The organism is Nocardioides hwasunensis (genome assembly GCF_014779665.1).
GTDB classification, from domain to species: Bacteria; Actinomycetota; Actinomycetes; order Propionibacteriales; family Nocardioidaceae; genus Nocardioides; species Nocardioides hwasunensis.
The window spans coordinates 113,803-570,765 of sequence record NZ_JACXYY010000003.1 but is presented as its reverse complement, the minus strand read 5'-3'; the positions used below and the strand labels follow the sequence as shown (position 1 = coordinate 570,765).

The window sequence follows — 456,963 nt, the reverse complement described above, 5'->3', positions numbered from 1 at the left end:
GACGCTGTCCTGGTCGGTGGCCCGGAAGTCGTACATCGTCTGCGCCAGGGCGTCGGCGTGCGACGACGCCCGGTCACGCAGGGCCAGTGTCTGCTGCTCCCAGGTGGTGAGGAACGCCTGGGCCGCGGCCTGGACCGCATCGCCCAGCAGGGCGGGATCGGCCTGCGCGAGGTTCTTGCGGGGGCCGTTGAGGCCCTCGGACTGGTCCTCCCACGCCTCACGTGCCCGAGCGAGGGCGGGGGTCCACATGCGGATCGTCATCGGGTGGCCTCCCCTGCGAGCCCGTCCGGCACGTCGGTGAGGCGGACCCTGGCCGTGCGGATCCTCAGCACCAGCGAGGTGGGTCGCACGGTGGCGGTCGCCTCCGCGCCACCGCGGGCTCTGGCGACCAGGCGAGGCCGGTCGCCGGGGACCGGCCGGGCACGCCAGCCGAGCTCGACGAGCGAGCGGCCGGTCTCCCGGAGCAGGGCGACGTTCTCGCCGACGTCGAGACCGCCGACGACGGCGGCGCACTCGTACCAGTTCTGGTCCCACTCGTCGGTGTGCCAGCGCCCGTCCTCACGTGCGACGTCATGGCGCGCGGCGTCGGGTGCGAGCCGGGTGAGGAGGTCGTCGAGGGCCAGCTCGAGGTCGGCGGCGAGGGCGTCGCGCCGGACCGGGTCGACCTCGGGCGCCTCGGCGACGGGGCGGCGCTGAGGCAGCACCACGACGTCGACCTCCGGGTGCCGCTCACGCAGCACCCGGAGCATGGGGTCGTCCGCCACGGGATCGGGGGCGCCGGGGTCCGTCGGGGGAGACGTCATGGATCTCTTCTTCCGTGCCGCTGGGCTCCTCAAACCCCCGGGTTGCGTGCGGTCAGCGCGGCGAGACGCGCAGCACCTGGTCGCGATCCCCGTTGTCGGTGGTGAGGAGCAGGTCGCCGTTGCGCGCGGAGGTCACCGATCGCAGACGACCGTGGGTGGTCAGCTGCTTCGGCTGGGTCACCGAGACGAGGTCGCCCGCGTCGTCGAACTCGAGGAACAGCACGCGGGACGCCTTCAGCGCGGCCACCGCGAGCGTGCCGTCGAGACGGCCCCACTGCTTGCCCCGGACCCATGCGGCACCCGAGGTCGCCAGCGTCGGGTCGCCCGAGGACCACTTCGCGTCCTGCTGCTCGCCGGGGAGGGCCTGGTCGGTCATCGGGACCGACTCGTCGTAGCCGGGGACCGGGTTCCAGCCGTAGTCACCACCCGGCACGAGGAGGTTGACCTCGTCGTCGCGATAGCTCCCCTGCTCGACCGACCACAGCGACCCGTCGCCGCGCTGGGCCAGACCCTGCACGTTGCGGTGTCCGTAGGTCCACACGAACCGGCGGTCCGTGCTCGCGCCGGCGAAGGGGTTGTCGGCCATCGGCTCGCCCGTGCGACGGTGGACGCGCAGCACCTTGCCGCCCAGGGAGTCGAGGTCGCGCGGGTTGGTGCCGACGGCAGCGTCCCCCGTGCCGACGAGCAGCGCGTCGCTGGCGCGGTCGAGGAGCAGCCGGCACCCGCCGTGTCGGCCGGAGGTGGAGGGGAGTCCGGTGAGGATCGTGCGGTGGCGGCTCAGCCGCTTCCACTTCGCATCCACCCGCCACCGGCTGACCTGCACGTGGTCTCCGCCTCTCGAGCTGCCGTGGCAGGCCCAGACGGTGCGCGTGCGGGCGTCGACCGCCATCGACATCAGCCCGGTCTCGCCGGAGACCCACACCAGCCTCGACAGGTCGGCGAGCGTGCGGCGCTCGCCGTTGCGTACGACGCTGATGCGGGCGCGGTCGCGCTCGGACACGAGCAGCCGCCCGCCCGGTGCCTGCTGGACGTCCCACGGGTTCGCGAGCCCGCGGGCGACGGCTCGCACCTTCAGCCGGGGTGCCCTCGCGGCGCGATCGACGGCCGGCGCCGTGACCTGGTGGGCCGACGGCTCGGCCGGGACCGCGACGGACGGCGACAGCCCTGTGAGCAGGCCGCCGGTGAGAGCGAGCACGGCGATGGACAGCGAGGTGGTGCGGAGCGGTGGGCGCACCCGCGCGACGCTAGTCCAGCGGGAGGTCGCGCGCCACCATCGTGCTGCGACGGGTGGTGGCGTAGCCGAGGCGCTCGTTGAGCGTGCGCATCGCGTGGTTGCCGTCCTGGGTCCAGGTGTAGACCTCGGTGATCCCGTGCTCGGCGGCCCACGCGAGGGTGCGCTGCTTGAGATGGATCGCGAGGCCGCGGCCGCGCCAGTCGCGGCGTACTGCGGTGAGCGCGTTCTCCGCGCGGTGCGGGACGTCGGCCTCGGTGACCAGGCCGGCGCAGCCGACGACCCGGCCGTCGTGGACGGCCAGGAACATCGGGTCGCCCAGCCAGGAGGTGGCCCACCGCTCAGGGGTGACGTCGAGGGCGGTCGAGAGCGCGAAGTCGCTCGTCGCCTCCCTGCCGAACCGCTCGTAGGACGCCTCCCACAGCCCGGGCCGGTCCGCGGCGAGCACCACCTCGACGTGCTCGGGCGCGTCCTGGACGTGCGGGGAGGCGGTGACGGAGAAGGTCTGCTCGATCTCGTGGTCGATGTCCTCGAACCCGCTGGCGTGGGCGAACGCCAGCGACCCGTCGTCGTCGACCGTCGCGCGGACGCGCGGCAGGCCGAGGTCCTCGAGGTGCGCGGCGAGCCGGCGCAGGAGCGCGGTGCCGGTCCCGCGGCGGCGATGGTCCGGCAGCACCCGCGGCGCCAGGGACCCGGTCGCCGCCGAGTCCGACCGGTCGGCGAGCCCCGAGCCGACGAGCACACCGTCCGCGCGGGCAAGCAGCATCAGCCGGGTCTCCTTCTCGTCCTGCCGGCGCAGGTCCTCCACCGAGGGACAGAGCTCGTAGGGGACGACGGCGATCCGGACGGACCGCCACGCCTCGTAGTCGGCGTCGGTGACGCACGGGCTGATGTCGAGTGCCGGAGGGAGGGGCATGGAGGCACCGTAGACCCGCAGGTGACGACGGATCCCGACGCTCGGTGCGCTCGCGCCTCATCCACCGGGTGGGGCGTTCCCTAGAGTGAGCGCGTGGACTTCTACTCCGCCTACGCGCAGGGCTTCGCCCGCGTCGCGGCCGTCACCCTGCCGGTGCACCTCGCCGACCCGGCGGCCAACGCCGCGGCGGTCATCGAGCAGGCGAGCGCCTGCCACGACGAGGGTGTCGCGGTCGCGGTGTTTCCCGAGCTCTGCCTGACGGGTTACTCCGTCGACGACCTCTTCCTCCAGGACACGCTGCTCGCGTCGGTCGAGGAGGCGATCGCGGAGATCGTGGCCGCGAGCGCCGACCTGATGACCGCGCTGGTCGTCGGGGCGCCGGTCGTGCAGGGCAACCGCGTCTACAACTGCGCGGTCGTCGTGCACCGCGGGTCGATCCTCGGCGTCGCGCCGAAGTCGTACCTGCCCAACTACCGCGAGTTCTACGAGCGCCGCTGGTTCGCGCCGGGCGACGACCGCGAGCTCGAGTGGGTCAGCATCGCCGGGCAGGACGTCCGCTTCGGACCCGACCTCGTCTTCCGCTGCCTCGACGTGCCCGGCCTCGACCTCCACGTCGAGGTCTGCGAGGACATGTGGGTGCCCGTCCCGCCCAGCGCGGAGGCCGCCCTCGCCGGCGCCACCGTGCTGGCCAACCTCAGCGGGTCGCCGATCACCGTCGCGCGCGCCGAGGACCGTCGGCTGCTCGTCCGCAGTGCCAGCGCTCGGTGCGCGGCGGCGTACGTCTATGCGGCTGCGGGCCAGGGCGAGTCGACCACCGACCTCAGCTGGGACGGCCAGACGCTCGTCTACGAGTGCGGCGACCTGCTCGACGAGGGGGAGCGGTTCCCCGACGGGCCGCGGCGCACGATCGCCGACGTCGACCTCGACCGGCTGCGCCAGGAGCGGATCCGGCAGGGCTCCTTCGACGACAACCGGCGCACCCACCACGAGCGCGTGCACCGCTTCCGCACCGTCGAGTGGGAGCTCGAGCCGCCCACCGGCGACATCGGCCTGCTGCGCAAGGTCGACCGCTACCCGTTCGTGCCCGACGACCCCGAGCGGCTCGCGCTCGACTGCTACGAGGCCTACAACATCCAGGTCTCCGGCCTCGAGCGACGCATCGCCGCGATCGGCTCGCCGAAGGCGGTCATCGGCGTCAGCGGCGGGCTCGACTCCACCCATGCGCTGATCGTCGCGTGCAAGGCGATGGACCGGCTCGGCCGGCCGCGCAGCGACGTGCTGGCGTTCACGATGCCCGGGTTCGCGACCGGCGCGACCTCGAAGTCGTACGCGACCCGCCTCTCGCAGGCGCTCGGCGTCACCTTCGAGGAGCTCGACATCCGCCCGGCCGCCGAGCAGATGCTGAAGGACATGGGCCACCCCTACGCGGACGGCGAGAAGGTCTACGACGTCACCTTCGAGAACGTCCAGGCCGGCCTGCGCTACGACTACCTCTTCCGGCTGGCCAACCAGCGCGGGGGCATCGTCGTCGGCACCGGCGACCTGTCCGAGCTGGCGCTGGGCTGGTGCACCTACGGCGTGGGCGACCAGATGTCGCACTACAACGTCAACGCCGGGGTGCCCAAGACCCTCGTGCAGCACCTGATCCGCTGGGTGATCAGCCACGGCGAGTTCAGCGACGAGGTCGGCGAGGTGCTCGGCGAGATCCTCCAGCAGGAGATCACCCCGGAGCTGATCCCGATCGAGGAGGGCGTCAAGCCGCAGGCGACCGAGGACTCGGTGGGCCCCTACAACCTGCAGGACTTCACGCTCGCCCACGTCGTGCGCCACGGCTACCGACCGCGCAAGATCGCCTTCCTCGCCTGGCACGCGTGGAAGGACGTCGAGGCAGGGGAGTGGCCGCCCGGCTTCCCGGCCGACGCGCGGGTGGCGTACTCGCTCGAGGACATCCGGTCCTGGCTCGAGGTCTTCGTGAAGCGCTTCTTCGCCAACCAGTTCAAGCGCTCGGCCCTCCCCAACGCGCCCAAGGTGAGCGCGAGCGGGACGATGAGCCCGCGCGGCGACTGGCGGATGCCCAGCGACGCCCGCGGGACGGCCTGGCTGGCCGAGATCGAGCGGGACGTGCCGGCCTCCTGACGGCTTTGCGCCCGAGTCTCCCGCTCTGCACCCCAGATCTCGTATGACAAGCGGGGTGGTCACCGGATATCCGGTGACTCCAGGTGGCGGAGCCGCTCGCACCCCGACCAGCCGGGACAGCTGCTTAGCGCTGCCTTAACGACTGGCTGGAGCGGGGTTAGCCCCGCGTCGAGCAACCTCCTGGTCATGGCGTCACCCCGACGTCGGACCACGAGGAGGAACAGTGCAGAAGAAGGCAGTCATCGGCGCCGGCGCCGCGGCGGCGGTCCTGGTCGGACTCGGCGGCTGGTGGGCCGTCGACGCCGCGGTCGAGGACCAGACGACCGAGCGCGGCACCTGCGGTGGCGCGACGTGGGAGCTCAGCGCCGAGGCGGAGGACGGCGGCACCGAGGTCGGTGCCGAGCTGCAGTCCAGCGGCCCCGGTGAGGAGTGGCAGGTCGAGCTGACCCGCGACGGCTCCGTGCTCCTCGACGGCACCCGCACCACCGACGAGGACGGCGAGATCGACCTCGACGCCTTCAGCTCGGGCAACCCGGGCGACGCGACGTACGCCGTCACCTTCACCCCGCCGGAGGGCGAGCCCTGCACGGGCACCCTCGGCTCCTGATCGCACGACTTCCCCACACCAGCGAAGAAACCCACAGAGGAGACCCCCGTGAAGAAGCTCATCGCCAGCACCGCCCTGCTCGCCACCGCCGCAGCCGGCACGACCGTCCTGGTCGCCGCCCCCGCCAACGCCGACGTGGAGAAGCGCGGCACCTGCGCCGGAGCGACGTTCGAGCTCAACGTCGACCGGGAGCGCGGCGGCTACGACGTCGACGCCGACGTCGAGGGCGCCCGCGCGTTCAGCGAGTGGAAGGTCGCGATCCGTCACAACGGCAAGCTGGCCGTCTCGCGCACCGTCAAGGCCGACGACGAGGGCGAGCTGGACCTCGACGCCTTCCGCAAGAACACCCGTGGCAAGGACACCTTCAAGCTCACCGTGACGCCGGCCGGCAGCAGCGCCTGCTCGGTGAAGGTCACCGTCGCCTGAGCGAGACCCGCACACCGGCTGGAGCCCGGGTCAGACCGTCCGCAACGTGACGGCGACCCGGGCTCCTCCCATGTCCGAGGCACCCGTGGTCACCTCGCCGCCGGAGTCCTCGGCCGTGCGCGCGGCGATCGAGAGGCCCAGCCCGGTCGACCCGTTGCCGCTGGCCCCGCGGCCGGTGGCGTCCAGCCCCGGAGGCAGGCCCGGCCCGGCATCCTCGACCACGAGCTCGACGCGGTGCTCGTCGGCGCTCAGCGTGAGGCGTACGGCGGCGTCGTCGGGCGTGTAGGAGAAGACGTTGTCGAGCAGCACGTCGACCATCGCCTCGAGGTCGGCGCGGCTGGCCCGCAGCAGCGGCCCGGAGGTCGCGAGGTCCATCACGTAGGAGCGGCCCTGGTCCTCGGCCAGCGCCTCCCAGTGCCGGACCCGCTCGGCGATCACCGCGACCGCGTCGGTCCGCGGGTCGAGGCCCTCGCGCTCGGAGCGCCGGGCCTCCCGGACGATCTCGTCGACGGTGGCCTGCAGGTGGTCGAGGTCGCTGCCGAGCCGCTCGCGGAGGTCGTCGTCGGCGACGGTCTCCACCCGCAGCCGCAGTGCCGTCACCGGCGTGCGGAGGCGGTGGGACAGGTCCGCGACGCTCTCGCGCTCGCGGGCGAGCAGCAGCTGGATCCGACCGACGAGGCGGTCCACCGCGCCGGCCAGCTCCTGCACCTCCGGAGGCCCCTCGACGGCGGCGACCGGACCGATCGTGCCGGTGCTGCCGAGCGTCTGGGTGTGCTCGGCGAGCTGGCGGATCGGCTGCACGAAGGAGCGACCGAGCCGGTCGACCACGACCAGCGAGCCGACGAGCAGAGCCAGCCCCAGCCCCGCGAGCAGCGCCCAGGCCGCCCCCACGACCGAGTCGATGCCGGGCTCGTCGACCAGCACCCGGATGACCGGGGTCGCCGAGGGGAGGGCGGAGTTGCCACCCCGGGAGACCGGCACCAGGATCTGGGACCCGCCACCCACGTCGTCGACGCGGGCGCGGCCGGTGTTGCGGGCGTCGAGGACCCGCCAGTCCTCACCGGGGTCGGGGCCGACGGGCACGCCGTCGGGATAGAGCACGGTCACGCGGGTGTGGCTGTCCTCGGCGTTCAGCTTGGCGACGTACTGCCCGACCGAGCCCTTGTCGTCGTAGCGGGCGACCACGGTCTCGACCGCCTGCACCTCGAGCGCGCCGCGGGCGAGACGGTCCTCCAGCGCATAGCTGCGCACGAGGATGGCCATCGGGATGAGCATCGCCAGCAGCACCATCGAGATCGCCGCGCCGGCGGTGACCAGCAGGCTGCGACGCACCTCAGTCGTCGCTCTCGGGAGCCGTGAGGCGTACGCCGACACCTCGCACCGTCGTCAGGTAGCGCGGTGCCGCGGCGGTCTCGCCGAGCTTGCGGCGCAGCCAGGACAGGTGGACGTCGACGGTCTTGTCGGAGCCGCCCCAGGGCTGGCGCCAGACCTCGACCAGCAGGTCGCGCTTGGTGACCACCTCGCCGGGTCGCTCCGCGAGGTGGGCGAGCAGGTCGAACTCACGCGGCGTGAGCTCGACCTCGGCGCCGTCGAGGTGGACCCGGCGACCGGACAGGTCGACCGAGAGCCCACCCACGGTCAGGGTGGTGGGGCGCTCGCGACCGGAGGCGGTGCGCCGCAGCACCGCACGCACCCGGGCGTCGAGCTGGGCGCTGGTGAACGGCTTGACCACATAGTCGTCGGCACCGGCGTCGAGCGCACCCACGAGCGACGGGTCGTCGGCGCGGGCGCTCGCGATGATCACCGGCACCGCGCTGACCCCGCGCAGCATCGACAGGACCTGGGTGCCGTCGACGTCGGGCAGGCCGAGGTCGAGCACGACCAGGTCGGGGGAGGAGTCGATGGCGAGCTGCAGCCCACCCATCCCGGTCGGCGCCGACGTCACCGTGTGCCCGCACTCGCGCATGCCGCGGACCAGCAACGGCCGGATCCGGTCGTCGTCCTCGATGATCAGCACCTCAGCCACGCGGTGACCGTACCGTCCCGGCGCGCACCTCCAGCACGCCTTAGCCGTCCCTTAACCACCGCCTGGCCTCGCGCTGAGCCGGCACCCGGCACGATGGGGTCCGTGAGACGTCGCATCCTGCTGCTCGGCCTGTGGGCCGCCACCACGGCCGTGGCCGTGCTGGTCGGCGTGCTGGCGGTGTCGACGGTCGGCGCGACGATCCGCGACCGTGGACCGGTCGGTGACGAGGTGCTGCGCAACGCACCGGCCGACCCGTCGTCGGTCCCGTCGCCCGACGGTCCGGCGGTCAGCGACGCGATCACCGGCGAGTGGGGTGCGTTCGACGTCGAGTGCCGCGGCACCTGGGCCTACGGCACCGGCGTCCGCCCCGACCGCGCCGCGGGGTGGCGCGTCGTCAGCTGGGAGAAGGGACCCGACGACGACGTGGACGCGGTCTTCAGCGACGGTCGCAACTCCGTCGACCTCGAGGTCTTCTGCAACCAGGGGCGGCCGACCCTGGCCGAGCTCGAGCGCAACACGCTGGGTGGCGACGACGACTGAGGTCGAGAGCCTGGATCTCCGCGCAACGCGTGCGGGTGTCCCGTGCGTCTACCGGTGGTAGGACGGACACACCTTCACAGGAAGACTCACACGATGCCCTCACGCCTGATCTCGGGAGCCCTGCTCGCCACCCTCCTCGTCCCGACCGGCGCACCGGCGCTGGCTGCCCCGGCGCCCGCCGCTGGAAGGGCCGCTGCGACCACCACGCTGACCGTCCATGCCGCCGGGTGCGAGGGGTGCGAGATCACCGCGCACTCGGCCCTGACCTCTGACGACGACGACGTCTGGCAGTCGAAGGAGGTCGAGGTCGTCGACGGCGAGGCGACGTTCCGGGTGCCGACCGACCGCACGGCCGGGCTGTCGCTGAGCCTCACGGCGCCCTGGGAGCGCCGCCTCGGCTACGTCACGGTCGTCGCGATGCGTTACGCAGGGACCCGCCCCGGCGACACCGTCGGCTACCGGGACGCGCGCACCGAGCGTCGGGCCAGCGCCTGCTGGGGTGGCACCACCGAGCAGTCCTTCGACATGACGATCCGCACCCGCAAGGTCCGAGTCGACGGGGTGGCTCCCGGCAAGGTGCCCGGCACCCTCGCCTGGGCGCGTACGACGCCCGAGTGGCTGGCACCGATGCGCCGTGTCTTCAACGGCGTGATGGGCGAGCAGGACATCGACTTCTGCGAGCCCCCGGCCGAGGGATGAGGACACCGCGGAAGCAGATGCAACCCTCCCGGGCGGAGGTGCGTCCAGGCAGTGACAGATCACCTACGGGGAGAGAGACATGAACTTCCGCAGCACCACCGTCCTGGCCAGGTCGGTCCTGACCGCCGCCGTCCTCACGGCCGCGCTCGTGCCGGCCGCCGCCACCGCCACGCCTGACCGGTCCGCCGACCGGCCCGGCGGCGCCCAGCGGACCACGCTGACCTTCACCGTCGACGACTGCGAGGGCTGCCAGATCCAGCTCGCCAACGCGCTCCAGACCCGCCACACCGACGTGAGGCTCTGGTCGTCGAAGACCAAGAAGGTCCGCGACGGCCAGGTCCGCTTCACCGTCGCCACCGCCAAGACCTGGGGCCTGTCCGTCACCGTCCGCGCGCCGTGGGAGGGCCAGACCGGCTACCTCACCACCGTCGCGTGGCGCTACAACGGCATGCTGCAGGGCGACCCGGTCACCCTGCAGGAGGCCGTGACGAAGAAGAGGGCCTCGGCCTGCTGGGAGGGGGTGCGTAGCCGCACGGTCACCGTCCCCCTCGTGGTCGAGGAGGTCGAGGTCGACGGTGTGCACGGCCGCGTCCCGGGCAGCATCGCGTTCGTCCCCGAGACCCAGAGCTGGCTGCACCCGATGCGCGAGGTGCGAGACGGCGTCCTCGGCTCGCAGGACGTCAACATCTGCCACTGAGCCCGGACGACCCGCGTCGAGCGGGCGGGCGGCCCGCACCGGGTGGTCACGTGCGGCTCCGGCCCCACGTGACCCCTAGGCTGATGCCATGGGCAAGCAAGAGGACTTCGTACTCCGTGCGCTCGAGGAGCGTGACGTCCGGTTCGTGCGGCTGTGGTTCACCGACGTGCTCGGCTTCCTCAAGAGCGTGAGCGTGGCGCCGGCGGAGCTCGAGAACGCCTTCGAGGAGGGCATCGGCTTCGACGGCTCGGCGATCGAGGGCTTCGCCCGCGTCTACGAGTCCGACATGCTGGCGCACCCCGATGCCGCCACGTTCCAGATCCTGCCGTGGCGCGGTGGCGACGACGGTGGTCCGGCGACGGCGCGCATGTTCTGCGACATCGGGATGCCCGACGGCAGCCCGTCGTACGCCGACCCGCGCCACGTCCTCAAGCGGACGCTCGGCGCCGCTGCCGACAAGGGGTTCACCTTCTACACGCACCCCGAGATCGAGTTCTACCTGTTCAAGGACATGCCCGGGAAGGGCGACGAGCCCCAGCCGGTCGACCGCAGCGGGTTCTTCGACCACACCGCCCAGTCGCGCGGTGCCGACTTCCGGCGCGAGGCGATCACGATGCTGGAGGCAATGGGCATCTCGGTGGAGTTCAGCCACCACGAGGGCGGTCCGGGCCAGCAGGAGATCGACCTCCGCTACGCCGACGCGCTCACCACGGCCGACAACATCATGACCTTCCGCACCGTCATCCGTGAGGTCGCGCTCGGCCAGGACATCTGGGCCTCCTTCATGCCCAAGCCGTTCACCACGCACCCGGGCTCGGGCATGCACACCCACGTCTCGCTCTTCGAGGGCGACCGCAACGCCTTCTTCGAGGCCGGTGCCGAGTACCAGCTCTCGAAGACCGGCCGGCAGTTCATCGCCGGCATCCTGCGCCACGCCAGCGAGATCAGCGTGGTGACCAACCAGTGGGTCAACTCCTACAAGCGCCTCCTCGGCGGTGGCGAGGCGCCGTCGGGCGTGTGCTGGGGTCACAACAACCGCTCGGCGATGGTCCGGGTGCCGATGTACAAGCCCAACAAGGGCCAGTCCACCCGCGTCGAGCTGCGCACGATAGACGCCGCGTGCAACCCCTACCTCGCCTTCGCCGTGGTGCTCGCGGCCGGCATGAAGGGCATCGAGGAGGGCTACGAGCTGCCGCGCGAGGCCGAGGACGACGTCTGGTCGCTCACCGAGCGCGAGCGCCGGGCGCTGGGCATCACCCCGCTGCCGCGCAGCCTGTGGGACGCGATCGGGATCGCCGAGGACTCCGAGCTCCTGGCCGAGACCCTGGGCGAGCACGTCTTCGACTTCTTCCTGCGCAACAAGCGCGCCGAGTGGGAGGAGTACCGCGGGCAGGTCTCCGCGTTCGAGCGCGACCGCATGCTCCCGGTCCTCTGACCCACGATGAATCCTGCCGCCTCCGACCACGCCGTCGGCGTGGCGAGCCCGCGCGTGCTGGCCGTCGAGCACGAGGAGTCGTGCCCGCCGGCACTGGTCGGGGAGTGGCTGACCGGGGCGGGCTGCACGCTCGAGGTCTGCCGGCCCTACGCGGGTGACGCACTGCCCGCCCTGACGTCGTACGACGGCGTGCTGGTGCTGGGCGGCGAGATGGGCGCCGACGACGACCACCTGCACCCGTGGCTGTCGCCGCTGAAGGCGGGCATCCGGGACGCGGTCGCCGTCGGCACACCGCTGCTCGGCATCTGCCTGGGCCACCAGCTGGTCGCCACCGCGCTCGGCGGGGTCGTCGGGCGCAACCCGCTCGGGCGCACCGTCGGTCTGCAACCGCTCGGCTGGAGCGACGACGCAGCGACCGACGAGCTCTTCGGCGTCTGCTCCGGCGACGAGCGCGCGATCCACTGGAACGACGACGTCGTGGTGGAGCTGCCCGACGGCGCCGTGGTGCTGGCGCGCACCCCGGGCGGCGAGGTGCAGGTCGCCCGGTTCGCACCACGCGTCTGGGGCGTCCAGTCCCACCCGGAGGCTGACGCCGCGATCATCGAGCGCTGGCTCGCGACCGAGCGCGAGGACGAGACCTTCGACCCGCAGGCGGTCCTGACCTCGATCGAGGCGGCCACGGCCGCGCTGACGTCGTGGTGGCAACCGGTGGCCACGCGGTTCGCCGCCCTGGTGGCAGACGATGCGGGGAAGGAGCCGTCGCCATGACGTCGTCGGGCTCCTACGTGCGCATCGGGTTCGTCGACGGCGCTGCGGCCGCTCGGGGCATCGAGAGGCTCGGTGCCGCAGGCAGGCCGTTGACCGACAAGCTCGCCGCGACCGCCGACCCGGACGCCGCCCTCGACGGCCTGCTGCGTCTCGTCGAGGCGCTCGACGAGGCGGCGGGGCCGGACGCGGGGGCCGCGATGCTGGCCGAGGTCGCCGACGACGAGGGCACCGCGATGCGGCTGTGCAGCGTCCTGGGGGCGAGCGCCGCGCTGACCCACCACCTGGTCCGGCACCCCGACCACTGGCGCGAGCTCACCGACCCGACCCTCGGCAGCACCCGCGCTGCGGCGTACGCCGTCCGCGAGGCGATGCTGACTGCGGTCGGTGCCGACCCGCAGGCACCGGGGCCGGTCGCCGGCCTCCCCGACGCGGAGGCGGTCGACGCCCTGCGCGTGGAGTACCGCCGGATCCTGCTCCGGCTCGCCGCTCGCGACCTCGCGCACCACGTCAGCCTCGACGACGCCGCGGCGGAGATCTCCGACCTCGCGGCCGCGACCCTCGAGGGAGCCCTGGCGATCGCGCGCGCCCGCGTCGGGGAGGCAGCCCACGCCGCCCGCCTCGCCGTGATCGCGATGGGCAAGTGCGGTGGGCACGAGCTCAACTACATCTCCGACGTCGACGTGGTCTACGTCTTCGAGCCCGGTGTGCTCGACTCGGGGGAGCCCGCCGACGACGGGCTGGCGCTGCGCACCGCCACGCAGCTCGCCTCGCACCTGATGCGGATCTGCTCCGACCACACCCGCGAGGGCACGATCTGGCCGGTCGACGCCAACCTGCGTCCGGAGGGCAGCCAGGGCCCGCTGGTCCGCACCCTCGCCAGCCACCGCGGCTACTACGAGAAGTGGGCCAAGACCTGGGAGTTCCAGGCCCTGCTGAAGGCACGACCGGTCGCCGGCGACCTCGAGCTCGGCCGGGCCTACGTCGAGATGGTCGAGCCGATGGTGTGGAGCGTCGCCGAGCGCGACGGCTTCGTCTCCGACGTCCAGGCCATGCGCCGCCGGGTGATCGACCACATCCCGGCCCACGAGGCCGAGCGCCAGCTGAAGCTCGGCTCGGGCGGCCTGCGCGACGTCGAGTTCGCCGTCCAGCTGCTCCAGCTCGTGCACGGCCGCGCCGACGCGTCGCTGCGGGAGGGCGCCACCCTGAGCGCGCTGGCCCGGCTGACGGAGGGCGGCTACGTCGGTCGCGACGACGGCGAGAAGCTCCACGAGGCCTACACGTTCCTCCGCACGCTCGAGCACCGGATGCAGCTGCACCAGCTCCGGCGTACGCACGTGGTGCCCGACGACGCGGCATCCCTGCGTCGCCTCGGCCGGTCGCTGGGCCACCTGTCCGAACCGGCCGCGGCGCTCGACAAGGAGTGGCGCTACCACCGTCGCGAGGTGCGCCGGCTCCACGAGAAGCTCTTCTACCGCCCGCTCCTCGGTGCCGTCGCCAGGCTCCCCGGCACGGAGGCGCGACTCTCGCTGGAGGCCGCCGAGGCACGCCTGTCCGCGCTCGGGTACGCCGATCCCAGGGCGGCGCTGCGCCACCTCGAGGCGCTGACCAGCGGGATCTCGCGCACCTCCGACATCCAGCGCACCCTGCTGCCGGTGCTGCTGGAGTGGTTCGCCGACTCGCCCGACCCCGACGCCGGCCTGTTCGGCTTCCGCCGGCTCAGCGAGAGCCTGGGCCGCTCCCCGTGGTACCTCACGATGCTCCGCGACGAGGGCGAGGTGGCACAGCGGCTGGCCTACCTCCTCGGCACCTCCCGCTACGCCACCGACCTCCTCGAGCGCGAGCCGCGCGGCGTGAAGATGCTCGGGGAGTCGCTGGTGCCGCTGAGCGCGGAGGCCGCGCTCGCCGAGATGCAGGCGCTCGCCGAGCGCGCCGACTCCGCGGAGTCGGCGGTCGGCGCGGTGCGTGCCGTACGCCGGCGCGAGCTGCTGCGGATCGCCTGCGGTGACCTGGTGGCCGGGACCGACGTGGCGCTGGTGGGGCAAGGTCTGAGCCGGCTCACCGACGCCACCCTGCAGGCCACGCTCGACATCGCGACGGAGTCGGTGCGCCGCCAGCGCGGGCTCGACGCGCCCGCCAGCCGGATCGCGGTGGTCGCGATGGGTCGCTACGGCGGCTTCGAGCTGTCCTACGGCAGTGACGCCGACGTGATGTTCGTCCACGAGCCGGTCGAGGGCGCCGAGGCGCAGGCGGCGTCCTCGTTCGCGCAGGCCGTGGTCTCCGAGCTCCGTCGGCTGCTGTCGCTGCCCGCCAGCGACCCGCCGCTCGAGGTCGACGCGGACCTCCGGCCCGAGGGGAAGAACGGGCCGATGGTGCGCACGCTGGAGTCGTTCGCCGCCTACTACGCCAAGTGGTCGCACGTGTGGGAGTTCCAGGCCCTGCTGCGCGCCGACGCGGTGGTCGGCGACGAGGACCTGCGTCGTCGGTTCACCGCACTGATCGACCCGCTCCGCTTCCCCGCCGACGGCATCTCGGAGCGCGACGTCGTGGAGGTGCGCCGCATCAAGGCGCGGGTCGACGACGAGCGCCTTCCACGTGGAGCCGACCGGCACACCCACCTCAAGCTGGGCCGAGGAGGGCTCGCCGACGTCGAGTGGACCGTGCAGCTGCTCCAGATGCGTCACGCGGGACGCGTCGAGGCGCTCCGGACGCCCCAGACCCTGCCGGCCCTCGAGGCCGCAGCCGGAGCCGGGCTGGTCGCCGGGGCGGACGCGGAGACACTGGCCGAGGCCTGGCGGCTGGTGAGCCGGGTCCGCAACGCGGTGACGCTGGTGCGCGGCAGGCCCTCGGACCAGCTGCCCCGCGACGCCCGCGAGCGCGCAGCGGTGGCGCGGGTGCTGGGCTATCCGCAGGGCTCCTCGGACGAGATGGTCAACGACTACCTCCGCACCACGCGACGCGCCCACGCGGTGGTGGAGCACGTCTTCTGGGAATGAAGGAGATGTGTTCATCTCGGCCAGAAGAAGGTATGATCTTCATATGGACGATATGAAGCAAGAGGCTTCATTCACCGTGATCGGTGACCTGGTCGGCTCCCGTCGGAGCAGGGACCGCACGCACGTGCACGCGCTGTTCGCGCGAGCCGTCGACGACGTCAACGCGACCTACGCGCCCACGGTGCCGCTGCGCATCGGCACCGGCGACGAGTTCCAGGGGATCTTCGCCACTCTCGGCACGGCGATGGCCGCGACCCTGCGGCTGCGCCTGTCGCTGCTGCCCGAGGTCGACGTCCGGCAGGGCATCGGACGGGGACGGGTGCAGGTGCTGTCCGAGGAACCCCGGGTCGAGGACGGGCCCGGGTGGTGGGCGGCACGATCCGCGATCGAGACGGTCGAGGCCTACGGACGGAAGGCGTCGATGCGTGCGGTGCGCACGGCGTACGTCGCCGCCGAGGGCGAGCAGGGACCCGACGCTGCCGCGGTCAACGCGGCACTGATGACGCGGGACCAGATCGTGAGCGGCATGTCGGAGCGGTCGATGTCGGTGCTGGATGGTCTGCTGAGGGGACGGCAGCAGCACGAGATCGCCGACGAGCTGGGCATCAGTCCGTCGGCGGTGTCGCAGAGGATCCGTGCCGACGGCATCGGAGTCCTGCTGGCTGCAGACGAGCTGGTGCGCGACCTGTGACAGTCGGCGAGAGGATCGTGGGAGGAGGCAGGGGATGAGCTGGCTCGCGATGCTGCTGATCGGCCTGGCAGCCACTGACCTGACCCACTCGGCGCGCAAGGTGAAGGTGCTGCCGCAGGTCGTGGGAGCGCTGGTGGCGCTCACCGTCGGCCTGCTCGTCGGGATGACGACCGGCCGCGACGTGGTCGCGCTGTTCGTCATCGCCGCGGTCGTGCTCGTGTGGGGGTTCGCGGTCACGTGGGGCTTCGGTCATCCCGCCCAGGCGGCCGCATGGCTGCCGCTCGGTCTCTTCGTGCTGGCGCTGGTCGCCGCGATCGCGTGCTCCGGCCTGGCGCCCGAGGCGTCCGGACCCCTGGTCCGGTGGCTCGACTCGGTCTCGCTGCCGGTGCTGGACGGTCTCCCGGCCGACCGGTTCCTGCTCCTGCTCGGGGCGTTCGGGATCCAGCTCTCGACGGGCAACGTGCTCGTGCGGCTGGTCCTCAAGTCCACCGGCACCATCAACCCCCGCAGGGACGGTGGGATGCCGCCGACCCAGCTCAAGGGCGGCCGACTCCTCGGACCGCTGGAGCGGGTCTTCATCCTCGCCCTCGCGCTCGGCGGCCAGGTGACCGCGGCCAGCGTGGTGGTCGCGGCCAAGGGCCTGCTGCGCTTCCCGGAGCTCTCCTCGCGCCACGAGCAGCAGACCGTGCACGAGATGACCGAGTACTTCCTGCTCGGCTCCTTCATGTCCTGGCTCGTCGCCCTCGGCTCCTACGTGCTGCTGCTGGGCTGACGTGCGGTCCACGACGCCGCCGATGTCCACGTGATGAACAGACTTCCGGATGCTGGCGCCGAGGCCCGTGGTGCTGGTGTGATTCCGTCCATGCGCCCCCACCCCCGCTCGCACTCCCGTTCGCACGCTCGCGCCGTCCTGCTCTCAGCCGTCCTCGCGCTGACCCTCGGCACCACGATCGCGGCGTCGCCGACGTACGCCACCGACCCGACAGCGACCCCGGACGCGACGACGCGCCCCGGCGAGACGACGATCGCCGAGGAGGCGTTGGCCGCGGCGGAGTCCGCTGTGGTCAGCGAGCCCGCGGCCGCGCCCGACGAGCGCACGGACCTGACCCTGGCGATGCGCGACCTGTTCGTCGCCAAGCACGCCCTGCGCGGCTCCGACCGGGCAACGGCCGAACGCCTGCTCGCGCGCCCGACCACGCCGCCGGACGACCCCGACGACCCGCGCGACATCTCCTACGGCCCCGAGGCCGATCTGCAGACGCAGTGCAGCGCGACCTTCTGCCTGCACTGGGTCGAGGAGGGCCAGCACGCCACGACGCCGGCCTTCGCCGCCACCGCGTTCGACACGATCACCCACGTGGCCGGCGTCTACGCCGCGGCGGGCTTCAAGCGTCCCCTGCGCGACGCCGGGCAGGAGGGCGACACCCGGATGGACTTCTACCTCGGTGACATCGACTCCGTCGGTGCTCTCGGATACTGCCGCTCCGACGCGGACGGCCCCGTCGTCGGCAGCGCCTGGTATGCCTACTGCGGCTTCGACAACGACTATGCGAGCACCCCGTGGCTCGACCCGACCGCGGCACTCCAGATCACCGTCGCCCACGAGTACTTCCACGCCGTCCAGTTCGCCTACGACGCCGAGGACGACGGTTGGTTGATGGAGTCCACGGCGACCGCGATGGAGGACGTGCTCTACACCGATGTCAACGACAACGCGTTCTTCCTCAACTACGGCCAGATGGGCGACCCGGACTACCTCGGCTACCCGCTCGCCGGGCCGTCCACGAGCCTCGACACCTTCGACCTCAACGCCTACGGCAACTGGGGCTTCTGGCGCTTCCTGACCGAGAAGCACGCCGACACGACCGCGGGCGTGCCGAACCTCGTCCGTCAGGTCTGGGAGGCCCTCGACACCACGAAGGGCGTCAACACCCGCCACTCCCTCCAGGCGATCGACAAGGTCCTCGTCGCGCGTGGCACGTCGACGCCCGAGCAGTACGCCGCCTTCGCGGACGCCAACCAGCACCCGAGCGACGTCTACAGCGAGGCCGTCGAGCAGGCGTACCCGACGGCCCCGAACACCCTCCCCACGATCCAGCTCGCCAAGAAGAGGCCGATCGCCACCCACCGTGCGCGCCTCGACCACCTCACCAGCGCCACCGGTGCGGTCCAGCCCTTCGCGGGCAGCAAGTGGCTCACCGTCGCAGTTGACCTCGGTCGCTCGACGCCGGTCCGGGCCGTCGTCACGGTGCACCGCGTCGACGGCAGCACCTCGACGACGCACGTGCGCACCAACAAGCAGGGCTACGGCGTCACGGTCGTGCCGTTCGCCTCCGCCAAGGTCGCCTCGGTCGAGGTGACCCTCGCCAACGGCAGCACCCGGATGACCGGGTGCGGCGGCGGCAGCGCGCAGGCCTGCGGCGGGACCAGCCCCGACGACGGCCTCGTCGCCGACGTCGGCTACCTGGCGGTCGGCTGAGCCGGACGGAGGCTCAGAGCCGCAGCACGCGGCCTGCGACGACGAGATGGACCTCGTCGCAGGCCGCGGCCACGCGCTGGTTGACCGTGCCCAGCAGGTCGCGGAAGAGCCGGCCCGACCGGTGCTCGGGCACGACGCCGAGGCCCACCTCGTTGGTCACCAGGACGACGTCCTGCTCGCAGGCGGCGAGAGCCTCGACCACCTCGTCGACACGGGCCAGGACGAGACCGAGCACGTCGTCGCTGTCCTGCTCCCACGCCTCGGCGGCGTCGACCACGGCGGTGAGCCACGTGCCGAGGCAGTCGACCAGCACGGGCACGTGGGCGTCGCCGATCGCCGAGGCGAGGTCCTGGGTCTCCAGGGTCGTCCACGAGCCGGGTCGACGGACGCGGTGCGCGTCGATGCGGGCGGCCCAGTCCGGGTCGGTCTCCACGTCGGGCGAGGGGCCGGGCGCGACGTAGGTCGCGGGCTCGTCGCCGAGCAGGGCCTCGGCGTGGGTCGACTTGCCGGACCGCACGCCGCCGGTGACCAGGATCCGCATGGCGCGCATCCTGTCAGAGCAGGGAAGGCTTGACGCTCCGGACCTCAGACGGTCGACGCCGCCAGCACGAGGACGGCGAACGACAGCTCGACCGCCGCGCCCAGGACGTCGCCGGTGATCCCGCCGAGGCGGCGTACGCACCTCAGCAGCAGGGCGAGGACCGCGGCCACCATGACCAGCAGCCCTGCCACCGCGGGCCACGCCGATCCCAGCCCGAGGCCGGCGAGGGCGACTGCGACGACGCTGACGAGCAGCGACGAGACCGCGAGCACGACGGGCACCGACCCGATGTGCATCGCGCCGAGCCCTTCGACGCGGGCGGCAGGCACGCCGCGCACGCAGGCCAGCGCGAGGCACGCCCGGGAGGCGCAGACCAGCAGCCCGACGGCCCACCAGGCGTGCTCGTGGCGGACGACGGCGGTGAGGCCGGCCACCTGGAGCCCGGCCACCAGCACCACGGCGACGACGCCCGCCGGGCCCACCGGACCCGTGCGCATCACCTCGAGCGAGCGCTCGGCGGAGTAGGACGCAGTCAGCCCGTCGGCGGTGTCGGCGAGGCCGTCCCAGTGGAAGGCGCGGGTGCCGAGCGCGAGCGCGAGCAGCACGACGTACGCCGTCGCGAGCGGTGGCAGGTCGATCCAGCCGCCCACCAGCACGACCAGCGCCGCGGCGAGGCCGAGCGGCAGCACGGCCAGGGGCGCGAGCGCCATCGCGAGACCGGCGACCGACCGGTCGACCCGCCCCGGGGGTGGCACGCGGACCGCGGTGAGGGTGCCGGTCGCCAGGAGCCAGGCGTCGCGCAGGATCACGGGACCATCACCCGGGCATGATCTCCGAGAGCAGTGCCACGTCGCGCAGGACTGCCACGCCGGAGCGCAGGACGGGCAGCGCAGCCACGGCCCCGGACCCCTCGCCGAGGCGCATGCCGAGGTCGAGCAGCGGCTCGAGGCCGAGCGACTTCAGCGCGTGGGTCTGGGCCGGCTCGGTGGACCGGTGGCCGGCGACCCACCAGGCGGCCGCGCCGGGCGCGAGCGCCTGCGCCACGACCGCGCACGCGACCGACATGAGGCCGTCGAGGACGACCGGGACACCTCGGGTGGCGGCCTCGATCAGGAAGCCGACGGTGGCGGCGAGGTCCGCGCTGCCGAGTGCGGCGAGCACCTCGACCGGGTCGGCGGTGCGCCCCTCGACACGCTCGAGCGCGGCGGCGATCACGTCGCGCTTGCGGGCCCACCCGTCGTCGTCGATGCCGGTGCCGCGACCGGTGACCTCGTCGGCCGGCAGGCCCAGGACGGCGGCGACGAGTGCCGCGGCCGGAGTGGTGTTGCCGATGCCCAGGTCGCCGGTCATCAGCAGCTGCGCCCCGTCGTCGACGAGCTCGCCCGCCACCTCCGCGCCGAGCGCGAGCGAGCGCTCGGCCTCGGCGCGGGTGAGCGCGTCCTCGAGGTGGATCGCGCCCGATCCGCGCCGCACCTTCCGCCCGGTCACGGCGGCGGGCAGGTCGGAGAGGTCGGCGTCGACGGCGACGTCGAGGACGGTCACCGTCACACCGTGCTCCCTCGCGAGGGCGGAGACGCCGGCCTGGCCGGCGACGATCGTGCGGACCATCGCCTCGGTGATCGCCGGCGGGTAGGCCGACACCCCGTGCGCGGCGACACCGTGGTCACCGGCGAGCACCACGAGGCGTACGTCGGTCAGCGGTCGCGGCGGCACCTCGCCCTGCGCGGCGGCGATCCACGCGCCGATCTCGCCGACCCGGCCGAGGGCGCCCGGGGGAGTGGCGAGTCCGGCGAGCCGCTCGTGCGCGCGGGCGGCGATGTCGGGCGAGGGCGGGAGGATGCGTGCGGTCTGGTCCATGGCTCAGCCAGCCTAGTGAGGGTGACGGGTCGCCGGCCTGCCAGTCTTGCCGCGTGTCCGGTCACTCCGTCCTCCGGGCTCGGCGCCGATGCTCGGCACGAGTGGCCGCTCGGCGGTTGAGGATGCTGTGGCAGGATCGCGTCATGGCTTCCTGGGCGCACCTCGAGATCACCGTCGACGATCAGGGCAACGTGGAGGTCGGCGGCTACAACGCCGACCCCGAGGCACTCGTGGAGGGCACCGAGTCGTGGGAGGACCTCCTCTCCACGCTGGGCGTCAACGGCTGGGAGCTGGTGCAGGTCCTCCCCGGCGCCGAGACGACGTACTGGTTCAAGCGCCAGGCGTGAGCGCTGACCCGGCCGCCGACCTCACTGCGCGGTTCCGCGCGGCGTCTGCGTCGGCGCAGACGGTCTTCTGGCGTGCCCCGGTCACCCCGGCGGCGATGTTCCACGACCTCGCGGCCTTCGCCGAGGAGCACGGGATCGAGCGTGACGCCTACGGTGCGCGCGGGGCCGTCGCGCAGCTCGAGGGCGAGGTCGCCGAGCTGCTGGGCAAGCCCGCAGCCGTGATGTTCCCCAGCGGCGTGATGGCCCAGCAGGCCACCCTGCGCTCCTGGTGCGACCGGTCGGCGTCGCGCCGGGTGGCGCTGCCCGACCTGTCCCACCTCGTGCACCACGAGCAGGACGGGCCGCGTCGGGTGCTCGGTCTCGAGCTGGAGTGGCTCACGACCGGTCGCGAGACCCCGACCGCCGCCGCGCTGGCGAGGGTCGGCGGCCGGCTCGGTGCCGCGCTGGTCGAGCTCCCGCTGCGCGACGGCGGCTGCCTGCTGCCCACCTGGGACGAGCTCGTCGAGCTGTCCGCGGCGGCACGCGAGCGCGGCGTCCCCCTGCACGCCGACGGGGCCCGCATCTGGGAGTCGGTGCCGCACTGGGACCGCAGCCACTCCGAGGCGGCGGCGCTCTTCGACTCCATGTACGTCTCGCTCTACAAGGGGCTGGGCGCCTCCAGCGGTGCGCTCGTCGTGTGCCCGGACGACCTCGCCGGTGAGCTGCGGTCGTGGCGGCAGCGGATGGGCGGGACGCTCTTCTCGATGACGGCAGCCGCCGTCGGGGGGCTGATCGGCCTGCGCGAGCACCTGACGAGGTTCGGCGACTACCGTGCGTGGGCGATCGCCCTCGCAGCCGCCCTGCAGCAGCGGGGCATCCGCACCTTCCCCGAGGTGCCGCACGTCGCGACCTTCCTGGCCTACGCACCCGGCACCGCCGCCGAGGTCAACGAGCGCGTCGTGACCTTCACCGAGGAGCACGGCATCACCCCGTCGGGGCTGTGGCACGACACCGACGTGCCGGGCTGGGTCGAGACCGAGCTGACCTGCTACGACGCGGCGGTGGACCACGACCCGGTCGAGGTGGCCGCGCGGCTGGCCGAGGCCGTCGGGACCTGAGCGGTCGGGATCTGACCACGGGGCCCGGGGTGACCTACATTCCTCCCGTGAGTGCCCAGGCCCCTTCCGCTGTCATCCTGATCCGCGCGACGAGCTTCGTCCCCAACCCGGCGACGGCGGCGGACAACGCGTTCCAGGCCGATGCGCCCCCGGGACAGTCGGACGACACGACCGCGGCGAAGGCGCTGGCCGAGATGGACGCCCTGGCGGCTGCCCTGCGCGCGGTCGGCGTACGGGTCCACGTCTTCGACGACGACGACCACACCCGACCCGACAGCGTGTTCCCCAACAACTGGGTCTCCACCCACGCGGGCGGCACGGTCGCGGTCTACCCGATGTATGCCTCCAACCGGCGCCACGAGCGCCGGGCGGACGTCCTGGAGATGCTCAAGTCGGAGTACCGCGTCCAGGCGATCGTCGACTACTCCGGGCTCGAGCCCGACGGGATCTTCCTCGAGGGCACCGGTGCGATGGTGCTCGACCACGTCTCGCGGGTGGCCTACACCGCGCGCAGCCACCGCGCCGACGTCGCGGTCCTCGAGCGCTTCTGCACCGACTTCACCTACGAGCCGATGGCCTTCGACGCCTTCGACGCGGACGGCGTGCCGGTCTACCACACCAACGTCATCGCCTGCATCGGCACCGAGGTCGCCATGATCGCGCTGGAGATGATCCCCGACGAGGACCGCCGCGAGCAGGTGCGTGAGCGCCTCGCCGTCACCGGTCGGACGATCGTCGAGCTGACCGAGGAGCAGGTCCGCGAGTTCGCCGGCAACGCCGTCGAGCTCTGCGGCCGTACGCCGACGGGCAGGCGCCGCTACGTGATGGCCATGTCGGCCCGGGCACGACGCTCGCTGCGCCCCGACCAGGTCGCAGCGATCGAGGAGTCGTGCGAGATCGTCGACGTCGACATCCCCACCATCGAGCTCGCCGGCGGGTCCGTGCGCTGCATGATCGCCGGCGTCCACCTCGACCACCGGCCCGAGCAGCTCCCCGAGCCCGGCGAGAACGTCGTCGCGATCAACGAGGACAACCCGGTCACGCCGGACGGCCGCTTCGTCGCCAAGGACTACGTCTGAGCGGCGGCGCGGCTCACGAGACGCTCACCGGCCGTCCGCCGGAGACCAGGCGCCAGTCGACCGAGGCGAACTCGGCCGGGTCGATCGTGCCGTGGGCCGTCACCCAGTCGATGAGGAGCTGTCGGATCTCGTTCTGCCGGTTGTAGACCACCGGCGCTGTCGACACGTGGGGGAAGCCACCGCCTCCGGACTGCCGGTAGTTGTTCACCGCCAGCGCGAACTCCCGGTCGGCGGTCACGGGCTGCCCGTCGTAGGCGAGCCCGACGATGCGCGACCCGGCGGGCTGGGCGATGTCGATGTCGTAGGTCAGCGGGGCGTCGAGGCCGGCCACGGAGTCGAAGTTGTAGTCGGGGGTGCCGTTGGGAGCCGTCGGCGTCACGGCGTTCGTCACCTGGTCCAGGGTGAACGGCCCGGCCCCGGAGACCTGCTGGAAGTAGCGCGCGGAGAACTCGAGGTAGTCCTTCACCTGCGCACCGGTGACCTTCACGGCGAGCAGCGTGTTGTCGTAGATGTAGAGACCTGCCACGTCACGCACGGTGACCTCCCCGGCGGGGAACGACGCGGAGCGGTTGAACGGCGCGGCGATCGACAGCACCGGGAGCGCGGCGTCGGCACCGACGAGCCCGGCCTTGACCGCGTCGGCCTGCACGAACTGCACGAAGTCGATGATCGGCACGTCCTCGACGACCGCGCGAGCGGCCGAGAGGGCCGCGGCCGAGGTGCCGACGGGGGAGTTGACGTAGCCCACGACCGTGTCGTGCTGACGTTGCACGGCGGCGAGGACGGCCGGGTCGCCGGCGACGGTGTTGGAGTTGAGGGTCTGCCCGTGGGCGGCGACCACCTTCCACCGGCCGCGCTCGTGACGGAGGTCGAGGTCCATCACGGCGACCCGCATGCCCCAGTAGAGCGGCTCGCAGAGCAGCACCTGCTGTCCGGTGCGCACGTTGGTGACGAACCGCTCGGGGATCTCCTTGTGGGCGTGCCCGACGAGGATCGCGTCGACGCCGGGCACCTGCTCGGCCACGAGGGACGCGGCGTTCTCCGGCCACGGCAGCGCGTCGCCGTACGACGACGAGGTGTCGGCGCCGCTGTGGGCGCTGATCACCACCACGTCGCACCCGCGGCGCCTGAGCTCCGGCACGAACTTCCTCGCCTGCTCGACGAGGCCCGGGAACTCGATGCGGCCCTCAACGTTGGCCTTGTCCCACAGGGCCACACCGGGGTTCGTCAGGCCCAGGACGCCGACGGTGAGGTGGGGGCCACCGTGGACGCGGAGCTTCTTGATGACATAGGGCGGGAAGACGGGTCGACCCGTGGCCGGGTCGACCGCGTTGGCGCCGAGCAGCGGGAAGTCCAGCTGCGACTCGAAGGTGCGCAGGGTGTCGATGCCGTAGTTGAACTCGTGGTTGCCGAGCGCGGCGGCGTCGTAGCCGACGAGGTTCATGGCGCGTGCCATCGGGTGGACGGTGCCGCCGGTGATGGGCTCGATGCGGGCGTAGTAGTAGGCCAGGGGCGTGCCCTGGATGGTGTCGCCGGCGTCGAGCGTCAGCACCGGCTGGTGCCGCAGCCGCTGGCGGGCGGCCTTGATCAGGGTGGCGGCCTTGGCGATGCCGATGTCGTCGTGGGTGGCGTTGTCGAACTCGAGGTTCTTGAAGTAGTCCCAGTTGAGGACGTTGCCGTGCAGGTCGGTCGTGCCGAGCACGGTCAGCCGTGTCGAGCGGTGCCCGTGGTGCCCGCCGTGGCGACCACCGCCGTGCGCGTCGGCCGGCGCCGGGTGGGCGACGAAACCGGCCGCGGTGAGTGCTGCGGCGCCGGTGAGCACGCTGCGACGAGCAGGACTCGGCGCGGGCGTGGGTGCAGGGGTGGACGAGGTCATGGGTCAACCACTTTCCGAGAGTTCCGAGACGGGGGTCGGTCCATCTACCTACACCGTCTCGGTCCCGGTCAACCCACTACGAGGCCAGCTGCACCAGCAGGACGGCGTTGAGGACGATGATCACCCCGGCGGCCAGGCCCCCGGCGATCGTGGTGACCGGCCGATTGACGAGCGAGCCCATCACGTCCTTGCGCGCGGTGAACCAGACGAGCGGGACCAGCGCGAACGGGATGCCGAACGAGAGCACGACCTGCGAGCCGACCAGTGCCGCGGTCGGGTCCACGCCCATGCCCAGGATGACCAGGGCGGGCAGCAGCGTGATGAGGCGGCGCAGGGTCACCGGGATCCGGCGGCGGATGAAGCCCTCCATGATCACCTGGCCCGACAGGGTGCCGACGCTGCTCGAGGCGAAGCCCGAGGCCAGCAGGCCGAGGGCGAAGAGGAGTGCCGCGCCCTTGCCGAGGGACTCGCCCAGGCCGGCGTGCGCACCCTCGATGGTGTCGATGCCCTGGCCCGAGAGGGCCGAGGCCGCCACGAGCAGGAGCGAGAGGTTCATCAGGCCGGCGATGGTCATCGCGACGATCACGTCGACGCGCTGGCCACGCATGATCGTGCGTCGCTCGGTGTCGGTGCGCGGGCGGTGGCGCTCGCTGGTGAGCGCACTGTGGAGGTAGATCGCGTGGGGCATGACGGTGGCCCCGAGCATCCCGGCGGCGAGCATCACGCTCTCGGCGCCGTCGAAGCGGGGCAGCGTGCCGTCGAGCACGGCCATCGAGTCGATGCCACTGATGGCGACGTCGTAGACGAAGCCCACGAGGATCACGCCGAGCAGGCCGACGATGGCGGCCTCGAAGTGGCGGTGGCCGCGGTTCTTGAGGCCGAGCATGGCGAACGCCACGACCGCGGTGATCGTTCCACCGACGATGAGCGGCAGGTCGAACAGGAGCTTGAGCGCCAGCGCGCCGCCGACGACCTCCGCGAGGTCGGTCGCGATGGCGACCAGCTCGGCCTGCCCCCACAGTCCGCGCACCACACGGCGGGGCAGGTGGGCCCGGCACAGCGCGGGCAGGCTCATGCCGGTGGCGACGCCCGCCTTGGCGGAGAGGTACTGGATGAGCATCGCCATCACGTTGCTGACGACCACCACCCAGACCAGCAGGTATCCGTAGATGGACCCGGCGGAGATGTTGGTCGCGAAGTTGCCGGGATCGACGTAGGCCACCGCGGTGACGAACGCCGGTCCCAGCAGGGGCCACAGCCGGCCCATCGCCCGTCGCGGACCGCCCGGAGGCCCCGGCTCCGCAAGGGAGACCGCGTCCCCCGACGCACGACGGGTCGGGGGAGCGGCGTACTTCTTGGTCTGGAACATCTCGGTCCTCAGTCCTCGGTCCACGGGGCGACCTGGGCCAGCGCCCGGGCACGGCGACGGCGGTCGATGAGTCGGGTGATGACCTCGGCCAGGATGAACAGCACCATCATCGGGATGGCGAGCATCAGCATCGAGAACGGGTCGGTGGAGGGTGTCGCGACGGCGGCGAAGACCACGGCCGACATCAGGATGATGTTGCGGTGCTTGCCGAGCTGCGCGCCGGTGACGACGCCCGCCAGGTTGAGCAGCACCAGGAAGAACGGGATCTCCACGGCCAGTCCGAAGACCAGGAGCATCCGGCTGAAGAACGAGAAGTAGTCGCCGAACTCGACGAGGTTCTCCATGCCGGCCGGGGTGAACCCGATCAGCACCCCGAGGCCCTTGGGCAGCACGTAGTAGCCCAGGGCCACGCCTGCGATGAAGAGCGGGCCGGCGATGGCGGCGAAGACCTTGGACCAGCGCTTCTCCCGGGCCAGCAGACCGGGCACGATGAAGGACCACGCCTGCCAGAGCCAGTAGGGGCTGGCCGCGACGAGGGCGGCGACGCCGCAGAGCTTGAGGTTGAGCATGAGGGGACCCGTCGCGCCGGCCACGTAGGCCGTGCTGACGGTGTCCTCCCCGATGAGCTGCTGCGCCTGGTTGTAGGGGCCGAGCACCAGCGAGAGCAGCTGGTCGTAGAAGGGGAGGGCGACGAAGAACGCCACCACCAGCACGAGCGCACAGCGGATGAGCCGGGCCCTCGCCTCGCGGAGGTGGCCGGCCAGCGACATGCTGCCGGGCGTGGAGCCCGGCTGGCTGGGGGCGATCCGCAGCACGTTGACGGCAGTGGCGATCGACATCTGAGGTCCTCTCAGCCGCGCGGAGCGTCGTGCTCGCGGGGCGTCTCGACGACGACCGGCTCAGCCACGACCGTCTCGGTGAGGACGGGCTCGGAGACCGGGGCAGCCGTCTTCGCCTTGTCGGCGCTGGCCGGCTTGTCGTCGTCCATCAGACCCTTGGTCTCGGACTTGAAGATGCGCAGCGCCTGGCCGGAGCCGCGAGCGAGGTCGGGGAGCTTGGAGGCTCCGAACAGCAGGAGGAGCACGGCCAAGATGATGATCAGCTCCATGCCGCCCAGCCCTCCGATCAGCAGCGGGGTGATGGTGGAAGTCATGCTGTCTTCCTCTCGTCGCGGAGCGGGTGCACCGCTCCTGCGGGTAGTGCGTCGGTGGCGCCGGCGGGCTCGTCGGCGTCGTCCTCGTCGTCGGTGTTGTAGGTGTCGTCGTCCTCGTCGTCCGAGTCCGACTCGTCCTCGTCACGCTCGGCGAGGACCTCCATGACCTGGCGCCGGACCATCTCGCGCGGGTTGAGGTCGCGCAGCTCGAGGTCGGCGTAGTCGTCACCGAGGGAGGTACGGAGGTCGTCGCGCACGGAGTCACCCATGCGCTTGGCGGCCTTGATCCCCTGACCCAGCTGCTTGGCCAGTCCGGGGAGCTTGTCGGGGCCCATCAAGATGACCCCGAAGAACGCGATGACGGCGAGCTCGGGCAGTCCGATGCCGAACATGTGATCTCCTCTCAGCCGCTCCCGGCGGTCCGGGCGCCTCGCGACGCCCGGACCACCGGTGAGCGTTCGGGACCGGTGCCGCGAACGAGCAGAGCGCTCGATCGCGACACGGAGGTCACGAGCTCTTGTTGACGGCGCCGTTGACGCCGCGGGGGAAGAAGCCGCCCTTGGTGACGGACTTCGGGTTGAGGTAGACCACGTTGAGGACCTGGCCCGGCGTGCGGCTGAAGGCGATGCCGTTCTTGTCCGTGGGGACGAGGTTGGCCTTGCCGGCCTCCGAGCCGATGCCCTGGTCCTTGGTCGACTTGCCGTCGAGGCTGTCACGCGCCTTGGAGATGGCCTTGGCGGCGTCCTGCAGACCCTTGGAGTAGAGCGCGCTGCGCACGATGCCGGCGTGGTAGGCCTCGACGGCCAGGATGCCGGCGGCAGCCTCCAGGTAGGTCTTGTTGGTGATGAGCGGAGCGGCGCCCTTGTAGGCCGTGACGCCCACGTCCTCGAAGACGAACGCAGCGAGGAGGAAGTTGTCCTCGTTGGCGTAGGGGTCGAAGGTCTGGCCGGGCTGGATCAGGCCGGCCGCGGTCGCCGCGGCGGTGAAGCTCTCCTGGATGTTGATGGCCGGACGCGCCACCTTGGCGCCGCCCAGCGCCTTGCGCAGGAAGCTGACGTGGTCGAGCTCGTCGGTGGCGATCTCCTCGGCGTACTTGCGGATCGCCGGCGTGGCGAACTGCACCTGACGGCCGCCCTTCACACCGCCCTTCTTGCCCTTGCCGGAGGTGAGCTTGTCGTCGAGGCCCTTGCCGAAGGCGGCGTACTGGTAGAACTCCGCCTCCAGGTACTCGAGGTTGAGCGCGAAGTTGAGGACCGCTCCGTCGCTGACGCCTGCGGCCTGCGCGGGCGCAGCGGTCATCCCGCCGAGTGCTCCCGCGCCGACGACGCCGAGACCGGCGACTCCCGCCGACTTGAGGAACAGGCGCCGGTCGGTCTCGTTCTCGGCGCTTCGGTTGATCATGTCTGTGACTACTGCCTTGCCGAACATGCGTACTCCATTCAGAGGTGTCGCTGTCGCTTCGAGGTCGCCGAGCCTCCGACGGCCCACCGGGACTGAGGCCCGATTGGTGTGACCTAGGACGTTCGGCACAGTGGGCGACAACGGATTGGGCCGAATCTGACTAGCTCGACCATCTCCACCCGGATGGATGAGTTTCAGGCTGCGGGGCGCAGGCGCTCCGAGGCGTACATCCGGAACAGCCAGTAGGCCGCGACCGCGCACAGCAGGTGCCAGACGGCGTGGCCCTGCAGGAGCGAGTGCGGGTCGCACCAGCCGGCGTTGCTGAGCAGCCAGACGGTGAAGGCGAGGAGCATCGCGGCGAGGGCGACGACGCCGTGGCGGAGGACCAGCACCGACTCCGCGCGCCGCCAGACGAGGAACTCCAGCACCACGGCCGCGACCAGGAGGAGGCCGAACGCCAGGTTGCCGGCGTAGTGGACGACGGGCACGGGGCCGGACCAGAGCCCGGCGGCCTCGCACGCCGCGACGCAGGCGACGTACGCCGTCGCGAAGGCCGCCGTGCCTCTCCGGGTCCAGCGCACCCACGCCCACGAGGCGGCGAAGCCGGCGACGAGGTACATGCTCAGCATGTCGAGGTGCCCGCCCCACGCGCTCTGGGTCGCGTGCATCGCCGCGGAGCCGGGGCCGAGCAGCACGACGACGCACGCGTAGAAGGTGGCGACCCGCATCGGCAGCACGCTGTCGGGGGACCGGCTGCCGGCGCGACGGGCGACCAGCAGTCCGGCGACGACGAAGCCGAGGTTGGAGAGCGTGTTGGCCGGCTGCCGCACGAGGCCGTCGCGCGCCGCCTCGCAGAAGTTCGCGCCTCGGCCGACGTCCGGCCCGAGCCAGCCCTGCCCGATCGCCACCACGAGCAGCGCGGTCGAGCTCACCGCGACCGCGCTGGCGACGGCGATCGGAGGAGTCCTCACACGAAGCCCTCCTCGACCAGGACGCAGCCGCCGCTGGTGATCACGTGGGCCTGGCCGGACCCGCCCGCCACCCGGCACCAGCTCTCCACCACGAGGCGGTTGCGGTGCAGGCTCAGGGAGAACCCGCCGTACATCCCCGGATAGGGGAACCACAGCGAGTCCAGCGGCTCCAGTGCGGCGACCTCGGTGGCCACCGGTCGGTAGGCGACCGGTGGCAGGCCGTCGGTCCGCTCGGCGACGAGGGCGTCGAGGTGGCTGTCCCAGGCGTCGTGCCTCCGGCGCAGGGACGCGGTCACCTCCGAGGTGGCGAGCGCATCGACCAGGTGCGCGTGGCCGCGGTCGCGGGCGAGGTCCACCGGGCGGGCGCCGTCCGCGGTGCGGAGCGAGCGCCAGGCGCCGAGCTCCACGAGCCGGTCCACGACGCCGACGGGTGCGCCGAGCCACGCGGCCTGGTGCAGCGGGCTGAACCAGCTCGAGCCGCCGATGCGCCACTGGTTGGCCCCGACTGCGTGGGACGACGTCAGCTGGTGCAGGACGGTGTCCCACGCACCGACCTTGGCGGCGTCCGCCAGCCGGTGGGACGCCGCGACCACGGTGTCCTTGAGGACCTCGGGGTCCACGACCCCCGGCCACGTGCCCCGCTGCTGCTCCATGGCGTGATCAGACCACATCGACCCGGCGACGGGTCCGACCACGCCACGGATGCGGTGTCGCGCGGAGATGCCGGTGTCAGCGGCTGCGCGTCACCTGCACGACGGTGGGCCGCGGACCGGAGAACTGGCCGGGGCGGCTGGCGGCGCCGGTGGGCACGAAGTCCGGGAAGCGGGACTGCGGCGCCTCCCACGAGCCGTCCTCGCCCGGGTGCTGGACGGCGACGAAGACCGAGCCGTCCCGGTCGTGGATCACCGGGCCGCAGGTCTCGGCGCCCGAGGGGACCGCCAGGAACTGCTGCACGTGACCACGCTCGGGACCCTCGACGGGCACCTTGAAGAGGCCGTCGCTGAGCTTGATCGCGCTCGGCTGCCCGTCGGTCGAGATCCAGAGGTTGCCGACGCTGTCGAACGCGACGTTGTCGGGACAGGAGATCGGCGACACCGGGCCGGTCCAGCCGCCGAAGTAGGTGCCGGCCGACGCCGCGTCCCCGCAGACGAGCAGCAGGTTCCAGGTGAAGGTGGTCCGGGTGTGGTCGGCGCCGTCGGGGACGATCTCGACGATGTGGCCGTCCTTGTTGGCCGCACGCGGGTTGGGCTCGGTCGGGCCTTCCTTGCCCGGCTTGCCGCGATCGGTGTTGTTGGTGCAGGCGACGTAGATCCGGCCGTTGTGCGTGCTCGGCTCGACGTCCTCGGGCCGGTCCATCTTGGTCGGCATCACCGCGTCGGCGGCCAGGCGCGTGTAGACCAGCACCTCCTCGAGGCTGAAGCCCGGCACCATCGACCGGCCGTCGCGGGTGAGCGGGATCCACTCGCCGGTGCCGTCGCTGACCCCGTCCTCGAGCCCGTCGCCGGTGAACCGCGCAACCGAGAGGTCACCCTCGCTGAGCGGTGAGCGCTGCCCGTGCCGGCGTCCGGCCCGGTGGTGCCCGCCGCCGCGGACCCGGTCCTTCGACACGAAGCGGTAGAGGTAGTCGAAGCGCTCGTCGTCGCCCATGTAGGCCACCACGTGCCCGTCGCCGTTGAGGATGACGTTGGCGCCCTCGTGCTTGAAGCGGCCCATCGCGGTGTGCTTGACCGGGGTCGAGCGCGGGTCGGACGGGTCGATCTCGACGATCCAGCCGAACCGGTTCGGCTCGTTCTCGTAGTCAGCCGTGGTGGCGTCCCAGCGCGGGTCGACCGAGCGCCAGTTGCGGGTGTCCTGGGTGGCGGAGAGGCCGTAGCGGGCCTCCTTCGGGTCGGTCCCGGTGGCGCGGAAGTACTGGTTGAAGTTCTCCTCGCCCGACAGCACGGTGCCCCACGGGGTGGTGCCGCCGGCGCAGTTGTTCATCGTGCCGCGCACGGTGCGGCCGGTCGGGTCCTCGGCCGTCTTGAACAGGTCGGAGCCGGCGGCCGGGCCGTCGAGGACGAAGGGCGTGTCCAGGGTGATCCGGCGGTTGAGGCGGGCACCGGGGACGTAGGTCCACCTCTCCCCGCGACGCCGGCGGGTGAGCTCGACGACGGACATGCCGTGGGCCGCCCAGGCCGTGCGGATGACGGTCTCGGAGTCGGTGCCGGGCGGGAACATGATGGTCTCGTTGGTGTACTCGTGGTTGCACACGAGCAGCGCCTTCGTGCCGGAGCGGTTCGTCTCGATGATGTCGAGGTAGTCGTTGTTGTAGCCGAACTGGCCGGCCTGCGCCTCGGGAGTCTGGTGGGCACCGTCGAAGGCGGGAGCGCCGCGCAGGATCGGGTCGCCCCAGCGCAGGATCGGGTCCCAGCGGTAGCCGGCCGGGACGGTCACCGTGTCGACCGTCGTGGCGACGGGCGCGATCGCGGTGAAGGGCAGTGGGTCGCGATGTCCGTGCCCGGGGTGGCCGTGACCGGGCCCGCCCGTGCCGGGCTTCGCGGCGGCCGGGAGGGCCGGCACGGCGGTGAGGGCGGCAGCTGCGACACCGCTGCCGACCACCGTGCGGCGGCTCAGGGCCTGGGCGGCGACGTCGCGGAAGTACGACGTGTCGGTGCCGTTGGGAGCGGCGGCGAAGCAGGCGTCACCGCAGCGCAGGTGGCAGGTCACCGCGCTGCGGTTGCCGTGGGTGCGATCGGCCATGGGGAGCAGGGGCAGGGGGGTGCGGGGGCTCATGGTGAGGGACCTTCCGAGAAGCGGGGGATGACCCTCCGACCCTCGGTGCCTGCATCGCCCACCGCGGAGCCGGCAGGTGGACGAGCGGTGAACACCGGCCGTCCCCTTCGCGACATCGCTGCAGGATCAGCGGTGGTGTGCTGCGCCGACCTTGACGTCGAGCCACACGAGCCGGTGGTCGCTCGCCGGGAACGGGAAGGTGCCGACGAGGCCGAACAGCGGGTCGCTCGCCAGCGGCCAGAACACGCCCGCCCGCTTCGGAGTGAGGCGCTCGCTGGGCAGGACGTAGTCGGCCCGCAGGTTGCCGGGCGGGGTGTCGGCGAAGTCCGCGGTGTCCTCCGCGGCCGGTCCGGTGTGGGCGAGGTTGGCGCCTGCCTGCAGCTCCGACTGCTCCACGGCACCCGGGGAGGTCGGGTGCGGGTCGGTGATGCGCGGGTGGTCGAGCAGCTGCCGGATCGCCCCGTCGTAGGAGTCGCCGTCGAAGGGGTCGGCGTTCTGGTCGCCCGCGATGACGAACTGCTCGCCCCGGCCGAGACCGCCGCGCTCGCCGCCGTCGTCGTAGATGTAGGAGGCGTGGTGCCCGCCGCTGACGTAGTCGGCCCAGAACCGGATCTCGTCGTGGTTGCGCCGGCCGTTGCGGTCCTCGGGGCCGTCGAAGGTAGGGGGAGTCGGGTGCGAGACCAGGAAGTGCACGGTCTGCCGTCCGGGCAGCTGGATCGGCACGTCCCAGTGCGACTTCGACGACAGCCGGAGGACGTCGAGCTCCTCGGGGGAGTACCAGTCGGCGGGCTCGGGCGTCGACGGGTCGTCCGGGAGCGCCGCATCAGGCATGTCCTTCCAGAGGAAGTGCTGGAAGGTGCGCACGTCGCGGGTGCCGATGGGGTGCTTGGAGTAGACGATTATGCCGTACTGGCCGGGGTAGAGCCCGAAGCCGAACGAGTCGTCGCCGCCCGCCTGGGTGCCGGGCTCGCCGACCACGCCGTTGTTGTCGAGGTCGAAGCCGCTCGGCACGCCGGTGTTGACCGGCGCGACGTAGTAGTAGGGGTAGTCCACCGGCTTCGCGCCGTTGTGGGGGACCTCGAGGTAGTTGGCGCGGAACAGCTCGGCGGCCCGGCCGCCCTCGACGTAGTCGAACTCGTTGATGAGCAGCACGTCGGGGTCGGTGCGCTGGATCGTCTCGGCGACCGCGGCCGCCTGGGCGTTGTCGGTCGTCGACAGGTCGCGGACGAGGTCACCGGCGCCGTTGCGGTTGAGCGAGGCGTTGAACGTCGAGAACCGGACGTCACCCTTCGCGTGGCCGTGTCCCGGCCCGTGCCCGTGGCCGTGTCCCGGTCCGTGGCCGCCATGTCCGCGGCCGGGTCCACCGCCGGCGACGGCGGGCGTGACGAGCGCGGGAGTGGCGAGGCCGGCGAGCGCGAGCGCCGTGACGGCGGCGCGCGTGAGTCGAGAAGTCATGGAGGTGAAGACCTTTCCGAGAGGGGTGTGGCCAACCTACGACGTGCGCTAGCCGGCCACGGCGGCGCCGATGTCGGGGTGGTCGGTGAAGAAGTCGTCCATGCCGGCGCGGAGGAAGGTCCGGATCTCGCCGGCGACGTCGCCTGCCGCGGCCGGGTCGGCCGAGGAGCGGAACTCCAGCGGCAGGAACGAGTTCTCCCGGCGGAAGGTCCAGCCGGTCACGGTGAGCCCGGCCCGGTGGGCGTTGCGGATCGCGTCCGTCGGCCTGCCCAGGCTGCCGTCGGCCCGGCGCGGGATCATCACGTCCTTGCACAGTCCGGCGCTGTCGGCGTACCTCGCGATCTTGCGCATGCCGTCGCGGGTCACCAGGTCGGCGTACGTCACCCCGGTGCCGGCCCTGACCTGGTCGTAGGGCGCGCCGGCGCAGTCGACGAGCTGGACGAGGTCGAAGCGAGTCATCCGAGAGAGGCGCTGGAGGTTGCCCACCTCGAAGCTCTGGATCACGACCGGGGTGTCACCGGGACGGACGCCGTTGCGGGCGAGCGCGTCGAGCAGCGGCTGCTCGGCCGGCAGGCCGGCGTCGGCGAGGTAGGTGCTGTGCTTGATCTCGGGGATCACGCCGATCGGCTCGCCGTCGCAGGTCTCGGTGCGGCGGGCGAAGGCGAGGACCTCGTCGAGGGTGGGCACCTGGTAGAGCCCGTCGTAGGTCGTGCTCTCCGGGCGGAGCTGCGGCAGCCGCTCCTTGGCCCGCAGGGTCCTGAGCTCGGCGAGGGTGAAGTCCTCGGTGAACCAGCCGGTCACTGCGCGACCGTCGACCTGCTTGGTGGCCCTGCGGTCGGCGAACTCGGCGCGAGTGGCGACGTCGGTGGTGCCGCCGATCTCGGGCTCGTGGCGGTCGACGAGCACGCCGTCCCTGGTCATCACGAGGTCGGGCTCGACGAAGTCGGCGCACTGGCGGGCGGCGAGCTCGTAGGCGGCGATGGTGTGCTCGGGGCGGTAGCCCGAGGCGCCGCGGTGGGCGAAGACCGTCGGCCCGCCGGTGCGAAGCTTCTGGCGCCGCAGCTCGACGTGGATGATCTCGATGTCGTCGGGCTCGCCGTCCACGCGGGCGTCGTCACCGGGGTAGTTGTTGTCGTTGGTGAGGACGAAGCTGCCGTCCCGCATCTGGACGACCGTCTCGTCGGAGACGAACGGGAACGAGAACTCCTCACCGGTGCCGTAGCCGTCGCCCTCGCCGATGCCGTCGGGGTTGGCGATCTTGAGCAGGTCGAGGACGGGCTCGGTGACGAGGTGTCCGGCGGGCTCGGCCCTGCGGAGGTCGACCTCGACGACGCGCTTGGTGACGGCCTGCGCGCCGCCGAAGTTGTCGCGCTCGAGGATGAGCATCCGGTCGCGGCCGGTCATGAAGGCGTCGCCGACCAGGTTGGCCGCCTCGACGGTGCGATAGGTCCACGTCTTGCCGGTGTAGCGCATGGTGCGGGTGTCGAGCTGGCTGATCCGACGCACGCGCTGGTCGGTCTCCGCGATCAGCGCGCCCTCGAGGATCGGGTAGGCGTAGCGCGAGCCGTCGTACGCCGTCGCCTCGAAGCCCTTGCTGGCCGGCAGGGTGGGCTGCGCCCCGCCGAGGTCCGGGTTCTGCGGGGACTGGACGCCGGGGAGCGGCACGGGCGCGTCGAGCAGGACGCCGTCGGTGTCGAAGTGCAGGAGGTACGGGCCGAACTCCTCGCCGACCAGGAAGCTGCCGTCGCGCAGGCGCACGACCGACTCGATGTCGAAGTCCGCGCCGGTGAGCAGGCGCTCCTCGGTGTCGTCGTTGACGATCGGGAAGCCCGCCCTCTGATCGGGGTCCGCGAACGAGATGAGCTCCGGCAGGTCGACCGACCCGTCGCCGCCGGCTCCCTCGAAGCTGGGGCGCACCAGATACATCCGGAGCAGGAAGTCCGCGGAGTTGCCCTTCGCGCCGAAGCCGTTGTCGGGCATCGCCCAGAAGGTGCCGTCGCCGTTGTCGAGCATCGCGGAGAAGCCGGGGACGACCTGGCCGGGGAACGGGCCCGTCCGACCGTTGGCCGGTGTCATCTGCGCGCCGGACGGCGGGCCGGGAGCCAGGTGGTCGGCGTCGATCGTGGCGCGTCCGACGAGCGTCGGGACGTCCACCCAGCGGCTCGTGCCGCCACCGTGGCCGCGGTGGTCGTGCCCACCGTGTCTACCTCCGTGTCCGCCTTCGTGTCCGCCTTCGTGTCCGCCGCCCGGACCGGCGTGGCCGGGTGCGGCGAGGAGGAGCGAGGTGCAGAGCGTGGCGACGGTGGCGATCGCCGTACGACGAACGGGCAGGCGCATGTGAGGTTCCTTCGCGGTCCGAGTTCCAGCGGGAGGGCGTCCTCACTCTCGTACGCCGCCCGCCGCGCCGGAGGGGCCTGCAGGTGCACATCGGGTGAACGGATCGTCACCTCCGGGCGTGTCCGGACGCGATGCGACGCGGTGGAAGAATCGAGGCATGCCCACCGACAGGAAGCCCCGTCGACGCGACGTGACCACGGTCGAGATCATCGGCGGTGTCGTGAAGCGTGCGCTCTTCCTGACCGACCACGACCCCCGGTGGGCCGAGGCGTACGCCGAGCACGAGACCCGCATCCGCGCGGCGCTGGGTCCGGCCGCTCTCCAGGTCGAGCACATCGGATCGACGTCGGTGCCGGGTCTCGCGGCCAAGCCGATCATCGACGTCCTGATCACCGTCGCGGACATCACGGCGGAGGAGGACTACCTCGACCAGCTGGTGGCCGCCGGCTACGTCCTGCGGGTGCGCGAGCCGGGGCACCGACTGGTGCGCACGCCCGCGCTCGACGCGCACATCCATGTGATGGAGGCGGGTGACCCGCTCGCCGGGGACTACCTGATCTTCCGGGACCGGTTGCGGACCGATGACGACGACCGTGCGCTGTACGAGCGCACCAAGCGCGCGCTGCTCGAGCAGGACTGGGCCGACATGAACGCCTACGCCGACGCCAAGACCGAGGTCGTCACCGCGATCAAGGAACGGGGACGGGAGTCGAGGCTCGGCAGTGGGGTGCCGGAACGTCCTTCTGCTTCGCCACGCCCTTAGATTCAGCCCTATGTTGGACGACGACGTCTGGCGCTACCTGCCGCTCGGGCCCGTGCCGACGCTGGTCGTCGCCACCGTCGGGCTCGCGGCCGCGGTCCACGTCGCGGTCGTCCGCTCACGAGTGACCCGAGCCCTCACGATCGCCATGCTCGTGGTCACCGTCAAGACGATCCTCGCCCTCACTGCTCGCGGCGTCCTCTCGAATGAGGACGGTGAATTCAGCTGGCGCCTGGGCGAGACGATCCGAGGTGAGTGGGGAAGCGTCAACAGGGCGCTGGGCCTCGTCAACATCTTCGGCAACGTCGCGATGTTCGTGCCTGTCGGCTGGTTGATCGCGGTGCTGTCCGCGCGGCGACCGGTGCTGGTGGCCACCCTCGCCGGTCTCGTCTTCTCGACCTCGACCGAGGTCTGGCAGATGCTCTCGGGCATGTTCGGCGATGTCGACGACATCCTGCTGAACACGCTGGGCGCCCTCCTGGGTGCTGCGGTCGCTGCCTTCCTCAAGTCGCGTGCCGTCCGCCGGCCCGAGGGTGATCCCGACGCGAGGTCGACTGGCATGCCGGTCGAGGTCACGGAGTGAGCTGGAGGCACCGGCGCTGTTTACCCGTTCACTGCGGTACGGCACCGTCCGGGTAGGACGCCGGGCTGGGCTGCGACAAGCGATCGGCGTGCTCCAGCTCGATGTCGGTGATGCGAGCCGACGCCGTCCCTGCTGTAGGTGACACCGGTTGCGGGCGTGTGCGCGACATGCCTCTGCCCCCGCCGTCGTAGGACGGGCGGGGGTGTGGGGCGTGCTCGCAGTTGGCGGAGTCGGCTCGGAGTCGGCTCGGGGTCGTTGGTCGGGTCAGGACGGAGTCCTGTCGCGAGACCCGGTCAGTCGGGTGGTTCGTCGATGCGGGTGGTGCCGGTGTGGTCGCGTCGGTAGCGATGCTCGTGGGGGCTGGTCCACTCGAAGACACCGGGTTCGACCATGCGGTAGCGCCAACCGGTGTGGGTCTTGAGGCGGTGGTGGGTCCGGCACAACGGAGCGAGGTTCGATGTGGTGGTGGGTCCGGTCTGAGGTCTGCCGTCGGCATCTGCTTCGTGGTCGAAGGCGATGATGTGGTCGATGTCGCAGGCCCTTGCTGGTCGGCTGCACCAGGGGAACACGCAGGTGCGGTCGCGGAGGATGACGTGCTCGCGGATACGGTCGGGGATCTCGTACGCCGGGGTGACGAGCTGGTGGTGGAGGTCGATGACGGGCTTGACGGTCACGGTGGTGCGGGAGCCGGCGCACCACGCCTGGACCTGGTCCAGCAGGGCGAGGCGCCGGCCGTGCTCCATGCGGCCGGTCGGACCGAACACGGTCTGCTGGCCGGACATAGTGGCGTCGAAGTGGGCATAGAGCACGACCTGCCGCGCCGCCGGGAGCCCATCGTCGTCTGCAGCAGGCTTGGCTGATCGGGTGCTCTGGTGGAAGAGGTCGAGAGCGGTCTGGGTGCGGGCGAGGTCACCGAGTGCCTTGGCGCGTCGGACGTCGAGGGACTCGGTCGATCCCATCGCCTTGCGCGCCTTCGCACCATGCGCGAGGGCACGGTCGAGGTCGAGGCTGTCGGCGAGGTCGACCTCGGCCTCGATGCAGACGGTGCCGGCGAAGTGGATGTCCTGGCCGTGCACGGTCACGTGCCTGGGGTCGACGTGGAGGTAGCCGTCCTCGGGATCGGCGGCCGGGTCGGGGTCGGCGAGGTCGAAGCGGGTGATGGTCTCGGCGACGAGCCGGTCGAGCTGCGCGGGACCGACACGTGCAGCAACAGCGGCGACCTGGGCGTCGACCCACCCCGCGGCCTCGATGGTGAGGACTGGGCTGGTGTGGATGGTGGCCTCGGCTACCGACCTGGCCCGCCACGCGGGCACGACACCAGCCTGGACCTGTGCCCAGAGGCGGGGGAGCCGGTGGCGGAGCTCGAGCGAGTGCCCGATGAGCTTCTTGGCCGACAGAGTGGAGATCCCGAGGACGGTGCCGAGCTCGGCGATGCAGAACTCCGCGACCAGTGGGCACCCGTTGCCGGCGATGGGTTCCTCGTGCTCACACCCCGGAACGGTGAACGACGCGGCGGAGTGGATGGACTCGGGTGGGTGGAGGTCGGCCCACCGGGCGGCGAGGTCGAGCTGCTCGGCTGCAGCGGCGTGCTCGACATCGCGGGCCGAGCGGATCGAGGCGAGCAGCGCCGAGGCGGAGAGGTCGTCTGCCTCTGCCTCGGGTACGGCTGCCAGAATGTCGATCATGTGTTCGATTGTATCGGCGACCACCGACAACGGCCATCGCGGAATCGGATCTGTGAGGACTGATGTCGACGGGGGTGGCCTTGGTTTCGACACGGTCGCTGCGCGACCTGCTCAACCGGCAGGCGGGGGTGCGCAACCTGCTCAGCCACCGCCGAACAAAGCGGTCGCCCGAGCCGCGTGCGCGCTGCGAGGATGCCGGCGTGAGCAGCGTGTCCACCGAACTCATCCTCCCTCCGTCGCTCTCGACCAGCAGACGAGATGCCCTGATCGAGGTCGCGTCCCGCAACGAGGGTGCGCACGGATCCGACCTCCTGGGACTGGTGCTGTCCGGTTCTGTGGGTCGGGGGTTGGACACCCATCGATCGGACCTCGATGTCTACGTCGTCCTGACCGACGAGGGCGCACACGGGCGCAGCACCATGAAGTCGACGACCATCGACGAGATCCCGGTCGCCCTGTCGGAGCTGGAGGACGTGCCGTCGTTCGGCAGTGACGGGTGGTGGTACCGCTGGTCGTTCGCGTGGGCGCCGGTCCTCCTCGACCGCACCGGCGGGCGGCTCGCGCCACTGCTGGAACGTCAGGCGACCGTGTCGGAGACCGAGGCCGAGGAGATCCTCGTCGTGCACGACCGGCTGGACGGGTGGATCAACTACGCCTACCGCGCCCTCAAGAACGACCGCGACGGTCGGGCACTCGAACGACGGCTCGACGCGGCCGAGTCGGTGCCGTGGCTCCTCGACACCGTCTTCACGCTCGCGGGCCGGGTCCGCCCGTATCACAAGTACCTGCCGTGGGAGCTCCGCGAGCACCCGCTGCCGGGCTGGGAGGCGGACGCGCTGCTGAGCCTGCTGGAGGCGACGCTCGACGGCGACCCGGCAGCGATCCGTGCCACGTTCGCTCGGGTCGAGGACGCCTGTGCCACCTTCGACAGCGCTCGTGGGGAGCCGCTCCTGGCCCCCATCGTCGAGGGGTGGGGGGACGAGTTGTCCCTCCTCCGCGGTGGAGCAACGCGGCCGCGCTGCTGAGATGCTGACGTCCGTGCTCCCCAGCCCCCGGCGTACGGCCATGCTCCTCGTCGGCTGCGTCGTGCTCGGGACCGGAGTGGCGATGCTGCTGTCCGCCGACCTCGGCTCCGACGGCTATTCCACGTTCGTCAACGGGCTGACGCTGAGCACCGGCGTGGCGTTCTGGATCATCAACCTGGTCGTCGGCGTCGTCCTGGTGGCGCTGGCCGCCGCTCGCAGGGTCTACCCGGGGATCGGCACCGTCGTGCAGGTCGTGCTGGTCGGCGTGGTCGTGTCGGTGGTGCTGGACCTGCTCGAGACGCCCGATGGCGTCGCCTGGCGGGTCGGACTGCTCGCCGCGGCGTTCCCCGTGCTCGCGATCGGGATCGCGCTCTACCTGGGCAGCCACACTGGCGCCGGTCCGGCCGAGGCGGCCGCCCTGGCCTGGGACCCTCCGGTCGCCTTCAGGTGGAGCTACGGCCTCGTTCAGGGCGGGGGCGCGCTGGGCGGGTGGCTGCTCGGCGCGACGGTCGGTGTCGGCACGCTCGCCGTCATCGCCCTCCTCGGCCCTGCGGTGGACCTCGCGGCCCGCCTGATGTCCCTCGATCTCCACCAGCAGACGGATCCGGAGCGCGACGTCGCTGCCTAGGGTCGGAGGATGCTGATCTCCGAGGAACTCTTCCTGCTCCTGCGCCGCGACGACGGAAGGCCCGAGAGCGCGACGGCCCAGCGTGGCTACGGTCTCGCCGCCACGATCATCACCGACCTCGTCGTCGCCGAGCGCGTCAGTCTCAGCGAGGACAAGGACCCGCGCGTGACCGTCACCGATCCCACGCCGGTCGGGCACCCGGCGACGGACGCGGCGCTCGCGCGTCTGAGGGAGAAGGACGGCAAGCGGCTGTCCTCGCTCGTCACCGACTCCCAGGTGGCGGCGGAGCGCCACGTGGCCGAGCACCTCGCCGCGGCAGGCGTCGTCGAGATCGAGGAGAAGCGAGCGCTGGGCCTCGTGCCCGCCAGGTACCCGGTGATCGACTCCGAGCCCGAGCGCCGCATCCGCGAGCGTCTGCGGACGGTCCTCGCGGGCGGGTCGCCGCAGCCGGCCGACTCCGCGCTGCTCGGCGTGCTGCAGGGACTGGGGGTGGTGTCGAAGGTCCTGTCGGAGGAGAAGGGCACCCTGGGGAGGCGCGAGCTGAAGAAGCGCATCGACGAGGTCGCCTGCGAGGTGGAGGCGGGCGCGGCCGTGACCCGGGCTGTCGCTGCCATGAACGCCGCCGTCATGGCGGCGGCGACGGCAGCGGCCGGTGCGGCGGCCGCTGGAGCGGCCAGCAGCTGAGTGCACGTGGCGGCCCGGGTGAGCAGGGTGGATCTCCGTCAGTCGGGGGATCCGTCGACACCCGATCGTGCCTAGGGTCGGAGGCATGTTGATCTCGGAGTCCCTCTTCCTGCTCCTGCGTCGCGACGACGGCAAGGCCGAGAGCGCGTTCGCCGCGAGCACGTACGGCCTCGCTGCCGCTGCCATCACCGACCTGGTGCTCGTCGAGCGCGTGACGCTCAGCGACGACAAGGACCCGCGGATGACCGTCCTCGACACCGGCCCGACCGGTCATCCCGCCCTGGACGCGTCACTGGCCAGGCTGCAGGAGAAGGACGGCAAGAAGCTGTCGTCCCTCATCACCGACGGCAAGGTCGCGGTCGAGGAGCACGTGGCCGCGGCCCTCGCCGGGCAGGGCGTGATCCGCATCGAGGAGAAGCGCGCACTCGGCCTCGTCCCCGCGAAGTACCCGGTCATCGACCCAGAGCCGGAGCGCCGCGTCCGCGAGCAGCTGCGGACCGTGCTGCTGGGAGGCACGCCGCAGCCTGCCGACGCGACGCTGCTGGCGGTCCTCCAGGGCCTCGGCATGGCGGAGAAGGTGCTTGCCGAGGAGAAGGGCACGCTCTCGAAGAAGGAGCTCGAGGCCCGCATCGAGCAGGTGTCCGAGGAGGTCGTGGCCGGTGATGCGGTCGCCCAGGCGGTCGCGCAGGCGATCGCCGCGATGAACGTCGCGGTCATGACGGCGGTCATGGTGCCGGTGATCACCAGCGGCTCCTGACCGAGCCGACGCCGGGGGTGAGTGGTCGGGCCGTGGCGGTCGCAGCACGCTGCGCAAGGGCTGCGACCACCACGGCACGGGGATGGAAGGACCGGCCTCCTACGAGGCGCTGAGCTCCGCGCGCTCGCGCGCGCTGTCGGACTCGCGAGCGATCTGGATCTTGCGGGGCTTCGCGCGCTCGGCGACCGGCACCTCCAGCCTCAGCACGCCGTCGGTGTAGGAGGCCTCGATGCGATCGAGGTCGAGGTTGTCGCCGAGGATCAGCTGGCGGCTGAAGGCACCCCGCGGTCGCTCGGCGGCCAGTGCCTCCCAGTCGCCGTTGCGGGCCACTCGCTCGGCTCGGACCGTCAGCACGTTGCGCTCGACGTCGAGGTCGATGCTCTCCGCGCTGACCCCGGGCAGGTCGAACTCGATGACGAAGCGATCGCCCTCTCGCCACGCGTCCATCGGCATCACCGCGGGACGGTTGGTCGTGCCCATGAGCTGCTGGGTGAGGCGGTCGAGGTCACGGAACGGGTCGGTGTTTCGAAGCAACATGTCTCCTCCTGGATCTGCCGGGTGAGTCCCGCGAGGACCCACAACCTGTACTGAGTGATACAGGTTTTATATAGTCAAGATCACCGGCAGGATCAAGCCGCCAGGCCAAGAATTTTCTGAGCACCCGACGGAGGACCCATGACGGCGAGCGACAAGGGCGTCTACGCCATCTCGGTCGCGGCGGAGATGGTGGCGATGGAGATCCAGAACCTCCGGGTCTACGAGCGACGCGGACTGCTCACCCCGGACCGGACGTCCGGAGGCTCGCGGCTCTACAGCGCAGATGACGTCGATCGGCTCGTGCGCATCCGTACGCTGCTCGCCGACGGCCTGAACCTGGCCGGCATCGCCCTCGTGCTCGAGCTCGAGGAGGAGGTCGAGCGGTTGCGGGCGCGGCTCGGCGGCACCTCAGCCTGAAGCGGGCCTGCTGGTCAGCACCCGCACCGCGAAGTCGGTGGTGAAGTCGTTGTCGAGGAAGCCCACCACCCGGCTGACCCGGTCGAAGTCGAGCGGCAGCAACCCGCGCGATCCCGGCACGTCGGGCGTGAGGCCGAGGTCGAGGTCGTGCTTGCCCGACATCATCTCGACGTTGAAGTCGTAGCGCTCACGGGCGCCGTCGGCCATCAGGCGGCGTACGACGGTCGCGCCGAGGCGGCGGCCGCCGGTCTCGGCCGACCAGTCGTCGAGGGCGGCGAGGAGGTTGCGACCGCCCTCGTGGTCGATGTCGGCCCAGACGGCGTCCATCGAGCCGGCGACGTCGAGCAGGATCGCCGCTGTCTTCTCGCCGATGCCCTGCACGCCCGGAAGGTTGTCGCTGGAGTCGCCACGCATGGCAGCGAAGGCGAGGTAGTTGGCCGCGCGGACGCCGTACATGTTGAACAGCTTGGCCGGGTTGAGCATCGGGGAGCCGTGGATCCCGCCGTCGATGAGGCGCAGCACCTGCGTGTGCGGGCTGATGTGGGCGAAGGCGTCACGGTCGGAGGTGATGATCACGCAGTCCCAGCCGTTGCTCTCCGCCCACGTCGCGCCCGAGGCGTTGACGTCGTCGGCCTCCAGGCCGGGTGGGGTGATCGTGGCCAGCCCCAGGGCATCGAGCAGCGCACCGGCGCGGTCGAGCTGGTCGACGAGCTCGGGGTCCTTCTCGGCCCGACCCGCCTTGTAGTCGGGGTAGGCGTCACGGCGCACCGACCCGGTGCGGTCGTCGAGACCGAAGATCACCGCGTCGGGTGCGATGGTGTCGATCGACTCGAGGATCTGGCGCAGCATCCCCTGCAGCGCCCAGACCGGGCGGCCCTGCCGATCCGTGAGCCGGGTGTGGGCGCGCGCGTGGTGGTTGCGGTGCAGCAGGGAGGGGGCGTCGACCACGAGCAGCAGCCGCCGGGCGCGGGAGGCGGCGCGGGGCGAGGGCTGGGTCGAGGGCTGGGTCATGGCGATCGCGGCCAGCCTAGGTGCTGCTCGTAGGGTCGGGACGACACCGCACCCCGTCACCGCCCGAGGAGAGAGCATTGATCTTCATCACCGCCAAGTTCCAGGTGAAGCCGGAGCACGCCGACGACTGGCCCGCCATCTCGCGAGCCTTCACCGAGGCCACCCGTGCCGAGGAGGGCTGCCTCTGGTTCGACTGGTCGCGCAGCCTCGACGACCCGCACGAGTACGTCCTCATCGAGGCGTTCCGCGATGGCGACGCCGGCGGCGCCCATGTCGGCTCCGACCACTTCAAGGCCGCCCAGTCCGAGCTGCCGCCCTACCTGGCGTCGACCCCGAAGATCGTCAGCCAGTCCGTCGACCAGGACGACTGGTCCGAGCTCGGCGAGATGCAGGTCGACTGACGGCAGGCCCCGTCAGGGGCGCAGCAGGATCTTGCCGCGCCGGCCGGGCTCGCCGCTGGCCCGAGCGGCGTCGGCGATGTCCTCGAGCGCGAAGACCTTCTCGACCGGGAGGGTGAGCGCTCCGGACGCAATGCCGCTGACCAGCTCACCCATGAGGCCGGCGCGCTTGTCGCCCGACATGGCGCCGAAGACCTTGCTGCCCCAGAAGCCCTTGATCACGACCTGCTTGAAGATCACGTCGCCCGACCCGATCTCGAGGGTCGGGGAGGCCATCGCGCCGAACACGACGAGCACGCCGTCCTCGGCCAGCAGGGAGACGATGTCACCGGCAGCGGCGCCGCCGACGGAGTCGACTCCGGCGACGATCGGGGCGTTTGCGACGATCTCGCGGACCCGGTCCTGCCAGCCGTCCTCGTCTGTGGCGACGACGTCGTCGATGCCCTGCTCGCGCAGCTCGTCGACACCCGCCGCACGGCGTACGAGCCCGAGCACGTGCACGCCACGTGCCCGGGCCAGCTGGGACAGCAGGCGCCCCACGGCGCCGTTGGCGGCGTTCTGCACGAACCAGTCGCCCTCGGAGAGCTCGAGGAAGTCGAGCAGGGCGATCGCGCTGAACGGCATCGAGACGAGCTGGGAGGCGGCCTCGTCGCTCATCTCGTCGGGGACCGGGATCAGCGCCTTCGCGGGCGCAAGGACGTACTCGGCCCAGGCGCCGAAGGCGCCGCCGATCGCGACCCGGGTGCCGATCTCGGGACCGTCGGTCCCCTCGCCGAGCGCCCCGACCACACCGACGAGCTCGGTGCCGGCGCGAGCGGGCATCTCGGGCTTGAAGCCGTAGCTGCCACGCACCGTCCAGAGGTCGTGGTTGTGGATGGGGGACAGGAGCACGCGGACGAGCGCCTGCCCCGGCCCGGGCTCGGGGGTCGGCACCTCCTGGACGGAGAGGACCTCGGACGGGTTGCCGAACTGGGGCTGGACGAGTGCACGCATGCTCTCAGTGAAACAGGTCGTGCGAGGGCGAGGACGTCAGGGCCTGTCGCGCTGCTGCCCGATGCTGTCGAGCACGTCTGCCGCCACCTCGACGAGCCGTCGTCTGGTGGCTCGGGCACGCGAGCGCATGAGGTCGAACGCCTCCTCGGGCGTAGACCCCTCCATCTGGGCGAGAGCACCCTTCGCCTGCTCGATGACGATCCGACTGTTGAGCGCGCCCTGGAGCTGCTCGGTCAGGACCTCGGCACGCAGGATGCTGCGCTCCTGCAGGATGGCGATGGTCGCGACGTCCGCCAGGGCCTGGACGACCCCGACCTCGTCCGAGGCGAAGCGCGACCCGGTCCGGCTGAACAGGTTCAGCGCGCCGATGGTCTCCTCGCGCAGGCGCAGCGGGAAGGCGTGCACGGACCGCAACCCGGCCGCCGTCGCCGCGGGGGCAAAGCGCGGCCACCGCTCCGCGGCATTCACGAGCTCGGCGTTGACCACCGGGTCGCCCGTGGTGAAGCAGTCGAGGCACGGCCCTTCGGAGTTCTGCAGCTGGAAGAGCTCGAGCATCTCCCCGGTGTCGTTGGACGCGGCCATGAACCGCAGGACGCGGTGGTGGTCGGCGAGGAGCAGCCCCACCGCGTCCGCACCGCTGACGGCGGCGGCGTGGTCGGTGAGGTTGTGCAGGAAGTCCACGAGGTCGAAGTCGTCGACCAGGGTGTCGGCGACCTCCACGAAGAGTGCCGAGAGCCGTTCGGTCGAGATCATCGTCGTTCCCCTTCGGTGGTCACCGCAGCGGGCGTGTGCCAGTGCACGGACGGCACCTTCATCAGTCTGACCTTTCGTCGGTGAGCGTCAAGCGGCCGGCGAGGATGTCGAGCGACACCTCGTGGAGGCTTCGTTCGGTCTCGTAGGCGTGGGCCCGCATCCGGGCGAGTGCGGTGGCGAGGTCGGTGCGCAGGGTGACCATCGCCATGCCCTGGGCCTGGAAGATCTCCACCCGGAGGTCCATGGCATCGTCGAGGGCGCGGGCCAGTCCGCCCTGGGGTCCGGCTTCGGTGCTGCGCAGCAGGACCTGCGTGGCGAGCTCGGCCATGGCCAGGCAGCGCGTGGTGCGGAGCGGATCGAGCTGTTGCGGCTCGCGGCCGTACATCGTGAGCACCCCGAACCTGGCCGCGCCCACGTGGAGGGGGAACGCGAAGACCGATCGCAGGCCGCGACCAGCCAGTCCGGGCCCGTACGCCACCCACCTCGGATCGCCGTCGAGGAGATCGGCCCGCAGGACAGGGCGGCCGAGGCGCAGGGCGTCGCGGGACGGGCCCTCGCCGAGGGTGTGCTCGAGCTCCGCGGCACCAGCGCCGAGCGGGTCGGAGGACGCCGCCAGTGTCTCGCTCTCGCCGCCGGCGCGGACGAGCACGACGGCGCTCGCCATCTCGAGTCCCGACCGGGCAGCCAGGCAGACCCGTCCGAGGTGGTCGGCGACGGGATCGTCGAGGGACCCGGCAGTGGGCTGGGCATCGACGAGCCGGCGGCACCACTCGAGCGCTGCAGCGCCCACACGGTCGTGCGGTTGCTCGCTGATGGCGTGACCTCGGTCCGTGGGACGACGCGGTTCGCCGCTGTGAGCGTCAGCCTACGCCTGCGCTCACGCGGCCGTCCCGATCGTCGCTCGGGTCGTGCCCGCGACGTGGTCGCGGAGCCGACCGAGGACGTCCTGGATGAGGCGGGAGACCTGTGACTGGCTCAGGCCGAGCTCGTCACCGATCTCACGTTGCGTGCGCTCCTCGACGAAGCTCAGCTGCAGCAGCCGGCGGTCGGCCGCTCCGAGTGCGGACAGGCCGGGACCGAGGACGGCACGTGCCTCGGCCGAGGCGTAGCCCTGCGCCGAGCGGCCGTCCACCAGGGTGTCGGCGAACGCCAGGTCCACGGTGCCCGGCACTGGCCGGTCCAGGGACGTCGGAGAGAAGCAACCACGGGCGGCCAGCGCCTGACGCACCGCGTCGAGCGGGACGTCGAGCCGCGCTGCCACGTCGCGATCGTTCGGCGGCCGGCCGGTCACCGGCATCGGCCGCGTCCGCTCGACCTCGACGAGCGCCTGCAGCTCCTGCACGGCTCGCGGGGGACGCACCATCCACCCGTGGTCGCGGAAGAGCCGCTTGACCTCGCCGGTGATGCAGGGGACCACATAGCTGAGGAAGTCGTGACCGGCCGCCGCGTCGAACCGCTGGGCTGCCTTGACCAGCGCGAGGTACGCCGTCTGCTCCAGGTCGACCGCATCACAGCCGCGACCCTCGAACTTGCGGGCGATGCGGCGGGCGACGGGCATGTTGGCGAGCGTCAGCTCGAGCACGATCTCGCGGTGCGTGCCCGGGTCGAGGGCCACGCCACCGTCGCGGAGCCGCGCGGTCAGCTCGTCGGTGACGCGCTCGCGGTCGGCGCTGGCTCGATCGAAGCTGTGCCTGCTGCGCATGGGCCCTCCGTGCCTGATGGACTGCGCCATCGGGGTCCGGGATGGTCGGGCACCGGAGGTGCCCCGCAGCACCAACCTAGTCATCTCCCCGACGTCTGCTCCACACCCTCACGGGGGCCACGTGGATCACCTCGCCGGACACGGGTACCCCCGTGCGCGAGCCCTCGCCTCGAGGCCTCCCGCACCTAGGAGTCGTCATGCGCCCCATGTTTCCCGCGTCCCGTCTGCAGATCGCTGAGCACGCCCGTTGATCGGGGGGTTGCGGGTGTGTCTCATCGCCTCCAGCAGGTTCCCGATCCGTGAGCCCTTCGCGGGAGGTCTCGAGGCGCACACGTCGACCCTCGCGACCGAGCTCCAGAGGCGCGGCCACCACGTCTCGGTGTTCGCCGCTCCCGGGTCGCACCTCGGGTGCCCGGTCGAGATCCTCGACGTGCCGCCGTTCCGGGCCAGCCGAGCCGCACGGGCGGACGTCGCTGCTCCTCCGGAGGTCTGGATGCAGGAGCACCACGCCTACCTGACGCTGATGATGCGCCTCATGGGCAGCGGTCGGCAGGAGTTCGACGTGGTGCTCAACAACAGCCTCCACCACCTGCCCGTGGCGATGGCGCCGGTCGTGCCGGTGCCGATGGTGACGATCCTGCACACGCCGCCCGTCCCGTGGCTGGAGTCGGCGATCGAGATCGCCGGCGCCGGCAGCACCTTCGTCACGGTCAGCGCCGCCATGGGTCGCGCATGGGCCCACGCCACGACCACCCGCACCATCCTCAACGGCGTCGACCCGGACCGGTGGTCGGAGGGGCCGGGCGGCCTCGACGCCGTCTGGTCCGGACGGATCGCGCCGGAGAAGGCACCCCACGAGGCGATCGACGCGGCCCGCGCGAGCGGCCGGGCGATCGTGCTGGCCGGACCGATCATGGACGAGGACTACTTCGAGACGGAGATCCGCCACCGGCTGGGAGCAGACGCCCGCTACGCCGGCCACCTCGGCCAGCGCGACCTGTGTCAGCTGGTGGGATCCTCGCAGGTGGCACTCGTGACCCCCACCTGGGACGAGCCGTTCGGGCTGGTGGCCGCGGAGGCGATGTCGTGCGGGACGCCGGTGGCGGGATACGCGCGAGGCGGCCTGGTCGAGGTGGTCACCGCCGACTCGGGGCGACTCGCCGCTGCCCACGACATCGGTGCTCTGGCAGGGGCGATCGACGACGCCGCGCGACTCGACCGACGTGCGGTCCGGGCACACGCCACCGCTGCCCACGGGCTCGCGCGGATGGTCGACGAGTACGAGACGCTCTTCGCCTCGCTCCTCCTGGAGCCGGCCGCGTGATCGGCTACTACGTCCACCATGTCGGCACCGGGCACCTCAACCGGGCACGCGCCGTGGCGGAGCAGGCATCCGTCACGGGTCTGTCGACGCTCGGCCCGCCTGACGACTGGCCCGGCGACTGGGTCCAGCTCGACCGGGACGACCTCGGCGCGACGCCGGCGGACCCGACTGCCGGCGGGTCGCTGCACTGGGCGCCCCGGGGCGACGAGGGACTGCGTCGTCGCATGGCTGCCATCTCGGCGTGGATCGCCCGTGCCCGGCCCGACGTCCTGGTCAGCGACGTCTCGGTCGAGGTCGCGCTCCTCGCTCGCCTGCACGGCGTACCGGTCGTCTCCGTGGTGATGCCGGGAGACCGTGGCGACCGGGCCCACCGGACCGGGTACGCCGCGAGCAGCGCGCTGGTGGCCGCGTGGCCCCCGGAGGCCAGCGACATGGTGCGCGGACTCACCGCGGTCGACCGCGGCCGCCTCCACCAGGTGGGCGGGCTGTCCCGCGTGCCCGTCGGAGTGGCGCGGGCCGCGACGGTGGGTCGCCGCTCGGCCCTGCTGCTGTCCGGGCGTGGGGGTGGCCATCCGTCACGCGAGCACGTGGAACGCATCATGGCCGACACCCCCGACTGGTCCTGGCAGGTCCTCGGCGGCACGGGGGAGTGGAGCGACGACCCGGGGGCGGCCATGCAGTCGGCCGACGTGGTGGTCCTCCAGGCAGGGCAGGGTGCGGTCGCGGACGTCGCCGCCGCCCGCCGTCCCGCCGTGGTGGTGCCGTCGGCGCGCCCCTTCGACGAGCAGGCCACCACCGCGGCGGTCCTCGCCGGCCCCGAGTGGCCGTGCCGCGTGCTGCCCCACCTGCCCACGTCCGGCTGGAGCGAGCTCCTCGCCGAGACGGCGGCGCTCGACGCCGACCGCTGGCACCCCTGGCACGACGGACGCGCCGCCGACCGGTTCGTGGCCGTCATCGCGAGCGTCGCTCTCTCAGCGGGGATCAGGTCGTGAGCGACATGACGGCCGTGGTCACCATCGCCCACCGCCGGCACGAGCACCTGCGCCGTCAACGCGAGTCGTTGCTCGCGGGCACCCGTCACCCCGACCTCCACGTCGTCGTCGCGTTGGACGACCCGACGCTCGAGGCGTGGCAGCCGGCGGGGTCCCTCCCGACCGTGGTGGTTCGTGGACCGGCCGACCAGCGCGGGCTGCCCCTGGCCGCATCCCGCAACCTCGGCGCGTCGGTCGCGATCGACGCCGGGGCCACGGTGGTCATCGGCCTCGACGTCGACTGCCTCGTGGGCGCCGGGCTCGTGGCGTCGTACGCCGATGCCGTCCGCTCGGAACCCGACGTGCTGTGGTCGGGACCGGTGACCTACCTGCCGCCGTCGGCGCGGGAGGTCGAGCCGTCGGGGCTCGCCGATCTCGACGACCCGCACCCGGCGCGGCCCGCTCCGGGCCCGGGCCAGCGGTGGAGCGGCGGCGACCCGGACCTGTTCTGGTCCCTGTCCTACGCCGTGCACGCCGACGCGTGGGCTCGAGTCGGCGGCTTCTGGGAGGAGTACGCCGGCTACGGGGGAGAGGACACCGACCTGGGCCACTCGTGGGTGGCCTCCGGGCGCACGCTCGGCTGGCTCGGCGATGCCCGCGCCTACCACCAGCACCACCCCACCGAGACGCCGCCGACGCAGCACCTCGACGCCATCCTCCGCAACGGCGCGATCTTCGCCCGCCGCTGGGGGCGCTGGCCCATGGGCGGATGGCTGGAGGCGTTCGAGGAGCTGGGGCTCGTCGACCGACTGCCCGGCGGCGGATGGACCCGCAGGAGCCTCGCATGACGACCCCGGTCGCCGACCCGCTCATCGTGGCGTCCGTCCCGGGGCGGCACGTCTACGTCCGTCATCTCGCCGCCGAGGTGGAGGAGCGCGTGACCCGACTGCCCGACCCGGACCCCGACGACCCGCGCCGTCCGGCCCAGCAGACGTGGTGGCCCCCGGTCATGCTCGACCCGGACTGGATCGCGCGCGAGCACTTCGACGTGTTCCACCTGCAGTTCGGCTTCGACGCGTGGTCGCCGGAGGGCCTGCAGACGGTGGTCGACGCCCTGCGCCGCAAGGGCACGCCGATCGTCTACACGGTCCACGACCTGCGCAACCCGCACCACGAGGACCGCACGCTGCACGACGCCCAGCTCGACGTGCTGGTGCCGGCGGCCGATGCCCTCGTGACCCTGACCGAGGGAGCCGCGGAGGAGATCACGATGCGCTGGGGGCGCACGGCGCACGTCGTGCCGCACCCCCACGTGGTCGACCTGGCCACCATGGCCCGCGTCGCCCTGCGGGGCGAGCGGAGCAGGCGGCGCGGCCCCCGCATCGGCCTGCACGTGAAGAGCCTCCGCGCCAGCATGAACCCCCTGGAGCTGCTCTCGACGATCCTGGCGTTCGTCAGTGCGACCCCGCACGCCGTGCTGCAGGTCAACGGCCACCGCGACGTGCTGGAGCCCGACGGTGCCAGGTACGACGCGCACCTGGCCCGGCAGCTGCGCCTCGCGGCCGACCGGGGGCTGGTCGACCTCCACGTCCACGACTTCATGACCGACGCCGAGCTGTACGCCTACCTCGCGTCGTTGGACGTGTCGGTGCTGCCCTACCGGTTCGGCACCCACTCCGGGTGGCTCGAGGCCTGTCGCGACGTAGGCACGACCGTCGTGGCACCCGACTGTGGCTACTACGCCGACCAGGCTCCCGTCTTCTCCTACCGCAACGACGGCATCGGGTTCGACGGGTCGTCGCTGCGCGCAGCGCTCGAGGACGCGGTGGCACACCCGGGCTGGGGTGCCGCCACCGTCGCCGAGCGTCGTGCCCAGCGAGCACGCATCGCCGACTTCCACGCCGACCTCTACGCCTCGCTGGTGCGCTAGGAGCAGACTGGCCGCATGCCTCCCGCACCGAAGACCTGCCAGTCGTGCGGTCGCACGATCGAGTGGCGCAAGAAGTGGGAGCGCGACTGGGAGTCGGTGCGCTACTGCTCGACCGCCTGTCGCAGGCGAGGGGTCTCCTCGGTCGACCAGCGGCTCGAGGAGGCGATCACGACGCTCCTGGGACAGCGGGCCCGGACCGCGACGATCTGCCCCTCCGATGCGGCCCGCCTGGTGGGCGGCGAGGACGAGGAGGCGTGGCGAGCGCTGATGGAGCCCGCCCGGCGTGCGGCGCGCCGTCTCGTCGACCGCGGCGAGGTCGAGATCACCCAGAAGGGGCGCGTGGTCGACCCGTCCACCGCGAAGGGACCGATCCGGATCCGGCGCCGCTGAGCACACGGCGCACCCGCCGATGTCGCGGGAATTGGTTGTCATGAGCAACGTGTGTAACTTACACACATGCCCTCTCGCACGGATGTCGCCTCGCGCCCGGGACTCGCCATCGCGGTCCTGTGCGTCGGCGGTCTCAGCGCCGCCCTGACCCAGACCATGGTGATCCCGATCCAGAGCGAGCTGCCGCAGCTGCTCGACACGTCGGCGTCCAACGCGTCGTGGGTCATCACCATCACGCTGCTCGCCGCGGCCGTGACCATGCCGGTCGCCGGCCGCATCGCCGACATGGTCGGCAAGCAGCGCGTCCTCGCCGCCAGCGCCGCCCTCCTCACGGTCGGCTCGGCGGTCTGCGCCCTCTCCGACTCGCTCGTCCCGGTCCTCGTCGGCCGCGCGCTCCAGGGTCTGGCGATGGGGTTCATCCCGGTGGGCATCTCCTTCATCCGTCAGTTCGCGCCGCCGGACATGGCCTCGACCGGAGTCGCCACGATGAGCGCCACCCTCGGCGTCGGCGGCGCGATCGGCCTGCCGCTGGCTGCCTGGATCGCCGACTCCGGTGACTGGCACACGCTCTTCTGGGTGGCGGCCGGTCTCTCCGCGGTCATCACCGCCCTCACCTGGTTCGCGGTCCCGCACGTGCACGACGGCCACGAGGGCACGCTCGACGTGCCGGGCACCATCGGCCTGGCCATCGGCCTCTCGGCGTTCCTCGTGGGTGTCTCCAAGGGCAGCACCTGGGGGTGGGACAGCGGCCGCACCTGGGGCGCGATCGTCCTCGGCGTGGTCGTCCTGCTCGCCTGGGGCGCCTTCGAGCTCCGCCGGGCCGAGCCCCTGGTCGACCTGCGCACCACCGCCTCGCCCGCGGTGCTGATGACCAACCTCGCCGCCGTCGCGATCGGCTTCGGCATGATGGCGCAGTCGATCGTGGTGCCCCAGCTGCTCCAGATGCCGGAGACCACCGGATACGGGCTGGGGCAGTCGATCCTCGCGGCCGGGCTGTGGATGGCCCCCGCGGGCCTGATGATGCTGGTCTTCGCCCCGGTCTCGAGCAGCCTGATGAAGAGCATCGGGGCCAAGCGGACGCTGATGATCGGTGCGACCGTGCTCGGCGCGGGCTACCTCGTCGCGCTGGTGATGATGGCCGCCCCGTGGCAGCTGCTCGTCGCCTCCTGCGTCGCCTCCGCCGGGGTCGGCATCGGCTACGCCGCGATGCCCACGCTGATCCTCGACTCGGTCCCTGCCCACGAGGCGGGCTCCGCGGTCGGTGTCAACGGCCTGATGCGCTCGACCGGGACGACGCTCGCCGCCGCCGTGATGGCCACGCTGCTCACCAGCAGCACCGTCGACCTGGGCGGGTTCGCGGTCCCGAGCGAGTCGGCCTTCCGCTGGTGCTTCGTGGTGGGCGCGGTCGCCGCCTTCGTCGGCGTCGCGCTCGCCTCCCTCGTGCCGGTCGTCCGGCGCCGGACCGATGCGATCGGTGGCGCCCCCGACGAGAGAGCGGACGAGACCACCGACGAGACCCCCGCCGGTGCCCACGCCTGACGGGTCCAGGGTCACGGACGAGACCCTGACCGCCCTCCGGCAGGAGCTCATGAGACTCGGCCGCCGACGCGAGACCGGATCGTCGGCGACCTCGCTGGACGCCTCGGCCTTCAGGATCCTCTGGCTCGTCGTCGAGCACGGACCCCACACGCTGCGTGGGCTCGCCGAGCACCTCCAGCTCGAGCAGTCGACGATCAACCGGCAGGTGCACGCCGCGGTCGGCCGCGGCTGGATCGAGCGCTACGACCACCGCGACTCGCCGGCGATGCTGGTGCGGGCGACCGAGGCCGGCCAGGAGGCCTACCGCCGCGAGTCGCAGGCGCGGGCCGAGGGGCTGCGCGAGGTCGTGAGCACACTGGGGGAGCGGGCGGTCGCCGAGCTCGCCGGTGGTCTGGCCCGCTTCAACGACGCGGTCGACGAGGCCATCGAGGCCTCGGTGCGTCGCGACGAGTGAGGCTCACTCCGCGAAGAGCCGGTCCTCCGCCTCGCCGGAGGTGACCTCCATCCGCAGTGCGAGCACCTTCTCCGGCGCCAGCCCGAGCCGCATCAGCATCGCCTGCACCTGGGGGAGCACCCAGCTGTAGGACTCCACCGCGACGCGTCCGGCCTCGTCCTGCACGCGGATCCACACCACGGGATCACCGGCTCGGTCGGGGAGCCAGTGGGCCTCGAGCACGCCGACTGCTCCGAGCGAGGCGACGATCGGCAGCATCGCCGCGTCCGCCGCGCGCCGGAGCTGGTCGTCGTCCACGGCTCCACGCTAACCCCGCAGCGGTCAGGCCGGCGGCGCCACCGTCGCCTCGACGCCGCTGCGGGCGAGCTCGTCGCGGACGAAGCCGGAGGCCTTGAGCTGCTCGAGGTGCGCCGCGACCGCGCTCACCGCGGCCGGGTCGAGCGAGCGGGGCAGGCCGACCGACTGCCGGATCTCCATGAACGCCGGCTCGAGGATCCGCCGTCCGCTCGCCGCGACGTAGTCCTCCATCGGCTGGCGCACACCGGCCGCCACGTCGAGGCCCTGCTCCTCGAAGACGTCGGTCGCCTCGGCTGCGCGGACGATCTCGGCGTGCTGGAGGCTGCGGGTGAGGAACAGGTCGTACGCCGACCCCTGCCGCACGCCGATCCGCACGCCGTCGCGATCGACCTCGCCCGACGTCGTCAGCGGCGAGTCGGCATCGGTGACGTAGACCCCCTCGATGAGGACGTAGGGGGCGGTGAAGACGACGCCCTCCTCACGGGCCGGCTCGTTGGCGAGGAAGCAGAGGTCGACGCGCCCCTCGACGATGGCGGCGTAGGAGTCGCGGGCGGCGTCAACGCAGTGCAGCTCGAGCGGGACCCCGAGCCAGTCCGCGACCGAGCCGGCGATCGCGACCGTGACCCCGCGCGGCTCCTGGGCCGTGCCCTGCGCAAGGACCGGGTTGCCGAGGTTGACGACGACGCGGAGCGTGCCCGTCGGCGCGACGACGTCGGCGAGGTGCGCGCCGGTGCTCATGGCATCACCGGCGGGACGAACTCGAAGGTCATGCCGAGCAACCAGAGCAGCAGCAGCACCACCGGCAGGTGGAAGAGGAACTGCAGGAACGTGAAGCCGACGAGGTCACGCGCCCGCACGCCGAGCACCGCGAGCAGCGGCAGCATGAAGAACGGGTTGACGAGGTTGGGCAGGGCCTCGGCGGCGTTGTAGATCTGCACCGTCCAGCCGAGGTTCATGCCGACGTCGGTCGCCGACTGCATGACGTAGGGCGCCTCGACCAGCCACTTGCCGCCGCCGGAGGGGACCAGCAGGCCGAGCAGGGCGGTGTAGATCGCGATGACGATCGCGAAGGCGCCACCACCGCCGATGCTGGTGAACAGGTCGGCCAGGTGGTGCGAGACGGTGACCCCGCCGCGGCCCTCGGCGCGGGTCAGGACGGCGGCCATGGCGGCGTACAGCGGGAACTGCACGAGAACGCCGGCGGTGGTCGGGACCGCACGAGCGACGGCGTTGAGGAAGCCGCGCGGCGTCCCGTGGAGCACGAGCCCGAGGATGAGGAAGACCATCAGGTAGCCGTTGAGGCTGCTGATCACGGTGAGGAACGGCAGGGTGGCGAGCTGCTGGACCAGCCAGCCGAGCGTGAGCAGGCCCACGAGGATCGGCAGGATGCGGGAGTACTCCAGCCACTCGCCCGGGCGGGTGCGCCCACTCGGCGGCGCGACCTCGTCGGACAGGTCGATGCCCATGTCGTCGGCGGTCTTCACGGCCTTGCCCTGCGGCGCGGACGCCCACGCGACGGCGACGCTCAGCGCGATCAGGACCGCGGCCATCACGAGCGACTGCCAGGTGAGGATCGTCGCGCCGAAGTCGAGCACGCCGGTGATCTCCAGCAGCTCGGGCGGCAGCGAGGCCGCCGTCGCCTGGAGCTGGGCGGCCGACGAGGAGAGGCCGAGGGCCCAGACGGCTCCGAGGCCGAGGTACGCCGCCGCCCCGAGCGCGCGGTAGTCCGCCCGCAGGTCGGTGCGCCTCGCGATCGCCCGGGCGAGCAGGCCGCTGAAGACCAGGCTCAGGCCCCAGTTGAGCATCGAGACCAGGCACGACAGCAGCGCGACGAAGGCGACCGAGCCGCGCGGCGTCGAGGGATAGAGCGCGATCCGCTCGATGATCCGGGCGACCGGCGGCGAGGTCGCGACGACGTAGCCCGTCAGCACGACCATCGCCATCTGCAGGGTGAAGGTGGCCAGGTCCCAGAAGCCGCCGCCGAAGGTCTCCGCGACGGTGACCGGGCTGGCGCCGTTGACCATCGCTGCCACGCAGACGATGACCACGCCCGCGAGGGCGAAGACGTAGGCGTCTGGGAACCACTTCTCGGTCCACGCCGCGCTGCGCTGGGCGAGGCGGGCGAGGCCGCGTTCCTGTTCGGTGCTGGCGACGGTCGACATGGTCAGCGAACGTATCGGACCTCGGTGACTAGGGGATTCGCGGGGGAGCGGCGCCGCGTGCTCGGCTGCCGGCGTCGTCCGGCGGCGCGGTCGGGGTGCGCAGGCCGTGCATGATCGACCACAGCACCGCCTTCGTCCGGCTGTCGACCCCGATCGTGCGGTAGGCGCCCCGGATGTAGGTCTTCACCGAGTTGATCGACAGGTTCAGCTGGGTCGAGATCTCCCGGTTGCTGAGCCCGCTGGAGATGAGGGAGAGCACGTCCGCCTCGCGGGCGGTGAGTCCGGCCTCCTGGCCGGGGAAGTCCGACTCGGGCCAGGCGAACCCCGGCTGCGCCGACCCGGTCCCGGTCGGACCGTGCGGGGACTCGTGCACCGGGCGGCCGCGGTGGACGGCGCACAGCGAGTCGACGAGGGTCACGCCGGGGAGCCGGATGGACAGGCACGCGTCGTAGCCGTGGGCGGACAGCCAGCCGGCGGCGTACGACTCGACGCTCCACGTGAACGCCACGATGCGTCCGACCTGGGGGTCGGCGACCAGGCGGTCCATGACGGCGTGCGGGCCCGGCACGCCGGAGGCGGGGTCGTGCAGGACCAGGTCGACGGGCGCCGCGCCGGTGGCTCGCAGCTCGACCAGCTCCATGTCCCGGCCGTAGCGGGCGAGGGCGTAGGTCACGCCGAGGACGACGACCTCGTCGTGGTTGGCGAGGGCGATGCGAAGAGACATGTCTGCGGGGTACCCACGTCCACGACGATCACCCGGTGACCGCTGCTCCCGGGTCCGCCGGTGGCCGGTGCGGCGGTGTTCGGGTGTGCTTGGGCGGCGCCCTCGCCTCGCTCCACAAGGAGATGCCGATCGTCCCACGCGAACGCCCGGATCGACTTCCTCCGTCGTCAGGTGATCATGTCTCGCGCGGCTGACGCCTCGGTCGGCGTGCGTGACGCAGGATGGGCCGGTGAGCACCACGGTCTTCCGCAACGCCGTCGTCTTCGACGGGCACGCCTATCGCGGCCGCGTCGGCGACGTGGTCGTCGAGCACGGCCGGGTCCGCGCGATCGGTGAGGACATCGCCACCTCGGGTGCGCGGGTCGTCGACGTCGCCGGCGCTCTGCTGCTGCCCGGCTTCACCGACGCCCACGTCCACCCGATCCAGGGCGGTCTCGAGCGGCTCGGCTGTGATCTGAGCGAGCTGCCGGTCGACAGCGGTCGCTACCTCGCTCACGTGCAGGCGTATGCCGCCTCGCACCCCGGACGGGAGTGGGTGCAGGGCGGCGGCTGGGCGATGGCCGCGTTCCCCGGAGGACTCCCGACCGCAGCGGCGCTCGATGAGGCCGTGCCCGACCGCCCGGTCGCGCTGGTCAACCGCGACCACCACGGGATGTGGATCAGCTCCCGCGCGCTGGAGCTCGCTGGGATCACCCGTGCCACCCCGGACCCGCTCGACGGGCGCATCGAGCGCGATGCCGACGGCGAGCCCACGGGGGTGCTGCACGAGGGCGCGATGGACCTGATCGCCCACGTGCTGCCCGCCGCCGACGACGCCGCGATGCACGCCGGACTGATGGAGGGCCAGCGGTTCCTTCACTCGCTCGGGGTCACGAGCTGGCAGGACGCGATCGTCGGGACCTACGCCAACATGCGCGACGGCGGACCGACGTACGCCCGGGCAGCCGGCACCGGTGACCTCACCGGCACGGTGGTCGGCGCCCTGTGGTGGGACCGGAGCCGGGGCAGCGAGCAGGTCGCCGAGCTCGTGGCGAAGCGGACGGAGTGGTCACGCGGACGATTCGTCGCGAGCGCGGTCAAGATCATGCAGGACGGTGTCGCCGAGAACCAGACAGCCGCGCTCGTCGAGCCCTACCTCGACCGGTGCGGCCATGCGACGGGCAACGCGGGCATCTCGTTCGTCGATCCCGCCGCACTGCGCGGACACGTCGCCGAGCTCGACCGGCACGGCTTCCAGGTGCACGTCCATGGCCTGGGCGACCGCGGCGTGCGCGAGGCGCTGGACGCCCTCGAGGGCACGAGTCCCGACCGGCGCCACCACGTCGCCCACCTCCAGCTCGTGCACCCCGACGACGTGGGCCGGTTCGCCGCCCTCGGCGTCGCCGCCAACATCCAGGCGCTCTGGGCGTGCCACGACGACCAGATGACCGAGCTGACGGTCCCCTTCCTCGGTGCGGCGCGGGCGGCGCGGCAGTACCCCTTCGGCGACCTGCACCGGACCGGGGCGCGGCTCGTGGCCGGAAGTGACTGGCCGGTGAGCACCCCCGACCCGCTGGCTGCGATCCACACCGCGGTGCACCGCACGGCGTACGGCGAGCCGGCGCCGGCAGGCACCGACCCGTTCCTCCCCGAGCAGGCGCTGCCGATCGAGGTGGCCTTCGCCGCCTACACGAGCGGGTCGGCGTGGGTCAACCACCGTGACGACGCCGGCACGATCGCGCCGGGCTCCGTCGCCGACCTCGTCGTGCTGGACCGCGACCCCTTCGCGACACCCGACGAGATCGGCGCCGCGCGCGTCCGCTCGACCTGGATCGACGGGGAGTGCGTCCACGAGGCGTGAGACGTGATCTAGCGTGCGACGAACATCGGACGCGAGGTGACCGGGTCGGTGAGCACCAGCGCGTCGATGTCGAACACCTCGTGGAGCACGCGCGGTGTCAGCACCTCGGCCGGCGGGCCGTCGGCCAGGATCCGGCCGTCGCGCAGCGCCACGATCCGGTCGGCGTGGCGTGCGGCCTGGTTGAGGTCGTGCAGCACCATGACGATCGTCTTCCCCTGCTCGTCGCGCAGGCGGACCACGAGCTCCATGAGGTCGAGCTGGTGGCGCACGTCGAGGTAGGTGGTCGGCTCGTCGAGCAGCAGCAGGTCGGTCTGCTGCGCGAGGGCCATGGCGATCCACACCCGCTGCCGCTGCCCGCCCGACAGCTGTGCCACGGGCGTGCGGGCCAGGTCTTCGAGCCCGGTGAGCCCGAGCGCCTCGCGGACGGCGTCGTCGGGACCGCGGCGCAGCATCCCGAGGGCTCCTGTCCTCGGGTAGCGCCCCTGGTCGACCACCTCGGTGACGGTCGCGCCGGGTGGCGCGAGAGCCGACTGGGGCAGCAGCGCGAGCCGACGCGCGACCGCGACGCTGCGCTGGGACGTGATCGGTGTGCCGTCGAGCTCGACGACGCCGTCGGTGGGTGTCAGCACCCGCGCCAGGGCGTGCAGCAGCGTGGACTTGCCGGACCCGTTGGGGCCGACCAGCGCGGTCACCGAGCCGGGCTCGATACGCAGGTCGAGGGCGTGGATGACCTGGCGGTCGCGATAGCCGACGCCGAGGGCGCGGGCTCGCAGGACAGGCTCGGTCGGGACCTTCAACGCAGCTCCTTGCGGACGAGGTGGACCAGGACGGGGGCGCCGAGCAGCGCGGTGACGGCGCCGACGGGCACGCCCGCCACGTCCCGCGCGCCCGGCAGGTCGATGCCGACCGAGAAGGCGATGAGGTCCGAGCCCGCGAGCAGCACGGCCCCGAGCGCGGCTGACACGGGCACCAGCAGGCGGTGGTCGGAGCCCACGAGCAGCCGTGCGACGTGCGGGGCGACCAGCCCCACGAACGCGACCGCGCCGGCCGCGGCGATGGCGACCGCTGCCGCCACGACGGCCACGACCAGGACGACGACCCGGGTGGTGCGCACCGGCACGCCCAGGCTGATCGCCTGGGCGGCTCCGAGCGCCCACGCGTTCATCCAGGGCGCGAGCAGCCAGGCGGCGACGGGCAGCGTGGCCAGCCACGGCCACAGCGCCGACCAGTCGCCGGCCGTGCGCGCGTTGAGCGAGCCGACCAGCCAGCGCATCACCGACGACGTGGGGCTGGAGTCGACGACGAGGAGCAGCGCGGTGACGGCTGCGAGCACGGCACCCAGGAGGATGCCCGCCACGGCGGGGGAGCGGCGCCCGAGCAGGAGCAGCAGGAGGCCGGCGCCGAGTGCACCGACCAGCGCGGCGGCGTACGTCGCGTGGAACCCGAGCATCGTCGCCGCCACGACGCCGAGGGCCGCGCCCGAGCCCACGCCGGTCGTCGCGGGCTCGGCCAGGGGGTTGCGCACGACTGCCTGCACGAGCACGCCGGACATTGCCAGCAGCGCACCGGCGCCGAGGCCCAGGAGCACCCGCGGGAGGCGGTACCTGAGCACGATCACCCGGGCGGCGCCGTGGTCCGAGCGTCCGGTCAGCACCTCGACCACCTCGCCCGCGGACAGCTCCGAGCGTCCGACGAGCAGGTGCGCCGCCACCAGGCCGACGGCCACCGACGCTGCCGAGAGGACCAGGAGCACGGCACGGAGCAACCGACTCATGCGGGCCGCCCGCGCAGGGTGAGCAGGGCGAGGAGCGGCACGCCGACCAGCGTCGTGGCGATGCCGACCGGGACCTCGACGGGGTAGAAGGCGGTCCGGGAAGCCAGGTCGGCGACCACGAGCAGGGTCGAGCCGACGGGAGCGGCCACCAGCAGCACGAGCGGGGTGGAGGTGGTGCCGGCCGCTGCCCGTGCCACGTGTGGTGCGAGCAGCGCGACGTAGGCCACGGGCCCGCAGATCGCGGCCACGGTCGCGGCGGCGAGGGAGGCGACCAGCAGCGCCATCAGCCGGACCCGGGCCACGGAGACCCCCAGCCCGGTCGCGACGTGGTCGCCGAGGCGCAGGGCGGCCACGGAACGGGTGAGGAGCAGCGCCGCGAGCAGGGCCGGTACGACGCCCAGCGCCACGACGGCGAGGTCGTTCCACCCGCGAGCGCTCAGGCTGCCGAGGAGGTAGCGCATGAGCAGCACCACGTCGCCCTCCGTGCCGAGCCCGATCACTGCCACCACCACGCCCCCGCAGGCGGCGGTGACGGCCGCGCCGACGAGCACGACCCTCGTGGACGCCCCGGGGCCGGAGCCCGGTCCGACGGCGAGGACCACCACCAGGCCGGCGGCCAGCGCCCCGGCGAGCGAGAGCAGCGGCAGCACCTGCAGCGGCACCGGGAGGTGGAGGACCGTGGCCGTCGCCGCGACCACCGCCGCACCGGACGACACACCCAGCAGCTCGGGTCCGGCGACGGGGTTGCCCAAGGCGTCCTGGAGCAGCACACCCGCGGCCGCCAGGCCGGCGCCCGCGACCGCGCCGAGCAGCGCACGCGGGAGGCGCACGTGGAGTGCCGACACGTGCACCGGGTGCTGGGGGTCGGTCAGCGCCAGCAGCAGCTCGGGCGGCGACAGGGTCGCGGCGCCGACCGCGAGCGAGGTGAGCAGCGCCGCTGCCAGCAGGGCCGCAGCACCGGCAGCGACGACGAGGGAGCGGTACACGGATCGAGACCGTACATGAGAATGGTTATCATGCGCATTCCGACTTCGAGAGGACCCACCATGACCCTGACCCGAGCCGCCGCGCTCGCCCTGACCGCCGTGCTGCTGCCCGTCGTCGCCGGTTGCGCCAGCACCGAGGACGCGACGGGCGACGCCGGTCCTGCCGGCTCCGCCGACACCGGCGCGCGGACCCTGACCGACGACGCCGGAGCGGAGGTGAGCCTCGAGGGGCCGGTCGAGCGCATCGCGTGCCTCACCATGATCTGCGTCGACGCGCTGGTCGAGGTCGGCATCACTCCGGTCGCCTACCGTGACCAGCTGGCGCTCGACGACCGCTATGTCGGTCCGGGCTCCGACATGCGCGAGATCACCGGCGGCTTCGGCGAGGAGAACGTCGAGGACGTCGCGCTGAGCGAGCCGGACCTGGTGATCGGACTGAGTGGCGCGCACGACGGACTGCGCGAGGCGGTCGAGGAGGTCGCGCCGCTCTACCTGGTCGACCCGCGCTCGTGGCAGGACTCGGTGGCGTTCCTGCGTCTGGTCGGTGAGCTGACCGGCACCGAGGACGAGGCCGAGGCGGCGGCGGTGGCGTTCGAGCAGCGGGTCGCCGACCTCGAGGCCACCGGCCTCACGACGGTGTCGATGTTCGGCGAGCCGGGAAGCCTCGGCGTCGACTCGGTCGAGACCCCGGTGGGCTCACTGCTCGCGGAGGTCGGTGACTACCCGTGGCCCGCCGCAGCCGATGCCTTCGCCAACGTCTCCGTGGAGCAGGTGGCCGAGGTGGATCCGGACGTGGTGTTCGCCCAGACCTTCTCGTCGGGGAGCGACGCGGAGTCCTTGGCCGGTCGACTCGCGCAGGACCCCGTGTGGGCGCGCATGACCGCGGCGCGTGAGGACCGGGTCGTCGAGGTCGACGCCGGGGTGTGGGCCACCGGACGGGGCACGATCTCGCTGGGCCTGGTGCTCGACGAGGCCGTGCCCGAGCTCCAGGGGTGAGTGCGTCCGCGTGGGAGGTCCCGGACTATCGCCGGTTCCTCCTCGCCCGCACCGTCGCGATGGCGGGTGGGACCCTCGCGCAGGTCGCGATGCCGATCCTGGTGTTCCAGCTGACCGGGAGCGCTGCCTGGACCGCCCTGACCGCGGTCGTCGAGACCCTTCCCTACCTCGTCGTCGGGCTGCCCGCGGGTGCGCTCGCCGACCGATGGGACCGTCGCCGGACCCTGGTGGTCGGTGAGGTGCTCAGCGCCGGCGCCCTGCTGACCGTCCCGCTGGCGACGTGGGTCGGTGTGCTGTCCGTCGGGCAGGTGCTGGCCGTCGCGGCGGTCGTGTCGACGGCGTTCGTGTTCACCGACGCCGCCACCTTCGGGCTCGTCCCGGCACTGGTCGAGCGTGAGCGGATCCCGTCGGCCACCTCGGTCCTGGTGACGGTCGGAACCACGCTCGGGCTCGTGGGACCGGTCGTGAGCGGCGTCCTCGTCGTCGTGCTGGGGCCCGCGGTGGTCCTGGGCGTCGACGGAGTGGCGTACGCCGTCTCGGCCGCTGTCCTCGCCGGGCTGGCGGTGCCGGCGACGGACGCGCCACCGCCGGTGCGGCGTCGGCTCCGGGTCGAGATCGGTGAGGGTCTGGCCTTCATCCGCGACCACGCCCTGGTGCGACGGCTCACCCTGCTCGGGATCGGCAACAGCCTCGCGGGCGGAGCGGTGACGGGCCTGCTGGTCGTGGTCGGTGTGCAGCAGCTGGGCCTCGGCGCCGACGACGCGCGGATCGGCTGGCTCTTCGCTGCCGGAGCAGCCGGTTCGCTCCTGGCGAGCACGATGCTTCCCCGGCTGCAGCGGCGCGTGGCGGTGGGGGCGATCACCACGGGCGGCTTCGCCGTCGCCCTCGTCGGCGTGCTCGCCCTGTCGGCCAGCGGGCGGCTGGTGCCGGCGCTGGTGGCGGTCGCCGCCTTCCACCTCGCCTCGACCACGCTCATCGTCAACGGCATCGTCACCCGCCAGGTGGTCACACCTGCGGTCCTCCAGTCCCGGGTGAACACGACGGCTCGCCTGGTCGCGTGGGGCGGCAGCCCTCTGGGCGCCGCACTGGGCGGAGTGCTGGCCGAGACGGTCGGCACGGACTGGGCGCTGCGCGTGGCCGCTTTCGGTCTGGCCGCCAGCCTGGCCGCGGCACTGGCGACGAAGCTGCGGAGCACACCGCTGCTGGGCGACCTCGAGGAGGCGACGACCGCGGCCGGGTGACGATCAGCTGCAGGCGGATCCGCCCACGGCAGGACACCCTGTGGTGGACCGGGAGTGCCGGCCACTGTGGGGGCATGAGCATGAATCCCACGTCAGAACGCATCGAGGACGAGCTGGTCCGCCGCCTCATGCACCAACGCATCATCGTCCTCGGCGACGAGCTGCGCGAGGGCAACGGCAACCGGCTGATGCACCAGCTGCTGCTGCTCTCCGCGGAGGACCCGCGCGCCGACATCAGCCTCTGGATCAACTCACCCGGCGGCTCGGTCTCGGCGATGCTGGCCATCCACGACGTGATGACGCTGATCCCGAACGACGTCAGCACGCTCGCGATGGGCATGGCCGCCAGTGCCGGTCAGTTCCTGCTGTCGGCCGGGACGCCCGGCAAGCGCTACGCGCTCCCGCACTCACGGGTGCTGCTGCACCAGGGGTCCGCAGTGATCGGCGGGACCGCGGTGGACATCGAGATCCAGGCCGACGACCTGCGCCTGACGCGCGACACCGTGATCGGTCTGGTCGCGCAGCACACCGGCCAGAGCCGGGAGACGATCGAAGGCGACTCACGGCGCGACCGCTGGTTCACCGCCGAGGACGCGCTGGCCTACGGCTTCGTCGACCAGGTGATCACCTCGCTCGACCACGTGACGCCGGCGCAGCAGCGCCCCGTCGGTCTGGCCGGAGCCGGTCTGGCGGGTGCCCGATGAGCACCTACACGATCCCGTACGTCGTCCAGCAGACGCCACGGGGCGAGCGCACCCTCGACCTCTACTCCCGGCTGCTGTCCGAGCGCATCGTCTACCTCGGCACCGAGATCGACGACGGCGTCGCCAACGCGGTCATCGCGCAGCTGCTGCACCTGTCCTCGGAGAACCCGGACCGGCCGATCAGCCTCTACATCAACTCACCCGGCGGCTCGATCTCGGCGATGCTCGCGATCTACGACGCCATGCAGTTCGTCAAGCCGCGCGTGGAGACGGTCTGCGTGGGGCAGGCGGCCTGGACGGCGGCGGTGCTGCTGGCCGGGGGATCGGAGGGCAGCCGGGCGATCCTGCCGCACGGCCGGGTCGTGCTCCACCAGCCGGCGACCCAGGGACGCGGCACCGTGCCCGACCTGATCCTGGAGGCCGACGAGGTGGCCCGGGTCAGGCTGGAGCTCGAGGAGATCCTGGCGCGGCACACCGGGCGTACGACCGAGCAGGTGCGGCAGGACACCGACCGCACGCTCGTGCTGCCGGGCGTGGCCGCGGTCGACTACGGCATCGTCGACGCCGTCCTGCACGAGCAAGGCCCGGCGCTGGGCTGACGCCGGAGGCGGCTCAGGCGGCGAGCGCCAGCGCCGTGGGGGCCGACACCCGGGTGGCGAGCTCGCGGACACTCAGGTCCAGCGCGCCGGCGATCGCCTGCAGCATCTCCGAGGACGGGTCCTTGAGACCGCGCTCGACCTCGGAGAGGTACTGCGTGGAGACGCCGGCACGCCCGGAGACGTCGACGAGTCGCTCGCCGCGACGCACGCGCTCGCGACGCACCTCGCGTCCGACCAGCTCGCGCCACAGGGGCTCGGGCTGCTCGGACCGCTCACCCGGCGCGGCCGGTGCGGGTGCGGGGAACTCCAGGATCTCGCCCATGGACCGAATCTAGCCCCGCAGCGTCGACGTGCCGCCGTTGTTCTGCTCAGAGCAGAACGCGCGGCGCCGGTCAGCCCCGCACGGCGTGCCACAGGTCGGCCCACTGGCGCGGCGTCAGGTCGCGCGGCAGGCTGCGCCGATCGATCTGGGCGCGCTCCATCGCCAGGTCCGCACGTCGGGCGTCGACGCGCGCGGCCGCCTGGAGGATGCGGTGGAGCGAACCGCCGCGGCCGGTGAAGACGCCGTGCACGAACCGCTCGTAGGCCGTACGCCGTGCGGGTGGCACGAGTGGCTCGGGGCGGCGCTCGATCCGCAGCAGGCCCCCGTCGACGGACGGCTTCGGCGTGAAGCCGTGGGCGGGCACGCGGCCGGCGAGCCCGACGTCGAACCACGGTGCTGCCTGCGCGGTCATCATCGTGCCGCCACCGACCCCGGCGCGCTTGCGTGCCACCTCCCACTGGACGAGCAGGACCGCGTGCTCCCAGGCGGGCTCGCGCAGCAGCCGCCGCAGGATGGGAGTGGTCAGGTGGAAGGGGACGTTGCCGACGACGACCGGGCGGTCGAGCGGGTGGGTGAGCGCGTCGGCGTGCACGACGCGGGCGTCCGGCACGGCGGTGCGCAGGCGTCGCACGAGGTGCTCGTCGAGGTCGATGGCGGTGACGTCGCGGCCGAGGCCGACCAGGACGCGGGTGAGGGCGCCGTCACCGGCGCCGAGCTCGATGATCGCACCGTCGGTGTCGGCGACGAGCCGGGCGATGCGGTCGAGGGTGGGCGCGTGGTGGAGGAAGTTCTGGCCGAGCTCGTGGCGGCCACCGTGGACCGAGCGAGAGGTGGAACGAGACATGGGTGTGCTCCCGGATCGAGGGGAAGCACCTGGCGCGGTGCGCGGGGCAGGGCGCAGCGGCCGCTCCGAGGTGCGAGGACGACTCGGTGACGGCGCGAGGCGGGCCCGGGTGGTCCGGGCAGCACTCGCGTCGTCAGGCGATGCGGTCGCGGACGGCGTAGAAGGCTGCGCTGCCGGGAGATCCCATGGCGTCGATCCTCACCCGGGGCGGACCGTGGTGTCGACGGGTTTTCCGCTCCTCAGCCGAGCTCGCGGTCCAGGTTGAGGATCGCGCTGATCATGCTGAGGTGGGTGAAGGCCTGCGGGAAGTTGCCCAACTGCTGGCCGTTGAGGCCGACCTGCTCGGCGTACTGGCCGAGGTGGTTGGCGTAGGTGAACATCTTCTCGAGCGCGAGCCGGGCGTCCTCGACGCGACCGACGCGGGTGAGCGCCTCGACGTACCAGAACGAGCAGAGCGAGAACGTGCCCTCACCGGCCTCGCCCGCGGAGCCCACGCCGTCGTCGAAGCGCTCGGCGTCGTAGCGGAAGACCAGGCTGTCGGTCACCAGTCGATCCTCGACCAGCGCGAGGGTGGAGAGGAAGCGCGGGTCGTTGGGGGCGATGAACTTCACCATCGGCATCAGCAGCACACCGGCGTCGAGGGTGTCGGAGCCGACGTGGCTGACGAAGGCGCCGAGCTCCTCGTCCCAGCAGTCCTGCATGATCCGGTCGTAGATCTCGTCGCGGACGCGGCCCAGCTCGGTGAGGTCGCCGGGGAGGCCGCGGCGGCGGGCGACGCGCATCATCCGCTCGACCGCGACCCACGACATCAGGCGCGAGGTGGTGTGCGCGCGGGGCTCGCCGCGCACCTCCCACATGCCGGCGTCGTCGCGGTCCCAGTTGGCCATCAGCCAGTCGGCGATCCGCCAGAGGTCCTGCCACGCGTCGTGGCTGATCCCGCGGCTGTACTTGTCGAAGAGGTAGACCGAGTCGATCAGCTCGCCATAGACGTCGAGCTGGAGCTGGTCGACGGCGGCGTTGCCGACGCGCACCGGGCGGGAGTCGCGATGACCCGCGAGGTGGTCGAGCTCGCGCTCGTGCGGCACCTCCCCGTCGAGGTCGTACATCACGCGCAGCGGACCGAGGTCGGAGTCGGAGCCGGCGGAGGACTCGCCCATCCGCTCGGAGAGCCACTGGACGAACGCCGCCGCCTCGTCGGTGAAGCCGAGTCGCAGCAGCGCGTAGACGCTGAAGGCGGCGTCGCGGACCCACACGAAGCGGTAGTCCCAGTTGCGGCTGCCGCCGATCTCCTCGGGCAGGCTCGTGGTGGGGGCGGCGACGATGCCGCCGGTGGGCTCGTGACACAGCAGCTTGAGGGTCAGCGCGGACCGGTTGACCCGCTCGCGCCAGCGGCCGGTGTAGGTGCAGGTCGAGAGCCAGTCGCGCCAGAACGCCGCCGTCTGGTCGAAGAGGTCGTCGATGTCGTCCGCGCCGCAACCGGCAGCGTCCTCGTCGGGCGCGAGCACCTCGAGCACGAACAGGGCAGCCTCGCCGGGCTCGAGGTCGACGTCCGCCACCGCATCGGCACCATCGACGACGAGGTCGACGGTGCTGGACAGCACGAGGGCCACGTCGCCGTCCTCGAAGCGCACGCCCCCGGACTCCTCCGACAGCGTGGGCTCCTCGGCGCCGTAGCCGGGACGCGGCGCGAGACGCATGGTCAGCGGCACGGACCCCCGCACGTTGACCACCCGGCGGACCAGGCGCTGTCGGTGGTCCGGGTCGTGGGCGCGCAGGACGGACATGAAGTCGTGCACCTCGGCGACGCCCTGCTCGGTCATGAACCGGGTGACCAGGATGTTGGTCTCGGGAAAGTAGTACTGCTGGCTGCGCGCGTCCTCGTCGTCCGGGGTGATGCGCCACGACCCGGCGTCGGGGTCGAGCAGCGACCCGAAGATGCTGGGCTGGTCGAACCGTCCCGGGCAGAACCAGTCGATCGTGCCGTCCGTGGCCACCAGGGCCGCGGTGCGCAGGTCGCCGATGAGCCCGTGGTCGGCGATGGCCGCAGCCGTCACCCCACCCGTCATCCCAGCCGCCATCCGCCGGGTGCGAGGTCAAGGGCCGCCTGCGGCCCCCAGGACCCCGGCTCGTAGGGCTGAGGGTCGGGCCGGTCGTCCAGCACCGGCTGGCAGACCTCCCAGAGCCGCTCGGTCTCGTCGGACCGGGCGAAGAGGGTGTGGTCGCCGCGGAGCACGTCGAGGAGCAGTCGCTCGTAGGCCTCGAGCGGCTCGTCGTCGGGCAGCTCGTCCTCGTAGTCGAGGCGCATCGTGGCCCGCGCGAGCTCCATGTCGGGACCGGGCCGCTTGCCGAGCAGGTCGACGGAGACCTGCGCCTCGTCGGTGAGCTCCAGGACGAGCTCGTCGCCTCGCGACGCGTCGTCGCCGAAGAGGCTGGAGTCGGGCGAGCGGAAGCGGAGGGTGATGGTGCGCCGGGTCTCGGCCATCGCCTTGCCGGTGCGCAGCAGGAACGGCACGCCCTGCCAACGATCGTTGTCGACGTAGGCCGTGAGCGCGACGAAGGTCTCCACGTCGGAGTCGTCGTCGACGTCGTCCTCGTCGCGGTAGCCGTCGTACTGCCCGAGCACGACGTCGTCCGGGTCCAGCGGTCGCAGGGCGTCGAAGGCGTCCTTGCGGGCCTGCCGGACCGCGTCGGCGGACCACTCGCCCGGGTCCTCCAACGCGACCACGCCGAGGATCTGGAACAGGTGGGTGGAGACCATGTCGCGCAGGCAGCCGGTCGACTCGTAGAACGAGCCACGACCCTCCATCTGCAGCGTCTCCGGCACGTCGATCTGCACCTGGGCCACGCTGCGTCGGTCCCACGCCGGCTCGAAGAGCGCGTTGGCGAACCGGAGCGCCAGGATGTTCTGCACGGCCTCCTTGCCGAGGAAGTGGTCGATCCGGAAGACCTGGTCCTCCTCGACCGCATCGTGCAGCGCGTCGTCGAGCTCCTTGAAGGACTCGAGGTCCAGGCCGAAGGGCTTCTCGATCACCAGCCGGGCGCGGTCGGTCAGCCCCTCGCGGTCGAGCATGCCGACCATGCCGGGCATCGCGGTCGGCGGCACGGAGAGGTAGACGAGTCGGCGTACGTCCTCACCGAGGCCGTCCTCGGCCTCGCGCACCGCGGCGGCGAGGTCCGCGCCGTCATCGGCGTCCGAGGTCTGGAAGGAGACCCGGCCGAGCAGGTCGGCGACCAGGTCGTCGTCGAGGTCGTCGACCGTGTCGCGCAGGCCTTCGGCCAGCTGCTCACGGAACTCGTCGTCCGTGCCGGGGGAGTGTCGTCCGCTGCCGATGACGGCGTAGTCCTCCGGCAGGCGCCCTGCCGCGGCCAGCCGGTAGAGGCCCGGGAACAGCTTGCGCGCGGCGAGGTCACCGGTCGCCCCGAAGACGACGAGGACGTGGGGTGCCAGGTCGTCGCCCGTGGCCCCGCTCACGAGGTCGGCGCCTCACCGAGCGTCTCGGCATCGATCACCGCGCGGTAGCGCACCTCGCCGTCGACGACCTTGTCGTAGTAGTCGTCGACCTGGTCGGCGGAGATCACCTCGACGGTGGCGGTGATGCCGTGCTCGGCGCAGAAGTCGAGCATCTCCTGGGTCTGCGGCAGGCCGCCGACCATCGAGCCCTCGAGCGCGCGTCGCTTGGTCAGCAGCGAGAACGCCGACGTCTCCAGCGACTCGCTCGGGGCGCCGAGGTTGACCATGGTGCCGCCGCGGCCGAGCAGGCCCATGAAGGAGTCGAGGGGAACGGCGGATCCGACGGTGTTGACCAGCAGGTCGAAGCTGCCCTCGAGTTCGTCGAAGACCGACTCGTCCTCGGTCGCGAAGTAGTCCTTGGCGCCGAACGCCAGCCCGTCGTCCTTCTTGGCGTCCGTACGGCTGAGCACGGCGACGTCGGCTCCCATCGCCGCGGCGATCTTGACCGCGACGTGGCCCAGGCCGCCCATGCCGATGATGCCGACGCGCGTGCCCTCGCCGACGCCGTGGCGCTTGAGCGGGGCGTACGTCGTGATGCCGGCACAGAGCAGCGGGGTGGTGCCGGCGAGGTCGACCCCGTCGGGGATCGTGAGCACGAAGTGGTCGCGCACGACGACCTGGCGGCTGTAGCCGCCGTAGGTGACCTCGCCGTGGTAGTCCTCGGCGCTGTAGGTCTGGACGACGCCCTTGCTGCAGAACTGCTCCTCGCCGTCCTTGCAGGCCTCGCACTCGAGGCACGAGTCGACGAAGCAGCCGACTCCCACGGTGTCGCCGACCTGGTGCTCGGTGACGGCGGAGCCGACCTCGGAGACGGTGCCGATGATCTCGTGGCCGGGCGTCATCGGGAAGATCGCGCCGCCCCACTCGTCGCGTGCCTGGTGGATGTCGGAGTGGCAGATGCCGGCCCAGCGGATGTCGATGCGTACGTCGTCGTCGCGCAGGTCGCGGCGCTCGATCGTCGTCTCCTCGAAGGACGCGGACGCCTTCGGCGTCGACAGGGCGGAGATCGTGGTGGTCATGTGAGGTCCTTCCATCGTGGAGCGTCGAACGCGTTCCACGCTAACGATCACCCGAAGGGGCGTGGGACCCCCGGACGGGCGGGGCAGAGACCTCGAGCACGTCCCACTGGAGTGCTCGGGTGGCGCGCTGCGTGCGGCAGGTGAGGAGGGCCTCCGGGCGACGGCTGCTGGCCACCACGACCCGCGTGGAGGCGGGCAGGGGGCCGGTGCCGACGACGTCGATCGTCCACCGCCCGGCGTCGAACGTGCCGTCCTGCTCGACGAGGTGGGCGGTCGCATCGCTGATCGCGGCCGGGCCCCACCGCTCGAGCACGACCCCGAGGGCGACCTGCTCGGCCGGGTGGAGACCGGCGACCCCGCGCAGCCAGGTGGTGTCGATGCGCCGGTCGAAGTGGGCCTCGACCGTCGGCACGGCGTCGTCGGCGTCCAACCCGCCGTAGCAGCCGAGGTCGGGGAGGACGAGCACGTTGGGAGCGAAGCGGTCCCCGCCCAGGTGGCTGCACTCCCAGGTCGCCTCGGGCCAGCGGCCGGCGAGAGCGGCGGCGACCGGGCGCCCCTTCACGGCGCAGCACAGGTCGTGGACGCCATGGGTACACACGAGCAGGAGCGGCTCTGCATAGGCCTCGCCACCCGCGTCGCCGAGGCTGGCCAGCAGGTCGTCGGGGTGCTGCCAGAGCCCGGTGCGGACCGCCCCGGCGCGCGAGCGGAACCACCGGCGTGGCCCGGTCAGCCGGTCCGCAGCACCCTCGCGACCGTGTCGACGCACGAAGAGCGTGCGCAGCTCGGGGTGCCCGAGGTCGCGCAGCAGGGTCGTGGGGAGGTCGGCGCCGAACGGCGCGGTGATCGGCCACGGACCCGGATGCTCGACGAGCAGCCAGTCGTGCTGCGGGGGAGCCGTGCCGATCACCGGGTCGCGACGTGCCGCGGCCTCGTCGGAGCAGCGGAACGTCATCCGGCGACGACCAGTCCCGCCTCGATCATGCGGCGGGCCGCGCCGGTCCCGAGCTCGCCGGCAGTGACGCGCTCGCCGGCCAGGAGTCGACGTACGACCTCGGTCGGCACGTCGGCGACGTCGACCGACCCGGCGCGCGAGACCACCGTGTGCTCGGTGAGCGTGACGTCGAGGTGGTCGCGCAGGCGTAGGACGGTGTGATCGGCGAGCGACGTCGACAGAGCGTGCTGGGCCAGCGGGCCGACGGGTGCGGCGCGCTGGGTGTCGCGTCGCCGCGCGCGCATCTGCTCGGCGATCTCGGCAGGGTCGAGACCGTCGAGCGCTTCGCGCAGCAGCTTGCCGACGACCTCCGCGTCGATCTCGTCGGGCGCGAGGGTGGTGCCCAGCGGCAACGACGCGCGGGCGTCCTCGTCGTCGGAGAGCCTGCGCAGCGCGAGCGTCACCAGCTCCTCGGCGACGGCGTGGCGGGTCCAGCTGTGCACGCCGAGGGTGAGGTGGATGGTGACGCCGCCGAGTGCCGTCGCGGAGTGGAGGTAGCCGCGCGGCAGGTAGAGCGCGTCGCCGGGCTCGAGCACGGTCTCGATCACCGGCTCCTCCTCGGCTGCGCGGCGCACGTCGTCGCGGCGGTCCGTCCACGGCTGGTCGCGCAGCGGCGAGGGCAGGACGGGGGAGTGGATCGACCACCTCTTGCGGCCCGCGATCTGGAGCACGAAGACGTCGTGCACGTCGTAGTGGTCGTCGAAGCCCTGGTTCTGCGGGGGCGTGACGTAGGCGTTGGCCTGCACCGGGTGACCGAGGTCGGCGGCCAGCTGCTGGCAGAAGTCGATGATCGGCCGCCAGGTGCGGTGCAGCGCCTGCAGCACGAGGGTGGCGCCGTCGGCGAAGAGCGCGGTGAGCTTGTCGTCGCTGACCTGGTCGGCGATGCCGGCTCCGAGTCCGCCCGGTGCGGTGAAGGCGCGGTTGGCCATCGTCGACCCCGACCTGGCGACCCGCAGGAACGGCGTACGCAGGCCGCGCTCGGCCACCAGCTCGTCGACGGCGGACGCGGTGAGCAGGTCGTCGAACCCGTCGGGATCGGCCGACGGGCGCAACAGCGGTCCGCGGGCCCACGTGTTCTCGGCGAAGCCGTCCACGTCACCGACGAGGCGAGCCAGAGCGGGACGGCCGGCGGCAGGCCCGGGAGTCCCGGACCTGCCGTCGTCAGCATGCAGCGGCATCGGGACTAGCTGTCCGCACCGCCGTCGGCGCCACCGTCCTGGACGCCCGGGGTGCCGTCCGCACCACCGTCGGCCGGACCCTCGGCGCCACCGTCGGCACCGCCGTCCTGCACGCCCGGGGTGCCCTCAGCACCGCCGTCGGCGGGACCCTCGGCTCCCGAGTCGGCACCGCCGTCGGCGCCACCATCCTGCACGCCCGGGGTGCCCTCGGCACCGCCGTCGGCGGGTCCTTCGCTCTCGGACTGACTCATGTCGTCCTCCCTCTGCACACGTGGGCCGTCCGGCCCGGTCAGGCGGCGCCGGTCAGCGCCGTCCCCTCGTGTATAGCCATGCTCCCAAGCCGTGCCCACCCCCGGAAGGACGGGCGGGGCCCGGAGCTCACGCCTGACGGGTGAGACGGTGGGTCCAAGCAGGGTCGTAGTCGGGGTGGGTGCCGTAGCCGTGGAGCAGCATCCGCAGCTCGCGCCGCGGGGGGAGCAGACCGGCCCTCAGCGTCATCAGCAGATCGTCGACCACGGCGACCTGTGCGGCCAGCCCCGGACGGTCGTCGCGACCCGCCCGCGCGTCCTCGCGCTCCCAGAGCGCGGTGAGGTCCTCGGTGAGCCGTGCTGTCAGGAAGGCGACGAGCGGGTCGTGGGTCCCGGCGGTGGCGGACAGCGACCGGTCGCGACCCGCCTCGGTGTGGCCCACCGTCAGACCTGCACAGCGGTGGAGGTGGGCCGGAACGTAGCCCGGCGCAGGCTCTCGGGCAGCTCGGCGACGCCGGGTCCGCCGGCGTGGACCCAGTCGGCGATCGCGGAGGACTCGTGCCGGCCGTTGAGCCGTCCCAGCCAGACCGGCCGCGCCCCGGAGCGGCGCGCGGTCGGGGACGGGCTCACCACCACGACGTCCGAGCGCTCGCAGGGGCCGAGGCAGTCCGTCACCCGCAACGTGGCCCGGTCGCCGAGCAGTGCGCGCAGCGAGTCGAGCCGCGCGGCGTGGTCGACGCCCGGTCGCTTCTTCGTGGTCCCGCAGCAGCAGCCGCGGCACACCGTGACGGTGGGCAGGTCAGGGCGGGGTGCGTTCAAGGTCGTGCGCTCCATCTCTCGTGGAACCAACAGGATGTGGACAGGACGCAGGCGGTCTCCTGACTCCTGGGTCGAGCGCTGCCCCCGGCCTTCCCGGACCTGGCAGTCCAGTGGCATGTTCGGGCGCAGCTCCCCAGTCACAGTGGCGAGGACCGTGTCGGGCTTGCACCGACTTCCCGGTCTGCGTCTGGTGGGCAGTCTAGGTGGTGGGCCGGCGGACGAGTGCCTCAGTGCGGTGCCTGCGACGTGCCTGGCACGTCACCGGCTCCACGCTGGGTCTCGGACAGCCGAGCCGTCGTCGAAGGACACGACTCAGTCGTCGGCCGGCTCCGCGGGCTCGGCCTTCTCGGCACCTTCCGGTTCGTCCTCGGCGATCGGGATGACGGCGGGCTTGGTGCGCGCGTCGACCACCTCGTCGAGGTAGCGCATCACGACCGCCAGCACCGCGACGACCGGCACGGCGAGGAATGCCCCGGTGATGCCGAACAGTGTCCCGCCCAGGGTCACCGAGAGCAGCACGACGGCGGCGTGGAGGTTCATCGACTTCGACTGGAGGATCGGTGAGAGCACGTTGCCCTCGATCTGCTGGACCGCGACGATCAGCGCCAGGGTCAGCAGCGCGCCGGTCAGGCCGTTGGAGACCAGCGCGATCAGCACGGCGATGGTGCCGGCGACGAAGGCACCGACGATCGGCACGAAGCCGGCGAAGAACGTGAGGACGGCGAGCGGCAGCGCCAGCGGTACGCCGATCAGCAGCAGGCCGATGCCGATGAAGATCGCGTCGATGAGGGACACCAGGGCCTGGGTGCGGATGAAGCCGCCCAGCGTGGCCCAGGAACGGCCGAGCACCTCGGCGAGGTGCGCACCGGCGCCCGGGCCGGCGAGGCGACGCACCCACGGCAGGAACCGGTGGCCGTCCTTGATGAAGAGGAAGCTCAGGATGAGGACCAGGACCAGGTTGATGAGCCCGTTGGTGACCGCGGAGACGCCCGTCAGCACACCGGAGGCGATGGCGCCGGCGGATCCCGTGAGTCGCTCCTGCAGGTTCTGCAGACCGGCGTCGATCTGCTCGCTCGTCACGAAGTTGGAGTCCTGCACCCAGTCCTGCAGGTGCTGCAGGCCTTCGTTGGCGCTGGTGACGATGTCACCGCCCTGGGAGGTGACGGACGGGGCGATGAAGAAGCCGACGGCCACGACCAGCCCGATGGATCCGATCATGGTGACGGCTGCCGCGAGAGCGCCGGGCAGCCGTGCGCGCGTGCGCAGGAACGTCGCGACCGGCGCGAGCACGGTGCACACGATCAGGGCCATCAGCACCGGGAAGGTGATGGGCCAGGTGTACTTGACGACGAGGCCGAGCAGCACCAGCCCGAGGGCGATCCCGATGAGGCGGAGGCTCCAGCGGGACAGCCAGGCGACGCCGTTGCCGATCGTCTCCCCGCGCGTCGGCAGGATGGGTGCGTCGACGGGGGTGGGTTGCAGGGGTGGTGTGCTGGGGCCGGCCATGGGCCCAGCCTGTCAGGATCGGCCCGCGAACGTGAGATCCGCCCGGGTCACCGGGGCGAGATGGCCGTCACGTCCTAGGCTGCGGCGGTGCCATCCGACACCGCGCGCTCCACCGAGGGCGTCCACCTGGCGTGCATGCTCGCGCTCACCTTCTCCACCGGTGTCGCCGATGCGGTCGGCTACCTCGCGCTCGACAAGGTCTTCACCGGCAACATGACCGGCAACGTCGTCATCCTCGGCATGGGCGTCGCGGGCGGCGCTGATCTCCCGGTCGTCGGGCCGCTCGTCGCGCTCGTGACGTTCATGCTCGGCGCTGCCGCGGGCGGTCGGGCGATGCGCGGCCGGGATCGCGGGTGGAGCGGCCGCGCGGCCTTCCTGATCGGGCTCGTCGGGTGTCTCTTCGGGTCCGGAGCGGTGGTCTTCGCGCTGGTGTCCGTGCACGAGGGGTCGGTCCTCGCCTACGCGATGACCGGCGGGCTCGCCGCGGCGATGGGGCTGCAGGCAGCCGTGGCACGGCGGATCGCGGTCGCGGACGTGACCACCGTGGTGGTCACCTCGACCATCACCGGGCTGGCGGCCGACTCGCGCCTCGGCGCGGGTCTCGAGCAGCCGTGGCTGCGGCGGGCAGGTGCGATCGTGCTGATCGGGGTCGGCGCGGCTGTCGGCGCGCTGCTCCTGAGCGTCGCGACCTGGTTGAGCGTCGCGGTGCCTGCGGTGCTCAGCATCGCGGTCGCCGTGGTGGGCGAGGTGCTCGTCCGGCGTCAGCGTCAGGTGCCGCAGAAGGTCTGATAGCCCACGAACGACTCCGGCGCGGGCTCGGCGTAGCGCTCGAACCCGGGACGTGGGTCGTACGGCGCGCGCAGCGCCTCGAGAAGCCGGTCGAGCGGCTGGAGGTCCCCGACCGACGCCGCGGTGAGCGCCTCCTCGACCAGGTGGTTGCGGGGGACGTGGACGGGATTGACCCGGTCCATCGCGCCCGCGTCGGGACCGAGGGCGAGCCAGCGCGCCGCCCAGGCGTCGTACGCCGCCAGCTCCAGGACCATTCCCCGCGCGGGCTCGGCGTCGCCGCGGGCGGCCTCGGCGAGGGCACGGAAGAAGGTGGTGTGGTCGACGTGGTTGTCCCGCATCAGGGCGACCAGGTCGCCGGTCAGCGCCGAGGTCACGTCGTCGGCCAGCCCCTCGGGCAGACCCAGCTTGGCGCGCATGCCGCGCGACCAGGCGGTGGAGTAGAGGCCGCGGAACCGTTGCAGCGACTCGGTGGCCAGCGCGACCGCGTCGTCCTGGTCGTCCGCGAGGAGCGGCAGGAGGGCCTCGGCGAGACGGGCGAGGTTCCACTCGGCCACGACGGGCTGGTTGCCGTACGCGTAGCGACCGCCGGTGTCGATCGAGCTGAACACGGTGGCCGGGTCGAAGACGTCGATGAAGGCGCACGGTCCGTAGTCGATGGTCTCGCCGGAGATCGTCATGTTGTCGGTGTTCATCACGCCGTGGACGAAGCCGACAAGCATCCAGTCGGCGACCAGTGACGCCTGCACCGCCATGACCGCTTCGAGCAGCGCGAGGTGGGGATGCTCCGTGTCGGCTGCTGCCGGGTGGTGGCGGGCGATCGCGTGGTCGGCGAGTCGGCGCAGCAGGTCGACGTCGTCGGTGGCACGGGCGTACTGGAAGGTGCCGACCCGCAGGTGGCTGCTCGCGACCCGGGCGAGCACCGCACCGGGCAGGGGCACCTCGCGCTGGACCGTCGCCCCGGTCGTGACCACCGCGAGCGAGCGCGTCGTCGGGATGCCGAGCGCGTGCATGGCCTCGCTGATCACGTGCTCGCGCAGCATCGGACCGACGGCGGCGAGACCGTCGCCGCCGCGGGAGAACGGCGTACGTCCCGAGCCCTTGAGATGCAGGTCGCGCAGCCGGCCGGATCCGTCGGCGAGCTCGCCGAGCAGGAGTGCCCGGCCGTCGCCCAGCCGAGGCGAGTAGCCGCCGAACTGGTGACCTGCGTAGGCCTGCGCCACCGGCGTCGCCCCGACCGGCACCTGGGTGCCGGTGAGCAGCCCGATGCCCTCGGGGCTGCGCAGCCAGTCGGGGTCGAGGCCGAGCTCGAGGGCCAGCGGCTCGTCGAGCACCAGCAGATGGGGATCAGGGGTGTCCGCGGCCTGCCACGCGAGCGCCAGCTCGGGGAGCTCGCTCGCGAAGCGGTTCCCGAGGGCGATGGCAGACGTCTCGGCGGTGGTCACTCCTCGACGATACGGCGGGGGTGGCGGGCGGTGGAGGATGGTCGGGTGGATCCACGTTTCGTCCTGCACGACCACCGCCGGCCCAGCCCGCACTTCGACCTGAGGCTGGAGGAGGACGGTGTGCTGCGCAGCTGGGCGGTGCCGAAGGGGCTCCCGGACGACACGGCCCACGACCGGCTCGCGATCGCGGTCGACGACCACGACATCGAGCACGTCGACTTCGAGGACGAGCACAAGTCGATCGCCGACGACGGGACCTGGGAGGAGCACGACCGCGACGAGCGCCGGATGGTGTTCTCCCTGCACGGCCGCACCGGCGTGCGCCGCTACGCCCTGATCCACACCGGCGGCACGCAGTGGCTGCTCCACCTCACCCGCGAGCAGCCGGACCGGACCCGCTGACGCCTCGAGGAGCGGAGGCCCGCGAGCCGCTACGCTCCCGGGACCGTCTCGGTGACAGGCAGTGGCGACAGAGGAGCGACGATGGTGGTCCGGCGGTCGCCGCGCGCATCCGGGCAGCCGCCCGGTCGACGTGGGTGGTGGTCCGCGCTCCGGCACCGTCGCGGCCAGGCGGCCGCCCTGCTGGCCGTCTCGGCGCTCATCACGGCCTGCACGGCCTTCGCGCCCGTCTACGAACGGGCGATGCAGCAGGCGCTCGCCGAGACGCTCCTGTCGCAGGCGAGCACCGCCGAGCGGGTCGTCGCGCTCGGCTCGGAGTCGGCGGTCAACGCGATCGGCGTCACCGAGGCGCGAGACCCTCGCGAGCTGCAGGCGCTGCTGCCGGCGGACGTCGCCGGGCGCCTGGGCGACGTGGTCCTCGACCGTCGCGCGCTGGTGAGCCCGACGACCGGAGCGGTCCCGCCCAACGGTCTGCTGGTGTGGCGCGACGGTGCCTGCGCCCATCTCCAGCTCCTCAGCGGTCGCTGTCCCGACGCCTCCGGCGAGATCGTGGTCAGCGAGGCGGACGCCGACCACTTCGGCCTCGCCGTCGGCTCGACGCTGGCGGTCGCGCCGGCCGAGGACGGGCCTGACGTGCCCCTCGAGGTCGTGGGGACCTACGACGTCGTCCCCGACGACGGCTGGTGGCAGGGCCTCGGTCTCGTCGGTGCCTCCCGGGTCGCTCCGGAGGGTGCCAGCGACCCGTCGGCCGCGCACGACGCCTGGCTGACGTCGGAGGGCACCTTCGCCGCCGCCGCCGTCCTGCCCGGGGAGTCCTCGCAGGCGGGCGCGCTGGTGCCGTCGACGACCGACGTGGACGGCCTCCTCGCGCTGGACGCTGCCGTCCGCGCGATGACCACCGAGGTCAGGGGACAGGGGGACGACCTCCGCGTGGTGCGCACCACCGACGACCTGGCCGACGACGTGGGCGGCCAGATCCGCCTGGGCGCCGGCACGGTCCCGCTGCTGCTGGCGCCGCTGACCGTGCTCTCCGTCTTCGTCCTCTGGCTGGTGCTCGGCGCGGCCGTGCAGCAGCGGCGCGGCGAGGTGGCCGTGGCCCGGCTCCGGGGCAGGGGACCGGGCGCGGCCGTGCGCCTGCTGCTCGCCGAGCTGCTGCCGGCGCTGCTCGCGGGGGTGGTCCCGGGCGTGGCCGCCGCCCTCGCCGGCGGCGCGGTGGCCGGTGCCCTGCTCCCGGGTCCGGTGCGGCTCGAGCTCGCGCCCGGGACGGTGACGGCGGTGCTCCTCGCCGTCCTGGTCCTGGTGCTCACGACTTTCGCGGCCGCGGTCCGGGTGGCCCGCGAGCCGCTCGACGCGCTCGTCCGCAGCGGACGGACGGGTGCCAGCAGGTGGCGGCTCGGCGCCCTCGACGCGGTCCTGCTCGCCGTCGCCGGCACGGGCGTGCTCGCCTTCGTCACCGGCAGCCTCACGACCCGCGCGGCCCTGGTCGGCCCGGCGTTGCTCGCCCTCTTCGTCGGCCTGCTCGTCAGCCGGATCGGTGCTCCCGTCGCGAGCCGGGTCGGACGAGCTCTCCTGAGGCGTGGGCGCCTCGTCGCGGGCCTGACGCTGCTCGAGACGGGACGACGTCGCGAGACCGGGGTGCTGGTCACCGTGGTCACGGTCGCCGCCGCCCTCGCGATGTTCTCACTCAGCGCGCTCGCGATCGGCGAGCGCACCCGCGACAACGCGAGTGAGCACGACGCCGGCGCTGCGGTGGTGCTCGGCATCGAGGGTCACGACCTCGACCGCGTCCGTACGGCCCTGCGCGCCGCCGACCCCGCGGGCGGACGCGCCACACCCGTCGCGGTCGCCAAGGACACCCTGGCCGTGGACACCGACACGTTCCGCCGGGTGGCCTACTTCCCGCGCGGCGGCCCGACGGCCGCGCAGTGGCGGTCGTTGGCGCCTCCCGACCACCCGCCGGTGGTGCTGTCCGGCACCCGGGTGTCGCTGTCGGTGCGGGCGGAGGAGGAGCTCGTGACGCAGGACCTCGTCGGCGCCGCGTCCGAGCTGCGCCTCGGCCTCGTGGTGACCGCCGCGACGGGCGTGCGCAGCACGGTGGTGCTCGGCCCGGTGCCGGTCGCGGGGGAGCAGGCGACGCTGCGCGGCAGGCTTCCGACGTGTGCCGACGGCTGCGCGCTCGCCGCGGTGCAGCTGCGTGCGGCGCAGGGCGTCGTCGCCACCGGCGGGCTGGAGCTGGGTGACCTGCGAGTCGACGGCGACCCCGTCGACCTGGGGACCTCGGTCGACGACTGGAACGCCACCGAGGACCAGCGCACGGTCCTCCGGCCGTTGCCGGGCGGCGCGGACGACGTCCTGCACGTGCTGGTCAGCGTCCGAGGGTTCTACCCCGTCGAGCTCACCCCGGCGTGGGTGCCGGAGACGCTGGCCGTCGTCGTCCCCACGGCCCGCACCGACGCCGGGGATCCGGTCGTCACGGGGGTCGACGGCGCCGACCGCGCAGCGGAGGTCGTCGCGCGCACGACCCTGCTCCCGGCCCTGCCCGACCGATCGGCCCTCGTCGACCTCGACGCCGCCACCCGTGGTCGGGACATCACCTTCGACGCCCATCTCGAGGTCTGGCTCGACGACGACCCCACCCTGGTGAGCGCCACGCAGGACGCCCTGCGCGACCAGGGGATCGGCATCACGGACGTGCGCCGTCACTCCGAGATCGAGCAGGCCTACGCGCACACCGTGCCGACGTGGAGCCTGGCCCTGGGCGCCGTGGTCGGGCCGACGGTGGTGCTCGTCGCGATGCTGGTCCTGCTGGTGCTGGCCGTCATCGGCTGGCGCGATCGCTCACGGGAGCTGGCCATCCTCCGGCTCAACGGAGCCACACGTCGTACGACGGCACGGCTCGCGGTGTGGGCGCACCTGCCGGCCGTGCTGGTGGCCGTCATCGCGGGGGCGGGCGCCGGTCTGGTCGGAGCCACCCTGGCGATGCCCGACGTCGCGTTCTTCCCGGTCCCGGCGCAGACTCCCGTGGTGGACACCTCGACCGCGTGGCCCGTGGTCGGCGTCGCCGTCGCCGCCTGCGCCGTGGTGCTGCCCGCGACGGCCGCGCTCGCCGGACGTGCGATCGCCCGTCGGGCGCACCTCGAGCAGGCAGGGGAGGCGGGGTGATGGGCGGTCTGGCGATCCGCACCCGGGGTCTGGTGCACCTCTACCACGTCGAGGAGCACGACGTCGCCGCGCTGTCGGGCGTCGACCTCGACGTGGCAGCGGGTGAGGTGGTCGGCCTCCTCGGACCGTCCGGGTCGGGCAAGTCGACCCTGATGAGCCTGCTCGCCGGGATCCTGCGTCCGAGCGCGGGCAAGGTCTTCGTCGGCGACACGGAGGTCTCGGCCGCCACCTCGCGTGACCTCGACCACCTGCGCGCCGCCGACGTCGGGCTGATGCTGCAAGGCGCCACCCGCAACCTGCTGCCGCACCTGTCCGCGCTGGACAACGTGCGGTTCGCCCAGCACCTCGCCCGTCGCTCGGGACGGGAGGTCGCCGACGCGGCAGAGGTGCTCTCCGACGTGGGCCTGGCCGCAGCGGCCGACCGACCGCTGGGCGAGCTGACGCCCGGCGAGCTGCAGCTCGCTGCCGTCGCCGCCGCGATCTCCAGCCGACCCGGCCTCCTGCTTTGCGACGAGCCCACCAGCCAGCTCGACCACGCCGCCCGCGACCGCGTCCTCGAGGTGCTGACGAGGGTGAACCGCTCCCACGGCACCACGGTCGTGCTGGTCACCCACGACCCCGAGGTCGCCCGGGTGCTGCCGCGGACGGTCACCATCCGCGACGGGCGGATCGGCGGGGAGGGCCGCAGCGGCGAGGAGTACGCCGTCGTCACCGCCGACGGCTTCCTGCCGCTGACGGGTCCGGCGCGGCACCAGCTGGCGCCAGGGACCCTGGTGCGGCTGCACCAGGTGGACGACCACTTCGAGCTGTGGGCGGAGGACTCGTGAGCGGGCTGGACGCGACAGGCCTGTCGGTGTCCTGGCGCGGCACGATCGCCGTACGCCTGCTCGACCTGACGGTCCCCGCAGGGTCGGTCGTCGCGGTGACCGGCCCCTCGGGCGCGGGCAAGTCGTCGTTGCTCTGGGCCCTCGCCCGTGCGCTCCGGCCGGCGGTGGCGACGGTGACCGGGACCGTACGGGTCGGCGGCGCCGCGGTGGCAGACCGCGACGAGGCAGCGAGGTGCGGGATGGTGCTCGTGCCCCAGCGCAACGGGCTCACGGCCTCGCTGACGGCGCACGAGAGCGTCCTGGTCTCGCTGCTGGCCATCGGCGTGACCGCACCTGAGGCGGCCAGGCGGGTGGAGGAAGCGCTCGGACGCGTCGGCCTGACCGGGTCCGAGCACCACCTCGTCGACCAGCTCTCCGGAGGACAGCAGCAGCGCGTGGCGATGGCCAGGGCACTGGCCCTGCGCCCCGAGGTGCTCCTCGCCGACGAGTCGACGAGCGAGCTGGACGCCGGCAACCGGGGCATGGTGCTCGCCGCGCTGCACGAGGAGGCGGCACGCGGCGCTGCCGTCGTGCTGGCGACCCACGACCCGGAGGCCGCCGCCGACACCGCCGCGGTGCTGGCCCTCGACGCGGGCACCGCCACGTGGGAGCGGACCGCGTAGCCGAGCTGGCGCCGCGTCAGGCGCCACCCGCGGGCAGGGCCTCCAGCATGATCTCGGGGTTGTCGCGTGCGGTGACCATCGCGCGCCACTGGTCGACGAAGAGGGCCAGGTGGGTGCCGTCGCTGCGCTGCAGCACCTCGACACCCCGCATCCCGGCCAGCGCGCTCGCGCCCACGGCGTCCGTGCGCCGCGCGACCTGGTAGTCGAGCCGGGAGAACCGGATGGGGGAGTTGAACTCGTTGGTCATCCGGTCCTCGACGACCTCGAACTGCATCGGCCCGACGGCCGCCAGCACCGGGTTCTGGTCGCCGCGCAGGTCGGAGCGCAGCACCTGCACGACGCCCTCCTGGTCGAGCTGCTCGATGCCGCGGCGGAACTGCTTGTAGCGGCTGATGTCGCCGGCGCTGGCGGTGACGAAGTGCTCGGGCGCGAAGCTCGGGACCGGGGGGTACTCGATGGCGTCACCGACGTAGACGGTGTCGCCGACCCGCAGCGCCTGGGCGTTGACGAAGCCGATGATGTCGCCCGGCTCGGCGGTCTCGACCGAGGCGGTGTCGCGGCCGAACACGGCCTGTGCGAACTTCGTGGCGAACGGCCGGCCGCTGCCGGCGTGCGTCACGACCATGCCGCGCTCGAAGTGCCCCGACACCACGCGCGCGTAGGCCAGCCGGTCACGGTGGGCGTTGTTCATGCCCGACTGCACCTTGAAGACGAAGGCGCTGAAGTCGTCGCCGGTGTCGCGGACCGCGCCGTCGACGCCCTCGGTCGGGCTGGGGTCGGGAGCGATGTCGAGGAGCAGGTCGAGCAGCTGCGCGACGCCGAAGTTCTGCAGGGCGGAGGCGAACATGACCGGCGTCGTCTCACCGGCCAGGAACCGCGCCTGGTCGTGGTCGGCCTCGTCCAGGGTGAGGAGCTCGTGCTCCTCCCGGGCTGCGTTCCACTGGTAGGAGTCGGTCTCGTCGACCTCGTCGGGCGACATCCGTCGCTCCGGGGCCCGGGTGGCGCCGCCGGCGGTGCGGGTGTACTTCACGTACTCGCCCGTGCGCCGGTCGAGCACGCCGCGGAAGTCACCCGCCTCGCCGACCGGCCAGGTCAGGGGAGTGGGCCGGAGCTTGATCTTCTCCTGGATCAGGTCCATCAGCTCGAGCGCCGAGAGCCCGGGCCGGTCCCACTTGTTGATCACCGTGAGCACCGGGATCCCCCGCAGCGCACAGACCTTGAAGAGCTTGAGGGTCTGCGGCTCGAGCCCCTTGCCGGCGTCGACGAGCATGACGGCTGAGTCGACGGCGGAGAGCACGCGGTAGGTGTCCTCGGAGAAGTCGCTGTGACCGGGGGTGTCGACGAGGTTGATCACGTGGTCGCGGTAGACGAACTGCAGTGCCGCCGAGGTGATCGAGATGCCGCGGGCCTTCTCCATCGCCATCCAGTCGGACACGGTGGCGCGCCGGTCGCCCTTGCCGTGGACCGCGCCGGCCTCGGTGATCACCCGGGCGTGCAGGGCGAGCGCCTCGGTGAGGGTGGACTTGCCCGCGTCGGGGTGGCTGATGACGGCGAACGTACGGCGGGGGCGGGTGTCGGGCACCGAGCGAATCTACCGGCCGAGCCCCACGACCACCGAGTCGCGGCCCGAGCGCGCACCCGATGAGCGGGCGGCACCACTAGATGTGGGGGGTTACATCGGTGTAGTTCCCCGTATATGGTGGCGCACGCAGCTGGTTCGGCGGCCCAACCCGGGGTCGTCGTCGCAAGAGGGAACCCGGTGAGACTCCGGGACTGCCCCGCAGCGGTGAGTGGGAACGACCTCCGCCTCCTGGATCGACAGGAAGCACTGGGACGAGCAGTCCTGGGAAGCGACGGACAGTAGGAATCCGGCACGACAGTGCCGGGGCGGCCCACGAGTCCGAAGACCTGCCAGTGCTCCGCCGCGATCGGTGGAGGTCCGCGACCCCGAGGGAGGGTCAGGGGATCAGACGAGCACGGCCGTCGCAGGCTCACCGCCCAGCGCACCCGTCGTACGCCGCACCCCTGTGCTCCTCCCGCCCGGATCCGGACGCACCACACATCACGGATTCCACGAGGGGTGGAGACATGAGCATCACGGTCATCAAGCGCGACGGCACCCGGCAGCCCTACGACGGCTACGAGATCGCCCGGTCGATCGAGGAGGCCGCCGCGGGTCTCGACGACGAGGTCGCCCGCGCGACGCAGCTCCGCTCGGAGCTCGAGATCACGCTCTTCGACGGCATCACGGCTGCGCAGCTCGACGAGGCGGTCGTCCAGGTCGCCCTGCAGAACGTCAAGGACGACCCGGCCTACGACACGATCGCCTCGCGGCTGCTGGTCAAGAGCCTCTACAAGTCGATCTTCGGCGAGGGCGTCACCTCGGCGGAGGTCCGTGCCTTCCATGCGCAGGCGTTCGTCGCCTTCGTCGAGCGCGGTGTCGAGCTCGGCCTGCTCGACACCCGCCTGCGCGAGCTCTTCGACCTCGAGCGCCTCGGCGCCGCGCTCGACCCCGACCGCGACGACCTGCTGCGCTACATCGGTGTGCAGACCATGCGCACCCGCTACATGATCACCAGCCCCGACGGACGCGCCATGGAGATGCCGCAGTTCTTCTGGATGCGCGTGGCCATGGGCCTGGCCCTCAACGAGGACGATCCCGACACGGCCGCTGAGCGCTTCTACGACAAGATGTCGCGGCTCGAGTACCTCGCGGCAGGCTCCACCCTCGTCAACGCCGGCACGTCCTACAGCCAGCTCTCCAACTGCTTCGTGATGCAGATGGAGGACGACATCGAGCACATCGCCAAGTCGGTGCGCGACGTCATGTGGCTGACCAAGGGGACGGGCGGCATCGGCCTGTCGGTGACGAAGCTGCGCTCCGAGGGCTCGCCGATCAGGTCCAACAACACCACCTCGACCGGCCCGATCCCGTTCATGCACACCATCGACTCGACGCTGCGCGCGGTCAGCCGCGGTGGCAAGAAGTTCGGCGCGCTGTGCTTCTACATGGAGAACTGGCACCTCGACTTCCCGGCCTTCCTCGACCTCCGCCAGAACTCCGGTGACCCCTACCGCCGCACCCGCACGGCCAACACCGCGGTGTGGATCTCCGACGACTTCATGAAGCGCGTCGACGCCGATCAGCCGTGGTACCTCTTCGACCCCGCCGAGGTGCCCTACCTCGTCGAGCTCACCGGCGCCGCGTTCTCGCAGCGCTACGCCGAGTACGCCGCGATGGCCGAGGCCGGCGAGCTGCGCCACAAGAAGATCGGCGCCCGCGAGCAGTTCCGCGCGATCCTGACCTCGCTGCAGTCGACGTCGCACCCGTGGCTGACGTGGAAGGACACGATCAACACCCGGGCGCTGAACGACAACACCGGGACGATCCACCTCTCCAACCTCTGCACCGAGATCACGCTCCCGCAGGACCGCGACAACGTCTCGGTGTGCAACCTGGCCTCGATCAACCTGGCGCGCCACGTCACCGGGCGAAGGCAGCACGCCCGGGTCGACTGGGACCGGCTGGCGGAGTCCGCGCGCCTCGCCGTGCGTCAGCTCGACAACCTCATCGACATCACGATCTCCTCGGTGCCGGAGTCGGAGCGGTCCAACGAGCTCAACCGCGCCCTGGGCCTCGGCGTCATGGGCTTCACCGACATCGTCGAGCGCTTCGGCTTCTCCTACGAGTCGGACGAGGCCTACGACCTCATCGACCAGGTGATGGAGTTCGTCAGCTGGCACGCCATCGACGCCTCGGCCGACCTGGCCCGCGAGCGCGGGGCGTACGCCAACTTCGCGGGCTCGGGCTGGAGCAGGGGACTGGTGCCGATCGACTCGCTCGACCTGCTCGCTGCCGACCGCGGTGTGCCCGTCGAGGTCGACCGCACCACCCGCCTCGACTGGGACAGCCTGCGCAGCAAGGTCGCCGGCGGCATCCGGAACTCGACCCTGATGGCGATCGCACCCACGGCCTCGATCGGCCTCGTCGCCGGTACGACACCTGGGCTCGACCCGCAGTTCAGCCAGATCTTCAGCCGGGCCACCAGCTCCGGGAAGTTCCTCGAGGTCAACCGCAACCTGGTCGAGGACCTGCGCGCCGCCGGGCTCTGGGAGGAGGTCCGCGAGGACCTGCTGCGCCACCAGGGCGACCTGTCGAAGGTGGCGGAGGAGCACGACGTGCCGGCCGAGCTGGTGGAGATCTACCAGACGTCGTTCCAGCTCTCCGGGCGCGCCTTCGTCGAGGTGGCGGCACGGGCGCAGAAGTGGATCGACCAGGCGATCAGCCGCAACATCTACCTCGCCGACCGCAACGTCTCCACCATGCTCGACCTCTACGCGCTGGCCTGGCGGATGGGTGTGAAGACGACCTACTACCTCCACATGATGCCGCGGCACACCGCCGAGCAGAGCACGGTGAAGGTGAACAAGGCCGAGGCCGTGCGTCCCGGCGGCGAGGGCGGTGCCCGCCGTGGCTTCGGCGCAGCTGCGCCAGCGAGGCGCGGGTTCGGGGCGGCGACGGCCACGGCGACTCCCGTCGTCCCCGCCGACGTGCAGGAGCTCGACCAGGTCGAGGACGTCCAGTGCCCCATCGACCCGCAGGAGCGTCTCCAGTGCGAGTCCTGCCAGTGATGCCGGCGACCACCACCACGACGTACGGAAGCGAGAACTGACATGCCCATCCTCGGCACCGGGATCCAGCAGGGGCTGCTGCTCAAGCCCGTCACCTACCCGTGGGCGATGGAGCTCTACGACCAGGCCGTGGCCAACACCTGGTTCCCCAACGAGGTCCAGCTCGGTGAGGACCTGGCCGACTTCGAGAGGATGAGCGAGGAGGAGCGTCGCGCGCTGACGTTCCTGATGAGCTACTTCAACCCCAACGAGCTGCTCGTCAACAAGGCGCTGGCGTTCGGCGTCTACCCCTATGTCAACGCGGCGGAGTGCCACCTCTACCTCGCCAAGCAGATGTGGGAGGAGGCCAACCACTGCATGTCGTTCGAGTACGTCCTGGAGACGTTCCCGATCGACCGCGAGGCGGCCTACGAGTCGCACGTGACGGTGCCGTCGATGGCGCGCAAGGAGGAGTTCGAGGTCCGCTTCATCACGCGGATGACCGAGCAGACCCTCGACATCACGACGGTGGAGGGCAAGCAGGACTTCGTCCGCAACCTCATTGCCTACAACGTGATCCTCGAGGGGATCTGGTTCTACTCAGGCTTCATGGTGGCGTTGAGCTTCCGGCAGCGAAACCTGCTGCGCAACTTCGGCTCGTTGATCGACTGGATCGTGCGTGACGAGTCCCTGCACCTGAAGTTCGGCATCAACCTGGTGCTCACCGTCCTGGAGGAGAACCCCGAGGTCGCGACCGAGGAGTTCGCCGCCGAGATCAAGCAGATGGTGCTCGACGCGGTGGAGATGGAGGAGGCCTACAACCGAGACCTGCTGCCCACCGGGATCCTCGGGCTCAACGCCGACTACATCAACACCTACGTCCGCTACCTCGCCGACCGCCGACTCGACGAGCTCGGCTTCGGCCCCCACTACGGCGTGGCGAACCCGGCGAAGTGGATGGCGACGGCCAACGACACCCTGCAGCTGGTCAACTTCTTCGAGTCGATCAACACCTCCTACGAGGTCAACGCGAAGCAGGGCTGAGGGATGTCGTGCGTCGGGTTCCTCAGCCCGGAGCAGCGCGCCGCGCTGGCGGCGTCCTCGCGTGAGGACGCCGCCGGGGCGCGGCTGTCGTCGTTCGCCTCGCCGCCGCCGTCGGACGGGAAGGTACGACGGGTGCGGCTGCTCGCCAGGTCCACTGACCCCCGCATCCGCGAGAGCGCGGCGCTCTCCCACCACGCACCGGCCGACGTCCTGCGCCGGCTGGCCGACGACGAGGAGCCCGGCGTACGCCGTTGCGTGGCCCGCAACGTCCATGCCGATGCAGCGCTGCTGGCTCGGCTGGCGAGCGATCCCGACCCGCACGTGCGGGGGTGGGTGGCATCGAACCCATCCGTTTCCACCGCTGTCCTCGAACTGCTCAGCGAGGACGAGGACGAGTCGGTGCGCGCGGTCGTCGCGTGGGCGAAGGGCTGGTGGGACTGAGGTGCTGCTCGCATTCACGCTGACCCTGCTCGCGGGTGCGGCCACGGCTGTCGGCGGGCTGATCGCGGTCCACGGCCGGGTCCGCAGCGATCGCGGCCTGGCGATCGCGCTGGCCTTCGCGGGCGGAGCGATGGTCCTCGTGTCGCTCGTGGAGATCCTGCCCAAGGGTGCGGCCTCGCTCGCGCCGGCCCTGGGCATCGGCGGTGGATGGCTGGCGACGCTCGGCGCAGCCGCGCTCGGCGCGGTACTCGCGGTGCTGCTCGGCCGGGTGGTGCCCGTCGCCGGACACGACCACGACCACGGCCGCGGCCGTGACGCGCCAGGCACGCACAGGCTCCGCCAGCTCCCAGGCGTACGCCGGAGCGGACTGGTCGTCGCGATCGCGGTCACCGCGCACAACCTTCCCGAAGGCCTCGCGACCTTCGTGGCCACCCTCGACGACCCGGCGGCGGGCGCGACTCTCGCCGTCGCGATCGCGCTCCACAACATCCCCGAGGGCGTGGCGGTGGCGGCGCCCTTCTACGGCTCGGGAGCCTCACGTCGCAAGGCCGTCGGCATCGCCGCGCTGTCGGGCCTGGCCGAGCCGATCGGCGCCCTGGCCGGCTACCTGCTCCTCGCCGCCCTCCTGCCCGGCGCAGCCTTCGGCGTCGTCTTCGGCCTGGTCGCGGGTGTGATGCTCCTGATCGGGCTGGCCGAGCTGCTCCCCACCGCGCTGCGCATGGCGTCCCCGGTGCCGGTGGCTGCGGCCTGCACGGCAGGGGTGGTCGTGATGGCGCTCAGCCTGGCGCTGCTGAGCCTGGCGTGAGTGCCACCACTCCGACCCGAGGCGTTGCTCAGGCCCGGCCGCCGAGCCCGACGATGTGCTCGGGGAGGCGCTCGTTCGTGCCGTACATGAAGTGGTTCTCCATGCGCTCGGAGTAGCGGCTGGCCTCGGTCTCGATCCCGACCGCCTCGGCCACCTGGCGTACGAGCATGGGCGAGGCCCCGCAGCACACGCCGAGGTAGCCGATCCCGAGCCCGGACGCCTCCGCAGCGAACGCGGCCATCTCGTAGCGGTTGACGGAGAGCGGGTCGAGCGCGGTCGGGAAGGTACGCCCGTGCGGTGAGTCGACGCGGGCACGGTCGTCGGTCAGGTTGAAGAAGGTCGGCTCCGCCTCGGTGGTGCGGTAGGGGATCGGCAGGGCCGCGACGTGGCAGGAGACGGCCTCTCGGATCTGGCGCAGCCAGGGCAGCATCGTCTCGGGACCGCGGAAGCAGTTCATGCCGACGACATCGGCGCCGGCCTGCTCGAGTCGCTGGCACGTCTCGACGATGCCGACACCGTCGGCCATCTCCTCGAAGGCCATCGGCGCCACGGTGAGCACGACCGGTAGCCCGCTGGACCTCGCGATCTCGAGGGCGGCGAGTGCCTCGCCGGCGTAGTAGAAGGTCTCGCCGATGATCATGTCGGCACCCTCCTCGACGGCCCAGCCGACCATCTCCTCGAACATCGCGCGCACCTCGCCCTGACGGCCGGTGTCGGCGGGGTCCCAGATGTTGCTGTTGGAGATGTTGCCGGCCATGAAGTTGCCCGGGCGCTGGTCGGCGACCTCGCGCGCCACCTGGAGCGCTGCGCGGTTGAGCGGCTCGAGCAGCTCCTCCTTGCCGATCACGCGCATCTTCTCGCGGTGCCCGTTGTAGGTGAAGGCCTCCACCACGTCGGAGCCGGCGTGCTGGAAGTCGGTGTGCAGCGCGCGCAGTGCCTCGGGGTGCTCGAGCGCGACCTCGGGAACGAACTCGCCGGCGGTCAGGTAGCCGCGTCGCTCGAGCTCGAAGAGAAAGCCCTCGGCGCAGATCACCGGCCCGGCGTCGAGGCGCTCGGTCAGGGAGAGGTCCGGGTTCGGGTGGTCACTCATGGTGTGGTTCCTTTCCTGCTGCAAGGCGCAGGGGAACGAGTGCGCGGCGACCGCGCCCCGACCCGCTGCGTGTCGCGACAGCATGTGGTGGACTCCGCCCCCGAGGCACTCCGACTCATCACCTCACGGTGATCCACGGTTGCGCGTCAGCGCCGGATTCTGACCGGCTTCCCCTCGCGGGCGGGAGATGTGAACTTGTGCTCGGCACGGTAGCCCCGGTCCGCCCAACATGCCAGAGCAGTCCACCTGGCGACGCACGTGCCGTGGCGACCGGCCGATGACGGCCGTGCTGCAAGGATCGTCGCCGTGACGAGCGAGCAGCACGACCGGGGCGCGACGGGGCAGCCGGGCATGGGACCGTGGCTGGCGGCCGTGCTCGTGTTCGGCTCGTCGGCCGCGGTGCTGGTCGTCGAGCTGGTGGCGCTGCGACTGCTGGCTCCCTACTTCGGGCTCACCCTCGAGACCAGCACGCTCGTCATCGGTCTGGCGCTCGCCGCCATCGCGGCCGGCACGTGGGCCGGCGGCCGGACGGCTGACAACATCGTGCCCCGACGGCTGCTCGGTCCGCTGCTGGGCATCTCGGGCGCCTCGATCGCAGTGACCCCGTCGCTGGTCCGCTGGGCCGCGACCGGCAGCCCCGGCCTCCTCCTGATCGCGGCCACCCTGTCCATCCTCGTCCCGGGCGCGCTGCTCTCGGCCGTCAGCCCGGTGGTGATCAAGCTGCGGCTGACGAGTTTGCGCGAGACCGGCACGGTCGTCGGCCACCTGTCGGGCGTCGGCACCGTCGGAGCGATCTTCGGCACCGTCGTCACCGGCTTCGTCCTGATCTCACGGGTCCCGGTGAGCGTGATCATGGTCGGGCTCGGGGCGCTGCTGGTCGCGACCTCACTGCTGGTCCAGGTCACCGGGCGACGCGGGCGCGGTGACCTCGTGCTGGGCGCCGTCGTCGCGCTCGGCGGCCTGGGCGCGACGGTCACGCCGAGCGGCTGCGACACCGAGACGACCTACCACTGCCTCGCGGTCGACACCGACCCCGACCGGCCGACCGGACGGGTGCTGGTCCTCGACGGGCTCCGGCACTCCTACGTCGACGTGGCGGACCCGACACACCTCGACTTCGAGTACGTCCGTGCGATGGCGTCGGTCATCGACGTCGCCAGGCCCGAGGGCGAGCCGGTCGACGCCTACTACCTCGGTGCTGGCGGGCTCACGCTCCCGCGCTACGTCGCCGCGACCCGCGCAGGCTCGGCCAACCGGGTCTCGGAGATCGACGCCGGCGTCGTCGAGGCCGACCGCGACCTGCTCGGCGACGAGTTCCCCGCGCGGACCGACCTGCGCGTCGAGGACGGACGCCTCGCCATCGACGACCTCGACCCGAGCAGCCTCGACCTGGTGGTCGGCGATGCGTTCGGCGGTGTCAGCGTGCCGTGGCACCTGACGACCCGCGAGGCGCAGGAGGGCCTGCACGCAGCGCTGCGCGACGACGGCGTGCACGTCACCAACGTCATCGACCACGGTCCGCTCGACTTCGCCCGGGCCTACGTCCGCACCGCGTCCGAGGTGTTCGGCGAGGTCGTGCTGCTCGCCGACCCGGCGACACTGGCGGGGGAGGACGGCGGCAACCTGGTCGTCGTCGCCTCCGACACCGCGGTGGACCTGGCCGGCGTGATGCAGGCCAACGAGGACCGTGATCTCGGGTGGGCCGCGCTGAGCGGCGCCGACCTCGAGGACTGGATGGCGGACGCGCCGGTGCTCACCGACGACTACGCGCCGGTCGACCAGCTGCTCACGCCGTACGGCTCGAGCGCCGGCTGAGGGGGAGCTGCGCTCACGCCGTCGGCACGTCCGACTCGACCTCGGCGTTCCAGTCGCGCTTGACGCGGCGCCAGGCCTCGTCGGTCATGGTGCGGCGCCAGTAGCCCGACACGGACAGGTCCGCGCGGGGGACCTGGCGCTCGCCGAGCAGGTGGCGACGCACCTCCCGGACCTCGCCGGCCTCGCCATGCACGAATCCGTGCACCCGGCCGTCGGGGAAGTCGAGGGAGCGTACGGCGTCGACGAGCAGGTCGGCGTCGCTCGGATCGCCGGTGCGGTGCAGCCACTGCACCTCCAGCGAGGCCGGCGTGGACAGCTCGAGCTCGTGCTCAGCGCCGTCGCACACCAGGATCGCGATCGCCCGGGCGCCGGCGGGCAGGACCTCCAGCGATGCGGCGATCGCGGGCAGCGCCGCCTCGTCGCCGACCAGCAGGTGCCAGTCGGCCCCGGGGTCGGGCCGATGGCTGCCGTGCGACGTGGAGAGGACGACCTGGTCGCCCACCTGGGCATCGCGCGCCCACGGACCTGCGAGGCCGGAGTCGCCGTGCACGACGAAGTCGACGCTCAGCTCCTCCGCGACGGCATCCCACGCGCGGACCGAGTAGTGGCGGTGCGCGGGCCAGAGCGCGCGGGGGTGCTCGGCCTCGACCTGCGCGACGGAGAAGGGGGCAGCGTAGGGCGCACCTGCCGGCGGGAACCGCAGGACGAAGTAGGCGTCGGTGGCGTCGGGCCGGCCCGCGCCCCACCCGGCCATGCCCGGACCACCGAGCACCACCCGCACCAGGCTCGGCGTGAGCTGCTCACGGCGGACCACCGTGCCGTAGAAGTCGTCGGTGCCGCGCGTCACGGGTTCCTCCAGGGGATCGAAGTGAGGTGACCCTCACTGTAGGTCGGCGGACCATCATCTCCCCAAGACGCGGCAGCCTCCCTCAGGCGCCGAGACCCTCGAGGAACGCCGCGAACCCGTCCGGCACTCGTCCGGTGGCCCGCCCCGACGTGGTGACCGCGATCTCGCCGGTGGCGATCCAGCTTCGTCCGGACCGTTTGATCGCCATGACGAGCTCGACGTCCTCGTGGACGGGGAGCGGTGGGTAGCCGCCGACGGCCCGGTAGGCCTCGAGCGAGAAGGCGAGGTTCGCGCCGTGGACGTGCTCGTGCCCGTCGGCCGTGCTGTGGCGCTCCCGCCACGCAGCCAGCACGTCGGCGGGGAGGTCCGCCGGCACCGGCTGGGCGGTGCCCACGACCAGGTCGTGCCCTGCTCGGGCCAGGCGCACCTGCGTGGTGAGCCAGTGCGGGGGCACGACGGTGTCCGCGTCGGTGTTGGCCAGCCACAGCACGTCGGACGACACGCCGGCGGCCCACAGTGCCGCGGCCTCGACGGCGGTGGCTCGCGCGATGCCGACGCAGCCGGCCTGGAGCGCCGCGGCCGTGACGCCCGGTCGGCGCGCGACGATCTGCGCCGATCCGTCGCTGCAGGCGTCGAGGGCGACGAACACGCGCGCGGACACGTCCGGGTGCTCGAGCCGGAGGGCGGCCACCGCCACCTCGACGGAGTCCAGGCAGGCGGGCAGCAGGTCGGCCTCGTCACGGGCGGGGATGACCACCGCGACGGCCGTCGGGTCCGTCACCGCGGCGCTCCCAGCACGTGCAGCAGGAAGTCGCGCTCCTGGTGCTCGACCAGCACCTCGAGACCGGTGGAGAGTCCCGCATCGAGGAAGGCCTCGTGGACGGCCGGCCCGGCGAGGGGCCACCCGACCGGCTGGTGCCGCCAGTGGCACAGCAGCAGGTGACCCCGTTCGGTGAGTGCCGCCCGGGACCGGCGCACGACCTCGTCGAGCTGGCGGGGGCTGAGGAAGTAGCCCACCTCCGAGACCGACACGAGGTCGAAGGTGCCGTCGGGCCACTCCTCGGGGACGTGGGCGAGGCGGACCTCGACGTGCGGCAGCGACGACGTACGCCGCTGCGCCAGGCGGATCGCCTCCGGGCTGGCGTCGAGGGCGAGCAGGTCGTCGCAGCGGCCGGCCAGGTCGACGGCGAGGGCGCCGACAGAGCAGCCGACCTCGAGGGCGCGGCCGTATGTCTCGTCCGGCAGGGAAGCGAGGGTGAGTGCCCGTTTGCGGCGCTCGTAGGGGGAGTCGACCTGCCACGGGTCCTCCCGCTCGCGGTGGACGAGGTCGAGGGAGTCGTCCTCGACCGGTGCCTCGCGGGCGATGAAGACCTCCGTGCTGCGGTCGAAGTGAGCCAACAGGTCGGGCCCGAGCAGCACCTCGTCACCGGGCCGGTCGGAGAGCGGCGCGACCTGGGTGGCGTGGGCGGCGACGGCGGCCCGCTTCGCAGCCCGTGCCGACTCGGCCAGGCTGAGCGTGGACGTCTCCGCCCACGGCAGGTCGTCGTCACCACCCCAGTGCCACAGCCACACGGGGTATTCGAGGAGCTGCGCGTCGGTCCGCACCGCCGCCACCGCGGCGGCCCTGCCCACCGCCTCGTGGTCGGGGTGCCCGTCGTGGCGCCACGGTGCGCAGAGGAGCACCCGGTCCCCGTCGATTCCGATGACCTCGACCAGGGTCGCGACCAGACCGGCGACGTCGTCGGCCACTCCTCCGTCCGGCAGGTCGAGGCAGCGCACCGTCGCGGACGGCGCGAGCAAGGAGATGGCGGTGGTGAGCTCGGCGCGGCGGCGGACTGCGAGCTCCTCGGTCGAGTGGGTGGTCGACCCGGGGTGGGACCCCTCGCCGGCGGTCGCCGACACCACGTCGACCGGCCATCCCGCGCACGCAGCGGCATGGATGAGCCCGCCGGCTCCCAAGGTCTCGTCGTCCGGGTGCGCCCCGACCACGACCAACCTGCTCCGGGTGCTCGGCAGGACCAGGTCGCGCGCAGCGGCCCAGCGGGGGGACGCGGCCCACGCGGCGGCGGGCGTGCCGGCCCGATCGTGGGTGAACGCCGGTTGCGTCACCACCTCGGGGACCCGGCACTCAGCACGTCCTGGCCGAGGGCGGCCTGGTCGCGCTCGGCGTGCCACTGGCGCAGGTAGAGCTCGAGGTCCGCGACGCGGCGCGCGTGCTCCTCGTCCGTGGCGAGCGGACCCGGGCCGAGCGCGTGGGCAGCGCGCTGCAGCACGTCCTCGGCGGTGCGGGCGACCACGTCACGCACGCGCAGGGCCGCCCGCCAACCCGCGGCGCCGGTGAGGGCACCGACGTCGATGGCGGAGGCGGCCTGCTCGAGCGCGCAGCGAGCGGCGTACAGCTGCGCGTCCACTGCGCCCAGGTGCATCAGTGCGACCTGGTCGGGGGGGCGTGACTCGCTGGCCCGTCGCAGGCGGCGGGCCACGCCGACGGCACCGCCGAACCAGACGGCCGCGACGCCGATCCCGCCCCACGCGAAGCCGGGCCGCTCGAGGTACCAGCCCGGCTCACCGACGGGACGAGCTGATGCTCCGGCGAAGTCCACCGGGCCGGAGTCGATCGCCGCGAGTCCACGGGCCACCCAGGTGCCGGGCACGGCGCGTACGCCGGGCTGGCTCAGGTCGACTGCGAAGAGTCGGCGCTCCTCGCCGACCCACGCACTGACCAGTGCGCGGTCCAGCACACCGGCCAGTGAGCACCAGTGCTTGCGGCCGTCGAGGACGTGCACCCATCCGTCCACGGTGGCCTTCAGCGGCTCGCCCGGCCCCTCGGCCGCGAACACCCCGTAGGTCCCGGGCTCGACCGTCTCGTGTGCCTGGCCGAGGATCGCCAGGGCATCGAGGTGCGGCTCGAGCACGCGGGCCACGGTCAGGTCGGCGGCGGCGACGGTCGCCAGCGCCGACCACAGGTGAGCCGTCCGCCCGTTGCCCGGGACGGGAAGTGTGTCGCCGGCCGCCGCTGCGAGGTCGAGCGACGCCGCGACGTCGGCAGCAGCCGCTCGCGCTCGCACGTGGAGGTCGGTCAGCTCGGCCTGCTCCAGGTCGGTGCGCCCCCCGATGAGGACGGCCTGCGGGTCAGGCACGGATGTCGCGGTCCCAGAAGCGCAACGACCCGCACAGCTCGACGAAGCCCTCCGCGTCGGATGCGGAGGCCAGGTCCAGGAAGCCCGCGTCGGGCTCCACCCCCGCCTCCGAGACCAGGGGCGCTGCCGCCGGACCGGTGCCGATCAGCTTGCAGTGCGCGAAGGCGTCGCTGACGAAGTCCTGCGCGCTCGCGCGGCCGGCGAGGTCGGCCGCACCCTCCGCGGAGGGAAGCAGCGCCACTGCGTCGAAGAGCACCGACGGGCCGCCGTCGATCGCGTGGTGCGGGGTCAGGGACCGCCCGCCCGTGAGCTTGACCGGGCCGATCGCCGGGGCGACGTACTCCACGACGGCACCGGCGTCCTCGAAGGCCCGGGTGACCGCGTCGACGAGGGCCTTGTCGCTGCCGGCCGTGACGAGCACGCCCAGCTTGCGGCCGGCGAAGGACGCCGGGGGGTTGCGCAGGATGCTCAGCGCGGCAGACTCCGGCAGGTCGGTGCGGGTCGCGACGACCGCCTCGGCCGCCTCGGGGAGCGGCATGCCCAGCTTGTCGGCCACTGCCCGGGCCAGGTCGTCGTGCACGTTGCGCAGGTTGCCGAGCACCCGGGTGCGGATGCGCGGGTCCTCCACCTTGGCGAGCTCGAACGCGAACGCGTCGATGATGTGGCCCTGCTCGACCTCGGTCTGGCTGATGAAGAACTGGCGGGCCTGGCTGTAGTGGTCGGCGAACGACTCCGCCCGCAGGCGCCGGGTCGGTCCCTCCTCGCGACGGGCCACGCTCTGGTAGCCGTGCACCACGTCGGCGCGTGGGCCGCGGTCCTCACCCGAGAGGGAGTTGGGCTCGTAGGTGCCGCGCCCGAGCTGCGGGTCGGTCTGCATGTGTCCGTCCCGCTGGAAGTGCATGACCGGGCACCGGGGCGCGTTGACCGGCAGCTGGGTGAAGTTGGTGCTCCCGAGCCGCTTGAGCTGGGTGTCGAGGTAGGAGAAGTTGCGGCCCTGCAGCAGCGGGTCGTTGCTGAAGTCGATGCCGGGGATGACGTTGTGGGTCCCGAAGGCGACCTGCTCGTTCTCGGCGAACATGTTGTCGACGGTCCGGTCGAGGGTCAGGCGCGCGATGACGCGCACCGGCAGCACCTCCTCGGGGATGAGCTTGGTCGAGTCGAGGACGTCGAAGTCGAACTCGACGGCGAACGCCTCGTCGAAGACCTGCACGCCCAGGTCCCACTGCGGGTGGTCGCCGCTCTCGATGGCGGCGTAGAGGTCGCGTCGGTGGAAGTCGGGGTCGGCGCCGTTGATCTTGAGCGCCTCGTTCCACACCACGGACTGCAGGCCCTGCTTGGGCTTCCAGTGGAACTTGACGAAGGTGGACGCGCCCTCGGCGTCGATGAACCGGTAGGTGTGGACGCCGAAGCCCTCCATGAAGCGGAACGAGCGCGGGATGGTCCGGTCGCTCATCTGCCAGAGCAGCATGTGGGTGGACTCCGGCATCAGCGAGGCGAAGTCCCAGAAGGTGTCGTGAGCGGACTGGGCCTGCGGCCAGCCGCGGTCCTGCTCCTCCTTGACCGCGTGCACGAGGTCGGGGAACTTCACGGCGTCCTGGATGAAGAAGACCGGGATGTTGTTGCCGACCAGGTCCCAGTTGCCCTCCTCGGTGTACATCTTGACCGCGAACCCGCGCACGTCGCGGGCGAGGTCGGCCGAGCCGAGGTTGCCCGCGACGGTGGAGAAGCGGACGAAGGCCTCGGTCTTCTTGCCCTTGCGCTGGAACGGCGCCGCGCGGGTCAGGTCGGGGATCGCGTCGAGGCACTCGAGGGTGCCGTGCGCGCTGTAGCCGCGGGCGTGCACCACACGCTCGGGGATGCGCTCGTGGTCGAAGTGGAAGATCTTGTCGCGCAGCGCGAAGTCCTCCAGCAGGGTCGGACCACGATCGCCGACCTTCAGGGAGTTCTGTCCGTCACCGAGGGGAACACCGGTCGAGGTCGTCAGTCGCTCTCCGCGCTTGACGCCCTGGTGCAGCTCATCTCCCGTCCCGCGCTCGTCGGACGTGCTGGCCGGTCGTCTGTTCGCCATGGGCTCCCCAAGATTCGTGCGCGCAGGGACGCGCGTCCCTCTCGACGCTAGATGGGGGCCGAGCGCCCGGCTTCATCCCAAGGGGGACCATCGTGCGGGCGCTCACCCCTACGGGTCCCCCCGTCAGGCACGGGACCGCGGGGTCCTCGTCCGCGCCCGGTCGCGTCGCCGCCCGACGTCGCCCGTGAGCCGGTGGGCGCTGTCGAGGAGGAGGGTGCCGAGCTCGGCGCGCCGGTCCTCGCTGAAGCGGTGCTCGATGCCGGTGATGCTGAGGGCCCAGGCGGGCCTGCCGTCCTCGTCGAACACGGCGGCGCCCATGCCCCAGCTGCCCGCGACGAGCAGGCCCGGGTTCAGGGCGTACCCGCTCACCCGGGTCTGCGCGATGCGCTCTCGGACCCGGTCCGAGGCGTGCAGCTCGCCGTAGGTGTCCTCGAGCCGGGCGCGGGCCAGGTGGTCCTCGACCTCCGGGTCCGGCAGGTGCGCCAGGATCACCAATCCGGCCGATGCCACGCCGAGCGGGAAGCGGATCCCCTCGTGCAGGACGTGCGAGCGGATCGGATGGCTCCCGTCCTCCCGCAGCAGGCACACGGTCTCGTTGCCGCGCCGGGCCGAGAAGAACGCGCTCTCCCCGGTGGCGATCGCGAGATGGCGTACGACGCTGTGGGCGAGCTCGGTGACGTCGTAGCGCGTGGCTGCCGAGGTCCCGAGCAGGTAGAGCTCGGGTCCCAGCAACCACCTGCCCTCGCGCGTGCGGTCGGTCAGGCCCTCCTCCAGCATCGAGGTGAGCAGCCGGTGGACGGTCGGCCGGGACAGTCCGGCCGTCCGCGCGACCTCGGAGGTGGTGGCGCCGCCGGGCTCGTGCGTGGCCACCGCGCGCAGGGTCGTCCCGACCCGTCCGACGAGGTGCACGGGGCTGTTCATTGAGTGAACGCTACAAGGTGCCGGAGTTCACCTGGCGAATGAACTCCGGCCGCAAGGCGGACGGTTGTTGACTGCAGCGCGGGCCGCGTCATTGGATCTCGGCATGGACAAGGTGGTGGAGTCAGCGGCCAGCGCAGTGGCCGACATCCCGGACGGTGCGACGTTGGCGGTCGGCGGCTTCGGCCTGTGCGGGATCCCGTCGGTGTTGATCGAGGCGATCCTCGAGGCCGGGACGTCCGACCTCGAGGCGGTCTCCAACAACTGCGGTGTGGACGAGTGGGGGCTCGGCAAGCTGCTCTTCGCCAAGCGCATCCGGCGGATGATCTCGTCCTACGTGGGGGAGAACAAGGAGTTCGCGCGGCAGTACCTCTCCGGTGAGCTCGAGGTCGAGCTGACGCCGCAGGGCACGCTCGCGGAGCGGATGCGTGCGGGCGGCTCGGGGATCGCGGCGTTCTACACCGCGACCGGCGTCGGCACGCAGGTGGCCGAGGGCGGTCTGCCCTGGAAGTACGACACCGAGGGCAACGTGCTCGTCGCGTCCCCGCCGAAGGAGACCAAGGTCTTCGCGACGGCGGAGGGAGACCGGGAGTACGTCCTGGAGGAGGCCATCGTGGCCGACTTCGGCCTGGTGCGGGCCTGGAAGGGCGACCGCCACGGCAACCTCGTCTTCCGTGACTCCGCACGCAACTTCAACCCCCTGGCCGCGATGTCGGGCCGGGTCACCATCGCCGAGGTCGAGGAGCTGGTCGAGCCCGGCGAGCTCGACCCCAACGACGTCCACACGCCGGGCGTCTACGTGCAGCGGGTGGTGCAGCTGACGCCCGAGCAGGCAGCCGACAAGAGGATCGAGAAGGTCACGACGCGACCGCGGCCGTCGTCGGACCCGGCGGGCTCGTCGGGGGACGCGCTGGTGGACGACGTGGCGACGCACGGACTGGGAGGCTGACATGAGCTGGACACGTGAGGAGATGGCCGCCCGGGCGGCATCCGAGCTGGTGGACGGCTCGTACGTCAACCTCGGGATCGGGCTGCCGACGCTGGTGCCCAACTACGTCGGTGACGACGTGGAGCTGGTGCTGCAGTCGGAGAACGGCATCCTGGGGGTGGGGGCGTACCCGTTCGAGGGCGAGGAGGACCCCGACCTGATCAACGCGGGCAAGGAGACGGTGACCCTGCGCAAGGGTGCGTCGTTCTTCGACTCGGCCCAGTCGTTCGGGATGATCCGCGGCGGAAAGATCGACGCCGCGATCCTCGGCGCGATGCAGGTCTCCGCGGTGGGTGACATCGCGAACTGGATGATCCCCGGCAAGATGGTCAAGGGCATGGGCGGCGCGATGGACCTGGTCCACGGCGCCAAGCGGGTCATCGTCTTGATGGAGCACACCGCGAAGGACGGCTCGCTCAAGATCCTCGACGAGTGCGACCTCCCCTACACCGGCAAGCGCGTGGTGCAGCGCATCATCACCGACCTCGCCGTCATCGACGTGATCGACCCCGCCACCGGCGAGGTCGCCCCGTCCGGCACGCTGGGCGACCGCGCGCTCAAGCTCGTCGAGCTCGCGCCCGGCGTGACCGAGGACGAGGTCCGCGAGAAGACCGGACCCGAGCTCGTCTAGCCGGTCACACCGGCCGGGCGGCCCGCCACGGCACGAGCCGGTCGACCCGGTCGTGGGCGAGGGCCGCGCGGGCGGCGTTGTCGCCGCACGCGCCGTGCACGCCGCCGCCCGGGTGCGCCGACGCCGATCCGAGGTAGAGCGCCTTCACCGGGGTCTCGGCCCGGCCCAGCCCGGGCACGGGACGGAAGACCAGCTGCTGCTGGAGCTGGGCGGTCCCTCCGTTGAGCGCCCCACCCGCGAGGTTGGCGTCGCGGGCCTCGAGCTCGCGCGGGCCCAGGACCCGGCGAGCGAGGATCCGGGAGCCGAACCCGGGTGCCACCTCCTCGAGCCGGGCCTGCATCCGGTCGGCGAAGCGCTCGCAGTCGTCGCGGTCCCAGCGACCCGTGATGCCGCCGTCGCCGGCGTCGTGCCCGGTCTCCTGAGGCACGTGGGAGTAGGCCCAGAACGACTCGGTGCCGCCGGGGGAGCGGGTCGGGTCCGCGGTGGTCATCTGGCCGGTGAGCATGAAGGGCTTGGCCGGGACGGCGCCGGCACGGACCTGCGCCAGCGCCTCCGACATGTCCCGCACGTCGTCGGCGATGTGGACGGTCCCGCTGGCGAGCTCCGGACCGTCGGTCCACGGCACCTGCCGGTCGAGTGCCCAGTCGACCTTGACCGTCCCGGGGTCCAGCTCGAACCGCTGCATCGACCGGAGGACCCGGCCGGGCAGCACAGCGGGATCGAGCAACCGCGTGTACAGCGCCGGGGCGAGGACGTCGGCGACGACGGCGCGGATCGCACGATGCCCCTCACCGTCGGCGGTGACGACCGTGTGCGCCCGACCGTCGCGCACCTGGATCCCGGTCACCTCGGCGTCCGTGCGGATCGTGCCGCCGTTCGCGACGAAGCGCCGCGCCAGCGCGCCGGTCAGCTCACCGGCACCGCCGCACGGGACCGGGAAGCCGACCGTCTGTCCCATCATGGCCAGCAGCAGTCCCATCAGACCCGACCCGGGCGCCTCGAGCGGGATGTCGGCGTGCCCGGCGTTGCCCGCGAGCAGGACCCGGGCCGCCTCGCCGCCGAAGCGCTCACGTGCGAGGTCGACCATCGGGGTCAGCAGCATCCGGACCGTGTCGAGGCCACCGGCCGTGCGGAGCGCGGACAGGAGGGCCACGCCGCTGCGCACCGGGGGGAACGGCGTCAGCAGGCTCCCGACGAGGTGCGGCCCGATGCGGTCCCACTGCGCGCACAGCTCGAGCCAGGCCTCGCCGTCCCCGGGGTGCAGCTCGTCGAGGCCCGCCGCGGTCGCTGTTCGCTCGCGGTGCAGCACCGCCCAGCTGCCGTCGCGCAGGGGATGACCGAGGACCGACGGCGCGTGGCTCCACTCCAGTCCGTGCTCGGCGAGGTCGAAGGACGCGATGGTCGGCGACGACGCGGCCAAGGGGTAGAACGCGCTGAAGGTGTCGTGCACGAAGTCGGGGTGGACGTCACGGTCGCTGCGCACGGCGCCGCCGACGGTGGGCTGGGCCTCGAGCAGCAGGACCGCCCATCCGGCGTCCAGCAGCCGGTTGGCGGCGACCAGTCCGTTGGGACCGGCCCCGACGACGACGGCGTCCCAGCTCATGTCATCTCCCGGTGCGACGGCGGACGACCTCGCGCACGTTGCGAGCCACCGCGACGAGCGCGTTGCCCTGGTCGCCCCTCAGGGCGTTCAGCCGCTGGTCGGGCTCCAGCACGTTGCCCGGCCCGTGCGTCACCGGAGCCACCAGGTCCTGGGCGATCACCCGGAAGAGCGGCCCGACGAGCCGGTCGTACGCCCACGGAAGGGCGGTGTAGCCGAGCTTGATGATCTCGTTGGCGGCGCCGACCTGGCTGGGCAGCCACGGCCGGTCCGCCACGGCGAGCGCGCGTGCCGCGACCCGCTCAGGGGTGACGACCGGGAACGGCGGGCGGCCCACCGAGTCGCCGTACGTCGCTGCCTGCCGGTAGATGGGCGTGTCCACGCCGCCCGGGGCGACGTAGCCGAAGGTGAGACCGGGGCGGTCCCGGTTGTCCACGCGGAGCTGCCGCACCAGCACGCGCACGCCCCACTTGCTCAGGACGTAGGCCGACATGTCCGGCACGGCCAGGTGACCGATGAGCGAGCCGACGAGCACCAGGCTGCCGGTGCCCTGGTCGCGCATCACTGGCACCACGTGGCGGGCCAGGTTCGCCGACCCGTGCAGGTTCGTGTCCAGCACCCGGTCGAACACCTCGACCGGCACGTCCTGGATGCGGCCGTAGGCGACCACGCCGGCGCAGCCGACGACGATGTCGAGCCGACCGTGCCGCGCGACGGCAGCCGTGACCGCCGCACGTACGCCGTCGTCGTCCGCAACGTCGGTGGGCAGCACCAGCGTGCTCGCGGCTCCCCGCTGCCGGCAGTCCTCGGCCACCCTCTCGAGGCTGGGCTCGCCGCGGGCCAGCAGCACGACGTGGTCCCCGCGCGACGCAGCGGCGCGCGCCGTGGCCTCGCCGATGCCGCTGGACGCACCGGTCACCAGGACCACCCGCGGGGTGCTCACGAGCGGTTCTCGGCGACGAAGGCGAGGCGACGCAGCGTCTCGGAGTTGCGCCACTTCAAGGCTGGTGCGTGCAGCGGCGGTGGCATCAGGGCAGCCGGGCCGGAGACAGGCACCTCGTCGATCCGCACGTCGGTGTCGACCCCGGAGGCGTCGAGCCGGAGGTGCACCCGAGCCTCACCCGCCGGCCACGCCCGGGCGCGCAGGGTGATGGATCGTCCCGGGGTCGCGTCGACGACCTCGGTCTCGTCGTCGAGGAGCAGCGGCCAGCTGCCGACGGAGTGGTGCAGCTTGCTCCCCACATCTGGCCAGGACTCGTCGACGTCCCGCATCCGGGCTGCACCCACGACCCACAGTGGATAGAGCCAGCCGTCGCTGATCACGTCCCACACCTGGTCTGGAGTGGCGTGGATGAGGCGGTGGTTCTCGGTCACGGAGCAGTCCTGACGCTGGGGAACTGTCCACGGTAACGAGGGCGGGTCGTCGAGCCACCACCCCAAGGGTGACGGGTGTCTGCCAGGCAGCCCATGGGGGTGGTGCGCAGGCCGGATCGACGTGTCACGTTCGAGGACATGAAGGCACTCACCTGGCAGGGACTCAACGACGTCGCGGTCGAGGAGGTGCCCGACCCACGCATTGAGCAGCCCACCGACGCGGTGGTCCGGGTGACCTCCACCGCGATCTGCGGCTCGGACCTCCACCTCTACGGCGTGCTGGCGCCCTACCTGGTGCCCGGCGACATCCTCGGCCACGAGTTCATGGGCATCGTGGAGGAGGTGGGCAGCGCGGTGACCGGGCTCGAGGTGGGCGACCGCGTCGTGGTGCCGTTCAACATCTCCTGCGGGCACTGCTGGATGTGCAGCCGGGGGCTCTTCGCCCAGTGCGAGACGACGCAGAACGTCGACCAGGGCAAGGGTGCCAGCCTCTTCGGCTACACCAGCCTCTACGGCGCCGTGCCGGGCGGCCAGGCCGAGCTGGTCCGCGTGCCGCACGCCGACTTCGGCCCCGTCAAGGTCCCGACGGAGGGCGCGGACGAGCGCTACCTCTACCTCTCCGACATCCTGCCGACCGCGTGGCAGGGAGTGGACTACGCCGACGTGCCCGAGGGCGGCTCGCTGGTGGTGCTGGGGCTGGGACCGGTCGGTCAGCTCGCGGTCCGCTCCGCCAAGCTGCGGGGCATCACCGACGTGATCGCCGTCGACCTCGTCCCCGAGCGTCTGGCCACCGCCCGCGCCGCCGGTGCGACCACGATCGACCTGAGCGAGGTGCCGGACGTCGCGGACGCCGTACGAGATCTCACCGACGGGCGAGGGGCCGACGGCGTGCTCGAGGCCGTCGGCATGGAGGCCCACGGCAACCCGGTCGCCGCCACGGCCATCAGTGCTGCGAGCAGGCTGCCCAAGCCGATCGCCCGGGCGGCCATCGAGAAGGTCGGCATCGACCGGCTCGACGCCCTCCTGACGGCGTTCGACGCCGTCCGCCGCGGCGGGACGGTGTCGATCAGCGGTGTCTACGGCGGCATGGCCGACCCGCTGCCGATGATGACGATGTTCGACAAGGGCCTGACCCTGCGCATGGGGCAGTGCCACGTGAAGCAGTGGACCGACGAGCTCCTGGAGATCGTGTCGCAGGAGGAGGACGTCCTCGGACTGGAGTCGCTCGCCACGCACCGTGCCCCGCTCGAGCACGCCCCCGAGCTCTACGAGACCTTCCGCGACAAGGCGGACGGGTGCCTCAAGGTCGTGCTGAAGCCCTGACCCGTGCCGGGCGCCCCGGCCGCGCCCGCCCGGTGGCAGGGAGCGGCCGGGGCCTCGCGCTCAGAGCTCGACGGTGCGGTTGTCCGAGGGGAACTCGTCCGGGTCGTCGTTGCGGATGGCCTTGACCATCCCGAGCAGCTGGCGGGCCTTGCTCGAGGAGGCGTCCCAGAACTCGGCCGTGTCGCCGTGCACCTTCAGCAGGCACAGTCCGGGGGTCTCGAGCCCGTCGGGGAACCAGGCCTCCAGCGGCTTGGACCACAGCTCCTCGGCCTTGGTCCGGTCGTGCACGACCTCGGCGGTGCCGGCGATCGACGTCCACTCGCTCTTGCTGTCGTTCGCCAGCGCCACGTTGACCTTCGGGTGCGCGGCGATCTGCTGCGCCTTGGGGGAGTCGTCGTAGGTGAAGAACCACAGGTCGCCGTCGAACTCCATCTCCTGCACGGCCATGGGCCGGCTGACGTGGTCGCCGTCCGCGGTCATCGTGGTGAGCATCGCCGACGTCGCTCGGCCGACGAGCTCGACGACCTTGGCGCGGTCGTCCTCCTGCTGTGCCATGGGGTTCTCCTCTTGTTGACGTCCTTCGAGTCAAGCGCGGAGTGCGCGTCCTGTCCCCACCCCGACGAGGAGTGCCGGGTCGGCTCCGAACGGCTCAGGCCGGACCACCGTGCACAGCAGCCGGCGGGAGGTCCTCGTCGCGTGCCGGACCGACGGCACGCAGGTCGGTGGGCAGCTGCGCCACCTGCTCCCGGCACCAGGGCGAGACCTGCCTCGCGCCACTCAGCACGGCCTCGCGGAAGTCCGGCCAGGGCTCCCAGCTGACGGCGCCGACCTCGTCCGGGTCGACGGTGAGCGGTCCGCCGGCGACGGCGACGAACACCGGGCACATCTCGTTCTCCACCACACCGTCCTGCTCGGCCCGGTAGCGGAAGCGGGGCAGCACGAGCCGCAGGTCGCGCGGGGTCGTGCCGAGCTCCTGCTGCATGCGGCGGCGCACGGCGTCCTCGAGGGCCTCGCCGGGAGCGGGGTGACCGCAGCAGCTGTTGGTCCAGATGCCTGGGAAGGTCCGCTTGTGGGTCGCTCGCTGCGTCACCAGCACCCGGCCGTCGGCGTCGAGGAGGTAGCAGGAGAACGCCAGGTGCAGCGGCGTGTCGGCGTGGTGCACGAGCGCCTTGTCCTCGGTGCCCACCGCCCGCCCGTCCTCGTCGAGCAGGATCACGAGCTCGGTCATGCGGTTCTCCCCACAGGTCGGGCCAGCTGGTTGACGGCGGCATCGAAGACGGACGGCAGCCGGGCGGCGGCCGGGACGAGCCGTCGGCGCAGGGCGGGCTGCGCGGTGGCCCGCAGCAGCAGGTGGGTGAGCAGCTCGTGACGCGCGCCGAGACGTCGAACGACGCGGTCGTAGCGCTGCGGTCGGCCGAAGGCGATGCACTCCACGGCGACCCGCGCCTGCGCGAGGCCCAGTGCGATGCCCTCGCCCGTCAGCGCGTCGACGTAGCCGCCGGCGTCGCCGACGAGCAGCACCCGGCCCGCGGACCGGGCTCGGGCGCGCTGGCGCAGGGGACCGGCGCCCATCACCCTGGTCCGCGGTCCGGTGAGGCGCTCGCGAAGCAGCGGGAAGTCGCCCATCAGGTCCTCGAAGCGGAGACCCGGCGCGGTCAGCACCGCGACGCCGACGAGGTCGTCGGCCACCGGCGTCACGTAGGCCTCCGCCCGGTGGGACCAGTGGACCTCGACGAACGACGTCCAGGGTGGCTGCTCCACGTGGGCGCGCAGACCGAACCGCCGGCGGCCGCGGGACGGGACCTCGAGGTCGAGGAGCCGGCGCACGGGGGAGTGCAGGCCGTCGGCCGCGACCAGGTAGCGCGTGCGTCGGCCCTCGACGACCACGTGCGTGCCGCGGTCCTCGACGGCCTGCACGGGACGGCGGTCGACCTCGATGCCGGCGTCGGCGAGCCCGGAGGCCAGGGCCTCGTGCAGCGTCGTGCGACGCACCCCGCGGCCCGGCCCGGTGGTGAAGGTGGCGCTCACCTGCGCCTCGGCGACGGCGTCGACGTAGTGGATGCCCGAGAGGAGACGTCCGGGCGGATCGACGCCGAGGGCGAGCAGCTCGGCCACGGCGCCGGGCATCAGTCCTTCGCCGCAGGCCTTGTCGACGGGGCCGGTGCGCGGCTCGTGGACGACGACGTCGAGGCCGAGCCGGTGCGCGTGGAGTGCGGCGGCCATCCCGACCGGACCACCGCCGGCGATCACGAGGTCATGCATGCTCGACCTCGGTGCTGCGGGGCAACGTCTCGAGGGCGGCGTCCTCGGCTCGGATCCGGACGGCGAGGAGCCCGGCGTTGAGCACGGTGAAGACCAGGGCCGTCGTCCAGGCCGCGTGCACCAGCGGCAGTGCCACCCCCTCGACGACCACGGCCACGTAGTTGGGGTGCCGCACCAGGCGATAGGGACCGGAGACCACCGGCGGCAGGCCGGGTACGACGATGACGCGGGTGTTCCACCGCCGACCGAGGGAGGCGATGCACCACCAGCGCAGCGCCTGCGAGGCCAGGACCAGCGCGAGCATCGACCAGGCGAGGACGGGCGCCACGTCCGGTCGGCGTACCCACGCCTCGACGAGCGCGCCGACGAGCAGGCCGGTGTGGAGCACGACCATGAAGGGGAAGTGGCCCTGTCCGCTCTCGATGCCCCCACGCGCCTTGCTCCAGGCGGCGTTGCGCACCGACACGACGAGCTCGGCGACGCGCTCGAGGCCGACCAGCGCGACGAGGACGGTGAAGGCCAGCAGCCCCGTCACGAGGCCGCCCGCAGGAGCACCAGCTCGGAGCAGAATCCCGGTCCCATGGCGAGCAGCATGCCGTACGTGCCGGGTGTCGGCGGCCGGTCCCGCAGGGTGTCCTCCAGGACGTGCAGCACCGAGACCGACGACAGGTTGCCGACTCGTGCCAGCGACTCCCACGTGAGGCGGACAGCCTCCCGTGGGATCTCGAGCGCCGACTCGAGGGCCTCGATGACCTTCGGGCCCCCGGGGTGGCAGACCCACCAGCCGATGTCGGTGCGGGTGAGGCCGTGGTCGGCGAGGAAGCCGTCGACGTCACCGCGCAGGTGGCGCTCGACGAGGGTCGGCACCTCGGCGTCGAGCACGATGCGCAGACCGCTGCCCGCCACGTCGAAGCCCATGGTCCGTTCGCTGTCGGGGTAGAGCCGGCTGCGGGAGTCGAGCACCTCGACGGTCCCGGGCGGACCGTCGGCGCCCGTGGCCACCACGGCCGCCGCACCGTCTCCGAAGAGGCCGCTGGCGACCAGGTTCGGCACGGAGACGTCGTCGCGCTGGAGGGTCAGCGAGCAGAGCTCGACCGCGACCAGCACGGCGACGTGCCCGGGGTGGCCGAGGAGGTAGTCGTGGACGCGGGCGAGACCGGCGGCGCCCGCGACGCACCCCAGGCCGACGAGCGGCATCCGGCGGACGTCCTCGCGCAGCCCGACCAGGGTGGCGATCCGCGCGTCCAACGAGGGCACGGCGAGTCCGGTCACGGTCGCGCTCACCACGAGGTCGACGTCGGACGGGGTGAGACCGGCGGCCTTGAGCGCGTCGACCAGCGCCCGCGCGCCGAGCTCCACTGCGTGCTCGATGAACAGGTCGTTGGAGTGACCGAAGTCGACGAGCCCGGCGTAGTCCTCGAGCGGCAGCACGGTGTGGCGTCGCTCGACCCCGGCGTGGGCGTGGAAGCGCCGGAGGAGGGCGTGGTCGAGGCTGCGCTCGGAGATGACCCGGGCGAAGGCCTCGGTGATCTCGGACTGCGGGTGGGAGTGGGCGGGCAGGGCGCTGCGGACGGACAGGATCCTCATGTCAGCTACCTCGTGGTTCTGTGGGGCGGGGTGGGCGGATGAGGCTGCGGACCAGGCCGCCGGCGAGCCGGGCGTCGATCCGGCCCCCGCCCAGCCCGATCTCGACGAGCGTGTCGAAGACGTGCTGGTCGCGCGCGGCCGCGCGGATGCCGGCGTCGACGACGCGTGGTGAGCCGGAGAGCCGCGAGGCGGTCCAGGTGTGACGCAGGTGCCGGGCGAGCAGGCGGCGGACGTCGCGTCGGTGCCGCGCGCCTGCGTCGCCGGGGCGCCCGTCCGCGATCGAGTGGGCCGCCGCGCGACCGGCCGAGACGCCCGAGGCGACTGCGTAGTAGATGCCCTCGCCCGTCATCGGGTTGATCAGCCCGGCGGCATCGCCCACGAGCAGGACCGGGCCGTCGGGCTGGTCCCACCGCCACGAGCTCAGCGGGAGGTGGTGGCCGCGCCACTGGCCGCCGGTGCTCGCCGAGCCCGGGATCAGCCCCTCGAGCTGGTCGAGGAGCAGGCGTCTGCTCGGCGACCCACCGTCGTGGTCCTGGGCGAGCAGCTCGCCGTAGCCGACGTTGGCCCAGCCGTCGCCACGGTCGAAGGCCCAGGCGTAGGACGGGTGCCGGCCGAGGCCGTAACGGATGACCTGCCGGCCCCGCACGGCCTCGGTCGTGGGTGCGTATCCCCGGATCGCGATCGCGCGGCGCTGCCGCCGCTCGCCCAGGACGGTGCGGCGCACGAGCGAGTGGGCGCCGTCGGCGCCGACGACCACGCGGCCGGCGAGCCGGCCGGAGACCAGGGGCGTGCCCCCGTCGGTGTCGACGGAGGCGACCCGGTGCCTGCGCAGGACCGCACCTGCGGCGACGGCACGCTCCACCAGGCGGGCGTCGAAGACCTCGCGCGGGACGACGTGGGCCTCGCGCCGCATCGCTCGCGCCACGCGGAGGTCGCCGCGGGCCAGCTCGAGGTGACGCACGGGGGCCCAGTCGTCCACCACGTCGGCGACTCCGACCTCAGCGAGGACGTCGAGCACGTGGGGGGCGATGCCGTCGCCGCAGGACTTGTCACGCGGGAAGTCGCTGCGGTCGAGGAGGAGGACCCGGAGGCCGGGATCCGCGACCAGGGCGCCCAGCGCCGTCGACGCGCCGGCCGGTCCGGCGCCGACCACGACGAGGTCCCAGGTCTCCTCCGCCTGCGCCGTCATCGCGCCACCACCAGCAGCGTGGCGTCGCCGAGGGCGATCACGATCGCGCACACGAAGGGAACGCGGCCCGGTCCCACGACGACCACGGCTGCCAGCATCAGGACGACGGCACCGACCGCCGCCGAGACCAGGAGCGGCGCCCCCGCGCCGAGCAGGACCACGGCGGACGCAGCCACGAGCACGGCTGCCGCGACCGGCGGCAGGCGCCGCGGTCCCAGGTGGTGCGGCAGGCCGCGCACGCCCGTGGCGGCGTCGTCGGCCAGGTCGGGCAGCACGTTGAGCAGGTGCGCGGCCACGCCGAGCAGGGCCGCGCCGACCGGCCACCACCACGGCGGCGCCTGGCCGTCGGCGAGCGTCACGATGGCCGGCAGCGCTCCGAACGAGACGGCGTACGGCACCCACGACCACGCGGTGGACTTGAGGCCGAGGTTGTAGGCCCATGCGGAGGCGACGCAGAGCAGGTTCACCGCGCCTGCGGCGACCCCGAGGCCCATCGACAGGACGATGCAGAGCACGACCGCACCGATGCATGCCAGCCGGACGGTCGGGACCGACACCGCGCCGGTCGCCAGCGGCTTGTCGGCCCGGTGGACCTGACGGTCGCGCGCGACGTCGACGAGGTCGTTGCTCCACCCCACCGTGAGCTGACCGGCCAGCACCGCCGCCACGACGAGCACGGCGAGGGAAGGCTCCAGGTCCTGGGCCGCTGCGAGGAGACCGGACAGCACCGTCACCGCGAGCGCCGGGCCCGGGTGTGCCGCGAGCACGAGGCCTCGGGCCGCCGAGGGGCTCGCCGGTGCCGTCGTCGTCCTCACAGGACCATCGAACGCCCTCGTCCGGTTCTGCGCACGATGCCTAGGGGTGATCTGCGGCAAGGAGCGGTCACGTCGAGGACGCGCTGGACCGGGCGTGCTGCAGGACGTCGTCGTAGGGCAGCAGGCGGTTGACGATCTCGTTGGCCACCTCGCTGAGCTTGCGACGGTGGTCGCGGGCGTAGAGACGCAGCACGGCGAACGCGTCGTCCATGTCGAGGTCGCCGGCGTAGGCGAGCGCGCCCTTGGCCTGCTCGACCACGATGCGACTGGTGAGGGCGTAGTCGAGCAGGGCACTGATGCTCGCCCGGTCCGTGGCGGCGCGCTCGTGGACGATGGCCACGCTGGCGACGTGCACGAGCGCCTGGGCGAGGGCCAGGTCGTCCTCGTGCAGGTCACCCGTCTCGTCGCCGAAGAGCCCGACCGCGCCGAGCACGTTGTCCTTCAGCCGCATCGGCAGCGCGTGGACCGAGCGGATCCCCACGTCGAGCGCGGCGCGCTGGAACTGCGGCCAGCGATGGGCCGCGGCGTCGAGGTCGGGCGCACTGACCGGCTCGCCGTCGTGGAAGGAGTCGAGGCACGGTCCCTCGTCACGCTGGAGCTGGAACAGCTCGAGGTGGTGCGTGCGCTCCGACGACGCGGCAGCGAGGTGGAGCTGGCCGCGGGAGTCGCCGAGCAGGAGCCCCGCGGAGCTGATGTCGAGGAGGCTGGCGCAGCTCGCGGTGAGCTGGGCCAGCATGTCGATGACGTCGTAGTCCTCGATCAGCTCCTGGGAGAGCTCGACGAAGGCGCGGATGATCTGTGGTTCCCTGTCCTCGGTCATGGGGAGCCCCTTTCCGGGTCCGGCTGCGAGTGGTGCGAACCGTTCGTGTCGTGCGGCCAGTGCGCGTCGTCGCGCTCCAGCACGAGCCTGCGCTCGATGATCGCCCGCGCCACCTGGCTGGCACTCTGGCTGGTGGCGAGGGCGTGGGCGCGCAGCCTCAGCATCGCCTCGTCGGCGCTCACCCCCAGGGCCGGCATGAGCATCCCGGAGGCCTGGTAGATCTCGACCCGATCCATGTCGGGCGTCGGATCGTCGTCCGCGTCGGCGTGCGGGTCGACCTCGGAGTCCTCGACCGTCCGTGCGCCGCTGATGAGATCGAGCAGGGGCGCGGACGCCAGCTGGGCCGCGACCATCGCGCTGGCCAGCGCCTCTCCACCCAGCGGACCGGGCCGCTGGCGGTAGAGGTCGAGTGCACCGACGCACGCCGACGTGATCATGATGGGGAGGGCGAAGACGCCGCGGATGCCGTCCTCCAGCAGGGCGTCCCGGAAGGCGGGCCACCTGTCCTCGCTCCCCGCACCCAGGTCGGGCACGAGGACGGGCGAGCGCGAGGAGACGGCGTCCAGGCTGGGTCCCTCCCCGAACGTGAAGTGGTACTCGTCGAGCCGCCGGCTCACGGCGCTGCTCGAGCCGAACGTGCCGGCGGACGTCCCACCGGAGATGACCGAGACCGCGACCCCGTCGACCTCGAGCAGGCCGACGCAGGAGACGCACAGGGCATCTGCCGCGTCGCGTCCCGGTGCGCGGGCGGCCATCGCCGACTCGAGCTCGGTGCGCGTGAGGTCCAGGGACGAGGTCACTGCGATCCCCTCAGGTCAGCTCACGAGTCGGGCCCGACACGCGTTCCTCGCAGCCTAGACCGGATCGTCGGCGCGTGCGCGTGCGCGCACACGTCCGGCAGCGAGCACGGCCAGCGCCACGATGATGCTCAGGACGCACCAGGTGGCGACGTAGGGCCGGTCCAGCAGTGTGGGGTTGTCCGCGCGAGCCCCGAGGCGGGTCAGGACCGGGATCGCCGCGACGGTGAGGCCGCCCCAGACGACCAGTGCGATCGTCGCGGGGGCTCGCCACGGCGACGGGAGCAGTCGCGACCCCAGGAGACAGACGCCGATGAGCAGTCCCGAGAGCACCACGTCGTGGGCCACGATGGCGGCGGCCAACCAGACCAGCACCTCCAGCCACTGGCCGGGGTCCTGGCGCGACAACAGCAGCCACCCGCCGTACGCCATGAGCAGGGCGCCGACGACCACGAGCCCGCCGCGAGCCCTCATGTCGACACCTCCAGCCGGGTGACCCACTTGGTCTGCAGGACCCCGGGTCGGTTCGGTGCGATCAACCGGCAGGGATAGCCGTGGTCCAGCGAGAGCGGCTCGCCGGCCAGGTCGAGCGCGATGAGGGTGCGGCGGTCGTCGGCGAAGTTCGCGGGGAGCGTGGTGCGCCGGTAGGGGCCCGACGGCTGCAGGGAGGTGACCTGGACGTCCGCCCCCGTGACTCCGTCGAGCAGGTCGCCCATCCGGACGCCGGACCAGGTGCCCTGCGCGCTCCAGCCCTCGACGCAGGCGATCGGCAGCGACTCGACGTGCTGGGGCATCGCGCGCAGGTCGTCGTAGGACAGGGTGCGGAGCACCGCGCCGTCGACGACGACCTCGAGGCGCCAGTCGGGCGACGTGGCGGTGTCCTCGACGCCGGCGGCCAGCGCGGACTTGTTGATGGGCACCCCGCCCGGCCCGTCGCCGGTGCGGACCGCGAACACCGAGACGCGACGCAGCCACGGCACGGTGCCGCCCGCGGTGGCGAGGACGGCCACTCCCGCGGCAGCGAACGTGGTGCGCACCAGGGCCCGGCGTGAGAGCGGACCGCGGACCGTGGCACTCGGACGATCGTGCGCGGTGTCGTCGATGTCGCTGGTCAGCACGTCTCGGATCACCGGCAGCTTCACCGCGATGTGCACCAGCAGGGCACCGATGGCGACCCACGCGACGGCGTAGTGGACGGCGCGGAAGGAGAAGGTGGACCAGGGATACCACTGGCTGGAGTTGGCCAGGCCCGTGGCGAGCTGGAAGACCGCGGCGGACACCAGCACCGCGATCGAGCCGCGCTCGAGGGCGGTGAGCACGAGCCGACGAGGGTCACCGAGCGGGGGGAGCGACTCGAAGAGTCGCGGCAGCACCGACCAGAGCTTGACCAGGAGCAGCGGGACGGCTGCGGTCCCGGTGACGACGTGGAGGCCCTGGGTGAGGCGGTAGCCCCAGCTCGGGCTGGTCGGGAACGGGACCGGGTGCGTGGGCAGCTGGGCGTAGTGGCTGACCAGACCGGTGAGGAAGCAGGTGCCGAAGCAGATGCCGAGCCAGACGCCGACGCGGGCCGCGACCGCCGGGCTTCGCAGCCGCGAGGTGAAGGACGCCGGCGTCGGTCTCACGGTGTCGCGACCGTGAGGACGGCGACCCACCGGTGGCCGACCGGACACACCCGTTCGACCGCGAGCCCTGCTCGGGCGGCCACGTGCTCGACGTCGTCGACGCCCACGTGCGCCCACCGGAAGGGCCTGCTCCGGCCCGCCGCGCCCTCGAGGACCGCCCAGCCGTCACGCATGGCGATGCCCGGGCCCTCGAGCTCGACGACGGCCCGGCCACCGGGTGCGAGGAGGCGGCTGACGCGGGTGAGCAGGGCCACCGGGTCGCCGCCGATGCCGACGTTGCCGTCGGCGAGCAGCGCGGTCTCCCACTCGCCCTCGGAGGGCACGCGCTCGAAGACGTCGTGGCGCAGGGCCGACACCCCGCGCTGACGCGTGAGGTGGACGGCTGCTTCGACGACGTCGATGCCGAGCGTCTCGTGGCCGGCCGCGGCGAGAGCCTCCGTCATCCGGCCCGGGCCGCACCCGACGTCGAGGGTCGGACCCGAGCACAGGTCGACCAGACGGAGGTCGTCGGCATCGGCCGGCCGCCGCCACAGGTGCATCGGCAGGAGGGTGGGCTCCTGGTCGAGGCCGTGGACGACGGTGGGCCGACCGTGGAGCGCGTCGGTGAAGACCTCGCTGAAGGACTGGTCGCTCATCTCGCACCCCTCACGCGGCTCGTGCGCCACATGTCGGCGAAACGGGTCTGCGGCGCGAGGTCAGCGACCCTGTCGGCGTCCTCGACGGTGTCCACGTCACTGATCTCGACCCCGTGGCCGACCCGGCACCCCGCGCGCTCGAGCGCCTCCCAGGTGTCGACGAACGTGCGGTCGGTCGACATCTCCACGTCGACCAGGTGACGTACGACGTCGGGGTCGCGCCGGGCGAGCGCCCACCAGCCGCCGTCGGTGGCCGGAGCCAGGACGGCGTCGTGGTCCACGAGCCCCTCGGCCACCGAAGCGAGGCCGGCGGGCGTGATCTGTGGCGTGTCCATGCCGACCTGCACGACCGCGCCGTGGCCGGCATCGGCATGGGCGTTGACCAGCCGCTCGGCGAAGCCGGCACCGCGCTGCGCGGTGATCGTCCACCCGGTGAGGGCCGCGCCGATCTCCTCACCGCGGACGGCGTCGGCGAGGTCGCCGGCCAGGCTCACGTGCCCGACCGCTCCGGCGCGCGTGCACGCCTCGATGGTGTCGAGGAGCGCGGCGGCGGCCAGGTCCGCGGCGAGGTCGTCCCCGATGACCGCGCCCAGCCGGGTCTTCACCCGACCGGCGACCGGTGCCTTGGCCACGATCAGCGCCCTCATCGCGGCACCCCCGCGTCAGCCTTCGCGTCCGGCTTCTGGCGCAGCACGCGGGCGAAGTCGCGCGCCGTGAGCACCGTGCCGCGCACCGACCCCGACACCTTCGACCGCGTGCCGGCCGCCCGGGGGTGGTAGCCCACGTCGTGCTCGCTGACCCGCCAGCCGGCGCGGGTCAGGGCCTGCAGGAGCTCGACGGGATAGCCGAAGCGGCGGTCCTCGAGGTCGAGGTCGAGCAGGGCCTGTCGACGGCAGACCCGGATCGGTGCGATGTCGTGGGCGTCCATCCGGATGGAGCGACGCAGCCACGCGACGATGAGGCCGTTGCCCAGCCGGGCGTGCCACGGCCAGGTGCCACGGCGGGTCGGTCGCCGTCGGCCCACCGCGATGTCGGCCCGGTCCTCGCGCACGTCGGCGAGCAGGGGCAGCAGGTCGGCGGGATCGAAGGAGCCGTCGCCGTCCATCACGGCGACGAAGTCGTGGGTCGCGGCGAGCATCCCGGCGTGGACTGCCGATCCGTAGCCCGGCACCGGCTCGACCACCACCCGCGCACCCAGCCCGCGGGCGACCTCGGCGGTGCCGTCACGTGACCCGTTGTCGACCACGACGACGGCGAACTCCTGGGGGACCCGGGCGAGCAGGTCCGGCAGTGCCGCGGCTTCGTCGCGGCACGGCAGCACCAGGTCGCAGACGGTGTCGTGGCTCATGGGACGAACGTTAGCCAACTACTGGGTCCGGCGGACCCTCCTTCGGGCGTGGACGGTCTGGGTCCCGCCCCTAGGCTCGCCCGCATGAAGGGGAGCACCGAGGCGAACACCGAGGCGAGCGGCGCCACCGCCCGCGCCGCGACCATCGGGCTCGCCGTCGCGGGGGCCGTCCTGCTGGCCTCCTTCCTCGTGCCCGTGCTCGCCGACTGGGACGTCAGCGCCCGCAGCGACATGTTCGGCGTGCCGCCCCTGCACGGGTTCTGGCAGGCCAAGGTCGGGATCGGCACGCTGCCGGCGATCCTGATCGCGATCGTCGGGGTGAGCCGCGCCGAGACCTGGGCGCTGGTCTGGTCGTGGCGCCGCCTGCTCGTCGTCTCGTACGTCGCCGCGCTGGCCTGGCTGCTCGCGCTCGCGCTGGTCGACGGCGAGTCGGGACTGACCCGGGTGATGACCAACCACCACGAGTACCTCATCACCGCGCGCAGCATCACCGACGTGCCGGCGATGCTGCACGAGTACGTCGAGCGCATCCCGAACGCGCACCCCGACAACTGGACCACCCATGTGGCGGGGCACCCGCCGGGGGCGATCCTGTTCTTCATCGGTCTGGTGCGCATCGGGCTCGGGGCGGACCTGGCCGCCGCTCTCGTCGTCGTGGCGGTGGCGGCGAGCATCCCGGCCGCGACCCTGCTGACGCTGCGGCGCCTCGGCCTCGACCGTGGCGCACGGCTGGCCGCGCCGTTCCTGGTGCTCACGCCGGCGGCCGTCTTCCTGGCGGTCTCGGCCGACGCGCTCTTCGCCGCGTGGGCGGCCTGGGGGCTGGCGGCGCTGGCGACCTCGGCGACCGCGCGGTCGCGGCGCGGTCTGGTCGGGTGGGGGATCGTCGCGGGCCTGCTCCTGGGCTGGTGCGTGATGAGCTCCTACGGCCTCCCGCTGCTCGGCGTGGTCTGCCTGGCCGTCCTGTGGCTGGCCAGGAGCTGGTGGCCACTGCCGGTCGCCGCCGCGTCCGCGAGCGTGGTGGTCCTGGTCTTCGCGGCGCTCGGCTTCGCGTGGTGGGAGGCCTACCCGGTGCTCGAGCAGCGCTACTGGGACGGCATCGCCTCCGACCGGCCGGCGGCGTACTGGATGTGGGGCAACCTCGGCGCACTGCTCGTCTCGGCGGGACCGCTCCTCGGTGCGGGTCTGGCGGTCACGGCGCGCCGGCACAGCGGGCAGGCCCGCGTCCTCGCGGTGCTCGCGCTCGCGGGAGCGACAGCGGTCGCCGTGGCCGACCTGAGCCGGATGTCGAAGGCGGAGGTGGAGCGCATCTGGCTGCCGTTCGTGCCGTGGCTGACGCTGTCCATGGCCCTGCTGCCCGGCGGGTGGCGGCGCTGGGGGCTCGGCCTCCAGGTCGGCTCGGCGCTGCTGGTGCAGCACCTGCTCTACACCAGCTGGTGAGTCCGCCGCGGATCAGGCCCGCAGCGGGGCGGTGGCGAAGTCGGCCAGTCCGGTGTCCGGGTCGACCGCTGCGGTGAAGCCGAGCTCGCGCGCAGCGAGCTCGGGGGAGGCCACGACGTGGCGTACGTCGCCGGGGCGGAAGCCGCCGGTCACCTCGGGCTCGAGGTCGCGTCCGGCGCCCGCGGCCACCCGGCGGGCGACGTCGAGGATCGACACCGGCTGCCCGGAGCACACGTTGTAGGCCGCGAACCGCGGCGCAGGCTCGGCCACGACCTGCTCGAGCGCCACCACGTTGGCGCGGGCCACGTCGTCGACGTGCACGAAGTCGCGCGCCTGGGCGCCGTCCTCGTAGACCTGCGGTCGCTCGCCCCGCTCGAGGGAGGAGCGGAACATCGCCGCGACCCCGGAGTAGGGGGTGTCGCGCGGCATCCCTGGCCCGTAGACGTTGTGGTAGCGCAGCGCGACCGCACCGGCCCCGGCCTGCCGGACCCACGACGAGGTGTAGTGCTCCTGCGCGAGCTTGCTCGCGGCATAGCTGCTGCGCGGGTCGAGCCGGGCGTCCTCGGGCACGAGCGCCCACTCCAGCGCGCGACCGCAGCGCGCGCAGTGGTTCTCGAAGTCGCCCGACTCGAGCGCGGCCACCTCGCGCGGCGGCGGCTGCTGGTCGCCGTGCTCGGTGCAGGTGTAGCGCCCCTCGCCGTAGACCACCATCGAGGAGGCGAGCACCAGCCGGTCCACGCCCGCCTCGTGCATGGCGGCGAGCAGGGCGGCCGTGCCGACGTCGTTGTGAGAGGCGTAGTCGGGCAGGTCGGCGACGCGTACGCCGGCGCCGACGACCGCGGCCTGGTGGCACACCGCGTCGATGCCGCGCAGCAGGTCGGACCACGCGGGCGCCCCGGCGTCGCGCACGTCGAGGTGGTGGACGCCCGCGGGCGGCGACGTCTCACCGTGGGCCGAGGCGAGCATCAGGTCGACGCCGACCACCTCGTGCCCGGCGTCGCGCAGTCGGGTGCCGATCGCGGTGCCGATGAACCCGGCCGCGCCGGTCAGCAGGATCCTCATCGGGGCACCTCGTAGGTCAGCTCCACCCCGTCCGACCACGAGCCGCAGGCGCAGCCCTCCGGGTCGGGCAGGGACTCGATGGCGGAGGCGAGGAGCCCGGTCAGTCGTTCGAGGTTCGCGCGGAAGAGCGCGAACACCTCCTCCTGGCCGACGCCCTCGCCGGACTCGGCGCCGGCGTCCATGTCGGTCACCAGCGCCAGCGGGGCGTAGCACTGACCCATCTCGCGGGCGAGCGCCGCCTCGGGGGCGCCGGTCATGTTGATGAGGTCCCAGCCCTGGTCGGCGTAGTGGCGCGACTCCGCGCGGGTGGAGAACCGGGGACCCTCGACGACGACCATGGTGCCGCCGGAGCGGACGTCGCCGTCGGCGCCCGCCAGCGCGGCGGAGACGCCCGGGCAGTAGGGATCGGCGAAGGGCAGGTGCACGGCCCCGGACTCCACGAAGGAGCCGACCCGCCGGTGGGTGCGGTCGACGAGCTGGTCCGGCACGACGAGGTCACCCGGGGCGACGGTGTCGCGCAGCCCGCCCACCGCGCACGGCGCCAGCACCTGGCGTACGCCGAGCGAGCGCAGGGCCCACGCGTTGGCGCGGTAGTTGATGCCGTGCGGCGGAGCCTCGTGGTGCTTGCCGTGGCGCGGCACGAAGGCCACCGAGCGGCCGGCGACCTCACCGACCGCGATCGGCGCCGACGGCTCGCCGTAGGGCGTCGTCACGACGCGCTCGGTCGCGCCGGACAGGAAGGAGTAGAAGCCGGACCCGCCGATGACGGCGATGTCGGCGGTGACGTCGGCAGAGCGGGATGCGGTCATCCGGTGAAACTAGCCGACGCTGCGATGAGGGCGGGCCCTCCTCCGGAGTGGTCGGTGCCCTTTGCCATGCTTGCGCACCGGACACGGTGGGCGACGACGACAAGACGAGAGCGAGGGGACCGGGCAGTGAGCGACATCGCGGCCGAGCTTGCGCGGGTCAAGGGCGCGTTCGGCCAGCCCACGCTGACCCTCCTCCACCAGCGGCAGGCGCCGGTGGTCATCACCATCTTCCGCACGGCCTTCGGTCGCACCAACCACCCGATCCCGACCGCCCGGCTGCACACGCAGGTCGAGGAACACCTCGCCGCGATGCGGCTGGCCGGGGAGCAGGACGTCCCGGTCGGCAGCGGACGCGAGATCTGCCAGCGCTGGATGCGCGGCCAGTGGCTGGTGCGCTCGCTCGACGAGCAGGGCCACGAGGTCTATGCCCTGACCTCGCACGCGCAGCAGGCGCTGGAGCTGGTGAAGAACCTCGCCCGAGACCGGGCCACGCTCAGCGAGCACCGGGTCGCGACCATCCTCGGCACGGTCCGGCGGTTCAATTCCGAGGCCAACCCCGACCGCACCGCGCGGGTCACCATCCTCAACGAGGAGATCGCCCGGCTCCAGGCCGAGCGCGACCGGCTGGTCGACGGCGGTGACCTGGCGGGGGCGACCGAGGACTACATGCTCGAGGGCTTCACCGAGCTGCTGTCCCTGATCTCGGCCCTGCCCAGCGACTTCGCGCGGGTCGAGGAGCGCTTCGCCACCATCCGGGCCGAGATCCTGGCGGCGTTCCGTGCCGAGGACCGCCCCGCCGGTGAGGTGATCGACGACTACCTCGCCCGCGCCGACGCGCTGATGACGGCGACGCACGAGGGCCGGGCCTTCGAGGGCGCGTTCGCGCTGCTGCGCGACGACGCGCTCGTGACCCGCCTGCGCGAGGACCTCACCGACCTGCTCGAGCACCCGCTGTCCGACCGGATCCTCAGCGACGCCGACCGCGCGGAGCTGCGCGGCACGGTGCGGCTGGTCCGCGACGGCCTCGACCGCGTGCTCGCCCAGCGCTCGCGGGTGACGGCGACCCTGAAGGAGTACATCGTCTCCCACGACGCGGCCCGCGACCGTGAGCTCGAGCAGACCCTGCGCCAGGTGGAGTCGGAGCTGATGACCTGGATGGCCACGACCGGGCCGCGGGCCACCCACGACGTGGTGCTCCTACCCGCCCGCACGGGCGTCGAGCACCTGCGCGAGCGGTTCCACGACCCGGCCGACGACGTCCTGCCGGAGCGCATCGGCATCCCCGATCCCGCCCTGGCGCCGCCGGTCTCGCTCGCCGAGCTCGTGGCACAGGGTGGCCCGAAGCTGACGTCCCTGCGCGAGCGCCTCGATGCCGTGCTGGGCTCGCTGCAGCCGGTCGGGTCGCTCGGTGCCCTGTTCGACGCGCTGGAGCCCGCGCTGCGCCGACCGGTCGAGATCTTCGGCCTGCTCCACCTCGCCGCCGACCGCGAGTGGGAGGCCGAGGAGTCGCTGGAGCACTTCGACGCCGTGCGTCCTGACGGGAGCCGGCGCACCTTCGTCGTGCCGCGCACACCCCTGCCCGACCCCGACCTGCCCCCACCCGACCACCCCGCCGCCGACCACCCCGGCCCCGACCACCCCGACAGCAGTCCCCAGCAGCAGAAGGAGCGCCGCGGATGAGCGTCGACAGCCCCATCGAGGTCGAGATCGAGACCGGCGTCGAGACCAGCATCGAGTCCGGGATCGAGCCGGACGGGCTCGACGACCTGGTCGAGGACGACTCGGTCTCGCTCTTCGAGGGCGACGAGGGCGGCCTCGAGTACGCGCAGCGGCGCGCCCTGGTGACCCTGCTCAAGCAGCGCTTCATCAGCGCCCGCACGCACCCGCGCGACTGGACGGTGCTGGTCGAGCACGAGCGACTCATCCGCTCGCGGCTCAACGACCTCTTCCTCGAGCTGCAGGTCGACCGGTCGCGTGAGGTGGCGTGGAAGCGCCAGGCGACCTCCGAGACAGCCAGCCGCTTCCCGACGATGCTCTACGACGCGGCCTGGTCGCGGGAGGAGACGCTCGTCCTGGTCCACCTGCGCGACCGGCTCCGTGCGGGGCTCGCGAGCGGCGACGCGCGGGTCTTCGTCGACCGGGAGGACCTCGTCGGCTACGTCGCCAGCTTCCGCCCGTCGCACGCGACCGACGTGGCCGGCGACGAGAAGCGGGCGCGCAACGCGGTCGCGAGCATCGTCAAGGCGGGTCTCCTCATCGGCACCGTGACCGACGACCGCTACGAGATCTGCGAGGCCGTCGAGCCGCTGATCCCGCTCGAGCTCCTCCAGGAGCTGCTCGAGGCGCTGCAGACGGCCACGAGCAGCGACGGAGCGGCGGAGGACGACGAGCCGGCCGACCTCTTCGACGACGACGCCGACCCGGACGCGATCCCCGACGCGCCGGCCGAGGAGCAGTGAGCATGTCCATCGACGAGATCGAGCACTCCCCGGCGGACGGGCTCTTCGAGCGCAAGGACGTCGCCACCCCTGCCGACGACACCATGCAGTGGCGGGCGGCGCTGCTGCAGATGGTCAACTGGGGCGGCTTCGGCGGCCTCACCGTCGTACCGCTGCGGGGCGACGCGACGATGATCTCCGGCGCCTCGGGCGTCGGCAAGAGCACCATCCTCGACGCCTACACCGCGCTGATGATGCCCTCGGACACCAAGTTCAACGGTGCCTCCAACGACGCCGTCGCAGGTCGTGCCCGTGGCGCCGGGCAGCGCAACCTGCTGTCCTACCTGCGCGGCGCGGTCGACGTGGTCGACGACCCCCGCACCGGCCGGCCGGTGGAGAAGCTGCTGCGCGGGAAGGGCTCCGACACCTGGGGCGCGATCGCGATGACCTTCGTCAACGACCAGGGCGGCCGGTTCACCGTGCTGCGCACCTACTACGTGCCGCGCCGTGCGACGCGGTCGGCCGACGTGCAGATGCAGCTCACGACGCAGGACGGTGCCCTGCCGCTCGACACGCTCGAGGTCGCGGTGCCCGAGCGGTTCCACGCCAACACCCTCAAGAAGCTCTTCCCGGGCATCCGGGTGCACCGGACCTACGCCGAGTTCGCGGCCGTGCTGCACGCGCGCCTGGGCATCGGCGCCAACGGCGACGGCGCGAAGGCACTGCGCCTGCTCGCCCGCATCCAGGCGGGCAACCAGGTCCGCAGCGTCGACGAGCTCTACAAGGACATGGTGCTCGAGCGTCCCTCGACCTTCGCCGCGGCGGACCGGGCGATCGAGCACTTCGACGACCTGGACACCGCCCACTCCGCGATGCGCACCGAGGAGCAGAAGCTCGAGCTGCTGCAGCCGATCGTCGACCTCCACGACCGCAAGGTCGCGGCGGCCCGGCGGCTGGCCGAGCTCGACTCCTTCGGGGTGACCTCGGCCGGGGACACCCCGCTGCGGTTGTGGCTGCTGCGCACCCACCTGCGCCTGATCGAGGCGGCTGTCGCCGACAACCGCGCCGCGCGGGCGTCGACCGCCGACGAGCTCGGCACGACGACCTCGGCCGAGCAGACCCATCTCGCCGACCTCGAGGCCGCGCGGGAGTCGCACCGGGCGGCGGGCGGGTCGAGCCTGCAGTCGCTCGCGCTGTCGCTCGAGCAGGAACAGGTCGTCCGCGAGGACCGGCTCGCTCGTCGTGAGCTCCTGCAGGAGCGGCTGCTGCCCCTCATCGACGCCACCGACGCCCAGGCACCCGACGTCGAGGCCTCGCTCCTGTCGCACGAGTCCTTCACCGTGCTGCAGATGCACGCCCAGCAGTGGCTCTCGGGCTTCCAGCGCGAGCAGGAGCGCATCCGCCGCGAGCGCGACGTCGTGCTCCGTGGCCAGTTCCCGCTGAGCGAGCGCCAGGCGGGACTGCGCCGGGAGCGCGCGTCGATGGAGGGCCGGGCCGGGCGGATGCCGGCGCGCATGCACGAGCTGCGCGCGGAGGTCGCCCGGGCGAGCGGCCTCGGCGTCGACGAGCTGCCCTTCGTCGCCGAGCTGATCGACGTCGCGCCCGACGAGACGCGGTGGCGCACGGCGATCGAGACGGTCCTGGGTGCCAGCGCCCGGACGATGCTGGTCCCGCTCGACCGCCTGCAGGCGTTCTCCTCGGCGATCGACGGGCTGCTGCTGCGCGGCCGCCTCACCTTCGAGGGCGTCGAGCTCGACCTGCCCGACCTGGGCCCCGGGGACCCGGAGCGGGTCGCCGGCAAGCTCGTCTTCCAGGACTCGCCGTTCGCCGGCTGGGTGCAGGCCCACGTCGGGGAGGCGTCGCGCAACGCGCTGTGCGTGGAGTCCGCCGAGGGTCTCGCCGGCGCCGGTCTGCGGGTCACCCTGGCCGGTCAGACGCGCAGCGGTCGACGCGGCACCCACGGACGCGGCGACAGCCGCAGCATCATCGGCTTCTCCAACGTCGACGCGATCGCCGAGGTCGACGCCGAGCTCGCCGACGTCGAGGAGCGACTCGACGCGGTCGGTGCCGAGCTGGCCGACCTGGACCGCCAGTCCCGCGTGCTGGAGCAGCAGCGCGCGTCGTACGACGTGGTGGCGACCGCGCGCTTCGACGACGTCGACGTCGACGGCAGCGACGCCCGCATGGCCGACCTCGAGCGGCGCCGGACGGAGATCCTCGACTCCGACGACGGGCTGCAGGCGCTGGAGGCACAGATCGCCGAGCTGGCGGCGCGGCTGGAGCAGACGCGGCGCGCGCGCTACGGCGTCGAGCAGCGTCAGCGCGAGCTGAACGTGGCGCACGCCGAGCTCGTCGACGCCGAGGACGACGTCAACGACCGCCTCCGAGCGGTGGAGGAGTCCGGCAGGATCGTGCTCGACGCGGACCAGGAGGCCGCGCTGGCGCTGGACTTCGCGGCCGCCGCGGCACCTGCGGACCCCGACGACCTCGAGCGGTTCGCCGAGACCTCGCACCGGCTCGCCGAGCGGCTCCGCGCGGCGGTCGCCGACGCCGAGGCCGAGGTCCGCCGGGTCGACGACGACCTGGCGCAGGTGTTCCGCGTCTACAAGTTCCAGTGGGACTCGCCCAACCTCGGCGCCAGCGCCGACTCCTATCCCGACTACGCGCGCATCCTCGACGACATCCGCGGTCAGGGACTCGCCGCGCGGCGCGCCGAGTGGCGACGCCGGCTCACGGAGTGGAGCGGTCAGGACCTCGTGCCGCTGCTCGGCGCGATGGCCGCGTCGGTCGAGGAGATCGAGGACCGGCTCGAGCCGATCAACGCGATCCTGCGGCGTCTCGAGTTCGGTGCGTCGGGCGACCGGCTGCGGATCCGGCTCCGGCGCCTGGCGCCGGCCCACGTGCAGACGTTCATGAAGGACCTGCGCGTGCTCTCGTCCGGTGCCACCTCGGAGCTGGGGGAGGAGGCCCTCGAGCAGCGGTTCGCCGAGCTCAGCCGATTCATGCAGCAGCTGCGCAGGCCCAGCCAGGTCGGCGATGCGACCGTGTCGGTGACCGATCGCGAGCGGCTGCTCGACGTGCGCCGGCACGTGGAGATCAGCGCCGAGCGCTACGACCACACCACCGGCGAGCTGCGTGCGACCTACCGGACGCTGGGGGAGAAGAGCGGCGGCGAGAGCCAGGAGCTGGTGGCCTTCATCGTCGGCTCGGCGCTGCGCTTCCGGCTCGGCGACGAGATGCGCTCGCGCCCGCGGTTCGCGCCGGTCTTCCTCGACGAGGGCTTCGTCAAGGCCGACTCCGAGTTCGCCGGGCGCGCGGTGCAGGCCTGGCGCGGGCTCGGCTTCCAGCTGATCGTCGGCGTCCCGCTCGACAAGGTGACCGGTCTCGAGCCCCACATGGACGAGCTGCTCGCCATCACCAAGAACAGCACCACGCACCAGTCGTGGATCACGCCGATCACGGGGGCCGGCGACGCCAGGGGAACGGCAGGGTAGGACGCGCCCGACGCGGGGGACGTCGGGCGCGTCCGGATCAGGCGGCCGGCGTCGGGCCGGCGAGCTCGCGGCGCAGGCGATGAAGGATCCCGTGGAGGATGCGGGACACCTGGGCCTGGGTCAGACCGACGCCGTCGGCGAGCTCACGCTGCGTGCGCTCGTCGACGTGGCGCCGCGACAGGATGCGCCGGTCCCGCTCCGAGAGCCTGCTGAGCACCGTGCCGAGGACGAGCCTGGCCTCGAGGGACGCGAGCTCGCCGTCGTCCCAGCCGAGCAGGTCGGCCACGGTGGTCGAGCCGTCGCCGACGATGCCGTCGATCACGCTCGTCCGGAAGCAACCGTGCGCCCCCAGCGCCTCGACGACCTCCGGCAGCGGGACGTGGAGGTGCTCAGCCAGCTCGGACGGCCGGGGGGAGCGGCCGAGCGAGGCGCGCAGCGAGGTCTCGACGGCGCGGATGCGAGCCTGGAGGTCCGGGACCGTGTCTTGGCTCTCGCGGAGAGTGGCCACCAGGGCCACGGTCTGCTGGGCACGCCCGTCCGACGCGGAACGCGTGCGGTCGGCGACCTGCTGGTCCCGGTCCTGCGGGACGATCGTGAGAGTGGCCACTCGGGGGACATCCTTCCGGCGAGCTGTCCGACGCAGTGCTGAGCCGCTGCGAGACGGAACCATGGACAAACTGTGGACAGAATACACAGTGCCGGGCACCCGCACTCACCCGAACGGCGGGACGAGACGGAGCTCGCCCGAGGCGATGAGCGGTCGCGACAGCCCGTCGCGGAGACACACGGTGTGACCGCGGTACTCCGCGACCGGGTGGTAGCGCTGCCGGACGAGGTGCGCGATGTGCGAGGTGTCCAGCCCCCACGTGCCCGTCCCGTGCAGGAGCACCAGCCAGGTGGGCGCCTGCCGCCCATCGAGGACGGCGTCGAGCCCGCTCAGCCCGGGATCGAGGGTCCGGGCGGGCAGGGTCCACAGGTAGGGGTACGGGGACGGGAGGCCGGCGGCGAGGTTGACCTCCGGCTGGCCGTACAGCGTGACGAGGGTGTCGCCCGGACGGCTCGCGTCGCGCACGCCGGTGCCGATCACCTCGCCCACCGACGTCCGCGGGACGTCGTCGATCGCGCGCGCCGCCGGCACCAGCGACAGGACCAGGGTCGCCAGGACGGCCGCGACGGCCACGGTCGAGCCGTCGGCGGCGAGCACCCCACCGGCGATGCCGAGCGGCACGACCAGCTCGATCAGGTAGTGGTTCCAGAAGCCGCCGCCGAGCACCACCGAGACGAGGTCGAAGACGATCGTCGCATCCAGGGCGAGCAGGACGGGACGGCGCACCCACCGCCGCACCGACAGCACGACGGCGACGGTGAGCAGGCCCAGGCCGCTGAGGAGCCAGTCCAGGACCAGGGACATCTCCCGGGCGCGGGTGGTGACCAGGTCGTCGCCCTCGACCAGCAGGTGGGCCGACTCGACGCGGAACGCGTACATCGCGTCGAGCACCCCAGCGGGCGACGTGCCGTGCGCCAGGACCCACACGCACGCCGCCAGCAGCGTCGCGAGCGATCCGGCCGCACACGCGGCCACCAGGCGGCGCAGGTGCCCGTCCCGGCCGCTCCACCGCGTCGCGACCACCAGCGCGACGAAGAACACCGCGACGTCGCCGTGGTTCTGCTTCACCAGGACGGCGCACGTGCCGCACACACCGCCGAGGAACGGCAGCCAGGCCGACGACGGACGGCATGAGGCCGTCACCAGGGCGAGCACTCCTGCGGCGACGAACGGTGCCGCGAGGAGCTCGCCGTTGACCTCCTGGGTGCCGAGTCGCGGCGCCACGAGCAGGACCGCCGTCGCCGCCGCGGTCCAGCGGGACGCACGTGGGCCGCCGATCAGCTCGCCCGACCGGGCGCACAGCAGGACGGTGGTGGCGACGGCCAGGCAGCCGATCAGGCGCAGCGGCACCAGCCCGCCCGCGGCTGCGGCGACCTGGAACAGAGTGATCAGCAGGGGCGGGCGGTCGACCCAGTAGTGGCCGTAGAGGGAGCCACCGCCCGTCGACCACTGCGCGGCCACCTGGAGGTAGCCGGCCTCGTCGGGGTGGGCCGGTGCGGCCAGGAACGGCACCCGAAGCGCGACGGCGCCCAGCGCCACCGTCCACTCGACCTGGCGCCCGGCCAGGTGCAAGGTGCGGACGGGCGTCGCCGTCATGACCCGGCAGGGCCCGCCGGGTGCCGCGGCTGCTGCATCACCGTGGCGCGCGGACGCGGCCGGCGCGGATCGTCGGCTCCACCGCCCGGACGGCCGCGTCGAGGGCGGTCGCCTCCTCGAGGTCGAGGGTCCAGCGCACGAGCGGGTCGACCGGCGTCGCGGAGGACGTCGGGGTGGGGGTCATCCCTCCACTAGACGTCGCGACGAGCCGGATCACAAGGCTGGCGGTGACCGGTCCCCGTCCGGTCAGCGACGGGGCGTGGCGTATCCCAGGGCGGCAGCCAGCCCGAGCGCGCTGCGGGGCTCGTAGGCCACCCGCCACAGCCCGCCGTGCACCGCGGCGTACGCCTCGTCCTGCCACGGGTGCTCGTGCTGCGGCGTGTCGGTGCTGAGGTCGTGGACGAGCAGCGCGGCCATCAACGTGTTGGCGGTCTCGGGCTCGAAGATCTCCACCCCGAACCGGTGCGCACCCGCGAACGCCGCAGCCAGCGCGCGGTTCTTGACGACCGAGCGCGTCCGGGTCGACGGCGCCACGTGGAAGGACACCTGCTGCCCGTCGCGACGGGCCACCGCGGCACGCCACCGCTGGATCCGCTTGGCCAGGGCGTAGTTGGGCCCCTGGACCGGCACGATGCTGTCGCTGATGCCGGGATCGGCGAGCGGCGGGTAGGCGCGGTGCAGCAGCCGTCCGCGGCTCGCCCAGCGCAGGGGGCGGCCGACGAGCTTCGAGGGCGTGGAGCGCTCGCGGTAGGCGCGCGTCGAGTGCTCGACCGCCTCGCGCGGGACCGCGAAGGCGTCGGTCGGCGTGGCCAGGAACGCCAGCGCCGTGTCGGGCCGGGCCGCGCTGAGGCGGGTCGCGAGCGCGTCGGCCGCCGCCGAGACGCGGACGTGGGTGCCACCGTCGGCGTAGAGGTAGTTGCCGAGGACCAGTCGTCCCTCGAGGCCGGCCAGCCAGTCCGCCACCTCCGGCACCTCGGCGAGCAGGTCGACCCCCGCGACGCCTCCGCCGTCCGGCACCAGCAGCGTCCCCGCACCTTCGCGCGCCGTGGCACGCACCCGCTCCCACAGGGCCTCGCGCGGCAGGTCGACCGCGGCGACGGTCGCGCCCCACCGCAAGAGCGCCGCGAGCGGACCCATCTCCGCGCCGGCGCCCAGCACTGCGACGGTGCGCCCCTCCAGCGGCAGCCACTCGGGGTGGTCGACGACCTCGCCGACGGCGTGCGCCGCCGAGGGTTCGAGCACCCCGCGCGCCACCCAGTCGGCCAGCTGCTCGCGCAGCGCGTCGCCGCGCAGCTCCCGACCGCGGTGGGGGAGGGCCAGGTCGGTCACCGGAGCCGCCTCGCCGACCACCTCGGTCGTCACGAGGGTGCGCGTGGCCGGCGCTTCGGCGAGCACGTCGAGGGGCTGGTCGGCCTGATCGTCGTCGGAGGCCACGACCAGGGTCCGGCGTACGGCGTCGAGCCCGGCGTCGGCGATCGCGTGCCAGGCGTCGGGGCTGGAGATCGCGGCCTCGACCAGTCGGCGCAGGTGCAGCACGTAGCCACTGCGCCACGCCGTCTCCTGCTCCGCACCGAGCGCGCCGACCGGGTCGACGGGGCGCAGGGCGTCGGCGACGATCGTGCGCCCGGCCCGGGTGGTGCTGCGGCGACCGCTGTCGTCGGCGGCGAAGGAGACTCCGTGCGTCATGCGCCCATCATGGTGCAGGTGGTGCATCCGGCGGCCACGTAGGCTCTTGAGATGGAGATCATCCTGCTGGTCGTCGTCCTCGCCGCCCTGGCCGCCGTCGCCGTCACGGCACAACGCCGCAACCAGGCCACGCAGCTCCGCGAGCGCGAGGAGGAGCTGGCTCCGGTGCGCAAGCTCGCCTTCGAGGACATCACGGCCTTCGGCGAGGACCTCCAGAGGCTCGACGGCGAGATGATCGGCACGCAGCTCGACGAGAGCGCGAACGCCGACTACCAGCGCGCGCTCGACGCCTACGAGTCGGCCAAGGTCGCCAGCGACTCCATCACCCGGCCCGACGACATCCGGCACATCACCGAGATCGTCGAGGACGGCCGCTACGCCGTGTCCTGCGTGCGGGCCCGGGTGGCCGGCGACGCTCTCCCGACGCGGCGGCCTCCGTGCTTCTTCGACCCTCGCCACGGTCCGGCGGTCACCGACGTCCTCTGGACGCCGCCCGACGGTGTCGAGCGCGACGTCCCGGCCTGCGCCCTGGACGCCGAGCGTGTGAACGCGGGTGCCGAGCCCGACATCCGCAAGGTGATGGTCGGCGCCCAGCGCGTCCCCTACTGGCAGGGTGGGCGCGCCTACGAGCCCTACGCCGTCGGCTACTACGGCGCGTTCGGCCCGATGAGCTGGATGTTCATGGGCGGCATGATGTTCGGCGGCTTCGGGGGCGGCGGCTACGGCGACTCCGGTGACGGCGGCGGCGACTCGGGTGACGGCGGCGGCGACTACGGCGACGGCGGCGGGTACGACGGCGGTGGTGACTCCGGCGGTGGCTTCGACGGCGGCGGGTTCGACGGTGGTGGAGGCTTCGACTTCGGGGGATTCTGATCCCCGTGCACCTGCGCCGCTACGAGCCGGACGACGCGGCGCGTGTCCTCGACATCCACCGACGTCCCGAGATCATCCGCTGGCTGGGCGACCCACCGCACGTCCCGATGTCCGACCTCGCGGAGGCGCTGGAGTGGATCGAGGAGCGCCGCCGGCGGGAGGCGCGTGATCCCCTCGACGTGACCCGGGCGATCGTGGCCGACGGGACCGACACGGTGGCGGGCAGCGTGTCGGTCGCCAGGGCCCATCGACGCAACGGTGAGTTCGTCGGCGAGTACGAGGTCGGCTGGCACCTGCACCCCGACTCGACGGGCCGAGGTCTCGCGACCGAGGCGGCTCGCATCCTGCTGGACCACGTGTTCGACCACGACCTGCCGGAGGTGTGGTGCGGCATGTTCGTCGGCAACGAACCCTCGCGCCGGGTCGCCGAGCGCCTGGGGTTGCCGTTCGTCGGCGTGCGGCCCGACCCGTGGTACGAGGGCGACAGCCGTCTCTACCGCGTCACGCGCGACGAGTGGAGGGCAGCGCGTACGACTGAGTAGGTCACACCTTGCTGCCGTCGTCGCGCTCGGCGTCCTCGGGCGTGGCCTCGTGACCTTCGCGGCCACGAGTGCGCCGCAGCTCCTTCATCTCGGCCTCGAAGACGTGCCGTCGACCGCCCGTCAGCTCGTCGACCGCGCGACGGTTGATCGAGGTCGCCTCGGCGTAGTAGCCGTCGTCGTAGGCCTCGACCATCTGGAACGACCACATCCCGGGAAGCGGGTTGCGGCCGAGCACGCCGCGATCCAGCGCGTCGGCGATCTCGTCGTGTCCGGCGGCCCGGATCATCTCGGTGGCCTCCTCGAACGTCGTCTCCGCACTCCCGCACAGGCGGTGGAAGGCGTAGAGGTGACCGCGCGCCTCCTCGACGTGGTCCAGTGCGGCCGACAGCTTGCCGAGCGCCTCCACCGTGGCATCGGTGACATCGGCGGGACGCTGGTGCTCGGGTGCGGGCTCGTCGCTCATGCGTCGAGCCTCACACGATCGAGGTGCTTCCTCCCACGCCGCAAAGGGGGAGCGCGCGGTGACCGGGTCTCGGCGGACCTACGCCGAGGTGCGCGCAGTCACCGCACGCAGGGTCTCCTGGAGCTCGGCGAACGCGGTCTCGTCGAGGCCCAGCAGACTCTTCATGTCGCAGTGGATGCGGTCGGCGTGCCTGCGGAGCTCCTCACCCTCGGCGGCGAGCCTCACCCGGACCAGTCGCTCGTCGACCCGGTCCCGGCGGCGTTCGACGAGCCCTCGGGCCTCCATCCGCTTCAGCAGCGGGGTCAGGGTGCCGTGGTCGAGCTGGAGCTCGCGCGCGATGTCGCTGACGCTCTGGTCGTCGCGCTCCCACAGCACGATCAGCACGAGATATTGGGGATAGGTCAGGCCCAGAGCCGACAGCACGGGCCGATAGGCAGCGGTGACCGCGCGGGAAGCCGCGTAGAGATCGAAGCAGAGCTGGTCCAACAGCGGTGGTGCCTTGACGACGGCCATGACAGGCAAGTGTGCCGCATGAGATATAACTTGTGTCCAAGAGGTTGGTGCACACGGCATCTGCTGCGGTGGACAAGGACGTCGATGACCATTCGCATCGCCCTCATCAACCACGACGAGGTCGTCGTCCTGGGAGTTGCGACGATGATGGCTCGTCACGCGCGCGACATCTCGCTGACCGACCTCCGTGGAGACTTCGAGGAAACGGTCGACCTCGTCCTGCTCGACCCGGCCGGGATGAGCGACGAGCCGAAGCTGCTCGCCCAGCTGCTGGCCGACCGTCGCGTGCGCCACGTGGTCGCGCTCACGGGTGACTTCGAGCCGATGGCCGCCGACGCGTTCTTCGCTCGCGGCTACGACGGCTACCTCAGCACCGGTCTGTCGACCCACGAGCTCATCGACTCGCTCCGCGCGGTCTGCGACGGGCTCCGGGTCCTCGCGCCCGTGCCAGACGACGACCGGATCACCGAGAAGGGCTGGCCGGGTCGCGAGCACGGTCTGACCGAGCGGGAGGCCGACGTGCTGTCCCTCATCGCCGGAGGGCTCAGCAACAAGGAGATCGCCGAGCAGCTCGGGATCACCGTCAACTCCGTGAAGTCCTACATCCGCGGCGCCTATCGCACCATCGACGTCGACAGCCGGACCAAGGCCGTGCTGTGGAGCATCACGCACGGCCTGCGGACCCCCACGGTCGCCCACGGTGCTCGTTCGGGGGAGGCAGGGACGCGCGCCGGCTGAGCCCTCTTCGGTGGTCCTGGGCAAAGCCCCTGGACGTCCCTGCGGAGGTGGTGAGGTCGCGCCGGGGTGCCTAGCGTCGACGGCACGAGTCGATCGGCGCGACCTGAGAAGAGGACCGAATGCGAATGCCCGAACCCCGCGGGCCGGTGAGCGAGTGGGTCGTGGCGCGACTCGCGTCGTACCGACCGTCGGCCCTTCCCCGACCGCCGGACACACCGTCCACGCTCGACGACGAGGCGATCGCACTGTGGACGCTCCACGAGCTGTCCTACCAGGGGTTCGAGGACGCCACGGAGCTCGCCGAGTCCGACCCCGACGTGTCCCGGACGCGGTTCCGCTTGGAGGCGACCCTCGAGTCGCGGCTGCGTGAGCGGTGGGTGCGGGTCGCGCCGACACCTGCCGAGGTTCCCGAGGCGCTCGAGCAGCTGGCTGCGCAGGACGCCGGACCGTCGCTGGCCGATCACGTGCGGCGCCACGCCGATGCCGATCAGGTGCTGGAGATGCTCCGGCAGCGCTCGATCTACCAGCTCAAGGAGGCCGACCCGACCACGTGGGTCGTGCCCCGGCTGCCGACTCGCGCCAAGGCTGCCCTGATGGAGCTGCAGTTCGACGAGTACGGCAACGGGAACCCCAACCGCCTCCACGCCCATCTGTTCGCCCGCGGCCTGGACGCTGTCGGGCTCTGCGCGGACTACGGCGCCTACGTCGACGGAGCGCTGCCCGAGACGCTGGAGCTCAACAACGCGCTGAGCATGTTCGGCCTGAACCGCCGCCTGCGCGGAGCCGCCATGGGTCATCTCGCGGCGTTCGAGATGAGCAGCTCGATCCCGGCTCGGAAGATCGCGCAGGGGCTCGACCGACTGGGACTCGCGGGGCCGATGAGCGCCTACTACGACGAGCACGTCGAGGCGGACGCCGTCCACGAGATCACGGCGGCTCACGCCATCTGTGGGACCCTCGCCGAGGACGAGCCCGACCAGGCCGCCGAGATCATGTTCGGGGCGTTCACCTGCCTCGACCTCGAGGGCAGGATGGCCGGCGCGCTGCTGGACTCCTGGCGGTCGGCCGCGTGAGCGAGAACGACATCCCGCACGCGGACGTCGTGCTGCAACCCCACGGGCCGATGTTGATCCGCGGCGCCGCGACCGTCCAGGACGAGGACGGCGTCGTCCACCCGGTCGAGCGGCCCGTGGTGGCGGTGTGCCGGTGCGGGAAGTCCAGCCGCCTCCCGTGGTGCGACAGCACGCACAAGCTGATACCTCGCGGCTGACGGCACCGGGAACGAGACCGCGGTGTCCACCCCAGCGGATGGAGTGCCGTGGACGACGAACCTGTAGAAACTTGGTGGGGTTTCCGCTGATCTGCTCGCCGCACTCCCGGGCTCACGCAGCACAGGAGCGGGCGGACCAGCGGAAATACCCGCCATCGGATCCGGTGGCGCCGACCGCCCCGCCCGAGTCCCTTTCGTGGACCCGACCGTTAGCGTGTGCTCGTGAGCGAGTCTCCATCTCTCCAGAGTCCCTACCTGCTGCCCCCCGGCCTCCAGCGGCGCCAGATGATGCAGCGCATGGGCATCAGGCCGTGCTCGCTCGACTACGACGACGCGGAGTGGGCCGCGATCGAGGCCGAGGCCACGAGGCTCCGAGGAGCAAGCACGCCGACCGCGACGAGTGCTGACGACGACGGGAACGGCTCGGTCGAGGACGCTGTGGCTCACCCGTAGGTCGGGAACTGGGGCCACCCGTCGGGGCTGTCCTCCCAGTCCTGCTGACGGCCGTAGACCGTGCGGTCCATGATGTGAGCGGTCGGCAGGATCGCCTCGGTCCCGCGCGCGGTCGTCATGTAGGTGAGGTAGGGCGTGCCGTCCTTGAGCAGGTAGTAGGAGTAGCCCGGGAGCTGACCCTCGTTGCCCTGGTCGTCGGTCTGCGTCCAGCCCCAGTCGTCGTGGTAGGTCGTGTCGTACGACGACACCCACCGGTGCTTCCAGCCCCGCTCGGCTCGCCAGGCCTCCAGCTTGTCGATCGGTGCCTGGGAGACCATCGCGAAGGCGATGCCCTCGTCGGCGAGCCGGTCCATGTTGGCGGGCAGGTTGTCGACGGCCCAGGTGCAGCTGGGGCAGCCGGAGTTCCACGACGGGTTGAACATGACGTTCTGGACCATCAACAGGTAGCGACCGTCGAACAGGTCGGTGAGGGCGACGGGCCCGTCGGGTCCGGTGAACGTGTAGTCGTCGACCTCGACCATCGGCAGTCGTCGCCGGGCCGCTGAGACCTCGTCGTCGTGGCGGGTGACCTCCTTCTCCCGGGCGACCTGCTCGGCCAGCGCTGCGTCGAAGGCAGCGCGGTCGGCGACAGGTGGGGTGGCGGCGGGCTGGTCGAGCTTGGTCATGGCGGGCTCCTCTCGCGGGGACACCTCCCAGCCTCGCGCGACGGTGTCCGCATGGGAAGCCCCGACGCCCGATCTCCGCTCGCAGGCATTAGGGTAGGCAAGCCTTACCAAACGTCCTGTTCGCGACCTGAAAGGTCCCCCCGTGCGTTCACGCCTGGCAGTGGGCATCGCCCTCGCCACGTCCCTCGTCCTGGCCGGCTGCGGCTCCTCCACCGACTCCTCGGAGGCAGAGGCCTCCGACGCCTCGTCCGACGGCGCGGTGTCGTCGGCGTACCCCCTCGAGATCACGACGGCCCTCGGCACGGCCGTGCTGGAGGAGAAGCCCGAGCGGGTCGCCACGGTCCAGTGGGCCAACCACGAGGTGCCGCTGGCGCTCGGCGTGGTGCCGGTCGGGATGGCTGCGGCCAACTTCGGCGACGACGACGGTGACGGTCTGCTCCCGTGGGTCTCCGAGCGGCTCGAGGAGCTCGACGCCGAGACCCCGGTGCTGTTCGACGAGACCGACGGCATCGACTTCGAGGCCGTGGCGGACACCCAGCCCGACGTGATCCTGGCGTCCTACTCGGGGCTCACGCAGGACGACTACGACACCCTCAGCGAGATCGCTCCCGTCGTGGCCTACCCCGAGGCGCCGTGGGCGACCGGCTGGCGCGACGTGATCCGCTACAACGCGATGGGCATGGGGATGGAGGCCGAGGGCGAGGAGATGGTCGCCGACCTCGAGACCGAGATCGCCGACGCCGCTGCCGAGCACCCCGACCTCGAGGGGAAGTCGACGATGTTCCTCACCCACGTCGACACGACCGACCTGAGTGAGGTCAGCTTCTACACGACCGCAGACACGCGCGCCCTGTTCTTCGAGGACCTCGGCATGACGACGCCGAAGAGCGTGGCGGACGCGTCGACGTCGGGCGAGTTCTCCCAGAAGGTGAGCGCCGAGCGCGTCGACACCTTCGACGACGTCGACCTGATCGTCACCTACGGCGACCAGAAGCTGGTCGACACCCTCGAGGGCGACCCGCTGCTCTCGAAGATGCCGGCGGTGGCCAACGGCGCCGTCGTCTTCCTCGGCTCCGACCCGCTCGGCACCGCGGCGAACCCGACACCGCTGTCGATCTCGTGGGTCCTCGACGACTACCTCGACCTGCTCTCCGAGGCCGCCGGCAAGTCTTCGTGACGATCTCGACCACCAGCTCCACAGGCACGACGGGCAGCACCTCTGGCAGCACCCGGCCGGCCGGCGCGGACTCCCTCCGGAGCTCGCGCCGGTCGCGCGTGGTGTGGTTGCTCGTCGTCGTGGGCGTCCTCGCCTGCGTGGCCGTGTCCTCCCTGGTCCTCGGGTCACGGCAGGTCGGCTGGGGCGACATCGTCGCCGGCGTGACCGGCCACGACACGACGATCGCCGAGGCCGCGGTGGCCAAGCGCGTCCCGCGCACCGTCCTGGCGATGGTCGTGGGCGCAGCCCTCGGCCTGGCGGGCGCGGCCATGCAGGGCGTCACCCGCAACCCGCTCGCCGACCCCGGGATCCTCGGCGTCAACATGGGCGCCTCCCTCGCCGTGGTGACCGGCATCGCCTGGTTCGGCCTCAGCGGCGCCCAGAGCTTCACCTGGGTCGCGATCACCGGGGCGGCCGTCACCGCCGTGTTCGTCTACGCCGTCGCGTCGATGGGTCGCGGGGGACCGACACCGCTCAAGCTCGCCCTCGCGGGCACCGCGACTACCGCAGCCTTCTCCTCCTTCATCACCGCAGTTGTGCTGCCGCGCGGTGACATCGCGGACAGCGTCCGGTCGTGGCAGATCGGCGGCGTCGGGGGCGCGACGTTCGACCGCATCCTCCCGGTCGTGCCGTTCCTCGTCGTCGGGCTGCTCGTGAGCGTCGTGTCGGCGCGCGGGCTGAACTCGCTCGCGCTCGGGGACGACGTGGCCGCGGGCCTCGGCGAGCGCGTCGCGATCGCACGCGGCTCCGCCGCACTGGGCGCGGTCGTGCTGTGCGGCGCGGCAACCGCACTGGCCGGTCCGATCGGATTCGTCGGCCTGGTGCTGCCGCACGTGTGCCGGCTCCTGGTCGGGATCGACCACCGGTGGCTGCTGCCGTTCTCCGCGCTCACCGGCGCCTGCCTGCTCACCGTCGCCGACGTCGTCGGACGCGTCGTCGCGCGACCGGGCGAGCTCGACGTCGGGATCATCACCGCGATCATCGGCGCGCCGTTCTTCATCTACATCGTCCGACGCCAGAAGGTGCGCGCCCTGTGACCACCACCCTCGAGCTGGTGGTCGCCGGCCGCCGACGCCGTGCCCGCCGCCGCGCGAGCATCGTCGGCGTGCTGCTCGTGCTCGCCGCCGCGCTCTTCGCCGCCAGCCTCGTCTACGGCCGCACCGTCTACCCGATCGGTGACGTCTGGGCCGTGATCCGCGGCGAGGAGGTGCCGGGCGCGACGTTCACCGTCGGGCGACTCCGCCTGCCCCGGGCCGTGCTCGCGGTGATCGCGGGCTTCGCGTTCGGGCTCGGCGGCGTCACCTTCCAGACCATGCTCCGCAACCCGCTCGCCAGCCCCGACATCATCGGCATCACCGGGGGCGCCAGCGCCGCCGCCACCATCGGCATCGTCTTCTTCTCGCTCGAGGGCGCGCAGATCTCCGTGCTCGCGATCGTCGCCGGACTAATGGTCGCGATGGTGATCTACGCCCTCTCCTTCAAGGACGGCGTGGCCGGCATCCGCCTCATCCTGATCGGCATCGGCATCGCCGCGATGCTGGAGAGCGTCACGACGTACGTCTTGAGCAAGGCCGGTCAGTGGGACCTCCAGGAGGCGCTGCGCTGGCTGACCGGGAGCCTCAACGGCTCGTCGTGGTCCGACGTCGTCCCGCTGCTCGTCGCCTCCCTGGTCCTGGTCCCGCTCCTGCTCAGCCGCACCGGCGCCCTCGGCACGCTGCCACTCGGCGACGACACCGCCGCCGCGCTGGGCACCCGCGTCGAGGCCACGCGGCTCGTCGTGGTGCTGGCGGCGGTCGGCCTGATCGCCTTCGCCACCGCGGCCACCGGCCCGATCGCGTTCGTCGCGTTCCTGGCCGGGCCGATCGCCGCCCGGCTCGTCGGGCCCGGCGCCTCCCTGCTGGTGCCTGCGGCCCTGGTCGGTGCGGTGCTCGTGCTCCTCGCCGACCTCGTCGGGCAGTACGCCCTCGACACCCGCTATCCCGTCGGCGTCGTGACCGGGGTGCTCGGTGCGCCCTACCTCGTCTACCTCATCGTCCGCACCAACCGTGCCGGAGGAAATCTGTGACCACCGACCACCGCCTCGTCGCCCAGCAGCTCACGCTCGGCTATCGCGAGCGCACCGTCATCGAGGGCCTCGACCTCGAGGTCCCGCCCGGGCAGATCACCGCCATCGTCGGTGCCAACGCCTGCGGGAAGTCGACGCTGCTCCGCTCGCTGTCCCGGCTGCTGGCACCGACCCACGGGCAGGTGCTGCTCGACGGCAAGCAGGTGCACCGGCTCCCGGCGAAGGAGCTGGCCCGCACCCTGGGACTCCTGCCGCAGAGCCCGATCGCGCCCGAGGGGATCGCGGTCTCCGATCTCGTCGGGCGCGGCCGCACGCCTCACCAGGGGATGTTCTCGCGCTGGTCGAGCGACGATGACGTGGCAGTGGCGGCCGCCCTCGACGCCACCCAGACCGCCGAGCTCGCGGACCGTCCGGTCGACGAGCTCTCGGGCGGGCAGCGACAGCGTGTGTGGATCGCGATGGCCCTCGCGCAGCAGACCGATCTGCTGCTCCTCGACGAGCCGACGACGTTCCTCGACGTCAGCCACCAGGTCGAGGTGCTCGACCTGCTGACGGACCTCAACCGCTCACGAGGCACGACGATCGTGATGGTGCTGCACGACCTCAATCTCGCCGCGCGCTACGCCGACCGGCTGATCGCCATCGCCGGTGGCACCGTCCACTCCAGTGGCGAGCCGCGCGACGTCCTCACCGAGGACATGGTGCGCGCGGTCTTCGGCCTGGACAGCCAGATCATCACCGACCCCACCTCCGAGCGACCGCTGATGCTCCCGCTGGGCCGCCACGGCGTCGTGGGATCGACAGCGGACGGGCGCCGCTCCCAGTAGCCCGGGAGCGTGCGCGCCCGGGAGGTCGGGGCGACGCCAGGTCAGCTGGTGAAGGGAGCCGCCTGGCGGATCGACTCCTTCGTGGCCCGCGCCCGCGACTTCGCGGACGCGGCGATGCCCTGCGTCAGGAGCGTCAGGCCCGCACCGACCAGCCACACGTCCTTCGCGACGGCCGTGCCCTCCTGGCTCGGGCGGATCCCGTCCTCGAGGGTCATGGAGGGCGTCTTGAGGTACATCCCGACCAGGCTGGCGCCGAAGCCGGCCAGCCCGGCCCCGGCGACGGTCGCGGGCACCATGGGCGCCAGGAGCGCCGTACCGAGCGCGATCTCGCTGTAGGCCAGCACCTTCGCGAACTTCGTCGGCTCCATGTCCTTGAAGAGGGCGGGATAGGTCGACGCGGCCGCGCCGTGGAGGAACTGCGCGGTGCCCTCGTCGGCGGAGAGCTTGCCGATCCCCGAGTTGAGGATGAACGCACCGGTGGCGACGCGGATCGGGACGTGGGTCGGGTGCATGGGGGGCTCCTCAGGGGCGGGTGACGTGGCAACGTCGACCCTAGTCGACCGCGCCGTGCCCGGCCCGTACGGCGACGGCTACCGTCAGGCAGTGACGACGACCGAGACCACTGACCCCTACGTGCGCGTGCGCGGAGCCAGCGAGCACAACCTGCGCGACGTCGACGTCGACCTGCCCCGCAACGCGTTCGTCGCCTTCACCGGGGTGTCCGGGTCGGGCAAGTCCTCGCTGGCCTTCGGCACGCTGTACGCCGAGGCGCAGCGCCGCTACTTCGAGTCGGTCGCGCCCTACGCGCGCCGGCTGCTCCAGCAGGTGGGCGCACCGCACGTGCAGGAGATCACCGGTCTGCCGCCGGCGGTGGCGCTGCAGCAGCGGCGCGGCGCGCCGAGCTCGCGCTCGACGGTCGGCACCATCACCACGCTCTCGAACCTGCTGCGCATGCTCTACTCGCGTGCCGGTGACTATCCCGAGGGTGCCGAGCACCTCGCCGCCGAGGCGTTCTCGCCCAACACCGCCGCCGGAGCGTGCTCGCGCTGCGGTGGTCTCGGGGTGGAGCACGACGTCGCCGAGGACCTGCTCGTGCCGGACACGTCCCTGAGCATCCGCGACGGCGCCATCGCCGCCTGGCCGGGTGCATGGCAGGGCGCCAACCTGCGCAGCATCGTCGCCGGCCTGGGCATCGACGTGGACCGCCCGTGGAGGCGGTTGGCGAGGAAGGACCGGGACTGGCTGCTCTTCACCGACGAGCAGCCGTCGGTGCTCGTCAAGCCCGAGCGCGACCGCATCGACCACGGCTACCACGGCACGTTCTGGAGCGCCCGCAAGCACGTCATGCACGTGCTCGCCGACTCCCAGAGCGAGCGGATGCGGGAGCGGGCACTGCGGTTCGTGCGTGACTCGACGTGCACGGTGTGCCACGGCAGCGGGCTGAAGCCCGAGTCCCTGGCAGTGACCTTCGGAGGACGCTCGATCGCCGAGGTCAACGCGCTGGCCCTCGCCGACGTCGTCTCGCTGCTGCGACCCGTCGCCGGGACCACGGAGGACGACGGGACCACCGAGGCGGCGGTCCGGATCTGCGCCGACCTCGTCGCCCGCCTGGAGGTGCTGCTCGACCTCGGTCTCGGCTACCTCAGCCTGGGGCGTGGCTCCACGACGCTGTCGCCCGGAGAGGCGCAGCGGCTGCGGATCGCCACCCAGCTGCGCTCCGGCCTGTTCGGGGTCGTCTACGTCCTCGACGAGCCGTCGGCCGGTCTGCACCCCGCCGACGCCGAGCCGCTGCTCGACGTGCTCGACCGCCTCAAGGCAGCGGGCAACACCCTCTTCGTCGTCGAGCACGACCTCGACGTCGTACGCCGTGCCGACTGGGTCGTCGACATCGGACCGGGTGCGGGCGAGGGCGGGGGACAGGTGCTCTACAGCGGCCCGGTCGCGGGCCTCGAGGCGGTGGCGGCCTCGGTCACCGGCGACCACCTGTTCGGCCGCGTCGAGCCGCTGCGGCACGATCCCCGTGAGCCGACCGGTTGGTTGCACCTGCGCGGCATCGACCGGCACAACCTCCGGGACCTCTCGGTCGAGGTCCCGCTCGGCGTCCTCACGGCCGTCACCGGGGTGTCGGGCTCGGGGAAGTCGACGCTGGTGACCCAGGTGCTGGCCGAGCTGGTGCGCGACCGGCTCGGTCTGGTGCCGGAGGATCCCGACGACGCCGGCCTCGAGATCGACGTCGACGACGTGTCGGGGCTCGAGGCGTTCGACCGCCTGGTGCGCGTCGACCAGCGCCCGATCGGCCGGACTCCGCGCTCCAACCTGGCGACGTACACCGGTCTCTTCGACGCCGTGCGCAAGGTGTTCGCCGCGACCGACGAGGCACGTGCCCGCGGCTACGGCGCCGGGCGGTTCTCGTTCAACGTGGCCGAGGGGCGGTGCGACACCTGCCAGGGCGAGGGGTTCGTGTCGGTCGAGCTGATGTTCCTTCCGGGCACCTATGCCCCCTGCCCGACCTGCCACGGCGCCAGGTACGACGCCTCGACGCTCGAGGTCACCTACCGCGACCGGAACGTCGCCGAGGTGCTGGCCATGTCGGTCGATGAGGCGGCGGTCTTCCTGGCCGACGTGCCGGCGGCATCGAGGAGCCTGGAGACGCTCCGCGAGGTCGGGCTCGGCTACCTCCGGCTCGGCCAGCCCGCCACCGAGCTGAGCGGCGGCGAGGCCCAGCGGATCAAGCTGGCCACCGAGCTCCAGCGGGCGCGCCGCGGGCACGCGCTCTACCTGCTCGACGAACCCACCTCGGGGCTGCACCCGGCCGACACCGCGCTGCTCGTGCGCCAGCTCCACCGTCTCGTCGACGCGGGCAACACCGTCGTCCTCGTCGAGCACGACCTCGACACCATCGCCACCGCCGACTGGGTCATCGACCTGGGACCCGGTGGGGGAGACCACGGCGGGACCGTGGTCGCGACCGGTTCACCCGCGCAGGTCGCCGGGTCCGCGCAGAGTGCCACCGCTCCCTACCTCGCCCGGCGTCTCGCGGAGCGGCCATACTGAGGGATGAGCTCCCCGGGCGAGGACGCGGTCGAGGCCTACATCGCTGAGTTCCCGCCTGACGTGCGCGCCCGACTGGAGCAGGTGCGACGTGTGATCGTGGATCACCTGCCGGGGAGTCACGAGGTGGTCCGCTACGGCATGCCGGCGGTCATGGTCGGTGACCGGTACGGGCTGCACTTCGCGGGCTGGAAGCGACACATCGCCCTCTACCCGGTCCCCGCGTTCGAGGATGCCCTGGAGTCCCGCGTCGCTCCGTACAGGTCGGGAAAGGACACCGTGCGCTTCCTCCACGCCCAGGAGCTGCCGTACGACCTCGTCGCAGACGTGTGCGACCAGCTCATGCAGGCACGCCGATCGCCCTGACGTGCTCAGGTGCGACAGTGGTGCGGTGCCGAACACCTCGTCCGCCCTGACGCTCGCCGACTGGCGCTCGCGCCTCTCGTCGCTCTACGAGGTCGTGCGCTCGTGCGCCGACCCCGCCGAGGGACACCGCCACTGGCGGGAGGGACGGGCCGACCTCTTCGCCACGCACCCGCAGAGCCCGACCGCCGGCGTCCCCCAGCTGCGGGTGAACGGCGTGGACTACTGGCCCTACGACCCGACGCTGCGGTTCACCCTCGAGATCGAGCCGGCCGAGGTCGACGAGCGTGACGTCGACGGAGGGGACGACGGCTCGGTCACGCTGCGCCGGATCGGACTCGTCCGGCTGCCCGAGCCGGTCGGCGGCAGCCTCGACGTGTGGTGGCTGCACCAGTACGGCGGCGGGATCTTCGTGCCGATGCGCGACGGCACCGCCGGCGACGGGAGCTACGGCGCCGGTCGTTACCTGCTCGACACGGCCAAGGGTGCCTGGCTCGGCGGCGACGACCGGCACCTGGTCCTGGACCTCAACTTCGCCTACCACCCGTCCTGCCGCTACGACGACCGCTGGCGCTGCCCGCTCGCCCCGGCCGGCAACACGATCGAGGCGCGGGTCGAGGCGGGCGAGCGTCTGTAGGCCGAAGGGAGCTCGTGGTCACGCGGACCGGGAGTCCTCGACGTAGCGGGGCCGGCAGGCGAACCAGCCGGCGGCCACGCCTGGCACGGTGGTCGCAGCGAGCACCACGAGCGGGGTCGTCCAGGAGCCCGTCGCCTCGCGCAGGAGCCCGAGGCCGACAGGGCCCACGCACGCCACGCCGTAGCCGATGCCTTGCACGAAGCCCGAGACGGCGGAGGCGGACTGCGGGCTCCTGGTCCGTCGGTTGATCAGCGCCATGCACAGCGGGAACGTGCTGACGCCGACGCCCAGCGCGCACACCCACACGACGGTGCCGTCGAGGGGCGACACGGCAAGGCCCACATAGCCGAGCACGAGGAAGGCGGCGCACGCGACGACGACGGCGAACGGGTTCTCCATGCGCGTGGCCACCTGCGGGACCACTAGGGCCGCGAGGACTCCCCAGGCCGAGTAGAGCCCGACCATGGACCCGCCCAGGGAGGTGCTGCCACCGGCGTCGGTGAGCACCGAGGGCACCCAGGTGATGATCGCGTAGTTGGACAGCCCCACCATCGCGAACAGGATCGTCAGTCCCCAGGCGGTCGACGACCGGCGCAGCCTCGGCCTCGCGTCGCCCGCGATCGTCGCGACGGGCGCGTGGTGGTCGGTGGGCAGCTTCGCGGTCAGCACCAGCCAGACCAGGGCCGCCAGGGCGGCCGGCGCGGCCCAGAGTCCCACGGAGAGCCGCCAGGACGCTGCCTCCGCCACCGGCACGGCCAGGAGCGGGGCGACGAACTGACCGGTCTGCATCAGGATCAGGTAGAACGAGGTCCACAGCGCGAGGCGATGCGCGAACCACGCCTTCACCAGCGGCACGACGACGACGTTGGCCGCACCGATCCCGGCCAGGGCCAGCACGGTCGACAGCACCAGCGCCAGGGGGCTCGGGGACACCGCGCGCAGCACGAGTGAGACCGCGGTGAGCGCAAGTGCGGCGGTGGCGGTGCGCTCGAGCCCGAACCGTCTGGTCACCACCGGAGCGAGGATGCCGAAGACTCCGAACGCGGCCGCCGGGGCGGTGCCGAGCAGGCCGGCGAGCGCCACGCCGTACCCCAGGTCGGCACCGATGATCTCCTGCAGCGGCGCGAATCCCGTGACCGCCGTGCGTAGGTTGACCGCGGTCAGCGCGATGGCGACTCCCGCCCAGAACGAGAGCCGAGCGCGATGCACGGGCAGCGGTGCCGGCGACAGAACGGTCACACTGGACTCCAGGAGCAGCGAATGATGGGATCATGGGATGAATCGAAGGCAGTCTGGCACGACGCGACCGGTGCGTCGAGAGGGACTCATCGATCAGGTCGCCGCACGCTTCCAGGGAGAGATCTCGACGGGCCGTTGGCCGGTCGGTGAGCGGATCCCCACCGAGAGCCAGCTGGTCTCCGAGTTCGGGGTCGGGCGCAACACGGTGCGCGAGGCGCTCCAGGCGCTGGTGCATGCCGGTCTGCTCAGCCGTGAGCAGGGACGCGGCACCTTCGTCATCTCGAGCTCGGAGCTGACCGCCCCCCTCGCGCGTGGGCTCTCGGGAGGCAGCCGCCGCGACTACCTCGAGCTGCGCCTCGCTCTCGACAGCACGGCCGCATCGCTCGCCGCCTCGCGTCGTTCGGACGCGGACGTCGAGCTCCTGCGCGACCTGCGACAGCGTCGGGAGGCGAGCTGGCACACCGGCGACCCGGACCTTCGAGCGAGCGCGGACCTCGCACTGCACCGAGCGATCGTGGCGGCGACGCACAACCCCCTCTACCTGCAGCTCTACTCCAGCATGATCGACGTGTTCGCCATCCACATGCGCGACGACGAGGACGGGAGCGAGGACCCGGCACATGGCCACCACCACGACCTGGTCGAGGCGATCGCCGAAGGGGAACCGGCGCGGGCAGGCGCCCTGGTCGCCGCCATCTTCGAGCCCTTCACGCGATGAACCCAGGAAGATCCTTTCCCTCGCTCGGGGGGACTCGGTCCACCAGGGTGTTCGCATCGGACAGGCGCGCGACCAGACGGTCGTCGACGCACCAGGCCGGCCGCGACTCCGTTGCGGCTACGAGCTGAGCTCAGGTCGGAGTCGTACGGCTCGCACGGGGGACACGCTCGCTCCCGACCTCATCAGGTGGTGGGGACGGTCCCGCCGTCGATGACGTACTCGGCTCCCACGATCGAGGAGGCTCGATCGGAGACGAGGAAGCCGACGAGGTCCGCGATCTCCGCGGGTGACGCGAACCGTCCGAGGGGAACCCCTCCGAGGGAGTCGAGGATCGTCTGCCTCGCCTGGTCGGGCGTCAGGTCGTTGCCCCGGGCGAGAAGGTCGATGAAGCCTTCATAGGCCTCGGTCTCGATGCCGCCGGGGCTGACGGCGTTGACCCGGACGCCGTGGGGAGCGAGCTGGTTCGCCAGCCCCTTGCTGTAGGTCCGCAGCGCACCCTTGGCGGCGGCGTAGGGAAGGGTCGCGTCGTGCAGCGGCATCTGGCGCTGGATCGAGGTGACGTGGACCACCGCGCCCGATCCGGCCTCGACCATGCCGGGGAGCAGGGCTCGATCCAGCCGGACCGCGCCGAGGAGGTTGAGGTTCAGCTCGGCCATCCACTGCTCCTCACCTGCGGCGGCGAACCCGCCGGGCGGTGTGGACGAGCCGCCGACCACGTGCACCAGGATGTCGAGCGGACCGTGCCCCGAGACCCTCGCCGCGACGGCCGTCGCGCCGTCGACGGTCGAGGTGTCGGCCTCGATGAAGCGGTCCGAGTGCTCGTAGCCGGCTGGCATCGTCCGCGCGGTGGTCCACACGTCCGCGCCCAGCTCTCGCAACCTGTCCACCACCGCCCTTCCCGCGCCCTTGGACCCGCCTGTGACGAGTGCGCGTCGACCGTCGAGACGGTCGCGATCTGACTGGGACATGTCGATCCTCCTGGTGGTGTCGGTGGGGGTGGTGACGTCAGACGGTGATGTCGAGCCTGCGGATCACGTCGTCGACGAGGGTGAAGACCATGCGGAGGTCGACCTCGCCGCCGGGGAAGTTCCCCGAGAGGTGCGTGCCGACCTCCCACACGTCGTCCGCGGGCCGGGAGACCGAGCCCAGCGTGGTCTGCACCTCGTAGTCCTGCGCCGACTGGTCGAAGACCTCGAACGTCTCGTCGCGGCCCTCGAGGACCTCGCCGTTGTCGGTGACGGTGACGTCCTCGGGCAGGTAGGTCACGGCGGTGGCGAAGTCCTGGGACACGTGGGCGCGCAGGTAGCTCGCCACGACGTCGGGGAGCGCGTCCCACGCGAATGCGGTGTTGTCGTCCATGGTGTCGTTTCCTCTCAGCGGTGTGGTCATGGCGCCCACGCTGCTGCGTCCCCGAGCGGCAGGGTCAAGCACGTGACTCTCCCCCGGGGGGAGAGTGCACACTGACGCCATGCTGGCCATCGGTGAGTTCTCGCGCCTGACGCACCTGAGCGTGAAGACGCTGCGTCGCTACCACGAGGCGGGGCTGCTCGTTCCCGCCGCGGTCGACCGGGCCACCGGGTACCGCTCCTACGACGGTCACCAGATCCCGACCGCGCAGGTGATCCACCGCCTCCGGGAGCTCGACGTACCCCTCGCAGACGTCCGACGCATCATCGAGTCGGGCGACCCCGACCGCCGTGCCGCGCTCGTGTCCGACCACCTGGCGCGACTGGAGGCCGAGCTGGACCGGACCCGGTCCGCGGTCGTGTCGCTGCGTCGCCTCCTCGACCCCGACCCCGTGCCCCTGAGCGTCGAGCTGAGGGCCGTGCCCGTGACGACCGTGGCCGCGATCGAGGACGACGTCGACGGCGACTCCGTGGCCGCGTGGTTCGCCGGAGCCCTGGCCGAGCTCGACGCCGCGATCGGCACCCGCACCGGCCCCCCGGGAGGGGTTTACGACAACTCCCTCTTCGAGGAGGGACGTGGCCACGTCCTGCTGCACCTGCCGTCAGCCGACCCGCCGCGTCGCGGGCGCGTACGCCCGGTGACCCTGCCGGCGGTGGAGCTGGCGGTCGCCACCCACGTCGGCCCGCACGACGACTCCGACATCACCTACGGCGAGCTCGGGTCGTGGGTCGTCGCGAACGCACTCGCGGTCGCCGGCCCCGTCCGGGAGACCTACCTCGTCGGACCGGCCGACGACCCCGACCCCGCCGCCTGGCGCACCGAGATCGGATGGCCGATCTTCCGGATGACCTAGACCGCGCCGACCCAGGCCGGAGACCTCTGGCCGTGACCGGCCGATCAGGGGATGCTGGACGTCCCGACCTCTCCGAGGTCCTGGCCACGAGGAGACGCCCGATGCCGGTGACCCGAGGATTCAGCCGACGCCGACCCGACTCCGGGGGCCGGTTGCCGCCGGGGCAGTACGACGTCGGTGGGAGCTGGCCGGTGCTGACGGCGGAGGCCACCCCGCGCATCGACCCACAGTCGTGGACCCTCGCCGTCGAGGGCCTCGTGGACGAGCCGACGACGTGGACGTGGGACGAGGTGCACCAGCTGCCGACGTCCTCCTTCCGCGGTGACATCCACTGCGTGACGACCTGGTCGAAGTTCGACGTGGCGTTCACCGGCGTCTCCGTCGACACGCTGCTCGAGGTGGCCGGGCCGCAGGACGATGCGGCGTTCGTCATGGCGTACTCCACCACGGGTTACACGACCAACCTGCCGCTGTCCGACGTCACCGGTGGCAGGGCGTGGGTCGTGTGGGACTACGGAGGCAAGCCGCTGACGGCGGAGCACGGTGGCCCGGTGCGGCTGCTGGTCCCGCACCTCTACTTCTGGAAGTCCGCGAAGTGGATCAGCCGGCTCGAGCTGACGGCCGGGGACCGTCCCGGGTTCTGGGAGACCAACGGCTACCACGACCGCGGCGATCCGTGGCTCGAGCAGCGCTACCAGGGCGACGCGTGAGCGACTCCTTCGCGCCCGTGGGGGCGGGTGCGACCGCGTGGACGACCGGACGGATCATCACCAAGGAGATGCCCGCACCCCACCTCGTACGACTCCGGATGCACGTCGAGGACCGGCAGCGGCACCGGCCCGGCCAGCACTACCTCATCCGGTTGCGGGCACCCGACGACTACACCGCGCAGCGGTCCTACTCCGTCGCCTCCCACGACGAGGACCCGCTGGTGGAGTTCCTGGTCGAGAGGCTCCCGGGCGGGGAGGTCTCGGAGTTCCTCGCCGACGTGGCCGAGGTCGGCGACGTCCTGGAGATGCGCGGCCCGATCGGGCGCTGGTTCCGGTGGGACGTGTCCACGCCGGCGTTGTGCCTCGTCGGCGGGACCGGCGTCGTCCCGGCCGTCTCCATGACCCGTGCCGCGCGACACCTCGGCCGCGCCGACCTGCTGCGGGTGGTGGCCGTGGGCCGCAGCCCCGACGAGCTGCCGTACGCCTCCGAGCTCGCCGAGGCGGGCGCCACGATCGCCTTCACCCGGCACACCGCCGATGACCGCCCACCCGGCGCCCCGACCGTGAAGGAGCTCACACCGCTCCTGGCCGGGGTCGAGGTGGCCTACGTCTGTGGCTCCGCCCGCTTCGCTCAGCTCGCCGAGGATCTCCTCGTGGCGTCGGGCTTCAGCCCGGAGGCCATCCGCGTGGAGCGGTTCGGCGTCACCGGCTGAGCGCGAGGACGGCCGGGACCAGCCCTGGGGGTGGAGGACTGAAGGTGTTGACAGCCCACGGACTAGCATCCGAGGTGTCAGGAGGGTTTGCGGACTCAGGGATCGGGCTCGTCTCGTGCATGCGGGGCTCACGCATGGGTACCCGAAGCGGCCTCTCTTTCACCACAGTCGCCGCCCGGCGTGTCTCCAGGAGCACCCATGATCCAGAACTCAACCCATCGCTACGAGCGCGCAGTCGTGCTGGGGGTCGAGCGGGTCGAGGCGCCCGTCGTCGTCACCTCGGCAGAGCTGGACGAGAGGCTGAGCGAGGTCTACCGGCGTACGCGCATGCGTGCGGGGCTGCTCGAGGGCCTGGTCGGCATCCGCGAGCGGCGTCGCTGGGCTGACGACCAACCCTTCACCGACGGCGCCGTCGCGGCCGCCCGAGCAGCCCTGGCGGCGAGCGACCTGGTTCCCGGGCAGGTCGACCTGCTCATCAACACCTCGTTGAGCCGCCGCTGGCTGGAACCCTCGACCGCGGTCGTCATCCACGATGCTCTCGGCCTGTCGCCGGCCTGCCAGAACTTCGACGTGACCAATGCCTGCCTCGGCTTCATGAACGGCATGGAGATCGCGGCCGCCATGATCGAGGCGGGCATGATCGACACGGCGCTGGTGGTGGACAGCGAGGACTCCCAGCCCGTGCAGGAGGCCACCATGAGGAGGCTGTCCGCCGAGGGCGTGACCTCACGTGACCTGATGTCGGAGTTCGCCGCCCTGACACTGGGCTCCGGTGCGGTGGCGATGGTCCTGGGGCGAGCCGACCAGCACCCCGAGGGCCACGCGCTGGTCGCCGGGGTGAGTCGCGCCGCGACGCAGCACCACGAGCTGTGCGTCGGCGACAACGACACCATGAGGACCGACCTGAAGGGGCTGCTCGCGGCCGGGCTCGAGCTCTCGTCCGGGCTCTGGGACGAGGCCGCCGGCGAGTTCGGCTGGGACGCCGGCATCCGCCGCTACTTCCTGCACCAGATCTCGCAGGTCCACACCGACGCCATCTGCGAACGCCTCAAGATCGACCCCGAGGACGTCCCGCGCAGCTTCCCCGAGTTCGGCAACATCGGGCCTGCCTCCGTGGCCTTCACGCTCGCCGACCAGACCAGCGACCTCAGCCCGGGGGACCGGGTCCTCCTCATGGGGATCGGCTCCGGGCTGAACGCCAGCGTCGTCGAGATCCGCTGGTGAGCGCGGTGGTGGCGGACCACCGGGTGCCCGACGACCTGCCCGGGCTGGACCCCGCGTGGTCGCGGACGGTCGTCGCCCCGGACGCCGAGGGTCGTGAGCGGCGGTGGCACGTCCTCGACAACGGCGTGGAGCCCACCCACGGGACCCTCCTGTGCGTGCACGGCAACCCGACGTGGTCCTACCTGTGGCGCGGGTTGATCGCGGCGGCGCCGGCGGGTTGGCGCGTGGTCGCACCCGACCACCTCGGGATGGGGTTCTCCGAGCGCCTCGACACCCAGCGCACGGTCGAGCAGCGCGTCGCCGACCTCGGCCGCCTCACCGAGGCGATGGGAGTCACCGGACCTGTCGTCACGGTCGGCCACGACTGGGGCGGGATCCTCTCGCTGGGCTGGGCGCTGGCCCATCGTGACCAGCTGCGGGGGGTCGTCCTCGGCAACACCGCGGTGGCCCAGCCGCCCGGTGACCTGGGCCCGCCGCTGATCCGCCTCGCCCACCTGCCGGGCGTGCGCTCGGTCGGCTGCGTGGCCACGCCGGTGTTCGTGCGCGCCACGTCCGCACTCTCGCGGCCCGCGCTGGACCGCGGGGTCCGTGACGCGCTCGCCTCGCCCTACCGCACGCCCGGGCGTCGTCGGTCCGTGGGCGCCTTCGTCGCCGACATCCCCTTCTCGGCCGGCCACCCGTCCTACGACGTCGTGTCCGACCTGGCCGACGGCGTGCGCAGCCTGGACGTGCCGGCCCTGATGTTCTGGGGGCCGCGCGACCCCGTCTTCGGCGAGCGCTACCTGGCTGACCTGCGTGAGCGCCTGCCCCAGGCGCAGGTCCACCGGTTCGAGGGTGCCTCGCACCTCGTGACCGAGGACGCCCCGCACTACGCCGAGCTCGTGGCCACCTGGGTGCGCGAGCTGGACGAGTCCCAGGCCGTCCCCGCCACGCCGGACACCGACACGGAGGTCGCTGCAGCGACCGCCTCGGAGCACGTACCCCTGTGGGCCGCCCTCGACCGTCGCGCCGACGACCCGGGTCCGGCCATGTCCGCGCACGGCACGACGGTCAGCTGGGCTGCGCTGTCCCGCCGGGTCACCGAGCTGGCCGCCGGACTGGCGGCCGCCGGTGTGCGGCCCGGCGACCGGGTGGGCCTGCTCGTCGAGCCGTCCGCCGACCTGACCTCGGTGGTCTACGCCGTGTGGCGAGCAGGTGCGGTCGTGGTGGTGGCCGACAAGGGTCTCGGGTTCGCCGGGATGCGCCGCGCCCTGCGCGGAGCGTCCATCGACCACCTCGTCGCCGGTCGTGCCGGTCTGGCGGCCGCCCGGGTGATGGGCCTGCCAGGTTCGCGGATCGCGGTGCGCCCGCTGCCCCCGGCGACCCGCCGCCTTCTCGGGGTCGACCACGACCTGGACGAGCTCGCGGGACGCGCTCGGACCACCCCGATGCCGGCTGCCCCGGGACCCGACGCGGAGTGCGCCGTGGTCTTCACCTCGGGAGCCACGGGCCCGGCCAAGGGGGTCGTCTACCGGCACCGGCAGGTCCGGGCCCAGGTCGACCTCGTCCGCGCGACCTACGACCTGCAGCCCGACGACACGTTCGTGGCCGCGTTCGCACCCTTCTCCATCCTCGGTCCCGCCCTGGGGCTCGGGTCGGTGGTCCCCGACATCGACGTCACCGCCCCGGACACGTTGACCGCTCCGCTCCTGGCCGACGCGGCGAGCGCCGTCGACGCACGGGTCGTCTTCGCCTCTCCGGCGGCCCTGCGGCGGGTGGTCGCCACGAGCGCCGACCTCTCGACCGACCAGCGTGAGGCGCTGTCACGTGTCCGGCTGCTGATGTCGGCTGGTGCGCCCGTGCCGGCCGCGCTGCTCGCCGACGTCGGCGAGGTGTTGCCGGGCGCGAGCCTCCACACGCCCTACGGCATGACCGAAGTGCTGCCAGTCACCGACGTCTCCTACGGCCAGATCAGGCGCGCCGGAGCGGGGGAGGGCGTCTGCGTGGGACGTCCGCTCCCGGGGGTGGAGATCGCCGTGGAGCCGTTCGAGCACCGGGGGTCGGACGCGGCACTCGTGCTGGCTCCCGGCGTGACGGGCGAGATCTGCGTCCGCGCCGCCCACGTCAAGGACCACTACGACTCCCTGTGGGACACCGAGCGCACGGCGAGCCGGCACCCGGGCTGGCACGCCACCGGCGACGTCGGTCACGTCGACGACGAGGGCCGGCTGTGGATCGAGGGCCGCTCGGCACACGTGGTCAGCACGGCCGCCGGCCCGGTGACGCCGGTCGCGGTCGAGCAGCGCGTGGAGTCGCTGGACGGCGTACGAGCCGCAGCGGTCGTGGGTGTGGGTCCTCGCGACGCCCAGGTGGTGGTCGCCGTCGTCGTGCGCGACGACGGCGCGGCCGACGGGCGCGGGCGCCGCCGCCGTCGGGGTCCGTTGGACCTGAGGGTCGCCGATCACGAGCTGGCCGAGGACGTACGTCGCGTCGCCGGGGTCCCCGTGGCGGCCGTGCTGTGCAGCGACCGGCTGCCCCTCGACATCCGGCACGCGTCCAAGGTCGACAGGCTCGAGGTCGCCCGGCAGGCGGCCCGGTCGCTCGCGGGACGCGGTGGCCGGTGAGCGCGTGAAGGTCCTGGTCACTGGCGCGTCCGGCCTGCTGGGGCGAACCACGGCGAGGCTCTTGATGGCCCGCGGTGACGACGTCACGGTGATGCAGCGTCGCAGCGCCGGCCTCGACTGCCGCGAGGTGCTGGGCGACGTCGCCGACCCCGGCGCCGTGGACCGCGCCGTGCGGGGACAGGATGCCGTCCTGCACCTCGCTGCCAAGGTCGACGTGGTCGGGCCCCGGAACGAGTTCGAGCACGCCAACATCCGGGGCACCGCCACCCTCGTCTCAGCCGCCCGAGCCGCCTCGGTGGAGCGCTTCGTCCAGGTGTCGTCACCCTCGGTGGCGCACACCGGTCGCCCTCTCTGCGGTGCCGGCGCCGAACCGGCCGACCCCGTGGGCGCGCGCGGTCACTACTCCCGCACGAAGGCCGCGGCCGAGCTGCTCGCCCTCGCCGCCGACGCGCCCGGCTTCGCGGTGCTGGCCGTCCGGCCCCACCTGGTCTGGGGGCCCGGCGACACGCAGCTCGTCGCACGCCTGGTGTCCCGCGCGCGCAGCGGGCGGCTGCCGGTGATCGGGCGCGGGACCGCGCTGATCGACACGACGTACGTCGACGACGCGGCCGCGGCGCTCGTCGCTGCTGTCGACGCGTGCGGACCCGCCGCCCATGGCGAGGCGCTGGTGGTGAGCGGGGGAGACCCGCGTCCCGTGGCCGAGATCCTCGGTCGCGTCTGCCGGGCGGCCGGAGTTGCTCCGCCCCGGCGTCACGTGCCGGTCCCGCTGGCCCTGGCCGCGGGTCGGGCGGTGGACCTGGCGTGGGCGGCCACACGTCGCACCGACACCCCACCGCTGACGCACTTCCTCGCCGAGCAGCTGACGACGGCACACTGGTTCGACCAACGTCGCACCCGCGAGCTGCTGGGCTGGACTCCTGAGGTGGGCCTCGACGCCGGCTTCGACGCCCTCGCCGCGTGGTACTCGCGCACCGAGACATCGGAGGCGTCCTCCTGACGTCCGCGACCGCTGCGCCAGAGGATCGCCCCCGGACACCACAGGTGTCCGGGGGCGTTGTCGTAGGTCAGCGCCGAGCGTGACTCAGATGTCGTAGTACAGCTCGAACTCGTGCGGGTGCGGCCGCAGCTGGACCGGGGCGATCTCCTCGGTGCGCTTGAAGTGGATCCACGTCTCGATCAGGTCGTCGGTGAAGACGCCGCCGCGCGTGAGGTAGTCGTGGTCCGCCTCGAGAGCGTCGAGCACGGCGCCGAGGCTGGTCGGCACCTGGTCGATCTCGGCCATCTCGTCCGGCGGCAGCTCGTAGATGTCCTTGTCGATCGGAGCTGCGGGCTCGATCTTGTTCTGGACACCGTCGAGGCCGGCGAGCATGAGCGCGGCGAACGCGAGGTAGGGGTTCGCCGACGGGTCGGGGAAGCGGGTCTCGACACGCTTGGCCTTGGGGTTCGCGCCCGTGATCGGGATGCGGACCGACGCGGAGCGGTTGCGCGAGGAGTAGACCAGCGAGATCGGCGCCTCGTAGCCCGGGACCAGGCGGTGGTAGGAGTTCACCGTCGGGTTGGTGAAGGCCAGCAGCGACGGCGCGTGCTTGAGGATGCCGCCGATGTACCAGCGGGCGGTGTCGGACAGGCCGGCGTAGCCGGTCTCGTCGAAGAACAGCGGCTCGCCGTCCTTCCACAGCGACTGGTGCACGTGCATGCCGGAGCCGTTGTCGCCGAAGATGGGCTTCGGCATGAAGGTGACCGACTTGCCCTGCTCCCACGCGGTGTTCTTGATGAGGTACTTGAACTTCATCACGTCGTCCGCGGCCTTGAGCAGCGTGTCGAAGCGGTAGTTGATCTCCGCCTGGCCGGCGGTGCCGACCTCGTGGTGGGCGCGCTCGACCTGGAGGCCGCAGGCCTCGAGGTTCTTGACCATGTCGGCGCGCAGGTCGCTGTAGTGGTCGTAGGGCTCGACGGGGAAGTAGCCGCCCTTGAGGCGCGTCTTGTAGCCCTTGTTCTCCTCGCCCTCCTTGCCCGAGTTCCACCACCCCTCGACGGAGTCGATGTGGTAGTAGCCCTCGTTGACGCCCGTGCTGTAGCGGACGTTGTCGAAGATGTAGAACTCGGCCTCGGGGGCGAAGAACGCGGTGTCCGCGATGCCCGTCGAGTCGAGGTAGGCCAGCGCCTTGCGCGCGATGTTGCGCGGGTCGCGGCTGTAGGCCTCGCCGGTGATCGGGTCGTGGATGAAGAAGTTGACGTTGAGCGTCTTGGCCTTGCGGAACGGGTCGAGGTAGGCCGTGGTCGGGTCCGGGAACAGCGACATGTCCGACTCGTTGATGGCCTGGAAGCCGCGGATCGACGAGCCGTCGAAGCCGAGGCCGTCATCGAAGACGCTCTGGTCGAACGACGACGCCGGCACCGTGAAGTGCTGCATGATGCCCGGCAGGTCGCAGAAGCGGACGTCGATCATCTCGACGCCCTCGTCCTTGATGAACTTCAGGAGCTCATCGGAGTTGTTGAACATTCGGTTCCTCCTTGACGGCGACCAGCGCGCGTCGAGTTGCAGCGTTCGGGAGCGGAGCCTCGTTGCACCGTGCCGCCACGCTAGGGGGGAGCAGTTTCTAGACCGTATCCCGTTTGTTTCAGCCGTGTTACGGCTGCCCGGTTCGTGGAGCCTGCCACCGGCCCTCCTACGCTTGGCGCGTGACGAGCCCTGTAACAACGGACCTGCAGCCGGCCTCCTGGGGCCGCCGCATCCTCGCGCTGCTGATCGACTGGCTGACCTGCCTGGCGATCGTCGAGGGCCTCGTCGCGGCCGGTGTGCTCGCGTCGAACCCCTACAGCCTCGCGACGATGGCGCTGTACGTCGTCGAGGCCTCACTGTTCACCACGCTGATGGGCGGCTCGTTCGGCAAGCTGGCCACCCGGGTGCGGGTGGTGCACCACAAGGACCCGTCGCGCCCGGTCCAGCTGATCCCGGCGTTCGTGCGCTCGCTGCTGGTCGTCCTCGTCATCCCGCCGCTGCTGACGGTCGACGGCCGCGGGCTGCACGACCTCGCCGCGGGGACGCGGACGGTGACGATCCAGTAGCGCAGGGGTCAGCGACCGCGCTGCTGCGAGCGCATGCCCTTCATCGAGGTCGGGATCGGGCCCTTGGGCAGCGGCAGCTTGCCGCGCTGGGCGTCCAGCGCCTTGAGGCGCTGGAGGATGTCGGTCATCTCGGCGGGCTTGACCGAGCGCTTGAGCTTCTGGACGTGGCGCACCAGCTTGGGCAGCGGGATCTCGCCCTCGCCGCGGCCGGCGACGATCTCGTGGATCTGCACCTCGTAGGCGACACGCTCGTGCTTCCTGCGCTCGGTGGCGAGGAGCTGCTTGACCCGGCTCGGGCTCGTGCCCTCACCCACCAGGACGATGCCGGGCGGGCCGACGACGCGGTGGACGACGTCCTGCTGCTTGGTGAAGCCGACGACCGGGTCGACCTTCCAACCGCGGCGCAGCATCTGGAGCGCGCCCGCGGCGGCAGCCGGCTGGCCCTCCATCTGGGTGTAGGCCGCCTTCTGGGCGCGGCGACCGAAGACCAGCAGCGCGCACAGGGCGCCGATGAGCAGTGCACCGACGATCGAGAAGACCCAGCCCAGCCAGCCGCTGCCCGGCAGCAGCCACATGAGGCCGAAGCCGGCGGCCGCGCCCAGCAGGAAGACCCCCAGGACGATCCAGCCCAGGCGCGGGTCGCTGCGCTTGGCCATGGTGTAGGTCTGCATGATCTGCGCACGACGGGAGCTCGGCGTGGAGGCGGGGGTCGACATGTGGTGCCCTTGTCTCGGTCGTTCGGGTCGGGGTCAGGCGGTCGCGGCAGCGCGCGCGTCCATGGCCTGACCGTACAGCCGTCCGGCGCGGTAGGACGAGCGGACGAGCGGCCCGGACAGCGCGCCGGCGAAGCCCATCGCGTCGGCCTCGGCCTTGAGCTCGACGAACTCCTCGGGCTTGACCCACCGCTCCACGGGGTGGTGGCGCGGCGAGGGGCGGAGGTACTGGGTGATCGTGATCAGCTCGCACCCGGCCTCGTGCAGGTCGCGCAGCGCCTGGGAGACCTCCTCGCGGGTCTCGCCCATGCCGAGGATGAGGTTGGACTTGGTGACCAGCCCGAAGTCACGGGCCTGGGTGATCACGTCGAGGGAGCGCTCGTAGCGGAACGCCGGGCGGATCCGCTTGAAGATCCGCGGCACCGTCTCGACGTTGTGGGCCAGCACCTCGGGACGGCTCTCGAAGACCTCGGTGAGCAGGTCGGGCTGGCCGTTGAAGTCCGGGATGAGGTTCTCCACACCCGTGTTCGGGTTGAGCTCGTGGATCGCACGGACCGTCTCGGCGTAGAGCCACGCGCCGCCGTCGGGCAGGTCGTCACGCGCGACGCCGGTGATGGTGGCGTACTTCAGCTCCATCTTCTGCACCGACTCCGCCACGCGGCGCGGCTCGTCACGGTCGAGCGGCTGCGGCTTGCCGGTGTCGATCTGGCAGAAGTCGCAGCGCCGGGTGCACTGGTCGCCGCCGATGAGGAACGTGGCCTCGCGGTCCTCCCAGCACTCGTAGATGTTGGGGCAGCCGGCCTCTTGGCAGACCGTGTGGAGGCCCTCGCCCTTCACCAGCTCCTGCAGCGCGGTGTACTCCGGGCCCATCCGGGCCCGGGTCTTGATCCACTCCGGCTTCTTCTCGATCGGCGTCTCGGCGTTGCGGATCTCGAGCCGGAGGAGCTTCCGGCCTTCAGGTGCGGGAGCGGTCGTCACGTCCCTCACTCTACGACGGCGTGTCGGGCACCCCAACTCACGGTCCGCGGCCGGAGCGCCCGATCGCCACGCCAGCTCAGAGGAGCAGGTCCGGGGTGATCGGCAGGCGCCGGACGCGCCGTCCCGTCGCGTGGAACACGGCGTTGCCGATCGCCGCGGCGACCCCGCAGAGGCCGACCTCGCCCACTCCCTTCACGCCGACCGGGTTCAGCCGGTCCGGGCCGCCGACGAACTCCACCTCGAGGTCGGGCACGTCGGCGTTGACGGCGATCAGGTAGTCGGCCATGTGGGCGTTGGTGATCCGCCCGGTCTGCGGCCCGGCGTGAAGGTCGGTGACCGTGTGCTCGAGCAGGGCGTGGCCGATGCCGCCGACTGCTCCGCCGATCACCTGGCTGCGCGCGGTGCGCTCGTTGAGCACCTGGCCGCAGTCGATGACCGACACGAGTCGCTCGACCCGCACCAGGCCGAGGTCGGCGTCGACGCGCACCCGGGCGAACTTCGCTCCGAACGCCCCGGAGGGGGACATGCCCATCTCAGCGGGGTCCGGCGGCTCGGCCGTGGCCTCGGCGGCGACCTCGTCGCGGGCACCGACTGCACGAGACAGCGCGTCACGCCCCGGGGCGCCGGACAGGTCGAGGTCGTCGAGCACCGCGGTGACGGCGAGCGCGACGGCGTTCGAGATCGCGGTCGCCAGCCCCGACCCGCCGGCCGGGGGAGAGGGCGGGAGCGAGCTGTCGCCCAGCACTACCTCGACGTCGCCCAGCCCGAGTCCCAGCCGCTCGGCGGCGACCTGGGTGACCACGGTGTAGGTGCCGGTGCCGATGTCCATCGCCGCGCAGTGCACGGCGGCGGTGCCGTCGCGTCGGACGACCACCCGCACCGTGCACGGCTGCTGGAAGTAGAAGAACGAGACGGCCGCGACGCCGTAGCCGATGAGCTGGTCACCGTCGCGCATCGAGCGCGGCGCAGGATCGCGGTCGTCCCACCCGATGAGCTCCGCGCCGCGGCGCAGGCACTGGTCCAGCGCCTTGCTCGACCACGGCAGGTCGTCCTGGTCGGGGTTGGTGGTCGCGTCGTTGTGCAGCCGGAGCCGCACCGGGTCTATGTCCAGCTCGACCGCGAGCTCGTCGAGCGCGGTCTCCAGCGCGAAGTTGCCCTGCGCCTCGCCCGGCGCGCGCATCGAGCCGGGCGGCGAGATGTGCAGGCGCACCTGGTCGACGTCCGCACGTAGGTGCTCGACGGCGTAGCCCTGCCGGGTGCCCGACACGACGTTCTCGGGGTTGTCGTCGTCGACGGCGACCGGGATCGTGGCGGTGTGCTCGACCGCGGTGAGGGTGCCGTCGCGGCGGGCGCCGAGTCGCACGTGCTGGACGGTCTCGGGCCGGTGCCCGACGTCAGTGAACATCTGCGGCCGGCTCAGCACGACCCGCACCGGTCGGCCGACCACCTTCGCCGCGATGGCCGCGGCGTGGATGTAGGGCCAGGGACGCAGGCCGGAGCCGAAGCCGCCCCCCAGGTAGGGGCACTCGACACGGACGTCCTCGCGGGGGACGCCCCACGCCTCGGCCAGGCAGTCGGCGGTGTTGGACGGCCACTGGGTGGTCGCCCACATGTGCAGGCTCTCGCCGTCCCACTCCGCGCACGCGGCGAACAGCCCGATCGGGTTGTTGGTGTTGTCGCCGGTCACGTAGTCGGCCGCGACCACGACGTCGGCCTCAGCGAGCCCGCGCTCCAGGTCTCCGCGGGTGCTGTCGGCGCCGGCCGGGTCGTCGTCCTCGCGGGTGGCCCGAGGGTCGTTGAGGTCCACGACCGGCTCGGAGACGTCGTACGACACGTGCAGCAGGGTCGCGGCGTGCACGGCCTCCTCGCGGGTCTGTGCGACGACCATCGCGACGTGGTCGCCGTGGAAGCGCACGGTCGCGTCCTGGAAGGGCGGTCGCGGCGCGCGCTCGTCCGCGGACGCCTCGTTGGGACGTACGACGCTGGGCGCGTCGTGGTGGGAGATGACGGCCACCACGCCGGGCGCGGCGAGCGCGTCGCTGGCGTCGACCAGGGAGATCTGGCCGGCGGCGATCGTCGAGCCCACCAGCACCCCGACGAGCGCGTCGCGGGGGGCCAGGTCGTCGGCGTAGGGCACCGCGCCGGTGACCTTGAGCGGTCCGTCCACGCGGGTGACACCGGCACCGAGCACGGGGGTGGCGGTGCCGGCGGGGGCGTTCGTCGTGGTGGTCATGCGGTCACCTCCGTGACGTCGCGGAGCTGGCGGACCAGGGTGCGGCGGGCCAGCTCGGGCTTGAAGTCGGTGCCGGGCACCGTGAAGGCGTCGGCCAGCTCGGCGGCCGCGGCCTGCTCGAACAGCGCGAGCGAGGCACGCTGTCCGCGCAGCACCTCCTCGGCCCTGGTCGCACGCCACGGCACGGACCCGACACCACCGAGGCCGACCGCGACGTGGGCGAGGATGCCGTCCTCCACCCGGGCGACGACGGCGGCCGAGGTGAGCGCGAACTCGTAGGACGCGCGATCGCGGACCTTGAGGTAGCCGGTGCGGGCGTCGGGGACCGGGATCTCCAGGTGCGTGACCAGCTCGCCGGCTGCGAGCACGTTGTCGCGGGCGGGGTCGACGTCGGCGCGGACGTGGAGGTCGGCGACCGGGATCGTGCGCCCACCGTCGGGCCCGTGCAGGCGCACCCGTGCGTCGAGGGTCACGAGGGCGACGGCGAGGTCGGAGGCGTGGACCGCGATGCACCCGGCATCGACCCCGAGGACGGCGTGGGTGCGAGCGGTGCCCTCGATCGCCGCACAGCCGCTGCCGGGTCGGCGCTTGTTGCACTGGGTCACCTCGGGGTCGCGGAAGTAGCGACACCGGGTGCGCTGGAGGACGTTGCCCCCGACGGTGGCCATCGACCGCAGCTGGGGCGAGGCGGCCAGCAGCAGCGAGTCGCGCAGGACGTCGAGGTCGGCGACGGCCTCGTGCCGGGCCAGGTCGGCCATGGTCACGGCGGCCCCGACGACCAGCGTGTCCTCGTCGAGCTCGACGTCGGCGAGCGGGAGGCGACTGACGTCGACGAGGGTCCCCGGCGACCAGACGCCGTCACGCATCAGGTCGAGCTGGGTGGTCCCGCCGGCGATGAAGACGGTGTCGTCAGGTCCCTGGACGGCGCGGGACACGGCGTCCGTCGTGACCGCCGCGCTGGCCGCCTCGACGTCATCGACGCGCGTGTAGGTGAACGGATGCACCTCAGGCCTCCTGGGTCGCGCGCACGGACAGGACGGCGTCCACGATGCGGGGATAGGCGCCGCAGCGGCACAGGTTGCCGCTCATCAGCTCGCGCACGTCGTCGCGGGTGGACCAGTCGTCCTCCTCGAGCAGCGCGACGGCCGACATCACCTGGCCCGCGGTGCACGCGCCGCACTGGAAGGCGTCGCAGTCGAGGAAGGCCTGCTGGACGGGGTGGAGCTCATCGGCCGTGCCGATGCCCTCGACCGTCGTGACCTCGCGGCCCTCGGCCTGCGCGGCGAGCGTGAGGCACGAGAGCACCCGCCGACCGTCCACGTGGACGGTGCACGCGCCGCACGCGCCTTGGTCGCAACCCTTCTGCGTCCCGGTGAGCGCGAGGTCCTCACGCAGCAGGTCGAGGAGCGAGCGTCGCGTGTCCACCTCGACCGCGTGGGCCTCGCCGTTGACGGTGACGTGCAGGGAGTGTCGGCTCATCCGACGAGCCAACCAGAGGCCCCGCGGGAGCACATCACCCCTGAGCGGCGCCGGTCAGCGGCCGGGCGTCACCAGCTGGATGCGAGGCCCGTGGGCGGGCTCGGGGCGGGGCTCGTAGTCCGGTGTGGCGTCGTAGGGGTGCCACGCGAGGTAGTGCGACAGGTGCTCGCGCACGCTCGGCAGCACGTCGCGGACGGTGACGTCGCGGCCGAGCTCCTGGGAGAGCGAGGTGACGCCGGCGTCGTCGATCCCGCACGCGACGAAGCGGTCGTACCAGCCCAGGTCGACGTCGCAGTTGAGGGAGAAGCCGTGCATCGTCACGCCTCGGCTGACCCGGATGCCCAGGGCGGCGATCTTGCGCTCGGGGCCGCGGTCGTCGGCACGCAGCCAGACACCGCTGCGGCCCGGCACGCGTGCGGTGGTGATGCCGAAGTCGGCACAGACCGCGATCAGCGCCTCCTCCACGCGGCGGACGTAGTCGACCACCTTGACGTGCTCGGGCAGGCGCACGATCGGGTAGCCGACCAGCTGACCGGGGCCGTGGAAGGTGATCTTGCCGCCGCGGTCGACGTCGATGACGGCCGCGCCGCCGGGGTCGAGGGGACGCTCGTGGTCGTCGGTGCGCTTGCCGGCGGTGAAGACCGGCGGGTGCTCGAGCAGCAGGACCGAGCCAGGCCGGGTGCCGGCGACGACCTCCTCGTGGACGTGGCGCTGCAGGTCCCAGGCGGCGAGGTAGTCGACGGCGTCGGGCCCGAGACCGGCGATCTCGAAGTCGAGAGAGGTGTCCACAGCGGTCGGGTCGAGCGACATGCTCCGAGCCTACGCCTCGCGCGACGGCGGCCTGCCTGTGGATGAGCACCGACGCCGACGGACGATCTCGGCGAGGGTGGAGGGGTGGACCCGCGACGACTCCTCCCCGTGCTGACGGCCGTCGCCTGCGCCCTCGTGGTCGCCGTGCTCGTCGTCACCCTCGCGGGTCCTGACAAGCCGGAGCCGACACCCCGGCTGCGTGCCGGTGACGCACCACCCGCGGCCGCGGTGGTCCTCGCTCGCTGGGACGAGCGTCGGGCGGCCGCTTGGGCGGCGTCGGACCCGGCCGCGCTGGAGGAGCTCTACGTCGAGGGCTCGCGTGCCGGCGCCGCCGACGTGCGCCTGCTCCGCGACTATCGCGACCGTGGCCTCGCGGTCGAAGGGCTCGCCACGCAGGTGCTGGCCCTCGAGGTCGTCGAGCACACGCCGGACCGGCTGGTGCTCACGGTCACCGACCGGGTGGCTGCAGGCCGGGCGGTCGGTCGCGACACGTCGCTCGCGCTGCCGCGCGACCGGGCCTCGACGCGCCGGGTGGAGCTGGTGCGCGTCGACGGCGCGTGGCTGGTCGCCGAGGCTCGGGACCAGCCCGGACCCGGTGCGGGAGGTCAGCCGAGCGCGGCGGCCAGCACCTCGCGGACGTCCTCGTCCTCGAAGTCGTAGCCGGCTCGCTCGAGGGCGGCGGGGCGGGCGTTGACGGAGCCGAGGAGCTCGGGGGCCATGTCGCCGGCCGCCACCTTCATCACCGGAGCGGGGACCGCGAGGAAGGCCTTGCGGTGCAGCGCCGAGGCGAGCTCCTGGGTGAACTCCGCGTTGGTCGGGGTGTGCGGGCAGCACAGGTTGAAGGCGCCGGCGACGTCGCGCGAGCCGATCAGGTAGGTCACCGCGCCGATCCAGTCGCGCAGGGAGATCATCGGCATGTGCTGCTCGCCGGAGCCGAGCCGCGCGCCACCGCCGATCTGGAAGAGCAGGCGCAGTTGCTTGAGCGGGGGAGCGGTGCGGTCCATCACCGGCGCCGTGCGGAGCAAGCACACCCGGGCGCCGGCCTCGTGGGCGGCATCGGTGGCCGCCGCCCACTCGCGGGCGACGCGGGTGAGCAGTGCGTCGCCCCGGCTCTCGGAGTCCTCGGTGACCGGGGCGGCGCCGTGGTCGCCGTAGTAGCTGATGCCGTTGCCTGCGAGGAAGGCCGGCGGTCGCTCGCACCCGGCGATCGCCGAGGCGAGGAGCGAGGTGGTCGAGACGCGCGAGTCCATCACCTCGCGCGCGTACTTCTTCGAGTGCGGGTTGGCGGCGATGCTGGCACCGGCCAGGTTGACCACGGCGTCCGCGCGCTCGATGACGCTCGTGTCGATCCGTCCCTGCGCCGGGTCCCACTGCGACTCGTGCGCCGTGGACGGCTCGCGCCGGACGAGCGCGCACACCTCGTGTCCCTGCACCCGGAGGTGGTCGGTGAGGTGGGTGCCGAGGAATCCCGACGCTCCGGCGATGACGACGCGCATGGGACCACCCAACCATGCGCTCCAAGCCCGCCGGCCGGGATCAGTGGGCCGTCAACCGGCCAGGTGCGCCCATCGGGTGGAGAGGTCGCGCCACGGTCCGCTGTCGACGACGCGGCCCGCGTCGAGGACGACGACCCGGTCGGCCTGGGCCAGCGCGGCGGCCTTGCTGGTGGCGCCGACGACGGCGGCGCCTCGGGCCCGCAGTGCTCGCCAGAGGTCGATCTCGGTGGCGGCGTCGAGGGCCGACGACACGTCGTCGGCGAGCAGCAGGTCGGCCTCCGTCGCGAGCGCCCGGGCCAGGGCCAGGCGCTGCACCTGACCGCCGGAGAGGCGTACGCCGCGGTGGCCGACGAGCGCGTCGGGGCCACCGGCCTCGGTGACGTCGCGCCCCATCCGGGCCGCCTCCAGCGACGGCAGCACCGAGCGCTCGGCGTGGTCGAGCGCGACGTTGCCGGTGAAGGTGCCCGACAGGACGCGCGGCACCTGGGCGACGTGGGCGACGCGGCCGGGACGCAGGGTGGTCTGGGGGTCGGTGACGACGCGGTCGTTCCAGCGGATCTCGCCGGTGTTGGTGACGAGGCCGGCCAGCGCGCTCAGCAGGCTGGACTTGCCGGAGCCGACCTGGCCCAGCAGGAGCACCAGCTCGCCCGCGTGGACCTCGAGGTCGACGCCCTGGACGCCGAGGGTGCCGTCGTCGTGCACGGCGCTGAGGTCGCTCACGACCAGGGCGCGCAGCGGCTCGCGTTCGACCGGCGCAGGATCGGGCCCGGTGCCGGCGACCAGGTCGACACCGGGTGGGAGGTCGACGAGGTCGCCACCGCCGGCCAGCTCGCTGGTGGCGTTCATCCAGGCACGCACGCCGGGAGCCTCGGTGACCACGGAGCCGGCCACGCGGCCGAACCAGTCGAAGCCGCTGACCGCGTTGGCGATCAGCAGCGCCGTGGCGAGCTCCCAGTGACCGGTGAGCAGGCCGCCCCAGGCGGCGACCACGCCGCACTGGACCATGACGACGGGGACGCCGTCGAGCAGGGCCTGGACGCGGTGCTCGCGCACGGCCGCATCGACGCGCCCCCCGTCGACCCCGCGCAGGTGCTGGTGCACCTGGGGCGTCGCGGCGGCGAGCTTGACGGTGCGCACCGACTCGAGCGCGGACACCAGCGACTGGCCGAACCGAGCGCGCGCCGTGGACGCCGCGGCGGCCGATCGCCCGGCCACCCGGCGCCCGAGCGTGGAGGCCAGTGCGGAGACGACCATGACGGTCATCAGCACGGCGCCGGCGACCCACGTCTGGGCGATGAGCGCGGTGAGGGTGGCGACGAACAATCCGTTGACGAAGTCGACCCACCGGTCGGTGTAGCGCGCGAGCCGGTCGGCGTCCATCGTGCGGGCGACGACCTCGCCGGGGGGAGTGCGCAGCAACCGGCGCTGGGAGGTCTGGCCGTGCAGCACCGCGGCCCGCACGCGGAGGCGTACCTCCACCCACCAGTGGGGATAGGTGCGGAACGCCTGCGAGAGCAGGAAGGGCGCGACCACCAGCGAGAAGACGAGCGCCACGACGAGGACGCCGGGGTTGTCGCCCCGCTGGAGGTCGGTGACGATGTGGCCCCACAGCCAGCCCGTGACCGCGCCGAAGGCGCCGGTGATGGAGGCCAGCAGGAACAGCGCGGCGCCGAGGAGTCCCCACTGCGGCTGGATGCCGATGGTGTGCAGGACGGCCCGGGCCAGGCTCGGGGTGGGCGCGAGCTCGGGCGGGGCGGGAGGCGTGGTGCTGCGGCGCACCGTGCCGATCGCGGCGTCGTCGTGGTGGTGCTCCTCGACGACGGGCTCGTGGGCGGCTGCCTCGAGCAGGTCGCGGAAGGGCCCGGGCGCGCTGGCCAGCCGCGCCCGCGGGCCCTGCTGGACGACGCGGCCCGACTCGAGCACGGCGACCTGCTCGGCGCGCTCGGTCGTCGAGAGCCGGTGCGCGACGAGGATGCCGGTGCGTCCCGCGATCAGGCGGTCGGCGGCGCGGACGACCCGTGCCTCGGTGACCGGGTCCATCCGCGCGGTCGCCTCGTCGAGCACGACGACGCTGACGTCGCGGACCAGCAGGCGCGCGAAGGCGACGAGCTGCTCCTCGCCGGCGGACAGGCTGGTGCCGCCCGGGCCGAGCACCGTGTCGAGGCCCGCGGGCAGCCCCGCGACCCAGTCGGTGAGGCCGAGCTCGGCCACGGCCGCCTCGACGCTCGCGCGGGAGACGTCGTCGAAGAGCGTGATGTTGTCGGCCAGCGAGCCGGCGAGCACCTCCGTGCGCTGGGTGACGACGCCGACGGCGGCTCGCAGCTGCTGGAGGTCGAGGTCGAGCACGTCGATGCCGCCGAGCAGGACCGTGCCGCGCGGCGGCTCGACGGCGCGGGAGAGCAGGGAGGCGAGGGTCGACTTGCCGGACCCGGTGCGACCGACGAGCGCGCAGGTGTGGCCGGCGGCGAGCTGCAGGTCGACGTCGCGCAAGGCGAAGGTGCCGGTGCCGTAGCTGAACTCGAGGTGGCGGAACTCCACGCCGAGCGGACCCTCGGGGACCGGGAGGCCTCCGGTGGGCTCGGCGGGCGAGGCGAGCATGCTGCGCAGCCGCAGCACCGCGCCGAAGCCCTCCTGGAGGTCCGGGAGGTGGCGCGCGAGCTGGTCGACGCCGCCGACGAACATCGTCGTGACCAGGAACAGCGTGACGAGCCGGGCCGTGGAGAGGTCGCCGGCGAGGACCAGCGCGACGCCGACCACGCCGACGGCGGCCAGGGCGCCGTGGAGCAGACCACCGCTGCGGCGCGTGATGCGCACCTCGACGGCCAGCACGGCGTCGAGTGCGTGGTGGACCACCGAGGCGAGGTGGGCGTTGCGACGCAGGACGTGGGCCTGGCCCAGCGACGTGCGGAGGTCGTCGCGGGCCGTGACGCCCTCCTCGGTCGAGGCGGCGTGGTCGGTCCAGGCGGCCTCCTCGATGACCTTCTTCTGGGCGACCAGCGGCAGCAGCCGGCGTACGACGAGGTAGGCCGCCACGGCCGTGATCGGGAAGAGGAACGTCGCCGGCCACCAGGTGAACGACGCGACCACCCACAGCGGGCCGGAGGAGAGCAGCGTGCGCGCGGCCTGCCACACGCCCCAGCGCATGAGCTGGCCGACCTCCCAGGTGTCGTCGTCGATGCGGTCGAGCACCTCGCCGACGGCCTGCTCGGACAGCTCGGACAGCGGCTGCGCCATCGCCGCGTCGAGGAGGTCGGAGCGCAGCTGGCCCTCGGCGCGGTCGCAGATGGTGGCCCAGATCGTCTTGGCCAGCGTGTCGATGACCGCGCCCCCGACGACGCACGTCGCCAGCAGGACCAGCAGGGTCTCGGTCGGGCCGTCGGCCAGGCGCCCCGCGACCAGCGAGCCCAGCGACGCGGCGATCGCACCCAGCAGCGACATCGAGAAGCAGAGGTAGGTCAGGGGACGACGCACCCGCCGCCAGTCGACGGGACGGCGGTGTGCGGGGAGCTCCGACGTCGGGGTGGTGGCGTCTGTGGAGCGGGAGGTGTCAGTGATCGTCACGGTGTCCTCAGGCTAGGCCTCGGCACCGACGGTCCGCGCCTGGTTTTCGGTGCCGTTCGTCACCCGCCACGCGTCCTCGCGCGACGTGGCTCCACGACGGCCTACTGGGACACGGCAATGGCCGCTCGGCGCACGGAATGCCGTGCGTCGAGCGGCCATTGGTCCGCTCGAGCCGCCCCGTGGCGGGGCGGGCCCGAACCGGGCTCAGATCTCGAAGGCGCCCGACTCGAGGCGCTTCTTGACCTCCTGGAGGAACCGGCCGGCGTCGGCGCCGTCGACAAGGCGGTGGTCGTAGGTGAGCGACACGTAGACCATGTGGCGCACCGCGATCGTCTCGCCCAGGTTGGGGTCGTCGATCACGACGGGGCGCTTCACCACGGCGCCCGGGCCGAGGATCGCGACCTGCGGCTTGTTGATGATCGGGGTGTCGAAGAGCGCCCCGAAGCTGCCGAGGTTGGTGATCGTGAAGGTGCCGCCGGAGAGCTCGTCGGGCGTCACCTTGTTGGTGCGGGTGCGCTCGGCGATGTCGGCGATCTTCTTGGCCAGGCCGGCGATCGAGAGGTCGCCCGCCTCCTTGACGACCGGCGTGAGCAGACCCTTCTCGGTGTCCACGGCGAACGCGATGTTCTCGCGGTCGAAGTAGGTCACCTCGCCCTTCTCGGTGTCGATCGTCGCGTTGAGCTTGGGGTGCACCTTGAGCGCGTCGATCGCCGCCTTGGCGAAGAACGGCAGGTAGGTGAGCTTGACCCCCTCGCGCGCCAGGAAGTCGGCCTTGGCCGCCTCCCGCTGGCGGGCGATCGCGGTGACGTCGACCTCCATGACCTGGGTGAGCTGGGCGGCCTCGTGCAGCGACTCGGTCATCCGCGTGGCGATGACCTTGCGCAGCCGCGACAGCGGCTCGGTGGTGCCACGCAGCGGCGACGGGGACGACGACGCAGGCGCGGCCGCGGCGGGCGGCGCACCGGCGGCGGCAGGGGCGGGCGCAGCCGGGGCAGCAGCCGGAGCAGCGGCAGCCTGGGCCGCGGCGGCGGCGTCGAGGACGTCCTGCTTGCGGATGCGGCCGCCGACGCCGGTGCCCTGCACCGAGCCGAGGTCGACGCCGTGCTGGTCGGCCATCTTGCGCACCAGCGGAGTGACGTACGCCGTCTGGTCGCGGCCGCCCTCGCTGGCCGCGGGGGCGGACGGGGCTGGGGCCGCCGGAGCGGCAGGTGCCTCCTGCTTCGGTGCCTCCTGCTTCGGGGCCTCCTGGGCGGCGGGCTCGGGCTGCTTCTCGGCCTCGGGGGTCTCGTCGCCGGCCGGCAGGCTGCCGGTCTCCTCGGCGATCTGCTCCTCCTGCTCGGCCTTCTTCTCGGCGTTGTCCTCGTCCTTGGGCTGCGCCTCGGGAGCGGCCTGGGCGGGAGCGTCGTCGGCCGAGCCGATGACGGCCAGCTCGGCGCCGACCTCGACCGTCTCGTCCTCCTCCGCCTTGATCTCCAGCAGGGTGCCGGCGACGGGGGAGGGGATCTCGGTGTCGACCTTGTCGGTGGAGACCTCGAGGAGCGGCTCGTCGACGGCGACCTCGTCGCCGACCTGCTTGAGCCAGCGCGTCACGGTGCCCTCGGTGACGGACTCACCGAGCGCCGGCAGCGTCACCGACGTGCCACCGCCGGAGCCGGAACCCGATCCGGAGGAGGCCTGCTCGGCCGCTGGCTCGGACTGCGCCGGGGCGTCGTCCTTCTCCGACTCGGGGGTCTCGTCGCCGGCCGGCAGCTCGCCGGTCTCCTCGGCGACCTGCTCCTCCTGCTCGGCCTTCTTCTCCGACTCCTGCTCGTCGGCGGGCTGTGCCTCGGGCTCGGCGGTCTCGGTGGCGTCCCCGGAGGACTCGCCCTCCTCGCCCACGACGGCGAGGACCGCGCCGACCTCGACGGTGTCGTCCTCGTTGGCCTTGATCTCCAGCAGGGTGCCGGCGACGGGCGAGGGAATCTCGGTGTCGACCTTGTCGGTGGAGACCTCCAGCAGCGGCTCGTCGACGGCGACCGTGTCACCGACCTGCTTGAGCCAGCGGGTGACGGTGCCCTCGGTGACGGACTCGCCGAGTGCGGGGAGGGTGACTTCGGAGGCCAATGTGGTTCCTTCGCTCGCGTGTGTGGTGGGGGCCGGGATTGATGTGGTCAGGAATGTGCGTGGAGCGGCTTCCCGGCGAGGGCCAGGTGGGCCTCGCCGAGCGCTTCGTTCTGGGTGGGGTGGGCGTGCACGAGCGGCGCGACGTCGTCGGCGTGTGCCTCCCAGTTGTAGATCAGCTGGGCCTCACCGATGAGCTCGCCCACGCGATCGCCCACCATGTGGACGCCGAGGACGGGGCCGTCGGTGAGACCGACGAGCTTGACGAACCCCTGGGTCTGGAGGATCTGGCTCTTGCCGTTGCCGCCCAGGTCGTAGGTGATCGTGGTGACCGCGTCGCCGTGGAGCTCGCGGGCGGTCGCCTCGTCGAGGCCGACGGAGGCGATCTCGGGGTGGGAGTACGTCACCCGCGGGATGCCTGCGTCGTCGACCGGGCGCGGATCGAAGCCGGCGATCTCCTCGGCCACGAAGATGCCCTGCTGGAAGCCGCGGTGGGCGAGCTGCAGGCCGGGGACGATGTCGCCGACGGCGTAGACGCCCTCGACGTTGGTGCGGCACCGCTCGTCGGTGAGGACGAAGCCGCGCTCCATCGCGATGCCCTGCTCCTCGTAGCCCAGGCCGGCGGTGGACGGGCCGCGGCCGACCGCGACGAGGAGCACCTCGGCCTCGATCACGCTCTCCCCGTCCTTCGCCCCCTCGACCGTCACGGCGACGCCGGTGTCGGTGACCTTGACGCTCTTGTAGGACGTCGCGGTGCGGAAGTCGATCCTGCGCTTGCGGAAGGCGCGTTCGAGGGCCTTGGACGAGGCCTCGTCCTCGGCGGCCACGAGCCGCGGGAGCGCCTCCACGATCGTGACGTCGGAGCCGAAGGACTTCCACACGCTCGCGAACTCGCAGCCGATGACCCCGCCGCCCAGCACGATGGCCGAGGCCGGGACGCGGTCGAGCCGCAGCGCCTGCTCGGAGGTGATGATGCGCTCGCCGTCGATGTCGAGGCCGGGAAGGCTCCTGCTGTAGGAGCCCGACGCCAGGACGACCGCCTTGCCGGTGTGGGCCATGCCGTCCACGGTCACCTCGCGCGGGCCGGTCAGCGTGCCGGTGCCCTCGATGACGGTGATGCCGCGCGACCTGATGAGGCCGGTGAGGCCCTTGAACAGCCGGTCGACGACCTTGTCCTTGTAGGCGTTGACCCCGGCCATGTCGATGCCGTCGAACGTCGCGCTCACGCCGAACTGGCCGGCCTCGCGGGCCGAGTCGGCCACCTCTGCGGCGTGGAGCAGGGCCTTGGTCGGGATGCACCCCACGTGGAGGCAGGTGCCGCCGAGGTTGCCCTTCTCGACCAGTCCGACGCTCAGTCCGAGCTGTGCTGCTCGCAGGGCGCAGGCGTAGCCGCCCGAACCAGCCCCGAGGACGAGTACGTCGTACTCACCGTCCGCCACAGAATCCCTCCAGGTCCTCATCCTGCGATCCACCTAGCCACGTCGCGCCATGCAGCGCGTGGGCGCGACCATCTTTGCACTCTTCGCGAGCCTGTCCACACCGGGTCGGGCCGAAGTGCGGCGCGGTGAGGACGCACCCGGCACAATGTCCGCCATGGGTTTGTTCGATCGATTCCGGCGCAGTGGGCGCACCAGTCGTCCATCACGGAACGCTGAGCGCACCGGCTCCACCACGGTGCGTGCCTCCGACGGTGAGGACGTGCGTCACCTGGAGAGGTTCGTGACGACCAAGCAGGGCGTGGAGGGCTTCGTCGAGCCACGCACCGCGGTCAACGACGTGACCCTCCTGCTGGTCGCCCACGACGGCGAGTGGACGCGCCGCCGGGTGCCCAGCGTGAAGTGGGCGCACGACTTCGCCAACCGCCACCAGGTGCCGTCGTACGACGCCGCGGTGGTCGGGGTGCCGCAGCGGATGCGCGACTACAACCGCCGCAAGAAGGCCGGCGGGATCTAGCGTCCCGACACGCTCGCTGGAGCTCGCTGCTCAGCCACCGGTGGTGGCGAGCGAGCGCGCGAGCTCGACGAGCGTGGTGACGCCGAAGCCGGTCGCACCCGACGGGACGTGCCCGTAGGGACCGCCGGTGTTCATCTCCTTGCCGGCGATGTCGAGGTGCGCCCAGGGGAGGCCGCCGGTGAACTCGCGCAGGAAGGCCGAGGCGTAGAGCCCGCCGCCCCACCGCACCCAGTCGTGCTGGAGCAGGTCGGCGACCTTGGAGCTGGTGATCCGCTCCGACATCTCCTCGGGGATCGGCATCGGCCAGTGCTGCTCGCCGGCGGACGCGCCCGCGGCCAGCACGGCGTCGACCTGGTCGTCGGTGCCCATCACGGCGCCGACCTTGTCGCCGAGGGCGAGCTGCATGTGGCCGGTGAGGGTGGCGATGTCGACGACGAGGTCGGGCTCCTCCTCGATGGCGAGCGACAGCGCGTCGCCGAGCAGCATCCGGCCCTCGGCGTCGGTGTTGGCGATCTCGACGGTCCGCCCGCTGTGCATGGTGATCACGTCGCCGGGACGGGTGGAGGTCGCCGAGACCATGTTCTCCGCCATCGGCGCCCATGCGGTGACCCGGAGGGGCAGGCCGAGGCGCGCGATCGCGAGGGTGGCGGCGACGACGCTGGCCGCACCGGCCATGTCGCCCTTCATGTTGAGCATGCTGGAGGAGGGCTTGATCGTGAGGCCGCCGGAGTCGAAGGTGACGCCCTTGCCCACGAGCGCGAGGTGCGCGACCGCGCCCTTCGGGGCCCAGGAGAGCTTCACCAGCCGCGACGGCGCGACCGAGGAGTTGCCCACGCTGAGGATGCCGCCGCAGCCCATCTCCTCGAGCTGCTCGTGGTCGAAGACCTCGAGCTTCACCTTCGGAGCGCCGCGGCCCTTGGTGACCTCCTTGTGCGCGGCCGTGACGAGCTCTGCCAGCAGCGGGGGAGTGCAGTCCTTGGGCGGGGTGTTGACCCAGTCGCGGGTGAGCGCGACGGCGTCGGCGAGGACCTCGGCCCGCTCGAGGGCGGCGCCGGCCTCGGCACGGCGGGCGATCGGGCTGAGCACGATCACGTCGTTGGGCTCGCTGGTCTCGGACTTCGCGGACTTGTACGCGGTGAAGGTGTAGCCCCCCAGGCGGTGCCCCTCGACGACGGCGGCGACCAGCTCGGGGGTGTCGCTCGGCAGGGCGAGGGCGACCGACGCGGCGTTGGGCACGCTGCGCGCCGCGACCCCGGCTGCGCGTCGTACGGCGATGAGGTCGGCCGGGTCGTCGCCGAGCCCGACGAACACGAGCAGCGGTGCGTTCACCTCGTCGCCGGTGGGCGCCTTCACGGCCTCCCCGGCCTTGCCCGTCACACCCATGGTGGAGAGGAAGGGGCGCAGCCGTCGTCCGTAGGCCGCGCTGACCTCCTCGGCCGCGTCGCACAGCCGTGGACCCTTGGGGCCGGAGAGCACCCCCACGACGACGGCGTCGGCTCGGGTCTTGGCGGGGCTGGCACTGCGCAGGGAGTACGACGTCACCCGGGGCATGTTAGGTGACGGGCGGGGGAGGTAGGTTTCGCGGCATGGCCGGATCGCTGAAGCAGTCCCCTCTCCACGACCGCCACGAGGCTCTGGGGGCGAAGCTCGCCGAGTTCGGCGGGTGGTCCATGCCGCTGGAGTACCCGACGGGCGTCGTGAAGGAGCACACCGCGGTGCGCGAGTCCGTGGGTGTGTTCGACGTGAGCCACCTCGGCAAGGCGATGGTCTCCGGCCCCGGCGCTGCCGACTTCGTCAACGCGACGCTCTCCAACGACCTCGCCAAGATCGTCCCCGGCAAGGCGCAGTACACCCTCTGCCTCGACGAGTCCGGCGGCATCGTCGACGACCTGATCGCCTACTGGCACGACGACGAGCACGTGCTGCTGGTGCCCAACGCCGCCAACACCGCCGAGGTCGTACGCCGCCTCCGTGCCGTGGCGCCCGAGGGGATCAAGATCCTCGACCGCCACGACGACTACGCCGTGCTGGCCGTCCAGGGCACGCGGTCCGACGAGGTCCTGGAGAAGGTCGGCCTGCCGGCCGGGCACGACTACATGTCGTTCGTCGAAGCGCCCTTCGGGCAGGACGACGACGAGGTCGGTGTCGTGGTCTGCCGCACCGGCTACACCGGTGAGCGCGGCTACGAGCTCATCGTCGCCAACTCCGCGGCCGGCGCCCTGTGGGACGCGCTCCTGGCGGCCGGCGAGGAGTTCGACCTGGCGCCGTGCGGCCTCGGGGCCCGCGACACGCTGCGCACCGAGATGGGCTACCCGCTCCACGGCCAGGACATCGGGCTCGACACCAACCCGGTCGAGGCCGGCCTCTCCTGGGCGGTCGGCTGGAAGAAGGACGCCTTCCTCGGCCGCGACGCGGTGCTGAAGGTCCGGGAGGACGGGCCGACCCGCCGCCTCCGCGGGCTGATCGCGGTGGGCCGCGGCATCCCGCGCCCGGGCATGGGCGTGACCCTCACCCACGACGTGCCCCTGGCCGACATCACCTCGGGCACCTTCTCCCCGACGTTGCGCAAGGGGATCGGGCTCGCGCTCATCCCGGTCATGGTCGCCGAGGACGCCGAGGTCGGGGTCGACGTGCGCGGCCGTCGCGAGATCTTCCAGCTGGTGAAGCCGCCCTTCGTCGATCCCTCGGTGAAGGAGGCCTGACGTGCTTCCCGGACAGCCCCCGACCTTCCGGCAGCCCTCCGCGTCCGAGCGCCCCTGGTGGTGGCGCCTCGAGGATGCGTCCGGCGCCGAGCTCGACCTCGCGGACTACGCCGCCGAGCGCTTCAGCAACCAGGGTGACGCCGAGTCGTGGGTCGGCGAGGTCTGGCCCGACCTCGCCGAGCACGGGGTCGCGGCGGTCACCCTGTTCGAGCACGAGCGGCAGGTCTACGGGCCGATGTCGTTGAGCGCCTAGCCGCACCTCGCCATCCGGCGCCGCGTCCGGCTCCGAACGCCCGGCAGGAGGTGGGCACGTGCCTGATGGGGACTTCGAGCGCTACCTCGACGCCCGCTGGCCGGACCTGGTCGGCGCGCTCGAGGCCGACGGCGTCGCGCCCGACGAGGCGCGGCTCGCCGTGGCCGAGGTGCTGCTCGCCCGTCGCCGCTCGTGGGACCGGCGCACCCGCGAGGAGCAGGTCGACGTCACCGTCTGGGCCGAGGTGCGCGAGCAGGCCGGGCTGCCGGTGCGTCCGGGCGAGCCGGTGCCCCACGGCGTACGCCGCCACGACCCCGCCGACGCTCCCGATGAGTGGCTCCTCGAGGCGCGGGCGCTGCGCGGGGCGAGGAGGCGCCGCGGCGTGCGGCAGGGTGCGGTGGGTCTCGTCGTGCTCGTCGTGCTCGCCGCGGGGTGGCAGTGGTGGGCCTCCCGGCCGCCGCCCGTCGAGGTGCGCGAGGAGGTCAACACCCTGCCGGTCGTCTGGTACTCCCAGGGCGAGCTCCATCTCGAGCAGGTGGTCGTCACGCTGCCGGACATCGAGGAGTTCGTGGCGTCCGGCCCAGCGGTCGTCGCACGTCTCCGCTCCGGCCGGGTCGTGCGGATCGACCAGGACGGCACGGTGGAGTCGAGCGACGTGACCGCTGCACTGGACGACCCTCCGCAGGCGCCGAGATTCATCGCCTTCACCCAGTACGACGTCGTGGTCCAGGCCGCCCCGGTCAGCGGCGGTGGGTGGGCCTACCTGCTCGACTCCTCGCGGCGCGACGGCCAGCGCGACGCCGTACGCCAGTCGGAGACCGGGCGCCGTGCGCTGGTGGTGTGCACGTCCGAGCTGATGTGCAGCGACCCGCGCACGATCGTCGAGTCCGACGGAGCCGTGCGGCTGCGGTGAGCCGGACCCGGACGCGGCGGCGCAGGCGTCGCGGACGGCGGGCGCCGAGGTGACGCGGTCCGGCCCGCGGACGGCGTACGACCGGCTCGGTGAGCCGTGGCGCGACGGTGAGGAGCTCGCGTTCGACGTCGAGTGCGTCTTCGTCGAAGCCCGCGTGCCGAGGTCGTAGAGTCGCCTCGTGCGCGCCTACCTCGACCTGCTCCAGCGGATCCTCGACGAGGGTGTGGAGAAGACCGACCGCACCGGCACCGGGACGCTGAGCGTCTTCGGGCACCAGATGCGCTTCGACCTCGCCGAGGGGTTCCCGCTCGTGACGACCAAGAAGGTCCATACGCGGTCGGTCTTCGGCGAGCTGCTGTGGTTCCTGCGCGGCGACACCAACGTGAAGTGGCTGCAGGACCGCGGCATCACCATCTGGGACGAGTGGGCCGACGACGACGGTGACCTCGGCCCGGTCTACGGCTACCAGTGGCGCTCGTGGCCGACTCCCGACGGCCGGCACGTCGACCAGATCGCCCGGCTCGTCGAGGGCATCCGCACCAACCCCGACTCGCGACGCCACATCGTCTCGGCGTGGAACGTCGCCGACGTCGACGACATGGCGCTGCCGCCGTGCCACACGCTCTTCCAGTTCTACGTCGCCGACGGCCGGCTGTCCTGCCAGCTCTACCAGCGCTCGGCCGACACGTTCCTCGGCGTGCCCTTCAACATCGCGTCCTACGCGCTGCTGACCCACATGGTCGCCCAGGTCACCGGTCTCGAGGTCGGTGAGTTCGTCCACACGATGGGCGACGCCCACCTCTACCTCAACCACGTCGAGCAGGCGCGACTGCAGCTCTCCCGCGAGCCGCGCCCGCTGCCGACGTTGGTGCTCGACCCCGCCATCACGGAGATCGACGGCTTCGACCTCGAGGACGTCGCCGTCGAGGGCTACGACCCGCACCCCGGCATCAAGGCGCCGATCGCGGTCTGATGACAGGTCCTCGCCCCGACCAGCGGGTCGTCCTCGTCGCCGCCCACGCCCGCAACCGGGTGATCGGCGACGCGGGGCGGATCCCGTGGCACCTGCCGCACGACTTCGCGCACTTCAAGCGCGAGACCCTCGGTCACACGCTGGTCATGGGCCGGCGCACGTGGGACTCCATCGGCCGCCCGCTGCCCGGCCGCGCCACGATCGTGGTGACCCGCGACGAGGCGTTCGACCCGGGGTTCGACGGCGTCCAGGTCGCGCACTCGCTCGAGGACGCCTTCGCGCGAGCGGCGCTGCTGCCCGGTGACGTGATGGTCGCGGGCGGCGGAGAGATCTACGAGCTCGCCCTGCCACACGCGACCCACCAGGTGCTGACCGAGGTCGACATGGCGCCCAACGGCGACGCCTTCTACCCCGACTACCCCGCCGACGAGTGGGCCGAGGTGCGCCGCGAGGTGGGCGAGGGCTGCCAGTGGGTGTGGCTGGAGCGCATGGACGCCGCAGCGTGAACCTCTCGATCGACCCGGCCTCCGGCGTGCCGCCCTTCGAGCAGGTCCGCGAGGGCGTGCGGACGCAGGTCGAGTCCGGGGAGCTCGAGCCTGGTTTTCGCCTGCCGCCGGTGCGCGCCCTGGCCGACGAGCTCGGCCTGGCCGCCAACACCGTCGCCCGCGCCTACAAGGAGCTCGAGGCGCTGGGCGTGGTGGAGACCCGTGGGCGTGCCGGCACCTTCGTCGCCGGCAGGGGGGTGGAGTCGTCCGCGCGCGCGGCTGCGTCGGCGTACGTCGCCTCGGCGCGCCGGCTCGGGCTGTCCGACGACGCGGCGCTCGACGCCGTACGCCGCGCGCTCAGCCACTAGCAACGGGTTGGTGGAGTCCCTGAGTCACCAGATGACTCAGGGACTCCACGATCTCGGAGGGACGGACGCGGCAAGACGGAAAGTCCGTTGCCCCAGGTGTCCTGCATCCCGCAGGGTCGGGGTCATGGCCGATGACGAGCACCCCTTCGCCGCCGTGGATCGTGCCGCCGAGGCCAACGAGCTGCACCGACCCGTCGCCATCGCCGACGGGGTGGTCACCCGGCCGGCAGGTCGCGGGACGGCGACCGTGCACAGCTTCCTGCGTCATCTCCGCGGCAAGGGCCTCGACTGCGTGCCGGTGCCGCTGGGCGTCGAGGGCGACCTCGAACGTCTCGGGTTCATGACCGGCGCCGACGGAGGTGAGGGGTGGTACCACCAGCACACCGACCAGGGCCTGACGTCCGCCGCGCGGCTGCTGCGCCGCATCCACGACGCCGGTGAGGACTGGACGCCGCCGGACGACGCGGTCTGGGGCGCCCCGGCGGTCCCGGGTGACGGCGCGGTCTTCTGCCACGGCGACCCCGGTCCGTGGAACTTCATCTGGCACGACAACGAGGCGGTCGGCCTGATCGACTGGGACTACCTGCACCCGGCACCGCGGCTCGACGACGTGGCGTACGCCCTCCACTGGTTCGCGCCGCTGCGCTCCGACCTGCACGCGCGGGAGTGGCACCACTTCCCGGAGGTCCCGGACCGGGCGGCTCGGGTGCGGACCTTCGTCGCGGCCTACGGCGACCTGCCCGAGTTCGACGTCGTCGACGCCGTGACGGACCGGATCCGGGCCGTCGTTAGCCTGCAGGAGGAGATGGCGGCGCAGGGGATCGAGCCCCAGGCGACGTGGGTCGCCGAGGGCTCGCTCGAGCGCGACCACGAGGAGATCGCCTGGATCGAGGCGCACCGCGGCCTGCTCTGACTGATCGCCGTGGCAGGCTCTGATCCATGGAACCTGCAGGCGACCGGCACATCGTCGTCGCCGCGATCGCGCTGGTGCGCGACGGATGCGTGCTGACCGTGCGCAAGCGCGGGACCGAGCGGTTCATGCTCGTGGGCGGCAAGCTCGAGCCGGGGGAGTCGGCGCGCGCGGCGGCGCTGCGCGAGACCTACGAAGAGGTCGGGCTCCGCATCGAGGAGGCGACCCTGCTCGGCGAGTTCCTCTCCGAGGCCGCCAACGAACCCGGCCACACGCTGCACTCGACGGTGTTCCGGGTCGAGTCGGACGGTGAGCCGGTCGCGTCGGCGGAGATCGCCGAGGTGCGGTGGACGCCGCTGCGCGACCACCCCGACGACTTGGCGCCGATGCTCGAGCACCACGTCCTGCCGGTGCTGCTGGCCGTCCGCGGAACGGCGCAGCCCGAGGTGTGATCTCGGGCACGTTACCCAAGCGGCGCACGGGCGTCGATCGCATGTAGACAAATCGTGAACTACTTCGCGGTTGCATGGTCGAGGCCCCAGAACCGGGGTCCTCCGACTCCCGCTAGGAAGCCCCGTGACCACTCGGTCGTCCCGCCCCGCCCTCGTCGTACGCGCCCTCGTGGCCTCGGTCCTGGGCCTCTCTGCGGCCGTCGCCGCGGCGGCCGTGCCGGCCCAGGCCAGCGCGGTCCCGCTGGCTGACGGGCTCTGCGCGGTGACCTCGCTGTCCCAGCCGGTGCGTCTCGCGGATGCGCTGACCCGCGGCCTCAGCGCCGTACTGGTCCGCACGACCAACGACCTCTCGGTCGACCAGCTGCTGCACATGTCCGGGGACGAGACGTCGTGGATCGACCCGTGCGGGCGGATCTTCGTGCGGGAGGAGCCGGTCCCGGCGGCCCAGCGTGCGGCCGCGAGCGCGGTCGCCGACGCCCAGGTGCCGGGCGACGTGTTCGACCTGTCCTCCCGCCCGCAGTCCAACCGCACCATCTACCTCGACTTCGACGGTGCGACCTACTCCGGCACCAGGTGGAAGAACGGCGCCCGGATCGACTCACCGGCCTTCTCCATCGACGCCGACCCCGCGACGTTCAACGACCAGGAGCGGGCCCAGATCTACCTGGCGTGGCGCACGGTGGCGGAGGACTACGCCCCGTTCGACGTCAACGTCACCACGCGCGCGCCCGACGCGTCGGCGCTGAGCCGCACCAGCATCGCCGACCAGACCTATGGCATGCCGGTCGTCATCACCCCCACCAACTCGGTCGGCTCGGACTGCGGTTGCGGCGGCCTGGCGTACGTCGGCATGTTCGGCGCGGTCAACGGCACCGCCTACCAGCCGGCGTGGGTCTTCACCCAGGGCACCGGCACCGCGGGCTACGACATCGGCCAGGCCATCAGCCACGAGGTCGGCCACACCTTCGGCCTGAGCCACGACGGCACGAGCCAGTCCGCCTACTACACCGGCGCCAAGGGCTGGGCGCCGATCATGGGCGCCTCCTACGGCAGGCGCGCCTCGCAGTGGTCGAAGGGCGAGTACGCCGACGCCGACAACACCGAGGACGACGTGGCCATCATCGCGAGGACCGCCCCCCTGCTCACGGACGACCACGGCGACCAGGCGGTCGGCGCCACCGCGATCCAGGTCGGCTCCAGGACGGCCGGCACCATCGGCTCCCGCGACGACGTCGACGCGTTCGGCTTCACCGCGAGCGGGCCCACGACGCTGTCCGTGGTCGGGCCGGTGGGCGTCTCCGACGCCGACCTCCAGCTCACCGTCCGCGACTCGGTGGGTCGCGTCGTCGCCACGGCCAACCCGGTGGCCGACGTCGCGACCGACGGCTCCCTGTCGGCGACCTGGAGCGCGGACCTGGGTGCGACGCCGACGGCGTACACCGCGTTCGTCGAGGGTGTCGGCTACGGCGACCCGGTCGAGGCCGGGCGCTACAGCGACTACGGCTCACTCGGCGGCTACACGGTGATCCTCCAGTCCGGTCTGGTCGCGACCACCCCGGACCCGACCACCCCGGACCCGACCCCGACCACCCCTCCGGCCACCACGACACCGACCACCACCGCCACGGCGCCCAACGGCACGCCGCCTGCGTCCCACACCTCATCGACGTCGGCGCCGAAGGCCGGGCCCGGGCTCACCTTCCTCACCACCCGGCTGCCGCGGGCGAAGGTCGGCAAGAAGTACCGCGCCGAGATCCGCTTCGACGGACCCGTCACCGACGTCTACGTCGACCGGCGGTTGCCGAGGGGCCTGCGGTGGCGCATGAGCGCGGGACGGATCCTCATCACCGGCAAGGTGCGTGCGCGCACGGCCGGGACGTTCTCCGCGGAGCTCACCGGCGACGACGGCTCGGTGCGCATGCAGTACCGACTGGTGGCCCGCTAGCGGTGATGCCTGCCGGGGCGCTCACCTCGGCGGCAGTGCGCGCACGAAGGCGACGCCCCGGCCCACCCACAGCTCGAGCTGCTCGTCGCTCGTCAGGGCATCGGACGAGACCAGCAGCCAGCCGGCCATCTCGCGCCCGCGCATCTTCATCGGGGTGACCCCCTCACCGTCGACCCAGGCCGGGGCGTCGGCGGGGTCGATGCGCACCATGAGAGCCCCGCCGCTGCCGGCGGCCACCGCCATGTGGCCGTCGAGCATGTAGCCGAGCCCGCCGAACATCTTCCTCGAGGTGAGCCCTGGCTCTCCCTCGAGCACGTCGCTGATCCGCTGCGCCAGCGCCTCGTCGTAGGCCATGGCCCAGAGTAGGCCCCGGGACCGATAACCTTCGACCATGAGCGAGCGGAGCCAAGCGACCACGTGGATGAGCGACCGTGCCCCGTTCGGCCGGCTCCTCACGGCGATGGCCACCGCGTTCCACGCTGACGGCAGCGTCGACCTCGAGGGCACCGCGAGGATCGCGGCACACCTCGTCGACCACGGCAACGACGGCGTCGTCGTCAGCGGCACGACCGGTGAGAGCCCGACCACCTCGGTCGCCGAGGACGGCGACATCCTCCGTGCCGTGCAGGACGCGGTGGGGGACCGGGCCACGGTGATCGCCGGCGTGGGCACCAACGCGACCGCCCACTCCGTCGAGCTCGCCCGCCAGGCCGAGAAGATCGGCGTCGACGGCATCCTCCTGGTGACCCCCTACTACAACAAGCCCGGCCAGGCCGGCGTACGCCACCACTTCACGTCCGTCGTCGAGGCGACCGGCCTCCCGGTGATGCTCTACGACGTCCCGGGCCGCACCGCCACGCTCATCGAGCTCGACACCTACGAGGCGATGCGCGGCTACGACCACGTGCTGTCGGTCAAGGACGCGACCGGGCTGCTCCCGCGAGCCGCCGAGCTGGTCGACCTGGGCTACTCCGTCTACTCCGGCGACGACGTCGCCACGCTCGGCTACCTCGCCTACGGCGGCGCCGGCCTCGTCTCGGTGTGCGCCCACGCCGCCGGTGACCGGCTCGCGGCGATGCTCGACGCCTGGGGCAGCGGAGACCACGCCGAGGCGCTGCGCATCCACACCTCGCTGCTCCCGGCGTTCGACGCCATCATGGGTGTGCCCAACTACGGGGCCACCACCGCCAAGGCAGCGCTCGAGCTGCTCGGCGTGCTCGACAACCGCCGCGTCCGCGGCCCGCTGGTCGCCCTGGACGACGACGAGGTCGCCGCGCTGCGCGCGGGCCTGGTCGCCGCCGACCTGCTCTGACCCCGGGTCGGGTCCACCTGCGATCCGTCCCACACGACAACTGAAGGATTCCCTTGAGCCACACCCACCCCGAGCTGAGCGCCCCCGCACCCCTCCCCGCCGGAGGCCTCCGGGTCATCCCGCTCGGCGGGCTGGGCGAGGTCGGTCGCAACATGACCGCCTTCGAGTACGACGGTCGACTGCTGCTCGTCGACTGCGGCGTGCTCTTCCCCGAGGACCACCACCCCGGAGTCGACCTGATCCTCCCGGACTTCGAGCCGATCCGCGACCGCCTCGACGCCGTCGAGGCGCTGGTGCTGACCCACGGTCACGAGGACCACATCGGCGCCACGCCGTACCTCCTGCGCGAGCGCGGCGACATCCCGCTCGTCGGCTCCAAGCTGACCCTCGCCCTGCTGGGCTCCAAGCTCCGCGAGCACCGCCTGAAGGAGACCGTCCACTACGAGGTCGCCGAGGGGCAGACGATCACGTTCGGCCCGTTCGTGCTCGAGTTCGTCGCGGTCAACCACTCCATCCCGGACGCGCTGGCGGTCGTGATCCGCACCGGCGCCGGCGTGGTGCTGCACACGGGCGACTTCAAGATGGACCAGCTCCCGCTCGACGGACGGATCACCGACCTCAACGAGTTCGCCCGCCTCGGCGACGAGGGCGTCGACCTCTTCCTCACCGACTCCACCAACGCCGAGGTGCCCGGCTTCACGACCTCGGAGAAGGACATCTCCCCGGTCCTCGACCGGGTCTTCGCCAAGAGCGACCAGCGGATCATCGTGGCCTGCTTCGCCTCCCACGTGCACCGCGTGCAACAGATCCTCGACGCCGCCGTCGCCCACGGCCGCAAGGTCGGCTACGTCGGTCGCTCGATGGTGCGCAACATGGCGATCGCGCAGGAGCTCGGCTACCTCACCGTGCCGCCCGGCGTGATGGTCGACGCCAAGGAGCTCGCCGACCTGCCGCCGCACAAGCAGGTGCTGGTCTCCACCGGTTCGCAGGGCGAGCCGATGTCGGCCCTGAGCCGCATCGCCCAACGCAGCCACAGCTTCGTGCACCTCGCGGAGGGTGACACGGTCGTCCTGGCCAGCTCGCTGATCCCGGGCAACGAGAACGCCGTCTACCGGGTCATCAACGGTCTCTCGCGCCTGGGCGCCAACGTGGTGCACAAGGGCAACGCCCTGGTCCACGTCTCCGGTCACGCGAGCGCCGGCGAGCTCCTCTACTGCTACAACATCGTCAAGCCGCGCAACGTGATGCCGGTCCACGGCGAGATCCGCCACATGCGCGCCAACGCCGACCTCGCCCGAGCGACCGGCGTGGAGAACGTCGTGCTGGCCGAGGACGGGGTCGTGGTCGACCTCGTCGACGGTGTCGCCAAGGTCGTCGGCAAGGTCGAGGTGGGCTACGTCTTCGTGGACGGCACCACGATCGGCGACATCACCGAGGCGTCCATGAAGGACCGGCGCATCCTCGGTGAGGAAGGCTTCCTGTCCGTGATCGTGGTCGTCGACTCGGTCACCGGCAAGGTCGTCTCCGGCCCGGAGATCCACGCGCGCGGCTTCGCCGAGGACGAGACGACCTTCGCCGAGATCCGCCAGCCGATCATCGACGCCATCAACGCCGCGGTCGCGGACGGGGCCAACGACTCCTACCAGCTGCAGCAGACCGTGCGCCGCGTGGTGGGTCGCTGGGTCAACCGGGCGCACCGTCGCAGGCCGATGATCATCCCTGTGGTGATCGAGGCCTGACGGGCCTAGAGTCGCAGTCGGGCCCGCGCACGTCGTGGGCGGCCCGCGAGACCTTCGGGGGGAGGTGGAGATGCCGCACAACCAGGACGCGCTGAAGCGGCTCGCGGAGCTCATGAGGCGGGTCAACTCCTCGACCGACACCGAGGTGATCCTCGAGGAGATCGCGCGGGGCGTGGTCGACGTGCTCGGCTACGGTGTCGCCGCCATCGCCCGGCTCGAGGGCGAGATGCTGGTGATGACCCACGTCGCCGGCCCGCCCGAGGTGGTCTCCCAGATCCTGCACCGCCGCACGCCCGCCGAGCAGATCCTCGACGAGTTCCGCGAGGCCGACAAGTGGGGGATCCTCCGGTTCATCCCGGCCGGGCGGATGTCGGAGGAGCGCCTGAGGGCCGCCTGGATCCCGGAGTTCCACCCCGACTCCGCCTCCGACGCCTGGCACCCGGAGCACGCGCTCTACGCGCCGCTCTACTCCTCCAGCGGCGAGCTCCTCGGCAACATGGCGGTCGACCTCCCCGCCGACGGCAAGGTCCCCCACGAGGCCGATCGCGAGCTGCTCGAGATGTTCGCCGTGCAGGCCGGCGTCGCGCTGTCGAACGCCCGTGAGCGCGACCGGCTGACCGACCGCGCCCGCCTCGACCGGATGCTCACGACGGTCGCCGGCGCCGGCACCCAGCAGAGCCTCTCGCAGGCGCTGCACACGGCGGTGGCGGCAGTGGGGGAGAGTCTCGGGGCGGTCCAGGCGTGGGTGCGGACCTTCCCGATCGACGCCCAGGGCAGCCAGCTCGGCGCCGGGTCGCCCCGGCCCTTCGTGCCCGAGCTCGACCTCCCCGACGTACGCGACGAGCTGGCCGCGCTCGAACGCACCCCCGTGCTGCTCGAGCTCGGCCCCGGGGAGCGCGACGCGCGCCACCTGCCGCTCAGTGCCGCCCGGCTCGCCGACGTGATGCAGGGCATCCGTGCCGAGCGCGTCGTGCTCTGCCCGCTCGTCTCCCAGGACGACCTCGTCGGCTACCTCGTGCTGGCCCACACCCGCAACGCGCCGGCGCTCAGCCGCGCCGAGTCCGACGCGGTGCTGGAGGTCTCCCGGCTGCTGGCCCAGATCGTGCGCGCCTCACGGGTCCTCGAGACCGAGCAGCGGCTCGTGCAGGAGCTGCGCGAGCTCGCCCGCTACCGCAGCGAGCTCATCGCGACGATCTCCCACGAGCTCAAGACGCCCCTCACCGCGATCCTGGGCCACGCCGAGCTGATCTCGGACCGGCACCCCGAGCTGAACTCCATCGACGCGATCATCCGCAACGCCGGACGGCTGAGCAACCTGGTCGCCAACCTGCTGCACTACTCCCGGATCCAGGGGCGTCGCGAGACCGTGCGCCGTGCGGTGGACCTCGCCGAGCTCTGCGAGGCCAGCGTCGACCTGCTCGACATCCGCGCCAAGCAGGCCGGCGTCCACCTGGCGTTCCTCAACTCCGGGTCGCCGCCCGTCGTCGTCTTCGGTGACCCCGAGGAGCTCGCGCGCGTCATCGACAACATGGTCGACAACGCCGTGAAGTACACCCCCGAGGACGGCTCGGTCACCGTCTCGATGGCGATGACCGTCGACGAGGTGACCGTCGACGTGGCGGACACCGGGATCGGCATCTCGGTCGCCGACCAGGGTCACGTCTTCTCCGCGTTCCACCGCTCGACGAACCCGAACGCCCTGTCCGTGCCCGGCACCGGTCTCGGCCTGCCGATCGCGCAGCGCATCGCGGAGTCCCACGGCGGGACCCTCACGCTGGAGTCCGAGCTCGGCAGGGGGAGCACGTTCCGCTTCACCCTGCCGCTGCGGTCCTCACGAGACGAGGGCTGAGCGCCGGACCGTCCGCGACGCCGCCGCCCTCGAGGTGGAGGACGCGATCCATGGCCTCGAGACCCACGGTCCCGTGGGTGATCCAGACGATAGAGCGCCTGGCACGAGAGGCCGCGCGGAGCATCTCGGCGGTCACGTCGCGGGCGGTGGGACCGTCGAGGTGTGCGGTGGGCTCGTCGAGCACCAGGACGGGTGGGTCCGCCAGCAGCGACCGTGCAAGGGCGAGCCGGGCACGCTCGCCGCCGGACACCTCGCGCGAGCCCGCCCCCACGTGGGTGTGCATGCCCTCGGGCAGGGCGTCTACCCAGGCACCGAGCCGGGCGCGGTCGAGCGCGCCACGCACCTCGTCGTCCGACGCGCCCGGGCGTGCCAGCCGGACGTTCTCGGCGACGGTCGAGGCGAACACGTGCGGGTCGTCGTCCACGAGCCCGATCGTGCGGCGCACGTCGTGGAGCGTCAGCCGGCGCAGGTCGGTGCCGCCGAGCAGCACCTCGCCCGCCAGCGGGTCGATGAAGCGGACCAGGGTTGCGGCCAACGTCGACTTGCCCGACCCGGACGCTCCCGTGATGCCGACGTGCTCGCCCGGCCGGATCGCGAGGTGCTCCAACGCCAGCGCAGGCCGGTCGTCCCAGCCGAGCGCGGCGCGGTGCAGCGTGACGACGTACGACCCGGGCGCGGACGCAGGGACGCTCGGGTCGAGCACCGCCGGGGGTGTGACGGACAGCCGGTCGAGCCGCTGGCGGGCGGCTCGTGACCGGACCGAGAGCGCGCCGGCCTCGGCCAGCGCGCCGGTCACGTCGGCGAGGGCCAGCGGGACGAGCAGCAGCAGGGCCAGGACAGCGGGGGAGACCTGCGTGGGTCCGACCAGCAGCGCGACGGCGACGACGCCGAGCCCGGCTGCGGCGCTGGTGAGGGCGGAGCCCGCGGCGACGGCGCGGGTGGACTCGCGCACCGCCGCGGACAGGGCGGTCGACTCGTCGTGCACCCGGGCGAGGGCCCGGTCGGTGGCACCCCACTGCTCGAGCTCGCGCAGGCCGTGGGCGACCTCCTCGACGCGCGCGCCGAGTGCCGCGCGGCGGGCCACCAGGAGGGGCTCGGCGGTGGCCGCACCTCGACGGCCGACGGCGAAGGCCGCACCACCAGTGGCGACGACGAGGCCCACGACCACCCCGGCGACCGGGGCGGCGAGCCCGGTCAGCAGGGCTGCGGCGAGGCCGACGAGGACCGCCGTCACCACGGGCTGGCGCACCCGCAGCCGTTCGTCGAGCATGGCGTCCACGTCGTCCACGACGCTGGCGAGCAGGTCGCCCCGACGCGGGCCCAGCCGTCCCGGGACGAGCGGGACGAGGTCGGCGAACACCCGTGCGCGGCGCTCTGCGAGCTCGCGCAGGACGACGTCGTGGCTGAGCACGCGCTCGACGTGGTGCAGCACCGGGCGGGCCAGGCCGAACAGCCGGACGCCGACGATGGCGACCATGAGATACAGCACCGGCGGCTGCTCGCTGGCCCGGGTGATGAGCCATCCGGCCGTCGCGGTCAGCGCGACACCCGAGGCGGTGGAGAGCGCACCCAGGCCCGTCGCGGTGCGGATGCCCCACCGCGGACGGACGTCGTCCTCGTCGGTGCCGACCACGGTCCGTGCGGACGTGTCGGGGTGGCGGCGTACGACATCGGTCGGGGCCGATCCGATGTCGTACGCCGCCACCTCGGGGCGCGCCGACACCGGTGCCAGGGTGATCACGAGGTCGGCGGCAGCGAGCACGGCCGGTCGGTGCGCCACCACCAGGACCAGGCTGGTGCGCGCGAGCGTCGCGATCGTGGCGAGCAGGACCTGCTCGGTCTCCTCGTCGAGGTGGGCGCTGGGCTCGTCGAGCAGCACCACCGGGCGCTCGGCGAGAACGACCCGGGCCAGGGCCACGCGGGCCCGCTGCCCGGCGGAGAGCCCGGCACCGTCCTCGCCGAGCGGTGCGTCGAGACCCTCGGGCAGGGCGCGCACGACGTCGGCGAGCCCGACCGACTCCAGCGCCGACCAGACCTCGTCGTCGTCGGCGTCGGGCCTGCCGAGCCGCACGTTGGCCGCGACCGTGTCGGCGAGGAGCCACGGCCTCTGCGGGGCCCAGGAGACCTGCCCGCGCCACCATGTCGGGTCGGCCTCGGGCAGGGGAGTGCCGGCGACGAGCACCTCACCAGCGACGGGAGGGAGGTCGCCGCGCAGGGTGTGCAGGAGGGTGGACTTGCCGCAGCCGGACGGCCCGGCGACGGCGACCAGGCCGGTGCGGGGGAGGGTGAGGTCGAGCGGCGCGAAGAGTGCGGTGTCGTGGCCGGCCCGCAGCCCGGACAGCACGATCCCGGTGGACGCCGGTCGCTCGGTGCCCGTCACCTGCGTCGAGGTGCTGGCCAGCACCGCGTCGGCGTCGGCCAGCGCGGCGGTGCCCTCGGCGGCGGCGTGGAACTCCGCGCCGACCCGACGCAGCGGCCAGTAGGCCTCCGGTGCGAGCAGCAGCACCGTGAGCGCGACCTGGAACCCGACGGAGCCCGAGGCGAGCCGGAGCCCGACGGTCACGGCGACGAGCGCGACGGAGAGCGTGGCGACGAGCTCGAGCACCGACGAGGACGCGAACGCCACCTTGAGGGTGTCGACGCTCGCGCGGCGGTAGCGGTGGGTCACGGCACGGATCGTGTCGACCTGCGCCTCCGCGCGCCGGTGCGCGACCAGTGTCGGGAGGCCGCGCACCACGTCGAGGAAGTGACCCGACAGCGTCTCGAGGGCCCGCCACTGGGAGCGGGCGTGGTCGCGGGTGGTGAGCCCGACGAGCACGGCGAAGAGGGGCACCAGCGGCAGCGTGAACGCCACGACGAGGCCCGACAGTGGGTCGAGCCAGGTGATCGCCGCCAGCGTGACCACCGGCAGCAGCACCGCCGGCACGAGTGCCGGCAGGTAGCGCGTGACGTAGGGCTCGACGCCGGTCACACCGCGGGTCGCGAGCACCGCGAGCCGGGAGGGGGAGACGTCGCCCCCGCGCCGAGCAGCATCCAGCAGGCGCTGACGCAGGCTGCCGGAGACCTGGCCGGCCGCGCGTGCGGCGGCGCGCTGGCCGACGTACGCCGTCGCGGTGCGCAGCAGCACGAGAGCGACCAGCGACCCGGCCGCGGACTGCCAGGCGCCGCCCGTGACGGCACCCACGACGAGGGCTCCCAGCGCGAACGCCTGCGCCACCGTGGCCAGGCCGCCGACCATGCCGCACGCGACGACGAGGGCGAGCGCCCCGCGCGCCGGTCGCAGGTGACCCAGCGCTGCGGGGTCGAGCGGTCTCACCTCGACACCTCGGCCAGCTTCGCCGTCGGGATGTGGTGCACCGAGATCCGCTTGCGGAAGACCCAGTAGGTCCACGCCTGGTAGCCCAGCACGATCGGCGTGAAGAACACCGCGACCCACGTCATCACCTTCAACGTGTACGCCGTCGAGGCGGCGTTGGTCGTGGTCAGCGAGAACGCCGCGTCCGTGGTCGACGGCATCACGTCGGGGAACAGCGCCAGGAACAGGCCGGCGACGGCGAGGCCGATCGTCAAGAAGGTGCCGGCGAAGGCCCAGCCCTCACGACCGGCCTGGGCGGCCACCAGCCCCCCGAGCAGGAGGAGCGCCGCGGCGGCGAAGGCGACGGCCGAGGCGAGGCTTCCGGTCCGCGCCTGGGTCCAGACCAGGAAGACCACGGCGAGGACGGCCGCCACCGCACCGACGCGCACGGCCAGTGCTCGTGCCCGGTGCCGGATCTCGCCGTCGGTCTTGAGGGCGATGAACATCGCGCCGTGGGTCGCGAAGAGGGTGAGCATCACGATCCCGCCGAGCAGGCCGAAGGGGTTGAGCAGCGTGAGGAGGTTGCCGGTGAACTCCTTGTCGGCGTCGATCGGCACCCCGGCCACGATGTTGGCGAACGCCACGCCCCACAGCAGCGAGGGCACGATCGAGCCGAAGATGATCGCGAGATCCCAGCGCGCCTTCCACTCCGCCTCGTCGCGCTTGTGGCGGTACTCGAAGGACAGCCCGCGCACGATGAGCGCGACCAGGATCAGCAGCAGCGGGAGGTAGAAGCCGCTGAAGAGGGTGGCGTACCACTCGGGGAAGGCGGCGAAGGTCGCGCCGCCGGCGACCAGCAGCCAGACCTCGTTGCCGTCCCAGACCGGGCCGATCGTGTTGATCATGACGCGGCGCTCGCGATCGTCGCGGGCGAGCACCGGCAGCAGCATGCCGACGCCGAAGTCGAACCCCTCCAGGCAGAAGTAGCCGATCCAGAGCCCGGCGATCAGGGCGAACCAGACGGTGGTGAGCTCCATGGTGTCCTCGTTCCGTGATCAGTAGGCGAAGGTGAGCGGGGCGTCCTCGTCGGCGTCGCCGGCCCTGACGTCCGGTGGCTCCTCGAAGGGGTCGGCGCCCTTCTTGATGTAGGTGACGAGCAGCTTCATCTCGATCGCGAAGAGTGCTGCGTAGAGGAGCGTGAGCACGATCAGGGAGGTCGCGGCCTCGAAGACCGAGACGCCGGGGGAGACGGCGTCCTCGGTGCGCATCAGGCCGAACACGACCCACGGCTGACGACCCATCTCGGTGAAGATCCAGCCCCACGACGAGGCCAGCGTCGTCGCGATCGGCAGGCTCAGTCCCAGCCAGCCGAGCCACCTCGCGCCGGGCGTACGGCCCCTGCGGGTCAGCCAGAGGATCAGCGCCGAGCCGGCAGCGGCGAACATGCCGAGGCCCATCATGAAGCGGAACGACCAGTAGGTGACGGGGATGATCGGGGTGTAGTCGGCGGGGCCGTAGGTCTGGGCGTACTCCTCCTTGAGCGGGTTGATGCCCTGGACCGTCCCGTCGAAGGAGCCGGTGCCGAGGAAGGACAGCAGGCACGGCACCGTGACCGCGAACTTCTCGTGCTCGCCGTCGGGCGTGCCGACGGTGAGCACCGAGAACGGGGCACACCCCTCGCTGGTCTCGTAGAGGCCCTCGGCCGCGGCCATCTTCATCGGCTGGACCTCGGTCATCACCTTGCCCTGGAGGTCGCCGGTGATCGCGACGCCGATGCCGGCGAGCAGCGCGATCGTCGCACCGATGCGGATGGCGCGGTGATACATCGGCCGGTCGGCCTGGTGCCTCCTCTTCATGTAGAGGTAGGCCGAGACGCCGAGCAGGAAGGTTCCCGCGGTCATGTACGCCGCGAAGATCACGTGGGGGAACGTCACGAGCTGGACCTTGTTGAACATCACCGCCCAGAAGTCGGTCAGCTCCGCGCGACCCGACTCCTCGTTGAAGCGGTAGCCCACCGGGTGCTGCATCCACGAGTTCGCGGCGAGGATGAACCACGACGACGCGAGCGTGCCGAGGTGGACGATCCACATGCACGCGGCGTGCAGGCCGCGGGGGAGCTTGTCCCAGCCGAAGATCCAGAGGCCGAGGAAGGTCGACTCGAGGAAGAAGGCGAGCAGGCCCTCGATCGCGAGCGGGGCGCCGAACACGTCGCCGACGAAGCGGGAGTAGTCCGACCAGTTCATCCCGAACTGGAACTCCTGCACGATCCCGGTCACCACGCCGATGGCGAAGTTGATCAGGAAGAGCTTGGCGAAGAACTTCGTCAGCCGGAGGTAGTCCTCCTTGCCCGTGCGCAGCCAGGCGGTCTCGAGGCCGGCGATCACGGCGGTCAGCCCGATCGTCAGCGGGACGAAGAGGAAGTGGTAGACCGTGATGATCCCGAACTGCCAGCGAGCGATGTCGAGGACTTCCATGGGCACCCCTTCGAGCGGACCGGTACGACGCCGAGTTACTACACGATGTAGTAGATACTACGCCGTGTCGTAGTTGTGTGCACACGGCCCCTAGACTCCGGTCCATGAGTCCACGGTCCCGGACGGGAGAGCTCGAGCAGGCGGTCCTCGAGACGCTCTGGAGCGCAGGCGCGCCCTCCTCGGGCCGCGAGGTGCACGAGAAGCTGGCCGACCGCGACCTGGCGTACACGACCGTGATGACCGTGCTCGACCGCCTGGTCGCCAAGGACCTGGTGGTGCGCGAGCGCGACGGTCGCGCCTTCCGCTACGCACCGCGACTCACCCGCGCCGCGATGACCGCCGAGCTCATGCACGAGGCGCTCGAGGTCACCGGCGCCGACCGCGACCAGGCCCTGGTGTCCTTCGTCGGCGAGGCCAGCGCGGACGACCTCGCGGCCCTGCGGCGCGCGCTCGCCGACCTGGGCTGAGCGCCGGTGCCGACCCCGCTGGTCCTCGGGGCGCTCGCGGTCATGCTCGCGGGCCCGTTCCCCTGGGCGCTGTCGCGGTGGCACGGTCTGAGGCGTACGCCGTCGGCGGCGATGCTGCTGTGGCAGAGCACCGCGCTGGCCGCCGTGCTGGCGGCCCTGGGTGCCGGGCTCTCGCTCACCACCGACCGGCTGTGGGTGCCTCCGGTGGCCACCTCCGACGTGGTGGTGGCGTTCCTGGCCGGCGCGATGACCGCCGTCGTCGCCGCGCGTCTGCTCCTGAGCGGGCACCGCACCGGCACCTCGCTGCGCCGGATGCGCCGGATGCACCGCGAGCGGGTGGACCTCGTGGCCCGGGTCGACGGGGGAGTCTCGGTGCTCGACCACGACCTGCCCGTGGCCTACTGCGTGCCCGGCATGACCGGCTCGCGCATCGTGGTCTCCCGCTCGACGCTCACCAGCCTCGCCCCGGCCGAGCTCGGGGCGGTGCTCGAGCACGAGCGCTCGCACCTGCGCTCCCGGCACGACCTGGTGCTCGAGGCCTTCACCGTGCTCCACCTCGCCTTCCCGCGGTGGGTGGCCAGCGCCGCCGCCCGGCAGGAGGTCGAGGTCCTGGTGGAGGTGCTCGCCGACCGGGCCGCCGTACGCTCCGGGGAGCGACGCGCACTCCTCTCCGCGCTCGTGGCGCTGGCCGGCTCATCGGCTCCCGCCGGCTCCCTCGGGTCCACGGGCTCGTCGCTCGCCGCGCGGGTCGAGGTGCTTCGCGACACCCGAAGCCATCGGTCCCAGGCCGCCGCCGTCGTGCTCCTCGCCGCGGCCATCCTGGCGCTGCCGACGGTGCTGGTCGTGCTGCCGTGGCTCACCGGGCTGCACGCCGGCTGAGTGCACTGAGCCCGAGCCGGTCCGGACACGGACGACGGCCCCGGCGGATCGCTCCGCCGGGGCCGTCGTCGTGCTCAGCTGGTGCTCAGCCGATGTCGTCAGGTCAGCGTGTGACCCGGAACGTCAGCGAGTCCTTGCTGCGCTTGACGGTGTCGGAGCCCTTGTAGATCACCTTCACCTTGTGCTTGCCGGCCTTGAAGCCCTTCTTGATCTTCACGGTCGCCTTGCCGTTCTTGATCTTGACGGTGCGCTTCTTGCCGTCGATCTTCATCACGACCTTGCCCGAGGGCTTGGTGCCCTTGGCCTTGACGGTGATCTTCAGCGTCACCTTCTTGCCGGCCTTCGGCTTCTTGGGCATCACCTGGACCGTGGTCGTGGACTCGACCTTGCTGCTCGGTCCGGCTGCCTTCACGGTGGCCGTGAAGGTCGTCTTCGCCGAGCTGAGCGAGCTGTCGCCCCCGTAGGTCGCGGTCAGCGTGTTCGTGCCGACCGGCAGGTTCGCCGGGAGCGCCACGTCGGCCGCGCCGTTGGCGAGCGTGGCCCGGCCGAGCTCGGTGCCGGCAGCGTTCGTGACGACGACCTCTCCGGTCGGGGCGCCACCGGTCGAGCCGTCACGGGTGACGGTCACCTTGGCGGTGGAAGCCTGGCCGAACGTCGACGGCTCCGGCACGTGGACGGCGCTGACCTTCGCGGCCAGCTTGCAGTCGATCACCTTCACGTTGTCGATGTACCAGCCCTCGTTGCCGCCACACCCGTCACGACCGACGTCGAAGCGCAGCTGCAGGGTGTCCCCGGCCTTGACGCCGGCGGCGGACAGGTCGATCTGCGACTGGCCCCAGCTGCCCTTGGTCTCGCCACCGTCGGTGCCCGTGAACCCGGGCTGTCCGGCGAGCGGGTTGGTGTTGGTCGCGGTGCCCGTGAGCGTGGTCGGCGCGTTGTAGATGAAGGCAGCGGCCGGCACGGCCGTGAAGGCCCTGCCGTTGATGCTCATCTTGACGTTGCCGCCGTCGTAGCCGATCTCCGTCGCGACGTAGTGGTCGAAGGAGATCTTCGGCGCGCGCACGACTCCCGGCATCTCCACGATCGGGCTCGTGATCGAGTCCCGGCTCGAGAAGTCGCCTGCACCGTTGGTGCACTGGCCCTCGTCGGGCGTCGGGCCGAAGGCGACCTTGCTCGGGTGCGCCGCACCCGTGCCCGCCGGAGCGTTCGCGATGCTCCTCCACGGCTCGTGGATGCCTCCGGGGAACACGACCTCGTTGCTGGCGGTCCAGCCGGTCAGGCCGTCCTCGAAGTCCTCGCTCCACAGCACGTCCTCGGTGAACCCGGCGCCGCAGGTGGCGGGCGCGTTCTTGGCGAGCAGCGGCTTGAAGGCGCACTTGACCGGAGCGGTCCGCATCTCGGTGGCAGCCGTGGCGGCGGCCACGGAGGCGCAGTCACCGGCAGCGATCGGCGTCGCTGCCTGCGGGGTCGCGTTGGGCTGCGTGGTCAGCTTGTTGATCGGCTTGCCCACCAGGTCCGCACACGACTGCTCGAACGCGTTGGCCGCGTCGGTGAAGTTCGACTGCGGGGTCAGGTACGCCGTCTGGGCGCGCCACCAGATCGCAGCGGCCTTGTCGAGCCCGAGCCCGACCACGGTCTGGCCGTTGTCGGTCCCGCCGTCGACCACCAGCGCGTAGGCGTGGTTCGGGACGCCCGAGTTGGAGTGCACGCCGCCGGCGTCTGCTCCGGTCGGATCACACTTGTACTCGGCGTCGCTGACCTTGCCGGGGTCGCCGTAGCAGGTGGGGTTCCACATGTCACGGATCGCGCCGCCGAAGGCAGTGGACTTCTCGCCCATCAGCCACCGGGTGGTGGCCGGGCGGGTGCTGGTGTCATCGGCCTTGACCGAGACGGTGACCGAGCCGGTGACGCTCTTGAACTTGTTGCCGTCGGCCTGGGAGACCATCACGCCGTAGAGCGCCGGGTCGCCGGTGAAGCCGGCGGGCGGGTCGACGTTGTTGTTGCCGATCACGATGCCGGCGGCGTTGGCGGCCTTGGCCTGCGCGACCTTGTCGGCGAACGGGCAGGTGCCCCGGTCGACGTAGGCCCACTTGTTGGCCACAGCAGCGGCATTGGTGTAGGCGGTGCAGCCGTCCGTGGTGGTCGGACCGGCGGTGTTCGCGGCGTCACGGGCGGAGACCACCTCGGCGGTGATCGCCGTCGTGGGGATCGCCTTGGCGCCGGTTGCGGCCACCGCGACGCACGGGCCGGCCAGGTTGGCCGGAGCGGTGATGGCCATGTCGAGGCCCGGCGGTGCGGTGATGTCGCAGTCGCCGACCGTGCGCTTGGTCGTGTACTCCTCGTCCTCGTCCTCGCGACCGTTGATGAGGTCGAGGGTCTCGCCCCACACGTCGGAGTAGGACTCGTTGAGGGCACCGGACTGGTACTGGTAGATCAGGCCGGAGGTGTACTCGGTGTAGGCGTGGCCCCACTCGTGCGAGACCACGTCGTCGGAGGTGACGCCGTTGCAGTAGTTGGTGGTGATGCCGTTCCAGTTGGCGTTGGGGCAGTTGATGCGCGGGTCGTTGTTGACCGTGCGCATGGTCGCGCCGTTGCCGTCGTAGGAGTCGCGGCCGAAGGTGTTCTTGTAGAGCCAGTAGGACTCGCCCGCGGAGTTGACCAGGTTGCGCTGGTCGACGTTGAGGGCACCCGGGAACGCGTCGCCCTCCTTCCACACGCGGGTGAGGACGGGCGCCTGGGCGGTGCCGGTGGCCTCGTAGAGCTCGCGGTTCAGCGCGTCGTTGGCCATCGACCAGCGGTTGAGCGCTTTGCCGGTCTGCGCGTCGATGAAGACGACGTCGCGGATGTTCTTCTCGTTGGAGACCTCGACCTGGTAGGCCAGCACGGCCTCGCCGTCGTCGCCCCGGGTCGCGCCCATGCGGTAGATGACGAGGTCGGCGCTCGCGGGTGCGATGCCGGTGAGGTCGGCGGGCTCGCCGCCGTCAGTGGTCGGGGCGTCCTCCTTGACCAGGCCAACGGCGCGGGTGCCGGCGTCCTGCGCGGTGATGCGCGGGTCGACCGAGAGCGACAGGTCGGGCGCGGCGTAGCCGTTGACGGACGTCAGCTCGCCGTCGGCGTCGACCTGTGCGCGCAGCATCGAGCCGAAGACGTCGATGCCCTTGTACTGCTGGGTCAGGGTGACGGTCCAGCCGGCGGCGGACTTCTGGGTGTCCTTGCGGATCAGCTCGTCGGGACGTGCTCCGAAGTTGCCGGCGTAGGTGGCCAGGTAGGCGTCGACCTTGTCCTGCGCGGCGGCGACGGAGTCGCCCTCGACGCCGGGGAGCAGGTCGCCCTGGCCCTTGACGCGGATGAAGCCCACCTTGTCGGTGGCCTCCTCGCGGGTGACGGCGACGCTTCCGTCGGCCTTCGCGGCCATCGCCGCGACGCCGGTGTTGTCGGCCTGGGCGGCCGGTGCTGCCTGCACGCCGATGGTGGGGATTGCGGCAAGACCCGCCCCGACCACGGCAAGTGCAAGCCCTCTATTGAGGAGCTTCACATTTTCCTCCGATTCCGAGATCCACCCGGAACCTAGGCGCCCGAGTGATCCGGCTCACCATAAGGACGACATCCGACACTTGGGAAGACCGGATGCCGAGCACCTGACCGAACGGCCGGTCTGTTTCACCCCGCCGGGCGAGCAGCGACACGCACTCCTGTGGTCCGTGTGACGGATGGGACGGAGCCGTAGGGTTCGGACCATGGCGACCCGTACGTCTTCCCCGCCGGGGTCGCGGAGCTCGAGCACGTCCAGATCCACCAGCAAGACCAAGGGTTCGAGCACCCGATCACGGAGTACCAGCAAGCGTCCCAGCTCTTCAGCGAAGGGCCGGAGCGGATCGAGCGCGTCCAAGCGCCGGCCAGCCTCGCGACCGGCGCCGCGCGCGGTGCGCAACGGGCAGGGGCCGGTCGCTCGACTGTTCGGCGCCCTGTTCCGTGGCGTCGCCACGGTCTGGCTGGGGATCGCCCACGGAGTCGGAGCGGTCGCCCGGTCCATCGGCAGGTCCGCACGCGACCTCGATCCCGAGCACCGCCGTGACGGCGCCGGCCTGTTCCTCATCGGGCTCGCCCTCGTCATTGCCGCCGCCGTGTGGTGGCAGCTGCCGGGCGGCGTGATGGAGTTCGCGCGCTCGGCCACCGCCGGCGCGGTCGGCAAGGTCGGCTGGCTGGTCCCGCTCTTCGTGACCTACGCCGGCTGGCGCACCCTGCGCGACCCCGAGCACAACGGACCCGTCGGTCGTCAGGTCATCGGCTGGATCGCCTTCGCGCTGGGCCTGCTCGGGATCGTGCACATCGCCAACGGCAACCCGCAGCCCGTCCTCGGCGACGCCTCCAACCTGCAGGAGGCCGGGGGAGCGATCGGCTACGTCACCTCGAGCCTGCTGCTCGACCTCATGCAGACGCCGTACGTCGTCGTGCCGCTGCTGGGCCTGCTGGCGGTCTTCGGCGTCCTCATCATCACCGCCACGCCGATCTACCAGATCCCGGTCAAGCTGGCCGCGCTGCGCGACCAGGCACTCGGCCGCACCCCGTCCGACGCCGACGCGGCGGACGAGGAGGTCACGAAGCCCGCGCGCACCCGCCGGCGCTCGATGCTCGACGACGAGATCGACCCCGAGATGGGCGACCCGGCCTACGACAGCCCGGTCCTCAGCGAGCGCGAGCTGAAGAAGCGGCGCAAGAAGAAGGGCGCGGACACCGAGGGCGTCGAGGACTACGGCATCGACCTCTTCGCCGACCCCATCGCCGACGCCGTCGTCGACCCCGCCGACGTCCCGACCGAGCTCACCCCGGTGGTGCCGGGGCTCGGCAAGGACGACGCCGGTGCCGTCGAGCCCCCGCCGCACACACCCCTGCCCGCCCGCGTCGAGCAGCTCGCGCTCTCCGGCGACATCACCTACTCGCTGCCCGCGAACGAGGTGCTCAAGCCCGGTTCGGTGCACAAGGCGCGCTCGAAGGCCAGCGACGCCGTCGTCGAGCGGTTGATGCAGGTGATGGACGAGTTCAACATCGACGCCACCGTCACCGGCTACACCCGCGGCCCCACGGTGACCCGCTACGAGGTCGAGCTCGGCCCCGCGGTGAAGGTCGAGAAGGTCACCGCGCTGTCGAAGAACATCGCCTACGCCGTCGCGTCGGCCGACGTGCGGATCCTCAGCCCGATCCCCGGCAAGTCCGCGATCGGCATCGAGATCCCCAACACCGACAAGGAGATCGTCTCCCTCGGCGACGTGCTCCGGTCCAACACCGCGCGCTCGGACCACCACCCGATGGTGGCCGGGCTCGGCAAGGACGTCGAGGGCGGCTTCGTGGTCGCCAACATGGCGAAGATGCCGCACCTCCTGGTCGCCGGTGCCACCGGATCCGGCAAGTCGTCGTTCATCAACTCGCTCATCACCTCGATCCTGATGCGGTCCACGCCCGACGAGGTGCGGATGATCATGGTCGACCCGAAGCGGGTGGAGCTCAACGCCTACGAGGGCGTGCCGCACCTGATCACGCCGATCATCACCAACCCCAAGAAGGCCGCCGAGGCGTTGGCCTGGGTGGTGCGCGAGATGGACCTGCGCTACGACGACCTGGCCAACTTCGGGTTCCGCCACATCGACGACTTCAACAAGGCGGTGCGCGCGGGCAAGGTCGAGGTGCCGGCGGGCAGCGAGCGGACGCTGTCGCCGTACCCCTATCTCCTGGTCATCGTCGACGAGCTGGCCGACCTGATGATGGTCTCGCCGCGCGACGTCGAGGACTCGGTCGTCCGCATCACCCAGCTCGCCCGGGCCGCCGGCATCCACCTGGTGCTCGCCACCCAGCGCCCGTCGGTCGACGTGGTCACCGGCCTGATCAAGGCCAACGTCCCCTCACGGCTGGCCTTCGCCACGTCGTCGCTGGGCGACAGCCGGGTCATCCTCGACCAGCCGGGCGCCGAGAAGCTGGTCGGTCAGGGTGACGGCCTCTTCCTGCCGATGGGCGCCTCCAAGCCGGTCCGCGTGCAGGGATCGTGGGTCACCGAGGCCGAGATCCACCAGGTCGTCAAGCACTGCAAGGACCAGCTGGAGCCGACCTACGTCGAGGACGTGACGGCGCCGAAGGAGTCCAAGCGGGATCTCGACGACGACATCGGCGACGACATGGAGCTCGTGGTGCAGGCCATCGAGCTCGTCGTCTCCACGCAGTTCGGCTCGACGTCGATGCTCCAGCGCAAGCTGCGCGTCGGCTTCGCCAAGGCGGGTCGCCTGATGGACATCATGGAGAGCCGTGGCGTCGTCGGGCCCAGCGAGGGCTCCAAGGCACGTGACGTCCTGGTCAAGCCGGACGAGCTCGATTCCGTGATCGCCACTCTGGAGGGGGGAGCCTGATGAGCTCAGCGCTGAACGAGAACGAGGTCCACCACGACGCGCTCGACGACGAGGTCACCGGCTTCTCGCCCGACCTCGTCCCCGACCACGTCGAGGTACGCCGCCACGCGGGTGTCGCCGCCGGGGTGGGCCTGACCGCGTCTGCGGTCGCCATCGCCTACTTCGGTCGCGCCACCCAGTCCGGGTCGGCGCTCGACTGGGCCTTCGTGGTCGCGATGGGCCTGCTGGGCGTCTACTGGCTCGTCGGCCTCGTCGACGCACGCACGCCGCTCCTGGTGGCCGACGCGCAGGGCATCCGGATCCGGCTCGGCCGCACGTGGCGTGGGCTGCCGTGGACGGCGGTGCACCACGTCGAGCACACGCCACGCCGCGGCCTGCTGCACGACGGCCGCCTGGTGGTCGTGCCCCACAACCTGGAGCTGATCGAGGCCGAGCTGACCGGTGCCGGCAAGCGCCACACGAGCGTCTCCCGCCTGCTGCACGGGGCGCCGCTAGCGGTGCCGCTTGGCCTGTCCACCCGCGTCGTCGGGGCTGGGGAGGACCTCTCCGCCGCGCTCGGCCGGGTGGCCCGTGACGCGAGCCAGATCGTGGTGCTCGAGCCCGAGGTCGAGGAGGTCTCCGAGGGGGAGCTCGATGTCACCGAGGCCGATGTCGTCGAGGCCGACGTAGTCGAGGCGCAGGTCGTCGAGGCGCCCGTCGCCAGCCCGACGCCGTCCGCCCTGCGCGAGACCGGAGTGGCCCGTCGCTCGGAGGTGCGTCGTGACTTCGTCGAGCCCGACGCGGTCGAGGACGAGCAGACCGGTCGCGAGCTGCGCAGCCCCGGACGGGTGAGCCTGGTCGAGGAGACGCAGTCGTGGGGCGACCGCGTGCGCGCGATCGCTCGGCCCGGCGAGCCCGTCGAGCCGCTGGTGCTCGACGACTTCGAGGTCGAGCCCGCCGAGGACCCGGTCATCGGACCCGAGCTCGCCGCCGCGCGCACCCGTCTCGGCCTGACGGTCGACCAGCTGGCCGACCGCACCCGCATCCGCCCGCACGTGATCGAGGCCGTCGAGGTCGACGACTTCGAGCCCTGCGGTGGCGACTTCTACGCCCGCGGTCACCTGCGCACGCTCGCCCGCGTGCTCGGGATCGACGTCGTACCGCTCCTGGCGTCCTACGACGAGCGCTACGCCCGCGCTCCCATCAACCCGCGGCGGGTCTTCGAGGCCGAGCTGGCCACCGGCTCGCACGGCTCGATCCGCGGCACCCGCGGTGGGCCCAACTGGTCGGTGCTCGTCGCCGTGGTGATGGCGGTCGTGCTGGCGTGGTCGGTAGCCCGGCTCGTGATGGACACCCCGCCCGAGCTCCGGGGGGCCACTCCGGTGCTCAACGGCTCCGGCGGCCCCGAGGGCACCGGCAACGCCGCGGTCGCGGACCCGGTCGCCGTCGTGGTGAACGCAGAGTCGGGAGGCGCCCGGGTCGTCGTACGCGACGGTGCCGGTGAGATCGCGTTCAAGGGCAACCTGGCCGCCGGGGAGACCCGCGAGCTCGAGGCCTCGCCGCCCGTGCGGGTGCAATCCACGGACGGCGCCGTCACGGTGTCCCTGGCCGGTGGTGACGCCCGTGCCGTCGGTGAGCCCGGCGTGGCCGGTCAGGGCACGTTCGTCGCCGACTGAGCCGCTGTCTCGCGGACCACAGGTGTCCGCGATGTCGCCCTTGTAGATCCCTCCGGAGGGCCATGTCGCGGACACGTGTCCGAGAAGTTGCCTTCCGTCGTGGCGTCGAGGGGCAAGTTCTCGGACATGTGTCCGTCGGATGCGCGCGCACGTCCTGTCGGGGCGACTTCGCGGACACGTGTCCGTCGCGTGGCCACGCGACGCCGGTCCGAGGGGCAACATCGCGGACACGTGTGGCGGCCGCGATGCGTCCGCCTCAGCCGACCAGCTCCAGCACCCGGCTCGCCTGGTCCTCCGTCGACCCCGGAGGGTTCCGGTGCCACCCGGGTCTGCCGGGCAGCAGCATCGCGAGCCAGAAGCACGCGAACGTCCGCCGGTGGTGCTCGACCCGCTCCCGCTGGTCGGCCGTGAGCGCGAGCTCTGCCAGCAGGGCGGATGAGTCCAACCTGCGCTCCAGGCGCGACGAGGCGTGCTCGAGGACGTCGGCGACCTCGTAGGACAGGTCCGAGACGCCGTACTCCTCCCAGTCGACGAGCCGGCAGGCGCGGCCGTCCCACAGCACGTTGTCGAGGTTGCCGTCCCCGAGCGCGATCACGGGGTCGTCGATCCAGTCCGGCGTCGGCGGGTGCCGCACCAGCCATCTCCGGGCGGCGTCGACCGCGTGGCGCACGCCGTCAGGGTCCTGGCAGGCGTCCCAGTCGTGGTCTGCCTCCAGCCACCACCGGAAGCGCTCCCGGAAGCTCGTCGGGTCATGGGCGCGCAGGCGCAGGTCGGCGGGGACGGGGACGGCGAAGAGCCGGAGGAACGCACCGGCGAGCGCCGAGGTCTGCTCCCGCGACAGCGCCTCTGTGAGGGGCAGCCCAGCGACCAGGGCCATGTCGATCACCGGGCGATCGTCGACCTCGAGACGTGCGATCGGCCTCGGTGCCAGTCCCGGCGCATGTCGGTCGAGGTGCACGAGCGCCTGCCACTCGCGACCGGGCTCATCCTGGGCCCACGAGACGTACGTCTTGCGCACGACGTCGTCGGTGACGGAGATCTCGTGGGTGTGCAGCACTCGCGCGACGCTAGCGCGCGTGGACGGGCCGAGGGGGAGCGGAATGGGGTGAGGGACGCCCGAACCGGCATACTCACGGGTGCGATGACCACCACTGAGCACGAGTCCCTGCCCGCCTCACCCCAGCCTGCCGCGCCCCTGCAGGTCGCTGTCGTGACCCTCGGCTGTGCGCGCAACGAGGTCGACTCCGAGGAGCTGGCCGGACGTCTGGAGGCCGGTGGGTTCGTGCTCGTCGACGATGCCGAGGACGCGGACACCGTCGTGGTGAACACCTGCGGCTTCGTCGAGGCCGCCAAGAAGGACTCGGTCGACACCCTGCTCGAGGCTGCCGACCTCAAGGCGTCGGCCGGCCACGGTGGGAAGGCGCAGGCCGTGGTGGCCGTCGGCTGCCTGGCCGAGAGGTACGGCAAGGACCTCGCCGAGTCGCTGCCCGAGGCCGACGCAGTCCTCGGCTTCGACGACTATCCCGACATCGCGGCCAAGCTCCGCGCCATCGTGTCCGGCGAGGTGCACCACCCGCACACGCCCTCCGACCGCCGCCGGCTGCTCCCGATCTCCCCGGTCGACCGCGACGCGTCCACGATCTCGGTGCCCGGGCACGAGGTGCAGGCAGACACCGCGGAGATCGGCGCAGGTGCCCCCGCGACGGGCCCCCGCGCCGTACGACGTCGGCTCGACGCCGGCCCGATGGCGCCGCTCAAGCTCGCCAGCGGCTGCGACCGGCGCTGCTCCTTCTGCGCGATCCCGAGCTTCCGCGGCTCCTTCGTCAGCCGCCGCCCGAGCGACGTCGTCGGCGAGGCACGCTGGCTCGCCGAGCAGGGCGTCAAGGAGCTCTTCCTCGTCAGCGAGAACTCGACGTCCTACGGCAAGGACCTGGGCGACCTGCGACTGCTCGAGACGCTCCTGCCCGAGCTCTCCGGCATCGACGGCATCGAGCGGGTGCGGGTGTCCTACCTCCAGCCCGCCGAGACGCGCCCCGGACTCATCGAGGCGATCGCCTCGACCCCCGGCGTGGTGCCCTACTTCGACCTCTCCTTCCAGCACGCGAGCGCCTCGGTGCTGCGTCGGATGCGTCGCTTCGGCGATCCCGAGAGCTTCCTCGGCCTGCTCGAGCAGGTGCGTTCGCTGGCCCCACTGGCTGGCGTACGGTCCAACGTGATCGTCGGGTTCCCCGGGGAGACCGATGAGGAGCTGCAGACCCTGTGCGACTTCCTCGAGGCCGCCCGGATGGACGTCACCGGCGTCTTCGGCTACTCCGACGAGGACGGCACCGAGGCGGCGGGCTTCGCCGACGACCTCAAGCTCGACGACGACGAGATCCGCGCCCGCACCGAGCACGTCACCGCCCTCGTCGAGGAGCTCAACGCCCAGCGGGCCGAGGAGCGCATCGGCGAGGAGGTCGTGGTGCTGGTCGAGACCCTGGAGGAGGCTGACTACGGGCTCGTCGTCGACGGTCGCGCCGCCCACCAGGGCCCGGAGGTGGACGGTACGACGACCCTCGTCGGCGCAGCGGACGCGCAGGTCGGCGACCTGGTGACGGCGACCGTCACCGCGACCGACGGGGTGGACCTGGTCGCACGAGCGAGTGGAGCCGGCGCATGACCACCGAGCAGCGGCAGGTGTCGAACTTCAACATCGCCAACGTGCTCACCACGCTGCGCATCGTGATGGTGCCGTTCTTCGGCTGGGCCCTGCTCGTCGACGACGGCAACGACCCGCTGTGGAGATGGATCGCCTTCGGCCTGTTCGCGGTCGCCATGATCACCGACAAGATCGACGGCGACCTGGCCCGCAAGCACGACCTGATCACGGACTTCGGCAAGATCGCCGACCCGATCGCCGACAAGGCGATCACCGGAATGGCCTTCATCGGCCTCTCGATCGTGGGCGACGTCTGGTGGTGGGTGACGATCCTCGTGCTGCTGCGCGAGTGGAGCGTGACCCTCCTGCGACTCTCGATCCTGAAGGACGTCGTCATCGCTGCGGCGCAGAGCGGCAAGATCAAGACTGTCCTGCAGGCTTTCGCGCTCGCGGGCCTGATCTGGCCGCTGCCGCACGGCGATGCCCACGGTGGAGCCTTCGACTTCTGGCCCGGCCCCACCGGCGAGGTGCTGTTCTACCTGGCCCAGGCGATGCTCGCCGCGGCCGTCGCGATGACCCTCTGGTCGGGCTACGAGTTCTTCCGGGACGTCGCCAGGCAGCGACGCTCAGAAAAGGTCTGAGGCCTGCGTCACATCGCGACGAAATGGCACCCGAACTTTTGGCAACAGTCTCAGAACAACTGGGCCGGGTGGATCCCCAAATGTCGGCGACGTGGGTCAAGATGCGGTGCACATCACCTGCACCCCCCGAATCCCGGAGTAAATATGCGCTCACTTGCGCTCTTGTCGTCGCGTCGTATCGCGGCCGGAGCGGGTCTGGCTCTTCTCACAGCTGGACTCACCCCCTTTGCAGCACAGGCCAATCCAGCCGGCACCGGACTGGTCATCAACGAGGTCTACGGGGGAGGCGGCAATAGCGGCGCGGTCTACACCAACGACTTCATCGAGCTCCACAACCCGAGCTCGACTCCGCTGTCGGTCGCCGGACTGAGCCTTCAGTACCGCTCGGCGGGGGGGACTGGTGCGCCCGGAACGTCGAACGTCTTCGCCCTGCCGAACAAGACGATCCAGCCGGGTGGCTACTTCCTCGTGCAGGCCGCCGCCGGTACGTCAGTCACCGACAAGCCCTTGCCGGTGACGCCTGATGCTCAGACAACGGGAACCGACCTCAATCTGGCCGGCACGGGCGGGCAGATCTACCTCGTCAACGGAACGGCTCCGCTGGATCCCGGCACCGGCACGATCTCCCACGCCAACGTGGTCGACTTCGTTGGCTGGGGAACTTCCACCACCAGCTACGAAGGCACTCCTGTCGCGCCGGCAACGCGCAACGTCGCACCTGCGACCGCCAACGCCACGTCGATCTCCCGCAAGGCGAGCGCCGGGGTGGTCCAGGACACCGACTCGAATGCGGGCGACTTCGCGGCCGCGACGGCTCCAAGCCCTCAGACGACCACGACCGCTGGACCACTGACCGCAGATGCGTCCGGCGACAAGGCCGGTCAGGTCGACGCGCCGGTCGCCGGCTTCACGCTGACCGCCACCGGCGGTACGACGCCGTATGCCTGGACGGCGACCGGTCTGCCCCCGGGCGTCACCGTCGCGGCGAACGGCGCCGTCTCCGGTACCCCGACCACGGCGGGCACCTACAGCGTCACTGCGACGGTCACCGACTCGGCCTCGCCCGCTGCGTCGGAGGATGTCACCTTCACCTTCACCATCACCGCGGCCGCCCAGCTGATCTCGATCGCCGAGATCCAAGGCACCGGCGCGACGACTCCGTTCGCCGGCCAGCAGGTCAAGACCCAGGGTGTCGTGACCGCGGCCTACCCGACCGGTGGCCTGAACGGCTTCTACATGCAGACCCCCGGTCCGGACACTGCGAACGCCTCGGACGCGATCTTCGTCTACGGCGGCACCACCGGCTTCACGACGTACCCCGCGATCGGTGATTCGGTGCAGGTGGTCGGTCAGGCCACGGAGTTCGGTGGCGCCACCCAGATCGCGGCGTCGGACGCCGGTGTGACCGGCGTCGCTGCCCTCGGCACCGTCATCGCCAAGACCACGATCCCCGGCACCACGTGCGCACTGCCCGGCAGCTCGTGCAAGTCGCTGGAGGACCTGACCGCGGAGCGCGAGGCGATGGAGGGGGAGCTGGTCAAGCCGACCGCTCCCTTCACCGTGACCGACAGCTACGACGGCAGCCCCTTCTGGCCAGGCAACAACCCCTCGTCGGGCATGTTCGGCGAGATCGGCCTGGCTGCCGAGAGCAGCAGGCCCCTGGTCGCGCCGACCGAGCTGTACGACGCTCAGACCGAGGCCGTGAGGATCAGCGAGCGCACGGCCTACAACAACGCACGTCGGATCGTCCTCGACGACGGCTCCAGCCTCAACTACGCCACCGCCGCGAACACCGGACAGGCCTACCCGTGGCTGACCGCGAACCACACCGTGCGCATCGGTGCCGCGGTCACCTTCCCGGAGCCCGTGGTCTTCACCGAGGGCTTCAGCACGTGGCGCCTGCTCCCGACCACCCGCGTGATCGGAGCTCCCTCACAGGCCCAGCCGCAGATCTCCCAGACCCGCGGAGCGAATCTTGCTCCCCAGGACGTCGGTGGTGACATCAAGCTGGCGACGTTCAACGTGCTCAACTTCTTCCCGACCACTGGTGAGGAGTACGTCGCGGGTGGCGGTTCCTGCACCTGGTACACCGACCGTGCCGGCAACCGGATCACGACCAACCAGTGCGGCACCCCTGCCACCAGCAGTGGCAACGGTCCGCGAGGTGCTGCCAACGACGCGAACCTGAAGCGTCAGCGGGACAAGATCGTCGCCGCCATCACCACGTCCGGTGCCGACATCGTGTCGCTCGAGGAGCTGGAGAACTCGGCCAAGTTCGGCAAGGACCGCGACTTCGCCATCACCCAGCTGGTCGACTCGCTCAACGTCGGCAACGCCGGCACGTGGGCCTTCGCGCCGTCCCCGACGGGGGGCGACCTCCCGCCGCTGGCGGCCGAGGACGTGATCCGCACCGGGTTCATCTACAAGCCGGCGAAGGTCGAGCTGGTCGGCACCTCGAAGATCCTGGTCGGCAACGCGGCTTTCGGCAACGCGCGCGAGCCGCTGGCACAGGCCTTCAAGCAGGTCGGCACCCCCGACGCGAGCGCGTTCGCGGTGATCGTGAACCACTTCAAGTCCAAAGGTTCCGGCGTGAACGACGGCACGGGTCAGGGCAACGCCAACCCGGACCGGATCGCCCAGGCCAACGCGCTGGTCGCCTTCGCCGAGCAGTTCAAGACCGACCGCAACACCACCCGGGTCTTCCTCACCGGTGACTTCAACTCGTACACCAAGGAGGACCCGATCCAGGTCCTCAACGCAGCTGGGTACACCAACCTGGAGTCGACCAGCGACCCCGAGGAGGAGACCTACTCGTTCGACGGCATGGTCGGCTCGCTCGACCACGTGCTCGCGAACGCAGCGGCGTACGCCACGGTCGACAAGGTGGACATCTGGGACATCAACGCCGGGGAGCCGGTCTTCTACGAATACGGCCGGTTCAACTCGAACGTGACGAACCTCTACACCGATGGTCCGTTCCGCTCCTCCGATCACAACCCGGAGATCATCGGCATCAACACTCAGCTCGCCCCCGTCGACCCGCCCGTCGACCCGCCGGTCGACCCGCCGGGTTCGACGGTCGACTCCACGGTCGGCGGCTCGGCTGAGAAGATCCGCTTCGGCAGCGCCGGATCGGTCGAGGTGCGAGTGTCGCCTTCCGACGCGACCGGAGTGGTGGCCCTGACCCGAGGATCGAAGGTCCTGGGGAGCACCACCCTCGTCTCGGGAACCGGCCGGATCGCCGTGCCCGCGGGGGCGCTCCCCGTGGGCAACCACACGCTGGCGCTGACCTACACCGGCGACACCCGGCATCGAGCGTCCGTCGGCACGGTGTCGGTTCGCGTCCGCAAGACGCACGCCGACCTGTCCGCCAAGGTGCGTCCAGCACAGGTGTGGGCTGGCCGCACCCGGGCCCGGGTCAAGGTCTCCGTCGAGGCTGACGGTGTTCGGCCGACCGGCGGGGTCGAGGTGAGGATCGGCCGGAAGACCTATCGGGCCAAGCTCGGCGACGGGTCGGCCACCATCCGGCTCGACCGCTTCGACCGCCCGGGCAAGTACCGCATCAGGGTCGTCTATCTCGGCGACTCGCACACCAAGTCGACGGCCACGCGCATGACCATCAGGGTCAAGCGTCGCTGACGCCCGGAGCGTCGCGAGCCCGGTCGCCGAAGGACCGGTGGCCGGGCTCGCACCCCCTCATCCGGCCCGCTCGCAGGTCTCTGCGAAGCGCACGACCCGCAGAACCCGCGGGTTAGGGTGACCCGACTCTCACGTACTCAACCTTCACGTACTCAACCGAAAGGCCACCTCGTGTCAGCAACCCGAACCGGTCGCAGAATCGCTCTCGCGACCTCCCTGACGGGGCTGCTCGCAGCCCCGCTCGCCGTCATCGCGACGGCCACGCCCGCCCACGCGGCGCCCACCACCATCCAGATCCTCGGCACCAACGACTTCCACGGTCGTCTGGTGTCGGAGGGCACCACCGGCACGACGCCCGCGGGAGCGGCCCAGTTCGCCGGCGCCATCGAGCAGTACCGCGCCGACCCGACGGTGGGGGGCACCGTCTTCGCCGCCGCGGGTGACCTCGTCGGCGCCTCGACCTTCGAGTCCTTCATCCAGCAGGACAAGCCGACCCTCGACGCCATGAACGCGATGGGCCTCGACGTCTCGGCCGCCGGCAACCACGAGTTCGACGCCGGCTACGGCGACCTCGTCAACCGGATCATGAAGCCCTACGACGCCAGCACCAACCCTGCCGGTGGCGCGGAGTGGCAGTACCTCGCGGCCAACGTCCGCAAGAAGTCCGACAACACCTACGCGCTCCCCGACGTCGCCGCGTCGCCGGGCACGTCCGACGGTGGCACGTGGATGACGACGGTGGACGGCGTCGACGTCGGCTTCGTCGGCGCCGTCACCGAGGACCTCCCGTCGCTGGTGTCGCCGTCCGGCATCGCCGACGTCAAGGTGACCTCCATCGTCGACGAGGTGAAGACGGGGGCCGCCGCGCTCAAGGCCGCCGGCGCCGACGTCGTCGTGATGCTGGTGCACGAGGGCTCGTCCACCAACAACTGCTCCGGCGTCTCCGACGACAGCGCCTTCGGCAAGATCGTCAAGGGCGTCGGCACCAACGTCAACGCGATCATCTCCGGTCACACCCACCTGGCCTACAACTGCACCGTCGATGGTGTGCCGGTGGTCTCCTCCGGCCAGTACGGCACGAACTTCAACGTCCTCAAGTTCACCGTCGACACCTCGGTCCCGTCCGTGTCGGTGGCCTCGCAGGCGATCGTCTCGGCCAACTCGGTGGCACTGACCGCCCAGAGTGCGATCGACAAGAAGGCGGAGGTCAAGACCATCGTCGACGCGGCCGTCGCCAAGGCCGACGTCCTCGGTGCTCGTGAGCTCGGCAAGCTCGGCGGTGCGTTCAACCGCGCCAAGCTGGCCGATGGCACCACCGAGAACCGCGGTGGCGAGTCGACGCTCGGCAACCTGGTCGCCGAGGTCCAGCGCTGGGCCACCAGCACGCCCGAGGCGGGTGCTGCACAGATCGCCTTCATGAACCCGGGCGGCCTGCGCACCGACATGGCCGGCACCAACGGCACGCTGAGCTACAAGCAGGCGGCCGTGGTCCAGCCCTTCGCCAACACGCTCGTCAACATGAAGCTCACCGGCGCGCAGATCAAGACCGTGCTGGAGCAGCAGTGGCAGCGCGACGCCGGCGGCGCCGTCCCGAGCCGTGCGTTCCTGCGTCTCGGCGTGTCCGAGGGCTTCTTCTCCACCTACGACCCGACCAAGCCGGAGGGCAGCCGGGTCACCGGCATGTGGCTCAACGGCAAGGCCATCGACCCCGCCACGGCCTACTCGGTCACCGTGAACTCGTTCCTCGCCACGGGTGGTGACAACTTCCGCGGGTTCAACGCCGGGACCGCCAAGCGCGACACGGGCAAGGTCGACCTGCAGGCCATGGTCGACTACATGGCGACCTTCGCTGCGACGACGCCGCTCAAGGTCAAGGGCGACCAGCGCCAGGTGGGAGTCTCGCTGCCGGCTGACGCACCGCGCTTCTACCGCCTCGGGGGCGAGATCAAGCTGAACCTGTCCTCGCTGGCGATGAGCACCCCCGCAGACGCCAAGGACCCCACGCTCGCCGTGAAGCTGGGCGACGCCGGGAGGGCATCGGCCAAGGTCGACAACACCATCTCGGCCGTGCAGAACGACGAGTCCGGCACGAGCGCGGTCTCGGTCAAGCTCACGGGCAAGGTCCGCAAGGGCAAGCAGATGCTGACCTTCACCGGTCCCTCGACCGGCACGTCGTTCTCCATCCCCGTCGACGTTCGCAAGGCCAAGCCCGAGGTCAAGGCCCGGGTGAATCCCGGCCGCATCGTCAAGGGCAAGACCCGCGCGCGCGTGAAGATCAAGGCGAGCGCCCTCGGCATCAAGGCCGTCAACGGCAAGGTGATCGTCAAGGTCGGCGGCAAGAAGTACACCGCCAAGCTGAAGAAGGGCAAGGCGATCGTCCGCCTCGACCGCTTCGCCAAGACCGGCACGAAGCGCGTCGTCGTGAAGTACGCCGGCAGCCAGAAGGTCCGCGGCAAGCAGGCCGTGGTGAAGATCAAGGTCCGCAAGCGCTGACCAGCGTCACCTGAGCACACTCCAGTGCGGCCCTCGTCCTGCTAGCGCAGGGCGAGGGCCGCCTGCACGAGAGCGAGGTGGCTGAAGGCCTGAGGGAAGTTCCCGGCCATCCGCCCGCGCTCGGTGTCGTACTCCTCGGCGAGCAGGCCGACGTCGTTGGTCAGCCCGCACAGCCGGTCCATCAGGACCTCGGCGTCGTCTCGTCGGCCGGCGTGGGCCAACGCGGAGACCAGCCAGAACGAGCACGCGAGGAACGGGTGCTCGTCGCCGGCCAGGCCGTCGACACCGGTCTGGGTGCGGTAGCGCAGCAGCAGTCCATCACGCATCAGGTCCGCGCAGACCGCGTCGATGGTGCCCAGCACCCGTGGGTCGTCGCCCGGAAGGAATCCCACGAGGGGGATGGTCAGCAAGGACGCGTCCACCTCGCGGGTGTCGTAGTGCTGGGTGAACGTCCCACGCTCGGCGTCGAACCCCTTCTCGAGGATCTCCTCGCGCACCCGGTCGCGCAGCTCGCGCCACCTCTCGACCGAGCCGGGCAGACCGTGGTCCTCCGCCGCCCGGACGGCGCGGTCGAAGGCGACCCACACCATCACCCGCGAGTGGGTGAAGTGGCGCTGCGGCCCGCGGATCTCCCACAGGCCGTTGTCCGCCTCGTCCCAGTGGTCGGCGAGCTCGTCGACGAGAGCGCGCTGGAGCGCCCACGAGTTCCTCGTCTCGTCCAGGCCGGCGTTGCGCGCCAGCTCGAGCGCGACCATCACCTCGCCGAGCACGTCGTTCTGCCGCTGGGAGACGGCACCGTTGCCGATGCGCACCGGCCGGCTGTCGGCGTAGCCGGGCAGGTGGTCGAGCTCGCGCTCGGGCAGCTCTCGGCCGCCGTCCACGGTGTACATGATCTGCAGGTCGGCCGGGTCACCGGCCACGGCGCGCAGCAGCCAGCGCCGCCACTCCAGCGCCTCCTCCTCGTAGCCCGCGCCGAGGAGCGACTCGAGGGTGAGTGCGGCGTCGCGCAGCCAGCAGAAGCGGTAGTCCCAGTTGCGCTCGCCGCCGAAGTCCTCGGGCAGGGAGGTGGTCGGCGCCGCGACGATGCCACCGGTGTCGTCGTGGGTCATCAGCAGGAGCGTCAGCAGGCTGCGGCGTACGACGTCGGCGTGCGGCACGTCGTCGGGCGAGCGGCCGGACCACTCCCGCTGCTGCTGGGTGGTCGTGCGGATCCGCTCGTCGAAGCCGAGCGGCTCCGGCACGTCGTGCCACGAGTGGATCCACGTGGTCGAGAACGTCATCTCGTCGCCCGCGCTCATCTCGAACTCGTCGTCGTGGTGCCCGTCGTGGCCATGGGGCAGCCGCGGGCCTCGCAGGACGAACTTGTCGGGACCGGCGACGGCCACGACGACATCGTTGCCGTGGGCGCGTTGCCGGGTCACCCAGGGACGGACCTTGCCGTAGTCGGTGCGCACCACCCAGTCGTGCCGGACGGTCACGGTGCCACGGGTGCACGTCAGGCGGCGTACGACGTCGGCGCGGTTGTCACCGGTCGGCATCACGTCGAGCAGCACGAGCTCGCCCCCGGCGGTGGTGAAGGTCGTCTCGAGGAGCGCCGTGCCGTCGACGTAGCGGCGGCTGGTCTCCACCACCTCGTCGGCCGGTGCCAGGAGCCATCGGCCGTGGTCCTCGGTGCCCAGCAGCGCGGCGAAGCAGGCGGGGGAGTCGAAGCGCGGCAGGCAGAGCCAGTCGATCGATCCGTCCTTGCCGACCAGGGCCGCCGTGCCGCGGTCGCCGATGAGTGCGTAGTCCTCGATGGGGAGAGCCATGGCGCTAGTGTCCCGGACATGTGGTCGGCAGGCACGACGTCGGAGGGAGTCGCGGCGCGGGTGCTCGAGGAGCTCGCCGGACGCGGGGAGAGCGTGGCGACCGCGGAGTCGCTCACGGGAGGACTCCTCGCGGCGACGCTGACCGACGTGCCCGGCGCCTCCCGCAGCTTCGTGGGCGGGGTGGTGTCGTACGCGACGAGGGTCAAGGTCTCGGCTCTCGGCGTGCCCACCTCGGTGGTCGAGCAGCACGGGGTGGTGTCCGAGCAGTGCGCCGCCGCGATGGCGTGCGGGGTCCGTGAGCGCCTGGACGCGACCTGGGGGCTGGCCACCACCGGGGTCGCCGGACCGGACGAGCAGGAGGGTCATCCGGTCGGGACGGTCTGGATCGCGGTCGCGGGTCCGGGACTCGTCGAGACCCGGTTGCTCGCGCTCGACGGCGACCGGGTCGGCATCCGCCGCGGCACCTGCGCGGCGGCGCTGTCGGCGCTCGGTGCGATGCTGGCGTCCCGTCCCACCGGTTGACCGGCGGGAAGAAAGGTCGCTCAGGTAGCGTTGGGCCAGGCGACCTCCCCCGAGAGAGAAGGACTCGCGCATGGTGCTCTTCCGACGGCTGCTCGGCGAGGTGCTGCGCGGCGCTCGCATGCAGCGCGGCATGACGCTGCGTGAGCTCTCGGCCGAGGCCCGGGTGAGCCTGGGCTACATCTCCGAGATCGAGCGTGGACAGAAGGAGGCCTCGTCCGAGCTCCTCGCGTCGCTGTGCCAGGCGATGGACCTGCCGCTCTCCGACGTGCTCCGTGATGTCGCCGACGCGGTGGCGCTCGAGGAGGCCGCCATCGGCATCGTGGCCCGCGCCACCATCGCCCCGGCGCGTCCGGCCGGCGACGTGGTCGCCTCGGCGGCCTGACGCCGCCCGTCGAGCGCTATTGCTCCGGTTGACAGCTGGGACACCAGTAGGTCGCGCGCTCGCGGCCGGGCTCGCCGAGCATGGTCACGGCGATCGGCGTGCGGCAGCGTCGGCAGGGTGACTTGTCGCGGCGATAGACCCACATGCGTTCCCGCTCGCGCAGGTCGCCGGTCGTCGACTGGATCGCTCGCTCCTTGTTGACCTCGAGCATCTGCTGGCCGCGTCGCACGAGCCGGGGCAGCTGGTCGACGGTGGACACGGCGTTGGCGGGGTTGACGCCCATGGTGAAGCAGAGCTCGGCCATGTACATGTTGCCGATGCCGGCCAGGTTGCGCTGGTCGAGCAGGGCCTGCGCGACCGGACGGGCCGGCTCGGAGCGCAGGTTGGCCACGGCCCGTTCCTCGTCCCAGTCGGGCCCGAGCAGGTCGGGACCGAGATGGGCGACGAGGTCGGCCTCGGCCTCTCGCGGCACGAGCTCGACGATGCCGAGCTGGAAGCCGACCGCCTTGCGTCCCTCGATCCCGAGGACGATCCGCGCCTGGTCCTCGGGTCGGCGCCACCGCTCACCCTCGGGGTAGACGTGCCACGAGCCCTCCATCTTCAGGTGGGTGTGGAGCGACCAGGCCCGCTGGTGGTCGATGCGGGTCAGGATGTGCTTGCCCCGCGCGAGGGTGCGGATCACCGTGCCGTCGGAGAGGTCGACCGTGGCGAACGCGGGCACCCGGAAGTCGGTGAGGGTGAGGCGGTGCCCGGTCAGGGCGCGATCGAGCTTGGCCGCCGCACGCCAGACGGTGTCTCCTTCAGGCACGGAGCCTCAGTCCCTTCGGGGTCGCGATGAACCCGGCGGCTGTGAGGGCCAGTCGGATGGGGGTCTCGCCTCCGTTGCCGATGAGCGCCTGCCCGTCGACCTTCTCGACGGTGAGCCGGCCGAGCGCGCCGCGCTGGGCGGCGTCGGCGAGAGCCGACATCGCCGGTGTGAGCACGTCGGGGTCCTCGCTCCAGGTGAGCAGCGTGCGGCCGCCGCGCTCGACGTAGACGGTGAGCTCGCCGTCGACGACGACGACCAGCGCCCCGGCCTTCCGACCCGGTCGGTGGCCCACCCGGTCGGGATCCAGGGGCTCGGGCCAGGGGAGGGCGGCCCCGAAGACGTTGGCCGGATCGGTGGCGGCGAGGGCGACGACGGTGGGCTTCGCGCCGGACTTCTGGCTCTCGGCCTCGGCGAAGGTGCGGAGCCGGTCGATCGCGCCGGCGCTGCCGAACTGCGCCGCGCCGAGGCCCTCGATGAAGTAGCCGCGGCGGCAGCGGCCGGTGTCCTCGAAGGCGCTGAGCACCTTGTAGACACCGGCGAAGCCACCTACGACGCGTTCGCTCATCACAGCGCCGCGGGTCACCACACCGTGTCGCTCGAGCAGGTGCTCGGCGCGAGCGTGCGCGCGGCGGGTCGGGTCGTCGTCGCGCTCGGGCAGGAGCGCCCAGCGGCCCGCCGTCTCCGGAGGTCCGGTGCGCGCCGGCATCCGTCCGCCCCGCATCCGGCCGCGGGTCGTGCTGCCCATCCGCGGCGGCGCACGTCGGCTCCGGTGCGACGGGGTGCCGCTGCGGACCAGCGCGCGCAGCGGGGTGAGGGTGTCGTTGGTGACCAGGCCCTTCCAGACCAGCTCCCACAGGGCGGCGCTGAGCTCGGCGTCACTGGTGGAGCCGATCCGGTCGGCGAGCTGCCGGAAGAACCACGCGCCACCGGGGTCGAGGGCGTCGAGGACGGCGCGCTGGAGGCCCTCCGGCTCGCCCTCCCCGCCGGGACCGGTCTCGACCTCGGGCAGGGTCAGGTGCGCCTGGTCGGCGAGGTGGAGGCTGACCCAGCCGTCGCTGCCGGGCAGTGGGGAGTGACCCGCCCAGATGACCTCGCCAGACGCCGTGAGCTCGTCGAGCATCGACGGCTCGTAGTCGCGCACGCGCGCGGCCAGCACGAGCGGCTCGAGCGCGCTGGCCGGGACCGGGCAGCCGGCCAGCTGGTCGATCGCGGCGACCACGCCGTCGACACCGCGCAGGTTGCCGGCGCGAGCCTGCCCGGCGGCGTCGCGCCCGACGACGTTCTGCCAGACCGGGAGGAAGCGCGCCACCGCGTCCTGGCTGACCGGCTCGATCTCCTGGCGCAGCCGGGCGAGCGAGCGGCGTCGGAGCTTGCGCAGGACCTCGGCGTCGCACCACTCGTTGCCGGTGCCGGACGGGCGGAACTCGCCGTCGAGCACGCGTCCGCGATGGGCGAGTCGTTGCAGGGTCTGGCGGGCGACGGCCTCGCCCAGGCCGAGGCGGGTGGCGACCTCCGCCGTGGTGAAGGGGCCGTGGCTGCGGGCGAACCGCGAGACGAGGTCGCCGATCGGGTCCTCCGGCAGCTCCAGGAAGGCGTCCGGGGTGCCGACGGGGACCGGCACGCCGAGTCCGTCGCGCAGTCGGCCGATGTCCTCGATGGCCGTCCAGCGGTCCTCGCCGGCCATCCGCACCTGCACCACCCGGCGTACGTCGGCGAGCGAGGTGAGCCAGCCCTCGATGTCGGCTCCGTCGATCGAGCGTGCCCGGATCTCGTCGGCGGACAGCGGACCGACGAGCCGGAGCAGGTCGGTGACGGCCTCGGCGGTGCGGGCGCGGCGGTCGTCGGCGAGCCACTGCAGCTCGGCCTCGACCTCTGCGAGCACCTCCGGGTCGAGCAGCTCGCGGAGCTCGGCGCGACCGAGCAGCTCGGCGAGCAGGCCCTGGTCGAGCGAGAGCGCGGCAGCGCGGCGCTCGGCGATGGGGGAGTCGCCCTCGTAGACGAACTGGGCGACGTAGCCGAAGAGCAGGCTCCGCGCGAAGGGGCTGGGCTGGGTGGTGGCGACGTCGACGACCGTGACCTCACGGCGCTGGACCCGGCCGAGCAGGGCGACGAGCGCGGGCAGGTCGTAGACGTCCTGCAGGCACTCCCGCACGGCCTCGAGCACGATCGGGAAGGCGGGATATTGCGAGGCGACCTCGAGGAGCTGGGCGCTGCGTTGGCGCTGCTGCCACAGGGGGCTGCGGCGACCGGGATCGCGCCGCGGGAGGAGGAGCGCCCGCGCGGCACACTCGCGGAAGCGGCTGGCGAAGAGCGCGGATCCGCCGACCTCCTGGGTGACGAGCTGGTCGATCTCCTCGGGCTCGAAGACGATGACCTCGCCCGTGGGCGGCTCGGCGTCGGTGTCGGGGATCCGGATCACGATGCCGTCGTCGGAGGCGACGGCCTGGCCGTCGATGTCGAACCGCTCGCGGAGGCGGGCGTTGATCGCCAGTGCCCACGGTGCGTGGACCGGCGTGCCGTAGGGGGAGTGGACGACCAGGCGCCAGTCGCCGAGCTCGTCGCGGAACCGCTCGACGACGATCTGGGTGTCGCTGGGCACGACCTGGGTCGCCTCGCGCTGCTCTCCGAGGTAGGTGACGAGGTTGGTCGCGGCGTTGGCGTCGAGGCCGCGCTCGCGGACCTGCGCGGTCGCCTTGGCAGGGGACAGGGAGGCGAGGTCGCGGGTGAAGGCCCCGACGGCAGCGCCCAGCTCGGCGGGACGGCCGAGGGAGTCGCCCTTCCAGAACGGAAGCCGGCCGGGGATGCCGGGCGCGGGCGTGACGAGCACCCGGTCGTGGGTGATGTCCTCGATCCGCCAGCTCGTGGCGCCGAGGGCGAAGATGTCGCCGACGCGCGACTCGTAGACCATCTCCTCGTCGAGCTCACCCACCCGGCTGGCCTTCTCGCCGACGAGGAAGACCCCGAACAGGCCACGGTCGGGGATGGTGCCGCCACTGGTGACCGCGAGCCGCTGGGCGCCGGGGCGACCGCTGAGCTTGCCGGTGACTCTGTCCCACACGATGCGCGGGCGCAGCTCGGCGAACTCGTCGCTCGGGTAGCGCCCGCTGAGGAGGTCGAGGGTCGCGTCGAAGGCGGAGCGCGGGAGCTGGGAGTAGGAGGCGGCGCGCACCATGAGGGCGTACATCTCGTCGACGTCCCACTCGTCCATGGCGAGCATGGCGACGACCTGCTGGGCCAGCACGTCGAGGGGGTTGGCGGGCACGGACAGCTTCTCGATGGCGCCGCTGCGCATCCGCTCGACCGACACGGCGGTCTGCGCGAGGTCGCCGCGGTGCTTGGGGAACAGCACGCCGCGGCTGGTCTCGCCCACCTGGTGACCGGCGCGGCCGACGCGCTGGAGGGCGCTGGCGACACTGGGTGGCGACTCGATCTGGATGACGAGGTCGACCGAGCCCATGTCGATGCCGAGCTCGAGGCTGCTGGTGGCGACCACGGCGGGGAGGCGGCCACGCTTGAGGTCGTCCTCGATGATCGCGCGCTGCTCCTTGGAGACCGAGCCGTGGTGGGCCTTGGCGATGATCGTGTCGGCGCCGCTGCTCTGGCCGGACTGGGCCATGACCTGGGCCGGAGCCTTGCCGGCCTTCTCGCGCTGGTGCTCACCCGCCGCGACACCATCCTGCTCGGCGCGCTCCGCCCGCTCGGCGGCGATCTCGTTGAGGCGGGCGGTGAGCCGCTCGGCGAGACGGCGCGAGTTGGCGAAGACGATCGTCGAGCGGTGCTGCTCGACGAGGTCGACGACGTGCTCCTCGACGTGGGGCCAGATGCTGGTGGCGCGGCCCGGGTCCTCGGACGTCTCGTCGTACTCTCCGGGCATCGTCATGTCCTCGACGGGCACGACGACCTTGAGGTCCCACTCCTTGGTGCTGGGCGGGGCGACGATCTCGACCGGCTGGGTGCCGCCGAGGAAGCGTGCCACCTCGTCGAGCGGGCGCACGGTCGCGCTGAGGCCGATGCGCTGCGCGGGCTTGTCGAGGAGCTGGTCGAGTCGCTCCAGGCTGATGCCGAGGTGCGCGCCGCGCTTGGTGCCCGCCACCGCGTGCACCTCGTCGAGGATGACCGTGTCGACGCCGCGCAGCGTCTCGCGCGCCTGGCTGGTGAGCATCAGGAACAGCGACTCCGGCGTCGTGATGAGGATGTCGGGCGGAGTGGTGCCGAGCTTGCGCCGGTCGGCCGGGCTGGTGTCGCCCGACCGCAGGCCGACGGTCACGTCGGGCACGGCGGTCTCGAGCCGCTCGGCGGTGTGCTTGATGCCGGTGAGTGGTGCGCGGAGGTTGCGCTCGACGTCGACGCCGAGCGCCTTGAGCGGAGAGATGTAGAGGACGCGGGTGCGCCGCGACTTGTCGTCGGGTCGCTCGCTGCTCGTCAGCCGGTCGATGGCGTGGAGGAACGCACTCAGCGTCTTGCCGCTGCCGGTGGGCGCGACGACCAGGGCGTGCCTGCCCTCGGCGATGCTGGTCCAGGCACCCTCCTGCGCGGGGGTGGGCCCCGCGAACGACGCCTCGAACCACGCCCGCGTGGGTGCGCTGAAGCGGTCGAGGGCGGTCATGCTCTGCAGTCTCTCACCGACGTACGACACCGAGCCTGCCCCGAAGGGCGGGGTGGGCCCGCCTCCGTCGCTCGGCCCGGGGTAGTCCCATACGTCCTGGGGCTTCGTCGTCGCGACGAGAACGTAGGGGACTACCCCGGGGTCTTGGTGAGCCTGCGGTCAGATCACTGGAGTGAGAGCGTGCCCGTCGCATCCGTCAGCAGCTCGCCGCAGGACGTGCCGCGACACTGGGTGAGGACCCGCTCGTCGCCCCGCTGCGTGAGCACGACCAGCCGGTCGCCCACCCAGGCGAGGTCGAGCGCAGCCCCGTCGAGGCGGACGCGTTGCGTGCGGTCGGTCCCGACGTCGTAGAACGCGAGGCCGGGGCGCATGCCGCGTGCGCGCTCCTGCTCGTCTGGTGCGTATGCGTACGTGCCTCCGTCGGGGGACAGGGCGCCCGTGAGGCCGCCCAGGAACCCGCCCGTGCGCGCTCCCTCGTCGTCGAAGAAGTGGACGACGCCGCCGGCCGCGACCATGACCACGTCTGCACCCACCTCCACCGCAGAGGGAGATGACCGGGCACCGTCGCTGCCGGTGTCGAGCCCGTAGGTCCCGGCTTCGGTGTGCAAGGTCAGGGTCCCGGTCTGCTGGGTGACGTAGGTGTCGTCGCCCGCAGCCACGAGACGGCCCTCCGCGGCCACCGGCGGACGGTCGCCGGAGGGGTGGATCGTGCCGTCGGCGTCCTGGTAGGTCACACCGTCCGGTGCGACGTACGCCGCGCGCACGTCCTCGGCCCGCAGGCCCGGTCCGGTCAGCACCCCCTCGTCCAGCGAGACCAGCTCCCCGTCGAGGACACCGACGGGAGCGCCGGAGCGCTCGGTGTCGGTCACCGTGCCGTCGGAGTGGGCCCACCGGATCGCCCCGTCCAGGACGACCGGGACGCCTCCCTCCGGCACCGGGGTCGCCACGATGGCGTCGGGTGCGCGCAGCACGGTGGGCAGGGCCACAGCGCCCACGACCGCGGCGACCGCCGCCCCCGCCCCCAGCGCCTGCAGGACCCTGCGCCGTCGACGCAGTCGCCGGGTCCGGGCGGCGAAGTCGACGTGGTCGATGCGAGGCACCTCCACCGCGTCGCGCACCTCGCGCAGCGTCTTGGTCACCATTGGTTCGGTCACAGCACGATCTCCACTTCGGTCATGGCGGCGCGCAGCCGCTTCAGGGCGTGATGGGTCTGGCTCTTGATGGAGCCGACGCCGACGCCGAGTGCTTCGGCCGCCTCCGCCTCCGACATGCCCTCGAGGTAGCGCAGGACCAGGGCCGCCCGCATCCGGGGCGGGAGCCGACGCACCTCGTCCCACACCGCCTGCCGATCGGCGGCCTCGGCGACGTTGCCGACCTGCACCACGTCCGGGGGCTGGCCGACGAGCGTCTCGCGGTCGCGCCGACGCCACGCCCGTGACGCCTGGCGCACCATGGCCCGCCTCACGTACGCCTCGGCCGCACCCTTGTCGCGGATCGAGCGCCACCGCACGCACGTGCGCGCCATGGCCTCCTGCAACAGGTCCTCGGCCCGGAAGTGGTCGCCGACCAGCACGTAGGCGAAGCGGTACAGGCTGGCCCACCGGGCGGCCATGAACTCCTCGAACGTCATCTCTTCTTCCATCACCACTCAAGAGCGCCGACCATGGGCAAAGGTTGAGAAGCCTCCGGAGCTTCTTCGGGCACGCCCCGCCCGGACCGCAAGCATCACCCACGAGCAGGCGGCGACGTGCCCCGGTCGGGGTGCCAGACTGGGCGGGCCATGACCTCCGCTCCGTCCGTGCCGCACCCGCCATCGACGACGCGGTGGCGCTCGACCCTCCTGCAGCTGGTCGTCTTCGCCTGCGTGGGCGGGGCGTTCAACGTGCTCTACGGACTGCTCTACCTCGTCCTCCGCGAGCAGCTGAGCGCACAGCCGGCCAACGCCCTCGCACTGGTCCTGTCGACGATCGCCGGCACGTTCGGGCACCGCTACGTCACCTTCAGGGTCCGCGGCACCGAGCGCACCGTGCAGCACCAGGCGCTCGGGCTCGCCCTGCTGGGGTTCAGCCTGGTCGTGACGGCCGGGTCGCTGTGGTTGCTCGACGTCGCCGTCGACCAGCCGTCGCGCCAGCAGGAGGTGGCGGTCCTGGTCGCGGCCAACCTGGGCACGGGCCTGGTGCGCTTCTTCGCCTTCCGTGCGGCGATGGTGGGGCGTCGGGCCAGGACGAGCGCCTGACTCGGCTACGGTCCAGCGGTGGCCAGCCGTCGACGATCCCGAGCTCGTCGACGCGGGTCGTCCCCGTCCCGGCGCGGCACGCAGCAGCGGCCGTTGCCGACCGCGGGCCCGGGTGAGCGGCTGTGGGTGCTCGACGTGCCGTACGGGACCCAGGTCGACGGGGCCGCGTGGCACCCTGCCGTGCGGACCCACCTGTACGTCGGGCGCGTGCTGCGCGCACACCTGGCGCCGTACTCCCCGGGGCCGTACACGCTCGGTCGTTTCGTCGAGAACACCCTCAACCCCGACGCCCCGACGCCCGACCCGGAGCCCACGGACGATCTCGAGCCGCGGCGGATCCAGTTCGAAGCGGCCGACGCGATCGCGGCTCGCGCCGAGGCGGGTGGCCGGCAGTTCCTCCTCGCCGACGAGCCCGGGGTCGGCAAGACGATCTCCGCGATCCTGGGCGCGACGGCGGTGGGGGACCTCCGCGGCGCCCGCCGGGTGCTCGTCGTGGCCGACCGTCCGGCTGCGATCACGATCGGCCACTGGTGCCGCACGATCACGGCTCTGGGCAACGGCGGCCTGGAGTGGGTGGTGATCACGTGGGACCGGCTGGACAAGGTCACCGACTACGCGTGGGACGTGATCATCGCGGACGAGGCGCACGCCCTGCGGCGGACGACGACGAAGCGGTGGAAGCTGTGGGCACGCATCTCCGGGCACGGCACGCCGCACGACGCGGCGCCGTTCGTCATCGCGACCACTGCGACGCCCGGTCACACGCCGCTCGAGCTGCCCTATCTCGCGCCGGCGTACGCCCAGGCGCTGGGGGAGTCGATCAAGGAGTGGACCTCGGCGGCGCAGCCCGCGGAGACCTTCGCGACCGCGCTCGAGCGCAACGGCGTCGGCGTGGAGCGGGGACGCTACGGCGCGACCTGGACCACCGACCCGGTGCGGCGCGCCGCGGACCTCGAGCTCGTGCGCGGCTGGCTCGACGAGTCGCGGCCCCCGGCCATGCTGCACCGGGCCGCGCCGTGGGGGCCGGTGCCGATCTCCGGGATGCCCGTGGCGCTCACGCCGGCCGAGCGGACGGCGTACGAGGCCGAGTGGGGTGAGTTCTGCCGCGAGATGGACCTCGCCAGACGCGGACGCAACACAGCGAAGGGCCGCGCCGCGCTCCTGCGCTTCCGCCAGAAGGCCGGGCTCATCCGTGTCGACTCGACGGTCGCCTGGATCGCCCAGCAGGTGGAGGCCGAGCGACAGGTGGCGTGCTCGGTCGAGTTCGTCGCGACGGCGGCCGACCCGATCGCCGACCGGCTGCGCGACGCGGGGATCGAGGTGGCCACGATCTACGGTCGCGACAGGTTCGACCCGGAGACGGAGCGGCTGCGGTTCCAGACGGGTCGGGCGAAGGCCTGCGTCTTCACGACGGTCGCCTCGATCAGCCTGCACGCCGGCGAGACCCTCGCCGACGGCCGCATCGCCAGCACGGAGCCACGCGTCGGCGTCTTCCACCAGGCCCGCTTCTCGGGGATCGCCGGGCGCCAGGTGACCGGCCGCACGCACCGCGACCACCAGGTCTCCCCGTGGCACATCGCCTACGCCGAGGGCACCGTCGAGGAGCAGGTCGGCAAGGTGATGGTGGAGCGGATCGCCGCCGCCTCCGACGCCGTGGGTGGCGACACGACCGGGCTCGCCGACGTGGCCGAGCTGCTCGGGGCCGACTGGCTGCCGGCGACGAGCCTGACCGGTGACTCCGGCTGACACGGCGTCAGCCCGGGCTACGCCAGGTGGTGCGGGGTGTCCGTCCGTGCCGAGCCGTTGCCCTGGCCCGACGACCCGTCGCCCTCACCACCGGTGGTGGTGCCCGGGCGCTCGAGGCGGATCACCAGCGACTTGTAGACCGGCTGGTTGCTCTTCTCCGCGGTCGAGTCGAGCGGCACGAGCGGGTTGGTCTCGGGGTAGTAGGCCGCCGAGCAACCACGCGGCTGGTCGTAGGACACGATCCGGAAGTCACGCGCCACCCGCGAGACGTCGTCCTCCCACTCGCTGACGAGGTCGACCTGGTCGCCGTCGGCGAAACCGAGCTCGGCGATGTCGGAGGGGTGCACGAAGACCACCCGGCGACCGCCCTTGATCCCGCGGTAGCGGTCGTCGAGACCGTAGATCGTGGTGTTGAACTGGTCGTGCGAGCGCAGGGTCTGCAGGAGCAGCCGTCCGCGGGGGACGTCGAGCACCTCGAGGGGCGTGGAGGTGATCACGGCGCGGCCGCTGTCGGTCTCGAAGACCCGGTTGTCGCGCGGCGGGTGCGGCAGGACGAAGCCGCCGGGCTGCAGCACCTTGTCGTCGTACGACGCGCAGCCGGGCACCACGCGGGCGATCCGTCGCCGGATCTCGGTGTAGTCGGCGCGCATCGCCGCCCACGGGATCGTCGAGGCCGGGAGAGTCGCCATCGCCAGCGAGCAGATGATGTCGACCTCCGACCTCAGGTGGGGAGACGCCGGCTCGAGCGGGCCGTGGGAGGCGTGCACGGCCGACATGGAGTCCTCGACGGTGACGCGCTGGACGATGCCGCCGGTGAGGTCCTTCTCGCTGCGTCCGAGCGCCGGGAGGATCAGTGCCTCTCCGCCGTGGACGACGTGCGAGCGGTTGAGCTTGGTGGAGACGTGCACGGTCAGGTCGGCCTTGCGCATCGCAGCCTCGGTGGCCTCGGTGTCGGGGGTGGCGCCGACGAAGTTGCCGCCCAGCGCCACGAAGACCTTGACCTTGCCGTCGCGCAGTGCGCGGATGGCGTTGACCGTGTCGTAGCCGTGCTCGCGCGGCGGCTCGAAGCCGAACTCGTCGCGGATCGCGTCGAGGAAGTGGTCGGGCACCCGCTCCCAGATGCCCATCGTGCGGTCGCCCTGGACGTTGGAGTGCCCGCGCACGGGGCACAGCCCGGCTCCGGGCTTGCCGATGTCGCCGCGCAGCAGCGCCACGTTGACGATCTCCTTGATGGTCGCAACTGCGTTGTGGTGCTGGGTGATCCCCATGGCCCAGCACGTGACGGTGGCGGGGGAGTCGGCGAACATCCGCGCGGCCTCGGTGACCTGCTCGCGGGAGAGACCGGTCGACGCCTCGACCTTCTCCCAGTCGAGGTCGGCCACGTGGGCGACGTACTCGGTGAAGCCGGTGGTGTAGCGGGCGAGGAAGTCGTGGTCGAGCGCGTCCCACTCGACCAGCAGGGACCCGATCGCCTGGAAGAGCGCGAGGTCGCCGTTGAGCCGCACGGGCAGGTGCAGGTCGGCGAGGGCGGTGCCGACGGTGAGGCCCTTGGCGTTCTGGGGGTTCTTGAAGCGGACCAGCCCGGCCTCCTCCAGCGGGTTGACCGAGATGATGCGGGCGCCGCCGGCCTTGGCCTCCTCGAGGGCGGAGAGCATGCGGGGGTGGTTGGTGCCGGGGTTCTGGCCGACGACGACGATCAGCTTGGCGCGGTGGATGTCGTCGAGGCTGACCGAGCCCTTGCCGATGCCGATGGTCTCGGTCAGGGCGGACCCCGACGACTCGTGGCACATGTTCGAGCAGTCCGGCAGGTTGTTGGTGCCGAAGGCGCGGGCGAAGAGCTGCAGGGTGAACGCCGCCTCGTTGGAGGCCTTGCCGGAGGTGTAGAAGACGGCTTCGTCCGGGCTGGCCAGACGGGTGAGGTGGCCGGCCATCGTGGCGAACGCGTCGTCCCACGAGATCGGCGTGTAGTGGGTCGCACCCGGCCGCAGCACCATCGGCTCGGTGATCCGGCCCTGCTTGCCCAGCCAGAACTCCGTGCGACCGGCCAGGTCGGCGACGGAGTGGGTCGCGAAGAACTCGCGGTCGAGGAGCTCCTTGGTGGCCTCCTCGGCGACCGCCTTGGCGCCGTTCTCGCAGAACTCGGCCGCGTGCCGGTGGCCGGGGGCGGGGTCGGGCCAGGCGCAGCCCTGGCAGTCGAAGCCGTCGACCTGGTTGAGCCGGAGCAGCGTCTGCGCGGTGCGGACCGGACCCATCTGGCCGACGGCGCGGCGCAGGGCCACCGTCACCGCGGTGGCGCCCGCCGCAGCGTGCGCGGAGGAGTCCACCTCCACGTCGGCCTCGTCGATGTCGTCGACCGGCACCTGACGAGCCACGTGGCGGAAGCGAGCGGGCACGTCTCTGAGCGCGTCGAGGAGGGTCATCCCTCCATCGTGCGCTCCCCCTGGCTGCCCCGGTACGACCCGAGGGGTGCGGTGACCGTGCCGGCCCCGTCCGCCGGTCGAGCCCGTGTGCCCGGTCCGTAGGGTCGACGGGTGGTCGTCGCCCGGCGCCCGCGACGTCCGCCGGAAGGACCGCCGTGTCCCAGTCATCCTCCCCGTCAGCGACGTCCTCGACGTCCTCGACATCGTCCGACGCCCCTGGCCGCGCTCTCGTCGTGGGCGCCACCGGCATCGTGGGCCAGGCCGTCGCCCGCCGGCTCGTCGAGGAGGGCTGGGAGACCCACGGCCTGTCGCGCAGCGGCGGGACGCCGCACCCCGAGGTGCGTCCGGTCCGGGCCGACCTCGGTGACGCGGCCGGTCTGGCCGAGGCGCTGGCCGACGTGGCGCCGGACTTCGTGGCGATCACGGCCTGGACCCGGATGGAGACCGAGGCGGAGAACATCCGGGTCAACGGCGGCGCCGTGCACGACCTCCTCGCGGCGCTGTCGCCGGCCGGATCACTCACGCACGTCGCGCTGATGACCGGGCTCAAGCACTACCTCGGGCCCTTCGAGGCCTACGGCAAGGGCGAGATGCCCGACACGCCCTTCCACGAGGAGGAGGATCGGCTGCCGTACCCGAACTTCTACTACGCGCAGGAGGACGAGCTCGTCGCCGCCTCGGAGCGCGACGGGTTCACCTGGAGCGTGCACCGCTCTCACACGGTCCTCGGCTTCGCGACCGGCAACGCGATGAACATGGTCGCCACGCTCTGCGCCTACGCGTCGCTGTGCCGCGCACAGGGCATGCCCTTCGTCTTTCCCGGATCCGAGCAGCAGTGGAACGGCCTGACCGACGTCACCGACGCCGACCTGCTCGCCGAGCAGATGCTCTGGGCGGCGCGCACGCCGGCGGGACGGGACGAGGCGTTCAACACCGCCAACGGCGACGTCTTCCGCTGGCGGTGGCTGTGGCCCCAGCTCGCCGCGTGGTTCGACCTGGAGTGGGAGGGCTACGTCGACACGCCGCGACCGCTGGAGCAGTCGATGACGGGCATGGAGCCGGTCTGGCGCGACCTGGCGGCAGCGCACGACCTCGTCGAGCCGGACCTCGCGCGGGTGGCGTCGTGGTGGCACTCCGACGCCGACCTCGGACGCGAGATGGAGGTCGTGACCGACATGAACAAGAGCCGCACTGCCGGGTTCTCCGCGACCCGCGACACCCGGGCGGCGCTGCTGTCCTACGCCCAGCTGTACCGCGAGGCGCGCATCATCCCCTGAGCGGACGCGGGTCCGTCACGAGCGGCCGGGGTCGTCCAGCACGTCGCGCCACGAGTGCTGCGGCTCGAAGCCCAGCAGCCGGCGCGCCTTGTCGATCGAGTAGAACGTCTCGTCGCGCCCCATCTCGCGTCGCACCTCGACCCCGTCGTAGAAGCGCTCGATGACCTGAGAGGTGGTGGCAGCCACCGACATGTCGGCGTTGGCCACGTTGAAGACCTCGTAGCCCAGGCCGTCGGTCTCCAGGCACCGCTGCACCATCTGCCCGAGGTCGCGCACGTCGATGTAGGCGAAGATGTTGCGCCGTCGCAGCGACGGGTCGGCGAGGAACGGCGGGAACAGCTCGGCGTACTCGTGCGGCTCGATGACGTTGTTGATCCGCAGGCCGTAGACGTCGGCGCCGGTGCGCGCCTGGAACGAGCGGGCTGTCGCCTCGCCGGCGACCTTCGACATCGCGTAGGAGTCCTCCGGGACGGTCGGGTGCTCCTCGTCGACCGGCACGTAGAGCGGACGGCGCTCGCCCTGCGCGAAGCAGACGCCGTACGTCGTCTCCGAGGAGGCGAAGACGACCTTGCGGACGCCGAGCCGGGTCGCCGCCTCGAGGACGTGATATGTGCTGAGCACGTTCGTGGCGTACGTCGTCGTGTCGGACCGCAGCAGGATCCGGGGGATCGCCGCGAGGTGGACGACCGCGTCGTACGCCGGCAGCTCGGGCAGGTCGAGCTCGTCGAAGCGCGCGGCCCCGGCGAGCGCCGAGTAGGTCTCACCTGCGTCGGTGAGGTCGACGAGGAGGTCGTCGACGGCGGGGTGGCCCAGTGGCGTGAGGTCGGCGTTGGTGACCTGGTGGCCCTGCTCGGCGAGGTAGGGGGCCACGTGACGACCGGCCTTGCCGCTGCCGCCGGTGAGGAAGATGCGCATGCCCCCTTCCTACCTGGTCAGTTGATGATCTCGGCGCGCTCGTCGGCCATGGCGGTGATTCGGTCCCGCCACTGCTGCAGTGCCTCCGGCGACAGCCTCGTCCAGTCGGTCTGCTCGCCGACCACCCGGAGCGGTTCGGTGCTGCGGTAGGACCGGGTGGGGTTGCCGGGGAACTTCTTGTCGGTCACGTTGGGGTCATCCTCGAACGGACCGGTCGGCTCGACGAGGTAGACCCGCGGCTCGCCGTCGCCGGCGGCGAGCTCGGCAGCCAGTCCGGCGCCGTCCGTCTGTGCGGTGAAGTAGACGTGGTTCATCACGACCTCCGGCCTGTAGTTGGACCGGCGACCCGCGGTGAGGAGGTCGCCGATCTGCAGGTCGGCCTTGGTGCCGTGGAAGAACGGGCCCCGGACGTGCTCGTAGTGCTCGTACGTCACGGGCTCGCGGTGGATGTCGTCCATGGGTCGCATTCTCCTCCGGGACCTGGGGCCGTCGACCGAACCGAGACCTCGCGATGCCGGCGTCGACGTCGTCCCCACCGGGAGAGCTCATCGACGCACGACCACCAGACCGCGACAAGGCCCCACAGGCCTCACCAGGGCTGGATGCCGGTCTCGTCGCGGAACGTCCCCGACGGCCCGCCGTCGGGCAGGGTCGCGAGCTCGAGGAAGATCGCGGCGCCCTGCTCGGGCGTACGGAAGCCCTGGTGGCCGTTGAGGTCGGTCGCGACGTAACCGGGGCATCCGGCGTTGACGAGGATGCCCTCCCCTGCGAGCTCCTTGGCGTACTGCACGGTGACCGCGTTGAGGTAGGTCTTGGTGGGGGAGTACGCCGCCGACAGCGGCCCGACGGGCTCGGCCTGCGCGGTCTGCAGGCCGAGCGAGCCGACGGTGCTCGAGACGTTGACGATGCGCGGCGACGCCGAGCGGCGCAGCAGGGGCAGCATCGCGTTGGTGACCCGGATGACGCCGACGACGTTGACGTCGACGACCCCGAGCACCTGCTCGGCGCTGACCCGGGTGGGCTCCTGCGGCATCCCCCCGGTGATGCCGGCGTTGTTCACGAGGACGTCGAGCCCGCCCGCAGCCTCGAGCTCGGCGGCGGCGGCGGCGACGCTGTCGTCGGAGGTGACGTCGAGGGCCACGCCGAACACGTCGTGCCCGTCCGAGAGGAGCTTCGCGACGGCCTCCTCGCGCCGCCCGTCGTCGCGCGCGCCAACGGCGACGCGGAAGCCGAGCCGGGAGAGTCCGGCGGCGATCTCGTAGCCGATGCCCTTGTTGGCGCCGGTGACCAAGGCGGTCTTCTTGTGCTGGTGGTCGGTGGTGTCTGTCATGCCTCGATCGTGCGTCGGCCCGGGTGCCCGGTTCCAAGACCGATCGGGTGGAGGCCGATACCGGACAGGTATGGCGGCAGGTCAGCGCCACGTAGGCTCGGGGCGTGGAGACCCGCGAGCTGCGCTACTTCGTCGCCGTCGCCGAGGAGCAGCACGTCGGCCGGGCGGCCGACCGGCTGGGCATGGCCCAGCCGCCGCTGTCGCGGGCCATCGCCCAGCTCGAGCGCCGGCTCGGGGCCGAGCTCTTCGTCCGCACGCCACGCGGCATGGCGTTGACGACCGCCGGCGAGACCCTCCTGCGAGAGGGACGGGTCGCGCTCGCGGCCGTCGAGGCAGCCGAGCGCCGCACCCGGCGCACGGTCGAGTCGGCCGACCGCCCGAGCATCGTGCTCACCGCCAAGGCCGGCGCGTCGAGCGAGCTGATGGCCAAGCTGCTGGACGCGTACGCCGCCGAGCCCGACGCCGTCGCCGTCGACGTGCTGCTCAGTGCGCCCGGCCACCAGGCCCCGATGCTGCGTGACGGACGCGCCGACGTGGCGATCCTGCACCAGCCGTTCGACGACCTGAGCGGCTTCGACACCGAGGCGCTGAGCGTCGAGGACCAGGTGCTGATCCTGCCCGCCGGTCATCCGGCCACCGCTCGGCACTCGATGAGCGTCGCCGAGGCCCGGTCGATCCCCGACCTGCCGCTCCCGCGGTGGCCCCACCTCGACGGCAGCTATCCCGACGGGCCCGGTCCCGAGCTGCGCGACCTGACGCAGGTGCTGCAGCTCGTGCGCCTGGGGCGCACGGCGCTCGTGCTGCCGGAGTCGGCGCAGGCCAACCTGCGCGACGGGCTCGCCGTCGTCCACCTCACCGACGCGCCGCCGGTCACGACGGTCATCGCATGGCCGCCGCACAGCACCTCGACCGGCGTCGCCGGGCTGGTCCGGACGGCCGGGCGGCTCTAGGCCGAGACCGGCCATCGCCTCGCGGGGCTCCTCGGAGAAGAACTCGACCAGGGCGATCGGCTCGGTGAGGTCGAACATGCGGCGGGCGACCGACGGTGCGGTCGACGGGTGGCTCATACCCGTCCTACGCACGGGAGGCCCCGGGCACGACAGTCCCCTCAGGAATCGTCCCGGGCCCTGCGTCCGGCTGCCCGCGTGTGCAGCTCGCGCAGCTCGTCGGCCAGCTCGAGAGCAGGCCCCGCGACCGGGACACCGGGAGCCACGTCGTTGATCGCCAGTGGCAGCACGGGACCAGGCCTCACGCCCACCTCGCGGCGCCACTCGACCAGCTGTTGGCTCGACCCCGCGTAGACGATGCGCCCGAGACCGACCTGGGCGTGCCCGGCCGAGCACATCGGGCAGTGCTCGCCCGAGGTGTAGACCGTGCAGGACGGCCGTTCGTCGGCGGCCACGTGCAGGGCCGCCCACCGGGCGAGGTCGAGCTCGGGGTGCCGGGTCTGGTCGCCGCCGCCGGTGCGGTTGCGCTCCTCCTGCAGGACCGCGCCGTCCGGGCCCACCAGCACCGAGCCGAACGGCTCGTCGCCGGCCTCGAGCGCCTCACGGGCCAGCTCGAGGCAGCGTCGCAGGTGGGTGAGGTCGTCGGGGGAGGGCTCGCTGGGGTCCATCCGCCGACCCTAGGACGTCGGGCCCGCCGAGCCACGCGCCCGGTTGTCGTCCGCCCGCCGCCGGAGCACCGCACGCTCGCGCTTGTTGTGGGTGCGCGAGGCCGCATCGTCGAACGCCTCGCTCGCCTCCGCGTGCCGGCCCGCGCGCTCGAGGAGGTCGCCCCGCACGCTCGGCAGGAGCGGGCCCGGCACGGGTGGACCGGGCGCCGCCTCCACGGCGTCGAGGACCGCGAGGCCGGCGTCGGGGCCGAAGGCGCGCCCGTGGGCGACGGCCCGGTTCGCCTCGACGACCGGCCCGGGCGCGGCGCCCGCGAGGACGTCGTACAACGCGGCGATGCGACGCCAGTCGGTGTCCTCGGCCCGCGGGGCGACCGCGTGCTGGGCCGCGATCGAGGCCTGGAGGAAGTAGGTGCCCACCGGCGTGCCCTGTGCGGCGATCCGCTCTGCCCGCCGCAGCGCGGCCAGCCCGCGCCGGATCCGGAGCCGGTCCCACCGCGTGCGGTCCTGCGCCTCCAGCAGCACGGGTGTGCCGTCGGTGTCGAGGCGGGCCGCGGTCCGTGACCCCTGCAGCTCGAGCAGGGCCTGCAGGCCCAGCACCTCCGGCTCCTCGGGCGCGAGGTCCGCCAGCATCCGCGCCAGGCGGGTCGCCTCGTCGACCAGGTCGGGACGCATCCAGTCCTCACCCGCAGTGGCCGTGTAGCCCTCGTTGAAGACGAGGTAGACCACGGCCATCACGTCGTCGAGGCGCTGCGTGCGCTCGCTGCCCGTCGGCAGGTCGAACGACGCGCCCGCCTGCGCGAGCGTGCGCTTCGCCCGCGAGAGCCGCTGGCCCATCGTGCTCTCGCTCGTGAGGAACCCGCGTGCGATCTCCGCCGTGGTCAGTCCGCCCACGAGCCGCAGCGTCAGCGCCGCGCGCGAGTCGGGTGTCAGGGACGGGTGGCAGGACAAGAAGACGAGTCGCAGCACGTCGTCCTCGATGTGGTCGACCTGGGCGTCGAGGTCGGGCACACGTGCCTCCTCCCCGCCGTCGGCGCGTCCGAGCTCGGCGAGCTTGTGCCGGTAGGTCTCGGCGCGGCGGAAGTGGTCGATGCCGCGCCGCTTGGCCGTCGTCATCAGCCAGGCGCCCGGGTTCGCGGGGACGCCGGTCGTCGCCCACTGCTCGAGGGCTGCCACGAGCGCGTCCTGCGCGAGGTCCTCGGCGAGGTCGACGTCGCGCGTCATCCGGGTCAGGGCGCCGACGAGGCGGGCCGACTCGGCCCGCCACGCGGCGGCGATCTCGTGCTGGAGGTCGTCTGGCACGCCCCCAGCGTAGGAAGCGCTACTCGCTCGGCGCGTCCGGGCCGTCGGAGATCTGGCGCAGCGTCGCCACGACGGTGACCTCGGGCCAGTGCCTCGCGTGCAGCTCGGCGAACTCGCGCTGGTCGGCGACGGCCGCGTCGAGGTCGGCGTACTCCATGATCGCCCAGCCCCCGACGACCTCCTTGCCCTCCGCGTAGGGGCCGTCGACGCGGGTGACCTCGCCCTCGCGGACGACGAAGTTGATCGCGTCCTCGGTGCCGTAGAGGCCACCGCCGTCGAGGAACCGGCCGTCCGCGGCGCGCTCGCCGATGTGGGCGTCCATCGCCTCGAACAACGACTTCGGCGGCATCCCGATGTTCTCTTCCATCCGGACGAATCCCATGAAACGCGGCATCGTGCTCACTCCTCGATCTGTGGTGTGCTGCTGGTGGGTGCTGCTCTCTCGCACGTACGTCGAACGGACCCGCGCGGCTTCGACATCGACCTCCGAAGTTTTTTCCGACAGTCTGGCCCGATGGCCACCACCTCGACACCCGGCTGGACCAACTGGGTGGGCAACCAGTCCTTCACCCCTGCCCGCGCGGTCGCACCACGTGACGAGGAGGAGGTGGCCGCAGCCGTCCGGGAGGCGTCGGGGCGTGGCAGCGCCGTGCGTGTCGCAGGTGCCGGCCACTCCTTCACGCCGGTGGTGCAGACCGACGGCACGCTCCTCGACCTCTCCGCGCTGACCGGAGTGGTCGCCACCGACCCGGTCAGGCAGCGCGCCACCGCACGCGCGGGCACGCGGATCCGCGACTTCTACGAGCCGCTGTGGGCCGACGGGCTCGCGCTGCGCAACCAGGGCGACATCGACACCCAGCAGATCGCGGGGGCGGTCGCCACCGGAACCCACGGCTCCGGCATCCGCTACACCAGCCTGTCCGGCGTGGTGCGCGGGTTGCGGCTGGTGACGGCCGCGGGCGAGGTGCGCGACATCGGGGAGGACGAGCCCGACCTGCTGCACGCGGCACAGGTCTCGGTCGGCATGCTCGGCGTGGTCACGCAGCTCGAGCTCGACGTGACCGAGGCCTACCGCCTGCGCGAGCACGTGAGCCTGCGAGCGTGGGACGACGTGCTCGAGCACTGGGAACAGCTCGTCGCCGAGCACCGCCACTTCGGGATGTTCTGGCTGCCGACAGAGGAGTCGGGGTCGCTCTACAACCTCGACGGCCACGGCGAGCGGCTGGCCGACCAGTGCTACGTCAAGGTCTACGACGAGGTCGGCGCCGACGTCCCCGACGACGACACCGTCGGGCGTCGCGTCGACCGGTGCTACCGGATCTTCCCGATGGTCTACGACGCGAACTTCCACGAGCTCGAGTACTTCGTCGCCCTCGATCGCGCACCCGAGGCGCTGCAGGCCATGCGCGAGCTCATGCTCGCCAGCCTGCCCGACGCGATCTACCCGCTCGAGGTGCGCACGGTCGGACCCGACGAGGCGTTCCTGTCCTCGCAGCAGGGCACCCCGACCGTCGTGATCTCGGTGTCGGGCACCCCCGGCACCGACTACTGGGCCTACCTCCGGTCCGTCGACGCGCTGCTCGCGCAGTTCGACGCGCGGGTCCACTGGGGCAAGCTGCACTTCCTCACCCCCGAGCGGCTGCACGACCTCTATCCGCGTGCCGGCGACTTCATCGCGATCAGGCGCGAGCTGGACCCGCAGGGGATGTTCCTCAACGATCACCTGCGGCCGCTGTTCGCCTAGGTGTCGTCGCCTGAGGCGACGACGCGGTTGATCCCGCCCCGCACCATGGAGGTCATGAAGTCAGCGACCGTCGCCCTGGCCGGACTCCTCGCCGTCCTCACCACGTCGTGCTCCTCGGACACGGCCGCGTCGGGGAAGCTCGGTGCCGCCACGGCCGAGGACGACGCCGCCTGGCCGTTCGCGGTCGAGGAGGTCGACACGTTCGACGCGCCGTGGGCGATGGCGTTCCTGCCCGACAGCGACGACCTGCTCGTCACCGAGCGGACCGGGGCCCTGCACCTGCGCGACGGCGAGACCGGCGAGCGCGTCGAGGTCACCGGCACGCCGGACGTTGTCGATGCCGGTCAGGGCGGGCTCGGCGACGTCCTGCCGGGACCGACGTACGACGACGACGGCACGGTCTACCTCACGTGGGCCGAGCGCGGTGACGACGGCGTCGGCGCCGCGGTCGGGCGCGCGCAGCTCGTGACCGGCGAGGACGAGGCCTCGCTCGAGGGTCTCGAGGTGATCTGGCGACAGACGCCGAAGACCAGCGGTGACGGCCACTTCGGCCACCGCCTCGCCTTCTCGCCCGACGGCGAGCACCTCTTCGTGAGCTCGGGCGACCGGCAGCTGATGGACCCCGCCCAGGACACCGGCAACACGCTCGGCACGATCGTGCGCCTCACGCCCGACGGTCAGCCGGCGCCCGGCAACCCGCTGGCCGACGAGGGCGGCGTCTCGGCCGAGATCTGGAGCTGGGGCCACCGCAACCCGCTCGGTCTGGAGTTCGCACCCGACGGGACGCTGTGGTCCTCGGAGATGGGACCGCAGGGCGGCGACGAGCTCAACCTCGTCGAGGAGGGGGCCAACTACGGCTGGCCCGAGGTCTCCGACGGCAGCCACTACGGTGGCGAGGAGATCCCCGACCACGCCGACGGCGACGGCTACGCCGGCCCAGCCAGGTCGTGGAACCCGAGCATCTCTCCGAGCAGCCTGATGGTCTACGGCGGCGACCTCTTCGCCGACTGGGAGGGCGACGCGTTCCTCGGAGCACTGTCCGGGGAGGCGCTGGTGCGCGTCGACCTCGACGGCGACACCGCCGGCGAGGCCGAGGTCTACGACATGGGTGAGCGGATCCGTGCCGTCGAGGAAGGTCCCGACGGGGCGATCTGGCTGCTGGAGGACGAGGGTGCTGGACGTCTCCTGCGACTGACGCCCGCCTGATCTAGGCTCGCGAGCATGACCACTTCCTCCACGGAGTTCCAGGTGACCCGGTGGCGCGAGCTGCCGTCGATGGTCGCTGCCCGACAGGGCGACGAGACCGCGAAGGTGCAGCTCGCGGCGAGGTTCCAGGAGGCCATCGACGAGGCCGCGATGCGGCTCGGCGACACCGGTGCGACCGACTACCTCGAGGGATGGGAGCGGACCCCGTGGACCGGGGCCGACGGAAGCCCGGCCGAGGTGCTCGACCGGGTGGCCGCCGAGCTCGACGCCGACTGGCCCGCGGAGAAGATCTCGGCCTACCTCGACGGGCTGACCCGGTGAGCGGGGCGAACCGTCTGGCGGCCCTGCTCGGGGACACCCGCCCGGTGCTCCTCGACGGCGGCATGGGCACGCTCCTGCAGGACAGCGGCCTCGAGGACGGCAACCCCGGCGAGCTGTGGAACCTCGAGAACCCCGACGCCGTCCGCGCCGCGCACACGGCGTACGCCGAGGCGGGCGCGCGCATCCTCACCACCAACACCTTCGGCGGCACCCGTCCGCGCTTGGACATGCACGGCCTCGGCGACCGCATCGACGAGGTGAACCGCAACGCGGCACAGATCGCACGCTCCGTGGCCGACGAGCACGGGCTCCTGGTCGCCGGCGACCTCGGACCGACCGGTGAGCTGCTCGCGCCGCTCGGCACGATGACGCCCGAGGACGCGCAGGCGCTGTTCGCCGAGCAGCTCCGTGGCCTGGTGGCCGGCGGCATCGACCTGGTGCTCGTCGAGACGCTGAGCGACCTCGGTGAGGCCGACGCCGCGCTGGCCGCGGCCCGGGAGGTCGCCCCCGACCTGCCCGTCGTGGTGACGATGAGCTTCGACACCAACCTGCGCACGATGATGGGTGTCCGACCGGCCGACGCCGTGGCGCACCTGGCCGCAGCCGGCGCCGACGCGGTCGGCGCGAACTGCGGGCGCGGGCCGGAGGAGATGGAGGTCATCGCCGCCGAGATGGTCGAGGCACGGCCCGACGGGCTGCTCCTCGTGGCGCAGTCCAACGCCGGCCTCCCCCAGGTCGTGGGCGACCACTTCGAGTACGACGCCACGGCCGACGACATGGCCGCGCACGCGTCCCGCCTCGCCGGGCTCGGCGTCGACCTGGTCGGCGGCTGCTGCGGCTCGACGCCGGCTCACATCGCGGCGATCGGCTCCGAGCTCGCCTCGACCTGACGGAGGGTCGAGGGTCGCGCTCAGCCGCGGCGCGGACGCCGCGCGTCGCCCGGCAGGCCGAACTCGGTGTGGACACCGGGGCTGAACCCGACGTGGTCCGGCGGGCGCGCGGCGAGCTCCGGCAGCCCGACCGAGGCCAGCAGGCCGTCGTCGATCTCCAGGAGCTCGGCATCGTGCACGGGCCAGGCCGCGTGACGGTTGGGGACGTAGAGCGTGCGACCCCACCACCGGGTGTGCAGTCCCCATCGGGCGCTGAGGAAGTGGTCGAGCTCGGTGGGTGTGCGTGCCGCGCCGGCGCGGACCACCAGGCGGCTCGACGCGGGTGTGGCCGGCCGACGCAGGCGGGCGTCGTAGGTGTGCGTGTCCCCGTCGCGGTGGTAGCGCATGCGCGCCCAGCGGTAGGGGACCCCGAAGCCCGCCCGCGCTCCGAGGACGACGGCGGCCCGGTCGGTGTCCAGGCTGAGGAACACGATGCCGCGCCGGCCGGTCGCGTCGACCGAGTAGAGGCGCACGTTGGTCTCGAGGAACGTGCCCAGCCACGGGATCGCCGGACCGCGACCGAGCCCGGCCCCGACCATCCGGAAGGGGATCAGCCCGACGTACGTCTTGCCGTCGAGGGTGTCGGGGCGGACCCCGGGTGGCATCCGGTGCGCCACCTCGACCGGGTCGACCGCCCAGTGCAGGAAGCTCAGGTCGCGCCAGTGCTGGCTCATCACGACGGTCGGTGTCATGGGCGGGGCGTCCGGGGACAGAGGCTCGACGGCGGGGACCTCCACGTCTCCACCCTAGGCGTGCCGGCAAGCGTCACCCGGCAATCCATTTCCTCGTCGTCGGCGTCCTGATCTAGTGTCCCCGTCGTGACTGAATCGATGATCTCGGCTCGAGGGCTGCGCAAGTCCTTCGGTGACTTCGAGGCGGTCAAGGGCATCGACGTCGAGGTCCGCAAGGGCGAGGCGTTCGGCTTCCTCGGCCCCAACGGCGCGGGGAAGTCGAGCACGATGCGGATGATCGCCTCGGTGAGCCCGGTCTCGGGCGGCGAGCTGCGGATCCTGGGCATGGACCCGGCGACCGACGGCCCGGCGATCCGCGGCCGGCTCGGGGTCTGCCCGCAGGAGGACACGCTCGACAACGAGCTCAACGTCTTCGACAACCTCTACATCTACGGCCGCTACTTCGGCATCGACCGGGCCACCTGCCGCGAGCGCGCCCGCGAGCTGCTCGAGTTCGCCCAGATCACCGAGAAGGCGAAGGCCAAGGTCGAGGACCTCTCCGGTGGCATGAAGCGCCGCCTCACGATCGCGCGCAGCCTGATCAACAACCCCGACGTGCTGCTGCTCGACGAGCCCACCACCGGTCTCGACCCGCAGGCCCGCCACGTGCTGTGGGACCAGCTGTTCCGGCTCAAGCAGGCGGGTGTGACCCTGGTGATCACCACCCACTACATGGACGAGGCCGAGCAGCTGTGCGACCGGCTCGTGGTGATGGACAAGGGCCTGATCGCCGCCGAGGGCTCCCCGCGCGAGCTGATCGACGCCCACTCCACCCGCGAGGTCGCCGAGCTCCGCTTCGGCGTCGGCGAGCACGAGGGGCTGGCCGAGAAGGTCGCCGACCTCGGCGAGCGCGTCGAGGTGCTGCCCGACCGGCTGCTCGTCTACAGCGACCACGGCGAGGAGGTCCTCACCGCGGTGCTCGACCGCGGGCTGAGCCCCATCGCCACGCTGGTGCGCCGCTCGACCCTTGAGGACGTGTTCTTGCGCCTCACCGGCCGGAGCCTGGCCGACTGATGGCGACCGACACGACGCAGCGCGGCGCCCGCCCCGCCGGCACGCTCACCGCCTGGCAGGGGATGGCCCGCCAGTACGACTACTGGCTGACGGTCTACAAGCGCACCTGGCGCGGGGGAGTGATCAGCTCCTTCCTGACCCCACTGTTCTACGTCGTCGCGATGGGGGTGCTGCTCGGCGGCTTCATCGACGGCGACCCCGCCAGGCTCGAGGGCGCCACGTCCTACCTCGCCTTCATCGTGCCGGGGCTGGTGGCTGCGCACGCCATGCAGATCGCGGTCAGCGAGTCGACCTACCCCGTGATGGGGGCCATCAAGTGGCACAAGACGTTCTTCGCCCAGCTGGCCACGCCGCTGGCGGTGCGTGACCTGGTCAACGCCTTCGTCGCCTTCGTCGTCTTCCGGATCGCCTCGGCGTGCGCGGTGTTCATGCTGGTGCTCGCACCCTTCGGCGTCTTCGAGAGCTGGTGGGGGCCGTTCCTCGCGTGGGTCGCGCAGGTCCTCGTGGGCACGGCCTTCGCGCTGCTGACCTTCGGCTACTCGGCGCGGCTGAAGTCGGAGGAGGGGTTCGGCGTCCTGTTCCGCCTCGGCGTGCTGCCGCTCACGCTCTTCTCGGGCGCGTTCTTCCCGGTCGCCAACCTCGGGCCGGTGCTGGAGTGGGTCGCCCGGCTGACGCCGCTGTGGCACGGCGTCTCACTCTCGCGGATGTTCTGCCTCGACACCGTCGACTGGCCCGTCGCCGCGGTCAACGTGGTCGTGCTGGTCGCCCTGTGCGTCCTGGGATGGTTCTGGTCCGTCCGAGGCCTCGACAAGCGGCTGGAGGTCTGAGATGGCGTCCCTGTCCTCGGCCGCGGTGCCGGCGCCGATGACGCCGACCAACGCAGCCCGCCTGCTCGTGCTGCGCAACTTCATCGTCTACAAGTCGGCCTGGCGGCTCTTCCTCACCGGCTTCCTCGAGCCGGTCCTCTACCTCTTCTCGATCGGCATCGGTGTCGGGCAGCTCATCGACACCTTCGAGTTCCACGGCGAGGCGATCCCCTACGCGACCTTCGTGGCGCCTGCGATGCTCGCGACCTCGGCCTTCAACGGCGCCCTGATGGACTCCACGTTCAACGTGTTCTTCAAGCTGCGCTACGAGAAGCTCTACGACCAGATGCTGGCCACGCCGCTCACCACCGGCGACATCGCGCGCGGTGAGATCGCGTGGGGGCTGATCCGCGGCTCGGTGTACTCCGCGGCCTTCCTCGTGGTGATGGTGGCGATGGGCCTGGTCGAGTCGTGGTGGGCCCTCCTCGCGCTGCCGGCGGCGGTGTTGATCGCCTTCGCGTTCTCGGCGGTGTGCATGGCGCTGACGACCTGGATGAAGTCCTGGCAGGACTTCGACAAGATCACGCTCGTCCAGATGCCGATGTTCTTGTTCTCGGCGACGTTCTTCCCGGTCGAGGCGTTCGGCACCGGCGTGCTGCGCTGGGTGGTGGAGGCCACCCCGCTCTACCGCGGCGTGGTGCTCTGCCGTGAGCTCACCACCGGCGTCGTCACCTGGGAGTCGGGGGTCTCGGTGGTCTACCTCGTCGTGATGGGTGTCCTCGGCCTGCTCGTCGTACGCCGCCGGCTCGACGCGCTGCTGCTCACCTGAGCGCCGAGCCCGGCGAGGGCGACCCACGTCGAGGCGGGGAGCAGCCGCTCAGCCCGGGAGCGGTGCCCGGACGCCGGTCAGGTGCTCCGACGCCGTCCAGAGCGCCTGCGCGAGTGCGCCGTCGCGAGCACGTGCGGAGCGTCCGATGACCTGGGCTCCGCCGCGCATGTGCAGGAGGTGCTTCGGCCCCGTGAAGGTGCCGCCCGGCAGGTCGGCCGTCGCTGCCATCAGCACGGGCAGCGCGCCGGCGTCCGCGCTCTGCCCGATGATCGGGAGGAGCCGGTCCCAGAGACCGGCGCGTCGCCCGTCGCGCCGGTCGTAGATCGCGGTGACCACGATCCCGGGGTGGGCGGCCAGAGCCCTGACCGTGGATCCGGCTGCGCGAAGTCTGCGGTCGAGCTCGAGCGTGAAGAGCAGGTTGGCGAGCTTGGAGTCGGCGTAGGCCCGGGAGGCGTCGTAGGGCCGGTCGTGCCAGTCGAGATGGTGAGCAGTGAGGCTCGCGACGTCGAGTCGCGACATGCGCTCGGCCTGCGAGGCGACGGTGACGATGCGCCCGGTGACGCGGGGCAGCAGCGCCGAGGTGAGCGCGAAGTGTCCGAGGTGGTTCGTCCCGAACTGCAGCTCGTGACCGTCGGCGGTGCGCCGCAGGATCGGGCTCGCGACCCCGGCGTTGTTCACGAGCAGGTCGATCGCCTCGGGCGTCGCCTCCGCGAAGGACGCCACTGATGTCAGGTCCGCGAGATCGAGCTCGCGGACGACGTGGTCACCTCCTCCGTCGGGGACCGTGGGCAAGGCAGCGACGACGGCGTGCGCCTTCGGCAGTGAGCGGGCGGGGACGATGATGCGGGCGCCGCGGCGAGCGAGCGCGATGGCGACCGCCCGTCCGATGCCGCTCGTGGCCCCGGTCACGAGGGCGGTGCGACCGGTGAGGTCGGGAGAGGGGGAGGTGGAGGACATGGCACCAATGTAGTCACCGTCTACATATGTGGTCAATGACTACATGTCGCTAGCATGACGGTGTGCCGACGCCCTACCACCACGGGTCCCTGCGCGACTCGCTGCTCGAGGCGGGGCGCCGGCAGCTCCTGGAGGAGGGGGTCGCATCGCTGACGCTGCGCGGGCTCGCCAAGCGGGTGGGCGTCAGCCACAGCGCGCCACTGCGTCACTTCGACGACCGGGACGCCCTCCTGGATGCGATCGCCGCGGCAGGCTTCGCCGAGCTGATCAGTGAGCTCGAGTCGGCGGCTGGGCTGTCGAGCCTTCGGGCCAGGCTCACGCAGTACGCACGCGCGCACGCGCGCTTCGCCCTCGAGAGCGGCCCGCTCCTCGAGCTGATGTTCTCGGTGGGCCCTGGTGGCGGAGCGGCCGAGGAGTCCGCCGCGCGGTTCTTCGCGCTCGGCGGAGAGCTGCTGGGGGAGCGCGCGGACCGGGAGTCGGGCCCCCTGCCGTACCTCCTCGCGGCGACCCTGGAGGGGATCGGTTCCCTCGTCGCGTCGGGAAGGCTCCCGGTCGAGCGCGTCGACGAGGTCGTCGACGAGGCAGTCTCGATGCTGCTCCCTGCTGTCGAGGCGCGGCTCTCGAGCTGACGGGTGCCGCGTCCGTGCTGCGTCGGTGGCCGCCGGGCTGCGGGGGCTCTCGGCGTACGCCGCCGCCAGGACGCCCTGCTGCTCACCTGACGCGCGACCAACCTCTGGCCAACACCGCGACGGCCGTCCTAGGTTGCCCGAATGGACTCCTACGCACGCGGTGAGACCACGCCCGCCCTCCTGGAGGAGACGATCGGCGCCAACCTCGAGCGGACCGTGGGGGCGCACGCCGACCGCGAGGCGCTGGTCGAGTGCGCGAGCGGGCGTCGCTGGACGTGGGCGGACCTCGACCGGGACGTGGACCGGCTCGCGCGCGGGTTGATCGGCGCCGGCATCGAGAAGGGGGACCGGGTCGGCATCTGGGGGCCGAACAGCGCCGAGTGGACGCTCGTGCAGCTGGCGAGCGCCAAGGTCGGTGCGATCCTCGTCAACGTCAACCCGTCCTACCGCACCCACGAGTTCTCCTACGTCGCCCAGCAGAGCGGGATGCGGATGCTCGTGGCCGCCACGTCGTTCCGGACCAGCGACTACCGCGCGATGGTCGAGGAGACCGCCGACCGGACCACCGGACCGGGTCTGGCGCTCGAGCGCACCGTCTACCTCGACGACGAGGAGAGCTGGGCCGGGCTCCTCGCCGACGGCGAGGGGGTCACCGAGGAGGACCTCCGCTCGCGGTCGGCATCGCTGCAGGCGAGCGACCCGATCAACATCCAGTACACCTCCGGCACGACCGGCTTCCCCAAGGGCGCGACCCTCAGCCACCGCAACATCCTCAACAACGGCTACCTCGTCGGAGAGGTCTGTCGCTACACCGAGGCCGACCGGGTCTGCATCCCGGTGCCCTTCTACCACTGCTTCGGGATGGTCATGGGCAACCTCGCCTGCACCTCCCACGGAGCCACGATGGTCATCCCGGCGCCCGGCTTCGACCCTGCCCTCACGCTGAAGGCCGTCTCCGACGAGCAGTGCACCTCGCTCTACGGCGTCCCGACGATGTTCATCGCCGAGTGGGCGCTGCCGGACCTCGCGTCGTACGACCTGGGCAGCGTGCGCACCGGCATCATGGCCGGCTCGCCGTGCCCCGAGGAGATGATGAAGAAGCTCATCGGTGCAGGCATCGACGAGATGACGATCGCCTACGGCATGACGGAGACGTCACCGGTCTCGACCCAGACGCGGACCGACGACACGCTGGAGCGGAAGGTCGGCACGGTGGGTCAGGTCGCGCCGCACCTCGAGGTCACGATCGTCGACCCGGTCAGCGGCGACACGCTGCCGCGCGGCGAGGCGGGGGAGTTCTGCACGCGCGGCTACTCGGTGATGCTCGGCTACTGGGACGATCCGGACAGGACCGCCGAGGCCATCGACGCCGACGGATGGATGCACACCGGCGACCTCGGCGTGATGGACGACGAGGGCTACGTCCGGATCACCGGCCGGATCAAGGACATGGTCATCCGCGGGGGCGAGAACATCTACCCGCGCGAGATCGAGGAGTTTCTCTACACCCATCCCGACATCGAGGACGTGCAGGTCGTCGGTGTCCCGGACGCGAAGTACGGCGAGGAGCTCTGCGCGTGGCTGCGGATGCGACCCGGCACCACGCCGCTCGACGCCGAGGCGGTGCGCGAGTTCGCCACCGGCAGGCTCGCCCACTACAAGATCCCGCGCTACGTCATGGTCGTCGAGGAGTTCCCGATGACGGTGACCGGCAAGGTGCGCAAGGTCGAGATGCGCGAGGTGTCGACCAAGGAGCTCGGCCTGGAGTGACGCCCTCGCTCAGTCGAGGACCTTCTGGAGCCACGTGACGTCGATCCAGCGGTCGAGCTTGTGGCCGACCTCGCGCATGGTGCCGACCTCCTCGAAGCCGCACGCGCGGTGCAGGGCGAGGCTCGCGGGATTGGGCAGGGCGACGGCGGCCACTACCAGGTGCACGCCGTCGTCGGTGAGCCGCGCCAGGAGCGCGTCGTACAGCCGGCGGCCGGTGCCCAGGCCCTGGTGTCCCGGCGCGACGTAGACCGTGCTCTCGCGCGTGTGCCGGTAGGCGGGCTTCGGGCGGAACGACCCGGACGTGGCGTAGCCGACCACCTGGCCCTCGTGCTCGGCGACGAGGAAGTGGTCCTCGCCCCCGAGCTTCTCCTCCCACAGGGCCATCGGGCGTGGTTCGTGGTCGAAGGTGGCGTGGCCCCCGAGCGCCTCTCGCGCGTAGATCGCGTGCACGGCGGGGAGGTCGGCAGCATCGGCACGACGGATGTCCATTCCCCGCATTGTCCTCGCCGCGGTGGCTGGTTGGATGACCGGCATGAGCATCGCGCCCGACACCAAGGACTGGACCTGGGTCCTGGAACGGCCGTGCCCGGAGTGCGGCTTCGACCCGGCTGCGCAGGGGCTGGCGGACCTGCCCGGGCTGTTCCGCGACACCGCGACGACGTGGTCGGAGGTGCTGGCCCGTCCCGACGCGGGCGAGCGGCCCTCGCCCGAGGTGTGGTCGGCGCTCGAGTACGGCTGCCACGTGCGCGACGTGGTGCACCATCTCCGCGACGTGGGTGCGGACCGGTCGTGAAGGAGACCGTCCGCGCCTACGACCTCGACGCGGGGGCGTACGCCGACGCCTCGCCCGTCGTGCCCGACTCGGTGCGCGGCGACATGGAGGACCTCGCCGCCCGCCTCGGACCGGGCGCCCGGGTGCTGGAGATCGGCTCCGGCGGCGGTCGCGACGCCCTCCTGCTCGAGCAGCTCGGCCTCGCGGTCCGGCGTACGGACGTCACGCCCGGGTTCGTCGCCCTGCTGCGCGAGCGGGGCCACGAGGCCGACGTCCTCGACCCGCTCGTCGACGACCTGACCTCGGCGGAGGGGCCCTACGACGGCGTGTGGGCCAACGCCTCGCTCCTCCACGTCGCCCGGACCGACCTGCCGGTCGTGCTGGCGCGGCTGGCGGTGGCCACCCGTCCCGGCGGGCTCCTGCGGGCCTCGCTCAAGGAGGGTGACGGCGACGGATGGTCGACCCACGGGGCCGTGCGCAACCCGCGTCACTTCACCTACTGGCGGGCAGGGCCGCTGCACGCCGTGGTGGAAGGTGCGGGCTGGGACGACGTGGTGGTGCGGACGGGGATCCCGGGCCGGCGGCAGGAGTCCTGGCTCGAGGTGTCGGCGGTCCGTGGCACGGTTGCCCCATGAGGCACACCGAGTTCTGGACGCGGCTCGACCACGCCCTGGGCCGTGCCTACTCCCGCACCTGGGCCGAGCTGACGGTGGTGCGCGACCTCGACGGACGCACCACGCAGGAGGCGCTCGACGCCGGCGTTCCCCCGAAGCAGGTCTGGGCAGCCGTGTGGCGCCAGCTCGAGCTCCCGGACAGCGAGCGGTGAGCAGCCGGCTCGAGGGGGCCGTCGACGTCGCCCAGGTCCAGCGCCGCACCGTGCGGACGCTCGTGGTGTCGCAGGCGGTCGGTGCCGTCGGTGTCACGATCGGGATCGCGACCGCGTCGCTCCTGGCCCGCGACATCTCTGGCAGCGAGGCGATGGCCGGGCTGGCGCAGACCTTCCAGGTCCTCGGCACGGCCGCAGCGGCCTACGCCCTCGCGCGGGTGATGCGCCGACGCGGCCGACGCGTCGGGCTGGTCGCCGGCTACCTCCTCGGTGCCACCGGTGCACTGCTCGCGGTCGTCGCCGGTGTCGTCGACTCGATGGCCGTCCTGCTCGTCGGGGCCGTGCTGCTCGGCGCCACCACGGCCGTCAACAACGGCTCGCGCTACGCCGCGACCGACCTGGCGACCGAGGAGCACCGTGCCCGCGCGCTCTCCGTCGTGGTGTGGGCCACCACGATCGGCGCCGTCGCCGGGCCGAACCTCGTCGGAGTCGGTGGTGAGGCGGCCCGACGTCTCGGGATCCCCGAGCTGACGGGCGGCTTCGCGATCGGCTCGGTGGTGCTGGTGCTGGCGGCGGGGTGGGTCTGGCTCCGGCTGCGGCCCGACCCGCTGCTGCTGGCGCAGCGGGCCGCGGGAGTGACGCCCGGCGCGCTCGGGGAGCCGGGCGGACGGTCGTGGGCGCGCTTCCTCACGGTCGTGCGCGACGTCCCCGCCGTCGGCGCGGCCGTGGTCGCGATGGCCTGCGCGCACGCGGCGATGGTCACCGTCATGATCATGACCCCGCTGCACATGGAGCACGGCGGCGCGCACCTGGAGGTCATCGGCTTCGTGATCTCCGTCCACGTGCTCGGCATGTTCGCCTTCGCGCCGGTCGTCGGCTGGGCCGCCGACCGCTTCGGCCGCTCGAGCGTGCTGGTCACCGGGGGAGCGGTGCTCCTGGTCGCCCTCGCGCTGTGCGGGCTCTCGCCGGAGGGGTCGTCGTGGCAGATCTTCGGCGGCCTCTTCCTGCTGGGGCTGGGGTGGTCGTGCGCGACCGTGGCCGCCTCCACCGTCATCGCCGACCGCACGCCGATCGAGGCGCGCACCGAGGTCCAGGGCACCTCCGACATGGCCATGTCGCTGACGGCTGCCGGCGGAGGAGCCCTCGCCGGGCTCATCGTCGCCGGTCCCGGCTACTCCGCGCTCGCGCTCTTCGCGGCCTGCCTCGCCCTCGCCGTCGTCGTCGCCGGCCGGCTCACGCGAGGGTCGGACCAGGCGCCTGCCTGACCGGCGCGAATCTGCGCGACACGCCGCACCCGCACCGTCCGTCGAACACCTGTTCGGGCTACTGTCTGTCCACAGGTACGACGAAGGACGAGGTTGTCCACAGCGTCAGACGGTCCTGATCAGGGATTGTCGGTGGCTCGCCCTAGCGTCGAAGAAGTACCTCACACAACGACGAGAGAACGGGACACAGCCATGGCTGGAGCAGACCGCGAGAAGGCCCTCGACGCCGCGCTCGCTCAGGTGGAGAAGCAGTTCGGCAAGGGCTCGGTCATGCGACTGGGCGACGAGACGCGTGCCCCGCTCGAGGTGATCCCCACCGGGTCGATCGCCCTCGACGTGGCCCTCGGCCTCGGTGGTCTCCCGCGCGGTCGCGTGGTCGAGATCTACGGCCCGGAGTCGTCGGGAAAGACGACCGTCGCCCTCCACGCGGTGGCCAGTGCCCAGGCCGCCGGCGGCATCGTGGCCTTCATCGACGCCGAGCACGCGCTCGACCCCGACTACGCCAAGGCCCTCGGCGTCGACACCGACGCCCTGCTGGTCTCCCAGCCCGACTCCGGTGAGCAGGCGCTCGAGATCGCCGACATGCTGATCCGCTCCGGTGCCCTGTCCCTGATCGTCATCGACTCCGTGGCCGCCCTGGTGCCCCGTGCGGAGATCGAGGGTGAGATGGGTGACAGCCACGTCGGCCTCCAGGCCCGACTGATGAGCCAGGCGCTGCGCAAGATGACCGGTGCCCTCAACAACTCCGGCACCACCGCCATCTTCATCAACCAGCTGCGCGAGAAGATCGGCGTGATGTTCGGCTCGCCCGAGACCACGACCGGTGGCCGCGCGCTGAAGTTCTACTCCTCGGTGCGCCTCGACGTGCGCCGCATCGAGACGCTCAAGGACGGCACCGACATGGTCGGCAACCGCACCCGCGTCAAGGTCGTCAAGAACAAGGTGGCCCCGCCCTTCAAGCAGGCCGAGTTCGACATCATGTACGGCAAGGGCATCAGCCGCGAGGGTGGCCTGATCGACGTCGGCGTCGAGGCGGGCATCATCCGCAAGGCCGGCGCCTGGTACACCTACGAGGGCGACCAGCTCGGCCAGGGCAAGGAGAACTCGCGCAACTTCCTCAAGGACAACCCCGACCTCGCCAACGAGATCGAGAAGCTGATCCTGGAGAAGCTCGGCGTGACGCCTGCGGTCGACAAGCCCGCCGACGAGCTGAGCGACGAGCCCATCGGGGTCAACGACTTCTGACCGGGCAGCTGACCTCGAGGGACGAGGAGTCGGCGTGCGCCCGGGCAGGTTGAGCGAGCGTCCGGCTGAGCCTGCGAAGCCGGAACCGCGCGTCGAAACCAGCAGCCTGCGCTTGAGGAGGAGTGTCCGATGAGCGAGGAAGTTCGTCCGGCCCCCGACTGGGTCGGCGACGTCGGCCTCGGCGTGCAGGCGTGGGTGGGGGAGACCCCACCCACGCCGGCCGAGTCCCGTGGCCCACGCGGCCGCTCGGTCGACGGGCCCGAGGGCGGCGCACGGGGCAGGAGGAAGAAGCGCTCGCGACGCACGTGGGAGGAGCGGGAGGCGGCCCGCGTCGCCCGCGAGGAGGCGGCGGCCGCCGAGGTCGAGGCCGATCCCGAGGCGGTGGCCCGCAAGATCCTGCTCGACGCGCTGACCGGCCAGGCCCGCTCTCGCAAGGAGCTGGCCGACAGGCTCGCCAAGCGCGGGGTCCCCGACGAGCTGGCCAGTGGTCTGCTCGACCGCTTCACCGAGGTCGGCCTGATCGACGATGCCTCCTATGCCCGCCAGTGGGTCGAGAGCCGACACCGCAGCCGGGGCCTGGCTCCCCGGGCACTGGCCCAGGAGCTGCGTCGCAAGGGGGTGGGCGACGAGGAGACCAAGGCGGCGCTGGAGCAGATCGACGACGGTGACCAGCGCGAGGCGGCTCGGGCTCTGGTCGAGAAGAAGCTGCGCACGATGCGCGGTCTCGACCAGCAGGTCGCCACGCGCCGGCTGGCTGGACTGCTGGCGCGCAAGGGCTACACGGCCGGGCTCGCCTTCTCGGTCGTGCGGGAGGCGCTGGCCGACGCAGGCAGCGACGACGACGTGACCGACGTCATCGAGCCGCACGACTTCTGACCCTCCTCTTTCGGCCGCCCTGCGCCTCTGGTGGGATGTGCGCGTGAGCAACGAGCGCGAGGTCCTCACCTACGACCTGTTCGGCACCGCCAGCCGCGAGCTGGCGCAGGAGGTGGCCGACTCGGGTTTCGAGCCCGACCTCATCCTCTCGATCGCCCGCGGCGGCCTGGCGCTGGGCATGGGCCTGGGCTACGCGCTGGGCGTGAAGAACCTCTCGGTGATCAACGTCGAGTTCTACACCGGCGTCGACCAGCGCCTCGACGTGCCGATCGTGCTGCCCCCGACACCGGCGGCCGTCGACCTGTCGGGCCTGAAGGTGCTCATCGCCGACGACGTCGCCGACACCGGGCGCACGCTCGAGCTGGTCCACCAGTTCTGCGAGGGGCACGTCGCCGAGGCCCGCACGGTCGTGATCTACGAGAAGCCGCAGTCGGTGATCAAGCCCGACTACGCCTGGCGCAGGACCGAGCAGTGGATCGACTTCCCGTGGTCGATCCTCCCGCCGGTGGTCGGCACCGGACTCGCGCACTGACGAGGCATGGACCGCACCCCGGTCGTCGTCCGGTGCGGCGAGCGTGAGCTCCGCGGAGGGGTGCGGTCCGCCGAGTCCTGGGCTGCTGCGGCGTGTCGCGTTGCCGCGCCCCTGAGTGGCACGGTCGTCGCGGCCGACCTGTCCGGTCCGACCAAGGCCTTCGTGGTCGAGCCCGACCTGACCGTGACGCTGCGCACGATGACCCGTGGCGACCTCCCGCTGCTGGCTCGGTGGCTCGGTGAGCCACACGTGCAGCGCTGGTGGCACCACGATGGTGAGCCGACCGCCGAGAGGGTCGCGACGACGTACGGTCCTCGCATCGACGGCTCGACACCCACGTGCATGTGGGTCGCCGAGGTCAACGGACGCTCGGTCGGCTTCGTCCAGGACTACCGGATCCGCGACTACCCCGACTTCGCGTTGCTCACCCCGGACCCGGACGCGATCGGCCTGGACTACGTGATCGGCGAGCCCGAGTGGGTCGGCCGCGGTCTCGGAGCGCGGGTGCTGTGGACCTGGATGCTGGACGCCGCGCGTCGGTTCCCCGCCGCCGAGGGCTTCTTCGCCGCCCCCGACCACACCAACGTGGCGTCGTTGCGGGTGCTCGACAAGGTCGGCTTCACCCGGGGCATCTGGTTCGACGAGCCGCAGCGCGACGGCGGGGTGGCCACGATGGTGGGCTGCACCCTCGACGTACGCCGCGTGCTGCGCGGCTCTGCGACATGATGTCCTCATGACGACCTCTCCCATCGCCGAAGCCCTGAGACTTCCCGCCGGGCCGGTCGACCTGACGGCGATCGACACCGATGCGGCGCCTGGCTTCGACGGGAGGAAGGCCGACGGCAAGGAGGCGTTGGCGGCGATGGAGCCCGAGCTGGCCGACCTCCAGGAACGGCTCTGGGCCGAGCGCACCGCCGGGTCCGAGCGTCGCGTGCTGGTCGTGCTGCAGGGCATGGACACCAGCGGCAAGGGCGGCGTGCTGCGCCACACCATCGGGCTCGTCGACCCGCAGGGGGTGCGGATCACCAGCTTCAAGGCGCCGACCGAGGAGGAGCGTGCTCACGACTTCCTGTGGCGCATCGAGAAGGGTCTGCCCTCCGCCGGGTTCATCGGGGTGTTCGACCGCAGCCACTACGAGGACGTGCTGATCGCCCGCGTGCGCGGCCTGGCCGACCCGGGGGAGATCGAGCGCCGCTACGGCGCGATCAACGACTTCGAGGCGCGTCTGGCCGACCAGGGTGTCTCGATCATCAAGTGCATGCTCCACGTCAGCGCGGACGAGCAGAAGGCACGGCTTGCCGAGCGGCTCGCCAACCCGGAGAAGCACTGGAAGTACAACCCCGGTGACCTCGACGAGCGTGCTCACTGGGCCGAGTACCGCCGTGCCTACGAGGTGGCCCTGGAGCGCACGAGCACCCAGATCGCTCCGTGGCACGTGGTGCCGTCCGACAAGAAGTGGTTCCGCAACCTCGCGATCGGCCAGCTGCTGCTCGACACGCTGCGCGGCCTCGACCTGCAGTGGCCGGTGGCCGACTTCGACGTCGAGGGCGAGAAGCGGCGACTGGCCGAGGAGACCCCGGTCCGGTGACCGCGACCGGACTGCCCACCGTCACCGTCACGCGCTACGTCACACCGCTGCGCGAGGGCGGCAGCCTGCCCGGGATCGTCGAGGCCGACGATCTCGGCACCTACGTCTGCAAGTTTCGTGGCGCCGGACAGGGCGCGAGGGTGCTGGTCGCCGAGGTCATCGTCAGCGAGCTCGCCATCCGGCTGGGCCTCCGCACGCCGCGCCTCGTCGTGCTCGACCTCGACCCCGAGCTGGCCCGCTACGAGGCCGACGAGGAGGTCCAGGACCTCATCCGGGCGAGCGTCGGTCCCAACCTCGGCATCGACTTCCTGCCCGGCTCGTTCGGCGTCGACGGCCAGCTCGCGGTCGGGGACGAGGGCGCCCGGGTCCTGTGGCTGGACGCGTTCACCGCCAACGTCGACCGCTCCTGGCGCAACCCCAACCTGCTGGTGTGGAACGGCGACCTGTGGGTGATCGACCACGGCGCCTCGCTCTACTTCCACCACGGCTGGCGCTCCGGCGTCACCGATCCGACGAAGTTCGCGGCGCAGCCGTGGGACGTCAGTGGTCACGTCTTCGAGACGTGTGTCGACCGCGCACGCGAGATGGACGAGGAGATCTCGGCCAGTCTCGACCGCGAGGTCTTCGCCGAGGTGCTGGCCCGCGTGCCCGACGTCTGGCTCGAGCCGCTCCCCGGGGCAGACGGAGCAGGCGAGCTGGGGCCGGATGCGCTGCGCGAGGCCTACGTCGACTTCCTCACCGCTCGGCTCGGCACGCGCCAGTGGCTGCCTGCTGCGCACGGTGGTGCCTCGGCATGAGGGTCGCCTACCAGTACGTCGTCCTCCGCTGCGTGCCGAGACCCGACCGCGAGGAGTTCCTCAACGTCGGGGTCGTGCTGCACTGCCAGGCCGCCGACTTCCTCGCCGCGGACTGGTCCGTCGACGCCGGGCGGCTGCGCGCGCTCGCCCCGGGCATCGACGTCGACCAGGTCTGCGAGGCGCTCACCTTCGTCGACCAGGTCTGCAGCGGTGACGAGGGAGCAGGCGAGGCTGCGCGTCAGTCCCTCGGTCAGCGGTTCGGCTTCCTCAAGGCACCCCGCAGCACCGTCCTCCAGCCAGGTCCGGTCCACGGTGGTGTCACCGACGACCCGGCCCGCCAGCTCGAGCGCCTGCGCGAGCGGCTGGTCGGCTGAGCCCTGGTCGGCACCTGGGATGACGTACGTCGGAGCCGTCCGCGCCGCGCTCGCCGAGGTCGGCGACCCCGCGCGGGCGGCCCAGCAGCAGGCCTACATGAAGTCGGCCATGCCCTGCGTCGGGCTCGCCGCACCCGAGCTGCGGGCGCTGCTGAGGCCGATCCTGGTCGAGCACCGGTTCATCGACCGCGCCCAGTGGGAGGACGCCGTCGTCGAGCTGTGGGACGACGCGAGCCACCGTGAGGAGTGGTACGCCGCGATCGCCCTGCTGCGACATCGCCACCACCGGCAGTGGCTCGACGCGGACCTGCTGCCGCTGCTCGAGCACCTCGTGCGGACCGGCGCCTGGTGGGACGTGGTCGACGAGATCTCCGGCCACCTGGTGGGTCAGGTGCTGCTGGACCACCGCCAGGTCGTCACGCCGGTGACGGACGCCTGGTCGGTGGACGCCGACTCCATGTGGGTCCGACGCTCGGCGATGATCGCGCAGCTCCGGCACGAGGATGCGACGGACACCGACCTGCTCGAGCGGGTGCTGGTCGCCAACCTCGGCGACACGGCGTACGGCAAGGAGTTCTTCATCCGCAAGGCGCTCGGCTGGGCGCTGCGGCAGCACGCACGCACGGACCCGGCGTGGGTCTGGAGGTTCGTCCGGACCCACACCGACCGGTTGAGCGGGCTCTCGCGCCGCGAGGCGCTCAAGCACCTCTAGGCGTAGCAGGAGAGGTCAGACCGGGACCAGCTCGACCGCGCCGACGGCGTAGCGGGCCAGGATCGCGCGGGCCACGGCCGGGTGCGCACCGAGCGGGTCGGAGACGGCCACGGCGCCGGCCTCGAGCGCGAGCTCGGCGGCCCGGTCGGGAAGCTTGCCCGGTGCGAGGAAGAACGACGCGACCGCGACGTGGCGCTTGCCCTCGGCGCGGAAGGCGCGCACCGCCTCGCCGGTGGCCGGGGGAGCGGCCGAGGCGAACGCCGCGGTGACCGGCAGCCTGTGCCGGGTCGCCCAGGTGCGGGCGATGCGGGCCACGGACTGGTTGGCCAGCGCGTCGGAGGACCCGGCGGCCGCCAGGACGAGCGCGTCGAGCTCACGCACGCGAGCGTCCTTGAGCGCGTCGCGCAGGCGGACGTCGAGGACCTCGAGGAACGCGGCCTCCATGCCGAGGATCCGGCTGGCCTGGATCTTCACGCCTTCGTGGCGCGCCATCGCCGAGGCGATCGCGGCCGGGACGTCGACCTTGGCGTGGTAGGCCTCGGTGAGCAGGAGCGGGACGACGACGATCTCGTCGAAGCCTGCCTTCACGAGCCGGTCGACGACCGTGTCGAAGCTCGGCTTGGAGAGCTCGAGGAACGCCGTCTCGACGCGGAGGTCGGGTCGCATCGACTTGACCTCGGCGACGAGGGCCTTGATCGTCGCGGCCGAACGCGGGTCGCGGCTTCCGTGAGCCAGGGCAATCAGAGCAGGAGCAGCCATCAGGGGTGCCTCCGATCGTGCGTAGTGCGGTGGTGCTGGGTGGGTGCGACGGCGTTGTCGCGGGACGGGGAGACGGTCATGCGTGGATCCCGCACTCGGTCTTGGTGGTGCCGGCCCATCGGCCGCTGCGCGGGTCGTCGCCGGGCGCGACGCGTCGCGTGCAGGGCCAGCAGCCGATGCTGGGATAGCCGTCGTGGACGAGCGGGTTCACCAGCACGCCGTTGTCCTGGATGTAGGCGTCGATCTGCTCGTCGCTCCACCGCGCGAGCGGGGAGACCTTGACCTTGCCCTTGCGGGCGTCCCAGCCGATGACCGGGGCGATGACCCGGTTGTGGGTCTCGGCCCGGCGCAGGCCGGTCGCCCAGGCGTCGTACTCGCCCAGGGTGTCGGCGAGCGGCTTGACCTTACGCAGTGCGCAGCACAGGTCGGGGTCGGTCTTGTAGAGGTCCTTGCCGTACTGCTCGTCCTGCTCGGCGACGGTCAAGGAGGTGCTGACCGTGCGCAGGTTGACCGGGAGCGTGGCCTCGACGGCGTCGCGGGTGCCGATCGTCTCGACGAAGTGGTAGCCGGTGTCGAGGAAGACCACGTCGATGCCGGGGGCGACCGACGAGGCCAGGTGGGCCAGGACGGCGTCGCCCATCGACGAGGTGATCGCGAACCGGTCGCCGAATGTGGCGACGGCCCACTCGATGATCACCTCGGCCGGCGCGAGCTCGAGCTCGGCGCCGACGTGGGAGACCAGCTCGCGCAGCTCCTCCGGCGTACGACCGGCGGTGTGCGTGCCCTTGAAGTCGCGGGCGGCCTGCGTGGAGAGGCTCATGCGGTGCCACCCCCCGTCGACGGGTGCGGGATCATGCCGGTCATCTGGACGGTGAAGCTCCGCAGGCACGAGCGGCACTCCCAGGCCCCTGCACCCTCGCGGGGGAACAGGTTCTCGTCCCCGCAGTAGGGGCAGTGGAAGGGCTGCGCGCGCTCGCTCATGACAGCGCCGGCTCGGGCTCGCCGCGCAGCAGCTTCTCGTCGGCTCGCGCGACCCAGGCGGCGAAGCGCTCGCCCTCCGTGCGGTCGTCGAGGTAGGCGGACACGACGGCGGTGACGTAGTCGTCGAGACCGGCGCTGGTGATCTTGTGGGCGCGCAGCTTGCGGCCGAAGTTCGCGCCGAGTGCCAGCGCTCCGCCGAGGTGGACCTGGAAGCCCTCGACCTGGTTGCCGTCGGCGTCCATCACGAGCTGGCCCTTGAGGCCGATGTCGGCGACCTGGGTGCGGGCGCAGGCGTTGGGGCAGCCGTTGACGTTGACCGAGATGTCGGTGTCGAGGTCGGGGAAGCGCTTCTCCAGCTCGGTCACCAGCAGACGTGCGCGCTCCTTGGTGTCGACGATGGCGAGCTTGCAGAACTCGATGCCGGTGCAGGCCATGGTGGAACGGCGCCAGTTGCTCGGACGGGCCGTGAGGCCGATCTTCTCGAGGTCGTCGGCGAAGGCCTCGGTGTCCTCGGCGGCCACGCCGATGACGACGAGCTTCTGGTAGGCCGTCAGCCGGGCGCCCTCGGCGCCGTACTGCTCGACGAGGTCGGCGAGGCCCGAGAGCGTGGTGCCGTCGATGCGACCGACGACCGGCGCGGCGCCGACGTAGAAGCGACCGTCCTGCTGCTCGTGGATGCCGATGTGGTCGCCGGGTCGCACGGGCGACTCGGGCGAGGGGTTGTCGACGAGCGCGCGGTGGAGGTACTCGTTCTCCAGGACCTCGCGGAACTTCTCCTTGCCCCAGTCGGCCAGCAGGAACTTCAGCCGAGCCTTGGAGCGCAGACGGCGGTAGCCGTAGTCGCGGAAGATGCCGGCGACGCCCTCCCAGGCGTCGGCCACCTCGCCGACCGGGATCCACACGCCGAGCTTGTGCGCGAGCATCGGGTTGGTGGACAGGCCACCGCCGACCCAGAGGTCGAACCCGGGGCCGTGCTCGGGGTGGACGGTCCCGACGAAGGCGACGTCGTTGACCTCGGGGGCCACGTCGTGGCTCGGGTGGCCGGTGAGCGCGGTCTTGAACTTGCGCGGCAGGTTGGAGAAGTCGGGGTTGCCGAGGATGCGGCGCTTGATCTCCGCGAGCGCCTCTGAGCCGTCGATGATCTCGTCCTTGGCGATGCCGGCGACGGGGGAGCCAAGGAAGGGGCGCGGGCTGTCGCCGCACGCCTCGAGGGTGGTGAGGCCGACCGCCTCGAGGCGCTCCCAGATCGCCGGGACGCTCTCGATCTCGATCCAGTGGTACTGGATGTTGTTGCGGTCGGTGATGTCCGCGGTGTTGCGGGCGTACGTCGTCGACACCTCGCCGAGCGCCCGGAGGGCCGGCCCGTCGAGGATCGCGCCGTCGGTGCGCACGCGCATCATGAAGAAGCGATCGTCGAGCTCCTCCTCCTCGAGCTGCGCGGTCTTGCCGCCGTCGAACCCGGGCGCGCGCTGGGTGTAGAGACCCATCCAGCGGAAGCGGCCACGCAGGTCGGCGGGGTCGATCGAGTCGAAGCCGCGGCGCGAGTAGGTGTAGAGGATGCGGTCGCGCACGTTGAGCGGGTCGTCGTCCTTCTTGGACTGCTCGTTCTTGTTGAGCGGTTCGGTGTAGCCGAGGGCCCACTGACCCTCCGCGCGCTTGGGGCGCGGGATCTCGGTGTTCTGGGCAGCCTGGGGCTTAAACCGGAGGTCGGGCATGTCAGGAGAGTCCTGTTCGCTGAGGATTGCCGCGCGCGACGTTGAGCACGGGAGGGGGTGGGGGGCGGCGTCAGCGATGCCAACAGGTCGCGCTGCCCACGCGCATGAGGTCGACGTGACGTCGAACCACCAGGTGCATGTGGGTGGAGGCGGTGACCATGTCAAGAAGTCTCAGGGGTTGGACAGCTCTTCCACAACCCGAAATCTCGTTCCATGAGATGGAGCGCCACGATGTGAGACGGACGGGCGTCGGCACGCGGACCCCGGGTCGAACGTGCGACCCAGGTCACACCTTCAGCGGTGCGCGGCGCAGGCGGCCACCCGCTCGTCGCACGAGGCGATCCCGAGCCAGGTGTGCCGGTTGCCCCACCAGCACCAGCCGAGCTTGGGGGCGTCGCGACGCTCCGTGCCGTCGCGACCGGTCCCGTTGCTGATCCACAGTGCAGGGGTGCGGGCGTCGTACGCGCCGTTCGGCTTGCGCAGCCGCGACCCCGGCGTCATGAAGCAGTGGTTGCGCTCGAGCACCTGCTCGTCCTGGAGGACCCAGTGCAGTCCCTCCTCGAGGGTCAGCGGTCGACGACCTCCGGCCAGGATCTCGGGCACGGCCTCGGCCGGCGTGCGGTTGCCGAACGCCTCACCGCGGTCCAGCCCGGTCGCGACGTAGGGGCCGTCCGGCACCGGGGAGTCGTCGGTGGGGCCGAACGCGTCGACGTCGGTCATGTCCTCGACGACGAAGCCCGGCCGGTCGCCACGCCTCATCAGCGGGGCGAGCGAGGAGGCCGGCGCACCGGTGACCAGCAGGCCGCCCGCGGGGCCGGTCCGCGCAGCCTCCAGGAGGTCGTCCGCCGCGAGTCCGGCGACGACGTGGACGCCCAGACGGACGAGCCGCTCGGCCTGGTCGTGGAGCGAGGGGAGGGGCACGGGGGAGTCCAACGGACCGCCTGCCGTCAGGGTTCCCACGACGTCCAGTCCACCACGCGTCGGCCCCCTCCACGACCTGCCCGACGACCTCTAGGCTGTGCGCCATGACGGACTCCCTGATCAGCAGCGCGTACTCCCAGGCACTCGAGGTCATCGCCTCGGTCGAGCCGCGAATCGCCGAGGCGACTCGTCAGGAGCTCGCCGACCAGCGTGCCTCGCTCAAGCTCATCGCCTCGGAGAACTACGCCTCGCCCGCCGTCTTGATGACGATGGGCACCTGGTTCAGCGACAAGTACGCCGAGGGCACCGTCGGGCACCGCTTCTACGCGGGCTGCCAGAACGTCGACACCGTCGAGTCGCTGGCCGCCGAGCACGCGCGCGAGCTGTTCGGCGCGGAGTACGCCTATGTGCAGCCCCACTCCGGGATCGACGCCAACCTCACGGCGTACTGGTCGATCCTGGCCCACCGCGTCGAGGGCCCGTGGCTCACCGACGCCGGCGTGAAGAACATGAACGACCTGTCCGAGGCCGACTGGGAGAAGCTGCGCGGTGCCCTCGGCAACCAGCGCCTGCTCGGGATGAGCCTGGACGCGGGCGGCCACCTCACCCACGGCTTCCGGCCCAACATCTCGGGCAAGATGTTCCACCAGAACCAGTACGGCACCGACCCCGAGACCGGGCTCCTCGACTACGACGCGCTGCTGAGGAAGGCGCGCGAGTTCAAGCCGCTCATCCTGGTCGCCGGCTACTCGGCCTACCCGCGTCGGGTGAACTTCGCCAAGATGCGCGAGATCGCCGACGAGGTCGGCGCCACCTTGATGGTCGACATGGCACACTTCGCCGGCCTCGTGGCCGGCAAGGTGTTCACCGGCGAGGAGGACCCGGTCCCCTACGCCCACGTCGTCACCAGCACCTCGCACAAGTCGCTGCGCGGTCCGCGCGGCGGCTTCATCCTCGCCACCGAGGAGTACGCCCCGAGCGTCGACCGCGGCTGCCCGATGGTGCTCGGCGGTCCGCTCAGCCACGTCATGGCGGCCAAGGCCGTCGCGTTCGCCGAGGCCCGCACCCCCGAGTTCCAGGGCTACGCCCAGAAGGTCGCCGACAACGCCCAGTCGCTCGCCGAGGGTTTCTTGACCCGCGGCGCGAAGCTCGTCACCGGCGGCACCGACAACCACATCGTGCTGCTCGACGTCTCGTCCTTCGGCCTCACCGGCCGCCAGGCCGAGTCCGCGCTGCTCGATGCGGGCGTCGTCACCAACCGCAACTCGGTCCCGTCCGACCCCAACGGCGCCTGGTACACCTCCGGCATCCGGTTCGGCACGCCCGCGCTGACCACGCGAGGGTTCGGCCGCGAGGAGTTCGACACGGTCGCGGAGCTGGTCGTCGACGTGCTCAGCAACACCGAGGCCGGCACCAACAAGGCCGGCGCGCCCAGCAAGGCGACCTACGTCCTCGGCGACGGCGTGGCCGACCGCATCACCAAGCAGTCCGCCGAGATGCTCGACAAGCACCCGCTCTACCCGGGTCTGAACCTCTCCTAGCGAGCGCAGCGAGCAGCGCTCGTGGCCTCGGTCCTCAGCTGGGGCTGTCAGGACTGTCGGGGCCGGCCCAGACGTAGCCGACCTCGGGGCGTCCGGCACCGCCGTAGCGCGGTTGCCGGGCGACCCTGCCCTCGTCGGCCAGGTGCTCGAGGTAGCGCCGGGCGGTGACGCGGGAGACGCCGACCTCGGCACCGGCCTCGGTGGCGGAGAGGCCGTCGGGGCTGCGCCGCAGCGCCTCGACCACCGCGCGCAGCGAGTCCAGGCTCATGCCCTTGGGCAGCTCCTCGCCGGTCGGCCGGCTGCGCAGTGCCCCGAAGAGCTGGTCCACGTCGTCCTGCACCACGTCGGCGGGTGAGCTCTCCAGGCGCGTGCGGAACTCGGCGTACTGCTCGAGCTTGTTGCGGAACGCGGCGAACGTGAAGGGCTTGAGCAGGTAGAGCACCACCCCCTGTGACACCGCACGCCGGACGACCTCGGTGTCGCGGGCCGAGGTCACCGCGATCACGTCGACCGGTCGCCCCTCCGCCCTCACCCGCTGCAGCAGACCGAGGCCGTGACCGTCGGGCAGGTGCATGTCGAGCAGCAGCAGCTCGATCGTGTCGTCACGCCGCAGCAGACGCAGGGCCTCGCCTGCCGAACGGGCGACGCCGGCCAGCTCGAAGCCCGGGAGGCGACCGACGTAGGTCGCGTGTGCCTCCGCGGCGACCTCCTCGTCCTCGACGACGAGGACCCGCACGCTCATGGGTGTGCTCACCGCGGCTCCGTCACGTCGAGCACGAAGCGGGCCCCTCCGAGCGGCGAGTCGGTCACCTCGAGCGTCCCGTGGTGGCGCGAGATGACCTGCGTGACGATCGCCAGCCCGAGGCCGCGCCCCTCCGCGGCCTTGCTGGACCACCCGCGGTCCAGGACGTGGGCGCGGTCCTCCGGGGCGATGCCCGGACCCGAGTCGTCGACCTCGATGCGCAGGTGCTCGTGGTCGCCGTCGAGCAGCACCCGCACCTGCTGCGGCCGGCTCGCGCGAGTGCCGGCGACGGCATCGAAGGCGTTGTCGACCAGGTTGCCGACGAGCGTGACGAGGTCGCGCGAGTCGACCGGGAGGTCGGCCGGCAGCTCGCCGTCGATGTCGAGCGCGATGCCACGCTCCGCGGCCTGGGCGGTCTTGCCGAGCAGGAGGGCGGCCAGCACCGGCTCCTCGACGGCCGCCACCAGCTCGTCGGCGAAGCCCTGGGCCACGTGGAGCTCGGAGGTGGCGAACTCGACCGCCTGCTCCGGTCGCCCCATCTCGACCAGGGACACGATCGTGTGGAGCCGGTTGGCGGCCTCGTGGCTCTGCGCGCGCAGCGACTCCGTCAGCCCGCGCACGAGGTCGAGCTCACCGGTCACGGCCTGCAGCTCGGTGCGGTCGCGCACCGTCACGACGGCCCCGACCTCGGCCTGGCGCCAGTAGGCCGGGGAGGTGCTGAAGACGAGCACCTGCTGGCCCATCACGAAGGTCTGGTCGGCGGCGGCGTCGCGCTGCTCGACCGCGGCGACGAGCCCGGGCGGCAGGTCGAGCTCGGTGAGCGAGCGGCCCTCCACGGGGTCGGGCAGCGCGAGGAGCCGCACGGCCTCGTCGTTGACGAGCTGGACCCGCAGGTCGGAGTCGACGAGCAGCAGCCCTTCTCGGACGGCGCCGAGGACGGCGCGGTAGTACTCGTACATCCGGGTGATCTCCTGCTCGCCCATGCCGTGGGTCTGCCGGCGGAGCCTTCGCGCGATCAGCCAGGCGCCGAGGACGCCGGCGAGCAGGGTGGCCAGCGCCGCCACGGCGATGCCGGGCAGGTCCTCGAGCAGGCGGCGGTCGAGCCGGTCGACCGTGATGCCGACCGCGACCAGGGCGACGACCCGGCCGTCGTCGGTCACCGGGACGACGGCGCGGACCGACGGTCCCAGCGTGCCGGCGTAGAGCTGGGTGAACGCCCGGCCCTGCAGGGCGCCGCCGATGTCACCGACGAACCGTCCGCCGATCTGCGCGACGTCGGGATGGGTCCACCGGATGCGCTCGGGACTCATCACCACGACGAAGTCGGTGCCGGTGTCGCGGCGCACCTCCTCGGCGAAGGGCTGGAGCAGGCTGGTGGGGTCGGCCGTCTCGACGGACTGCCGCACGAAGGGCGAGTCGGCCACCGACCGTGCGACCGCAGACGCCTGCTCACGGGCGTGGGCACGGGAGTCGCGGCGGGCGTCCCACGCGACGAGGGCGACCGCGGTCACGACCAGCACCACCACGACGCCGATCTGCAGCAGCATGATCTGCCGCGCGACCGGGCTCTCGCCATCGCCGCGTCGCGTCATGCGGTGGATTCTGCCCCACGGGAGGCCGTGCTTGTGACGGCGAACACAACGCACGAAACGGTGACTGCCGTCACAACCGGGAGCAGGGTGGCACCCGGGCCGGCGAACGCCGGCACCGGAGCCAGGAGGAGACCATGAGCACCACCCCCACCGCGGACGCGCCGAAGGTCAGGCGCGACCGCACCCACTACCTCTACATCGCGGTGATCCTCGCGGTGATCCTCGGAGCCGTCGTCGGATTCGTCTTCCCCGACTTCGCGGTCGGGCTGAAGTGGATCGGCACGACGTTCGTGGCGCTGATCAAGATGATGATCCAGCCGGTCATCTTCTGCACCCTCGTCCTCGGCGTGGGCTCCGTGCGCAGCGCGGCCAGCGTGGGCAAGGTCGGCGGGCTCGCCCTGGCGTACTTCCTCACGATGTCGACCGTCGCGCTCGCCATCGGCATGGTCGTCGGCAACCTCCTCGACCCGGGCAAGGGGCTGCACCTCTCCGAGGCCGTCGCCGGCGTCGGCAAGGAGCAGGCGGCCGAGGGCCACGGCTCGACCACGGAGTTCATCGCCGGCATCGTCCCGGACTCCCTGCTGTCGTCGCTGACCTCGGGCGAGGTGCTCCAGACGCTGCTGGTCGCCCTGCTGGTCGGCTTCGCGCTGCAGGCGATGGGCCGCTCCGGCGAGCCGATCCTCGGCGCGATCGGGCACATCCAGCGGCTGGTCTTCCGCGTCCTCGCGATGATCATGTGGGCCGCCCCGGTCGGCGCCTTCGCCGCGATCGCCGCGGTCGTCGGCGAGACCGGTGTCGACGCGCTCAAGAGCCTGTTCACCATCATGGTCGGCTTCTACATCACCTGCTTCCTGTTCGTGTTCCTCGTGCTCGGCGCGATCCTCAAGCTCTCGACCGGCGTGAACATCTGGAGCCTGCTGAAGTACCTCGGCCGCGAGTTCCTGCTGATCGTGTCGACGTCGTCGTCCGAGTCGGCGCTGCCGCGACTGATCGCCAAGATGAACCACGCCGGTGTCGACAAGACCACCGTCGGCGTCGTCGTCCCGACGGGCTACTCCTTCAATCTCGACGGCACCGCGATCTACCTGACGATGGCCTCCATCTTCATCGCCGACGCCCTCGACAAGCCGCTCAGCATCGGCGAGCAGGTCTCGCTGCTGCTCTTCATGATCATCGCGTCGAAGGGCGCCGCCGGGGTCACCGGCGCCGGCCTGGCCACCCTCGCCGGCGGCCTCTCCTCGCACCGCCCCGAGCTGCTCGACGGAGTCGGCCTGATCGTCGGCATCGACCGCTTCATGTCCGAGGCCCGCGCGGTCACCAACTTCGCCGGCAACTCGGTCGCCACGATCCTCGTCGGGCACTGGACCGGGACCCTCGACCGTCCTCAGCTCGACCGCGTCCTCGCCGGGGACGACCCCTTCGACGAGGCCACCATGGTCGACGACGACCACGGCGCCCCGCCCGCCGAGCGGGAAGAGGCCGCGGCTCACTGACACGGCACCAGCTGCGCCCCGGGACCTCGGTCCCGGGGCGTGCTGCTGCGTCGACACGCGGACCTTGGTGGCGTACGCCGATCGCGCTAAGCGGCGCGCGCGTCCAACCGTCCGACCAATGTCTGCGTGTCTCCTGCGAGCGTTCGGATGAGCACCTCGCGCACCCAGTCGGCTCGGAACATCACGTCCTCCCACGTGAACCGGAGGACGGTCCATCCCTCGGAGGTCAGCAGTGTGTAGCGGCGGACGTCCTTGCGGAAACCCGCACGGTTGCCGTGCCACTCGTAGGACTCGCACTCGACGACGATTCGCCTGTCCCGGTCCACCAGGTCGGGTCTGGCCCAGCAGTGCGGTGTCGATATCACCACCTGGGGTTCGACGTCGAGACCCGGCACCGAGTGGCAGATGGCGCGGGTGACCGACTCGAAGGCGTTGGCCGACTCTGCACTGGCGCGTTGTGCGACCTCACGAGCCTTCGTCTGTCCGCGACCGCGCACCAGCATCGCGGCTCGCCGGAGTGTCGCAACCTCACCCGCTCGCAGAGCGGAGTCCGCGATCACGAGTGCCTCGTCGTAGGGCAGCAGTCGCAGGCACTGGACCAGGGTGAGCTCCCTGCTCGTGGCCGGACCGTCGATCTCGTCCGGCTCGAGGTCGCGGCGATGGAGGACGACCGCGTCACGCCAACGTCGAGGGACGTTGCGCTTGCGCGGCACGAGGACGTGTGGCTTCTCCGGTAGCGCCTTGACCTCCCACTCGTGGTGGAGTGCGGCACTCGTCAGGCACAGGACGGCGTTCATCGCATGCGCCGTCGTCGGGGCGGCATCGACCTCTGCGAGGGCATACCTGCCGTGCCCCACCCGCACGACCGCCTCGGCGCGCAGTGCGCGGTCGACCTCGGCGCGCGAGGTGGCCTGGATCAGTGCCGCTCGGGTGCCCAGCCCACCCATGCGCCGGATCGCGGTGACGGCCTCCACGCGCCCACTCTCGTCGATGCGAGGCGATCGGCGCGTGCGTCATCCACAGGCCGTGGACGCGCGGGCATCTCCTCACCCATCAGCCACCGCCACGCTCACCTGGCGTGGCGCGAGTGACCAACGTCCGCGCGTCTACGCCAGCGAGCGGTAGAGGTCGAGCGTGCGGGCGGCGATCGAACCCCAGCTGAAGGACTCCTCGGCGCGCCGGCGGCCGGCCCGGCCGTAGGCACGCGCCCGGTCGGGGTCGCTGACCGCGTCGGTGAGCGCGGCGCCCAGGTCGGCGACGTACTGCTCGGGGTCGAGCGGGGTGCCGGTGCCGTCGGTGGCCTGCTCGATCGGCACCAGCCAGCCGGTCTCGCCGTCGACGACGACCTCGGGGATCCCGCCGGTGGCGGTGGCAACGACGGCGGTCTCGCAGGCCATCGCCTCGAGGTTGACGATGCCGAGCGGCTCGTAGATCGACGGGCAGGCGAAGACCGTCGCGGCGGTCAGCAGCGCGACCACGTCGGGTCGGGGGAGCATCTCGGCGATCCACACCACGCCGGAGCGGGTGGCGGCGAGGTCGTCGACGAGCCCGCGGACCTCGGCCTCGATCTCCGGGGTGTCCGGCGCGCCGGCGCACAGCACCAGCTGCACCTCGGGCGGCAGCGCCGCGGCCGCGCGCAGGAACAGCGGCAGACCCTTCTGGCGGGTGATCCGGCCGACGAAGATGACGCTCGGCCGATCGGGGTCGACGCCGAGCTCGCGCACCCGGTCGGGGTTGCTGAGGGGCGACCACCGGGTGGTGTCGATGCCGTTGTGCACCACGTGCACACGCGCCGGGTCGACATCCGGATAGCTGCGGACCACGTCGTCGCGCATGGCGGCGCTGACGGCGACGATGCCGGCGGCACCTTCGTACGCCGTCCGCTCGGCCCAGCTCGACAGGGCGTAGCCGCCACCGAGCTGCTCGGCCTTCCACGGCCGCATCGGCTCGAGCGAGTGGGCGCTGACGACGTGGGGGATGCCGTGCATCAGCCCGGCGAGGTGGCCGGCCATGTTGGCGTACCAGGTGTGGGAGTGCACGAGGTCGGCCCCGGCGCAGTCGTCGACCATCGCCAGGTCGACGCCCAGCGTGCGGATCGCGGCGTTGGCGCCGGACAGCGACTCCGGCTCGGCGTACGCCGTCGTGCCCGGCTCCGAGCGCGGTGCGCCGAAGCAGCGCACGCGGGCGTCGACGTCGGGCAGCACGCGCAGGGCGCGGACCAGCTCGGCGACGTGCACCCCCGCACCGCCGTAGACCTCCGGGGGGTACTCCTTGCTGAGGACGTCGATGCGCATACAGCGAACCTAGCGCCAACCCCACCTCCCCAGGATGGTCGACCGCGTCCGGTCCACCGGCTAGTTTCATCGCATGGCCATCACGCCCCCGCGCAAGAAGGTCCTCGCAGTCGTCCTGGCAGGCGGTGAGGGCAAGAGGCTGATGCCGCTCACCGCGGACCGGGCCAAACCCGCGGTGCCGTTCGGAGGGATCTACCGCCTCATCGACTTCGCGCTGTCCAACGTCGTCAACTCCGGCTACCTCAAGGTCGTGGTGCTGACCCAGTACAAGTCGCACAGCCTCGACCGCCACGTCACCACCACGTGGCGGATGTCGAACCTGCTCGGCAACTACGTCACCCCGGTGCCGGCCCAGCAGCGCGTGGGCAAGCGGTGGTACCTCGGCAGCGCCGATGCGATCTACCAGTCGCTCAACCTGCTCACCGACGAGCAGCCGGACATCGTCGTCGTGGTGGGCGCAGACCACGTCTACCGGATGGACTTCGCGCAGATGGTCGCCGACCACGTCGAGTCCGGAGCAGGCTGCACGGTCGCCGCGATCCGCCAGCCGATCAGCCTCGCCGACCAGTTCGGTGTCATCGACGTCGACCCGGGCGCGCCGCAGAAGATCCGGGCCTTCCTGGAGAAGCCGACCGACCCGGTCGGTCTGCCCGACGCCCCCGACGAGGTGCTCGCCAGCATGGGCAACTACGTCTTCACCGCCGATGCGCTCCGCGACGCGGTGACCCGGGACGCGGAGATCGAGGGCTCCAAGCACGACATGGGCGGCGACATCGTGCCGTGGTTCGTCGACAAGTCGGAGTCGGCGGTCTACGACTACAAGGACAACGAGGTGCCGGGCGCGACCGACCGCGATCGCGGCTACTGGCGCGACGTGGGAACCATGCGCTCCTACTACGACGCACACATGGACCTGGTGTCGCCGCTGCCGGTCTTCAACCTCTACAACACCGCCTGGCCGATCTACACCAGCTACGGCCCGCACCCGCCGGCCAAGCTCGTCGAGGGTGCCAACGGCGCCCCCGGCTCGACGTTCAACTCGATCCTCTCGCCCGGCACCGTGGTCAGCGGCGGCACGGTCAACCACTCCGTGCTGTCCCCGGCCGTGTGGGTCAAGGACGGCGCCGAGGTGTCCGACTCGGTGCTGATGGATGGCGTCCGGATCGGTGAGGGGGCGGTCGTGCGCAACGCCATCCTCGACAAGGGCGTCGTGGTGCCGCCCGGCGTGCAGATCGGCGTGGACCACGACGCCGACCGCGCCCGCGGCTTCGTGGTCGACGAGGGCCTGACGGTGCTGGCCAAGCAGCAGCCGGTGCCGGAGGACTAGAGCCTCTCGCGCTGGGTCTCCAGGAAGGCTCGCTCGACGTCGTTGCGGCATGCCGCGATCGCCTGGTCGTACGCCGCCCGTGCGGCGTCGACGTCGCCGGCGCGGGTGAGCAGCTCGGCACGGACCGCGGCGGGGCGGTGGCTGTCGGGGATCTCGAGTCCTTCGAGGGCGTCGAGCCCAGCCGCGGCGCCGCGGTCCTCGGCGACCGCGACGGCCCGCGCGAGCCGGGCCGATGGCGACGGCTCGACCTGCAGCAGCAGGTCGTAGCACTCCACGATGCGGTCCCACCGGGTCGCGTCGGGCGTCGGCGCGGTGGCGTGCTCGACGGCGATCCGCGCCTGGAGGACGTACGACGCTGCCGGCCGGGTCAGCGGACCGGCGAGCACCGGGGAGGCGAGCAGACGCGTCGCCTCGGCGATGTCGTCGTGGTGCCAGCGGGTGCGGTCCTGGTCGGCCAGCAGGACGAGACGTCCGTCGTGGGTGCGGGCGTCGCGGCGCGAGTGCTGGAGCAGCATCAGCGCGAGCAGGGCGACCAGCGCGGGCTCGGCCGGGCGCAGGCCGAGCACGACCCGGACGAGCCTGATCGCCTCGCCGGAGAGGTCGGCGCGCAGCAGGTCGGGTCCGGTGCCGGGGGCGTAGCCGGCGGTGAAGGCGAGGTACGCCGTCCGGGCGACGAGGTCGAGCCGGTCGGGCAGCACGGAGGCGTCGGGCACGGCGAAGGGGATGCCGGCGCCGACGATGCGCTTCTTGGCGCGGGTGATCCGGGCGGCCATGGTCGGCTCGGGCACCAGGAACAGCCGGGCGATGTCGGCGGTCGGGACGCCGAGCACCAGCCGCAGGCTGAGCGCGCTGGCCGACTCGGGCGCCAGCGCCGGGTGGGCGCACATGAGCACGAGCCGCAGCACGTCGTCCTCGACCAGGGCGCCGCTGTCGGCCATGGTGCGGGCTCCTTCCTGGTGGCGCTCGGCATCGGTGAGCAGCAGGGCCTGCTTGCGACGAGCCACGTCCTCGGTGCGGAGCCGGTCGAGCACCCGGCGTCGGGCGGTGGTCATCAGCCACCCCGCCGGGTTGTCGGGGACGCCGTCCTCGGGCCACGTCCGGCTGGCGGCCTCGACCGCGTCGCCGAGGGCGTCCTCGACGAGGTCGAGTCTTCGGAACTGCGCCAGGAGCAGGGCCACCAGTCGGCCCCACTCCTGGCGCACGACCAGCTCGAGCTCGGTCACGGTCAGTAGGGGTCGACTGCCGGGGTGAGCTGCATGTCGTAGGCCGGCAGGATCCGGAGCAGCTCCAGCAGCACGTCGAGGTCCGGCACCTCGAGCAGGTAGAACCCGCCCATGCCCTCGACGACCTCGGCGTAGGGGCCCTCGGTGACGGCGACCTGCCCTCCACGGGTGCGGACGGTCGTGGCGTGGCTGGGGCCGCTCAACGCCTCGCCGGCGAGGATCTCGACGCCGTCGCGCTCCCGGCAGGCGGCGTCGAAGGCCTCGAACTGCCCCATCACCTCCGCCTGCTCCTCGGGCGAGTGGTCCGTCCACGCCTTGAGCTCACCGTCGCCGATGAGCAGCACCAGGTACTTCACGACGCCACCTCGCCGGTCAGCTTGCGGCGCACCTCGACGGCGTCCCCGGTGTCGGAGAGGATCCGGCACACGTCCATCAGGTCGTCGAGGTCGTCGGTGCTGACCTCGTAGTAGCCGCCGAGCTGCTCGGTGGTCTCGGCCCACGGGCCGTCGGTGACGACGTCGGCGTGGGGCGCGAGGCTCTTCGCCTCCGAGGCCCGCGGCAGCTCGGCGCCGCCGACGATCGTGTGGCCGCGCCTCACCAGCTCCGCCGTGAACCGCCCGTGGACGTCGTAGGTCGCCTTCTTCCCCTCCTCGGGCGAGTCCCACCACGCCTCGGTGTCGCCGAACAGCAGGACGATGTAGTCGGTCATGTCGCTTCTCCTCACCCGGCCAGTCGCCGGAGCTCGATGTGCTCACCGCGGCTCGCGAACCTCGTGCACGCGGCCCGGAGGTCGGCCTCGTCGCCGGACTCGACGAGGTAGAACCCGACCACCTGCTCGGCGGTCTCGCTGAACGGTCCCTCCGTGACGAGCGCGCCGCCCTCGCCGTCGGGGCGCATGGAGGTGGCCTCGGCAGAGGGCTCCAGCGGGCTGACCGCCACCAGGGTGTGCCCACCCTCGGCGAGGTCTCGGTGGAACTGCTGGTGGGAGGCCATGCCCTTCTCGTGCTCCTCGGGCGGGAGCTGGGCCCACTCGGCCTCGGGGGCCGGCAGGAGGATCAGGTAGCGGCTCATCGGGTGTGCGCTCCTTCGGTGTCGGGGGCCGCCGGGCGGCGGCCTCACCCCTGTGACGGTTCGATCCTGCCCGATTCGACAGCCGGGGCCGGACTTTCTCGACTCGGGGTGCCGGACCCACCAAGATGGTGACCATGGCCACCCACGCACGAGCCGGACAGACCGCCCGCCCCGAGGACCTGGTGGACGTCGCCCACCTGGTCACGGCCTACTTCGACCTCCAGCCCGATCCCGACGACGTCGCCCAGCAGGTGGCGTTCGGCACCAGCGGTCACCGCGGCACGTCGCTGAACACGTCCTTCAACGAGGTGCACATCGCCGCGACGACCCAGGCGATCTGCGACTACCGGCAGGAGCAGGGCTACGACGGTCCGCTCTTCATCGGCCGCGACACCCACGCACTCTCCGAGCCCGCGTGGGCCACCGCGCTCGAGGTGCTCGTGGCCAACGACGTGACGGTCCTCGTCGACGACCGCGACGGCTTCACCCCGACCCCGGCGGTGAGCCACGCGATCATCCGCGCCAACCAGGGGCGTACGACGGGCAGCGGGCTCGCCGACGGCATCGTCGTGACCCCCTCGCACAACCCGCCGCAGGACGGCGGCTTCAAGTACAACCCGCCCCACGGCGGCCCCGCCGACTCCGACGCCACCAGCGTCATCGCCGCACGCGCCAACGAGCTGATCCGCGCCAACCTCGAGGGCGTGCGCCGCGTGGCGTTCGCGAAGGCCCGGGCCGCGGCCGGGAGCTACGACTTCATGGGGACCTACGTCGACGACCTGCCGCAGGTCCTCGACCTCGACGCCGTCCGTGACGCGGGAGTGCGCATCGGCGCCGACCCGCTCGGCGGGGCGAGCGTCGCCTACTGGGGCGAGATCGCGGAGCGCCACCGCCTCGACCTGACCGTGGTGAACCCGCTGGTCGACCCGACGTGGCGCTTCATGACGCTCGACTGGGACGGCAAGATCCGGATGGACTGCTCCTCGCCCCACGCGATGGCCTCGTTGGTGAGCCGCAAGGACGAGTACGCCATCGCCACCGGCAACGACGCTGACGCCGACCGGCACGGCATCGTCACCCCGGACGCCGGCCTGATGAACCCCAATCACTTCCTCGCGGTCGCGATCGCCCACCTCTTCGGCGGTGCCCGTCCGGGCTGGCCCGCCTCGGCACGGATCGGCAAGACGCTGGTGTCGAGCTCGATGATCGACCGGGTCGCGGAGTCGATCGGCAAGCCGCTGGTCGAGGTGCCGGTCGGCTTCAAGTGGTTCGTGCCCGGGCTGATGGACGGCTCGTTCGGCTTCGGCGGAGAGGAGTCGGCGGGCGCCTCGTTCCTGCGCCGCGACGGCTCCACGTGGACCACCGACAAGGACGGGCTCCTGCTGGCGCTCCTGGCCAGCGAGATCCTCGGCTCGACCGGGAAGACCCCCAGCGAGCACTACGCGGAGCTCGTCGCCCAGCACGGCGACCCGGCGTACGCCCGCATCGACGCACCGGCCGACCGTGAGCAGAAGGCCAAGCTCGCGGCGCTCTCGCCCGAGGACGTGGCCGCCACGGAGCTGGCGGGGGAGAGGATCACCGGCAAGCTCACCGAGGCGCCCGGCAACGGCGCGAAGATCGGAGGGCTCAAGGTGACCACCGAGTCGGCGTGGTTCGCTGCCCGCCCGAGCGGCACCGAGGACGTCTACAAGATCTACGCCGAGTCGTTCCGCGGACCCGAGCACCTCGCCCAGGTGCAGGACGAGGCGCGTGAGGTCGTCAGTGCCGCCCTGACCTGACGCCGGCTCCGGGCGGACGCTCAGCGGGTGACGGGTCCGGCCTCGATGGGCGGTCGCTCGCCCTGTCCGTGGGCGCGGGCCCCGGGCTCGGCAGGTGCGTCGGACGCACCGTCGATGTCGGTGCGGGAGAAGCTGACCGCGAGGATCGAGTCGAGTCGGACCAGCACCTGCTGACCACCGCCGTCGTCGAGCACGACCCCGAGGCCGTCGGCGCCGACGATCACGCCGTCGAGCCAGGTGCCGGAGACGAGCACGCGCACGGGTGCGCTCGCGTCCTGGGCGTGGCGCAGCAGCGTGCCGACGGTGAACAGGGTGCTGGTTCTGCTGGACAAGGTGACTCCCCGTGGTGGACCGGCCTCGACGGTAACCCGACCGGTCCTGGTCCACCCGGGTCATGGCGAGACACTGACCGAACGGCGGCGCAGATGGCCCGTTCGGGCCATGGGAGTCAGTCGATCACGGGCGTGGCGCGGTCGACGACCTCGCGGAGCGACCCGCTGGTGAGCATGCCGAACGTGCCGCCGTACGACGTCCCGAGCCGGCTGCCGCAGAAGGCGTCCGCGACCTCGGCGGGCGCGAAGCGGACGAGCAGGGAGCCCTGGAGGCACGCGGCCATCTGCCCGGCGAGGCGCCGCGCCCCCGACTCCAGCCCTCCGGTGTCGCCGAGCAGTGCCAGCGTGTCGTCGACGGCCCGGTCGAGCCTCGCGTCACCGCCGCGCGCGGCGCCGACCTCGGTGATCCATGCCTGCAACACCTCGGGCTCGCGGCCCAGCGCACGGAGCACGTCGAGCGCGTTGATGTTGCCCGAGCCCTCCCAGATGGAGTTCAACGGCGACTCGCGGAACATCAGCGGCAGCCCGGAGTCCTCGACGTAGCCGTTGCCGCCCAGGCACTCCAGCGCCTCGGCCACCATGGCGGGGGTTCGCTTGCACACCCAGAACTTCGCCAGCGGGAGCGCGATGCGCCGCAGCGCCGCCTCGTGCGGGTCGTCCGGGCGGTCGACGGCCGCGGCCAGGCGCATCGCGAGGGCGGTCGCCGCCTCGGACTCCACGGCGAGGTCGGCCACGACGTTCTGCATGAGCGGCTTGTCGCCGAGCGGTCCACCGAAGGCCGAGCGGTGCGACACGTGCCAGGACGCCTCGGCGAGCGCATGCCGCATCAGGGCCGCCGAGCCGAGCACGCAGTCCAGGCGGGTCGCAGCGACCATCTCGATGATCGTCCGCACGCCCCGACCCTCGTCGCCGAGACGCTGGGCGAGGGTGCCGTCGAGCTCGAGCTCGCTCGAGGCGTTGGACCGGTTGCCGAGCTTGTCCTTGAGCCGCACCACGTCGATGCGGTTGCGGGTGCCGTCGTCGAGCATGCGCGGCACCACGAAGCAGGTGAGTCCTCCGGCTGCCTGGGCCAGGACGAGGAAGACGTCGTTCATCGGCGCGGAGGTGAACCACTTGTGCCCGTGCAGGGCATACCAGCGGTCGTCGCCGGTGGGCACCGCGCGCGTCCGGTTGGCGCGCACGTCGGAGCCGCCCTGCTTCTCGGTCATGCCCATGCCGGCCAGAGCCCCGCTCTTGGTCGTCCGCCCGCGCACGCCCGGGTCGTAGGAGCGGGCGGCGAGCAGCGGGACCCACTCCCTCGCGATCGCCTCGTCGGCCCGGAGCGCCGGCACCGCGGCGTAGGTCATCGAGATCGGGCAGCCGTGACCGGGCTCGGTCTGGGACCAGGCGAGGAAGCCGGCTGCCCGGCGCAGGTGGGCGTGCTCGTCGCCCGCCTCCTGGCGTTCCCACGGTGCCGCCTGCAGTCCGTGGCCGACCGCGCGGTCCATCAGCCAGTGCCAGGACGGGTGGAACTCGACCTCGTCGATCCGGCTGCCGAAGCGGTCGTACGTCGTCAGCTCGGGGCGGTGGCGGTTGGCGAGCATGCCGTGCTCGCGGGCCTCGGCGGATCCGGCCTCCGCGCCGAGGGCGCTGAGGTCGTCGACGAGGTCGGGCGAGCCGTGGCGGACGAGCGCCTCGGTGAGGGCGTGGTCGGACGTGACCACGTTGTGCCCGACCAGCGCCGGTGCCTGGTTCGTCGCGGTGCGGGCATCGGGCAGGTCGGGCTGGTCGGGCATGGCCCCACCGTAAGGCGTGGGAGCCAGCGCGGGGCCCCGGCTCGACTAGCGTTGCGGCCATGGCCGAGGTGAGCGAGGAGACCCCTGCGCCCAGCAGGTCCGCGGTCCTCGTACGCCGCTGGCGCGAGCACGTGTGGCGCCTGGTCGTGACCACCGTCGGGTCGTGCCTGCGGCACCGGGTGACCGGGCTGGCCGCCGAGGCCGCGTTCTTCGCGGTGCTGTCGGTGCCGCCGCTCGTCTTCGCGCTGGCCGGCGCGATCGGCTTCGTGAGCGACCGGTTCACCGCGGCGCAGATCGAGGACGTGCGCAACGCCGTCCTCGAGCTCTCCCGCCAGGGCCTGACCGAGAAGGCCGTCAACACGATCATCCGGCCGACCATCGACACCGTGCTCGACGGAGGGCGCTACGACGTCATCTCGATCGGCTTCATCCTCGCGCTCTGGTCGGGCTCGCGCGCGCTGAACGTCTTCGTCGACACCATCACGATCATGCACGGCCTGGGCGGGCACCGCGGGATCGTGGCGACCCGGGCGCTGTCGTTCGTGCTCTACGTGCTGGCGATGGTCACCGGGGCCGTCAGCCTGCCGCTCGTGGTCGCCGGCCCGAGCCTGGTGGACCGGTTGGTGCCGGACCAGCTGGGGTTCGTCAACAGCCTCTACTGGCCGGTGGTGCTGCTGGTCTGCATCTGCTTCCTCGCCACGCTCTACCACGTGTCGGTGCCGGTGCGGACCAACTGGAGCTTCAACCTGCCGGGTGCCGCGTTCGCGCTGTTCTGCTGGATCGCCGGGTCCTACGTGCTGCGGTGGGTGCTGACGGTCACCGCGGCGGAGTCACGCTCGATCTACGGCCCGCTCGCCGCGCCCATCGCCGTTCTGCTCTGGCTCTACCTCCTCGCCCTCGCCGTGCTCATCGGCGCCGCCGTCAACGCAGCCTTCGACACCGTCTTCCCGCAGAAGAACACGACGCGTGCCCGGCTCGAGATGGTGCAGCGCCTGCGCGAGCGGATCAGCGTGCGAGACTCCTGACCGTGCACGCCGACAGCCCCCACCCCAGCGTGGGCCGGGTCTCCCTGCCCGAGCGGGTGCGGTCACCGTGGTGGGAGCTCGGACGGCGGCTGCTGATCGCGCTGGCGATCCTGGTCGGCACCGTGCTGCTCGTCTACTTCGACCGCGAGGGCTACCGCGACAACGCACACCCGGACCGGCAGCTGACGCTCCTCGACGCGTTCTACTACACGACCGTCACGCTCAGCACCACCGGCTACGGCGACATCGCGCCGATGTCGGAGCAGGCCCGGCTGATCAACGCTCTCGTGATCACCCCGGCCCGCATCGCCTTCCTGGTCCTGCTGATCGGCACCACCCTCGAGGTCCTCGCCTCGCAGGGACGCGAGATGTTCCGGGTCGCCCGGTGGAGGAAGAAGATGGACCAGCACGTCGTCGTCGTGGGCTACGGCACCAAGGGCCGCAGCGCGATCGACACCCTCATCAGCAACGGCTACGACCGTGCCTCGATCGTCGTGGTCGACCCGGGCACAGTGGCGATGGAGGAGGCCAACCGCGACCAGCTCGTCGGCATCGCCGGCGACGCCACGCGTCGCGGGGTGCTGCGCCAGGCAGGCGTCGAGAAGGCCACCCACGTCATCATCACCACCGACCGTGACGACTCCAACGTGCTCGTGACGCTGACCGTGCGCCAGCTCAACCCCGACGCCTGGATCGTCGCGTCCGTGCGAGAGCACGAGAACGTGCCTCTCATGCGCCAGTCGGGGGCGAACTCCGTCATCACCTCCTCCGACGCCGTCGGCCGACTGCTGGGCCTGTCGTCGATGTCGCCGATGCTCGGCTCGGTGATGGAGGACCTGATGACCTACGGCGAGGGACTCGAGGTCGCCGAGCGCGACCTCCTGGTCAACGAGGTCGGCAAGCAGCCGCAGCGCCTGCCCGACCAGGTGATCGCGGTCATCCGCGACGAGAAGGTCTACCGCTACTTCGACCCCGTCGTGTCGCTGCTGGCGCGCGGCGATCGGCTCATCGTCGTGCGTCCGGCCAAGGAGCTCCCGTGGGCGCCGCGCCCCGGCACGCACGGCGAGGCGCTCGCCGACGACGACGACTGAGACGGCCCGGACCGTGATCGCCTCCCACGCCCACCGCTTCGTCTTCGTCAAGACCCGTAAGACCGCCGGCACCAGCCTCGAGATCGCGCTGTCGCGGCACTGTGGCCCGACGGACATCGTCACCAGGATCAGCCCCGAGGACGAGACCCTGCGCGCCGCCGCCGGGGGAGTGGGTCCGCAGAACGACGACACCACCCCGACGTCGTACGCCCACATGGGAGCGCGCCGGGTCATCGAGGTCGTCGGCCGCGAGACGTGGGACGACTACTTCACCTTCGCCGTCGAGAGGAACCCGTTCGACGTCGTGGCCTCGTCGTGGCGCTACAGCGCTCGGAAGCCGTCGTTCACCAAGACGTTCGCCGAGTTCGTCCGGACGCCCAGGCGGATGGAGCGGCTCGCGCTCAACGAGCGGCTCTACCGCCTCGACGGGCGCGTGATCGTGGACGAGGTCTACCGCTACGAGGAGCTGCGCGCCGCCGTGGCCGACATCTCCGCGCGCACCGGGCTGCCACTCGACCTCCCGCACGCCAAGCAGGGGAGCGGTCCGCACTATCGCGAGCTCTACGGTCCCGGCGACGCCGACATCGTCGCGCAGCGGTTCTCCCGCACCATCCGGGAGCTCGGCTACGAGTTCTGAGTCGACGTCACCGGTGTCTCGCATCGGACGGTCGGACCAGGTTCGCCGGCACCCACGACTGCGACACCATGACCTCGACGCCGGTGCCCGTGGAGTAGGAGTCCACGCGCACCACCCACGCCTCCCAGCCCCGACGCGAGGTGTGCCGCCATGCGAGCAGCACCCCCGGCGACGCGGCCGACCACGCGCCGGTCAGGTCCACCCACACGTGGAACGGTGGCGTGCGCGGCATGTGCACAGAATAGAACAGGTGTTCGACGACCTCGGAGATCCTGTGGTCCTCGCGCGGGCGAAGTCGGAGGATGCGTGAGTGCTGACTCGGTGCGTGTCGTGACGGTTCTCTCGAGGAGCGGGGTGCCCCGCGGGACATGTCGTGGACACCCGGCAGATGCAGAACAGCCCCTGAATCTGCGTTTCCGCAGGTCAGGGGCTGTTTCTTGCTGGTGGGCGATACTGGGTTTGAACCAGTGACCTCTTCCGTGTCAAGGAAGCGCGCTACCGCTGCGCCAATCGCCCGGGTCTTGAATTAGAAACGCGAGGTGGGTACGGGATTTGAACCCGTGTAGACGGATTTGCAGTCCGTTGCCTCGCCTCTCGGCCAACCCACCGTGGAGGTTCCGTAAGCTACGGGGGAGACCTTCCGAGCGGACAACGAGACTCGAACTCGCGACCTCAACCTTGGCAAGGTTGCGCTCTACCAACTGAGCTATGTCCGCCTGCTCCTGCTGCCGTTTTCCCGGCCTCAAGTGCGAGTGGAACAGTAGTACATGCCTTGCGCGGGGCCAAAATCGACCCCCTGGCTCGCGTGTTCGCAGGGCGTTCGCCCGCCGTTCGCAGTGCCGCCCGACGCCTAGGGTGTGGGCATGCGCGCATGGCTCAACGGTGACCTGCTGGCCGATCCGACCGAGGGGGCCGTCGCGGTCACCGACCACGGCTTCACCGTGGGGGACGGGGTCTTCGAGGCGGTGAAGACCCTCGACGGCCACCCCTTCGCCCTGACCCGGCACCTCGCCCGGCTCGAGCGGAGCGCCGCCGGGCTCGGGCTGCCCGCACCGGACCTCGACGACGTACGTCGGGGGGTGGACGCGGTGCTCGACGGTGCGGGGGGCGACGCGATCGGTCGGCTCCGGATCACCTGGACCGCCGGCCCCGCCCCCATGGGCTCCGGCCGCGGCGGCGGTCCGCCGACGCTCGTCGTGGCCTACAGCGCGATCGAGCAACGAGCCGACGCCACGACGGTGGTCACGGTGCCGTGGACGCGCAACGAGCACGGTGCGACCGCCGGCCTCAAGACGACGTCGTACGCCGAGAACGTCATCGCGCTCGCCCACGCCGCCGAGCGCGGGGGCACCGAGGCGGTCTTCGCCAACACTGCGGGCCACCTGTGCGAGGGCACGGGGTCCAACGTCTTCTACGTCGTCGACGACGAGCTGCGCACACCCACCCTCGCCAGCGGCTGCCTGGCCGGCATCACCCGACAGCTGGTCGTCGAGTGGTGTGGCGCCCGCGAGGTCGACGAGCCGCTGACCGACGTGCTGGAGGCCGCCAGCGAGGTGTTCCTCGTGTCGACGACCCGCGACGTGCAGGCCGTCTCCCGCTGGGACGGCCGGGACCTGCCGGCGCCCGGTCCGGTGACGCAGAGGTGTGCGGAGACCTGGGCCGCCCGCGAGGCTGAGACGATGGACCCGTGAACCTCACTCCGGACTCCGCTCTCGACCCGGCCATCTCCGAGCGGCTGCGCCACACCGCGGAGGGCCTCGTGCCCGTCGTCGTGCAGCAGCACGGCTCCGGCGAGGTGCTGATGCTGGCCTGGGTCGACGACGAGGCCCTGGCGCGCACGATCGACAGCGGCCGGGCGACGTACTGGTCGCGCTCGCGCCGGGAGTACTGGGCCAAGGGCGACACCTCCGGCCACGTGCAGTGGGTCAAGGAGGTCCGGCTCGACTGCGACGGCGACACGCTGCTCTTCGTGGTCGACCAGGTGGGTGCCGCCTGCCACACCGGCGACCGCACCTGCTTCGACGCCGACCTCGTGCACCGCGTCGATGGCTGAGCCGGACGCGGACCAGGAGCCGCAGGAGGCGAAGCCACGCAGCACCTTCGGGCCCGTGGTGCTCCTCGGGCTGGCAGCGGCCGGACTTGCGGCGGTCGCGGGGGCGAAGCCGTGGGTGGCGGGCAGGTCCGGCGCCTTCGACACCACCGTCGAGACGAACCAGGCCGTGGCGTCCACCCTCTCGGCCAGCGGCGCGAGCGAGGCGCCCCTGGCCCTGGCCCTGGCGCTCGTCGTGCTCGCCTGCTGGGGCGTCGTCCTCGTCAGCCGGGGACGCTTCCGGCGGGCGGTCGCGTGGCTCGCCCTCCTCGCGTCGCTGGGTGTCGTGGCGACGACCGTCGAGGGGCCCTTCAGCCTGCCCGGCAAGCTCGCCGACGCCCTGACCCAGATGTCGGGCACCGACACGGTGAGCACGTCCCTGACGCCCTGGTACTACGCCGCCGTGGTGGGCGCCGTGCTCTGTGTCGTCACCACGCTCGCGGCGGTGCGCCTCGTGCGGACCTGGCCCGAGATGGGCCGCAAGTACGACGCCCCGACCGGGGCGCAGGCCGCGCCCGACCGGGAGGGCGCCGCCGGGTCGCGGGTCCCGACGGACAACATCGACATCTGGAAGGCCCTCGACGAGGGCCGCGACCCCACCGCCTAGACTTCACCGCGCATCCGCACCACTGATCAGTTCGGTCGACGAAGGAGCTCCCACGATGGCTGCAGGCCACGGCAACACCCCCGCTGCATGGACCGCCGTGTCCGTCGCGATGCTCGGATTCGTGGTGGGCAGCGTGGCCCTGCTCCAGGTCCCGACGCAGATGACGCTGCTGTGGATCGGCATCATCGTCGCCGCGATCGCGTTCCCGCTGTTCCTCGTGCTCGCCAAGCTCGGCTTCCACGCGTCCGAGCACTGATCCCGGCCCCGGCACGCGGGGACCGGGGTGAGAGGCTGGACGCATGCCTGCGACCGGTTCCGTGCTCGACGACATCGTCGCCGGAGTACGAGAGGACCTCGCGCGCCGCGAGGCCGCGCTCCCGCTGAACGACCTGCTCGCCCACCTCGCCGAGGCCCCCGCGCCCCGTGACCCGATGCCGCACTTCCGGGCGCGTGGATCGAGCGTCATCGCCGAGGTCAAGCGCCGCAGCCCCAGCAAGGGGGACCTGGCCGACATCCCCGACCCGGCCGTCCTCGCCGCGGCGTACGCGCGGGGTGGCGCGGCCGCGATCTCGGTGCTGACCGAGGAGCGGCGCTTCGGTGGCAGCCTCGCCGACCTGCGCACGGTCCGCGCGGCCGTCGACACCCCGCTGCTCCGCAAGGACTTCATCGTCGAGACCTACCAGCTGGTCGAGGCACGCGCCGCGGGCGCCGACCTGGCGCTGCTGATCGTGGCGGCCCTGGACGACGACACGCTGCGCCGCCTCTTCGACGAGGCCGGCGAGCTCGGGCTGACCGTCCTGGTCGAGGTGCACGACGAGGCCGAGACCGAGCGGGCCCTGGCCCTGGACGCCGAGCTGATCGGCGTCAACAGCCGCAACCTCAAGACCCTCGACGTCGACCCCGACGTCTTCGGCCGCCTCGCGCCCCAGATCCACGACGACGTGGTCAAGGTCGCCGAGAGCGGTATCTCCGGCGTCCCCGACGTCCAGCGGTTCGTCTCCGAAGGAGCAGGCGTGGTGCTGGTCGGCGAGGCGCTGGTCAAGGACGGCGACCCCGAGTCGGCCGTCCGCACGATGACAGGAGTGACTGCACCATGAGCCAGACCGTGCCCAGCGGGCCGATGCGCTACGAGGCGGACGAGCGTGGCTACTTCGGCGAGACGTGGGGCGGGCGCTTCATGCCCGAGGCCCTCGTCGCCGCGCTCGACGAGCTCACCGTCGCCTGGCAGGACGCCATGGCCGACGCCGACTTCGTGGCCCAGTTCGAGCGAGTGCTGCGCGAGTACGCCGGCACCCCGAGCCGGCTCTACCACGCCGAGCGGCTCTCGGAGACGGTCGGCGCCCGGGTGCTCCTCAAGCGCGAGGACCTCAACCACACCGGCGCCCACAAGATCCGCAACGTGCTCGGCCAGGCTCTGCTGACCAAGCGGATGGGCAAGACGCGGGTCATCGCCGAGACCGGTGCCGGGCAGCACGGCGTCGCCAGCGCGACCGCCGCCGCGTGGTTCGACCTGGACTGCACTGTCTACATGGGCTCCGTCGACACACGTCGCCAGGCGCTCAACGTCGCCCGCATGCAGCTCCTCGGCGCGAAGGTCGTCCCGGTCGAGTCCGGCAGCGCGACACTGAAGGACGCCATCAACGAGGCGCTGCGCGACTGGGTCGCCAGCGTCGACCACACGGCCTACCTCTTCGGCACGGCGGCCGGCCCGCACCCGTTCCCGAGCATGGTCCGCGACTTCTGCCGCGGGATCGGCGACGAGGCGCGCGCCCAGTGCCTCGACCAGTACGGCGTCCTGCCGGACGCGGTCGCGGCCTGCGTCGGCGGCGGGTCCAACGCGATCGGCCTGTTCACCGCGTTCCTCGAGGACAAGAGCGTGGAGATCCACGGCTTCGAGCCCGGCGGCGACGGCGTCGAGACCGGGCGTCACGCCGCCACCATCCACGCCGGCGAGGCCGGGGTGCTGCACGGCGCCCGCACCTACGTGCTCCAGGACGAGGACGGACAGACGATCGAGTCCCACTCGATCTCGGCAGGCCTCGACTACCCCGGCGTCGGGCCGCAGCACTCCTGGCTGTCGGCCGCCGGGCGGGCGACGTACACGCCCGTGACGGACGCGCAGGCGATGGAGGCCATGGCGCTGCTGAGCCGCACCGAGGGCATCATCCCGGCCATCGAGTCCGCGCACGCCGTCGCCGGCGCGCTCGACCTCGCGAAGCGGCTGGGTGCCGAGAAGGGCCCCGACGCGACGATCATCGTCAACCTCAGTGGTCGCGGCGACAAGGACATGGGCACGGCCATCGAGTGGTTCGGGCTCGGCGACGCTGAGGAGGGCCCGGAGGCCGACCTCGACCAGACGGAGACGGTGAGCCAGCAGTGACATCGACGAGTGCCGCCTTCGAGAAGGCGCGCGCCGAGGACCGGGCGGCGCTGATCGGCTACCTGCCCGCCGGCTACCCCACGGTGGAGGGCTCGGCGAAGGCGCTGCAGGTGATGGTCGACGCCGGATGCGACGCCATCGAGATCGGGCTGCCCTACAGCGACCCGGTGATGGACGGCCCCACGATCCAGGCGGCGGCCCAGCACGCGCTCGACGCGGGCGTCCGCACCAGCGACGTGCTGCGCGTCGTCGAGGCGGTGGCCGCGACGGGCGTGCCGACGCTCGTGATGACCTACTGGAACCCGATCGAGCGCTACGGCGTCGAGCGGTTCGCGGCCGACCTCGCGCAGGCCGGGGGAGCGGGCCTCATCACGCCTGACATCACCCCCGACCACGGCACCGAGTGGATCGCGGCGGCCGACGCGCACGACCTCGACAAGGTCTTCCTCGTGGCGCCGAGCTCCACCGACGACCGCATCGCGATGACGGCTTCCGAGAGCCGCGGCTTCGTCTACGCCGCCGCCGTCATGGGTGTCACCGGCGCCCGCGACGCGAGCTCCGACCTCGCCGGCCCCCTGGTGGACCGGGTGCGCTCGAACGGCGACATCCCGGTCGCGGTGGGCATCGGCGTCAGCAACGGGGACCAGGCCGCCGACGTGGCGTCGTACGCCGACGGGGTGATCGTGGGATCGGCCTTCGTCCGCTGCCTGCTCGACCACCCCGACGACGAGGCGGCCGGTCTTGAGGCGCTGCGGGCGCTCACCACCGACCTGGCGGAGGGCGTGCGGCGTGCGGCGCGGTAAGGCCCTGCTCGCCGTGCCGGTCATGCTGCTGGCCACCGCGTGCGGCGGCGCGTCCAGCGGCAGCTCGGGTGCCATGGAGATGACGGGCACCGTGCTCGAGCCTCCGTTCGAGGTCTCGGCGACGCCGCTGGTCGACACCGACGGCGAGCCGTTCAGCCTGACCGACGACACCGACAACGACCTCACGCTGGTCTTCTTCGGCTACACCCACTGCCCGGACATCTGCGGCCAGGTGATGGCGACCCTGGCGGGCACGCTGAACCGGCTGAGCGACGAGCAGAAGGCCGATCTCGACGTGGTCTTCGTGACGACCGACCCCGGTCGTGACGACGAGGCCGTGGTGAAGAAGTACGTCGACGCCTTCGACCCGAGCATCATCGGACTCACCGGCCCGCTCGACGACATCGTGACGGTGGCCGGGAGCATGAAGGTCGCGATCGGCTACTTCGACGCCCAGGGCAAGGAGCTCTCGCCCGACGAGCTCCCTCCGACCTACGACGTCGAGCACGGCACCCAGGTCTTCGCCATCGACGCCGACGACGACGTCACGACGTTCTGGCGGGCCGACGTCTCCCAGGCACAGCTGACCCACGACGTGACGATGTTGCTCGACGAGGGATGATGCTCCCCGTGCCTGTCGAGATGCTGTCGCCGCTGGTGACCCTGATGTCGATCCCCAGCCCGTCCGAGGGCGTGTGGCACATCGGGCCCGTCCCGATCCGCGGCTACGCGCTGTGCATCATCCTCGGGATCGTCCTGGCGATCTGGATCGGCGAGAAGCGCTGGGTGGCCCGCGGTGGCGCGTCCGGCGAGGTCAGCGACCTGGCCATCTGGGCGGTCCCGTTCGGGCTCGTCGGCGGCCGGCTCTACCACGTCGCGACCGACTGGGAGCTCTACTTCGGGGAGGGCAAGAACCCGGTCACCGCGCTCTACGTCTGGCGCGGCGGGCTGGGCATCTGGGGTGCGATCGCGCTGGGTGCCGTCGGAGCGTGGCTCTACACCCGCTCGCGCGGCATCAAGCTCCTCCCGATGCTCGACGCCCTGGCTCCCGGGGTGCTGGTCGCCCAGGCGATGGGGCGCTGGGGCAACTGGTTCAACCAGGAGCTCTACGGTCGCCCGACCGACCTGCCGTGGGGCCTCGAGATCGACGTCGCCCACCGGGAGACCCGCTTCCTCGACGTGGCGACCTACCACCCGACGTTCCTCTACGAGTGCCTGTGGAACCTGGCCGCCTTCGCGCTGCTGATCTGGCTGGACCGGCGCTTCAAGCTCGGCCACGGGCGGGTGCTCGCGCTCTACGTGATGCTCTACACCGCCGGACGCGGCTGGATCGAGAACCTGCGCGTCGACGAGGTCCAGCTCAACAACGTCTTCGGGCTCCGGTTCAACGTGTGGACCTCGATCGTGCTGTTCGTCCTCGCGGCGATCTTCTTCGTCTGGTCCGCGCGCCGCCACCCGGGCCGCGAGGACGTCGTACGCACGCGTCCGCCGGCGGGGGAGTCCGGCGGGGGCTCCGACTCCGAGCCGGCTGCCGCGGACGAGACCGCGTCCGGTCCCACCGCCTGACATGTGGACCTCCGGCGCCTCTCGCCGGTGATACATTCCACCTCGCTCGGGCCAACGTCGTCCCCAGCGGTAACGCCCACCACCCGTGACCTGCCTGTGCCCAGCACTGGCGCGCCGGGACGACGACGGGAGAATGCCTCCATGCACGCATTCCCGCCGAGCCAGGGTCTCTACGACCCTCGCCACGAGAAGGACGCCTGCGGCGTCGCCATGGTCGCGACCCTGACGGGCGAGGCCAGCCACGACATCGTGGCCAAGGCGCTCACGGCCCTGCGCAACCTCGACCACCGCGGCGCCGCCGGCGCCGAGGTGAACTCCGGTGACGGCGCCGGGATCCTGCTCCAGGTGCCCGACGCGTTCCTGCGCGAGGTCACCGCGGAGCTCGGCTTCGAGCTGCCCCCCGCCCGGGCGTACGCCGTCGGCACCGCGTTCCTGCCCGGCGACGACGAGGCGGTGGCCAAGACGCGCCAGCGCATCGAGGAGATCGCCGACGAGGAGGGCCTCGCGGTCCTCGGCTGGCGCGAGGTGCCGGTCGACGACTCCACCCTGGGCGCCACGGCGCGCAGCGTGATGCCGCACTTCGCCCAGATCTTCGTGGCCGGTCGAGGCGCCCGCGTGAGCGGGATGGCCCTGGAGCGGCTCGCCTTCTGCCTGCGCAAGCGCGCCGAGTCCGAGACCGACGTCTACTTCCCGTCGCTGTCCTCGCGCACGCTCGCCTACAAGGGCATGCTCACCACCGACCAGCTCGACCGGGTCTTCCCCGACCTGACCGACGAGCGCGTCGCCTCGGCCATGGCCGTGGTGCACTCCCGCTTCTCCACCAACACGTTCCCGAGCTGGCCGCTCGCGCACCCGTTCCGCTTCATCGCGCACAACGGCGAGATCAACACGGTGATGGGCAACCGCAACTGGATGCGGGCACGTGAGGCGCTCCTCGAGAGCGACCTGATCCCCGGCGACCTCGAGCGACTCTTCCCGATCTGCACGCCGGAGGCGTCGGACTCGGCGTCGTTCGACGAGGTGCTCGAGCTGCTGCACCTCGCGGGTCGCTCGCTGCCGCACGCCGTCTTGATGATGATCCCGGAGGCGTGGGAGAACCACAAGGAGCTCGACGCCAAGCGGCGCGCGTTCTACGAGTTCCACTCGATGCTCATGGAGCCGTGGGACGGACCGGCGTGCGTCGTGTTCACCGACGGCACCCAGATCGGCGCCGTGCTCGACCGCAACGGCCTGCGCCCCTCGCGCTACTGGGTCACCGACGACGGCCTCGTGGTGCTGGCCTCCGAGGTCGGCGTGCTCGACCTCGACCCGGCCACCGTGGTGCGCAAGGGCCGGCTCCAGCCGGGCCGCATGTTCCTCGTCGACACCGAGGAGCACCGCATCATCGAGGACGAGGAGATCAAGGGCCAGCTCGCCTCCGAGCAGCCCTACGACGAGTGGCTGCACGCCGGCCAGATCCACCTCGACGACATCGACGACCTCGAGCACATCGTCCACACGCACGCCTCGGTCACCCGTCGCCAGCAGATCTTCGGCTACACCGAGGAGGAGCTGCGGGTCCTGCTGAGCCCGATGGCCAACACGGGCGGCGAGGCGCTCGGCTCGATGGGCACCGACACCCCGATCGCGGCGCTCAGCGACAAGCCGCGGCTGCTGTTCGACTACTTCTCCCAGCTGTTCGCGCAGGTGACCAACCCGCCGCTCGACGCGATCCGCGAGGAGCTGGTGACCTCGCTCAGCGGGTCGATCGGCCCCGAGGCCAACCTGCTCGAGCCGAGCCCGGCGTCGTGCCGGCAGATCGTGCTGCCCTTCCCGGTCTTCTCCAACGACGACCTGGCCAAGATCCGGCACATCAACCGCAACGGCGACATGCCGGGGTTCCAGGTCCACATCGTGCGCGGGCTCTACGATGTCGCCGGTGGGGGAGAGGCGCTGGCCGCCAGGCTCGACGAGCTGAGCGCGGAGGTCTCCGCCGCGATCGCCGACGGAGCCCGGATCATCGTGCTCTCGGACCGGCACGCCACCGCCGAGCTCGCGCCGATCCCGTCGCTGCTGCTCACCGGTGCCATCCACCACCACCTGGTCCGCGAGAAGACCCGCACCCAGGTCGGCCTCCTCGTCGAGGCCGGTGACGTCCGCGAGGTCCACCACGTGGCGCTGCTGGTCGGCTACGGCGCGGCCGCGGTCAACCCCTACCTCGCCATGGAGTCGGTGGAGGACCTCGCCCGCGAGGCCTACTACGTCAAGGTCGAGCCCGAGCAGGCCGTCGCCAACCTCATCAAGGCGCTCGGCAAGGGCGTGCTCAAGGTGATGTCCAAGATGGGCGTCTCCACCGTCGCCTCCTACACCGGCGCGAAGATCTTCGAGGCCGTCGGGCTGTCGCAGGCCGTCATGGACCGCTACTTCACCGGCACGACGTCCAAGCTCGGCGGCATCGAGCTCGGCACGATCGCCGAGGAGGTGGCGCGTCGGCACGCGACGGCGTACCCCCGGGGCGGCATCTCGCCGGCCCACCGCGAGCTGACGATCGGCGGCGAGTACCAGTGGCGCCGCGAGGGCGAGCCGCACCTGTTCGACCCCGAGACCGTCTTCCGGCTTCAGCACTCCACCCGGACCGGCAGCTACGACATCTTCAAGCAGTACACCGACCGGGTGAACGAGCAGTCTCAGCGGCTGATGACGCTGCGCGGCCTCTTCACCTTCAAGGACGGCGTGCGCGCGCCCGTCGACGTCGACGAGGTCGAGCCCGTCTCGGAGATCGTCAAGCGCTTCTCGACCGGAGCCATGTCCTACGGCTCCATCAGCAAGGAGGCGCACGAGACCCTCGCCATCGCGATGAACCGCCTCGGCGGCAAGTCCAACACCGGTGAGGGCGGCGAGGACCCCGACCGCCTCTACGACCCCGAGCGCCGCTCGTCGATCAAGCAGGTCGCCTCGGGTCGCTTCGGGGTGACGTCGGAGTACCTGTCCAACGCCGACGACATCCAGATCAAGATGGCCCAGGGGGCCAAGCCCGGTGAGGGCGGCCAGCTGCCCGGCCACAAGGTCTACCCGTGGGTGGCCAAGACCCGGCACTCCACGCCGGGTGTCGGCCTGATCAGTCCGCCGCCGCACCACGACATCTACTCGATCGAGGACCTGGCGCAGCTGATCCACGACCTCAAGAACGCGAACCCGTCGGCTCGCGTGCACGTGAAGCTGGTGTCCGAGGTCGGCATCGGCACCGTCGCGGCAGGTGTCTCCAAGGCGCACGCCGACGTGGTGCTGGTCTCCGGCCACGACGGCGGCACCGGCGCCTCGCCGCTCACCTCGCTGAAGCACGCGGGTGGTCCGTGGGAGCTCGGGCTCGCCGAGACCCAGCAGACCCTGCTGCTCAACGGGCTGCGCGACCGGATCGTGGTGCAGGCCGACGGCCAGCTCAAGACCGGCCGCGACGTGATCATCGCGGCGCTGCTGGGTGCGGAGGAGTTCGGCTTCGCGACGGCTCCTCTGGTGGTCAGCGGCTGCATCATGATGCGGGTCTGCCACCTCGACACCTGCCCGGTGGGCGTGGCCACGCAGAACCCGGTGCTCCGCGAGCGCTACAGCGGCCAGGCCGACTACGTCGTGAACTTCTTCGAGTTCATCGCGCAGGAGGTCCGCGAGCTGCTGGCCGAGCTGGGCTTCCGCAGCCTCGACGAGGCCATCGGCCAGGTCGGCACGCTCGACGTCGCGCAGGCCGTCACCCACTGGAAGGCCTCCGGCCTCGACCTGACGCCGATCCTGCACGAGGCGTCGCGTCACGGCGAGTTCGGCCAGTTCGAGGACCAGGACCTGCGCAACACCACGGGACAGGACCACGGGCTCGACAAGGCGCTCGACAACGAGCTCATCGCGATCGCAGCTCCGGCCCTGGAGTCCGGCGAGCCGGTGCGCGCGCAGGTCGCCATCCGAAACGTGAACCGCACGGTCGGCACGATGCTCGGCCACGAGGTCACCAAGCGCTACCGCGGTGAGGGCCTGCCCGAGGGCACCATCGACATCACGCTGACCGGCTCGGCCGGCCAGTCGTTCGGGGCGTTCGTGCCGAAGGGCATCACGCTGCGGCTCGAGGGCGACGCCAACGACTACGTCGGCAAGGGGCTTTCCGGCGGTCGCCTGATCGTCCGCCCCGACCGCGCCGCGACCTTCGAGGCCGCCGAGCAGATCATCGCCGGCAACACGATCGGCTACGGCGCCACGTCGGGCCAGATCTTCCTGAGCGGTCGCGCCGGCGAGCGCTTCTGCGTCCGCAACTCGGGCGCGAGCGCAGTCGTGGAGGGGGTGGGCGACCACGCGTGCGAGTACATGACCGGCGGCGTCGTCGTCGTGCTCGGCCCGACCGGGCGCAACGTCGCGGCCGGCATGTCGGGCGGCTACGCCTTCGTGCTCGACCTCGACGAGTCACGGGTCAACCCCGAGCTCGTGGAGCTGGCTCCGGTGACCGGGGACGCGGCCGACGAGCTCAAAGGGCTCGTCGAGCAGCACGCCGAGGAGACCGGCTCGGTGGTCGCCACCGAGCTGCTGGCCGACTGGGACACCTCGCTCGCCCGCTTCACCGAGGTGATGCCGCGCGACTTCAAGCGGGTCCTCGAGGCGCGGGCGAAGGCCCTCGACGAGGGGCTCGACGAGGACCAGGCCAACGCCCGGATCATGGAGGTCCTCCATGGCTGAGCGACTCCGCGGATCCACCGTGACCATGCTGACCGACCGCGAGCCCGTGCGCTCGCCCGTGGAGGAGGGGGCCCGGAATGGCTGACCCCAAGGGATTCCTGAAGAACGGCCGCGAGGTCGCCTCACGCCGTGACGTCGCCGAGCGCGTGCAGGACTGGGACGAGGTCTACCCCGACGGCATCGGCCGCGCGCTGCTGCCGATCATCAACACGCAGGCCGGCCGCTGCATGGACTGCGGCATCCCGTTCTGCCACCAGGGCTGCCCGCTGGGCAACATCATCCCGGAGTGGAACGACCTGGTCTGGCGTGACGACTGGGACGGCGCGATGGACCGGCTGCACGCGACGAACAACTTCCCGGAGTTCACCGGTCGCCTCTGCCCGGCGCCCTGCGAGACGGCCTGCGTGCTGGGCATCAACCAGGACCCGGTGACCATCAAGAACGTCGAGGTCTCGATCATCGACCGCGCCTGGGGCTCGGGCTATGTCCGCCCGCAGCCGCCGGAGTGGCTCTCGGGCAAGACCGTCGCGGTCATCGGCTCCGGGCCGGCCGGCCTGGCGGCCGCCCAGCAGCTCACCCGTGCCGGCCACACCGTGGCCGTCTACGAGCGTGCCGACAAGATCGGCGGGCTGATGCGCTACGGCATCCCCGAGTTCAAGATGGAGAAGAAGCACCTCGACCGGCGCCTGGACCAGATGCGCCGCGAGGGCACGGTCTTCCGGGCCGGGGTCGACGTCGGAGGCGACCTCTCCGGTCCGCAGCTGCTCGCGCGCTACGACGCCGTCGTGCTCGCCATGGGCGCGACCCAGGCGCGCGACCTGCCCGCCACCGGTCGCGAGCTCGGCGGCATCCACCAGGCGATGGAGTTCCTGCCGCAGGCCAACCGCGTCGCGCTGGGGGAGGAGGTGGAGGGCCAGATCCTCGCCACCGACAAGGACGTCGTCATCATCGGCGGCGGCGACACCGGTGCCGACTGCCTCGGGACGTCGATCCGTCAGGGCGCACGCTCGATCACGCAGCTGGAGATCATGCCCCAGCCCGGCGGTGAGCGCCCCACGGGCCAGCCGTGGCCGACGTACCCCATGACCTTCCGCGTCTCCTCCGCGCACGAGGAGGGCGGGGACCGGGTCTACGCCGTCTCGACGCAGGAGTTCGTGGGCGATGCCGACGGCAACGTGGCCTCGCTGCGGCTCGTGGAGGTCGACGCGAAGTTCCAGCCCGTCGAGGGCACCGAGCGCGAGATCCCGGCGCAGCTGGTGCTGCTCGCGATGGGCTTCGTCGGCCCCGAGCAGCCCGGCATCATCGAGCAGCTCGGCGTCGAGCTCGACGAGCGCGGCAACGTGCGGCGCGACGAGTCGTACGCCGCCTCCGTCCCGGGCGTCTACGTCGCCGGTGACGTCGGTCGCGGCCAGTCGCTGATCGTCTGGGCGATCGCCGAGGGTCGGAGCGCGGCCGCGTCGGTCGACGCCTACCTGACGGGCTCGACCACGCTGCCCGCGCCGATCAAGCCGCACGAGCGCCCCCTCGTCGTCTGATCGCTGTCGCACGTCCGTGTCGGCGGTGAGTGGGACAGGTTCCTGACGGAAATTTCCTGTCCTACTCACCGGTCAGGGCCGGAAGAGGGCTTTGGAACGATCCAATCTGCGCTAGGGTGAAGCACGTGCGTAGAGCCAAGATCGTCTGCACCCTCGGCCCCGCGGTGAACACCCCCGAGGGCATCCGAGCACTCGTCGAAGCCGGCATGGACGTCGCGAGGCTCAACATGAGCCACGGCGCGTACGCCGACCACGAGGCCGTCTACCGTCTGGTGCGCCAGACCTCCGACGAGACCGGGCGGGCGATCGGCATCTTCGCCGACCTGCAGGGTCCGAAGATCCGCCTGGAGCGGTTCGGAGACGGTCCGGTCAAGCTGAAGCGCGGCGCCACGTTCACGATCACCACGCGTGACGTGGTGGGAGACGTCGACCAGTGCGGCACCACCTACAAGGGACTGCCCGGCGACGTGAAGCCCGGCGACCCGCTCCTGATCGACGACGGCAAGGTGCGTCTGGTCGTCACCGCGGTCAGCGACACCGACGTCACCACCGAGGTGGTCGTGCCCGGCAAGGTGTCCAACAACAAGGGCATCAACCTGCCCGGCGTCGCGGTCTCGGTCCCCGCCCTCTCCGACAAGGACACCGAGGACCTGCGCTGGGCGCTCAATCTCGGCGTCGACTACATCGCCCTCAGCTTCGTGCGCAACGCCGCCGACGCCGAGGACGTGCGCAAGGTGATGCGCGAGGAGAACATCTTCGTCCCGGTGATCGCCAAGATCGAGAAGCCGCAGGCGATCGCCAACATCGACGAGATCGTCGATGCGTTCGACGGGATCATGGTCGCTCGCGGCGACCTCGGTGTGGAGTGCCCGCTCGAGGACGTGCCGATCCACCAGAAGCTCATCATCGACAAGGCGCGCCGCAACGCGAAGCCGGTCATCGTCGCCACGCAGATGCTCGAGTCGATGATCACCTCGCCGGCCCCGACCCGCGCCGAGGCCAGCGACGTCGCCAACGCCGTGCTCGACGGCGCCGACGCCGTCATGCTCTCGGGCGAGACCAGCGTGGGGGAGTACCCCGTCATCGCGGTCCAGACCATGGCGCGCATCGTGGAGTCGACCGAGGACCACGGACTGGGGCACATGGCGGCGGTGACGTGGAAGCCGCACACCCGCGGCGGCATCATCGCCAAGGCAGCAGCCGAGGTGGCCGAGAGCGTCAACGCCAAGTACGTCGTCGCCTTCACCGTCAGCGGCGACTCCGCGAAGCGACTCTCGCGCTATCGCGGCCCGATCCCGATCCTCGCCTTCACCCCGACGGCCCGCACCCGATCGCAGCTCGCCATGACCTGGGGAGTGGAGACGTTCCAGGGCGCCGAGGTGCAGCACACCGACGAGATGGTCCGCCAGGTCGACGAGTCCCTGCTCCACATCGGCCGGGTGCGCGAGGGTGACCTCGTGGTCATCATCGCCGGCAGCCCGCCCGGCATCCCCGGCTCGACCAACGCGCTGCGGATCCACCGGATGGGGGACGCCATCAACGGCGAGGCGCCTGCCTACCGGCGCCCCTGACGCGTCAGCTCTTCGGGCCGATCATCGCGTCCAGGGCCGCGACGGCCTCCCGGCGCGAGACGGACACCACCCGCGATCCCGAACGGCGCCATGGCACGTGGACGAGATCGAGCGCCCACGTGCACATGCCGAGGATGTCCTCGCTGGTGTTGACGAACTGCCAGCGCGGGTAGTCGTAGCGACGGGTCTCCCCGGCGACCTCGCGGGTGGCCCAGTTCGCCACCCGGCAGCCGTCGGAGTGGAAGAGTCCTCGGAGGAAGTCAGAGGGGAACGATCGCACGATCTCCTCCTGCCAGGCCACGAGCGCGATGGCGCGCTCGTGCTTGCGGCCGGAGCCGTGCTGCGGGAACAGGCACGGCCAGTGCTTCCACGAGACGGTGGTGATCACTGCTCCCGGCACCAGGCGTGTGTGTGGCTTCCCGCCAGGCTTCACAGCCGCCATCAAGTCGAGCAGGTGCGCGTTGAGGTCGACGTAGCGTGCGTCGTTGGTGATGTGGAGGCTGAAGACCTGGCGTCGACCGAGGGACAGGTGTCCGTCGCCGAGGTACCACCCGAGCAGCTCGGCGTACGACGATTCTGCGAGGTCCGCGCCGTCGCACCGAGGGCACGGAGGCGCGAGGTGTCCCTGGCCCCGAGGTAGCCCACGGCGCTGGTAGAGCCGTCGCCAGCGTCTGATCGTCTTGATCGCGACCCCGTGGAGCGCCGCGTTCTCGGCATCTGCCATGCCTCGGTCCGAGCAGGCCAGCGCCGAGTCGACGACGGACTGGGGGCGGACGCGGGGCACGAACACGAGCGTGCCCGCAGCCACCGACACCGCGCGTCGACGACCACAGAGTGCCGGGTGTGGGAGTCGAACCCACACGCCCTTGCGGGCAGTGGTGTTTGAGACCACCGCGTCTGCCATTCCGCCAACCCGGCTAGGTGGGCACACGCTAGCGGAACTAGCCTTGTCGCCGTGACGCAGCCTGCCGACAGCACCGCGCCCGCCGACGTCGTACGCCGGGTGGTGATCGCCGAGGACGAGGCCCTGATCCGCATGGACCTCGCCGAGATGCTCGGCGAGGAGGGCTACGAGGTGGTCGGCCAGGCCGCCGACGGGCAGAAGGCGATCGAGCTGGCCCGTGAGCTCGGACCCGACCTGGTGATCCTCGACGTGAAGATGCCCGTCCTGGACGGCATCGCGGCCGCCGAGGTGATCGCCGCGGAGCGGATCGCGCCGGTGGTGATCCTCACCGCCTTCTCCCAGCGCGACCTGGTGGCGCGGGCGCGGGACGCCGGCGCGATGGCCTACCTCGTCAAGCCGTTCCAGCGCGGTGACCTGGTGCCTGCGATCGAGATGGCGGTCAGCCGCTACGGCGAGATCACCGTCCTGGAGCAGGAGGTCTCCGACCTCCAGGAGTCGCTGGCGACGCGGAAGTCGGTCGACCGGGCCAAGGGTGTGCTGCAGGCGCAGCTCGGGCTCAGCGAGCCGGAGGCGTTCCGCTGGATCCAGAAGACCGCGATGGACCTGCGACTGTCGATGAAGCAGGTCGCGGACGGCGTCGTGGAGCACGGCGTGGCGGGTCTCGGCGGCGCTGCCGACACCTCCGACGTGAACCCCGTTGTCACCCCCGTTGACAGATCCGACGACCCGTCCTGAGGGCGCTGCACGTTTCAGGATCATTTCCGGATTCGGCCGTTTGGTCACGAAACGGCAACGGCGGACAACTCGTGCCGCGCAATCGTGTCCCGGGCCACATTCATGGTGTTAGGTTCCCGCCACGAGGCTGCCGAGGTGGACAGCCCATAGGACTAACGGAGGATCCATGATCCGCTCGACCAAGACGTGGCAGGCTGTCGCGTTCACGGCCGTCGCCGGCCTTGCGCTGTCGGCCTGCGGCACGACCGACACCGGCGGCGGAAGCAGCAGCGCCGACGACGGCGACTGCAACTTCAAGATCGCGGCGATGGGTGCGCTCTCCGGCGCCAACGCCAGCATCGTGATCCCGTCGGTCGACGGCGCGCAGCTCGCGCTCGACCAGTGGGACGGCGGTGACTGCACGGTGTCGCTCGAGCGCTTCGACACCGAGGGCGACCCGGCCAAGGCCACGCCCGTCGCGACGCAGATCGCGGGCGACGAGTCGTTCATCGGCGTCATCGGTGGCGCGTTCTCCGGCGAGACCCGCGCGACCAAGACCATCTACCAGGATGGCGGGATCCCGATGGTGAGCCAGTCGGCCACCGCGACCGACCTCACGCAGGACGAGCCGGTCGAGGTCTTCCACCGCCTCGTCCCCTACGACGACTACCAGGGCGTCGCGATCGCGAAGTACCTCACCGACGAGGCCGGCGCCTCCAAGGTCTTCGTCATCGACAACGCCGAGGCCTACGGCGAGCCGCTGGCCGACCGCGTCGCGGAGACCCTCGGCGACAAGATGGTCCAGCGCGACAAGACCGAGGTCGGCCAGACCGACTTCGCCCCGACCATCTCCAAGATCGAGTCGGCCAAGCCCGACGCGATCATGTACGGCGGCTACATCGCCGAGGCCGCGCCGCTGCTCAAGCAGATCCGCGACGCCGGCATCGAAGCCCCCTTCATCGGTGGTGACGGCCTCTACGGTGCCGACTTCGGCAACGCCGTCGGCGCTGCCGGCGAGGGCGCGGTCGTGATGTGCCCCTGCGCCCCGATCGAGGACGACAGCACCTTCGCCGACGACTTCGAGGAGGAGTTCGGCGGCAAGCCGGGCGCCTACGCCGCCGAGGGCTACGACGCGATGACGGTCTTCCTCAAGGGTCTCGAGGACGGTGCCCGCAACCGCGCCGACATGCTCGAGTTCGTCAACAGCTACACCGGTGAGGGCCTGAGCAAGGACATCGCGTTCGACGAGAACGGCGACGTTCCCGCCGACCAGGTCTCCTACTGGGCCTACAAGAACGAGGGCGGCACGCTCACCCCTGAGGTCGAGGTCAAGCCCGGCAGCTGAGCACCACCACGTACAACCACCCGCGGGGGCGGCCGAAAACCGGCCGCCCCCGCTCCATGGCCCGGGTCGGGCCTGAGCCCTGGAGGGGCCTGAGTGGACTTCAACAACCTGATCAGCGGGTTGGACCGTCACACCCTTGACGGCATCACCCGCGGATCCATCTACGCGCTCGTCGCGCTCGGCTACACCATGGTGTACGGCGTGATGAAGCTGATCAACTTCGCACACTCCGAGGTGTTCATGGTCGGCACCTGGGCGGTGCTGGGCACGTACACCGTGATCGGTGCCACCGCCGGGGACGGCCTCGGCATGGTCATCGCGGCCACGGTGCTGGCACTGCTGGCAGCGATGCTGGCCTCGGCAGGCACCGCGCTCGCCGTCGAGCGGATCGCCTATCGTCCGCTCCGCAAGAAGGGCGCCCCGCCCCTCATCTTCCTCATCACCGGCATCGGCTGCTCCATGGTGCTCGTCGAGATCTTCGGCCAGGTGCTGCGGGTCTTCTTCGGACGCCCCTTCGGCCGCGTGACCGTCAACATCCCGTCGGTGCTGGAGACCAAGACGGTCTTCACCATCCCCGGCATCGACCTCGCGGTCAGCAACACCCGCATCCTGATCATCGTCGGTGCGATCGTGATGATGCTCGCGCTGGACGCGTTCGTGAACAAGAGCCGCCTCGGTCGCGGCGTGCGAGCCGTGGCGCAGGACCCCGACACCGCCTCCCTGATGGGTGTCAACCAGGAGCGCGTCATCATGCTGGTGTTCGTGCTCGGTGGCGCCATGGCTGGTGTCGCCGCGCTCCTCTACACCGTCCAGTACGACATCACGAAGTTCGACATCGGGTTCATCATCGGACTGAAGGCCTTCACCGCGGCCGTCCTCGGCGGCATCGGCAACCTGCGCGGCGCTCTCGTCGGCGGCCTGTTCCTCGGCCTCGTCGAGGTGTACGCCTCCGCCGTGTGGGACTCCAGCTGGACCAACGTCTACGCGTTCGTGGTCCTCGTCGTCGTCCTGATGTTCCGCCCCACCGGCCTGCTCGGTGAGTCCCTCGGAAAGGCCCGCGCATGAGTCAGCTCACCGCCGCCTACCGCGGCCTCAGGATCGGCGACCGCTGGGACGCTGCTCCCAAGCCCGTCCGCTGGTTCGGGCTGCTGCTGGTGGTCGCCTTCGCGTACTACCTGCCCTACCTCAACATCCTGCCGTTCGCCTACATCCGCACCGACCTCACGCCGAGCGGCTCGGACTGGGCGAGCGTGCTGTTCCTCGTCGTCGTCTACATGATCGTGGCGGTCGGCCTCAACGTCGTGATCGGCCTGGCCGGTCTCCTCGACCTCGGCTACGTCGGCTTCTACGCGCTCGGGGCCTACTCGATCGCGCTGTTCGGCTCCAAGTCGTCACCGGTCGTGGAGGCGCTCCAGGTCAAGTTCGGCCTCTCCGAGGAGTGGGCGGTCCCGTTCGCCGCGTGCATCCCGATCGCCATCGTGATGTCGCTGGTGGCGGGCGTGATCCTGGGTGCTCCGACCCTGCGGCTGCGAGGCGACTACCTCGCCATCGTGACCCTGGGCTTCGGCGAGATCATCCGCATCACGGCCCGCAACCTCGACGGCGTCACCAACGGTGCCGCCGGCATCACCCAGGTCCCGACGCCCCCCGGCCCGGAGATCGACGGTCGCCAGTTCTTCAACACGATCGACGCCGAGCGCTGGTACTGGCTGGCGCTGACCATCCTCATCCTCATCATCTGGCTCGCGCGACGCCTCGAGCACAGCCGGGTCGGCCGTGCGTGGCTCGCGATCCGCGAGGACGAGGACGCCGCCGCGGTCATGGGCGTCGCGGGCTTCAAGTTCAAGCTGTGGGCCTTCGCCATCGGTGCCACCCTCGGTGGCTTCGCCGGCCTGCTGTTCGGCTCCAAGCAGCAGTACGTCGAGCCCAACGCGTTCATGGTCCAGCTGTCGTTCCTCTTCGTGGCCATGGTGGTCATCGGTGGGTCCGGCAACATCGCCGGCGTCCTCCTCGGTGCCTTCCTGCTCACCTACCTGCCGGAGCGCTTCCGCGAGTTCGTCGAGTGGCGACCCTTCGCCTTCGGCGTGGCGCTGGTCGCGGTGATGATCCTGCGTCCGCAGGGTCTGGTGCCGAGCAGGCGCAGGGCCAGGGAGTTCGAGGATCGACGACACGAGGCAGAGGAGGCGGCTGCAGATGTCTGAGCCGACGCACGGCAGCACCGTCGAGCAGGAGGAGGTCGTCTTGAAGGACACCTCCGACCACGACGAGATCGCGATCGAGACCACGGGTCCCGACGGCAGCGTCCTGCTCGAGGTCGACCACGTCACCCTCCGCTTCGGTGGTGTCGTGGCTCTCAACGACGTGAACTTCCAGATCCGACGAGGGGAGATCCTCGGCCTGATCGGACCCAACGGTGCGGGCAAGACGACCTGCTTCAACGCGATGACCGGCGTCTACACCCCGACCGAGGGCAAGATCCGGTTCAAGGGCACCGAGATCGCGGGCACCAAGCCGCACAAGATCAATCAGCTCGGCATCGCGCGCACGTTCCAGAACATCCGGCTCTTCCCGGAGATGTCGGCGATGGAGAACGTCATGGTGGGCTGCGACGCCCGCCACAAGACGAGCGTCCCTGGTGCGCTGTTCCGGATCTACCGCCAGCGCCCGAAGGAGGAGGAGCTGCCCGACAACGGCATCCGCCGGGCGTTCGCCAAGGTGTTCGGCATCAGCCGCCACACCCTGGAGGAGCGGGCGGGGCGTCGTCGCTCGATGGAGCTGCTGCGCTTCGTGGGCATCGCGGACCGGGCCCACGAGCTCGCTCGCAACCTGCCCTACGGCTACCAGCGCCGACTGGAGATCGCCCGAGCCCTGGCCACCGAGCCGGAGCTGATCTGTCTCGACGAGCCGGCAGCCGGCTTCAACCCGGCGGAGAAGGAGGACCTCATGGGCCTCATCCGCCGGATCCGCGACCTGGGGCACACGGTGCTGGTCATCGAGCACGACATGAAGCTGGTCCTCGGCGTCACGGACCGGATCGTCGTGCTGGAGTTCGGCCAGAAGATCGCCGAGGGCACGCCCGACGAGGTCGCCCGCAACCCGAAGGTCATCGCCGCCTACCTGGGAGAGCCCGACGATGCTGCTTGAGATGAAGGACGCCGTGCTCAACTACGGCAAGATCCAGGCCCTGCACGGCATCACCGTGGAGGTCGAGGCGGGTGAGGTCGTCTCGCTGATCGGCGCCAACGGCGCCGGCAAGACCTCGACCATGCGCGCCCTGTCGGGCGTGCGCGGCCTGGCGGCCGGGTCGGTGATCTTCGACGGCGAGGACGTGACCAAGCTGCGGGCCGACCAGCGGCTGCGCAAGGGGCTCGTGCTGTGCCCCGAGGGCCGTGGGATCTTCCCGGGCATGACGGTCACCGAGAACCTCAACATGGGCGCCTACACCCGCAAGGACAAGGCGGCCATCGAGGAGGACTACGACCGCGTCTTCGGCCTCTTCCCGCGGCTGCTCGAGCGCAAGAAGCAGGTGGCCGGCACGATGTCCGGCGGTGAGCAGCAGATGCTGGCCATCGGCCGAGCGCTCATGTCGCGTCCCAAGCTGCTCATGCTCGACGAGCCGTCGATGGGCCTGGCGCCCATGCTGATCCAGCAGATCTTCGACATCATCACCGAGATCTCGCAGCAGGGCACCACCATCCTGGTCGTCGAGCAGAACGCCAAGCAGGCGCTCACGCGCAGCGACCGGGCCTACGTCCTGGAGACCGGCAACATCGTCAAGACCGGCACGGGTGCCGACCTTCTCGACGATCCGTCGGTGCGAGAGGCCTACCTCGGCGTAGCCTGACCGAGTCAACGGGCGATAGGGTCGCCCGGGTGTGGTGCCGCATCGAGTCGGCAGGGGGCCACTGTGGGTGCTCGAGCAAGAGGTGGGTCGATGAGTCGGACGCCAGTGACCGTACGCGCGGCAGAGCCGTCGGACGTCGCGACGCTGCGTGAGCTGTGGAGCGACATCCTCCGCAAGGGCGGCCTCGACGAGCAGCTCGCCGACGTGGCCCAGGTGGTCGCGTCGGCGGCGGCACGCGACGACACGTGCGTGGCGGTGGCGGAGATCGACGGACAGATCGCGGGAGCGGTCTACCTCGAGGCGACGACGCTGACCCCGCTCAACCTGGAGTCGGCGGTGCTGGCGGTGTCTCCCCACGTGTTCCCGCAGTTCCGCCGCAAGGGCGTGGGTTGCGCGCTGATGGAGGCGGCCTGCCGTTTCGCGGAGAAGCACGGCATCGGCCACGTGCAGACCGCGGCGGCCGCGGAGGCTCGCGACGCCAACCGCTTCATGGCGCGGCTCTCGTTCACCCCGCAGGCGATGCTGCGCGCGGCGACGACGAGCGCTGTCCGTGCGCGGCTCCCGCAGTCGCGCCAGGGGACACCTGCGGCCACGAGCCGCCAGCGCATCGACCGGGTGCTGGCCGCGCGCCGCATTCGGCGCGAGCGCGTTCCCGGCTGAGCGCGCCCTGCCGGGGCGCGGAACTCAGCCCTGAGGGTTGGGCACGAGCGCACAGGTGATGCGGGAGGTGCACACCCGCTTGCCGCGCTCGTCGGTGATCACCACGTCGTACGACGTCGAGGTGCGACCGAGGTGGATCGCCGTCGCCACCCCGGTGACGAGACCCGAGGTGGCGGAGCGGTGGTGGGTCGCGTTGATGTCGACGCCGACCGCGATCCGCTCCGGCCATGCGTGGATGGCCGACCCGATCGAGCCGAGGGTCTCGGCCAGGACGACCGACGCGCCGCCGTGGAGCAGGCCGAACGGTTGGGTGTTGCCCTCCACGGGCATCGTGGCGACGACCCGCTCGGCGGAGACCTCGACGAGCTCGACGCCCATCTTGTCGTTGAGGCGACCATTGCCGTCGGGCAGGAACGCGATCAGCTCGTCGACGCTGAGGCCGGCGAGGGAGGTGGGTGTCTCGCTCATGCCGTCATTCTGCTGTCGGCGGCGACGGATAGAGTCGGCGGGTGCCTGAGACGAGCCAGCCCACCCGCCCGCGCCTCCTGCTGCTGGACGGTCACTCGCTGGCCTATCGCGCGTTCTTCGCCCTGCCGGTGGAGAACTTCGCGACCGCGACGGGACAGCACACCAACGCGGTCTACGGCTTCACCTCGATGCTGGTCAACGTCCTGCGCGACGAGGTGCCGACCCACGTCGCCGTCGCCTTCGACCGGTCACGCCAGACCTTCCGCCTCGAGCAGTACTCCGACTACAAGGCCAAGCGCAACAAGACCCCCGACGAGTTCAGCAGCCAGCTGCCGCTGATCAGGCGCGTCCTCGACGCGCTCGCGATCAAGCACCTCGATCTCGAGGGCTACGAGGCAGACGACATCATCGCCACCCTGGTCACCGATGCACTGGCCGACGGGATGGAGGTGCTGATCCTCACCGGTGACCGCGACTCGATCCAGCTGGTCACCGACAGCTCCACCGTGCTCTACCCGATGCAGGGCGTCAGCAACCTCGCCCGCCTCACCCCGGCTGCCGTCGAGGAGAAGTACGGCGTGCCGCCGCACCGCTATCCCGAGCTCGCGGCGATCGTGGGCGAGACGTCCGACAACCTCCCGGGCGTGCCCGGCGTGGGGCCGGGGTTCGCCGCGAGGTGGATCAACCAGTTCGACGGGCTCGACAACGTCATCGCCCGCGCCGACGAGATCACCGGCAAGAAGGGTGAGGCGCTGCGCGCGCACCTCGGTGACGTGATCCGCAACCGCCAGCTCAACGCCCTGGTCCGCGACCTCAGCCTCCCCCTGGCGCCTGCCGATCTCGGTCGCCAGCCCTGGGACCGGACCCTCGGCCTCGAGCTGCTCGACGAGCTCGAGTTCCGCGGTGAGCTGCGCACCCGTCTGCTCGACACGATCGACCCCGACCCGGTCGAGGTGCTCGAGGCGGAGTCGGGCTTCGACCTCGACGGGCGTCGCCTGGCCGCAGGCGAGGCGGCGGCGTGGCTGCAGGAGCACGCTCCCGCTGGTGTCCGGGTCGGCGTCGCCGTCCAGGGCACCTGGCGCGCTGGCACGGGAGAGGTCCAGTCGATCGCGATCGCGACTGGCGACGGCCCGGCAGCGTGGATCGACGTCGCCGACATCGAGCCCGACGACGACGCGGCGGTGGCCGCCTGGCTCGCGGACGCGAGCCGGCCCAAGGTGATCCACGACGCCAACGGCCCGAGCCTGGCTCTGGCCGCGCGCGGCTGGGAGCTGGCCGGCCTCGAGGTCGACACCGCGCTGGCGGCCTACCTCGTCCAGCCCGACCAGCGCTCGTACGACCTCGCCGACCTCACGCTGCGCTATCTCAAGCGTGAGCTGCGCCAGGACACCGCCGACGCCGACCAGCTGACCCTGGACGCGCTCGACGACACCTCGGCCAGCGACACCGCGATGCTCACCGCCCACGCGGTCCTCGACCTGGCTGCCGCCCTCGACGGCGCGGTCGAGGAGCACGGCGGCACGGGGCTGCTCCGCGACGTGGAGCTCCCGCTGATCGGCACCCTCGTGCGGATGGAGCAGGTCGGGATCGCGGTCGACACCGACTACCTCGAGGGCCTCGAGTCCGAGTTCGGTGACCAGGTGCGCGCCGCCGCCGACGACGCCTACGACGTCATCGGCAAGGAGATCAACCTCGGCTCGCCCAAGCAGCTCCAGGTCGTGCTCTTCGACGAGCTCGACATGCCGAAGACCAAGCGCACCAAGACCGGCTACACCACCGACGCCGACGCGCTGCAGCAGCTCTTCGAGAAGACCGAGCACCCGTTCCTGCAGCACCTGCTGCGTCACCGCGACGTGATCCGGCTCCGCCAGACGGTCGAGGGACTGCTGAAGACGGTCGCCTCCGACGGCCGCATCCACACCACCTACAACCAGATCATCGCCGCCACCGGTCGGCTCTCCAGCACCGACCCCAACCTGCAGAACATCCCGATCCGCACCGAGGCGGGTCGCCGGATCCGCGAGGGCTTCGTCGTGGGCGAGGGCAACGAGTCGCTGATGACCGCCGACTACAGCCAGGTCGAGATGCGCATCATGGCCCACCTCTCCGAGGACGCCCTGCTGATCGAGGCGTTCCGCTCCGGCCAGGACTTCCACTCGATCACGGCCGCGCGGGTGTTCGGCGTGGACGCCGCCGACGTGAGCATCGAGCAGCGCGCCAAGATCAAGGCGATGAACTACGGCCTCGCCTACGGCCTGTCCGCCTTCGGGCTGTCCCAGCAGCTGCGCATCAGCACGAGCGAGGCGGCCGGCCTGATGCAGGAGTACTTCGAGACCTTCGGCGGGGTGCGCGACTACCTCGGCGGCATCGTCGAGGAGGCTCGCCGCTCGAGCTTCACCGAGACCATCCTCGGCCGCCGCCGCTACCTGCCCGACCTCACCAGCGACAACCGGCAGCGCCGCGAGACGGCCGAGCGGATGGCGCTCAACGCCCCCATCCAGGGCTCGGCCGCAGACCTGGTCAAGGTCGCGATGCTCGGCGTCGAGCGGGCCCTCGCCGAGCAGGGCCTGCGCTCACGCATGCTGCTGCAGGTCCACGACGAGCTCGTCTTCGAGGTCGCACCCGGTGAGGGTGACGCGCTCGCGGAGCTGGTCCGCACCGAGATGGGCGGCGCCGCCGACCTGACCGTGCCGCTCGACGTGTCCATCGGCACCGGGCGGAGCTGGCACGACGCCGCTCACTGAGCAGGCGGCCCCGAGGGCGGCTGCGCCTCGACCGCTGCACGGGCCGACGGCGCGCGCCGCAGCATCACGACGCTGATGGCGAGGAGCACCGCCAAGAGGACCACCTCGACGGTCAGCACGACGGTCAGCAGGCCGGCGACGGTGGAGACCATCGAGGAGGCGATGCCCACCATGACGACCAGCGCGACCCACACGAGCGCGATCGACAGGGTGCCCTGACGAGCCAGGACCGAGTAGACCAGCAGCTGCAGGACCGCCATCGTCGTACCGAGCAGCGCGAAGAGCCAGAGCAGGTCGGCGACCTCGTCGTACTCGCCACCACCGGCGAAGATCAGCGCCAGCTGCGGCAGAGCGGCTGTCGCCGCCGTGCAGACGACGCCCAGTGCGGTGACGGCCCCGACGCTCTGGGCCAGCGCCTTGCCGCGCCCGTGCTCGGTGGCCATCGACGGGAACGCGACGACGACGACGAACTGCGGCAGGAACATCACCGCGCGCGCCACGATGAGGCCCGCGGCGTAGAGGCCGGAGTCGTGCGAGTCGAGCACGGTGCGGCCCACGAGCATGTCGGTGTTGGTGAGCGCGAAGTAGGCGAACAGCGCCTGGGAGTTGATGAGCGCTTCCTTGATGATCGGCAGGAAACCGTGTCGCTCGTGCGTCTCGCCGGTCGCGCGCTCGTTGCGCAGGACCAGCGTGCCGTAGAGATAGGGCGCGAAGAACCCGATGGTGACGCCGAGGAACGCCATGAACTCGGTGGGCTGCCAGAGGATCAGGGCGAGTCCGACCACCAGGCGCGGCACACCGGCCAGGACGTAGAGGATGCCGAGCTCCCGCCACCTGCGCTCACCCTGCAGGATGCCGGCCTGGGCGCCCATCATGGTCATCGGGAACGCCACGACGGCGGCCAGCGCGGCTGTCGACAGGCTGTCGAGGTCGAGCAGGCGGTCGACCAGGGGGGCGGCGACGAGCAGCAGGCCGCTCAGCAGGAGCGAGGCTCGGATCGAGACGCGCAGGATGCCGCGCTCGATCTGTCCCACGTGCGCGGGGTCGGCGCTGATCCTGCGAGCCGCCGTCGCCTGCAGGCCGAGCTGGACGACGCTGACGATCATCACGAGGTTCATCAGGGCGAAGAAGGCGCCGTACGAGGCGGGCCCGATCACGCGGGCCGCCGACATCGTGAACCCGTAGGTCGCGAAGTTCATCACCATCATCGCGACCGCGATCTGGCCACCTCCGCTGAGGAAGGTCCGGGCCTTGCCACCGAGGGTGGTGGCACCCGGCGATCCCTCGGGCGCTCGATCAGGCATGCGGGACACCTTAGGGTGTCGAGCCGTGGGGAGTCGGGTCGGCGTCGCGGTGATTCGCGCGACGCCGACCGTGTGGGCGTTGGTGCTGGCCGCGGTCCTGCTGGGCCCGGCGCTCGCGCCGGGATACGTCCTCTCCTACGACATGGTCTGGGTGCCCGACCTCGCCCTGGGGCGTGACGTGCTGGGTCTCGGGTCCGCGCTCCCGCGTGCCATCCCGTCGGACGCGGTGGTCGCTGCCCTCGACGAGCTGGTGCCGGGCGCGCTGCTGCAGAAGATCGTCCTGCTCGGCTCGCTGACCGCCGCCGGCGCGGGATTCGGTGCGCTCGTGCGCGACCGGGGTCTGCCCGCGCGGCTGGTGGCGGTGTCCCTCGGGGTGTGGAACCCGTTCGTCGTCGATCGTCTCCTGCTCGGGCACTGGCCGCTCCTCATCGCCTACGCCGTCCTCCCGTGGCTGGCCGTCGTCCTCCGCGGTGGTGACAGCGGGCGGTGGGGAGCCCGGGTGCCGCTCCTGCTCGTGCTGGGCAGCCTCAGCGCCAGTGCCGGCCTGATGACCGCGCTCGTGGCCCTCACCGCGGCCGGCCGGTCAGGACTCCGGCGGACGCTGCTCCTGCTGGCGTACGTCGCTGGCGCCAACGCGCCGTGGATCCTGGCCGGGCTCACCAGCCCGGCGAGCCGCACGACCGACCCGGTCGGGGCGATGGTCTTCAGGACCGGCGACGAGGGGCTGCTGCCCGGGCCCCTGGCCGCGCTGTCCTTCGGGGGGGTGTGGAACGCCGACGTGGTCCCGGCGTCGCGACTGGGGATCGCGGGCGTCGCGACGACGGCCCTCCTGGTGGCCGCCGCGCTCATCGGTGCCGTCCTCGTCGCCCGGCGGCGCCGGACCCGCCCGGTCCCGCAGCTGCGCGCGATGGCCCTGTGGTGGTGCGTTGGGTGGGGGCTGGCGGCGATCAGCTGGGCGGCCCCGCAGGCGTTGGGCTGGTGGGGAGCGCACGTGCCGGCCGGGGGCCTGGTCCGGGACGGCTCACGCATGCTCGCGCTGACCGTCCCACTCGTGGTCGTCCTGGTGGCCGCGTCGGTCGACGAGCTCCTCGACCGGGTGCCCGAGGTCGGAGCCCGGGCCGTCGTCGCGGCCGTGCTGGCGCTGGTCCCGATCTCGCTGATGCCCGATGCCGCCGGGGGAGCGGACGGTCGGCTCGACGCGGTGCGCTACCCGACCTCGTACGCCGACGTCCGGGCGGCCGTCGCGCACGCCCCGTCGGGGGACGCGCTCTCGCTGCCGTACGTGTCCTACCGGGCCCCCGCGTGGAACGGCTACCGGCGGGTGCTCGATCCGCTGCCGCGCTATCTCGACCGGACGACGGTGGTCAACGACGAGCTGGTGGTGTCGGGTCGCACGGTGGCGGGGGAGGACCCGCGCTCGGTCCTCGTCGCGGCCGCCCTGGCGCTGCCCACGCCGGACGAGCGATCGCTCGCCCTCCGCGAGGCGGGGGTGTCGGTCGTGGTCACCGAGGAGATCGAGGGGTACCCGGTGCCGGCGCTGGACGGCACGACGGTGCACGACGGCGACCTCGCTGTGATCGTGCTGGGCGCGGCGTCCGTGCGTCCGCTGCCACGCGCGCGCGCCGCAGCGATGGCCGTGGCATGGCTGATGTGGTCGGCGGTCGTCCTCGGACCGCTGGGTCACCTGGTCCAGGCACGCCGGAGCCCGCGCCGCAGGCGGGACGGCCAGGCGTCGGACGACGCGCCCGGAGCCCTCCCCTGAAAAGTTACTGGCGAGTCGTCCCGGTGCTAGGGTGTGCTCGTCCACGCCGAGAAGGGGTCTGAGCATCATGGGTTCGATCGTTGCGCCAGTCGTCAGCATCATCGCGGGCGCTGTGCTCGGTGTCACCACGCTCATGGGAGTCGTCTCGACCCAGACGGCGGCCCCCGACAAGTCGCCTGGCAACGTCGAAGCCCCCACGCTCGACTACGGCACCGTCAGCGAGTGACATGGCTGGGTCAGGTCACTGACCCAGCGGCTGGTCACCCCTCGTCCGGGTCCTGGCTGTCCACCAGCTCCTCGCGCAGCGCGCTCGCCACCACGTGCGCGAACGACTCCTGCGCGTGCTGCCACGTGAACTGATGGCTCATCACCTGAGCACCCTCGCCCAGGCGCGCCCGCTCGTCGTGGTCGCTGAGCAGGCGGTCGAGTGCGTCGACGAACTCGGCCTGGTCCTCCACGAGCCGTCCCGATCGTCCGTCGGACACCGACTCCTGCGTACCGCCGGCTGACGCGTAGGCCACCGTCGGTGTGCGGTGCATGCCGGCCTCGCCGATGACCAGGCCCCACCCTTCCTTCAACGAGGGCAGCGCGAGGAGCCAGGCGGACTCGTAGACCTCGTGCTTGCGCCGCTCGTCGACGTGCCCCTCGAAGACCACCGTGTCCCTCGCCCCGGCCCGTTCTGCGTACTCGCGCAGCTGAGCGTCCCACCATCCGCTCCCGACGACATGCAGCCGTAGTCCCGGGTGTCGGTCGCGCAGGGTGATCGCGGCGTCGATGGCGTGCTCGACCTGCTTGTGGGGCACCAGGCGCCCCACGACGGCGAACGACGGGTGCGCGGTCTTGCCGACGCCCACGGGCACGATCGGATCGGTGCCGTTGTGGACCACGGCCACGCGATCACGACCGACCCCGAGTCCCACCAGCTCGCGGCGAGTGGCGCGGGAGACCGCGACGTACTGGCACCTCCGGTAGAGCCGCGGCGCCAGCCGTCGCTCGATCCACCACCCCACGTGACCGCTCGCGCCGGGGTAGACGACCGGCCACTGCTCCCGGTGGACGTGGTGGACCAGGACGACGACAGGCTTCCGGGTGGCCGCGCGGGTGAAGAAGGGCAGACCGTTCTGGACGTCGACGACGACGTCGACCGTGCCCAGCTGACGTCGCAGGAGCGCGCGGACACCTTCGAGATAGACCGTCAGCTTGGTCCCACGCCGGACGAAGCGGATCCCGTCGACGGTCTCCTCCGGTGGCGCGGCCGCGTGCGCGGCGCAGAAGATGGTGACGCGAGCGCCGCGCTCGACGAGTCCGGCGGCCATCTTCTCGAGGTAGCGCTCGGCTCCACCGCCCTCGGGATTGCGGGTGTCACGCCAGCTGAAGAAGGCGATGTGACGCCCGCTGATGTCGTCGTGATCTGTCATCGGCGAGAACCCTACCGCCGGGTCACTTGTCGGTTAGGGTCTCCGGGTGCTGACGAGCCCCCGACCCTGGCGCGCCGACCTCGCCCGGTCGCTGCGCCTGTTCGGGGAGTTCCGCCACGAGCAGTCGGACCCCGCGCGGTTCTATACCGCGCTGGCCCAGGACTCGGTGGAGCACGTGTCCCAGTACCACCCACTTCACGGTCAGCTGCTGCTCGACGTCGGGGGAGGGCCTGGCTACTTCCGGGAGGCCTTCACCGGTGCGGGGGCGACGTACGTCGCGCTCGACTCCGACGTCGGCGAGCTGGCCGGCGCCGGGGACATCGGCGAACGGACGGTCCTCGGCAGCGGGATGCAGCTGCCGTTCGCCTCGGGGGCGGTCGACGTCTGCTACTCCTCCAACGTGCTCGAGCACGTGCCCGAGCCGTGGCGCATGGCCGAGGAGATGGTCCGGGTCACCCGGCCCGGCGGGCTGGTCTTCATCAGCTACACGACGTGGTGGGGACCGTGGGGCGGGCACGAGACCTCGCCGTGGCACTACCTCGGCGGGCGCTGGGCGCGTCGGCGCTACGCCCGCAAGCACGGGCACGAGCCGAAGAACAGGTTCGGGGAGTCGCTCTTCGCCGTGACGGTGGCCGACGGCCTGCGCTGGGCTGCAGAGCAGGACCGTGCCGAGGTGCTCCATCTCATCCCGCGCTACAACCCGTGGTGGAGCCGGTGGCTGCTCCGTGTGCCCGTGGTCAAGGAGGTGGTCACGTGGAACCTCGTGCTGGTGCTGAGGAAGAAGTGACCTCGGCCGGCACTCGGTTCCGCTGGCGGCTGGTCGCCGTGTGCGTGCTGCTGCTCGGCGTCGCCATGACCCAGTCGCCGGGACTGCTGGTGGCGGACACGAAGCTCGACCTGGCCATCGCGCCCCTCGACTTCCTCGGCCGGGCGGCACACCTGTGGGACGGCCAGGGAGCCTTCGGGCAGCTGCAGAACCAGGCCTACGGCTATCTCTGGCCGATGGGGCCGTTCTTCGCTCTCGGCTCGCTGCTCGACGTGCCCGGGTGGGTGGTGCAGCGCCTGTGGATGGCCCTCGTCCTCAGCGTGGCGTTCGTCGGGGCCGCGCGGGTCGCGCGGGCGCTCGGAGTGCGCTCAGACCTGGCCTGCATCCTCGGCGGACTCGCGTTCGCCCTCTCGCCCCGCATGCTGACGGTGATCGGGCCGAGCTCGATCGAGGTGTGGCCGATGGCGCTGACGCCGTGGGTGCTGCTGCCACTCGTCATCGGTGCCGAACGCGGCTCGGCCCGGCGGGCCGCTGCGCTATCCGCGCTCGCGATCGCCATGGTGGGCGGGGTCAATGCGGCGGCGACGGCCGCCGTGCTGCCCCTGGGGGCCATTTGGCTACTGATCCGCACGCCCGGCGCCCGACGCCGCACGATGATGATCTGGTGGCCGATCTTCACGCTCGTCGCCACGCTCTGGTGGCTGGTCCCGCTCTTCCTGCTTGGCGCTTACAGCCCGCCGTTTCTCGATTTCATCGAGTCCGCGGGCATCACGACCATCCCTACGAACCTCGCCGACTCTCTGAGAGGCACCTCCAACTGGGTGCCGTACGTCGACGGGTCGTCTCGAGCCGGCAACGACCTGATCCGCCAGCCCTACCTTGCCCTCAACAGCGCATTCGTGCTCGTGGCTGGTGTGGTCGGTCTCGTCCTGCGCCGTACGCCCCACCGCCTGTTCCTGGTCAGTGGCCTAGTCGTCGGCCTGTTCCTCGTGTCGATGGGCCACCTCGGAACGGTCCAGGGCTGGTTCGCTCCCAGCATCCAGGAGCTCCTTGACGGTGCGCTCGCGCCGCTCCGCAACGTCCACAAGTTCGACCCGATCGTCCGGCTCCCGCTCGTCATCGGGGTGGCGTGGCTTGTCGACTGGCTGGTCGAGCTGGCGCGCGACTCTCGCCTCGGACGTCCGGAGCGGGCCAACTTCCGCTTCCTCGCCGGCCTCGTGGCGTTCGCAGTCCTCGCGGCCGCGACGCCGGCGGCTGCAGGACACATCACGCCGTCGGGCGGCTTCGACGACGTGCCGGACTACTGGGCGCAGACTGCCGAGTGGCTCGCCGAGCAGCAGGACTCCGGCGTCGCACTGCTCGTCCCGGGCACCATGTTCGGCAGCTATGTGTGGGGCGAGCCGCGCGACGAGCCCTTCCAATCGCTCGCCTCCACCCCGTGGGCGGTCCGCAACGCGGTGCCGCTCACGCCGGCGGGCAACATCCGGATGCTCGACGCCGTCGAGGAACGCTTCGCCCAGGGCCACGGCTCCGCAGGCCTCACCGATTACATGCGTCGCGCAGGTATCAGCCACCTCGTCGTGCGCAACGACCTGTCCCGCGGCGATGACCACCCCGACCCGGTGCTGGTCCACCAGGCCATCGAGGAGTCGCCCGGCCTCGAGCTCGAGACGACCTTCGGCCCGGCGGTCGGCGGCGGGGCGCACGTCGACGGCGACCTCGGTCGCGCCCTGATCAACGGAGGCTGGCAGAACGACTACGCCGCCATCGAGGTCTACTCGGTGGACGACCTGGCCGCCCCCGCAAGCGCCACCGACGAGGCACCCGTCGTCGTGGGCGGGCCCGAGGACCTGCTCGACCTCACCGACCTCGGCGTGATCGGCGATGACGTACCCACGCGGCTTGCCGCCGACGTGGGTGACGGCGCCGCCACGGACGACGCGTCGGTGGTCCTGACCGACGGCAACCAGTCCGTCGTGCGCCACTTCGGACGCATCCACGACGCGACCTCGTCCGTGCGCACCCGCGCGCAGGCGCAGGACCCGCAGGAGACGGTCCCCGACTACCTCCTGCCGGACCCCGCGCGCTGGTCGACCTTCGCCGAGTACGACGGCGTCGTCGGGGTCACCGCCTCGAGCTCCCTCGCCCAGGCGGGCGCGGCGCCGGCGCAGCCCGGACGACTGGCGTACGCCGCGATCGACGGCCAGCCGTCCACGTCGTGGCAGAGTGCGCAGGTGCCGGACGATGCGCACTGGTGGCAGGTCGACCTGGAGGAGGGCGTCGCGCTGACGTCGATCGAGGTGACCGGAGCGGGCCTCGGTGACCAGGAGGTCACCGTCAGCACCGACGACTGGACCAGCGACCGGGTGCTGCTCGCCCCCGACACCCCGACCCGCATCCTGGTCGACGACGCGAGCTCGCCCTTCGTGCGGATCACCGATGCCTCGGGCCGGACGAGCACCCCGCTCGCCCTCGCGGAGGTCGAGATTCCTGGCGTCAGCGCTGCGCGTCCCCTCCGGCTCCCGGCCCCACCAGCGGGTGCCGGGACGCCCGATGCGGTGGTGCTGCGCGCGATCGGCGACGCCCGGAGCGGCTGCGCGAGCGTCGACCTCGACGTGCGGTGCGTGCAGGGGCGCGAGGGCTCACCGGAGGAGCCGCTCGACCTGGACCGCATCGTCACTCTCCCCGGCTCGGCGACCTACGACGCGGACCTCCGGGTTCGGGCCGTGCCCGGCGACGCGCTCCAGGACCTGCTCCAGCAGGGTGCCTTCGTCGGGGTGGACGCCTCGTCCACCGGCGTCCCCGACGCACGGGGCTCGGCACTCGCGGCGATCGACGGCAACGACGGCACGACCTGGACCGCGGCCCTGTCCGACGTACGCCCTACGATCTCGCTGCGCTGGCTCCGTCCGCAGACGTTGCGCGAGCTCCGTATTCGGGTCGCCCGGGACACCGCTGCACGAGCGCCCCAGACCCTCGACCTGCGGTGGCCGAAGGGGCGCCGGAGCATCGAGCTCGACGAGGACGGCCGTGCCGAGTTCCCGACGATCCGGACTGACCAGCTCGTCCTCGAGGTGGGGGAGTCGGAGCCGGTCACCAGCGTCGACTTCGACGGGGCGACGAGCGCCGTGCCGGTCGGGGTGACCGAGCTGACCTTCGCCGGAGCCGACGGCCTGCCGGAACTCGTCGGGGACCAGCCCCTCGACCTGCCCTGCGGGAGCGGCCCCGACGTCGAGCTCGACGGCGACACCCTCTCCACAGCAGTCCGCGCCACCGCGATAGAACTCTACGAGGGCGAGACCGTCCCCGCCGAGCTGTGCCCGGAAGGACCTGTGACGCTGGGGTCCGGAGACAACCGGATCACCGTGCGCGCCTCGGACGCCTTCGCGCCCGACTCACTGGTGCTGAGCACCGGGACCCTGCCCCTCGGCGTCTCGACTGCGGTCGCGGGATCGTCGGACGGCGCGGGCCGGGCGGAGTACGGTGACGCTCCCGCGGGAAGCCTGCTGGCCGGTCGAGAGAACGCCAACCCGGGGTGGCGGGCCACGCAGAGCGGCGCGGACCTGAGCTCCGTGGTGGTCGACGGCTGGCGCCAGGGGTGGCGGACCAGCGGGAGCGCGTCCGCAGTCGAGGCTCACTTCGGCCCCGGGTCCGGCTACCGCATCGCTCTGTTCACGGGCCTGCTCACCGCTCTCGCGCTGCTCGGCCTGGTGCTCCTCGCGCGTCGCTGGTGGTCACGCGACGCCGGCCTGCTGCCGGTGAACGAGCGCGGGCTGCCGCGCCTCGTGGCACTCGTGCTCGTCCCCGTGGCCGGACTGCTCCTCGCTGGTCGGTGGGGACTCGTCGTGGCGATGCTCGCGGGAGTGATCGTTTGGACCGTCCACCGGACCTCCGACGCCGTGGCGCGCGGCCTCGTCGCCCTACTGGTGTTCCCGGCGATCGCCATCTACGCGTTCGAGCCGTGGGGTGGTCTGGGCTCCTGGGCTGGCGGCCGCGCCTGGCCGAGCTACCTCGTGGTGGCAGTGGTGTCCGGACTGGTGGTGCTCGTAGCCACGGACTCGTGTCGGCGCAACCTGCCCTGGAGGCGGAGCGCCGGCATCTCGACGACACGGTAGAGGACTTCCGACGCCGCGAGCGAGAGCACGAGCGTCGTCGTCCAGATGAGGAGCCCGTGCCCGGTGAAGACCTCGACGCCGGTCAGGTGGAAGGCTCCCGCGAGGACGGCGAGGTGCACGCAGAAGACGCTGTAGCTGATGTGCCCGAGGTGGCGCAACGCCTGCCACGCCATCACCCGCGAGTACGTACCGGGTGCGGTGAAGACGCCGCTCAGCACGAGAAGCGTGCCGATGCCCGCGTAGAGCAGGTGCTTGGTGATCGACTCCGTCACGCTCGAGGCCTCGAGGAGCGTCGGCCCGGCCAGCGGCGTGGCCGCGACGAGCAGCAGCCCGATCGCGAGCGACCAGCACACCCCGGGCAGCCGGCCGAGGGCGACGACCTGCTGGACGACCCAGGTGGTCGAACCCTGCTGGTGTGCCACGTGCACGGCCGCGAGGCCGATGCCGGCGGCGAACCAGGTGAGGTACGCGGGCAGCCACAGGCCCGGTGACCCAGCAACGTTGGTGTCGAGGTGGGGCGAGAGCGCCAGCCACAGGACGGACAGCAGGAGCATCGCGCCGAGCAGGCCGGCCAGGGAACGGCCGGATCGGCGAGGTCGTACGGCCACCATCAGGACCGGCAGGACCAGGTAGAAGGTCGCCTCGACTGCAAGGCTCCACATGTGGGTGAGGCCGTAAGGGAGTGACTTGCCCACGAACGAGTCGATGAGGACGGTCGAGGAGAGCCAGTTGCCCACGCCGGCGTCCTCGTTGCCGCCGACGAAGAGGTACGCGATCACCACCACGACGAGGTAGACGGGGAGGATGCGCAGCGCTCGCTTCTCGTAGTAAGTGCTGAGCCCGGGCCGCGGCAGGCCAAGCGCCTGTCGGGCCAGCCACGCCCGCGAGAGCAGGAAGCCCGAGAGCACGAAGAAGATCGCGACGCCGACATCGAGACGGGCGAGAAGCGTACCGCCGACGCCGTTGCCGAGATACTCACCGGTCTGGAACGACGTGTGCGTCGTGAGCACGGCCAGCGCGCCGATGGCGCGCAAGGTGTCGAGGACGGGAAACTGCGGGGAGACCTCCACCCCGGAGGTGCCGGGCGTGGTCATCACGCATCACCCGGCTCGGCGGTGCCGACCTCGACCACGTCGACGCAGACGGTGGTACCAGGCGTGAGGCCGGAGACCCGTACGGCGTCGAAGGCGCCGGTCACCTGGACGTAGAGGCTCCCGACGCCCGGGTTGAGAGTCGTCGTGCGGCTGACGTCGGCGGCGCTGACAGTGACGTCCGTGCGCGCAGAGGCGAGATAGCCGATCCGCAGCCACCAGTCGACGTCGATCGTGCCGTTCTGCAGTGGGATCGTTCGGCCCTTGGGTCCGACCTTCCAGCCGCAGTCGGGCAATGGCCCGGGCTCAGAGGTCACGGCGGCATCAATGACGGTCTGCGCCACCCGTCCGTCCTCGGCGACGGAGTGCAGGTCGGTGCTGACGGAGGGGAAGCCGGCACGGGGCGTGTAGAGCGGCACGAGCTCCTCCAGTGTGTTGTAGGGGAACGAGTAGCCGGGCATGACGGCGGCGGGGACGGGGCCACCTGTCAGGTCGAGCGACCCTGACTCGTTGGCCGCGTCGCGGACGCGGTGTAGGAAGGATGAGCCCGGGTTGTCGGTGTGCCAGATGTAGGCGTACGTCGTCGTGCTGACCACGGCGCCGGCAAGGTAGACGAGCCCGACGAGCCCGACGAGCGCCGGGGTCGGGGCGAGGGCGACGAGCGACCGGGAGCGGGGCTCGCTGTGCTCGACGGCGCCCGGGACCGGCAGCCACGCCAATCCAAGCGCGAGCACCAGCGCACACACGGTTTCGGTGAGGTATCGCATCTCCAGGCCGATGCCGGCGCCGGCGATGGGCGCGCGGGTGGTGAGCAGGAGCAGGTAGGCGCCGGCGAGGGAGAATAGAAGCACGAGCCAGGCTCGCCCGGTCCGCCGCCGTCTGAAGGCCGCCAGGGCCACAAGTGCGGCGAGTGACATCCAGGCCAGGTGGACGCCCCAGACTGGGGGATCGGCGTAGCCGGTGGGCGGGTTGAAGGTGTCCCAGCGCCAGGGCCCACCGGCGGCGGAGCTGCCGAACGCGGTGAGGAGCATGGTGTCGACGAGGGAGCCGGCCAGTCCGGATCCCCCTTCGGCGCCCCGCTTGACGAAAGGCGCTGGGATCGCCGTGGTGTAGTAGGCGACGTAGCCGATTGCTGTCACGGCCCCGACAGCGGCGGCCGACCACCAGCTCCGAAACGCGGTCGCGACCCGCGCTTGGACCGAGCCTGTCGTGAAGTAGCCGAGCGCGAGTACGAGCAGGACCGGCAGAACCAGCAGTGTCTTGACGTAGCAGAGCAGCCCGAGCGTGATGACGACGGTGGTGACGGCCAGCCAGCGGTTGCGCCGGGTGCGGAGGTAGCAGGTCCAGGCTGCGACGGCGGCGAACCAGACGCCCTGCAGCGGCAGCTGATTGAGGCCGGCCGCCCACCACATGAGAGCCGGAGCGCTCAGTGCGCTGAAGAGGTAGAGCACCAGCAGGGGCAGCAGCTCCCACCGAGTCCCGAAGACCGTAACGAGCATCCACCAGCACGCAACCGCCGCCAGGGTCGAGAGGGCGAGCGTCAGCGTCACCGCCACGTTCCAATTGGTCGCCACCTCGCCCGAGTTTCCGACTACCCAAGCCACCAGGCGGCCGACTGGCATGAACTGGCTGTCGAACGGGGTCATGAGGTAGCCCACGTCGAGGCGTACGTCCCGGGCCTGAGCGAGCAGGCGGTAGTCGTCGGTGTAGAACCAACTGCCACGCAACATCCACGTTCGGAGTGCGAGTTGTCCCAGCAGCAGCACTAGCGCCGCGGCATGGATGCTGGCGTTGTCGAGAACGAGCCGGGGCCGGTGGGGCGAGGGGTCGTCATCGACGGCGAACAACCACGGCCACACCTTGTCCACGCACCCTCCTCGGGAGCAGGACTATGCCACAGGAACTGTCACGGTCCGATGTGTTCGCCCTACCAGCCTCGCGAGGGGGGCTACTGCACGTAAGGTGCCGGCATGGGACGTGGGGGACGAGTTTTGCTGGCCGTGCTGATGACGTTGTCGGGCGGGATGGTAGTCATCACCTCGACGGCTGAAGCAGTTGCTCCACCGACCAGGTCGGTCGCGATCGTCGGTGCTGGCTCGGCGACGTTCCCGGCGTTCGCACACGATGTGGACCGCTATGCCGTGCGGCCCGCAGCGGGCGCGTCCTGGTCGCTGACCGTCCAGGCCTCGACGTCGGACCCGTCCGGGACGATCCGCGTGGACGGTCGACTGGCTACGAGTGGCTCGTCCGTCGTAAACGATCTCGAGGCCGGCGACGAGATCTCGGTGATCGTGCAAGACGCGGCAGGGGAGTCGTCGTACTCCTTCATCGTGCTTCCGCCGCAGTTTCCTCTTTTGCGTCGTACGACGGCGCCGGACCCTCGTGTCACTGCAGGAAAGGTGCTGCTCACCTTGGGAAAGTGGCTCACTGCCGGGCCATTCTTCGAGACTGCGGTTGACGAGAACGGGGTCCCTGTCTACGTCCACCAGACGGCGAACTCGATGGATCTGCGTCGCCTGCCGAACGGCCACTATTCGGTCGCGCGCGGAGCGGCCAACGGCGCTGACATCGTCGAGCTCGATGCGCAGTTCCGTGAGGTCCGGAAACTCCGGACCCGGGGGCTCGTGCACACAGACGGCCACGACTCCATCATGCTGCCGGACGGCAGCACCTACCTCATGGCCTATGAGTCCAACCCCGTCACGGGGCGGACCGACTCGGTGATCCAACATCAGGACCGCGATGGAGACGTGCTGTTCGAGTGGAGCACTGCCGACCACGTCGACATCTCGGCGGAGACGGTAGTGAATCCGGCGGACCACGATTACGCTCACATCAACTCGTTCCAGGTACTCCCAGACGGCGACCTGCTCGCGTCCTTCCGCAACCTGAGCTCTATCTTCAAGATCGCTCGGACCGCTCACGACGGCTTCGATGAGGGAGACGTGGTATGGCGGCTGGGCGGGCGAGCCAGCGACTTCACCTTCGTCGACACGAACGGGAATCCGGACGGTGGCCCGTGCGCGCAGCACACCGCAACGCAGCTCGCCGACGGTGAGATCATGGCGTTCGACAACGGGGCATGGAACGTCGAGCCGCTGTGCGTCGATCCGGAGGATGCGGCCGGGCCACCCGTCGCGCGCGGCTACACCCGGGTCGCGCAGTGGTCGATTGACGAGTCGGCGATGACAGCCACCATGACCAAGGACTTCACCGTCCCGGCCGGGACCGGTCTGCGCTACGCCATCTTTGCCGGCTCCGCGCAGCCGCTCGAGGGTGGAAACGCGTTGGTCGGCTGGGCTTCGGACACTCGGGCCGTCGCCAGCGAGTTCTCGTCGGACGGCGAGGTGCTCTGGGAGATCACGGCACCGGAGAACCCCAAGTACTTCACCTACCGCGCGCAGAAGACGTCCGTGCCCGATGCCGTCGAGCCGCAGATCGGCTTTGCGCCAGGAAGCGCGAGCAGCGTGCTCACCGTCGGTGACACCGAGGTCAGGGACCTCTGGTGCACCGACCGCGGTGGAAGCAACCTGCAGTCGTGCGGAGCCACGGACCTCGACACCACGACGCCCGGCTCACGCACGATGACCGTCGTGGCTCGCGACGGCGCCGGGAATCAGACGTTCGCGCGACGCGACTACACGGTCCTTGCCGCGCCGACACAGCCTTCCCCTTCGCCCACCCCGATGCCGGCGCCCCCCGCTCCGCCTACTACTCCGGAACCGGCCGCGGCACGACACCGCCCGGACCTGCACGTGAAGGCCGCTGGCGGGAAGTGGTTTGGCGTGGACCGTCACGACGCGCGACGAGGGCAGACAGCTCGCGCTTCGACGAAAAGCGCCCGGTCGGTGTTCCGCGTCCGGCTTCGCAACGACGGAGCGGTCGCCGATCGGTTCCGCGTGCAATTGCGCAGCCGCGGCACGGTCGAGGCGCCACCGCTGATTGCTCATGGTCGTCGTACTCCGCTGCTCGCCCCAGGCGAGACGCTGACCTTCACGATCGTGATCCGACGTGGCTCGAAGTCGCCTACCACGACGCGCATCATCGCCCGATCCTTGACCGACCGCAGCGCTCGCGACCGGGTGTGGACCCGCACCAGATGGCGTTGACTGGCACGTCGTACGTTTTGTGGGCACCGTCACCTACTTGCTGGTAGCCTGCGGCGACTCGTCGTTGCCTGGAGGGATGTCCGTCGTGCGCAAGATCATCGGTTGGGTGCTGCTCGCACTGGGAACCTTCCTCGTCGTCCTCGGCCTCATGGCGGCGATCTGGGCGCCCGGCCAGGTCAAGCGCACACCGCTCGACACCGACAGCACGACGCGCTTGGCGGGCAACGCCGACAAGCTCAACCCGGCCACCGGCGAGGTCGACAACATCGACGTCCTCGCGACCAGCATCACCAAGGCCGACTCCGAGAACTCCGACGACAAGGTCATCGTCTTCGTCAGCTCCACCTGCCTGGTGATCGACGACGGCAGCGGTGACGTCCCCGACTGCGTCCCCGGGACCGACGACCGCCTCGTGACGGCGTCCACCGAGGTGTTCGCCACCGACCGCCGCACCGGCCTGGCCGTCAACGGCAGCACGTACCTCCCGCCGAGCGCCGAGGAGCGGGAGGGCCTGGTCAACAAGTGGCCGTTCGACGCCGAGAAGAAGACCTACCCCTACTGGGACGGTCTTCTCGGGGAGGCCGTCGACGCGGAGTACGACGGCACCGAGACGCTGGACGGCCTGGAGACCTACCGCTACCACGTCCTCGTCGAGGACGCACCGGCCGAGGTGGTCACCGACATCGACGGCGTCTACTCGCAGGACAAGTACATCTGGATCGACCCGATCACCGGCGCGATCATGAAGCAGAGCCAGCACGAGGTCCGCACCCTCGAGGACGGCTCGCCGCTGCTCGACCTCAACCTCGAGTTCACCGACGCCCAGGTCAAGGCCAACGTCGAGGACGCGGAGGCCAACGGCAGCCGGCTCGGACTGCTGACCCGCACGGTGCCGATCATCGGCATCGTCGGTGGTCTGGTGATCCTGGTCGCCGGCGGCTTCGTCACCCGTCTCGCCGGACGCCGTGAGACCGAGAGGGCCTGACCCGCAGGGCTGAGACGATGTCGGACATGGCCACCGTCCACGCCGATGACGTCCGGTGGTACGCCGACGCGTTCGACCGGGTCACCCGCAACGTCGAGTCCGCGGTGCTCGGCAAGCATGAGGTCGTCCGGCTCGCGCTGACGTGCCTGGTCTCCGGGGGCCACCTCCTCCTGGAGGACCTCCCGGGCACCGGCAAGACGATGCTCGCGCGTGCGTTGGCCAAGTCGCTCGACTGCTCGTTCGCCCGCATCCAGTTCACCCCCGACCTGCTGCCGTCGGACGTCACCGGCGTCACGGTCTACGACCAGACCCGGGGAGAGTTCTCCTTCCATCCCGGTCCGATCTTCCACAGCATGGTGCTCGCCGACGAGATCAACCGGGCCTCGCCCAAGACGCAGTCCGCGCTTCTCGAGGTGATGGAGGAGGGGCACGTCACCGTCGATGGCCGCACCCACGAGGTGCGCCCGCCGTTCATGGTCATCGCCACGCAGAACCCGATCGAGCAGGCCGGCACCTACCAGCTGCCCGAGGCCCAGCTCGATCGCTTCCTGATGCGCACCAGCGTGGGTCACCCGGACGCCGAGTCGACCGAGGCGCTGCTCGCGGAGTCGCGCGTGCGGGACCGGGCCGCCGGTCTCGGGCCGGTCATCGGCGCCGACGAGATCACCCGGATGAGCCAGCTCGCCGACCTGGTCCACGTGGACCGCGCGATCATCGGATACGTGCGACGCCTCGCGGAGGCGTCCCGGGAGGTCCCGGACGTCCGCATCGGGCTCTCGACCCGCGGTGCGCTGGCGTGGATCCGCGCGTCGAAGGCCTGGGCGCTCTCCGAGGGCCGCGGTCACGTCGTGCCCGAGGACATCGCGACGCTCGCCCTTCCGGTCCTGGGGCATCGTCTCCTCATGGCGTCGGGCGCCGCCTTCGGAGGCGCCACCTCGGACCACGTCATCGACGACCTGCTGGTGCAGGTCCCGGTGCCTCGCGACCGCGCGTGAGCCGGTGGATGCTGGGTCCCGTGCGGATCCTCACCCCGCTCGGCCGGAGCGTGCTCCTGCTCGGCGTCGTCGCCCTGGTGCTGGCCCACCGCCTGCACTGGCAGGAGTTCACCCAGCTCGCTGTCGTCGCGTTCGGGCTGCTGGCGATCGCGGTGCTGTGGCAGGTGCTGCCGGGCGCGCCGGTGGCGCAGCTGACGCTCCGTCCTCAGCGGGTGGTCGAGGCAGGTGCCGCACCGAGTGCCACCCTCGACCTGCAGGCCGGTGCCGTGCCGATGCTCTTCCCCAAGGTGACCGTTCCCGTGGGACATCGCAGCATCTCACTGCGCCTGCCGTTCCTCGCGCCCTTCGCCCACCACGTGGAGACCCTGCCTCTTCCGGCGCTGCCGCGCGGCGTGCACACCGTCGGTCCGGTGGTCTACGAGAAGACCGATCCCGTCGGTCTGGTCAGTCGTCGCTTCGAGTCGGGTCACCCGCTCGAGCTGATGGTCTCGCCGCGGGTGAGCGAGCTGTCGGTGTTCGCCGGGGGCCTCACCAACGACCTCGACGGAGCCACGAGCCAGCAGCTGTCGATGAGCGACCTCGCCTTCCACGCGCTGCGGGAGTACGTACCGGGCGACGACCTGCGCCACGTGCACTGGCGGTCGTCGGCGAAGGCCGGCGAGCTGCTGGTGCGCCAGTACCACGAGACCAGGCGCGGCCACGTGACAGTCCTCGTGGACGGTGCCCGAGACGCCTACCCCCGGCTCCGCGACTTCGAGCTGGCCGTGTCGGTCGCGGCGTCCGTCGCGCTGCGAGCGGTGCGCGACGACTTCGACACCTACCTGCGGTGCGGGTCGTACGTCGCCCGCGGGCGCGACGCGACCGAGATGACCGACGTCGCGTGCCGCTTCGTCGCCGGTGACGACGACTACCTGGCGCACGCGGCCGATGCTGCGGAGACCGTCGTGGGCACCGGCCTGGTGGTGCAGGTGACCGGGGCCGGACGCGAGCTGGAGCAGCTCGACTCGGCCGCCCGGCGCTTCGGCCGCGGAGCGGACTGGATCGTCGTGCGCGCGGACAGCGAGTCCGAGGCGAGCCTGCGCGACAGCCACGCCCGGCGGGAGATCTCCGTGCCGGACCTGGCCCGACTCCACGAGCTCCTCGCGCGAGGGATGCGATGACCCGCGCAGGCAGTGCTCGCGACGCGGTGCTCGACGCGGGCGTCGTGCTGGTGCTGATGGCCACGATCCTGTCCATCTTGGACGACACCTTCGCCGACCGCACCTACCTGGTCGCGGGGCTGGCTCCGGTCGTGGTCCTGCTCGCGCTCGCCCTGGCCGTGCGGCAGCTGCACGAGGGGGGCTGGTGGTACACCCTGGCCGCCCTCATGGTGTTCGGACCTCTCGGCGCGCTCGCAGCGCTGCGGGAGCCGGGCCCCTTCCTGGTCCCGACGATCTCGTCGGTGAGCAGGGTCCTGTCCCAGAGTCTCGACGCGCCGATCGAGCTGGTGAGCACGGTTCCACCGGTGGACGCCGACGGGGTCGTGATGCTGGTCCCCTTCCTGATCGGCTTCCTCGCCACGCTCCCCGCCGCCTGGTTGGCGCTCGCGACGTGGCGCCCGCTGGCCCCTGTGGTGCCGCTCGTCCTCGCGCTCGTGGCCACCATCCCGCTGGGCGTGCTCGTGCCGACGCTCCTGGTGCCGCGGGGCATCTTCGTCGCTGTCGTGCTGGTGGCGTGGTCGGCGATCAGGGCCCGGCGGCGGGAGGAGCTGGCGGGCCGGGTGCGTGGTTCGATGGCCGGTGCGGTGGTCGCGCTGCTCACCGTCTCGCTCGTGTCCGGCCTCGGCAGCCTGCTGGTGCCCGACCAGGACACCTCGGACCGCGTGTTGCTGCGCGGCGGTGGCGACACCCCGGACCTGACCGCGGTCGCCGTCGTCCCGCCGCAGGGGCGAGACGACCTCCGGCTGCTCAGGGCCACCGGGGTGCCGGAGGGGCGGCGGCTGCGCTTCGCCGCTCTGGACCTCTACACGTCCGGGGGGTGGATCCCGGCCGAGGACTCACCCGGCTCGGAAGGCTACGGGACGTTCAAGCGGATCGGCCACGACGTCGCCCCGCTGCACCCGGGCCGCACGGTCGTCGTGCGGGTCGAGCTGCGGCCCGGCTACGACAGCGACTGGCTGCCCATGCTCGGTGAGCTGACCAGCGTCGACCTCGACTGGAACCCGGGTCGTACCGAGGTCTCCGACATCCGCTACAACCAGGCCACCTCCAGCGCCCTGGTCGTGGGCGGTGTCGACGTCCGCGACCGGTACTCCTTCGAGTCGGTCGTCGTCGACGACGGCTTCACCCGGAGCGACGCCACGCGTGAGCCGGCCGGCGATCAGGGCCAGGTGGCCGGGGCCTTCCTGGACCGCTACCTCGGCCCGTTCGACCGGCCGGAGCTGCTGCCACTCGAGCGGGTGCTGCTGCTCGGTCGCTACCTGCGCGACAGCGGAACGGTTCGCCTGGTCGAGGGATTCGACCAGTCTCCGGCGGAGCTGGGGCGCGGCATGCTGGGGTCGGACCGGATCACCGGCACGTCGTTCCAGTACAGCGCACTGACGGCGTTGGGTGCTGCGCGGCTCGGAGTGCCGGCTCGGGTGGTGTTGGGCGCAGAGCCCGGACGGAAGGGCCTGGTGACCTACGGAGACGTCACGTCCTGGGTCGAGCTGCAGTTCGCCGACGGGACGTGGCGCACGCTCGAGCCTGCGCGTTACACCCCGTCCGAGGTGGAGGGCTACGGGTCCGACGAGCCCGTGCCGACGGAGCCCGGACGCTTCGTGCAGGGTCAGCTCGATAACGCAGCGAAGGGGAGGGACAAGGAGATCCGGCTCGACGCGGGCACCACCGACACCGGGTCGGAGGACGAGGCCGTGCCCGCATGGCGGAGCGTCCTGCTCGCAGTGGCGGGGCTGGTGGCCCTGATGTCGCTCGCACTGATCCTGGTGCCGGTGGTCAAGGTGCTGCGTCGCGGTCGTCGGCGGCGTACGTCGTCCTGGTCGGGGATCTACGTCAACGGCTGGCAGGAAGTGTTGGACGCCGCCCGGGACCGGGGCACGCCGGTCTCGGACGGGTGGAGCCGGGTGGCTCAGGCGACCGAACTGGGCGCGGGGCTCGACCTCGCGCGACGGGCCGACGCAGCCGTGTTCGCACCCGCGCCCGGCGACCCGGCGGACGGGAGCGACTTCTGGCGCGAGTGCCAGGACCTCCGGCGGCGCCTGCTCGCCGAGCCCGACGCACGACGTCGGCTCCGGGCACACCTCGACCCGGCGTCGCTGCTCGCGAGCTGGGCGCGTCGTCGTGCCTCAGGCCGTCAGGTGCGCCACGAAGATCGCCGTGCCGGGGGTCAGCAGCCCACGGGTGCGTGACCAGCCGCCCCAGACGCGGTCGTGGTCCTCGGGCCACTCCGGCTCGACCAGGTCGGTGAGCGCGAAGCCGTGCCCGGCCAGCAGGCGCACCCAGTCGCCGAGCGTGCGGTGGTGCTCGACGTAGGAGACGACACCGGTGGCGTCGTCGATCTCGACGTAGGGCGTGCGGTCCCAGTAGGACTGGGTGGCGGTCAGGCCGGGGACGCCCGGGTCGTCGGGGAACATCCACCGCGTCGGGTGGGTGACCGAGAACGCGAACCTGCCGCCGGGCCGCAGCACCCGGGCCACCTCGCCGACCGCCTGAGCGATCTCGCTGATGAACTGCAGCGCCCCGAACGAGCAGAAGACCACGTCGAAGCTGGCGGCCGCGAAGGGGAGGTCGGTCGCGGTGCCTCGCACGGACGGCACCACCACCCCGGTCTCACCGTCGAGGCGGAGGGAGTGCTGCAGCTGCCGGTGGGAGAGGTCGAGGCCGAACCCGCGACCGCCGTGGGTCCGCACCCAGCGCGAGCACTGACCGGCGCCGCTGCCGAGCTCGAGGACGTCGAGCCCGGCGACGTCGCCCAGGACTCCCAGGTCGTCCTCGGTGTGTCCCTCGGGTCCCCAGACGAAGCCGGCATCGCCCAGGAACGCACCGTGGGTGGCCTGGTACTCGTCGGCGTACCGGTCCCAGTCGGGACCGTTGGCCTGCCGGGACTCCTGCTCGGAGACCGGTCGCCGCTCGACGCGGACCGACTGGGGCTGGTGATCCTCCACGCCCGGAGCGTAGTCGCTGTGGCGCGGAGGTGGCCGCGTGGAGGGGTGGACATGGTGGTGCCGGCGCACCGGGTGGGGTCCAGTGCGCCGGCACCTCTTGTGGGGAGGGGGACGTCAGCCCGTGGCCTCCGAGCGGGCCCGGGGGTTGCGCGGGGTCGACTTGATGTCGGCCGGGTTCGACCCGGCCTTGACCTCGGCACCGTCCGAGACGCCACCGCGGTCGGTGTCACACCGGCTCGGGTCGGTCTTGGCCTTCTTGAACTTCTTGTTCGCGGTGCCCTTGAGCTCGACCTTGTCCTTCAGGCCGTCGCGGTCGGTGTCCTTCTTCGTGGGGTTGCTGCGGACGAGGCCGATCCGGATGGTCTTGCCCTTGGGGATCCGCACCTTCTGCTTGATCTTGTAGCCCTTGACCTCCTTGCCGTCCTTGATGCCGTCCCTGTCGGTGTCGGAGCGCAACGGGTTGGTCTTGACCGTGATGGACGAGCGGATCTTCTTCTGACCGCAGATCTGGAACTGGTGGCGGATCTTGACCCCGTTGACCTCCTGGCCGTCGGTCAGCCCGTCGCGGTCGGTGTCCTTCTTCGTCGGGTCGGTGCCGTGGACGTTGACCTCGGCCCCGTCAGTCAGGCCGTCGCCGTCGGTGTCCGGGTTGTTGGGGTCGGTGCCCTGTGCGGCCTCCTGGGTGTTGGTCAGGCCGTCACCGTCCGGGTCGTCGGGTCCGGGCACCGGGCCGGGGACGCTGCCGCCGGCGACGATGCTGAACGTGACCGATGCCGATGCGCTGGTGTTGCCGGCGCCGTCCGTCTGCGTGGCCGTGACGGTGTGCGGACCGGTGGGGAGCGCGGTGGCGGGGGAGCAGGACCAGGTGCCGGCCTGCGTGACGGTCGCGCGGCACAGGACCGCACCACCCTCGGCCACGGTCACGGTCGCGCCGGGCAGGCCGGTGCCCGAGACGGCGGGAGTCGTGTCGGTCAGGCGCGCGCCCGGGGCGGGCGAGGTGATCGTGGGGGCGTTGGGCGCACCCGGTGAGGCGGTGGGGCCGCAGTCGACTCCACCTGCCGGCGCCGAGGCGCTCACGCTGGACGGCGCGACGGCGAGGGAGACGTCGGCCACGTCGGGCAGGCCCGGTACGGCGTTCAGCACCTCGACATCCACGCGGAACAGCGCGTCGAGCGTGGCGTTGGCGGAGGCTCCGGTGACCGTCGACGTCGGCCGGAACGCCCGGATCGTGGCGTTCAGGAGCGGGTTGCTGGGCAACCCGATGTCGACCGGCGTGCCGTTGAGCGGGACCGCGATGTCGGTGCCGGCGACCGTCGCGACGATCGTGGGGTCGCTGACGTACCCGGCCGTGGCGGTCGTGCCGTCGGAGCGCGCCTCGAGCTGGACCGGGTTGGTGACCCGGATCCGCACCTGGTTGCCGAACAGGTGGACGTCGCCGACGCGGGTGGTGGCCCGCGTCACGACGTCGGAACCGGCGGTGTCGTCGTCGACGAGGTAGGTGGCCGTGGACGTGTCGGAGGCGTCGACCTGGGCCACGGCGCCGAGAGGCGGCACCGACGCCAGGGTGACTCCGGCCAGCGACGTGCTGGACGACGACAGGGTGCGCATCCCGCCGACGGCTCCCACGCACGCGTTGGCACCGCCCCACGCGGCCTGGACGTCACCCGTCAGGGCGCCGATGGTGGCGACGGGCGCCGCCGGGACGGCAACGAGCGTGCGCGACGTGGGGTCGTCGACCCCGGCGCCCGGTCCCGCCTGCGCCGTCTGGGCGTCGACCGGCACGGGCGTGCCGCCCAGCGTGGCGTCGAGGTTGGCCGAGCTCGCCGAGGTGGTGCCGGTGCCGGACGACGAGCTCGACACGGTGCTCCGGCTGTGGCCGACGGCGAGCGTGGCGAGCGAGTTCCCCAGGATCGAGGCCCCCACCGTGACGATGTCGGCATGGCTGTCGGCCGAGTAGGTCGCGGGCACCGGCGCGGCTGCTGCCGGCGCCTGCGTCGCGCCCAGGACCGACCCCGGCACGACGACGGCCAGAGCCGCTGCCGCGATGGTGAACCGGTTCCCAGACCGGTTGCGGATGTGCGTGTACATCTCGTAGAACCCCCTCTAGTTGAGCCGCAGCAGATCCACGAGACATCTACGCAGCGGTTACGACAGATCTAACGCGATCAACGAGACGCGCACAGAGAAGTAACGCACTTTGAGTACTTGAGGGTGAAAGAGTTGGGGGCCACGCTCGGCGCGACCTGGTCCGGAGCGCGCCGTGCCACCATCGAGCGGTGAACGATCTCGGCACCTCCATGACCCCGTTGGCCGGCGGGTGGTCGGGTCGCACCTTTCTCGGCGACGTCGGTGGCGAGCGCGCGGTCGTGCGCGTCTACGTGCCGGACGATGCCCGTGGACCGGCTGCGGCGGAGATCGACCGGGCGGTGCTGGACCTGGTGCGCGGGCTCGTCCCGGTCCCCGAGGTGCTGGAGGCACGTCGGTCGCAGCCGGCCCAGGGACAGCCGGGGCTGCTGATCACGACCTGGGTCGAGGGCGAGCGGGGCGACCTCGTCGTAGCCGACCTGCTCGATCGCTCGGACCGCGACGGGATGGCTCGGCTGGGCGCGGCGATGGGCACCGTGGCCGCGACGCTCGCCGGCATGCCGGTGCGGCGACCCGGCACCTTCGTCGACGCGGAGCTCGCGCTGGGGTCGCTGCCCGACCTGGGACTGGACGAGTGGGTCGGGCGTCACCTGCACGACTGGCCCCTCGAGCGTCGCGCCCGCCTCGAACGTCTGGCTGCGCAGGCGCAGGACCTGCTCGACTCCGTCGCCCGCGCGTGCCTGGTCCACGGCGACCTCAATCCCAAGAACGTCCTCCTCGCCCCGGGGGCAACCGAGCTCGCGGCCGTGCTGGACTGGGAGTTCGCCCACGCCGGCCACCCGTGGACCGACGTGGGCAACCTGCTGCGCTTCGAGCGCCACCCGGCGTACGTCGAGGGGGTGCTGGAGGCCTGGACCGACCTGCGCGGTGGCACGCCGGATGCCCTTCGCGAGGGTGCCCGTGCCGCCGACCTGTGGGCGCTGGTGGAGCTCGCCGCGCGGGCCGGTGACAACCCGGTGGCGAGCCGCGCGGCGGTCCTGCTCCAGGCTGTCGGCGACTCCGGCGACATGCATGCCTGGCCCTTCTAGCCCCAGGTGCGGTTCGCCCCCCGCGCCGGCGCGTCCGTGGCCGCCGTACGACGTCCGGGCCGCTTCGGCGTGGACCTCGAGTCCGAGGGGTTCGAGCCGGCCCTGACCTCGGCACCGTCGGAGACCCCGCCGCGGTCGGTGTCGCACGTGCTCGGATCGGACTTCGCCTTCCCGAACTTCTTGTTCGCCTTGCCGGTGATCTCGGCCTTGTCGCTGAGCCGGTCGCGGTCTGAGTCCTTCTTCGTCGGATTGGTCCGGACCCTGCCGATCACGTAGCTGCCGGTCCGGGTCCTGACCCTCTGCTTGATCTTGACGCCCCGGACCTCGGCGCCGTCCGTCAGCCCGTCGCCGTCGGTGTCGCTCTTGAGCGGGTCGGTCTTGACCACGATCGCGGTCCGGGGCTTGCGACCGCACACCTCGAAGCGCTGACGGATCCTGACCCCGCTGACCTCCCGGCCGTCCGTGATCTTGTCGTCGTCGGTGTCGCTGTCGAGCGGGTCGGTCTTGTGCACATTGACCTCGGCTCCGTCGGTGAGGCCGTCGCCGTCGGTGTCTGCCTTCTTCGGGTCGGTGCCGAGCTGGGCCTCCTGGGCGTCGGTGAGGCCGTCGCCGTCCGCATCGGACGCCGGCGGGTTCGGTGTCGGGTTCGGTGTCGGGGTGGGCGTCGGGGTGGGCGGCTGGGTCGGCGTCGGCGCACCGGCGACGGTGAAGGTCACCGAGGACGGCTGGCTCTCGCCGCCAGGTCCGGTCTGGGTCGCGGAGATCGTGTGGGCACCCGGCTGCAGCACGACGTCGGAGCTGCACGACCACTGGCCGTCGGGGCCGACCGTGGCGGTGCAGAGGACGGTCGTCCCCTCGCGCACCGTGACGGTCAGCCCGGGTCGACCCGTGCCCGAGACGGCGGGTGTCGTGTCCTGCACCGTCGCGCCCGGTGTCGGCGAGGCGATGACCGGCGGTGCCACGGCACCGCTCGCCGGGACGATGGTGAAGGTGGTCGTGTCGGTCGCGGTGTTGCCGGCCGCATCGGTGGCGGTGGACGTCAGGGTGGTGGGACCGTCCTCCAGGGGGCTGGCGGACGTGCACGTCCAGGCTCCGTCGGCGGCCGCCTGCGTGGTGCAGACGACGGTGCTGCCGCGCCTGACCGTGATGGTGGCCCCTGCCTCCGCCGTCCCCGAGATGTCGGGGGTGAGGTCGTTCGTGGTGGAGCCGTTGGCGGGGAGCAGCAGGTCGACGGTCGTGGCGGTGTCGATGGTGAAGGTGGTCGTGGCGGTGTCGGTGTTGCCGATCCGGTCCGTGGCGGTGGCGGTGTAGGTGTCCGTGCCGTCGGGCAGCGCCGTGGTGGGGGTGCACGACCACGTGCTGACGGTGCCGGAGGTGCTGGCGGTGGTGGTGCAGACCTGGTTGCCGTCGGAGTCCTCGACCACGACCGTGGCGCCCGGCTCGGCGGCGCCGGAGAACTCCGGCGTCGTGTCATTGGTGATCGAGCCGTCCACGGGAGCGGCGATGTCGACGGTGGTGAAGGTGTCGATGGTGAAGGTGACGTCGGTGCCGGGTGAGGTGTTGCCGGCCGCGTCGGTGGCGGTGGCTGTGTAGGTCTCCGTGCCGTCCGCGAGGGGCGCGGTGGGGGTGCAGGACCAGGTGCCGACGGTGCCAGAGGTGCTGGCGGTGGTGGTGCAGACCTGGTTGCCGTCGGAGTCCTCGACCACGACGGTGGACCCGGGCTCGGCCGTGCCGGCGAATCCGGGGGTCGAGTCGGCCACGGTCGTGCCGGCGACCGGCGCGGTGATCACCGGCGGGGCGGGGGCTGCGGTGTCGATGGTGAAGGTGACGGCGGTGCCGGGTGAGGTGTTGCCGGCCGCGTCGGTGGCGGTGGCGGTGTAGGTGTCTGTGCCGTCGGGCAGCGCTGTGGTGGGGGTGCAGGACCAGGTGCCGACGGTGCCGGAGGTGCTGGCGGTGGTGGTGCAGACCTGGTTGCCGTCGGAGTCCTCGACCACGACGGTGGAGCCCGGCTCGGCGGTGCCGGAGATCGTCGGCGTGTTGTCGTTGGTGGTGGAGCCGCCGGCCGGGGACGCGATCACCGGGGCGCCAGGGGCTGCGGTGTCGACGGTGAAGGTGACGTCCGCTGCGGGTGAGGTGTTGCCGGCCGCGTCGGTGGCGGTGGCGGTGTAGGTGTCCGTGCCGTCGGGCAGCGCTGTGGCGGGGGTGCAGGACCAGGTGCCGCCGACCGCGGTGGCGGTGCACACCTCGTTGCCGTCGGGGTCCTCGACCACGACCGTGGCGCCCGGCTCGGCGGTGCCGGAGAAGGTCGGTGTGCTGTCGTCGGTGCTGGAGCCGTTGGCCGGCGTGGTGATGACCGGGGGGCCGGGGGGCGTGGTGTCGTCGGCGTCGGGATCGATGGTGAAGGTGGTCGTGTCGGTGGCGGTGTTGCCCGCCGCGTCCACGGCCGTCGCGGTGAACGTGTGCGGGCCTGTCGCCAGTGCGCTGCCCGGGGTGCAGGACCAGTTGCCGTTGGGCGCGACGGTCGCGGAGCAGACCTGGGTGGGACCCTGCTGCACCGTGACGGTGGCGCCCGGCTCTCCCGTGCCGGCGACCAGTGGAGTGAGGTCGTTCGTGGTGGAGCCGTCGGCCGGCTCGACGAGGTCGAGCGTCGTGGAGGTGTCGATGGTGAAGGTGACCACGGCGCCCGGTGAGGTGTTGCCGGCCGCGTCGGTGGCGGTCGCGGTGTAGGTGTCCTGGCCGTTGGGCAGCGGTGTGGTGGGCGTGCAGGTCCAGCTGCCCCCGGAGACGGTGGTGGTCGTGCAGACCTGGTTGCCGTCGGAGTCCCGGACCACGATCGTCGAGCCTGGCTCGGCGGTGCCGGAGAAGGTCGGGGTGGTGTCATTGGTGCTCGAGCCGTTGTCGGGGGTCACGATCACCGGGGCGCCCGGGGCCTGGTCGTCGACGACCGGGCACTCCACGCCGCCTGCGGGTGCGGTGGCCTGCACCGACATGGGCGCGAGGTCCAGCCCGACGTTCGCCGCCGGGCGGCCGATACCTCCGAGCACGTCGAGGTCGATGCTGAGGAAGGCGGCGGTGGATGCCGCTCCGGTGGCGCCAGATGACGTGTTCTGGGCCGCGCGCACCGAGACGCTGAGGTCGGCGATCGCGTCGAGGAGACCGAGGTTGATCTGCCGGGTGCCGCCGGGAAGGATGTTGACCGTCGTGCCGGCTGCCGTCACGGAGACCGACGGCGGGTTCGTGTACGACGCGGTGCCGGTGGTGCCGTTCGACCGGGCCTCCAGGACGACCGGGTTGGTGACCCGGATGGTCACAGCGCCGCCGAGCATGCTGATGTCGCCGATGGTCGAGGTGGTGCGCGAGACGACCTCCGAGCGGCCCGCACCGTTGTCGTCGAGGAACGTGCGGGTCCGCGTGCGCGAGGCGCCGACGTCGGCCAGGGTGCCGAGGATCGGCAGCGACGCGAGGGTGAGTCCCGCGAGCTGGGTGTGTGCGTCGGAGAGGATGCGGTCTCCGTTCGCGTCCGCGGGGACGCACGTGGCGGGGTTGTCCGAGAACGACGCCTCGGTGTCGCCGCGGACCGCGCCCACGCTGATCACCGGGGCGAGGTTGACCGCCAGCAGCTGCTGCTCGCCCGGGTTGACGCTGGGTGGGGCGTTCGACACCTGCTGGCCGAGGGCGAGACCTGTGCCGGCCAGGTTGCCGTCGAGGTTCGCGGAGGTGGCCGAGCTGGTGCCCGTGGTCGCCGTGCTGCTCGTGGTGCTCCGGCTGTGGCCGACGGCCACGCCGGCGAGGTCGAGGGTCAGCAGGTCGACATCGAGGCCGACGATGTCTCCGTGGGCGTTCGCCGAGAAGGCCGCCGGCAGCGGCGCCGCCGATGCCGGCGCCGGCGTGGCCGCCAGGACCGACGCCGACAGCGCGACCGCGACGGTCGCTGCTGCGAACTGGTGCGGCCAGCCGGCCCTCCGACGAGCTCGTGACGCCATCTCTACCCCCAGGAGTTGGTGCCTCGCGTCGGACTGGATCGACGCAATGGCCACAGAAACTTCGAGAAGAGTAACGAGAAACCTACGGAAAAGTGACGGGATATCTACATTGACGTGCGACGGTCATCGCGCCACCCTGGCCGCCGAACGAGCGGTGAGGGTGCGCCTCGTGAGCGTGGACCGAGCGTGGGTCGCCGGTTGGACGTGGTCGTCCGCGTGCGCGTAAACTCGTGACCTGCGCCAGACGTCTGCCCGGAATCCATACCGAGCGAAGCCCGGCTCGCCGCGTCCGTCCCGATGACTCGTCACCGGGCAGGCCCAGTGAAACCGACGATTGCGCGCGTCCGCACGACTCCATCCATCCAAGGAATCACTTCCCATATGACGAGCCTGCTCTCTCACCTCCAGGACTACGACGCGCCCCAGGTCGCGATCAACGACATCGGGTCCGAAGAGGACTTCCTCGCGGCAATCGACGCGACCATCAAGTACTTCAACGACGGCGACATCGTCGACGGCACCATCGTCAAGGTGGACCGTGACGAGGTCCTCCTCGACATCGGCTACAAGACCGAGGGCGTCATCCCCTCGCGCGAGCTGTCGATCAAGCACGACGTCGACCCCAACGAGGTCGTTTCCGTGGGCGACAAGGTCGAGGCTCTCGTCCTCCAGAAGGAGGACAAGGAAGGCCGTCTGATCCTGTCCAAGAAGCGCGCCCAGTACGAGCGCGCCTGGGGCACCATCGAGCAGGTCAAGGAAGAGGACGGCGTCGTCGAGGGCACCGTCATCGAGGTCGTCAAGGGCGGCCTCATCCTCGACATCGGCCTGCGCGGCTTCCTGCCTGCCTCGCTCGTGGAGATGCGTCGCGTCCGCGACCTGCAGCCCTACGTCGGCCAGACGCTCGAGGCGAAGATCATCGAGCTCGACAAGAACCGCAACAACGTCGTGCTCTCGCGTCGTGCGTGGCTCGAGCAGACCCAGTCCGAGGTCCGCCACGGCTTCTTGACCCAGCTGCAGAAGGGTCAGATCCGCAAGGGTGTCGTGTCCTCGATCGTCAACTTCGGTGCCTTCGTGGACCTGGGTGGCGTCGACGGCCTGGTGCACGTCTCCGAGCTCTCCTGGAAGCACATCGACCACCCGTCCGAGGTCGTCGCCGTGGGCGACGAGGTCACCGTCGAGGTCCTCGACGTCGACATGGACCGCGAGCGTGTCTCCCTGTCGCTGAAGGCGACGCAGGAGGACCCGTGGCAGCACTTCGCCCGCACCCACCAGATCGGCCAGATCGTGCCGGGCAAGGTCACCAAGCTGGTGCCCTTCGGTTCGTTCGTCCGCGTCGAGGAGGGCATCGAGGGCCTGGTGCACATCTCCGAGCTCGCCGAGCGTCACGTCGAGATCCCCGAGCAGGTCGTCCAGGTCAACGACGACGTCATGGTCAAGATCATCGACATCGACCTCGAGCGTCGCCGGATCTCGCTGTCGCTCAAGCAGGCCAACGAGACCGCCGCCGCGGCCGACGTGGAGGAGTTCGACCCGACCCTCTACGGCATGACCGCGACCTACGACGAGCAGGGCAACTACGTCTACCCCGAGGGCTTCGACCCCGAGACGGGCGAGTGGCTCGAGGGCTTCGACGACCAGCGCGCGGTCTGGGAGGACCAGTACGCCAAGGCGCACGCCCGCTGGGAGCAGCACGTCAAGCAGCAGGCCGACGCCAAGGTCGCCGAGGCCGAGGCCGGCGAGGCCACGTCCTACTCCTCGGGTGGCGACACCGCGACGGGCGACGAGACCGGTGGCGACACCGGCGGCTCGCTCGCCTCCGACGAGGCGCTGCAGGCGCTCCGCGAGAAGCTGACCGGCGGCGCCAGCTGATCCGCTGACCCACCGCACCACACGACGGCCCGCCGGGACTCCCGGCGGGCCGTCGTCGTTCGCGCACCTCAGGGCCCGTCCTCGCCGGCGGTGACTGGGATCGGACACCGCCCACGACGCGACGAGGCCCGCCGGGCATGTCCCCGGCGGGCCTCGTCACCGTCTCCGATCAGCGCTGGACGCGGATCCACCAGCGGATCGTGCGGGTGTTGCCCGCACCGTCGCGGACCGTCACCACCACGCGGTGCCGGCCGGTGGAGAGCGCCTTGGCCTTCGCCACCAGGACGCCCTTGCGGTTCACCCGGACCTTCTGCGCGGTCCGCCCGCCGATGCGCACCTTCACGTGACGCGCGCGGAGGTTCTCGAAGCGGTCCTTGACCCGCAGCCGGATCGTCGGCGCGCGGTCCCGCGTCGTCTCCGACCCGGAGAGCACCTGGACGGTCGGCTTGCCGCGGTCGACGGTCCAGGACCGCACCGCAGGTGAGGCATCGGTGTTGCCGGCGGCGTCGACGGCACGCACCTCCAGCCGGTGCTCGCCGGCCGCCAGCTTGCGGAAGGTGGCTGGTGAGTCGCACGCCGCCCAGTCACCTCGGTCGAGGCGGCACTCGAACGTCCCGGCCTCGGTGGAGGTGAACCGGAAGGTGGCCGAGCGCTGCCGCACCATGCCGCTCGGGCCGGCCGTGATGGTGGTGTCCGGCGCCGACGTGTCGTTCGGCGTCGCGGGCGTGGTCGGCGGTGTCGTCGGGGGTGTGGTGGGCGGGGTGGTCGGGGGAGTGACCGGGTCCTCGTCGGCGGTGACGACGACCTCGACCGAGTCGGTGACCTCGTCCGTGCCGTCCTGGCTCCCCACGGTCACGGTCGCCGTGTACGTGCCCGGCTCGGTGTAGGTGTGGGCCGGGCTCGGACCCGTCGCCGTCTCGCCGTCTCCGAAGTCCCAGTCGTAGGTGAGTCCGTCGATGCTGGGCGTCAGGTCGACGCAGGCGATCCTGCGGGCGGGGTTGTCGGGGTCGTGGACCACGACGGAGACGGCCTTCGCGCCCGCGCGCTGCGGGCTCGTGACCACGATCTCGCCACTGGCGCCGTCGGCGTCGGCGGTGAAGCCGGGCCAGATCTCGTTCTCCTCCGAGAACGGCTGGGTCTCGTCGAAGCGGAAGTGAGCGCCGGCGTCTGCGTTGCCACAGGCCTGCTCGTGCACGTGCACCATGTGTTCGGCGCCCGGCTTGACTCCGGTGACGTCGATCGTGGTGACCGTGGTCCCCTTCGAGCGCACCATGGAGGCGGTGCCCGCCGCATCGGGATAGGCGTGCGTCCCGTGGGAGAACGCCGCGAACTCGCCGTTCGTGGTCACCGAGGTGTCGAGCTGCACGTCGAGCGGGGCGTCGCCGTTGCTCGGGGTCGCGGTCGCCTCGATCTCCGGCAGCGACTGCACGTCGATCTGCACCGTGTCGGACCCGGTGTTGCCGTCGGAGTCCGTCGCTGTGAGCGTGGCCTGGTAGCTGCCCTGCTCGGTGTAGGTGTGCGTCACCATCGGCTTGGGCCCGGTGTACGGCGTGGACCCGTCGCCGAACTCCCACCTGTAGGTGAGCGCGCCGCCCTGGTCGTCCTCCGCGGTGCCGGCCAGGCTCACCACGAGCGGGGCACGACCGCTCGTGGGGGTGGCCGTGGCCTTGACCCGCGGGGCGTCACCGGTCACCTGGATCGGGAAGTCGCGCTCGAACACGCCACCCCTGCCGTCCTGGACGCGCAGCCTGGCGGTGTACGAGCCGGGCTCGGTGTAGCTGAAGTGCGCGTGGCTCTCGGTCGAGGTGTCGCCCTGCCCGAAGTCCCACAGGTAGGTGAGTGCATCACCGTCCGGGTCAGTGGCCCGAGCCTCGAAGTGGACGTAGAGCGGGGCCGCTCCCTGACGTGGGTCGACGTACGGGTCGGCGGTCGGCGGCTTGTTGTCAGGAGCGGGCTCCTCCACGATCACGGTGCCCGTCATGGTGGTGGCGTGGATGAGGCACACGAATTCGTAGGTGCCGGCCTTGGTGAACGTGTAGCGAACGGGGTCACCGTCGGGGTTGCGGTACTCGTTCAACGCCGGGCTCCAGGTGGAGGCGGTGTCGCGCGAGGTGAGGTCGTGACCCATCGTGGCCCGGTCGAACTGCCACTCGACGGTGTCGCCGACCTGGATCCGCACGGTGGACGTGCCGGTGTCGGGCGAGCGCCAGTAGTTGCCTGACGCGTCGTCGACGGCGTCGATCACGTGCACCTTCCCCACGGCTTCCTCGACCTCGATCTCCACCGAGTCCTCGGCGGTCTCGCCGTCGGGGTCGGTGACCGTGACGGTCGCGGTGTAGGTGCCCGGCTCGGTGTAGGTCCACGACGCGTCGGCGGTGTCCGCCGTGTCGTCGTCGGTGCCCGCCACGCCGAAGTCCCAGGCGTAGGTGAGGTCCCCACCGTCGGGGTCGTCGCCCTCGGCGGTGAAGTCCACGTCGAGCGGCGCGGTGCCTGACGTGGGCGTCGCCGACGCCGTGACGGTCGGCGGCTCCCCCTGCTGGGCGTCCGACCAGCGGAAGAAGTCGTACGCGGCGACCGGGTCACCCGGCGCCCCGCCCTTGAGCGCCATGAGACCCACGCGGGGGTTGGTGATGCCGGCCAGCGTGCGCGGGTCCCCGACCTGGGTGAAGTCCTCGCCGTCGGTCGAGTAGTAGCCGCGCAGCTGCGTTCCGTCGGAGGTGAGTCGCAGCCAGAACGTGGTGGGGAAGTCGCCGGGCAGGAACGGCCCGTCGAAGCTGCCGCCGCCGGTGTTCCAGTTGCCGGTGAACTGGAAGTCGTCGTTGCTCGGGCTGGACGACTTGAGGAACTCGATCCACTCGTTGTCGTTGCCCTTGTCGACGAAGGTCAGCTTGGCGAAGCCGGAGCCGCCGCTGCCGGCGACCACGAGCCCGGCCTGCTGGCCCTGCTCGGCCGGGTCCCAGGTGAGCTTGGACGTCACCGTCCACGATCCGTCGGGTGCGGCCTGGGTGATGACGTTGCGGGTGTCGTTGTACTCGCCGGGACGCGCGGTCAGGCGCAGCGCACCGTCGCTGACCTCGTACGCCGAGGCGTCGGCGCGGCGAACGGTCCAGTGGCAGTTGTCGAGGAGCTCGGAGTCGTTGAACTCGTCAGACCGCTCGGGCTGCTCGCAGGGCGTCGTGGGGCCCTCGCCCCGGACGCCGGAGATCGCGAAGACGTGCAGCTTCGCGTTCGTGGGCAGCGTCAGCGTGTCGGGCTGCTTGCCGGCTTCCAGCGTCATCCGCTGGGAGAAGATCATCACCCGTGGCGAGGTGTCTCCACTGCCGTTGTGCCGGTGGGGCATGTCGATCGCGATCTCCTCGCCGAACTTCGGCGCGACCGCCCAGTCCGTGAACCGCAGCGGCACCTCGGCGGTCGACCCGTCGCCATAGGTCAGCGTGGCGTTCTCCTGCACGTCGCCGTTGTGGGCGGTGGCGAGGATGCTCAGCTCGTCGTAGGTCCCTGCCGGCAGGCTGACCACCTGGCCGTTCGCCTCGACGTTGTTGAGCTGGCCGTCGGCGGGACTGCCGAGCTCGTAGTCCACGTCGTTGATGCGGACCGGCCCGCCGTTCTCACGCACCGCGGCCGGCAGCAGCTCGGCGGCGAACGTCCAGCCCCCGCCGTCGAAGTTGCCGTCACCGGGGTTGTCGTGGGTGGAGATGCCGTCGTTGTCGAACAGCTCCGACAGGTCGGCGACCGGGCGGCACTCGCCGTCGGCCAGCACCTCGATGCGCACCGTGGTGGTGCCGGTGTTGCCGTCGGGGTCCGTGGCGGTGAGGGTCGCGGTGTACTGGCCGGCCTCGGTGTAGGTCCACGTGGGGTTGCGGTCGGTCGAGGTGTCCTCGTCGGTGCCGTCGACACCGAAGTCCCAGGCCCAGGTGATCGGCTGGCCCTGCGGGTCGGTGGCGTCACCGGTGAAGCTGACCTCCAGCGGCATCACGCCGCAGCGGGGCGTGGCGGTGGCGCTGGCCACCGGGTCGACGAGGACGGTGATGTCCTGCGTCTTGCGGCTCGCGCCGCGGTGGCCCTCGCTGTCCACCGGGGTCACGGTGGCCTCGAAGGTGCCCCCGTCGGTGTAGGTGTGCGTCACGTCCGGGCCGCCGGTGACGGGGTCGGACCCGTCACCGAAGTCCCACTCGTAGGTGATCTCGTCACCCTGCCGGTCGATCCCTTCGGCGGTGAAGTCGACCTCCAGCGGCGCCGCGCCACGGGTCGGCTCGGCGGACAGCGTGTTGATGAACGGCTCGGCGACCTCGAGCTCCTTGGCCTGGATGTTGCGGAAGGTCACGGTGTCGTCGGCCCCGTGGTTCTGCAGGCCGACGAAGCCCTCGGTCCCGCGAGAGCCGTCGGAGGTGTAGGTGTTCACGACCATGTCGTTGAGCGTCATGGTGTAGGTCTGGCCGACCACGCGGATCTCGTAGTCGTTCCACTCCCCGACGGGGTTGGCGTTGCGCGCGTCCTCGCGGTCGAAGTTGTAGACCGAGCCGGTCTTCTGCGGCTCGTCGTTGGGCTGGCCCTCCTTGATCTGGATCTCGTGGCCGTCGTCGACCGCGTTGAACGGGTCGTCACCGGGGTCGGGGAAGCGGGTGAACACCCCGGAGTTGTCACCGTCGTCGGACAGCTTGAACTGCAGCTTGAGCGAGTAGTCCGTGAGGTTCTTCTCGGTGTTCCACAGCAGGCCGAGGCCGCCGAAGCTGGTGAGCGTGCAGTCGTCGACGAGGAAGCCGCCCGGCCCGGACTGTCGCCAGTCGCTCAGGTCGGTGCCGTCGAAGAGCAGCTCGTAGCCGTCCTCGGCGACGGGCGGGGAGGCGCACGGTCGCCGCACCGTCACGTCGACACCACGGGAGGTCTCCTTGCCGGTGGCGTCACGCACGGTCACGGTCGCGGTGTACTCACCGGGCTCGTCGTAGGTCCACGAGGCGTCGGCGGTGTTGGCGACGTCGTCGTCGGTGCCCTCGACGCCGAAGTCCCAGGCGTAGGAGATGGTGTCGCCGTCGGGGTCGCTCGCCTCGGCCGTGAAGTCGACGTCGAGCGGGGCCAGGCCCGAGCTCGGGGTGGCCGTCGCCGAGGTGATGACCGGCGAGGTGTTGCCCGCGACGCCCTTGCCCGAGACGCGGAACTCGTCGAAGTTCATCTCGCCGCCGCCGGTGTAGACGAAGTAGAGCGGGCGACCGCCCGCGTCGGCGTCGCGGGCGGTGATCTGCCCGCTCACGGTCTTGTAGAAGTACTGGCCCTGGGTGCCACCGTCCAGCGGCACCCGCGCCACGACGGGGCCGTCGGCCGCGCCGGCGCGCACCTCGACGGCGGCGCCGGACTGGGGGCCACCGGAGTAGGTGATCGCGATCTCGGTCATGTTGACCAGGCTCATCGGGTCGAACATGACCCAGTCGTTGTTGCCCATGCCGGTGATCAGGGAGCCACCGCCGGGCCGCGTGCCGGACTTGTCGTCGTAGCCGGTCTGGCCGACGCCCTGGCGCTCGGTGGCGTGCTCCGCCTGCCGCAGCTTGGGCTGCATGATGAGGGTGTCGCTGCCGGAGAGCCGCGCGTTGGCGCCGCCGTTGGCGCCACCGTCGGTGTAGGTCGCGATGAGCACGCCGTAGGTGTTGGCGTCCGGCCCGTGGTCGCCCGCGGTCGAGGTGCGCAGGACACCGTCGCAGCCGTTGACGCTCAGGTTGGGGTGGACGTGCACGTCGTGGCCGAGCCCGGCCTGGACGACGACCTCGTCGCAGTCGATGTCCTCCTCGGCATCGGTGACCCGCACCGCGAAGGGGATGTCGTCGCCTGCGGCGTAGAAGCCACCGTCGACCGGGAGCTCGAACTCGACCTGGGGAGCGGTGTTGCCCACGTTGACGACGACCTGGGCCGTCGCGGACTTGCCGGTGGAGTCGGTGACGGTCAGCAGGACGCGGTAGTCGCCGGCGTCGGTGTAGGTGAAGCTGGGCGCGGCGTCGGTCGAGTCGGGCTGACCGTCGCTGTCGAGGTCCCAGGAGAAGGTGACGTCGTCACCGTCGGGGTCCGAGGTGCCCTCGCTGCTGAACTGGACCGTCAGCGGCACGCCGCCCTCGGTCTTGTCCGCGGACGCCCGCGCCACCGGCGCCGAGCCGTTGATCGCGTAGTCGATGCGCACGAGCTTGGTCTGCGGCGAGCCTGAGAAGAACCCGGTGCCGTACTCCAGGACGTACATCGACCCGTCCGGGCCGAACTCCAGGTCGCCCGGGGCGACGAAGCCCGACATGAAGTCGTTGATCGACTCGATGTTGCCCTCGGCGTCCATCCGGACTTCCTTGATCCAGCCGCGGCTCATCTCGGACATGAAGTACGAGCCCTCGTAGTGCGCGGGGAAGGCGGTGTCCTTGGCCTCGGTGTTCTGCGACTGGCGGTAGACCTGGCCACCGGTGGGCGTGGCGCCCTGGACCGCGGGGTACTTGTAGGGGCCGACGTCGGAGTAGGGGATCCAGGCGTCGGTCATCGGCGGCAGCGTCTGCAGGCCGGTGCTGTTGGGGGAGTCGTTGACCCCGGACATCTCGTCGGGGTCGTTGCAGGGGAATCGCTTGGGGGAGCCGTCGGGGTTGGTGCGGAAGCGGTTGGCCACGAAGTCCCAGTCGACGTAGGCGCCGCCGAAGTCCATGTTGGTGAGGTCGTCGCCGACCTCGCCCCCGCAGTAGGGCCACCCGCCGTTCATCGCGACGTCGGTGCGGTTGAACTCCTCGAAGTGGCGAGGGCCGCGGTTGGGGCTGTTCACGCGTGAGTCCGGACCGACCTCGCCCCAGTAGAGGGCGTCGGTGTCGGGGTCGAGGCCGAGGCGGTAGGGGTTGCGCAGGCCCATGACGTAGATCTCGGGACGGGTCTTGTTGGCGTCGGCGTTCGGGTAGAGGGCCGCGGGGTAGGCACCGCCCTCGCCGAAGAGGTTGCCGTCGGGGATGTCGTAGGAGATCCCGTCGCCCGGTGTCGGGTCGACGTCTCCGCCGTCGTCGTCGCGGGGGATGACGCGCAGGATCTTGCCGCGCAGGTCGTTGGTGTTCGCCGAGGACTTCTGGGCGTCGTAGTCGGAGCGGCCGGGGCGCTCGTCGTGGGGGGAGTAGCCGTCGTTGTCGGAGGAGGAGGTGTTGTCGCCCGTCGCGAGGTGCAGGACGCCGCCCTCGCCGAACTGGACCGAGCCGGCCGAGTGGCAGCAGACGCGGCGCTGGGTGCCGACCTCGAGCACGATCTTCTCCGACGCCTTGTCGATGAACGTGTTGCCGTCGTCGTCGGTGGTCACCGTGAGGCGCGAGAGCCGGTTGGCGTTGTACGACGCCGGGAGCGGGGCGTAGTAGACGTACATCCAGTTGTTGTCGGCGAAGTCCGGGTCGAGGGTGATGCCGAGGCCGCCGTCCTCGAGACCGCTCCAGACGCCGAGTGCCGGGTTGTTGAGGATGATCTCGATGCTGCCGTCGGCGGGGTCGTACATCGAGATGTCGCCCGCGCGGGTGATGAAGAAGACCCGGCCGTCGGGAGCGACGGTGAGCTCCATGACCTCACCGAGGCCGTTGCCCTGGCCGAGCACGACCTTCTGGAACTTCGAGAGGTCCGGCTCGTCCTGGACCGCGGCCTTCGCCGGCTGCCCACCCTTCGTCTGCGGCCCGCCCTTCGCGGTGCCCTCCTGCGTCGAGGGCTGCTTCGTGTCCGGTGCTGTCGCCGCCGAGCCGGCGCGCGGGGTCACCGGGTCGGGGATCGCGGCGGCGGAGGGCACGAGACCGACCGCCAGGCCGAGGCCGAGCACGACCGCCACGGAGGCAGCGAGCCAGCGGGCGGGCGTACGGACGACGGGGTGAGGTGACCGCGAGGGCATGGAGGCGCCTTCCACTTCCGAGTGATGTGTGGATGGCACAGACGTGCGGGCCTGTGACGTCGGTCACCGTAGGGCCGACTTTTGAGGTCGGTCAAGCAAAAGTTGACGCGCAGACGACGAATGCGACCAAAGTCAGGCGCGCGGCACCAGGTGGTGACGCTCCTCGACGAGGCCCAGGTCGTCGAGCTCGCGGTGGGTGGACGCGGGGCCGGCGAACCGGTCGTGGCGGGCGTAGTGGACCAGCGCAGAGGCGGCGGCGATCAGGATCATGAGGGCGAGGATGGTGGCCATGGCAGTAATCATTCGCTCATCTGTTTCCTGCCACCAGTGGCAGGAACGACAGGCGTAGTTGATTTCCTGCCAGCGGTGCTGCAGGCTCGGAGCATGAAGAAGGTCGCCGTCGTCGTGCAGGAGCAGCCGGAGCCGTTCGGCCTCGGCGCGTTGTGCGAGGTCTGGGCGGAGCCCTATCACCCCGAGGACGACAATCCCGTCTTCGACTTCGTCGTCGTCACCCCCACGCCGGGTCGCCTCAAGGGGCGCGCCGGGTTCGACCTGGTCGTCGAGCACGGCCTCGAGGCAGCTGCCGACGCCGATCTCGTGTGCCTGGTGCCGAAGACCGGGAGCATCGGCTCCGCGCCCGAGGTCTCCGAGCTGCTCCGGGCCACGCACGAGCGCGGCGCGATGCTCTTCGCCCACTGCTCGGCCACCTTCATGCTGGGCGAGGCCGGCCTGCTGGACGGACGCCGCTGCACGACGCACTGGCGCTACGCCGCCGAGCTGGCCGAGCGCTACCCCGCGGCCACCGTGGACCGTGACGTGCTCTACGTCCAGGACGGCACGATCGTGACGGGAGCCGGCTCGGCCGCGGCGCTTGATGCCGCCCTGCACGTGATGCGGCAACAGTTCGGCGCGCAGGTCGCCGCCACCACGGCTCGCCGGATGGTGGTGCCTCCGCACCGCGACGGCGGTCAGGCACAGTTCATCGCCCGCGCCGTCCCGGTGTGCGAGTCCGAGGCGCTCGCCCCGCTGCTGGCCTGGATCAGCGCCCACCTTGCCGAGGAGCTCGACGTGGAGACGCTGGCTCGCCACATGCACATGTCGGGACGCACCTTCGCGCGGCGGTTCAAGGAGGAGACGGGCACCACGCCCTACAGCTGGATCCTCGGTGAGCGGGTGCGTGCGGCACAGGAGCTCCTCGAGCTGACCGACCACTCCATCGACTGGGTCGCGAGCGAGGTCGGCTTCGGCAACGCTGCGACGCTGCGTCACCACTTCGGGCGCTCTCGGGGCGTGAGTCCCCAGGAGTACCGGCGCACCTTCCGGACACCCGCCTGAGTCGGGGCCGTTGCTCGGTAGCCTTGCGGGTGTGAACGCGACCGCGCTGTCCGACCTGTCCGCCGACGACCTCGCCGTGCTGCTCGAGGAGCAGCGGACGGCGTACGAGCAGCTCAAGACACAGGGCCTCAAGCTGGACCTCACCCGGGGCAAGCCCTCGGCCCAGCAGCTCGACCTCGCCGACGGTCTCCTGCGGCTGCCCAGCACCACCAAGGACTCCGCGGGCGTCGACGTGCGCAACTACGGCGGGCTCGAGGGACTGGCGGACCTGCGCGAGATGTTCGCCGAGCTGCTGTGGGTCGAGCCCGAGCAGGTCGTGGCCGGCGGCAGCTCGAGCCTCACGATGATGCGCGACTGCCTGTTCTACCTGACGCTCTTCGGTGGCGTGGACTCCGAGCGCCCGTGGGGCCGGGAGGAGAAGGTGCGCTTCGTGTGCCCGGTGCCGGGCTACGACCGGCACTTCACCCTGCTCGAGAGCCTCGGCATCGAGATGGTCACCGTGCCGATGCGCGACGACGGTCCCGACGTCGACGCGGTGGCCGCGCTCGTGGCCGACGACCCGAGCTTCAAGGGCATGTGGATCGTGCCGACCTACGCCAACCCGTCCGGCTCCATCGTCAGCCAGGACGTCGCCGCCCGGCTGGCCGCGATGCCGACCGCCGCGCCCGACTTCAAGATCTTCTGGGACAACGCCTACGCCCTGCACCACCTGACCGAGGACGAGGCCAAGAGCGCGGACATCCTGACGCTCGCGTCTGCGGCCGGCCACCCGCACCGGCCGATCATGTTCGCCTCGACCTCGAAGATCACCTTCGCCGGTGCCGGGGTCGCGTTCCTGGCGGCGTCGAGCGCCAACATCGCGTGGTACCTCGGCCACCTCGGCAACGGCTCGATCGGTCCCGACAAGGTCAACCACCTCCGCCACGTCGAGTTCTTCGGCTCGCCCCAGGGCGTGCGCGACCACATGGCCCGGCACCGCGAGATCATCGCGCCCAAGTTCGCCGAGGTCGACCGGGTCCTCACCGAGCGGCTGGGCGGTCGCGGCATCGCGACCTGGAACACGCCGGCCGGCGGCTACTTCGTCAACCTCGACGTGGTGCCCGGGACGGCCGCTCGCGTCGTCGAGCTGGCCAAGGCGGTCGGCGTCGCGCTGACGCCGGCCGGGTCGTCCTACCCCTACAAGCAGGATCCCGACGACACCAACATCCGACTCGCTCCGACGATGCCGCCGGTCGACGAGGTGACGGCGGCGATGGAGGTCGTAGCGACCTGCGTGCTGCTGGCGGCCGCGGAGAAGGCAGCCGAGCAGGCGAGCGCCTGACGCCGCGTCACGCCGCGGCCGGCTCCGGCACGAGACCGCCCCGCACCAGGTCGGCGTAGCGCCCGCCGAGGAGCAGCAGCTCCTCGTGGGTGCCGAGCTCGACCACGCGCCCGTGGCTCAGGACGGCGATCTGGTCGGCGTTGCGGACCGTGGAGAGCCGGTGTGCGATCGTGATCGTGGTCCGGGTGCGCGTGACGTCGTCGAGCGTGGCGAGGATCGAGCGCTCGGTCTCGTTGTCGAGCGCGCTGGTCGCCTCGTCGAGCACCAGGACCGCCGGGTCGCGCAGCAGCGTGCGCGCGATCGCCAGCCGCTGCTGCTCGCCGCCCGAGAAGCGGTGACCGCGGGAGCCGACCACGGTGTCGTATCCCTCGGGGAGCGAGGCGATCAGGTCGTGGATGCGGGCCTCCCGGCAGGCCTGCTCGATCTCCGCGTCGGTCGCGCCGGGCCGCGCGTGGCGCAGGTTCTCGCGCACGGAGGCGTGGAGGAGGTAGGTCTCCTGGGTGACCACGCCGACGAGTGCGGCCAGGTCGGTCGAGGCGAGGTCACGCACGTCCACGCCGTCGATGCTCACGCTCCCGGACGTGACGTCGTGCAGGCGCGGGACGAGCGAGGCGAGCGTGGACTTGCCGCTGCCGGTCTCGCCGACCAGGGCGAGGGTGCCGCCCGCCGGCACGTGCAGGTCGATGCCCGTCAGGACCGGTCGGTCGGCGTCGTAGGCGAACCCGACGCCGTCGAGGCGCACCTCGCCGCGCGCGGTCGCACGAGGCAACGGGGTCGGCGCGTCCGGCTCGGCGATCTCGACGGGCAGGTCGGCGTACTCGAAGATGCGGCTGAACAGCGCCATCGAGGCGGTGAGGTCGACGCCGACGTTGAGCAGCCCCATGAGCGGGCGGAACAGCGTGCCCTGGAGTGCGATGAAGGCGACGAGGGTGCCGATCGTCATCCCGCCCGAGGTGGCCGGGAAGCCGGCGGCGAGGTAGATCGCGGCGGGAACCGCTGCGAAGACGATGTTCATCGTGGCCATCCGCCAGCGGCCCGCCAGCTGGGAGCGGATCTCCAGACCGACCAGGTCGGCCGACGTCTCCTCGAACCTGGCGGTCAGCCGCGGCGAGGCGCCGAGGGTCTTGGTGAGCAGCACGCCGCTGACGGAGAGGCCTTCCTCGACCTGCACGTGCAGGTCGGCCAGGCGCTGCTGGCGCTCGCCGGTGACCCGGTGGCGCATCCGGGCGACCTGACGGGTCAGCAGCACGGCCGGCGGAAGCACGACCAGGGAGATCAGGGCCAGGCGCCAGCTCAGGGCGACCATCGCGACGGCCGAGCCGACGACGACGGTGAGGTTGGCGGCGATCGACGTCGCGGTCTGGGTGACGACCCCCTGCATGCTGCCGATGTCGTTGACCAGCCTCGACTGCACCTCACCTCCGCGGGTGCGGGTGAAGAAGCCCAGCGACTGGCGCTGGAGGTGGGCGAACAGGTCGCTGCGCAGACGGTGCATGACGCGCTGGCCGACCGTGGTCGAGAGCCAGGTCTGCACGACGCCGATCGCGGCGGTCGCGACGGCCACGCCGAGCATCGCGCCGACCAGCAGCAGGAGCAGGCGTACGTCCTGGCGCGGCAGCGCGTCGTCGATGACGTGGCGGACGAGGAACGGCTGGGCGAGCCCGACGGCCGAGCTCGCCACGATGAGGACGACGACGATCGCCAGTGACCCGCGGTGCGGCGTGAACAGGCGGGCGACCCGACGCAGGGACACGGGGGAGTCCGCGAGCTGGCGGAGGTCGTCGGGGTCGCGGCGGCCGATGCGCGAGCCGCGTGGCCCCCGGGACCCGGTGCTGGTGGCGTCGGGAGTGGGAGTGGTGGAACGAGGGTGGTCAGCCATGTGACCAGCTCCTCTCGATCGAGGGACGAATAGTGTGAGGTAGCCTCACTATGAGGTAACAACCAGATGAGCCCTGGAGGTATTCCCGTGGAGGCAGGACCGCAGACCGGCGACCTGGTGATGGCCGTCGCGCGCCGCGTGCGCCGTGCGCACGTCGACGCGCTCGCCGACTGGGAGGTCACGCCGTCCCAGGCGCGGGCGCTGCGGGTGCTGGCGACATCGGGTGGCGGGATGCGGCCGTCGGTGCTGGCCGAGCACCTGCGCATCGCGCCGCGGTCGGCGACCGAGGTCGCCGACTCCCTCGAGGAGCGCGGCTGGGTCCGGCGCGAGCCCGACCCGACCGACCGCCGGGCGACGACGCTGATCCTCACCGGCGACGGTCTCGAGCTGGTGTCACAGATAGACGACGTACGGCGCGCGGCCTCCGAGCAGGTCCTCGACGTGCTCACGCCCGCCCAGCGTCGTACGCTCCACGAGATCCTGACCGTCGTCGTGGGGGAGGACCCGTGATCCGTGTCGGCCTGACCGGAGGCATCGCCTCGGGCAAGAGCACGGTCTCGGCGCTCCTCGCCGAGCACGGCGCCGTCGTCATCGACGCCGACCTGATCGCGCGCGAGGTGGTCGCCCGTGGCACGCCGGGCCTCGAGGCGGTCGTCGCGGAGTTCGGCGCCGACCTGCTCACGGCCGACGGCGACCTCGACCGCCCTGCCATGGGGCGCCTCGTCTTCGGCGATCCCGACGCCCGTCGTCGTCTCGAGTCGATCATCCACCCGCTGGTCCACCGGCGCAGTGCCGAGCTCGAGGCCGAGGCGGCCGACAGCGCGGTGGTCGTGCACGACATCCCGCTGCTGGCCGAGGGCGGCCGGGCGGGGTCGTTCGACGCGGTGGTCGTGGTCGACGTGCCGACCGAGGTCCAGGTCGCCCGGATGGTCGCCGACCGAGGGTGGAGCCGTGAGGACGCCGAGGCACGCATCGCCGCCCAGGCGACGCGCGAGGAGCGTCTCGCGATCGCCACCCACGTCGTCGACAACACGGGCACGCTCGAGGAGCTCCGCCGACGGGTGGCCGGGCTCCACGACGAGCTCGCGGGTCGTGCCTGACGTTTCCCGATCCTCGGGGTGCGGCCGGTAGCGTGCTGGCGTGCTCCCGATCCGCCCCCGCATGGCCGTGGTCGCAGCAGGAATCCTGCTGGTGAGCGGTTGCGCGAGCCTCGGCGCGGGTTCGGGTGAGGCGCCGGACGCAGGCCCGGCGACCACGGCGAGCACGTCGCCCGCCCCTCCGGAGCCGTCGGCCTCGTCGGCCGAGGCGCAGGAGGAGGACGACCCGAGCACCCCCAGCAGCTGGGGCCCGACGCTCGGCGAGATCGAGGAGGCCCAGCAGCTGGTCAGCGGCTGGACGCCCGACCAGCTCGCAGGTCAGGTGATCGTCGGACGCTTCCACGGCACGGACCCGCAGGTGCCCGCCCAGATGGTGCGCGACCTCCACCTCGCCGGTATCTCCGTCACCGCGGACAACGTCACCGACCACGACCAGGTCGTCGCGATGACGACGGCGATCTCCGAGGCCGCAGCCGACGACGGTCGTGCCTTCCCTCCGGTGATCGGCGTCGACCAGGAGGGCGGCTACGTCTCCCACCTGCGCGGCATCGCCACCGACTTCCCGCACTTCCAGTCCGCCGGGCTCGCGGTGCAGGCCGACGCCCGGGTGGGACGCCGCGTCACCCGCGCCGCGGCCCTGACGACCGGCCTCGAGCTGCGGGGGCTCGGCTTCACCTGGGTGTTCGCACCCGTCGCCGACGTCACCATCGGCGCAGCCGACCCCACCATCGGCGCGCGCTCGCCCTCGATGGACCCGAAGATCGCCGCCCAGGCGGTCGGAGCAGCGATCAAGGGATACGACGACGCCGGCATCGTGTCGACGGTCAAGCACTTCCCCGGGCACGGCACGGCCACGTCCGACAGCCACGACACGCTCCCGCAGGTGGACTCGTCGGTGGCCGAGATCGAGGAGCACGACCTGCCGCCCTTCGACTCGGCGATCAGGCACGCGGCGCCCGCGGTGATGCTGAGCCACCTCGACCTCACCTCGATCGCCCCGGGCGTGCCGGCCAGCATGGCCCCCGAGGTGTACTCGATGCTGCGCGACGACCTCGGCTTCGAGGGCGTCACCATCACCGACTCCCTCGGCATGGGTGCCGTCGGCGGCCGGCCCAAGCCGGCGCTCCAGGCGCTCCAGGCCGGCGCCGACCTGCTGCTGATGCCCGTGGACACCGCCACGACACACCAGATCGTGGTCGACGCGATCGCCAGTGGCGAGATCTCACGCGAGCGCGTCGAGGAGGCCGCGGCGCGCGTGGTCGCGGTGCAGATGTGGCAGGCGCGGCTTGCGGCGCAGCGGCCCGTCCCCGACGACGTGGTCGATCGGGCACGAGCGGCCAGCGCGGACCTGCTGGCCGCGGCGTACTGACCCTTGATCGGCCTCGATCACGCCTGACGTCATGGGGATCGGCCGTCCCGCCGACCGCGTCCCATGACGCTGGTGGCGGGCGTCATGGGAGGTGGCTGCTCCGCCGACCGCCGGACATGACGCAGCCGCTGGGCCCTGTCGGGTCCCAGCGGCTGCGGAGGTACGTCGCTCAGGCGGCGAGGTCGGGGTCGCCGGCGCGGCGCAGCTTCTGCAGCGCCTCCCGCTCGAGCTGGCGCACGCGCTCGGCGGAGATGCCGTGCTTGGCGCCGATGTCGGCGAGCTTGTGCTGGCGTCCGTCGGCCAGGCCGTAGCGGGCCCGGACGATGTCGGCCGACCGGTCGTCGAGGATCCCGACGAGGTCCTCGAGCCGCTGGCGTGCCTCGGCGTCGAGGACGTTGAGGTCGGGACCGGGCGCGGTCTCCTGGGCCATCAGGTCACCGAGCGAGGTGTCGCCGTCCTCGTCGACCGGGGTGTCGAGGGACACGTGGTCACGACCCCAGCTCATCAGGTCGAGGACACGGTCGATGTCCATGCCGAGCTCGGTGGCGATCTCCTGCGGCTCCGGGTCGCGGCCGAGCTGGCGCTCGAGCGTGCGGCGGGCGCTCCCGACCTGGTTGAGCTCCTCGACGACGTGGACGGGAAGCCGGACGACGCGGGCCTGCTGGGCGATGCCGCGCGTGATGGCCTGCCGGACCCACCAGGTGGCGTAGGTCGAGAACTTGTAGCCCTTGGTGTAGTCGAACTTCTCGACCGCTCGGATCAGGCCGGTGTTGCCCTCCTGGATCAGGTCCAGCATCGGCATCTGCGAGCGGCCGTACTTGCGGGCGATGGACACCACGAGGCGCAGGTTGGCCTCGATGAACCGGTCGACCGCGAGGTCGCCCTGCTCGGCGAGCCACTCGAGCTCGGCCTCGTTGGCGCTCATCGGGGCGCCGCCCTTGCGGCGACCGACGCGGCCGGTCTCGAGCAGGTGGCGGGCCAGCAGCCCCGCCTCGATGGTCTTGGACAGCTCGACCTCGGTCTCGGCGTCGAGCAGGGGTGTGCGGGCGATCTCGTCCAGGTAGAGCCCGACGCTGTCGCGGCCCTCGATCTCACGCGTAGTGGTGGTGCGCTTGGCCTGTGCAGTGCTCATGTGATCCTCCAACGTCTCGTGCGACCACCCCGTGCCGCACACCTTGTCCAACACCAGTGCTCGATGCGGTGTTCCCGCTTCGCCGTTCGGTGCCTTCACCTCCACTGACGACCCAGTCGTCCCGGGAGTTGCACGATTCAGGAACTCTCAGGGACTTCTCAGGGGGTTCCCCACGACACTGGTCCCATGCGCGGAACGCCCGAGACCGTCGTCCTGTCCACGGTGGACCTGAACGCCGACCTGGGGGAGGAGGTCACCGACGACGTCGGCCTCCTCGAGGTGGTCACCAGCGCCAACGTCGCGTGCGGCTTCCACGCAGGCAACGAGGACGTGATGCGGACGGCCTGCGCCGAGGCCGTACGCCGCGGGGTGAGCGTCGGCGCCCAGGTGTCCTACGACGACCGGGAGAACTTCGGGCGGGTGGCCCGCGACGTCCGGCCCGACGTGCTGCGTGACCAGGTGGCCCAGCAGGTCGGCGTGCTCGCCACGATCGCCGCGTCGGAGGGCGGGGCGGTGGCCTACCTGAAGCCGCACGGTGCGCTCTACCACCGGGTGGCGAGCGACGGCGAGCAGGCGCTCGCGGTGCTGGACGGGTCGGGCGACCTGCCGGTGCTGGGGATGCCGGGCTCGCTGCTGCTGAGGCACGCACGCGAGCGCGGGCGCGGAGTCCGCCTGGAGGGGTTCCCCGACCGCGGCTACTCCGACGACGGGGGGTTGCTGCCGCGCGACCGGCCGGGCGCGTTGGTGACCGACCCGGAGGTGATCGCCGCACGGGCGGTCGCGCTGGCGCGGGAGGTCGACTCGGTGTGCGTGCACGGAGACTCCCCGGGTGCGGTGGATGCCGCCCGCGCCGTCCGCCGCACCCTCGAGGCGGCCGGAGTCGGGCTTACCAGCTGCTGGACGTCGCCATGACGACGCGACCCTGTGGACGAGACGCTCGTTCCTGTGGAGCAGTGGACGACTTCTGTGGGTAACCCTGTGGGTCGGGAAGTTGACCGCGTCACCCTCTTGCGGAGGGTGACCCACGCCACATAGAACTCTCCTACCGGGACCGCTTCGGCGGGACCGGCGATCGGATCGGACGAACAGTCCCACTCGGCGACTTGCTCGCCGCGCAGGCCCGGTGACGGGGTCGGTGGGGACTGGGAAGACGGTGCGGTGGATCGGACGTCACGATGCCGATCACACGTGAGGGGCTCCTGATGCTCATACCATCGGGAGCCCCTCATCCATGTGCGCCCTCGAGCCTGCCAAGACCGGCCGGTGTCCGCAACCACGTCCCGGTGGACGGCGCGCGACGAGCGCGCGTCCTAGGGTCGTGCCCATGGTCGTGCCGCGCCTCGTTCCCGTCGGCACGCGGGCGTGCCTGGTCGAGGTCGAGGACGGCCCCGCCGCCGCGTCCCTGGCCGACTGGGCTCGCCGCACGGGGATCTCGGCAGAGGAGATCGTGCCCGCCGCCACGACGGTGCTCTTCGACGGTGTGGACCTGCCGGGCCTCGAGGCGGCGCTCGCGGGCTGGACGCGCGGTGCTGTGAGTGAGCCCGGCCCTGCGGTGACGGTGCCGGTGACCTACGACGGACCCGACCTCGCAGCCGTGGCGCAGCACTGGCGCTGCACCGTCGAGGACGTCGTGCGCGTCCACACCTCGCTCGAGCTCACCGCGGTCTTCAGCGGATTCGCTCCGGGCTTCTCCTACCTCTCCGGCCTGCCCGCCGAGCGGGCCGTGCCGCGCCTCGCCACGCCGCGCGCCCGCGTGGCGCGCGGCTCGGTGGCCCTCGCCGACACCTGGTGCGGCATCTACCCCAGCGCCTCGCCGGGTGGCTGGCTGGTGATCGGCTCGACGGACGCCGTCCTGTGGGACGCCGACCGGGACCCGCCCGCGCTGCTCGCTCCGGGCACGCGGGTGAGGTTCGAGGAGGCCGGGTGAACCGGGCGGCCGTCGAGGTGGTCGACCCGGGGCCGCTGTCGACGCTGCAAGACCTCGGCCGCACCGGCTGGGCCCACCTCGGGGTGCCGCGGGCCGGGGCGCTCGACCGGGGGGCGGCCGCGCTGGCGCGCCGGCTCGTCGGCGGCGCGGTCGACGACGCCGTCATCGAGACGACGCTCGGAGGAATCGTGCTGCGGACCCGTCGTGCCGTCACCCTGGCCGTGACCGGTGCCCCGTGCCCGGTGCGCGTCGACCGGCGCACGGTCGACCACGGCGCCGCCGTCACGGTGCCCGCCGGGGCCGAGGTGAGCGTCGGCGCTGCGACCTCCGGCGTCCGCTCCTACGTCGCACTCTCCGGCGGGATCGACGTCGAACCGGTTCTCGGCTCGCGGTCCACCGACACCCTCGCCTGGGTGGGTCCTGCTCGACTCGCGGCGGGTCACCTCCTGGCCGTCGGCTCGCCGCCCAGCCCGTCGGACCTGCCCGAGCCCCCGCCCGCGATCGTCGTACGACCTCGGGCGCGCGAGCTACGGCTGGTGCGGGGGCCTCGGGCCGACTGGTTGGGAGAGGGCTCCTGGCAGGCCCTCGACGGTGCGACGTACGTCGTTGGCGCGGACAGCGACCGGGTCGGGCTCCGCCTGGACGGTCCGCGGGTCGAGCGTCGCGGTGGCGAGCTGCCCAGCGAGGGCCTCGTCCTCGGCGGCGTGCAGCTGCCGCCGTCGGGGCAGCCGGTGGTGTTCCTCGCCGACCACCCGACCACGGGCGGGTATCCGGTCGTCGCCCTGCTGCTGGACGACGACCTCGACCTGTGCGCCCAGCTGCGGCCCGGCGACGAGGTCGCCCTGCGGACGATGTGAGGCTCAGTCCTCCGCGGGCGGCTCGAACCGGCGCAGGGCCGGGTCGTCGACCTTGAAGCTGCGCACCGGGCCCGGAGGCGTGTCGGCAGTCTCGAACCGGACCGTCACCACGCCCGACCCGGAGCCCCAGACCCAGCCCGCGCCCATCTCGTCGTGCACGACGTCGGCGCCCGGCGGCCACGCGCGCCGCGGCGGCTCGGGCAGTGTCACCTCCTCGGCGTCGTCCTCCTCGTCGGTCTCGCCGAACAAGTCCTCCTGGACCCAGTCGGCGAGGCCGGACACGCCGACGCCGAGCAGGCGTACGCCGCCGGTGGTGTCGAGGTCGGCGAGCAGGGACCGCGCGATGCGCCCGATCGTGCCGCCGTCGTCGGTGGGGCTGGACAGCGTGCTGGACCGGCTGAGGGTGGTGAAGTCGTAGAGCCGCACCTTGATGGTCACCGTGCGGCCGGAGTAGCCGCTCTTGCGCATCCGGGCGCCGACCTCCTTCGCCTGACGGGTCAGCAGGCCCTCCATCAGCCGGCGGTCGGTGAGGTCGGTGTCATAGGTGCCCTCGGCGCTGATCGACTTCGTCTCCCGCTCGGCCAGGACCGGGCGCGGGTCCTGCGCCCGCGCGAGCTGCCACAGGCCGTGGCCGTGGGCCTGGCCGAGGAGACGCACCAGCTCGTCCTCAGGGACGAGCTCGAGCTCGGCGATCGTGTGGATGCCGGCGCGTCGCAGCCGCTCGGTGGTGGCGGGCCCGACGCCGGGGATGACGGTGACCCGCATCGGTCGCAGGAGCTCGAGCTCGGTGCCCGGGGGTACGACCGTCATGCCGTCCGGCTTCTCCAGCTCGCTCGCGACCTTGGCGAGGAACTTCGAGGAGGCGATGCCGACGGTCGCGGTCAGGCCCCCGGTGACCTCCTGGACGCGCCGCCGCAGCTCCTCGCCCGCCGCGGTCACCGTCGCCACCTCGAGGTCGGGGAGGCCGGCGGCGGTGAGGTCGACGAACGCCTCGTCGAGCGACAGCGGCTCCACCAGGGGCGAGAGGTCACGCAGCACCTGCATGACCTTGCGGCTCGTGTCGCGATAGGCGTGGAACCGCCCGCTCAGGAACGCGGCGTGCGGGCAGCGGGCCCGCGCCTCGCGCCCCGACATCGCCGAGCCGACGCCGTACCGCCTGGCCTCGTAGGACGCTGTCGACACCACCCCGCGACCACCCGTGCCGCCGACGATGACCGGCTTGCCCCGCAGGGACGGCTTGTCGCGCTGCTCGACGGCGGCGAAGAAGGCGTCCAGGTCCAGGTGCAGGATCGACGCGGTGGTGCGCACCGTGCCATCCTCTCAGGCCCGTCAGGCCGATCGTGGGCCACCAGTCGTCCACAGACCCGTCCTCGCGGCGCTCCTCCACAGGCTCCGGAGGTGTGAGGCGTACGCCGTGGGTGCCCGCGGGAAGCGTCCCCGGCATGGAACCCACCGACCTGACACCCGACCTGACACCCGACCCGCCGCTCGACGGCCCGGCCACCCCGACCCTCATGCGGGCGAGGACGCCCGACGACATCGCCGCCTTCGTGCCGCTGGCGCTGGGCTTCGTGCCCGAGCGGTCGGTCGTGATGGTCAGCATCGGCGCAGGCGGGCTGCACGCCCGCGTCGACCTGCCCCACGACCCCGACGACGTCGACGACGTGGTCGAGGCGTTGCTGCGCCCGGCCCGGCGGCACCGGGTCGCCGAGGTGATCGTGGTGGTCTACGACGACGACACCACGGTCGCCGACGAGGCCGCGTGGGCGATCCACGAGGAGCTCACGTCCGCCGGGATCCTCGTGCACGAGCTGCTGCGCGTGCACGACTCCCACTGGTTCGCCGTGCTGCCCGGAGCGCCGCTCGCCGCCTACCGCGGGGTGCGGTTCACCCTCGACGAGCACCGGTTCACCGCGCAGTCCGTGCTCGACGGTCGCGTCACCCACGCCAGTCGCGAGGACCTGCGGGCGACGATCGCTCCGGACCGGGAGGCGATCGCCGCCACCGCGCCGCACCTCGGGGACGCCCGGCTGCTCCCGGCCGGGGCGCTGGCGGCCCTCGTGCGCCGACACGTCGAGCTCGGCACCTCCTTCTCCGCCGCCGAGCTCGCCTCCGTGGCACTCGCGGTCCGCTCCGGCGCGTCGCGCGACGAGGCATGGGTGTGGCTCGCCCGCCCCCAGGCGAGGCGCGCGGTCGACCTCTGGTCCGACGCCGTGCGCCGCCTGCCCTCGCCGCACGTCGCCGGTCCCGCGGCCGTGCTGGCGTTCTGTGCCTGGTTGCTCGGCGACGGTGCGCTCGCCTGGTGTGCCGTGGATCGGTGCCGGGACGCCGAGCCGTCGCACTCGCTGGCCGCCCTGGTGGACCAGCTGCTCGACACGGCCACGTCGCCCGACCAGTGGGAGCTGCTGCGGCCGCGCCTGGCTGCGAGTGGCGACCCGGCGGCCTGAGCGCGCTCGCGACCGGTGGCCGAGTTGCCCCCTCGGGGCGGTGTGCGCGGGGCCGCGCCGTGGCTAGGGTGCCGTCATGGGTGAAGAGGTCGAGCAGCAGGAGTTCAGCCGGGCCGACCGGACGCGTCACCGCGAGAAGGTGCGTCGCAACCTCGACGTGTTCGCGCGGATGCTGCGCGAGGCGGCGTTCGACACCGACGACCCGATGACCGGCCTCGAGATGGAGCTCAACCTCATCGACGACGCCGGTGACCCCGCCCTCAAGAACGCCGAGGTGCTGGAGGCGATCGCCGACCCCGACTTCCAGACCGAGCTGGGCCAGTTCAACATCGAGATCAACCTCGCGCCGGCGAAGCTTCGCGAAGGAGGCCTCTCGACGTTCGAGGACAGCCTGCGCCGCTCGCTCAACGACGCCGAGGAGAAGGCTGCCAAGGTCGGCGCGCACCAGGTGATGATCGGCATCCTGCCGACGCTCGCCGAGGGGCACATGACGCTCGCCTCGCTGAGCTCGAACCCCCGCTACAAGCTGCTCTCGGAGCAGATCCTCGCCGCGCGCGGCGAGGACATCACGATCAGCATCTCCGGGCGCGAGCGGCTCACCACGACCGCCGACTCGATCGTGCCCGAGGCCGCGTGCACCAGCACGCAGTTCCACGTGCAGACATCGCCCGACCAGTTCGCCAACTACTGGAACGCCGCCCAGGCGATCGCCGGCATCCAGGTCGCGGTCTCGGCGAACTCCCCGTTCCTGCTCGGCAAGGAGCTGTGGCGCGAGACCCGGATCCCGCTCTTCGAGCAGGCCACCGACACCCGCAGTGAGGAGCTGAAGGCGCAGGGGGTGCGGCCTCGGGTGTGGTTCGGCGAGCGGTGGATCACCTCGGTGTTCGACCTGTTCGAGGAGAACGTCCGCTACTTCCCGGCGCTCCTGCCGGTCACCGACGAGGAGGACCCGCTGGAGGTGCTCGAGTCCGGTGGCACGCCGACGCTGCCGGAGCTGCGGTTGCACAACGGCACGGTCTACCGCTGGAACCGTCCGGTCTACGACATCTCCCAGGGAGTGCCGCACCTGCGGGTCGAGAACCGGCTGCTCGCCGCAGGGCCCACCGTCGCCGACACCATCGCCAACGCCGCCCTGTGGTTCGGACTGGTTCGCTACCTCGCCGAGAGCGAGCGGCCGCTGTGGTCGCAGATGTCGTTCTCCGCGGCCGAGGAGAACTTCCACGTCGCTGCGCAGATGGGCGTCGACGCACAGGTCTACTGGCCCGGCATCGGCCAGGTGCGCGCGACCGAGCTGGTGCTGCGCCGGCTGCTGCCGATGGCTCGCGCCGGGCTCGACGCGTGGGGCGTGCCCGGTGAGGAGAGCGATCGCTACCTCGGGATCATCGAGCAGCGCTGCCTGTCCGAGACCAGCGGTGCCGCGTGGTTCGTCGAGCGGGTGCGCGAGCGTGGGGGAGGGGACCGCTACGACGCGCTGCGGGCCACCCTGCTCGACTATCGCGACCGGATGCACAGCAACGAGCCGGTGCACCTCTGGGACTGAGGCCCGAGCGGACGCCCGGGCCTAGTCGGTCCGGGGTCGCAGCCGGCGCCACTCCCGTCGTACGTCGCTGACCGGGTCGAACCAGCCGCGGCGGGTGACCACGACGAGGCCCGTCGGCGATCCCAGTGCCGAGCTCGCCCACCGGGCCGGGCCGAGCCACCGCAGGTCGGCGTCGTGCGGGCTCAGCTCACCGGGCCGGGTCAGCCACAGGCGCGGACGTTGCGTGAGCACCGCCGCCCTCCGGAGCATCGCGACCACGACGTCCGCGCGGAGGCCCACGTCGTACGACGGGTCGTCGCGGTGCCGGACGCTGCGTCCCGGCACACCGGCGTGCAGCACGACCGGGAACGTCCGGCCGCGCTCGGTCTCGACGAGCTCGAGGACTGCGGCCCGCAGGACGACGTGGGTGTGCCGGTCGATCGGAGCCTGCAGGCACGCCGGGTGTGCCGCGGAGATCGAGGGAGGAACGGCCACCGTGGCAGCCTGCCGCAGCGACGGCCGTCCCACGCGCCTCTCCACAGGCTGCCCAACGACCGCGGCATCCGTTACGGTGCCAGCAGGACCACGGCAGAGCGCCCGTGGCTCGAGAGGAGACACCATGGGCACCGTCGTCGTCGGATACGTCCCCAAGCCCGAGGGCGAGGCCGCCCTCGCCGCTGGCATCAACGAGGCGAAGCTGCGTGGCAGCAAGCTCGTGGTGGTCAACTCGCACCGGGGTGGCCAGGAGTTCGACGGCTCCGCCGCCCGCGCCGCGGAGGGTGAGCTCGAGACGATCAAGAGCACGCTCGAGGAGTCCGGGGTGGAGCACGACATCCGCCAGCTGGTGCGCGGCTTCGAGCCCGCGGAGGACCTGATCAGCATCGCCGAGGCCAACAACGCCGAGCTCCTCGTGATCGGCCTGCGACGCCGCTCGCCGGTCGGCAAGCTGATCCTCGGCAGCAACGCCCAGCGCGTCCTCCTCGACGCTCCCTGCCCGGTGCTCGCGGTCAAGGCCCAGTAGGGGCTCCACGCCCGCCCTGTCCGTAGGTCGTCGCGCCCGTCTGCGGCAAGATGGCCGCATGGGCTTCCAGATCACCGGCGACGCGGCCGCCGACAAGGTTCTCGACGACTCCTCCTTCGCCCTGCTGGCCGGCATGATGCTCGACCAGCAGTATCCGATGGAGCACGCGTTCCGTGGTCCTGCCAAGGTGCTGGACCGGTTCGGCACCTTCGAGCCCGAGGCGATCGCCGGCGCCGATCCCGAGGAGTTCGCCGCCATGGCATCCACGCCTCCGGCGATCCACCGGTTCCCCGGCTCGATGGCGGCGCGACTCCAGGAGATCGCGAAGATCGTCGAGGACACCTACGGCGGAGACGCCTCGCGCCTGTGGACCGAGGCTGCCGACGGCAAGGACCTGCTCAAGCGGGTGATGGCGCTGCCGGGCTTCGGCAAGCAGAAGGCCCAGATCTTCGTGGCGCTGCTGGCCAAGCAGCTCGACGTACGCCCCGAGGGCTGGGAGGCCGTGGTGGGCGACTACGCCCTCGACGGCCACCGCTCCGTCGCCGACGTGGTCGACGCCGAGTCGCTGCAGAAGGTGCGCGACTTCAAGAAGCAGAAGAAGGCCGCGGCGAAGGCGTCGGCACCGCCGGCTCCCTAGCTCGCGACGGCGCTCCACGTCGCCGAGACGCGGTAGTTCGCGCACCGGGTGACGGGCGTGTGGGACACCGTGGCAGAATGACCACGCGGCTCTTGACGTCACCGGGCCTCGCCGCGCCCCGATGTAGTTCGACGAGAGGTGTTCGTGTCTTCACACGCACGGAAGTTGCTCCCAGCAGAGGTGCTGACGCACCCCTCCATCGCCACCCTGGTCGCCCATGGCGCACCCACCGGCACCGTGTCCCCCGAGGACGTACGACGGGCCAGTGACGAGGCCGGCGTCGAGCCGAGGCACCTCAAGGCCCTCCTCGTGCACCTGAGCGGCCTCGGCATCTCGGTGCACGTCGACGCCGCGAGCCTGCGTGCGGTCGCCGCGACCAGCAAGCGCACCGCCACGTCGGCTGCCGCCAAGAAGGCCCCGGCCAAGAAGGCCGCGGCCACCACGGCCGAGCCTCCTGCCAAGAAGGCGGCCGCGAAGAAGGCCACCGCGAAGAAGGCGAGCAGCGCGAGCGCCGGCGGCGACGACGAGGTCGTCGACCTCGGTGAGGTCGCCGCGCCGATCGTCGGCCCCGACGGCAAGAAGATCCTGCCCGACATCCCCGACGCCGAGTTCGAGAAGGACGTCGCCAAGGACCCGACGATCAAGGAGGACGAGAAGCAGGCCTTCACCGTCTCCGCGGCCGACGAGACCGACGAGCCCGAGCAGCAGGTCATGGTGGCGGGCGCCACCGCCGACCCGGTCAAGGACTACCTCAAGCAGATCGGCAAGGTCCCGCTGCTCAACGCCGAGATGGAGGTCGAGCTCGCCAAGCGGATCGAGGCGGGCCTCTTCTCCGAGGAGAAGCTGGCCAAGGGCGGACGGATCAGCCCGAAGATGCTCGAGGAGTACGAGTGGATCTCGGAGGACGGCCGTCGCGCCAAGAACCACCTCCTCGAGGCCAACCTCCGACTCGTCGTCTCGCTGGCCAAGCGCTACACCGGTCGCGGCATGCTGTTCCTCGACCTGATCCAGGAGGGCAACCTCGGGCTGATCCGCGCGGTCGAGAAGTTCGACTACACCAAGGGCTACAAGTTCTCGACCTACGCCACCTGGTGGATCCGTCAGGCGATCACCCGCGCCATGGCCGACCAGGCCCGCACCATCCGCATCCCGGTGCACATGGTCGAGGTCATCAACAAGCTCGCCCGCGTCCAGCGCCAGATGCTCCAGGACCTGGGCCGCGAGCCCACCCCGGAGGAGCTGGCCAAGGAGCTCGACATGACCCCGGAGAAGGTCATCGAGGTCCAGAAGTACGGTCGCGAGCCCATCTCGCTCCACACGCCTCTCGGCGAGGACGGCGACTCCGAGTTCGGTGACCTGATCGAGGACTCCGAGGCGATCGTCCCGGCCGACGCGGTCTCGTTCACCCTCCTGCAGGAGCAGCTGCACGCGGTCCTCGACACGCTGTCGGAGCGCGAGGCGGGCGTGGTCTCGATGCGCTTCGGCCTGACCGACGGTCAGCCGAAGACCCTCGACGAGATCGGCAAGGTCTACGGCGTGACCCGCGAGCGGATCCGCCAGATCGAGTCGAAGACGATGTCGAAGCTGCGTCACCCGAGCCGCTCTCAGGTCCTGCGCGACTACCTGGACTGAGGTCCCGCGCAACCCGCGCACCAGCACCACGAGCCACCCGGTCGCCACACGGCGCCGGGTGGTTCGTGCGTACGGGAGGCGTACGGGGCCGGAGGGGCTGCTGTGGCCAGGGCGTGGGCGAGCCAGCCGTAACCTCGCCTCGTGACCGCGCCCGCCCCCGAGTCCGACGACACCTCGCGCGGCGGACTCGTCTCGCTCACCTACCTCAGCTCGGCCGTCGAGCCGTGGCCGGACGCGGAGCTGCGCGCGCTGCTCAGGCGGGCGCGGGCGACCAACGAGGCCATCGACATCACCGGGATGCTGCTCTATGCCGGGGGCAACTTCATCCAGACGCTGGAGGGTCCCTCGGACGCGGTCGACCGGGTCATGGACCGGGTGCTCGAGGACTCGCGCCACGGCGGGGTGTTCATCGTCCGGCGCGACGACATCGCGGAGCGGATCTTCGCCGGCTGGGCGATGGGCTTCCGCTCGACGAGCGTGGAGGAGGCCGACGAGATCCCGGGCTTCACCGACTACCTCCGCACCGGGCGGATCAGTGGTGCGGCCGAGCGCCGCTCCGCCGCGCTGACCTTCCACCGGGTGTTCCGCTCGAGGATCACCGACATCCACTCGTGACCCTCTCGTGCCTCGGGCCCTTGACGTCGTCGCCGCCCGGGAGCAGGATCGAAACGCGAATCCACTTTCGCGTTTCCTTCTCGGGAGGCTCACATGCTCGGACGACCCCTGCGCACGCCGGTGGCACTCGCCAGCGCGCTGCTGCTCACGACGGCCGCTGCGGCGGCCCTGACCCTGGCACCACCGGCGCAGGCCGATCCGCTGCCGCCGACGGCCGTGGCGATGGGCGACAGCTTCATCAGCGGTGAGGGGGCCGGCGGCTACGTCGCCGTGACGGACCAGGACGGGGTGTCGCGTGACTTCCCGGGCTGGGACGCCGACAACAGCAACCCCTACTTCTGCCACCGATCGGCCAGCGCCTCGATCCAGGTCGCCGACCTGCCCGGGATCTCCCAGCGGGTGAACCTCGCGTGCTCGGGCGCCCAGCCCGCCGACATGGCGCAGGCCTCCAGCGCGCGTCCCGCGGGGCGCACGGTCGCCGCCCAGATCGACCAGCTGCGCACGGTCGCGCAGACCGGCGACATCGACCTCGTCCTGCTGGGTCTCGGATCCAACAACAGCCAGTTCACCTTCGGCGGGGTCGCCGCGGAGTGCGCCGGACGGTTCGTCGCCGACGGCTACACCGGGTGGTGGGAGGTGTGGATCCACTTCATCAACTGGGTCACCGGCGCCGAGCTCAACGAGCGCCCGTGCGCCGACGGTGACTTCGCCTCGGCCGCCCAGCTCGAGGCCGCTCAGGCCGAGACCACCGCCGCGGTGCGCCAGGTGCTCGACGTGCTCGACGAGATCGACCCCGACGGCGAGCACCGCGTCGTCCTGCAGGACTACACGAACCCGTTGCCCGACACGTTCGCCGAGGACTACCTCAGCGAGAACGGTCGCAGCGACACCCGCGACAAGTACCGTCCGCTCGTCGACGAGAGGTACGCCGCCGGCTGCCCGACCCACGTCGCCTCGCTGGCCCCGGCGCACCGGTTCAGCGAGAACCTCGGTGGACTGGTCTCCGGCGTCGCCTCGACGCTGCAGGCCGAGCGCCCGGACGCGGACATCACCTACCTCAACGTCCAGCACGCCTTCGACGGCGCGCGGCTGTGCGAGAACGCCGGCAGTCCGGGCAACGCGCTGGCCACCCCGCTGCGCGTGATGGACGGCCCCAGCGGCACCCACGTGGAGAGCTTCGGTCCCTACGACAAGCTCGACATCAAGCGCGTCACCGACACCTGCTCGGACTACTACCAGACCTGCCAGGAGTCGTGGCACCCCAACACGGCGGGCCACCAGGTCCTCGGCCGCTGCCTCTCCGGGGCGTGGCTCGGCGCGGCAGCCAGGCTGTCGTGCACGCGTACGTCGGCGGGCGACGTGCAGGTGCAGTGACCACGTCCACCCGGCGTGGCCCCCAGCAGGTGCGGTCGCAGGAGACGGTCGAGCGGATCCTCGAGGCGGCCGACCAGGAGATCGGTGAGCGCGGCCTCGCCGGCGCCAGCACCACCCGCATCGCGGCGCGGGCCGGGCTGTCGGTGGGGGCGCTCTACCGGTTCTTCGACGACAAGGCGGCCATCGCCGACGCTCTCGCGGTCCGCTACCTCGAGGCGGTCACCCCGGCGTACGCCGACGCTGTGGCCGAGGTGTCGTCGGTGGCGGACCTCGAGACGGTGCTGGGGGAGCTGGTGCGCCGCGCCGCGGAGCTCCAGGTGCTGCACCCGGGCTACTACCGGCTGACCGAGGAGGCCGCACCCGAACGCGGCGACTCACCGGCCCACGCGGTGCGCGAGCACCTGATCGGACTCTTCGCCCAGGCGCTGCGCGGGGCGGGCGTCGGCACCGGCGAGGGGGAGCTGCACGCGGTCGTGGACCTCTGCATCGAGACCGTCCGCCACACCCTGGCCCGCCACCCGGTCGGCGACCCGGCGCGCGGCGCGACGCTCCGCGAGGTGGAGCGGATGCTGCGTGCCTACCTCACCTCCCGGCTGCGCTGAGCGGTCGTCGAGGGGGTCTCGGGCTGTCAGAGCGGGACGACGAGCGGGGTGCCGGCCACCGGGTCGGGCACCACCATGCTCCGCAGGCCGAAGACCTCCTCCACCAGCTCGGCGGTCACCACGTCGCCCGGCGCGCCCTGGGCGACGATGCGTCCGTCCGACATGGCGATCATGTGGTCGGAGAAGCGCGCGGCCAGGTTGAGCTCGTGGAGCACGACGACGATGGTCTTGCCGCTGCGGGCGTTGAGGTCGCGCAGCAGGCGCAGCAGCTCGACCTGGTGGTTGAGGTCGAGGTAGGTCGTCGGCTCGTCGAGCAGGAGCACTTCGGTCTGCTGGGCCAGGGCCATGGCGACCCACACCCGCTGGCGCTGCCCGCCGGAGAGCTCGCGCAGGGGCCGGCCGACGAGGTCCTGCGAGCCGGTCGCGTCGAGGGCGTCGGCCACCGCGGCCTCGTCCTCCTCCGTCCAGCGCCGGAACCAGCCCTGGTGCGGGTGCCGGCCACGCCCGACGAGGTCGCCGACGGTGATGCCGTCCGGCGCGACGGGTGTCTGCGGCAGCACGCCGAGCACCCGGGCGACCTCGAGCGTGGAGAGGTCGTCGAGCGGCCGGTCGTCGAGGAGCACCACGCCGGAGCGTGGCCGGAGCAGCCGGGCGAGGCCGCGCAGCAGCGTCGACTTGCCGCACGCGTTGGCGCCGACGACCGTGGTCACCTTGCCCTCGAGGATCTCGACGTCGAGCCGGTCGACGACGACCCGGTCGTCGTAGCCCAGCGTGAGCCCCTGTGCGGCGAGCTTGGTCATCCGCCCTGCCCTTCCCGGTTGGCGGTGGCGAGGAGCCACACGAGGTACGGCGCCCCGAGGGCACCGGTGACGACACCGGTGGGCAGCGCCACCGGCAGGAGCTGGGTCGCGACCAGGTCGGCGCCCAGGAGCAGCGCGGCGCCCACGAGGGCAGCGGGGAGGATCCCGCCGGCTGCGGGGCCGAGCAGCCGCTGGGCCAACGGGCCCGCCACCAGGGCGACGAAGGCGATCGGCCCGGCCACCGCCGTGGCGAGCGCGATCAGCAGCACGGCGAGGCTGATGAGTCCGACCTTGGCCAGCTCGGTGCGACCGCCGAGCCCGCGGGCGGTGTCGTCGCCGAGCTCGAGCAGCCGCAGCTGGCGCTGGAGCAGGACGGCCAGGGGGAGCAGCACGACGAGCGACGCCGCGAGCGCGTACTGCTGGGCGTCGTCCGCTCGCCCGACGGTGCCGGTCAGCCAGTGGATGGCCTCGCGGGCGTCGAAGACGGTGGCGCGGGTGAGGAGGTAGCCCGTGATGCCCTCGAAGGTGGCGGCCACACCGATCCCGATGAGGATGAAGCGATAGCCGCTGATGCCGTCGCGCCAGGCGAGGACGTACATCAGCAGCGAACCGACGATCGCCCCGCCCAGGGCCAGGAAGCAGGTGACGAGGCTGGTGGTGCCCCAGAGCACGATGCCCGCCACGGCAGCCACCGAGGCGCCGGCCGAGACGCCGACGAAGTCGGGGGACGCCAGCGGGTTGCGCAGCAGCTGCTGGAAGATCGTCCCCGAGGCGCCGAGGGCCGCGCCCACGCACAGGGCGGACACGGCCACCGGCAGGCGCAGGTCGCGCACGATGAAGTCGACCGCCGGGTCGTCGACCAGGTGCGTGACCGAGCCGAACACCTCGCCCAGGCTCAGCCGGAAGCTGCCGACCAGGAGGGTCACGACGAACAACCCGAGCGCGAGGCCCGTCAGCGAGAGGGTGACCGCGGTCGCGCGCACGCGCCGCGAGCGGCGTACGTCGCGGAGCTGGTCGAGGGTGGTCACAGCTCGGCCAGCCTTCCCCAGCGGACGACCGCGATGAAGGCGGGTGCGCCGAGCACGCAGAGCAGCACCCCGACCTGCACCTCGCCGGGGCGCGCCACCAGCCGGCCGACGACGTCGGCCAGCAGCAGCACGACCGGGCCGAGCGCCAGCGAGTAGGGGAGGATCCACCGGTAGTCGGGCCCGCAGACGAAGCGCGCGACGTGGGGGATCACCAGGCCGACGAACACGATCGGCCCGCAGGCGGCCGTCGCGGCGCCGGCCAGCACGGTCACGACCGCGAAGGTGGCCCACCGCGCGCGTCGTACGTCGATGCCCAGCCCGCGCGCGGTGTCCTCGCCCAGCGCGAGCCCGTTGAGCGTGCGACCGCAGGCGAGAGCGGCGACCGTGCCGAGCAGGAGGAAGGGCGCGACGCCGAGCACCACCGGCTCGTAGCGGCCGGCGAGCGAGCCGACCTGCCAGAAGCGGATCTGGTCGAGCACGTCGGTGCGCGTCACCATGACCGCGCTCGTCACCGACGCGAAGCCCGCCGTGACCGCGACACCCGCGAGTGCGAGCTTCACCGGCGTCGCGCCCTCCCGGCCCATCGAGGCGATCGTGTAGACGATCACGGTGGCGACCAGGGCGCCCGCCATGCCGAACCACACGTAGCCCTGCACGTGCGTGATCCCGAGCCAGGCGATCGCGACGACCACGAACAGCGCCGCGCCGGCGTTGATGCCCATGATGCCCGGGTCGGCGAGCGGGTTGCGGGTGACGCCCTGGAGCACGGCACCGGCCAGACCGAGCGCGGCGCCGACGAGGATCCCGAGGATGGTCCGGGGCACGCGGAGCTCGAGCGTGACGGTGCCGTCCATGGTGTCGCCTGCCTGCAGGGTGAGCAGCGCGCGCATGGCGTCGGCGAACGCGATGTCGCGCGAGCCCTGGGTCAGGCTGACGAAGGCCAGCGCGACGACCAGGGCGAGGAGCGCGACGAGCCCCGCCGCCAGGAGCGGGGCCCGTCGCCGGGACTCAGTCCCCAACGGTGCCGTCGGCGTCGCGGATCGCCTCCGTCAGCTGCTCGAGCTGGTCGGCGTAGTCGCCGTAGGTGTGCAGCCAGAACGCCGGCCACGACGCGACGGCTCCTGCCTCGGCGGCCTTGATGGAGAACCAGGTCGGCTGCTGCTCGCCGTAGTCGGCGTTGAGCTCGGCGACGTTGTCGAGGTCGTCGCGGTCGTCCCAGAGGATCAGGTCGGGCTGGTACTTGTCGGCGTTCTCCATGCTCAGCGTCTCCCAGTAGGGGAAGTCCGGGTCAGGAGTCTCGGGCGCCTTGAGGTCCAGCCCCCAGGCGATGAAGTCGAGCAGCTCGGGGGCGAACTCGGGGTTGGCGACGTAGACCTTGTCCTCGTAGGGCGACATCGCGTAGACGCTCAGGTCGTCCCGTGAGGTGGCGACCTCCTCGAACTCGGCGCGCACCTCCTCGAAGCGCTCCTTGTCCGCGGCGATCTCGGCGTCGTCGACGTCCGCGCCGAGGCTCTTCGCGAGGTCCTCGTAGCCCTCGGCGAGAGCGAGGATCGACTCGCCCTGGGTCGCGCCGACCATCGGGGCGAGCTCGGCGATCTTCTTGCTCGTGGCCTCGACGCCGTTCTCGACCCCGGAGTGCGCCTCCTCGGCGGGCCACCAGTCGGCCACGATGAGGTCCGGGCGCAGGGAGGCGGCCTTCTCGACGTCGATCTTGCCCCACTCCTCGCCGATGATCTCGATGCCGTCGAGGTCGAGGTCGCGCAGGTTCGGGTCGGAGTCGACCGACTCGTCGGCGTAGATCGCGACCGGCTCGATCCCGAACGACATGAGCGCGCGGGCCGCGCCGGCGTGGGCGATGATCCGGGTGGGGGTCTCGTCGAGCGTGACCTCCTCGCCCGAGCCGTCGGTGAACGACCACGGGCCGCTCGGGGCGTCGGCGCCCGAGGCGGGCTCGGCCTCGGAGGAGCCCCCGCACGCGCTGAGGGGGAGCGCCAGGGAGGCGGCGACGAGCGCGGCGGATCGGATTCTGCTGGTCATGGTGAGCGTCCCTTTCCGGACTGTGAGTTAGGCAAGGCTAACCAACACTGGAGGATCGTGGTGACGAGGGCTGGCAATCTGGACGCATGAGCCGCCGACCGCTGCCCGCCCCGCCGACCACCGGCAGGGTCGCTGTGGCGCCGGCGATGCTGACGCTCGTCCTGGCACTCGGCGCCTGCTCGGACGACAGCGCTCGCCCGGCGCCGGCTCCCTCCTCGCCGTCCCTCACGCCGACCAGCCAGCCCCCGACGACGGAGGGCACGCCGGGGAGCACCTCCCGGCCGAGCCCGTCGATGAGCTCCGAACCGGTCGCGCCCGGCGACCTCGACCGGTCCACCGCGGTGCGCACCGTCCGGCACCTCGCCGGGCGCATCGGCCCGCGCGAGGCCACGGGACCGTCGTTCCGGCGCGCCGCGGACTGGGTGTCCGACCGCTTCGCCGCGATGGGGTACGACGTCTCGCGCCAGCGCATCGACGTGCCCGCGGGCGTGTCGTGGCAGGGGGCCCCGCTCGCCGCCGGCCGCTCGGCCAACCTCGTCGCCACTCCCACCGGCTTCGACACGTCGGCGCCGCACCTGGTCGTGGGCGCGCACCTCGACACCGTCTCGCAGGCTCCGGGTGCCGAGGACAACGCCTCGGGCGTGGGGGTGGTGCTGGCGGTCGCCGAGGCGGTCGCGGACCGGCGTACGCGCCTGCCGGTCGTGTTCGTCGCGTTCGGCGCGGAGGAGCCCCGGGGACCTGGGGACGACCTGCACCACTTCGGCTCGCGGGAGTACGTCGCCTCGCTCACCCCGGCCGAGCGTCGAGCGGTGCGGGGAATGGTGTCGCTGGACCGGGTCGGGGTCGGCACGGTCGTCCCGGTCGGCTCCGCGGCGGAGTCCGACCCCGTGCAGCAGGACCTGCTGGCGGCTGCTCGTCGGGTCGGCGTGCCCACGGTGCCGGAGGCCGACGAGAGGAGCAGCGACCACTGGTCGTTCGTGAAGGCGGGCATGCCCGCCGCACGGCTGGGCTCGACGCCCTACGCCGGCTACCACTCGGCGCAGGACGTCCCCGCCGTGGTGTCGCCCGGCCAGCTCGAGCGGGTGGGGCGGACCGTGATCGCCTGGCTCGCGCCGCGGGGCTCAGGCTAGGCCGACGGTCGAGCTAGCGGCGCAGCCCGGCACAGGCCCGCAGCGCCTCCCGCTCGGCCGCGAACCGCTCGGCTGCCTCGCCCGTCGAACGAGCCGCCAGCCCGTCGGCGCCGATGGCGGCGGGCCACCAGCGAGCCCGGGTGACACGCGCCCTCCCGGGGCGTTCGTCGGGCGGTCGGACGGTCAGGGTGAGCACGCCCGTCGGGCCGGGGGAGTACCAGGCGAAGTTTCCCAGTCCGTAGGCGACGTAGCCCTGGCCGAGCCGTCCGTCGCCCTGCAGCCGGTGGGCGTGCGTCCCGACCACGACGTCGGCGCCTGCCCGGACGAGGCGACGGGCCAGCGACCGCTGGTCGGGGCTCGGGCAGCGCTCGCCCTGCACGCCCCAGTGGAGGTAGGCCACGGCGACGTCGGCGTCGCGGTCGGCACGGCGTACGCCGGCGAGCAGGCGCGTCGGGTCGAGCGCGTCGGCGATCCCGGCGCGATCGTCGGTCGCCGCCCACGAGCCGGTCGGGTCGGCGGTGGGGTCCTGGTCGGCGAGCGAGGCGCTGATCGTGGCGACGACGGTGCCGTCGACGTCGGTGAGGGACGGACGGAAGGCCGCCTCGGCGTCGCGGCCGATGCCGATGACGGTGAGCGGCCGCTGGGTGCCCGCAGCGGCCCCGATCGCGCGGAAGGTGCTCGGCAGCCGCTCACGGCCGAAGTCGAGGGCGTGGTTGTTGGCCATCGTGGCGACGTCGATGCCCGCCGCTGCCAGCGCGGTCAGCGCCTCGGGACCGGCCGAGAAGGTGAAGCGCTTGGTGGGGTCGGGTCGGCCGCCGGTGCCGACCGACGTCTCGAGGTTGGCCACGGCGAGGTCGGCGCCGGCGAGTGCGCGGGTGGCGGTCGCCAGGGCGGTCCTCGGATCGCGCAGGCGGTCGGCGAGGACGCCCTCGAAGTGGATGTCGCCCGCGAACGCGATCCGGACGGGGCGCCGCGGCTCCGCGGTCGTGGCCGGGAGCTCGGGTGCCGTCGTGGACGTCGGCGTCGGGGCGGGCCGACCGGCGGGCCCCTGCGTCGTGGTGCAGGCGACCGCCACGAGCAGCGCGGCGAGCAGCGCGGCGACCCGGGCCGGGCGGCGTACCCACCTCGCGCCGGCGTCCGTCATGGCGCCATGGTGCCACCGCAGTGGTCCAGCATCCCCGGGCGTGGGTGGACGCACAGGGGGTGCGCAGTGACAGACTCGGGGCCATGAGATCTCGGACCGCAGCCTCCGTCGGTGCCGCCCTCGCGCTCGCCGCGCTGGTCGCCGCTCCCGCGCAGGCGGAGTTCTACAGCATCGACGACCCGGCCGACGCCACCGCGTCGCTGACCGACATCACCGGGCTCGAGGTCAACCACGGCGGCGACAACCTGCTGGTCAAGGTGCGCTTCGAGGAGCTGATGCGCTCCAGCGCGGCAGGGGTGTCGGTCTTCATCGACACCGACCGCAGCCGGAAGGGCGCCGAGTACGTCCTGAGCAGCGGGCTCGGAGACGGCACCGACTACGTGCTCACCCGGGCGAGGGGCTGGCGCCCGATCGACCAGGTGGTCCGCTGTGACTACACGGCGCGCCCGAAGTGGGGCAACGACGTCTTCCGTGCGGTGATCAGTCGTGACTGCCTCGGACGCCCGGCCTCCGTGCGCGTGTCGGTCAAGATGGGTGACCAGGCCGACGGCTCGCGCCCGGTCGTGGACTGGGCGCCGAAGCGACACCGGTGGAGCCTGCCGATCGCGTCGGGGCTCCCCGCCTGAGTCGAGGACGACCCGGGCCGGTCACGCCGCCGCGACGAGCGCGACGGCGACACCGCACAGCACCAGCCCCCATCCCTGCGAGGCGTGGACGCGCTCGCGCAGCACCACGGCAGCGAGCCCGATGGTGAGTGCGGGATAGAGCGAGGTCACGACCGATGCGACCGTGAGCAGCCCGGACTGGGTCGCGAGGAGGAACGCGACGGTGGCGCCGATGGCCAGCGCCCCGGCCAGGACGCCCCAGGCCTCCGAGCGGTGCCGGGGCACCCACGCCCCACCCAGGAGGGTCGCGGTCACGGCGACGCACACGGTGCCCACGGCCTGCGCGACCGCGAGGGGGGCGAGACCGGCGGATGCCGGCACCTGGCCCATCGCCGCGAAGAGCAGTCCGAACCCCAGTCCGGCCAGCACGCCGTCGACGATGCCGGCGGCGAGGTCGCCCGCACCGCCCGGCTCGCGGCTGACCAACCAGATCCCCGGGACCGCTGCGGCGATCCCGAGCCAGACCAGCAGGGCGGGCCGCTCGCCGGTCGCGACGCCGACGCAGACCGGGAGCAGGGCCGCTCCGACGGCCGAGATGGGTGCCACCACACCCATCCGACCGGCGGCGAGACCGCGGTAGAGGAACGCGCCGCCCGTGCCGGTCCCGACACCCGCGAGGGCTCCCCACCACAGGTCGGTGCGCGCGGGAGAGCCGTCGGTGACCACGGTCAGCAGGACCGAGCCGACCAGCGCGGTGGCGGCCCCGACGAACGCGACCGGCCACGCCGACGTACGACGCGAGGCGAGCCCGCCGACGAAGTCCGAGAGCCCGTAGGCCAGTGCGGCAGCCAGCGAGAGCAGGACCGCCATCAGGTGAGGAACAGACCGACGACCCACGTCACCGCGGCGAGGAACGCGGCGACGAGCTCGATCAGGATCGACACCCCGACGGCCCTCAGGGCACCGACGGTCGAGGGCCAGGCCTCGGCGTGGGGGAGGCGGGCGCGCTCGGCGAGGTAGACGCCCAGGACGAACCCGATGAACATGCCGATGACGGGCACCACGAAGAACCCGATGAAGGCCAGCAGGGCGCCGACCACGAGCGTCCGGTTGGGCACCCCCGACGCCTTGAGGCGCCGTCCGGGCACGAGGTACTTCACGACCGTGCCGCCCGCCAGCAGTGCCGTCGAGACCGCGAAGACGACCCAGCCCGCGGTCGTCCCGATCTGGACGGCCCAGACGAGGATGGCTCCCATGATCAGCAGCGTGCCGGGCAGGACCGGGAGGATGATCCCGGCGATGCCGACGGCGATCGCGAGGGCGACGAGGACTTCGAGGGCGCTCACGGCGCTCATGCTCGCAGACGAGGGCGCCGGCCCGTCACGAGCCGACCGGGGAGGAGACGCAGATCGGCCCCGGAGAGCTGAGTCCGGGGCCGATCTGGAAGTAGCGGTGGAAGTGGTGCTCAGGCGTCGCTGTCAGCAGCCGGGGTGCCCGGCGTCTCCAGCTTGTGCGTCTCGTCGTGCACGCTCGCAGCGACCTCGCGAAGCTTCTCGCCGTGCTCACGCGCGTGGTGGGCGCAGAACAGCAGCTCGCCGCCGGTCTGGAGCTCCACACGGAGGTAGGCCTGGGCGCCGCAGCGGTCGCAGCGGTCACCGGCCGTGAGGACGGCCTGGGTGGGTGCGGTGGCAGTGGTCACGTCAGCCTCATTTCTGTTCATCGGTGTCTGGCCCAACGTAGCCAGTGGGACAAAGATTCCCCGCTGGCCGGTGTAGTTCGAGAACGACCCAAGTCAACCACGGTGACCCCTGCAGCGCTGGCGTTGCCCTCAACCGTGGACGAGCCGTTGCGAAGGTGACACCCGTGACGTGGCCCACGGTAGACCGGGGGAGTGCCGGCGGAGCGCAGCGTGCCTCCGCCGTCCCACGGCGTGTCGCGGGTAGTGTCGTCGTGATCCACATGAGTGGTTCGTAGCACCCGTTCCAGACAGATTTCTCGTACGACAGGACCTCCGTGGCGGCACCCGCAGACAACACCTACAACGCAGCGCACCTCCTGGTCCTCGAGGGCCTCGACGCCGTGCGCAAGCGGCCAGGCATGTACATCGGCTCGACCGACACACGCGGCCTGATGCACTGCCTGTGGGAGATCATCGACAACGGCGTGGACGAGGCGCTCGCCGGGGTCGCCCATCGCGTCGAGGTGACGATGCACGACGACGGCTCCGTCGAGGTCTTCGACGACGGTCGCGGCATCCCGACCGACAAGGAGCCCAAGACCGGGCTCTCAGGTGTCGAGGTCGTGGCGACCAAGCTGCACGCCGGGGGCAAGTTCGGCGGCGGCTCGTACGTCGCCACCGGCGGTCTGCACGGGGTCGGCCTGTCGGTCGTCAACGCGCTCTCGGCGCGGATGGACATCGACGTCGACCGCTCGCCGAGCCAGCAGGGGCTGTCGTTCCAGCGCGGCGTCCCCGGCGTCTTCGACGGCGAGGGTCCGTCGGCCTCGTTCACCCCGCAGTCCGGGCTGACCCGCAAGGGCAAGCGCGTGGCCAAGGGCAAGACCGGCACCCGGATCCGGTTCTGGCCGGACCGCCAGATCTTCACCAAGGACGCCCGCTTCGAGATGGACGGCCTCATCGGTCGCGCCCGGCAGACGTCGTACATCGTGCCGGGCCTCGAGCTCGTCATCCGCGACCAGCGCACCTCGGAGATGGTGGAGGAGAAGTTCCGCCACGACGGTGGCATCGCGGAGTTCGTGGAGTTCCTCTCCCACGGCGAGCCGGTCACCGACATCCTGCGGCTCCAGGGCACCGACACCTTCACCGAGACCGTGCCGCTTCTCGACGAGAAGGGGCACATGACGCCGCAGGAGGTCGAGCGCGAGCTCACCGTCGACGTCGCGGTGCGGTGGGACACGGCGTACGACACCGAGGTGCGCTCGTTCGTGAACGTGATCGCGACCCCCAAGGGCGGCACCCACGTCGGCGGGTTCGAGGCCGCGCTGACCAAGACGTTCAACGACGCGATGCGCGGTGCGAAGGTGCTCAAGAGCGCCGACACCGACGTGATCAAGGACGACGTGCTCGAGGGCCTCACGGCCGTGGTGACGGTGCGCCTGGCCGAGCCGCAGTTCGAGGGCCAGACCAAGGAGATCCTCGGCACCCCGGCCGCGCGTGGCGTCGTACGCAAGGTGGTGGCCGCCGAGCTCAAGAGCTTCCTGACCTCCACCAAGCGCGCCGAGAAGGCTCAGGCCAAGCTGCTGATGGAGAAGGTCGCGGGCGCCTCGAAGACGCGGCTGGCGGCGCGGCAGCACAAGGAGAACCAGCGTCGCAAGACCGCCCTCGAGTCCTCCGCGCTGCCGTCGAAGCTCTTCGACTGCCGCAGCTCCGACAACGATCGCACCGAGCTCTTCATCGTCGAGGGCGACTCGGCCATGGGCACCGCGAAGGCCGCCCGCAGCAGCGAGTTCCAGGCACTGCTGCCGATCCGCGGCAAGATCCTCAACGTCCAGAAGGCCACCGTCGGCGACATGCTCAAGAACACCGAGTGCGCCTCGATCATCCAGGTCGTCGGTGCCGGCTCGGGCCGCACGTTCGACCTCGAGGCGGCACGCTACGGGCGGATCATCCTGATGGCCGACGCCGACTCCGACGGCGCCCACATCCGCTGCCTGCTCGCGACGCTGTTCTTCAAGTACATGCCCGAGCTCGTGCGCGACGGCCGCCTCTACTCCGCGGTCCCGCCCCTGCACCGCATCGAGCTGTCGAACCCCAAGAAGGGGATGGACAAGTACATCTACACCTACTCCGACGCCGAGCTGCAGCGCCGGCTCGCCGAGCTGAAGAGGAAGAACGTCCGCTGGAAGGAGCCGGTCCAGCGCTACAAGGGCCTCGGCGAGATGGACGCCGACCAGCTGGCCGAGACCACGATGGACCCGCGCCACCGCACGCTCCGCAAGCTGACGATCGACGACGTCGACGAGGCCAGCAAGGTCTTCGACCTGCTGATGGGCTCCGACGTGGCGCCCCGCAAGGAGTTCATCGTGCAGGGCGCCTACGAGGTCGACGTGGAGTCGCTCGACGCGTAGGACGCGTGAAGACGCACGTGTGACGCGTCCTGTCGATAGGGTTCACGCCATGTTCGACATCGGGGGTGCCGAAGTGCTGATCGTGTTCCTGCTCATGTACGCCGTCGCGGCGCTCGCGCTCTACTGGATCATCCGGCTCGGCGTGCGCCACGGCACGCTCGATGCCTACCGGATCGACCGGGGGGACCAGCGCATCGCGCGGATGAAGGACGCGGACGCCCGGCCCCAGCCCTGAGCGTCAGACGTGCTGGGTGAGCAGCCCGGAGTCGACGTCGTAGAGGAAGCCACCGACCGCGGCGCGGTCGCCGATGAGCGGGTGCGTACGCACCTTGGCGACGTCCTGGCGCAGCTGGTCGAGCTGGTCGGTGACCATGTCGAAGGACTGCCAGCTGGCATCCATGCCGGCCGACTCGCCGACCCGGACCCGCAGCTCGGCCTCGGTGGCCGAGGCCATCGCGCAGCGGGTGTGGGGGACCACGAGGATCCGCTGGACGTTGAGCAGGTGCACACCGAGCACGAGCGCCTCGAGCGCCTGCGGGGTGACCCGGCCGCCCGGGTTGCGGAAGATCTTGGCGTCCCCGTGCTTGAGCCCGAGCATCCCCAGCGGGTCGATGCGCGAGTCCATGCAGGTGACCAGCGCGACGCCGGCATGGGCCTTGCCGTCGAAGCCGCCGAGGTGGAAGGTGTCCGCGAACGCGCGGTTGGCCTGGATGAGGTCGTCGAAGTCGCTCACGAGACTGCAGGCTAATCCGCCGGCCGCGCGACGCGGCAGCGGCCCAGAGTGTGGGCGGGTCAGCCGCCCGAGCCGATGGCGTCGCGGACGCTGAGCCGTGACGGCCTGACCTGCCGGAACAGCACGAGCGCCAGCACGGCAGCGACGACCGCGCAGCCCGCCGCGCCCCAGAACACCGCGTGCTCCTGCGCGATCCCCGCCACCCGCAGCAGGTCGGAGAACTCCTTGCACCGGCTCCTGCCGTCGCAGACCTCCTGGACCGGCGGGATCGCGAGCTGCTCGGAGTAGTAGCGCCGCAGGCCGATCGTGGTGAGCGCCGAGATGCCGACGAGCATGCCCACCATCCGCGCCACGACGACGAACGCGCTCGCGACACCGTGGGCGTCGTCGTCGGTGAATGCGAGGAGGGCTGCGTTGACCGGGGCCAGCGCCAGGCCGAAGCCGAGGCCTCCGGTGATCAGCGCGACGTTGGCGACGGGCTCCTCGATGGTGGTCAGCCCCCAGCGCGTCATCAGCACGAAGCCGGCCGCGGCCATCAGCATCCCCACCGCGGTGACGACGCCGGGTGGCACGGTCCGGATGAGGTAGCCGCCGACGACCGCGCCCACAGGCAGCGCCAGCAGGAACCGGACTAGCACCAGCGCGGCGGGCAGCTGGTCGTCGGGGTAGACGGTCGTGCGCGCGAAGAGGGGGATGTCGATGAGCGCCGCGATCAGCGCGGCACCCACGAAGAAGCTGACCAGCAACGCACCCCACGCCGGCGTACGACGCAGGGCGCCGCGCGGCACGAGCGGGTTGTCGGCGCGGCGCACGTGCCAGGCGAAGGCGACGGCGGCGACGATCGCGCCGACGAGGTACCAGCGGCCCCGCGGGGAGAAGACCTCGATCTTGGGGTCGGCGGTCGCGAAGGCCAGGATCACGCCGCCGAGCGCGGCGGCGAGCAACAGCGCGCCGACGAGGTCGGCGTCCACCAGGACCCGGACCCACCCGCGCAGGTCGAGCAACGGGCGCGGGGCGAACCAGCACCACGCCACCAGCAGCACGAGGGCGGCGATCGTGGCAGCGCCGATCGGCGTGAGCCACCTGCCGTCCCCGGCGAACGGGATGAACAGCTGGCCCCAGGTGAGGTCGCGCATCAGGGACGGTGGGCGCAGGAACACCACGGCGCCGGCGGCGAGGGTGAGGAGCGCCAGGAGGAGGCCGACGAGGTCGAGGTGGGGTCTCGAGGCTCGCTGCGCTCGTTCGTCGACCGACGGAGGGGACGTGCCGGCCAGGGCGCGGATCGCGGCGGCGAGCACGAGGCCGACGGCGAGGTTGATCGCGAAGATCGCCCGCCAGTCGGAGACCGAGAGCACCACCGCGCCGAAGAGGGGGCCGAGCACCGAGCCGATCTCCTGCACGGCGGAGACGATGCCGAGGGGCACGCCGCGGCGCTCGACGGGGTAGAGGTCCGCCACCAGCGCGAGCGTGGCAGGGACCAGGCCGCCACCGCCGACGCCCTGCAGGAAGCGACCGGCGACGATGCTGGGCATGTCGTAGGCGAGCGCAGTGATGAGCGAGCCGAGTGCGAAGACCACGAGCGCCATCACCAGGACCGGCACCCGCCCCCGGAGGTCGGCGATGCGCCCGATCAGCGGCAGCATCGCGACGTAGCCGAGCAGGAAGCCGCTGACGATCGGCGCGGCCCGCTGGAGCTGGTCGATCGGCACCCCGACGCCGGTCATCATGTCCGGCAGCGCCAGCACCACGACGTAGGTGTCGGCAGCCGCGAAGGCGACGGCGACGGCCGCCATCGCCAGGAGCAGCCGCGAGGTGCGCGAGACGGTCCCGCCCTGCGTGGCGGGGCGCTCCGCGGACGGGCTCACGGCGCGGTGATGTTCTTCTCGGTGCCGTAGTTGTCGAAGTCGACCGTGTAGGTCATCGGGTCGGCGCGGGGGTAGAAGACGCCCGTCATCGTGGCCTTGCGCAGCTCACCGTCGTCGGTGACCTGCCACTCGACGTCGAAGGAGTCACCGGAGGAGGAGGGGATGATGGCGTCCATCGCGTCGCCGGGCACCGTGCCGGAGTAGGTGGTGAGCACCTCCTCGTTGTTCGCGCCGCCGCGCACGCTCTCGCCCTTCTCGGGGGAGTCGGTGAGGGTGAGCAGCCCGGCGAAGCCGTCCTCGCCGATGAGGTTGGCGGGGTCGGGGGCGCCGTACTCCTTCGGGTCGACCTTGTTCCAGCCCGGCGTGAAGGGGAGCTGCGCATAGACCGTGTCGTCGACCGCGATCACCGGCACGTCGACGTTCTGCCCGGCGAAGACCACGGAGATCGACCCGTCGAAGGCCGGCGCGTTGGTGAGGGTCCCGGTGGCCTTGGCCATGCCCGAGACGCCGTCGGGGAGGGCCGCGGTCGACAGCGCCAGGTCGACGCCGCTGGTCTCGGTCAGCTTGGCGGACGCGTCGGCGAGCACCTCCTCGGGCGTCTTGGACTTCTCCGCCGGAGCGTCGTCGTCGCCTCCGGAGCAGGCGGCGAGGGCGGGCAGGGCCAGCAGCACCGCGGCGGCGGCGGTGGCGAGACGGCGGTGCGTCCGGGCGCGGGTCGACATGGCGTCAGCCTTCCACAGGGGCGGTCAGCTCGCCGTCGGCCGACGAGGCCTGGTCGAGCTGGGTGGCGACCTGGGCGGCCACGGGAGAGGCGACCGCGGCGATCGGCTGGGAGGCGGGTACGCCGGATCCGTCCCGCCTGCCATTGGCCTCGGGGAGGTCGATCGGGGCACCGCTCGCTGCGGTCGCGCGGGCGGGCCCGGGTCCGGCCCACGCGGCCACGAGGACGTCCTCGCCCTTGAGGAACCGGTGGCTGCGCACGCCGCCGGTGGCGCGCCCCTTGGCGGGGTACTCGGTGAAGGGCGTGACCTTGACCGCGCCCGCCTCGGTGCCCGGCAGGGCGGTCGAGGACCCGGAGGCGGTGACGACGACGGCGTCGGCGGGGTCGAAGGCGCCGAAGAACGCGACCTTCTGACCGGCTCCCAGCTTGATGCCGGCCATGCCGCCTCCGGAGCGGCCCTGCGGCCGCACGCCCGACGCGCCGAAGTGGAGCAGCTGCGCGTCGGTCGAGATGAAGCACAGCTCCTCCTCGCCGGTGCTCAGCTCGACCGCGCCGACGACCTCGTCGCCGTCCTTCAGTCCGATGACCTCCCACTCGTCGCGCGCCAGGACCTCGGGGTTGACGCGCTTGACGACCCCGTCGCGGGTGCCGAGCGCGAGACCCGGGCCGTCGGTCGGGAGCGAGGTCAGCGCCAGTGCGCGCTCGTCGGACCCGAGCGACAGGATCTCGCTGAGGGGCAGGCCACCCTGGAGGTTGGGATCGTTGGCCGAGTCGGGCAGCTCGGGCATGTCGAGCACGCCCACCTTGAGCAGCCGGCCGCGGTTGGTGACCACGCCGACCTCGCCACGGGCCGTGGTCCGGACGGCGCTCGTCACCACGTCGTGGTTGGCGCGGCCCTCGCCGTGACCGGGTGCGGCAGCGGACGTCGTACGCGCGAGCAGGCCGCTCGACGAGAGCAGCGCGAAGCACGGGTCGTCGGCGACCTCGAGCGGCGTGGCGCTGGCGGCGGTGACGGTGGTGCCCGCCGAGGCGAGCAGCACGGTGCGGCGCGGGGTGCCGTGCTCCTTGGCTACCTCGGTGAGCTCGTCGGAGACCACCTTCCGCAGCAGCTTCTCGTCGGCGAGGATCGCGTCGAGGTACTCGATCGTCCGCTCGAGCTCGGCCTTCTCCTTGTCGAGCTCGAGCTTGGAGAACTTGGTGAGGCGGCGCAGCGGCATGTCGAGGATGTAGTCGGCCTGGGCCTCGCTGAGCTCGAAGACCGAGATCAGGCGCTCCTTCGCAGCGGCAGCGTTGTCGGAGGTGCGGATGACCTGGATGACCTCGTCGATGTCGAGGATCGCGATGAGCAGGCCGTCGACGAGGTGCAGCCGGTCGGCGGCCTTGCCGCGGCGGAACGTCGAGCGGCGGCGTACGACGTCGAAGCGGTGGCCGAGGAAGACCTCGAGCATCTCCTTGAGACCAAGCGTGCGCGGCTGGCCGTCGACCAGGGCGACGGCGTTGATGCCGAAGGAGTCCTCGAGGGCGGTCTGCCGGTAGAGCTGCTCGAGGATCGCCTCGGGGACGAACCCGTTCTTGATCTCGATGACCAGGCGCAGGCCCTGGTGGCGGTCGCCGAGCTGCTTGATGTCGGCGATGCCCTGGAGCTTCTTGGCGAGCACGAGCTTCTTGACCTGCTCGACCACACGCTCCTCGCCGACGCCGTAGGGCAGCTCGGTCACGACGATGCCCTTGCGGCGCGCGGTGACGGACTCGATGCGGGCGGTGGCGCGCATCCGGAACGTGCCGCGGCCCGACTCGTAGGCGTCACGGATCCCGTCGAGACCGACGATCTTGCCGCCGGTCGGGAGGTCGGGGCCGGGGATGAAGCGCATCAGGTCGTCGAGGCTCGCCTGGGGGTGGGTGACCAGGTGCTTGAGCGCCTGGACGACCTCGACGAGGTTGTGCGGGGCGATGTTGGTCGCCATGCCGACCGCGATGCCGGCCGAGCCGTTGACCAGGAGGTGGGGGATGGCAGCCGGCAGGACGACCGGCTCCATCTCGCGGGAGTCGTAGTTGGGCTTGAAGTCGACGGTGTCCTCGTGGATGGACGCCGTCATCGCGACCGCCGCGGGGGCCATCCGGCACTCGGTGTAGCGCATCGCGGCCGGCGGGTCGTCGGGCGAGCCGAAGTTGCCGTGCCCGTCGACGGTCGGCAGGCGCATCGACCAGGACTGCGCCATCCGCACCAGGGCGTCGTAGATCGCCCCGTCGCCGTGCGGGTGCAGCCGACCCATCACCTCACCCACCACGCGAGCGCTCTTGACGTGCCCGCGGTCGGGCCGCAGCGACATGTCGTCCATCGTGTAGAGGATCCGCCGCTGGACCGGCTTGAGACCGTCGCGGGCGTCGGGCAGCGCCCGGGAGTAGATGACCGAGTAGGCGTACTCCAGGAACGACGACTGCATCTCGTCGCGGATGTCGGTGTCGAGGATGTGCTCCTCGAAGTCGTCCGGGAGGGGCTGCTTCGTCGTACGTCGTGCCATGGGGGCATTCTTCACGCTCGACGCCCCGGCGCCGCCGGGGGCACGCCGTACGGCGTCGTCGAGGTCGCGGCACCGTGCGTGCTCCTTGCCGATAGATTGCAGCCGTGACCGAAGCGGACGCCCCTGTCGAGCAGGTGGCCACGACGACTCCGCCGCCGCCCCGGCACTGGGAGGCGGACGTCCTGCTGCGCGACGGGCGCACGGCCCACATCCGGCCGATGCAGCCGGAGGACCGCGAGCTGCTGGTCGACTTCTACGCCCGGGTCTCCGACCAGTCGAAGTACTACCGGTTCTTCTCCCCGATGCCCGAGCTCTCCGAGCGTGACCTGGACAGGTTCACCACGGTCGACCACCGCGACCGGGTCGCGCTCATCCTGCTCGTGGCCGGACACATGATCGCCGTCGGCCGCTACGACGTCATCCGCCCGGGCTACGCCGAGGTCGCCTTCCTCGTCGAGGACCGGCACCAGGGTCGCGGCATCGGCCAGCTGCTGCTCGAGCACCTCGCCCAGGCCGGTCGCGAGCGGGGCGTGGAGGAGTTCGTCGCCGAGGTGCTGCCCGACAACCAGGCGATGATCCACACGTTCAAGGACGCCGGCTACCAGGTCAAGAGCGCGTTCGAGGACGGCGTGATGGAGCTGGTGTTCCGCATCGACCCCACCGACACCGCGATCGGGGTGATGGAGCAGCGCGAGCACCGGGCGGAGTACGCCTCCATCGAACGGTTCTTCTCGCCGAGGTCGGTCGCGATCATCGGCGCCAGCCGGCGGCAGGACACCATCGGTCAGGCGCTGGTGCGCCACCTCGTGCTCGGCAACTTCACCGGTCGCATCCACGTGGTCAACCCGAGCGCCGACTCGGTCTCGGGGATGCCGGCCTGGAAGTCCGTGGGCGAGATCCCGGGGGAGGTCGACGTCGCGATCGTCGCGGTCCCCGCGGAGTCCGTGCAGGACGTCGTGCTCGACTGCGCGGCCAAGGGCGTGCACGGCCTGGTCGTGATCTCGTCGGGCTTCGCCGAGACCGGCGAGGAGGGGCGGATGCGCCAGCGCCGGCTCGTGGGGCTGTCCCGCTCCTACGGGCTGCGCCTGATCGGCCCGAACGCCCTCGGCATCATCAACACCGATCCCGACGTGCAGCTCAACGCGTCGCTGTCGTCGGTCATGCCGCCGCGCGGTCGCGCCGGCTTCTTCTGCCAGTCCGGGGCGCTGGGCTCGGCGATCCTGGAGAAGGTGCAGAACCGCGGCCTGGGCCTCACCACCTTCGTCAGCGCCGGCAACCGCGCCGACGTCTCGGGCAACGACCTCCTGCAGTACTGGGAGGAGGACGACGCCACCGAGGTGGTGCTGCTCTACCTCGAGTCGATCGGCAACCCCCGCAAGTTCTCCCGGATCGCCCGGCGGGTCAGTCGTCGCAAGCCCATCGTCGCGGTGCGCTCCGGACGCAGCTCGCAGGGCGTCCCGATGGGCCACGCCGTGCGCAAGATCGGCGCTCCGCCGGAAGCGGTCGACGCGATGTTCCGGCAGGCGGGGATCATCCAGGTCGAGTCGCTGGAGGAGATGTTCGACGTCGCCCAGCTGCTCGCCCACCAGCCGCTCCCACGCGGGCGCCGGGTCGCGATCGTCGGCAACTCCGACGCGCTCGGCCTGCTCGCCGCCGACGCCGCCAACTCGGTCGGCCTGGTGGTCAACCGGCAGGAGGCACTGGGCGCCGACGCCCTGGCCGAGGACTTCGAGGACGCGCTCGACGCCGCGATCGACGATCCCGAGGTCGACGCCGTCGTCGCCATCTTCATCCCGCCGCTCAACGTCGCCGGTGCGCGCGAGCAGGTCGCCAACGTGCTCGCCGCCGTGGGGGAGCAGTCCGACAAGCCGATCGTGTCGACCTTCCTCGGGACCGAGGGCGTGCCCGAGCTGCTGCGGGTCCCCGACGTGGCGGGATCCAGCGCCGGACGCGGTTCCGTGCCGTCGTACCCCGCCGTCGAGGCCGCCGTGCGCGCGATGGCCCACGTCGTCGAGTACGCCGTGTGGGTGCGGCAGCCGCAGACCGCGGTCGCCGAGCTGGGCTCCCACGACCGCGACGACGCACGTCACCTGGTCAACGAGCTCCTGATGAACCACCCCGAGGGGCGCGACCTCGACTTCGTCGAGCAGCACCGGCTGCTGGCCGCCTACGGCATCAACCTGTGGGACACCTACGCCGTCGAGACCCTCGACGAGGCGACCACGGCGGGGGAGGCGCTCGGCTGGGACGTCGTGCTCAAGGCGACCGCCGACCACCTGCGCGACCGTCCCGACCTCGCGCACGTGTGGCGCAACATCGACTCGGCCGACGAGATGGCCGATGCCTGGAGCTCGCTCAACACGCTCATCACCGACCCCGACAAGGCCGGCTTCGTCGTGCAGCGCAACGCCGCTCCGGGCGTGCCGGTCACGATCAGCACCATGGAGGACCCGCTCTTCGGGCCGGTGCTCTCCTTCGGGGTCGGCGGCCCGCTGACCGAGCTCCTCGGCGACCGGGCCTTCCGCATCCCGCCGCTGGCCGACCACGACGCCCAGGACATGGTGCGCGAGATCCGGGCGTCCCCGCTGCTCTTCGGCTACCGCGGCAGCGAGATCGTCGATGTCGCCGAGCTCGAGCAGCTCGTCCGTCGGGTCTCGCAGCTCCAGCACGACCTTCCCCAGGTGCGCTCGCTCCAGCTGCCGCTCGTGCTGGCCGGCGCCGAGGGGGTGACGGTGCTCGGCGCTCAGGTCCGCGTGGAGCCGGTCAAGGACCCGCGCTCCGACTGGTTCGTGCGACGACTGAGCACCATGCCCGGCGACACCCTTCCTGATTGAGCACAGCCCGACTGAGGTCGGACCGGATCCGGCACGCGTGACAGACTGCGTGCATGCCCCGCTCCACCCGTGACGCGGACGTCTCCCACGACCTCCGCCAGGCGATCCACCGCACCGGCTACTACCCCGAGGTCGTCGCCGACGGCGTCTTCTCGGCCGCCGGAGGTGAAGAGGTCCTGTCCTACTTCGTGCACCACGAGACGACGTTCGACCACGAGGAGGTGCGTCGGCACCTCACCGCCCTCCTCCTCACGCCGACCCGGCTCGTCATCGCGCACACCGACGAGCACCCCGGCGACGACCTGCTCCCCGAGCCCTACACCTCCACCACGACCGAGGCGGTGACGCTCACCGCGATCCGGACCGTCGTGGTGACCCGGATGGTGGCCAACCCGACCAAGGGCGTGGCACCGCCGGCCGAGGCCGTGCTGACCATCGGCTGGGGTGGCGTCGGTCGCATCGACCTCGAGCCCGCGGCATGCTCCGACCCGAGCTGCGATGCCGACCACGGCTACACCGGCACGCTCGCGGGCGACGACTACACGCTCCGGGTCTCCGCGGCGGCGGAGGGTGCCGACTCGGTCGGCGGCCTGCTCGCCTTCTCCGAGGCGCTCTCCGCACGCACCCGCGGATGAGCACCCCACGTGGCTGAGGTCGACCCGCCGGGCGCGTTCACCGCGCCGGCGTACGGCGACCGCTCGCTCGCCGACGTGGTGCCCTCGGTCGCCCGCGCGCTCGGGGTGGACCTCGACGGGCACCCGACCGGTCTCGAGCTGCCACCTGCTCCGTCCTACGTGGTCTTCCTCATCGACGGGATGGGCGCCGCGCTCCTGGCCCGCTACGGCCACTCGGCGCCCTACCTCTCCTCCCTCCTCGAGGGCAGCGCGACCGGCACCGCCGGCGTGCCCTCGACGACGGCCACCTCGCTGACCTCCCTCGGCACGGGGCTGACCCCCGGAGCCCACGGGCTGGTCGGATTCACCGCCCGCGTCCCGGGCACCGACCGGCTGCTCAACCACCTCTGGTGGGACCAGGACGTCGACCCGCTGGAGTGGCAGCCGCACCCGACGGCGTTCGGGCGGCTCGCACACGCCGGGGTGCACGTCACCTCGGTCAACAAGCGCGACTTCGCCGGCACCGGCCTGACCGTCGCCTCGCAGCGAGGATCGGCGTACGTCGGTGCGGACCGGGTCGGCGAGCGGATCGCCGGAACCGTCGCGGCGGCCTCCCACTCGCCGTCCCTGACCTATGTCTACGACTCCGACCTCGACTGGACCGGCCACAAGTTCGGCGTCGCCTCGACCCAGTGGCTTCAGCAGCTCGCCATGGTCGACGCCGAGGCCGAGCAGCTGCGCGAGGCGCTGCCGTCGGCCACCCGGCTCGTGGTCGTCGCCGACCACGGCATGGTCGACAGCCCGCGGGAGTCGCGCGTCGACGTCGACTCGGTGGACGGGATGCGCGAGGGCATCTCGCTGATCGGCGGCGAGGCGCGCTTCCGGCACCTCTACTGCGCCGCACGCGCGGTCGACGACGTCGTCGCGACCTGGCGCGAGGTGCTGGGCACTCACGCGACCGTCCTGACCCGCGAGGACGCGATCGGGCGAGGCTGGTTCGGCGACGTGCACCCCAGCGTGCTGCCGCGCCTGGGTGACGTGATGGTCGCCTGCCACGGCGACGCGGCGGTGATGTCGAGCGTCGACTTCGCCTACGAGGGCACCCTGGTGGGTCTGCACGGCTCGCTCACGCCGGCCGAGATGCTGATCCCGATCCTCGTCGGCTGAGCCGCCCCCGGGCGATGAGTCTCCAGGAGACTCAACCCCGTGCCGCGGGCGCCGCCGGGCTCCCCTGGTCGTTGAGTCTCTGGGCGACTCGACCCCGTGCCGCGGGCGCTGCCGGGCTCCGCTGGTCGTTGAGTCTCTGGGCGACTCAACGTCCAGGGTCCGATCCGGAGGCGCCCCAGCGGCGGTTCGGACGGTTCGGTCAGCCGAAGGGCAGGGGCTCGGGCGCGAGGCTGACGGCCTTGGCGCGGGCGGCGGTGAGGCGGCGCCGGTGGTGCTGGCGGCAGAGCACCTCGTAGGCGACGTCGGCCGGCGGCTCGTCGGCCTGCTCGACGTCGCCGACGACGATGACGTCGCCCTCGACGACCATCGCGCCGTTCTCGGTGCGGGCGTTGTGGGTGGCGCGCTTGCCGCACCAGCACAGAGCCTCGACCTGGAGGACGTTCATCCGGTCGGCGAGCTCGACGAGTCGGGCGCTGCCCGGGAAGAGCGCGGTGCGGAAGTCGGTGAGGATGCCGAAGGCGAAGACGTCGATCTGCAGCTCGTCGACCACCTTGGCGAGCTGGTCGATCTGCTCGGTGGCGTAGAACTGTGCCTCGTCGCAGATCAGGTAGTCGATCCGACCGCCGCGGGTGAGGGAGTCCACGACGTAGCGCCAGAAGTCGAAGTCGCTGTCGACCTCGAGCGCCTCGTGGGTCAGCCCCAGCCGGCTGGAGAGGACCGCCGCGCCCGACCGGTCGTGCGTGGTGAAGATCCGGCCGACGCGACCTCGGGCGGCGTGGTTGTGGTTGGTCTGGAGCGCCAGCGTCGACTTGCCGGAGTCCATCGTGCCCGTGAAGAAGTGCAGTTCAGCCATGTCCCGGGGATCTTGTCACAGTGCGCGACCAGCGTGCGCGACGGACACGGCTCACCCGGTGGCGCCACCCGACGAGCTGCTCGCGCTGGACTGGCGTCGGGTGAACTCGACGTACGCCACCCACAGCACGAAGCAGCCCGCGCGGGCCTCCACCGGCTCGCTGAGCACCAGCCGCGGCCGCGTGGTGAAGATGCCGGACGTGCTCGCCTCGCCGATGGTGGTGCCGGCCCGCGACAGCGACAGGCGGGACCCGAACCATCCCGCCTGCCTCAGCTCGAGCGGCTGGCCGGCGTCGACGGTCCACGTCGAGGTGAAGAACCCTGAGCGCCTGGCCGAGAAGCGGGCCACACCGTCGAGCTCGGCGACGAGGGTGCCGCGGCCGAAGCCCTCGGACCGGTACTGCCAGAGCTCGGGCCCGATCTGGACCTCGGCGCGCTCGCGGAACCACGAGCGGGCGGCGTTGGCCACCTCCTGGCCGTCGAGGAGGATCACGTCGCCCTTGGCCCAGTCCAGCTCCATGACGGCAGCCTCCCACGACCTGGCAGGCTGGTCCCATGGGTGATGGACCGCTGATCAGTCCTGACGAGCTGGCCGCCGTGCTCGGGCAGGTCACCGTGATCGACGTGCGCTACCAGCTCGGCGGGCCGCCGGGCCGCGAGTCCTTCGCCACCGGCCACGTGCCGGGCGCGGCGTACGTCGACATGGACCACGACCTGGCCTCGGCACCTGGCTCTGGCGGGCGGCACCCGCTGCCGGAGCGGGAGTCGTTCCAGGAGGCGATGCAGCGCGCTGGCGTGCGGAGCGACCGGCCCGTCGTGGTGTACGACGACTGGCAGGGTCGCGCGGCTGCTCGCGCCTGGTGGCTGCTCAGGCACCACGGGCACGACGACGTACGCGTCCTCGACGGTGGCTGGAGCGCGTGGCTCGAGGAAGGTCACCCGGCGGAGTCGGGGGAGTCGAGCGTCGAACCGGGCGACTTCACCGCCTCGGCGGAGCCGCACTCGAGAATCGTCGAGGCCGACGGGGTGCTGGCCGTGGACGTCCTCATCGACGCACGCGCCCCCGATCGGTTCCGCGGGGACAGCGAGCCCGTGGACCCGGTCGCCGGGCACATCCCCGGCGCGGTCAACGTGCCCAGCACGGACAACCTGGACGAGCGAGGTCGGTTCCGCAGCGCCGAGGAGCTGCGAGCGACGTACGCGCGGGTCGGTGCTGACGGAGCCGGTTCGGTCGCCGCCTATTGCGGCTCCGGGGTGACGGCCACCCACGACCTCCTGGCGATGCAGGTGGCCGGGATCGACGCGGCGCTCTATCCCGGCAGCTGGAGCGGCTGGATCACCGAGCCGTCCCGGCCGGTCGAGCGAGGGTGAGGCTTACTCGGCCCAGACGTCGTCGCCGACACTGATCAGGCCACCGGACTCCGGGACGAGGTGCGCTGCGAACAGCGTCTTGCCGCCCACCAGCCGGTGACGGGCGAGCGAGCGGGTCGGCTCCTTGGCAGTCGTCAGCGTCTTGAGGTTGACCGTGGTCATGACGCAGCGGCTGGTCGGCTTGGCCACCCGGAAGCGAACCCCTCCGACCTCGAGGCGGTGCCAGCCGTCCTCGGCGAAGGGCACGTCGCCGTCGATGACCAGGTTGGCGCGGAACCGCTCGATCGGCAGCGGCTCGGGTGCTTCCTCGCCCATCTCGACGGCGCGCTCGGCGATCCAGTCGTTGAGCTGGCGCAGCGACGCGAGCGAGGCCACGGTGACCGGGAACGAGTCGGCGTACGCCGTGTGGTCACCCTCCTGCGAGAACTCAGGCTGGAGCCGACGGGCGGTCGGGTCGTGGCACCACACCAGGTGGAGGTCCTCGCGCCCCAGCGCGTCGGCGAGCCAGGCGTCGGCGTCGGGCGCGGGGATGCCCAACAGGTCCTGGGAGTGGAGGCGTACGGCGACCGGCTCGCCGGCGGGGACGTCGATCTCCAGGTCAGCGGGACCGTCGCCGTCGCGAGTCCTCAGTCGGAGCGCACCGACGACCGTCGAGTCGGTGGCCGGGGTGTCGGCGACGATGCGGAACGTCGCGTGCACCTCGCGTGCCGAGACCAGCCGGCCGGTCGCGTCGACGATCATCCACGAGCGGTCGTCCGCCAGGCCGCGTGACAGCACTGCCGCGCTGTCGACCGAGCGGATGGCGCCGGACTTGAGGGGGTGGACGTTGAGCTGCAGCAGTCGCAACGTCAGTCGCTCTTCCCGCCGCCGAACATGATCTCGTCCCAGCTCGGCACCGACGCACGGCCGCGCTTCTTCGCGGGGCGGCGGGGCTCCGGCGCCTCGGCCGCGGCCTCCTCGGCCGGAGGGTCGTCGGCCTCCGCTGCCGTGCCCGACTCGGTGTCGCCAGCGACGTCGGCCTCGGTGACGTAGGCCTCGACCGGCTGCTCCGAGCCCAGCGCGGCGTCGGACAGGTCCATCGTGGTTTCCGAGGCGGAGGCCTCGTCGGTCACCATCTCGATCGCGTCCTCGCCCAGTGCGTCGCCACGCGTCTCGCCGACCCCGTCCTGGGTCGGGTCGTCGACGGCGGTCAGCCGGCGCTGGCGAGCGACCGCGAGGTCGTCGGGCATCGGCTCCGGCGCTGAGGGCGGGGTCGAGTCGCCGACGAGCCAGCGCGCGTCCTCGTCGTCGACGGTCACGAAGTTGCCACGGGGGTCGTGGGAGAAGCTCGCCGTGCCCAGCCGGCCGGCGACGTCGAAGAGTGCCGTCAGCGTCCAGCGGCCGTCCTCGCGTCGCCAGGCGTCCCACTCGATCGACGTCGGGTCGACGTTGTGGGCGCGGAGGTGGGCGTCGACGGCGTCGCCGAGGGTGCGGGCGCCGGACTCGGCCGCCCGGCGGCGCACGGACGCGAGCTGGGCCCGCTGGGCCACGTGGGCACGCTCGGCCAGCACGGGTGCGGCGAACGGCATGATCTTCTCGACGGACGTGCCGGCCGCGTGGGCGACCGACTCGGGTGACTCTCCCGCACGGATGCGCGTCTGGATGTCACGGGGACGCAGGCTTGATTCCATCGGGATCTCCAACTGGCCGTTCGAGTGGGTGCCGTTGCTCGCGGGCGGGCCCGGGAGGGCGCGACGGAGCTTGGCGTCGATCACCAGGAAGTGCTCCTGGCCCGCCTCGTCCACCAGCAGCAGGCGCTTGCCGTCCCCGCTGCGTCCGGTGAACGTCAGCTTGGCCATGGACGGCGGGCTCCTGCCTGAGGGTGGTCGAAGGTCTCGGACGAGCCTACGTCAGCAGGGTCCCCCGATCCGGCTAGGACCGCGGCGCGCCCTACGCTTCGGATGTGCTCGACACGGACCACGTCACCACGCTTGTGGTGCTCGACCTCATCGGCATCTTCGTCTTCTCGGTGACCGGTGCCCTGGTGGCCGTCCGCAAGCACCTCGACCTCTTCGCCGCGACGGTCCTCGCAGGCGTGACGGGGCTCGGCGGCGGGTTCATCCGCGACGTCCTGATCGGTGCCACTCCGCCGGCGGCGCTGGCGGACTGGCGCTACCTGCTGGTCCCCGCGACGGCGGGCGTGATCACGTTCTTCTTCCACCCCGCGATCGGCCGGGTGGAGCGCGTGGTCACGCTGTTCGACGCCTTCGGGCTCGCTCTCTTCTGCGTGACCGGCGCGCTCAAGGCCGTCGAGTACGGGCTCGGTCCGCTCCCCGCCGCGCTGCTGGGGATGGTCACCGGCATCGGGGGAGGGATCATGCGCGACGTGCTGGCCGGTCGGGTGCCAGTGATCTTCGAGGGGGCGCTGTACGCCACCCCGGCGCTCGCCGGCGCCGCGGTGGTGGTCCTCCTCGACGGGGTCGGCGTACCACTGGGCGTGGTCGTGGTCGCGGGGTTCGGCATGTGCCTGGGCTGGCGGCTGCTCGCGCTCGTCCGGGGCTGGCAGGCACCACTGCCCAAGGGGCCCGCCAACGTGTGACGGACCCCCGGCGGTGGACGCTACGGCCCGGTCACGGAAGCGTGTCGAGGTGCGCGCCGACCGTCTGCGCGAAGTCGTAGCCGTTGGTGGCGTCCCAGTTGATCGACCACGTCATCACGCCGCGGATCGTCGGGTGGGTCTCGGCGGGCTGGTAGCTCCCGCACCGCTCGCCGGTCGCGAGGCAGTCGAGCGCCTGGTTGACCACGTCGGGGGAGACGTAGCCGCTGCCGGCGGCCTGCGGGGTCGCCGGCAGTCCTAGCCCGACCTGGTCGGCACGCAGGTGGCCGTCGAGCAGGATGTCGGCGAGGGCGGTCTGGAAGTCGACCGTGCCGGCGCTGTAGACCTTGCCGTCGCGACCGAGCATGCTGCCGGAGTTGTAGTACTGCGTGTTGACGACCGTGATCAGGTCGGCGACCTGGTCGATCAGCGCGAGGTAGGAGCCGCCGGGCTGCACGTAGATGGTCTCCGGCGCCATGGTGAGGACGTAGCCGGGCCGCTGGGCCTCGATCTCGCGCAGCGCCTCGGTCATGTGCTCGAGGTTCGGCGCGTTCTCCAGGTCGATGTCGACGCCGTCGAAGCCGTACTCGTCCATCAGGGCGATGGTGGTCTCGGCGAACGCCTCGCCGGCCGCTGCGTCGTCGAGGTGCACGGTGCCGTTCTGGCCGCCGACGGAGATGACGACCTGGCGCCCCTCGGACTGCAGGGCCGCGACGTCGGCCTTGAACGCATCCTCGTCGTAGCCACCGAGCCCGGAGGTCACGTCGGGGTCGAGGGTGAAGTCGATCGCGCCCGCGCGGGTCGGCACCGCGTCGGCGAACGCCACGGCGACGATGCCGTAGTCGTCGGGGACGTCGGCCAGTCGCAGCACGCCGGATCCGTTGTCGAAGTTGTGCCAGTAGCCGGTGAGCACGTGCGCGCGTACGTCGGCGGCGGCCCCGGACGGGGTCGCCCGGTCCACGGCGACCGCCGGGGCGCCGACCGAGGTCAGGGCGCCGACGGCCACGGCCAGTGCGGCGGCGACGGCGGTGCGGGTGAGTCGAGGTGCCGGGCTCATGAGGTCCTCCTGGTGGTGCGTCCGAGACGGAGTTGGTTCAGTGAGATAACAAACCCTTCGCCTCGACGGTACGCGCAGCGCCCCGCTGCCGGAAGGTGTAGGTGACCAGCCGATTCGTGCGGACTCGGTGAATAGTCGACGCCGCGGTCGTCGGTCAGTCGCCGAGGACGCGCCGGAGGTAGGCGTTGGCGAACAGCCGGTCGGGGTCGAGCCGCTCGCGCACGGCCAGGAAGTCGTCGAAGCGGTCGTAGACCGGGGCGAGGTCCGCGGCCGTGAGCGTGTGGAGCTTGCCCCAGTGCGGACGTCCGCCCGCCTCGCGCAGGATGGGCTCGAGGCCGCCGAAGCAGGCGGCGTGGTCGGTGTCCGCCGGGACGTGGAAGGCGAGGTAGAAGCTGTCGCGACCGTGCGAGGTCGACAGCGGCACGTCGTCGGCCGGCGCGGTGCGGATCTCGACCGGGAAGGCGATGCGCCAGTCGCTCGCCTCGATCCTGCGGCGGCACTCGCGCAGGACGTCGAGACCGACCTCGCGCGGCACGGCGTACTCCATCTCGCGGAAGCGGACCCGGCGCGGGGAGACGAAGACCCGGTGCGCGAGGTCGCTGTAGCGCCGCTCGGACAGCGCCCGGCCGGCGATCCGGTTGATCGGCCGGACCAGGCCGGGCACCCGCGTGCCGATCCGGCAGAGGCCGCCGAAGACCGTGTTGGGGAGGAGCTCGTCCTCGCGCCAGGCCGCGAACCGCGACGGCGGCTGCTGCTCGCCCGGCTCGAGATCGGTGCGCACGTTCTGCTTCACCATCATCTGGTCGGTGTGGGGGAACCAGTACATGTCGACGTGGTGCGCCGCGCCGACCATCTCGTCGTACGTCGCGAGAGCTCGGTCCCACGTCATCGGCTGCTCGTGCGCCTCGACCACGAAGAGCGGCTCGACCCGGAAGGTGAGGCTGGTCAGGATGCCGAGCGCACCGAGACCGACCCGGGCGACGTCGAAGACGTCGGGATCCTCCGCGGCGGAGGCGCGGACGACCTCTCCCGTGCCGGTGACGAGCTCGAGACCGGCCAGCTGCGCGGCCAGCCCGGCAGCGACGCCCCCCGTGCCGTGGGTGCCCGTCGACGTGGCGCCGGCCAGGGTCTGCTCGGCGATGTCGCCCATGTTGTGCAGGGAGAGGCCGAGGCGCTCCAGGGCGAGGTTGAGCTCCTTGAGCGGCGTCCCGGCTCCGGCGGTGACGGTCATCGCCTCGCGATCGACCGCCTGGATGCCGGTCAGGCCCTCGGGCCGCAGCAGCGTGTGCTCGGGTGCCGCGATGCCGGTGAAGCTGTGCCCGGTGCCGGTCATCTTCACCGTGGCACCCCGCTCGCGCGTGCGGCGGACGACGTCGACGACCGCCTCCACCGACGCGGGGGTCTCGACGTGCCGCGGCACCGCCTTCTCGAGGCCGGACCAGTTGCGCCAGACGTGGCCGTGGAGAGGCGACGGGACGGGGGAGGTCATGCGCTGCACGCTAGGTCATACGCTGGCGTCCATGAACCCCCCGGGCCACCCCGACGTGACGCCGTACGACGCCCTCCTGGTCCTCTCCTTCGGAGGCCCCGAGAAGCCCGAGGACGTGGTGCCGTTCCTCGAGAACGTGACCCGCGGCAGGGGGATCCCGCGCGAGCGGCTCGAGCAGGTGGGCGAGCACTACTTCCTCTTCGGCGGCAAGAGCCCGATCAACGACCAGAACCGTGCGCTGATCACGGAGATCGAGAAGGACCTCGCCGACCACGGCATCGACCTGCCGGTCTACTTCGGCAACCGCAACTGGGACCCCTACCTCGCCGACGCGCTCGCGCAGATGGTGGCCGACGGGGTACAGCGGGCCGCGGTCTTCACCACCTCGGCGTACTCGTCGTGGTCGTCGTGCCGGCAGTACCGCGAGAACCTCGCCGACGCCGTCGCCGAGACGCCGGGCGCGCCCCGCCTCGACCGGCTCCGGCAGTACTACAACCACCCCGGGTTCATCGAGCCCGTCGTGGACGCCTGCCTGCGGGCCCTCGACGAGCTCCCCAGCCACGGTGACTCGGCCCGGCTCGTCTTCGTCACGCACTCCATCCCGACCGAGATGGCCGAGACCAGCGGTTCCGAGGACCCGGCCGGTCAGCCGAGGCCGGCGTACGTTCCGCAGCACCGCAGCGCGGTCGACGAGGTCGCCCGACGCGTCAACGCGGCGACGGGGCGCGCGCACCGGCACGACCTCGTCTACTGCTCACGCTCAGGTGCACCTTCGACGCCGTGGCTCGAGCCCGACGTCAACGACCACCTCGAGGAGCTCGCGACCGATGGCGTCGACCAGGTCGTGATGGTGCCGATCGGCTTTGTGTCAGATCACATGGAGGTCATCTACGACCTCGACACCGAGGCGATGGCGACGGCCGAGCGGCTCGGGATCCGGGCTGTGCGGGCGGCGACCGCCGGCACCGACGCGCGGTTCGTGGCGATGGTGCGCGACCTCGTGCTGGAGCGCGCGGCGGCCGAGCGCGGCGCCGAGCCTTCGCGCCCTGCCGTCGGGTCCCTGCCGCCCGGGCCAGACCTGTGCGGCGTCGGGTGCTGCCCCAACGCCAAGGGGCCTCGCCCGGCCCTGTGCGGGCGTGACTCGTGAGCGCAGGCCCCGACGAGCTGCGTGACATCGCGCTCGCCGTCGGGCGCGAGGCGGCCGTGCTGGCGCGTGCGATGCGCGAGGAGGGCGTCGACGTCGCCGACACCAAGTCCAGTGGCACCGACGTCGTGACCAGGGCCGACCGGGCCGTCGAGGACCTGCTGCGCCGGCGCATCCTCGAGCAGCGCCCCGACGACTCGATCCTCGGCGAGGAGGGTGACGACCACGCGGGCACCAGCGGCGTGCGGTGGATCGTCGACCCCATCGACGGCACCGTCAACTACCTCTACGGCCTGCGTGACTGCGCGGTCTCGGTCGCCGCCGAGCGTGACGGTGAGCTGGTGGCGGGAGCGGTGGTCGGCATCGGCGCCCCGGTCGAGTACGCCGCCGCAACGGGCCACGGTGCGACCCGCGACGGCCAGCCCATCTCCGTGCGGCCCGACACTCCTGTGGGGCAGCGACTGGTCCACACCGGCTTCGGCTACCGCGCCGAGGTCCGCGCGCACCAGTCCGCGTGCCTTGCCAGGCTGCTGCCGCAGGTGCGCGACATCCGTCGCTTCGGCTCGGCGGCCCTCGACATCTGCCACGTCGCGGACGGCTCCGGGGACGCCTACGTCGAGGAGGGCCCGATGCCCTGGGACTGGTCGGCGGCGGCGGTCGTGCTGCGCGAGGCCGGTGGTCGGTTCGGTGTCCTGCCCGGCACGATGGCCCTGGAGGGCTGGCCCGCCGAGAGTGTCGTGGTCGCGACCCCGGCCGACGGGTGGGACGCCTTCGTCGGGCTGCTTCGTGAGGCGGGCTTCCTCGCCTGACGTCGCGGCGATGAGGCGGTCCGGGATCGCCCGAACAGGTGGTCGGAACCACCTTTCGCGAGCGGGAATAGCGAGACGTGGCCCACTGTTCATGCGACACGTCGCGGACCGGCTCACCACGGAGCCTGTTCATGGTGCACAATCTGGCGCCGACGACGAGCACAACTGGTCTCAGCTCCGCCGCGACCCGGCGGACGCGAGCCACAGCATGGGGAGAGGGATTCGATGGCTACCGATTACGACGCACCGCGCAAGTCCGAGGAGGACCAGAGCGAGGAGAGCATCGAGGAGCTCAAGGCCCGACGCCACGACAAGAACTCCGGCAAGGTCGACGAGGACGAGACCGAGGCGGCCGAGTCCTTCGAGCTCCCCGGTGCCGATCTCTCGCACGAAGAGCTTGCGGTGGAGGTCATGCCGCGGCAGGACGACGAGTTCACCTGCATGAGCTGCTTCCTGGTGCACCACCGGTCGCAGCTGGCGGATGAGAAGAAGCTCATCTGCCGCGACTGCATCTGACGTTTCACGGCATCTGAGAAGGCACCACCTCGAACGCGTCAGCGCTCGTTCCCCGCAAGGGGACGGGCGCTGTGTCGTGTCCGTCTCAGGCCGCATCCCCTCGCAGGCGACGCTCGTCGCGCTCCCGGAGCTCGCGCAGGCGGTCCGCGCGCACCTCCTCGAGGTGCATCGCCTCCGCCACCTGCTGGTGGAGCGCGGGGTGATCGTCGGGGGTGCCCCACAACGTGCGCTCGCGCTCCTTGAAGTACGCCGACGTGGAGTAGCTGATCGCCGGGTCCTTCCTCGCCCGTGACCGGTCCCGCCAGGTGAACCGCTCGATCGTCGACCTCTTCAGCGCCGACCTCGGTATCCACCACCCGGTCACCCGCAGGTCCGTGTGCGCGGGGTAGCGGCTGCCGCCGTGCTTCCTGACGCCGTCGGCGCGCATCGGCTCCACCTGCTCGCCGGTCTCCTCGTCGGAGAAGGTCACCTCGAGCCGAGCCATCCGGAGCAGCCGCTCCAGGACCGTCGCACGCGGACTGGTGCGAGCGGTCTCCCACCGGGCGACCACCGACTGGGACACCCCGAGAAGCGCCGCCAGCCCGCGCTGGGACACGTCGAGGATCCGCCTGATGCGGCGTACGAGCCCCGGTATCCCGCCCGGGAACGGACCCATCCGCCAGTACTCCCGCTCCTCCTCGCTCCAGTTGGCCATCGAGTCCCACGTCGTCGGGTCGATGTCTGTCGGATCCTGGTCGTCGGGATGGCTCATGGTCGTGCCTCCTCCGGGTCGGTCACGCGAGCAGTCGCACCGCGTCGTACGCCATCCCACGACAGCGATCCGACATCCGAGAGCCGTCCTCCACAACCGGCCCACACGACCCTCGGAGCGGCGGGCTGTGGACACTGCGTGGCCCGCGATGGCGTCGCCCGGCGTCTCCGTACCCGCCTCCGCGGCCACTGGCCGGTGAGTCGCTGACGGACTCACGACTCGGGGGAGCGGCCGCAGGTCGCGTCCGGGCCGTGAGTCGCTCAGAGACTCACTGGCGAGTGGCGGCGGGCGTCGACGGCACGTCTGGACCATGAGTCTCTCGGAGACTCAACGACCAGTGGCGCGGTGAGGCTGCGCGACAACGGCGGCCAACGCAGACTCGACCGCCGTTGCGGCGCGACCGGGGTTGCCGGGCAGGCGCGTGCCTCCGGTGGGCGCGGTCGAGCCGGCGGGAGCAGTTCGCGCAGGTCAGGCACCTGCGAGGCCGGACCGGCAGACCGGCCAACCGACAGACCGGCAGGCCTAGCGGGCGCGCTGGCCGTCCTTCTGCAGCTGCCCGGGGAGGTGACCGGTGGAGCGGGCGTAGTAGTGGGCCGCGCGGCGGGTGGCGAGCATCCGGGCCACGCCGATCAGCGTGCCGCTGAGGGTCGCCCACATGACCGCCTCACCGATGCTGACGTCGGGGTCGGCCGGGTTCTCCGGCGGCTTCTTGCCCGTCGCGGCCTGCCAGGAGGTGTTGAGGGCCTTCTTGGCGACTGCCGCCGCACCGATGGCGGCGATGAGGGAGAACGCCGAGTAGAACTTGCTGTTCGAGTCCTTGGAGGCCATGCGACCCACCCTACCCAGCGGTCGAGCCGGTCCGCCCCGCCTCCAGGGCTGAGACGAGCGCATCGGGCCGTCGGCAGCTCACGAGCCAGTAGGGCGCGGGATCGGCAGGGTCGGTGATGTCGACACGCACGCCGCGCTTCACGTAGGGACGGAGCAGCAGGTAGGCCCGTGCGTCGGCGTCCACACCGGCCTGTCGGCGTACGCCCTCCGCGTCGAGGGGGGTGACCTCACCGACGTGCGTCAAGGAGATGTGCGCCCGACCGGCGCGGAAGGTGGACCCGTCGACGGCCACGCGCGCACGGCCGTAGGAGGTGAAGAGCGCCACCATGAGGCCCAGCGCCACCACGGTCGTGGACCAGGCGAAGATGCCGGGCACGGCGACGACGAGGGCCAGCCACAACGACGCCACGAGCATCGTGCCCTGCGCCCACCATCGCAGCGGGACGGTGAGGCGTTCGGCGTAGTCCACGGCGCAGAGCCTATAGATTCACCTCCCGTGCCCGACCACGACCTCGACCACGACCGTGACGATGACCGCGACCATGACCGTGATCACGACCTCGACATCGCCGTCGTCCGGCTCGATCCCGACCTGCCGCTGCCGTCCTACGCGCACCCGGGAGACGCGGGCGCGGACCTGCACACCACGGTCGACGTGACCCTCGGCCCCGGCGAGCGCGCGCTGGTCCCTACCGGCCTGTCGATCGCCCTGCCCGACGGCTACGTCGCGCTGGTCCACCCGAGGTCCGGCCTCGCGGCCCGGCACGGGTTGTCGATCGTCAACACCCCCGGCACCGTGGACGCGGGCTACCGCGGCGAGATCAAGGTGATGCTGATCAACCACGACCCCGTCGAGGCGGTCTCGCTGAGCCGCGGTGACCGGATCGCCCAGCTGGTCATCCAGCGGTTCGAGCGGGCCCGGTTCGTCGAGGTGGGGGTGCTGCCGGACTCGGTGCGGGGTTCCGGGGGCTACGGTTCTACAGGTACCGGCTCACGTCCCTGAGCCGGTTCGCGACCAAGGAGAAGCTGACGTGAAGTTCCGCCGCAAGGCAGAGGCCACCGATTCCGCTGCGACCGCTGAGGAGGCCTCACCCGACGCCCCCGCGGACACCCGTGTCGGGCCGTTCGACGTCTCGGAGGTCGAGGGCGACGAGATCGACCGCGCCGACCTCGGCTCGGTCCTCGTGCCGGCGATCGCCGATCGGGAGCTCCGCCTGCAGGTCGACGAGCAGAGCGGCCAGGTCCGGTCGGTCATGCTGGCCGGGTCCGACGGCGCGTGCGAGTTCCAGGCCTTCGCAGCACCCAGGCACGGCGACCTGTGGTCCGACGTCCGGCCGCAGATCGCGGAGGACATGGTCCGTCGCGGAGGCCAGGTCACCGAGCGCGAGGGTCGCTGGGGCACCGAGCTGCTGTGCCAGGTCCCGGTCAAGCGTCCCGACGGCACCGACGCCGTCCAGCCGTCCCGCATCATCGGCATCAACGGCGACCGCTGGATGCTGCGCGCCTCCTTCCTCGGCCGCCCGGCCCTCGAGCCGGAGGAGACCTCGGAGTGGGAGGACGCGCTCGCCCAGGTCGTCGTACGCCGGGGCGAGGGTGCGATGCCGGTCGGAGAGCCGTTGCCCGTGACGTTGCCGGACGACGCCCGCCGGGTGCGGTGAGCCATGGCCGAGAAGAGTCGCCTGCGCCAGGCCCTCTCCAAGTGGGCGGACAGCTCCGACCAGAACCAGCGGGACCTGCGTGAGTCCCTGAAGTCCGGCGACCACGGCGAGGCCGTTGCGATCGCGGATGCTCCCGAGCGGGAGCACGTCGTGGTGAGCGGTGTGCTGCGCACGGTGACGCTCCGCCCGCGAGGCGGCGTCCCGGCCCTCGAGGCCGAGCTGGACGACGGCTCGGGCGTGATCACCGTCGTGTGGCTGGGCCGCCGTCGGATCACGGGAGTCGATCCCGGTCGGTCGGTGGTGGTGGCGGGCTGCATCGGACGACAGAGCGACGTACCTCTCATGTTCAACCCCCGCTACGAGCTGCGCCCGTGACGGACCCGAAGCCGGCTGACGAGGCCCAGACCGACGAGGCTCGCGAGCCCGCGAAGGCGGCCGCTGACACCGACACCGTCGAGGCCGTCGTGCGCCAGCAGCTCTCCAAGGCCCTGGGCGGTCGACGGGGCATGGCCGAGGCGGCCGTCCCGACGATCCTGTTCACCGCCACCTGGCTCACGATGCGCGACCTCCAGCTCGCGCTCTACGTGAGCATCGGCGCGGCGCTGGTGCTGCTGGCGATCCGCCTGGTGCAGCGCTCGACGGTGCAGTTCGTCGTCAACGCTCTCTTCGGGATCGGCATCGGCTGGTTCTTCGTCCATCGCTCGGCGTCAGCGGGTGGCTCGGAGCAGGACCAGGCCCTGGCCTACTTCCTGCCCGGGATCCTCTACAACGGCGGGTACGCCGTCGTGCTGGCGTTCACCTGCCTCATCCGCTGGCCGCTGGTGGGTTTCATGGTCGGCAGCATCACCGGCGACCCGACGGCGTGGCGCTCCGACCGGCAGATCGTGAGGCTGTGCAGCCGGCTGACCTGGCTCCTGGTGGCGCCGTGCATCCTCCGGGTGGCCATCCAGGCACCCATCTGGCTGGCCGGCAGCTCCGGGTCGATCGACCCCGACACCGCGGTCGCCGCGCTCGGCGTGCTGAAGATCGTGCTCGGCTGGCCGCTCCAGCTGGCCGCGCTCGGCTCGATGGTGTGGCTGCTTTCGCGCAACCGGACCCCGGTGGCGGCGGAGGCCGCACCGGCCTGAGCGACCCTCAGTGGTGGCCGGGGGAGAGCAGCTGCTCGAGCTCGGCCTCGACCTCGGCCGGCACCACGAACAGCAGCTCGTCGCCGGACTCCAGCGGCTGCTCCGCCTCGGGCGTGTAGACCTGCCCGTCGCGCAGGATCGTGACGAGGGCGCAGTTGTCCGGGAACGGGACGAGCCCGGCCGGCGTGCCGACGAAGGGGGAGTCCGCGGACAGGGTGAGCTCCACCAGGTTGGCGTTGCCCTGGCGGAAGGTGAAGAGACGGACCAGGTCACCGATCGAGACGGCCTCCTCGACCAGCGCGGACATGATGCGCGGGGTGGAGACGTTGACGTCGACGCCCCAGGCCTCGGTGAAGAGCCACTCGTTGTTGGGGTGGTTCACCCGGCCGACGGTCCGCGGCACACCGAACTCCGTCTTCGCGAGGAGCGAGGTGACCAGGTTGGCCTTGTCGTCGCCGGTCGCGGCGATGACGACGTCGCACTTGCCGAGCTGGGCCTCAGCCAGTGAGGACAGCTCGCACGAGTCGGCCAGCAGCCACTCGGCGTTGGGGACGCGCTCGGGGCGGATCGAGGACGGGTTCTTGTCGATGAGCAGGACCTGGTGGCCGTTCTCGATCAGCTCGCGGGCGATCGATCGACCCACGGCCCCGGCTCCGGCGATGGCGACGCGCATGTGTGCAGTGCTCCTGGCTCAGGGTCTGTGGTCGGTGGGCGGGGTCAGTCGGCTTCGGGGCCGGACTCGAGGACGGCGTAGGCGTGGGCGGCGTTCTCCTCGCGCATGACGAGGTGGAGCATGTCGCCCTCCTGCAGCACCGTCTCCCGGGTCGGGAGCATGCCTTCGCCCAGCCGGTCGATCCAGGCGATGCGGCTGCGCGACTGCATCTGGAACTCGACCGTCCGGTTGCCGATCCAGGCCTCCGGGATCGGGACGTGGTCGACGCGGATCGTGCCGGACGGGTCGCGGAAGTCCGGCTCGGCGCCGGCCGGGAGCAGTCGGCGCAGGATCTGGTCGGCGGTCCACTTGACCGTCGCGACCGTCGTGATGCCGAGGCGCTGGTAGACCTCGGCGCGGCCGGGGTCGTAGATGCGGGCGACGACCTGCTGCAGGCCGAACGTCTCCCGGGCGACGCGGGCGGCGATGATGTTGGAGTTGTCTCCGCTCGAGACCGCGGCGAAGGCGTCGGCGCGGCGGATGCCCGCCTTCTCCAGCACCTGCTGGTCGAAGCCGTAGCCGGTGACCTTGTCGCCGTTGAACTCCGGTCCGAGACGTCGGAAGGCGTCGGGCTCGCTGTCGATGATCGACACGGTGTGGTTGCGGTCCTCGAGGCTCCGGGCAAGCGTCGAACCAACGCGGCCACAACCCATGATCACGACGTGCACGCCAGAACCGTATCCCAGCGGGGAGAACCGTGCTGCCGGGTCTAGGCTTCCCAACCGTGAGTGTCGGTGACGTCTCGAAGCGGATCCTGCTGGGTCGCAAGCTGCGCAGCAGCCAGCTCGGGGAGACGCTGCTCCCGAAGCGGATCGCCCTGCCGGTCTTCGCCAGCGACGCGCTGTCGTCGGTCGCCTACGCACCGGACGAGATCTTCATCATGCTGGCCGTCGCCGGTGCCTCGACCTATGTCTGGTCGTGGAAGATCGGCATCGCCGTCGCGCTCGTGATGCTGACGGTCGTCGCCAGCTATCGCCAGACCGTGCACGCCTATCCATCCGGGGGCGGCGACTACGAGGTCGCCACGGTCAACCTCGGGCGCAACGCCGGGGTGACCGTCGCGAGCGCTCTCCTGGTCGACTACGTGCTCACTGTCGCGGTGTCGATCTCCTCGGCGTCGCAGTACGCCGCAGGTGCCATCAACGGGCTGATCGGGCACGAGGCGACGATCGCGATCGTCGCCGTCATCGTCCTCGCTGCGATGAACCTGCGAGGGGTCCGCGAGTCCGGCGGCTTCTTCGCGGTCCCCACCTACCTGTTCATGGTCGCCATCCTCGGGATGTGCGCGTACGGCCTGCTGCGGCTGCTCGCCGGCGACCTGCCCCAGGCCGAGAGCGCCCAGCTCGTGATCGAGCCGCAGCCGGGGTGGGACGAGCCGCTCACCCAGGTCGGTCTGATGTTCCTGCTGGCGCGAGCCTTCTCCTCGGGCTGTGCGGCGCTGACCGGGGTCGAGGCCATCAGCAACGGCGTGCCGGCCTTCCGCAAGCCGAAGAGCCGCAACGCCGCCACCACGCTGCTGATGCTCGGCCTGATCGCGATCTCGATGATGATGAGCGTGATCGTGCTGGCCAAGCAGATGACGATCCGCTTCGTCGACCCGCACGAGCTCGACCGGCTGCGTACGGCCTCCGGTGGCGCGTTGCCGGACAGCTACGAGCAGCACCCGGTGATCGCCCAGATCGCCGCCGGGGTCTTCAACCACTTCCCGCCCGGCTTCTACTTCGTCGTCACCGTCACCGGGATCATCCTCGTGCTGGCCGCGAACACGGCGTTCAACGGCTTCCCGGTGCTCGGCTCGATCCTGGCCCAGGACGGCCTGGCTCCCCGGTCCCTGGGCTCGCGCGGCGACCGGCTGGCCTACAGCAACGGCATCGTCTTCCTCGCCGCCATGTCGATCCTGCTGATCTGGGCCTTCGATGCCGAGACCACCAAGCTCATCCAGCTCTACATCGTCGGCGTCTTCGTCTCGTTCAACCTCAGCCAGCTCGGCATGATCCGGCACTGGACCCGCCACCTGCGCACCGAGCGCGATCCCGCCGCCCGGCGCCGGATGCTGCGCTCGCGCGCGATCAACACCTTCGGTCTCGGCATGACGGCCGTCGTCCTGGTGATCGTGCTGATCACCAAGTTCGTCCACGGCGCCTGGATCACCATCCTCGCGATGGCGTTCTTCTTCATGCTGATGAAGGCGATCGGGCGCCACTACGCCCGGGTCGAGCTCGAGCTCGCGGCCGACGAGCAGGACAAGATCATGCCGACCCGCGTGCACGCCATCGTGCTGGCGTCCAAGCTCCACAAGCCGACCCTGCGCGCGCTCGCCTTCGCCCGGGCGACCCGCCCCAACGTGCTGGAGGCGATCTACGTCAGCGTCGACACGAAGGCGACCAACCGGCTGCTGGAGGAGTGGGACGACCGGCACCTCGACATCCCGCTCAAGGTCCTGCACTCGCCCTACCGCGAGGTCGTGCGCCCGATCGTCGAGTACACCCAGGAGATCCGCAACGCGAGCCCGCGCGGCGTGGTCGCGGTCTACATCCCGGAGTACGTCGTCGGCCGCTGGTGGGAGCAGCTGCTCCACAACCAGACCGCGCTGCGGCTCAAGGGCCGCCTCCTCTTCACCCCGGGCGTCATGGTGATCTCCGTGCCCTACCAGCTCCGGTCGTCCCAGGCCGCCCAGGAGCGCGAGAAGGCCAACGAGGGCCGCGTGCTCGCCGGTGACCTGCGTCGCGGCCGCGTCGGCTCGCGCTCCTCGCGCCGCCAGATCGGCGACGAGTGAGCGGCCGACGCGAAGGCAGGAGCAACCGGCCACGCAAGCCGCGCGGGCGATCGCGGGTCGGTGAGCGGTTCGAGGCCGAGGTCGGTCCCGTCGCCCACGGCGGGCACTGCGTGGTCCGACTCCCCGAGCCCGAGGCCCGGGTCGTGTTCGTGCGCCACGCGCTGCCGGGGGAGCGGGTGCTGCTCGAGATCACCGAGGGCACCGATGGCGACCGGTTCTGGCGCGGTGACGCCGTGGAGGTCCGCGAGGCCTCGCCCGACCGGGTCGCTGCACCGTGCCCGTTCTCGGGTCCCGGTCGGTGTGGGGGCTGCGACTTCCAGCACGTCGCCGTGCCCGCCCAGCGCGACCTCAAGACCGCCGTCGTCCGCGAGCAGCTGGTGCGGCTCGGACGGCTCGCGGCGGACTCACCCCTGGTGACCGGACTGCAGGTCGAGGCCGTCCCGGTCCCCGGCCGTCCCGACGACGGCCTGCGCTGGCGTACCCGGCAGAGGTACGCCGCGCTGCCGGACGGTCGCCCGGCGATGCGGGCGCACCGCTCGCACGAGCTCGTCGCGATCGACGACTGCCTGATCGCCGCCGAGGGCGCCCGGCCCCACCAGGCACCTACCGGACAGCCGGTGGTCGAGGAGGGCGCGCAGCGCCCGTCGCGAGACCCGGTCACCCACGAGGTCTCGGTCGGCGAGGCGACGTACCCCTTCAGCGTCGCGGCCGACGGCTTCTGGCAGGTCCACCCCGAGGCGCCGCGGGTGCTGGTCGAGGCCGTCCTCGACCTGCTGCGGCCGACGGCGGGGGAGCGCGCCCTCGACCTCTACGCCGGTGTCGGCCTGTTCGCCCGGTTCGTCGGCCACGCCACGGGCGCCCGCGTCGTCGCGGTCGAGGCCGACCGCACGGCGTGCCAGCACGCCCGTGCCAACCTGGCGGCGCTGAAGGCGGCCGTCGTCGAGTGCGGAGCCACCGACCACGTGCTGCGTGCAGGCTTCGACGAGCCGTTCGACCTGGTCGTGCTCGATCCGCCGCGCGAGGGCGCGAAGCGAGCCGTCGTGGAGCAGGTCGTCGACCGCCGTCCCCGCGCGGTGGCGTACGTCGCCTGCGACCCCGCCGCGCTCGGTCGGGACGTGGCGATCTTCGCCGAGCACGGCTACGAGCTGACCGCGATCCGGGCCTTCGACCTCTTCCCCATGACCCACCACGTGGAGTGCGTCGCGCTGCTCACGAGGAGCGGCCCCCGGTCCGACCCCTAGGATCGCCCGGGTGCGTCTCGTCTCGGCAGTCCTGGGCTTCGTGCTGCGGAAGGCCGGCGCGCTCGTGGTGCTGGTGCTGTCGCTGTTCGTCGGCTACCTGCTCGTCCAGGCGCTGGTCCCCGCCATCCGCGAAGCCGTCTCCGACCGGGATCGCCTGGAGCAGGTCGCGGAGGAGCGCGCAGGTCTGGAGACGGACCTGGCCCAGCTGAAGGAGGTGGCCGAAGAGCGCCGGAGCGCCGCGGTCGACTCACTACAGGCCGCCGTCGGGACGGAGCTCGACAGCAGCAGGCAGAAGGTCGCGGACCAGAAGGCGGTGCTCGAGGACCGGCTCGAGGAGGCTGACGACTGCAGTCGTCTCCGGGAGCTGGTCGAGAGCCTGCCGGTGGTGCCGAACACGTGCGAGCTCAAGGAACGCGCGGCCGAGGCGGCGCGCGAGACGCTGACCACCCTTGAGCGCGGCGTGGCCACGGCCGAGGCCCGAGCCGAGATCCTGACCGACCCGTCGTTGAGCAACCAGGAGAAGCTGTCCCGGCTCGGCGAGGGCAGCGACCTGGCCTCGACCGACCGCGAGATCGAGGACACGGAGGCGGTGCTCGGCCAGAAGAAGGCGGAGGAGCGGACGCTGGAGCAGGCCCAGGGGTCCGGCGTGGGATGGGTGGTGGACCAGTGGGCGAAGTCGTGGAAGTGGCTGGCCCTCGTCGCCCTCCTCGCGCTGGTCATGCCCGCACTGCTCCGCGTGGTCAGCTACTTCGTCCTGATGCCGGCCGTGAAGCGGGCACACCGGCCCATCCACCTGTCGGCCGGTTCCGAGGAGGGGGCGGCCCGCCTCGACACGTCCGAGGCACTCCGGACCTTGACGGTCGAGCTCGCCGACGGCGAGGTGATGTCCGCGCGGTCGGAGCACGTCCGGCCGGTGCAGGGGAGGATCAGTGGCCGGCTCCTCTACGACTGGTCGTCGCCCTTCATCAGCTTCGCGGCCGGGCTCTACGGGCTGAGCCGGGTCACGGGTGACGAGCGCGGCACCTCGGCGACGTTGTCGACTCCCGGCGATCCCGACTCGTACCTGATGCGGATCGACTTCACCGACCACCCGGGCGTGGTGATGCGACCGAGGCACGTCGTGGGCGTGATCGGCACGCCGGAGCTCGAGACGCGCTGGCGGTTCGGCATCCAGTCCTTCGCGACGTGGCAGGTGCGCTACATCCTGTTCGCGGGCACCGGCAGCCTGATCGTCCAGGGCAGCGGCGACGTCGTGGCCACCGACCCCGGGGGCCGCTCCACAAGGATGGAGCAGAACCTGGTGATGGGCTTCGACTCCCGCCTGAGCGCAGGAGTCAACCGGACCGAGGTGTTCTGGCCCTACCTGTGGGGCCGGACGCCGCTCGTCGACGACGAGTTCACCGGGATCCACCCGCTTTTCTGGCAGAAGGCGACCGCGGACGGATCCCGCAACCCGATCGCGCGGACGTTCGACGCCTTCTTCTCGGCGCTGGGCAAGGTGCTGGGCTTCTGAGTCTGGCAGGGTGGCGGGCATGGCCACCTACGAGGTGAACCCGGCCGCCGTCGGCCACGCGAGCAGGCTCATCGACGCCCGGCAGTACGTCCTCGACAGCGACTGGGGCGACGTCCAGCCCGATGCCGAGGCGCAGAACGCCTACCTCGAGAGGCACCCGTGGGAGGACTACGCCGCCTGGCACCTGGGCCTCACCCAGGGCGCGAACGACGAGACCAAGGCGCGGCACGCCTTCGGCTACGGCGACTTCCGGCGGGTCCACCGCACCGGGCTGATCGCGTGCGTCTACCGCGCGGCCGAGTGGCGCCACAAGGACGTCGAGCTCGCGGCCCACGACCTGCTGCAGCGCCTCGACCGGGTCGCCGGCATCGGCTGAGTCGCAGTCAGCGCCCGGCGAGCGCGGCCAGCTCGGCGAGCGCGGCATCGCGATCGCCCGTGTCGACGACGGGCCATCCCTCCGCGGCGGCCAGGTCGAGCAGCTGCCGGCGGCCCTCGAGGACGAGGGCATCACCGCCGCGCTCCTCGATGATGCGCGAGATCACCGCGGTGACCGGCGTGACCTCGCGCGCGTGCAGCCGGCGCAGCACAACATCCGGGTCGGCGTCCAGCACCACGCCGACGTACGACGCTCCTGCCTCCGCGGCGGCGGCCTCGAAGCGAGCGACCTGCGCGGGGGTGACGATGAGCTGGGGGAGCACCACGTCTCGGCCCGAGCGGAGGTAGGCCGTCATCAGCGCCAGGGCGGTGGCGCGGACGGCCTCGCCGGTGCCGACGAAGTCGTCCTCCCAACCCGACACCCACGACCTGAGCTCGTCGATGTCGCACAGCAGCGTGCCGGGGTGGTCGGCGGCGTGCGCGCGGGCGAGCGTCGACTTCCCGACGCCGGACGGACCGTTGAGGTGGAGGAGGGTCGCCACGCGGGAGACAGTAGCCAGGGCGTTGTCCCTGCTGTGGTATCTTGACGTCAAGATATCGCATGACCGGAACTTAGGGTCGCCTTCCTTTTCCCGCGCTCACGCGCGACGGCAGGATGGGCACGAACCCGCGAACTCCCCGAGGAGATGTGGCTGATGGCCAGTCAGGACAGCTTCGGTGCCAAGGGCACCCTGGACGTCGACGGACAGTCCTACGAGATCTACCGCCTCGACGCGGTGAAGGGTGAGGGCCTCGACGTCGAGAGCCTGCCCTTCTCGCTCAAGGTGCTGCTGGAGAACCTGCTCCGCACCGAGGACGGCGCCGACATCACGGCCGACCACATCAAGGCGATCGCCGGCTGGGACGCGAGTGCCGCTCCCGACCAGGAGATCCAGTTCACGCCCGCCCGCGTGATCATGCAGGACTTCACCGGCGTCCCGTGCGTCGTCGACCTCGCCACCATGCGCGAGGCGATGGCCGAGCTCGGCGGCGACGCCACCAAGATCAACCCGCTCGCGCCGGCCGAGATGGTCATCGACCACTCGGTCATCGCCGACGTCTTCGGGACCCCGGCGGCGTTCGAGCGCAACGTCGAGATCGAGTACGAGCGCAACCGCGAGCGCTACCAGTTCCTGCGCTGGGGCCAGGGTGCCTTCGACGACTTCAAGGTCGTCCCGCCCGGCACCGGCATCGTCCACCAGGTCAACATCGAGCACCTCGCCCGCGTGGTCATGGTCCGCGACGGCGTCGCCTACCCCGACACCTGCGTCGGCACCGACTCCCACACCACGATGGTCAACGGCATCGGCGTGGTCGGCTGGGGCGTCGGCGGCATCGAGGCCGAGGCCGCGATGCTCGGCCAGCCGGTCTCCATGCTCATCCCGCGCGTCGTGGGCTTCAAGCTGTCGGGCGAGCTGCCCGAGGGCTCGACCGCCACCGACCTCGTGCTCACGATCACCGAGATGCTCCGCGAGCACGGCGTGGTCGGCAAGTTCGTCGAGTTCTACGGCGAGGGCGTCTCCGCACTGCCGCTGGCCAACCGCGCCACGATCGGCAACATGAGCCCGGAGTTCGGCTCGACCATCGCCGTCTTCCCGATCGACGAGCAGACCGTCGACTACCTCCGCCTCACCGGCCGCTCCGAGGAGCAGCTCGCCCTCGTCGAGGCGTACGCCAAGGAGCAGGGCCTCTGGCACGACCCGAGCGCCGAGCCGCGCTACAGCGAGCAGCTCGAGCTCGACGTCTCCACCGTCGTGCCGTCGCTCGCCGGTCCGAAGCGTCCCCAGGACCGGGTCGAGGTCACCAAGGCCCAGGAGAGCTTCCAGAAGGCGCTCGCCGACTACACCGAGGACAAGGACGCGAAGGCGACCGTGAGCCTCGACGGCCAGGAGTTCGAGATCGGCCACGGCGCCGTCACGATCGCCGCGATCACCTCCTGCACCAACACCTCGAACCCGAGCGTGATGATCGGTGCGGCCCTGCTCGCCAAGAACGCCGTCGACAAGGGCCTCTCGCGCAAGCCGTGGGTCAAGACCACGCTGGCGCCCGGCTCCAAGGTGGTGTCCGACTACTACGACCGCGCCGGCCTGACGCCGTACCTCGACAAGCTCGGCTTCAACCTCGTCGGCTACGGCTGCACGACGTGCATCGGCAACTCCGGCCCGCTCATCCCCGAGGTCAGCGCGGCCGTCAACGAGGCCGACCTCGCGGTCACCTCGGTGCTGTCGGGCAACCGCAACTTCGAGGGTCGGATCAACCCCGACATCAAGATGAACTACCTCGCGTCCCCGCCGCTCGTGGTGGCCTACGCGCTGGCCGGGTCAATGGACCTCGACCTGTTCAACGACGCGCTGGGCCAGGACCAGGACGGCAACGACGTCTTCCTGAAGGACATCTGGCCCAGCCCGACCGAGGTCGAGGAGACGATCGCGCAGGCGATCAACTCCGAGATGTTCAACGAGTCCTACCAGGACGTCTTCGCCGGTGACGAGCGCTGGCAGTCGCTTCCCACGCCCGAGGGCAACACGTTCGAGTGGGACGAGAACAGCACCTACGTCCGTCGCGCGCCCTACTTCGACGGCATGCCGCACGAGCCGGAGCCGGTCACCGACATCGTCGCCGCCCGGGTGCTGCTCAAGCTGGGTGACTCGGTCACGACCGACCACATCAGCCCGGCCGGCGCGATCAAGAAGGACAGCCCGGCGGGTCGCTACCTCGCCGAGCACGGCGTCGACCAGCGCGACTTCAACTCCTACGGCTCGCGCCGCGGCAACCACGAGATCATGATCCGCGGCACGTTCGCCAACATCCGCCTGCGCAACCAGCTCGCGCCGGGCACCGAGGGCGGCGTCACGCGCGACTTCACCACCACCGACGGTGACGTCACCAGCGTCTTCGAGGCCAGCGAGCACTACCAGGCCGCCGGCACGCCGCTGGTCGTCCTGGCCGGCAAGGAGTACGGCTCGGGGTCCTCGCGAGACTGGGCCGCCAAGGGCACCGCCCTGCTGGGCGTCAAGGCCGTCATCGCCGAGTCCTACGAGCGCATCCACCGCTCGAACCTCATCGGCATGGGCGTCATCCCGCTCCAGTTCCCCGCGGGCAAGACGGCCGACGACCTGGGCCTCACCGGCGCCGAGATCATCTCGATCTCCGGCATCACCGAGCTCAACGACGGCACCACGCCCAAGACGGTCACCGTCAAGGTCGAGCCGGCTCCCGGCACCGACCAGGCGCACGGCGAGACCAGCGAGTTCGAGGCCGTCGTGCGCATCGACACCCCGGGTGAGGCGAACTACTACCGCAACGGCGGGATCATGCAGTACGTCCTGCGCAACCTCCTGCGCGGCTGACCGCACGCGTCGGCTGAGCATCACACGGCCGCGTCCAGGCTCCCTGGGCGCGGCCGTGCCGCGTCCTGGAGGGAGCCGACCGAGGGCGGGGTCGACCTCGGCGCATGGCCCCGATCGGTAGCCTGACGCCGTGAACGACGACGAGCGGCCAGAGCAGGTCGAGCCGGCACCGCCCGTCGAGCCAGGGGGCCTGGCCGCACCCCGCGCCGCGGGCGAGTTCGTCGAGGCCGGGACGGAGCACCGCCGCAGCCTGCCGCTCGTGCTCGCCACCGCCAGTGCCGTGCTCGTGCTCGGTGCCGCGCTGGTCGCGCCTCTGGTCGACCGGGCCATCCGGGGTGAGGAGGACGCCCAGCGCGCCCTCGACCTGTCCGAGGTGCAGACGTGGGACATCACCGACCGCTCGCACACCACCGACGACGTCAACTACCCCCAGGACCCGCCTGCGGGCGGTGCGCATGCGCCGATCTGGCTGGCATGCGGTGTCTACGACGAGCCGGTGCGCGACGAGAACGCGGTCCACGACCTCGAGCACGGCACCACGTGGATCACCCACGACCCCGACCTGTCGGCCGACGACGTCGACCAGCTGGCGTCCGTGCTGCCCGACAACGGCATCATGTCCCCGCGCGAGGGCCTGCCCTCGCCCGTGGTCATCACCGTGTGGGGCGCCCAGCTCCAGCTGGACGGCGCCGACGACTCGCGCCTCGCCCTCTTCCTCGAGGAGTACGGCGACGGGCACACCGCACCCGAGTTCGGGGTCTCCTGCGAGGGCGGCACCCCCGACCCGGGAGGCGGGCTTCCGGGCCAGGGGGCCAACGCCTGAGGTCGTTGGTGCTGCGTGGAGGTCAGCGCTCCAGGAAGTGCAGGAGCGAGCGGTTGAACTCCTCGGCGTGGCTCACGTTGAACCCGTGCGGTGCGCCCTCGACGACGACCAGCTCGGAGCTGGCGATCGCCGCGTGCGTCCGTCGGCCGGACCCCTCGACGGGGACGATGCCGTCCGCGTCGCCGTGGATCACCAGGGCAGGCACGGTGACCTTCGTCAGGTCGTCGCGGAAGTCGGTGGTCCCGAAGGCCTCCATGCAGCCGAGGGCGGCGGTCTGGTCGCTCTGGTGGCACAGGGCGATGGCCTGCTGTCGCTGCTCCTCGGTCACCTTCAGCTCGCCGCCCGCGGAGAAGAAGTCCGTCGTGAACCCGTCGAAGAAGGTCGCGCGGTCGTCCTTGAGGCCCTGCTCCATCTCGCCGGCCGCGTCCTCGGTGAGGGGACCATCGGGGTTGTCGTCGGTCTTCATCAGGTACGGCGGCACGGCTGCGGCGAACACGACAGAGTGGATCCGGTCCTCGCCGTGCTTGGCGACGTAGCGCGCGACCTCGCCGCCGCCCATCGAGAAGCCGACCAGCGTGACGTCGGTCAGCTCGAGCTCGGTGAGCACGCTGTCGAGGTCGTCGGCGAGCGTGTCGTAGTCGTAGCCCTTGGACGGCTTGTCGCTGCGCCCGAAGCCGCGGCGGTCGTAGGCGACGACCCGGTAGCCGGCATCGCGCAGCGGGCCGACCTGCTCGCTCCACGACTCGCCGGAGAGCGGCCAGCCGTGGATCAGGACGACGGGGCGTCCGGAGCCACCCGAATCGTCGACGTGGACCTTCGTCCTGCTGAGGAGTCCGGAGCTTGCGGTGACATCGGGCATGTGGTCATCCTTCCTCGAGAGCCCGTAGGTACGGGCCGTTGTGAGTGCTTCGAACGTAGGCACGCCTGCGGATGGGTCGGGCCACCCGAAGAGGTGCCCTGCACCGGGGCGACTAGCCTCGTGATCATGCTGGTTGCCTTCTCGATCTCACCCGTCGCCCAGGACCCGAGCGGATCGGTCACCGAGGCGGTCGCAGCCGCCGTACGAGTGGTCCGTGAGTCGGGACTGCCCCACGAGACCAACGCGATGTTCACGAACATCGAGGGGGAGTGGGACGAGGTGATGGCCGTCGTGAAGCAGGCCGTCGAGGTCGTCTCGGCCGTCTCCCCGCGCGTCGGGCTCGTGCTCAAGGCCGACATCCGCCCGGGCTACGACGGCCAGCTCGCCGCGAAGGTCGAGCGCATCGACCAGGCGCTGGCGGACTGACGTGCGCAGCGAGACCCGCACCTACCGCACCGGTGGCGACGAGGTCGTGCTCGACCTGACCCGCGACGCGGCCGACTTCGTGAGCGGTGGGGGCGACGGTCTGCTGCAGGTCTTCGTGCCGCACGCGACCGCGGGCATCGCGATCATCGAGACCGGCGCCGGGTCGGACGACGACCTGCTGGCCGCCCTCGGCGACCTGCTCCCGGCCGACGACCGGTGGCGGCACCGGCACGGCTCTCCCGGCCACGGCCGCTCGCACGTGATGCCCGCGATCGTGCCGCCGCACTGCACGGTGCCGGTGCTCGGCGGACGCCTCGCGCTCGGGACCTGGCAGAGCATCTGTCTGGTCGACCTCAACGTCGACAACGCCCGGCGCGAGGTGCGCTGGTCCTTCCTCGAGGGCTGACGTCACCGTGGACTGGGCGCGTGCGACCGTGGCGGGGCACGCGCACGAACTGCCCGGCGACGACCTGGTGACGGCCGACGTCGTGATGGATCGCGGCTTCGACCTCGCCGCACCGCCGCACGACGTGTGGCCCTGGCTGGTGCAGCTCGGCAAGCGACGCGCCGGGTGGTACCTGCCCAGGAGCGTCGAGCGGTTCGTCCCACCCTCGCGCCGCGGCCGCACCGACCTCACCTGGTGCCTGCACGTCCTGCCGACGCCGGACGGCGGCACCCGGGTGCACCTGCGCCTCCGGCTCGGTCCCGTACGCCGCCGTCGGGTGGCGACGTACGCCGGTGGGGTCGTCGACGCGCTCACCATCAGTGGCCTGGCGGCGGGGATGCGCGAGCGCGTCGGGCGCTAGCGTGGCGGCCATGGGTGCGCCGTTCGAGGTCCGACCTCCGGCGTCGACCCATCGCATCGAACAGGTGTTCGATAGACTGGGGCGGTGTTCCCGCTTCCTCAACCGCGCCAGCGGCCCACACCGCCGCCGGGGCACCCGGGCGTCGCGCCTGCGGGTTGGCCGCACCAGGTCCGCCCGCCCGACGCGCCCGACTGGGAGGCCACCGCGGCCAGCTGGCTGCTCGACCTCTGCCCGCCCGACTACCGCCGCTTCCCCGGGCTGCGCCGACACGTCGTCGTCCTGGCCCGCTTCGCCGTGCTCCACGTCGAGGCACAGCAGCAGGCCACCCGACGGGGCCTGAGCGAGATCCGCGGAGACCTCAAGGACGTCACGACCGCAGCGGTCGTCGAGGCGGCGGTGCAGACCTTCCAGCTCGAGGACGCCCGGCTCCTCGGCGTACGCCGCGAGGTGGGGCTGGTCGAGGAGGCGCTGCGCGGGCGGCGCTTCCGGCCACAGATGTGAGGCCTGGCTAGGGTCACACGATGCATCGGTTCGCAGCGGTCGCGGTCGTCGACGTCTTCGGCCGCCTGCTCATGCAGGAGCGGGGCGACGACGCGCTGCACGACCCCGGACGCTGGGGCTACCCCGGTGGTGACCTCGAGCACGGCGAGGACTTCGTCGACGCAGCCGTCCGCGAGCTGCAGGAGGAGACCGCGCTCCGGGTCGAGGCGTCGGAGCTCGAGTCGCTGGGGATCCACCGGTTTCGGAGCGACTCCTGCGGGGAGGACGACGAGCTCGGGCTGTTCGCCGTACGACTCGACGTCGGCGACGACGACCTCGTGTGCGGCGAGGGCCGACAGGTCCGGTTCGTCGACCCGGAGTCGTTCACCGGCGACCAGCTCCACCAGGCCGTGCGCCTCACCCTGCCGATGACCTTGGCGTGGCGTGCCGCGCAGGAGCGCAGCGACTTCGTCTGCCTGACCCTCGTCGACCCGCGGGGGTGGTTCCTCATGCAGGAGCGGGACGAGCACGCGCCGGTCTGGCCGGACACGTGGTGCTTCCCCGGTGGAGGGATCGTGCCGGGGGAGAGCCTGCGGGCGGCGGCGCTCCGGGAGCTGGCCGAGGAGACAGGCATCGTGCTCGACGCCGATGCACCCCACGACCTGGGCGAGTTCCGGGTCGAGTCACCGCTCGGCCGCTTCCGCTACCACGCGTTCGTCGCGCCGACGGAGCTCGGCGACGTCGACGTCGACTGCCGTGAGGGCCGTCAGATCGTGTTCGTGGATCCGGCCACGCTGACCGACCGGCCCCTCGTGAGCTCGACCGAGCGAGTACTGGGGGCACTGCGTGGCTGGGCGATCGAGCACACCCCGGTCCCGCCGCCCGACGCCCGCGGCTTCGCCGGCGTGATCCTTGTCGACCGGCGCGGCTGGATCCTGCTGCAGGAGCGTGACAGCAACCCGCGGATCGACCCGGACTGCTGGGGGCTCTCCGGTGGCCATCTCGAGGGTGACGAGGACCCGGCTGCGGGCGCGCTGCGCGAGCTGGAGGAGGAGACCGGTGTGCGCCTCGAGGTGGGGGACCTGCACGAGGTCGGGGCGTTCGCCAACGACCACCGTGCGTCCTACGGCACCTGGGACCGGATGTGGGTCTACGCGGCCGCCGTCGACCTCACCGACGCCGACATCGACTGCCGCGAGGGTCGCCAGATCGTCTTCGTCGATCACGCCACGGTGTCCGACCTCCGGCTCACCAGGGGCGGGGAGGGCATCGTCCCGGCCTTCCTCCGCAGCGACGTCTACGCCAGCATGGCGTTATGAGCCTCACTGTGCACCCGGTTCCCGGGCCCGGCGCCGAGGACGTCGTCGTGGGCCTGGACGGCACCGTCTTCACCGGCACGGAGGACGGCGCGATCTGGGCCGTCGACCCCGCGAGCGGAAGCGTGCGCCGTGTCGCCGACACGGGTGGTCGGCCGCTCGGCATCGAGCTGCTGGGCGGCGACCTCCTCGTCTGCGACGCCGTACGCGGCGTGCTCCGGGTCGCGCCCGCCACCGGTGCGGTCGACGTGCTGGTCGGCGAGGTCGACGGCGGGCCGATGCGCTTCTGCAACAACGCCGCCGTCGCGACCGACGGCACGATCTGGTTCAGCGACTCCTCGCTCCACCACGGCATCACCCAGTGGAAGGACGACTTCGTCCAGGACACCCGCACCGGGCGCCTGATCCGCCGCGACCCCGACGGCACGGTCACCGTGGCGCTCGACGGCCTCGCGTTCTCCAACGGCGTCGCGCTGGCCGCCGACGAGTCCTATGTGGCGGTCGCCGAGTGCCGCGGGCGCACCGTCGTACGCCTCTGGCTGACCGGCCCGCGAGCCGGCGAGCGCGACCACCTCGTCACCGATCTCCCCGGCTATCCCGACAACATCAGCCGCGGCAGCGACGGCCTCGTCTGGGTGACGGTCGCGAGCCCGGTCGACCCGGTCGTGGAGGCGCTCGTGCGGGCGCCGATGGCGCTGCGCCGCCTCGTCACCAAGGTCCCCGAGGCGCTGCAGCCCCGGCCGAAGCGGACGATCCGGGTGCAGGCCTACGCCGACGACGGTCGGCTCGTGCACGACCTCGACCTGCAGCAGCCCGAGCACGGCCCGGGCTACCACATGGTCACCGGCGTCCGCGAGCACGACGGCCGGGTCTGGATGGGGAGCCTCGAGGAGGCCGCGGTAGCGGTGTACGACCTGCCATGAAATAGACTCGGGCGCTATGGCACTCCTCGACTCGATCGCCTCTCCGAGCGACCTCCGTGGACTCTCGCCGGAGCAGCTGGACGAGCTGGCCGCCGAGATCCGTGACGTGATGATCCGCACCGTCGCCACCAACTCCGGACACCTCGGGCCCAACCTCGGCGTGGTCGAGCTGACGCTGGCCATCCACCGGGTCTTCGACTCCCCGCGCGACCGCGTCGTGTTCGACACCGGGCACCAGTCCTACGTCCACAAGCTCGTCACCGGTCGTCATGCCGACTTCGCGAGCCTGCGCAAGGAGGGTGGCGTCAGCGGCTACCCGAGCCAGGCCGAGTCCGAGCACGACATCGTCGAGAACTCGCACGCCTCGACCTCGCTGTCCTACGCCGACGGCCTCGCGAAGGCGTACGCCATCCGCGGCGAGGACCGGCACGTCGTCGCCGTCATCGGCGACGGCGCGCTCACCGGCGGGATGGCGTGGGAGGCGCTCAACAACATCGCCATCGCGAAGAGCAGCCGGCTCGTGATCGTGGTCAACGACAACGAGCGCTCCTACACGCCGACCATCGGTGGCCTGGCCACGGCGCTGACGTCGCTGCGCACCAACCCGCGCTACGAGCAGGTCCTCGACCTGGTCAAGAAGCGCCTCAACGCGGTCCCCGGCGTCGGCCACGCGGCCTACGACGCCCTCCACGCGATGAAGAAGGGGATGAAGGACGCGCTCGCGCCCCAGGGCCTCTTCGAGGACCTCGGCCTCAAGTACGTCGGCCCCGTCGACGGCCACGACCGCGCCGCCATGGAGCAGGCGCTGACCAACGCCAAGCGCTTCGGCGGCCCGGTGATCGTGCACGCCATCACCCGCAAGGGCCAGGGCTACGACCCTGCGCTGCGGCACGAGGCCGACCAGTTCCACGCGCCCGGTCCCTTCGACGTCCAGACCGGCGCGGAGAAGCCCAAGGGCAAGATCTGGACCGACCACTTCTCCGAGGCGATCGTCGACCTCGGTGCCCGGCGCGAGGACGTCGTGGCCCTCACCGCCGCGATGATGCACCCGGTCGGACTCGACGCGTTCGCCCAGAAGTACCCCGAGCGCACCTTCGACGTCGGCATCGCCGAGCAGCACGCCGTCACCTCGGCCGCCGGCCTCGCGATGGGTGGCCTGCACCCGGTGTTCGCGGTCTACGCCACCTTCCTCAACCGTGCCTTCGACCAGGTCCTGATGGACGTCGCGCTGCACAGGTGCGGCGTGACCTTCGTGCTCGACCGCTCGGGCGTCACCGGCGACGACGGCGCGAGCCACAACGGCATGTGGGACATGTCGATCCTGCAGGTCGTCCCTGGTCTGCGCTTGGCCGCACCCCGCGACGTCACCCGGCTCCACGAGCTGCTCGACGAGGCCGTCCAGGTCGACGACGCGCCGACGGTGGTGCGGTTCCCGAAGGGCCCGCCGCCCGCGGACGTGCCCGCGATCGACCGCGCCGGCGGCGCCGACGTCCTGGTCCGCGAGGGTGAGCGTGACGTGCTGGTGGTCGCGGTCGGGTCGATGGCCACCACGGCGGTCGAGGTCGCCGCGCGGCTCACCGCCCAGGGCATCGGCGTCACCGTCGTCGACCCGCGGTGGGTCAAGCCGGTCGACCCCGCCGTCGTCGACCTCGCTCGCGAGCACCGGCTCGTCGTCAGCGTCGAGGACAACGGACGCATCGGCGGGTGCGGCGCGGTGCTGCTCCAGACCCTCAACGACGCAGGGGTGCGTACGCCGTTCCGGCTGCACGGCATCCCGCAGGAGTTCCTCGACCACGCCAAGCGCGACGCCATCCTGGCCCGCATCGGCCTCGACGCGCAGACGCTGGCCCGCGAGATCGTCGAGGACGTCACCGCTCTCGACGGTGGGCCGACCCTCGTCGAGGTCGACCACACGGCCTGAGAGGCGCTCCGCACCCGACGGCGACACCCACCTCCGGGGTGCTCGCCGCGGCGCTCCGACAGGTCTACCTTGCAGGAATGAGCATCTGGCGCACCAAGTCCATCGAGCACTCGATGGCCGACACCGAAGACCCCGAGTTCAAGCTCAAGAAGAGCCTCACCGCGCTCGACCTCACCGTGTTCGGCATCGGCGTCATCATCGGCGCCGGCATCTTCACGCTGACCGGTCGCGTCGCCCAGGCCTACGCCGGTCCCGGTGTCGTGTTCTCCTTCATGGTCGCCGCGCTCTGCTGCGGCCTGGCGGCCCTGTGCTACGCCGAGTTCGCCTCGACCGTGCCGGTCTCCGGGTCGGCGTACACGTTCTCCTACGCCACCCTCGGCGAGATGATCGCCTGGATCATCGGCTGGGACCTGATCCTCGAGCTGATGCTGGGCGCGTCGGTGGTGGCGCAGGGGTGGTCGTCCTACTTCGAGACGTTCCTCGGCGAGATCGGCCTGGGCTGGCCCGAGCAGCTCGGCTACGGCGACTCGTTCGACCTGCCGGCCTTCCTCCTCGTCGTGGTGCTGACCGCGCTGGTGGCCTTCGGCATCAAGGAGTCACTGCGGGTCAACCTCGTCCTGGTCGCCCTCAAGCTCTTCATCGTGCTGTTCGTGATCATCGCGGGCATCCAGTTCATCAACACCGACAACTACAAGCCCTTCGTCCCGCCGAGCGCCCCGGGCACGACCGGCGAGGGGTGGTTGCACACGCCGCTCATCCAGACCGTCTTCGGCGCCCCGGGCGTCTACGGCGTCGCCGGCATCCTGTTCGCCGCCTCGCTGGTCTTCTTCGCCTACATCGGCTTCGACGTCGTCGCGACGACCGCGGAGGAGGCCCGCAACCCGCAGAAGGACCTGCCGCGCGGCATCATCGGCTCGCTGATCGTCTGCACGATCCTCTACATGGCCGTCGCACTGGTGATCACCGGCATGGTCAAGTACGACGACATCAACCCCGATGCGGCACTGGCGACGGCGTTCATCGACCAGGGCAAGGACGGCTACGCCACCCTCATCTCCGCGGGCGCGGTGGCCGGCCTGACCACGGTGGTGATGACGCTGATGATCGGGGCGGTGCGCGTGTTCTTCGCGATGAGCCGCGACGGCCTCATGCCGACCGCGCTGGCGCACGTGAACCCCAGGACCGGCACCCCTGTCCGGATCACGCTCGTGATCGGCCTGGTCGTCGCGCTGGTCGCGTCGCTGACGCCGATCGGCAAGCTCGAGGAGATGGTCAACATCGGCACCCTGTCGGCGTTCGCCCTCGTCTCGATCGCCGTGCCCATCCTCCGCAAGAACCGCCCCGACCTCGAGCGGTCCTTCCGGGTGCCGTTCTCCCCGTTCGTGCCGTGGCTCTCGGCCGCGATCTGTGTCTTCCTGATGCTCAACCTCACCGCCGAGACGTGGCTGCGGTTCCTGGTCTGGATGGCGCTCGGGTTCGCGATCTACTTCGGCTACGGCTACAAGCACAGCCGGGTCGGCCAGGGCATCGGCGAGCCGGCGAAGGACTACTCCGGCCGCGACTAGCCGCCCGCTCAGGAGCGGTGAGTGAGACATGTTCTCGGACCTCAGATCCTGTCTCACTCACCGCTCGGCGTCGGTCAGCGCGTCAGTGGAACCGCTGGCCGGACACCTTCTCGGAGATGCCGAGGACGTCGAGCATGAAGGTCAGGCCGCCGTTCCAGAAGGAGAACCCGGCACCGGCGATCATCGCCAGGTCGATGTCCTGCGGAGCGGCGACGACGCCCTCGTCGAGCATCAGGCGCGCCTCCTCGGCCAGGCCGGAGAGCGTCCGCTCGCGGACCTCACCGGCGGAGAGCACCACCGGCGAGGCCGGCTTCTCGAGCAGCTCCTCCACCGACGGGTCGAGCTGGCCGTCCGGGCCGTAGTAGCCCGACTTGCGAGCCGCGACGAGCCGCTCGAGGGCGGGGGAGACGTAGAACCGCTCCGGGAACGCGCCCTTCAGCGTCTCGACGTTGTGCAGCGCGATCGCCGGGCCCACGAGCGACAGCAGCTGATAGGGCGGCATCGGCGCGATCCCGGCGAAGGCACCGTCGGCCACGGAGACCGGAGTGCCCTCGTCGACGATGCGGCCGACCTCGCTCATGAAGCGGCCGAGCAGCCGGTTGACGATGAACGACGGGCTGTCCTCGACCAGGATCGACGTCTTCTTGAGCGTCTTCCCCGTGGCGAAGGCGGTCGCCAGGGTGGCGTCGTCCGTGGCCTCGCCGCGGACGATCTCCAGGAGCGGCATGACCGCGACCGGGTTGAAGAAGTGGAAGCCCACGACCCGCTCGGGGTGCTCGAGGTCGGCGGCCATCTCGGTGATCGACAGCGAGGAGGTGTTGGTCGCCAGCACGCACGCGGGCGAGACGACCTTCTCCACGTCGGCGAAGACGGTCTTCTTGACCGACATCTCCTCGAAGACGGCCTCGATCACGAAGTCGGCGTCACCGAAGGCGACCTGCTTGTCGGTCTCGCCGGAGACGAGCGCCTTGTGCCGGTTGGCCTTGTCCTGGCTGATCCGGCCCTTGGCGAGCAGCTTGTCGATCTCGGCGTGGACGTAGGCGACGCCCTTGTCGGCCCGCTCCTGGTCGAGGTCGGTCAGCACGACGGGCACCTCGAGGCGGCGTACGAAGAGCAGTGCCAGCTGGCTGGCCATCAGGCCGGCACCCACGATGCCCACCTTGGTCACCGGCCGCGCGAGCGACCTGTCCGGCGCGCCGGCGGGCCGCTTGGCGCGCTTCTGCACCAGGTCGAAGGAGTACAGCGACGCGAGCAGCTCGGGGGTCTGCGACATCGCGTGCAGCGCGTCGTCCTCGGCTGCGAAGCCGGTGTCGCGGTCGGTGTCGCGCGCCGCGGCGATGAGCTCGACGGCCTTCGCGGCAGCGGGGGAGGCGCCCCCGGTCTTGGCCGCCACGATCCCTCGGGCTCGTTCGATCGCGGCGTCCCAGGCCTCACCACGGTCGATGGCGGGACGCGACACCGTGGTCTCCCCGCGGACGACCGAGGCCGCCCAGAGCAGCGACTGCTCGAGGAAGTCGGCACCGTTGAAGACCGCGTCGGCCAGCCCGAGCTCGTACGCCGCCTGCCCGCCGAGCGTCTTGCCCTGGTTGAGCGGGTTCTCGACGATCAGCGTCACCGCCTTGTCGGCACCGACGAGGTTCGGCACGAGCCACGCGCCGCCCCAGCCGGGCACGAGGCCGAGCATGACCTCGGGCAGGCCGAGCGCCGGCGCGGAGTCCATGACGGTGCGGTAGGTGCAGTGCAGCGCGACCTCGAGGCCGCCGCCGAGGGCGAGGCCGTTGATCAGCCCGAACGACGGCTTGCCGCCGTCCTGGAGCTTGCGGAAGGTCGCGTGGCCGAGCTCGCCGACGACGCGGACGGCGTCCGGCCCGCCGCCCTGGATCGAGACCAGGTCAGCGCCGGCCGCCAGGATGAACGGCTTCCCGGTCACCGCGATCGCGTCGATCGTGTCGTCCGCCAGAGCGGCGTCGATGGCCTCGTTGAGCGCGAGCAGCGAGCCCGGTCCGAAGGTGTTGGGCTTGGTGTGGTCCTCGCCGTTGTCGAGGGTGATCAGACCGAAGGTCACGCCCGGGAGCGCGACCGTGCGCAGGTGGGCCTGGGTGACGCGCTCGGCGTCGGAGACGAGGGCCGCGGCGCGGTCGAAGATGTCACTCACGAGTCTGCTCCGTTCGAGGCCAGGCCGTTCCAGTGCGGGTTCTCCCAGATCACGGTGCCGCCCATGCCGATGCCGATGCACATGGTGGTGAGGCCGTAGCGCACCTCGGGGCGCTCGGCGAACGAGGCGGCGAGCTGGTTCATCAGGCGTACGCCGGACGACGCGAGGGGGTGGCCCATCGCGATCGCACCGCCGTAGGGGTTCACCCGGGTGTCGTCGTCGGCGATGCCGAAGTGCTCGAGGAAGGCGAGCACCTGCACGGCGAACGCCTCGTTGACCTCGAAGGCACCGATGTCGTCGATGGTGAGGCCGGCGAGACGCAGCGCCTTCTCGGTCGCCGGGATCGGCCCGGCGCCCATCACCTCGGGCTCGACGCCGACGAAGGAGTACGTCACCAGGCGCATCTTGACGGGCAGGCCGAGCTCGCGCGCGGTCTCCTCGTCGGCGAGCAGCGCCGCGGTGGCGCCGTCGTTGATGCCGGCGGCGTTGCCCGCGGTCACGTGGCCGTGCGAGCGGAACGGGGTCTTGAGCCCGGCGAGCGACTCCATCGTCGTCTCGGGGCGCATCGGCTCGTCGGTGGTGGCCAGGCCCCAGCCGGCCTCGGCCGAGCGGGTCGCCACGGGCACCAGGTCGGGCTGGATCCTGCCGGCGTCGTAGGCCGCCTTCGTCTTCTGCTGGCTGCGCACGGCGTAGGCGTCCACGCGCTGCTTGGTGATCGTGGGGTAGCGGTCGTGGAGGTTCTCCGCGGTCTTGCCCATCACGAGGGCGTCGGGGTTGACGATCCGCTCGGAGAGGATGCGTGGGTTGGGGTCGACGCCCTCGCCCATCGGGTGGCGGCCCATGTGCTCGACGCCGCCGGCGATGGCGACGTCGTAGGCACCGAAGGCGATGCCCGACGCGGTGTTGGTGACCGCGGTCATCGCGCCCGCGCACATGCGGTCGATGGAGTAGCCGGGCACGCTCTGCGGCAGGCCGGCGAGCAGGGCGGCGGTGCGACCGAGGGTCAGGCCCTGGTCGCCGATCTGCGTCGTCGCGGCGATCGCGACCTCGTCGACCCGCTCGGGCGGGAGTGACGGGTTGCGGCGCATGAGCTCGCGGATGGACTTGATGACGAGGTCGTCGGCGCGCGTCTCGGCGTACTGGCCCTTGGCCTTGCCGAACGGTGTGCGCACGCCGTCGACGAAGACGACCTCACGCTGTGGACGGGACACTTGCGGCTCCCAGGCTGGAGGGGACGGAACGGCACCAGGCTACCCATCGGTAACAACACCTGACCACTGCCGCGGGTGTGTGCCCGGTCACCCGGGGGCACCCCATAGGCTGGGGCGCATGGCCGACAGACTCGTGCACATCGTCGACGACGCCGAGGTGTCGAAGCCGACCGACGTCGGTGACCTCACGCTCGTCTGCGTGCTCACCGGATTCCTCGACGCGGGCAAGTCGGCGGAGCTGGCCGCCGCCCACCTCGCTGACCTCTCCGACGGCAAGGTGGTGGCCACCTTCGACGTCGACTCGCTGCACGACTACCGTGCGCGTCGCCCGCCGGTGACGTTCGTCCGCGACCACTACACCGACTACGAGGCGCCCCGCCTGGTGGTGCGCGCCCTGCGCGACACGGGCGGCACACCCTTCCTGCTGCTGACCGGGCCCGAGCCCGACATCAGGTGGGAGGCCTTCGCCCGCGCCGTGCGCGAGGTCGTCGAGCACTTCGGGGTGGCGCGCGTCGTGGGCCTCGGGGCCGTGCCGATGGCCGTGCCGCACACCCGCCCGATCGCGATCACCCCGCACGCCAACCGACCCGACCTGGTCCCCGGCGAGAGCCCCTGGCAGGGCGAGCTCCGAGTGCCGGCGAGCGCTCAGGCGCTGCTGGAGATCCGCCTGGGCGAGTGGGGTCACGACGCGCTCGGCTTCGTCGCCCACATCCCTCACTACCTGGCGCAGATGGAGTACCCCCAGGCTGCGCTCGTGCTGCTCGAGCACCTCGAGATCGGCGGACGGCTCACCATCGACCTCGGCGAGCTGCGTGAGGCGGCCGAGATCACCGAGAACGAGGTCGACCGCTACCTCTCCTCCCACGACGAGGTGGCCGAGGTGGTCCGCGGACTGGAGCAGCAGTACGACTCCTTCCGCGAGGCCGAGGCCGCCGGCACGTCGCTGCTCGCCGGCGACGGTTCGCTGCCCACCGGCGAAGAGATCGGCGACGCGTTCGAGGCCTTCCTGGCCGACCTCGAGGACAAGCCGAAGGACGCCGGAGACGAGTCCGGCTGGGAGGAGCGCTGATGGCCGGCAGTGCCGAGGAGCTGGCCTCGATCCTCGACCTCGAGAGGCTCGAGGTCGATCTCTACCGCGGGACGCAGGCGCGCACCGAGCGGCAGCGGGTCTTCGGCGGTCAGGTCGCCGCCCAGTCGGTGGTGGCCGCCACGCGCACCGTCGACGGCGATCACGCCCTCCACTCGCTGCACTCCTACTTCCTGCGCCCGGGCGATCCGAGCGTGCCGATCGTCTACGACGTCGAGCGCATCCGCGACGGCCGTTCGTTCGTCACCCGCCGTGTCCTGGCCCGCCAGCACGGCCGCCCGATCTACTACATGACCGCCAGCTTCCAGGTCGCCGAGTCCGGCTTCGAGCACCAGGACGGCATGCCCGACGTCCCGCCACCGCAGGACGGCATCCCGCTCGCCGAGCTCGTGCGTCGGCAGGGCCAGAGCGCGGCCGAGGAGTGGGTCCGGGAGTGGGCGGCGCTCGACGTGCGCCACGTCGGCGTGACCGGGATGGGCCTCCCCGACGATCCGGACCACCCGGCCCGCGCCCGGATCTGGATCCGCGTCGACGGCCAGCTCGCCGACGACCCCACCGTGCAGGCGGCAGCCTTCACCTACGCCAGCGACCTCACGCTGCTCGGGGCCACCCTCGTGCCGCACGGGATCACCCTCGGCTCGCCGAGGCTCCAGCCCGCGTCGCTCGACCACACGATCTGGTTCCACCGACCCTTCCGGGCCGACGAGTGGTGGCTCTACGACCAGTTCTCCCCGTTCGCCGGAGGCGCGCGTGGTCTGGCGCTGGCACGCGTGTTCACGCAGTCGGGCGAGCTCGTCGCGACGGTGGCCCAGGAGGGCCTGATCCGCAGGCACGACGGACGCAGCTAGCGCCGCGAGGCGGCTCGTGGGTCCTGGCCGACGCTCACGCGACCCAGCAGGTGGGGCGCCCCGTCCTTCGGGTTGGTCATCGCGAACGTCCAGCCCATCTGGTCCCGGCGCGCCGCGTAGGCGACGGTGCCCGGCAGGAGGACCGGCTTCTTGAAGGCGACCTCGACAGTCACGGCGTCCGGCACCCGGTTCTCGATCGCGGCGACCGACCGCGCGAGGGTCCACATGCCGTGCGCGATCTGGCGCGGGAAGCCCAGCGCCCTCGCGGTCAGCGGGTGGAGGTGGATCGGGTTGGCGTCGCCCGACACCGAGGCGTAGGTGCGCCCGAGGTCGCCGGGCAGCCGCCACTGGATGCCACCGGACGGGGGGTCCGGCACCTCGAGCCCGGCCGTCGGCTCACCGTCGACGCTGTCGCCGCGACGCAGGTAGGTCGAGGTCGACTCCCACGCGGGCTCGGCGGCCGCCGTGACGGTCGTGGTGAAGTCGAGGAGCACCCCGCGTGCGTGCGGGCGCGGTGGCCCGACGTCGGTCCGGACGTCGAGCGCCTCGCCGACGCGCACGGCCCGGTGGGCGGTGATCGCGTTCTCGACGTGCACCATGCCGATCGCGGCATAGGGGAAGGCCGCGTCACCCATGATCGCCATGTGCAGCGGGAAGGCGAGCAGGTGCGGATAGGTCAGCGGCACGACGTCCCTGCGCGGGAAGCCGCACACCGCGGCGTACGCGTCCACCCGCGCGCGCTCGACGACGGCATTCGTGCGGGCGTACGCCAGACCGGTGAACCCGGCCGCGGACCGCTTGCGCACACCTGGCAGCCGGTTCACGCCGGGCACGGCGGGGAGTGCCGCGTGCAGCAGCGTGCGGAGGCGTCCGGGCTCGCCGTGCAGGAGCTTGGCGTCCGTCATCAGGCGCCCAGCATCATCTGGCCGCACACGCGCACGACGTTACCGTTCACCGCGCCCGATCCCGCGCTGGCGAACCACGCGACGGTCTCGGCGACGTCCACGGGCAGGCCGCCCTGCGACATCGCGTTGAGCCGCTGCCCGACCTCCCGGGTCGCGAACGGCACGGCGGCGGTCATCTGGGTGACGATGAACCCCGGCGCGACGGCGTTGACCGTGATCCCGTCGGCCAGCTCGTCGCGCAGGCTCTCGACGAGGCCGATGATGCCGGCCTTCGAGGTCGCGTAGTTGGTCTGGCCGACGTTGCCCGCGATCCCGGCGATCGAGGCGACGCCGACGATCCGGCCGGCGGCGTTGACCACGCCTGCGTCGAGGAGCTCGCGGGTGATCAGCTCCGGCGCGGTCAGGTTGACCGCGATCACGCTGCTCCACCGGTCCTCGGCCATGTTGGCGAGCCGTCGGTCGCGGGTGATGCCGGCGTTGTGGACGACGACGTCCACCCCGCCGTGGTGCTCGCGCAGGTGGTGGGCGATCCGCTGCGGCGCGTCGGGGGCGGTGATGTCGAGGACGAGGTGGTCCCCGTCGAGCTCGGTCATCAGGTCCTGCAGCTCACTGGCGGCCTGGGGCACGTCGACGCCGACGACCGTGGCGCCGTCGCGGTGCAGCACCCGGGCGATCTCCTCGCCGATCCCGCGGCTGGCGCCCGTGACGAGCGCGACCTTGCCGTCGAGCGGCCGGGTCCAGTCGGCCACGGCTTCGGTGGAGGTCGAGCCGTGCGCGCCGATGCGGACGACCTGGCCCGACACGTAGGCCGACTTGGGGGACAGGAGGAAGGCGAGAGTCGAGTCGACCGCCCCGTCGGCGGCGGGGGCGACGTAGACCAGCTGGACGGTCCCACCGCGCCCGATCTCCTTGCCGAGCGAGCGGGTGAAGCCCTCGAGCGCGCGCTGGGCGACGCGCTCGCCGCCCGACGTCAGCTCCGGCGGCGTACCGACCACGACGACGCGCGGGCAGGACTCGAGCCGGCGCATCAAGGGTGTGAAGAACTCCTGCAGCGCGAGGAGGCCACCGGTGTCGGTGATGCCGGTCGCGTCGAACACGAGTGCCTTGGCACGTACGCCGTCCTCGAGCGAGGTCGCCGATGCGATGCCGAGGCCGTCGAGGGTCGTCGGGAGGATCTCGGCGATGCGGCCGTCGCCTCCGAGCACGACGAGGCCGTCGACGAGCCGGTCGCCCGCGCCCCACCGCTCGAGCGCCGTGGGGTCGGGCAGGCCTAGGTTCTTGACCAGCAGCCGTCCGATCGGGGTGGACGCGAAGCCCTGGTAGCGGTCGCTCATGGGGTCGGGAGCCTTCCGTGGGTGTGGCGGGACGGACCGGTGTAACTCGGAGTGACACTAGGATAGGAAGATGCAGCCCACCACCCGCCCGGTCGCCGTCGTCGGCGGCAACCGCATCCCGTTCGCGCGCTCGAACACGGTCTACGCCGGGGTCTCCAACCAGGAGATGCTGACCGCTGCGATCGACGGCCTCGCCGACCGGTTCGACCTCCGGGGCGAGCGCCTCGGTGAGGTGGTGGCCGGCGCCGTGCTCAAGCACTCGCGCGACTTCAACCTGACCCGCGAGTCGGTGCTCGGCTCGCGTCTCGCGCCCGAGACGCCGGCGACCGACATCCAGCAGGCGTGCGGCACCGGGCTCCAGGCGGCGATCCAGGTCGCCGGCAAGATCGCGCTCGGCGTGATCGACGTCGGGGTCGCCGGTGGCACCGACACCACCTCCGACGCGCCGGTCGCCATCAGCGACCGGCTGCGGAAGAAGCTGATGCGGGTCAACGCGGCCAAGGACACCGCGAGCCGCGTCAAGGCACTCGGCGCCATCCGACCGGGTGACATCGGACTGGAGATCCCGCAGAACGGCGAGCCCCGCACCCGCCTCTCGATGGGCGAGCACGCGGCGCTCACCGCGCTCGAGTGGCGGATCTCCCGCGAGGCGCAGGACGAGCTCGCGGCCCGGTCGCACCACCGCCTCGCGCGGTCCTACGAGGAGGGCTTCCACGACGACCTGATCACGCCCTTCCGGGGGGTCGAGCGCGACAACAACCTGCGTCCGGACTCCACGGTGGAGAAGCTGGCCACGCTCAGGCCGGTCTTCGGCAAGGGCTCCGCTGCGACCATGACGGCCGGCAACAGCACCCCGCTGTCCGACGGCGCGTCCGCCGTCCTGCTCTCCAGCGACGAGTGGGCCGAGGAGCGGGGCCTGCCCGTGCTCGCGCACCTCGTCGATGCGGAGACCGCGGCGGTCGACTACGTCAACGGTCACGAAGGCCTGCTGATGGCACCGGCGTACGCCGTCCCGCGGATGCTGGCGCGCAACGGGCTCACCCTGCAGGACTTCGACGTCTACGAGATCCACGAGGCGTTCGCCTCGCAGGTGCTCGCCACCCTCGCCGCCTGGGAGGACCCGGTGTTCTGCCGGCAGCGGCTCGGTCTCGACGCCCCGCTGGGCGCGATCGATCGCGAGAAGCTCAACGTCAACGGCTCGTCGCTCGCGGCCGCGCACCCCTTCGCCGCGACCGGCGGCCGGATCCTTCCCGTCGCCGCCAAGCTGCTCGCGCAGAGGGGCTCGGGCCGAGCGCTGATCTCGATCTGCGCAGCCGGCGGGCAGGGCGTCGTGGCGATCCTGGAGCGCTGACCGAAGGTCCGGTCAGCATCGTTCCAGGACCGGGTCAGGACCGGGTCAGGGTCGGGTCAGGATCGGGTCAGGCGGTACCAGGTGCCCTGACGATCGGCGTCGGCCTCATCGACCTCGGCGTCCCGCTCCTGGGTGACCGTCCAGCCCGTGAAGGCTCGCTCGAGGTCCGCGGCGCTCGCACCGTGCCCGCCCCGGTACCACGGCTGGTGCGCCGCGGTGTGCAGGAGGATCGCGGCGCCGGGCTCCGCGAGCGCGGTGATGCCGGTGGCCATCAGCATGCGGTCGGCGTCGTCCAGCCCCTGGAAGCAGCCGACGTCGAGGAAGAGGTCGAAGGCGGTGCCGACCCCGCAGTGGACCAGGTGGCGGACGTCGCCGATGACGAACCTCGCGTCGTCGAGCTCGTTGCGGTGCACGGCCACGTCGACGGCCTGGCGCACGTTGTCGACGCCGATGGCGTCCCACCCGCGGTCGACGAGGAGCTTGGTGTGGGCGCCCCGCCCGCAGCCGAGGTCGAGTGCCCGCCCGCGCCGGTCCGGTCGGCTCTGCTCCTCGCGGGCGAGCAGCCGCTCGAGGACGGGGAGCCCGGCACGACCGGCCTTCTCCCACGGGACGATGCGGGCACGGTAGGCGGTGGCGTAGCGGACGCTCATGAGCGGTTCCTGACCTCGAGGGTCGGAAGGTACCGGCCACCGTCCACGCTACGCCGGAGGTCCCCACCCGGCGTGCCACTGCTAGGGTCGGGCCGATCGACATCCTTTAACGAGCCGTCCCGTGAGGCGGAGAAGGAGGTCCGGCGCGCAGATGCCTGCCCCCGACGACAGTCCCGCTGGGACGAGCCCCGACCCGCCGAGCGAGCGGCCGGACCGCACCGTGCTCGACGCCCGTGACATCTCCCGGGCGCTGACCCGGATCTCCCACGAGCTCCTCGAGCGCAACAAGGGCGCCACGGACCTGGTGCTGCTCGGCCTGCACACCCGCGGAGTGCCGCTGGCGCGGCGCATCGCCGAGAAGATCACCGCCGTCGAAGGTGCTCCCGTCGCGGTCGGCGAGCTCGACGTGACGATGTATCGCGACGACCTGCGATCCCAGCCGACGCGTCGCGCCCACAAGACGGCGCTGCCCAGCGGCGGGATCGACGAGAAGATCGTCGTGCTGGTAGACGACGTGCTCTTCTCCGGGCGCACCATCCGTGCGGCGCTCGACGCGCTGGCCGACCTCGGTCGCCCGTCCGCCGTCCGTCTCGCCGTGCTGGTCGACCGCGGTCACCGCGAGCTGCCGATCCGTGCCGACCACGTCGGCAAGAACCTCCCGAGCGCGCTGGCCGAGCGGGTCAGCGTGCGGCTCAGCGAGGTCGACGGCGTCGACGAGGTGAGCATCTCGTGAAGCACCTGCTCTCCATCGACGACCTGGCCACCGACGAGATCCACCAGATCTTCGAGACCGCCGCCGACATGCACGACGTGCAGCGGCGCGAGGTCAAGAAGCTGCCGGCCCTGCGCGGCCGGACGGTCGTCAACATGTTCTTCGAGGACTCGACCCGCACCCGCTCGTCGTTCGAGATCGCCGGCAAGTGGCTCTCGGCCGACGTGATCAACGTGAGCGCCAAGGGCTCCAGCACGTCCAAGGGCGAGAGCCTGCGTGACACCGTGCTCACGGTCTGCGCGATGGGTGTCGACGGACTCGTGATCCGGCACCCGGCCAGCGGGGCGGCGCTGCAGGTCAGCGAGTGGGTCGACGCTGCGGTGGTCAACGCCGGCGACGGGATGCACGAGCACCCGACCCAGGCCCTGCTCGACGCCTACACCCTGCAACGCCGGCTCGGCTCGCTCGAGGGCAGGCACGTCGCGATCATCGGCGACCTCACCCACAGCCGGGTGTTCCGCTCCAACATCCAGTGCCTGACCCGCCTCGGTGCCCGCGTCACGGTCGTCGCGCCACCCACGCTGATGCCCAGCGGCGTCGGAGCGTGGTCGGCCGCGGCCGGCTTCGAGACGTCGTACGACATCGACGAGGTGCTGCCGGAGGCCGACGCGGTGATGATGCTGCGCGTCCAGCGTGAGCGGATGTCCGGCGCTTTCTTCCCGAGCGCGCGGGAGTACACCGTGGGCTACGGGCTGACCCGCAACCGCCTGGCCCTGCTCAAGCCGGATGTGCCGATCTGCCACCCCGGCCCGATGAACCGCGGCCTCGAGATCGCCGCCGACGCCGCCGACGCGGCCCAGTCGGTCGTGCTGGAGCAGGTCTCCAGCGGCCTGGCGATCCGGATGGCCGTGCTCTACCACCTGCTTGCGGGGGAGACCCGAGGAGAGACCGCCTGATGTCGCTGGTGATCAAGGGAGCCTCGCTGCTCGGCGAGAAGACCGCGGACCTCTACGTCGACGACACCGGGATCCTCCAGCCCGTCGACGCGGCACCCTCCGGTGCCGAGACCATCGACGCCGACGGCCTGGTCGCGCTGCCCGGCCTGGTCGACCTGCACACCCACCTGCGCGAGCCGGGACGCGAGGACGCCGAGACGATCCTCACCGGCTCGCAGGCGGCGGCGCTCGGCGGCTACACAGCGGTGCTGGCGATGGCCAACACCTCGCCGGTCACCGACACCGCGGAGGCGGCGACCCGGGTGTGGGAGCTCGGCCGTGAGGCCGGGCTGGTGCACGTCCAGCCGGTCGGCGCGGTGACCCGCGGACTCGGCGGCGAGGAGCTCGCCGAGCTCGGACTGATGCACCGCTCCCGTGCCGGCGTGACCGTGTTCTCCGACGACGGGAAGTGCGTGCACGACGCCCGGGTGATGCGCCGTGCGCTGGAGTACGTCAAGGCGTTCGGTGGGGTGGTGTCCCAGCACTCGCAGGACCCGGCGCTCGCCGGACCGGCCGCGTGCTGCCACGAGGGCGAGCTGTCCGGCCGGCTCGGGCTGCCCGGCTGGCCCGGCATCGCCGAGGAGGTCATCGTCGCCCGCGACGTGATGCTGGCCCGTCACACGGGATCGCGCGTGCATGTCGCGCACGTCTCCACCGCCGGCTCCGTCGAGGTGGTGCGCTGGGCGAAGGCCCACGGCATCGACGTCACGGCCGAGGTCACGCCGCACCACCTGCTGCTGACCACCGACCTGCTGACGGGCTACGACCCGACCTTCAAGGTGAACCCGCCGCTGCGCCCGCAGGAGGACGTCGCCGCGCTGAGGGCCGGGCTGCTCGACGGCACGATCGACGCCGTCGCCACCGACCACGCGCCCCACGCACGCCACGACAAGGAGCACGCGTTCGTGGACGCGGCGTTCGGGATGCTCGGCCTCGAGACCGCGCTCGGCGTCGTCCGCACGGCGTTGCCCGACCTGTCGTGGGCCGACGTCGCGCGGGTCATGTCGGTGACTCCGGCACGGATCGCCGGGCTGGCCGACCAGGGGCGCACGCTCGAGCCCGGCTCGCCCGCCCACGTCGTGCTGGTGGACCCCGATGCGTCGGTCACCGTCGACCGCGACGCCTCGGCGTCGCTCTCGCGCAACAACCCGTGGCACGGACGCGTGCTGACCTCCCGCGTCGTGCACACGGTGTACTCCGGGCGGGTGACGGTCCGCGACGGCGTGCTGGTCTGACGTCCGGTCGCGCTCGGGCCGAGGTGAGCTTCCACGCGTGTGCGGGGCCGCTCAGCGAGGGGTGACGACCCCGGTCGTCGGGTCCCGGTCGGTCAGGCAGTAGACCTGACCGCCGGGCGCGGTCAGGGCCGTCCAGAACGCGTTGACCGAGACGACCTCGGCTCCCAGCCCGACGTGGCGCTCGGTGTCACTCCCGCGGTCGGCGCTCGCGAAGTCGGGATGGGCGCGCACCGTCTCGTCGGCCTCGAGGAGTCGCTGCAGGAGGATCCGCACCCGGCCTGGTGCGGCCAGGCGGGCGAAGCCGGGCAGGCTGCCCTGCTGGAGCTCGCACCCGGTGAGGTCTCGCCAGAAGCCGATCTCGGCGTCCCAGCGTGCGGCCGGGATGTCGAGGCAGACCTGGTCGAGGATCGTCGAACCGTCCCGCACCAGCTCGGGTCCGGGTGGATCGACGTCGAGCAGTGTCTGGCAGAACGTGAAGCCGCCGGGGGAGCGCATCACCTCGACGCCCTCGTAGACCCAGGCGGTCGTGGCACCGAGCGAGCGGGCACGCTCGATGGCTGCGGGACGGTCCTCGTGGTCGAGGTCGAGGTGCACCCCGGCGGTGGCCTCGACGGCCTGCACCTTGACGTACGCCGACCCTGCCGCCGGCAGCAGCGTGAGGAACTGTCCGTCCTCGCCGCGGCGCTCGGAGGGCCGCCACCCGGTGACCGCGGACCAGAAGGCCACGGCCTCCTCGAACGCCGAGGACGGGGTGTCGAGGAAGACCTGGATCCAGCCCGGTCGGGTGCTCATGCCGCGATCCTGACACGTCGTACAGTCGAGCGATGAGCGACGAGCAGCCGGTGGTGCCGCAGCTGCTGCACACCGTCCTCGACGCCACCGACGTCCGGGGCGAGGCCGAGTTCTGGCGGCAGCTCCTCGGGCTGGTCTACCGACCCGGCGACGAGGTGGAGCAGGCGCAGGACTGGCTCGTCCTGACGCACCCTGATGGGCGCCGCTGCCTGGCCATCCAGGAGGTCGAGCAGCTTCCGGGGAGCCGGTGGCCGGAGCCCGGCCAGCCGTCGGTGTCACACCTCGACATCACCGTGCCGGCCCGTGCAGCCCTCGACGCGGCCGACGCACGGGTGCTGGCACTGGGAGGCGAGCCCCGGCTCGACCGGACCGACGACCCCGACGAGCCACTGCGGGCGTACGCCAGCCCGGCCGGCCACGTGTTCTGCGTGTTCGTGGCCTGACCGGGCGTCGGATCAGGCGCGCCTGTTGACCCGGACGCGGTTGTTGGCGCCCTTGACGCTGAGCTTGGTCTTCCCCTTCTTGACGACGGCGGTGTTGTTGGCACCGACGATCGTGAGCACCGGCAGCTTGGACACCTTCACGGTGTTGTTGGCGCCACGCACCGTGACCTTCGTGGCCTTCGTGCCGCGATAGGTCGTGTTGCTGCCCTTGATGGTGACGGCACCCGCCGTGGCGACCCTGGCCTGCTGGTTGCCGCCGCGCAGCAGCACCTTGCCGGCGGAGGCCGCCTTGACGGCGTTGTTGCCGCCGGTGAGGGTGGCGTCGCCGATGGCCCCGGAGAACGTCGCCTCGTTGTTGCCGCCCCCCACGGACACGGACCCGGCACCGAGCCCGGTGACGGTGTCGTTGCCACCCGTGATGGTCAGCGTGCCGATGTCGCCGGTCGCGGTGACCTCGAGGTTCCCGCCGGCCACGGTCAGCGAGGTGACCGCTGGCACGACGACGGAGATGTTGGAAGCATCGATGCGGACGTCGGTGCACACGCCGGTCAGCGTCACGTCGTCGAGGGTCGAGGGGATGGTGACCGGCCCGCCGGCACAGTCCAGCACCGCCGGCTCGGCGTGGGCCGGGGTCGCGACGGCGACGAGGGCGGCCGAGGCGGTGAGTGCGGTGGTCGCGGCGAGGGCGAGTCGGGAGAGGACGGACGTCGTGGAGTTCATGCCGCGATGCTGCCCCACCCGCTCGGTCGTGAAACCGCCCGTGCCCCAAATCGGTTGGCCCGCACCGACGGAGGTGCCTAGGCTGGTGCACATCATGTGGATCCAGGACTGACCCGACTCGCGTCCGCGGCGGCGCCCCGTGTGCGCCCGATGGCCCGGCGAGTCCCTCTCCCGCTCCTCGAAGGACGTCCGCATGCCAGCGACCACCCCCGCCACCTCCCTCGCCCCGCTCGTCGTCAGCGGCCTGTCGGTGACCTATCCCGACCGGACCGTGCTGACCGGCGTCGACCTGCTCGCGCAGCCAAGTCGTCGGATCGGCCTCGTCGGCGAGAACGGCGTCGGCAAGTCCATCCTCCTCCGCGCGGTGGCCGGTCGGCTGCCCACCCGGGCGCGGGTCTCCGGCACCGTGCAGGCCCCCGACGACCTGGTCCTGCTGGGCCAGGAGCCACCGTTTCGCGACAGCGCGAGCCTCGCGCAGGTGCTCGCGATGACGCTGGCCCCGCTGCGGGCGGCCGTGGCCGACGTCGAGCGTCTCGCCGGGGAGCTCGGCACCCCCGAAGGCGACGCGGCGTACGAGCGGGCGCTGGAGCTCGCGACCGCGCACGACGCGTGGGACGCAGACCGGCGTGCCGAGGTGGCCGCAGGTCGGCTCGGTCTCGACGGCATCGCACCGGACCGCGTCGTCGGGACCCTGTCCGGTGGCCAGCGCACCCGCCTCGCCCTCGCCACGATCATGACGACCAGGCCGACCTGCCTGCTGCTCGACGAGCCGACCAACCACCTCGACGACGAGGCCATCGAGGTGCTCACCGGCTTCCTCCGCGACCTGCCCGGTGTCGTGGTGCTCGCCAGTCACGACCGGGTGCTGCTCGACGACGCGTGCACCGACCTGGTGGACCTCGACGCGGGCGAGCTCGGCACGGACGGCAGCGGTGGGCGCCGGTTCGGTGGTGGCTGGAGCGACTACGAGGCGGCCCGTGCCGACGCACGACGTCGCTGGGAGGAGACCTACGCCGCACAGCAGGAGGAGCTCGGCCGGCTGCGCGACGCGACGCGGATCGGCACCGGCTCGGTCGCTCACGACCGCGGTCCGAGCGACGGGGACAAGTTCATCCATGCCTTCAAGGGCGCCCGCGTCGAGCAGACCCTCGCCCGGCGCAAGAAGGACGCGCAGCGGCGCCTGGCGGCGGCCGAGCGCGAGCAGGTCGGCAAGCCGCCGGCGCCGCTCGTCTTCCGCGGCGACCTGACCACGTCGGCGTCCGGACGGCTGGTGCAGGCGCGCGACGTCGAGGTCACGGGCCGGATGCGCCTCGCGCGCCTGGACCTGGCGGCGGGGGAGCACCTGCTCCTCACCGGACCCAACGGGTCGGGCAAGTCGACGCTGCTGGGCGTCCTGTCCGGGCGGCTGAAGGCGAGCGCCGGCACGGTCGAGGTGTCCGCGCGGACGGTCCGCGAGCTCACCCAGGACCCGGAGGTCACCGAGCCGACGCGCTCCGCGCTGGCGACGTACGACGCCGCGGTGCGCGATCTCGCCGACCCGCCCCGCCTCCGCGACCTGGGTCTGCTGCACCCCCGCGAGCACCGGACACCGGTCGGGAGCCTCTCGGTCGGTCAGCGCCGACGCCTCGGCCTCGCGGTGGCGATCGCGGCGGCGCCCGACCTGCTCCTGCTCGACGAGCCCACCAACCACGTGTCGCTCGCTCTCGCCGGCGAGCTCGAGGAGGCCCTGGCCAGCTCACCGGGCGGTGTGGTCCTGGCCTCGCACGACCGGTGGCTGCGGCGCCGCTGGGAGGGGCCGGAGCTCGCCCTGACGCCGTGGTGACGACGCGTGGACGCGGTGCCGGAGGAGGCGTCCGGCGCTGGTAGGGTCGGCTCCGGCTCGAACATCCTTTAACGATCCGTCCCGTGAGGCGGAGAAGGAGGTACGGCATGGCTCTGCCTGCCAAGAATCTGACCGCAGCGCTCCTGGTCCTCGAGGACGGGCGCACCTTCCGCGGTGAGTCCTTCGGAGCCGAGGGTGAGACCTTCGGCGAGGCCGTCTTCTCCACCGGCATGTCCGGCTACCAGGAGACGCTGACCGATCCCAGCTATCACCGGCAGGTCGTCGTGATGACCGCGCCGCACGTCGGCAACACCGGGATGAACGACGAGGACGTGGAGTCCTCGCGCATCTGGGTCGCCGGCTACGTCGTGCGCGACCCCGCCCGGGTGCCGTCCAACTGGCGCAGCGTGCGCACCCTGGACGACGACCTGCGCGACCAGGGCGTCGTCGGGATCAGCGGCGTGGACACCCGTGCGTTGACCCGCCACCTGCGCGAGCGCGGCGCCATGCGGGTCGGGATCTCCACGACCGAGACCGACCCCGAGCGCCTGCTGGCCCGGGTGCTCGAGTCGGGCGAGATGGCGGGCGCCAACCTCAGCGAGGCCGTGAGCACCGCCGAGGCGTACGTCGTCCCCGCGGTCGGCGAGAAGCGCTTCACGGTCGCCGCGGTCGACCTCGGCATCAAGGCCAACACCCCGCGGATGATGAGCGAGCGCGGCATCGAGGTGCACGTGCTGCCGGCCACGGCGTCGCTCGAGGACGTGCAGGCCGTCAGCCCCGACGGGCTGTTCTTCTCCAACGGTCCCGGCGACCCGGCCGCGACGACCGGACAGGTCGAGCTGCTCCAGGGCGCGCTGCGAGCCGGCATCCCCTACTTCGGCATCTGCTTCGGCAACCAGCTCTTCGGCCGCGCTCTCGGGTTCGGCACCTACAAGCTGAAGTACGGCCATCGCGGGATCAACCAGCCGGTGATGGACCGCACCACCGGCAAGGTCGAGGTCACCGCCCACAACCACGGGTTCGCCGTCGACGCCCCGCTCGAGGGCGCCACGACCACCGAGTTCGGCGAGGTCGCCGTCAGCCACGTGTGCCTCAACGACGACGTGGTCGAGGGCCTCGAGCTCCGCGACGCCGACGGGGCGCTGCGAAGCTTCTCCGTCCAGTACCACCCCGAGGCCGCGGCCGGTCCGCACGACGCCGCCTACCTCTTCGACCGCTTCGTCGACCTGATGACGAGCTCGACGTCCGGCAGGAAGGACGCCTGACATGCCCAAGCGCACCGACATCCAGAGCGTCCTGGTCATCGGCTCGGGGCCGATCATCATCGGCCAGGCCTGCGAGTTCGACTACTCCGGCACCCAGGCCTGCCGGGTGCTGCGCCAGGAGGGCCTGCGGGTCGTCCTGGTCAACTCCAACCCCGCCACGATCATGACCGACCCCGAGTTCGCCGACGCCACCTACGTCGAGCCGATCACGCCGGAGTACGTCGAGAAGGTCATCGCCAAGGAGCGACCCGACGCACTGCTCGCCACCCTCGGCGGCCAGACGGCGCTCAACTGCGCGATGGCCCTCGACAAGGCCGGCGTGCTGGAGAAGTACGGCGTCGAGCTGATCGGCGCCTCGATCGAGGCGATCGAGCGCGGCGAGAACCGCCAGCAGTTCAAGAAGATCGTCGAGCAGCTGGGTGGCGAGTCCGCCAAGAGCGTCATCTGCCACTCGATGGACGACCTGCTCGCCGCGGCCGACGAGCTGGGCTACCCGATGGTGGTCCGTCCGTCGTTCACGATGGGCGGCACCGGCTCCGGCATGGCCTACGACGAGGCCGACCTGCGCCGCATCGGCGGCTCCGGCCTGGCGGCCAGCCCGACCACCGAGGTGCTCCTCGAGGAGTCGATCATCGGCTGGAAGGAGTACGAGCTCGAGGTGATGCGCGACCGCGCCGACAACAGCGTGATCGTGTGCTCCATCGAGAACCTCGACCCGATGGGCGTCCACACCGGCGACTCGATCACCGTGGCACCGGCGCTGACGCTCACCGACCGGGAGTACCAGAAGATGCGCGACCTCGCGATCGCGATCATCCGGGCCGTCGGCGTCGACACGGGTGGCTGCAACATCCAGTACGCCGTCAACCCGGCCGACGGGCGCCTGATCGTCATCGAGATGAACCCGCGCGTCTCCCGGTCGTCGGCCCTCGCCTCGAAGGCGACCGGCTTCCCGATCGCCAAGATCGCGGCCAAGGTCGCGATCGGCTACACCCTCGACGAGATCCAGAACGACATCACCCGGGAGACCCCGGCGTCGTTCGAGCCGACGCTCGACTACGTCGTGGTCAAGGTGCCGCGCTTCGCCTTCGAGAAGTTCCCCGAGGCGGACCCGACGCTGACCACGCACATGAAGTCGGTCGGCGAGGCGATGGCGATCGGTCGCAACTTCACCGAGGCGCTGCAGAAGTCGCTGCGCTCCCTGGAGAGCAAGCACGCGCCCTTCGACTGGCACAAGGAGTTCGTCGAGCTCGACAAGGCCTCGCTCCTCGAGGAGATCAAGGTCCCGCACGACGGCCGCCTCAAGAAGGTCATGGACGCCATCCGGGCCGGCGCGACGCCCGAGGAGATCTTCGAGGCCACCAGGATCGACCCGTGGTTCGTCGACCAGCTCGCGCTGATCAACGAGGTCGCCGTCCAGCTCATCGACGCCACCGAGCTCACCCCGGAGCTGCTGCGCCTGGCCAAGCGCCACGGCTTCTCCGACGAGCAGATCGGCAAGATCCGCGGTCTCTCCGCCGACGTCATCCGCGGCGTGCGGCACGCGCTCGGGATCCGGCCGGTCTTCAAGACGGTCGACACCTGCGCGGCCGAGTTCGCCGCCCAGACGCCGTACCACTACTCGTCCTACGACGAGGAGACCGAGGTGCAGCCGCGCGCGGAGGGCAAGCAGGCCGTGATCATCCTCGGCTCCGGGCCCAACCGCATCGGCCAGGGCATCGAGTTCGACTACAGCTGCGTGCACGCCTCGCTCGCGCTGGCCGAGGCCGGCTACGAGACGATCATGGTCAACTGCAACCCCGAGACGGTCAGCACCGACTACGACACCTCCGACCGGCTCTACTTCGAGCCGCTCACGCTGGAGGACGTCCTCGAGATCGTCCATGCCGAGCAGCAGGCCGGCCCCGTCGCGGGCGTCGTGTGCCAGCTCGGCGGCCAGACTCCGCTCGGCCTCGCCCAGGGGCTCGCCGACGCGGGCGTGCCGATCGTCGGCACCACGCCCGAGGCGATCCACCTCGCCGAGGAGCGCGGCGCCTTCGGTCGCGTCCTCGCCGACGCCGGCCTGCCCGCGCCCAAGCACGGCACCGCGACGTCGTACCCCCAGGCGCAGCGGATCGCCCACGAGATCGGCTATCCGGTCCTGGTCCGACCGTCCTACGTCCTGGGCGGGCGCGGCATGGAGATCGTCTACGACGATGCCGCGCTGGAGGCCTACCTCGAGAAGTACGTCGCCAACGGGCTGATCAACGAGCGCCAGCCGGTGCTCGTCGACCGGTTCCTCGACGACGCGGTCGAGATCGACGTCGACGGGCTCTTCGACGGCGAGGAGCTCTTCCTCGGCGGGGTGATGGAGCACATTGAGGAGGCCGGCATCCACTCCGGCGACTCGTCCTGCGCACTGCCCCCGATCACGCTCGGGCGCGAGGAGATCGAGCGGATCCGCCGCTCGACCGAGGCGATCGCGCGCGGCCTCGGCGTGCGCGGGCTGCTCAACATCCAGTTCGCCCTGGCCTCCGACGTGCTCTACGTCCTCGAGGCGAACCCGCGCGCGTCCCGGACCGTCCCGTTCGTCTCGAAGGCGACCGCGACCCCCCTCGCGAAGGCGGCCGCCCGGGTGATGCTGGGGGAGTCGATCGCGGAGCTCCGCACGGCCGGCGTGCTGCCGGCCGAGGGCGACGGCGGGCACCTGCCCGACGGGTCGCCGATCGCGGTCAAGGAGGCGGTCATGCCCTTCGACCGCTTCAAGACCGCCGACGGCCGCACGGTCGACGCGCTGCTCGGCCCCGAGATGCGATCGACCGGCGAGGTGATGGGCTTCGACGCGGTCTTCGGCACCGCGTTCGCCAAGGCGCAGGCCGCGGCCTACGGATCGCTGCCGCTGTCGGGCAAGGTGTTCGTGTCGGTCGCCAACCGCGACAAGCGCCACATGATCTTCCCGGTCAAGCAGATCGCCGACATGGGCTTCGAGATCCTCGCCACCGCCGGCACCGCGGAGGTGCTGCGTCGCAACGGCGTGGAGTCGACCGTCGTGCGCAAGCAGTCCGAGGGCGAGGGTCCCGACGGTGAGAAGACGATCGTGGGCAAGATCCTGGACCGCGAGGTCGACCTGGTGATCAACACGCCCCACGGCGCCACCAGCGGGGGGTCTCCGCGGGCCGACGGCTACGAGATCCGCACGGCCGCCGTGCTGACCGACATCCCGTGCATCACGACCATCCAGGGCCTGGGTGCCGCCGTGCAGGGGCTGGAGGCGATGCGCCGCGGCGACATCGGTGTGCGGTCGCTGCAGGACTGGGCACGGCTCGCTGCCGACAGCCGGACGTTGTGATGGTGCGTCCCTACGACCTGCTCTTCGAGCAGGGCCTGACCCGGGTCGACGCCGAGCGCATCCACCACGTCGCGTCCCGCGCGATCCGGGTGGCGGCTCCGGTGACGGGCCGCACCCTCCGCCTGCCCTCGATGCCGGTGCGGGCGCTCGGCCTGACCTTCCCGCACCCGCTCGGCCTGGCGGCCGGCTTCGACAAGTTCGCCGTCGGCATGGACGGTCTCGCCGCCCTCGGGTTCGGTCACGTCGAGGTCGGCACCGTGACCGGTGAGTCGCAGCCGGGCAACCCGCGCCCGCGGCTGTTCCGTCTCAAGGCCGACCGCGCGATCGTCAATCGCATGGGCTTCAACAACGACGGTGCCGTCGTCGTCGCACGACGGCTTGCGGCGTGGCGGGCCGGCGGCGGCTCGACGATCCTCGGGGTGAACATCGGCAAGACCAAGGTGGTGCCGGAGGACTACGCCGTCCGCGACTACGAGAAGTCGACCGGTCTGCTGGCCCCCTACGCCGACTACCTCGTCGTCAACGTCTCCTCGCCCAACACCCCGGGCCTGCGCGACCTCCAGGCCGTCGAGAAGCTCGAGCCCCTGCTCGCCGCCGTACGCCGTCGAGCCGACGAGGTGCGCCCCGACCACCGGGTGCCGCTGCTGGTCAAGATCGCTCCCGACCTCAGCGACGACGACGTGCTCGCGGTCGCCGACCTCGCCCTGGCCTCGGGGCTCGACGGGATCATCGCCACCAACACCACGATCAGCCGCGACGGCCTGGCCAGCCCTGCCGGTGAGGTCGAGGGCATCGGCGCGGGCGGGCTCAGCGGCCGGCCCCTGACGCAGCGGTCGGAGGACGTCGTGCGCCTGCTGCGCGGGCGCGTCGGCCCCGACCTCACCCTCGTCGGCGTCGGCGGCATCAGCACCGTCGACGACGCGCGCCGGCGACTCGCCGCGGGCGCCGACCTGCTGCAGGGCTACACCGCCTTCGTCTACGAGGGTCCGCTGTGGCCGCGGAGGATCGTGAAGGGGCTCGCCACGGATGCCTGAGGCGGCGGTCGGCGGGGCGGTCCACGGGTCCGGGCACCCGGTCCACGTGGACGGCGAGGTGGTGGCCACCAAGCGCATCGGCGGCTACCAGCACCTCACCCTGACCGCACCCGGCGTGCCCGAGGGCTTCCGGGCCGGCAACTTCGTCGCGGTCAGCGTCGCCGGCCACGTCGCCCGCCGCGCGCTGTGGATCCACCGGGTGCGTGCCTCCAGCGCGTTCGGACCGACGCTGGACGTCGTCGTGGAGCGGCGCGGCGACGGGTCGGGATGGCTCGCGGCGCAGCCGGTGGGCACGCGCATCGCGATCACCGGGCCGCTGGGGCGTCCCTTCGCGTTGCCCAAGGAGGCGGTCTCATGCCTCCTCGTCGGCGAGGGCTACGCCGCCGCGCCGCTGTTCCCGCTCGCCGAGCGGCTGCGCGAGCGCGGCTGCGCGGTCTCGCTCGTCGTCTCCGCCCCCGACGAGTCACGGCTCCTGTCCGCGCTCGAGGCGCGCCGCTCGGCCCGGTCGGTCACCGTGCTCACCGCCGACGGCTCCGTCGGTCTGCGCGGCCGGGTCGGCGACCACGTCGGCGACCTGCTCGCCAGGAGCGAGGCCGACGTGGTCTACGCCGCCGGACCCCACGAGGTGCTCCGCGCAGCCGCCTCCGCCGCCGAGAGGGTCGGCGCCTGGAGCCAGGTGGCGGTCGAGACGTGGACGCCCTGCGGCACCGGGCTCTGCCACGGCTGCCCGCTCCCGGTCGTGGGGGAGGACGGGGTGGCCCGGGTGGTCCGTGCCTGCACCGAGGGCCCCGTCGTGCGCGGCGACCGCGTCCGCTGGGACGACCTGTGAGCGCGCAGCTCCCCGGTCCCGTGATGGTGGCGTCGGGCTGCGGCGGCACCGGGCGCGAGCTCGAGGCCTTCGCCGGCGCCGCGGGCATCGCCGGGCTCCACCTCGTCACCCGCTCGATCACCCTGGACGCCCGCCCCGGCGGCGCCGCCCCGCGCGTCGCGGAGGTGCCCGGCGGCCTGGTCAACGCCGTCGGCCTCCCCAACCCGGGTCTCGAGCACTTCCTCGCCACCGAGCTGCCGTGGCTCGTGCGCGCCGGCGTGCAGGTGACCGTGTCCATCGCGGGAGCGACGCTGGGGGAGTACGCCGACCTGGCGCGCCGCCTCAGCCGCGCGCCGGGCGTCGTCGGGCTCGAGGTCAACGTGGGTGCGCCGGACGACGCGGGCACCGGCCTGTTCGAGGTGCGCGAGCCCTACCACTCCGCCAGCGTCGTCGCGGCCGTGCGCCGGGAGTTCCCCTCCGACCGCCCGCTGCTCGCCAAGCTCCGCCCCGACGTGTCCCGGATCGTCGAGGGTGCCCGCGCCTGTCACGAGGCCGGCGCGAGCGCCGTGGTGATCGGCAACTCCGTGCCTGCCGCGTTCCCCGACGGCCGCGCCGGCGGCCTCAGCGGCCCCGCGATCGCCCCCATCGCGCTGCGCTGCGTCGCGGCCGTGCGTGCGGCCTTGCCTGACGTGCCGACGGTCGGGAGCGGCGGCGTACGCGACCTCGCCTCCGCCCGCGCCTACCTGGACGCGGGCGCCCTCGCGGTCCAGGTCGGCACCGCGCTGCTCCACGACCCCACCACCGTCGCCCGGCTCCGGGCGGACCTCGCAGAGGAGACCCCATGACCGCGTCCAGCCAGCCGTTCGGCACCCGCCTCGCCCGCGCCATCGAGGAGCGGGGTCGCTTCTGCGTCGGCATCGACCCCCATGCCGCGCTCCTCCAGGAGTGGGGTCTCGGCGACGACGTGGCCTCGCTGGAGCGCTTCGCCCTGACCGTCGTGGAGGCCGTCGCGCCGGTGGTGGGCGTGGTCAAGCCGCAGAGCGCCTTCTACGAGCGCTTCGGCAGCCGCGGCATCGCGGTCCTCGAGCGGGTCGTCGCGGAGTCCCGGGCCGCTGGAGCGCTGGTCCTGATGGACGCCAAGCGCGGCGACATCGGCTCGACCAGCCAGGCCTACGCCGACGCCTACCTCGACCCGTCGTCGCCGTTGGCCTCCGACGCCCTCACCGCCAGCCCCTTCCTCGGCTTCGGCTCGCTCGACCCGATGCTCGACGCCTGTCGCCGGCACGGCGCGGGCCTCTTCGTCCTCGCCCTCACCTCCAACAAGGAGGGCCCCGAGGTGCAGCACGCCCGCACCGCCGCGCGCACCGTCGCCGCGACCGTGCTCGACCACCTGCGCGCGGCCAACGCCGGGGCGCTGCCAGTGGGCTCGTTCGGTGCGGTCGTCGGCGCCACGATCGGCGCGACCGAGGAGGACCTGGACATCAACGGCCCCCTCCTGATGCCCGGCTTCGGCGCCCAGGGCGGCACGACGGCCGACCTGGAGCGGATCCTGGGGGCCGCGGCCCGGTGGGCGCTGCCGAGCTCCTCGCGCGAGGTGCTGCGCGCCGGCCCCGACGTCACCGCGCTCCGCGACGCCGCACTCCGCGGGACCGAGGCGGTGCAGGGACTCGGCGCGTGAGGCTGCGACCTCCCGCTGCCGTCCTGTCCCTCGTCGCGCTGCTCGCTGCGGGTTGCTCGAGCGACCCGCAGGAGACCTACTGCCGGGCCGTCGAGGCGCACCAGGGGGAGCTCACGGAGATCGCCGCCTCGGACGACTCGGGCGCCGTCCTCGACGCGCTCGACGCGTACGACGACCTGGCGTCGAAGGCGCCGCGCGACATCGCCGACGACTGGGAGGACGTCATCGTCCCGCTGCGGGACCTGCAGCAGGCGCTGGGCGACAACGGCGTCGACCCGTCGGCGTACTCGGCCGAGAAGCCGCCGGCCGGGGTCGACCAGACCGCGCAGGGCGAGATCGAGGCGGCTGCCCGCGAGGTCGGGTCCGAGCGGACCGTCGCCGCGATGGCAGCGGTCGAGCAGCAGGCCCTCGACGTCTGCGGCACGCCTCTCTCGCGCTGAGACGTCAACCGGCCGGGTCGCCAGCTCGTCCCACCACTGTGGACACACGACGAGGACGGACCCGCACGATGGGTCCTCGCACGCAGGCGGCCGTGGTGTGCGGGATGCTGGTCGTCCTGGGTGGGTGCATCCCCTCGGGGCCCGTCAGCACTTCCCCGCCCGCCAGCGACCCCAGCAGCACCCCCACCTCCGCCCCACCGAGCGCCGCCCCCCGGGACGACGCGGCTGCGCCAGCCCAGAGCCCGCCACCGCCCGGCACCCGCGGCCTGGTCTACGTCGCCGGGCCGCGAGCGCGGACGGGGGAGCTGCTGCTCTTCGCCGAGCAGACGTCGTTCGCGGGCCGCAAGGACCTGCTGGCCGCGGCGCGCGCCGCGACGTCAGGGGCGCCGGCCGATCCGGACCACACCTCGCTGTGGCGCACCGGCGCACCCGTCGCGGTGCGGCTGTGGTGGGACGGCGACGAGGGCTACTACGACGTACGCCTTCCCGACGTCCGCAGCACGGAGCGCCCCGCCGGCACCACGATGCGGGAGGCCCATCTCGCGATCCAGCAGGTCGTGTGGACCCTGCAGTCGGTCGGCGGGATCGCGGCGCCCGTGAGGTTCCACGTCGGTCGTCGGGGCGACCCCGTCACCGACCTGCTCGGTGTGCCGGCGACGGGGCCCGGCGCCACCTACCTCGCCGCCGACCACGGCGGCGTGCTCAGCCGCGTGGACATCCTCGCCCCGGCCGAGGGCGCACGCGTCCAGGGCGAGGTGGCGCTGTCCGGCCTCGCGGAGTCCTTCGAGGGCACCGTCGCCATCCGGGCCTTCGACGAGTCCGGAAGGCGGGTGCACGACGACTCGGCGACGGCCGAGCAGTGCTGCGGTCGCCTGTGGCCCTGGCGCCACGTCCTGGACACCTCCGGTTGGGAGCCCGGGACCTACGTCGTCCAGGCCCTCACCGATGATCCGGTGGGCATCGACAACGGCAGCGACGGTCCCGAGATCGACACGCGGACGATCGTGGTGAGGTGACGACCCGGGCGGATCGCTCCTGTCACGCAGATCACCTCCTGGACGGCATCTGGCGCACGCGATTGCCTGCCCGCTGACGATCTGGCTAGATTGAGCCGACCCTCCGCCGGACCCACCCCAAAGGACAGCATTCGTGGCCTTGCCCCCTCTGACGCCCGAGCAGCGCCAGGCAGCCCTCGACAAGGCGGCGGCCTCCCGTCGCGAGCGGGCCGAGGTGAAGAACCGCCTCAAGAACTCCGGCGGCTCCATCCTCGACGTGCTGCACGAGGGTCAGACCAACGAGGTGATCGGCAAGATGCGGGTCGTCGAGCTGCTGCAGTCGGTCCCGGGCCTGGGCCGCGTCCGCGCGCGCCAGGTGATGGAGCGCCTCGGCATCGCCGAGAGCCGCCGGGTCCGCGGGCTCGGGGTCAAGCAGGTCGCCGCGCTCGAGCGTGAGTTCGGCCCCGACGCATCGTGACCGACGCCCACCCCCACGCCCGTCCCGACGCCCGCCCTGTCACTGCGCCCTCCACCGGCCGCTCGCGGCTGATCGTCCTCGCCGGTCCCACGGCCGTGGGCAAGGGCACCGTGGCCGCCGCCGTGCGCGAGACGCACCCCGAGGTGTGGCTGTCGGTCTCCGCCACCACCCGCCCGCCCCGTCCCGGGGAGGAGAACGGCGTGCACTACTGGTTCGTCTCCGACGAGGAGTTCGACGCCATGGTCGACAAGGGCGACCTGCTCGAGTGGGCCGTGGTCCACAAGGCCGCCCGCTACGGCACGCCCCGCGGCCCGGTCGACCTCGCCCTCGCGTCCGGGCACCCGGCCATGCTCGAGATCGACCTCCAGGGCGCGCGACAGGTGCGCGAGACGATGCCCGAGGCGCTGTTCGTCTTCCTCAAGCCGCCGTCGTGGGAGGAGCTCGTACGCCGCCTGGTCGGTCGCGGCACCGAGAGCGAGGCCGAGCGCGAGCGTCGCCTGGAGACCGCGCGGGCCGAGCTGGCCGCCGAGAGCGAGTTCGACGTCACCATCGTCAACCACGAAGTTCACGCGGCAGCCGACGAGTTGGTAGCCTTGATGGTTGGACCGGCATCACCTTCCTGACCGACCTGACTAGCGAGGCACCCACACCGTGGCTTCTCCCACCATCGCCGCCGAAGGCGTGACCAACCCTTCGATCGACGACCTGCTCAGCAAGACCGACAGCAAGTACAAGCTGGTGCTCTACAGCGCCCAGCGTGCCCGCCAGATCAACGCCTACTACTCCCAGCTCGGCGAGGGCCTCCTGGAGTACGTCGGCCCCCTCGTCGACACCCACGTGCAGGAGAAGCCGCTCTCGATCGCGCTCCGCGAGATCAACGACGACCTGCTGACCTGCGAGGACATCGACCCCGCCGCCGAGGCCGCCGCTGCCGAGGCCGCTGCCGCCGGCGACGCCACGGAGTGACGCGGAGCTCGCGATGACCGTCAGGGTCGTCCTGGGCGTCTCGGGCGGCATCGCGGCCTACAAGGCCTGCGAGCTGCTGCGCCGCTTCACCGAGTCGGGGCACGACGTGACCGTCGTGCCCACGGCCGCGGCCCTGGAGTTCGTCGGGGCGCCGACCTGGGCGGCGCTGTCCGGCAAGCCGGTCTCGACCGAGGTGTGGGCCGACGTCCACGAGGTGCCCCACGTGCGCATCGGCCAGCAGGCCGACGTGGTCGTGGTGGCCCCGGCGACGGCAGACCTGCTCGCCAAGGCCGCCCACGGACTGGCCGACGACCTGCTCACCAACACGCTCCTGACCGCTCGCTGTCCGGTCGTCCTGGCCCCGGCGATGCACACCGAGATGTGGGACCACCCGGCCACCCAGGCCAACGTCGCCACCCTGCGCGCGCGAGGCGTGGTCGTCATCGACCCGGCCGAGGGGCGGCTCACCGGCGCCGACATCGGCAAGGGCCGGCTCCCCGACCCGGTCGAGATCTTCGAGCTCGTGCTGGGCGTGCTCGACCGAGGCCCGGAGGCTTCGCAGGACCTCGCGGGTCGGAAGGTCGTCGTCTCGGCGGGCGGGACCCGCGAGCCGTTGGACCCGGTGCGATTCCTCGGCAACCGCTCCTCGGGGCTGCAGGGCTACGCCCTCGCCCGGGCCGCCGCCGCCCGTGGCGCCCACGTCACGCTGGTCAGCGCCAACGTGACGCTGCCCGACCCCGCCGGCGTGAGCGTCGTACGCGTCGAGACGACCGCTCAGCTGCGCGAGGCCGTCGTCGCGGCCACGTCGACCGCCGACGCCGTCGTCATGGCTGCCGCGCCCGCCGACTTCCGGCCCACGTCGGTCAGCGACGCCAAGATCAAGAAGGCCGGCGACGGCTCGGCACCGGCGATCGAGCTGGAGCAGAACCCCGACATCCTGGCCGAGATCTCGCGCGAACGAGCCCGACCGGGATCGGTGATCGTGGGGTTCGCCGCCGAGACCGGCGACGACACCGGCTCGGTGCTCGAGCTCGGGCGCGCCAAGCTCGCCCGCAAGGGCTGCGACCTGCTGGTCGTCAACGACGTGAGCGGAGGCGCCGTCTTCGGCAGCGCCGACAACGAAGCGGTCGTCCTGTCCGCCGACGGCGACGCCGTCGACGTGCCGCGCGGGTCCAAGAGCGCGCTCGCCCACGTCATCTGGGACCAGGTCGCCCGGCGATTCGCTGACTGAGACCTGCGTCTTGGATGCTGGTCAGCAGGTACGTTTTTCCCGATCCCGTTCCGCAGAAGAATTGAGAGCACCGTGGCTGGACGCCTGTTCACCTCCGAGTCCGTGACCGAGGGACACCCCGACAAGATCGCCGACCGCATCAGCGACTCCGTCCTCGACTACCTCATGTCGCACGACGCCGACCGCGAGAACCTGCGCGTGGCGGTCGAGACCCTGTTGACCACGGGCCTCGTCGTGGTCGCGGGCGAGGTGCGCACGACGGCGTACGCCCCGGTGGCCGACATCGTCCGCAAGGCGATCCTCGACATCGGCTACGACTCCTCCGACAAGGGCTTCGACGGCACCACCTGCGGCGTCCAGGTCGCCATCGGTGCCCAGTCCAGCGACATCGCCGCCGGTGTCGACGCCGGTCACGAGTCGCGGGTCGGCTCCTCCGACGACGAGCTCGACAAGCGCGGCGCCGGAGACCAGGGCCTGATGTTCGGCTACGCCTGCGACGACACCCCCGAGCTGATGCCCCTGCCGATCACCATCGCGCAGCGCCTCGCCCAGCGCCTCACCGCAGTGCGGAAGGACGGCACGCTCGACTACCTGCGCCCCGACGGCAAGACCCAGGTCACCATCGAGTACGACGAGGACGACCGCCCGGTGCGCATCGACACCGTCGTGCTGTCGACCCAGCACGGTCCCGACGTCGAGCACGCGCAGCTCGAGGCCGACATCAAGCAGCACGTGATCGACCCCGTGCTCGCCGACTTCGAGCTGCCGTCCGAGGGCTATCGGATGCTGGTGAACCCGACCGGCACCTTCGTCATCGGTGGCCCCATGGGCGACGCGGGCCTGACCGGCCGCAAGATCATCGTCGACACCTACGGCGGCATGGCCCGGCACGGCGGCGGTGCCTTCTCCGGCAAGGACCCGTCGAAGGTCGACCGCTCGGCCGCCTACGCCATGCGCTGGGTCGCCAAGAACGTCGTCGCCGCGGGCCTGGCCCGTCGCTGCGAGGCCCAGGTCGCCTACGCGATCGGCAAGGCCGCGCCGGTGGGCGTGTTCATCGAGACCTTCGGCACCGGCGTCGTGGCCGACGAGAGGATCCAGGAGGCCGTGCTCGAGGTCTTCGACCTCCGCCCCGCCGCGATCATCCGCGACCTCGACCTGCTCCGCCCGATCTACGCCGAGACCTCGGCCTACGGTCACTTCGGCCGCGAGCTCGCGGAGTTCACCTGGGAGAGCACCGACCGCGCCGAGAAGCTCAAGGCGGCCGCCGGCGTCTGAGCCGGTCCCGTTCGTCCACAGGGGCCCGACAGGTGTCGGGGGCCGCTGACAGAATCACCCGCATGACCTCACGCGAAGCCCCGGAAGCAGACATGCTCCCGGGGCTTCGCGCTGCCGTCGACGACGCGAAGGCCAGGGCCGCGGCCACCAGGCGACGCACGGCGGCGTCCTGGGAGCCGGCGGAGGTCGACCCGGTGGCGCGGGTGCTCGTCGACATCGCCCTCGCCCACCTCGACCGCCCGTTCGACTACGCCGTCCCCACCACGATGGCCGACACGGCCGTCCCGGGAGCACGCGTCAAGGTGCGCTTCGCCGGCCAGGACGTCGACGGGTTCGTCGTCGAGCGCGCCAGCGACAGCGACCACACCGGTCGCCTGCAGCCGCTGCGCCGCGTCGTGAGCCCGGAGCCGGTGCTGGCACCCGAGATCGTCGCGCTGAGCGAGACGCTCGCCCGGAGGTACGCCGGCGCCCGCTCCGACGTGCTGCGCCTCGCCGTGCCGCCGCGCCACGCGACCGCCGAGAAGGCCGGCTCTGCTCCCGCGCCGACGCTCTCCGCCGCCGTCGAGCCGACGAGCTGGGGCGACGTCGCGCACGCCGACGCCTTCCTCCGCCGCCTGGCGGCGGGGGAGTCGCCGCGGGCGGTCTGGTCCGCGGCTCCCGCCGACGACTGGCCGGCGATGGTCGCGGAGGTGGTCGCGACGACGTACGCCGCCGGGCAGGGCGTGCTGGTGTGCGTGCCCGACCGCCGCGACGTCACCCGCGTCGACGCAGCTGTCCTCGCGCTGCTGGGCGAGGGGCACCACGTCTGCCTGACCGCCGACGGTGGCCCTGCCGCGCGCTACCGAGACTTCCTGGCTGTCGCGAGGGGAGCACGCCGGGTCGTCGTGGGCACCCGCTCCGCGGCCTTCGCGCCGGTGCGCGACCTGGGCCTCGTCGTCATCTGGGACGACGGAGACGACCTCCACGCCGAGCCCCGTGCGCCCTATCCCCACACGCGTGAGGTCCTCCTCGCCCGTGCGGAGCAGCAGCGGGCCGCAGCGCTCGTCGGGGCCGTGGCCCGCAGCGCGGAGGCCCAGCAGCTGCTGTCGTCGAGCTGGGCGCACGAGCTCCTCACCCCGCGGGCGGTGCTGCGACGACGGGCGCGCGTCGAGGCGGTGCCGGCCGAGGACCGCCAGGTGGGCACCCGCGTGCCGCGCGCGGCCTATGACGCGATCCGCACCGGGCTGGGGTCCGGACCGGTCCTGGTGCAGACGCCACGCGCCGGGTACGCCGCCTCGCTGGCCTGCGACACCTGCCGGGCACCCGCGCGGTGCACGGTGTGCACGGGTCCGCTCGCCCTGTCCGGACCGACCGTCCCGCCGCACTGCCGGTGGTGCGGCCACGTCGCGTCGGCCTGGGCCTGCCCGACCTGCGGTGGCCGGGGCCTGCGGGCCCCGGTGCGGGGCGAGGCGCGCACGGCCGAGGAGCTCGGTCGGACGTTCGCCGGCACGACGGTGCGCAGCTCGAGCGGCGAGCGCGTGCTCGATCGGGTCGGCACCTCTCCCGACATCGTGGTCGCGACCGTGGGCGCGGAGCCGGTCGCCGACGACGGCTACACCGCGGTGGTCGTCCTCGACACCTGGCTCACCCTGGCCCGCGACGACCTCCGCGCCGACGAGGAGGCGCTGCGTCGCTGGTCCAACGCGGCCGCGCTCGTGCGCGCCGGCGGACACGTGGTGGCGGTGGGCGACCCCGCCCATCCCGCCCTGCAGGCGCTCGTGCGGTGGGACCCGGCCGGCTTCGCCCGCCGCGAGATCGAGGAGCGGGTCCAGGCCCACCTGCCACCTGCGGCGCGTCTGGCCACCGTGACCGGCGACCTCGGTGCGCTCGACGACGTGCTGCACCTCCTCGACCTCCCCGACGGTGCCGAGGTCCTCGGGCCGGTGCCCGTCGACGACGAGCACCGGGTGATCCTGCGGGTCCCGTGGACTCGGGGTCCGGCCCTGTCCGCGGCTCTCGGCGACCTGCAGCGCCTCCGGTCGGCACGCAAGCTCGACCCGGTGCGGATCCAGGTCGACCCCCTCACCCTCTGACCGCGTGTGCCGGGGGTCTGGGAGGCCGACGTCATGGCGGCCGGCGGCTGCGGCGACCAGCCACCATGACGTACACACACGACGTCATGGCGCGCGGCGGCTCCGGCAGCCCACCGCCATGACGTCCCTCCCGACGCCTCCCTAGACTTGGTCGCTCCGCCAGTCCCGCAGTCCTCGAGCCTCAAGGAGCTCCGTGGCCGTCCAGCCCATCCGACTCTTCGGTGATCCCGTGCTGCGTCAGCGTGCGATCGAGGTCGACAGCTTCGACCGCGAGCTGCGTCAGCTCGTCACGGACCTCACCGACACGATGCTCGCCGCCCCGGGAGCCGGACTCGCGGCGCCACAGATCGGGGTCGGCCTGCGGGTGTTCACCTGGAACGTGCACGACGAGGTGGGTCACCTGGTCAACCCGTCGCTGGAGCTCTCCGACGACACCCAGGACGGCGCCGAGGGGTGTCTCTCGCTGCCCGAGCTGACCTACGATTGCCTGCGCGCCCTCTCCGTGGTCGCGACCGGCTTCGACATGCACGGCGAGCCCCAGCGGTTCGAGGCCTCCGAGCTGCTCGCTCGCGCGATGCAGCACGAGACCGACCACCTCGACGGCATCCTCTTCATCGACAAGCTCGACACCGACGCACGCAAGGCCGCGATGAAGGAGATCCGCGAGTCCGAGTGGTTCGGCGTCGAGAAGCCCACCGTCCGGGTCAGCCCGCACCAGACGTTCGGTCTCGGTCGCTGATGCGGGTCGTCTTCGCCGGCACCCCGGAGGTCGCGCTCCCCGCACTCGAGGCCGTCGCCAGCAGTCGGCACGACCTGGTGGGAGTCGTCACGCGACCCGACGCCCCGAGCGGGCGCGGGCGCAGGCTGGTGGCCAGTCCGGTGGCGCAGCGGGCCGAGGACCTCGGCGTACCGGTGCTGAAGCCCGCGCACCCCCGCGACCCGGACTTCCAGACCGCGCTCGCAGGTCTCAGCCCCGACGCCTGCCCGGTGGTGGCGTACGGCGCCCTCCTCCCGCAGTCGGCCCTCGACATGGTGCCGCACGGATGGATCAACCTGCACTTCTCGGTGCTGCCGGCGTGGCGCGGCGCGGCGCCCGTGCAGCACGCCCTGTGGGCCGGCGACGAGCTGACCGGGGCCACCACGTTCCGCATCGTCAAGGAGCTCGACGCCGGTCCGGTCTTCGGCGTGATGACCGAGCGGATCCGGCCGAGCGACACGGCCGGCGACCTGCTCGACCGGCTCGCCACCGGCGGCGCCGGGCTGCTCGTGCAGACCCTGGACGGCATCGAGGACGGCCGCCTGGAGGCGCGCGAGCAGGAGGCGGACGGCGTCTCCTTCGCCCCCAAGATCCTGGTCGACGACGCTCGCGTGGACTGGACGCACCCGGCCGTCGGCGTGGATCGGCAGGTCCGCGCGTGCCACCCGGCGCCCGGTGCCTGGAGCACCTTCGAGGGCGAGCGGATCAAGATCGGCCCCCTCACCCTCGTCGAGCGTGACGCGCTCGCGCCCGGCGTCCTCGAGGTCACCAAGAACGCCGTCTTCGTCGGCACCGCCACCGGTGCCGTGCAGCTGGGTGTGGTCAAGCCGTTCGGCAAGAAGGAGATGGCCGCCGCGGACTGGGCCCGCGGCGTGCGTCTCGAGTCCGGCGCGCGCCTAGGCTCGGACGGGTGAGCACCCACGACCAGCGACCCGCGCGCCCCGAGGACATCGACGAGATCTGCGCCGGGCTGCCCGAGACCGAGCTCGGCACCTCCTGGGGCGACCGCCCGACGTGGAAGGTGCCGCGCGGCGCGAAGGGCAAGGGCTTCCTGCTCTACCGCGCACCGGGCCCGACCGCGATCGACCCGGAGACGGGGGAGCCCTACGAGGACCTCGTGGTGGTCACGACGCCGACCGAGGTCGAGAAGCACGCGCTCGTCGAGGACGACACCAACCCGTTCTTCACCATCGAGCACTTCAGGAGGCACAGCGCAGTCCTGGTGCAGCAGTCCCGGCTGGGAGAGATCACCCGCGCCGAGCTCGCCGAGATCCTCACCGAGGCCTGGGCCGCCAAGGCACCGAAGAGGCTCGTGCGGGAGCACTTCGGTGAGTGACAGGTCCCCGGCAGGCCGCCGTCCGGTGGACCGTCCGCGGCGCGCCGCACTCGAGGTGCTCACCGCGGTCCGGGTCGACGGGGCGTACGCCAACCTGGTCCTCCCGCAGGTGCTGCGCAAGCACCGGCTGGAGGGCCGCGACGCCGGTCTCGCGACCGAGCTGGCGTCCGGGGCGATCCGGATGCACGGCCTCTACGACCCGATCATCGACGCGTGCCTCACCAAGCCGCGACTGCAGCCCGAGGTCCGCGACGTGCTGCGGCTCGGGGTCCACCAGCTGCTCGCCATGCGAGTGCCCGACCATGCCGCGATCTCGACCAGTGTCGACCTCGTCCGTGCCACGGTCGGCCGGGGACCGGCGGGGCTGGTCAACGCGGTCCTGCGCAAGGTGAGCCGTCAGGACCGGGGCACGTGGATCGAGCAGGTGGCACCCGCGCCGGACACCGATCTGCGAGACCACCTCGCCGTCGCGGAGTCGCACCCCCGCTGGGTGGTCGACGAGCTCGCCGAGGCCCTCGGGTCCGACGACGAGCTCGGCCGGCTCCTCGCGGCCGACAACGCTCCACCGCGCGTGACCCTGGTCGCCCGGCCCGGGCTGGCAGAGGTCGCGGAGCTCGAGGCCGCGGGCGGCACCCGCACCAGCCGTTCGCCCTACGGCGTGGTGCTCGACGGTGGCGACCCCGGTGACATCGCGGCGGTCGCCGAGGGGCGTGCCGGTGTGCAGGACGAGGGGTCCCAGCTCGTGGCCCTCGCGATGGCCGACGCTCCTCTGGCGGGTCGCGACGAGCGCTGGCTGGACCTCTGCGCCGGTCCCGGCGGCAAGGCAGCGCTGCTGGCCTCGTTGGCCTTCCGACGCGGCGCGACCCTGGTCGCCCACGAGCGGCAGCCGCACCGGGCCGCGCTCGTGGCCTCCGCGGTCCGGGCGGTGCCACCGGAGGCGGTCCACGTCCTGGCGGGTGACGGGACCAGGCCCGCCTGGGTCCCGGGCACCTTCGACCGCGTGCTCGTCGACGCACCCTGCTCGGGACTGGGCGCCCTGCGCCGGCGCCCCGAGTCGCGCTGGCGGCGTACGCCGGAGGACGTCGAGGTGCTGGTGGGGCTGCAGCAGGTGCTCCTCGACGTGGCGCTCGAGTCGGTCCGTCCGGGTGGGGTGGTGGTCTACGCGACCTGCTCGCCGGTGCTCACCGAGACGGTGCAGGTCGTCGAGGCCGTGGTCGGCCGTCGCGACGACGTGGAGGAGGTCGATCGCTTCCAGCTCTGGCCGCACCGTGACGGCACGGACGCGATGTTCGCCGCGACCCTGCGTCGCCGCGCGCTGGCCTGAGGAACGCCCGGGGCTCAGTCGTCTCGCAGGTGACGGAGGTAGGCCCACGGCTCCGCGAGGTAGCGACGCCAGTGGTCGACCAGGTCGAGGTCCTCCCACGCGCTCTCGCGCAGGCCCCACGGACCCGCCTCGAGGATCCGGGCACCCGGCATCGCGGCCAGCACGGGGGAGTGGGTGGCGCAGAGCACCTGGCCGCCGCGGGCGACGACCCGCTGCAGGGCCGCGATCAGGCCGAGCGTCGAGGAGAACGACAGCGCGGCCTCGGGCTCGTCGAGGCAGAAGAATCCCTTGCCGGTGAACCGTGACTCCAGCACGGCGAGGAACGACTCGCCGTGGCTGAGTGCGTGGAACTCCGGATCCGGCTCACCTGACGTCTTCGGGTGGTCCTCGATGTAGGAGTACCACCCGTGCATGGTCTCCGCGCGGAGGAAGAAGCCCCACTTGGTCGCCCCGGCTCCCCGCACCAGCTGAAGGGCACCGCCGAGGGACGACTCCGTGGGTCGGGTGGCGTGCATGGAGTGCGTGCTGCCCCCCTCGGGGGAGAGGCCGAACGCCGTGGCGATCGCCTCGACGACCGTCGACTTGCCCGAACCGTTCTCGCCGACGAGGAAGGTGACGCCGGGCTCGAGGTCGAGGCCCGCGGCGAGCAGCTGCGCCACCGCCGGGATCGATGCCGGGTAGTGGTCGGAGACCAGGTCGTGGCCCGTCCTCGCCTCCACCCGGCGCACGGGATGGCGCGGGAAGTCAGCACCCCTCAGCGACATGGCGACAACGTAACCAGTCGCGGGGACATCCGACGCGCAGGCAACATTCCGCCTTCATCTGCGCGTCATGTGTTCACAACCCTTGTGTAGCCAAGCATGATGGACTCAGCTCATCGCACCGACGGGGTGTGACGTGTCACGGGGAGCAGGAAGAGAATGCGGTTGCGCACCACCTTGTCAGCCGTCGCTGCGGCGACGCTGGCATCCACGCTGGGCACGAGCCTGATGGCCGTCCCGGCCCATGCCGACGGGTCCCGGACGCTGTCCGGTCCGACCACGGGCGATCCCGACGTCTTCATGACCTACGTCAGCTGCTCCGACGTGTTCGGTCAGGGTGCGGCGGCGCAGTCGCGGATCAACCTTGGCCCCTACGCAGCGCCCATGGGCCGCCGCTCGCTCGGTCTCGTGCCCGCGGGGCAGGGCAGCGCCTCCGGTCCCTACTCGACCTTCGGCTCGCTGGCCGGTGCCGACTCGTCGCTCTCCGTCGCCGCGACCGGCGGCGCCCGCGGTGTCTCCTACATCGTGACCGTCACCTCGACCAGTCCGGCCGGCACCGCGTGGGTCGGCCGGTCCGACGTCGACGTCGCCGCGGGCTCGTGGTCGCAGGTCTCCACGGCCTCGCTGACCTACGACTGGAAGCTCGTCGACCTCGCCTCCCGCGCTCCCGTGTCCGACGCCGGCAGCGCCACCCCGGCCGCGTTCGCCGCCAGCAACGGCGACGGTCGAGGATTCGTGGTCACCGGGTTCGGCTGCGACGGCCGGCCGTTCAACCTCGACGCGATCCGGGCAGGTGGCTCGACCCTCGACTTCGAGGGCATCAGCCTCACCACCGTCGCCGGCGCGCAGAAGCAGCAGGCCACCGCGGGCGAGCAGGTCGCCCTCACCGGACGCGTCGCCGACGCCGGCGGCCGACTCACCGGTGACCCGCTCGTGCTCGAGTCCCGAACGCCCGGTGGCGCTTGGCGACCCGTCGGGCCGCCCGTGCTCGCCGACCCGGACGGCGTCTCACGTATCGCCGTGCCCGTCGAGCAGACCACGGAGTTCCGCTGGCAGCGTCCGGAGAGCCAGTACGCCGACCAGGGCTGGTCCGAGCCGGTCACCGTGACCGTCGCTCCTCCCGCTGTGCCGCAGGAGCAGCCGGGTGACCAAGGCGACCAAGGGAACCAGAGCGACCAGAAGCCGGGTCAGCAGGCTGACCAGAAGGCCGGCGACCAGAGCGACCAGAAGTCGGGCGGGAAGGCCGACCAGAAGGCCGCCGGCGCCGACGCGGCCGGGGCCGACCAGGCCGGCGTGCCCGTCGAGGCCGGTGCCGAGCAGTAGCCACCGCCGCTAGGCTCCTCGGATGGCGTCGCCGTTCATCGAGATCGAGGTCGACGACCGCGTCGTCAAGGTGACCAACCCCGACCGGGTCTACTTCCCGCCGACCGATCGCCAGGCGTCGGGGGCGACCAAGCTCGACCTCGTCGAGTACTACCTCGCGGTGGGTGACGGGATCGTCAACGCGCTGTTCGAGCGGCCGTGCATGCTGCACCGCTTCCCCCAGGGGCTCGCCGGCGACAAGGTGCACCAGAAGCGCCTGCCGGCGGGCGCCCCTGAGTGGGTCGAGACCGTGCAGCTGTTCTTCCCGCGGTGGAAGCGCACGGCCGACGAGCTGTGCGTGAGCGAGCTGGCGAGCGTGATCTGGGCCGTGCAGATGTCGACGGTCGAGTTCCACCCGTGGAACAGCCGTCGCCACGACACCGAGAAGCCCGACGAGTGGCGGATCGACCTCGATCCCGGCCCCGAGTGTGACTGGGCGACGGTCCAGCGGGTCGCCCACGTCGCCCACGACGTGCTCGACGAGCTCGGTGCGGTCGGCTTCCCCAAGACCAGCGGCGGGACCGGTCTGCACGTCTATGTCCGGATCCCGCCCGACCACGGCTTCCAGGACGTACGCCGCGGTGCGCTGGCGTTCGCGCGCGAGGTCGAGCGGCGTGCCGGCGGCGAGGTCACCACGGCGTGGTGGCGCAAGGACCGTGACCCGGCGCAGCTGTTCGTCGACTACAACCAGAACGCACGCGACCACACGATCGCGGCCGCCTACTCGGTGCGCGGCGTGCCCGAGGCCCGGGTCTCCGCGCCGATCGGCTGGGACGAGGTCGACGACTGCGAGCCCGACGACTTCACGATCTTCTCCATGCCCGAGCGCTTCGCCTCGATCGGCGACCTGCACGCCGACATCGACGCCCACCCCTTCGACATCGCGCCGCTCCTCGCGTGGGCCGACAGGGATGAGGCCGAGGGCGTGGAGGCACCACCCGAACCGGACACGACCTAGCCGCACAGCCGGGGCACAGGTCGCCCACAAGGTGCACCCAACCCTCCGGGCTACCGTCGACCGAATGCCACTCCAGCTGCCGCGCCGCCCACGCACCGATCGGGTCGCCGTCGTCGTCAACACCGCCTCCCGCACCGGGGCCCGTGCCGTCCCCCTGCTCGAGTCCGCGCTGCGACCGGTCGCGGACGAGGTGTCCGTGCACGCCGTGGAGGGCGGTCGTCAGCTCATGGAGGCTCTCCGGGCCGCGATGAGCATCCAGCCGGACCTGCTCGTCGTCGGCGGAGGCGACGGCACCGTCGCGAGCGCCGCGGGCCTCGTCGCTCCCACGGGGACCGCCCTCGGGGTGCTGCCGCTGGGCACCGCCAACGACTTCGCGCGCACCCTCGAGATCCCCTCGGCCCTCGACCTGGCGATCGCCACCCTGGTCGACGGCAAGGTCGTCGACGTGGACCTGGGCCGGGTCGACGGGCGTGCCTACGTGAACGTCGCCTCGGTCGGGTTGTCGGTCGCCGTGACCCGCCGTCTGACGCCGTCGCTGAAGCGACGCCTCGGGCGGTTCGCCTACCCGGCGGCGACGCTGTCGGCGTACCGCTCGCACCGGCCGTTCTCCGCACGGCTCGAGGTCGACGACGGGACCGTCCTCGAGCTCGACCACCTGATGCAGCTGGCCGTGGGCAACGGGCGACACTACGGCGGGGGGCTCACCGTCGCCCCCACGCCTCCATCGACGACCACCTGCTCGACGTGTACGCCGTGGAGCAGGGACGGTTGCGCGACCACGTGTCGGTCGCCCGACTCCTGCGCAGCGGTCACCTGATCGAGCACGAGCGGGTCCATCACGTGACCGGTCGGCGGATCCGGGTGGTCACCGACGAGCCCATGGAGGTCAACCTGGACGGCGAGATCGCCGCCAGCACGCCGGCGACGTTCGAGGTCGATCGCAACGCCCTCCAGGTCGTCGTTCCCGCGCGAAGTCGAGCCGCGCAGATGGACGCACCGCCCACTCCCTAGGATCGTGCCTGTGGGAATCCAGATCACGCCGAGCATCCTGAACGCCGACCTGTCGCACCTCGCCGACGAGGTGGCGCGCATCCCGAGCGCCGACTGGGTGCACGTCGACGTGATGGACAACCACTTCGTGCCGAACCTGACGCTCGGGTTGCCGGTCGTCGAGGCGCTCGCGCGGCACGCCGCGCAGCCGATCGACGCGCACCTGATGATCGAGGACGCCGACCGGTGGGCACCGGCGTACGCCGAGGTCGGCTGTGGGTCGGTCACGTTCCACGCCGAGGCGGCCAAGGCCCCGGTCCGGCTCGCCCGCGAGATCCGTGCCCAGGGCGCGCGGGCGTCGATGGCGCTGAAGCCGGCCACGCCGATCGAGCCCTATGAGGCGCTGCTGCCCGAGCTCGACATGGTGCTCATCATGACCGTGGAGCCGGGTTTCGGGGGGCAGAAGTTCCTCGACCTGTGCCTGCCCAAGGTCCGCACCGCCCGGGAGCTGATGCGCAAGCACGGCGTCGAGACGTGGCTGCAGGTCGACGGTGGCGTCTCGCTGGAGACGATCGAGAGGTGCGCCGAGGCCGGCGCGGACGTGTTCGTCGCCGGCTCCGCGGTCTACTCCGCCGACGACCCCGACGCGATGGTGCGCGAGCTGAGGGCGAAGGCCGAGGCGGTGGCACCGTCATGACGGAGCGGCCGACCGAGTCCGTCTGGGACTACCCGCGCCCGCCGCGCGTGGAGCGCAGTGACGAGCACGTCGTGGTGACCCACGCCGGCGTCGTCGTCGCCGACACCACCGCGAGCCTGCGGGTCCTCGAGACCAGCCACCCGCCGACCTACTACCTTCCGCTCCACGCCTTCGCCCCCGGCGTGCTGCGCCCCGCAGAGGGCGGCTCGTGGTGCGAGTGGAAGGGGCCGGCCACCTACTTCGACCTGGTCGTCGGCGACCAGGTGGTGCCCGCCGTGGCGTGGACCTACCCGACGCCCACGAAGGGCTTCGAGGCCCTGCTCGACCACGTGGCGCTCTACCCGGGTCGAGTCGACCGGTGCACCGTCGACGACGAGGTCGTCCAGCCCCAGCCGGGCAACTTCTACGGCGGCTGGATCACCTCGCGCGTGACCGGGCCCTTCAAGGGAGCGCCGGGCACCTCGGGCTGGTAGTCGCCCGAGGTCTGGCCCTACCGAACGGTACGGATGAGATCGGGGTCGCAGGACACCCGCACCGTTCGGTAGCGGGGACCACGTGCCGTCCTGCGGCGTGAGTCTCCGAGAGACTCGAGGTCGGGCGGGAGCCGAGGGTCAGCCGGCGAAGAGCGTCAGGCGCTGCCGGATGATCTTGCGCCGCAGGACGACGCGTCGCTTCCCGTCGTTGCCGATCCGCAGCCGGTCGAGCTCCCAGCCGCCGTGCTCGGCGCGCTCGACGAGCATCCGGGTGACGACGTTGCGCGAGAGGTCGCGCGGCAGCACGAGCGTCTCGAACTCCCACTCGATGCCACGGCTGGGCGGGCGGCGCTGGATCCGGGCCACGGGACCTCCTCAGTCGACGGACACGTCGTCGAGCGCATCGACGATCTCGGCGGGCAGGGTCAGCTCCTCGACACCGAGCGCGCCGTCGAGCTGGGCGGCGGTGCGGGCCCCGACGACCGGTGCGGTGACCCCCGGCCGGTCGCGGACCCAGACGAGCGCCACCTCCAGCGGGGACCAGCCGAGGCCGTCGGCGGCGCGCGCCACCGCCTCCACGATGCCGCGGGCGCGGTCGTCGAGGTAGACGCCGACGAAGCGACCGAAGTGCTCGGTGGCGCCGCGTGAGTCCGACGGGGTGCCGGTGCGGTACTTCCCGGTCAGCACGCCCCGGCCCAGGGGCGACCACGGCAGCACGCCGAGGCCGAGCGCCTGCGCGGCCGGCACCACCTCGTGCTCGACCTGGCGGTTGAGGAGGGAGTACTCGACCTGCGTGGAGGCGAGCGGCGTACGTCCTGGCACCGCGCGCTGCCAGGTCGCGGCCTGGGCGGTCTGCCACCCGGTGTAGTTGGAGATGCCGACGTAGGACGCGCGCCCCGAGGACACGGCGACGTCGAGCGCGTGCAGCGTCTCCTCGACCGGCGCCTCGTCGCTCCACACGTGCACCTGCCACAGGTCGACGTGGTCGACCCCCAGGCGCTTCAGGGAGGCGTCGAGGGTGGTGAGCAGGTGGCCGCGGGAGGTGTTGATGACGCGCTCGCCCGTGCGGCGCGAGATGCCGGCCTTGGTGGCGAGGACGACCTCGTCGCGCCGGACCACGTCCCCGAGGAGCGAGCCGATCAGCTCCTCGCTCGTGCCGTCGCCGTAGCCGGCCGCAGTGTCGAGCAGCGTGCCGCCCGCCTCCGCGAACGCGACCAGCTGGTCGCGCGCCTCGTGCTCGTCGGTGTCGCGGCCCCAGGTCATCGTGCCGAGACCGAGCCGGGAGACCTTGAGGCCGGTGGCGCCGAGGGAACGCTGCTGCATGCAGGTGAGAGTAGCGACGCGCCCGTCAGGTTCTTCGCAGGGACGCGCCCGTAGGCTGACGCCTCGTGATCGAACTCCTCAAAGCCGTGGTCCTCGGAGTCATCCAGGGACTGACCGAGTTCCTGCCGATCTCGAGCAGTGCTCACCTGCGCATCTATCCCGAGCTCTTCGGCTGGGGAGACCCGGGCGCGGCGTTCACCGCGGTCATCCAGATCGGCACCGAGCTCGCCGTGCTGATCTACTTCCGCAAGGACATCTGGCGCATCGGCAGCGCGTGGGTGCGCTCGGTGTTCCGTCCTGAGTACCGCGGCACGCTGGATGCGCGCATGGGCTGGTACATCATCGTCGGCTCGCTGCCGATCGTCGTGCTGGGCGTGCTGCTCAAGGACGTCATCGAGCGTGACTTCCGCAACCTGTGGATCGTCGGCTGCACCCTCATCGTGATGGGCGTGGTGCTCGGCATCGCCGACCGGGTCGGACGCACCGACCGCACGCTCGGCAAGATCACCCTCAAGGACGCGCTGCTGATGGGCGGGGCGCAGGCGCTCGCGCTGATCCCCGGGGTGTCCCGCTCCGGCGCGACCATCTCGATGGGCCGGTTCCTCGGGTTCGAGCGCGAGGCCGCGACGCGGTTCGCCTTCCTGCTCGCGATCCCGGCGGTCGTCGGTGCGGGGCTCTTCGAGCTCAAGGAGATCCCGAACGGCCACAACGACTTCGGCTGGGGACCGACGATCACCGCCACGGTCGTGTCCTTCGTGGTCGGCTACGCCGCCATCGCGTGGCTGCTGCGCTACGTCAGCACCAGGTCCTACACGCCGTTCGTCATCTACCGGATCCTGCTGGGCGCCGGGACGCTCGCCCTCCTCGGCGCAGGCGTCCTGCACGCCTGAACGTGTCCACCAGCAGGAGCAGCGCCACCACCTGGGTGAGGGCGACGGTGATGACCAGCGCGACCAGGGACCGCTCGTAGAGCCAACCGGCTCCGACACCACCGACCACGGCGAGCAGTCCCTGGATGCCCGCGAAGACGCCGTACGCCGTGGCCCGGCGTGGCGCCTCCACCAGGTCGGCGACCACGGCCTTGATCGTGGAGTCCTGCACGCCCTGGGCCACGCCCCACGCGGCCACTCCTGCGACCACGGCGGCGAGCGCCGGGCCCAGTGCGAGGGCCGGCACGAGCGCGACGAGCACGGGCACCACGAGGAGGACCGTCGGGCCGGTCCGGTCGTAGACCGAGCCGACGACGAGCGCGGCGACCGCCTCGACCGCCATCGCGGCGGCGTACAGGACCGGAACCGCCGCGACGGGCAGCAGGTCCTCGACCGTGAGGTGGTAGCCGATGATGCCGAACGTCACCAGGGCTCCCGTGGTCAGCGACGCCGCGAGGGCGTAGCGGAAGAAGTCGCCCGACAGGCCGGCTCCGACCGCCTCGGCCCACCACCCGCGCCGCTCGTGGACAGGTGCTCTCGCGGGCCGCGGCGAGGTGGCGTCGTAGACGGCGGGGTCGGGCACCCGTCTGCGCAGCACCAGCAGGAGGAGCATGGCGACCGCTCCCGGGACCGCGAGGATCGCCAGGCCCACCCACAGCGACGCGGCGGCGACCGCCGCGGACACGACCAGCGGACCGGTGAGGGCGCCGACCTGGTCGAGCGCCTTGTGCACGCCGAACCCGCGACCTCTGCCGACTGCGGTGGCGACGTGGGCGAGCAGGGCGGACTTCGACGGCGACCGGACCGCCTTGCCCAGGCGCTCCAGCAGGATCATGGTGGCGGCGAAGCCGAGGCCGGCCGTGCCGAGGCGCGGCGCGAGGGCCAGGAGCGGCACGCACACGGCGGTGAGGCCGTAGCCCAGGATCGTGAGTGACCAGTAGCGGCCGGAGCGGTCGGCGAGAGGTCCGAAGGCCAGCCGCAGCACCAGGGCGAC

Annotated in this window: 422 protein-coding genes, 4 tRNA genes, 1 pseudogene and 2 riboswitches (2 of these 429 cut by a window edge); of the genes and pseudogenes, 238 read left to right on the top strand and 189 right to left on the bottom strand. The window is 71.9% G+C overall.

The features are described 5' to 3' along the window. The 4 genes in view from IEZ25_RS09780 to IEZ25_RS09765 are tightly spaced (at most 52 nt apart) and all read right to left on the bottom strand, a layout consistent with a single transcriptional unit that may run on beyond the window. On the bottom strand, positions 1-261 hold the 5' portion of the coding sequence (locus tag IEZ25_RS09780; RefSeq protein WP_191199192.1) for a hypothetical protein. Its footprint begins 69 nt before the window's first position; 261 of the gene's 330 nt are visible here — the first part of the coding sequence; it begins with the start codon at positions 259-261; the stop codon falls past the left edge of the window. Then, positions 258-803 (bottom strand): hypothetical protein, encoded by a 546-nt coding sequence (locus IEZ25_RS09775; RefSeq protein WP_191199191.1) that lies wholly within the window; start codon positions 801-803, stop codon positions 258-260. The genes IEZ25_RS09780 and IEZ25_RS09775 overlap by 4 nt, the downstream gene beginning before the upstream one ends. Before the next feature lie 52 nt (positions 804-855). Further along, positions 856-2,037 carry a PQQ-dependent sugar dehydrogenase gene (locus IEZ25_RS09770; protein ID WP_318152148.1) on the bottom strand — a complete coding sequence of 394 codons (1,182 nt, stop codon included), beginning with the start codon at positions 2,035-2,037 and terminating at the stop codon, positions 856-858. A gap of 10 nt (positions 2,038-2,047) precedes the next feature. Further along, on the bottom strand, positions 2,048-2,950 hold the full coding sequence (locus tag IEZ25_RS09765) for a GNAT family N-acetyltransferase (protein WP_191199190.1): 903 nt from the start codon (positions 2,948-2,950) through the stop codon (positions 2,048-2,050). A gap of 93 nt (positions 2,951-3,043) precedes the next feature. Here IEZ25_RS09765 and IEZ25_RS09760 point away from each other — a divergent pair, with 93 nt between their 5' ends. From IEZ25_RS09760 to IEZ25_RS09750, 3 genes are all read left to right on the top strand, one after another. Continuing rightward, positions 3,044-5,086, top strand: a complete 2,043-nt coding sequence (locus IEZ25_RS09760; protein WP_191199189.1) for an NAD(+) synthase — start codon at positions 3,044-3,046, stop codon at positions 5,084-5,086. Positions 5,087-5,309: 223 nt separating this feature from the next. Then, positions 5,310-5,693 carry a hypothetical protein gene (locus IEZ25_RS09755; protein ID WP_191199188.1) on the top strand — a complete coding sequence of 128 codons (384 nt, stop codon included), beginning with the start codon at positions 5,310-5,312 and terminating at the stop codon, positions 5,691-5,693. A 48-nt stretch (positions 5,694-5,741) separates the two neighbouring features. After that, the gene (locus IEZ25_RS09750) at positions 5,742-6,119 is read left to right on the top strand and encodes a hypothetical protein (RefSeq protein ID WP_191199187.1); all 378 of its coding nucleotides are present in this window, start codon (positions 5,742-5,744) and stop codon (positions 6,117-6,119) included. Positions 6,120-6,149: 30 nt separating this feature from the next. Here the strand turns inward: IEZ25_RS09750 and IEZ25_RS09745 are convergent, their stop codons facing one another. Then, the gene (locus tag IEZ25_RS09745) at positions 6,150-7,451 is read right to left on the bottom strand and encodes a sensor histidine kinase (RefSeq protein ID WP_191199186.1); all 1,302 of its coding nucleotides are present in this window, start codon (positions 7,449-7,451) and stop codon (positions 6,150-6,152) included. 1 nt (position 7,452) lies between these two features. Further along, entirely contained in the window at positions 7,453-8,145 is a 693-nt protein-coding gene (locus IEZ25_RS09740; RefSeq protein WP_191199185.1) for a response regulator transcription factor, read from the bottom strand. Positions 8,146-8,247: 102 nt separating this feature from the next. On the opposite strand from IEZ25_RS09740, the gene IEZ25_RS09735 reads away from it, so the two are divergent. From IEZ25_RS09735 to IEZ25_RS09695, 9 genes are all read left to right on the top strand, one after another. Further along, complete coding sequence (locus tag IEZ25_RS09735) at positions 8,248-8,685, top strand: hypothetical protein (protein WP_191199184.1); 438 nt, start codon at positions 8,248-8,250, stop codon at positions 8,683-8,685. 93 nt (positions 8,686-8,778) lie between these two features. Then, a complete protein-coding gene (locus IEZ25_RS09730) occupies positions 8,779-9,384 on the top strand; it encodes a hypothetical protein (RefSeq protein WP_191199183.1) in 606 nt (201 codons plus the stop codon). Between the two features lie 79 nt (positions 9,385-9,463). Beyond that, positions 9,464-10,081 carry a hypothetical protein gene (locus tag IEZ25_RS09725; protein WP_191199182.1) on the top strand — a complete coding sequence of 206 codons (618 nt, stop codon included), beginning with the start codon at positions 9,464-9,466 and terminating at the stop codon, positions 10,079-10,081. A gap of 88 nt (positions 10,082-10,169) precedes the next feature. Next, positions 10,170-11,516: a glutamine synthetase family protein gene (locus IEZ25_RS09720; RefSeq protein WP_191199181.1), complete on the top strand. Its 1,347-nt coding sequence runs from the start codon at positions 10,170-10,172 to the stop codon at positions 11,514-11,516. 6 nt (positions 11,517-11,522) lie between these two features. Further along, positions 11,523-12,284 carry a type 1 glutamine amidotransferase gene (locus IEZ25_RS09715; protein WP_191199180.1) on the top strand — a complete coding sequence of 254 codons (762 nt, stop codon included), beginning with the start codon at positions 11,523-11,525 and terminating at the stop codon, positions 12,282-12,284. Further along, complete coding sequence (locus IEZ25_RS09710) at positions 12,281-15,277, top strand: bifunctional [glutamine synthetase] adenylyltransferase/[glutamine synthetase]-adenylyl-L-tyrosine phosphorylase (protein ID WP_191199179.1); 2,997 nt, start codon at positions 12,281-12,283, stop codon at positions 15,275-15,277. Before IEZ25_RS09715 ends, IEZ25_RS09710 begins: the two co-directional genes overlap by 4 nt. Before the next feature lie 43 nt (positions 15,278-15,320). After that, entirely contained in the window at positions 15,321-15,968 is a 648-nt protein-coding gene (locus IEZ25_RS09705; protein ID WP_224748689.1) for a SatD family protein, read from the top strand. Between the two features lie 34 nt (positions 15,969-16,002). Then, positions 16,003-16,740, top strand: a complete 738-nt coding sequence (locus IEZ25_RS09700; RefSeq protein WP_191199178.1) for a hypothetical protein — start codon at positions 16,003-16,005, stop codon at positions 16,738-16,740. Positions 16,741-16,830: 90 nt separating this feature from the next. After that, positions 16,831-18,447 carry an MXAN_6640 family putative metalloprotease gene (locus IEZ25_RS09695; RefSeq protein WP_191199177.1) on the top strand — a complete coding sequence of 539 codons (1,617 nt, stop codon included), beginning with the start codon at positions 16,831-16,833 and terminating at the stop codon, positions 18,445-18,447. Between the two features lie 13 nt (positions 18,448-18,460). On the opposite strand, the gene IEZ25_RS09690 is transcribed toward IEZ25_RS09695, so the two are convergent. The 3 genes from IEZ25_RS09690 to cobT are packed head-to-tail and all read right to left on the bottom strand — an operon-like array spanning position 18,461 to position 20,845. Next, complete coding sequence (locus tag IEZ25_RS09690) at positions 18,461-18,988, bottom strand: bifunctional adenosylcobinamide kinase/adenosylcobinamide-phosphate guanylyltransferase (protein WP_191199176.1); 528 nt, start codon at positions 18,986-18,988, stop codon at positions 18,461-18,463. Between the two features lie 44 nt (positions 18,989-19,032). Beyond that, entirely contained in the window at positions 19,033-19,797 is a 765-nt protein-coding gene (locus tag IEZ25_RS09685; protein WP_318152147.1) for an adenosylcobinamide-GDP ribazoletransferase, read from the bottom strand. A gap of 7 nt (positions 19,798-19,804) precedes the next feature. After that, complete coding sequence (cobT, locus tag IEZ25_RS09680; RefSeq protein ID WP_191199175.1) at positions 19,805-20,845, bottom strand: nicotinate-nucleotide--dimethylbenzimidazole phosphoribosyltransferase; 1,041 nt, start codon at positions 20,843-20,845, stop codon at positions 19,805-19,807. A gap of 143 nt (positions 20,846-20,988) precedes the next feature. On the opposite strand from cobT, the gene IEZ25_RS09675 reads away from it, so the two are divergent. From IEZ25_RS09675 to ctlX, 3 genes are read left to right on the top strand one after another with little or no spacing between them, the layout of a single operon-like run. Beyond that, on the top strand, positions 20,989-21,192 hold the full coding sequence (locus IEZ25_RS09675; protein ID WP_191199174.1) for a hypothetical protein: 204 nt from the start codon (positions 20,989-20,991) through the stop codon (positions 21,190-21,192). Then, positions 21,189-22,289, top strand: coding sequence for a threonine aldolase family protein (locus tag IEZ25_RS09670; protein WP_191199173.1), 1,101 nt, complete (start codon positions 21,189-21,191; stop codon positions 22,287-22,289). The genes IEZ25_RS09675 and IEZ25_RS09670 overlap by 4 nt, the downstream gene beginning before the upstream one ends. A gap of 47 nt (positions 22,290-22,336) precedes the next feature. Then, the gene (ctlX, locus tag IEZ25_RS09665) at positions 22,337-23,368 is read left to right on the top strand and encodes a citrulline utilization hydrolase CtlX (RefSeq protein WP_191199172.1); all 1,032 of its coding nucleotides are present in this window, start codon (positions 22,337-22,339) and stop codon (positions 23,366-23,368) included. 13 nt (positions 23,369-23,381) lie between these two features. Here ctlX and IEZ25_RS09660 read toward each other — a convergent pair whose 3' ends face one another. The 11 genes from IEZ25_RS09660 to IEZ25_RS09610 all read right to left on the bottom strand — a co-directional run bounded on the left by IEZ25_RS09660 (position 23,382) and on the right by IEZ25_RS09610 (position 36,702). Next, positions 23,382-25,244, bottom strand: a complete 1,863-nt coding sequence (locus IEZ25_RS09660) for a bifunctional metallophosphatase/5'-nucleotidase (RefSeq protein ID WP_191199171.1) — start codon at positions 25,242-25,244, stop codon at positions 23,382-23,384. Positions 25,245-25,320: 76 nt separating this feature from the next. Then, entirely contained in the window at positions 25,321-26,511 is a 1,191-nt protein-coding gene (locus IEZ25_RS09655) for an Nramp family divalent metal transporter (protein WP_397183600.1), read from the bottom strand. Between the two features lie 110 nt (positions 26,512-26,621). After that, a complete protein-coding gene (gene tatC, locus IEZ25_RS09650) occupies positions 26,622-27,452 on the bottom strand; it encodes a twin-arginine translocase subunit TatC (RefSeq protein ID WP_191199169.1) in 831 nt (276 codons plus the stop codon). An 11-nt stretch (positions 27,453-27,463) separates the two neighbouring features. After that, positions 27,464-27,766 carry a Sec-independent protein translocase subunit TatA gene (gene tatA / locus IEZ25_RS09645; RefSeq protein WP_224748688.1) on the bottom strand — a complete coding sequence of 101 codons (303 nt, stop codon included), beginning with the start codon at positions 27,764-27,766 and terminating at the stop codon, positions 27,464-27,466. Beyond that, positions 27,763-28,158, bottom strand: a complete 396-nt coding sequence (locus tag IEZ25_RS09640; RefSeq protein ID WP_191199168.1) for a twin-arginine translocase TatA/TatE family subunit — start codon at positions 28,156-28,158, stop codon at positions 27,763-27,765. The genes tatA and IEZ25_RS09640 overlap by 4 nt, the downstream gene beginning before the upstream one ends. Positions 28,159-28,273: 115 nt before the next feature. Further along, complete coding sequence (locus IEZ25_RS09635) at positions 28,274-29,167, bottom strand: ferritin-like domain-containing protein (protein WP_224748687.1); 894 nt, start codon at positions 29,165-29,167, stop codon at positions 28,274-28,276. Positions 29,168-29,361: 194 nt separating this feature from the next. Then, a complete protein-coding gene (locus IEZ25_RS09630; RefSeq protein ID WP_191199166.1) occupies positions 29,362-30,138 on the bottom strand; it encodes a ceramidase domain-containing protein in 777 nt (258 codons plus the stop codon). Beyond that, positions 30,135-30,791, bottom strand: a complete 657-nt coding sequence (locus IEZ25_RS09625) for a hypothetical protein (RefSeq protein ID WP_191199165.1) — start codon at positions 30,789-30,791, stop codon at positions 30,135-30,137. The genes IEZ25_RS09630 and IEZ25_RS09625 overlap by 4 nt, the downstream gene beginning before the upstream one ends. 76 nt (positions 30,792-30,867) lie before the next feature. Continuing rightward, positions 30,868-32,910 (bottom strand): PhoX family protein, encoded by a 2,043-nt coding sequence (locus tag IEZ25_RS09620; RefSeq protein WP_191199164.1) that lies wholly within the window; start codon positions 32,908-32,910, stop codon positions 30,868-30,870. Positions 32,911-33,036: 126 nt separating this feature from the next. After that, positions 33,037-34,365, bottom strand: coding sequence for an endonuclease/exonuclease/phosphatase family protein (locus IEZ25_RS09615; protein WP_191199163.1), 1,329 nt, complete (start codon positions 34,363-34,365; stop codon positions 33,037-33,039). A gap of 48 nt (positions 34,366-34,413) precedes the next feature. Further along, positions 34,414-36,702 (bottom strand): esterase-like activity of phytase family protein, encoded by a 2,289-nt coding sequence (locus IEZ25_RS09610; protein WP_224748686.1) that lies wholly within the window; start codon positions 36,700-36,702, stop codon positions 34,414-34,416. Positions 36,703-36,859: 157 nt separating this feature from the next. On the opposite strand from IEZ25_RS09610, the gene IEZ25_RS09605 reads away from it, so the two are divergent. Together IEZ25_RS09605 and IEZ25_RS09600 are read left to right on the top strand one after the other, a co-directional pair. Continuing rightward, a complete protein-coding gene (locus IEZ25_RS09605; RefSeq protein ID WP_191199162.1) occupies positions 36,860-37,465 on the top strand; it encodes a GrpB family protein in 606 nt (201 codons plus the stop codon). A gap of 10 nt (positions 37,466-37,475) precedes the next feature. Next, a complete protein-coding gene (locus IEZ25_RS09600) occupies positions 37,476-38,045 on the top strand; it encodes a VanZ family protein (RefSeq protein ID WP_191199161.1) in 570 nt (189 codons plus the stop codon). 293 nt (positions 38,046-38,338) lie between these two features. Here IEZ25_RS09600 and IEZ25_RS09595 read toward each other — a convergent pair whose 3' ends face one another. Continuing rightward, positions 38,339-39,730 carry an HNH endonuclease signature motif containing protein gene (locus IEZ25_RS09595; RefSeq protein ID WP_191199160.1) on the bottom strand — a complete coding sequence of 464 codons (1,392 nt, stop codon included), beginning with the start codon at positions 39,728-39,730 and terminating at the stop codon, positions 38,339-38,341. A 200-nt stretch (positions 39,731-39,930) separates the two neighbouring features. On the opposite strand from IEZ25_RS09595, the gene IEZ25_RS09590 reads away from it, so the two are divergent. The 4 genes from IEZ25_RS09590 (at position 39,931) to IEZ25_RS09575 (ending at position 42,824) form a co-directional block, all read left to right on the top strand. Next, a complete protein-coding gene (locus tag IEZ25_RS09590) occupies positions 39,931-40,755 on the top strand; it encodes a hypothetical protein (protein WP_191199159.1) in 825 nt (274 codons plus the stop codon). A gap of 13 nt (positions 40,756-40,768) precedes the next feature. Then, entirely contained in the window at positions 40,769-41,383 is a 615-nt protein-coding gene (locus IEZ25_RS09585) for a hypothetical protein (RefSeq protein WP_191199158.1), read from the top strand. A gap of 9 nt (positions 41,384-41,392) precedes the next feature. Next, positions 41,393-42,067 (top strand): GOLPH3/VPS74 family protein, encoded by a 675-nt coding sequence (locus IEZ25_RS09580; protein ID WP_191199157.1) that lies wholly within the window; start codon positions 41,393-41,395, stop codon positions 42,065-42,067. Positions 42,068-42,152: 85 nt separating this feature from the next. Further along, a complete protein-coding gene (locus tag IEZ25_RS09575; protein WP_191199156.1) occupies positions 42,153-42,824 on the top strand; it encodes a GOLPH3/VPS74 family protein in 672 nt (223 codons plus the stop codon). A gap of 99 nt (positions 42,825-42,923) precedes the next feature. Here IEZ25_RS09575 and IEZ25_RS09570 read toward each other — a convergent pair whose 3' ends face one another. After that, positions 42,924-43,361, bottom strand: a complete 438-nt coding sequence (locus tag IEZ25_RS09570) for an Hsp20/alpha crystallin family protein (protein ID WP_318152146.1) — start codon at positions 43,359-43,361, stop codon at positions 42,924-42,926. A gap of 138 nt (positions 43,362-43,499) precedes the next feature. Between IEZ25_RS09570 and IEZ25_RS09565 the strand changes: the two genes are divergently transcribed. Then, complete coding sequence (locus IEZ25_RS09565) at positions 43,500-43,778, top strand: MerR family transcriptional regulator (RefSeq protein WP_191199155.1); 279 nt, start codon at positions 43,500-43,502, stop codon at positions 43,776-43,778. Here the strand turns inward: IEZ25_RS09565 and IEZ25_RS09560 are convergent. Next, positions 43,770-44,789: a 5'-3' exonuclease gene (locus IEZ25_RS09560; RefSeq protein ID WP_191199154.1), complete on the bottom strand. Its 1,020-nt coding sequence runs from the start codon at positions 44,787-44,789 to the stop codon at positions 43,770-43,772. The genes IEZ25_RS09565 and IEZ25_RS09560 overlap by 9 nt on opposite strands. A 77-nt stretch (positions 44,790-44,866) precedes the next feature. Here IEZ25_RS09560 and IEZ25_RS09555 point away from each other — a divergent pair, with 77 nt between their 5' ends. Continuing rightward, positions 44,867-45,190, top strand: coding sequence for a putative quinol monooxygenase (locus IEZ25_RS09555; RefSeq protein ID WP_191199153.1), 324 nt, complete (start codon positions 44,867-44,869; stop codon positions 45,188-45,190). A gap of 12 nt (positions 45,191-45,202) precedes the next feature. On the opposite strand, the gene IEZ25_RS09550 is transcribed toward IEZ25_RS09555, so the two are convergent. The 4 genes from IEZ25_RS09550 to IEZ25_RS09535 all read right to left on the bottom strand — a co-directional run bounded on the left by IEZ25_RS09550 (position 45,203) and on the right by IEZ25_RS09535 (position 48,635). Then, positions 45,203-46,180 (bottom strand): zinc-binding dehydrogenase, encoded by a 978-nt coding sequence (locus tag IEZ25_RS09550; RefSeq protein WP_191199152.1) that lies wholly within the window; start codon positions 46,178-46,180, stop codon positions 45,203-45,205. A 36-nt stretch (positions 46,181-46,216) separates the two neighbouring features. After that, positions 46,217-46,933 (bottom strand): GAF and ANTAR domain-containing protein, encoded by a 717-nt coding sequence (locus tag IEZ25_RS09545; protein WP_191199151.1) that lies wholly within the window; start codon positions 46,931-46,933, stop codon positions 46,217-46,219. A gap of 61 nt (positions 46,934-46,994) precedes the next feature. Continuing rightward, the gene (locus IEZ25_RS09540) at positions 46,995-47,723 is read right to left on the bottom strand and encodes a GAF domain-containing protein (protein WP_191199150.1); all 729 of its coding nucleotides are present in this window, start codon (positions 47,721-47,723) and stop codon (positions 46,995-46,997) included. 87 nt (positions 47,724-47,810) lie between these two features. Next, positions 47,811-48,635 carry a sigma-70 family RNA polymerase sigma factor gene (locus tag IEZ25_RS09535; RefSeq protein ID WP_191199149.1) on the bottom strand — a complete coding sequence of 275 codons (825 nt, stop codon included), beginning with the start codon at positions 48,633-48,635 and terminating at the stop codon, positions 47,811-47,813. 265 nt (positions 48,636-48,900) lie between these two features. On the opposite strand from IEZ25_RS09535, the gene IEZ25_RS09530 reads away from it, so the two are divergent. The 7 genes from IEZ25_RS09530 to IEZ25_RS09500 all read left to right on the top strand — a co-directional run bounded on the left by IEZ25_RS09530 (position 48,901) and on the right by IEZ25_RS09500 (position 55,243). Further along, positions 48,901-49,959: a glycosyltransferase gene (locus IEZ25_RS09530; RefSeq protein WP_318152145.1), complete on the top strand. Its 1,059-nt coding sequence runs from the start codon at positions 48,901-48,903 to the stop codon at positions 49,957-49,959. After that, positions 49,956-50,951, top strand: a complete 996-nt coding sequence (locus IEZ25_RS22215; RefSeq protein ID WP_191199148.1) for a glycosyltransferase — start codon at positions 49,956-49,958, stop codon at positions 50,949-50,951. The genes IEZ25_RS09530 and IEZ25_RS22215 overlap by 4 nt, the downstream gene beginning before the upstream one ends. After that, positions 50,948-51,778, top strand: coding sequence for a glycosyltransferase family 2 protein (locus tag IEZ25_RS09520; RefSeq protein ID WP_224748685.1), 831 nt, complete (start codon positions 50,948-50,950; stop codon positions 51,776-51,778). The genes IEZ25_RS22215 and IEZ25_RS09520 overlap by 4 nt, the downstream gene beginning before the upstream one ends. Continuing rightward, on the top strand, positions 51,775-52,860 hold the full coding sequence (locus tag IEZ25_RS09515; protein WP_191199147.1) for a glycosyltransferase: 1,086 nt from the start codon (positions 51,775-51,777) through the stop codon (positions 52,858-52,860). Before IEZ25_RS09520 ends, IEZ25_RS09515 begins: the two co-directional genes overlap by 4 nt. Positions 52,861-52,875: 15 nt before the next feature. Continuing rightward, positions 52,876-53,250, top strand: a complete 375-nt coding sequence (locus IEZ25_RS09510) for a DUF2256 and DUF3253 domain-containing protein (RefSeq protein ID WP_191199146.1) — start codon at positions 52,876-52,878, stop codon at positions 53,248-53,250. Between the two features lie 66 nt (positions 53,251-53,316). Continuing rightward, positions 53,317-54,789: an MFS transporter gene (locus IEZ25_RS09505; protein WP_191199145.1), complete on the top strand. Its 1,473-nt coding sequence runs from the start codon at positions 53,317-53,319 to the stop codon at positions 54,787-54,789. Between the two features lie 49 nt (positions 54,790-54,838). Continuing rightward, positions 54,839-55,243: a MarR family winged helix-turn-helix transcriptional regulator gene (locus IEZ25_RS09500; protein WP_191199144.1), complete on the top strand. Its 405-nt coding sequence runs from the start codon at positions 54,839-54,841 to the stop codon at positions 55,241-55,243. A 3-nt stretch (positions 55,244-55,246) separates the two neighbouring features. Here the strand turns inward: IEZ25_RS09500 and IEZ25_RS09495 are convergent, their stop codons facing one another. Genes IEZ25_RS09495 through IEZ25_RS09480 form a run of 4 tightly spaced genes read right to left on the bottom strand, consistent with a single transcriptional unit; the run spans position 55,247 to position 58,426 of the window. After that, entirely contained in the window at positions 55,247-55,540 is a 294-nt protein-coding gene (locus tag IEZ25_RS09495) for a hypothetical protein (RefSeq protein ID WP_191199143.1), read from the bottom strand. A 24-nt stretch (positions 55,541-55,564) separates the two neighbouring features. Continuing rightward, complete coding sequence (locus IEZ25_RS09490; protein WP_191199142.1) at positions 55,565-56,278, bottom strand: transporter substrate-binding domain-containing protein; 714 nt, start codon at positions 56,276-56,278, stop codon at positions 55,565-55,567. Continuing rightward, on the bottom strand, positions 56,275-57,702 hold the full coding sequence (locus IEZ25_RS09485) for a short-chain fatty acid transporter (RefSeq protein ID WP_191199141.1): 1,428 nt from the start codon (positions 57,700-57,702) through the stop codon (positions 56,275-56,277). Before IEZ25_RS09485 ends, IEZ25_RS09490 begins: the two co-directional genes overlap by 4 nt. A gap of 28 nt (positions 57,703-57,730) precedes the next feature. Continuing rightward, the gene (locus IEZ25_RS09480) at positions 57,731-58,426 is read right to left on the bottom strand and encodes a helix-turn-helix transcriptional regulator (protein ID WP_191199140.1); all 696 of its coding nucleotides are present in this window, start codon (positions 58,424-58,426) and stop codon (positions 57,731-57,733) included. Between the two features lie 229 nt (positions 58,427-58,655). Here IEZ25_RS09480 and IEZ25_RS09475 point away from each other — a divergent pair, with 229 nt between their 5' ends. After that, the gene (locus IEZ25_RS09475; protein WP_191199139.1) at positions 58,656-60,266 is read left to right on the top strand and encodes an amidohydrolase; all 1,611 of its coding nucleotides are present in this window, start codon (positions 58,656-58,658) and stop codon (positions 60,264-60,266) included. Positions 60,267-60,274: 8 nt separating this feature from the next. On the opposite strand, the gene IEZ25_RS09470 is transcribed toward IEZ25_RS09475, so the two are convergent. Genes IEZ25_RS09470 through IEZ25_RS09460 form a run of 3 tightly spaced genes read right to left on the bottom strand, consistent with a single transcriptional unit; the run spans position 60,275 to position 63,026 of the window. Next, a complete protein-coding gene (locus IEZ25_RS09470) occupies positions 60,275-61,063 on the bottom strand; it encodes an ABC transporter ATP-binding protein (RefSeq protein WP_191199138.1) in 789 nt (262 codons plus the stop codon). After that, a complete protein-coding gene (locus IEZ25_RS09465) occupies positions 61,060-62,040 on the bottom strand; it encodes a FecCD family ABC transporter permease (protein ID WP_191199137.1) in 981 nt (326 codons plus the stop codon). Before IEZ25_RS09465 ends, IEZ25_RS09470 begins: the two co-directional genes overlap by 4 nt. Continuing rightward, a complete protein-coding gene (locus tag IEZ25_RS09460; RefSeq protein WP_191199136.1) occupies positions 62,037-63,026 on the bottom strand; it encodes an iron chelate uptake ABC transporter family permease subunit in 990 nt (329 codons plus the stop codon). The genes IEZ25_RS09465 and IEZ25_RS09460 overlap by 4 nt, the downstream gene beginning before the upstream one ends. Before the next feature lie 60 nt (positions 63,027-63,086). Here IEZ25_RS09460 and IEZ25_RS09455 point away from each other — a divergent pair, with 60 nt between their 5' ends. The 4 genes from IEZ25_RS09455 (at position 63,087) to IEZ25_RS09440 (ending at position 66,566) form a co-directional block, all read left to right on the top strand. Further along, the gene (locus IEZ25_RS09455) at positions 63,087-64,022 is read left to right on the top strand and encodes an ABC transporter substrate-binding protein (RefSeq protein ID WP_191199135.1); all 936 of its coding nucleotides are present in this window, start codon (positions 63,087-63,089) and stop codon (positions 64,020-64,022) included. Further along, positions 64,019-65,263, top strand: a complete 1,245-nt coding sequence (locus IEZ25_RS09450; RefSeq protein ID WP_191199134.1) for an MFS transporter — start codon at positions 64,019-64,021, stop codon at positions 65,261-65,263. The genes IEZ25_RS09455 and IEZ25_RS09450 overlap by 4 nt, the downstream gene beginning before the upstream one ends. A gap of 74 nt (positions 65,264-65,337) precedes the next feature. Then, entirely contained in the window at positions 65,338-65,967 is a 630-nt protein-coding gene (locus IEZ25_RS09445; RefSeq protein ID WP_191199133.1) for a ClpP family protease, read from the top strand. Further along, positions 65,964-66,566 (top strand): ClpP family protease, encoded by a 603-nt coding sequence (locus tag IEZ25_RS09440; RefSeq protein ID WP_191199132.1) that lies wholly within the window; start codon positions 65,964-65,966, stop codon positions 66,564-66,566. The genes IEZ25_RS09445 and IEZ25_RS09440 overlap by 4 nt, the downstream gene beginning before the upstream one ends. 13 nt (positions 66,567-66,579) lie before the next feature. On the opposite strand, the gene IEZ25_RS09435 is transcribed toward IEZ25_RS09440, so the two are convergent. The 11 genes from IEZ25_RS09435 to IEZ25_RS09385 all read right to left on the bottom strand — a co-directional run bounded on the left by IEZ25_RS09435 (position 66,580) and on the right by IEZ25_RS09385 (position 77,004). Then, a complete protein-coding gene (locus IEZ25_RS09435; RefSeq protein WP_191199131.1) occupies positions 66,580-66,888 on the bottom strand; it encodes a helix-turn-helix domain-containing protein in 309 nt (102 codons plus the stop codon). Positions 66,889-66,958: 70 nt separating this feature from the next. Beyond that, positions 66,959-67,732 (bottom strand): 23S ribosomal RNA methyltransferase Erm, encoded by a 774-nt coding sequence (erm, locus tag IEZ25_RS09430; RefSeq protein ID WP_191199130.1) that lies wholly within the window; start codon positions 67,730-67,732, stop codon positions 66,959-66,961. Positions 67,733-67,971: 239 nt separating this feature from the next. Next, complete coding sequence (locus IEZ25_RS09425; protein WP_191199129.1) at positions 67,972-69,798, bottom strand: glycoside hydrolase family 15 protein; 1,827 nt, start codon at positions 69,796-69,798, stop codon at positions 67,972-67,974. After that, positions 69,795-71,204, bottom strand: a complete 1,410-nt coding sequence (gene zwf / locus IEZ25_RS09420) for a glucose-6-phosphate dehydrogenase (RefSeq protein ID WP_191199128.1) — start codon at positions 71,202-71,204, stop codon at positions 69,795-69,797. The genes IEZ25_RS09425 and zwf overlap by 4 nt, the downstream gene beginning before the upstream one ends. Further along, positions 71,201-72,262 (bottom strand): NAD(P)-dependent alcohol dehydrogenase, encoded by a 1,062-nt coding sequence (locus IEZ25_RS09415; protein ID WP_191199127.1) that lies wholly within the window; start codon positions 72,260-72,262, stop codon positions 71,201-71,203. Before IEZ25_RS09415 ends, zwf begins: the two co-directional genes overlap by 4 nt. A gap of 40 nt (positions 72,263-72,302) precedes the next feature. Then, a complete protein-coding gene (locus IEZ25_RS09410) occupies positions 72,303-73,214 on the bottom strand; it encodes a sucrase ferredoxin (protein ID WP_191199126.1) in 912 nt (303 codons plus the stop codon). Continuing rightward, on the bottom strand, positions 73,211-74,431 hold the full coding sequence (locus tag IEZ25_RS09405; protein ID WP_191199125.1) for a cupin domain-containing protein: 1,221 nt from the start codon (positions 74,429-74,431) through the stop codon (positions 73,211-73,213). The genes IEZ25_RS09410 and IEZ25_RS09405 overlap by 4 nt, the downstream gene beginning before the upstream one ends. A 5-nt stretch (positions 74,432-74,436) precedes the next feature. Then, entirely contained in the window at positions 74,437-74,682 is a 246-nt protein-coding gene (locus IEZ25_RS09400) for a BatC protein (RefSeq protein WP_191199124.1), read from the bottom strand. A gap of 127 nt (positions 74,683-74,809) precedes the next feature. Further along, positions 74,810-75,121: a hypothetical protein gene (locus tag IEZ25_RS09395; protein ID WP_191199123.1), complete on the bottom strand. Its 312-nt coding sequence runs from the start codon at positions 75,119-75,121 to the stop codon at positions 74,810-74,812. Positions 75,122-75,123: 2 nt separating this feature from the next. Continuing rightward, positions 75,124-75,498 (bottom strand): hypothetical protein, encoded by a 375-nt coding sequence (locus IEZ25_RS09390; protein ID WP_224748684.1) that lies wholly within the window; start codon positions 75,496-75,498, stop codon positions 75,124-75,126. 52 nt (positions 75,499-75,550) lie between these two features. Continuing rightward, a riboswitch (cobalamin riboswitch) is annotated at positions 75,551-75,677 on the bottom strand. A gap of 133 nt (positions 75,678-75,810) precedes the next feature. Continuing rightward, complete coding sequence (locus IEZ25_RS09385; protein ID WP_191199121.1) at positions 75,811-77,004, bottom strand: AI-2E family transporter; 1,194 nt, start codon at positions 77,002-77,004, stop codon at positions 75,811-75,813. Between the two features lie 87 nt (positions 77,005-77,091). Here IEZ25_RS09385 and IEZ25_RS09380 point away from each other — a divergent pair, with 87 nt between their 5' ends. Continuing rightward, positions 77,092-77,793, top strand: a complete 702-nt coding sequence (locus IEZ25_RS09380; RefSeq protein WP_318152144.1) for a YoaK family protein — start codon at positions 77,092-77,094, stop codon at positions 77,791-77,793. On the opposite strand, the gene IEZ25_RS09375 is transcribed toward IEZ25_RS09380, so the two are convergent. Then, the gene (locus IEZ25_RS09375) at positions 77,772-79,235 is read right to left on the bottom strand and encodes a protein adenylyltransferase SelO (protein WP_191199120.1); all 1,464 of its coding nucleotides are present in this window, start codon (positions 79,233-79,235) and stop codon (positions 77,772-77,774) included. The genes IEZ25_RS09380 and IEZ25_RS09375 overlap by 22 nt on opposite strands. Positions 79,236-79,280: 45 nt before the next feature. Between IEZ25_RS09375 and IEZ25_RS09370 the strand changes: the two genes are divergently transcribed. The 4 genes from IEZ25_RS09370 (at position 79,281) to IEZ25_RS09355 (ending at position 84,285) form a co-directional block, all read left to right on the top strand. After that, on the top strand, positions 79,281-79,637 hold the full coding sequence (locus IEZ25_RS09370; RefSeq protein WP_318152143.1) for a DNA polymerase ligase N-terminal domain-containing protein: 357 nt from the start codon (positions 79,281-79,283) through the stop codon (positions 79,635-79,637). Positions 79,638-79,718: 81 nt separating this feature from the next. Further along, positions 79,719-82,796, top strand: coding sequence for an FtsX-like permease family protein (locus IEZ25_RS09365; protein ID WP_191199118.1), 3,078 nt, complete (start codon positions 79,719-79,721; stop codon positions 82,794-82,796). Next, the gene (locus IEZ25_RS09360) at positions 82,796-83,623 is read left to right on the top strand and encodes an ABC transporter ATP-binding protein (protein ID WP_191199117.1); all 828 of its coding nucleotides are present in this window, start codon (positions 82,796-82,798) and stop codon (positions 83,621-83,623) included. Before IEZ25_RS09365 ends, IEZ25_RS09360 begins: the two co-directional genes overlap by 1 nt. Further along, positions 83,620-84,285 (top strand): ABC transporter ATP-binding protein, encoded by a 666-nt coding sequence (locus IEZ25_RS09355; protein WP_191199116.1) that lies wholly within the window; start codon positions 83,620-83,622, stop codon positions 84,283-84,285. Before IEZ25_RS09360 ends, IEZ25_RS09355 begins: the two co-directional genes overlap by 4 nt. 16 nt (positions 84,286-84,301) lie before the next feature. On the opposite strand, the gene IEZ25_RS09350 is transcribed toward IEZ25_RS09355, so the two are convergent. Continuing rightward, complete coding sequence (locus IEZ25_RS09350) at positions 84,302-85,867, bottom strand: peptide chain release factor 3 (RefSeq protein WP_191199115.1); 1,566 nt, start codon at positions 85,865-85,867, stop codon at positions 84,302-84,304. A 114-nt stretch (positions 85,868-85,981) separates the two neighbouring features. Next, positions 85,982-86,215: riboswitch (cobalamin riboswitch) on the top strand. Positions 86,216-86,373: 158 nt separating this feature from the next. Here IEZ25_RS09350 and IEZ25_RS09345 point away from each other — a divergent pair. The 4 genes from IEZ25_RS09345 to IEZ25_RS09330 are packed head-to-tail and all read left to right on the top strand — an operon-like array spanning position 86,374 to position 91,186. Then, on the top strand, positions 86,374-88,917 hold the full coding sequence (locus IEZ25_RS09345) for a ribonucleoside-diphosphate reductase subunit alpha (protein WP_191199114.1): 2,544 nt from the start codon (positions 86,374-86,376) through the stop codon (positions 88,915-88,917). A 42-nt stretch (positions 88,918-88,959) separates the two neighbouring features. Continuing rightward, positions 88,960-89,940 (top strand): ribonucleotide-diphosphate reductase subunit beta, encoded by a 981-nt coding sequence (locus tag IEZ25_RS09340; RefSeq protein ID WP_191199113.1) that lies wholly within the window; start codon positions 88,960-88,962, stop codon positions 89,938-89,940. A 3-nt stretch (positions 89,941-89,943) separates the two neighbouring features. Further along, positions 89,944-90,381, top strand: a complete 438-nt coding sequence (locus tag IEZ25_RS09335) for a hypothetical protein (protein ID WP_191199112.1) — start codon at positions 89,944-89,946, stop codon at positions 90,379-90,381. Between the two features lies 1 nt (position 90,382). Then, entirely contained in the window at positions 90,383-91,186 is an 804-nt protein-coding gene (locus IEZ25_RS09330) for a ZIP family metal transporter (RefSeq protein ID WP_191199111.1), read from the top strand. 28 nt (positions 91,187-91,214) lie between these two features. Here IEZ25_RS09330 and IEZ25_RS09325 read toward each other — a convergent pair whose 3' ends face one another. Further along, on the bottom strand, positions 91,215-92,276 hold the full coding sequence (locus IEZ25_RS09325; RefSeq protein WP_191199110.1) for a homocysteine S-methyltransferase family protein: 1,062 nt from the start codon (positions 92,274-92,276) through the stop codon (positions 91,215-91,217). A gap of 306 nt (positions 92,277-92,582) precedes the next feature. Between IEZ25_RS09325 and IEZ25_RS09320 the strand changes: the two genes are divergently transcribed. After that, complete coding sequence (locus IEZ25_RS09320; protein ID WP_318152142.1) at positions 92,583-94,091, top strand: fused MFS/spermidine synthase; 1,509 nt, start codon at positions 92,583-92,585, stop codon at positions 94,089-94,091. A 13-nt stretch (positions 94,092-94,104) separates the two neighbouring features. Here the strand turns inward: IEZ25_RS09320 and IEZ25_RS09315 are convergent, their stop codons facing one another. From IEZ25_RS09315 to IEZ25_RS09290, 6 genes are all read right to left on the bottom strand, one after another. Further along, complete coding sequence (locus IEZ25_RS09315; protein WP_318152141.1) at positions 94,105-94,938, bottom strand: siderophore-interacting protein; 834 nt, start codon at positions 94,936-94,938, stop codon at positions 94,105-94,107. Between the two features lie 82 nt (positions 94,939-95,020). After that, complete coding sequence (locus IEZ25_RS09310) at positions 95,021-95,719, bottom strand: glycosyltransferase (protein ID WP_191199109.1); 699 nt, start codon at positions 95,717-95,719, stop codon at positions 95,021-95,023. After that, entirely contained in the window at positions 95,716-97,050 is a 1,335-nt protein-coding gene (locus IEZ25_RS09305) for a bifunctional PIG-L family deacetylase/class I SAM-dependent methyltransferase (RefSeq protein ID WP_318152140.1), read from the bottom strand. Before IEZ25_RS09305 ends, IEZ25_RS09310 begins: the two co-directional genes overlap by 4 nt. Beyond that, positions 97,044-98,078, bottom strand: coding sequence for an acyl-CoA dehydrogenase family protein (locus IEZ25_RS22210; protein WP_318152139.1), 1,035 nt, complete (start codon positions 98,076-98,078; stop codon positions 97,044-97,046). Before IEZ25_RS22210 ends, IEZ25_RS09305 begins: the two co-directional genes overlap by 7 nt. Then, positions 98,071-100,146 carry a catalase gene (locus tag IEZ25_RS09295; RefSeq protein ID WP_191199108.1) on the bottom strand — a complete coding sequence of 692 codons (2,076 nt, stop codon included), beginning with the start codon at positions 100,144-100,146 and terminating at the stop codon, positions 98,071-98,073. The genes IEZ25_RS22210 and IEZ25_RS09295 overlap by 8 nt, the downstream gene beginning before the upstream one ends. A gap of 123 nt (positions 100,147-100,269) precedes the next feature. Next, entirely contained in the window at positions 100,270-101,067 is a 798-nt protein-coding gene (locus IEZ25_RS09290; protein WP_191199107.1) for an IclR family transcriptional regulator, read from the bottom strand. 103 nt (positions 101,068-101,170) lie between these two features. Here IEZ25_RS09290 and IEZ25_RS09285 point away from each other — a divergent pair, with 103 nt between their 5' ends. Together IEZ25_RS09285 and IEZ25_RS09280 are read left to right on the top strand one after the other, a co-directional pair. Next, positions 101,171-102,013 carry a CoA transferase subunit A gene (locus IEZ25_RS09285; protein WP_191199106.1) on the top strand — a complete coding sequence of 281 codons (843 nt, stop codon included), beginning with the start codon at positions 101,171-101,173 and terminating at the stop codon, positions 102,011-102,013. Position 102,014: 1 nt separating this feature from the next. Next, the gene (locus tag IEZ25_RS09280; RefSeq protein WP_191199105.1) at positions 102,015-102,683 is read left to right on the top strand and encodes a 3-oxoacid CoA-transferase subunit B; all 669 of its coding nucleotides are present in this window, start codon (positions 102,015-102,017) and stop codon (positions 102,681-102,683) included. A 4-nt stretch (positions 102,684-102,687) separates the two neighbouring features. On the opposite strand, the gene IEZ25_RS09275 is transcribed toward IEZ25_RS09280, so the two are convergent. From IEZ25_RS09275 to IEZ25_RS09265, 3 genes are read right to left on the bottom strand one after another with little or no spacing between them, the layout of a single operon-like run. Beyond that, positions 102,688-104,286, bottom strand: coding sequence for a phytoene desaturase family protein (locus IEZ25_RS09275; protein WP_191199104.1), 1,599 nt, complete (start codon positions 104,284-104,286; stop codon positions 102,688-102,690). Between the two features lies 1 nt (position 104,287). Then, on the bottom strand, positions 104,288-105,226 hold the full coding sequence (locus tag IEZ25_RS09270) for an SDR family NAD(P)-dependent oxidoreductase (protein ID WP_191199103.1): 939 nt from the start codon (positions 105,224-105,226) through the stop codon (positions 104,288-104,290). Beyond that, complete coding sequence (locus tag IEZ25_RS09265) at positions 105,223-105,657, bottom strand: SRPBCC family protein (protein WP_191199102.1); 435 nt, start codon at positions 105,655-105,657, stop codon at positions 105,223-105,225. Before IEZ25_RS09265 ends, IEZ25_RS09270 begins: the two co-directional genes overlap by 4 nt. 138 nt (positions 105,658-105,795) lie before the next feature. Here IEZ25_RS09265 and IEZ25_RS09260 point away from each other — a divergent pair, with 138 nt between their 5' ends. After that, positions 105,796-106,980: a zinc-dependent alcohol dehydrogenase gene (locus IEZ25_RS09260; RefSeq protein ID WP_191199101.1), complete on the top strand. Its 1,185-nt coding sequence runs from the start codon at positions 105,796-105,798 to the stop codon at positions 106,978-106,980. A gap of 60 nt (positions 106,981-107,040) precedes the next feature. On the opposite strand, the gene IEZ25_RS09255 is transcribed toward IEZ25_RS09260, so the two are convergent. From IEZ25_RS09255 to IEZ25_RS09190, 14 genes are all read right to left on the bottom strand, one after another. After that, positions 107,041-107,535 carry a pyridoxamine 5'-phosphate oxidase family protein gene (locus tag IEZ25_RS09255; protein ID WP_191199100.1) on the bottom strand — a complete coding sequence of 165 codons (495 nt, stop codon included), beginning with the start codon at positions 107,533-107,535 and terminating at the stop codon, positions 107,041-107,043. A 94-nt stretch (positions 107,536-107,629) separates the two neighbouring features. Next, entirely contained in the window at positions 107,630-108,208 is a 579-nt protein-coding gene (idi, locus tag IEZ25_RS09250; protein WP_191199099.1) for an isopentenyl-diphosphate Delta-isomerase, read from the bottom strand. Beyond that, complete coding sequence (locus tag IEZ25_RS09245; RefSeq protein ID WP_191199098.1) at positions 108,205-109,242, bottom strand: NAD(P)/FAD-dependent oxidoreductase; 1,038 nt, start codon at positions 109,240-109,242, stop codon at positions 108,205-108,207. Before IEZ25_RS09245 ends, idi begins: the two co-directional genes overlap by 4 nt. Further along, positions 109,235-109,777, bottom strand: coding sequence for an isoprenylcysteine carboxyl methyltransferase family protein (locus tag IEZ25_RS09240; RefSeq protein ID WP_191199097.1), 543 nt, complete (start codon positions 109,775-109,777; stop codon positions 109,235-109,237). The genes IEZ25_RS09245 and IEZ25_RS09240 overlap by 8 nt, the downstream gene beginning before the upstream one ends. Beyond that, positions 109,774-110,829: a type III polyketide synthase gene (locus IEZ25_RS09235; protein WP_191199096.1), complete on the bottom strand. Its 1,056-nt coding sequence runs from the start codon at positions 110,827-110,829 to the stop codon at positions 109,774-109,776. The genes IEZ25_RS09240 and IEZ25_RS09235 overlap by 4 nt, the downstream gene beginning before the upstream one ends. 1 nt (position 110,830) lies before the next feature. After that, positions 110,831-112,018 carry a geranylgeranyl reductase family protein gene (locus tag IEZ25_RS09230; RefSeq protein ID WP_191199095.1) on the bottom strand — a complete coding sequence of 396 codons (1,188 nt, stop codon included), beginning with the start codon at positions 112,016-112,018 and terminating at the stop codon, positions 110,831-110,833. Further along, on the bottom strand, positions 112,015-112,833 hold the full coding sequence (locus IEZ25_RS09225) for a UbiA family prenyltransferase (RefSeq protein ID WP_191199094.1): 819 nt from the start codon (positions 112,831-112,833) through the stop codon (positions 112,015-112,017). Before IEZ25_RS09225 ends, IEZ25_RS09230 begins: the two co-directional genes overlap by 4 nt. A gap of 67 nt (positions 112,834-112,900) precedes the next feature. Next, positions 112,901-113,653, bottom strand: a complete 753-nt coding sequence (locus IEZ25_RS09220; protein ID WP_191199093.1) for a GAF and ANTAR domain-containing protein — start codon at positions 113,651-113,653, stop codon at positions 112,901-112,903. Continuing rightward, entirely contained in the window at positions 113,650-114,453 is an 804-nt protein-coding gene (locus IEZ25_RS09215; protein ID WP_318152138.1) for a GAF and ANTAR domain-containing protein, read from the bottom strand. The genes IEZ25_RS09220 and IEZ25_RS09215 overlap by 4 nt, the downstream gene beginning before the upstream one ends. A 54-nt stretch (positions 114,454-114,507) precedes the next feature. Then, on the bottom strand, positions 114,508-114,924 hold the full coding sequence (locus IEZ25_RS09210) for a hypothetical protein (RefSeq protein ID WP_191199092.1): 417 nt from the start codon (positions 114,922-114,924) through the stop codon (positions 114,508-114,510). Beyond that, positions 114,921-116,072, bottom strand: coding sequence for a molybdopterin-dependent oxidoreductase (locus IEZ25_RS09205; protein WP_191199091.1), 1,152 nt, complete (start codon positions 116,070-116,072; stop codon positions 114,921-114,923). Before IEZ25_RS09205 ends, IEZ25_RS09210 begins: the two co-directional genes overlap by 4 nt. Continuing rightward, complete coding sequence (locus IEZ25_RS09200; RefSeq protein WP_191199090.1) at positions 116,069-116,707, bottom strand: methyltransferase domain-containing protein; 639 nt, start codon at positions 116,705-116,707, stop codon at positions 116,069-116,071. The genes IEZ25_RS09205 and IEZ25_RS09200 overlap by 4 nt, the downstream gene beginning before the upstream one ends. After that, on the bottom strand, positions 116,704-117,354 hold the full coding sequence (locus IEZ25_RS09195; protein ID WP_191199089.1) for a TIGR04282 family arsenosugar biosynthesis glycosyltransferase: 651 nt from the start codon (positions 117,352-117,354) through the stop codon (positions 116,704-116,706). The genes IEZ25_RS09200 and IEZ25_RS09195 overlap by 4 nt, the downstream gene beginning before the upstream one ends. Beyond that, positions 117,351-118,055: a glycosyltransferase family 2 protein gene (locus IEZ25_RS09190; RefSeq protein ID WP_191199088.1), complete on the bottom strand. Its 705-nt coding sequence runs from the start codon at positions 118,053-118,055 to the stop codon at positions 117,351-117,353. Before IEZ25_RS09190 ends, IEZ25_RS09195 begins: the two co-directional genes overlap by 4 nt. Before the next feature lie 84 nt (positions 118,056-118,139). On the opposite strand from IEZ25_RS09190, the gene IEZ25_RS09185 reads away from it, so the two are divergent. Then, positions 118,140-119,492: a hypothetical protein gene (locus tag IEZ25_RS09185; protein ID WP_191199087.1), complete on the top strand. Its 1,353-nt coding sequence runs from the start codon at positions 118,140-118,142 to the stop codon at positions 119,490-119,492. Positions 119,493-119,504: 12 nt separating this feature from the next. On the opposite strand, the gene IEZ25_RS09180 is transcribed toward IEZ25_RS09185, so the two are convergent. Both IEZ25_RS09180 and IEZ25_RS09175 read right to left on the bottom strand, forming a co-directional pair. Then, complete coding sequence (locus IEZ25_RS09180) at positions 119,505-120,554, bottom strand: NAD-dependent epimerase/dehydratase family protein (RefSeq protein WP_191199086.1); 1,050 nt, start codon at positions 120,552-120,554, stop codon at positions 119,505-119,507. Continuing rightward, positions 120,551-121,363, bottom strand: a complete 813-nt coding sequence (locus IEZ25_RS09175) for an S-methyl-5'-thioadenosine phosphorylase (RefSeq protein WP_191199085.1) — start codon at positions 121,361-121,363, stop codon at positions 120,551-120,553. The genes IEZ25_RS09180 and IEZ25_RS09175 overlap by 4 nt, the downstream gene beginning before the upstream one ends. A 126-nt stretch (positions 121,364-121,489) precedes the next feature. Here IEZ25_RS09175 and IEZ25_RS09170 point away from each other — a divergent pair, with 126 nt between their 5' ends. Genes IEZ25_RS09170 through IEZ25_RS09160 form a run of 3 tightly spaced genes read left to right on the top strand, consistent with a single transcriptional unit; the run spans position 121,490 to position 127,295 of the window. Beyond that, positions 121,490-123,043 (top strand): DUF3375 domain-containing protein, encoded by a 1,554-nt coding sequence (locus IEZ25_RS09170; RefSeq protein ID WP_191199084.1) that lies wholly within the window; start codon positions 121,490-121,492, stop codon positions 123,041-123,043. After that, complete coding sequence (locus tag IEZ25_RS09165) at positions 123,040-123,822, top strand: DUF4194 domain-containing protein (RefSeq protein WP_191199083.1); 783 nt, start codon at positions 123,040-123,042, stop codon at positions 123,820-123,822. Before IEZ25_RS09170 ends, IEZ25_RS09165 begins: the two co-directional genes overlap by 4 nt. 2 nt (positions 123,823-123,824) lie before the next feature. Then, positions 123,825-127,295 carry an ATP-binding protein gene (locus IEZ25_RS09160; protein ID WP_191199082.1) on the top strand — a complete coding sequence of 1,157 codons (3,471 nt, stop codon included), beginning with the start codon at positions 123,825-123,827 and terminating at the stop codon, positions 127,293-127,295. A 37-nt stretch (positions 127,296-127,332) separates the two neighbouring features. Here the strand turns inward: IEZ25_RS09160 and IEZ25_RS09155 are convergent, their stop codons facing one another. From IEZ25_RS09155 to IEZ25_RS09140, 4 genes are all read right to left on the bottom strand, one after another. Next, positions 127,333-127,902: a sigma-70 family RNA polymerase sigma factor gene (locus tag IEZ25_RS09155; protein WP_191199081.1), complete on the bottom strand. Its 570-nt coding sequence runs from the start codon at positions 127,900-127,902 to the stop codon at positions 127,333-127,335. Positions 127,903-128,007: 105 nt separating this feature from the next. Continuing rightward, a complete protein-coding gene (locus IEZ25_RS09150) occupies positions 128,008-129,498 on the bottom strand; it encodes a hypothetical protein (RefSeq protein WP_191199080.1) in 1,491 nt (496 codons plus the stop codon). 37 nt (positions 129,499-129,535) lie between these two features. Beyond that, on the bottom strand, positions 129,536-129,682 hold the full coding sequence (locus IEZ25_RS09145) for a hypothetical protein (RefSeq protein ID WP_191199079.1): 147 nt from the start codon (positions 129,680-129,682) through the stop codon (positions 129,536-129,538). 62 nt (positions 129,683-129,744) lie between these two features. Continuing rightward, complete coding sequence (locus IEZ25_RS09140) at positions 129,745-131,184, bottom strand: hypothetical protein (protein WP_191199078.1); 1,440 nt, start codon at positions 131,182-131,184, stop codon at positions 129,745-129,747. Positions 131,185-131,235: 51 nt separating this feature from the next. Here IEZ25_RS09140 and IEZ25_RS09135 point away from each other — a divergent pair, with 51 nt between their 5' ends. Together IEZ25_RS09135 and IEZ25_RS09130 are read left to right on the top strand one after the other, a co-directional pair. After that, positions 131,236-132,057 carry a hypothetical protein gene (locus IEZ25_RS09135; protein ID WP_191199077.1) on the top strand — a complete coding sequence of 274 codons (822 nt, stop codon included), beginning with the start codon at positions 131,236-131,238 and terminating at the stop codon, positions 132,055-132,057. A 5-nt stretch (positions 132,058-132,062) separates the two neighbouring features. After that, on the top strand, positions 132,063-132,599 hold the full coding sequence (locus IEZ25_RS09130; protein WP_191199076.1) for a GNAT family N-acetyltransferase: 537 nt from the start codon (positions 132,063-132,065) through the stop codon (positions 132,597-132,599). 1 nt (position 132,600) lies between these two features. On the opposite strand, the gene IEZ25_RS09125 is transcribed toward IEZ25_RS09130, so the two are convergent. Both IEZ25_RS09125 and IEZ25_RS09120 read right to left on the bottom strand, forming a co-directional pair. Further along, the gene (locus IEZ25_RS09125) at positions 132,601-133,062 is read right to left on the bottom strand and encodes a hypothetical protein (RefSeq protein ID WP_191199075.1); all 462 of its coding nucleotides are present in this window, start codon (positions 133,060-133,062) and stop codon (positions 132,601-132,603) included. Positions 133,063-133,140: 78 nt separating this feature from the next. Next, positions 133,141-133,575 carry a MarR family winged helix-turn-helix transcriptional regulator gene (locus IEZ25_RS09120; protein ID WP_191199074.1) on the bottom strand — a complete coding sequence of 145 codons (435 nt, stop codon included), beginning with the start codon at positions 133,573-133,575 and terminating at the stop codon, positions 133,141-133,143. Positions 133,576-133,659: 84 nt separating this feature from the next. Here IEZ25_RS09120 and IEZ25_RS09115 point away from each other — a divergent pair, with 84 nt between their 5' ends. From IEZ25_RS09115 to IEZ25_RS09100, 4 genes are all read left to right on the top strand, one after another. Continuing rightward, positions 133,660-134,313, top strand: coding sequence for a helix-turn-helix transcriptional regulator (locus IEZ25_RS09115; RefSeq protein ID WP_191199073.1), 654 nt, complete (start codon positions 133,660-133,662; stop codon positions 134,311-134,313). A 125-nt stretch (positions 134,314-134,438) separates the two neighbouring features. Beyond that, positions 134,439-135,386 carry an iron-containing redox enzyme family protein gene (locus IEZ25_RS09110; protein ID WP_224748681.1) on the top strand — a complete coding sequence of 316 codons (948 nt, stop codon included), beginning with the start codon at positions 134,439-134,441 and terminating at the stop codon, positions 135,384-135,386. Next, positions 135,383-135,583, top strand: coding sequence for a CDGSH iron-sulfur domain-containing protein (locus tag IEZ25_RS09105; protein ID WP_318152137.1), 201 nt, complete (start codon positions 135,383-135,385; stop codon positions 135,581-135,583). The genes IEZ25_RS09110 and IEZ25_RS09105 overlap by 4 nt, the downstream gene beginning before the upstream one ends. Positions 135,584-135,805: 222 nt before the next feature. After that, entirely contained in the window at positions 135,806-136,036 is a 231-nt protein-coding gene (locus tag IEZ25_RS09100; protein ID WP_191199071.1) for a hypothetical protein, read from the top strand. Here IEZ25_RS09100 and IEZ25_RS09095 read toward each other — a convergent pair. Continuing rightward, the gene (locus tag IEZ25_RS09095) at positions 136,027-136,701 is read right to left on the bottom strand and encodes a DUF899 family protein (protein WP_191199070.1); all 675 of its coding nucleotides are present in this window, start codon (positions 136,699-136,701) and stop codon (positions 136,027-136,029) included. The two genes, IEZ25_RS09100 and IEZ25_RS09095, sit on opposite strands and share 10 nt — an antisense overlap. A 142-nt stretch (positions 136,702-136,843) precedes the next feature. Here IEZ25_RS09095 and IEZ25_RS09090 point away from each other — a divergent pair, with 142 nt between their 5' ends. The 4 genes from IEZ25_RS09090 to IEZ25_RS09075 are packed head-to-tail and all read left to right on the top strand — an operon-like array spanning position 136,844 to position 140,809. Further along, the gene (locus IEZ25_RS09090) at positions 136,844-137,878 is read left to right on the top strand and encodes an iron-siderophore ABC transporter substrate-binding protein (RefSeq protein ID WP_191199069.1); all 1,035 of its coding nucleotides are present in this window, start codon (positions 136,844-136,846) and stop codon (positions 137,876-137,878) included. Continuing rightward, on the top strand, positions 137,875-138,954 hold the full coding sequence (locus tag IEZ25_RS09085; RefSeq protein ID WP_318152136.1) for a FecCD family ABC transporter permease: 1,080 nt from the start codon (positions 137,875-137,877) through the stop codon (positions 138,952-138,954). The genes IEZ25_RS09090 and IEZ25_RS09085 overlap by 4 nt, the downstream gene beginning before the upstream one ends. Continuing rightward, the gene (locus IEZ25_RS09080) at positions 138,951-139,982 is read left to right on the top strand and encodes a FecCD family ABC transporter permease (protein ID WP_318152135.1); all 1,032 of its coding nucleotides are present in this window, start codon (positions 138,951-138,953) and stop codon (positions 139,980-139,982) included. The genes IEZ25_RS09085 and IEZ25_RS09080 overlap by 4 nt, the downstream gene beginning before the upstream one ends. Then, entirely contained in the window at positions 139,979-140,809 is an 831-nt protein-coding gene (locus tag IEZ25_RS09075) for an ABC transporter ATP-binding protein (RefSeq protein WP_191199068.1), read from the top strand. Before IEZ25_RS09080 ends, IEZ25_RS09075 begins: the two co-directional genes overlap by 4 nt. 41 nt (positions 140,810-140,850) lie before the next feature. On the opposite strand, the gene IEZ25_RS09070 is transcribed toward IEZ25_RS09075, so the two are convergent. Then, entirely contained in the window at positions 140,851-141,321 is a 471-nt protein-coding gene (locus tag IEZ25_RS09070) for a hypothetical protein (RefSeq protein WP_191199067.1), read from the bottom strand. Positions 141,322-141,412: 91 nt separating this feature from the next. On the opposite strand from IEZ25_RS09070, the gene uvrA reads away from it, so the two are divergent. Genes uvrA through IEZ25_RS09055 form a run of 3 tightly spaced genes read left to right on the top strand, consistent with a single transcriptional unit; the run spans position 141,413 to position 144,860 of the window. Then, positions 141,413-143,863, top strand: a complete 2,451-nt coding sequence (gene uvrA / locus IEZ25_RS09065; protein WP_318152134.1) for an excinuclease ABC subunit UvrA — start codon at positions 141,413-141,415, stop codon at positions 143,861-143,863. A gap of 3 nt (positions 143,864-143,866) precedes the next feature. Further along, positions 143,867-144,226 carry an iron chaperone gene (locus tag IEZ25_RS09060; protein WP_191199065.1) on the top strand — a complete coding sequence of 120 codons (360 nt, stop codon included), beginning with the start codon at positions 143,867-143,869 and terminating at the stop codon, positions 144,224-144,226. A gap of 25 nt (positions 144,227-144,251) precedes the next feature. Continuing rightward, complete coding sequence (locus tag IEZ25_RS09055; protein ID WP_191199284.1) at positions 144,252-144,860, top strand: DUF1684 domain-containing protein; 609 nt, start codon at positions 144,252-144,254, stop codon at positions 144,858-144,860. A gap of 18 nt (positions 144,861-144,878) precedes the next feature. Here IEZ25_RS09055 and IEZ25_RS09050 read toward each other — a convergent pair whose 3' ends face one another. Beyond that, positions 144,879-146,099 carry an MFS transporter gene (locus tag IEZ25_RS09050; protein WP_191199064.1) on the bottom strand — a complete coding sequence of 407 codons (1,221 nt, stop codon included), beginning with the start codon at positions 146,097-146,099 and terminating at the stop codon, positions 144,879-144,881. 70 nt (positions 146,100-146,169) lie between these two features. Between IEZ25_RS09050 and IEZ25_RS09045 the strand changes: the two genes are divergently transcribed. Then, a complete protein-coding gene (locus IEZ25_RS09045; RefSeq protein ID WP_318152133.1) occupies positions 146,170-146,817 on the top strand; it encodes a FadR/GntR family transcriptional regulator in 648 nt (215 codons plus the stop codon). A 182-nt stretch (positions 146,818-146,999) separates the two neighbouring features. Here the strand turns inward: IEZ25_RS09045 and IEZ25_RS09040 are convergent, their stop codons facing one another. Together IEZ25_RS09040 and IEZ25_RS09035 are read right to left on the bottom strand one after the other, a co-directional pair. After that, positions 147,000-147,785: an SDR family oxidoreductase gene (locus IEZ25_RS09040; protein ID WP_191199062.1), complete on the bottom strand. Its 786-nt coding sequence runs from the start codon at positions 147,783-147,785 to the stop codon at positions 147,000-147,002. A 37-nt stretch (positions 147,786-147,822) separates the two neighbouring features. Then, the gene (locus IEZ25_RS09035; protein WP_191199061.1) at positions 147,823-148,176 is read right to left on the bottom strand and encodes a nuclear transport factor 2 family protein; all 354 of its coding nucleotides are present in this window, start codon (positions 148,174-148,176) and stop codon (positions 147,823-147,825) included. 109 nt (positions 148,177-148,285) lie between these two features. Here IEZ25_RS09035 and IEZ25_RS09030 point away from each other — a divergent pair, with 109 nt between their 5' ends. From IEZ25_RS09030 to IEZ25_RS09005, 6 genes are all read left to right on the top strand, one after another. Continuing rightward, positions 148,286-149,077, top strand: a complete 792-nt coding sequence (locus IEZ25_RS09030) for a MerR family transcriptional regulator (protein WP_191199060.1) — start codon at positions 148,286-148,288, stop codon at positions 149,075-149,077. Between the two features lie 101 nt (positions 149,078-149,178). Continuing rightward, a complete protein-coding gene (locus tag IEZ25_RS09025; RefSeq protein WP_191199059.1) occupies positions 149,179-149,787 on the top strand; it encodes a sulfite oxidase-like oxidoreductase in 609 nt (202 codons plus the stop codon). After that, positions 149,784-150,500, top strand: a complete 717-nt coding sequence (locus IEZ25_RS09020; protein WP_318152132.1) for an FAD-binding oxidoreductase — start codon at positions 149,784-149,786, stop codon at positions 150,498-150,500. Before IEZ25_RS09025 ends, IEZ25_RS09020 begins: the two co-directional genes overlap by 4 nt. A 198-nt stretch (positions 150,501-150,698) precedes the next feature. Next, positions 150,699-151,724: a 3-oxoacyl-ACP synthase III gene (locus tag IEZ25_RS09015; RefSeq protein WP_191199058.1), complete on the top strand. Its 1,026-nt coding sequence runs from the start codon at positions 150,699-150,701 to the stop codon at positions 151,722-151,724. Further along, positions 151,721-154,327 carry an alpha/beta fold hydrolase gene (locus IEZ25_RS09010; RefSeq protein WP_318152131.1) on the top strand — a complete coding sequence of 869 codons (2,607 nt, stop codon included), beginning with the start codon at positions 151,721-151,723 and terminating at the stop codon, positions 154,325-154,327. Before IEZ25_RS09015 ends, IEZ25_RS09010 begins: the two co-directional genes overlap by 4 nt. Further along, positions 154,317-155,324: an NAD-dependent epimerase/dehydratase family protein gene (locus IEZ25_RS09005; protein WP_318152130.1), complete on the top strand. Its 1,008-nt coding sequence runs from the start codon at positions 154,317-154,319 to the stop codon at positions 155,322-155,324. The genes IEZ25_RS09010 and IEZ25_RS09005 overlap by 11 nt, the downstream gene beginning before the upstream one ends. Positions 155,325-155,408: 84 nt before the next feature. Here IEZ25_RS09005 and glnA read toward each other — a convergent pair whose 3' ends face one another. Beyond that, positions 155,409-156,830: a type I glutamate--ammonia ligase gene (glnA, locus tag IEZ25_RS09000; protein WP_191199056.1), complete on the bottom strand. Its 1,422-nt coding sequence runs from the start codon at positions 156,828-156,830 to the stop codon at positions 155,409-155,411. A gap of 179 nt (positions 156,831-157,009) precedes the next feature. Between glnA and IEZ25_RS08995 the strand changes: the two genes are divergently transcribed. Beyond that, on the top strand, positions 157,010-157,396 hold the full coding sequence (locus tag IEZ25_RS08995) for an RDD family protein (RefSeq protein ID WP_318152129.1): 387 nt from the start codon (positions 157,010-157,012) through the stop codon (positions 157,394-157,396). A gap of 8 nt (positions 157,397-157,404) precedes the next feature. Here the strand turns inward: IEZ25_RS08995 and IEZ25_RS08990 are convergent, their stop codons facing one another. From IEZ25_RS08990 to lipB, 6 genes are all read right to left on the bottom strand, one after another. Then, positions 157,405-158,112, bottom strand: coding sequence for a DUF4191 domain-containing protein (locus IEZ25_RS08990; RefSeq protein WP_191199054.1), 708 nt, complete (start codon positions 158,110-158,112; stop codon positions 157,405-157,407). A gap of 33 nt (positions 158,113-158,145) precedes the next feature. Next, positions 158,146-159,087 carry a lipoyl synthase gene (gene lipA, locus IEZ25_RS08985; RefSeq protein WP_191199053.1) on the bottom strand — a complete coding sequence of 314 codons (942 nt, stop codon included), beginning with the start codon at positions 159,085-159,087 and terminating at the stop codon, positions 158,146-158,148. Positions 159,088-159,163: 76 nt separating this feature from the next. Next, positions 159,164-161,320, bottom strand: coding sequence for a xanthine dehydrogenase family protein molybdopterin-binding subunit (locus IEZ25_RS08980; protein ID WP_191199052.1), 2,157 nt, complete (start codon positions 161,318-161,320; stop codon positions 159,164-159,166). Continuing rightward, positions 161,317-162,324 carry an FAD binding domain-containing protein gene (locus tag IEZ25_RS22205; protein WP_191199051.1) on the bottom strand — a complete coding sequence of 336 codons (1,008 nt, stop codon included), beginning with the start codon at positions 162,322-162,324 and terminating at the stop codon, positions 161,317-161,319. The genes IEZ25_RS08980 and IEZ25_RS22205 overlap by 4 nt, the downstream gene beginning before the upstream one ends. 1 nt (position 162,325) lies before the next feature. Further along, a complete protein-coding gene (locus IEZ25_RS08970) occupies positions 162,326-162,799 on the bottom strand; it encodes a (2Fe-2S)-binding protein (RefSeq protein ID WP_191199050.1) in 474 nt (157 codons plus the stop codon). 54 nt (positions 162,800-162,853) lie between these two features. Further along, a complete protein-coding gene (lipB, locus tag IEZ25_RS08965) occupies positions 162,854-163,609 on the bottom strand; it encodes a lipoyl(octanoyl) transferase LipB (RefSeq protein ID WP_191199049.1) in 756 nt (251 codons plus the stop codon). Between the two features lie 84 nt (positions 163,610-163,693). Here lipB and IEZ25_RS08960 point away from each other — a divergent pair, with 84 nt between their 5' ends. After that, positions 163,694-164,269, top strand: coding sequence for a hypothetical protein (locus IEZ25_RS08960; RefSeq protein ID WP_191199048.1), 576 nt, complete (start codon positions 163,694-163,696; stop codon positions 164,267-164,269). Here IEZ25_RS08960 and IEZ25_RS08955 read toward each other — a convergent pair. From IEZ25_RS08955 to lpdA, 4 genes are all read right to left on the bottom strand, one after another. Further along, positions 164,215-165,105: a TIGR01777 family oxidoreductase gene (locus IEZ25_RS08955; RefSeq protein ID WP_191199047.1), complete on the bottom strand. Its 891-nt coding sequence runs from the start codon at positions 165,103-165,105 to the stop codon at positions 164,215-164,217. The two genes, IEZ25_RS08960 and IEZ25_RS08955, sit on opposite strands and share 55 nt — an antisense overlap. 51 nt (positions 165,106-165,156) lie before the next feature. Continuing rightward, complete coding sequence (locus IEZ25_RS08950; protein WP_318152128.1) at positions 165,157-168,666, bottom strand: ABC transporter ATP-binding protein; 3,510 nt, start codon at positions 168,664-168,666, stop codon at positions 165,157-165,159. Positions 168,667-168,870: 204 nt separating this feature from the next. Continuing rightward, positions 168,871-170,769, bottom strand: a complete 1,899-nt coding sequence (sucB, locus tag IEZ25_RS08945) for a 2-oxoglutarate dehydrogenase, E2 component, dihydrolipoamide succinyltransferase (RefSeq protein WP_191199046.1) — start codon at positions 170,767-170,769, stop codon at positions 168,871-168,873. A 47-nt stretch (positions 170,770-170,816) separates the two neighbouring features. After that, positions 170,817-172,205 carry a dihydrolipoyl dehydrogenase gene (gene lpdA, locus IEZ25_RS08940; protein ID WP_318152127.1) on the bottom strand — a complete coding sequence of 463 codons (1,389 nt, stop codon included), beginning with the start codon at positions 172,203-172,205 and terminating at the stop codon, positions 170,817-170,819. 280 nt (positions 172,206-172,485) lie between these two features. On the opposite strand from lpdA, the gene IEZ25_RS08935 reads away from it, so the two are divergent. Beyond that, the gene (locus tag IEZ25_RS08935; RefSeq protein WP_318152126.1) at positions 172,486-172,719 is read left to right on the top strand and encodes a hypothetical protein; all 234 of its coding nucleotides are present in this window, start codon (positions 172,486-172,488) and stop codon (positions 172,717-172,719) included. 30 nt (positions 172,720-172,749) lie between these two features. Here the strand turns inward: IEZ25_RS08935 and IEZ25_RS08930 are convergent, their stop codons facing one another. After that, entirely contained in the window at positions 172,750-174,270 is a 1,521-nt protein-coding gene (locus IEZ25_RS08930; protein ID WP_191199043.1) for a leucyl aminopeptidase, read from the bottom strand. Between the two features lie 35 nt (positions 174,271-174,305). Here IEZ25_RS08930 and gcvT point away from each other — a divergent pair, with 35 nt between their 5' ends. The 9 genes from gcvT (at position 174,306) to IEZ25_RS08885 (ending at position 181,720) form a co-directional block, all read left to right on the top strand. Next, on the top strand, positions 174,306-175,421 hold the full coding sequence (gcvT, locus tag IEZ25_RS08925) for a glycine cleavage system aminomethyltransferase GcvT (protein WP_191199042.1): 1,116 nt from the start codon (positions 174,306-174,308) through the stop codon (positions 175,419-175,421). A 1-nt stretch (position 175,422) separates the two neighbouring features. Then, positions 175,423-175,674 (top strand): hypothetical protein, encoded by a 252-nt coding sequence (locus IEZ25_RS08920; protein WP_191199041.1) that lies wholly within the window; start codon positions 175,423-175,425, stop codon positions 175,672-175,674. 58 nt (positions 175,675-175,732) lie between these two features. Next, positions 175,733-176,587 (top strand): hypothetical protein, encoded by an 855-nt coding sequence (locus IEZ25_RS08915; RefSeq protein WP_191199040.1) that lies wholly within the window; start codon positions 175,733-175,735, stop codon positions 176,585-176,587. A gap of 178 nt (positions 176,588-176,765) precedes the next feature. Then, the gene (locus IEZ25_RS08910; RefSeq protein WP_191199039.1) at positions 176,766-177,560 is read left to right on the top strand and encodes a thymidylate synthase; all 795 of its coding nucleotides are present in this window, start codon (positions 176,766-176,768) and stop codon (positions 177,558-177,560) included. Beyond that, entirely contained in the window at positions 177,560-178,066 is a 507-nt protein-coding gene (locus IEZ25_RS08905; RefSeq protein ID WP_191199038.1) for a dihydrofolate reductase, read from the top strand. Before IEZ25_RS08910 ends, IEZ25_RS08905 begins: the two co-directional genes overlap by 1 nt. Then, complete coding sequence (locus tag IEZ25_RS08900; RefSeq protein ID WP_191199037.1) at positions 178,063-178,413, top strand: GntR family transcriptional regulator; 351 nt, start codon at positions 178,063-178,065, stop codon at positions 178,411-178,413. Before IEZ25_RS08905 ends, IEZ25_RS08900 begins: the two co-directional genes overlap by 4 nt. 124 nt (positions 178,414-178,537) lie before the next feature. Next, a complete protein-coding gene (locus tag IEZ25_RS08895) occupies positions 178,538-179,326 on the top strand; it encodes a phosphotransferase (protein WP_191199036.1) in 789 nt (262 codons plus the stop codon). Positions 179,327-179,352: 26 nt separating this feature from the next. Then, positions 179,353-179,775, top strand: coding sequence for an NUDIX hydrolase (locus IEZ25_RS08890; RefSeq protein ID WP_191199035.1), 423 nt, complete (start codon positions 179,353-179,355; stop codon positions 179,773-179,775). Between the two features lie 124 nt (positions 179,776-179,899). Further along, complete coding sequence (locus IEZ25_RS08885) at positions 179,900-181,720, top strand: M12 family metallo-peptidase (protein ID WP_191199034.1); 1,821 nt, start codon at positions 179,900-179,902, stop codon at positions 181,718-181,720. A 21-nt stretch (positions 181,721-181,741) separates the two neighbouring features. On the opposite strand, the gene IEZ25_RS08880 is transcribed toward IEZ25_RS08885, so the two are convergent. Next, the gene (locus tag IEZ25_RS08880) at positions 181,742-182,074 is read right to left on the bottom strand and encodes a TfoX/Sxy family protein (RefSeq protein WP_191199033.1); all 333 of its coding nucleotides are present in this window, start codon (positions 182,072-182,074) and stop codon (positions 181,742-181,744) included. 37 nt (positions 182,075-182,111) lie between these two features. Between IEZ25_RS08880 and dapA the strand changes: the two genes are divergently transcribed. From dapA to IEZ25_RS08865, 3 genes are all read left to right on the top strand, one after another. Next, complete coding sequence (gene dapA / locus IEZ25_RS08875; protein ID WP_224748680.1) at positions 182,112-183,032, top strand: 4-hydroxy-tetrahydrodipicolinate synthase; 921 nt, start codon at positions 182,112-182,114, stop codon at positions 183,030-183,032. A 53-nt stretch (positions 183,033-183,085) separates the two neighbouring features. Continuing rightward, positions 183,086-184,771 (top strand): ribonuclease J, encoded by a 1,686-nt coding sequence (locus IEZ25_RS08870; RefSeq protein WP_191199032.1) that lies wholly within the window; start codon positions 183,086-183,088, stop codon positions 184,769-184,771. Between the two features lie 70 nt (positions 184,772-184,841). Beyond that, positions 184,842-186,620 carry a sensor histidine kinase gene (locus IEZ25_RS08865; RefSeq protein WP_191199031.1) on the top strand — a complete coding sequence of 593 codons (1,779 nt, stop codon included), beginning with the start codon at positions 184,842-184,844 and terminating at the stop codon, positions 186,618-186,620. On the opposite strand, the gene cydD is transcribed toward IEZ25_RS08865, so the two are convergent. The 3 genes from cydD to IEZ25_RS08850 are packed head-to-tail and all read right to left on the bottom strand — an operon-like array spanning position 186,583 to position 192,389. After that, a complete protein-coding gene (cydD, locus tag IEZ25_RS08860) occupies positions 186,583-189,936 on the bottom strand; it encodes a thiol reductant ABC exporter subunit CydD (protein ID WP_318152125.1) in 3,354 nt (1,117 codons plus the stop codon). The genes IEZ25_RS08865 and cydD overlap by 38 nt on opposite strands. Further along, positions 189,933-190,952 (bottom strand): cytochrome d ubiquinol oxidase subunit II, encoded by a 1,020-nt coding sequence (gene cydB, locus IEZ25_RS08855; RefSeq protein WP_191199030.1) that lies wholly within the window; start codon positions 190,950-190,952, stop codon positions 189,933-189,935. The genes cydD and cydB overlap by 4 nt, the downstream gene beginning before the upstream one ends. Before the next feature lie 18 nt (positions 190,953-190,970). Next, on the bottom strand, positions 190,971-192,389 hold the full coding sequence (locus IEZ25_RS08850) for a cytochrome ubiquinol oxidase subunit I (RefSeq protein ID WP_191199029.1): 1,419 nt from the start codon (positions 192,387-192,389) through the stop codon (positions 190,971-190,973). Between the two features lie 104 nt (positions 192,390-192,493). Between IEZ25_RS08850 and IEZ25_RS08845 the strand changes: the two genes are divergently transcribed. Continuing rightward, the gene (locus tag IEZ25_RS08845; protein ID WP_191199028.1) at positions 192,494-192,856 is read left to right on the top strand and encodes a BlaI/MecI/CopY family transcriptional regulator; all 363 of its coding nucleotides are present in this window, start codon (positions 192,494-192,496) and stop codon (positions 192,854-192,856) included. 6 nt (positions 192,857-192,862) lie between these two features. Further along, positions 192,863-193,735, top strand: a complete 873-nt coding sequence (locus IEZ25_RS22200; RefSeq protein ID WP_318152124.1) for a M56 family metallopeptidase — start codon at positions 192,863-192,865, stop codon at positions 193,733-193,735. A 103-nt stretch (positions 193,736-193,838) separates the two neighbouring features. Here the strand turns inward: IEZ25_RS22200 and IEZ25_RS08835 are convergent, their stop codons facing one another. Continuing rightward, a complete protein-coding gene (locus tag IEZ25_RS08835; RefSeq protein ID WP_191199027.1) occupies positions 193,839-197,198 on the bottom strand; it encodes a M4 family metallopeptidase in 3,360 nt (1,119 codons plus the stop codon). Between the two features lie 274 nt (positions 197,199-197,472). Between IEZ25_RS08835 and IEZ25_RS08830 the strand changes: the two genes are divergently transcribed. Together IEZ25_RS08830 and IEZ25_RS08825 are read left to right on the top strand one after the other, a co-directional pair. Continuing rightward, a complete protein-coding gene (locus IEZ25_RS08830) occupies positions 197,473-200,130 on the top strand; it encodes an FtsK/SpoIIIE family DNA translocase (RefSeq protein ID WP_191199026.1) in 2,658 nt (885 codons plus the stop codon). Further along, complete coding sequence (locus tag IEZ25_RS08825) at positions 200,130-201,785, top strand: helix-turn-helix domain-containing protein (RefSeq protein WP_191199025.1); 1,656 nt, start codon at positions 200,130-200,132, stop codon at positions 201,783-201,785. The genes IEZ25_RS08830 and IEZ25_RS08825 overlap by 1 nt, the downstream gene beginning before the upstream one ends. A gap of 256 nt (positions 201,786-202,041) precedes the next feature. On the opposite strand, the gene IEZ25_RS08820 is transcribed toward IEZ25_RS08825, so the two are convergent. Further along, positions 202,042-202,842 (bottom strand): phosphotransferase family protein, encoded by an 801-nt coding sequence (locus IEZ25_RS08820; RefSeq protein WP_191199024.1) that lies wholly within the window; start codon positions 202,840-202,842, stop codon positions 202,042-202,044. 138 nt (positions 202,843-202,980) lie between these two features. On the opposite strand from IEZ25_RS08820, the gene rimO reads away from it, so the two are divergent. The 4 genes from rimO to IEZ25_RS08800 all read left to right on the top strand — a co-directional run bounded on the left by rimO (position 202,981) and on the right by IEZ25_RS08800 (position 211,196). Continuing rightward, the gene (gene rimO, locus IEZ25_RS08815) at positions 202,981-204,444 is read left to right on the top strand and encodes a 30S ribosomal protein S12 methylthiotransferase RimO (RefSeq protein WP_224748775.1); all 1,464 of its coding nucleotides are present in this window, start codon (positions 202,981-202,983) and stop codon (positions 204,442-204,444) included. After that, positions 204,441-205,064, top strand: coding sequence for a CDP-diacylglycerol--glycerol-3-phosphate 3-phosphatidyltransferase (gene pgsA, locus IEZ25_RS08810; RefSeq protein WP_191199022.1), 624 nt, complete (start codon positions 204,441-204,443; stop codon positions 205,062-205,064). Before rimO ends, pgsA begins: the two co-directional genes overlap by 4 nt. Before the next feature lie 162 nt (positions 205,065-205,226). Next, positions 205,227-208,703, top strand: coding sequence for an ExeM/NucH family extracellular endonuclease (locus IEZ25_RS08805; protein WP_191199021.1), 3,477 nt, complete (start codon positions 205,227-205,229; stop codon positions 208,701-208,703). 171 nt (positions 208,704-208,874) lie between these two features. Continuing rightward, positions 208,875-211,196 carry a bifunctional metallophosphatase/5'-nucleotidase gene (locus IEZ25_RS08800; protein ID WP_191199020.1) on the top strand — a complete coding sequence of 774 codons (2,322 nt, stop codon included), beginning with the start codon at positions 208,875-208,877 and terminating at the stop codon, positions 211,194-211,196. Positions 211,197-211,237: 41 nt separating this feature from the next. Here the strand turns inward: IEZ25_RS08800 and IEZ25_RS08795 are convergent, their stop codons facing one another. Beyond that, a complete protein-coding gene (locus IEZ25_RS08795) occupies positions 211,238-213,004 on the bottom strand; it encodes a glycoside hydrolase family 15 protein (RefSeq protein WP_191199019.1) in 1,767 nt (588 codons plus the stop codon). 18 nt (positions 213,005-213,022) lie between these two features. Between IEZ25_RS08795 and IEZ25_RS08790 the strand changes: the two genes are divergently transcribed. Continuing rightward, the gene (locus tag IEZ25_RS08790; protein WP_191199018.1) at positions 213,023-213,526 is read left to right on the top strand and encodes a CinA family protein; all 504 of its coding nucleotides are present in this window, start codon (positions 213,023-213,025) and stop codon (positions 213,524-213,526) included. Between the two features lie 70 nt (positions 213,527-213,596). Further along, complete coding sequence (locus tag IEZ25_RS08785; RefSeq protein WP_191199017.1) at positions 213,597-213,908, top strand: helix-turn-helix domain-containing protein; 312 nt, start codon at positions 213,597-213,599, stop codon at positions 213,906-213,908. Positions 213,909-213,924: 16 nt separating this feature from the next. Here the strand turns inward: IEZ25_RS08785 and IEZ25_RS08780 are convergent, their stop codons facing one another. From IEZ25_RS08780 to IEZ25_RS08765, 4 genes are all read right to left on the bottom strand, one after another. Further along, complete coding sequence (locus IEZ25_RS08780; RefSeq protein WP_191199016.1) at positions 213,925-214,716, bottom strand: Fpg/Nei family DNA glycosylase; 792 nt, start codon at positions 214,714-214,716, stop codon at positions 213,925-213,927. After that, the gene (locus IEZ25_RS08775; RefSeq protein WP_191199015.1) at positions 214,709-219,322 is read right to left on the bottom strand and encodes an ATP-dependent helicase; all 4,614 of its coding nucleotides are present in this window, start codon (positions 219,320-219,322) and stop codon (positions 214,709-214,711) included. The genes IEZ25_RS08780 and IEZ25_RS08775 overlap by 8 nt, the downstream gene beginning before the upstream one ends. Positions 219,323-219,486: 164 nt before the next feature. Then, positions 219,487-220,476 (bottom strand): hypothetical protein, encoded by a 990-nt coding sequence (locus IEZ25_RS08770; RefSeq protein WP_191199014.1) that lies wholly within the window; start codon positions 220,474-220,476, stop codon positions 219,487-219,489. Then, complete coding sequence (locus IEZ25_RS08765) at positions 220,473-220,952, bottom strand: SigE family RNA polymerase sigma factor (protein ID WP_224748679.1); 480 nt, start codon at positions 220,950-220,952, stop codon at positions 220,473-220,475. The genes IEZ25_RS08770 and IEZ25_RS08765 overlap by 4 nt, the downstream gene beginning before the upstream one ends. 150 nt (positions 220,953-221,102) lie before the next feature. On the opposite strand from IEZ25_RS08765, the gene IEZ25_RS08760 reads away from it, so the two are divergent. Next, positions 221,103-221,558, top strand: coding sequence for a GtrA family protein (locus IEZ25_RS08760; protein WP_191199012.1), 456 nt, complete (start codon positions 221,103-221,105; stop codon positions 221,556-221,558). Positions 221,559-221,651: 93 nt separating this feature from the next. Next, positions 221,652-223,304, top strand: coding sequence for a DEAD/DEAH box helicase (locus tag IEZ25_RS08755; protein WP_224748678.1), 1,653 nt, complete (start codon positions 221,652-221,654; stop codon positions 223,302-223,304). 17 nt (positions 223,305-223,321) lie between these two features. Here the strand turns inward: IEZ25_RS08755 and IEZ25_RS08750 are convergent, their stop codons facing one another. After that, the gene (locus IEZ25_RS08750) at positions 223,322-225,724 is read right to left on the bottom strand and encodes an FdhF/YdeP family oxidoreductase (RefSeq protein ID WP_191199011.1); all 2,403 of its coding nucleotides are present in this window, start codon (positions 225,722-225,724) and stop codon (positions 223,322-223,324) included. A gap of 233 nt (positions 225,725-225,957) precedes the next feature. On the opposite strand from IEZ25_RS08750, the gene IEZ25_RS08745 reads away from it, so the two are divergent. Next, complete coding sequence (locus tag IEZ25_RS08745) at positions 225,958-227,001, top strand: SDR family oxidoreductase (protein ID WP_318152123.1); 1,044 nt, start codon at positions 225,958-225,960, stop codon at positions 226,999-227,001. 15 nt (positions 227,002-227,016) lie between these two features. Here IEZ25_RS08745 and IEZ25_RS08740 read toward each other — a convergent pair whose 3' ends face one another. The 3 genes from IEZ25_RS08740 to IEZ25_RS08730 form a co-directional block, all read right to left on the bottom strand. After that, positions 227,017-227,916 carry an NAD-dependent epimerase/dehydratase family protein gene (locus IEZ25_RS08740; RefSeq protein ID WP_191199009.1) on the bottom strand — a complete coding sequence of 300 codons (900 nt, stop codon included), beginning with the start codon at positions 227,914-227,916 and terminating at the stop codon, positions 227,017-227,019. A gap of 17 nt (positions 227,917-227,933) precedes the next feature. Then, positions 227,934-228,374, bottom strand: coding sequence for an NAD(+)--rifampin ADP-ribosyltransferase (gene arr, locus IEZ25_RS08735; RefSeq protein ID WP_191199008.1), 441 nt, complete (start codon positions 228,372-228,374; stop codon positions 227,934-227,936). A 131-nt stretch (positions 228,375-228,505) separates the two neighbouring features. Further along, the gene (locus tag IEZ25_RS08730; protein WP_191199007.1) at positions 228,506-229,246 is read right to left on the bottom strand and encodes an SDR family NAD(P)-dependent oxidoreductase; all 741 of its coding nucleotides are present in this window, start codon (positions 229,244-229,246) and stop codon (positions 228,506-228,508) included. Positions 229,247-229,350: 104 nt separating this feature from the next. On the opposite strand from IEZ25_RS08730, the gene IEZ25_RS08725 reads away from it, so the two are divergent. Then, positions 229,351-230,196, top strand: coding sequence for a LysR family transcriptional regulator (locus IEZ25_RS08725; protein ID WP_191199006.1), 846 nt, complete (start codon positions 229,351-229,353; stop codon positions 230,194-230,196). Between the two features lie 158 nt (positions 230,197-230,354). Here IEZ25_RS08725 and IEZ25_RS08720 read toward each other — a convergent pair whose 3' ends face one another. Genes IEZ25_RS08720 through IEZ25_RS08710 form a run of 3 tightly spaced genes read right to left on the bottom strand, consistent with a single transcriptional unit; the run spans position 230,355 to position 232,527 of the window. Then, positions 230,355-230,861, bottom strand: coding sequence for a nucleoside deaminase (locus IEZ25_RS08720; protein WP_191199005.1), 507 nt, complete (start codon positions 230,859-230,861; stop codon positions 230,355-230,357). Between the two features lie 9 nt (positions 230,862-230,870). Next, positions 230,871-232,160 carry an RNA polymerase sigma factor gene (locus IEZ25_RS08715; protein ID WP_318152122.1) on the bottom strand — a complete coding sequence of 430 codons (1,290 nt, stop codon included), beginning with the start codon at positions 232,158-232,160 and terminating at the stop codon, positions 230,871-230,873. Positions 232,161-232,179: 19 nt separating this feature from the next. Next, on the bottom strand, positions 232,180-232,527 hold the full coding sequence (locus IEZ25_RS08710) for a YciI family protein (protein ID WP_224748677.1): 348 nt from the start codon (positions 232,525-232,527) through the stop codon (positions 232,180-232,182). Between the two features lie 147 nt (positions 232,528-232,674). Here IEZ25_RS08710 and IEZ25_RS08705 point away from each other — a divergent pair, with 147 nt between their 5' ends. From IEZ25_RS08705 to IEZ25_RS08690, 4 genes are read left to right on the top strand one after another with little or no spacing between them, the layout of a single operon-like run. Then, entirely contained in the window at positions 232,675-233,904 is a 1,230-nt protein-coding gene (locus IEZ25_RS08705; protein WP_191199003.1) for a D-arabinono-1,4-lactone oxidase, read from the top strand. Positions 233,905-233,958: 54 nt separating this feature from the next. Next, a complete protein-coding gene (locus IEZ25_RS08700) occupies positions 233,959-235,110 on the top strand; it encodes a PQQ-dependent sugar dehydrogenase (RefSeq protein ID WP_224748676.1) in 1,152 nt (383 codons plus the stop codon). A 15-nt stretch (positions 235,111-235,125) separates the two neighbouring features. Beyond that, positions 235,126-235,431 carry a virulence factor gene (locus tag IEZ25_RS08695; RefSeq protein ID WP_191199002.1) on the top strand — a complete coding sequence of 102 codons (306 nt, stop codon included), beginning with the start codon at positions 235,126-235,128 and terminating at the stop codon, positions 235,429-235,431. Next, positions 235,428-236,321 (top strand): homocysteine S-methyltransferase family protein, encoded by an 894-nt coding sequence (locus IEZ25_RS08690; protein ID WP_191199283.1) that lies wholly within the window; start codon positions 235,428-235,430, stop codon positions 236,319-236,321. The genes IEZ25_RS08695 and IEZ25_RS08690 overlap by 4 nt, the downstream gene beginning before the upstream one ends. A 20-nt stretch (positions 236,322-236,341) precedes the next feature. Here the strand turns inward: IEZ25_RS08690 and IEZ25_RS08685 are convergent, their stop codons facing one another. Beyond that, positions 236,342-237,097, bottom strand: a complete 756-nt coding sequence (locus IEZ25_RS08685) for a YqjF family protein (protein ID WP_318152121.1) — start codon at positions 237,095-237,097, stop codon at positions 236,342-236,344. Between the two features lie 81 nt (positions 237,098-237,178). Between IEZ25_RS08685 and IEZ25_RS08680 the strand changes: the two genes are divergently transcribed. From IEZ25_RS08680 to IEZ25_RS08670, 3 genes are read left to right on the top strand one after another with little or no spacing between them, the layout of a single operon-like run. Continuing rightward, a complete protein-coding gene (locus tag IEZ25_RS08680; RefSeq protein ID WP_425572727.1) occupies positions 237,179-238,105 on the top strand; it encodes an ABC transporter ATP-binding protein in 927 nt (308 codons plus the stop codon). Further along, a complete protein-coding gene (locus IEZ25_RS08675; protein WP_224748675.1) occupies positions 238,105-238,932 on the top strand; it encodes an ABC transporter permease in 828 nt (275 codons plus the stop codon). Before IEZ25_RS08680 ends, IEZ25_RS08675 begins: the two co-directional genes overlap by 1 nt. A gap of 1 nt (position 238,933) precedes the next feature. Beyond that, positions 238,934-239,740: an ABC transporter permease gene (locus IEZ25_RS08670; protein WP_191199001.1), complete on the top strand. Its 807-nt coding sequence runs from the start codon at positions 238,934-238,936 to the stop codon at positions 239,738-239,740. A 48-nt stretch (positions 239,741-239,788) separates the two neighbouring features. On the opposite strand, the gene IEZ25_RS08665 is transcribed toward IEZ25_RS08670, so the two are convergent. Beyond that, positions 239,789-240,697, bottom strand: coding sequence for an SDR family NAD(P)-dependent oxidoreductase (locus tag IEZ25_RS08665; RefSeq protein WP_191199000.1), 909 nt, complete (start codon positions 240,695-240,697; stop codon positions 239,789-239,791). Between the two features lie 62 nt (positions 240,698-240,759). Here IEZ25_RS08665 and IEZ25_RS08660 point away from each other — a divergent pair, with 62 nt between their 5' ends. Further along, positions 240,760-241,326, top strand: coding sequence for a TetR/AcrR family transcriptional regulator (locus IEZ25_RS08660; RefSeq protein ID WP_191198999.1), 567 nt, complete (start codon positions 240,760-240,762; stop codon positions 241,324-241,326). A 141-nt stretch (positions 241,327-241,467) separates the two neighbouring features. Next, a complete protein-coding gene (locus IEZ25_RS08655) occupies positions 241,468-243,096 on the top strand; it encodes an AMP-binding protein (protein ID WP_191198998.1) in 1,629 nt (542 codons plus the stop codon). A gap of 9 nt (positions 243,097-243,105) precedes the next feature. Here IEZ25_RS08655 and IEZ25_RS08650 read toward each other — a convergent pair whose 3' ends face one another. After that, positions 243,106-243,585 carry a GNAT family N-acetyltransferase gene (locus IEZ25_RS08650; protein ID WP_191198997.1) on the bottom strand — a complete coding sequence of 160 codons (480 nt, stop codon included), beginning with the start codon at positions 243,583-243,585 and terminating at the stop codon, positions 243,106-243,108. A gap of 43 nt (positions 243,586-243,628) precedes the next feature. Here IEZ25_RS08650 and IEZ25_RS08645 point away from each other — a divergent pair, with 43 nt between their 5' ends. The 12 genes from IEZ25_RS08645 to IEZ25_RS08590 all read left to right on the top strand — a co-directional run bounded on the left by IEZ25_RS08645 (position 243,629) and on the right by IEZ25_RS08590 (position 252,083). After that, positions 243,629-243,889, top strand: a complete 261-nt coding sequence (locus IEZ25_RS08645; protein WP_191198996.1) for a hypothetical protein — start codon at positions 243,629-243,631, stop codon at positions 243,887-243,889. After that, positions 243,886-244,503, top strand: coding sequence for a class I SAM-dependent methyltransferase (locus IEZ25_RS08640; RefSeq protein ID WP_318152120.1), 618 nt, complete (start codon positions 243,886-243,888; stop codon positions 244,501-244,503). Before IEZ25_RS08645 ends, IEZ25_RS08640 begins: the two co-directional genes overlap by 4 nt. Continuing rightward, positions 244,500-244,694, top strand: a complete 195-nt coding sequence (locus IEZ25_RS08635; protein ID WP_191198995.1) for a DUF3046 domain-containing protein — start codon at positions 244,500-244,502, stop codon at positions 244,692-244,694. Before IEZ25_RS08640 ends, IEZ25_RS08635 begins: the two co-directional genes overlap by 4 nt. Further along, positions 244,691-245,959, top strand: a complete 1,269-nt coding sequence (locus IEZ25_RS08630) for an MFS transporter (RefSeq protein ID WP_191198994.1) — start codon at positions 244,691-244,693, stop codon at positions 245,957-245,959. Before IEZ25_RS08635 ends, IEZ25_RS08630 begins: the two co-directional genes overlap by 4 nt. A gap of 192 nt (positions 245,960-246,151) precedes the next feature. Further along, entirely contained in the window at positions 246,152-247,204 is a 1,053-nt protein-coding gene (recA, locus tag IEZ25_RS08625) for a recombinase RecA (RefSeq protein ID WP_191198993.1), read from the top strand. Positions 247,205-247,333: 129 nt separating this feature from the next. Further along, the gene (locus tag IEZ25_RS08620) at positions 247,334-248,080 is read left to right on the top strand and encodes a regulatory protein RecX (protein WP_191198992.1); all 747 of its coding nucleotides are present in this window, start codon (positions 247,334-247,336) and stop codon (positions 248,078-248,080) included. A gap of 43 nt (positions 248,081-248,123) precedes the next feature. Beyond that, positions 248,124-248,612, top strand: coding sequence for a phosphoribosyltransferase (locus tag IEZ25_RS08615; protein ID WP_191198991.1), 489 nt, complete (start codon positions 248,124-248,126; stop codon positions 248,610-248,612). Between the two features lie 6 nt (positions 248,613-248,618). After that, positions 248,619-249,338 carry a GNAT family N-acetyltransferase gene (locus IEZ25_RS08610; protein ID WP_191198990.1) on the top strand — a complete coding sequence of 240 codons (720 nt, stop codon included), beginning with the start codon at positions 248,619-248,621 and terminating at the stop codon, positions 249,336-249,338. A 7-nt stretch (positions 249,339-249,345) separates the two neighbouring features. Beyond that, complete coding sequence (locus IEZ25_RS08605) at positions 249,346-250,200, top strand: PPK2 family polyphosphate kinase (protein WP_191198989.1); 855 nt, start codon at positions 249,346-249,348, stop codon at positions 250,198-250,200. Continuing rightward, positions 250,197-250,997 (top strand): HipA family kinase, encoded by an 801-nt coding sequence (locus tag IEZ25_RS08600; protein ID WP_318152119.1) that lies wholly within the window; start codon positions 250,197-250,199, stop codon positions 250,995-250,997. The genes IEZ25_RS08605 and IEZ25_RS08600 overlap by 4 nt, the downstream gene beginning before the upstream one ends. After that, positions 250,994-251,371 carry a DUF3037 domain-containing protein gene (locus tag IEZ25_RS08595; RefSeq protein WP_191198988.1) on the top strand — a complete coding sequence of 126 codons (378 nt, stop codon included), beginning with the start codon at positions 250,994-250,996 and terminating at the stop codon, positions 251,369-251,371. The genes IEZ25_RS08600 and IEZ25_RS08595 overlap by 4 nt, the downstream gene beginning before the upstream one ends. 19 nt (positions 251,372-251,390) lie before the next feature. After that, positions 251,391-252,083 (top strand): DNA alkylation repair protein, encoded by a 693-nt coding sequence (locus tag IEZ25_RS08590; protein WP_191198987.1) that lies wholly within the window; start codon positions 251,391-251,393, stop codon positions 252,081-252,083. A 15-nt stretch (positions 252,084-252,098) separates the two neighbouring features. On the opposite strand, the gene IEZ25_RS08585 is transcribed toward IEZ25_RS08590, so the two are convergent. From IEZ25_RS08585 to IEZ25_RS08565, 6 genes are all read right to left on the bottom strand, one after another. After that, complete coding sequence (locus IEZ25_RS08585; protein WP_191198986.1) at positions 252,099-252,842, bottom strand: sirohydrochlorin chelatase; 744 nt, start codon at positions 252,840-252,842, stop codon at positions 252,099-252,101. A 76-nt stretch (positions 252,843-252,918) separates the two neighbouring features. Beyond that, positions 252,919-253,662 (bottom strand): phosphoadenylyl-sulfate reductase, encoded by a 744-nt coding sequence (locus tag IEZ25_RS08580; protein ID WP_191198985.1) that lies wholly within the window; start codon positions 253,660-253,662, stop codon positions 252,919-252,921. After that, positions 253,659-253,823, bottom strand: coding sequence for an Insertion element protein (locus IEZ25_RS08575; protein WP_191198984.1), 165 nt, complete (start codon positions 253,821-253,823; stop codon positions 253,659-253,661). Before IEZ25_RS08575 ends, IEZ25_RS08580 begins: the two co-directional genes overlap by 4 nt. Continuing rightward, positions 253,820-255,538 carry a nitrite/sulfite reductase gene (locus tag IEZ25_RS08570; RefSeq protein WP_191198983.1) on the bottom strand — a complete coding sequence of 573 codons (1,719 nt, stop codon included), beginning with the start codon at positions 255,536-255,538 and terminating at the stop codon, positions 253,820-253,822. Before IEZ25_RS08570 ends, IEZ25_RS08575 begins: the two co-directional genes overlap by 4 nt. 70 nt (positions 255,539-255,608) lie before the next feature. Then, a complete protein-coding gene (locus tag IEZ25_RS22460) occupies positions 255,609-255,677 on the bottom strand; it encodes a putative leader peptide (RefSeq protein WP_397183597.1) in 69 nt (22 codons plus the stop codon). Positions 255,678-255,832: 155 nt separating this feature from the next. Then, entirely contained in the window at positions 255,833-256,459 is a 627-nt protein-coding gene (locus IEZ25_RS08565) for a DUF5701 family protein (RefSeq protein WP_318152118.1), read from the bottom strand. A gap of 104 nt (positions 256,460-256,563) precedes the next feature. Here IEZ25_RS08565 and IEZ25_RS08560 point away from each other — a divergent pair, with 104 nt between their 5' ends. After that, the gene (locus IEZ25_RS08560; RefSeq protein ID WP_191198982.1) at positions 256,564-258,000 is read left to right on the top strand and encodes a glycine hydroxymethyltransferase; all 1,437 of its coding nucleotides are present in this window, start codon (positions 256,564-256,566) and stop codon (positions 257,998-258,000) included. Positions 258,001-258,034: 34 nt separating this feature from the next. On the opposite strand, the gene IEZ25_RS08555 is transcribed toward IEZ25_RS08560, so the two are convergent. Both IEZ25_RS08555 and IEZ25_RS08550 read right to left on the bottom strand, forming a co-directional pair. Next, positions 258,035-258,754 (bottom strand): response regulator, encoded by a 720-nt coding sequence (locus tag IEZ25_RS08555; RefSeq protein ID WP_318152117.1) that lies wholly within the window; start codon positions 258,752-258,754, stop codon positions 258,035-258,037. Next, complete coding sequence (locus IEZ25_RS08550; RefSeq protein ID WP_191198981.1) at positions 258,751-260,334, bottom strand: sensor histidine kinase; 1,584 nt, start codon at positions 260,332-260,334, stop codon at positions 258,751-258,753. The genes IEZ25_RS08555 and IEZ25_RS08550 overlap by 4 nt, the downstream gene beginning before the upstream one ends. 134 nt (positions 260,335-260,468) lie before the next feature. Between IEZ25_RS08550 and IEZ25_RS08545 the strand changes: the two genes are divergently transcribed. Continuing rightward, a complete protein-coding gene (locus IEZ25_RS08545) occupies positions 260,469-261,827 on the top strand; it encodes a cation:dicarboxylate symporter family transporter (RefSeq protein WP_191198980.1) in 1,359 nt (452 codons plus the stop codon). An 86-nt stretch (positions 261,828-261,913) separates the two neighbouring features. Here IEZ25_RS08545 and IEZ25_RS22195 read toward each other — a convergent pair whose 3' ends face one another. Together IEZ25_RS22195 and glgA are read right to left on the bottom strand one after the other, a co-directional pair. After that, the gene (locus tag IEZ25_RS22195) at positions 261,914-262,801 is read right to left on the bottom strand and encodes a DUF559 domain-containing protein (RefSeq protein WP_191198979.1); all 888 of its coding nucleotides are present in this window, start codon (positions 262,799-262,801) and stop codon (positions 261,914-261,916) included. 132 nt (positions 262,802-262,933) lie between these two features. Next, positions 262,934-264,121: a glycogen synthase gene (gene glgA / locus IEZ25_RS08535; RefSeq protein ID WP_191198978.1), complete on the bottom strand. Its 1,188-nt coding sequence runs from the start codon at positions 264,119-264,121 to the stop codon at positions 262,934-262,936. 79 nt (positions 264,122-264,200) lie between these two features. Here glgA and glgC point away from each other — a divergent pair, with 79 nt between their 5' ends. Further along, positions 264,201-265,448, top strand: a complete 1,248-nt coding sequence (glgC, locus tag IEZ25_RS08530; RefSeq protein WP_191199245.1) for a glucose-1-phosphate adenylyltransferase — start codon at positions 264,201-264,203, stop codon at positions 265,446-265,448. On the opposite strand, the gene IEZ25_RS08525 is transcribed toward glgC, so the two are convergent. Genes IEZ25_RS08525 through IEZ25_RS08510 form a run of 4 tightly spaced genes read right to left on the bottom strand, consistent with a single transcriptional unit; the run spans position 265,445 to position 267,742 of the window. Further along, positions 265,445-266,671: an RNA polymerase sigma factor gene (locus IEZ25_RS08525; protein WP_191198977.1), complete on the bottom strand. Its 1,227-nt coding sequence runs from the start codon at positions 266,669-266,671 to the stop codon at positions 265,445-265,447. The genes glgC and IEZ25_RS08525 overlap by 4 nt on opposite strands. Before the next feature lie 2 nt (positions 266,672-266,673). After that, the gene (locus IEZ25_RS08520) at positions 266,674-267,027 is read right to left on the bottom strand and encodes a YciI family protein (protein WP_191198976.1); all 354 of its coding nucleotides are present in this window, start codon (positions 267,025-267,027) and stop codon (positions 266,674-266,676) included. Next, complete coding sequence (locus tag IEZ25_RS08515; RefSeq protein WP_191198975.1) at positions 267,024-267,380, bottom strand: YciI family protein; 357 nt, start codon at positions 267,378-267,380, stop codon at positions 267,024-267,026. The genes IEZ25_RS08520 and IEZ25_RS08515 overlap by 4 nt, the downstream gene beginning before the upstream one ends. 11 nt (positions 267,381-267,391) lie before the next feature. Beyond that, positions 267,392-267,742: a YciI family protein gene (locus IEZ25_RS08510; protein ID WP_191198974.1), complete on the bottom strand. Its 351-nt coding sequence runs from the start codon at positions 267,740-267,742 to the stop codon at positions 267,392-267,394. A gap of 134 nt (positions 267,743-267,876) precedes the next feature. Here IEZ25_RS08510 and pgm point away from each other — a divergent pair, with 134 nt between their 5' ends. Further along, positions 267,877-269,520 (top strand): phosphoglucomutase (alpha-D-glucose-1,6-bisphosphate-dependent), encoded by a 1,644-nt coding sequence (gene pgm / locus IEZ25_RS08505; protein ID WP_191198973.1) that lies wholly within the window; start codon positions 267,877-267,879, stop codon positions 269,518-269,520. 20 nt (positions 269,521-269,540) lie between these two features. Here the strand turns inward: pgm and IEZ25_RS08500 are convergent, their stop codons facing one another. After that, the gene (locus IEZ25_RS08500) at positions 269,541-269,852 is read right to left on the bottom strand and encodes a hypothetical protein (protein WP_191198972.1); all 312 of its coding nucleotides are present in this window, start codon (positions 269,850-269,852) and stop codon (positions 269,541-269,543) included. Between the two features lie 116 nt (positions 269,853-269,968). Next, the gene (locus tag IEZ25_RS08495; protein WP_191198971.1) at positions 269,969-271,627 is read right to left on the bottom strand and encodes an acyl-CoA dehydrogenase family protein; all 1,659 of its coding nucleotides are present in this window, start codon (positions 271,625-271,627) and stop codon (positions 269,969-269,971) included. Positions 271,628-271,686: 59 nt separating this feature from the next. Between IEZ25_RS08495 and IEZ25_RS08490 the strand changes: the two genes are divergently transcribed. Genes IEZ25_RS08490 through IEZ25_RS08480 form a run of 3 tightly spaced genes read left to right on the top strand, consistent with a single transcriptional unit; the run spans position 271,687 to position 274,380 of the window. Beyond that, entirely contained in the window at positions 271,687-272,652 is a 966-nt protein-coding gene (locus tag IEZ25_RS08490) for a YihY/virulence factor BrkB family protein (protein WP_191198970.1), read from the top strand. A gap of 2 nt (positions 272,653-272,654) precedes the next feature. After that, entirely contained in the window at positions 272,655-273,743 is a 1,089-nt protein-coding gene (locus IEZ25_RS08485; RefSeq protein ID WP_318152116.1) for a potassium channel family protein, read from the top strand. 13 nt (positions 273,744-273,756) lie between these two features. Continuing rightward, positions 273,757-274,380 (top strand): hypothetical protein, encoded by a 624-nt coding sequence (locus IEZ25_RS08480; RefSeq protein WP_191198969.1) that lies wholly within the window; start codon positions 273,757-273,759, stop codon positions 274,378-274,380. Positions 274,381-274,387: 7 nt separating this feature from the next. Here IEZ25_RS08480 and IEZ25_RS08475 read toward each other — a convergent pair whose 3' ends face one another. The 4 genes from IEZ25_RS08475 to IEZ25_RS08460 all read right to left on the bottom strand — a co-directional run bounded on the left by IEZ25_RS08475 (position 274,388) and on the right by IEZ25_RS08460 (position 275,096). Then, on the bottom strand, positions 274,388-274,612 hold the full coding sequence (locus tag IEZ25_RS08475; protein WP_191198968.1) for a hypothetical protein: 225 nt from the start codon (positions 274,610-274,612) through the stop codon (positions 274,388-274,390). Between the two features lie 209 nt (positions 274,613-274,821). Further along, positions 274,822-274,896 (bottom strand) — tRNA-Val (locus tag IEZ25_RS08470). Positions 274,897-274,917: 21 nt separating this feature from the next. Then, positions 274,918-274,988 (bottom strand) — tRNA-Cys (locus IEZ25_RS08465). A 35-nt stretch (positions 274,989-275,023) separates the two neighbouring features. After that, a tRNA-Gly gene (locus IEZ25_RS08460) sits at positions 275,024-275,096 on the bottom strand. Between the two features lie 147 nt (positions 275,097-275,243). Here IEZ25_RS08460 and IEZ25_RS08455 point away from each other — a divergent pair. From IEZ25_RS08455 to pyk, 12 genes are all read left to right on the top strand, one after another. Further along, on the top strand, positions 275,244-276,071 hold the full coding sequence (locus IEZ25_RS08455; RefSeq protein ID WP_191198967.1) for an aminotransferase class IV: 828 nt from the start codon (positions 275,244-275,246) through the stop codon (positions 276,069-276,071). Then, positions 276,068-276,433, top strand: a complete 366-nt coding sequence (gene hisI / locus IEZ25_RS08450) for a phosphoribosyl-AMP cyclohydrolase (RefSeq protein WP_191198966.1) — start codon at positions 276,068-276,070, stop codon at positions 276,431-276,433. Before IEZ25_RS08455 ends, hisI begins: the two co-directional genes overlap by 4 nt. Beyond that, a complete protein-coding gene (locus IEZ25_RS08445) occupies positions 276,426-277,076 on the top strand; it encodes a Trp biosynthesis-associated membrane protein (protein ID WP_191198965.1) in 651 nt (216 codons plus the stop codon). Before hisI ends, IEZ25_RS08445 begins: the two co-directional genes overlap by 8 nt. Before the next feature lie 55 nt (positions 277,077-277,131). After that, positions 277,132-277,332 carry an HGxxPAAW family protein gene (locus tag IEZ25_RS08440; RefSeq protein ID WP_191198964.1) on the top strand — a complete coding sequence of 67 codons (201 nt, stop codon included), beginning with the start codon at positions 277,132-277,134 and terminating at the stop codon, positions 277,330-277,332. Positions 277,333-277,375: 43 nt separating this feature from the next. After that, positions 277,376-278,173: an indole-3-glycerol phosphate synthase TrpC gene (gene trpC, locus IEZ25_RS08435; protein ID WP_191198963.1), complete on the top strand. Its 798-nt coding sequence runs from the start codon at positions 277,376-277,378 to the stop codon at positions 278,171-278,173. After that, positions 278,170-279,456, top strand: coding sequence for a tryptophan synthase subunit beta (trpB, locus tag IEZ25_RS08430; protein WP_191198962.1), 1,287 nt, complete (start codon positions 278,170-278,172; stop codon positions 279,454-279,456). The genes trpC and trpB overlap by 4 nt, the downstream gene beginning before the upstream one ends. Continuing rightward, complete coding sequence (gene trpA / locus IEZ25_RS08425) at positions 279,453-280,259, top strand: tryptophan synthase subunit alpha (RefSeq protein WP_191198961.1); 807 nt, start codon at positions 279,453-279,455, stop codon at positions 280,257-280,259. The genes trpB and trpA overlap by 4 nt, the downstream gene beginning before the upstream one ends. Continuing rightward, on the top strand, positions 280,246-280,881 hold the full coding sequence (locus IEZ25_RS08420; RefSeq protein ID WP_318152115.1) for an SCO family protein: 636 nt from the start codon (positions 280,246-280,248) through the stop codon (positions 280,879-280,881). The genes trpA and IEZ25_RS08420 overlap by 14 nt, the downstream gene beginning before the upstream one ends. An 8-nt stretch (positions 280,882-280,889) precedes the next feature. Further along, entirely contained in the window at positions 280,890-281,825 is a 936-nt protein-coding gene (lgt, locus tag IEZ25_RS08415) for a prolipoprotein diacylglyceryl transferase (protein ID WP_318152114.1), read from the top strand. Positions 281,826-281,966: 141 nt separating this feature from the next. Beyond that, complete coding sequence (gene gltB / locus IEZ25_RS08410; RefSeq protein WP_191198960.1) at positions 281,967-286,517, top strand: glutamate synthase large subunit; 4,551 nt, start codon at positions 281,967-281,969, stop codon at positions 286,515-286,517. A 77-nt stretch (positions 286,518-286,594) separates the two neighbouring features. Then, complete coding sequence (locus IEZ25_RS08405; RefSeq protein ID WP_191198959.1) at positions 286,595-288,052, top strand: glutamate synthase subunit beta; 1,458 nt, start codon at positions 286,595-286,597, stop codon at positions 288,050-288,052. Between the two features lie 125 nt (positions 288,053-288,177). Then, positions 288,178-289,623, top strand: a complete 1,446-nt coding sequence (gene pyk, locus IEZ25_RS08400; RefSeq protein WP_191198958.1) for a pyruvate kinase — start codon at positions 288,178-288,180, stop codon at positions 289,621-289,623. Between the two features lie 4 nt (positions 289,624-289,627). Here the strand turns inward: pyk and IEZ25_RS08395 are convergent, their stop codons facing one another. Together IEZ25_RS08395 and IEZ25_RS08390 are read right to left on the bottom strand one after the other, a co-directional pair. Beyond that, positions 289,628-290,407 carry a transcriptional regulator gene (locus IEZ25_RS08395; RefSeq protein WP_191198957.1) on the bottom strand — a complete coding sequence of 260 codons (780 nt, stop codon included), beginning with the start codon at positions 290,405-290,407 and terminating at the stop codon, positions 289,628-289,630. 51 nt (positions 290,408-290,458) lie between these two features. Continuing rightward, positions 290,459-290,541 (bottom strand) — tRNA-Leu (locus IEZ25_RS08390). 118 nt (positions 290,542-290,659) lie between these two features. On the opposite strand from IEZ25_RS08390, the gene IEZ25_RS08385 reads away from it, so the two are divergent. The 7 genes from IEZ25_RS08385 to IEZ25_RS08355 all read left to right on the top strand — a co-directional run bounded on the left by IEZ25_RS08385 (position 290,660) and on the right by IEZ25_RS08355 (position 297,090). After that, entirely contained in the window at positions 290,660-291,262 is a 603-nt protein-coding gene (locus IEZ25_RS08385; protein WP_191199241.1) for an ANTAR domain-containing response regulator, read from the top strand. A gap of 166 nt (positions 291,263-291,428) precedes the next feature. Then, positions 291,429-292,586 carry a branched-chain amino acid ABC transporter substrate-binding protein gene (locus IEZ25_RS08380; RefSeq protein ID WP_191198956.1) on the top strand — a complete coding sequence of 386 codons (1,158 nt, stop codon included), beginning with the start codon at positions 291,429-291,431 and terminating at the stop codon, positions 292,584-292,586. 93 nt (positions 292,587-292,679) lie between these two features. After that, on the top strand, positions 292,680-293,651 hold the full coding sequence (locus IEZ25_RS08375; RefSeq protein WP_191198955.1) for a branched-chain amino acid ABC transporter permease: 972 nt from the start codon (positions 292,680-292,682) through the stop codon (positions 293,649-293,651). Beyond that, positions 293,648-294,787, top strand: a complete 1,140-nt coding sequence (locus IEZ25_RS08370; protein WP_191198954.1) for a branched-chain amino acid ABC transporter permease — start codon at positions 293,648-293,650, stop codon at positions 294,785-294,787. Before IEZ25_RS08375 ends, IEZ25_RS08370 begins: the two co-directional genes overlap by 4 nt. Continuing rightward, a complete protein-coding gene (locus IEZ25_RS08365) occupies positions 294,780-295,730 on the top strand; it encodes an ABC transporter ATP-binding protein (protein WP_191198953.1) in 951 nt (316 codons plus the stop codon). The genes IEZ25_RS08370 and IEZ25_RS08365 overlap by 8 nt, the downstream gene beginning before the upstream one ends. Further along, the gene (locus tag IEZ25_RS08360) at positions 295,720-296,430 is read left to right on the top strand and encodes an ABC transporter ATP-binding protein (RefSeq protein WP_191198952.1); all 711 of its coding nucleotides are present in this window, start codon (positions 295,720-295,722) and stop codon (positions 296,428-296,430) included. Before IEZ25_RS08365 ends, IEZ25_RS08360 begins: the two co-directional genes overlap by 11 nt. 90 nt (positions 296,431-296,520) lie before the next feature. Further along, positions 296,521-297,090 (top strand): GNAT family N-acetyltransferase, encoded by a 570-nt coding sequence (locus IEZ25_RS08355; protein ID WP_191198951.1) that lies wholly within the window; start codon positions 296,521-296,523, stop codon positions 297,088-297,090. Between the two features lie 24 nt (positions 297,091-297,114). Here the strand turns inward: IEZ25_RS08355 and IEZ25_RS08350 are convergent, their stop codons facing one another. Continuing rightward, entirely contained in the window at positions 297,115-297,558 is a 444-nt protein-coding gene (locus IEZ25_RS08350; RefSeq protein WP_191198950.1) for a hotdog fold thioesterase, read from the bottom strand. 41 nt (positions 297,559-297,599) lie between these two features. On the opposite strand from IEZ25_RS08350, the gene polA reads away from it, so the two are divergent. Next, positions 297,600-300,302, top strand: coding sequence for a DNA polymerase I (gene polA / locus IEZ25_RS08345; protein WP_191198949.1), 2,703 nt, complete (start codon positions 297,600-297,602; stop codon positions 300,300-300,302). Here polA and IEZ25_RS08340 read toward each other — a convergent pair. Beyond that, positions 300,296-301,606: a lipopolysaccharide biosynthesis protein gene (locus IEZ25_RS08340; protein ID WP_191198948.1), complete on the bottom strand. Its 1,311-nt coding sequence runs from the start codon at positions 301,604-301,606 to the stop codon at positions 300,296-300,298. The genes polA and IEZ25_RS08340 overlap by 7 nt on opposite strands. Positions 301,607-301,631: 25 nt before the next feature. On the opposite strand from IEZ25_RS08340, the gene IEZ25_RS08335 reads away from it, so the two are divergent. After that, complete coding sequence (locus IEZ25_RS08335; RefSeq protein ID WP_191198947.1) at positions 301,632-303,368, top strand: hypothetical protein; 1,737 nt, start codon at positions 301,632-301,634, stop codon at positions 303,366-303,368. A 67-nt stretch (positions 303,369-303,435) separates the two neighbouring features. Continuing rightward, positions 303,436-303,594 (top strand): DUF2613 family protein, encoded by a 159-nt coding sequence (locus tag IEZ25_RS08330; RefSeq protein ID WP_191198946.1) that lies wholly within the window; start codon positions 303,436-303,438, stop codon positions 303,592-303,594. Between the two features lie 34 nt (positions 303,595-303,628). On the opposite strand, the gene IEZ25_RS08325 is transcribed toward IEZ25_RS08330, so the two are convergent. Continuing rightward, entirely contained in the window at positions 303,629-304,786 is a 1,158-nt protein-coding gene (locus IEZ25_RS08325; protein WP_191198945.1) for a glycosyltransferase family 4 protein, read from the bottom strand. 46 nt (positions 304,787-304,832) lie between these two features. On the opposite strand from IEZ25_RS08325, the gene IEZ25_RS08320 reads away from it, so the two are divergent. Both IEZ25_RS08320 and IEZ25_RS08315 read left to right on the top strand, forming a co-directional pair. Beyond that, positions 304,833-305,573 (top strand): methyltransferase domain-containing protein, encoded by a 741-nt coding sequence (locus IEZ25_RS08320; protein ID WP_318152112.1) that lies wholly within the window; start codon positions 304,833-304,835, stop codon positions 305,571-305,573. Beyond that, complete coding sequence (locus IEZ25_RS08315; RefSeq protein ID WP_191198944.1) at positions 305,540-309,667, top strand: alpha-(1->3)-arabinofuranosyltransferase; 4,128 nt, start codon at positions 305,540-305,542, stop codon at positions 309,665-309,667. The genes IEZ25_RS08320 and IEZ25_RS08315 overlap by 34 nt, the downstream gene beginning before the upstream one ends. On the opposite strand, the gene IEZ25_RS08310 is transcribed toward IEZ25_RS08315, so the two are convergent. Beyond that, positions 309,559-310,761, bottom strand: coding sequence for an acyltransferase family protein (locus IEZ25_RS08310; protein WP_191198943.1), 1,203 nt, complete (start codon positions 310,759-310,761; stop codon positions 309,559-309,561). The two genes, IEZ25_RS08315 and IEZ25_RS08310, sit on opposite strands and share 109 nt — an antisense overlap. Beyond that, the gene (locus tag IEZ25_RS08305; RefSeq protein ID WP_191198942.1) at positions 310,761-312,488 is read right to left on the bottom strand and encodes a hypothetical protein; all 1,728 of its coding nucleotides are present in this window, start codon (positions 312,486-312,488) and stop codon (positions 310,761-310,763) included. The genes IEZ25_RS08310 and IEZ25_RS08305 overlap by 1 nt, the downstream gene beginning before the upstream one ends. A gap of 240 nt (positions 312,489-312,728) precedes the next feature. On the opposite strand from IEZ25_RS08305, the gene IEZ25_RS08300 reads away from it, so the two are divergent. The 5 genes from IEZ25_RS08300 (at position 312,729) to IEZ25_RS08280 (ending at position 320,232) form a co-directional block, all read left to right on the top strand. Continuing rightward, positions 312,729-314,867 (top strand): aryl-sulfate sulfotransferase, encoded by a 2,139-nt coding sequence (locus tag IEZ25_RS08300; protein ID WP_191198941.1) that lies wholly within the window; start codon positions 312,729-312,731, stop codon positions 314,865-314,867. 76 nt (positions 314,868-314,943) lie between these two features. Beyond that, positions 314,944-315,852 carry a DUF3068 domain-containing protein gene (locus tag IEZ25_RS08295; RefSeq protein ID WP_191198940.1) on the top strand — a complete coding sequence of 303 codons (909 nt, stop codon included), beginning with the start codon at positions 314,944-314,946 and terminating at the stop codon, positions 315,850-315,852. A gap of 26 nt (positions 315,853-315,878) precedes the next feature. Next, entirely contained in the window at positions 315,879-316,847 is a 969-nt protein-coding gene (locus IEZ25_RS08290; RefSeq protein ID WP_191198939.1) for an AAA family ATPase, read from the top strand. A gap of 20 nt (positions 316,848-316,867) precedes the next feature. Further along, entirely contained in the window at positions 316,868-318,007 is a 1,140-nt protein-coding gene (locus IEZ25_RS22190) for a DUF58 domain-containing protein (protein ID WP_191198938.1), read from the top strand. After that, the gene (locus IEZ25_RS08280) at positions 318,004-320,232 is read left to right on the top strand and encodes a transglutaminaseTgpA domain-containing protein (RefSeq protein WP_191198937.1); all 2,229 of its coding nucleotides are present in this window, start codon (positions 318,004-318,006) and stop codon (positions 320,230-320,232) included. Before IEZ25_RS22190 ends, IEZ25_RS08280 begins: the two co-directional genes overlap by 4 nt. Here IEZ25_RS08280 and IEZ25_RS08275 read toward each other — a convergent pair. Further along, the gene (locus IEZ25_RS08275) at positions 320,170-320,988 is read right to left on the bottom strand and encodes a class I SAM-dependent methyltransferase (RefSeq protein ID WP_191198936.1); all 819 of its coding nucleotides are present in this window, start codon (positions 320,986-320,988) and stop codon (positions 320,170-320,172) included. The two genes, IEZ25_RS08280 and IEZ25_RS08275, sit on opposite strands and share 63 nt — an antisense overlap. Before the next feature lie 114 nt (positions 320,989-321,102). Further along, positions 321,103-323,076 carry an Ig-like domain-containing protein gene (locus tag IEZ25_RS08270; protein WP_191198935.1) on the bottom strand — a complete coding sequence of 658 codons (1,974 nt, stop codon included), beginning with the start codon at positions 323,074-323,076 and terminating at the stop codon, positions 321,103-321,105. A gap of 188 nt (positions 323,077-323,264) precedes the next feature. Here IEZ25_RS08270 and IEZ25_RS08265 point away from each other — a divergent pair, with 188 nt between their 5' ends. Beyond that, positions 323,265-324,161 (top strand): phosphotransferase family protein, encoded by an 897-nt coding sequence (locus tag IEZ25_RS08265; RefSeq protein WP_318152111.1) that lies wholly within the window; start codon positions 323,265-323,267, stop codon positions 324,159-324,161. Here IEZ25_RS08265 and IEZ25_RS21830 read toward each other — a convergent pair. Continuing rightward, complete coding sequence (locus tag IEZ25_RS21830; protein ID WP_191198934.1) at positions 324,158-328,144, bottom strand: Ig-like domain-containing protein; 3,987 nt, start codon at positions 328,142-328,144, stop codon at positions 324,158-324,160. The two genes, IEZ25_RS08265 and IEZ25_RS21830, sit on opposite strands and share 4 nt — an antisense overlap. A gap of 381 nt (positions 328,145-328,525) precedes the next feature. On the opposite strand from IEZ25_RS21830, the gene rpsA reads away from it, so the two are divergent. Continuing rightward, a complete protein-coding gene (gene rpsA / locus IEZ25_RS08255; RefSeq protein WP_191198933.1) occupies positions 328,526-330,013 on the top strand; it encodes a 30S ribosomal protein S1 in 1,488 nt (495 codons plus the stop codon). A gap of 169 nt (positions 330,014-330,182) precedes the next feature. On the opposite strand, the gene IEZ25_RS08250 is transcribed toward rpsA, so the two are convergent. Then, complete coding sequence (locus IEZ25_RS08250; RefSeq protein WP_191198932.1) at positions 330,183-337,877, bottom strand: PKD domain-containing protein; 7,695 nt, start codon at positions 337,875-337,877, stop codon at positions 330,183-330,185. 132 nt (positions 337,878-338,009) lie between these two features. After that, on the bottom strand, positions 338,010-338,168 hold the full coding sequence (locus tag IEZ25_RS08245) for a hypothetical protein (protein ID WP_191198931.1): 159 nt from the start codon (positions 338,166-338,168) through the stop codon (positions 338,010-338,012). A gap of 93 nt (positions 338,169-338,261) precedes the next feature. Between IEZ25_RS08245 and IEZ25_RS08240 the strand changes: the two genes are divergently transcribed. Together IEZ25_RS08240 and IEZ25_RS08235 are read left to right on the top strand one after the other, a co-directional pair. Next, on the top strand, positions 338,262-339,212 hold the full coding sequence (locus tag IEZ25_RS08240) for a GlxA family transcriptional regulator (RefSeq protein ID WP_191198930.1): 951 nt from the start codon (positions 338,262-338,264) through the stop codon (positions 339,210-339,212). A gap of 31 nt (positions 339,213-339,243) precedes the next feature. Then, positions 339,244-340,533 (top strand): aminotransferase class I/II-fold pyridoxal phosphate-dependent enzyme, encoded by a 1,290-nt coding sequence (locus IEZ25_RS08235; RefSeq protein ID WP_191198929.1) that lies wholly within the window; start codon positions 339,244-339,246, stop codon positions 340,531-340,533. A 7-nt stretch (positions 340,534-340,540) separates the two neighbouring features. On the opposite strand, the gene IEZ25_RS08230 is transcribed toward IEZ25_RS08235, so the two are convergent. Beyond that, positions 340,541-342,412, bottom strand: coding sequence for an ABC transporter ATP-binding protein (locus IEZ25_RS08230; RefSeq protein ID WP_191198928.1), 1,872 nt, complete (start codon positions 342,410-342,412; stop codon positions 340,541-340,543). A gap of 87 nt (positions 342,413-342,499) precedes the next feature. Here IEZ25_RS08230 and IEZ25_RS08225 point away from each other — a divergent pair, with 87 nt between their 5' ends. The 3 genes from IEZ25_RS08225 to IEZ25_RS08215 are packed head-to-tail and all read left to right on the top strand — an operon-like array spanning position 342,500 to position 344,878. Further along, a complete protein-coding gene (locus IEZ25_RS08225) occupies positions 342,500-342,922 on the top strand; it encodes a MarR family winged helix-turn-helix transcriptional regulator (protein WP_318152110.1) in 423 nt (140 codons plus the stop codon). Continuing rightward, the gene (coaE, locus tag IEZ25_RS08220; RefSeq protein WP_318152153.1) at positions 342,922-343,512 is read left to right on the top strand and encodes a dephospho-CoA kinase; all 591 of its coding nucleotides are present in this window, start codon (positions 342,922-342,924) and stop codon (positions 343,510-343,512) included. The genes IEZ25_RS08225 and coaE overlap by 1 nt, the downstream gene beginning before the upstream one ends. 40 nt (positions 343,513-343,552) lie before the next feature. Then, positions 343,553-344,878, top strand: coding sequence for a glycoside hydrolase family 3 protein (locus tag IEZ25_RS08215; RefSeq protein WP_191198925.1), 1,326 nt, complete (start codon positions 343,553-343,555; stop codon positions 344,876-344,878). A 169-nt stretch (positions 344,879-345,047) separates the two neighbouring features. Here IEZ25_RS08215 and IEZ25_RS08210 read toward each other — a convergent pair whose 3' ends face one another. Next, on the bottom strand, positions 345,048-346,010 hold the full coding sequence (locus IEZ25_RS08210; protein WP_191198924.1) for a sigma-70 family RNA polymerase sigma factor: 963 nt from the start codon (positions 346,008-346,010) through the stop codon (positions 345,048-345,050). Between the two features lie 213 nt (positions 346,011-346,223). Between IEZ25_RS08210 and IEZ25_RS08205 the strand changes: the two genes are divergently transcribed. From IEZ25_RS08205 to IEZ25_RS08195, 3 genes are all read left to right on the top strand, one after another. Continuing rightward, a complete protein-coding gene (locus IEZ25_RS08205) occupies positions 346,224-346,922 on the top strand; it encodes a LamB/YcsF family protein (protein ID WP_191199238.1) in 699 nt (232 codons plus the stop codon). Between the two features lie 412 nt (positions 346,923-347,334). Further along, complete coding sequence (locus IEZ25_RS08200) at positions 347,335-347,937, top strand: 5-oxoprolinase subunit B family protein (RefSeq protein ID WP_191198923.1); 603 nt, start codon at positions 347,335-347,337, stop codon at positions 347,935-347,937. Further along, on the top strand, positions 347,934-348,794 hold the full coding sequence (locus tag IEZ25_RS08195; RefSeq protein WP_191198922.1) for a 5-oxoprolinase subunit C family protein: 861 nt from the start codon (positions 347,934-347,936) through the stop codon (positions 348,792-348,794). Before IEZ25_RS08200 ends, IEZ25_RS08195 begins: the two co-directional genes overlap by 4 nt. Before the next feature lie 3 nt (positions 348,795-348,797). On the opposite strand, the gene IEZ25_RS08190 is transcribed toward IEZ25_RS08195, so the two are convergent. After that, positions 348,798-350,102, bottom strand: coding sequence for a DNA polymerase IV (locus IEZ25_RS08190; RefSeq protein ID WP_191198921.1), 1,305 nt, complete (start codon positions 350,100-350,102; stop codon positions 348,798-348,800). A gap of 134 nt (positions 350,103-350,236) precedes the next feature. Between IEZ25_RS08190 and IEZ25_RS08185 the strand changes: the two genes are divergently transcribed. Beyond that, on the top strand, positions 350,237-351,241 hold the full coding sequence (locus IEZ25_RS08185) for a DUF4192 domain-containing protein (RefSeq protein WP_191198920.1): 1,005 nt from the start codon (positions 350,237-350,239) through the stop codon (positions 351,239-351,241). Between the two features lie 76 nt (positions 351,242-351,317). Beyond that, positions 351,318-352,781, top strand: coding sequence for a glutamate--cysteine ligase family protein (locus IEZ25_RS08180; protein ID WP_191198919.1), 1,464 nt, complete (start codon positions 351,318-351,320; stop codon positions 352,779-352,781). A 21-nt stretch (positions 352,782-352,802) separates the two neighbouring features. On the opposite strand, the gene IEZ25_RS08175 is transcribed toward IEZ25_RS08180, so the two are convergent. Beyond that, positions 352,803-353,255 (bottom strand): hypothetical protein, encoded by a 453-nt coding sequence (locus IEZ25_RS08175; protein ID WP_318152109.1) that lies wholly within the window; start codon positions 353,253-353,255, stop codon positions 352,803-352,805. Positions 353,256-353,379: 124 nt separating this feature from the next. Here IEZ25_RS08175 and IEZ25_RS08170 point away from each other — a divergent pair, with 124 nt between their 5' ends. From IEZ25_RS08170 to IEZ25_RS08145, 6 genes are all read left to right on the top strand, one after another. Continuing rightward, positions 353,380-353,781, top strand: coding sequence for a universal stress protein (locus IEZ25_RS08170; RefSeq protein WP_191198918.1), 402 nt, complete (start codon positions 353,380-353,382; stop codon positions 353,779-353,781). 58 nt (positions 353,782-353,839) lie between these two features. Next, entirely contained in the window at positions 353,840-354,418 is a 579-nt protein-coding gene (locus IEZ25_RS08165) for an HhH-GPD-type base excision DNA repair protein (RefSeq protein ID WP_191198917.1), read from the top strand. A gap of 165 nt (positions 354,419-354,583) precedes the next feature. Beyond that, positions 354,584-356,050, top strand: a complete 1,467-nt coding sequence (locus IEZ25_RS08160) for an RNA polymerase sigma factor (RefSeq protein ID WP_224748672.1) — start codon at positions 354,584-354,586, stop codon at positions 356,048-356,050. A gap of 141 nt (positions 356,051-356,191) precedes the next feature. After that, a complete protein-coding gene (locus tag IEZ25_RS08155; protein ID WP_191198915.1) occupies positions 356,192-356,665 on the top strand; it encodes a BLUF domain-containing protein in 474 nt (157 codons plus the stop codon). Positions 356,666-356,758: 93 nt separating this feature from the next. Then, positions 356,759-358,039 (top strand): SGNH/GDSL hydrolase family protein, encoded by a 1,281-nt coding sequence (locus IEZ25_RS08150; RefSeq protein WP_191198914.1) that lies wholly within the window; start codon positions 356,759-356,761, stop codon positions 358,037-358,039. Next, complete coding sequence (locus tag IEZ25_RS08145) at positions 358,036-358,641, top strand: TetR/AcrR family transcriptional regulator (RefSeq protein ID WP_191198913.1); 606 nt, start codon at positions 358,036-358,038, stop codon at positions 358,639-358,641. Before IEZ25_RS08150 ends, IEZ25_RS08145 begins: the two co-directional genes overlap by 4 nt. A 26-nt stretch (positions 358,642-358,667) precedes the next feature. Here the strand turns inward: IEZ25_RS08145 and IEZ25_RS08140 are convergent, their stop codons facing one another. The 4 genes from IEZ25_RS08140 to IEZ25_RS08125 are packed head-to-tail and all read right to left on the bottom strand — an operon-like array spanning position 358,668 to position 362,506. Further along, positions 358,668-359,441 (bottom strand): ABC transporter ATP-binding protein, encoded by a 774-nt coding sequence (locus tag IEZ25_RS08140; RefSeq protein ID WP_191198912.1) that lies wholly within the window; start codon positions 359,439-359,441, stop codon positions 358,668-358,670. Beyond that, complete coding sequence (locus IEZ25_RS08135) at positions 359,438-360,469, bottom strand: FecCD family ABC transporter permease (protein ID WP_191198911.1); 1,032 nt, start codon at positions 360,467-360,469, stop codon at positions 359,438-359,440. The genes IEZ25_RS08140 and IEZ25_RS08135 overlap by 4 nt, the downstream gene beginning before the upstream one ends. Then, complete coding sequence (locus tag IEZ25_RS08130) at positions 360,466-361,488, bottom strand: FecCD family ABC transporter permease (RefSeq protein ID WP_191198910.1); 1,023 nt, start codon at positions 361,486-361,488, stop codon at positions 360,466-360,468. Before IEZ25_RS08130 ends, IEZ25_RS08135 begins: the two co-directional genes overlap by 4 nt. Continuing rightward, positions 361,478-362,506, bottom strand: coding sequence for an ABC transporter substrate-binding protein (locus IEZ25_RS08125; RefSeq protein WP_191198909.1), 1,029 nt, complete (start codon positions 362,504-362,506; stop codon positions 361,478-361,480). The genes IEZ25_RS08130 and IEZ25_RS08125 overlap by 11 nt, the downstream gene beginning before the upstream one ends. Positions 362,507-362,592: 86 nt before the next feature. Here IEZ25_RS08125 and IEZ25_RS08120 point away from each other — a divergent pair, with 86 nt between their 5' ends. Continuing rightward, on the top strand, positions 362,593-363,636 hold the full coding sequence (locus tag IEZ25_RS08120; RefSeq protein WP_224748671.1) for a M28 family metallopeptidase: 1,044 nt from the start codon (positions 362,593-362,595) through the stop codon (positions 363,634-363,636). Positions 363,637-363,649: 13 nt separating this feature from the next. Here the strand turns inward: IEZ25_RS08120 and IEZ25_RS08115 are convergent, their stop codons facing one another. Further along, the gene (locus IEZ25_RS08115) at positions 363,650-364,780 is read right to left on the bottom strand and encodes a CapA family protein (RefSeq protein WP_191198908.1); all 1,131 of its coding nucleotides are present in this window, start codon (positions 364,778-364,780) and stop codon (positions 363,650-363,652) included. 83 nt (positions 364,781-364,863) lie between these two features. On the opposite strand from IEZ25_RS08115, the gene IEZ25_RS08110 reads away from it, so the two are divergent. Continuing rightward, on the top strand, positions 364,864-365,406 hold the full coding sequence (locus tag IEZ25_RS08110) for a hypothetical protein (protein WP_191198907.1): 543 nt from the start codon (positions 364,864-364,866) through the stop codon (positions 365,404-365,406). Positions 365,407-365,427: 21 nt separating this feature from the next. On the opposite strand, the gene IEZ25_RS08105 is transcribed toward IEZ25_RS08110, so the two are convergent. From IEZ25_RS08105 to IEZ25_RS08095, 3 genes are all read right to left on the bottom strand, one after another. Continuing rightward, positions 365,428-366,255, bottom strand: a complete 828-nt coding sequence (locus IEZ25_RS08105; protein ID WP_191198906.1) for an EamA family transporter — start codon at positions 366,253-366,255, stop codon at positions 365,428-365,430. Beyond that, a complete protein-coding gene (locus IEZ25_RS08100; RefSeq protein WP_191198905.1) occupies positions 366,255-366,740 on the bottom strand; it encodes a DUF456 domain-containing protein in 486 nt (161 codons plus the stop codon). The genes IEZ25_RS08105 and IEZ25_RS08100 overlap by 1 nt, the downstream gene beginning before the upstream one ends. A 110-nt stretch (positions 366,741-366,850) precedes the next feature. Continuing rightward, positions 366,851-367,105 carry a DUF7455 domain-containing protein gene (locus tag IEZ25_RS08095; protein ID WP_224748670.1) on the bottom strand — a complete coding sequence of 85 codons (255 nt, stop codon included), beginning with the start codon at positions 367,103-367,105 and terminating at the stop codon, positions 366,851-366,853. A gap of 293 nt (positions 367,106-367,398) precedes the next feature. Here IEZ25_RS08095 and IEZ25_RS08090 point away from each other — a divergent pair, with 293 nt between their 5' ends. Further along, complete coding sequence (locus tag IEZ25_RS08090) at positions 367,399-369,471, top strand: DNA gyrase/topoisomerase IV subunit B (RefSeq protein ID WP_191198903.1); 2,073 nt, start codon at positions 367,399-367,401, stop codon at positions 369,469-369,471. 49 nt (positions 369,472-369,520) lie between these two features. Next, a complete protein-coding gene (locus IEZ25_RS08085; protein WP_191198902.1) occupies positions 369,521-369,706 on the top strand; it encodes a hypothetical protein in 186 nt (61 codons plus the stop codon). Positions 369,707-369,709: 3 nt separating this feature from the next. On the opposite strand, the gene IEZ25_RS08080 is transcribed toward IEZ25_RS08085, so the two are convergent. The 4 genes from IEZ25_RS08080 to IEZ25_RS08065 are packed head-to-tail and all read right to left on the bottom strand — an operon-like array spanning position 369,710 to position 375,312. Beyond that, positions 369,710-370,204 (bottom strand): beta-class carbonic anhydrase, encoded by a 495-nt coding sequence (locus IEZ25_RS08080; RefSeq protein WP_191198901.1) that lies wholly within the window; start codon positions 370,202-370,204, stop codon positions 369,710-369,712. Positions 370,205-370,263: 59 nt separating this feature from the next. Further along, positions 370,264-372,069 carry an MFS transporter gene (locus IEZ25_RS08075; protein ID WP_318152108.1) on the bottom strand — a complete coding sequence of 602 codons (1,806 nt, stop codon included), beginning with the start codon at positions 372,067-372,069 and terminating at the stop codon, positions 370,264-370,266. After that, positions 372,066-372,791: an LppX_LprAFG lipoprotein gene (locus IEZ25_RS08070; protein ID WP_191198900.1), complete on the bottom strand. Its 726-nt coding sequence runs from the start codon at positions 372,789-372,791 to the stop codon at positions 372,066-372,068. Before IEZ25_RS08070 ends, IEZ25_RS08075 begins: the two co-directional genes overlap by 4 nt. Before the next feature lie 4 nt (positions 372,792-372,795). Then, positions 372,796-375,312 carry a DNA gyrase/topoisomerase IV subunit A gene (locus tag IEZ25_RS08065; RefSeq protein WP_191198899.1) on the bottom strand — a complete coding sequence of 839 codons (2,517 nt, stop codon included), beginning with the start codon at positions 375,310-375,312 and terminating at the stop codon, positions 372,796-372,798. A 104-nt stretch (positions 375,313-375,416) separates the two neighbouring features. Between IEZ25_RS08065 and IEZ25_RS08060 the strand changes: the two genes are divergently transcribed. Genes IEZ25_RS08060 through IEZ25_RS08050 form a run of 3 tightly spaced genes read left to right on the top strand, consistent with a single transcriptional unit; the run spans position 375,417 to position 379,927 of the window. Then, complete coding sequence (locus IEZ25_RS08060) at positions 375,417-378,146, top strand: bifunctional acetate--CoA ligase family protein/GNAT family N-acetyltransferase (protein ID WP_318152107.1); 2,730 nt, start codon at positions 375,417-375,419, stop codon at positions 378,144-378,146. Positions 378,147-378,199: 53 nt separating this feature from the next. Continuing rightward, positions 378,200-378,781: a DUF5998 family protein gene (locus tag IEZ25_RS08055; RefSeq protein ID WP_191198898.1), complete on the top strand. Its 582-nt coding sequence runs from the start codon at positions 378,200-378,202 to the stop codon at positions 378,779-378,781. 9 nt (positions 378,782-378,790) lie between these two features. Next, positions 378,791-379,927 carry an alkaline phosphatase family protein gene (locus IEZ25_RS08050; protein WP_191198897.1) on the top strand — a complete coding sequence of 379 codons (1,137 nt, stop codon included), beginning with the start codon at positions 378,791-378,793 and terminating at the stop codon, positions 379,925-379,927. A 199-nt stretch (positions 379,928-380,126) separates the two neighbouring features. On the opposite strand, the gene IEZ25_RS08045 is transcribed toward IEZ25_RS08050, so the two are convergent. Both IEZ25_RS08045 and IEZ25_RS08040 read right to left on the bottom strand, forming a co-directional pair. Continuing rightward, positions 380,127-380,780 carry a thymidine kinase gene (locus tag IEZ25_RS08045; RefSeq protein ID WP_191198896.1) on the bottom strand — a complete coding sequence of 218 codons (654 nt, stop codon included), beginning with the start codon at positions 380,778-380,780 and terminating at the stop codon, positions 380,127-380,129. A gap of 51 nt (positions 380,781-380,831) precedes the next feature. Further along, positions 380,832-381,299 carry a hypothetical protein gene (locus tag IEZ25_RS08040; RefSeq protein ID WP_191198895.1) on the bottom strand — a complete coding sequence of 156 codons (468 nt, stop codon included), beginning with the start codon at positions 381,297-381,299 and terminating at the stop codon, positions 380,832-380,834. Positions 381,300-381,334: 35 nt separating this feature from the next. On the opposite strand from IEZ25_RS08040, the gene IEZ25_RS08035 reads away from it, so the two are divergent. Then, positions 381,335-382,150: a sulfurtransferase gene (locus IEZ25_RS08035; protein ID WP_191198894.1), complete on the top strand. Its 816-nt coding sequence runs from the start codon at positions 381,335-381,337 to the stop codon at positions 382,148-382,150. A gap of 3 nt (positions 382,151-382,153) precedes the next feature. On the opposite strand, the gene IEZ25_RS08030 is transcribed toward IEZ25_RS08035, so the two are convergent. Then, complete coding sequence (locus IEZ25_RS08030; protein ID WP_191198893.1) at positions 382,154-382,996, bottom strand: MOSC domain-containing protein; 843 nt, start codon at positions 382,994-382,996, stop codon at positions 382,154-382,156. 2 nt (positions 382,997-382,998) lie between these two features. Further along, positions 382,999-383,988 carry a septation protein SepH gene (sepH, locus tag IEZ25_RS08025; protein ID WP_191198892.1) on the bottom strand — a complete coding sequence of 330 codons (990 nt, stop codon included), beginning with the start codon at positions 383,986-383,988 and terminating at the stop codon, positions 382,999-383,001. A 104-nt stretch (positions 383,989-384,092) separates the two neighbouring features. On the opposite strand from sepH, the gene IEZ25_RS08020 reads away from it, so the two are divergent. Then, positions 384,093-384,728, top strand: a complete 636-nt coding sequence (locus IEZ25_RS08020) for a trimeric intracellular cation channel family protein (protein WP_191198891.1) — start codon at positions 384,093-384,095, stop codon at positions 384,726-384,728. Between the two features lie 31 nt (positions 384,729-384,759). Here the strand turns inward: IEZ25_RS08020 and IEZ25_RS08015 are convergent, their stop codons facing one another. Then, complete coding sequence (locus IEZ25_RS08015) at positions 384,760-385,782, bottom strand: chitinase (protein ID WP_191198890.1); 1,023 nt, start codon at positions 385,780-385,782, stop codon at positions 384,760-384,762. A gap of 154 nt (positions 385,783-385,936) precedes the next feature. Beyond that, complete coding sequence (locus IEZ25_RS08010) at positions 385,937-387,271, bottom strand: D-arabinono-1,4-lactone oxidase (RefSeq protein WP_191198889.1); 1,335 nt, start codon at positions 387,269-387,271, stop codon at positions 385,937-385,939. Between the two features lie 31 nt (positions 387,272-387,302). On the opposite strand from IEZ25_RS08010, the gene IEZ25_RS08005 reads away from it, so the two are divergent. From IEZ25_RS08005 to IEZ25_RS07995, 3 genes are all read left to right on the top strand, one after another. Then, a complete protein-coding gene (locus IEZ25_RS08005; RefSeq protein WP_191198888.1) occupies positions 387,303-388,418 on the top strand; it encodes a ferrochelatase in 1,116 nt (371 codons plus the stop codon). After that, positions 388,415-389,224 carry an inositol monophosphatase family protein gene (locus tag IEZ25_RS08000; RefSeq protein WP_191198887.1) on the top strand — a complete coding sequence of 270 codons (810 nt, stop codon included), beginning with the start codon at positions 388,415-388,417 and terminating at the stop codon, positions 389,222-389,224. Before IEZ25_RS08005 ends, IEZ25_RS08000 begins: the two co-directional genes overlap by 4 nt. Before the next feature lie 225 nt (positions 389,225-389,449). After that, on the top strand, positions 389,450-389,740 hold the full coding sequence (locus IEZ25_RS07995; protein WP_056600397.1) for a DUF4193 domain-containing protein: 291 nt from the start codon (positions 389,450-389,452) through the stop codon (positions 389,738-389,740). Between the two features lie 85 nt (positions 389,741-389,825). Here the strand turns inward: IEZ25_RS07995 and IEZ25_RS07990 are convergent, their stop codons facing one another. The 3 genes from IEZ25_RS07990 to IEZ25_RS07980 form a co-directional block, all read right to left on the bottom strand. Next, the gene (locus tag IEZ25_RS07990) at positions 389,826-390,491 is read right to left on the bottom strand and encodes a helix-turn-helix domain-containing protein (RefSeq protein ID WP_191198886.1); all 666 of its coding nucleotides are present in this window, start codon (positions 390,489-390,491) and stop codon (positions 389,826-389,828) included. Between the two features lie 522 nt (positions 390,492-391,013). Beyond that, a complete protein-coding gene (locus tag IEZ25_RS07985; protein ID WP_191198885.1) occupies positions 391,014-391,319 on the bottom strand; it encodes a DUF4235 domain-containing protein in 306 nt (101 codons plus the stop codon). A 10-nt stretch (positions 391,320-391,329) separates the two neighbouring features. Further along, positions 391,330-391,788: a DUF3093 domain-containing protein gene (locus IEZ25_RS07980; protein WP_191198884.1), complete on the bottom strand. Its 459-nt coding sequence runs from the start codon at positions 391,786-391,788 to the stop codon at positions 391,330-391,332. Positions 391,789-391,884: 96 nt separating this feature from the next. Here IEZ25_RS07980 and dut point away from each other — a divergent pair, with 96 nt between their 5' ends. From dut to IEZ25_RS07960, 4 genes are read left to right on the top strand one after another with little or no spacing between them, the layout of a single operon-like run. Next, complete coding sequence (gene dut / locus IEZ25_RS07975; RefSeq protein ID WP_318152152.1) at positions 391,885-392,322, top strand: dUTP diphosphatase; 438 nt, start codon at positions 391,885-391,887, stop codon at positions 392,320-392,322. Between the two features lie 28 nt (positions 392,323-392,350). Then, complete coding sequence (locus tag IEZ25_RS07970; protein WP_191198882.1) at positions 392,351-392,977, top strand: DUF3710 domain-containing protein; 627 nt, start codon at positions 392,351-392,353, stop codon at positions 392,975-392,977. A gap of 3 nt (positions 392,978-392,980) precedes the next feature. Continuing rightward, positions 392,981-393,352 carry an OB-fold nucleic acid binding domain-containing protein gene (locus IEZ25_RS07965; protein WP_191198881.1) on the top strand — a complete coding sequence of 124 codons (372 nt, stop codon included), beginning with the start codon at positions 392,981-392,983 and terminating at the stop codon, positions 393,350-393,352. Continuing rightward, positions 393,349-394,104, top strand: a complete 756-nt coding sequence (locus IEZ25_RS07960) for a DUF3159 domain-containing protein (protein WP_318152106.1) — start codon at positions 393,349-393,351, stop codon at positions 394,102-394,104. Before IEZ25_RS07965 ends, IEZ25_RS07960 begins: the two co-directional genes overlap by 4 nt. A gap of 7 nt (positions 394,105-394,111) precedes the next feature. Here IEZ25_RS07960 and IEZ25_RS07955 read toward each other — a convergent pair whose 3' ends face one another. After that, a complete protein-coding gene (locus tag IEZ25_RS07955; protein WP_191198880.1) occupies positions 394,112-394,777 on the bottom strand; it encodes a potassium channel family protein in 666 nt (221 codons plus the stop codon). Between the two features lie 44 nt (positions 394,778-394,821). After that, entirely contained in the window at positions 394,822-395,484 is a 663-nt protein-coding gene (locus IEZ25_RS07950) for a potassium channel family protein (RefSeq protein ID WP_191198879.1), read from the bottom strand. A gap of 56 nt (positions 395,485-395,540) precedes the next feature. Between IEZ25_RS07950 and IEZ25_RS07945 the strand changes: the two genes are divergently transcribed. Genes IEZ25_RS07945 through IEZ25_RS07930 form a run of 4 tightly spaced genes read left to right on the top strand, consistent with a single transcriptional unit; the run spans position 395,541 to position 400,722 of the window. Further along, a complete protein-coding gene (locus tag IEZ25_RS07945) occupies positions 395,541-397,592 on the top strand; it encodes an APC family permease (RefSeq protein WP_191198878.1) in 2,052 nt (683 codons plus the stop codon). Further along, the gene (locus IEZ25_RS07940; protein WP_191198877.1) at positions 397,589-398,833 is read left to right on the top strand and encodes a class I SAM-dependent RNA methyltransferase; all 1,245 of its coding nucleotides are present in this window, start codon (positions 397,589-397,591) and stop codon (positions 398,831-398,833) included. The genes IEZ25_RS07945 and IEZ25_RS07940 overlap by 4 nt, the downstream gene beginning before the upstream one ends. A 10-nt stretch (positions 398,834-398,843) precedes the next feature. Continuing rightward, positions 398,844-400,346, top strand: a complete 1,503-nt coding sequence (locus IEZ25_RS07935) for a hypothetical protein (RefSeq protein ID WP_191198876.1) — start codon at positions 398,844-398,846, stop codon at positions 400,344-400,346. A gap of 19 nt (positions 400,347-400,365) precedes the next feature. Continuing rightward, a complete protein-coding gene (locus tag IEZ25_RS07930) occupies positions 400,366-400,722 on the top strand; it encodes a hypothetical protein (protein WP_191198875.1) in 357 nt (118 codons plus the stop codon). A 7-nt stretch (positions 400,723-400,729) separates the two neighbouring features. Here the strand turns inward: IEZ25_RS07930 and IEZ25_RS07925 are convergent, their stop codons facing one another. After that, positions 400,730-401,263 carry an AAA family ATPase gene (locus IEZ25_RS07925; RefSeq protein WP_191198874.1) on the bottom strand — a complete coding sequence of 178 codons (534 nt, stop codon included), beginning with the start codon at positions 401,261-401,263 and terminating at the stop codon, positions 400,730-400,732. A 153-nt stretch (positions 401,264-401,416) separates the two neighbouring features. Here IEZ25_RS07925 and acnA point away from each other — a divergent pair, with 153 nt between their 5' ends. Beyond that, on the top strand, positions 401,417-404,110 hold the full coding sequence (gene acnA / locus IEZ25_RS07920; RefSeq protein ID WP_191198873.1) for an aconitate hydratase AcnA: 2,694 nt from the start codon (positions 401,417-401,419) through the stop codon (positions 404,108-404,110). A gap of 130 nt (positions 404,111-404,240) precedes the next feature. Next, complete coding sequence (locus IEZ25_RS07915) at positions 404,241-404,933, top strand: DUF3105 domain-containing protein (protein WP_191198872.1); 693 nt, start codon at positions 404,241-404,243, stop codon at positions 404,931-404,933. Positions 404,934-404,955: 22 nt separating this feature from the next. Here the strand turns inward: IEZ25_RS07915 and IEZ25_RS07910 are convergent, their stop codons facing one another. Continuing rightward, on the bottom strand, positions 404,956-405,792 hold the full coding sequence (locus IEZ25_RS07910; protein ID WP_191198871.1) for an alpha/beta fold hydrolase: 837 nt from the start codon (positions 405,790-405,792) through the stop codon (positions 404,956-404,958). Between the two features lie 126 nt (positions 405,793-405,918). Between IEZ25_RS07910 and IEZ25_RS07905 the strand changes: the two genes are divergently transcribed. From IEZ25_RS07905 to IEZ25_RS07860, 8 genes are all read left to right on the top strand, one after another. Next, the gene (locus tag IEZ25_RS07905; RefSeq protein ID WP_191198870.1) at positions 405,919-406,218 is read left to right on the top strand and encodes a thiamine-binding protein; all 300 of its coding nucleotides are present in this window, start codon (positions 405,919-405,921) and stop codon (positions 406,216-406,218) included. A gap of 1 nt (position 406,219) precedes the next feature. Further along, positions 406,220-406,624 (top strand): YjbQ family protein, encoded by a 405-nt coding sequence (locus IEZ25_RS07900; protein ID WP_191198869.1) that lies wholly within the window; start codon positions 406,220-406,222, stop codon positions 406,622-406,624. Positions 406,625-406,631: 7 nt separating this feature from the next. Beyond that, on the top strand, positions 406,632-407,024 hold the full coding sequence (locus tag IEZ25_RS07895) for a hypothetical protein (RefSeq protein ID WP_191198868.1): 393 nt from the start codon (positions 406,632-406,634) through the stop codon (positions 407,022-407,024). Positions 407,025-407,108: 84 nt separating this feature from the next. Further along, entirely contained in the window at positions 407,109-407,525 is a 417-nt protein-coding gene (locus tag IEZ25_RS07890) for a hypothetical protein (protein WP_191198867.1), read from the top strand. Between the two features lie 20 nt (positions 407,526-407,545). Then, on the top strand, positions 407,546-408,823 hold the full coding sequence (locus IEZ25_RS21360) for an NUDIX domain-containing protein (protein WP_224748667.1): 1,278 nt from the start codon (positions 407,546-407,548) through the stop codon (positions 408,821-408,823). Further along, positions 408,820-409,743 (top strand): SMP-30/gluconolactonase/LRE family protein, encoded by a 924-nt coding sequence (locus tag IEZ25_RS07870; RefSeq protein ID WP_191198866.1) that lies wholly within the window; start codon positions 408,820-408,822, stop codon positions 409,741-409,743. The genes IEZ25_RS21360 and IEZ25_RS07870 overlap by 4 nt, the downstream gene beginning before the upstream one ends. 16 nt (positions 409,744-409,759) lie before the next feature. Then, on the top strand, positions 409,760-411,664 hold the full coding sequence (gene dxs, locus IEZ25_RS07865; protein ID WP_191198865.1) for a 1-deoxy-D-xylulose-5-phosphate synthase: 1,905 nt from the start codon (positions 409,760-409,762) through the stop codon (positions 411,662-411,664). 77 nt (positions 411,665-411,741) lie between these two features. After that, positions 411,742-413,229 (top strand): amino acid permease, encoded by a 1,488-nt coding sequence (locus IEZ25_RS07860; protein WP_191198864.1) that lies wholly within the window; start codon positions 411,742-411,744, stop codon positions 413,227-413,229. Between the two features lie 82 nt (positions 413,230-413,311). On the opposite strand, the gene IEZ25_RS07855 is transcribed toward IEZ25_RS07860, so the two are convergent. Continuing rightward, positions 413,312-415,384 carry a 3-hydroxyacyl-CoA dehydrogenase NAD-binding domain-containing protein gene (locus IEZ25_RS07855; protein ID WP_191198863.1) on the bottom strand — a complete coding sequence of 691 codons (2,073 nt, stop codon included), beginning with the start codon at positions 415,382-415,384 and terminating at the stop codon, positions 413,312-413,314. Then, the gene (locus IEZ25_RS07850) at positions 415,381-416,595 is read right to left on the bottom strand and encodes a thiolase family protein (protein WP_191198862.1); all 1,215 of its coding nucleotides are present in this window, start codon (positions 416,593-416,595) and stop codon (positions 415,381-415,383) included. Before IEZ25_RS07850 ends, IEZ25_RS07855 begins: the two co-directional genes overlap by 4 nt. Before the next feature lie 118 nt (positions 416,596-416,713). On the opposite strand from IEZ25_RS07850, the gene IEZ25_RS07845 reads away from it, so the two are divergent. Together IEZ25_RS07845 and IEZ25_RS07840 are read left to right on the top strand one after the other, a co-directional pair. Further along, positions 416,714-417,664, top strand: coding sequence for a PAC2 family protein (locus IEZ25_RS07845; RefSeq protein WP_191198861.1), 951 nt, complete (start codon positions 416,714-416,716; stop codon positions 417,662-417,664). Beyond that, on the top strand, positions 417,664-418,530 hold the full coding sequence (locus IEZ25_RS07840; RefSeq protein WP_191198860.1) for an acyl-CoA thioesterase: 867 nt from the start codon (positions 417,664-417,666) through the stop codon (positions 418,528-418,530). The genes IEZ25_RS07845 and IEZ25_RS07840 overlap by 1 nt, the downstream gene beginning before the upstream one ends. Here the strand turns inward: IEZ25_RS07840 and IEZ25_RS07835 are convergent. Together IEZ25_RS07835 and IEZ25_RS07830 are read right to left on the bottom strand one after the other, a co-directional pair. Beyond that, positions 418,527-419,435 carry a MaoC/PaaZ C-terminal domain-containing protein gene (locus IEZ25_RS07835; protein ID WP_191198859.1) on the bottom strand — a complete coding sequence of 303 codons (909 nt, stop codon included), beginning with the start codon at positions 419,433-419,435 and terminating at the stop codon, positions 418,527-418,529. The two genes, IEZ25_RS07840 and IEZ25_RS07835, sit on opposite strands and share 4 nt — an antisense overlap. After that, positions 419,435-420,769: a 3-oxoacyl-ACP reductase gene (locus tag IEZ25_RS07830; RefSeq protein ID WP_191198858.1), complete on the bottom strand. Its 1,335-nt coding sequence runs from the start codon at positions 420,767-420,769 to the stop codon at positions 419,435-419,437. The genes IEZ25_RS07835 and IEZ25_RS07830 overlap by 1 nt, the downstream gene beginning before the upstream one ends. Positions 420,770-420,839: 70 nt before the next feature. Here IEZ25_RS07830 and IEZ25_RS07825 point away from each other — a divergent pair, with 70 nt between their 5' ends. Then, positions 420,840-422,120, top strand: coding sequence for an acetyl-CoA C-acetyltransferase (locus IEZ25_RS07825; protein ID WP_191198857.1), 1,281 nt, complete (start codon positions 420,840-420,842; stop codon positions 422,118-422,120). A 56-nt stretch (positions 422,121-422,176) separates the two neighbouring features. Here the strand turns inward: IEZ25_RS07825 and IEZ25_RS07820 are convergent, their stop codons facing one another. Beyond that, a complete protein-coding gene (locus IEZ25_RS07820; RefSeq protein WP_191198856.1) occupies positions 422,177-422,770 on the bottom strand; it encodes a class I SAM-dependent methyltransferase in 594 nt (197 codons plus the stop codon). A 151-nt stretch (positions 422,771-422,921) separates the two neighbouring features. Between IEZ25_RS07820 and pyrR the strand changes: the two genes are divergently transcribed. The 3 genes from pyrR to IEZ25_RS07805 are packed head-to-tail and all read left to right on the top strand — an operon-like array spanning position 422,922 to position 425,712. Further along, a complete protein-coding gene (gene pyrR, locus IEZ25_RS07815) occupies positions 422,922-423,503 on the top strand; it encodes a bifunctional pyr operon transcriptional regulator/uracil phosphoribosyltransferase PyrR (RefSeq protein ID WP_191198855.1) in 582 nt (193 codons plus the stop codon). Beyond that, positions 423,500-424,438: an aspartate carbamoyltransferase catalytic subunit gene (locus IEZ25_RS07810; protein WP_191198854.1), complete on the top strand. Its 939-nt coding sequence runs from the start codon at positions 423,500-423,502 to the stop codon at positions 424,436-424,438. Before pyrR ends, IEZ25_RS07810 begins: the two co-directional genes overlap by 4 nt. Further along, entirely contained in the window at positions 424,438-425,712 is a 1,275-nt protein-coding gene (locus tag IEZ25_RS07805) for a dihydroorotase (protein ID WP_191198853.1), read from the top strand. The genes IEZ25_RS07810 and IEZ25_RS07805 overlap by 1 nt, the downstream gene beginning before the upstream one ends. Before the next feature lie 51 nt (positions 425,713-425,763). On the opposite strand, the gene IEZ25_RS07800 is transcribed toward IEZ25_RS07805, so the two are convergent. Further along, positions 425,764-426,504, bottom strand: a complete 741-nt coding sequence (locus tag IEZ25_RS07800; protein WP_191198852.1) for a VOC family protein — start codon at positions 426,502-426,504, stop codon at positions 425,764-425,766. A gap of 32 nt (positions 426,505-426,536) precedes the next feature. Here IEZ25_RS07800 and IEZ25_RS07795 point away from each other — a divergent pair, with 32 nt between their 5' ends. Continuing rightward, positions 426,537-426,947: a VOC family protein gene (locus IEZ25_RS07795; RefSeq protein ID WP_191198851.1), complete on the top strand. Its 411-nt coding sequence runs from the start codon at positions 426,537-426,539 to the stop codon at positions 426,945-426,947. Between the two features lie 12 nt (positions 426,948-426,959). Here the strand turns inward: IEZ25_RS07795 and IEZ25_RS07790 are convergent, their stop codons facing one another. Further along, positions 426,960-427,667 carry a DUF3060 domain-containing protein gene (locus tag IEZ25_RS07790; protein ID WP_191198850.1) on the bottom strand — a complete coding sequence of 236 codons (708 nt, stop codon included), beginning with the start codon at positions 427,665-427,667 and terminating at the stop codon, positions 426,960-426,962. Between the two features lie 193 nt (positions 427,668-427,860). Between IEZ25_RS07790 and IEZ25_RS07785 the strand changes: the two genes are divergently transcribed. From IEZ25_RS07785 to IEZ25_RS07695, 19 genes are all read left to right on the top strand, one after another. Next, a complete protein-coding gene (locus IEZ25_RS07785; RefSeq protein ID WP_191198849.1) occupies positions 427,861-429,489 on the top strand; it encodes an ABC-F family ATP-binding cassette domain-containing protein in 1,629 nt (542 codons plus the stop codon). Positions 429,490-429,596: 107 nt separating this feature from the next. Beyond that, complete coding sequence (carA, locus tag IEZ25_RS07780) at positions 429,597-430,754, top strand: glutamine-hydrolyzing carbamoyl-phosphate synthase small subunit (RefSeq protein ID WP_191198848.1); 1,158 nt, start codon at positions 429,597-429,599, stop codon at positions 430,752-430,754. 1 nt (position 430,755) lies between these two features. After that, positions 430,756-434,082, top strand: a complete 3,327-nt coding sequence (gene carB, locus IEZ25_RS07775; protein WP_191198847.1) for a carbamoyl-phosphate synthase large subunit — start codon at positions 430,756-430,758, stop codon at positions 434,080-434,082. Further along, positions 434,082-435,116, top strand: coding sequence for a quinone-dependent dihydroorotate dehydrogenase (locus tag IEZ25_RS07770; protein WP_191198846.1), 1,035 nt, complete (start codon positions 434,082-434,084; stop codon positions 435,114-435,116). Before carB ends, IEZ25_RS07770 begins: the two co-directional genes overlap by 1 nt. Beyond that, positions 435,109-435,945, top strand: a complete 837-nt coding sequence (locus IEZ25_RS07765) for an iron-sulfur cluster-binding protein (RefSeq protein ID WP_191198845.1) — start codon at positions 435,109-435,111, stop codon at positions 435,943-435,945. The genes IEZ25_RS07770 and IEZ25_RS07765 overlap by 8 nt, the downstream gene beginning before the upstream one ends. Further along, positions 435,942-436,769, top strand: coding sequence for a beta/alpha barrel domain-containing protein (locus IEZ25_RS07760; RefSeq protein WP_191198844.1), 828 nt, complete (start codon positions 435,942-435,944; stop codon positions 436,767-436,769). The genes IEZ25_RS07765 and IEZ25_RS07760 overlap by 4 nt, the downstream gene beginning before the upstream one ends. Further along, positions 436,766-437,602 (top strand): orotidine-5'-phosphate decarboxylase, encoded by an 837-nt coding sequence (gene pyrF, locus IEZ25_RS07755; protein ID WP_191198843.1) that lies wholly within the window; start codon positions 436,766-436,768, stop codon positions 437,600-437,602. The genes IEZ25_RS07760 and pyrF overlap by 4 nt, the downstream gene beginning before the upstream one ends. After that, entirely contained in the window at positions 437,599-438,042 is a 444-nt protein-coding gene (locus IEZ25_RS07750) for a hypothetical protein (protein WP_191198842.1), read from the top strand. Before pyrF ends, IEZ25_RS07750 begins: the two co-directional genes overlap by 4 nt. A 68-nt stretch (positions 438,043-438,110) precedes the next feature. Continuing rightward, the gene (locus IEZ25_RS07745) at positions 438,111-439,058 is read left to right on the top strand and encodes a Gmad2 immunoglobulin-like domain-containing protein (protein ID WP_191198841.1); all 948 of its coding nucleotides are present in this window, start codon (positions 438,111-438,113) and stop codon (positions 439,056-439,058) included. A 133-nt stretch (positions 439,059-439,191) separates the two neighbouring features. Next, positions 439,192-439,515, top strand: coding sequence for an integration host factor, actinobacterial type (mihF, locus tag IEZ25_RS07740; protein WP_179620612.1), 324 nt, complete (start codon positions 439,192-439,194; stop codon positions 439,513-439,515). Positions 439,516-439,583: 68 nt separating this feature from the next. Continuing rightward, the gene (gmk, locus tag IEZ25_RS07735) at positions 439,584-440,138 is read left to right on the top strand and encodes a guanylate kinase (protein ID WP_224748727.1); all 555 of its coding nucleotides are present in this window, start codon (positions 439,584-439,586) and stop codon (positions 440,136-440,138) included. A gap of 28 nt (positions 440,139-440,166) precedes the next feature. Then, positions 440,167-440,481, top strand: coding sequence for a DNA-directed RNA polymerase subunit omega (gene rpoZ / locus IEZ25_RS07730; protein WP_191198840.1), 315 nt, complete (start codon positions 440,167-440,169; stop codon positions 440,479-440,481). A 13-nt stretch (positions 440,482-440,494) separates the two neighbouring features. After that, a complete protein-coding gene (gene coaBC, locus IEZ25_RS07725; RefSeq protein ID WP_191198839.1) occupies positions 440,495-441,712 on the top strand; it encodes a bifunctional phosphopantothenoylcysteine decarboxylase/phosphopantothenate--cysteine ligase CoaBC in 1,218 nt (405 codons plus the stop codon). Between the two features lie 72 nt (positions 441,713-441,784). Beyond that, positions 441,785-442,987, top strand: coding sequence for a methionine adenosyltransferase (gene metK, locus IEZ25_RS07720; RefSeq protein WP_191198838.1), 1,203 nt, complete (start codon positions 441,785-441,787; stop codon positions 442,985-442,987). A 62-nt stretch (positions 442,988-443,049) separates the two neighbouring features. After that, positions 443,050-445,059 (top strand): primosomal protein N', encoded by a 2,010-nt coding sequence (locus IEZ25_RS07715; protein WP_191198837.1) that lies wholly within the window; start codon positions 443,050-443,052, stop codon positions 445,057-445,059. A gap of 193 nt (positions 445,060-445,252) precedes the next feature. Next, complete coding sequence (gene def / locus IEZ25_RS07710; RefSeq protein ID WP_191198836.1) at positions 445,253-445,798, top strand: peptide deformylase; 546 nt, start codon at positions 445,253-445,255, stop codon at positions 445,796-445,798. Further along, a complete protein-coding gene (gene fmt, locus IEZ25_RS07705) occupies positions 445,798-446,730 on the top strand; it encodes a methionyl-tRNA formyltransferase (protein WP_191198835.1) in 933 nt (310 codons plus the stop codon). The genes def and fmt overlap by 1 nt, the downstream gene beginning before the upstream one ends. Then, a complete protein-coding gene (locus IEZ25_RS07700; RefSeq protein WP_191198834.1) occupies positions 446,727-447,152 on the top strand; it encodes an MmcQ/YjbR family DNA-binding protein in 426 nt (141 codons plus the stop codon). The genes fmt and IEZ25_RS07700 overlap by 4 nt, the downstream gene beginning before the upstream one ends. 25 nt (positions 447,153-447,177) lie before the next feature. Then, positions 447,178-448,476 carry an RsmB/NOP family class I SAM-dependent RNA methyltransferase gene (locus IEZ25_RS07695; RefSeq protein WP_318152105.1) on the top strand — a complete coding sequence of 433 codons (1,299 nt, stop codon included), beginning with the start codon at positions 447,178-447,180 and terminating at the stop codon, positions 448,474-448,476. A 14-nt stretch (positions 448,477-448,490) separates the two neighbouring features. Here IEZ25_RS07695 and IEZ25_RS07690 read toward each other — a convergent pair whose 3' ends face one another. Beyond that, on the bottom strand, positions 448,491-449,240 hold the full coding sequence (locus IEZ25_RS07690) for an AAA family ATPase (protein ID WP_191198832.1): 750 nt from the start codon (positions 449,238-449,240) through the stop codon (positions 448,491-448,493). Between the two features lie 162 nt (positions 449,241-449,402). Between IEZ25_RS07690 and IEZ25_RS07685 the strand changes: the two genes are divergently transcribed. The 5 genes and pseudogenes from IEZ25_RS07685 (at position 449,403) to IEZ25_RS07665 (ending at position 453,717) form a co-directional block, all read left to right on the top strand. Further along, a complete protein-coding gene (locus IEZ25_RS07685) occupies positions 449,403-450,560 on the top strand; it encodes a single stranded DNA-binding domain-containing protein (RefSeq protein WP_191198831.1) in 1,158 nt (385 codons plus the stop codon). 22 nt (positions 450,561-450,582) lie between these two features. Next, entirely contained in the window at positions 450,583-451,557 is a 975-nt protein-coding gene (ligD, locus tag IEZ25_RS07680) for a non-homologous end-joining DNA ligase (protein WP_191198830.1), read from the top strand. Further along, positions 451,511-452,568: pseudogene (locus IEZ25_RS07675) on the top strand (lipid kinase). The gene ligD and the pseudogene IEZ25_RS07675 overlap by 47 nt, the downstream one beginning before the upstream one ends. A gap of 10 nt (positions 452,569-452,578) precedes the next feature. After that, positions 452,579-453,244: a ribulose-phosphate 3-epimerase gene (rpe, locus tag IEZ25_RS07670; protein ID WP_191198829.1), complete on the top strand. Its 666-nt coding sequence runs from the start codon at positions 452,579-452,581 to the stop codon at positions 453,242-453,244. Next, positions 453,241-453,717 carry a DUF427 domain-containing protein gene (locus tag IEZ25_RS07665; RefSeq protein ID WP_191198828.1) on the top strand — a complete coding sequence of 159 codons (477 nt, stop codon included), beginning with the start codon at positions 453,241-453,243 and terminating at the stop codon, positions 453,715-453,717. Before rpe ends, IEZ25_RS07665 begins: the two co-directional genes overlap by 4 nt. 138 nt (positions 453,718-453,855) lie before the next feature. Here the strand turns inward: IEZ25_RS07665 and IEZ25_RS07660 are convergent, their stop codons facing one another. Then, a complete protein-coding gene (locus tag IEZ25_RS07660) occupies positions 453,856-454,083 on the bottom strand; it encodes a DUF5703 family protein (protein ID WP_397183393.1) in 228 nt (75 codons plus the stop codon). Between the two features lie 9 nt (positions 454,084-454,092). After that, complete coding sequence (locus IEZ25_RS07655; RefSeq protein WP_191198827.1) at positions 454,093-455,040, bottom strand: aldo/keto reductase; 948 nt, start codon at positions 455,038-455,040, stop codon at positions 454,093-454,095. A gap of 65 nt (positions 455,041-455,105) precedes the next feature. On the opposite strand from IEZ25_RS07655, the gene IEZ25_RS07650 reads away from it, so the two are divergent. Continuing rightward, a complete protein-coding gene (locus IEZ25_RS07650; protein WP_318152103.1) occupies positions 455,106-455,930 on the top strand; it encodes an undecaprenyl-diphosphate phosphatase in 825 nt (274 codons plus the stop codon). On the opposite strand, the gene IEZ25_RS07645 is transcribed toward IEZ25_RS07650, so the two are convergent. Further along, on the bottom strand, positions 455,863-456,963 hold the 3' portion of the coding sequence (locus IEZ25_RS07645; protein WP_318152102.1) for an MFS transporter. It continues 168 nt past the right edge of the window; 1,101 of the gene's 1,269 nt are visible here — the last part of the coding sequence; its start codon lies off the right edge, out of view — the gene reads right to left on this strand; its stop codon occupies positions 455,863-455,865. The two genes, IEZ25_RS07650 and IEZ25_RS07645, sit on opposite strands and share 68 nt — an antisense overlap.

Bases quoted from the DNA above. Each gene is read 5' to 3' on its own strand.
- ligD (WP_191198830.1), top strand. From the start codon at position 450,583: ATGGCGTCGCCGTTCATCGAGATCGAGGTCGACGACCGCGTCGTCAAG.
- IEZ25_RS09485 (WP_191199141.1), bottom strand. From the start codon at position 57,702: ATGTCGACCGTCGCCAGCACCGAACAGGAACGCGGCCTCGCCCGCCTC.
- IEZ25_RS09180 (WP_191199086.1), bottom strand. From the start codon at position 120,554: ATGAGGATCCTGCTGACCGGCGCGGCCGGGTTCATCGGCACCGCGATC.
- IEZ25_RS08105 (WP_191198906.1), bottom strand. From the start codon at position 366,255: ATGGCGGTCCTGCTCTCGCTGGCTGCCGCACTGGCCTACGGGCTCTCG.
- IEZ25_RS09345 (WP_191199114.1), top strand. From the start codon at position 86,374: ATGAGCATCACGGTCATCAAGCGCGACGGCACCCGGCAGCCCTACGAC.
- IEZ25_RS08385 (WP_191199241.1), top strand. From the start codon at position 290,660: ATGGACCTCGCCGAGATGCTCGGCGAGGAGGGCTACGAGGTGGTCGGC.
- IEZ25_RS09695 (WP_191199177.1), top strand. From the start codon at position 16,831: ATGCGCCCCCACCCCCGCTCGCACTCCCGTTCGCACGCTCGCGCCGTC.
- IEZ25_RS07830 (WP_191198858.1), bottom strand. From the start codon at position 420,769: ATGAGCGACCGCTACCAGGGCTTCGCGTCCACCCCGATCGGACGGCTG.
- IEZ25_RS07930 (WP_191198875.1), top strand. From the start codon at position 400,366: ATGGCCACCTACGAGGTGAACCCGGCCGCCGTCGGCCACGCGAGCAGG.
- IEZ25_RS08590 (WP_191198987.1), top strand. From the start codon at position 251,391: ATGACGTACGTCGGAGCCGTCCGCGCCGCGCTCGCCGAGGTCGGCGAC.
- IEZ25_RS08700 (WP_224748676.1), top strand. From the start codon at position 233,959: ATGAAGTCAGCGACCGTCGCCCTGGCCGGACTCCTCGCCGTCCTCACC.
- IEZ25_RS08710 (WP_224748677.1), bottom strand. From the start codon at position 232,527: ATGGAAGAGAACATCGGGATGCCGCCGAAGTCGTTGTTCGAGGCGATG.
- IEZ25_RS08850 (WP_191199029.1), bottom strand. From the start codon at position 192,389: ATGGAAGTCCTCGACATCGCTCGCTGGCAGTTCGGGATCATCACGGTC.
- cydB (WP_191199030.1), bottom strand. From the start codon at position 190,952: ATGGAGCTCACCACCGTCTGGTTCGCCCTGATCGCCGGGCTCTGGATC.
- IEZ25_RS09575 (WP_191199156.1), top strand. From the start codon at position 42,153: ATGTTGATCTCGGAGTCCCTCTTCCTGCTCCTGCGTCGCGACGACGGC.
- IEZ25_RS08325 (WP_191198945.1), bottom strand. From the start codon at position 304,786: ATGACAGATCACGACGACATCAGCGGGCGTCACATCGCCTTCTTCAGC.
- IEZ25_RS09195 (WP_191199089.1), bottom strand. From the start codon at position 117,354: ATGAGGGCGCTGATCGTGGCCAAGGCACCGGTCGCCGGTCGGGTGAAG.
- IEZ25_RS08365 (WP_191198953.1), top strand. From the start codon at position 294,780: ATGTCTGAGCCGACGCACGGCAGCACCGTCGAGCAGGAGGAGGTCGTC.
- IEZ25_RS08665 (WP_191199000.1), bottom strand. From the start codon at position 240,697: ATGTCCTCCACCTCCCCCTCTCCCGACCTCACCGGTCGCACCGCCCTC.
- IEZ25_RS09325 (WP_191199110.1), bottom strand. From the start codon at position 92,276: ATGAGTGACCACCCGAACCCGGACCTCTCCCTGACCGAGCGCCTCGAC.
- IEZ25_RS08310 (WP_191198943.1), bottom strand. From the start codon at position 310,761: ATGACCACGCCCGGCACCTCCGGGGTGGAGGTCTCCCCGCAGTTTCCC.
- cobT (WP_191199175.1), bottom strand. From the start codon at position 20,845: ATGGACCAGACCGCACGCATCCTCCCGCCCTCGCCCGACATCGCCGCC.
- IEZ25_RS08295 (WP_191198940.1), top strand. From the start codon at position 314,944: ATGTCCGTCGTGCGCAAGATCATCGGTTGGGTGCTGCTCGCACTGGGA.
- IEZ25_RS09465 (WP_191199137.1), bottom strand. From the start codon at position 62,040: ATGAGTCGGTTGCTCCGTGCCGTGCTCCTGGTCCTCTCGGCAGCGTCG.
- IEZ25_RS08675 (WP_224748675.1), top strand. From the start codon at position 238,105: ATGGCGACCGACACGACGCAGCGCGGCGCCCGCCCCGCCGGCACGCTC.
- IEZ25_RS08760 (WP_191199012.1), top strand. From the start codon at position 221,103: ATGACCTCCGCTCCGTCCGTGCCGCACCCGCCATCGACGACGCGGTGG.
- IEZ25_RS08830 (WP_191199026.1), top strand. From the start codon at position 197,473: ATGGCGACCCGTACGTCTTCCCCGCCGGGGTCGCGGAGCTCGAGCACG.
- IEZ25_RS09435 (WP_191199131.1), bottom strand. From the start codon at position 66,888: ATGGGCGAGATCCTGGAGTTCCCCGCACCCGCACCGGCCGCGCCGGGT.
- IEZ25_RS08300 (WP_191198941.1), top strand. From the start codon at position 312,729: ATGGGACGTGGGGGACGAGTTTTGCTGGCCGTGCTGATGACGTTGTCG.
- IEZ25_RS09150 (WP_191199080.1), bottom strand. From the start codon at position 129,498: ATGACGGCGACGCCCGTCCGCACCTTGCACCTGGCCGGGCGCCAGGTC.
- IEZ25_RS08305 (WP_191198942.1), bottom strand. From the start codon at position 312,488: ATGTTGCGTGGCAGTTGGTTCTACACCGACGACTACCGCCTGCTCGCT.
- IEZ25_RS08165 (WP_191198917.1), top strand. From the start codon at position 353,840: ATGGGCTTCCAGATCACCGGCGACGCGGCCGCCGACAAGGTTCTCGAC.
- IEZ25_RS09515 (WP_191199147.1), top strand. From the start codon at position 51,775: ATGACGACCCCGGTCGCCGACCCGCTCATCGTGGCGTCCGTCCCGGGG.
- IEZ25_RS09385 (WP_191199121.1), bottom strand. From the start codon at position 77,004: ATGGCCGGCCCCAGCACACCACCCCTGCAACCCACCCCCGTCGACGCA.
- IEZ25_RS08245 (WP_191198931.1), bottom strand. From the start codon at position 338,168: ATGGCCACCATCCTCGCCCTCATGATCCTGATCGCCGCCGCCTCTGCG.
- IEZ25_RS09625 (WP_191199165.1), bottom strand. From the start codon at position 30,791: ATGGAGCAGCAGCGGGGCACGTGGCCGGGGGTCGTGGACCCCGAGGTC.
- IEZ25_RS09535 (WP_191199149.1), bottom strand. From the start codon at position 48,635: ATGCGCAGCAGGCACAGCTTCGATCGAGCCAGCGCCGACCGCGAGCGC.
- IEZ25_RS08795 (WP_191199019.1), bottom strand. From the start codon at position 213,004: ATGGCTCTCCCCATCGAGGACTACGCACTCATCGGCGACCGCGGCACG.
- IEZ25_RS09110 (WP_224748681.1), top strand. From the start codon at position 134,439: ATGCCCGAACCCCGCGGGCCGGTGAGCGAGTGGGTCGTGGCGCGACTC.
- IEZ25_RS09145 (WP_191199079.1), bottom strand. From the start codon at position 129,682: ATGACCCCCACCCCGACGTCCTCCGCGACGCCGGTCGACCCGCTCGTG.
- IEZ25_RS08280 (WP_191198937.1), top strand. From the start codon at position 318,004: ATGACCCGCGCAGGCAGTGCTCGCGACGCGGTGCTCGACGCGGGCGTC.
- IEZ25_RS09660 (WP_191199171.1), bottom strand. From the start codon at position 25,244: ATGACCTCGTCCACCCCTGCACCCACGCCCGCGCCGAGTCCTGCTCGT.
- IEZ25_RS09015 (WP_191199058.1), top strand. From the start codon at position 150,699: ATGATCCAGAACTCAACCCATCGCTACGAGCGCGCAGTCGTGCTGGGG.
- IEZ25_RS08355 (WP_191198951.1), top strand. From the start codon at position 296,521: ATGAGTCGGACGCCAGTGACCGTACGCGCGGCAGAGCCGTCGGACGTC.
- IEZ25_RS09335 (WP_191199112.1), top strand. From the start codon at position 89,944: ATGTCGTGCGTCGGGTTCCTCAGCCCGGAGCAGCGCGCCGCGCTGGCG.
- IEZ25_RS08880 (WP_191199033.1), bottom strand. From the start codon at position 182,074: ATGGCCTACGACGAGGCGCTGGCGCAGCGGATCAGCGACGTGCTCGAG.
- dxs (WP_191198865.1), top strand. From the start codon at position 409,760: ATGGCACTCCTCGACTCGATCGCCTCTCCGAGCGACCTCCGTGGACTC.
- IEZ25_RS08380 (WP_191198956.1), top strand. From the start codon at position 291,429: ATGATCCGCTCGACCAAGACGTGGCAGGCTGTCGCGTTCACGGCCGTC.
- IEZ25_RS08120 (WP_224748671.1), top strand. From the start codon at position 362,593: ATGAGCCGCCGACCGCTGCCCGCCCCGCCGACCACCGGCAGGGTCGCT.
- IEZ25_RS08790 (WP_191199018.1), top strand. From the start codon at position 213,023: ATGTGGTCGGCAGGCACGACGTCGGAGGGAGTCGCGGCGCGGGTGCTC.
- IEZ25_RS09160 (WP_191199082.1), top strand. From the start codon at position 123,825: ATGTCCATCGACGAGATCGAGCACTCCCCGGCGGACGGGCTCTTCGAG.
- IEZ25_RS08455 (WP_191198967.1), top strand. From the start codon at position 275,244: ATGCGCGCATGGCTCAACGGTGACCTGCTGGCCGATCCGACCGAGGGG.
- IEZ25_RS08210 (WP_191198924.1), bottom strand. From the start codon at position 346,010: ATGAGCACTGCACAGGCCAAGCGCACCACCACTACGCGTGAGATCGAG.
- sepH (WP_191198892.1), bottom strand. From the start codon at position 383,988: ATGGCCAAGCTGACGTTCACCGGACGCAGCGGGGACGGCAAGCGCCTG.
- IEZ25_RS09200 (WP_191199090.1), bottom strand. From the start codon at position 116,707: ATGAGCGACCAGTCCTTCAGCGAGGTCTTCACCGACGCGCTCCACGGT.
- IEZ25_RS09655 (WP_397183600.1), bottom strand. From the start codon at position 26,511: ATGGGCCGGCTGTGGCCCCTGCTGGGACCGGCGTTCGTCACCGCGGTG.
- IEZ25_RS08010 (WP_191198889.1), bottom strand. From the start codon at position 387,271: ATGACCTCCCCCGTCCCGTCGCCTCTCCACGGCCACGTCTGGCGCAAC.
- IEZ25_RS07765 (WP_191198845.1), top strand. From the start codon at position 435,109: ATGCCTGAGGCGGCGGTCGGCGGGGCGGTCCACGGGTCCGGGCACCCG.
- arr (WP_191199008.1), bottom strand. From the start codon at position 228,374: ATGGACGACATCCACCGCGAGCCCGTGACGTACGAGCACTACGAGCAC.
- IEZ25_RS09275 (WP_191199104.1), bottom strand. From the start codon at position 104,286: ATGAGCTGGGACGCCGTCGTCGTCGGGGCCGGTCCCAACGGACTGGTC.
- IEZ25_RS08645 (WP_191198996.1), top strand. From the start codon at position 243,629: ATGAGCATCGCGCCCGACACCAAGGACTGGACCTGGGTCCTGGAACGG.
- IEZ25_RS08650 (WP_191198997.1), bottom strand. From the start codon at position 243,585: ATGGACATCCGTCGTGCCGATGCTGCCGACCTCCCCGCCGTGCACGCG.
- IEZ25_RS08040 (WP_191198895.1), bottom strand. From the start codon at position 381,299: ATGGAGCTGGACTGGGCCAAGGGCGACGTGATCCTCCTCGACGGCCAG.
- IEZ25_RS08695 (WP_191199002.1), top strand. From the start codon at position 235,126: ATGACCACTTCCTCCACGGAGTTCCAGGTGACCCGGTGGCGCGAGCTG.
- IEZ25_RS09505 (WP_191199145.1), top strand. From the start codon at position 53,317: ATGCCCTCTCGCACGGATGTCGCCTCGCGCCCGGGACTCGCCATCGCG.
- IEZ25_RS08170 (WP_191198918.1), top strand. From the start codon at position 353,380: ATGGGCACCGTCGTCGTCGGATACGTCCCCAAGCCCGAGGGCGAGGCC.
- IEZ25_RS09710 (WP_191199179.1), top strand. From the start codon at position 12,281: ATGACGTCGTCGGGCTCCTACGTGCGCATCGGGTTCGTCGACGGCGCT.
- IEZ25_RS09580 (WP_191199157.1), top strand. From the start codon at position 41,393: ATGCTGATCTCCGAGGAACTCTTCCTGCTCCTGCGCCGCGACGACGGA.
- IEZ25_RS08765 (WP_224748679.1), bottom strand. From the start codon at position 220,952: ATGACGTTCGAGGAGTTCATGGCCGCCCGGTGGGCCAGCCTGTACCGC.
- IEZ25_RS09165 (WP_191199083.1), top strand. From the start codon at position 123,040: ATGAGCGTCGACAGCCCCATCGAGGTCGAGATCGAGACCGGCGTCGAG.
- glgA (WP_191198978.1), bottom strand. From the start codon at position 264,121: ATGCGCATCGACGTCCTCAGCAAGGAGTACCCCCCGGAGGTCTACGGC.
- IEZ25_RS07835 (WP_191198859.1), bottom strand. From the start codon at position 419,435: ATGACGGACGCCAAGCTCCTGCACGGCGAGCCCGGACGCCTCCGCACG.
- IEZ25_RS09500 (WP_191199144.1), top strand. From the start codon at position 54,839: ATGAGACTCGGCCGCCGACGCGAGACCGGATCGTCGGCGACCTCGCTG.
- IEZ25_RS09405 (WP_191199125.1), bottom strand. From the start codon at position 74,431: ATGCCGCTGCATGCTGACGACGGCAGGTCCGGGACTCCCGGGCCTGCC.
- IEZ25_RS09285 (WP_191199106.1), top strand. From the start codon at position 101,171: ATGGACAAGGTGGTGGAGTCAGCGGCCAGCGCAGTGGCCGACATCCCG.
- IEZ25_RS09295 (WP_191199108.1), bottom strand. From the start codon at position 100,146: ATGGCGAACAGACGACCGGCCAGCACGTCCGACGAGCGCGGGACGGGA.
- IEZ25_RS08560 (WP_191198982.1), top strand. From the start codon at position 256,564: ATGACGGACTCCCTGATCAGCAGCGCGTACTCCCAGGCACTCGAGGTC.
- IEZ25_RS08890 (WP_191199035.1), top strand. From the start codon at position 179,353: ATGGAACCTGCAGGCGACCGGCACATCGTCGTCGCCGCGATCGCGCTG.
- IEZ25_RS08515 (WP_191198975.1), bottom strand. From the start codon at position 267,380: ATGACCGACTACATCGTCCTGCTGTTCGGCGACACCGAGGCGTGGTGG.
- IEZ25_RS09260 (WP_191199101.1), top strand. From the start codon at position 105,796: ATGAAGGCACTCACCTGGCAGGGACTCAACGACGTCGCGGTCGAGGAG.
- IEZ25_RS09185 (WP_191199087.1), top strand. From the start codon at position 118,140: ATGAAGGGGAGCACCGAGGCGAACACCGAGGCGAGCGGCGCCACCGCC.
- IEZ25_RS07785 (WP_191198849.1), top strand. From the start codon at position 427,861: ATGCCAGCGACCACCCCCGCCACCTCCCTCGCCCCGCTCGTCGTCAGC.
- IEZ25_RS08670 (WP_191199001.1), top strand. From the start codon at position 238,934: ATGGCGTCCCTGTCCTCGGCCGCGGTGCCGGCGCCGATGACGCCGACC.
- IEZ25_RS08620 (WP_191198992.1), top strand. From the start codon at position 247,334: ATGAGCGAGGAAGTTCGTCCGGCCCCCGACTGGGTCGGCGACGTCGGC.
- IEZ25_RS07655 (WP_191198827.1), bottom strand. From the start codon at position 455,040: ATGCAGCAGCGTTCCCTCGGCGCCACCGGCCTCAAGGTCTCCCGGCTC.
- IEZ25_RS08240 (WP_191198930.1), top strand. From the start codon at position 338,262: ATGAAGAAGGTCGCCGTCGTCGTGCAGGAGCAGCCGGAGCCGTTCGGC.
- IEZ25_RS08005 (WP_191198888.1), top strand. From the start codon at position 387,303: ATGAACCCCCCGGGCCACCCCGACGTGACGCCGTACGACGCCCTCCTG.
- rpsA (WP_191198933.1), top strand. From the start codon at position 328,526: ATGACGAGCCTGCTCTCTCACCTCCAGGACTACGACGCGCCCCAGGTC.
- IEZ25_RS07745 (WP_191198841.1), top strand. From the start codon at position 438,111: ATGGGTCCTCGCACGCAGGCGGCCGTGGTGTGCGGGATGCTGGTCGTC.
- IEZ25_RS08350 (WP_191198950.1), bottom strand. From the start codon at position 297,558: ATGAGCGAGACACCCACCTCCCTCGCCGGCCTCAGCGTCGACGAGCTG.
- IEZ25_RS07690 (WP_191198832.1), bottom strand. From the start codon at position 449,240: ATGTCGCTGAGGGGTGCTGACTTCCCGCGCCATCCCGTGCGCCGGGTG.
- IEZ25_RS08705 (WP_191199003.1), top strand. From the start codon at position 232,675: ATGGCCACCACCTCGACACCCGGCTGGACCAACTGGGTGGGCAACCAG.
- IEZ25_RS09115 (WP_191199073.1), top strand. From the start codon at position 133,660: ATGACCATTCGCATCGCCCTCATCAACCACGACGAGGTCGTCGTCCTG.
- IEZ25_RS08445 (WP_191198965.1), top strand. From the start codon at position 276,426: ATGGCTGAGCCGGACGCGGACCAGGAGCCGCAGGAGGCGAAGCCACGC.
- IEZ25_RS07845 (WP_191198861.1), top strand. From the start codon at position 416,714: ATGGCCGACAGACTCGTGCACATCGTCGACGACGCCGAGGTGTCGAAG.
- IEZ25_RS09550 (WP_191199152.1), bottom strand. From the start codon at position 46,180: ATGCGTGCACTCGTCCAGCCCCAGTTCGGCAACCCGTCCGAGGTCCTC.
- IEZ25_RS08230 (WP_191198928.1), bottom strand. From the start codon at position 342,412: ATGGCTGACCACCCTCGTTCCACCACTCCCACTCCCGACGCCACCAGC.
- IEZ25_RS09030 (WP_191199060.1), top strand. From the start codon at position 148,286: ATGCTGGCCATCGGTGAGTTCTCGCGCCTGACGCACCTGAGCGTGAAG.
- IEZ25_RS21360 (WP_224748667.1), top strand. From the start codon at position 407,546: ATGCATCGGTTCGCAGCGGTCGCGGTCGTCGACGTCTTCGGCCGCCTG.
- IEZ25_RS08495 (WP_191198971.1), bottom strand. From the start codon at position 271,627: ATGCCCGACCAGCCCGACCTGCCCGATGCCCGCACCGCGACGAACCAG.
- IEZ25_RS07805 (WP_191198853.1), top strand. From the start codon at position 424,438: ATGTCGCTGGTGATCAAGGGAGCCTCGCTGCTCGGCGAGAAGACCGCG.
- IEZ25_RS09400 (WP_191199124.1), bottom strand. From the start codon at position 74,682: ATGAGTCAGTCCGAGAGCGAAGGACCCGCCGACGGCGGTGCCGAGGGC.
- IEZ25_RS08200 (WP_191198923.1), top strand. From the start codon at position 347,335: ATGGTCGTGCCGCGCCTCGTTCCCGTCGGCACGCGGGCGTGCCTGGTC.
- IEZ25_RS08895 (WP_191199036.1), top strand. From the start codon at position 178,538: ATGGCCGATGACGAGCACCCCTTCGCCGCCGTGGATCGTGCCGCCGAG.
- IEZ25_RS08015 (WP_191198890.1), bottom strand. From the start codon at position 385,782: ATGAGCCCGGCACCTCGACTCACCCGCACCGCCGTCGCCGCCGCACTG.
- IEZ25_RS09775 (WP_191199191.1), bottom strand. From the start codon at position 803: ATGACGTCTCCCCCGACGGACCCCGGCGCCCCCGATCCCGTGGCGGAC.
- IEZ25_RS08045 (WP_191198896.1), bottom strand. From the start codon at position 380,780: ATGGCTGAACTGCACTTCTTCACGGGCACGATGGACTCCGGCAAGTCG.
- IEZ25_RS07825 (WP_191198857.1), top strand. From the start codon at position 420,840: ATGCAGCCCACCACCCGCCCGGTCGCCGTCGTCGGCGGCAACCGCATC.
- IEZ25_RS08845 (WP_191199028.1), top strand. From the start codon at position 192,494: ATGAGTCCACGGTCCCGGACGGGAGAGCTCGAGCAGGCGGTCCTCGAG.
- IEZ25_RS09140 (WP_191199078.1), bottom strand. From the start codon at position 131,184: ATGACGCACGGAGTCTCCTTCGCCGCCGACGACAGCGGTCGCCGCAGC.
- IEZ25_RS09290 (WP_191199107.1), bottom strand. From the start codon at position 101,067: ATGAACAGCCCCGTGCACCTCGTCGGACGGGTCGGGACGACCCTGCGC.
- IEZ25_RS08360 (WP_191198952.1), top strand. From the start codon at position 295,720: ATGCTGCTTGAGATGAAGGACGCCGTGCTCAACTACGGCAAGATCCAG.
- IEZ25_RS07795 (WP_191198851.1), top strand. From the start codon at position 426,537: ATGAGCGACGAGCAGCCGGTGGTGCCGCAGCTGCTGCACACCGTCCTC.
- IEZ25_RS09040 (WP_191199062.1), bottom strand. From the start codon at position 147,785: ATGTCCCAGTCAGATCGCGACCGTCTCGACGGTCGACGCGCACTCGTC.
- IEZ25_RS07665 (WP_191198828.1), top strand. From the start codon at position 453,241: ATGACGGAGCGGCCGACCGAGTCCGTCTGGGACTACCCGCGCCCGCCG.
- IEZ25_RS07965 (WP_191198881.1), top strand. From the start codon at position 392,981: ATGGCCGAGAAGAGTCGCCTGCGCCAGGCCCTCTCCAAGTGGGCGGAC.
- carB (WP_191198847.1), top strand. From the start codon at position 430,756: ATGCCCAAGCGCACCGACATCCAGAGCGTCCTGGTCATCGGCTCGGGG.
- IEZ25_RS08180 (WP_191198919.1), top strand. From the start codon at position 351,318: ATGGGTGAAGAGGTCGAGCAGCAGGAGTTCAGCCGGGCCGACCGGACG.
- gcvT (WP_191199042.1), top strand. From the start codon at position 174,306: ATGGCCGGATCGCTGAAGCAGTCCCCTCTCCACGACCGCCACGAGGCT.
- IEZ25_RS09620 (WP_191199164.1), bottom strand. From the start codon at position 32,910: ATGAGCCCCCGCACCCCCCTGCCCCTGCTCCCCATGGCCGATCGCACC.
- IEZ25_RS08775 (WP_191199015.1), bottom strand. From the start codon at position 219,322: ATGACCGCCCTCGACCGCTTCAGCGCACCCACGCGGGCGTGGTTCGAG.
- IEZ25_RS08785 (WP_191199017.1), top strand. From the start codon at position 213,597: ATGGTGCTCTTCCGACGGCTGCTCGGCGAGGTGCTGCGCGGCGCTCGC.
- IEZ25_RS08550 (WP_191198981.1), bottom strand. From the start codon at position 260,334: ATGACGCGACGCGGCGATGGCGAGAGCCCGGTCGCGCGGCAGATCATG.
- IEZ25_RS09095 (WP_191199070.1), bottom strand. From the start codon at position 136,701: ATGACCAAGCTCGACCAGCCCGCCGCCACCCCACCTGTCGCCGACCGC.
- IEZ25_RS09690 (WP_191199176.1), bottom strand. From the start codon at position 18,988: ATGCGGATCCTGGTCACCGGCGGCGTGCGGTCCGGCAAGTCGACCCAC.
- glnA (WP_191199056.1), bottom strand. From the start codon at position 156,830: ATGTTCAACAACTCCGATGAGCTCCTGAAGTTCATCAAGGACGAGGGC.
- lipB (WP_191199049.1), bottom strand. From the start codon at position 163,609: ATGTCGCTCGACCCGACCGCTGTGGACACCTCTCTCGACTTCGAGATC.
- IEZ25_RS09230 (WP_191199095.1), bottom strand. From the start codon at position 112,018: ATGACGGCGCAGGCGGAGGAGACCTGGGACCTCGTCGTGGTCGGCGCC.
- IEZ25_RS09125 (WP_191199075.1), bottom strand. From the start codon at position 133,062: ATGAGCGACGAGCCCGCACCCGAGCACCAGCGTCCCGCCGATGTCACC.
- tatA (WP_224748688.1), bottom strand. From the start codon at position 27,766: ATGACTTCCACCATCACCCCGCTGCTGATCGGAGGGCTGGGCGGCATG.
- IEZ25_RS09565 (WP_191199155.1), top strand. From the start codon at position 43,500: ATGACGGCGAGCGACAAGGGCGTCTACGCCATCTCGGTCGCGGCGGAG.
- pgsA (WP_191199022.1), top strand. From the start codon at position 204,441: ATGACCACCGAGCAGCGGCAGGTGTCGAACTTCAACATCGCCAACGTG.
- IEZ25_RS08980 (WP_191199052.1), bottom strand. From the start codon at position 161,320: ATGACCACCACGACGAACGCCCCCGCCGGCACCGCCACCCCCGTGCTC.
- IEZ25_RS08545 (WP_191198980.1), top strand. From the start codon at position 260,469: ATGAGCACCACCCCCACCGCGGACGCGCCGAAGGTCAGGCGCGACCGC.
- IEZ25_RS08095 (WP_224748670.1), bottom strand. From the start codon at position 367,105: ATGAACAGAAATGAGGCTGACGTGACCACTGCCACCGCACCCACCCAG.
- IEZ25_RS08825 (WP_191199025.1), top strand. From the start codon at position 200,130: ATGAGCTCAGCGCTGAACGAGAACGAGGTCCACCACGACGCGCTCGAC.
- IEZ25_RS08595 (WP_191198988.1), top strand. From the start codon at position 250,994: ATGAGGGTCGCCTACCAGTACGTCGTCCTCCGCTGCGTGCCGAGACCC.
- IEZ25_RS09060 (WP_191199065.1), top strand. From the start codon at position 143,867: ATGAGCTCCCCGGGCGAGGACGCGGTCGAGGCCTACATCGCTGAGTTC.
- IEZ25_RS08270 (WP_191198935.1), bottom strand. From the start codon at position 323,076: ATGTACACGCACATCCGCAACCGGTCTGGGAACCGGTTCACCATCGCG.
- erm (WP_191199130.1), bottom strand. From the start codon at position 67,732: ATGTCTCGTTCCACCTCTCGCTCGGTCCACGGTGGCCGCCACGAGCTC.
- IEZ25_RS09610 (WP_224748686.1), bottom strand. From the start codon at position 36,702: ATGCGCCTGCCCGTTCGTCGTACGGCGATCGCCACCGTCGCCACGCTC.
- IEZ25_RS21830 (WP_191198934.1), bottom strand. From the start codon at position 328,144: ATGGCGTCACGAGCTCGTCGGAGGGCCGGCTGGCCGCACCAGTTCGCA.
- IEZ25_RS08955 (WP_191199047.1), bottom strand. From the start codon at position 165,105: ATGCGCGTCGTCATCGCCGGAGCGTCGGGATTCCTCGGCACCCACCTC.
- IEZ25_RS09445 (WP_191199133.1), top strand. From the start codon at position 65,338: ATGAGCATGAATCCCACGTCAGAACGCATCGAGGACGAGCTGGTCCGC.
- recA (WP_191198993.1), top strand. From the start codon at position 246,152: ATGGCTGGAGCAGACCGCGAGAAGGCCCTCGACGCCGCGCTCGCTCAG.
- IEZ25_RS09360 (WP_191199117.1), top strand. From the start codon at position 82,796: ATGGGCGGTCTGGCGATCCGCACCCGGGGTCTGGTGCACCTCTACCAC.
- acnA (WP_191198873.1), top strand. From the start codon at position 401,417: ATGGCCAGTCAGGACAGCTTCGGTGCCAAGGGCACCCTGGACGTCGAC.
- IEZ25_RS07995 (WP_056600397.1), top strand. From the start codon at position 389,450: ATGGCTACCGATTACGACGCACCGCGCAAGTCCGAGGAGGACCAGAGC.
- IEZ25_RS08065 (WP_191198899.1), bottom strand. From the start codon at position 375,312: ATGGCACGACGTACGACGAAGCAGCCCCTCCCGGACGACTTCGAGGAG.
- IEZ25_RS08605 (WP_191198989.1), top strand. From the start codon at position 249,346: ATGACGACCTCTCCCATCGCCGAAGCCCTGAGACTTCCCGCCGGGCCG.
- IEZ25_RS09715 (WP_191199180.1), top strand. From the start codon at position 11,523: ATGAATCCTGCCGCCTCCGACCACGCCGTCGGCGTGGCGAGCCCGCGC.
- IEZ25_RS08585 (WP_191198986.1), bottom strand. From the start codon at position 252,842: ATGGCTGCTCCTGCTCTGATTGCCCTGGCTCACGGAAGCCGCGACCCG.
- IEZ25_RS08035 (WP_191198894.1), top strand. From the start codon at position 381,335: ATGGGTGATGGACCGCTGATCAGTCCTGACGAGCTGGCCGCCGTGCTC.
- IEZ25_RS09245 (WP_191199098.1), bottom strand. From the start codon at position 109,242: ATGCATGACCTCGTGATCGCCGGCGGTGGTCCGGTCGGGATGGCCGCC.
- IEZ25_RS07770 (WP_191198846.1), top strand. From the start codon at position 434,082: ATGGTGCGTCCCTACGACCTGCTCTTCGAGCAGGGCCTGACCCGGGTC.
- IEZ25_RS07905 (WP_191198870.1), top strand. From the start codon at position 405,919: ATGCTGGTTGCCTTCTCGATCTCACCCGTCGCCCAGGACCCGAGCGGA.
- pgm (WP_191198973.1), top strand. From the start codon at position 267,877: ATGGCCACCCACGCACGAGCCGGACAGACCGCCCGCCCCGAGGACCTG.
- IEZ25_RS09255 (WP_191199100.1), bottom strand. From the start codon at position 107,535: ATGGCACAGCAGGAGGACGACCGCGCCAAGGTCGTCGAGCTCGTCGGC.
- IEZ25_RS09220 (WP_191199093.1), bottom strand. From the start codon at position 113,653: ATGACCGAGGACAGGGAACCACAGATCATCCGCGCCTTCGTCGAGCTC.
- IEZ25_RS09120 (WP_191199074.1), bottom strand. From the start codon at position 133,575: ATGGCCGTCGTCAAGGCACCACCGCTGTTGGACCAGCTCTGCTTCGAT.
- IEZ25_RS08185 (WP_191198920.1), top strand. From the start codon at position 350,237: ATGGAACCCACCGACCTGACACCCGACCTGACACCCGACCCGCCGCTC.
- IEZ25_RS08730 (WP_191199007.1), bottom strand. From the start codon at position 229,246: ATGACAGACACCACCGACCACCAGCACAAGAAGACCGCCTTGGTCACC.
- pyrF (WP_191198843.1), top strand. From the start codon at position 436,766: ATGACCGCGTCCAGCCAGCCGTTCGGCACCCGCCTCGCCCGCGCCATC.
- dapA (WP_224748680.1), top strand. From the start codon at position 182,112: ATGAGCGAGCGGAGCCAAGCGACCACGTGGATGAGCGACCGTGCCCCG.
- IEZ25_RS08930 (WP_191199043.1), bottom strand. From the start codon at position 174,270: ATGCCCCGGGTGACGTCGTACTCCCTGCGCAGTGCCAGCCCCGCCAAG.
- IEZ25_RS08140 (WP_191198912.1), bottom strand. From the start codon at position 359,441: ATGACCAAGCTCGCCGCACAGGGGCTCACGCTGGGCTACGACGACCGG.
- tatC (WP_191199169.1), bottom strand. From the start codon at position 27,452: ATGTCGATCGCCACTGCCGTCAACGTGCTGCGGATCGCCCCCAGCCAG.
- IEZ25_RS09600 (WP_191199161.1), top strand. From the start codon at position 37,476: ATGTTGGACGACGACGTCTGGCGCTACCTGCCGCTCGGGCCCGTGCCG.
- IEZ25_RS08440 (WP_191198964.1), top strand. From the start codon at position 277,132: ATGGCTGCAGGCCACGGCAACACCCCCGCTGCATGGACCGCCGTGTCC.
- IEZ25_RS08610 (WP_191198990.1), top strand. From the start codon at position 248,619: ATGGACCGCACCCCGGTCGTCGTCCGGTGCGGCGAGCGTGAGCTCCGC.
- idi (WP_191199099.1), bottom strand. From the start codon at position 108,208: ATGACCGAGCTCGTGATCCTGCTCGACGAGGACGGGCGGGCGGTGGGC.
- IEZ25_RS09235 (WP_191199096.1), bottom strand. From the start codon at position 110,829: ATGAGGATCCTGTCCGTCCGCAGCGCCCTGCCCGCCCACTCCCACCCG.
- IEZ25_RS08150 (WP_191198914.1), top strand. From the start codon at position 356,759: ATGCTCGGACGACCCCTGCGCACGCCGGTGGCACTCGCCAGCGCGCTG.
- pyrR (WP_191198855.1), top strand. From the start codon at position 422,922: ATGCCTGCCCCCGACGACAGTCCCGCTGGGACGAGCCCCGACCCGCCG.
- IEZ25_RS08330 (WP_191198946.1), top strand. From the start codon at position 303,436: ATGGGTTCGATCGTTGCGCCAGTCGTCAGCATCATCGCGGGCGCTGTG.
- trpB (WP_191198962.1), top strand. From the start codon at position 278,170: ATGAGCCAGACCGTGCCCAGCGGGCCGATGCGCTACGAGGCGGACGAG.
- IEZ25_RS09545 (WP_191199151.1), bottom strand. From the start codon at position 46,933: ATGATCTCGACCGAACGGCTCTCGGCACTCTTCGTGGAGGTCGCCGAC.
- IEZ25_RS09365 (WP_191199118.1), top strand. From the start codon at position 79,719: ATGGTGGTCCGGCGGTCGCCGCGCGCATCCGGGCAGCCGCCCGGTCGA.
- IEZ25_RS08475 (WP_191198968.1), bottom strand. From the start codon at position 274,612: ATGCCGCGCACGCCACCGTTCCACGTGTGGGTGGACCTGACCGGCGCG.
- IEZ25_RS09280 (WP_191199105.1), top strand. From the start codon at position 102,015: ATGAGCTGGACACGTGAGGAGATGGCCGCCCGGGCGGCATCCGAGCTG.
- IEZ25_RS08125 (WP_191198909.1), bottom strand. From the start codon at position 362,506: ATGACCAGCAGAATCCGATCCGCCGCGCTCGTCGCCGCCTCCCTGGCG.
- IEZ25_RS09190 (WP_191199088.1), bottom strand. From the start codon at position 118,055: ATGAGCCACGACACCGTCTGCGACCTGGTGCTGCCGTGCCGCGACGAA.
- IEZ25_RS09425 (WP_191199129.1), bottom strand. From the start codon at position 69,798: ATGACGGGTGGGGTGACGGCTGCGGCCATCGCCGACCACGGGCTCATC.
- IEZ25_RS08570 (WP_191198983.1), bottom strand. From the start codon at position 255,538: ATGCCCGACCTCCGGTTTAAGCCCCAGGCTGCCCAGAACACCGAGATC.
- IEZ25_RS09440 (WP_191199132.1), top strand. From the start codon at position 65,964: ATGAGCACCTACACGATCCCGTACGTCGTCCAGCAGACGCCACGGGGC.
- IEZ25_RS07955 (WP_191198880.1), bottom strand. From the start codon at position 394,777: ATGCGCGTCGCCATCGCCGGAGCCGGGGCCGTGGGTCGATCGATCGCC.
- IEZ25_RS08580 (WP_191198985.1), bottom strand. From the start codon at position 253,662: ATGAGCCTCTCCACGCAGGCCGCCCGCGACTTCAAGGGCACGCACACC.
- IEZ25_RS09730 (WP_191199183.1), top strand. From the start codon at position 8,779: ATGCCCTCACGCCTGATCTCGGGAGCCCTGCTCGCCACCCTCCTCGTC.
- IEZ25_RS09135 (WP_191199077.1), top strand. From the start codon at position 131,236: ATGGAGATCATCCTGCTGGTCGTCGTCCTCGCCGCCCTGGCCGCCGTC.
- IEZ25_RS09410 (WP_191199126.1), bottom strand. From the start codon at position 73,214: ATGACGTTCCGCTGCTCCGACGAGGCCGCGGCACGTCGCGACCCGGTG.
- IEZ25_RS09510 (WP_191199146.1), top strand. From the start codon at position 52,876: ATGCCTCCCGCACCGAAGACCTGCCAGTCGTGCGGTCGCACGATCGAG.
- IEZ25_RS08750 (WP_191199011.1), bottom strand. From the start codon at position 225,724: ATGACCCTCCTCGACGCGCTCAGAGACGTGCCCGCTCGCTTCCGCCAC.
- IEZ25_RS08370 (WP_191198954.1), top strand. From the start codon at position 293,648: ATGAGTCAGCTCACCGCCGCCTACCGCGGCCTCAGGATCGGCGACCGC.
- IEZ25_RS09175 (WP_191199085.1), bottom strand. From the start codon at position 121,363: ATGACCGCATCCCGCTCTGCCGACGTCACCGCCGACATCGCCGTCATC.
- IEZ25_RS08510 (WP_191198974.1), bottom strand. From the start codon at position 267,742: ATGAGCCGCTACCTGATCCTCCTGCCGGCCCCCGAGGCCGAGTGGGCC.
- IEZ25_RS08490 (WP_191198970.1), top strand. From the start codon at position 271,687: ATGGCCGAGGTGAGCGAGGAGACCCCTGCGCCCAGCAGGTCCGCGGTC.
- IEZ25_RS09635 (WP_224748687.1), bottom strand. From the start codon at position 29,167: ATGATCAACCGAAGCGCCGAGAACGAGACCGACCGGCGCCTGTTCCTC.
- IEZ25_RS08290 (WP_191198939.1), top strand. From the start codon at position 315,879: ATGGCCACCGTCCACGCCGATGACGTCCGGTGGTACGCCGACGCGTTC.
- IEZ25_RS08740 (WP_191199009.1), bottom strand. From the start codon at position 227,916: ATGCGCATCTTCCTCACCGGCGGCAGCGGCAAGGCCGGTCGTCACGTG.
- IEZ25_RS09455 (WP_191199135.1), top strand. From the start codon at position 63,087: ATGACCCTGACCCGAGCCGCCGCGCTCGCCCTGACCGCCGTGCTGCTG.
- IEZ25_RS09025 (WP_191199059.1), top strand. From the start codon at position 149,179: ATGCCGGTGACCCGAGGATTCAGCCGACGCCGACCCGACTCCGGGGGC.
- IEZ25_RS09675 (WP_191199174.1), top strand. From the start codon at position 20,989: ATGGCTTCCTGGGCGCACCTCGAGATCACCGTCGACGATCAGGGCAAC.
- carA (WP_191198848.1), top strand. From the start codon at position 429,597: ATGGCTCTGCCTGCCAAGAATCTGACCGCAGCGCTCCTGGTCCTCGAG.
- trpC (WP_191198963.1), top strand. From the start codon at position 277,376: ATGCCTGCGACCGGTTCCGTGCTCGACGACATCGTCGCCGGAGTACGA.
- IEZ25_RS07990 (WP_191198886.1), bottom strand. From the start codon at position 390,491: ATGAGCCATCCCGACGACCAGGATCCGACAGACATCGACCCGACGACG.
- IEZ25_RS09700 (WP_191199178.1), top strand. From the start codon at position 16,003: ATGAGCTGGCTCGCGATGCTGCTGATCGGCCTGGCAGCCACTGACCTG.
- IEZ25_RS08110 (WP_191198907.1), top strand. From the start codon at position 364,864: ATGAGATCTCGGACCGCAGCCTCCGTCGGTGCCGCCCTCGCGCTCGCC.
- IEZ25_RS07860 (WP_191198864.1), top strand. From the start codon at position 411,742: ATGAGCATCTGGCGCACCAAGTCCATCGAGCACTCGATGGCCGACACC.
- fmt (WP_191198835.1), top strand. From the start codon at position 445,798: ATGCGGGTCGTCTTCGCCGGCACCCCGGAGGTCGCGCTCCCCGCACTC.
- IEZ25_RS09595 (WP_191199160.1), bottom strand. From the start codon at position 39,730: ATGATCGACATTCTGGCAGCCGTACCCGAGGCAGAGGCAGACGACCTC.
- IEZ25_RS08100 (WP_191198905.1), bottom strand. From the start codon at position 366,740: ATGAGCGCCGTGAGCGCCCTCGAAGTCCTCGTCGCCCTCGCGATCGCC.
- IEZ25_RS08250 (WP_191198932.1), bottom strand. From the start codon at position 337,877: ATGCCCTCGCGGTCACCTCACCCCGTCGTCCGTACGCCCGCCCGCTGG.
- IEZ25_RS09640 (WP_191199168.1), bottom strand. From the start codon at position 28,158: ATGTTCGGCATCGGACTGCCCGAGCTCGCCGTCATCGCGTTCTTCGGG.
- IEZ25_RS07820 (WP_191198856.1), bottom strand. From the start codon at position 422,770: ATGAGCGTCCGCTACGCCACCGCCTACCGTGCCCGCATCGTCCCGTGG.
- IEZ25_RS08865 (WP_191199031.1), top strand. From the start codon at position 184,842: ATGCCGCACAACCAGGACGCGCTGAAGCGGCTCGCGGAGCTCATGAGG.
- IEZ25_RS09570 (WP_318152146.1), bottom strand. From the start codon at position 43,361: ATGTTGCTTCGAAACACCGACCCGTTCCGTGACCTCGACCGCCTCACC.
- IEZ25_RS08635 (WP_191198995.1), top strand. From the start codon at position 244,500: ATGAGGCACACCGAGTTCTGGACGCGGCTCGACCACGCCCTGGGCCGT.
- IEZ25_RS08070 (WP_191198900.1), bottom strand. From the start codon at position 372,791: ATGTCGACCCGCGCCCGGACGCACCGCCGTCTCGCCACCGCCGCCGCC.
- IEZ25_RS07910 (WP_191198871.1), bottom strand. From the start codon at position 405,792: ATGCCCGATGTCACCGCAAGCTCCGGACTCCTCAGCAGGACGAAGGTC.
- IEZ25_RS09480 (WP_191199140.1), bottom strand. From the start codon at position 58,426: ATGTCTCTTCGCATCGCCCTCGCCAACCACGACGAGGTCGTCGTCCTC.
- IEZ25_RS09415 (WP_191199127.1), bottom strand. From the start codon at position 72,262: ATGACCACCACGATCTCCGCCCTGTCGACGCCGAAGGCGTCCGCGTCC.
- IEZ25_RS09070 (WP_191199067.1), bottom strand. From the start codon at position 141,321: ATGCACCCGACCCACGTCCCGATCCGCGTCGCCACCGGTGCGTTCATC.
- coaBC (WP_191198839.1), top strand. From the start codon at position 440,495: ATGACCGTCAGGGTCGTCCTGGGCGTCTCGGGCGGCATCGCGGCCTAC.
- IEZ25_RS08905 (WP_191199038.1), top strand. From the start codon at position 177,560: ATGACAGGTCCTCGCCCCGACCAGCGGGTCGTCCTCGTCGCCGCCCAC.
- IEZ25_RS09210 (WP_191199092.1), bottom strand. From the start codon at position 114,924: ATGAGGGCTCGCGGCGGGCTCGTGGTCGTCGGCGCCCTGCTCATGGCG.
- IEZ25_RS08655 (WP_191198998.1), top strand. From the start codon at position 241,468: ATGGACTCCTACGCACGCGGTGAGACCACGCCCGCCCTCCTGGAGGAG.
- IEZ25_RS07790 (WP_191198850.1), bottom strand. From the start codon at position 427,667: ATGAACTCCACGACGTCCGTCCTCTCCCGACTCGCCCTCGCCGCGACC.
- IEZ25_RS09035 (WP_191199061.1), bottom strand. From the start codon at position 148,176: ATGGACGACAACACCGCATTCGCGTGGGACGCGCTCCCCGACGTCGTG.
- IEZ25_RS07840 (WP_191198860.1), top strand. From the start codon at position 417,664: ATGGCCGGCAGTGCCGAGGAGCTGGCCTCGATCCTCGACCTCGAGAGG.
- IEZ25_RS08990 (WP_191199054.1), bottom strand. From the start codon at position 158,112: ATGTCGACCCCCGCCTCCACGCCGAGCTCCCGTCGTGCGCAGATCATG.
- IEZ25_RS08085 (WP_191198902.1), top strand. From the start codon at position 369,521: ATGTTCGACATCGGGGGTGCCGAAGTGCTGATCGTGTTCCTGCTCATG.
- IEZ25_RS09615 (WP_191199163.1), bottom strand. From the start codon at position 34,365: ATGACTTCTCGACTCACGCGCGCCGCCGTCACGGCGCTCGCGCTCGCC.
- IEZ25_RS09490 (WP_191199142.1), bottom strand. From the start codon at position 56,278: ATGAGCACCGGCGCGCACCTCGCCGACGTCGTCGCGCCGACGGGCACG.
- IEZ25_RS09605 (WP_191199162.1), top strand. From the start codon at position 36,860: ATGCCCACCGACAGGAAGCCCCGTCGACGCGACGTGACCACGGTCGAG.
- IEZ25_RS07985 (WP_191198885.1), bottom strand. From the start codon at position 391,319: ATGGCCTCCAAGGACTCGAACAGCAAGTTCTACTCGGCGTTCTCCCTC.
- IEZ25_RS09720 (WP_191199181.1), top strand. From the start codon at position 10,170: ATGGGCAAGCAAGAGGACTTCGTACTCCGTGCGCTCGAGGAGCGTGAC.
- IEZ25_RS08405 (WP_191198959.1), top strand. From the start codon at position 286,595: ATGGCTGACCCCAAGGGATTCCTGAAGAACGGCCGCGAGGTCGCCTCA.
- IEZ25_RS08720 (WP_191199005.1), bottom strand. From the start codon at position 230,861: ATGGACCCCAGCGAGCCCTCCCCCGACGACCTCACCCACCTGCGACGC.
- IEZ25_RS07715 (WP_191198837.1), top strand. From the start codon at position 443,050: ATGACCTCACGCGAAGCCCCGGAAGCAGACATGCTCCCGGGGCTTCGC.
- IEZ25_RS09725 (WP_191199182.1), top strand. From the start codon at position 9,464: ATGAACTTCCGCAGCACCACCGTCCTGGCCAGGTCGGTCCTGACCGCC.
- IEZ25_RS09705 (WP_224748689.1), top strand. From the start codon at position 15,321: ATGGACGATATGAAGCAAGAGGCTTCATTCACCGTGATCGGTGACCTG.
- IEZ25_RS08970 (WP_191199050.1), bottom strand. From the start codon at position 162,799: ATGAGCCGACACTCCCTGCACGTCACCGTCAACGGCGAGGCCCACGCG.
- IEZ25_RS09560 (WP_191199154.1), bottom strand. From the start codon at position 44,789: ATGACCCAGCCCTCGACCCAGCCCTCGCCCCGCGCCGCCTCCCGCGCC.
- IEZ25_RS09765 (WP_191199190.1), bottom strand. From the start codon at position 2,950: ATGCCCCTCCCTCCGGCACTCGACATCAGCCCGTGCGTCACCGACGCC.
- IEZ25_RS08115 (WP_191198908.1), bottom strand. From the start codon at position 364,780: ATGACGGACGCCGGCGCGAGGTGGGTACGCCGCCCGGCCCGGGTCGCC.
- gltB (WP_191198960.1), top strand. From the start codon at position 281,967: ATGCACGCATTCCCGCCGAGCCAGGGTCTCTACGACCCTCGCCACGAG.
- IEZ25_RS08575 (WP_191198984.1), bottom strand. From the start codon at position 253,823: ATGAGCGAGCGCGCGCAGCCCTTCCACTGCCCCTACTGCGGGGACGAG.
- IEZ25_RS07800 (WP_191198852.1), bottom strand. From the start codon at position 426,504: ATGAGCACCCGACCGGGCTGGATCCAGGTCTTCCTCGACACCCCGTCC.
- IEZ25_RS08340 (WP_191198948.1), bottom strand. From the start codon at position 301,606: ATGCCTGATCGAGCGCCCGAGGGATCGCCGGGTGCCACCACCCTCGGT.
- IEZ25_RS09340 (WP_191199113.1), top strand. From the start codon at position 88,960: ATGCCCATCCTCGGCACCGGGATCCAGCAGGGGCTGCTGCTCAAGCCC.
- IEZ25_RS07870 (WP_191198866.1), top strand. From the start codon at position 408,820: ATGAGCCTCACTGTGCACCCGGTTCCCGGGCCCGGCGCCGAGGACGTC.
- IEZ25_RS08055 (WP_191198898.1), top strand. From the start codon at position 378,200: ATGCCCCGCTCCACCCGTGACGCGGACGTCTCCCACGACCTCCGCCAG.